The 461373-nt window shown below is 59.7% G+C and carries 423 protein-coding genes, 2 tRNA genes and 12 pseudogenes (2 of these 437 only partly in view); 180 read left to right on the top strand and 257 right to left on the bottom strand.

The window, feature by feature from the left end:
* The 3 genes in view from gnd to QU606_RS21070 are tightly spaced (each overlapping or abutting the next) and all read left to right on the top strand, a layout consistent with a single transcriptional unit that may run on beyond the window.
* Positions 1-865, top strand: the 3' portion of a protein-coding gene (gnd, locus tag QU606_RS21080) for a phosphogluconate dehydrogenase (NAD(+)-dependent, decarboxylating) (RefSeq protein WP_024075836.1). Its footprint begins 119 nt before the window's first position; 865 of the gene's 984 nt are visible here — the last part of the coding sequence; its start codon lies beyond the left edge, outside the window; it ends in the stop codon at positions 863-865.
* Complete coding sequence (zwf, locus tag QU606_RS21075; protein ID WP_024075835.1) at positions 862-2385, top strand: glucose-6-phosphate dehydrogenase; 1524 nt, start codon at positions 862-864, stop codon at positions 2383-2385. Before gnd ends, zwf begins: the two co-directional genes overlap by 4 nt.
* A complete protein-coding gene (locus QU606_RS21070; protein ID WP_024075834.1) occupies positions 2382-3236 on the top strand; it encodes a Cof-type HAD-IIB family hydrolase in 855 nt (284 codons plus the stop codon). Before zwf ends, QU606_RS21070 begins: the two co-directional genes overlap by 4 nt.
* Positions 3237-3295: 59 nt before the next feature.
* Here the strand turns inward: QU606_RS21070 and QU606_RS21065 are convergent, their stop codons facing one another.
* Positions 3296-3556 carry a hypothetical protein gene (locus tag QU606_RS21065; RefSeq protein ID WP_024075833.1) on the bottom strand — a complete coding sequence of 87 codons (261 nt, stop codon included), beginning with the start codon at positions 3554-3556 and terminating at the stop codon, positions 3296-3298.
* A gap of 343 nt (positions 3557-3899) precedes the next feature.
* On the opposite strand from QU606_RS21065, the gene QU606_RS21060 reads away from it, so the two are divergent.
* Entirely contained in the window at positions 3900-5225 is a 1326-nt protein-coding gene (locus QU606_RS21060) for a sigma-54 dependent transcriptional regulator (protein WP_069075827.1), read from the top strand.
* A gap of 117 nt (positions 5226-5342) precedes the next feature.
* On the opposite strand, the gene QU606_RS21055 is transcribed toward QU606_RS21060, so the two are convergent.
* The 7 genes from QU606_RS21055 to QU606_RS21025 form a co-directional block, all read right to left on the bottom strand.
* Positions 5343-6644: a hypothetical protein gene (locus QU606_RS21055; RefSeq protein ID WP_304997472.1), complete on the bottom strand. Its 1302-nt coding sequence runs from the start codon at positions 6642-6644 to the stop codon at positions 5343-5345.
* A 50-nt stretch (positions 6645-6694) separates the two neighbouring features.
* Entirely contained in the window at positions 6695-7441 is a 747-nt protein-coding gene (locus QU606_RS21050; protein ID WP_069075829.1) for a hypothetical protein, read from the bottom strand.
* A 38-nt stretch (positions 7442-7479) separates the two neighbouring features.
* Entirely contained in the window at positions 7480-8160 is a 681-nt protein-coding gene (locus QU606_RS21045) for a C39 family peptidase (protein WP_069075830.1), read from the bottom strand.
* A gap of 60 nt (positions 8161-8220) precedes the next feature.
* Positions 8221-8970, bottom strand: a complete 750-nt coding sequence (locus QU606_RS21040; protein ID WP_069075831.1) for a hypothetical protein — start codon at positions 8968-8970, stop codon at positions 8221-8223.
* A 66-nt stretch (positions 8971-9036) separates the two neighbouring features.
* The gene (locus QU606_RS21035) at positions 9037-9588 is read right to left on the bottom strand and encodes an adhesin (RefSeq protein ID WP_069075832.1); all 552 of its coding nucleotides are present in this window, start codon (positions 9586-9588) and stop codon (positions 9037-9039) included.
* A complete protein-coding gene (locus QU606_RS21030) occupies positions 9588-10040 on the bottom strand; it encodes a hypothetical protein (protein ID WP_069075833.1) in 453 nt (150 codons plus the stop codon). Before QU606_RS21030 ends, QU606_RS21035 begins: the two co-directional genes overlap by 1 nt.
* 331 nt (positions 10041-10371) lie before the next feature.
* On the bottom strand, positions 10372-11367 hold the full coding sequence (locus QU606_RS21025; RefSeq protein ID WP_102625361.1) for a FecR family protein: 996 nt from the start codon (positions 11365-11367) through the stop codon (positions 10372-10374).
* A 331-nt stretch (positions 11368-11698) separates the two neighbouring features.
* Here QU606_RS21025 and QU606_RS21020 point away from each other — a divergent pair, with 331 nt between their 5' ends.
* Positions 11699-12736: an IS110 family transposase gene (locus QU606_RS21020; protein WP_168233670.1), complete on the top strand. Its 1038-nt coding sequence runs from the start codon at positions 11699-11701 to the stop codon at positions 12734-12736.
* A 588-nt stretch (positions 12737-13324) separates the two neighbouring features.
* Positions 13325-14362 (top strand): Ldh family oxidoreductase, encoded by a 1038-nt coding sequence (locus QU606_RS21015; RefSeq protein ID WP_304997471.1) that lies wholly within the window; start codon positions 13325-13327, stop codon positions 14360-14362.
* A 34-nt stretch (positions 14363-14396) separates the two neighbouring features.
* On the opposite strand, the gene QU606_RS21010 is transcribed toward QU606_RS21015, so the two are convergent.
* Positions 14397-14717 (bottom strand): YqjD family protein, encoded by a 321-nt coding sequence (locus QU606_RS21010; RefSeq protein ID WP_016979401.1) that lies wholly within the window; start codon positions 14715-14717, stop codon positions 14397-14399.
* A gap of 163 nt (positions 14718-14880) precedes the next feature.
* Between QU606_RS21010 and QU606_RS21005 the strand changes: the two genes are divergently transcribed.
* Positions 14881-15132, top strand: a complete 252-nt coding sequence (locus tag QU606_RS21005; RefSeq protein ID WP_024075823.1) for a hypothetical protein — start codon at positions 14881-14883, stop codon at positions 15130-15132.
* On the opposite strand, the gene QU606_RS21000 is transcribed toward QU606_RS21005, so the two are convergent.
* Positions 15107-16024 (bottom strand): LysR family transcriptional regulator, encoded by a 918-nt coding sequence (locus QU606_RS21000; protein WP_304997470.1) that lies wholly within the window; start codon positions 16022-16024, stop codon positions 15107-15109. The genes QU606_RS21005 and QU606_RS21000 overlap by 26 nt on opposite strands.
* Before the next feature lie 92 nt (positions 16025-16116).
* Between QU606_RS21000 and QU606_RS20995 the strand changes: the two genes are divergently transcribed.
* Entirely contained in the window at positions 16117-17043 is a 927-nt protein-coding gene (locus QU606_RS20995; RefSeq protein ID WP_024075821.1) for a carbon-nitrogen hydrolase family protein, read from the top strand.
* A 187-nt stretch (positions 17044-17230) separates the two neighbouring features.
* Here QU606_RS20995 and QU606_RS20990 read toward each other — a convergent pair whose 3' ends face one another.
* From QU606_RS20990 to QU606_RS20980, 3 genes and pseudogenes are all read right to left on the bottom strand, one after another.
* Entirely contained in the window at positions 17231-17782 is a 552-nt protein-coding gene (locus tag QU606_RS20990; protein WP_193689417.1) for a GNAT family N-acetyltransferase, read from the bottom strand.
* 7 nt (positions 17783-17789) lie between these two features.
* Positions 17790-18251, bottom strand: coding sequence for an LEA type 2 family protein (locus QU606_RS20985; RefSeq protein WP_304997469.1), 462 nt, complete (start codon positions 18249-18251; stop codon positions 17790-17792).
* A gap of 12 nt (positions 18252-18263) precedes the next feature.
* A pseudogene (locus QU606_RS20980) lies at positions 18264-19692 on the bottom strand (nucleobase:cation symporter-2 family protein).
* 232 nt (positions 19693-19924) lie between these two features.
* Between QU606_RS20980 and QU606_RS20975 the strand changes: the two are divergent.
* Positions 19925-21550, top strand: a complete 1626-nt coding sequence (locus QU606_RS20975; protein WP_304997468.1) for a methyl-accepting chemotaxis protein — start codon at positions 19925-19927, stop codon at positions 21548-21550.
* Positions 21551-21920: 370 nt separating this feature from the next.
* Here the strand turns inward: QU606_RS20975 and QU606_RS20970 are convergent, their stop codons facing one another.
* The 5 genes from QU606_RS20970 to QU606_RS20950 all read right to left on the bottom strand — a co-directional run bounded on the left by QU606_RS20970 (position 21921) and on the right by QU606_RS20950 (position 27078).
* Positions 21921-22901: a D-glycerate dehydrogenase gene (locus tag QU606_RS20970; protein WP_150294983.1), complete on the bottom strand. Its 981-nt coding sequence runs from the start codon at positions 22899-22901 to the stop codon at positions 21921-21923.
* Complete coding sequence (locus QU606_RS20965) at positions 22901-24196, bottom strand: MFS transporter (RefSeq protein WP_069075849.1); 1296 nt, start codon at positions 24194-24196, stop codon at positions 22901-22903. The genes QU606_RS20970 and QU606_RS20965 overlap by 1 nt, the downstream gene beginning before the upstream one ends.
* A gap of 45 nt (positions 24197-24241) precedes the next feature.
* Positions 24242-25183 carry a sugar kinase gene (locus tag QU606_RS20960; RefSeq protein WP_304997467.1) on the bottom strand — a complete coding sequence of 314 codons (942 nt, stop codon included), beginning with the start codon at positions 25181-25183 and terminating at the stop codon, positions 24242-24244.
* Complete coding sequence (locus QU606_RS20955; protein ID WP_069075848.1) at positions 25176-25958, bottom strand: sugar phosphate isomerase/epimerase; 783 nt, start codon at positions 25956-25958, stop codon at positions 25176-25178. Before QU606_RS20955 ends, QU606_RS20960 begins: the two co-directional genes overlap by 8 nt.
* Positions 25959-26070: 112 nt before the next feature.
* Positions 26071-27078: a LacI family DNA-binding transcriptional regulator gene (locus QU606_RS20950; RefSeq protein WP_201770119.1), complete on the bottom strand. Its 1008-nt coding sequence runs from the start codon at positions 27076-27078 to the stop codon at positions 26071-26073.
* A 305-nt stretch (positions 27079-27383) separates the two neighbouring features.
* Here QU606_RS20950 and QU606_RS20945 point away from each other — a divergent pair, with 305 nt between their 5' ends.
* From QU606_RS20945 to QU606_RS20935, 3 genes are all read left to right on the top strand, one after another.
* Positions 27384-29357, top strand: coding sequence for a hypothetical protein (locus QU606_RS20945; RefSeq protein ID WP_304997466.1), 1974 nt, complete (start codon positions 27384-27386; stop codon positions 29355-29357).
* 154 nt (positions 29358-29511) lie between these two features.
* A complete protein-coding gene (locus QU606_RS20940) occupies positions 29512-31491 on the top strand; it encodes a hypothetical protein (protein WP_069075846.1) in 1980 nt (659 codons plus the stop codon).
* 208 nt (positions 31492-31699) lie between these two features.
* Positions 31700-33967, top strand: coding sequence for an autotransporter outer membrane beta-barrel domain-containing protein (locus QU606_RS20935; RefSeq protein ID WP_069075845.1), 2268 nt, complete (start codon positions 31700-31702; stop codon positions 33965-33967).
* 72 nt (positions 33968-34039) lie between these two features.
* Here QU606_RS20935 and QU606_RS20930 read toward each other — a convergent pair whose 3' ends face one another.
* From QU606_RS20930 to QU606_RS20910, 5 genes are all read right to left on the bottom strand, one after another.
* The gene (locus QU606_RS20930; RefSeq protein WP_024075808.1) at positions 34040-34459 is read right to left on the bottom strand and encodes a hypothetical protein; all 420 of its coding nucleotides are present in this window, start codon (positions 34457-34459) and stop codon (positions 34040-34042) included.
* Between the two features lie 134 nt (positions 34460-34593).
* The gene (locus tag QU606_RS20925) at positions 34594-35442 is read right to left on the bottom strand and encodes a hypothetical protein (protein ID WP_168232922.1); all 849 of its coding nucleotides are present in this window, start codon (positions 35440-35442) and stop codon (positions 34594-34596) included.
* 128 nt (positions 35443-35570) lie between these two features.
* Positions 35571-36212 (bottom strand): DUF1345 domain-containing protein, encoded by a 642-nt coding sequence (locus QU606_RS20920; RefSeq protein ID WP_304997465.1) that lies wholly within the window; start codon positions 36210-36212, stop codon positions 35571-35573.
* A 200-nt stretch (positions 36213-36412) separates the two neighbouring features.
* Positions 36413-39502, bottom strand: coding sequence for an efflux RND transporter permease subunit (locus QU606_RS20915; RefSeq protein WP_304997464.1), 3090 nt, complete (start codon positions 39500-39502; stop codon positions 36413-36415).
* 6 nt (positions 39503-39508) lie between these two features.
* The gene (locus QU606_RS20910) at positions 39509-41044 is read right to left on the bottom strand and encodes an efflux RND transporter periplasmic adaptor subunit (protein ID WP_342307777.1); all 1536 of its coding nucleotides are present in this window, start codon (positions 41042-41044) and stop codon (positions 39509-39511) included.
* Between QU606_RS20910 and QU606_RS20905 the strand changes: the two genes are divergently transcribed.
* From QU606_RS20905 to QU606_RS20890, 4 genes are all read left to right on the top strand, one after another.
* Complete coding sequence (locus tag QU606_RS20905; RefSeq protein ID WP_024075804.1) at positions 40937-41638, top strand: response regulator transcription factor; 702 nt, start codon at positions 40937-40939, stop codon at positions 41636-41638. The genes QU606_RS20910 and QU606_RS20905 overlap by 108 nt on opposite strands.
* Positions 41639-41641: 3 nt before the next feature.
* Positions 41642-42946 (top strand): ATP-binding protein, encoded by a 1305-nt coding sequence (locus QU606_RS20900; protein ID WP_024075803.1) that lies wholly within the window; start codon positions 41642-41644, stop codon positions 42944-42946.
* A 58-nt stretch (positions 42947-43004) separates the two neighbouring features.
* On the top strand, positions 43005-43784 hold the full coding sequence (locus QU606_RS20895; protein WP_024075802.1) for a class I SAM-dependent methyltransferase: 780 nt from the start codon (positions 43005-43007) through the stop codon (positions 43782-43784).
* A gap of 82 nt (positions 43785-43866) precedes the next feature.
* Positions 43867-44652: a sulfite exporter TauE/SafE family protein gene (locus tag QU606_RS20890; protein ID WP_024075801.1), complete on the top strand. Its 786-nt coding sequence runs from the start codon at positions 43867-43869 to the stop codon at positions 44650-44652.
* 91 nt (positions 44653-44743) lie between these two features.
* On the opposite strand, the gene QU606_RS20885 is transcribed toward QU606_RS20890, so the two are convergent.
* Positions 44744-45982 (bottom strand): acyl-CoA dehydrogenase family protein, encoded by a 1239-nt coding sequence (locus tag QU606_RS20885; protein ID WP_024075800.1) that lies wholly within the window; start codon positions 45980-45982, stop codon positions 44744-44746.
* 267 nt (positions 45983-46249) lie between these two features.
* On the opposite strand from QU606_RS20885, the gene sfnG reads away from it, so the two are divergent.
* Entirely contained in the window at positions 46250-47335 is a 1086-nt protein-coding gene (sfnG, locus tag QU606_RS20880; protein ID WP_024075799.1) for a dimethylsulfone monooxygenase SfnG, read from the top strand.
* 4 nt (positions 47336-47339) lie between these two features.
* Here sfnG and QU606_RS20875 read toward each other — a convergent pair whose 3' ends face one another.
* Positions 47340-48434, bottom strand: a complete 1095-nt coding sequence (locus QU606_RS20875) for a peptidase C39 family protein (RefSeq protein ID WP_102625449.1) — start codon at positions 48432-48434, stop codon at positions 47340-47342.
* A 94-nt stretch (positions 48435-48528) separates the two neighbouring features.
* Between QU606_RS20875 and QU606_RS20870 the strand changes: the two genes are divergently transcribed.
* Together QU606_RS20870 and QU606_RS20865 are read left to right on the top strand one after the other, a co-directional pair.
* Complete coding sequence (locus QU606_RS20870) at positions 48529-50115, top strand: RimK family protein (protein WP_024075797.1); 1587 nt, start codon at positions 48529-48531, stop codon at positions 50113-50115.
* Between the two features lie 6 nt (positions 50116-50121).
* Positions 50122-51054: a magnesium transporter CorA family protein gene (locus QU606_RS20865; protein ID WP_069075852.1), complete on the top strand. Its 933-nt coding sequence runs from the start codon at positions 50122-50124 to the stop codon at positions 51052-51054.
* A 154-nt stretch (positions 51055-51208) separates the two neighbouring features.
* Here the strand turns inward: QU606_RS20865 and QU606_RS20860 are convergent, their stop codons facing one another.
* Positions 51209-52501 (bottom strand): sorbosone dehydrogenase family protein, encoded by a 1293-nt coding sequence (locus tag QU606_RS20860; protein WP_024075795.1) that lies wholly within the window; start codon positions 52499-52501, stop codon positions 51209-51211.
* Entirely contained in the window at positions 52498-52920 is a 423-nt protein-coding gene (locus QU606_RS20855) for a DUF2231 domain-containing protein (RefSeq protein WP_024075794.1), read from the bottom strand. Before QU606_RS20855 ends, QU606_RS20860 begins: the two co-directional genes overlap by 4 nt.
* Positions 52921-53077: 157 nt before the next feature.
* Here QU606_RS20855 and QU606_RS20850 point away from each other — a divergent pair, with 157 nt between their 5' ends.
* Positions 53078-53557 (top strand): ATP-binding protein, encoded by a 480-nt coding sequence (locus QU606_RS20850; RefSeq protein WP_024075793.1) that lies wholly within the window; start codon positions 53078-53080, stop codon positions 53555-53557.
* A gap of 405 nt (positions 53558-53962) precedes the next feature.
* Here QU606_RS20850 and QU606_RS33080 read toward each other — a convergent pair whose 3' ends face one another.
* The 3 genes and pseudogenes from QU606_RS33080 to QU606_RS20840 all read right to left on the bottom strand — a co-directional run bounded on the left by QU606_RS33080 (position 53963) and on the right by QU606_RS20840 (position 56970).
* Positions 53963-54730: a methyl-accepting chemotaxis protein gene (locus tag QU606_RS33080; RefSeq protein WP_370531127.1), complete on the bottom strand. Its 768-nt coding sequence runs from the start codon at positions 54728-54730 to the stop codon at positions 53963-53965.
* A gap of 87 nt (positions 54731-54817) precedes the next feature.
* Positions 54818-55822: pseudogene (locus QU606_RS33075) on the bottom strand (cache domain-containing protein); the annotation flags it as partial.
* Between the two features lie 281 nt (positions 55823-56103).
* A complete protein-coding gene (locus QU606_RS20840; protein WP_304997462.1) occupies positions 56104-56970 on the bottom strand; it encodes an aldo/keto reductase family oxidoreductase in 867 nt (288 codons plus the stop codon).
* Positions 56971-57042: 72 nt separating this feature from the next.
* Between QU606_RS20840 and QU606_RS20835 the strand changes: the two genes are divergently transcribed.
* Positions 57043-57687, top strand: a complete 645-nt coding sequence (locus QU606_RS20835; RefSeq protein ID WP_304997461.1) for a TetR/AcrR family transcriptional regulator — start codon at positions 57043-57045, stop codon at positions 57685-57687.
* Positions 57688-57714: 27 nt separating this feature from the next.
* On the opposite strand, the gene QU606_RS20830 is transcribed toward QU606_RS20835, so the two are convergent.
* A complete protein-coding gene (locus QU606_RS20830) occupies positions 57715-58293 on the bottom strand; it encodes a cysteine hydrolase family protein (RefSeq protein ID WP_102623464.1) in 579 nt (192 codons plus the stop codon).
* 127 nt (positions 58294-58420) lie between these two features.
* Here QU606_RS20830 and QU606_RS20825 point away from each other — a divergent pair, with 127 nt between their 5' ends.
* Both QU606_RS20825 and QU606_RS20820 read left to right on the top strand, forming a co-directional pair.
* Positions 58421-59824, top strand: coding sequence for a hypothetical protein (locus QU606_RS20825; protein ID WP_304997460.1), 1404 nt, complete (start codon positions 58421-58423; stop codon positions 59822-59824).
* Between the two features lie 39 nt (positions 59825-59863).
* On the top strand, positions 59864-60388 hold the full coding sequence (locus QU606_RS20820; RefSeq protein ID WP_024075787.1) for a GNAT family N-acetyltransferase: 525 nt from the start codon (positions 59864-59866) through the stop codon (positions 60386-60388).
* Between the two features lie 57 nt (positions 60389-60445).
* On the opposite strand, the gene QU606_RS20815 is transcribed toward QU606_RS20820, so the two are convergent.
* Positions 60446-61927, bottom strand: coding sequence for a PAS domain-containing methyl-accepting chemotaxis protein (locus QU606_RS20815; RefSeq protein ID WP_370531126.1), 1482 nt, complete (start codon positions 61925-61927; stop codon positions 60446-60448).
* A gap of 297 nt (positions 61928-62224) precedes the next feature.
* On the opposite strand from QU606_RS20815, the gene QU606_RS20810 reads away from it, so the two are divergent.
* Positions 62225-64423: an OsmC domain/YcaO domain-containing protein gene (locus QU606_RS20810; protein WP_069076254.1), complete on the top strand. Its 2199-nt coding sequence runs from the start codon at positions 62225-62227 to the stop codon at positions 64421-64423.
* Positions 64424-64681: 258 nt separating this feature from the next.
* Here the strand turns inward: QU606_RS20810 and QU606_RS20805 are convergent, their stop codons facing one another.
* Both QU606_RS20805 and QU606_RS20800 read right to left on the bottom strand, forming a co-directional pair.
* Positions 64682-65848, bottom strand: a complete 1167-nt coding sequence (locus tag QU606_RS20805) for a cystathionine gamma-synthase (RefSeq protein ID WP_304997459.1) — start codon at positions 65846-65848, stop codon at positions 64682-64684.
* Complete coding sequence (locus QU606_RS20800) at positions 65845-67221, bottom strand: cystathionine beta-synthase (protein ID WP_024075783.1); 1377 nt, start codon at positions 67219-67221, stop codon at positions 65845-65847. The genes QU606_RS20805 and QU606_RS20800 overlap by 4 nt, the downstream gene beginning before the upstream one ends.
* A 266-nt stretch (positions 67222-67487) precedes the next feature.
* On the opposite strand from QU606_RS20800, the gene atzF reads away from it, so the two are divergent.
* Positions 67488-69284 (top strand): allophanate hydrolase, encoded by a 1797-nt coding sequence (atzF, locus tag QU606_RS20795; protein WP_304997458.1) that lies wholly within the window; start codon positions 67488-67490, stop codon positions 69282-69284.
* A gap of 2 nt (positions 69285-69286) precedes the next feature.
* Positions 69287-69988, top strand: coding sequence for a GntR family transcriptional regulator (locus QU606_RS20790; RefSeq protein WP_304997457.1), 702 nt, complete (start codon positions 69287-69289; stop codon positions 69986-69988).
* A 41-nt stretch (positions 69989-70029) separates the two neighbouring features.
* Here the strand turns inward: QU606_RS20790 and dapA are convergent, their stop codons facing one another.
* From dapA to QU606_RS20760, 6 genes are all read right to left on the bottom strand, one after another.
* Complete coding sequence (gene dapA, locus QU606_RS20785) at positions 70030-70893, bottom strand: 4-hydroxy-tetrahydrodipicolinate synthase (RefSeq protein ID WP_024075780.1); 864 nt, start codon at positions 70891-70893, stop codon at positions 70030-70032.
* 320 nt (positions 70894-71213) lie between these two features.
* Positions 71214-72602 carry a hypothetical protein gene (locus QU606_RS20780; RefSeq protein WP_024075779.1) on the bottom strand — a complete coding sequence of 463 codons (1389 nt, stop codon included), beginning with the start codon at positions 72600-72602 and terminating at the stop codon, positions 71214-71216.
* A gap of 170 nt (positions 72603-72772) precedes the next feature.
* Entirely contained in the window at positions 72773-73255 is a 483-nt protein-coding gene (locus tag QU606_RS20775) for a VOC family protein (RefSeq protein ID WP_024075778.1), read from the bottom strand.
* A gap of 85 nt (positions 73256-73340) precedes the next feature.
* Complete coding sequence (locus QU606_RS20770) at positions 73341-73727, bottom strand: ester cyclase (RefSeq protein ID WP_093235662.1); 387 nt, start codon at positions 73725-73727, stop codon at positions 73341-73343.
* Positions 73728-73749: 22 nt separating this feature from the next.
* A complete protein-coding gene (locus QU606_RS20765) occupies positions 73750-74370 on the bottom strand; it encodes a LysE family translocator (protein WP_304997456.1) in 621 nt (206 codons plus the stop codon).
* Positions 74371-74868: 498 nt separating this feature from the next.
* Positions 74869-76524: a methyl-accepting chemotaxis protein gene (locus QU606_RS20760; RefSeq protein ID WP_304997455.1), complete on the bottom strand. Its 1656-nt coding sequence runs from the start codon at positions 76522-76524 to the stop codon at positions 74869-74871.
* A gap of 886 nt (positions 76525-77410) precedes the next feature.
* Here QU606_RS20760 and QU606_RS20755 point away from each other — a divergent pair.
* The 3 genes from QU606_RS20755 (at position 77411) to QU606_RS20745 (ending at position 79597) form a co-directional block, all read left to right on the top strand.
* Positions 77411-78628, top strand: a complete 1218-nt coding sequence (locus tag QU606_RS20755; RefSeq protein WP_069076260.1) for a DUF1444 family protein — start codon at positions 77411-77413, stop codon at positions 78626-78628.
* Between the two features lie 39 nt (positions 78629-78667).
* Positions 78668-79030 carry a hypothetical protein gene (locus QU606_RS20750; protein ID WP_155766407.1) on the top strand — a complete coding sequence of 121 codons (363 nt, stop codon included), beginning with the start codon at positions 78668-78670 and terminating at the stop codon, positions 79028-79030.
* A gap of 153 nt (positions 79031-79183) precedes the next feature.
* Positions 79184-79597, top strand: a complete 414-nt coding sequence (locus QU606_RS20745; RefSeq protein ID WP_277379606.1) for a hypothetical protein — start codon at positions 79184-79186, stop codon at positions 79595-79597.
* A gap of 151 nt (positions 79598-79748) precedes the next feature.
* Here the strand turns inward: QU606_RS20745 and QU606_RS20740 are convergent, their stop codons facing one another.
* Positions 79749-80009 (bottom strand): DUF3630 family protein, encoded by a 261-nt coding sequence (locus tag QU606_RS20740; protein WP_102623480.1) that lies wholly within the window; start codon positions 80007-80009, stop codon positions 79749-79751.
* A gap of 158 nt (positions 80010-80167) precedes the next feature.
* Between QU606_RS20740 and QU606_RS20735 the strand changes: the two genes are divergently transcribed.
* Positions 80168-80944, top strand: coding sequence for a nucleotidyltransferase domain-containing protein (locus QU606_RS20735; protein ID WP_304997453.1), 777 nt, complete (start codon positions 80168-80170; stop codon positions 80942-80944).
* A 12-nt stretch (positions 80945-80956) separates the two neighbouring features.
* Here QU606_RS20735 and QU606_RS20730 read toward each other — a convergent pair whose 3' ends face one another.
* From QU606_RS20730 to QU606_RS20690, 10 genes and pseudogenes are all read right to left on the bottom strand, one after another.
* Entirely contained in the window at positions 80957-81325 is a 369-nt protein-coding gene (locus QU606_RS20730; RefSeq protein ID WP_024075768.1) for a hypothetical protein, read from the bottom strand.
* A 1063-nt stretch (positions 81326-82388) separates the two neighbouring features.
* Positions 82389-84026, bottom strand: a complete 1638-nt coding sequence (locus QU606_RS20725; protein WP_304997451.1) for an AMP-binding protein — start codon at positions 84024-84026, stop codon at positions 82389-82391.
* 136 nt (positions 84027-84162) lie between these two features.
* Positions 84163-84402 (bottom strand): annotated as a pseudogene (locus tag QU606_RS33070) (methyl-accepting chemotaxis protein); the annotation flags it as partial.
* A 30-nt stretch (positions 84403-84432) separates the two neighbouring features.
* Positions 84433-85095: pseudogene (locus QU606_RS33065) on the bottom strand (PAS domain-containing protein); the annotation flags it as partial.
* Positions 85096-85448: 353 nt separating this feature from the next.
* The gene (locus tag QU606_RS20715; RefSeq protein WP_304997450.1) at positions 85449-86708 is read right to left on the bottom strand and encodes a GTP-binding protein; all 1260 of its coding nucleotides are present in this window, start codon (positions 86706-86708) and stop codon (positions 85449-85451) included.
* Positions 86705-87367, bottom strand: a complete 663-nt coding sequence (gene nthB / locus QU606_RS20710; RefSeq protein WP_304997449.1) for a nitrile hydratase subunit beta — start codon at positions 87365-87367, stop codon at positions 86705-86707. Before nthB ends, QU606_RS20715 begins: the two co-directional genes overlap by 4 nt.
* Before the next feature lie 42 nt (positions 87368-87409).
* Positions 87410-88012 (bottom strand): nitrile hydratase subunit alpha, encoded by a 603-nt coding sequence (nthA, locus tag QU606_RS20705; protein ID WP_304997448.1) that lies wholly within the window; start codon positions 88010-88012, stop codon positions 87410-87412.
* A 95-nt stretch (positions 88013-88107) separates the two neighbouring features.
* Complete coding sequence (locus QU606_RS20700; RefSeq protein WP_069076269.1) at positions 88108-89622, bottom strand: amidase; 1515 nt, start codon at positions 89620-89622, stop codon at positions 88108-88110.
* 436 nt (positions 89623-90058) lie between these two features.
* The gene (locus QU606_RS20695) at positions 90059-91117 is read right to left on the bottom strand and encodes a phenylacetaldoxime dehydratase family protein (RefSeq protein WP_024075760.1); all 1059 of its coding nucleotides are present in this window, start codon (positions 91115-91117) and stop codon (positions 90059-90061) included.
* A gap of 19 nt (positions 91118-91136) precedes the next feature.
* The gene (locus QU606_RS20690) at positions 91137-91316 is read right to left on the bottom strand and encodes a hypothetical protein (RefSeq protein WP_081329218.1); all 180 of its coding nucleotides are present in this window, start codon (positions 91314-91316) and stop codon (positions 91137-91139) included.
* 348 nt (positions 91317-91664) lie between these two features.
* Between QU606_RS20690 and QU606_RS20685 the strand changes: the two genes are divergently transcribed.
* Positions 91665-92600: a helix-turn-helix domain-containing protein gene (locus QU606_RS20685; protein ID WP_150055454.1), complete on the top strand. Its 936-nt coding sequence runs from the start codon at positions 91665-91667 to the stop codon at positions 92598-92600.
* Positions 92601-92699: 99 nt separating this feature from the next.
* Here QU606_RS20685 and QU606_RS20680 read toward each other — a convergent pair whose 3' ends face one another.
* On the bottom strand, positions 92700-93299 hold the full coding sequence (locus QU606_RS20680; protein WP_277379613.1) for an NADPH-dependent F420 reductase: 600 nt from the start codon (positions 93297-93299) through the stop codon (positions 92700-92702).
* A 73-nt stretch (positions 93300-93372) separates the two neighbouring features.
* The gene (locus tag QU606_RS20675; RefSeq protein ID WP_304997447.1) at positions 93373-94107 is read right to left on the bottom strand and encodes an SDR family NAD(P)-dependent oxidoreductase; all 735 of its coding nucleotides are present in this window, start codon (positions 94105-94107) and stop codon (positions 93373-93375) included.
* Positions 94108-94219: 112 nt separating this feature from the next.
* Here QU606_RS20675 and QU606_RS20670 point away from each other — a divergent pair, with 112 nt between their 5' ends.
* Positions 94220-94594, top strand: a complete 375-nt coding sequence (locus QU606_RS20670) for a helix-turn-helix domain-containing protein (RefSeq protein ID WP_024075756.1) — start codon at positions 94220-94222, stop codon at positions 94592-94594.
* A gap of 17 nt (positions 94595-94611) precedes the next feature.
* On the opposite strand, the gene QU606_RS20665 is transcribed toward QU606_RS20670, so the two are convergent.
* The 19 genes and pseudogenes from QU606_RS20665 to QU606_RS20575 form a co-directional block, all read right to left on the bottom strand.
* On the bottom strand, positions 94612-95160 hold the full coding sequence (locus tag QU606_RS20665) for an AAA family ATPase (protein WP_304997446.1): 549 nt from the start codon (positions 95158-95160) through the stop codon (positions 94612-94614).
* Positions 95161-95247: 87 nt separating this feature from the next.
* The gene (locus QU606_RS20660; RefSeq protein WP_024075754.1) at positions 95248-95712 is read right to left on the bottom strand and encodes a hypothetical protein; all 465 of its coding nucleotides are present in this window, start codon (positions 95710-95712) and stop codon (positions 95248-95250) included.
* A gap of 99 nt (positions 95713-95811) precedes the next feature.
* Entirely contained in the window at positions 95812-96168 is a 357-nt protein-coding gene (locus tag QU606_RS20655; protein ID WP_024075753.1) for a VOC family protein, read from the bottom strand.
* A gap of 124 nt (positions 96169-96292) precedes the next feature.
* Entirely contained in the window at positions 96293-98446 is a 2154-nt protein-coding gene (locus tag QU606_RS20650) for a TonB-dependent siderophore receptor (RefSeq protein WP_069076275.1), read from the bottom strand.
* A gap of 246 nt (positions 98447-98692) precedes the next feature.
* A complete protein-coding gene (locus QU606_RS20645) occupies positions 98693-99421 on the bottom strand; it encodes a CPBP family intramembrane glutamic endopeptidase (RefSeq protein ID WP_069076276.1) in 729 nt (242 codons plus the stop codon).
* Between the two features lie 405 nt (positions 99422-99826).
* Positions 99827-102400: an autotransporter outer membrane beta-barrel domain-containing protein gene (locus tag QU606_RS20640; RefSeq protein ID WP_102623491.1), complete on the bottom strand. Its 2574-nt coding sequence runs from the start codon at positions 102398-102400 to the stop codon at positions 99827-99829.
* Between the two features lie 248 nt (positions 102401-102648).
* Entirely contained in the window at positions 102649-103410 is a 762-nt protein-coding gene (locus QU606_RS20635) for a PIG-L deacetylase family protein (protein ID WP_024075749.1), read from the bottom strand.
* Positions 103411-103583: 173 nt separating this feature from the next.
* Positions 103584-104183 (bottom strand): SAM-dependent methyltransferase, encoded by a 600-nt coding sequence (locus QU606_RS20630; protein WP_069076278.1) that lies wholly within the window; start codon positions 104181-104183, stop codon positions 103584-103586.
* Positions 104180-104938, bottom strand: coding sequence for a PIG-L deacetylase family protein (locus tag QU606_RS20625; RefSeq protein ID WP_024075747.1), 759 nt, complete (start codon positions 104936-104938; stop codon positions 104180-104182). Before QU606_RS20625 ends, QU606_RS20630 begins: the two co-directional genes overlap by 4 nt.
* On the bottom strand, positions 104935-105933 hold the full coding sequence (locus tag QU606_RS20620) for an acyl-CoA dehydrogenase family protein (RefSeq protein WP_024075746.1): 999 nt from the start codon (positions 105931-105933) through the stop codon (positions 104935-104937). The genes QU606_RS20625 and QU606_RS20620 overlap by 4 nt, the downstream gene beginning before the upstream one ends.
* Before the next feature lies 1 nt (position 105934).
* Positions 105935-108094, bottom strand: a complete 2160-nt coding sequence (gene glgX / locus QU606_RS20615; RefSeq protein WP_024075745.1) for a glycogen debranching protein GlgX — start codon at positions 108092-108094, stop codon at positions 105935-105937.
* 129 nt (positions 108095-108223) lie between these two features.
* Positions 108224-108493 (bottom strand): DUF2934 domain-containing protein, encoded by a 270-nt coding sequence (locus QU606_RS20610; RefSeq protein ID WP_024075744.1) that lies wholly within the window; start codon positions 108491-108493, stop codon positions 108224-108226.
* 24 nt (positions 108494-108517) lie between these two features.
* Positions 108518-111286 carry a malto-oligosyltrehalose synthase gene (locus QU606_RS20605; RefSeq protein WP_304997445.1) on the bottom strand — a complete coding sequence of 923 codons (2769 nt, stop codon included), beginning with the start codon at positions 111284-111286 and terminating at the stop codon, positions 108518-108520.
* Entirely contained in the window at positions 111283-113367 is a 2085-nt protein-coding gene (gene malQ, locus QU606_RS20600) for a 4-alpha-glucanotransferase (protein WP_069076281.1), read from the bottom strand. Before malQ ends, QU606_RS20605 begins: the two co-directional genes overlap by 4 nt.
* Complete coding sequence (gene treZ / locus QU606_RS20595) at positions 113364-115109, bottom strand: malto-oligosyltrehalose trehalohydrolase (protein ID WP_024075741.1); 1746 nt, start codon at positions 115107-115109, stop codon at positions 113364-113366. The genes malQ and treZ overlap by 4 nt, the downstream gene beginning before the upstream one ends.
* Before the next feature lie 19 nt (positions 115110-115128).
* Entirely contained in the window at positions 115129-116685 is a 1557-nt protein-coding gene (glgA, locus tag QU606_RS20590) for a glycogen synthase GlgA (RefSeq protein ID WP_304997444.1), read from the bottom strand.
* Positions 116686-117187: 502 nt separating this feature from the next.
* Positions 117188-118141: a D-2-hydroxyacid dehydrogenase family protein gene (locus QU606_RS20585; RefSeq protein WP_069076282.1), complete on the bottom strand. Its 954-nt coding sequence runs from the start codon at positions 118139-118141 to the stop codon at positions 117188-117190.
* A 26-nt stretch (positions 118142-118167) separates the two neighbouring features.
* Positions 118168-118448 (bottom strand): annotated as a pseudogene (locus tag QU606_RS20580) (alpha/beta hydrolase); the annotation flags it as partial.
* A gap of 32 nt (positions 118449-118480) precedes the next feature.
* Positions 118481-121555 (bottom strand): hypothetical protein, encoded by a 3075-nt coding sequence (locus QU606_RS20575; protein WP_304997443.1) that lies wholly within the window; start codon positions 121553-121555, stop codon positions 118481-118483.
* Positions 121556-121783: 228 nt separating this feature from the next.
* On the opposite strand from QU606_RS20575, the gene QU606_RS20570 reads away from it, so the two are divergent.
* Positions 121784-123250, top strand: coding sequence for a hypothetical protein (locus QU606_RS20570; RefSeq protein WP_102623498.1), 1467 nt, complete (start codon positions 121784-121786; stop codon positions 123248-123250).
* Here QU606_RS20570 and QU606_RS20565 read toward each other — a convergent pair whose 3' ends face one another.
* The 6 genes from QU606_RS20565 to QU606_RS20545 form a co-directional block, all read right to left on the bottom strand.
* Positions 123251-123682, bottom strand: a complete 432-nt coding sequence (locus QU606_RS20565; RefSeq protein WP_024075735.1) for a YqaA family protein — start codon at positions 123680-123682, stop codon at positions 123251-123253.
* Positions 123683-123685: 3 nt separating this feature from the next.
* A complete protein-coding gene (locus QU606_RS20560; RefSeq protein ID WP_024075734.1) occupies positions 123686-124132 on the bottom strand; it encodes a DUF411 domain-containing protein in 447 nt (148 codons plus the stop codon).
* Between the two features lie 111 nt (positions 124133-124243).
* Positions 124244-124699 (bottom strand): SRPBCC family protein, encoded by a 456-nt coding sequence (locus QU606_RS20555; protein WP_024075733.1) that lies wholly within the window; start codon positions 124697-124699, stop codon positions 124244-124246.
* Between the two features lie 90 nt (positions 124700-124789).
* Positions 124790-126490, bottom strand: a complete 1701-nt coding sequence (locus QU606_RS20550; protein ID WP_370531075.1) for a methyl-accepting chemotaxis protein — start codon at positions 126488-126490, stop codon at positions 124790-124792.
* Positions 126491-126505: 15 nt separating this feature from the next.
* Positions 126506-126784, bottom strand: coding sequence for a hypothetical protein (locus QU606_RS33060; protein WP_370531074.1), 279 nt, complete (start codon positions 126782-126784; stop codon positions 126506-126508).
* A gap of 144 nt (positions 126785-126928) precedes the next feature.
* A complete protein-coding gene (locus tag QU606_RS20545) occupies positions 126929-127924 on the bottom strand; it encodes an aldo/keto reductase (RefSeq protein WP_102623500.1) in 996 nt (331 codons plus the stop codon).
* A gap of 120 nt (positions 127925-128044) precedes the next feature.
* On the opposite strand from QU606_RS20545, the gene QU606_RS20540 reads away from it, so the two are divergent.
* Positions 128045-128956 carry a LysR family transcriptional regulator gene (locus tag QU606_RS20540; RefSeq protein ID WP_168232950.1) on the top strand — a complete coding sequence of 304 codons (912 nt, stop codon included), beginning with the start codon at positions 128045-128047 and terminating at the stop codon, positions 128954-128956.
* Positions 128957-129001: 45 nt separating this feature from the next.
* Here the strand turns inward: QU606_RS20540 and QU606_RS20535 are convergent, their stop codons facing one another.
* Positions 129002-129922, bottom strand: a complete 921-nt coding sequence (locus tag QU606_RS20535) for an AraC family transcriptional regulator (protein WP_024075729.1) — start codon at positions 129920-129922, stop codon at positions 129002-129004.
* A gap of 102 nt (positions 129923-130024) precedes the next feature.
* Here QU606_RS20535 and QU606_RS20530 point away from each other — a divergent pair, with 102 nt between their 5' ends.
* From QU606_RS20530 to QU606_RS20510, 5 genes are read left to right on the top strand one after another with little or no spacing between them, the layout of a single operon-like run.
* Positions 130025-130585 (top strand): carboxymuconolactone decarboxylase family protein, encoded by a 561-nt coding sequence (locus tag QU606_RS20530; protein ID WP_024075728.1) that lies wholly within the window; start codon positions 130025-130027, stop codon positions 130583-130585.
* A gap of 51 nt (positions 130586-130636) precedes the next feature.
* Positions 130637-131698 carry an acyl-CoA dehydrogenase family protein gene (locus QU606_RS20525; protein WP_024075727.1) on the top strand — a complete coding sequence of 354 codons (1062 nt, stop codon included), beginning with the start codon at positions 130637-130639 and terminating at the stop codon, positions 131696-131698.
* Positions 131695-132498, top strand: a complete 804-nt coding sequence (locus QU606_RS20520) for an ABC transporter ATP-binding protein (protein WP_150054380.1) — start codon at positions 131695-131697, stop codon at positions 132496-132498. Before QU606_RS20525 ends, QU606_RS20520 begins: the two co-directional genes overlap by 4 nt.
* On the top strand, positions 132485-133684 hold the full coding sequence (locus tag QU606_RS20515; RefSeq protein WP_024075725.1) for an ABC transporter substrate-binding protein: 1200 nt from the start codon (positions 132485-132487) through the stop codon (positions 133682-133684). Before QU606_RS20520 ends, QU606_RS20515 begins: the two co-directional genes overlap by 14 nt.
* A 14-nt stretch (positions 133685-133698) precedes the next feature.
* Positions 133699-134451 (top strand): ABC transporter permease, encoded by a 753-nt coding sequence (locus tag QU606_RS20510; RefSeq protein ID WP_168232971.1) that lies wholly within the window; start codon positions 133699-133701, stop codon positions 134449-134451.
* 84 nt (positions 134452-134535) lie between these two features.
* On the opposite strand, the gene QU606_RS20505 is transcribed toward QU606_RS20510, so the two are convergent.
* Together QU606_RS20505 and QU606_RS20500 are read right to left on the bottom strand one after the other, a co-directional pair.
* The gene (locus QU606_RS20505) at positions 134536-138141 is read right to left on the bottom strand and encodes a membrane-targeted effector domain-containing toxin (protein WP_304997442.1); all 3606 of its coding nucleotides are present in this window, start codon (positions 138139-138141) and stop codon (positions 134536-134538) included.
* Positions 138142-138586: 445 nt separating this feature from the next.
* Positions 138587-138721, bottom strand: a complete 135-nt coding sequence (locus QU606_RS20500; RefSeq protein WP_024075722.1) for a hypothetical protein — start codon at positions 138719-138721, stop codon at positions 138587-138589.
* A gap of 188 nt (positions 138722-138909) precedes the next feature.
* Here QU606_RS20500 and QU606_RS20495 point away from each other — a divergent pair, with 188 nt between their 5' ends.
* Positions 138910-139104, top strand: coding sequence for a hypothetical protein (locus QU606_RS20495; RefSeq protein WP_017846379.1), 195 nt, complete (start codon positions 138910-138912; stop codon positions 139102-139104).
* Between the two features lie 14 nt (positions 139105-139118).
* On the opposite strand, the gene QU606_RS20490 is transcribed toward QU606_RS20495, so the two are convergent.
* A complete protein-coding gene (locus QU606_RS20490; RefSeq protein ID WP_024075720.1) occupies positions 139119-139499 on the bottom strand; it encodes a fe2+ zn2+ uptake regulation protein in 381 nt (126 codons plus the stop codon).
* 238 nt (positions 139500-139737) lie between these two features.
* On the opposite strand from QU606_RS20490, the gene QU606_RS20485 reads away from it, so the two are divergent.
* The 3 genes from QU606_RS20485 (at position 139738) to QU606_RS20475 (ending at position 143428) form a co-directional block, all read left to right on the top strand.
* Positions 139738-142026 (top strand): acylase, encoded by a 2289-nt coding sequence (locus QU606_RS20485; protein ID WP_304997441.1) that lies wholly within the window; start codon positions 139738-139740, stop codon positions 142024-142026.
* A 213-nt stretch (positions 142027-142239) separates the two neighbouring features.
* Positions 142240-142313: transfer RNA gene (locus tag QU606_RS20480), tRNA-Cys, on the top strand.
* Between the two features lie 137 nt (positions 142314-142450).
* Positions 142451-143428 carry a site-specific integrase gene (locus tag QU606_RS20475; RefSeq protein ID WP_304997440.1) on the top strand — a complete coding sequence of 326 codons (978 nt, stop codon included), beginning with the start codon at positions 142451-142453 and terminating at the stop codon, positions 143426-143428.
* Here the strand turns inward: QU606_RS20475 and QU606_RS20470 are convergent.
* The 9 genes from QU606_RS20470 to QU606_RS20430 form a co-directional block, all read right to left on the bottom strand.
* The gene (locus QU606_RS20470) at positions 143425-143670 is read right to left on the bottom strand and encodes a hypothetical protein (protein WP_370531125.1); all 246 of its coding nucleotides are present in this window, start codon (positions 143668-143670) and stop codon (positions 143425-143427) included. The two genes, QU606_RS20475 and QU606_RS20470, sit on opposite strands and share 4 nt — an antisense overlap.
* A 2-nt stretch (positions 143671-143672) precedes the next feature.
* Positions 143673-143948 carry a hypothetical protein gene (locus QU606_RS20465; protein WP_304997438.1) on the bottom strand — a complete coding sequence of 92 codons (276 nt, stop codon included), beginning with the start codon at positions 143946-143948 and terminating at the stop codon, positions 143673-143675.
* Positions 143948-144151 (bottom strand): hypothetical protein, encoded by a 204-nt coding sequence (locus QU606_RS20460; RefSeq protein ID WP_304997437.1) that lies wholly within the window; start codon positions 144149-144151, stop codon positions 143948-143950. Before QU606_RS20460 ends, QU606_RS20465 begins: the two co-directional genes overlap by 1 nt.
* A 145-nt stretch (positions 144152-144296) precedes the next feature.
* Positions 144297-144500, bottom strand: a complete 204-nt coding sequence (locus tag QU606_RS20455) for a hypothetical protein (protein WP_304997436.1) — start codon at positions 144498-144500, stop codon at positions 144297-144299.
* A gap of 162 nt (positions 144501-144662) precedes the next feature.
* On the bottom strand, positions 144663-144869 hold the full coding sequence (locus tag QU606_RS20450; protein ID WP_304997435.1) for a hypothetical protein: 207 nt from the start codon (positions 144867-144869) through the stop codon (positions 144663-144665).
* Positions 144870-144916: 47 nt separating this feature from the next.
* On the bottom strand, positions 144917-145375 hold the full coding sequence (locus QU606_RS20445) for a hypothetical protein (RefSeq protein ID WP_304997434.1): 459 nt from the start codon (positions 145373-145375) through the stop codon (positions 144917-144919).
* Positions 145376-145424: 49 nt separating this feature from the next.
* Positions 145425-145919 carry a hypothetical protein gene (locus tag QU606_RS20440; RefSeq protein WP_304997433.1) on the bottom strand — a complete coding sequence of 165 codons (495 nt, stop codon included), beginning with the start codon at positions 145917-145919 and terminating at the stop codon, positions 145425-145427.
* Positions 145920-145987: 68 nt separating this feature from the next.
* Complete coding sequence (locus QU606_RS20435) at positions 145988-146407, bottom strand: hypothetical protein (protein ID WP_304997432.1); 420 nt, start codon at positions 146405-146407, stop codon at positions 145988-145990.
* Positions 146404-146658 carry a DUF3850 domain-containing protein gene (locus QU606_RS20430; RefSeq protein WP_304997431.1) on the bottom strand — a complete coding sequence of 85 codons (255 nt, stop codon included), beginning with the start codon at positions 146656-146658 and terminating at the stop codon, positions 146404-146406. Before QU606_RS20430 ends, QU606_RS20435 begins: the two co-directional genes overlap by 4 nt.
* A 183-nt stretch (positions 146659-146841) precedes the next feature.
* On the opposite strand from QU606_RS20430, the gene QU606_RS20425 reads away from it, so the two are divergent.
* From QU606_RS20425 to QU606_RS20360, 14 genes are all read left to right on the top strand, one after another.
* Positions 146842-147600, top strand: coding sequence for a DUF6651 domain-containing protein (locus QU606_RS20425; RefSeq protein ID WP_304997430.1), 759 nt, complete (start codon positions 146842-146844; stop codon positions 147598-147600).
* 15 nt (positions 147601-147615) lie between these two features.
* Positions 147616-148770 carry a P22 coat - protein 5 family protein gene (locus QU606_RS20420; RefSeq protein WP_304997429.1) on the top strand — a complete coding sequence of 385 codons (1155 nt, stop codon included), beginning with the start codon at positions 147616-147618 and terminating at the stop codon, positions 148768-148770.
* 51 nt (positions 148771-148821) lie between these two features.
* Positions 148822-149067 (top strand): hypothetical protein, encoded by a 246-nt coding sequence (locus QU606_RS20415; protein ID WP_304997428.1) that lies wholly within the window; start codon positions 148822-148824, stop codon positions 149065-149067.
* A 37-nt stretch (positions 149068-149104) separates the two neighbouring features.
* Positions 149105-150736 carry a GDSL-type esterase/lipase family protein gene (locus QU606_RS20410; RefSeq protein WP_304997427.1) on the top strand — a complete coding sequence of 544 codons (1632 nt, stop codon included), beginning with the start codon at positions 149105-149107 and terminating at the stop codon, positions 150734-150736.
* 40 nt (positions 150737-150776) lie between these two features.
* Complete coding sequence (locus QU606_RS20405; RefSeq protein WP_304997426.1) at positions 150777-151169, top strand: hypothetical protein; 393 nt, start codon at positions 150777-150779, stop codon at positions 151167-151169.
* Position 151170: 1 nt separating this feature from the next.
* The gene (locus QU606_RS20400; protein ID WP_277379684.1) at positions 151171-151809 is read left to right on the top strand and encodes a hypothetical protein; all 639 of its coding nucleotides are present in this window, start codon (positions 151171-151173) and stop codon (positions 151807-151809) included.
* A gap of 1 nt (position 151810) precedes the next feature.
* A complete protein-coding gene (locus QU606_RS20395; RefSeq protein ID WP_304997425.1) occupies positions 151811-152632 on the top strand; it encodes a hypothetical protein in 822 nt (273 codons plus the stop codon).
* Between the two features lie 8 nt (positions 152633-152640).
* On the top strand, positions 152641-152835 hold the full coding sequence (locus QU606_RS20390) for a hypothetical protein (protein WP_304997424.1): 195 nt from the start codon (positions 152641-152643) through the stop codon (positions 152833-152835).
* Between the two features lie 61 nt (positions 152836-152896).
* A complete protein-coding gene (locus QU606_RS20385; protein ID WP_304997423.1) occupies positions 152897-154453 on the top strand; it encodes a phage tail protein in 1557 nt (518 codons plus the stop codon).
* Entirely contained in the window at positions 154453-154932 is a 480-nt protein-coding gene (locus QU606_RS20380; RefSeq protein WP_126589694.1) for an HNH endonuclease, read from the top strand. The genes QU606_RS20385 and QU606_RS20380 overlap by 1 nt, the downstream gene beginning before the upstream one ends.
* Before the next feature lie 27 nt (positions 154933-154959).
* Positions 154960-155388 (top strand): hypothetical protein, encoded by a 429-nt coding sequence (locus tag QU606_RS20375; RefSeq protein WP_304997422.1) that lies wholly within the window; start codon positions 154960-154962, stop codon positions 155386-155388.
* Between the two features lie 89 nt (positions 155389-155477).
* Positions 155478-155885, top strand: a complete 408-nt coding sequence (locus tag QU606_RS20370) for a hypothetical protein (RefSeq protein ID WP_304997421.1) — start codon at positions 155478-155480, stop codon at positions 155883-155885.
* Positions 155886-155920: 35 nt separating this feature from the next.
* The gene (locus tag QU606_RS20365; RefSeq protein WP_158276044.1) at positions 155921-156067 is read left to right on the top strand and encodes a hypothetical protein; all 147 of its coding nucleotides are present in this window, start codon (positions 155921-155923) and stop codon (positions 156065-156067) included.
* A gap of 3 nt (positions 156068-156070) precedes the next feature.
* Entirely contained in the window at positions 156071-156556 is a 486-nt protein-coding gene (locus tag QU606_RS20360; RefSeq protein WP_304997420.1) for a hypothetical protein, read from the top strand.
* Here the strand turns inward: QU606_RS20360 and QU606_RS20355 are convergent.
* Both QU606_RS20355 and QU606_RS20350 read right to left on the bottom strand, forming a co-directional pair.
* Positions 156546-157013, bottom strand: coding sequence for a hypothetical protein (locus tag QU606_RS20355; protein ID WP_304997419.1), 468 nt, complete (start codon positions 157011-157013; stop codon positions 156546-156548). The genes QU606_RS20360 and QU606_RS20355 overlap by 11 nt on opposite strands.
* 3 nt (positions 157014-157016) lie before the next feature.
* Positions 157017-157250, bottom strand: coding sequence for a hypothetical protein (locus QU606_RS20350; protein ID WP_304997418.1), 234 nt, complete (start codon positions 157248-157250; stop codon positions 157017-157019).
* 1 nt (position 157251) lies between these two features.
* Here QU606_RS20350 and QU606_RS20345 point away from each other — a divergent pair, with 1 nt between their 5' ends.
* Genes QU606_RS20345 through QU606_RS20285 form a run of 13 tightly spaced genes read left to right on the top strand, consistent with a single transcriptional unit; the run spans position 157252 to position 169217 of the window.
* Entirely contained in the window at positions 157252-159345 is a 2094-nt protein-coding gene (locus QU606_RS20345; protein ID WP_304997417.1) for a hypothetical protein, read from the top strand.
* Positions 159346-159348: 3 nt separating this feature from the next.
* Positions 159349-160332: a hypothetical protein gene (locus tag QU606_RS20340; protein WP_304997416.1), complete on the top strand. Its 984-nt coding sequence runs from the start codon at positions 159349-159351 to the stop codon at positions 160330-160332.
* Positions 160333-161439, top strand: a complete 1107-nt coding sequence (locus QU606_RS20335; RefSeq protein WP_304997415.1) for a rhs element Vgr protein — start codon at positions 160333-160335, stop codon at positions 161437-161439. It begins immediately after the preceding gene.
* Positions 161436-162014 carry a phage baseplate assembly protein V gene (locus QU606_RS20330; protein WP_304997414.1) on the top strand — a complete coding sequence of 193 codons (579 nt, stop codon included), beginning with the start codon at positions 161436-161438 and terminating at the stop codon, positions 162012-162014. The genes QU606_RS20335 and QU606_RS20330 overlap by 4 nt, the downstream gene beginning before the upstream one ends.
* On the top strand, positions 162011-162376 hold the full coding sequence (locus tag QU606_RS20325; protein ID WP_304997413.1) for a phage tail protein: 366 nt from the start codon (positions 162011-162013) through the stop codon (positions 162374-162376). Before QU606_RS20330 ends, QU606_RS20325 begins: the two co-directional genes overlap by 4 nt.
* Before the next feature lies 1 nt (position 162377).
* Positions 162378-163505, top strand: coding sequence for a baseplate J/gp47 family protein (locus QU606_RS20320; protein ID WP_304997412.1), 1128 nt, complete (start codon positions 162378-162380; stop codon positions 163503-163505).
* Positions 163506-164162: a hypothetical protein gene (locus QU606_RS20315; protein WP_141123301.1), complete on the top strand. Its 657-nt coding sequence runs from the start codon at positions 163506-163508 to the stop codon at positions 164160-164162. It abuts the gene before it with no gap.
* Between the two features lie 55 nt (positions 164163-164217).
* Positions 164218-166644: a hypothetical protein gene (locus QU606_RS20310; protein WP_304997411.1), complete on the top strand. Its 2427-nt coding sequence runs from the start codon at positions 164218-164220 to the stop codon at positions 166642-166644.
* A complete protein-coding gene (locus QU606_RS20305; protein ID WP_304997410.1) occupies positions 166641-167018 on the top strand; it encodes a tail fiber assembly protein in 378 nt (125 codons plus the stop codon). Before QU606_RS20310 ends, QU606_RS20305 begins: the two co-directional genes overlap by 4 nt.
* 41 nt (positions 167019-167059) lie before the next feature.
* A complete protein-coding gene (locus QU606_RS20300) occupies positions 167060-167380 on the top strand; it encodes a hypothetical protein (protein WP_304997409.1) in 321 nt (106 codons plus the stop codon).
* Between the two features lie 51 nt (positions 167381-167431).
* Positions 167432-167911 (top strand): lysozyme, encoded by a 480-nt coding sequence (locus QU606_RS20295; RefSeq protein WP_304997408.1) that lies wholly within the window; start codon positions 167432-167434, stop codon positions 167909-167911.
* Positions 167908-168411 (top strand): lysis system i-spanin subunit Rz, encoded by a 504-nt coding sequence (locus QU606_RS20290; protein WP_304997407.1) that lies wholly within the window; start codon positions 167908-167910, stop codon positions 168409-168411. The genes QU606_RS20295 and QU606_RS20290 overlap by 4 nt, the downstream gene beginning before the upstream one ends.
* Before the next feature lie 35 nt (positions 168412-168446).
* Positions 168447-169217 (top strand): hypothetical protein, encoded by a 771-nt coding sequence (locus tag QU606_RS20285; protein WP_304997406.1) that lies wholly within the window; start codon positions 168447-168449, stop codon positions 169215-169217.
* 420 nt (positions 169218-169637) lie between these two features.
* Here QU606_RS20285 and QU606_RS20280 read toward each other — a convergent pair whose 3' ends face one another.
* Entirely contained in the window at positions 169638-169838 is a 201-nt protein-coding gene (locus QU606_RS20280) for a hypothetical protein (RefSeq protein WP_150053969.1), read from the bottom strand.
* Between the two features lie 708 nt (positions 169839-170546).
* Between QU606_RS20280 and QU606_RS20275 the strand changes: the two genes are divergently transcribed.
* Complete coding sequence (locus tag QU606_RS20275) at positions 170547-171179, top strand: hypothetical protein (RefSeq protein ID WP_304997405.1); 633 nt, start codon at positions 170547-170549, stop codon at positions 171177-171179.
* A 47-nt stretch (positions 171180-171226) separates the two neighbouring features.
* Here QU606_RS20275 and QU606_RS20270 read toward each other — a convergent pair whose 3' ends face one another.
* A complete protein-coding gene (locus QU606_RS20270; RefSeq protein ID WP_304997404.1) occupies positions 171227-171478 on the bottom strand; it encodes a hypothetical protein in 252 nt (83 codons plus the stop codon).
* A 212-nt stretch (positions 171479-171690) separates the two neighbouring features.
* Here QU606_RS20270 and QU606_RS20265 point away from each other — a divergent pair, with 212 nt between their 5' ends.
* The 3 genes from QU606_RS20265 to QU606_RS20255 all read left to right on the top strand — a co-directional run bounded on the left by QU606_RS20265 (position 171691) and on the right by QU606_RS20255 (position 174085).
* Positions 171691-171840, top strand: coding sequence for a hypothetical protein (locus tag QU606_RS20265; RefSeq protein WP_173906425.1), 150 nt, complete (start codon positions 171691-171693; stop codon positions 171838-171840).
* A gap of 262 nt (positions 171841-172102) precedes the next feature.
* Positions 172103-172711 carry a LysE family translocator gene (locus QU606_RS20260; RefSeq protein ID WP_304997403.1) on the top strand — a complete coding sequence of 203 codons (609 nt, stop codon included), beginning with the start codon at positions 172103-172105 and terminating at the stop codon, positions 172709-172711.
* A gap of 390 nt (positions 172712-173101) precedes the next feature.
* Positions 173102-174085, top strand: a complete 984-nt coding sequence (locus QU606_RS20255) for a GlxA family transcriptional regulator (RefSeq protein ID WP_024075707.1) — start codon at positions 173102-173104, stop codon at positions 174083-174085.
* Positions 174086-174153: 68 nt separating this feature from the next.
* On the opposite strand, the gene QU606_RS20250 is transcribed toward QU606_RS20255, so the two are convergent.
* The 5 genes from QU606_RS20250 to QU606_RS20230 are packed head-to-tail and all read right to left on the bottom strand — an operon-like array spanning position 174154 to position 180593.
* Positions 174154-175404: an FAD-binding oxidoreductase gene (locus QU606_RS20250; RefSeq protein WP_304997402.1), complete on the bottom strand. Its 1251-nt coding sequence runs from the start codon at positions 175402-175404 to the stop codon at positions 174154-174156.
* Between the two features lie 3 nt (positions 175405-175407).
* Positions 175408-176979, bottom strand: coding sequence for an aldehyde dehydrogenase (NADP(+)) (locus QU606_RS20245; protein WP_304997401.1), 1572 nt, complete (start codon positions 176977-176979; stop codon positions 175408-175410).
* A 59-nt stretch (positions 176980-177038) separates the two neighbouring features.
* Positions 177039-177986: a dihydrodipicolinate synthase family protein gene (locus tag QU606_RS20240; protein ID WP_024075704.1), complete on the bottom strand. Its 948-nt coding sequence runs from the start codon at positions 177984-177986 to the stop codon at positions 177039-177041.
* A 42-nt stretch (positions 177987-178028) separates the two neighbouring features.
* Positions 178029-178955, bottom strand: a complete 927-nt coding sequence (locus tag QU606_RS20235) for a 4-hydroxyproline epimerase (protein ID WP_024075703.1) — start codon at positions 178953-178955, stop codon at positions 178029-178031.
* 12 nt (positions 178956-178967) lie between these two features.
* Entirely contained in the window at positions 178968-180593 is a 1626-nt protein-coding gene (locus tag QU606_RS20230) for an APC family permease (RefSeq protein WP_069076055.1), read from the bottom strand.
* 187 nt (positions 180594-180780) lie between these two features.
* Here QU606_RS20230 and QU606_RS20225 point away from each other — a divergent pair, with 187 nt between their 5' ends.
* The 3 genes from QU606_RS20225 to ppsA all read left to right on the top strand — a co-directional run bounded on the left by QU606_RS20225 (position 180781) and on the right by ppsA (position 186412).
* Positions 180781-181548, top strand: a complete 768-nt coding sequence (locus QU606_RS20225; protein WP_069076054.1) for an AraC family transcriptional regulator — start codon at positions 180781-180783, stop codon at positions 181546-181548.
* An 85-nt stretch (positions 181549-181633) separates the two neighbouring features.
* The gene (gene treS, locus QU606_RS20220) at positions 181634-183700 is read left to right on the top strand and encodes a maltose alpha-D-glucosyltransferase (RefSeq protein WP_024075700.1); all 2067 of its coding nucleotides are present in this window, start codon (positions 181634-181636) and stop codon (positions 183698-183700) included.
* A 267-nt stretch (positions 183701-183967) separates the two neighbouring features.
* Positions 183968-186412 carry a phosphoenolpyruvate synthase gene (gene ppsA, locus QU606_RS20215; RefSeq protein WP_304997400.1) on the top strand — a complete coding sequence of 815 codons (2445 nt, stop codon included), beginning with the start codon at positions 183968-183970 and terminating at the stop codon, positions 186410-186412.
* A gap of 76 nt (positions 186413-186488) precedes the next feature.
* Here ppsA and QU606_RS20210 read toward each other — a convergent pair whose 3' ends face one another.
* Together QU606_RS20210 and QU606_RS20205 are read right to left on the bottom strand one after the other, a co-directional pair.
* Complete coding sequence (locus QU606_RS20210; RefSeq protein WP_024075698.1) at positions 186489-187061, bottom strand: phosphoribosyltransferase family protein; 573 nt, start codon at positions 187059-187061, stop codon at positions 186489-186491.
* A 35-nt stretch (positions 187062-187096) separates the two neighbouring features.
* The gene (locus tag QU606_RS20205; RefSeq protein ID WP_024075697.1) at positions 187097-187744 is read right to left on the bottom strand and encodes a BON domain-containing protein; all 648 of its coding nucleotides are present in this window, start codon (positions 187742-187744) and stop codon (positions 187097-187099) included.
* A gap of 570 nt (positions 187745-188314) precedes the next feature.
* On the opposite strand from QU606_RS20205, the gene QU606_RS20200 reads away from it, so the two are divergent.
* On the top strand, positions 188315-190597 hold the full coding sequence (locus QU606_RS20200) for a heavy metal translocating P-type ATPase (protein ID WP_304998639.1): 2283 nt from the start codon (positions 188315-188317) through the stop codon (positions 190595-190597).
* A 227-nt stretch (positions 190598-190824) separates the two neighbouring features.
* Here QU606_RS20200 and QU606_RS20190 read toward each other — a convergent pair whose 3' ends face one another.
* From QU606_RS20190 to QU606_RS20180, 3 genes are all read right to left on the bottom strand, one after another.
* A complete protein-coding gene (locus QU606_RS20190) occupies positions 190825-190977 on the bottom strand; it encodes a hypothetical protein (protein WP_304998659.1) in 153 nt (50 codons plus the stop codon).
* Between the two features lie 277 nt (positions 190978-191254).
* Positions 191255-191860 carry a cysteine hydrolase family protein gene (locus QU606_RS20185; protein WP_024075693.1) on the bottom strand — a complete coding sequence of 202 codons (606 nt, stop codon included), beginning with the start codon at positions 191858-191860 and terminating at the stop codon, positions 191255-191257.
* A 589-nt stretch (positions 191861-192449) separates the two neighbouring features.
* Positions 192450-193916 (bottom strand): efflux transporter outer membrane subunit, encoded by a 1467-nt coding sequence (locus QU606_RS20180; RefSeq protein ID WP_024075692.1) that lies wholly within the window; start codon positions 193914-193916, stop codon positions 192450-192452.
* An 87-nt stretch (positions 193917-194003) separates the two neighbouring features.
* Here QU606_RS20180 and QU606_RS20175 point away from each other — a divergent pair, with 87 nt between their 5' ends.
* From QU606_RS20175 to QU606_RS20165, 3 genes are all read left to right on the top strand, one after another.
* Entirely contained in the window at positions 194004-194624 is a 621-nt protein-coding gene (locus QU606_RS20175) for a TetR/AcrR family transcriptional regulator (protein ID WP_193689365.1), read from the top strand.
* Positions 194625-194798: 174 nt separating this feature from the next.
* A complete protein-coding gene (locus QU606_RS20170) occupies positions 194799-195920 on the top strand; it encodes an efflux RND transporter periplasmic adaptor subunit (RefSeq protein WP_024075690.1) in 1122 nt (373 codons plus the stop codon).
* Positions 195917-199003, top strand: coding sequence for an efflux RND transporter permease subunit (locus QU606_RS20165; RefSeq protein ID WP_304997399.1), 3087 nt, complete (start codon positions 195917-195919; stop codon positions 199001-199003). Before QU606_RS20170 ends, QU606_RS20165 begins: the two co-directional genes overlap by 4 nt.
* Positions 199004-199351: 348 nt before the next feature.
* Here the strand turns inward: QU606_RS20165 and QU606_RS20160 are convergent, their stop codons facing one another.
* The 5 genes from QU606_RS20160 to QU606_RS20140 all read right to left on the bottom strand — a co-directional run bounded on the left by QU606_RS20160 (position 199352) and on the right by QU606_RS20140 (position 203650).
* Positions 199352-199840, bottom strand: coding sequence for a PaaI family thioesterase (locus QU606_RS20160; RefSeq protein ID WP_024075688.1), 489 nt, complete (start codon positions 199838-199840; stop codon positions 199352-199354).
* A 79-nt stretch (positions 199841-199919) separates the two neighbouring features.
* The gene (locus QU606_RS20155) at positions 199920-201485 is read right to left on the bottom strand and encodes a DHA2 family efflux MFS transporter permease subunit (protein WP_150294722.1); all 1566 of its coding nucleotides are present in this window, start codon (positions 201483-201485) and stop codon (positions 199920-199922) included.
* The gene (locus QU606_RS20150; RefSeq protein ID WP_024075686.1) at positions 201482-202591 is read right to left on the bottom strand and encodes an HlyD family secretion protein; all 1110 of its coding nucleotides are present in this window, start codon (positions 202589-202591) and stop codon (positions 201482-201484) included. Before QU606_RS20150 ends, QU606_RS20155 begins: the two co-directional genes overlap by 4 nt.
* A 22-nt stretch (positions 202592-202613) precedes the next feature.
* The gene (locus tag QU606_RS20145) at positions 202614-203135 is read right to left on the bottom strand and encodes a helix-turn-helix domain-containing protein (protein ID WP_024075685.1); all 522 of its coding nucleotides are present in this window, start codon (positions 203133-203135) and stop codon (positions 202614-202616) included.
* A gap of 428 nt (positions 203136-203563) precedes the next feature.
* Positions 203564-203650 (bottom strand) — tRNA-Leu (locus QU606_RS20140).
* 224 nt (positions 203651-203874) lie between these two features.
* Between QU606_RS20140 and QU606_RS20135 the strand changes: the two genes are divergently transcribed.
* Positions 203875-204351 (top strand): hypothetical protein, encoded by a 477-nt coding sequence (locus tag QU606_RS20135; RefSeq protein ID WP_069076046.1) that lies wholly within the window; start codon positions 203875-203877, stop codon positions 204349-204351.
* A gap of 48 nt (positions 204352-204399) precedes the next feature.
* On the opposite strand, the gene deoC is transcribed toward QU606_RS20135, so the two are convergent.
* Positions 204400-205080: a deoxyribose-phosphate aldolase gene (gene deoC / locus QU606_RS20130; RefSeq protein WP_024075684.1), complete on the bottom strand. Its 681-nt coding sequence runs from the start codon at positions 205078-205080 to the stop codon at positions 204400-204402.
* Positions 205081-205222: 142 nt separating this feature from the next.
* Between deoC and deoR the strand changes: the two genes are divergently transcribed.
* From deoR to QU606_RS20080, 10 genes are all read left to right on the top strand, one after another.
* Entirely contained in the window at positions 205223-205981 is a 759-nt protein-coding gene (gene deoR / locus QU606_RS20125; RefSeq protein ID WP_041160948.1) for a DNA-binding transcriptional repressor DeoR, read from the top strand.
* A gap of 154 nt (positions 205982-206135) precedes the next feature.
* Positions 206136-207110, top strand: a complete 975-nt coding sequence (locus QU606_RS20120; RefSeq protein WP_024075682.1) for a substrate-binding domain-containing protein — start codon at positions 206136-206138, stop codon at positions 207108-207110.
* Positions 207111-207152: 42 nt separating this feature from the next.
* A complete protein-coding gene (locus QU606_RS20115) occupies positions 207153-208169 on the top strand; it encodes a galactitol-1-phosphate 5-dehydrogenase (protein ID WP_223817805.1) in 1017 nt (338 codons plus the stop codon).
* Between the two features lie 99 nt (positions 208170-208268).
* Positions 208269-209789, top strand: a complete 1521-nt coding sequence (locus tag QU606_RS20110; RefSeq protein ID WP_024075680.1) for a ribulokinase — start codon at positions 208269-208271, stop codon at positions 209787-209789.
* Positions 209786-210772 carry a sugar-binding transcriptional regulator gene (locus QU606_RS20105; protein WP_304997398.1) on the top strand — a complete coding sequence of 329 codons (987 nt, stop codon included), beginning with the start codon at positions 209786-209788 and terminating at the stop codon, positions 210770-210772. Before QU606_RS20110 ends, QU606_RS20105 begins: the two co-directional genes overlap by 4 nt.
* Complete coding sequence (locus QU606_RS20100; protein WP_102624644.1) at positions 210765-212252, top strand: sugar ABC transporter ATP-binding protein; 1488 nt, start codon at positions 210765-210767, stop codon at positions 212250-212252. The genes QU606_RS20105 and QU606_RS20100 overlap by 8 nt, the downstream gene beginning before the upstream one ends.
* A gap of 20 nt (positions 212253-212272) precedes the next feature.
* The gene (locus QU606_RS20095; protein WP_304997397.1) at positions 212273-213301 is read left to right on the top strand and encodes an ABC transporter permease; all 1029 of its coding nucleotides are present in this window, start codon (positions 212273-212275) and stop codon (positions 213299-213301) included.
* 11 nt (positions 213302-213312) lie between these two features.
* Positions 213313-213987 (top strand): HAD-IA family hydrolase, encoded by a 675-nt coding sequence (locus QU606_RS20090; RefSeq protein ID WP_024075676.1) that lies wholly within the window; start codon positions 213313-213315, stop codon positions 213985-213987.
* Between the two features lie 93 nt (positions 213988-214080).
* Positions 214081-214272, top strand: a complete 192-nt coding sequence (locus QU606_RS20085; protein WP_041160947.1) for a hypothetical protein — start codon at positions 214081-214083, stop codon at positions 214270-214272.
* A 291-nt stretch (positions 214273-214563) separates the two neighbouring features.
* Positions 214564-215022, top strand: coding sequence for a GFA family protein (locus tag QU606_RS20080; protein WP_102624642.1), 459 nt, complete (start codon positions 214564-214566; stop codon positions 215020-215022).
* A 2-nt stretch (positions 215023-215024) separates the two neighbouring features.
* Here QU606_RS20080 and QU606_RS20075 read toward each other — a convergent pair whose 3' ends face one another.
* From QU606_RS20075 to QU606_RS20025, 11 genes are all read right to left on the bottom strand, one after another.
* On the bottom strand, positions 215025-215552 hold the full coding sequence (locus QU606_RS20075; protein ID WP_069076045.1) for a DinB family protein: 528 nt from the start codon (positions 215550-215552) through the stop codon (positions 215025-215027).
* Between the two features lie 105 nt (positions 215553-215657).
* On the bottom strand, positions 215658-216479 hold the full coding sequence (locus tag QU606_RS20070) for a hypothetical protein (RefSeq protein WP_304997396.1): 822 nt from the start codon (positions 216477-216479) through the stop codon (positions 215658-215660).
* Positions 216480-216497: 18 nt separating this feature from the next.
* Complete coding sequence (locus tag QU606_RS20065) at positions 216498-216845, bottom strand: DUF2493 domain-containing protein (protein ID WP_102624640.1); 348 nt, start codon at positions 216843-216845, stop codon at positions 216498-216500.
* A gap of 77 nt (positions 216846-216922) precedes the next feature.
* Complete coding sequence (gene mgtA, locus QU606_RS20060) at positions 216923-219637, bottom strand: magnesium-translocating P-type ATPase (RefSeq protein ID WP_069076043.1); 2715 nt, start codon at positions 219635-219637, stop codon at positions 216923-216925.
* Positions 219638-219872: 235 nt separating this feature from the next.
* Positions 219873-220166, bottom strand: coding sequence for a hypothetical protein (locus QU606_RS20055; protein ID WP_102642566.1), 294 nt, complete (start codon positions 220164-220166; stop codon positions 219873-219875).
* Between the two features lie 318 nt (positions 220167-220484).
* A complete protein-coding gene (locus tag QU606_RS20050) occupies positions 220485-221096 on the bottom strand; it encodes a LysE family transporter (RefSeq protein WP_024075668.1) in 612 nt (203 codons plus the stop codon).
* A gap of 75 nt (positions 221097-221171) precedes the next feature.
* Positions 221172-221963 carry an AraC family transcriptional regulator gene (locus tag QU606_RS20045; protein ID WP_304997395.1) on the bottom strand — a complete coding sequence of 264 codons (792 nt, stop codon included), beginning with the start codon at positions 221961-221963 and terminating at the stop codon, positions 221172-221174.
* A 50-nt stretch (positions 221964-222013) separates the two neighbouring features.
* Positions 222014-222700, bottom strand: a complete 687-nt coding sequence (gene arsH, locus QU606_RS20040) for an arsenical resistance protein ArsH (protein WP_304997394.1) — start codon at positions 222698-222700, stop codon at positions 222014-222016.
* 12 nt (positions 222701-222712) lie between these two features.
* Positions 222713-223183: an arsenate reductase ArsC gene (locus QU606_RS20035; RefSeq protein ID WP_024075665.1), complete on the bottom strand. Its 471-nt coding sequence runs from the start codon at positions 223181-223183 to the stop codon at positions 222713-222715.
* A gap of 12 nt (positions 223184-223195) precedes the next feature.
* A complete protein-coding gene (locus QU606_RS20030) occupies positions 223196-224479 on the bottom strand; it encodes an arsenic transporter (protein ID WP_024075664.1) in 1284 nt (427 codons plus the stop codon).
* Between the two features lie 19 nt (positions 224480-224498).
* The gene (locus tag QU606_RS20025; protein ID WP_024075663.1) at positions 224499-224855 is read right to left on the bottom strand and encodes a metalloregulator ArsR/SmtB family transcription factor; all 357 of its coding nucleotides are present in this window, start codon (positions 224853-224855) and stop codon (positions 224499-224501) included.
* 174 nt (positions 224856-225029) lie between these two features.
* Between QU606_RS20025 and QU606_RS20020 the strand changes: the two genes are divergently transcribed.
* The 4 genes from QU606_RS20020 to QU606_RS20005 all read left to right on the top strand — a co-directional run bounded on the left by QU606_RS20020 (position 225030) and on the right by QU606_RS20005 (position 228850).
* Entirely contained in the window at positions 225030-225245 is a 216-nt protein-coding gene (locus tag QU606_RS20020) for a hypothetical protein (RefSeq protein ID WP_024075662.1), read from the top strand.
* 145 nt (positions 225246-225390) lie between these two features.
* Entirely contained in the window at positions 225391-227742 is a 2352-nt protein-coding gene (locus QU606_RS20015; RefSeq protein ID WP_304997393.1) for a dermonecrotic toxin domain-containing protein, read from the top strand.
* Between the two features lie 104 nt (positions 227743-227846).
* Entirely contained in the window at positions 227847-228542 is a 696-nt protein-coding gene (locus tag QU606_RS20010) for an AzlC family ABC transporter permease (protein WP_024075660.1), read from the top strand.
* Positions 228539-228850, top strand: coding sequence for an AzlD domain-containing protein (locus tag QU606_RS20005; protein WP_024075659.1), 312 nt, complete (start codon positions 228539-228541; stop codon positions 228848-228850). The genes QU606_RS20010 and QU606_RS20005 overlap by 4 nt, the downstream gene beginning before the upstream one ends.
* Before the next feature lie 176 nt (positions 228851-229026).
* On the opposite strand, the gene QU606_RS20000 is transcribed toward QU606_RS20005, so the two are convergent.
* Positions 229027-229266 (bottom strand): hypothetical protein, encoded by a 240-nt coding sequence (locus QU606_RS20000; protein ID WP_024075658.1) that lies wholly within the window; start codon positions 229264-229266, stop codon positions 229027-229029.
* Between the two features lie 109 nt (positions 229267-229375).
* Between QU606_RS20000 and QU606_RS19995 the strand changes: the two genes are divergently transcribed.
* The gene (locus tag QU606_RS19995) at positions 229376-229729 is read left to right on the top strand and encodes a hypothetical protein (RefSeq protein ID WP_024075657.1); all 354 of its coding nucleotides are present in this window, start codon (positions 229376-229378) and stop codon (positions 229727-229729) included.
* A gap of 154 nt (positions 229730-229883) precedes the next feature.
* On the opposite strand, the gene QU606_RS19990 is transcribed toward QU606_RS19995, so the two are convergent.
* From QU606_RS19990 to QU606_RS19940, 11 genes are all read right to left on the bottom strand, one after another.
* Positions 229884-230588, bottom strand: a complete 705-nt coding sequence (locus QU606_RS19990; protein ID WP_024075656.1) for a YoaK family protein — start codon at positions 230586-230588, stop codon at positions 229884-229886.
* Between the two features lie 69 nt (positions 230589-230657).
* Positions 230658-232280, bottom strand: coding sequence for an ABC-F family ATP-binding cassette domain-containing protein (locus tag QU606_RS19985; RefSeq protein WP_304997392.1), 1623 nt, complete (start codon positions 232278-232280; stop codon positions 230658-230660).
* 123 nt (positions 232281-232403) lie between these two features.
* Entirely contained in the window at positions 232404-233453 is a 1050-nt protein-coding gene (locus QU606_RS19980; protein WP_024075654.1) for a DNA topoisomerase IB, read from the bottom strand.
* 79 nt (positions 233454-233532) lie between these two features.
* A complete protein-coding gene (gene modC / locus QU606_RS19975) occupies positions 233533-234618 on the bottom strand; it encodes a molybdenum ABC transporter ATP-binding protein (RefSeq protein WP_024075653.1) in 1086 nt (361 codons plus the stop codon).
* On the bottom strand, positions 234618-235298 hold the full coding sequence (gene modB / locus QU606_RS19970) for a molybdate ABC transporter permease subunit (RefSeq protein ID WP_304997391.1): 681 nt from the start codon (positions 235296-235298) through the stop codon (positions 234618-234620). Before modB ends, modC begins: the two co-directional genes overlap by 1 nt.
* Positions 235299-236018 (bottom strand): molybdate ABC transporter substrate-binding protein, encoded by a 720-nt coding sequence (modA, locus tag QU606_RS19965; protein ID WP_370531124.1) that lies wholly within the window; start codon positions 236016-236018, stop codon positions 235299-235301.
* A 166-nt stretch (positions 236019-236184) separates the two neighbouring features.
* Positions 236185-237243: a nitronate monooxygenase family protein gene (locus tag QU606_RS19960; protein ID WP_304997390.1), complete on the bottom strand. Its 1059-nt coding sequence runs from the start codon at positions 237241-237243 to the stop codon at positions 236185-236187.
* Between the two features lie 201 nt (positions 237244-237444).
* Positions 237445-238497 carry a bifunctional DNA-binding transcriptional regulator/O6-methylguanine-DNA methyltransferase Ada gene (gene ada, locus QU606_RS19955; RefSeq protein ID WP_150294677.1) on the bottom strand — a complete coding sequence of 351 codons (1053 nt, stop codon included), beginning with the start codon at positions 238495-238497 and terminating at the stop codon, positions 237445-237447.
* 75 nt (positions 238498-238572) lie between these two features.
* Positions 238573-239238 carry a DNA oxidative demethylase AlkB gene (gene alkB, locus QU606_RS19950; RefSeq protein ID WP_069076037.1) on the bottom strand — a complete coding sequence of 222 codons (666 nt, stop codon included), beginning with the start codon at positions 239236-239238 and terminating at the stop codon, positions 238573-238575.
* Between the two features lie 4 nt (positions 239239-239242).
* Positions 239243-239407, bottom strand: coding sequence for a hypothetical protein (locus QU606_RS19945; RefSeq protein ID WP_168232635.1), 165 nt, complete (start codon positions 239405-239407; stop codon positions 239243-239245).
* A 26-nt stretch (positions 239408-239433) separates the two neighbouring features.
* Positions 239434-239736 (bottom strand): DUF1883 domain-containing protein, encoded by a 303-nt coding sequence (locus QU606_RS19940; RefSeq protein WP_024075646.1) that lies wholly within the window; start codon positions 239734-239736, stop codon positions 239434-239436.
* 212 nt (positions 239737-239948) lie between these two features.
* Between QU606_RS19940 and QU606_RS19935 the strand changes: the two genes are divergently transcribed.
* The 3 genes and pseudogenes from QU606_RS19935 (at position 239949) to QU606_RS19930 (ending at position 240834) form a co-directional block, all read left to right on the top strand.
* Entirely contained in the window at positions 239949-240299 is a 351-nt protein-coding gene (locus tag QU606_RS19935) for a hypothetical protein (protein WP_024075645.1), read from the top strand.
* 121 nt (positions 240300-240420) lie between these two features.
* Positions 240421-240526, top strand: a pseudogene (locus QU606_RS33055) (cytochrome C); the annotation flags it as partial.
* Between the two features lie 77 nt (positions 240527-240603).
* Positions 240604-240834, top strand: a complete 231-nt coding sequence (locus QU606_RS19930; protein WP_069076036.1) for a hypothetical protein — start codon at positions 240604-240606, stop codon at positions 240832-240834.
* Between the two features lie 11 nt (positions 240835-240845).
* Here QU606_RS19930 and QU606_RS19925 read toward each other — a convergent pair whose 3' ends face one another.
* A complete protein-coding gene (locus QU606_RS19925; RefSeq protein WP_024075349.1) occupies positions 240846-241127 on the bottom strand; it encodes a hypothetical protein in 282 nt (93 codons plus the stop codon).
* Positions 241128-241270: 143 nt separating this feature from the next.
* Entirely contained in the window at positions 241271-241456 is a 186-nt protein-coding gene (locus QU606_RS19920; RefSeq protein ID WP_016969599.1) for a hypothetical protein, read from the bottom strand.
* A 309-nt stretch (positions 241457-241765) separates the two neighbouring features.
* Here QU606_RS19920 and galU point away from each other — a divergent pair, with 309 nt between their 5' ends.
* Positions 241766-242605, top strand: coding sequence for a UTP--glucose-1-phosphate uridylyltransferase GalU (gene galU / locus QU606_RS19915; RefSeq protein ID WP_003212579.1), 840 nt, complete (start codon positions 241766-241768; stop codon positions 242603-242605).
* 118 nt (positions 242606-242723) lie between these two features.
* Entirely contained in the window at positions 242724-244082 is a 1359-nt protein-coding gene (gorA, locus tag QU606_RS19910; RefSeq protein ID WP_304997389.1) for a glutathione-disulfide reductase, read from the top strand.
* On the opposite strand, the gene QU606_RS19905 is transcribed toward gorA, so the two are convergent.
* On the bottom strand, positions 244083-245090 hold the full coding sequence (locus QU606_RS19905) for a DNA-binding protein (protein ID WP_069076034.1): 1008 nt from the start codon (positions 245088-245090) through the stop codon (positions 244083-244085).
* 170 nt (positions 245091-245260) lie between these two features.
* On the opposite strand from QU606_RS19905, the gene QU606_RS19900 reads away from it, so the two are divergent.
* The 3 genes from QU606_RS19900 to ahpF all read left to right on the top strand — a co-directional run bounded on the left by QU606_RS19900 (position 245261) and on the right by ahpF (position 248582).
* On the top strand, positions 245261-246193 hold the full coding sequence (locus QU606_RS19900) for a site-specific integrase (protein WP_304997388.1): 933 nt from the start codon (positions 245261-245263) through the stop codon (positions 246191-246193).
* Positions 246194-246326: 133 nt separating this feature from the next.
* Positions 246327-246890, top strand: coding sequence for an alkyl hydroperoxide reductase subunit C (gene ahpC / locus QU606_RS19895; protein ID WP_003173835.1), 564 nt, complete (start codon positions 246327-246329; stop codon positions 246888-246890).
* A gap of 126 nt (positions 246891-247016) precedes the next feature.
* Positions 247017-248582 carry an alkyl hydroperoxide reductase subunit F gene (gene ahpF, locus QU606_RS19890; protein ID WP_069076033.1) on the top strand — a complete coding sequence of 522 codons (1566 nt, stop codon included), beginning with the start codon at positions 247017-247019 and terminating at the stop codon, positions 248580-248582.
* Positions 248583-248633: 51 nt separating this feature from the next.
* Here the strand turns inward: ahpF and gloA are convergent, their stop codons facing one another.
* The gene (gloA, locus tag QU606_RS19885) at positions 248634-249155 is read right to left on the bottom strand and encodes a lactoylglutathione lyase (protein WP_024075354.1); all 522 of its coding nucleotides are present in this window, start codon (positions 249153-249155) and stop codon (positions 248634-248636) included.
* A 199-nt stretch (positions 249156-249354) separates the two neighbouring features.
* Between gloA and QU606_RS19880 the strand changes: the two genes are divergently transcribed.
* A complete protein-coding gene (locus QU606_RS19880; protein WP_069076032.1) occupies positions 249355-249891 on the top strand; it encodes a DUF4946 domain-containing protein in 537 nt (178 codons plus the stop codon).
* A gap of 109 nt (positions 249892-250000) precedes the next feature.
* On the opposite strand, the gene QU606_RS19875 is transcribed toward QU606_RS19880, so the two are convergent.
* The 3 genes from QU606_RS19875 to QU606_RS19865 form a co-directional block, all read right to left on the bottom strand.
* A complete protein-coding gene (locus tag QU606_RS19875) occupies positions 250001-250366 on the bottom strand; it encodes a histone-like nucleoid-structuring protein, MvaT/MvaU family (RefSeq protein ID WP_024075356.1) in 366 nt (121 codons plus the stop codon).
* Between the two features lie 198 nt (positions 250367-250564).
* Entirely contained in the window at positions 250565-252106 is a 1542-nt protein-coding gene (locus tag QU606_RS19870) for an EAL domain-containing protein (RefSeq protein ID WP_277377951.1), read from the bottom strand.
* A gap of 47 nt (positions 252107-252153) precedes the next feature.
* Entirely contained in the window at positions 252154-253065 is a 912-nt protein-coding gene (locus tag QU606_RS19865; protein ID WP_024075358.1) for a LysR family transcriptional regulator, read from the bottom strand.
* Between the two features lie 77 nt (positions 253066-253142).
* Here QU606_RS19865 and QU606_RS19860 point away from each other — a divergent pair, with 77 nt between their 5' ends.
* Both QU606_RS19860 and hppD read left to right on the top strand, forming a co-directional pair.
* On the top strand, positions 253143-254066 hold the full coding sequence (locus tag QU606_RS19860; RefSeq protein ID WP_277377952.1) for a DMT family transporter: 924 nt from the start codon (positions 253143-253145) through the stop codon (positions 254064-254066).
* Positions 254067-254311: 245 nt separating this feature from the next.
* Positions 254312-255388 (top strand): 4-hydroxyphenylpyruvate dioxygenase, encoded by a 1077-nt coding sequence (hppD, locus tag QU606_RS19855; protein WP_024075360.1) that lies wholly within the window; start codon positions 254312-254314, stop codon positions 255386-255388.
* Positions 255389-255443: 55 nt separating this feature from the next.
* On the opposite strand, the gene rarD is transcribed toward hppD, so the two are convergent.
* Positions 255444-256325 carry an EamA family transporter RarD gene (gene rarD / locus QU606_RS19850; protein ID WP_102623395.1) on the bottom strand — a complete coding sequence of 294 codons (882 nt, stop codon included), beginning with the start codon at positions 256323-256325 and terminating at the stop codon, positions 255444-255446.
* A gap of 134 nt (positions 256326-256459) precedes the next feature.
* On the opposite strand from rarD, the gene QU606_RS19845 reads away from it, so the two are divergent.
* Entirely contained in the window at positions 256460-256936 is a 477-nt protein-coding gene (locus QU606_RS19845; RefSeq protein ID WP_024075362.1) for an Lrp/AsnC family transcriptional regulator, read from the top strand.
* A 34-nt stretch (positions 256937-256970) separates the two neighbouring features.
* On the opposite strand, the gene QU606_RS19840 is transcribed toward QU606_RS19845, so the two are convergent.
* Together QU606_RS19840 and QU606_RS19835 are read right to left on the bottom strand one after the other, a co-directional pair.
* Positions 256971-257981 (bottom strand): aldo/keto reductase, encoded by a 1011-nt coding sequence (locus QU606_RS19840; RefSeq protein ID WP_024075363.1) that lies wholly within the window; start codon positions 257979-257981, stop codon positions 256971-256973.
* Positions 257982-258062: 81 nt separating this feature from the next.
* Positions 258063-258965 carry a LysR family transcriptional regulator gene (locus QU606_RS19835; protein ID WP_024075364.1) on the bottom strand — a complete coding sequence of 301 codons (903 nt, stop codon included), beginning with the start codon at positions 258963-258965 and terminating at the stop codon, positions 258063-258065.
* A gap of 101 nt (positions 258966-259066) precedes the next feature.
* Here QU606_RS19835 and QU606_RS19830 point away from each other — a divergent pair, with 101 nt between their 5' ends.
* Positions 259067-259771 carry an SDR family oxidoreductase gene (locus tag QU606_RS19830; RefSeq protein ID WP_069076028.1) on the top strand — a complete coding sequence of 235 codons (705 nt, stop codon included), beginning with the start codon at positions 259067-259069 and terminating at the stop codon, positions 259769-259771.
* A 157-nt stretch (positions 259772-259928) separates the two neighbouring features.
* Here QU606_RS19830 and QU606_RS19825 read toward each other — a convergent pair whose 3' ends face one another.
* A complete protein-coding gene (locus QU606_RS19825; RefSeq protein ID WP_024075366.1) occupies positions 259929-261239 on the bottom strand; it encodes an MFS transporter in 1311 nt (436 codons plus the stop codon).
* 173 nt (positions 261240-261412) lie between these two features.
* Here QU606_RS19825 and QU606_RS19820 point away from each other — a divergent pair, with 173 nt between their 5' ends.
* The 3 genes from QU606_RS19820 (at position 261413) to QU606_RS19810 (ending at position 264318) form a co-directional block, all read left to right on the top strand.
* Entirely contained in the window at positions 261413-262519 is a 1107-nt protein-coding gene (locus QU606_RS19820; RefSeq protein WP_024075367.1) for a sugar diacid recognition domain-containing protein, read from the top strand.
* Between the two features lie 91 nt (positions 262520-262610).
* Positions 262611-263756, top strand: coding sequence for a glycerate kinase (locus QU606_RS19815; protein WP_304997386.1), 1146 nt, complete (start codon positions 262611-262613; stop codon positions 263754-263756).
* Between the two features lie 49 nt (positions 263757-263805).
* Positions 263806-264318 (top strand): GNAT family N-acetyltransferase, encoded by a 513-nt coding sequence (locus QU606_RS19810; RefSeq protein WP_069076027.1) that lies wholly within the window; start codon positions 263806-263808, stop codon positions 264316-264318.
* Here the strand turns inward: QU606_RS19810 and QU606_RS19805 are convergent.
* The 3 genes from QU606_RS19805 to ccoN all read right to left on the bottom strand — a co-directional run bounded on the left by QU606_RS19805 (position 264315) and on the right by ccoN (position 266736).
* Positions 264315-265007: an aspartate/glutamate racemase family protein gene (locus QU606_RS19805; protein WP_069076026.1), complete on the bottom strand. Its 693-nt coding sequence runs from the start codon at positions 265005-265007 to the stop codon at positions 264315-264317. The genes QU606_RS19810 and QU606_RS19805 overlap by 4 nt on opposite strands.
* Positions 265008-265097: 90 nt before the next feature.
* Positions 265098-265307 carry a hypothetical protein gene (locus QU606_RS19800; protein ID WP_024075371.1) on the bottom strand — a complete coding sequence of 70 codons (210 nt, stop codon included), beginning with the start codon at positions 265305-265307 and terminating at the stop codon, positions 265098-265100.
* A 1-nt stretch (position 265308) separates the two neighbouring features.
* A complete protein-coding gene (gene ccoN, locus QU606_RS19795; protein WP_193689353.1) occupies positions 265309-266736 on the bottom strand; it encodes a cytochrome-c oxidase, cbb3-type subunit I in 1428 nt (475 codons plus the stop codon).
* 237 nt (positions 266737-266973) lie between these two features.
* Here ccoN and QU606_RS19790 point away from each other — a divergent pair, with 237 nt between their 5' ends.
* The 4 genes from QU606_RS19790 (at position 266974) to QU606_RS19775 (ending at position 270421) form a co-directional block, all read left to right on the top strand.
* Positions 266974-268638 (top strand): nitrite/sulfite reductase, encoded by a 1665-nt coding sequence (locus QU606_RS19790; protein ID WP_150055673.1) that lies wholly within the window; start codon positions 266974-266976, stop codon positions 268636-268638.
* The gene (locus QU606_RS19785) at positions 268635-269099 is read left to right on the top strand and encodes a DUF934 domain-containing protein (protein WP_102623389.1); all 465 of its coding nucleotides are present in this window, start codon (positions 268635-268637) and stop codon (positions 269097-269099) included. The genes QU606_RS19790 and QU606_RS19785 overlap by 4 nt, the downstream gene beginning before the upstream one ends.
* A gap of 83 nt (positions 269100-269182) precedes the next feature.
* A complete protein-coding gene (locus QU606_RS19780) occupies positions 269183-269677 on the top strand; it encodes a hypothetical protein (RefSeq protein WP_024075375.1) in 495 nt (164 codons plus the stop codon).
* A 72-nt stretch (positions 269678-269749) separates the two neighbouring features.
* Entirely contained in the window at positions 269750-270421 is a 672-nt protein-coding gene (locus tag QU606_RS19775; RefSeq protein ID WP_304997385.1) for a DUF3313 domain-containing protein, read from the top strand.
* 12 nt (positions 270422-270433) lie between these two features.
* On the opposite strand, the gene QU606_RS19770 is transcribed toward QU606_RS19775, so the two are convergent.
* Together QU606_RS19770 and QU606_RS19765 are read right to left on the bottom strand one after the other, a co-directional pair.
* Complete coding sequence (locus QU606_RS19770) at positions 270434-271834, bottom strand: DUF1254 domain-containing protein (protein ID WP_024075377.1); 1401 nt, start codon at positions 271832-271834, stop codon at positions 270434-270436.
* A gap of 229 nt (positions 271835-272063) precedes the next feature.
* Positions 272064-272429, bottom strand: coding sequence for a response regulator (locus tag QU606_RS19765; RefSeq protein WP_024075378.1), 366 nt, complete (start codon positions 272427-272429; stop codon positions 272064-272066).
* 297 nt (positions 272430-272726) lie between these two features.
* Here QU606_RS19765 and QU606_RS19760 point away from each other — a divergent pair, with 297 nt between their 5' ends.
* The 5 genes from QU606_RS19760 (at position 272727) to QU606_RS19740 (ending at position 279294) form a co-directional block, all read left to right on the top strand.
* A complete protein-coding gene (locus tag QU606_RS19760) occupies positions 272727-276224 on the top strand; it encodes a response regulator (RefSeq protein ID WP_024075379.1) in 3498 nt (1165 codons plus the stop codon).
* Positions 276225-277055: a protein-glutamate O-methyltransferase CheR gene (locus tag QU606_RS19755; protein ID WP_024075380.1), complete on the top strand. Its 831-nt coding sequence runs from the start codon at positions 276225-276227 to the stop codon at positions 277053-277055.
* Entirely contained in the window at positions 277052-277651 is a 600-nt protein-coding gene (locus tag QU606_RS19750) for a chemotaxis protein CheB (RefSeq protein WP_024075381.1), read from the top strand. The genes QU606_RS19755 and QU606_RS19750 overlap by 4 nt, the downstream gene beginning before the upstream one ends.
* The gene (locus QU606_RS19745; protein WP_024075382.1) at positions 277645-278838 is read left to right on the top strand and encodes a hybrid sensor histidine kinase/response regulator; all 1194 of its coding nucleotides are present in this window, start codon (positions 277645-277647) and stop codon (positions 278836-278838) included. Before QU606_RS19750 ends, QU606_RS19745 begins: the two co-directional genes overlap by 7 nt.
* 78 nt (positions 278839-278916) lie before the next feature.
* Complete coding sequence (locus QU606_RS19740) at positions 278917-279294, top strand: response regulator (RefSeq protein ID WP_003217591.1); 378 nt, start codon at positions 278917-278919, stop codon at positions 279292-279294.
* 89 nt (positions 279295-279383) lie between these two features.
* Here QU606_RS19740 and QU606_RS19735 read toward each other — a convergent pair whose 3' ends face one another.
* The 4 genes from QU606_RS19735 to QU606_RS19720 all read right to left on the bottom strand — a co-directional run bounded on the left by QU606_RS19735 (position 279384) and on the right by QU606_RS19720 (position 284718).
* The gene (locus QU606_RS19735) at positions 279384-281054 is read right to left on the bottom strand and encodes an ATP-binding protein (protein ID WP_024075383.1); all 1671 of its coding nucleotides are present in this window, start codon (positions 281052-281054) and stop codon (positions 279384-279386) included.
* On the bottom strand, positions 281054-282553 hold the full coding sequence (locus tag QU606_RS19730; RefSeq protein ID WP_304997384.1) for an ATPase domain-containing protein: 1500 nt from the start codon (positions 282551-282553) through the stop codon (positions 281054-281056). Before QU606_RS19730 ends, QU606_RS19735 begins: the two co-directional genes overlap by 1 nt.
* A gap of 136 nt (positions 282554-282689) precedes the next feature.
* On the bottom strand, positions 282690-283748 hold the full coding sequence (locus tag QU606_RS19725; RefSeq protein ID WP_024075385.1) for a tetratricopeptide repeat protein: 1059 nt from the start codon (positions 283746-283748) through the stop codon (positions 282690-282692).
* A 76-nt stretch (positions 283749-283824) separates the two neighbouring features.
* On the bottom strand, positions 283825-284718 hold the full coding sequence (locus QU606_RS19720; protein ID WP_024075386.1) for a bestrophin family protein: 894 nt from the start codon (positions 284716-284718) through the stop codon (positions 283825-283827).
* Positions 284719-284948: 230 nt separating this feature from the next.
* Between QU606_RS19720 and QU606_RS19715 the strand changes: the two genes are divergently transcribed.
* The 5 genes from QU606_RS19715 to QU606_RS19695 are packed head-to-tail and all read left to right on the top strand — an operon-like array spanning position 284949 to position 290510.
* A complete protein-coding gene (locus tag QU606_RS19715; protein ID WP_168232648.1) occupies positions 284949-286598 on the top strand; it encodes an AMP-binding protein in 1650 nt (549 codons plus the stop codon).
* A gap of 22 nt (positions 286599-286620) precedes the next feature.
* A complete protein-coding gene (locus QU606_RS19710; protein WP_304997383.1) occupies positions 286621-287388 on the top strand; it encodes an SDR family NAD(P)-dependent oxidoreductase in 768 nt (255 codons plus the stop codon).
* Positions 287389-287400: 12 nt separating this feature from the next.
* Positions 287401-288585 (top strand): acetyl-CoA C-acyltransferase, encoded by a 1185-nt coding sequence (locus QU606_RS19705; protein WP_168232649.1) that lies wholly within the window; start codon positions 287401-287403, stop codon positions 288583-288585.
* Positions 288586-288597: 12 nt separating this feature from the next.
* Positions 288598-289725: an acyl-CoA dehydrogenase gene (locus tag QU606_RS19700; protein ID WP_168232650.1), complete on the top strand. Its 1128-nt coding sequence runs from the start codon at positions 288598-288600 to the stop codon at positions 289723-289725.
* Between the two features lie 11 nt (positions 289726-289736).
* Positions 289737-290510: an enoyl-CoA hydratase gene (locus QU606_RS19695; RefSeq protein WP_069076019.1), complete on the top strand. Its 774-nt coding sequence runs from the start codon at positions 289737-289739 to the stop codon at positions 290508-290510.
* Positions 290511-290798: 288 nt separating this feature from the next.
* Here QU606_RS19695 and QU606_RS19690 read toward each other — a convergent pair whose 3' ends face one another.
* The 16 genes from QU606_RS19690 to arnC form a co-directional block, all read right to left on the bottom strand.
* Positions 290799-291950 carry an acyl-CoA dehydrogenase family protein gene (locus QU606_RS19690; RefSeq protein WP_024075393.1) on the bottom strand — a complete coding sequence of 384 codons (1152 nt, stop codon included), beginning with the start codon at positions 291948-291950 and terminating at the stop codon, positions 290799-290801.
* A 3-nt stretch (positions 291951-291953) separates the two neighbouring features.
* Complete coding sequence (locus tag QU606_RS19685; RefSeq protein WP_024075394.1) at positions 291954-293057, bottom strand: enoyl-CoA hydratase/isomerase family protein; 1104 nt, start codon at positions 293055-293057, stop codon at positions 291954-291956.
* A 134-nt stretch (positions 293058-293191) separates the two neighbouring features.
* On the bottom strand, positions 293192-294037 hold the full coding sequence (locus QU606_RS19680; RefSeq protein WP_024075395.1) for an alpha/beta hydrolase: 846 nt from the start codon (positions 294035-294037) through the stop codon (positions 293192-293194).
* Entirely contained in the window at positions 294034-294435 is a 402-nt protein-coding gene (locus QU606_RS19675; protein WP_024075396.1) for a RidA family protein, read from the bottom strand. The genes QU606_RS19680 and QU606_RS19675 overlap by 4 nt, the downstream gene beginning before the upstream one ends.
* A 2-nt stretch (positions 294436-294437) precedes the next feature.
* Positions 294438-295655 carry a cytochrome P450 gene (locus tag QU606_RS19670; RefSeq protein ID WP_168232651.1) on the bottom strand — a complete coding sequence of 406 codons (1218 nt, stop codon included), beginning with the start codon at positions 295653-295655 and terminating at the stop codon, positions 294438-294440.
* Between the two features lie 2 nt (positions 295656-295657).
* Positions 295658-297259, bottom strand: coding sequence for an acyl-CoA dehydrogenase family protein (locus QU606_RS19665; protein ID WP_304997382.1), 1602 nt, complete (start codon positions 297257-297259; stop codon positions 295658-295660).
* Between the two features lie 263 nt (positions 297260-297522).
* Positions 297523-298233, bottom strand: a complete 711-nt coding sequence (locus tag QU606_RS19660; protein ID WP_024075399.1) for an HPP family protein — start codon at positions 298231-298233, stop codon at positions 297523-297525.
* Positions 298234-298398: 165 nt separating this feature from the next.
* Positions 298399-298650 carry a type VI secretion system contractile sheath small subunit gene (locus QU606_RS19655; RefSeq protein ID WP_370531073.1) on the bottom strand — a complete coding sequence of 84 codons (252 nt, stop codon included), beginning with the start codon at positions 298648-298650 and terminating at the stop codon, positions 298399-298401.
* A gap of 213 nt (positions 298651-298863) precedes the next feature.
* Positions 298864-300486 (bottom strand): glycosyltransferase family 39 protein, encoded by a 1623-nt coding sequence (locus QU606_RS19650; protein ID WP_024075401.1) that lies wholly within the window; start codon positions 300484-300486, stop codon positions 298864-298866.
* Positions 300487-300489: 3 nt separating this feature from the next.
* Positions 300490-301869: a UDP-glucose/GDP-mannose dehydrogenase family protein gene (locus QU606_RS19645; protein ID WP_024075402.1), complete on the bottom strand. Its 1380-nt coding sequence runs from the start codon at positions 301867-301869 to the stop codon at positions 300490-300492.
* Positions 301866-302267 carry a 4-amino-4-deoxy-L-arabinose-phosphoundecaprenol flippase subunit ArnF gene (gene arnF, locus QU606_RS19640; protein WP_024075403.1) on the bottom strand — a complete coding sequence of 134 codons (402 nt, stop codon included), beginning with the start codon at positions 302265-302267 and terminating at the stop codon, positions 301866-301868. The genes QU606_RS19645 and arnF overlap by 4 nt, the downstream gene beginning before the upstream one ends.
* Entirely contained in the window at positions 302264-302611 is a 348-nt protein-coding gene (arnE, locus tag QU606_RS19635; protein ID WP_024075404.1) for a 4-amino-4-deoxy-L-arabinose-phosphoundecaprenol flippase subunit ArnE, read from the bottom strand. Before arnE ends, arnF begins: the two co-directional genes overlap by 4 nt.
* Positions 302608-304263, bottom strand: coding sequence for a lipid IV(A) 4-amino-4-deoxy-L-arabinosyltransferase (gene arnT / locus QU606_RS19630; protein ID WP_024075405.1), 1656 nt, complete (start codon positions 304261-304263; stop codon positions 302608-302610). The genes arnE and arnT overlap by 4 nt, the downstream gene beginning before the upstream one ends.
* A complete protein-coding gene (gene arnD / locus QU606_RS19625; protein ID WP_304997381.1) occupies positions 304260-305144 on the bottom strand; it encodes a 4-deoxy-4-formamido-L-arabinose-phosphoundecaprenol deformylase in 885 nt (294 codons plus the stop codon). The genes arnT and arnD overlap by 4 nt, the downstream gene beginning before the upstream one ends.
* Positions 305144-307135 (bottom strand): bifunctional UDP-4-amino-4-deoxy-L-arabinose formyltransferase/UDP-glucuronic acid oxidase ArnA, encoded by a 1992-nt coding sequence (arnA, locus tag QU606_RS19620; RefSeq protein WP_024075407.1) that lies wholly within the window; start codon positions 307133-307135, stop codon positions 305144-305146. The genes arnD and arnA overlap by 1 nt, the downstream gene beginning before the upstream one ends.
* Complete coding sequence (arnC, locus tag QU606_RS19615) at positions 307132-308169, bottom strand: undecaprenyl-phosphate 4-deoxy-4-formamido-L-arabinose transferase (protein ID WP_024075408.1); 1038 nt, start codon at positions 308167-308169, stop codon at positions 307132-307134. Before arnC ends, arnA begins: the two co-directional genes overlap by 4 nt.
* Before the next feature lie 493 nt (positions 308170-308662).
* On the opposite strand from arnC, the gene QU606_RS19610 reads away from it, so the two are divergent.
* Together QU606_RS19610 and xerC are read left to right on the top strand one after the other, a co-directional pair.
* Entirely contained in the window at positions 308663-309481 is an 819-nt protein-coding gene (locus QU606_RS19610) for a M949_RS01915 family surface polysaccharide biosynthesis protein (RefSeq protein WP_024075409.1), read from the top strand.
* A 107-nt stretch (positions 309482-309588) separates the two neighbouring features.
* Positions 309589-310503 (top strand): tyrosine recombinase XerC, encoded by a 915-nt coding sequence (gene xerC / locus QU606_RS19605; protein WP_024075410.1) that lies wholly within the window; start codon positions 309589-309591, stop codon positions 310501-310503.
* A gap of 65 nt (positions 310504-310568) precedes the next feature.
* Here the strand turns inward: xerC and QU606_RS19600 are convergent, their stop codons facing one another.
* On the bottom strand, positions 310569-311426 hold the full coding sequence (locus QU606_RS19600) for an SDR family oxidoreductase (protein WP_193689346.1): 858 nt from the start codon (positions 311424-311426) through the stop codon (positions 310569-310571).
* Positions 311427-311519: 93 nt separating this feature from the next.
* Positions 311520-312731, bottom strand: a complete 1212-nt coding sequence (locus QU606_RS19595) for a multidrug effflux MFS transporter (RefSeq protein ID WP_304997380.1) — start codon at positions 312729-312731, stop codon at positions 311520-311522.
* A gap of 185 nt (positions 312732-312916) precedes the next feature.
* Here QU606_RS19595 and QU606_RS33050 point away from each other — a divergent pair.
* Positions 312917-313687: pseudogene (locus tag QU606_RS33050) on the top strand (MCP four helix bundle domain-containing protein); the annotation flags it as partial.
* Complete coding sequence (locus tag QU606_RS33045) at positions 313682-314545, top strand: methyl-accepting chemotaxis protein (protein WP_370531123.1); 864 nt, start codon at positions 313682-313684, stop codon at positions 314543-314545. The pseudogene QU606_RS33050 and the gene QU606_RS33045, both read left to right, overlap by 6 nt.
* 64 nt (positions 314546-314609) lie before the next feature.
* On the opposite strand, the gene QU606_RS19585 is transcribed toward QU606_RS33045, so the two are convergent.
* Positions 314610-314978, bottom strand: coding sequence for a helix-turn-helix domain-containing protein (locus QU606_RS19585; protein ID WP_024075414.1), 369 nt, complete (start codon positions 314976-314978; stop codon positions 314610-314612).
* Positions 314979-315077: 99 nt separating this feature from the next.
* On the opposite strand from QU606_RS19585, the gene QU606_RS19580 reads away from it, so the two are divergent.
* Positions 315078-315827, top strand: coding sequence for an SDR family NAD(P)-dependent oxidoreductase (locus QU606_RS19580; RefSeq protein WP_069077397.1), 750 nt, complete (start codon positions 315078-315080; stop codon positions 315825-315827).
* A 578-nt stretch (positions 315828-316405) separates the two neighbouring features.
* Positions 316406-318040, top strand: coding sequence for a hypothetical protein (locus QU606_RS19575; RefSeq protein ID WP_304997379.1), 1635 nt, complete (start codon positions 316406-316408; stop codon positions 318038-318040).
* Positions 318041-319033: 993 nt separating this feature from the next.
* Here QU606_RS19575 and QU606_RS19570 read toward each other — a convergent pair.
* The 4 genes from QU606_RS19570 to QU606_RS19555 form a co-directional block, all read right to left on the bottom strand.
* On the bottom strand, positions 319034-319240 hold the full coding sequence (locus QU606_RS19570; protein WP_304997378.1) for a hypothetical protein: 207 nt from the start codon (positions 319238-319240) through the stop codon (positions 319034-319036).
* Between the two features lie 572 nt (positions 319241-319812).
* Positions 319813-320655: a hypothetical protein gene (locus QU606_RS19565; protein ID WP_304997377.1), complete on the bottom strand. Its 843-nt coding sequence runs from the start codon at positions 320653-320655 to the stop codon at positions 319813-319815.
* Positions 320656-320830: 175 nt separating this feature from the next.
* On the bottom strand, positions 320831-321862 hold the full coding sequence (locus tag QU606_RS19560; protein WP_256200701.1) for a M48 family metallopeptidase: 1032 nt from the start codon (positions 321860-321862) through the stop codon (positions 320831-320833).
* A 128-nt stretch (positions 321863-321990) separates the two neighbouring features.
* Positions 321991-323148: a hypothetical protein gene (locus QU606_RS19555; RefSeq protein WP_304997376.1), complete on the bottom strand. Its 1158-nt coding sequence runs from the start codon at positions 323146-323148 to the stop codon at positions 321991-321993.
* A 249-nt stretch (positions 323149-323397) separates the two neighbouring features.
* Here QU606_RS19555 and QU606_RS19550 point away from each other — a divergent pair, with 249 nt between their 5' ends.
* Positions 323398-324996, top strand: a complete 1599-nt coding sequence (locus QU606_RS19550) for an LA2681 family HEPN domain-containing protein (protein ID WP_304997375.1) — start codon at positions 323398-323400, stop codon at positions 324994-324996.
* 107 nt (positions 324997-325103) lie between these two features.
* On the opposite strand, the gene QU606_RS19545 is transcribed toward QU606_RS19550, so the two are convergent.
* Positions 325104-325925, bottom strand: coding sequence for an NADPH-dependent oxidoreductase (locus QU606_RS19545; RefSeq protein WP_038450130.1), 822 nt, complete (start codon positions 325923-325925; stop codon positions 325104-325106).
* Positions 325926-326063: 138 nt separating this feature from the next.
* Here QU606_RS19545 and QU606_RS19540 point away from each other — a divergent pair, with 138 nt between their 5' ends.
* Positions 326064-326378 (top strand): hypothetical protein, encoded by a 315-nt coding sequence (locus QU606_RS19540; protein ID WP_038450129.1) that lies wholly within the window; start codon positions 326064-326066, stop codon positions 326376-326378.
* 461 nt (positions 326379-326839) lie between these two features.
* Here the strand turns inward: QU606_RS19540 and QU606_RS19535 are convergent, their stop codons facing one another.
* Positions 326840-327958 carry a hypothetical protein gene (locus QU606_RS19535; RefSeq protein ID WP_304997374.1) on the bottom strand — a complete coding sequence of 373 codons (1119 nt, stop codon included), beginning with the start codon at positions 327956-327958 and terminating at the stop codon, positions 326840-326842.
* Positions 327959-327967: 9 nt separating this feature from the next.
* Here QU606_RS19535 and QU606_RS19530 point away from each other — a divergent pair, with 9 nt between their 5' ends.
* On the top strand, positions 327968-328195 hold the full coding sequence (locus QU606_RS19530) for a hypothetical protein (protein WP_304997373.1): 228 nt from the start codon (positions 327968-327970) through the stop codon (positions 328193-328195).
* Positions 328196-328533: 338 nt separating this feature from the next.
* On the opposite strand, the gene QU606_RS19525 is transcribed toward QU606_RS19530, so the two are convergent.
* From QU606_RS19525 to QU606_RS19490, 9 genes and pseudogenes are all read right to left on the bottom strand, one after another.
* Complete coding sequence (locus tag QU606_RS19525; protein ID WP_304997372.1) at positions 328534-330351, bottom strand: hypothetical protein; 1818 nt, start codon at positions 330349-330351, stop codon at positions 328534-328536.
* Positions 330351-330782 (bottom strand): ABC-three component system middle component 2, encoded by a 432-nt coding sequence (locus tag QU606_RS19520; RefSeq protein ID WP_178098667.1) that lies wholly within the window; start codon positions 330780-330782, stop codon positions 330351-330353. The genes QU606_RS19525 and QU606_RS19520 overlap by 1 nt, the downstream gene beginning before the upstream one ends.
* 3 nt (positions 330783-330785) lie before the next feature.
* Positions 330786-331856, bottom strand: a complete 1071-nt coding sequence (locus tag QU606_RS19515) for an ABC-three component system protein (RefSeq protein ID WP_038450123.1) — start codon at positions 331854-331856, stop codon at positions 330786-330788.
* 52 nt (positions 331857-331908) lie between these two features.
* Complete coding sequence (locus tag QU606_RS19510) at positions 331909-332190, bottom strand: hypothetical protein (RefSeq protein WP_038450121.1); 282 nt, start codon at positions 332188-332190, stop codon at positions 331909-331911.
* A 375-nt stretch (positions 332191-332565) separates the two neighbouring features.
* Positions 332566-332993 (bottom strand): annotated as a pseudogene (locus QU606_RS19505) (MFS transporter); the annotation flags it as partial.
* Between the two features lie 75 nt (positions 332994-333068).
* Positions 333069-333143, bottom strand: a pseudogene (locus tag QU606_RS33040) (ATP-binding protein); the annotation flags it as partial.
* A gap of 74 nt (positions 333144-333217) precedes the next feature.
* A complete protein-coding gene (locus QU606_RS19500; protein WP_304997371.1) occupies positions 333218-334033 on the bottom strand; it encodes a Shedu immune nuclease family protein in 816 nt (271 codons plus the stop codon).
* A gap of 744 nt (positions 334034-334777) precedes the next feature.
* Complete coding sequence (locus QU606_RS19495) at positions 334778-336529, bottom strand: UvrD-helicase domain-containing protein (protein WP_304998637.1); 1752 nt, start codon at positions 336527-336529, stop codon at positions 334778-334780.
* A gap of 44 nt (positions 336530-336573) precedes the next feature.
* Positions 336574-338478: an ATP-dependent endonuclease gene (locus QU606_RS19490; protein WP_304997370.1), complete on the bottom strand. Its 1905-nt coding sequence runs from the start codon at positions 338476-338478 to the stop codon at positions 336574-336576.
* A gap of 325 nt (positions 338479-338803) precedes the next feature.
* Here QU606_RS19490 and QU606_RS19485 point away from each other — a divergent pair, with 325 nt between their 5' ends.
* The 4 genes from QU606_RS19485 to QU606_RS19470 are packed head-to-tail and all read left to right on the top strand — an operon-like array spanning position 338804 to position 340812.
* Positions 338804-339301, top strand: a complete 498-nt coding sequence (locus QU606_RS19485; RefSeq protein ID WP_304997369.1) for a toll/interleukin-1 receptor domain-containing protein — start codon at positions 338804-338806, stop codon at positions 339299-339301.
* A 29-nt stretch (positions 339302-339330) separates the two neighbouring features.
* A complete protein-coding gene (locus tag QU606_RS19480; protein WP_304997368.1) occupies positions 339331-339465 on the top strand; it encodes a hypothetical protein in 135 nt (44 codons plus the stop codon).
* 12 nt (positions 339466-339477) lie between these two features.
* Positions 339478-339921, top strand: a complete 444-nt coding sequence (locus QU606_RS19475; RefSeq protein ID WP_304997367.1) for a TIR domain-containing protein — start codon at positions 339478-339480, stop codon at positions 339919-339921.
* A gap of 51 nt (positions 339922-339972) precedes the next feature.
* Positions 339973-340812 carry a hypothetical protein gene (locus QU606_RS19470; RefSeq protein WP_304997366.1) on the top strand — a complete coding sequence of 280 codons (840 nt, stop codon included), beginning with the start codon at positions 339973-339975 and terminating at the stop codon, positions 340810-340812.
* A gap of 394 nt (positions 340813-341206) precedes the next feature.
* On the opposite strand, the gene QU606_RS19465 is transcribed toward QU606_RS19470, so the two are convergent.
* Positions 341207-342244 (bottom strand): DNA-binding protein, encoded by a 1038-nt coding sequence (locus QU606_RS19465; RefSeq protein ID WP_304997365.1) that lies wholly within the window; start codon positions 342242-342244, stop codon positions 341207-341209.
* Between the two features lie 178 nt (positions 342245-342422).
* Between QU606_RS19465 and QU606_RS19460 the strand changes: the two genes are divergently transcribed.
* Both QU606_RS19460 and QU606_RS19455 read left to right on the top strand, forming a co-directional pair.
* The gene (locus tag QU606_RS19460; protein WP_304997364.1) at positions 342423-343373 is read left to right on the top strand and encodes a site-specific integrase; all 951 of its coding nucleotides are present in this window, start codon (positions 342423-342425) and stop codon (positions 343371-343373) included.
* A 34-nt stretch (positions 343374-343407) separates the two neighbouring features.
* Positions 343408-343735 (top strand): annotated as a pseudogene (locus tag QU606_RS19455) (LLM class flavin-dependent oxidoreductase); the annotation flags it as partial.
* A 161-nt stretch (positions 343736-343896) separates the two neighbouring features.
* On the opposite strand, the gene QU606_RS19450 reads toward QU606_RS19455, so the two are convergent.
* The 3 genes and pseudogenes from QU606_RS19450 to QU606_RS19440 all read right to left on the bottom strand — a co-directional run.
* On the bottom strand, positions 343897-344514 hold the full coding sequence (locus QU606_RS19450) for a toll/interleukin-1 receptor domain-containing protein (protein WP_145015884.1): 618 nt from the start codon (positions 344512-344514) through the stop codon (positions 343897-343899).
* A 50-nt stretch (positions 344515-344564) separates the two neighbouring features.
* Positions 344565-345446, bottom strand: coding sequence for a toll/interleukin-1 receptor domain-containing protein (locus QU606_RS19445; RefSeq protein WP_145015882.1), 882 nt, complete (start codon positions 345444-345446; stop codon positions 344565-344567).
* 247 nt (positions 345447-345693) lie between these two features.
* Positions 345694-346193 (bottom strand): annotated as a pseudogene (locus QU606_RS19440) (acetolactate synthase large subunit); the annotation flags it as partial.
* Between the two features lie 217 nt (positions 346194-346410).
* Here QU606_RS19440 and QU606_RS19435 point away from each other — a divergent pair.
* The 3 genes and pseudogenes from QU606_RS19435 to QU606_RS19425 all read left to right on the top strand — a co-directional run bounded on the left by QU606_RS19435 (position 346411) and on the right by QU606_RS19425 (position 348909).
* Complete coding sequence (locus QU606_RS19435; protein WP_304997363.1) at positions 346411-348165, top strand: hypothetical protein; 1755 nt, start codon at positions 346411-346413, stop codon at positions 348163-348165.
* Positions 348166-348187: 22 nt separating this feature from the next.
* The gene (locus tag QU606_RS19430; protein ID WP_304997362.1) at positions 348188-348475 is read left to right on the top strand and encodes a LysR family transcriptional regulator; all 288 of its coding nucleotides are present in this window, start codon (positions 348188-348190) and stop codon (positions 348473-348475) included.
* A gap of 76 nt (positions 348476-348551) precedes the next feature.
* A pseudogene (locus tag QU606_RS19425) lies at positions 348552-348909 on the top strand (histone-like nucleoid-structuring protein, MvaT/MvaU family).
* 487 nt (positions 348910-349396) lie between these two features.
* On the opposite strand, the gene QU606_RS19420 reads toward QU606_RS19425, so the two are convergent.
* The 11 genes from QU606_RS19420 to QU606_RS19370 form a co-directional block, all read right to left on the bottom strand.
* Positions 349397-352228, bottom strand: coding sequence for a DEAD/DEAH box helicase (locus QU606_RS19420; protein ID WP_256676671.1), 2832 nt, complete (start codon positions 352226-352228; stop codon positions 349397-349399).
* 93 nt (positions 352229-352321) lie between these two features.
* On the bottom strand, positions 352322-354562 hold the full coding sequence (locus QU606_RS19415; protein WP_304997361.1) for a hypothetical protein: 2241 nt from the start codon (positions 354560-354562) through the stop codon (positions 352322-352324).
* 125 nt (positions 354563-354687) lie between these two features.
* Positions 354688-355545, bottom strand: coding sequence for a hypothetical protein (locus QU606_RS19410; RefSeq protein ID WP_304997360.1), 858 nt, complete (start codon positions 355543-355545; stop codon positions 354688-354690).
* A 137-nt stretch (positions 355546-355682) separates the two neighbouring features.
* Positions 355683-356249 (bottom strand): hypothetical protein, encoded by a 567-nt coding sequence (locus tag QU606_RS19405; protein ID WP_186604889.1) that lies wholly within the window; start codon positions 356247-356249, stop codon positions 355683-355685.
* A gap of 2 nt (positions 356250-356251) precedes the next feature.
* Entirely contained in the window at positions 356252-357394 is a 1143-nt protein-coding gene (locus QU606_RS19400) for a toll/interleukin-1 receptor domain-containing protein (RefSeq protein ID WP_145015873.1), read from the bottom strand.
* Positions 357395-357475: 81 nt separating this feature from the next.
* Entirely contained in the window at positions 357476-359092 is a 1617-nt protein-coding gene (locus tag QU606_RS19395; protein WP_304997359.1) for a CBASS cGAMP-activated phospholipase, read from the bottom strand.
* A 63-nt stretch (positions 359093-359155) separates the two neighbouring features.
* Positions 359156-359755, bottom strand: a complete 600-nt coding sequence (locus QU606_RS19390) for a TIR domain-containing protein (RefSeq protein ID WP_304997358.1) — start codon at positions 359753-359755, stop codon at positions 359156-359158.
* Positions 359756-360017: 262 nt separating this feature from the next.
* On the bottom strand, positions 360018-360185 hold the full coding sequence (locus QU606_RS19385) for an antitoxin Xre/MbcA/ParS toxin-binding domain-containing protein (RefSeq protein WP_256676691.1): 168 nt from the start codon (positions 360183-360185) through the stop codon (positions 360018-360020).
* A 236-nt stretch (positions 360186-360421) separates the two neighbouring features.
* Positions 360422-360919, bottom strand: a complete 498-nt coding sequence (locus QU606_RS19380) for a hypothetical protein (RefSeq protein WP_304997357.1) — start codon at positions 360917-360919, stop codon at positions 360422-360424.
* Between the two features lie 191 nt (positions 360920-361110).
* Positions 361111-361317 (bottom strand): hypothetical protein, encoded by a 207-nt coding sequence (locus QU606_RS19375; RefSeq protein WP_306108833.1) that lies wholly within the window; start codon positions 361315-361317, stop codon positions 361111-361113.
* A 102-nt stretch (positions 361318-361419) separates the two neighbouring features.
* A complete protein-coding gene (locus tag QU606_RS19370) occupies positions 361420-362151 on the bottom strand; it encodes a metallophosphoesterase (protein WP_145015861.1) in 732 nt (243 codons plus the stop codon).
* Between the two features lie 223 nt (positions 362152-362374).
* Between QU606_RS19370 and QU606_RS19365 the strand changes: the two genes are divergently transcribed.
* Positions 362375-362830, top strand: coding sequence for a helix-turn-helix domain-containing protein (locus QU606_RS19365; RefSeq protein ID WP_145015859.1), 456 nt, complete (start codon positions 362375-362377; stop codon positions 362828-362830).
* A gap of 881 nt (positions 362831-363711) precedes the next feature.
* On the opposite strand, the gene QU606_RS19360 is transcribed toward QU606_RS19365, so the two are convergent.
* From QU606_RS19360 to QU606_RS19320, 9 genes are all read right to left on the bottom strand, one after another.
* Positions 363712-364347, bottom strand: a complete 636-nt coding sequence (locus QU606_RS19360) for a hypothetical protein (RefSeq protein WP_304997356.1) — start codon at positions 364345-364347, stop codon at positions 363712-363714.
* Positions 364348-364724: 377 nt separating this feature from the next.
* Complete coding sequence (locus QU606_RS19355) at positions 364725-365396, bottom strand: hypothetical protein (protein WP_304997355.1); 672 nt, start codon at positions 365394-365396, stop codon at positions 364725-364727.
* Complete coding sequence (locus tag QU606_RS19350; RefSeq protein WP_304997354.1) at positions 365393-366280, bottom strand: TniB family NTP-binding protein; 888 nt, start codon at positions 366278-366280, stop codon at positions 365393-365395. Before QU606_RS19350 ends, QU606_RS19355 begins: the two co-directional genes overlap by 4 nt.
* A gap of 3 nt (positions 366281-366283) precedes the next feature.
* Positions 366284-368155 (bottom strand): transposase family protein, encoded by a 1872-nt coding sequence (locus QU606_RS19345; RefSeq protein WP_304997353.1) that lies wholly within the window; start codon positions 368153-368155, stop codon positions 366284-366286.
* 663 nt (positions 368156-368818) lie between these two features.
* A complete protein-coding gene (locus QU606_RS19340) occupies positions 368819-370228 on the bottom strand; it encodes an aldehyde dehydrogenase family protein (protein WP_304997352.1) in 1410 nt (469 codons plus the stop codon).
* A gap of 248 nt (positions 370229-370476) precedes the next feature.
* Positions 370477-371253 carry an alpha/beta fold hydrolase gene (locus tag QU606_RS19335; protein WP_024075434.1) on the bottom strand — a complete coding sequence of 259 codons (777 nt, stop codon included), beginning with the start codon at positions 371251-371253 and terminating at the stop codon, positions 370477-370479.
* 24 nt (positions 371254-371277) lie between these two features.
* Positions 371278-371787: a cytochrome P460 family protein gene (locus QU606_RS19330; protein ID WP_024075435.1), complete on the bottom strand. Its 510-nt coding sequence runs from the start codon at positions 371785-371787 to the stop codon at positions 371278-371280.
* 24 nt (positions 371788-371811) lie between these two features.
* A complete protein-coding gene (locus tag QU606_RS19325) occupies positions 371812-372885 on the bottom strand; it encodes an alpha/beta fold hydrolase (RefSeq protein WP_304997351.1) in 1074 nt (357 codons plus the stop codon).
* Between the two features lie 63 nt (positions 372886-372948).
* Positions 372949-374316 (bottom strand): epoxide hydrolase family protein, encoded by a 1368-nt coding sequence (locus tag QU606_RS19320; RefSeq protein ID WP_102623367.1) that lies wholly within the window; start codon positions 374314-374316, stop codon positions 372949-372951.
* A gap of 627 nt (positions 374317-374943) precedes the next feature.
* Here QU606_RS19320 and QU606_RS19315 point away from each other — a divergent pair.
* Entirely contained in the window at positions 374944-375132 is a 189-nt protein-coding gene (locus QU606_RS19315; RefSeq protein ID WP_024075438.1) for a ribbon-helix-helix domain-containing protein, read from the top strand.
* Between the two features lie 21 nt (positions 375133-375153).
* Here the strand turns inward: QU606_RS19315 and QU606_RS19310 are convergent, their stop codons facing one another.
* Positions 375154-376815, bottom strand: coding sequence for a SulP family inorganic anion transporter (locus QU606_RS19310; RefSeq protein WP_304997350.1), 1662 nt, complete (start codon positions 376813-376815; stop codon positions 375154-375156).
* 176 nt (positions 376816-376991) lie between these two features.
* On the opposite strand from QU606_RS19310, the gene QU606_RS19305 reads away from it, so the two are divergent.
* Complete coding sequence (locus QU606_RS19305) at positions 376992-377222, top strand: hypothetical protein (protein WP_041160937.1); 231 nt, start codon at positions 376992-376994, stop codon at positions 377220-377222.
* Between the two features lie 139 nt (positions 377223-377361).
* On the opposite strand, the gene valS is transcribed toward QU606_RS19305, so the two are convergent.
* The 6 genes from valS to QU606_RS19275 form a co-directional block, all read right to left on the bottom strand.
* Complete coding sequence (gene valS, locus QU606_RS19300; protein ID WP_304997349.1) at positions 377362-379929, bottom strand: valine--tRNA ligase; 2568 nt, start codon at positions 379927-379929, stop codon at positions 377362-377364.
* Positions 379930-380050: 121 nt separating this feature from the next.
* A complete protein-coding gene (nfsA, locus tag QU606_RS19295) occupies positions 380051-380872 on the bottom strand; it encodes an oxygen-insensitive NADPH nitroreductase (RefSeq protein ID WP_304997348.1) in 822 nt (273 codons plus the stop codon).
* 130 nt (positions 380873-381002) lie between these two features.
* A complete protein-coding gene (locus QU606_RS19290) occupies positions 381003-381851 on the bottom strand; it encodes an alpha/beta fold hydrolase (protein ID WP_069075961.1) in 849 nt (282 codons plus the stop codon).
* Between the two features lie 12 nt (positions 381852-381863).
* Positions 381864-383156 (bottom strand): FAD-binding oxidoreductase, encoded by a 1293-nt coding sequence (locus QU606_RS19285; RefSeq protein ID WP_304997347.1) that lies wholly within the window; start codon positions 383154-383156, stop codon positions 381864-381866.
* Positions 383157-383213: 57 nt separating this feature from the next.
* Positions 383214-383636: a RidA family protein gene (locus QU606_RS19280; RefSeq protein WP_024075444.1), complete on the bottom strand. Its 423-nt coding sequence runs from the start codon at positions 383634-383636 to the stop codon at positions 383214-383216.
* A 35-nt stretch (positions 383637-383671) separates the two neighbouring features.
* Entirely contained in the window at positions 383672-384811 is a 1140-nt protein-coding gene (locus QU606_RS19275) for a tyramine oxidase subunit B (protein ID WP_024075445.1), read from the bottom strand.
* A gap of 186 nt (positions 384812-384997) precedes the next feature.
* Between QU606_RS19275 and QU606_RS19270 the strand changes: the two genes are divergently transcribed.
* The 5 genes from QU606_RS19270 (at position 384998) to QU606_RS19245 (ending at position 389336) form a co-directional block, all read left to right on the top strand.
* A complete protein-coding gene (locus QU606_RS19270) occupies positions 384998-385825 on the top strand; it encodes an AraC family transcriptional regulator (protein ID WP_024075446.1) in 828 nt (275 codons plus the stop codon).
* Positions 385826-385971: 146 nt separating this feature from the next.
* The gene (locus QU606_RS19265; protein WP_024075447.1) at positions 385972-386718 is read left to right on the top strand and encodes a response regulator; all 747 of its coding nucleotides are present in this window, start codon (positions 385972-385974) and stop codon (positions 386716-386718) included.
* A complete protein-coding gene (locus QU606_RS19260) occupies positions 386715-387791 on the top strand; it encodes an ATP-binding protein (RefSeq protein WP_304997346.1) in 1077 nt (358 codons plus the stop codon). Before QU606_RS19265 ends, QU606_RS19260 begins: the two co-directional genes overlap by 4 nt.
* 253 nt (positions 387792-388044) lie before the next feature.
* A complete protein-coding gene (locus tag QU606_RS19250) occupies positions 388045-388443 on the top strand; it encodes a hypothetical protein (protein WP_304997344.1) in 399 nt (132 codons plus the stop codon).
* Positions 388416-389336 carry an ABC transporter six-transmembrane domain-containing protein gene (locus tag QU606_RS19245; protein ID WP_024075451.1) on the top strand — a complete coding sequence of 307 codons (921 nt, stop codon included), beginning with the start codon at positions 388416-388418 and terminating at the stop codon, positions 389334-389336. The genes QU606_RS19250 and QU606_RS19245 overlap by 28 nt, the downstream gene beginning before the upstream one ends.
* Positions 389337-389348: 12 nt before the next feature.
* Here QU606_RS19245 and QU606_RS19240 read toward each other — a convergent pair whose 3' ends face one another.
* The 9 genes from QU606_RS19240 to QU606_RS19200 all read right to left on the bottom strand — a co-directional run bounded on the left by QU606_RS19240 (position 389349) and on the right by QU606_RS19200 (position 398809).
* Positions 389349-390290, bottom strand: coding sequence for a helix-turn-helix domain-containing protein (locus tag QU606_RS19240; RefSeq protein WP_304997343.1), 942 nt, complete (start codon positions 390288-390290; stop codon positions 389349-389351).
* A gap of 77 nt (positions 390291-390367) precedes the next feature.
* Positions 390368-391147: a 2-keto-4-pentenoate hydratase gene (locus QU606_RS19235; protein WP_304997342.1), complete on the bottom strand. Its 780-nt coding sequence runs from the start codon at positions 391145-391147 to the stop codon at positions 390368-390370.
* Positions 391144-392751 (bottom strand): bifunctional 3-(3-hydroxy-phenyl)propionate/3-hydroxycinnamic acid hydroxylase, encoded by a 1608-nt coding sequence (locus QU606_RS19230; RefSeq protein WP_024075454.1) that lies wholly within the window; start codon positions 392749-392751, stop codon positions 391144-391146. Before QU606_RS19230 ends, QU606_RS19235 begins: the two co-directional genes overlap by 4 nt.
* Before the next feature lie 61 nt (positions 392752-392812).
* Positions 392813-393415, bottom strand: a complete 603-nt coding sequence (locus tag QU606_RS19225) for an amino acid synthesis family protein (protein WP_024075455.1) — start codon at positions 393413-393415, stop codon at positions 392813-392815.
* Positions 393415-393879, bottom strand: a complete 465-nt coding sequence (locus QU606_RS19220; protein WP_304997341.1) for a VOC family protein — start codon at positions 393877-393879, stop codon at positions 393415-393417. The genes QU606_RS19225 and QU606_RS19220 overlap by 1 nt, the downstream gene beginning before the upstream one ends.
* Before the next feature lie 11 nt (positions 393880-393890).
* Positions 393891-394931, bottom strand: a complete 1041-nt coding sequence (locus QU606_RS19215; RefSeq protein ID WP_041160939.1) for a YCF48-related protein — start codon at positions 394929-394931, stop codon at positions 393891-393893.
* Between the two features lie 12 nt (positions 394932-394943).
* Entirely contained in the window at positions 394944-395738 is a 795-nt protein-coding gene (locus QU606_RS19210) for an SDR family NAD(P)-dependent oxidoreductase (protein WP_024075458.1), read from the bottom strand.
* Between the two features lie 27 nt (positions 395739-395765).
* On the bottom strand, positions 395766-397256 hold the full coding sequence (locus tag QU606_RS19205) for an aldehyde dehydrogenase family protein (protein WP_024075459.1): 1491 nt from the start codon (positions 397254-397256) through the stop codon (positions 395766-395768).
* 11 nt (positions 397257-397267) lie between these two features.
* Positions 397268-398809, bottom strand: coding sequence for an acetolactate synthase large subunit (locus tag QU606_RS19200; protein WP_024075460.1), 1542 nt, complete (start codon positions 398807-398809; stop codon positions 397268-397270).
* Positions 398810-399057: 248 nt separating this feature from the next.
* Between QU606_RS19200 and QU606_RS19195 the strand changes: the two genes are divergently transcribed.
* Positions 399058-399816: an IclR family transcriptional regulator gene (locus QU606_RS19195; RefSeq protein ID WP_024075461.1), complete on the top strand. Its 759-nt coding sequence runs from the start codon at positions 399058-399060 to the stop codon at positions 399814-399816.
* A 10-nt stretch (positions 399817-399826) separates the two neighbouring features.
* Here QU606_RS19195 and QU606_RS19190 read toward each other — a convergent pair whose 3' ends face one another.
* From QU606_RS19190 to QU606_RS19180, 3 genes are all read right to left on the bottom strand, one after another.
* Complete coding sequence (locus QU606_RS19190) at positions 399827-401152, bottom strand: hypothetical protein (protein ID WP_172831350.1); 1326 nt, start codon at positions 401150-401152, stop codon at positions 399827-399829.
* A 3-nt stretch (positions 401153-401155) separates the two neighbouring features.
* Entirely contained in the window at positions 401156-402586 is a 1431-nt protein-coding gene (locus QU606_RS19185; RefSeq protein WP_304997340.1) for an aldehyde dehydrogenase family protein, read from the bottom strand.
* 78 nt (positions 402587-402664) lie between these two features.
* A complete protein-coding gene (locus QU606_RS19180; protein ID WP_102623359.1) occupies positions 402665-404113 on the bottom strand; it encodes an APC family permease in 1449 nt (482 codons plus the stop codon).
* Between the two features lie 343 nt (positions 404114-404456).
* Here QU606_RS19180 and QU606_RS19175 point away from each other — a divergent pair, with 343 nt between their 5' ends.
* Together QU606_RS19175 and QU606_RS19170 are read left to right on the top strand one after the other, a co-directional pair.
* Positions 404457-406508 (top strand): methyl-accepting chemotaxis protein, encoded by a 2052-nt coding sequence (locus QU606_RS19175; protein WP_304997339.1) that lies wholly within the window; start codon positions 404457-404459, stop codon positions 406506-406508.
* Positions 406509-406572: 64 nt separating this feature from the next.
* Positions 406573-408066, top strand: a complete 1494-nt coding sequence (locus QU606_RS19170) for an MFS transporter (RefSeq protein ID WP_304997338.1) — start codon at positions 406573-406575, stop codon at positions 408064-408066.
* On the opposite strand, the gene QU606_RS19165 is transcribed toward QU606_RS19170, so the two are convergent.
* Together QU606_RS19165 and QU606_RS19160 are read right to left on the bottom strand one after the other, a co-directional pair.
* A complete protein-coding gene (locus QU606_RS19165; RefSeq protein ID WP_024075467.1) occupies positions 408063-409511 on the bottom strand; it encodes an APC family permease in 1449 nt (482 codons plus the stop codon). The two genes, QU606_RS19170 and QU606_RS19165, sit on opposite strands and share 4 nt — an antisense overlap.
* Before the next feature lie 222 nt (positions 409512-409733).
* On the bottom strand, positions 409734-410708 hold the full coding sequence (locus QU606_RS19160) for a helix-turn-helix domain-containing protein (RefSeq protein ID WP_024075468.1): 975 nt from the start codon (positions 410706-410708) through the stop codon (positions 409734-409736).
* 192 nt (positions 410709-410900) lie between these two features.
* On the opposite strand from QU606_RS19160, the gene QU606_RS19155 reads away from it, so the two are divergent.
* The 3 genes from QU606_RS19155 (at position 410901) to QU606_RS19145 (ending at position 414405) form a co-directional block, all read left to right on the top strand.
* The gene (locus QU606_RS19155; RefSeq protein ID WP_069076116.1) at positions 410901-412277 is read left to right on the top strand and encodes an aspartate aminotransferase family protein; all 1377 of its coding nucleotides are present in this window, start codon (positions 410901-410903) and stop codon (positions 412275-412277) included.
* 27 nt (positions 412278-412304) lie between these two features.
* Positions 412305-413759, top strand: a complete 1455-nt coding sequence (locus tag QU606_RS19150) for an aldehyde dehydrogenase (RefSeq protein ID WP_024075470.1) — start codon at positions 412305-412307, stop codon at positions 413757-413759.
* An 82-nt stretch (positions 413760-413841) separates the two neighbouring features.
* Entirely contained in the window at positions 413842-414405 is a 564-nt protein-coding gene (locus QU606_RS19145) for a cytochrome b (RefSeq protein WP_024075471.1), read from the top strand.
* A gap of 65 nt (positions 414406-414470) precedes the next feature.
* Here the strand turns inward: QU606_RS19145 and QU606_RS19140 are convergent, their stop codons facing one another.
* Entirely contained in the window at positions 414471-415808 is a 1338-nt protein-coding gene (locus QU606_RS19140) for a hypothetical protein (protein ID WP_069076114.1), read from the bottom strand.
* Positions 415809-416045: 237 nt separating this feature from the next.
* Here QU606_RS19140 and QU606_RS19135 point away from each other — a divergent pair, with 237 nt between their 5' ends.
* From QU606_RS19135 to QU606_RS19080, 12 genes are all read left to right on the top strand, one after another.
* Entirely contained in the window at positions 416046-416438 is a 393-nt protein-coding gene (locus QU606_RS19135; protein WP_069076113.1) for a DUF6152 family protein, read from the top strand.
* A gap of 64 nt (positions 416439-416502) precedes the next feature.
* Positions 416503-417285, top strand: coding sequence for a hypothetical protein (locus QU606_RS19130; protein ID WP_304997337.1), 783 nt, complete (start codon positions 416503-416505; stop codon positions 417283-417285).
* A gap of 35 nt (positions 417286-417320) precedes the next feature.
* Entirely contained in the window at positions 417321-418811 is a 1491-nt protein-coding gene (locus QU606_RS19125) for an alpha/beta hydrolase domain-containing protein (protein WP_081329199.1), read from the top strand.
* Positions 418812-418832: 21 nt separating this feature from the next.
* Complete coding sequence (locus tag QU606_RS19120) at positions 418833-419324, top strand: DUF6644 family protein (RefSeq protein WP_069076111.1); 492 nt, start codon at positions 418833-418835, stop codon at positions 419322-419324.
* 32 nt (positions 419325-419356) lie between these two features.
* Complete coding sequence (locus QU606_RS19115; RefSeq protein WP_069076110.1) at positions 419357-419845, top strand: DUF6644 family protein; 489 nt, start codon at positions 419357-419359, stop codon at positions 419843-419845.
* The gene (locus QU606_RS19110) at positions 419845-420549 is read left to right on the top strand and encodes a hypothetical protein (RefSeq protein WP_102623355.1); all 705 of its coding nucleotides are present in this window, start codon (positions 419845-419847) and stop codon (positions 420547-420549) included. Before QU606_RS19115 ends, QU606_RS19110 begins: the two co-directional genes overlap by 1 nt.
* Positions 420546-421478, top strand: a complete 933-nt coding sequence (locus tag QU606_RS19105; protein WP_069076108.1) for a metal ABC transporter solute-binding protein, Zn/Mn family — start codon at positions 420546-420548, stop codon at positions 421476-421478. The genes QU606_RS19110 and QU606_RS19105 overlap by 4 nt, the downstream gene beginning before the upstream one ends.
* Positions 421479-421501: 23 nt before the next feature.
* Positions 421502-422182 carry a metal ABC transporter ATP-binding protein gene (locus QU606_RS19100; RefSeq protein WP_227496802.1) on the top strand — a complete coding sequence of 227 codons (681 nt, stop codon included), beginning with the start codon at positions 421502-421504 and terminating at the stop codon, positions 422180-422182.
* A complete protein-coding gene (locus QU606_RS19095; RefSeq protein WP_069076106.1) occupies positions 422179-423084 on the top strand; it encodes a metal ABC transporter permease in 906 nt (301 codons plus the stop codon). The genes QU606_RS19100 and QU606_RS19095 overlap by 4 nt, the downstream gene beginning before the upstream one ends.
* The gene (locus QU606_RS19090) at positions 423081-424076 is read left to right on the top strand and encodes a metal ABC transporter substrate-binding protein (protein ID WP_227496801.1); all 996 of its coding nucleotides are present in this window, start codon (positions 423081-423083) and stop codon (positions 424074-424076) included. The genes QU606_RS19095 and QU606_RS19090 overlap by 4 nt, the downstream gene beginning before the upstream one ends.
* 29 nt (positions 424077-424105) lie before the next feature.
* Positions 424106-424429, top strand: coding sequence for a hypothetical protein (locus QU606_RS19085; protein WP_069076105.1), 324 nt, complete (start codon positions 424106-424108; stop codon positions 424427-424429).
* Between the two features lie 8 nt (positions 424430-424437).
* Positions 424438-425262 (top strand): DUF4198 domain-containing protein, encoded by an 825-nt coding sequence (locus QU606_RS19080; protein WP_069077404.1) that lies wholly within the window; start codon positions 424438-424440, stop codon positions 425260-425262.
* A gap of 112 nt (positions 425263-425374) precedes the next feature.
* Here QU606_RS19080 and flgG read toward each other — a convergent pair whose 3' ends face one another.
* From flgG to QU606_RS19065, 3 genes are all read right to left on the bottom strand, one after another.
* Positions 425375-426160, bottom strand: a complete 786-nt coding sequence (gene flgG / locus QU606_RS19075; protein WP_304997336.1) for a flagellar basal-body rod protein FlgG — start codon at positions 426158-426160, stop codon at positions 425375-425377.
* A gap of 80 nt (positions 426161-426240) precedes the next feature.
* Positions 426241-427557, bottom strand: a complete 1317-nt coding sequence (flgE, locus tag QU606_RS19070) for a flagellar hook protein FlgE (RefSeq protein WP_102623353.1) — start codon at positions 427555-427557, stop codon at positions 426241-426243.
* Between the two features lie 177 nt (positions 427558-427734).
* On the bottom strand, positions 427735-428361 hold the full coding sequence (locus QU606_RS19065) for a dTMP kinase (RefSeq protein WP_024075477.1): 627 nt from the start codon (positions 428359-428361) through the stop codon (positions 427735-427737).
* A gap of 297 nt (positions 428362-428658) precedes the next feature.
* Here QU606_RS19065 and QU606_RS19060 point away from each other — a divergent pair, with 297 nt between their 5' ends.
* The 6 genes from QU606_RS19060 to QU606_RS19035 all read left to right on the top strand — a co-directional run bounded on the left by QU606_RS19060 (position 428659) and on the right by QU606_RS19035 (position 435415).
* Positions 428659-429510: a sugar phosphate isomerase/epimerase gene (locus QU606_RS19060; RefSeq protein WP_150054528.1), complete on the top strand. Its 852-nt coding sequence runs from the start codon at positions 428659-428661 to the stop codon at positions 429508-429510.
* 13 nt (positions 429511-429523) lie between these two features.
* A complete protein-coding gene (locus QU606_RS19055; RefSeq protein ID WP_102623351.1) occupies positions 429524-430576 on the top strand; it encodes an isopenicillin N synthase family oxygenase in 1053 nt (350 codons plus the stop codon).
* Between the two features lie 77 nt (positions 430577-430653).
* Positions 430654-431457: an ABC transporter substrate-binding protein gene (locus QU606_RS19050; RefSeq protein ID WP_102623401.1), complete on the top strand. Its 804-nt coding sequence runs from the start codon at positions 430654-430656 to the stop codon at positions 431455-431457.
* Positions 431458-431572: 115 nt separating this feature from the next.
* Positions 431573-433081: an amino acid ABC transporter permease/ATP-binding protein gene (locus tag QU606_RS19045; RefSeq protein ID WP_304997335.1), complete on the top strand. Its 1509-nt coding sequence runs from the start codon at positions 431573-431575 to the stop codon at positions 433079-433081.
* Positions 433082-433305: 224 nt separating this feature from the next.
* Positions 433306-434796 carry an arginine-ornithine antiporter gene (arcD, locus tag QU606_RS19040; RefSeq protein WP_168232674.1) on the top strand — a complete coding sequence of 497 codons (1491 nt, stop codon included), beginning with the start codon at positions 433306-433308 and terminating at the stop codon, positions 434794-434796.
* Positions 434797-434872: 76 nt separating this feature from the next.
* Positions 434873-435415, top strand: coding sequence for an Hsp20/alpha crystallin family protein (locus QU606_RS19035; RefSeq protein WP_024075483.1), 543 nt, complete (start codon positions 434873-434875; stop codon positions 435413-435415).
* Between the two features lie 87 nt (positions 435416-435502).
* Here QU606_RS19035 and QU606_RS19030 read toward each other — a convergent pair whose 3' ends face one another.
* The 7 genes from QU606_RS19030 to QU606_RS19000 all read right to left on the bottom strand — a co-directional run bounded on the left by QU606_RS19030 (position 435503) and on the right by QU606_RS19000 (position 442660).
* Positions 435503-436684: an ABC transporter permease gene (locus QU606_RS19030; RefSeq protein WP_227496800.1), complete on the bottom strand. Its 1182-nt coding sequence runs from the start codon at positions 436682-436684 to the stop codon at positions 435503-435505.
* The gene (locus tag QU606_RS19025; RefSeq protein ID WP_193689326.1) at positions 436642-438129 is read right to left on the bottom strand and encodes an efflux transporter outer membrane subunit; all 1488 of its coding nucleotides are present in this window, start codon (positions 438127-438129) and stop codon (positions 436642-436644) included. The genes QU606_RS19030 and QU606_RS19025 overlap by 43 nt, the downstream gene beginning before the upstream one ends.
* Positions 438129-439016 carry an efflux RND transporter periplasmic adaptor subunit gene (locus QU606_RS19020; protein WP_024075486.1) on the bottom strand — a complete coding sequence of 296 codons (888 nt, stop codon included), beginning with the start codon at positions 439014-439016 and terminating at the stop codon, positions 438129-438131. Before QU606_RS19020 ends, QU606_RS19025 begins: the two co-directional genes overlap by 1 nt.
* On the bottom strand, positions 439013-439732 hold the full coding sequence (locus tag QU606_RS19015; RefSeq protein ID WP_024075487.1) for an ABC transporter ATP-binding protein: 720 nt from the start codon (positions 439730-439732) through the stop codon (positions 439013-439015). The genes QU606_RS19020 and QU606_RS19015 overlap by 4 nt, the downstream gene beginning before the upstream one ends.
* 115 nt (positions 439733-439847) lie before the next feature.
* Positions 439848-440102: an Lpp/OprI family alanine-zipper lipoprotein gene (locus tag QU606_RS19010; protein WP_024075488.1), complete on the bottom strand. Its 255-nt coding sequence runs from the start codon at positions 440100-440102 to the stop codon at positions 439848-439850.
* Between the two features lie 102 nt (positions 440103-440204).
* Positions 440205-442025: a DNA polymerase/3'-5' exonuclease PolX gene (polX, locus tag QU606_RS19005; protein ID WP_024075489.1), complete on the bottom strand. Its 1821-nt coding sequence runs from the start codon at positions 442023-442025 to the stop codon at positions 440205-440207.
* Positions 442022-442660, bottom strand: a complete 639-nt coding sequence (locus tag QU606_RS19000; RefSeq protein ID WP_069076097.1) for a c-type cytochrome — start codon at positions 442658-442660, stop codon at positions 442022-442024. Before QU606_RS19000 ends, polX begins: the two co-directional genes overlap by 4 nt.
* A gap of 141 nt (positions 442661-442801) precedes the next feature.
* Between QU606_RS19000 and QU606_RS18995 the strand changes: the two genes are divergently transcribed.
* Complete coding sequence (locus tag QU606_RS18995) at positions 442802-444169, top strand: erythromycin esterase family protein (RefSeq protein ID WP_304997334.1); 1368 nt, start codon at positions 442802-442804, stop codon at positions 444167-444169.
* A gap of 17 nt (positions 444170-444186) precedes the next feature.
* Here QU606_RS18995 and QU606_RS18990 read toward each other — a convergent pair whose 3' ends face one another.
* The 5 genes from QU606_RS18990 to groL all read right to left on the bottom strand — a co-directional run bounded on the left by QU606_RS18990 (position 444187) and on the right by groL (position 448951).
* Positions 444187-444894, bottom strand: coding sequence for a phosphoribosyltransferase (locus QU606_RS18990; RefSeq protein ID WP_024075492.1), 708 nt, complete (start codon positions 444892-444894; stop codon positions 444187-444189).
* Between the two features lie 57 nt (positions 444895-444951).
* On the bottom strand, positions 444952-445836 hold the full coding sequence (locus tag QU606_RS18985) for a universal stress protein (protein ID WP_069076095.1): 885 nt from the start codon (positions 445834-445836) through the stop codon (positions 444952-444954).
* Positions 445837-445950: 114 nt separating this feature from the next.
* Entirely contained in the window at positions 445951-446490 is a 540-nt protein-coding gene (locus QU606_RS18980) for a Spy/CpxP family protein refolding chaperone (protein WP_306661580.1), read from the bottom strand.
* Positions 446491-446681: 191 nt separating this feature from the next.
* Positions 446682-447239, bottom strand: coding sequence for a nitroreductase (locus QU606_RS18975; RefSeq protein ID WP_069076093.1), 558 nt, complete (start codon positions 447237-447239; stop codon positions 446682-446684).
* 92 nt (positions 447240-447331) lie between these two features.
* Complete coding sequence (gene groL, locus QU606_RS18970) at positions 447332-448951, bottom strand: chaperonin GroEL (protein WP_304997333.1); 1620 nt, start codon at positions 448949-448951, stop codon at positions 447332-447334.
* Between the two features lie 223 nt (positions 448952-449174).
* On the opposite strand from groL, the gene QU606_RS18965 reads away from it, so the two are divergent.
* Positions 449175-449672: a BCAM0308 family protein gene (locus QU606_RS18965; protein ID WP_193690704.1), complete on the top strand. Its 498-nt coding sequence runs from the start codon at positions 449175-449177 to the stop codon at positions 449670-449672.
* 11 nt (positions 449673-449683) lie between these two features.
* Here QU606_RS18965 and mgtA (QU606_RS18960) read toward each other — a convergent pair whose 3' ends face one another.
* Entirely contained in the window at positions 449684-453271 is a 3588-nt protein-coding gene (mgtA, locus tag QU606_RS18960; protein ID WP_304997332.1) for a magnesium-translocating P-type ATPase, read from the bottom strand.
* Between the two features lie 232 nt (positions 453272-453503).
* Between mgtA (QU606_RS18960) and QU606_RS18955 the strand changes: the two genes are divergently transcribed.
* The gene (locus tag QU606_RS18955) at positions 453504-454073 is read left to right on the top strand and encodes a GNAT family N-acetyltransferase (protein ID WP_102623343.1); all 570 of its coding nucleotides are present in this window, start codon (positions 453504-453506) and stop codon (positions 454071-454073) included.
* Here the strand turns inward: QU606_RS18955 and QU606_RS18950 are convergent.
* The 7 genes from QU606_RS18950 to QU606_RS18920 all read right to left on the bottom strand — a co-directional run.
* Positions 454051-455781, bottom strand: coding sequence for an HAD-IIB family hydrolase (locus tag QU606_RS18950; protein ID WP_304997331.1), 1731 nt, complete (start codon positions 455779-455781; stop codon positions 454051-454053). The two genes, QU606_RS18955 and QU606_RS18950, sit on opposite strands and share 23 nt — an antisense overlap.
* Positions 455782-455857: 76 nt before the next feature.
* Positions 455858-456556, bottom strand: a complete 699-nt coding sequence (locus QU606_RS18945; protein ID WP_304997330.1) for a dienelactone hydrolase family protein — start codon at positions 456554-456556, stop codon at positions 455858-455860.
* Between the two features lie 180 nt (positions 456557-456736).
* Complete coding sequence (locus QU606_RS18940) at positions 456737-457843, bottom strand: NAD(P)H-hydrate epimerase (protein WP_102623341.1); 1107 nt, start codon at positions 457841-457843, stop codon at positions 456737-456739.
* A gap of 14 nt (positions 457844-457857) precedes the next feature.
* Complete coding sequence (gene adhP, locus QU606_RS18935) at positions 457858-458892, bottom strand: alcohol dehydrogenase AdhP (protein ID WP_069076088.1); 1035 nt, start codon at positions 458890-458892, stop codon at positions 457858-457860.
* A gap of 64 nt (positions 458893-458956) precedes the next feature.
* Complete coding sequence (locus QU606_RS18930; protein ID WP_168232683.1) at positions 458957-460393, bottom strand: NAD(P)(+) transhydrogenase (Re/Si-specific) subunit beta; 1437 nt, start codon at positions 460391-460393, stop codon at positions 458957-458959.
* Positions 460394-460402: 9 nt separating this feature from the next.
* On the bottom strand, positions 460403-460744 hold the full coding sequence (locus QU606_RS18925; RefSeq protein ID WP_024075505.1) for an NAD(P) transhydrogenase subunit alpha: 342 nt from the start codon (positions 460742-460744) through the stop codon (positions 460403-460405).
* Positions 460741-461373 carry the 3' portion of an NAD(P) transhydrogenase subunit alpha gene (locus QU606_RS18920; RefSeq protein ID WP_024075506.1) on the bottom strand. Its footprint extends 504 nt past the window's final position, so only the last 633 of its 1137 coding nucleotides appear in the window; its start codon lies off the right edge, out of view — the gene reads right to left on this strand; its stop codon occupies positions 460741-460743. The genes QU606_RS18925 and QU606_RS18920 overlap by 4 nt, the downstream gene beginning before the upstream one ends.

The following is a 461373-nucleotide window of genomic DNA, read 5'->3' as shown; positions in this document are numbered from 1 at the left end:
CGAGGAGGGCGCCACCGGCGTCGCCGACTTGAAAGCCCTGGTTGCCGGGCTGCAAAAGCCTCGCGCCGTTTGGGTCATGTTGCCGGCAGGCGACCCCACTGAAAACACCATCAATGAGTTGAGCGAACTGCTGGAAGACGGTGATGTGATCATCGACGGCGGCAACACCAACTATAAGGACGATGTTCGTCGCGCCAAGACGTTGTCGGAAAAAGGCCTGCACTATGTCGACGTCGGCACGTCCGGCGGCGTCTGGGGGCTGGAGCGCGGTTACTGCATGATGATCGGTGGCGACACCGAGACCGTGCAGCGACTCGACCCGATCTTCGCCAGCCTGGCGCCGGGCCTGGGCAATATCCCGCGCACCAAGGACCGCTCCGCTGCCGCTGACCCCCGCGCCGAGCATGGCTATATCCATGCGGGCCCTGCGGGTTCCGGGCACTTCGTCAAGATGATCCACAACGGCATCGAGTACGGGATGATGCAGGCGTTTGCCGAAGGGTTTGACATTCTCAAGACCAAGAACTCGGAAAACCTGCCGCAAGACCAGCGCTTTGACCTGAACGTTGCCGATATCGCCGAAGTCTGGCGCCGTGGCAGCGTGGTGTCGTCCTGGTTGCTGGACCTGACCGCCGATGCCCTGGCCACCGACCCGAAACTCGACGGCTACTCCGGCTCCGTTGCCGACAGTGGCGAAGGCCGCTGGACCATCGAGGCCGCCATGGAGCAAGCCGTGCCGGTGCCGGTGCTGTCCACGTCGCTGTTCGCGCGTTTCCGTTCCCGCCAGCAGAGCACCTACGGTGACAAGATGCTGTCTGCCATGCGCTTCGGCTTTGGTGGTCATGTGGAGACTTCCAAAAAATGACCGCCAACGGCAAAAAAACCAAGGCCGAACCCGCTCCTCCCACCACCCTGTTTCTGTTTGGCGCCCACGGCGACCTGGTCAAGCGCCTGCTCATGCCGGCGCTGTACAACCTCAGCCGTGACGGCCTGCTGGGCGATGGCCTGCGCATTGTCGGCGTTGATCACAACGCCATCAGCGATGCCGACTTCGCCAAGAAACTCGAGGACTTCATTCGCACCGAAGCTGCCGGGAAGGTCAGGGGTAACGCCGACAATGCCCTGGACCCAAAACTGTGGGCGCAGCTGGCCAAGGGCATCAGCTACGTCGAGGGCGACTTCCTCGACGACAGCACCTACGCCGACATCGGCAAGAAGATCGCCGACAGTGGCACCGGCAACGCGGTGTTCTACCTGGCCACCGCGCCGCGCTTCTTCAGTGAAGTGGTGCAGCGCCTGGGCAGTGCCGGCTTGTTGACGGAAACCGATGACAGCTTCCGCCGCGTGGTGATCGAAAAGCCCTTTGGCTCCGACCTGGCCACTGCCGAAGCGCTGAATGCCAGCCTGCTCAAAGTGATGAGCGAGAAGCAGATCTATCGCATCGACCATTACCTGGGCAAGGAGACGGTGCAGAACATCTTGATCAGTCGTTTCTCCAACGTGCTGTTCGAAGCGTTCTGGAACAACCATTACATCGACCACGTGCAGATCACCGCGGCGGAAACGGTGGGCGTGGAAACCCGGGGTAATTTCTTCGAAAAAACCGGCACCTTGCGCGATATGGTGCCCAACCATCTGTTCCAGTTGCTGGCGATGGTGGCCATGGAGCCACCGGCGGCGTTTGGCGCCGATGCAGTACGGGGCGAGAAGGCCAAGGTGATCGGGGCTGTACGCCCCTGGTCCCTGGAAGATGCGCGGGCCAATTCGGTGCGCGGGCAATACACCGCCGGTGAGATCGGTGGCAAGGCGCTGCCCGGCTACCGCGAGGAAGCCAACGTGGCGCCCGACAGCAGCACCGAGACGTTTGTCGCCCTCAAGGTGATGATCGACAACTGGCGTTGGGTCGGCGTGCCGTTCTACCTGCGTACCGGCAAGCGCATGAGCATTCGCGACACCGAGATCGTGATCTGCTTCAAGCCGGCGCCGTATGCACAGTTTCGCGATACCGAGGTCGATGAGCTCAAGCCCACCTACCTGAAGATCCAGATCCAGCCCAATGAAGGCATGTGGTTCGACCTGCTGGCTAAAAGGCCCGGGCCGACATTGGACATGGCCAATATCGAGTTGGGTTTTGCCTACGAGGACTTCTTCGAGATGCAACCGTCGACCGGTTACGAAACCTTGATCTACGACTGCATGACCGGAGACCAGACCTTGTTCCAGCGCGCCGACAACATCGAAAACGGCTGGCGTGCGGTGCAGCCGTTTCTCGATGCGTGGAAAGAGGACGACGGGATCCAGGCCTACAAGGCCGGTGAAGATGGTCCGGCGGCGGCCGATGCGTTGCTGGCCCGCGATGGCCGTGCCTGGCATTCGCTCGGATGAGTGACGCAGCGATCCATCCCGTCCGGTTTGTATTGAGTGATATGGACGGCACCTTGCTGCGTCCTGATCACACCCCGACCCAGCGCACCCTCGACACGGTGCGTGCCTTGCGCGCTGCCGGGGTACTGTTCAGCCTGGCCAGCGGACGCCCGCCCAAGGCGATGTTGCAGATGATCGAAGCGTTCGGCATCGACGTGCCCGTGGCCGGCTTCAATGGCGGCACGTTGGTCAACCCTGATGGCACTGTGCTGGTGGCGCATTATTTACCCGCGGAGGCGGCGCTGGTGACGTTGGCGCTGTTTTCCGGGGTGCCGGACGTGGAAGTCTGGGTGTTTGCCGACGGTGAATGGCTGCGGCGCGATCCGTCCGGCCCCATGGTAGCGGTGGAAGCTGCTGGTTTGGGGTATGGGCCGCGAGTGGTCGAGAGTTTTGAGCCGTACCTGGATCGGGTCGACAAGATCGTCGCCGCCAGCCGCAACGCGCCATTGCTGGTGGAACTTGAAGCGCAATTGCAGCCCAAGGTGCAGGGGCTGGCCCAGGTATCGCGTTCGCAACCGATCTACCTGGATGTGACGGCGATGAAGGCCAACAAGGGTGAAGCCTTGAAGACCCTGGCGGCGCACCTCGGGGTGCCGCTGGAGCAGACGGCGGTCATCGGCGACGGCGGCAACGACCCGGCGATGTTTCAGGTGGCGGGGTTGTCGATTGCCATGGGGCAGGCTGAAGAAAGCGTCAAGCGCCAGGCCAATGTTGTCACCGGCAGTAATCTCGAAGACGGTGCAGCCGAAGCGATCGAACGGTTTATTCTTGCGGCGCAGTCAGGGCGAAAAGTTAAACCGGCTGTACTCTAACAGCGAACTTCCGATCATTGTTTTGCAATGGGGCAATGATCGGAAGTTGCCGCGCCGATTTACTTGGGCATTGCCCAGGACTGCAACTGGTAGCCATCTTTGTCGAGTTCGGCGCGGGCTTGCAACAACAAGTCTTCCAGTTGTGCCGGGTCGGTGTAGGCACTCGACGACAGCTGTTTGCGGCCGATACGTTTGTTGGTGCGGTCGACGACGCTCAGGCTGAGGGCGCCATTGCCATCGTGCCAGGCCACACACTGAAAGGGCTGGAAAGCACGGTCTGCGATCAAAAGAGCTTCGTTGATGCGGAGCGGGGCGTTCATGTGGGTCTTCTCTCTCATTGCCCATTCAATTAAGTGCCGGCGGTTGGGCAGTCCGTGCGGCGGTTACTTGTACTGATGCACGATGATGGGGTACGGGTCACATGTTAGAGCAACAATTTTCAACTTTCCCTGATTGAAGTCATGTAAGCGGCTGTTTTGAAAGCGCAATGTAAGTCTCCAGGCGAAGCAACTTTTTACCCGGAATCGCAGGCAGATGGCTTTTTGCCCGCACTTATAGCGAAATGGTACAAGCGCCGCGTCAATACCTTGCTAGTGTTATCGCCAGGCGTCACAAACTGTTGTTTCTAAATAACTTTACTATTTTTGGCGCCAAGGAATAGTCATGGTTGTTACACCTGTCCAGCGCCGTTTGCTTGTGGTCGATCCCTGCGATGACTGCCATGCGCTATTGCCTGGCCTGCGCTCTGCCGGGTGGGAGGTGGACAGCTGTACCCTGGAAGCGGTGGGAGACCGGTCCTGCGATGTGGGCTTGCTGCGTTTGCAGCCTTATCACCTGGAGCGTCCCGAGGCCGTCAAGGAGCTGATCAGCCGCAGTGGTACCGAGTGGATCGCCGTGCTCAACCAGGAAGTGTTGCGCCTGCAGAACGTCGGTGATTTTGTCTGCGAGTGGTTCTTCGACTTCCACACCCTGCCATTCGATGTCTCTCGGGTGCAGGTCACCCTGGGCCGCGCCTTTGGCATGGCGCGCCTGCGAGGCAAGGGCCATGCCCCGGTCAACGAGCCCGAACATGAATTGCTTGGCGACAGCCGGCCGATCCGCGAGTTGCGCAAACTATTGTCGAAGCTGGCGCCCACGGAGTCGCCGGTACTGATTCGCGGCGACAGCGGTACGGGTAAAGAACTGGTCGCCAAGACCCTGCATCGGCAATCCCAGCGCCATGCCAAGCCGTTTGTAGCGATCAACTGCGGGGCGATCCCCGAACACCTGATTCAGTCTGAGCTGTTCGGCCATGAAAAAGGCGCGTTTACCGGCGCCCATCAGCGTAAGGTCGGGCGGATCGAGGCGGCGAACGGCGGCACGCTGTTCCTCGATGAAATCGGCGATTTGCCGATGGAACTGCAAGCCAACCTGCTGCGCTTTCTCCAGGAAAAACAGATTGAACGGGTCGGCGGCAGCCAGCCCATCCCCGTGGATGTGCGTGTGCTGGCGGCGACCCACGTTGACTTGGAAGCGGCGGTGGCCAAGGGCACGTTTCGCGAAGACCTGTATTACCGCCTGAATGTGCTGCAAGTGGTCACCGCGCCCCTGCGCGAACGCCACGGTGATGTGGCGATGTTGGCCAATCACTTTTCACGCTTCTACAGCCAGGAAACCGGCCGGCGCCCGCGCAGTTTCAGCGAGGGCGCCCTGGTCGCCATGGGGCAACACCCGTGGCCGGGCAATGTACGTGAACTGGCCAACCGCGTACGGCGTGGCCTGGTGCTGGCTGAAGGGCGGCAGATCGAAGCCGTTGATCTGGGCCTGGAAGGCGAACAGGCAATTTCTTCGCCGATGGCTACACTGGAAGATTACAAGCACCGCGCCGAACGCCAGGCGCTGTGCGATGTGCTCAACCGGCACAGTGACAACCTGAGCGTCGCGGCCCGTGTGCTCGGCGTTTCCCGGCCGACGTTCTACCGGTTGCTGCACAAACACCAGATCCGCTAGGGCGGGTAAACCGAAAAGCCCCGCAACGACCCTTATCGTTGCGGGGCTTTTCCTTTGTCATAGGTTCCCTTACGCAGCCAAGGAACACCGGCTGGGACGCTCCGTGTCCCGATGCCGCTAGAAGTAATACGGGAATTTCAAGCTGAAGGTGAAGTCCGGCGCATCATCCGTCATGCCGATCGCCAGGTTCGGCACGATCGTCAGGTTATCCGATGCCGCAATGGTCATGCCCACGTTGAAGTAGCCCGCATTGGCGTCGCTGGAGACCACCGATTGCCAGTCGCCGCCGTTAGGCTTGAGCTTGCTTTTGCGTTGTACCAGGTCGGAGACCGAGAACGACATACTCATCTTCTCGTTCAGCGCGAAGGCAACGCCGACGCCGAGCTGGAAGCTGTCGCCCAGGCTGACTTTGCCGCCGACTTTCTGGTTGACGTCACTGCTGATGTCGTCAAACGAATCTTCGAAGTTGTGGGTGTACGAGAACGAGCCAAACAGCACCGCCGGGTCGAAGGTCTTGACCAGCGAGATGCCCGGTGTAATCGACCAGACGCCGTTACCGGTAGGCAGGCTTTCCGGCACATAGAGGTTGTCGTTGGTGGTTTGCCTGACCAGCTTGATGCCAAACGGCTCTTTACCGGTAGGCGCCTTGACGCGCAACGAAACCACCGCGTCCGGCAAAGTAGGGGTTTCGTCGAGGAATTTGTACGCCACGCCGAAGTTTACGTCGCCGATGGTTGGATCGCGGGTTACGTCTGCTTCAGAGGTGGCAGTGGCATCGTTGCCGGCGCCGCTCGACTGGTAGGTCGATTCGCGGTACACCACCGGCACGTTGACGTCGAACTGCCAGCGGTTGTCGACGTTGTAGCGCCCGGTCAAATCCAGGGTCCAGTTATCAGCCTTGATGCGGTCCAGGTTGATGTTGCCCAGAAAGATCGAGTCCAAGGCCAGGAACCCGTTGAGGGTCAACTGCCGGGCATCGTAATGCGCGTAAGTGATGCCGGTTTCAAAGCTGAACTTGCCATTCCCGAAGAAGCCGCTGGCTTCGTTGTAGAGGTTGCTCACGCTTTGCGCAGGGGCCGAATCGTCCTTGAGCGACTGGCCATAAGAACTGCCGCCACCGCCCGCGCCGCCGGATGCCGCAGCGGCGCCCGTTCCCGCGACGGTCTTGCCGCCTTTCTGGAAGTCTGCCGGAGACTTGGCCAGGCGCCTGGGCGCCGGCGTGGCCGGTTGATCTTCGACCTGGCGCACCCGTTGTTCCAACACTGCCAGGGCTTTTTGCTGCACCTCGTACCGCTGCTTGAGTTCCAGAAGCTCTTGTTTGAGTGTCTCAATATCTGCGTCTGGCGCGGCATACAAGATGGATGCGGGCAAGAGCGTACTTAAACAGACCACTGCACGTAGCGATAATGATCGATGCATGAAATAAGCCGTCCTTTTCTAATGCAAAAAGTGTCGAGGGTCAGCGTAGTTCAATAACCGAGAGTGCGCAGGCCTTTGAGTTGATCCAGATTGCAGTTCAACGCCGGGTTGTTCAGTCCGTTATTGCCCATTACCACGTTGAGTTGGGTCATGTTGTTGACGAAGTTGGTATTGCCGGTCAACACCGTGCCTTGCAGCACTTGGCCGCCGCCGATCTGCTGGAGGCTATTGCCTTGGTTATGGTTGGCCAGAATCGCCATCTGCAAGCCGCCGTTGTTGGCCGAGACACTCACACGGCCTGCCGCGCTGTCGCCGGTCACAGTGCCGCCGGCTACCAGCACTTGCCCGGACTGGACGATGTTGGACGGTGCAAAGCCGTTTTCAGTGACGTTGATACCGACATTGTTGTAAGCGGTGTTGCCGTCGCCGGCGGTGCGTACGCTTTGGGTCACGCCCGTGCCTGTGCCCAGGCCCGCGCCGCCGACGACATTACCGGTGCCGGTGTTCTGGTTGGTGCCGGTACCGGTGGAGCCGGTGGTCTGCACGTAGAATTGTGGGGTAATGGTCGCTGAGTCGATCTGCATGCTGGCCTTGCCGGTGATGGTGTCGCCCACGGCGTTGGTCCAGGTACTGCTCATGACAATACCGAAGCTGATGATTCGCCCCGGCATCACATAGCGGCCGCGCAGTTCGGCCATTTCCGAATCCTTGAGTTCGATGGGTTGGAACCCCGATGAAGCATAAGCTGGTATTGAGGCTGTCAGACACAGGACCGTCAGCCAACGGGAAGTGTTCATCTTCAGCTCCTGGAGCGTCCTGCCCCTTATGCGCTTCTTCAGAAGAAGTCGCTCTGGATGAAACCGAAATCCATCAGCTCGGCATCGCCTACCGGCCTGAACTCATTCAACTTGTTCTTGGCGGTCAGCGGCGTGGGCGGGTCGAGCAAGGCGTTGGCCTTGTCATAACCTTCACCCAGCACGGCGAAGACGATGCCATTCCAACCCTTGAGGAAGTCGTCACGCGAATAGCGCTTGTGGCCCAGTACCGGGTCGCCGATATAGACCCAGTCCTTGTCCGCGCGCTGCATCACCACGAAGTGCTTGTAGCCACGAATCTCCAGCAGCACCACTACGGGGATCTTCACGGTCACCAGGGTTTCTGGTCCGATCTTGTAGCCCCGGGCACGCATGCCGATGCTTTCGAGGTAGCGCTTCATGTCCAGCATGGAAAAGCCCTGGGTACGTACCAGGTCCTGGTCTGCATTGACCAGCATGCCTTTGATGACGTGGTCTTCGTCGACGTCCAGCCAGTAACCCTGGCGCAGAATGGTGGCGAGTGCCGCAGCACCGCAGCTGAAATCGGTTTTCTGTTCCACCAGGTTGGCGAACCGGCGCTCACGGATACTCTCGACCTTCTTGTAGATGACTGCACCGCCGGGCATGGCGGAGATTGCCATGGTGCCCGCCCAGGTTGGGCCGGTGAGCAACATCAAGAGGCTAAGGGTCGCGAGGCGCATGATCGTATGACCTGTCGGACACTGGAATAAAAAGGGCCTTGTTGCCAAGGCCCCGTTGGATCAGAAGCGCACGCCGCTGGCGCAGACGGTGCAACCTTGACCGATCGACAGGCTGTTGCTGCCTTGGTTGCCGGCGCCGGATTGCAGGTTCACACCTACGTTGCCGGAGTTGCGGTTAACCGAGTTGTCGAGGCTGGAGTTGTTCGACACGTACTGAGGTTTGCTGCCATAGCCATACCCGTGGCTGGTAGCGGCGGCGTTGAGGTAGTTGTTGGCGAGCGAGTTTTGCTCGGTGTTGGCGGCCGCTGCGATGTTTTTGCCATCTGCAGTGGTGATTGCCAGGTTGTTTTTACCTTGGTTACCTTGGCCGGCCTGGCCGTTGTAGCCCAGGTTGCCGGAGTTGCCGTTAACCGAGTTGTCCAGGGAGGCGTTGTTCTGGGTGCCTTTGTTGACGAAGTTGTTCAGCCCGCTGTTTTGATTGACATCGACGACAGCGAATACTGTTGCAAAGTCACCTTTGGCGCTGGAGATGGCGCCAGAGTTGTCGGCTTGGTTGCCACTGCCTGCTTGAACGTTAACCCCGGTGTTACCGCTGTTGCCATTAACCGAGTTATCGGCAGAGGCATTGTTTTCGGTTTTGGTGTCATCGAACTTGTTGCCTGCGCTGTTTTGTACATCCGTGACAACAGAGGCAACAACCCCGGTTGGTTGAGGCGCAGGGTGCCAGCCACCACCATTTGCTTGAGCAGCAGCAGCCATGAGTGCAGCCAGAGCGAAAACCAGAGGTTTCAGAGCCATTTGAGGTTTCATGGTGTTTCTCCTTGCTTCTATTAGTTGGTTAAGTGTTGGTACGGTCTAACGTGTGCTACCAAGCGTTTACTTGATAGTGATGCCCAGGGTGTTAGCCACTCGGTTCCCCACCCCAGCACTCTGGTTCACCTGAATCACTCCTCGGCTGCCGGTGAAGGCCTGGTCGCTTGTCACGACCTGGCGGCTGCCAGTGGTGGGGGTGAGCCCTGAGTCGGTTGCCAGCGTCGTCGTGTTCTGTTGCAACAGGACGCTGTCGTCGATGCTTTGCGGGCCAGGGTTGACGCTGATCCGCACGGCATTGATTAATTGGTTATTGGCCCCGGCTGACTGGTTGATGCCCAACATGCCGTTGCCATTGGTAAAAGAGGTGCCCTCGATTGCCGCCTTGGCATTCAGGGAGGGGTCGACCTTGCCGTTCAGGTTCTGGAGATTGCGGGTGGTGGCCTGGCCACCGAGTGCGACGGCGCGGTTGTTGGCGGTTTGCTGTTGGTCGCCGGCGGCCTGGTTGATCATCAGGTTGCCGTTATAGGCCTGGCCGCTATTGGTGATTACCGCCGTGTTGTCGGCCAGGGCCGAGGCGCTGCCCAGCAGGGCCAGAATCAGCAGGGAACGATTCATTATTTGCCCCCCATCATGCTGCCGATGTTGTTCAGCGGCGCCATGCCACGCTGGATCGAGTCACTGATCTGACCGCCTATGGCGGCGCCGGCACCGTGGCTGACCGCTGTCCCGGAGCCGAGTGTCGATACACTGCCTTGGGTGTTGTTGAGGCCAGGGATATTGCCGCCAGGCAGGACCACGCGGGTAATGCTCGAGCCGCTGCTGATACTGCCGATGTCCATGTCGCTGAGTTCGCCTGTGGCGCTGATGATCTCGCGGCTTGGATTGGCGTTGGCAGTGGTGGGGTAGGGGTCTTTACCGAATGAAGGTCGACCGTACATGTGGCCTTGTACGTCGCGGCCCGTCACGATCACACCGTCACCTGCAGCGAGCACTGGAGCGCTCACGCTGGCACCGAGTACGCAGCTGATCAGCAGAAGGCTCAATGAGCCCGAAGTGTGAGTGACCACGGCAGCATTCCTTTTTTCTGCGCGCTGACCCTAAACAGCGCTGTGAGGAATAGAGCAGAACGCGTGCCGCTTTTTAATATTTTTTATTATTCAATAGCTTATGAATGTTGGCGGGCAAAGTAGTGGCTGCGTTGTTTCATGGTTGAAACACCATGGCCCAGGTGCACGCTGACCCGAACCCAGCAAAAACGCTTCACCTGGTTGTATCAGTGCTGTAACACCGCACATGACAAAACGATGAAATGGCTCAGCACGGGCGGTCCAGGGACGGGAGGTGTTTCAAAAATGGACACCGCAGGCCCAAGCGAGCCTGCCTGTGCAAACGCAGGGTTCAGCCTTTGGGGGCTTTACGCGGGATGGCGTTGAGGACGGGATTGCCGTCCTGGTTCTGGGTCAGGTAGACCGGCAGTACCTTGGGCAGGGAAGGGATGAGGCTATTGACTTCACTGGTGTTGTAGATGCCACCGATGCGGATTGCCCCGGTGTTGGCATCCGCCAGCATGACCGGCTTGTTGAGGTAGCGATTGATCAGGGGCAGGGCATCGGCCAGGGCCAGGTTGTCGAGCACCAGCTTGCCCTGGCGCCAGGCCAGGGCGGAGTCGTTGGGGTTCATCGAACTGATTCGAGGGGTGGCATCGCCCTGCTGGTAGCTGGCCTGCATGCCTGGCGTCAGTGGCACGCTGCCATGCGCCTTGTCGCTGGAAATCTGCACCGAGCCTTCGAGCAGCATCACCCGTACCTGGTCGTCATATTTCCAGACATTGAACTGCGTGCCGGTGACTCGCACCTGGCCTTCGCCGGCCCGCACGATAAAAGGATGGGCGCGGTCATGGCTGACCTTGAAAAACGCCTCGCCTTTTTTCAGCGTGACCTGGCGCTGGTCCTTGTAGTGGCTGTAGACCAGTTCGGTGCCGAGGTTGAGTTCCACCTGGCTGCCATCGCCCAATGTGACCTGGCGTAAGCCGTTGGTGGCCTCGAAGCGCTCATAGGAGCTGGGCAGCCAACCCGCTTCCCAGCCGGTAAAGGCTACCAGGGGCAGGGCTGCGAGGCTGATCGCTGCGGCAACGGCATAGGTGCGCAGCCGGCTGCGTGGTTTGAGCGGCATCCCCGCCGAGGCCGCCTCATTGCGTGGCAAATGATCGGCCACGTCCCAGATTTCCAGCATCGCTGCGTATTCGAACGCATGCAGCGGATGAGCGTCGTGCCACTGCTGAAAGGCCTGCCGTTCGCCCGACGTGCAATCACTCGCATGCATACGCATGCACCAATGCGCGGCGGCGTCGGTGATGGCGTCATATTCGGCTTCTGAAAGGGACTTTTCGCTCATTAACTCATCCTGATTTCCCGCATTCTAACCTCCACAGCCGGATAGCGAGAACAGCCATGATGGCAATTGCACTTCAATTGGAATTTATTCTCGTTTGAAAGCCGAGAAAACTGGGGGTATGAGTCCGTCACTCCTACCATCCCTGTGTTGCGAGGCACCGGAACGGCCATGGCTGATCAACCTTAACGCCCGGCAGATGGGGCTGTTGTGGCGAGCAGGCTTGTTGTGGTGATCGAGCTTGTTGTGGTAATGGGATGGACGCCCCCTTCCTAACGGCATCTATGTGCCAAAGTTAAAGTGTTACCCACACTTAACGGAAGGGAGCGTCCTCATGAAGCTTACGACTGTTTCGGTTGACTTGGCAAAAGCCCTGTTTCAACTTCACGCGATCGACGAACAAGGAAAAACGGCGCTAAGGAAGCAGCTTAAACGTGAACAAGTTGTACCGTTTTTTGCCACGTTAGAGCCGTGCCTGGTGGGCATGGAGGCATGTGGCGGAGCCCACTACTGGGCAAGAAAACTGCAGGCACTTGGTCATACGGTCAAGTTAATGGCACCGAAATTTGTGAAGCCCTATGTGAAGTCGAACAAAAGCGATGTAGCTGACGCAGAAGCAATCTGTGAAGCCGTTACTCGGCCCAACATGCGCTTTGTGCCGATCAAGACGGTAGAGCAACAAGCTATTCTGGCCGTGCATCGCGCACGGCAGGGATTCGTAAAGGCCAGAACGGCACAAGCTAATTCGATTCGTGGACTTCTTGGAGAGTTTGGCGTGGTCTTGCCGCAGGGCATTCGGCATATTACCGAGCGTTTGCCGGGCATTTTGGAAGATCGTGACAACGCTCTTCCTCGATCTTTGCGCCAACTGATGCAGCGTTTGAGTGAGCATTTCAAAGAGCTGGATCGACAGGTCGTCGAGTTGGAACGGGAGATTCAACAATGGCATCGCAGCAATGAAGACAGTTGCCGCCTGGCAGAAATACCAGGAGTCGGCCCGCTCACTGCAACCGCGCTAGTGGCGTCAGTGGGTGATGCGAAGAATTTCACTAATGGTCGGCAAATGGCAGCATGGCTGGGGTTGGTGCCACGACAACATTCCAGCGGAGGAAAGCCCACGTTGTTGGGGATCAGTAAACGGGGCGATGGTTATTTACGCACTTTGCTGGTTCACGGCGCTCGGTCGGTGGTTCGAGTGGTGGAGAGTAAAACAGATCCTTCGGCGGATTGGCTGAAGGGGTTATTGGCTCGTCGGCACACCAACGTTGCAGTTGTTGCTCAGGCTAATAAAACTGTCCGGATAGCCTGGGCACTATTGGCCCATGGCAGCAAGTTCCGAGCCGACTACACCCCTGATGTAACAGGGGCGTAGCCGGCTCGGTGGAATCAAAAAGTGGTGCGTTAGAGGGAGTATTTCCAAGGTTGCTCAGGCGATCATGACGTGATGGCAAGACAGGTAGGACCGGGATCGGGTAACTCTGCTCCGCTCACAGCGCTTCGAGCGCGTTGTGGTGATAAGAGCCCGATCAGCGAATTCCATCAGGGACAGAGGCATAGCCTCACTTAAAGTCCGGATGTATGGCTGCAACCTTATCCCGTCTGTGTTTTCACGAATTGAGCGCTTGGCATACTGGGGGCGTCCATGTATGAGCGGGCTTGTTGTGGCGAGCGGGCTTGCCCCGCGCTGGGCTGCGCAGCAGCCCCAAAACCAGGCTCCGCAGTGTGTCAGTTAAAAACACATCGCCTGTAATGGGGCCGCTTCGCGCCCCAACGCGGGGCAAGCCCGCTCGCCACAACAAGCCCGCTCGCCACAACGAGCTCGCTCACAGTAAGTCCGCTCGCCACAGGGCATATGGCGATAGATAACTGAAGCGCCCGTTGACAGCAGCCACAGGGGGCGTTGTTTAATCAACGGTCTGGATTCTTGTTGTCTCTTCCAATTACAAAATCGGAGCTACAGATGTCTGCCCAGTCCCCGATAGTTGACAGTCCTTCAGTGTTCATTGGTTTCAATGACCTGGTGGGGTTGCTGCATGCCATCTTCGTGAAACACGGCACCTCGCCTGAGGTTGCCTCGATCCTGGCGCGCAATTGCGCCAGCGCCGAGCGCGACGGCGCGCACAGTCACGGCATCTTCCGCATTCCCGGCTACCTGAGCACGCTGGCCAGCGGTTGGGTCGATGGCAAAGCCACGCCCGTGGTCACGGATGTCGCCTCCGGCTTCGTGCGGGTGGACGCCTGCAACGGCTTCGCCCAGCCGGCCCTTGAAGCGGCCCGTGCACTGCTGGTGGACAAGGCCAGCAGTGCCGGCATTGCGCTGCTGGCCATCCATAACTCCCATCACTTCGCGGCACTGTGGCCGGACGTCGAGCCCTTTGCCGAGGAAGGGTTGGTGGCATTGAGCGTGGTCAACAGCATGACCTGCGTGGTGCCCCATGGCGCCGATCGGCCACTGTTCGGCACCAATCCCATCGCCTTTGCCGCCCCCCGTGCCGACGGCTTGCCCATCGTGTTCGACCTAGCCACCAGCGCTATCGCCCATGGCGACGTACAGATTGCCGCGCGCAAGGGCGAGCGATTGCCGCCGGGCATGGGCGTCGATAGCCTCGGTCAGCCGACCCAGGACCCCAAGGCCGTATTGGAAGGCGGCGCGCTGTTGCCCTTCGGCGGGCACAAGGGCTCGGCGTTGTCGATGATGGTCGAATTGCTGGCCGCCGCCCTGACCGGGGGCAACTTCTCCTTCGAGTTCAACTGGGCCGATCACCCAGGCGCGCGTACCCCCTGGACCGGGCAATTGCTGATTGTCATCGACCCGAGCAAAACAGCTGGGCAAAGCTTTGCCGAGCGCAGCCAGGAACTGGTGCGGCAGATGCATGCGGTGGGGTTGCGGCGTTTACCGGGGGATCGACGTCATCGCACGCGGGCGAAGTCGCAACAGCAGGGGATTGAACTGCAAGCGCAGGACCTGGCGCAGTTGCAGGCGCTGCTCGAAGACTGAAAGGGGCCGCGCCATGGGCGCAGCCCCTGGCGCATCAGTTACGGCGGCCGAGCAACAGGCCGACGACCAGGCCGAAGCCCGCCGAGATAGCCACGGTCTGCCATGGGTGGCCACCGATGTAGGTCTCGGTGGCATCGACCACCGGCTTACTGCGCTCGCGCACGTTGGACACCGAGTCCAGCGCTTGCTTGAGTTTGATGGCGACCTGCTCGCGCAGGGTTTCACCTTCTTCGCCCACCAGCGAGGCGCTGCTCTTGAGCAGTTTGTCCGATTCTTCGATCAGCGCCGTGAGTTCGCTGAAGGCTTGATCCTTGATTTGATCTTCAACAGCTTGGGCAGCGGTTTTGCGGGCCATTGTGTGACTCCTTGCAGGTAAATGTGACAGTGAACAATGGAGTGCCGGGCGATGGCAAAAGTTGCAGTTTTTTTGCCAGGCACGGGTTCTGGGCAAAATCTGAATCAGGAAATTTCGACCTACAGTGTAAGATGTCACCTATTTGTGCAGCAGGTAATTCAACATGAGCTTCAATCTCGCCAACAAGACCCTCGCCGAACGCGCCGAGCTGGAAGATGAAAAGTCCCGTCTCTACGACCTGTGGCAAAGTAACCTGGGCAAGGCCAAGGGCGAAGCCGCCCGGTTGTTCGGCGAACGTGCCAAGCGCAAGGGCAAGTGGGCTGAATGGGTACGCGCGGAACTTGACGGCATGTCGCCGCCGGAGTTCTCGAACATGGTGCGCAGTGAAGTCAACAAGCTGATGGCGGCCAAGTAAAACTGGCGCTGATCGCTTCGCGCACCTTGAGCAGCAGCGGGTCTAACTGGGCCTGTGTACGCCAGCCCAGTTCCACCGGGTAGCGGGGCAGCGCCAGCGGGCAGGGCAGTACGCAAAGCCCGGTGAGGCCGGCGATGGCCTCGGCCGCATGCCCGGGAATGGTTGCCACTGCCTGGCTGCCCTTGAGCAGGAATGGCAGTGCGGCAAAATGGCTGGTCGAGGCGCACACCTGGCGGCTCAACCCCTGTGCCGCCAGCCCCTCATCGGTGATCCCGATATACCCGCCCGACGACACCAAGATGTGCTCACGCGCCACGAACTCCGCCAGGCTGATGCCGTGCTGGCCCGGCGCCAGGCTGTGGGCGTCCACCAGGCAGCGATAATCACCTTCCCCCAGTACTAGCCGGCTCAGCCTGCGTTCGGCAAACCCGCCGGCGGTGATCGCCAGGTCCAGGGTGCGATCGAGCAGGGCGCCGGCGACGATCTGGCTGTGGGTCTGACGGAAGATCACCCTGAGTTTCGGCAGACGCTGTGCGATGACGTCCATCAGCCGACGGCCATAGGCGATCTCGAAGTCGTCGGACAGTCCCACCACGATCGATCGCCCTTGATAGTTCGGGTTATCCGGATGGGTCATCGCCAGGCTTTGTCGGCAACGGTCCAGTGCCTCACTGATCACCGGCTTGAGTTGATTGGCGCGCAAGGTCGGCGCCAGGCCCCGGCCGGTACGCACGAACAACTGATCACCATACAGTTCGCGCAAGCGGCGCAACCCCGCGCTGATGGCCGATTGCGTCACACCCAGGCGCAACGCCGCGCGGCTGGCGCTGGACTCATCGTGCAGGGCTTCGAAGGTTTTCAGCAGGTTCAGGTCGACCTGGGCGATATTCATTTGGCTCATATCATTTAGCACTGAAGTGGGCTTTATTCATGATCGAGCCTGGCCCGAGAATGGGCAACCCCCCACTACTTGGAATGATCGTGATGCCTGTTTCTATTGTGGCTGCATTGCAAATCGGTGCGTTGCCGGGCGGCAAGGCCGAGACCCTCGCGCAAATCCTGGCTTATGAAGACGAAATCCTGCGCAGCGGCGCGCAACTGGTGGTGATGCCGGAGGCGCTCCTGGGTGGTTACCCCAAAGGTGAAGGTTTCGGCACGCAACTGGGTTATCGCCTGCCCGAGGGGCGCGAAGCCTTTGCGCGTTATTTCGCCAATGCCATCGATGTGCCGGGCACCGAGACCGAGGCGCTGGCGGGGTTGTCGGCCCGTACCGGCGCGAGCCTGGTCCTGGGTGTGATCGAGCGCAGTGGCAGCACCCTGTATTGCACCGTGCTGTATTTCGAACCGTCTGGCGGTCTGGTGGCCAAGCACCGCAAGCTGATGCCCACTGGCACCGAACGTTTGATCTGGGGCAAGGGCGATGGCTCCACCTTGCCGGTGATCGACACGGCGGTAGGGCGGGTCGGCGGCGCGGTGTGCTGGGAAAACATGATGCCGCTGCTGCGTACGGCGATGTACGCCAAGGGCGTGCAAGTGTGGTGCGCGCCGACGGTGGACGAGCGTGAGATGTGGCAGGTGAGCATGCGTCATGTGGCGCACGAAGGGCGTTGCTTTGTGGTCAGTGCGTGCCAGGTGCAGGCTTCGCCTCAGGCGCTGGGCATCGAGGTTGCCAACTGGCCTTCAGAGCGCCCGTTGATCGCAGGTGGCAGCGTGATTATCGGCCCCATGGGCGACATCCTGGCTGGGCCGTTGCTGGGGGAGGCGGGGCTGCTGACCGCGCAGATCGACACTGACGATTTGGTGCGCGCGCGGTATGACTACGACGTGGTAGGGCATTACGCCCGGCCGGATGTTTTCGAGCTGGTGGTGGATGAGCGCGCCAAGCCAGGCGTGCGCTTTATCACCGACTGAAGCCTGATGCCCGTCAGCTAAGGCTTTTTTGTAGGAGCGAGGGGGACGCCTGGTTCTTGCTCGCGAAAAACTCACAGGCGCCGCGTTCATTCAGGAAGCACGCGTTATCGTTGACGTTTTTCGCGAGCAAGAACTAGGCGTCCCCCTCGCTCCTACAGAAGGGCGAGCCCCGTCCCACCTTTGGCCCTCAGCGTTTGGGCGATTGGGTTTTCAGCCATTCCTCGCGGGTCATTTCCCAGATATGCCGTGGGAAAGTACCTTCCACAAACTCAGCTTCATCCGTACGGATCAAACGCATGCCCGTACGCTCGGAAATACGCCGCGAGCCCAGGTTGGGTGCCGCCTTGGGCACCCGCAGCAGCGGGCGCTTGAGCACGCCGAACCAATAGTCGGTCACCGCCGCGCTGGCCTCGGACATCAGTCCTTGCCCTTGCCATTGCGGCCCTAGCCAGAACCCCCGGTTGTTATCCTGCTCGTCCATCAAGCTGATGTTGCCGATCAATTGTTCAGGCGCGCTTTTCAGGCGTAGCGACCAGTGCCATTCCTCGCCACGGGCCATGGCGGGGAGGGCGTTCTGTTCCAGATAGGTGCGCGCGCCGTCGGCCGGGTAGGGCCAGGGCACCAGGGCGTTGAGGTAACGCACGACCTCCCAATGCGGGAATTGCTGCTGGATCCCTTCGGCATCGTCCAGGGTCAGTGGGCACAGGATCAGGCGTTCGGTGAAGAGTGTCGGTTGCATGGTGTCATTACCAGGTCGCGGTATTCGGCAGGTCCAGGGTGCCACGGTCCACAAAACGCATGGTGCCGAACAGCCCGCCCGCTAACTTGCCGCGCAGTACATAGGGCAGGTTGTTCAAGCTCTGGGTCTGGCTCAGGCCCAGGGTCTGGCGCAATACGGAAAACGCCGAAACGCTGACCGGCACCATCAGCACCCTCTCGGAAAAACGTGGGATGGATCCGCGCTGATCACTCACCCCCGACGCCAGCGGCCGGCCATTGACCTCCAGGTCCAAGGCCACGCCGTTGTAGTCGATCGGAGTTTCATTGGGGTTCTGTACCCGCAGTTTCACGGCGAAGCGTACTTCCAGGTCCTGGCTTTGCAGGGGTTCGATGCCCACCACATTGATCGTCACCGGGTCGCGGTTGGGGAACAGGGCGCAGGCGCTCAGGGTGAGCAGCAGTAGCGATAGAACCATGAGCTTGCGCATACAAAGGTGCTCCTAGTGCGTGACGTCCGGGTCCTGCATTACTTTGAGGGTTGAGGACTCCGGATCAAATTCATCTTCTTCCAGCTCTATGAACGCTTCGGGCAGGAAAATGTTCAGCAGGATTGCACAGAACGCGCCCACGGTGATCGGCGATTCAAAGATGTTGTGCAGTGCCTTGGGCAGGTCACGCAACACTTCCGGGACCGCCGCGACGCCCAGGCCCATGCCCAGCGAGATCGCCACGATCAACACATTGCGCCGGTGCAGCCCGGCTTCGGCGAGGATCTTGATGCCGGCCACCGCGACGGTGCCGAACATGATCAGCGTCGCGCCACCGAGAACGGGTTTAGGCATCAGTTGCAGCACCGCGCCGATCATCGGGAACAGCCCCAGCAGCACCAGCAGGCCGGCGATGAAGTACGCCACATAACGGCTGGCCACGCCGGTGAGCTGGATCACGCCGTTGTTCTGGGCGAAGGTCACCATCGGCAGGCTGTTGAAAGTGGCCGCCATCGCCGAGTTGAGGCCGTCGGCCAACAGACCGGACTTGATACGCTTGATGTACAGCGGGCCCTTGACCGGCTGCTGGGAGATCATCGAGTTGGCTGTCAGGTCGCCGGCGGCTTCCAGGGGCGAAATCAGGAAGATCACCGCCACCGGGATAAACGCCACCCAGTCGAATGAGAAACCGTACTTGAACGGCACCGGTACGCTGATCAGCGGCACCTGGGGCAGGGCTGCCAAGTCGACGCGGCCCAGCCACCAGGCCACCACGAAGCCCAGGGTCAGGCCGATCACGATCGAGCCCAGGCGCAGGAACGGATTATTGAAGCGGTTGAGTACCACGATGGTCAGCAGCACCAGCGCCGCCAAGCCCATGTTGCTTGCCGCGCCCAGGTCGCTGGCGCCAAAACCACCCGCCATGTCGGTGACTGCCACCTTGATCAGTGACAGGCCCATCAAGGTAATGATGGTGCCGGTCACCACCGGGGTGATCAGCTTGCGCAGCTTGCCGATGAACTGGCTGAGCACCACTTCAATAAATGCTGCGAAAAAACAGATGCCAAAGATCGTCGAGAGGATCTCGTCGGTGCCGCCGCCCCGCGCCTTGACCATGAACCCTGCACTGAGGATCACGCTGATAAAGGAAAAGCTGGTGCCCTGCAGGCACAGCAGCCCTGAACCGATCGGGCCAAACTTGCGCGCCTGGACGAAGGTGCCGAGCCCCGACACAAACAGCGCCATGCTCACCAGGTAGGGCACTTCGCTTTCCAGGCCGAGCACGCCACCGACGATCAGGGTGGGGGTGATAATGCCGACAAAACTGGCCAACACATGCTGCAACGCGGCAAACATCGCTGCGGTGAAGTGCGGGCGGTCTTCCAGGCCGTAGATCAGGTCGGATTTATAGCGCGGGCGGGGGGGCTTGAGCGTCAGACAAAATACAGGCTCGGGTCGAAAAGGGAGGCGCAGGATGCCAGAAACAGCCGGTTGTCAGAAGTGTGAAAAAATATTTCGGATTTTTTCAATTAATTTCTCAACCCTGCCGATAGCCTGGATAGGCCCACACTCCAATTAGAACGGTGGCGCCAAAGGTCCAGGCTGCGCGTTGACGCCCACGGATCGTGTCGCGGCAAGGATGCTCGCCCACACTACTTCTCGAGAGTACCCCTATGTCCCTTCGTAATTTGAATATTGCCCCCCGTGCTTTTCTCGGTTTTGCGTTCATTGCGCTACTTGTCATTATTCTCGGGGTGTTCGCGGTCAACCGCATGACGACCATCCGCCAGGCATCGTTGGACATGTCGGCCAACCAACTGCCCAGTGTGAAGTACCTTGGCAATCTGACCGAAAACGTGTTGCGCCTGCGCATCTTGTCCTTCCGGATCCTGATCAACCGCGAACCCGCCGCCCTGGAAGAGGCCAAGACACGTGTGGGCGTGCTGGTGGACAAGGTCAAGGTGGCTCAGAAGGCTTACGCGTTAACGCCCGCCGGTCCGGAGGAGGCGGCCCTGTATAAAACCTTCGCCACGACCCTCGACAACTACCTTACTGCCCAGGCCGAGATGTTGTCGTTGTCCCAGCAGAACAAAGTCGAGGAAATGCGCACGCTCATCAACACCCGCATCAAGGACGGCACGGACCAGATGGGTGAGCAGTTGAACAAGCTGATCGCAATCAATAGCGCCGGCGCCGACCAGGCCGCCCGTAACGCCGAAGGTAGCTATCAGCAAGCCGTCAGCGGGATCGTGATCGTGTCGGTGGTGGCTGCGTTGATGACGGTGCTGCTGGCCTGGTTGCTGACTCGCAGCATTGTTACGCCGCTGCGCAAGGCCGTGGAAGTGGCCGAGACCATCGCCGGTGGCAACCTGACCAAAGTCATTGAAGACGCTGGCAAGGACGAGCCGGCACGCCTGATCACTGCCCTGTCGCGCATGCAAGCCAACCTGCGCCAGACCATCCAGCATATTGCCGGCTCGGCCACACAGTTGGCGTCCGCCGCCGAAGAACTGAGCGCCGTGACCGAGGAAGCCTCCAAAGGCTTGCAACAGCAGAACAACGAAATCGACCAGGCGGCCACGGCGGTCAACGAAATGACCGCTGCGGTCGAGGAAGTGGCGCGCAATGCGGTGTCCACCTCCGAGGCTTCCAACCAGTCCAACCAGGCCGCACGCGAAGGCCGCGACCGGGTGGTGGAAACCGTCGGCGCGATCCAGACCATGACCCAGGACGTACAAAACACCGCAGCGATGATCGAAGGCCTGGCGACCCAGGGCCGTGACATCGGCAAGGTACTGGATGTGATCCGCGCCATTGCCGAGCAGACCAACCTGCTGGCGCTCAACGCGGCGATCGAGGCCGCCCGTGCCGGTGAAGCCGGGCGTGGTTTCGCGGTGGTGGCCGACGAGGTGCGGGCCCTGGCCCATCGCACCGCGCAGTCGACCCAGGAGATTGAGAAAATGGTCGCCGGCATCCAGAACGGCACCGGCGAAGCCGTGCAATCCATGCAGCAAAGCAACCAGCGCACCCAGGACACCTTGGAAATGGCCCGGGCTGCCGGTGTGGCGCTGGAGCAGATCACCCAATCCATCAGCCTGATCAACGAACGCAACCTGGTGATCGCCAGCGCCTCGGAAGAACAGGCCCAGGTGTCTCGCGAAGTGGACCGCAACCTGGTGAACATCCGCGACCTGGCGACTCAGTCGGCGGCGGGGGCCAACCAGACCAGCGCGGCCAGCCATGAGCTGTCGCGCCTGGCGGTGGATTTGAATGGGATGGTGGCCAGGTTCGTTATCTGACCCACTTTGCAATGCCATCCAAATGTGGGAGGGAGCCTGCTCCCGATGGCGGCGGGGCAGTCAACTCATCTACTGACTGATCCGCCACCATTCATGCCAGTCAGTTAAGGCGAAACACTTTAACTGTGGCGAGCGGGCTTGCTTGTGGCGAGCGGGCTTGCCCTAATGCCGTTCAGTTAAGGCTTTTTTGTAGGAGCGAGCTTGCTCGCGAAGAACTCACAGGCGCCGCGTTCACTCAGGAAACACGCGTTATCGTTGACGTTTTTCGCGAGCAAGAACTAGGCGTCCCCCTCGCTCCTACAGAAGGCGATGTACGCTTAACTGAACGGCATTAGGGCAAGCCCGCTCGCCACAGGGGCGGCGCTGCCTCCTACGATTGCTTCCAGGCCCCTGGGTTCACCAGGTTTTTCGGCTTCTGGCCCGCCAGCGCCGCCAACAGATTATCCACCGCACACTGGGCCATCGCTTCGCGCGTCTCATGGGTCGCAGAGCCGATATGCGGCGTTGCCACTACGTTGTTCAAGCGCAGCAACGGCGAATCGTGAGGCAGCGGTTCGCGCTCGAACACATCCAGCCCCGCCGCGCGAATCGTGCGCTGCTGCAAGGCCTCGACCAGCGCGGCTTCATCCACCACCTTGCCGCGGGAGATATTGATAAAGATCGTCTCCGGGCCCATCAGTGCGAATTCCTGGGCGCCGATCAACTGCTCCGTTTCAGCGGTCAACGGCAGTGTCAGGCAGACGAAGTCCGCTTGTCGCAGCAAGTCGTCCAGGCTGCGGTACTGCGCGCCGAACCGTTCTTCCACCAAGGGCTTGGGCGAGTGGCTGTGGTAGATCACCGGCATGCCAAAGCCGAAATGCCCGCGCTGGGCCAGGGCTTCGCCAATGCGGCCCATACCGATGATGCCCAGGGTCTTGCCATGCACATCGCTGCCGAAGTGCGCCGGGCCGATGTTTTTGTTCCATTGGCCGGCACGCACCATGTCGGCCAACTCGACCACGCGCCGGGCGGTCGCCAGGATCAGCGCGAACCCAGTGTCGGCGGTGGTTTCGGTGAGCACGTCGGGCGTGTTGCTGAGCAGGACGCCGCGCTGGGTCAGGTAATCGATATCGTAGTTGTCGACCCCCACTGAGACACTGGCCACCGCCTCCAGGTTGGGTGCCAGGTCCAGCAGCTTGGCATCCAGGCGCAGGCTCGCACCGAGCAAACCGTGGGCGCCGGGGAGGGCATCGCGCAGTTTGGCCAGGCCGCTGTCATCCAGCGCCTCGATCAAGGTGACCTCGGCCTGCTCATGCAGGCGGGCCATCAGCGGGGCAGAGAGTTTCTTGTACAGCACGATGGATTTTTTCATCAGGTCTTGGCCTTCAATTCGAGGGTATGCAAAGGCGCGCGCACGCGGTCGCTGGCGCCAGGCTTGAGGAAAATCGTCAGCACCACCGAGAGCATCAACGCGCCGCTCATCAGCAGGTATGACGCGCCGGGCGAGCCGGTGCTGCTATTGAGGTAACCCACCAGGTACGAACCGCCGAACGAACCGAGCGCGCCCATGCTGTTGATCAGGGCCATGGCGCCACCGGCGACGTTGGCGGGCAGGATTTCCGGGACGATGGCGAAGAACGGGCCATAGGGCGCATACATGCACGCACCGGCGATGACCAGCAGGGTATAGGACCACCAGAAGTGTTCGGCACCCAGCACGTAGGACGCGTAGAAGGCGATCGAGGCGATCAGCAACGGTGGCCACACAAAGCGTTTACGTTTTTGCAGTTTGTCCGAGCCCCAGGACACCGCCAGCATGCCGATCACCGCCGCCAGGTAAGGCAGGGCTGACAGCCAGCCGGCCTCGACCATGTCCATTTTCAAGCCCGCCTTGAGGATCGACGGCAGCCACAGCACAAAGCCATACACGCCGATGCTCCAGCAGAAGAACTGCAGCGCGAGGATGATCACCTTGGGTGAGCGGAACGCCTCGGCGTAATTCTTCACGGCCTTGATGCCCACCTGTTCGGCGGCCAACGCAATTTCCAGGTCTTTTTTATGCTGTTCGCTCAGCCACTGGGCGTCCGCAGGCCTTTCATCCGCCAGTTTCCACCAGATAAACGCCCACAGCACCGCCGGCAAGCCTTCGATGATGAACATCCAGCGCCAGCTGAAATGCTGCACCAGGTAACCCGACACCACCGACATCCACAGCATGGTCACCGGGTTGCCGAGGATCAGGAAGGTGTTGGCCCGCGAACGTTCGGCACGGGTGAACCAGTGGCACAGGTACACCAGCATGGCGGGCATCACCGCCGCTTCGACCACGCCGAGCATGAAGCGGATCGCGATCAGCATATAGGCGTTGGACACCACGCCGGTCAGGGTGGCCAGGCCGCCCCAGAGGATCAGGCTGACAAAGATCAGTTTCTTGACGCTGCGCTTCTGCGCATAGATCGCCCCCGGCACCTGGAAGAAAAAGTAACCGAGGAAAAACAGTGCCCCCAGCAACGACGACATGCCGGGGGTGATCATCAGGTCCTCGGCCATCCCGGAGGCGGCGGCGAAACCGTAGTTGGCGCGGTCCAGGTACGCCAGGCTGTAGGTGATAAAGACGATGGGCATGATGTACCACCAACGGCGGGTGGCGAGTTTCACGGTTTCCATGGGGTTGCTCCTGAGCTTGTTGTAGTTGTGGCAACAGGTAGTCGGTCAAGCGACGGATCGGGTGGGTAACGCTTCGCGCCTGGGCAGGCCTTCCATGTCGCCGCGACTTTGTACTGCGCGGCTGCCGATCCAATTGCCGCGCTGCACGGCCTCGGGGAAGCTGAGGTTTTCCAGCAGGGCACTGATCATGCCGACGGCAAAACCATCACCGGCCCCTACGGTGTCGACCACCTTGTCGACGCTGACGGCGGCGACAAAACCCTGGTCCATCTGGGTGCGGTAGTAGGCGCCGTCCGGGCCGAGCTTGATGGCCACGGCTTCGGCACCCTGGTCCAGGTAGAACGCGGCGATATCGGCCGGGTCCTCGAAACCGGTGAGCAGGCGACCTTCGCTCAAGCCCGGCAGGACCCAGTCCGCCAACCCGGCGAGGGCGTTGATTTCGCGGATCATCTGCGCCTGGCTGGCCCACAGCGAAGGGCGCAGGTTGGGGTCGAACGACACGCTGCGGCCGGCGGTGCGCATCTGTGTCATCAGTTCGAAGGACAGCTCGCGGGTGGCGTCGGACAAGGCCGGCGGAATACCGGTGGCATGCAGGTGCCGTGCTTGCAGCAGTACGGGGTTGATGGCGGCGATCGACAAATGGCTGGCCGCCGAGCCCTTGCGGAAGTATTCGACTTGAGGGTCGGCGCCAGCCTCTTCACGGGACTTGAGTTGAAAACCGGTGGGGTGCAGCGGGTCGACCGCCACATGGCAGCAATCCAACCCCTCCTGTTTCAACGTGTCGACCACAAAACGCCCGAGGGAGTCATTGCCCACCCGGCTCAGCCAGGCAACGTTGAACCCCAGGCGCGACAGGCCGATGGCGACATTGCTGTCGGCGCCAGCAATGCGTTTGTGAAAGTGGCCGACCTCGGCCAGCTCGCCGGTCTGTTCGGCGACAAACATCGCCATGGTTTCACCAAACGACAGGATATCGATCTCAGACATGGGCGTTCTCCGCGTGGGGTTGGCCAAGCAGGGCGAGGGTGGCGACCTGCCGGGCGGTGACGTCGAGCAGGTCTTCGCCTTGCAGCGGGAATTCCACGGCACGGGTAATACCTTGAGTCATATGCTTGAGCAGTTGTTCCCACAGATGCAGGTCGGTGGCGCCGGGCGGCAGGGCGACCAACTTGCCGTCCGGGCGACGGGCCACGGCCTTGCAGTGCAGGTAATCCACATGCCGGCCCAGCAGGCGCGCGGCGGTGAGGGCGGATTGGTCCTGCCAGTGCCAGTTGCCGATATCGAAGGTCATCTTGATCGGCAGGCCCAGGCGCTCCACTTCAGTGAAGAAGCGCTGCATCGGCTCGATGCGCCCGCCGTGCAGGGTCTGGTCGTTTTCCACCAGCAGGTGGACCGGATGGCGGTTGAGCAGGGCGTGCAGGCTTTCCAGGTCGTTGGTGTCGGTGAAATAACCCAGGGAGACTTTGAGCCAGCGCGCGCCAAAGGCCTGGGCACGGTCCAGGGTGGCGCTCAGCTCGGCATTCGGTTGGGCGCGGCCGGCGACCCACAGCTCAAGGGGCGATGAGAACACCGATTCGAGGCCCTGCTCGGCGGCGGCCCGGGCCAGTTCGACGGGTTGCTCGCGGGTCAGCAGCTCCTCACGCCACTCGATACGCTGGGCGCCGGCAGCCGCCAACAGTTCGACAAAACTCAGTTGGCCCTGCTGGCGTACGAGGTCGGCGCCGTAGCTGGAAAGGCTGATGGAAACGGGGTATTTATGCATTGTTGTGTCCCTCTGAAACCGGTTTCATTTTTTCTGAAAAAAACACTTTCCTGTCGGAGCGAACTTGCTCGCGAAAAACCTGAGCGCGCCGCGTTAAACCAGGATCGCTGCGTTATCGTTGGCGTTTTTCGCGAGCAAGCTCGCTCCTACAAGGGGTTGTGGAGCCTCGGAGAATCAGTTGGGGCAGGAAGTCCAGGGTGCGTGTCGGCTCGGTATCGCCGCGCAAGCGCTTGAGCAAGCAGTCGAACGCACTGGCGCCAATTGCCTGGGTCGGCTGGGCGAGGGCCGTGATGCCATTGCCCACCAATGGGTACCAGTCCAGGTCATCCAGGGCGATCAGGCCGACGTCTTCAAACAGGTGGCAACCCAATGCCTTGAGCGCTTGGGTGCAAGCGAGCGCGGCGATGCCGTTGGCGCAGAACAACGCCTTGGGGCCGGCCTTGGCTAGAAAGGTGTGCAAGTGGTTTTGCAGCGCGCCATCCAGCTCCAATACCGCGCCGGTCAACGCCGGGCGCCGGGCAATCTCGGCCTTGAAACTCTCCAGGCGTTCCAACCGCGAACTGGTGCCGTCTGTGGCTTCGCTCACCAGCAACACATCGCGATAGCCCTGCTGTTCGAGGTGTTCCACCGCCATGCGTACCGCCGCCGGGTTGTCCAGGCCCACCAGGTCGCTGTGCAGCGGTTCGACCTTGCGGTCCACCAGCACCAGGGGCATTTCCCGTTGCAGTTCCAGCAGTTGGTCAAGGTGATGGCCAAGGGTGTTCACGATCAGCCCTTCGATGTTGTACGAACGCAGCGCCGCCAGGTGCTGGCGCTCCTGCTCGTCATCACGGTCGGTATTGCACACCACCAGGCTGTAGCCATGCTGGCGGCACGCAGTTTCGACGCCGTGCATCACGGCAATGGAATAAGGGTTGCGGATATCGGCCACCAGCATGCCGATCAGGCGCGTGCGGCCGCGCTTCAAGCCACGGGCCATCTGGTTGGGGCGGTAGCCGAGTTCATTGATGGCGTGCTCGATGCGCAGGGCAATGGCATCGGAGAGCAGGGCGCGGTCGTCGCCGATGAAGCGTGACACGCTGGCCTTTGAGACCCCTGCGTGCAGGGCGACGTCGAGCATGGTCACGCGGCTGCGTTGAGCGGCGGAAAAAGAGGTCACGGTCGCGGGCCTTTCTTATTGGGGGTGGGTCATGGTTGATATGAAACCGGTTTCAGGAAACACCAGATTCGGGTGAATGGTCAAGCGTCAACTACAGGGATGGGACCGGTCTGGCCGACAAACGGTAGGGGGACCTGTGAGTTCTGACAGTATTCAGGGCTTGTGAAGTGGCGCTTAATTTGAGCGTGCAAGAGGTAGTGATACCGCCATAACACGTGTTTTTTCTAAACGATGCATCGGTTCGCTGGCTGAATAAGGAGAGTCGCATGACGCTTTCATCCAACCGTTTCCCCCCCTCCAGCCGCAGCGCAACGGCGCAAGTTTCAGAGCTAAAAAAGGCTGTTGTGGTCAAGGCCTTTGAAGATGACCCTGACGGGCTGATTCCCACTAAATATCTTTATGACCCCATTGAAGTCCAATTGACCCAGATCTGGGCCTTTCCCGCTGATACCGGGGAAGTCGACTACGTTCATTTCTCGATCAAGCCTCATACACCCGAGTCTCCGTATCCGCTTCCTCCGATTCCTCTGCCGGGCCCATTGACTCAGGAAAAAGACTTCCCCGTATCGCTGTTTATTAAGGGCAATTGGTTGAATATCAGTGGGTCTTACGACATTAGTTATTACATTGATGGGCCCGGCGGGATAGAACACAGCCCTTACACCACGACATTCACCATTGATCGGATAGCGCCAGGGGGTAACCAACCCCTGGGGCCTGGTGAGTTTGTTGATCCGGACGTCCGCACCTATGGAATTACCGAAGAGTATTTGAGCGATCCAGATCACCTGACGGTGGATTTTAAAATTCCTTCATATCTGGATCGAAAAGCCTTCGATGACGTTCTGATTTTTTTATTGAACGATGAATCGGCCAATCCTTATGAGGCGGCTTATGAGCACACGTTCCCTTCTGCGGTATCCGATTTGGTTGTACCTATTCCGGGGGATAAATTCCGTACGTTGTTGAACGGTCCCCGGATCGTACGGTATACCCTACGGGACCGAGCAGGTAACCAACGCGTCGATGCCTCCGGGCCCACCCCTGTTTATATCAACCTCAAACCATCGCCCAGTGGCCTGAAGCCGCCGCGGGTGCTTGCCTTTGATTTCGACGGTTTGATTGATCGCAAGGATGCGCGGGCAGGCGTAACGATGCGATTCGAGGCGTATTTTGATTGGGATCCTACTGATGAGGTTGTGACTCTTTGGAATGGTATCCCTCTGTCAAGAGAACCGGTTGAGGGATTTCCGAAAATCGTCTCAATCAGTTGGCCGGTATTGATCCAGAAAGGCTACGTGCAGACCAGAATGCCAGTGCAGTATGAGATTTACCGTGCTGGCAAGCCCGATGGAGTTCTATCGCCAATACAACATGTGGATTGCGACTTTCGCGTGGCCGGGCAAGATCATGACCAGGCACCCGCTGAATATAACCGACACCTTGAACGAGTCGAGATCCGCGGGCAGGGGAGCAATACGCCGAATCACTTGGATATCCGGGATGCCGATCAACCTGTCACGGCTTCGGTTCTTCTATTTGATGATCCGCATGCAGGCGAGCAAATGTTCCTTTACTGGGGGGATAGAGAGGACCCCGTTGCTTCTTATACGGTACAGCCCACGGATTTCGCTGGCAGGCGGGTGACTTTTTCGCCTATCGCCTGGTCGGTGGTTGAGCAGACGCCAAACAATCCGGCGTTCCCTGTGCGTTATCGCACCAGCAATGGTGTGAATGAACAACTGGCCCCTGATCAGGCAGTAAATATCAATGTGACAGCACCGGTAAACTTTCCTCAAGCTGAGTTTGTTCACGTTAACTCATTTGGTTGGCTCAACTGTCAGACCGTCCCGCCGCTCTGGGACGGTGTGCATGTTCGTGTTTTTAAACATGCGGCCATTGAGATCAATGATGAAATACGCATGCATTGGCAGGGTACGTCGGGTTTTGCAGGCAGCGGTCCTATTAAAGAAACCGAAGGATTGTTCTCACAGTCGTGGAATGGGGATGATGAGCGCCTCGGTTACCACGACTTTGTAGTGGATTACCGTCCTTACGTTGAGCCGATCAAGAACCCCACGGGAGAGGGGGCGGGCGCTTACGCCGAGTTCACGGTATGGCGCCTTGGTATGCGTGTGGGGACTTCACGCATTCGTTACGTGAAGATCGACCGATTGTTTGCCCATACACCACCGATTTATTGTGGGCCGAATGGTAATGGTCCGGAATCTGATCGTTGATAGTAAGTGGTCAGTTATAAAGTTGCATAAAAGTTAATTAATCATCTTCCGCTGTGCTTGATCGGAGAGGGACTCTGTGCGGCCTGCTGTTTAATAAAAAGTTGTCAGCAGTCCATTCACCGCAAGCTATTAACATAGGCAAGGAGAGACTGAAATGACCGTTAAAAGTGTTAAGCAAGTGATAGTAAGTGGTTGGGAGAATCCTAATCTGGAAGCACCGAATTTTCCCCAGGCGCTAGAGGATGGTAAAGGTTTGGTCTGGCGTCCTTTTCTGGATCGTGATGGCGGCCTTGTTCTGGAATGCCCCATTTGGCGGTTTCCCGACGATGGGGATGAAATGCAAGTTGAATTCAGCCCTGCCGGGGTTTCATCCTGGACACCATTGGACCCGATTTTTTTTCCAACCGAGCCTTCTGGTCCGCATGTTGAGGTCACGGTTTCAGTCAATCTATTAGGCCATGGTGAGTTTGATCTCAGGTTCAAGGTAAAACCTGGATCAGGTGGGGATTATTCAGACTTTTCCAAAGCTCAACGAGTGAAGATCGATCTGTATGGTCCCTATAAGTCCCCAGGTAAAAGTGAGGCGCCTGCTAGGGGCGTTTATCCTGCCTCATTGCCTCAAGGCGCAGATATCACCCAAGAAACATTGGACTTGAATCCCAGTGGATTCGAGTTAGGGATTCCTTCCTATGGGGATTGGGACGTAGGGGATATGGTGTCGGACGTCTGGTTCACATCGGAATTGCCTCCGGATGACTCGCCCTCGCTGGGCAGTTTTCCAATGCCTTCGGGGGGAGCGGATTTCAATTTGCCCATTACGTTCTTCGACACTGCTGTAGATGGGATTTTCTTCTGGTTTTATCGACTGCGAGATGCGGCCGGCAATTACAGTGAAATCTCGAAAGTTCCCACTGGGCGTCGTTTGAGACGCAGTGCGAATCTGGTACTGGCACCTCTGAAGGTGGTCAGTCCTGCGGGTAGCACGCTGATCGATATCGACGCTTGGACGGCGGGGGTCCAGTTGGCGATTCCCCTTTATGCATGGGATCCTGGCGACCAATACATTCTGAAATGGGGAAGCCAGGAAACCACGCCCGCGCCGTTGAACGGTGTTTTCGATTTTGTATTCACCGCGCCTCCTCAACTGATCATTGATGAGTATGGCTCGCAGGAAGGTCCTATAGAGACAGCTCTGAGCTACATCATTCTGAGGACGGGTTCAAAAAACCGTCCGGATGATGAAACATTGGTGGATGTCGACCTGAGCAAAGCGGGTCCAGTGACTCCCCTGCCGGGTGATCCGAGTCCTGACCTGGATCAGGTCACCATACAGGGGCCTGCATCTTTCCCTCCTAGAGAGAACTATCTGAATTCCGCTGACATCGATCACGTAGATGACATTCTGGCGGTCTTCGATCTTTGGAGCGTTACTCCAGCACCGGCCGAAGGTGATGTCATTACGTTGTATTGGGGAAGCCGGCTGAACATAGCAGGTACTCATACTATTGCTTTTGGCGAGGGCGCAGGTGCTCCAATCACTATCGTGGTCGACAAGGCAGCGATTGCCGCAGCGGGTAATGGTCCAGCGATCGATGTTTTTTATGGGGTGCGCAATCCCGCATCGACGAACAGCAATTTCTCAGAAAGTACGCCCGTTGAAGTCGACGATGCGATCACTCACACACTGGATGCGGCTGAGTTCCTCAATACCCTGCCTTGGACCGGCGACCCACGGGGAAGGATTAGCTGTGCATCTCTGCGACCAACAAGCGACCCGGAATACCTTGAAGTGAAAATTCCTCCAAACGCTGAATTTTTTGCGGATCAAGTAGTGGTAACGATCGAGTATGTGGCCTCAACGGGGCTTGCGGGTGACCAACCTATCGAGCCAACACGGGGTACTAGCTCGGTGACGCTGGATCCAACCACCGCAGCCAACGGCTTCATCTTCCACCTGCAACCCTTCGACCCTCACCTTAAAGTAGCCGGCGCGAAGCCGCCCTATAACTCGCTCTGGTTGCAATATTCTCTGGACGTGAGCGGAACGCCTGCTAGGTCAGTACCAGCAGTCATTCCTGCGAGGATGGTGACCGCCAACAACTACTGCGACGGTAGTAGTGACTCTGCTCCATAGCGCTGTACGCAAGGCATCGAGGGATAACCTTCTTCGGTGCCTTTTCTAATAAGTCGGCTGAATGGCGTCCTCTTGTTATCTTCAGATTTATCCTACTTACCGTTACGCCCTCCAACTATAACCTCGCGGCCTCTACAGGTCTGGCTCCACTCCATCGGAACGAGCCATGCCATTTGGTCAGGCATATTGTCAGAGCGAGTGTTACAGCATGTTCATCAAACATATTTTCAAACTTTCACCTTTAAGTGCGGCAGTCAAAGTGTCGTCGTTCGGATTACTTCTGGGTGTTGCGGCGCAGGCTCATTCCGAACAGGGAGTGGTAGCGCCTGGTGAGTCGAAGGTCATTGAATCCGGTGAAACCGTAAAAAACTGGGCGCTGCAGAATGGCTCCAGCCTGACCGTCAATGGGGCAACCACAGCGGCTATTCGGAGCCTGGGTGCGCAGCTCACTGTGAACAGTGGGAGTACTATCGAGCGTATCGTTGCTCAGGAAGGTTCCACGGTTGCTATCCAGAATTCCACGGTCATGTCCACGGCGCCAGGCGCCTCGGCAATGGAACTTACCAATGGTACTGCAACCATTTCCGGCAGCCATTTGGAGAGCGCCCAATCCGTTGGTTTAGTGCTGAACCGGTACAGTTCTACACCTGGCGGTTCTACCGCCCATGTTAGTAACAGCACAATAAAGGGCGCTCAGGCGGGTGCCTCAGCCACTCAATTGAGCGAACTGCATTTTTTTGACTCGCTGGTACAAGGGACGGCTGTCGGCAGTACCGGTGTCCTGTTGATCGGCGGTTCGGCCTCTGCTCAGAACAGCATGCTAGTGGGTGAGCGCAATGGTGTACGTTTCACCCGTGCGGCAGGTATTACCGATGACGGCACATTGGTACTCGATCAGTCGACCGTTGAGGGCAAGACGGGGGCGGCCATTTTGGTCGCCGGCCAGACCGGGCGCATTCCTACAGCCACCATCGAAGTGAGTAACGGCTCGCAGTTGATCGGCGGCAACGGTAACCTGCTGGAAGTGACCGGTGGCGCAACTGCCAACATGAATGTCAACAACAGCCATTTGAACGGCAATGTGTTCGTCGAGGCCGGTAGCAGTGCCAATCTGAGCTTGCAAAACCACTCATCGTTGACCGGCAGCTTGTTGAATGTCGATAGCCTTGCCATAGGTGATGGTTCGTTCTGGAACCTGACGGGTAACAGCCTGGTGGGTGCGCTTGATCTCGCGGGCGGTACGGTGAAGTTTGGCGAAACGGATGCGTTTTATCAGTTGGACCTGGAGACACTGAGTGGTAACGGTACATTCGTCATGGGCGCTGATTTTGCCCAGGGCCTGAATGATTTTCTGAATATATCTGGCGATGCAACCGGTCAGCACAGTTTGTTGGTGGCGAGCAGCGGCCTGGAGCCTGTGTCGCCCGGTGACGTACATATCGTGCACACCGGCGGCGGCGATGCCGAGTTTTCGCTGGTGGGCGGCGCGGTGGATGTCGGTGCATGGTCCTATGGGCTGAAGCAGGATGGTAACGATTGGTTCCTCGACCCCAGCGCACGGACTATCAGCCCCGGTACTCGCTCGGTGCTGGCGTTGTTTAACACCGCGCCGACCGTATGGTATGGCGAGATGACTTCGTTGCGCAGCCGCATGGGCGAGTTACGCCACCATGACGCTGAAGGTGGTGGCTGGATTCGTAGCTACGGCAACAAGTACTCGGTGTCGGGCGCTAATGGCGTGGGTTATAAGCAGAGCCAACGCGGTTTCTCTCTCGGCGCCGATGCACCCCTGAGTGAAGACAGCCAATGGCTGGTTGGGGTCATGGCAGGGCATAGCAACTCCGATCTGGACCTGAGCCGTGGTACTTCCGGCACGGTGAAAAGCTACTACGTGGGCGGCTATGCCACTTGGATGGATGCAGACAGCGGCTACTACTTCGACGGTGTTATCAAAGCCAACCGCTTTGAGAATGAGTCCAAGGTCGGCCTCAGCGATGGTGCCAAGGCTAAGGGTAAATACGGCACCAACGGCATTGGTGCTTCGGTAGAAGTGGGTCGCAACATCAAGCTGGAGAATGATTTCTTTGTCGAACCGTTTGCTCAGGCATCCACTATTGTGGTCAAGGGCAAGAACTATGGGTTGGACAATGGCCTGCAAGCCAAAGGCCAGAACACCCATTCGGCACTCGGTAAGCTGGGGGTAACGGTAGGTCGCGATTTTATAATGGATGACGGCAGCATCGTTCAGCCTTACCTGCGTACAGCGGTAGCGCATGAGTTTGCGAAAGACAATAAAGCATCGGTCAACGGCCATGTGTTCAACAATGACGTCTCAGGTTCTCGTGCTGAGTTCGGTGCTGGTGTAGCGGTCTCACTGTCGAAAAACCTGCAGCTGCATGCTGACTTCGAGCACAGCAAAGGTAAACATGTCGATCAACCATGGGGTGCTAACGTGGGTGTGCGTTATAGCTGGTAACTCATACGTATGTATCCAAAAAGGAAGCTTCGGCTTCCTTTTTGGTATGTGCAGTTTAACGACCTTCGGGCGTCAGCCCAGGCTGAACAGCGCAGAGATGGTAGAGACTGGGTTGCCGTCGTCACGGGTTTGGATATCGCTGAGTCCACCCGTGGCGTGGGTATTTGAAGGGTCAATGGCCCTGAATTCGACCAATCCGGAGAAACCGTATCGCAGTACAGGCTCTAAAAGGTCATCAGTGCTATAGGTAAACCGAATGTCCGGATGGTCCTCCAGTCGATAGATGCCTATGCCATAAGTTGAAGGTAGCGACAACTGCAACTTGTGGGTCACGCCGTTGCTATCGACTCTACTGCCGGTGATCGTCCATTTTCCTGCCGTGCAGGTGATTGAAAATATATTGGCGGTGAAATCTTCGCCGTCGATAATGCCTTTAAAATACTGGGCGGCCAGATGCAGTTTTGGTGGACGGTGACGGTGGATGGCGGTCATGAGCGTTTCTCCTTGGGGGCTGGGAGCGTGTCGAGTGCCTGGCGATTACGTCTCCACCTGGACTGCCACATCAACGCGCAACGTGTTGGGTTATCGACTTCACACAAATACTTTCAATCAAGTCGGCAGTGCCTTCAGGCGAGCTTGAAGGACACGCTGTCTAGTCTCAAAAAGGTAATTCCCACCATCAGTACACGCAGTTGGTGCGTACCGGCTGGAACTTGGAAGTTACGTTGATAGGGCTGGAACGTTTCCGGCCCTCTTAATTCAATATCCAGCAAGATAACGCCGGTATTGGCCACGTCGTACAACCGGGCCGCACCGTCCCCGCTTGTGGGGTTCGCGGCCATCAGGTTAAAACTGTAGGTTTTGCCAGGCTCTACCGCTATGTCCTGATAGATCAAGCCCCCCAGGTTCGCACTGCAGACACCGGCGGTGAAGTTGACGCTTGACGCTGGCCCAGGCCTTTCTACGGTCCAATCAGCGTTATTTTGGATGAAATCGCCATTTCTGATCAGCTCCGGTCGAACTGGAGTGGTGGTGTCCACGAGCAGTTCAATCTCGTCGACACAAACCTCGCCTGTCGTGCCCGTGACGGTGACGGTAGCGGAGGTTGTACCGGCGGGAGGGGAATAGTTGAACTCTCGTTTGGTCCACAGATGAAAAGCATCGAGCTCAATACGATCGGCTGTACCCGAGGGCTCAGAGGTGATCACCACCGCGCCAGCACCCTTGAAGATCACTTGACTCCACATGCGCAGTAAGTAACTGGCACCAGGGTTGATATTGACCTGCTGGGAGGCCTGACCGGTAAGTGCTCTACAGTATTGTCGGGAGTAATCGACAGAGCCTGTTGTATTCCAGTGCATTGCGTATTGACTGAAATTACCGTTGAGGAGGAGGTTGCTGGTTGAGGCCGTTCGCCTTGGCATTATTTTTTCTCCCGCCGGAAAGTGGTTGCAGCCGGTGATTTTCAGTTGCACATCAGCGCTTCTACGGCACGTAGTGCGGCTGCATACGTGAGGCTATTCGGCGCCATATTGACGTTGCACACAACTGTCAGAACTAACAGGTCAGGGAGCCACTCGTCGGATAGAAGAGCGATTGAGCCTCAACCAAACAGGCCCGCAGCGATATTGATCGAGAAGCCCAGGATCGCCGTGTTGAACAGAAACCCGATCAACGATTGCCCCAGCACCACTTTGCGCATGGCGCGGGTCGCCACCCCCACGTCCGCCGTTTGCACGGCCACGCCGATGGTGAAGGAGAAATACAGGAAGTCCCAGTAATTGGGGGTGCGCAGGTCTTCGGCAAAGCGCAGTGCAGGCTCCGGGCCTTCCCAGGTGTAATACAGGCGTGCGTAATGCACGCTGAAAATCACCCCGATCAGCAGCCATGAACCGATCACGGTCAGCCCGGTAAAGCCGTAGTGCAGCAGGCGCGCGGTGGTCGGCAGGTCTTTGCTGCCCACCAGTTCGAAGGTGATGGTCGCCAAACTCGCAATGGCGGCGATGCACACGATGAACAGCACCAGGCCGGCGTTTTCGTCTTCGATCTCGGCGATGCGTTTGACGTCCGGGGCCTTGGCGCGGATGGTCAGCCACAGCATCAGTACCAGGTAAGTCCAGACCCCGGTGTTCCAGCCGATGAGGATCTTGCTGACGACGCTGTCGGCCGGCACCAGGATGCCAGCGGCAAGGCCCAGGGCGGCGGCAGCGGAGAGGCGAGGGTGGGTGCGGGCGAGGAAGGGCATGGGGGCTCACAAATGGCTATTTGTGAGCACCTTAGCGCATTTTTTGTGGCGAGCGGGCTTGTCCCGCGTTGGGCTGCGCAGCAGCCCCAAAACATAACCCCGGACCTGCCTGGCACACTGCAGCGCTCTTATTGGGGCTGCTGCGCAGCCCAACGCGGGACAAGCCCGCTCGCCACAGTTACCGTGTCCCCCAAAAAGCCTTAGCTCTTTTTGCGCACCAGCTTCATGACCACCACAAAGAACACCGGCACAAACACCACCGCCAGTGTCGCCGTGATCATCCCGCCAATCACCCCCGTACCAATCGCCTGCTGGCTGGCGGAACTGGCGCCGGTGGCAATCGCCAATGGCACCACGCCGAGGATGAACGCCAGCGACGTCATGATGATCGGGCGCAGGCGCAAGCGCGCGGCCTTCAGGGTGGCGCTCATCAGGTCTTCGCCCTGGTCGTACAGGTCCTTGGCGAACTCGATGATCAGGATCGCGTTTTTCGCCGACAGGCCGATGATGGTGATCAAGCCGACCTTGAAGAACACATCGTTGGGCATGCCGCGCAAGGAAACGGCCACGACCGCGCCGAGTACGCCGAGCGGCACCACCAGCAATACCGACGTGGGGATCGACCAGCTTTCATACAGCGCTGCCAGGCACAGGAACACGATCAGCAGTGACAGACCCAATAGCAACGGCGCCTGGGAGCCGGACAAGCGTTCCTGCAGTGACAAACCGGTCCACTCCTGGCCCAGCCCCGCCGGCAACTGGCTGACCAGGCGCTGGATTTCTTCCATCGCCTCGCCGGTGCTGTGCCCCGGTGCCGCTTCGCCGCTGATGGCGATGGCCGGGTAGCCGTTGTAGCGCGTCAACTGCGCCGGGCCCTGGGTCCATTTGGCTTCGACAAAAGCCGACAGCGGCACCATCTTGCCGGTTTTGTTGCGCACATTGATCTTCATCAAATCCGCCACTTGGCTGCGCTGGTCGCCTTCGGCCTGCACCACCACGCGTTGCATGCGGCCCTGGTTGGGGAAGTCGTTGACGTAGGCCGAGCCGATGGCCGACGACAACACGCTGCCCACATCGGCAAAGGCCACGCCCAATGCGTTGGCCTGCTTGCGGTCCACCTCCAGCTGTACCTGCGGGGCTTCGGCCAGGGCGGTTTCGCGCACGTTGGCCAGGATCGGGCTTTTGCCGGCGGCGTTGAGCAACTCGGTACGTGCCGCCATCAACGCCGCATGGCCAACACCGCCGCGGTCCTGCAAGCGGAACTCGAAACCGCTGGAGGTGCCCAGGCCGTCCACGGGGGGCGGCAGGATCGCATAGGCAATCGCGTCCTTGAGCTCGCTGAAGGCCATGTTGGCGCGGTCGGCAATCGACGCGGCAGAATCGTCGCTGCTGCGTTGCGACCAATCCTTGAGCGTCGTAAACGCCAGCGCCGCGTTCTGCCCCGAGCCGGAGAAACTGAAACCCATGATCATGGTGGTATCACCCACGCCGGGTTCCCCGGCGTTGTGCGCTTCGATCTGCTCGGCCACCTGCACCGTGCGGTTCTTGCTCGCACCAGGCGGCAACTGGATATCGGTGATGGTGTAGCCCTGGTCTTCCACGGGCAGGAACGAGGAGGGCAGGCGGCTGAACATCCACCCCAGGCCCACCAGCAGCACCAGGTAAATCAACAGGTAACGGCCGCTGCGCTTGAGGGCATAGGCCACCCAGCCTTCGTAGCGATTGGTGAGGCTTTCAAAACGCTGGTTGAACCAGCCGAAGAAGCCGCCCTTGGCGTGGTGATCACCCTTGGCGATCGGCTTGAGCAGCGTCGCGCACAAGGCTGGGGTCAAGGTCAGGGCGAGGAACGCCGAGAACAGGATCGAGGTGGCCATCGACAGCGAGAACTGCTGGTAAATCACCCCCACCGACCCCGGCATGAATGCCATCGGCAGGAATACCGCGACCAGCACCAGGGTGATGCCGATGATGGCGCCGGTGATCTGGCCCATGGCTTTCTTGGTCGCGTCCTTGGGCGACAGGCCCTCGGTGGCCATGATCCGCTCGACGTTCTCCACCACGACGATCGCATCGTCCACCAGGATGCCGATGGCCAGCACCATGCCGAACATGGTCAACACGTTGATCGAGAAGCCCAGCAACAGCATGGTGGCGAAGGTGCCCATCAGCGCGATCGGCACCACCAGCGTCGGGATCAGCGTGTAGCGCACGTTCTGCAGGAACAGGAACATCACCGCGAATACCAGCGCCATGGCTTCGAGCAGGGTGTAGACCACCTTGGTGATCGAGACCTTGACGAACGGCGAGGTGTCGTACGGAATCTTGTATTCCACATTGGCCGGGAAGTAACGCGACAACTCGTCCATCTTCGCCCGCACCAGGGTCGCGGTACTCAGGGCGTTGGCGCCTGGCGACAGTTGCACGCTGACGGCGGTCGAGGGCTTGCCGTTCAGGCGTGTGGAGAACTGGTATTCCTGGCTGCCCACTTCCACACGCGCCACATCGCCGATGCGCACGGTGGACCCGTCCGGGTTGGCCTTGAGCACAATGTCGGCGAACTCCGCCGGCGTAGACAGCTGGCCCTTGACCAGGATCGCCGCCGTGATCTCCTGGGTATTGGTGCCCGGCAAATCACCGATGCTGCCGGCGGAAACCTGTGCGTTCTGTGCGCTGATCGCGGCATTCACGTCGGCCGGCGTGAGGTTGAAGCCGATCAGCTTCTGCGGGTCGATCCAGATGCGCATGGCGCGTTCGGCACCATACAACTGGGCCTTGCCCACCCCGTCCAGGCGCTTGAGCTCGTTCATCACGTTGCGCGCCAGGTAATCGCTGAGCGCCACGTCGTCGAGCTTGCCGTCGTTGGAGGTGAGCGTGACCAGCAGCAGGAAGCCGGCAGACACTTTCTCCACCCGCAAACCTTGCTGGGTCACGGCTTGGGGCAGGCGCGGCTCCACCGCCTTGAGGCGGTTCTGCACATCGACCTGGGCCATTTCCGGGTTGGTGCCCGGCTGGAAGGTCGCGGTAATGGTTGCCGAACCCAGGCTGCTCTGGGATTCGAAATACAGCAGGTGATCGGCACCGTTGAGCTCCTGCTCGATCAGGCTGACCACACTTTCATCCAGGGTCTGGGCCGAAGCGCCCGGGTACACCGCGTAGATTTCCACTTTCGGTGGTGCGACGTCGGGGTACTGGGCCACCGGCAACTGCGGGATGGCCAGCGCACCGGCCAGCAGGATGAACATGGCCACCACCCAGGCGAACACCGGGCGGTCAATAAAAAACTGCGGCATGGCGGGTTATTCCTTTACGAGCGGGCTGTCGTCCACTTCAACTTTTTCACCGGGCCGCGCGTGTTGCAGGCCCTCGACGACGATACGATCGCCGGCCTTGAGGCCGCTGCTGACGATCCAGCGGTCTTCGATGACCGCGCCCAGTTCCACCGGTTGCAGGCTCACGGTTTGTTCGGCGTCCAGCAACAGCACCATGGGGATACCGGCGCTATCACGGGTGATGGCGCGTTGCGGCACGCTGATGCCCTGTTTGTCGACGGCCTGTTCCAGGCGCACGCGCACGAAGCTGCCGGGCAACAGGTCGAGGTCGGGGTTGGGGAACTCGCTGCGCAGGATGATTTGACCGGTGCCCGGGTCGACGCTGATTTCGGCGAACAGCAACTTGCCTGGCAGCGGATACAGGCTGCCGTCGTCCTGGATCAACGTGGCCTTGGCCTGGTCCTGGCCGACTTGCTTCAAGCTGCCCGCGCGGAAGGCGCGGCGCAGGTCGTTCAGCTCGCGGGTGGACTGGGTCAGGTCGGCGTGAATCGGGTCCAGTTGCTGGATAAGCGCCAGTGGCGTGGCCTCGTTCTGGCCGACCAGCGCCCCCTCGGTTACCAGTGCGCGGCCGATGCGCCCGGAAATCGGCGCGGTCACGGTGGCATAGCCCAGGTTCAGCCTGGCGCGCTCGACGGCGGCCTTGTTGGCGGCGACTTCGGCGTTGGTCTGGCGCACGGCGGCGCGGGCGTTGTCGTAGTCCTGGCCGCTGATGGCATTGCCTTCCACCAACTGGCTGTAGCGCTGCTCCTGTAGGCGCGCCTGGAACGCATTGGCCTCGGCTTTGCTCAGGTTGGCCTGGGCACTGTCCAGGTCGGCCTTGAACGGTGCTGGGTCGATGCGAAACAGCACGTCGCCCTGTTTGACGTCATGGCCTTCCTTGAACACCTGTTGCATCACCACCCCGGCGACCCGCGCACGCACTTCGGCAATGCGCGGCGCGGCGATACGCCCGCTCAATTCGCTGGTGATGGACAGGGGCTTGGCTGCAAGGGTTTCGATCCTCACTTTGACCGGGGGCGTTGCCGGTGCCTCACCGGCCGACTTGTCACAGGCGCTGAGTGCCAGCGTCAGGGCCAACAGGCAAAACGGCGCAAACAGATTCTTCGACATGCTCTTATCCCAATATTGACTGGCACATCCTAAGGTCACCTGCGCCGTGGTGCTGTGAAGCTGTGTAGGTCGTCTGTGAAGAAATGTAAGGTGCAGCCCGCAGGGCACCGGGGGCGTATATCCTTGCACAACCTTGCTTACAATGAGGATCAAATGTGGGAGGGGGCTTGCCCCCGATCGCGGTGAATCAGTCAACGACTCTGTATCTGAAGCACCGCCATAGCAGGCAAGCCTGCTCCCACATGGGATTTGTGAACGACACATCACTGTATTTCTGGAAACATCATGCCCAACATCCTCCTGGTCGAAGACGACGCCGCTCTCTCCGAGCTGATTGCCAGCTACCTGGAACGCAACGGTTACCACGTCAGTGTGCTCAGCCGGGGCGATCATGTGCGCGAACGCGCGCGCCTCAACCCGCCCGACCTGGTGATCCTCGACCTGATGCTGCCCGGTCTCGACGGCTTGCAAGTGTGCCGCTTACTGCGCGCCGACTCGGCGGGCCTGCCGATCCTGATGCTGACCGCCCGTGATGACAGCCATGACCAGGTGCTGGGCCTGGAAATGGGCGCCGATGACTATGTGACCAAACCCTGCGAACCGCGCGTGTTGCTAGCCCGTGTCCGCACATTGCTGCGCCGCAGCAGTCTGTCGGAGCCCCAGGTGGCCAACGACCAGATCGTCATGGGCAACCTATGCATCGACCTGTCGGAACGCACCGTGAGTTGGCGTGAGCAGGCGGTGGAGTTGTCCAGCGGTGAATACAACCTGTTGGTGGTGCTGGCACGGCATGCCGGCGAGGTGCTCAGCCGCGACCAGATCCTGCAACGCCTGCGCGGCATCGAGTTCAATGGCACCGACCGCTCGGTGGACGTGGCGATTTCCAAGCTGCGCCGCAAATTCGACGACCACGCTGGCGAGGCGCGCAAGATCAAGACCGTGTGGGGCAAGGGCTACTTGTTCAGTCGTTCCGAGTGGGAATGCTGATCCATGTTTCGTGTGCTGCTACGCCTCTACCTGATCACCATCGTCACCTTCAGCGCGGCGATCTACCTGATTCCCAAGCTGGTGGTCCAGGTCTTCGAACACCGTTACCTGGCCTACAACGTCGAGCAGTCCCGGGGCATGCAAACCCTGATCGTCAAACAGTACCAGCGGGCGCCAGTGGAGCGCTGGTCCCAGGTCACCGAGCAACTGGGCCGCGATTTCGCACCGCTGAAAGTCGAACTGCTGCTGCGCCAGGACGCGCGCTACACCCCTGAAGAAGAGGCGCTGCTGGCACAAGGCAAACCGGTGATTCACCTGGGCGAGTGGGGCTGGATGGAGGAAATCAGTTCGCCGATCAATGCGCAGTTCGCGGTCAAGCTGACCGTGCCGCCGGACCCGCTGGACATGAACCTGCTGTACTGGTCGATGAACGTGCTGATCGGCGCCGCGTTACTGGCCTGCCTGTTGGTGTGGCTGCGCCCCCATTGGCGCGACCTGGAGCGCCTCAAAAGCACCGCAGCGCAATTGGGCAAGGGCAACCTGGGTGCACGCACGCATATCCCACCCAGCTCCAATATCGGCAGCCTGGCGGCGGTGTTCGACACCATGGCCGACGATATCGAGCACCTGCTGAACCAGCAGCGAGACTTGCTCAACGCCGTGTCCCACGAGCTGCGCACGCCGTTGACGCGCCTGGACTTCGGCCTGGCCCTGGCGCTGTCCGAAGACTTGCCGCAGGCCAGCCGTGAGCGCCTGCAAAGCCTGGTGGCCCATATTCGTGAGCTGGATGAGCTGGTGTTGGAATTGCTTTCCTACAGTCGCCTGCAAAACCCCGCGCAACTGCCGGAGCGGGTCGACGTGGTGCTCGACGAGTTTATCGACAGCGTATTGGGCAGCGTCGATGACGAACTGGAAAACCCCGAGATTGTCATCGACGTAGTCCTCGACTGCAGCGTCGAGCGCTTCAGTCTTGACCCGCGCTTGACCGCGCGGGCCCTGCAAAACCTGTTGCGCAACGCGACGCGCTACTGTGACAAGCGCATCCAGTTAGGCGTCAAGGTCTGCCCCAAGGGCTGTGAAATCTGGGTCGATGACGACGGTATCGGCATCCCGCTGGATCAGCGCGAACGCATCTTCGAACCGTTCTATCGCCTTGACCGCAGCCGCGACCGCGCCACCGGTGGCTTCGGCCTGGGCCTGGCGATCAGCCGGCGCGCCCTCGAAGCCCAGGGCGGCACCTTGACCGCCCAGGCCTCGCCGCTGGGCGGCGCCCGGTTTCGTGTGTGGTTGCCCAGTCAGGCCGATTAGAAAGTTGGCCGGGAAGGGCGCACACTGTGCCCCCGTTTTACCCGAGGAGAGATTGGCAATGACTGGTGTCCACACGTCTGCTCAGCAGGGTTTCTCGTCCCAGGCCGTCACTTATGCCCAGGGCCGCCCGAATTATCCCCGGCAACTCACCGGTTGGCTCAGCGACACGCTGCAGATCAATGCGCACTCTACGGTGATCGACCTGGGGGCGGGCACTGGCAAATTCACGCGCTTGCTCAACACCCTGGCACCGACGCTGATCGCCGTCGAGCCGGTGGACGCCATGGCCGCGCAGTTGCATAAACTGCTGCCCGACGTACGCCTGGTCAACGGCACAGCTGAATCCATCCCCCTGCCAAGCGCGACGGCCGATGCGGTGGTGTGTGCCCAGGCTTTCCATTGGTTTTCCACCGAGGCCGCGCTGGCGGAAATCCACCGTGTGCTTAAACCCGACGGGCGCCTGGGGTTGGTGTGGAATGTGCGCGATGAATCGGTGGATTGGGTGGCCGCCATCACCGCGATCATCACGCCATACGAGGGCGACACCCCGCGTTTTCACACCGGGCGTTGGCGCGAAGCGTTCACCGGCGAGTACTTTTCCGATCCTCAGGTGACGTGTTTCCCCTACAACCATGTCGGCAGCCCGCAGGAAGTGATCATGGATCGCTTCCTCTCCGTGAGCTTTATCGCTGCCTTGCCCGCTGCTGAAAAAGCCCTGGTGACCGAACAATTGCGCACCCTGATCGCGACCCACCCCGCGCTGAAAGGCCGCGACACCGTGGCATTCCCCTATCAGACCCAAGCCTACGTCAGCCACAAACTGACCAAAAAGGCATAAAGTCAGATCACATTGATATAAGTCGTTATAAGAAAAATCGCTATCCTGCGGCCAGAAATTTATAAGGCCGCAGGTAGCAGTGATGGAAGTGGGTAATTTTGGTTTTGTGATTGCTGGCCTGATCGTTGGTTTTATCGTTGGCATGACCGGTGTCGGCGGGGGCTCCTTGATGACCCCGATCCTGTTGTGGTTCGGTATCAACCCGGCCACCGCCGTGGGCACCGACCTGCTGTACGCCGCCATCACCAAGTCCGGTGGGGTGCTGGTGCACAGCAAGAACAAGAACATCGACTGGTCCATCACCGGGTGGCTGACCCTGGGCAGCGTGCCCGCCGTGTTGCTGACCCTGTGGTTCCTCGCCAGCCTGCACACCGACCCCAGCGCCATGAACGCTGTGATCAAGCAGGCTCTCGGCGTGGTGCTGCTGCTGACGGCCCTGGCGATCCTGTTCAAGCAACGGCTGTTGGCCTTCGCCCAACGCCATGCCGGCGACGATTACCATATGCACCCGCGTAACCTGAACACGCTGACGGTGGTGACGGGGGCCGTGCTGGGCACCATGGTCGCCCTGACCTCCATCGGCGCTGGCGCCCTCGGTACGGTGGCGCTGTTTATCCTGTACCCGTTCCTCGCCACGCGGCGCCTGGTGGGGACCGAAATCGCCCACGCCGTGCCCCTGACCCTGGTGGCGGGCCTGGGCCACGCCGGCATGGGCAATATGGACTGGCACCTGTTGGGTTTCTTGCTGATGGGGTCGCTGCCGGGGATCTACCTCGGCAGCCACATGACCGGCAAAGTGCCGGACGCGGTATTGCGCCCGTGCCTGGCGATCATGTTGATGAGCATTGGCTACAAACTGGCCTTTTGAGGTGTACGCCGTTGTGGCAAGTCCGCTCGCCACAGTCGCCCGCCCGCCATGAAAAGTGGTGAAGCCCCATGGTTGATAAGAGGGGGCAGTTTCAAACTTTCGCCGGGCCATTGCCGATTTGCCACACAAACGGCGGCTCGGTGCCATTGATCACCCAATCCCCGACAATTCGCGCCTTGTAGATCACCGGGTTGTGTGACGACACGGTCCGCGCATTGCGCCAATGCCGGTCGAGGGCTTTGCCCTGGCGCACATCCGAGGCCCCCAGCGCGTTGAACAACTCACTGGTGGCACGCTGGATCAACTCCGACACCACCACCTGCGCGGTGGCCGACTCGATTTCGGCGGCCACATTGGCCTCGCGCTCGGCAACATCATCCCCGGCGAACCGTGCCAGGTACGCCCGTTGCGCCGGCACTGCGGCTTTCAACGCAGTGGCTTGAGCGGCATATACCAGCGCCGCGACTTCGCCCACCACTTGCTGAATCTGCGCATCCTGGCTGACATGGGGGGCATTGCCATGGCTGTAGATGCGCTTGCGGTTGCGCACCTGCTGCGCCACATCGTTAAGCGCCGCGCGGCCGATCCCGGCCAGGCTGGCCAGCAGCACGAGCTGGTAAAACGCGGTCTGGTATTTGAAGCGGGTAGCAAAATCGATCACGTTTTCCGCTTCGACCACCGCGTCAGTAAAGCGCGAGGTGCCGCTGCCGGTGGTGCGTTGGCCGAAGCCGTCCCAGTCATCGCTGTGGGCCACGCCAGGCTGGCGCGCGCGGGTGGCGGCGATCACATCGCCACCGGTGTCACTGCGCTGGGCATAGACATCGATCCAGTCGGCGAAAATGCTGCCAGTGCTGTAGAACTTCTCGCCGTTGAGCTTCCACTGGTCGCCATCCGGGGTGACCTGGGTGACCACATCACCGATGGCCACGTTGCCGATTTCGGTCCAGGCGCAGCCAACGATATCGCCGTCGACAAAGCGCTTGAACCACAGGTCGCGACCGGCACTGGGCGGCGCATTCAAGCGGTCTTCGGCAAAGGCGAAGTGCCCGCGCAGGGCCTGGGGCACATTGGAGTCGGCGGCGGCCAGCTCGATCAGCAGTTCAAACAATTGCGGCAGGGACGCGCCACCGCCACCGTATTCCACGGGCACTCGCACTGCGCCAAAGCCGGCGTCCTTCAGCCACTGGATTGGCTCATAGGGCAGGGCGCGGGTTTGCTCGCGCTGCACCGCGCCTTCGGCGATGCGCTGGAAGATCGGCCGGAAGCGTGCGGCCAGGGTGGGGTAGTCGACGCCAATGGACAGCGGGTTGATGACGTGTTGTTCGGTCATGGGAAAGGCTCCGGGGCAGTGATCGATGCCAGGAGTGATTGCACACTCCGTGCCGGGTGCCGGAGCCCCTGTTTACGGGGGATTTGCCGCGTTCGCTGTTGCTCCAGCAACAGCAAACCGACAAATCGTCGCAAACCCTGACATCCGCATTCACCGCCGCTGGGTGCCGCAGGTTTGCCGCAGCACCCATGGCATGGGCGTTTGCCGCTGGCTGGCACGCTTGCTGCTCAAGCCCTGGGTACATCCCTGTGTGCGAGGTATCGTCAGATGAGTCAACAAGCCGTGAAATTTGCCTATTGGGTGCCCAACGTCAGTGGTGGGCTGGTGGTCAGCAAAATCGAGCAACGCACCCATTGGGGCATCGACTACAACCGCAAACTGGCGCAATTGGCCGAAGAGGCCGGCTTCGAATATGGCCTGACGCAGATTCGCTTTACCGCCGGCTACGGCGCGGAGAACCAGCATGAATCCGTGGCGTTCAGCCATGCCCTGCTGGCAGCGACCACCAAGCTCAAGGTGATTGCGGCGATTTTGCCCGGCCCCTGGCAACCGGCGCTGGCGGCCAAGCAATTGGCGACCATCGATCAACTGACCAATGGCCGTATCGCGGTGAACATCGTCAGTGGCTGGTTCAAGGGCGAGTTCCAGGCCATCGGCGAACATTGGTTGGAACACGACGAGCGCTACCGCCGCTCCGAAGAATTCATCCGTGCCTTGAAAGGCATCTGGAGCCAGGACGACTTCACCTTCAAGGGCGACTTCTATCGCTTCAACAACTACACCCTCAAGCCCAAGCCCCTGGGCCAACCGGAAGTGTTCCAGGGCGGCAGCTCGCGGGCGGCGCGGGATATGGCGGCGCGGGTGTCCGACTGGTACTTCACCAACGGCAACACCCCGGAAGGCATCAAGGCCCAGGTCGACGATATCCGCGCCAAGGCCGCCGCCAACAACCATTCGGTGAAAGTCGGCGTCAACGCCTTCGTGATCGCCCGTGATACCGAGGAAGAAGCCCGCGCCGTGCTCGCGGAAATCATCGACAAGGCCGACCCCGAGGCGGTCAACGCCTTTGGTGATGCGGCCAAACAAGCGGGCAAGGCTTCGCCGGAAGGCGAGGGCAACTGGGCCAAGTCCAGCTTCGAAGACCTGGTGCAATACAACGACGGCTTCAAGACCAACCTGATCGGCACCCCGCAGCAGATTGCCGAGCGCATCGTCGCGCTCAAGGCGGTGGGCGTCGACCTGGTGCTGGCCGGCTTCCTGCACTTCCAGGAAGAAGTGGAGTACTTCGGCAAGCGCGTATTGCCGCTGGTGCGCGAGCTGGAAGCCAAGGCTGGGATCAAGCAGGTGGCCTGAGCGTTTACCGCGTAAACACGAGCACCGCCGCGCGCAATTTGTTGTTGCCGAAGCGGCACATGCGTTCGAACTCGCCATGGCTGACCGGCAAATGCTGGCAGTCCAGGGGCTGGCGGTGCTGGCTGTGGTCCACATCCGGGTCGTGCAGGTAGACGAAGTCATCGTCGCAGTCGGTGACCATCACCCAGTGGGGCGACTTGGAGCGCGTGAGGCGGTAGCTGCTGATCAACACCAGCGGCTGCCCGCCCTCGCGTAATACCCGAGGCAAGTCCAGCGTGCCGCCGAGTACCTGCTCGACGTCGCTGCTGGCCAATTCTTCCTCGAAGGCTTCGTGCACCACGCGCATCACGTCCTTTTTATGTTGATCGCGCACGCCATCGAGAAACAGCGGCCCGCTGACATTCACCTGCATGCGCACCCGAAAACCGCGACGCCAGGCGGCCAGCGCCAGGCCCTGGGGGCTGCAGCCGCCATGGCCGGCGGTCATGAACACGGTGGTCGCTTCCCGCCAGATTTGCAGCTCTTCGCGGCGCAACGCCACGCGCGCAGGCACCAGCGCGCCCATGGCCATCAACAGGCACGCGGCGCCACAGGTGAAATCGGTGGTTTGCGGGTAATACGGCACGCTCTGCGGACGCGCGTCGTGGTGCTGGACGATGCGCTTCTCCAGGCGCAAGGCGGGGGCATGGTCTTCGTAGTAATCGTTGATCAGGGCAAAGCGTCGGTAGCCCGTGCGTTCATACAGGGCGAGGGCGCCGGGGTTGTCGGTGCGCACTTCCAGGCGCAGGTAGGCGCAGTCGTGCTCTACGGCACAGGCCTCGGCGCGGGCCAGCAGTTGTTTGCCCAGGCCCAGGCCGCGTGCGTGCGCGGCGATGGCGATGGAGTACAAACGTGCCAGCGAGGTGCCGCGATGGAACAGCAGCAGCGCATAGCCCAGTAATTGCCCGTCCTGTTCGGCCACCAGCAGTTGGCCGTGGGCGCGGCTGATCATCCACTGGAAACTGCGCGGTGACAGCCGATCGGTGGTGAAACAATGCTGTTCCAGTACGACTAATGCCGGCACATCGCCGGGGGTTGCAACGCGAAAGAAAAGAGCCATATGACCGCCGTAAAAGTTGCGTAACGAAACGGGACTTCTCTAAAAGATCGTGCTTAATAGAAAAGGTCGAGTTCTCTAAAGCGGATCAAATATTATGTCAGCGGTACAAGGTCATTGGCGTGAAGTATCCGAGCAAACTGTCGCGGCGACAATAACTTCCAAAGGTTATTTTTCTGTTTTGCCCAGAGGCGCAAGTCAAGTCGTGATCATTGTCGAGCGCAAGGAAGATTGGGCCTCTTATTTCCCCAGCGAAGACATCGTCACCGCCCAGGAATACCTGGAACACACCCGGGAAAACGAGACGGGCAAGCGCGTGCAGGTAATCAACCTGTGCCGCAGCTACAAGTACCTGGGCCACGGCTACTACTGCTCGCTGCTGGCCGAGGCGCGCGGTCACAAGGTAATTCCGTCGGTGCGTACCATCAGTGAACTGACCCGAAAGTCATTGTATGGCCTGGCGTTGGATGACTTGGATAAAACCCTCGATAAAGCCTTGAGTCATCATCTCTACAGTAATACCGAAGGCTTTACCCTGACCCTTTACTTTGGTCGAACCAATATAGAACCGTTGCAGGAATTGGCCCGTCAATTGTTTGAGGCCTTTCCGTGCCCGATCCTCTTAGTTGAATTCAGAAAGAATAACGGCTGGCACATAGAGGGGGTCAAGTCCGGTGTATTGCACAAGTTGCGCGATGACCAGGAAGATCAATTCGCCCACGCCCTCGACAACTTCAGTCGCAAGATCTGGCGCCAGCCACGCTCACGACGCATGGCCCGCTATGACCTGGCGATTCTTCACGATCCCCAGGAGCAATTGCCGCCGTCCAACGCCCGCGCCCTGGACAATTTCGTGCGGGTCGGCAAGGGGCTGGGTATCGATGTGGAGCTGATCGAGCGCAAAGACTACGCGCGCCTGGCCGAATACGACGCTTTGCTGATCCGTGAGACCACCAGTGTCGACAACCATACCTACCGCTTTGCTAAGAAAGCCGAAAGCGAAGGGTTGGTGGTGATGGATGACCCAGCGTCGATCCTGCGCTGTACGAACAAGGTCTACCTCACCGATTTGCTCAATAGCCATCAACTGGGCATGCCGGCCACCGAAATTCTGTACAAGGAGCGACCGGAGGACTTCGAACGGGTGGGCGAGCGCCTCGGCTTCCCCCTGGTGTTGAAAATCCCCGATGGGTGTTTCTCCCGAGGCGTGATCAAGGTGGAAAGCCAGGAAGCCTTGCTCAAGGCCACCGCCGAACTGTTCGAACATTCGGTCCTGCTGCTGGCCCAGGAGTTTTTCTATACCGAGTACGACTGGCGTATTGGCGTGCTCAACCGCAAGCCGATTTTTGCCTGCCAGTACTTTATGTCCAAGGGCCATTGGCAGATCTACAACCACAAGGCCATCGGTCAGGACATCAACGGCGAATGCCGTACCCTGGCGGTCCATGAGGCGCCCAAGGCGGTGGTGGAACTGGCGGTGAAGACCGCCAACCTGATCGGCGACGGCCTCTACGGCGTAGACCTCAAGCAGTCCGGCGACAAGGTGGTGGTGATCGAGGTCAACGACAACCCCAACTTGGACGCGGGTATCGAAGATGCCTACTTGCAGGACGACCTGTACAGCCTGGTGCTGGAAGAGTTTGTGCGGCGCCTGGAGTTGAAGCGTCAGGGCCAGGCCTGGTGAGTCGGGATGATCCAGCGCTTTGAACTGACCGATGGAAAACTGCGCCGCGGGGACAATGACGATGCCCCGATCCTGCTGTTCAACAACCCTGACCTGGTCGAGCGTGAGTGGCTGCGCGACCACCACAAGCTGGATGAACATGCCCTGGCCTCGGCGCTCGATCCCGACGAAGTGTCACGTATCGAATTCCACCCCGACAACCTGTTCCTGATCTGGAAGCGCCCGGAAAACTACTCCGGTGGCGGCAACCTGGTGTTCGAAGTGTCATCCTGCGGCTTGTTGTTTTCGCCTGGCCGCCTGCTGGTGATCGCCCCCGACGAAACCCCGCTGACCGGCCTGGGCAAGCGCCGGCCGCTGCATACGCCGCTCGACGTGTTGCTTGACCTGCTGCTGAACAACATCCACCACTACCTCGGCCACCTCAAGGTGATCAAGCTGGTCGCGCGGGAGTTGCAGCAACAGTTCAACGCGTCCATGAGCAACCATCACCTGATGCAGATGTTCAACCTCAGTGAAAGCCTGATCTATTACATCAACGCGCTGCACAGCAACGGCGCGGTGCTCTCGCGCCTGCGCAACCATGCCGGGAAGGAACAGTTCAGCAGCGAGATTCTGGGTCTGATCGACGACCTGATCATCGAGAACCACCAATGCTACAAACAGGCCGAGATCTATTCCAACGTGTTTTCCGGGTTGATCGACGCGCGCGGCAACCTGATGAACAACAGCATGAACAACCTACTGCGCAAGCTGACCCTGATCAACGTGGTGTTCCTGCCGCTTAACCTGATCGCCAGCATTGGCGGCATGTCGGAGTTCAGCATGATGACGGCGGGGACGCCGTGGTGGGTGTCATACCCATTGTTTTTGGCAGCGATGGGGTTGGGGGCCGGGTTGATGGTGATGGGGTTGAAGCGCATAGCGGGTGCGGCGATGTGAAGGGGGACGCTGATTCGATGGGCTTATCCGTGGTTGCGCCCTTACGGTGGACACGAGCCGGAGGCGGGCTTGAATCCGTGGGCCACGGATTCAAGCCGTCTCCGGCCAGCGCGGTTTAACGGGGGCCGAAGCAGAGCAACTGCCGTTCACGCTGTTACTGATTGCGCGTCACCCGCCAGATGGTATTGGCCAAGTCGTCCGCAATGATCAGGGCGCCTTTCGGGTCGACCGTGACGCCTACCGGGCGTCCACGGGTCTTGCCGTCGTCGCCGCGGAAGCCGGTGGCGAAGTCGATGGGCTGGCCGGCTGGCTTGCCATGGCTGAACGGCACGAAGATGACTTTGTAGCCCACCGGGTTGTCGCGGTTCCAACTGCCGTGTTCGCCCACAAATACACCCTCGGCGAATTGTTCACCCATGGCTGGGATGGAAAAGTCGACGCCCAGTGCCGCTACGTGGGAGCCGAGGCTGTAATCGGGCTTGATCGCGGCGGCCACCTTGGCCGGGTTTTGCGGTTGTGCACGCGGGTCGACGTTTTGCCCCCAGTAGCTGTAGGGCCAGCCGTAGAAGGCACCTTCGCGCACCGAGGTCAGGTAGTCGGGCACCAGGTCGGGGCCGAGTTCATCGCGTTCGTTGACCACTGTCCACAGTTGCCCGGAGTCGGGTTGGATCGTCAGGGCCGTCGGGTTGCGCAAGCCGGTGGCGTAGGGTCTGTGCGCGCCGGTGGTGGCATCGACCTGCCAGACCATTGCGCGGTCGATCTCCACTTCCATGCCGCGTTCAGTGATGTTGCTGTTGGAGCCGATGCCCACATACAGGTGGCGCCCATCGTCACTCACGGCCAGGGATTTGGTCCAGTGGTGGTTGATCTGCGCCGGCAGGTCGGTGACTTTGACCGGGGCGCCGCTGGCTTTGGTCTGGCCGTCGGTGTAGTCGAAGCGCACCAGCGCGTCCTGGTTGGCGACGTAGAGTTTACCGTCGGCAAAGGCCAGGCCGTAGGGGGCGTTGAGGTTGTCGGCGAACACGGTTTTCAGTTCATAGGTGCCGTCGCCGTCCGCATCGCGCAGCAGGGTAATGCGGTTGCCGCTCTTGACCTTGGTATTGCCCTGGGCCTTGATCACGCTGGCGATCACATCCTTGGGCTTGAGCTTGGCCGCGCTGCCGCCACGACCTTCGGCAACGAGGATGTCGCCATTGGGCAATACCAGGGTCTGGCGCGGGATGGCCAGGTCGGTGGCGATGGCGGTGACGCTGTAGCCGTCGGGCACCTTGGGCTTCTCGTTGCCCCAGGGCGTGGGTTCGGCAATCTTCATGCTGGGCAGCAGGCTGCTTTGCTGCTCCGGCAGTTTTGGGTCGGGGCCACGGGCCTGGGTGTTGTCGCCTTCGCCGCCGCAGGCACTGAGCAGCAGCGCGGCGCTTAACAGGGTGAGTGTATTGGACGCTTTCATTGGGCAGCTCCCGAGCGCAGGTTAGTCAGGCCGACCCAGGTCGCAACCACGCTCAGTACTGTCACGACCACCGACAGCACCAGGCCGGTCGGCATCATGGCGTAGGCGTCCTTGGCATGCTGGAAAGCGTTGACCAGCCCGAGTACCCAGGTCGCCAACAGCAACAGGCAATACACGGCGGGTCGGCCGACCTTGTGTTCGGCGCGCAGCAGGTTGACCAAGGCGAACAACAGGGCGAATCCACAGAACACCAACGCGCCGGCAATCAGCCAGGAGGCGAAATTGGCCCATTGAATCTGGTAGGTCTGGCCGTAGGCAATGTCACTGATCAGGGCACCGAGAAACAGCGGCACGGTACCCGCCAGCAAGGTGGCATGCAGCGGTCCGGGTGTGTGGCGATAGGCGGGGAGGGTAGTCATGTGGGAACGGCTCCTTGTAAACCAACGCCCCTGGGCGGGGCAGCGCATAGGAAATGAACGCGGTGCCTGTCAGAAAGTTCAGGGTAATTCGTGTCTAAATATGATGATTCAGCCGGAAAGCTGGCATGCTTCATGGCCTCACAAAAGGAGCCGTGCCATGCCCACCCTGCATCTGCTGTGCGGCAAGATTGCCGCCGGCAAATCTACCCTCGCCAAAGAACTGGTCGCCGAACACGCAGCGATCCTGCTCAGTGAAGACACTTGGCTGGCGCAGCTCTACCCTGGGGAGGTTCTCTCGGTGGCCGATTACCTGCGCTGTGCCCAACGCATTCGTGGCGTATTGACGCCGCTGGTGGTTGACCTGTTGAAGTCAGGGCTCAATGTCGTGCTGGATTTTCCGGCCAACACCCTCGCCAATCGAGAGTGGCTGCGTGGCCTGGCGCAGGTGGCACAGGTGCCGCATTGCCTGCATTACCTTGAGTTGGACGACGACACCTGCCGCGCTCGTCTGCACGCACGCAACGCGCGAGGCGAACATGATTTTGCGGCGACCGATGCCGAGTTTGACCTGATCACGCGGCACTTCAGCGTGCCGCGGGTGGAGGAGGGGTTGGTGATCGAGGTGCATCGCCCTTGAGTTCAGGTCTCTTGTGGCGAGCGGGCTTGCCCCGCGTTGGGCTGCGTAGCAGCCCCAAAACCAGCCTCTACAGAGTGTGTCTGATACACCGCGTTCTTCTTGACTGGGGCTGCTGCGCAGCCCAACGCGGGGCAAGCCCTAATGCCGTTCAGTTAAGGTTTTTTTGTAGGAGCGAGGGGGACGCCTAGTTCTTGCTCGCGAAGAACTCACAGACGCCGCGTTCATTCAGGAAACACGCGTTATCGTTGACGTTTTTCGCGAGCAAGAACTAGGCGTCCCCCTCGCTCCTACAGAAGGCGATGTCCGCTTAACTGAACGGCATTAGGGCAAGCCCGCTCGCCACAGGGAGATTGGTCGGGGGATGAGCACATCAAGGCGTCGTCCCCACCCAACGTCCGCGGCGCCCTAGGACTTGAACCGGCCCACCAGCCCATTCAACTCTGCCGACAAGCCGGCCAACCGCCCCGAGTCATCCTGCGCAGAATTGGCCAGGCTCTCCACCAGCCGTGCCTCGTCGTAGATCTGCTGGATATGCCGGTTGATCTCTTCGGCCACGCTGTGCTGTTCCTCGGCGGCGGCCGATATCTGCAGGTTCTGGTCGCGAATCTCGTTGACCGACAACTGGATGCCTTCAAAACTGTCCCGCGCGCTTTCGATGGACGACACACTGGCGCGGGACAGGTCCAGGCAACTGCTCATCTTCTGCGTCACTTCCTCGGTCTTGCTGCCGAGGGTACCGAGCAGTTGTTCGATCTCGCCGGTGGAGTCGGAAGTGCGCTTGGCCAGCGCCCGCACTTCGTCCGCCACCACCGCAAAGCCGCGGCCTTGATCACCCGCCCGGGCGGCTTCAATGGCCGCGTTGAGCGCCAGCAGGTTGGTCTGTTCGGCAATCGCACGGATAGTGCCAATGATCTGGTTGATGCTGCGGCTGCCGGCCTCCAGCTCGACCATGGCTTCGGACGACTCGGTCAAGCGGCGGCCGAGCCGGTTGACGTTGTCCGTGGTCATTTCGATCTGCTGCTTGCCCTCGGCCACGCGGCGATGGCCGTTCTCGGCGGACTCCGCTGCGCCGCTGCACGACCGCGCCACTTCATTGGCGGTGGCCACCATTTCATTGAATGCCGTGGACACCAGTTCGACCGCTTCCCGCTGGCGCCCGGCGGCTTCGTTCATGTTGTGCGCCACTTCGCTGTTGACCCGTGAAGCGTCCTGCAAGTTGGTCGACGCCGCGCCAATATGCTGGATCAGCTGGCGGATCGCAGCGAGGAACTTGTTGAACCAACCGGCCAGTTCAGCGGTTTCATCCTTGCCCTGCACCCGCAGTTCGTGGCGCAGGTCTCCTTCGCCCTGGGCGATGGATTGCAAGCCGGTGCTGACCTGACCGATCGGCTTGACGATCACCTTGGAGAACGCCGCGGCGATCAGGCCAAAGATCAGGACCAGCACCGCCACGATGATTGTGGTCAGGTAGGTCATGCGCGTGGCGGCGGCCATCACTTCGTTGTATTCGATCAACCCCACATAACGCCAGCCCAGGCCGGGGGAGGTCCAGATATTGGCCATGTAGCGCACGCCATCGATCACCACTTCGGTCGATCCCTGGGCGGTCTCGGCCAAATGTGCGTACGGCGCGCCAAGGTCCTTGAGCGGCTTGAAACTGTGCTTGGCATCGCGTGGGTCAACCAGGACCACGCCGTCTTCGATCAGCATCACATAGCCGCTTTCGCCCAGCTTGATACTCTTGACCAGCTCGGTGAGGTTCTTCAGCGACACACTCACCACGAATACGCCCTTGGCCTTGCCGGCGTTATCCAGTAGCGCCCGCGCGGTGCCGACCAGCGCGACGTCATCCTTGTCGTAATAGTAAGCCGGGGTGCGCACGGTCTTGCCGGGGCTGGCCATCGCCGCCTTGTACCAGGGTCGCGTGCGCGGGTCGTACTTGGCCAGTTGCGGGTCGTCGGGCCATTTGACGTAAGTGCCGTCTTCCAGGCCGATGGACAGGATCGCCGCAGAAGGATGGGTCGCGCCAAAACGCGCGAACCGTTCGATCACCTGCTGGGCCTGCGCCGGCAGGGGCTGGCTGGCGGCGTTGTCGGGTCGATAATCCTTGAGGGTGTTCACGGACGTGTATACAGGATCTGCCGCCATTTGATCGACGTTCTGCAGCGTACCCTCGAAGAATTGCCGGATATTGCCATCGATCTGGCGTATCTCACGGGTACTGCCATCGATGAACTGATCGACTGCCTGGGTTCGCGTATTCATCACGGAGATCACCGCGACCAGGCTAACCGGGATAAACGCGACAGATACAAACGCAAGGACCAGCTTATTCTTTATTTTCATCGAGACGACCATCAGCGGAGAGGGCGGCCAAATCGCCGAGACACTGCGATTTGCTTTCACCGATGTTTCGGCTCGCTTGGGTTAAAGCTTTAGGGTTTTTTGTACACAATACAATTCGAGATTGTTCTGTATCCAATTGGCAGGCGATGCGCCGAACAACGCTGCGCATCACCTGGGATATCGACGCACAAGGGACCGCTTCAGTCCGCGATGGCGTTCAACGCAGCCAGCGCCTCGTCCGGCACAGCCCATTCGCCCACCGCAAGGTTTTCATGCAAATGGGCCACCGAGGAGGTGCCCGGAATCAACAGGATATTGGGCGAGCGCCGCAACAACCACGCCAGCGCCAATTGCTTCGGTGTTACGCCCAGCCCATGCGCAACGCTGGATAAGGTCGAAGACTGAACCGGAGTAAATCCACCCAGCGGGAAGAACGGCACATAGGCAATGCCTTCCTCAGCCAGGGTGTCGATCAAGGCGTTGTCGTGTTGATGGGCGATGTTGTACAGGTTCTGCACGCAAACGAACTTGACGATGCGGCGTGCCTCGGCCACTTGGGTCGGCGTGACATTGCTGATGCCAATATGGCGTATCAACCCCTGGTGTTGCAGTTCAGCGAGGGTGTCCAACGCGGCGGCGTTCGAGCCTTCGCACGGGCCCATTGTGGAATGCATCGAACGGAAGTTGACCACGTCCAGCACCTCCAGCCCCAGGTTGCGCAAGTTGTCATGCACCGCCTGCGTCAGTTCTTCCGGGGTGGACGCCGCCAGCCATCCACCTTCAGCGTCACGACGGGCGCCGATCTTGGTGACTATCGTGAGGTCGTCCCGATAGGGATGCAGGGCCTCGTGAATCAGTTGGTTGGTGATATGCGGCCCATAAAAATCGCTGGTATCGATATGGTTGACGCCGCAGGCGACCGCCTCACGCAGCACGGCCAACGCGGCGTCGCGGTCCTTGGGAGGGCCAAATACGCCAGGGCCTGCCAATTGCATCGCGCCGTAACCCATGCGGTTGACCTCGCGGTCGCCCAGTATGAATGTCTTGCTGTTTTTCAAACCTGTCATCGGGGTCGCCCTTGCTTCAGCGGAGTAAGGCTCTAATATGAAGGATCCTTCAGATATTGGAATTCGCATTCCGTGAGCACCCTCAAAGCGTCCTTGAAGCCAAGAAAAACAGCGGTTCAGGCGCGCTCAGCCGCGACTGTCGAGGCCTTGCACACGGCAACCCTTCAGGTTTTGACCCAGCAGGGCCTGATCCGCTGCACAACCACCCGAGTGGCCGAGCGTGCCGGCATGTCGGTGGGCAGCCTCTACCAGTACTACCCGAATCGCGACGCGCTGCTCGCCGCCGTGCTGGCAAAACACCTGGAGTGGGTGGCCGAGGCGGTGGAGCAGGCATGCGCTCGCCATCGGCAGGTGCCGGTGGCTGAGATGGCCGCCGGCCTGGTCACGGCATTGGTGGCCGCCAAGTTACGCGACCAGGGCGCGTCCAAGGCCTTGTATGCCATCGCGGGCGAGCGGGGTGGTGCGGAGCTGGTTTCCCGCATCAATACGCGCATGGTGGCGGCCATCGCCGCGATGCTGGAGACCGCCCCCGACGCGCATTTCGAAGCCCCGATCCTGACCGCCGGGATTTCGCTCAGCGCGATCGTCGGCCCGGTCAGGACCTTGCTCGAAGGCAATGCCTCGCCTACGTTCGAAGCCGGTCTTGAACAGCAGACCACGCTGCTGTTGCGGGCTTATCTGCAAGCCCATGGGCGGCCCGCTGCACTTAAGGCGTAGGGCAAGTGTGAACGTGATTACGCACGGTCAGTCCGTTTGCAACGGGGCGGCCGCGGCCAGGATTTCAGCTGTCTCGATCACCCTGGCGTAGTCCATCGCCAGATTGCTCAGCGACAATGCGTGCACGTCCTCCGCCGGCCACAGGCGCCCGGCCAAGTCGGTTTGATCGAACGTGTAGCAGGCGTCCGCCGCCACGATTACCTCGAAGCCGAGGTTGCCGCCGGATCGCGCGGTGGCTTCAACCGAGTTGTTGGTGATCACCCCAACGATCACCAACTGCTTGATCGAGCGCACATGCAGCCAACGCTCCAGGCCCGTGGCGGTGAACGCATCCGGGACGTTCTTTTCCAGTACCTGTTCATGCGCCAACGGGCACAAGGCCGGCTGGAATTCACAGCCAGGCTGACCCGGCCAAAAGACCGAGTCGGGAGAGCGAGACATATGTCGGACATGGACAATGGGCCGCTGGGATCGCCGCCACGCGTTGAGCAGGTGCTGCATCTGCAACTCGGCGTGCGGGTTGTTGCGTCGCCCAAGCCTGGGATGGTTCATGCCCTGCTGCATGTCGATGATCAACAAGGCGGCGTTTGTCGCTAACGGTTCCATGGCAGCTCCTTTGACTGGCGAGAAGCGCAACATATCAGTCGATACATGGGCCATGGCAGGGATTTATTCGAAGCCCGCAGCATTTCCCATTACACTGCGGCGCAAAATTTCAGCAAGGATGCTTTGGATGCGTGTGTTATTGAGCGGTGCGTTCCTTTCCATGACCCTCTCGGCTCCCGTGATGGCCGAGCCGCGCTCATTCTCGGTCAATGACCCCAGCGGTCAATACCTGGTGGAGGTGCTGTTTCCAGAGGTGCCGCAAGACCTCCGCCAGCCGGCCCGTGCCCTGGTTACCGTGCGTGACCGGGCCACCCTCCAAACCCTGCAACAGCTGCAAACCCCTGCCGCCAATGTGCCGCTGGATCGCAATGGCAAGACAGACAGCGACCATCTGGTGGGGGCGTATGGCGTGTTGTATTTCGCCGATATCAACGCCGACGGCCGCCAGGACCTGGCTATCCGCAATGGCGAGGACGCCGAGGAGAGCCTGCAGTACCACTACGATGTGTACCTGCAAGACCCGCACAAGCCCCAATGGGTGCTGAACCGGCCATTGACGGAGCTGGCGAACGAAACCTTCGGCGGCATGTTTTCGGTGGACAAGGACGGCATCATCCATTCGCAAACCGACCGTGGCTGCTGCTGGACGCGCTCCAGCCGCCTGCAAATGCGCGAGGGTGAGTTGGTGCGACTGGATGCCTATACCCAGGAACAAGTGCCGCCCACCGAATACGGTGAAAACTCCAGCATGCCCAGCGGCTACATGCTGCGCACCACCGGTGTATTGAAGGACGGCAAGTGGCAGGAAACACCGCGCCTGGAAGGTCCCGTCAACGAAGATCCGCAGTATCTGGCCGGCACCCTCGACGGCAAGATCCCGGTGGCGCTCTGGTATCAGCAACAGGGCGCCGTGTTGATCGGTGAGCTGCGCTACACCAAGAGTGGCAGCGGCAAGCCGATCAAGTTGGTTGGCGACCAAAGCGACTATGACGACAAGCCTTTCGTCTACCTGCACGAATATACCGATGATGGTCATCAGACCGGCATTTGGCGGATCACCCGGGAAACCGTCGAGCCTTATCACTACAGCGGCACCTGGGTCAGTTCCGCCAAGGGGCAGCCGCGTGAACTGGCCATCCAGTTGCGCCCGGAAGACCGTGAACCCGAGTACGAAAAACTCAGTGACGTCGCCCGTGACCAGCGCAGCGGCCACTACCAGATGCGCGATGACTTCCTGGGCCGCGACGGTGATCTGGACCTGGAGATCCTGCCCGAGCGTGATGCCCAGGGCCGGGAGCTTGCACGATTGACCCTGACACTCAACGCCGCTGGAACCTCAAAAACCATCGCCAGCGCGCATCACACGGTTGCGATGGAAACCGAAAACCTGATTATCGTGCCGGAACCCCTGGCGTCTCGGCGCGTTGGCCCGTACCACATCCAACTGGTGAAAAACTTCGCGGTGATCGAACACAACTCGGCGCCGGACAGCCAGGATTACTTCACCGGGATGTACCGCAAGCAGCCTTGACCCGCGCGTCTTCCACCTTCTGAGGCTCAGTGACACCCAATGCCACTACCCATTCGCCTGGCGCGACTGGATGACGCGCCGTTATTGCCCGCCATCGAGCATTCTGCCGCCCAAGCCTTTCAACTGATCGATGGCTTGGGCTGGCTGGCCAGCGCAGGCACCTTGACCGTCGAGCGTCATCGGCAGTGGATCGCGCTGTCGACCTGTTGGGTGGCGGTCGATGCCAACGATCAACCTCAAGGATTTCTGTGCGCAGAACGCCAGGGCGACGACCTGCATATCCATGAGGTGTCGGTCGCTCGGTCGCTGCACGGCCAGGGCTGGGGGCGCAAGCTGGTTGAGGCGGCGATGGACGCTGCGCGCTCACAGGCACTGCGCGCAGTGACCCTGACGACGTTCAGGCAGGTGCCGTGGAATGCACCGTTCTATCGCCGCCTGGGGTTTGAGCTGCAAGCCGAGGCGTCATTGGATCAGCGCTTGGCCGGGATGTTGGCAGACGAGTACGCACACGGCTTTGAGCCCGGCAGCCGCTGCGCCATGGTGTGGCGGGTGGCCAGAGCTTGACCACCCGACGACCTTTCAGCCCGGCCCCCGACTTTGCTGGATGCGGTGGGTCACCTGTCAGCGATTGAAACGTTCAACCAGTGCATATTGGGTGGACGCGGTGCGGGTCAGCTCCTTGCTCAGGTCGGTGGATTGATGCGCCTGGACCGAGGTCTGGTCGGCCAGTGTGGCAATGGTTGTGATGTTGCGGCTGATCTCCTCGGCCACGGCGCTCTGTTCCTCGGTGGCGGCGGCGATCTGGGTGGTCATGTCGGTGATGTGGGACACCGCTTCGCTGATGCCCACCAATGCCTGGTCGGCCTCAAGCACCCAAGCCACGCCTTCCTGGGCCTGGCGATGACCGTTCTCCATGCTTTGCACGGCATTGTTGGACGACGCCTGGAGCTTGGTGATCAGCCCGTGGATCTGGGTGGTGGATTGCGAGGTGCGTTGTGCCAGCTGTCGGACTTCGTCGGCGACCACGGCAAATCCGCGCCCCATCTCGCCGGCACGGGCCGCTTCGATGGCCGCGTTGAGGGCCAGCAGGTTGGTCTGGTCGGCGATGCCTTTGATCACATCGACGACGGTGCCGATTTCATCGCTGTCCCTGGCCAGCTGCGCCACGGTGACACCCGTTTCACCGACCACCGCGGAAAGCCGCTCGATGGCTTCGCGGGTATCCCGCGCCACCTCACGGCCGCGCCCGGTCAGCAAGTTGGCTTGCTGGGTGGCATCGGCGGTGCGCTGCACATGGCTGGCGACTTCCTGGGTGGTCGCGGCCATCTGGTTGACGGCGGCCGAGACCTGCTCGGTTTCGACGCGCTGGCGGTCCAGGCCGGTGGAGCTGGCCGTGGCCAGTCGGTCGGATTGCCCGGCCAGCGCACTGAGTTGCTCGGCGCTGTCCTGCAAACGGGTCAGGCAAGTCTTCAGGCGCGCGTTCTGGCTGAGGAACGCGGTTTCCAGGCGTGCCTGGGGACCGGCTTCATCGCTGTACATCTGTGCGATCAAGGCATCGGAGGTGGATGGCTCGACGCCGACCAGCAAGCGCAGGGTCGCGCGCTGGCGCCACTGTGAGCAGAGCAGCGCCACCGGAACCGCGACGCCCACCGCCACGGCAATGGCCAGCGGCGCGCTGAGGAACAGCCCACCCACCGCGCCGGCAAGGCCGGTGGCGATATACGGCACGCAGCTCATCAAGGCCGGCGCCCAGGTGTCCAGGGCGGCCACGGCGGCTTTACCCTGGCTCAGACGCCGATACAGCGCCTGGGCACGCCGGATCTCATCGGCGGTCGGCTTGACCCTGACCGACTCGAAACCCACCACGCGGTTGCCCTCGAAAATCGGCGTGACATAGGCGTTGACCCAATAATGATCGCCGTTTTTCGAGCGATTCTTGACGATGCCCATCCACGGCAGCCCCTGCTTGAGCGCACGCCACATATGGGCAAACACGGCGGGAGGCACGTCGGGATGGCGCACGATATTCTGCGGCGCCCCGATCAGGTCGGCGCGTTCAAAACCGCTGATATCGACAAAAGCATCGTTGCAGTAAGTGATCATCCCATCCACATCGGTGGCGGAAATGAGCTTCTGCGAAGGCGCGAGGGAAATCTCGCGTTGTGTCACTGGCTGGTTATTGCGCATTCGACTACTCCCTGAATTGCTAGCAGGTCATCGGCAACCGTACAGATAAGTTGATGGTATTTCGTCTGACAAGTGCTCTGGCGTGGCTTTATACCGGTGTCGATAGCGCATCAGCCTTGCCTGTCGGCGGCCGAATGGCGAAAGCACAAGACTTAAAACGCAAATCCCGGATAATGGCGGCCAATTTGAAGTTCGCTATTTTGGTAATCCCGCATGGAAATTAAGGTCAACTTTCTCGACAACCTTCGACTTGAAGCCAAGTTCGATGACTTCACGGTGATCGCCGATCAACCGATTCGCTATAAAGGCGACGGGTCGGCGCCGGGGCCATTCGATTACTTCCTGGCCTCGTCAGCGTTGTGTGCGGCGTATTTTGTGAAGCTGTACTGCCAGACGCGCAATATCCCCACGGAAAATATCCGCCTGTCGCAGAACAACATCGTTGATCCGGAAAACCGCTACAACCAGATTTTCAAGATCCAGGTCGAGCTGCCTGCGGACATTTCCGAGAAGGACCGCCAGGGTATCCTGCGTTCCATCGACCGTTGCACCGTGAAGAAAGTGGTGCAGGCCGGGCCGGAATTCGTCATCGAAGAAGTGGACAACCTCGACGCCGATGCCCAGGCCTTGTTGATGCCCGGCAGCCCATCCGACGCGGGCACTTATATCGCGGGCAAGGACCTGCCGCTGGAGCAGACGATCGCCAATATGTCCGGGATCCTGGCCGGCCTGGGCATGAAGATCGAGATCGCCTCGTGGCGCAATATCGTGCCCAACGTCTGGTCCCTGCATATCCGTGATGCGCACTCGCCGATGTGCTTTACCAACGGCAAAGGCGCGACCAAGGAAGGCGCCCTGGCGTCGGCGTTGGGCGAGTTTATCGAGCGGCTCAACTGCAACTTCTTCTACAACGATCAGTTCTGGGGCGAGGAATTGGCCAACGCGCCGTTCGTGCATTACCCCGATGAGCGTTGGTTCCAGCCGGGGCGCAAGGATGAACTGCCGCCGGAAATCCTCGACGCCTACTGCCTGAAAATCTACAACCGCGACGGTGAGCTGCGCGGTTCCCACCTGTTCGACACCAACTCCGGCAACGAAGAACGTGGCATTGTCTCGCTGCCGTTTGTGCGCCAGTCCGATGGCGAGGTGGTGTATTTCCCGTCCAACCTGATCGAAAACCTCTACCTGAGCAATGGCATGAGTGCCGGCAATACCTTGGCCGAAGCCCAGGTGCAGTGCCTGTCGGAAATCTTCGAGCGCGCGGTCAAGCGTGAAATCATCGAAGGCGAGTTCGCGCTGCCGGACGTGCCGGCCGAGGTGCTGGCGAAGTACCCCGGTATCCTGGCCGGTATCGAAGGCCTGGAAGCCCAGGGCTTCCCGGTGCTGGTCAAGGATGCGTCGCTGGGCGGTGAATTCCCGGTGATGTGCGTGACCTTGATGAACCCGCGTACCGGAGGCGTATTCGCCTCATTCGGCGCGCACCCGAGTATGGAAGTGGCCCTGGAGCGCAGCCTCACCGAACTGCTGCAAGGCCGCAGCTTCGAAGGCTTGAACGATTTGCCGCAGCCAACCTTTGAAGGCCATGCAGTCACTGAGCCGAACAACTTTGTCGAACACTTCATTGACTCCAGCGGTGTGGTGTCGTGGCGCTTCTTCAGTGCCCAGTCGGATTACGAATTCGTCGAGTGGGACTTCTCGGGCCAGGGTGAAAACTCCAACGCCGAAGAGGCCGCGACCCTGTTCGGCATCCTCGACAATATGGGCAAGGAGTCGTACATGGCGGTGTACGAGCACCTTGGCGCCACGGCCTGCCGCATCCTGGTGCCGGACTACTCGGAAATCTACCCGGTGGACGACCTGATCTGGGACAACACCAACAAGGCCCTGTTTTTCCGCGCCGACATCCTCAACCTGCACAGCCTCAGCGATGCCGAGCTCAAGGCCCTGGCCGAGCGCCTGGTGGAGAGCGAGCTGGACGACTACACCGATATCACCACCTTGATCGGCATCGAGTTCGACGACAACACCGCTTGGGGCCAGTTGACCATCCTGGAATTGAAGCTGCTGATCTACCTCGCGTTGCAGCAGTACGAAGACGCCAAGGAACTGGTGGAAATGTTCCTGCAGTACAACGACAACACCGTCGAGCGCGGCCTGTTCTACCAGGCGGTGAACGCGGTGCTGGAGATGGAACTGGACGAAGACCTGGAACTGGCGGACTACGAGGCCAACTTCCGACGGATGTTCGGTAACGAGCGGATGGACGCCGTGATCGGCTCGGTGAATGGCAGCGTGCGTTTCTATGGCTTGACGCCGACCAGCACCAAGCTGGAAGGGCTGGACCGGCATCTACGCTTGATCGAGAGCTACAAGAAACTGCACGGCGCGCGGGCCAATATCACCTCGGCCTGACGCACTGACCTGTGTGGGAGGCGCCGCTACCTCTTCGAGATAGTGTTGTCGCGCATGCCTATGCCGTTCAGTTAAGTGCACATCGCCTTCTGTAGGAGCGAGCTTGCTCGCGAAAAACGTCAACGATAACGCGTGTTTCCTGAATCAACGCGGCGTCTGTGAGTTCTTCGCGAGCAAGCTCGCTCCTACAAAAAAAGCCTTAACTGAACGGCATTGGGGCTTGCCCCTCCCACCTGGGATTCATGGGGTCTGGAGGATTTATATCCGGGCCAAGGCTTGCGCCAGGTCCGCCCGCAGATCCTCGACATCCTCAACCCCCACCGACAACCGCACCAACCCATCGCCAATACCCAATTGCGCGCGCGTGGCGGCGGGGATGCTTGCGTGGGTCATGATTGCCGGGTGTTCGATCAGGCTTTCCACGCCCCCCAGGCTTTCGGCCAAAGCGAAGATTCTGACGTTTTCCAGGAAGCGCCGGGCGCCGGCCAGGTCGCTGTTCAAATCCAGCGAAATCATCCCGCCAAACCCGCGCATCTGTCGACGCGCCAGTGCATGCTGGGGATGGGACGTCAGGCCGGGATAGTGAACCCGCGACACTTGCGGTTGTTGTTCCAGCCAGGTCGCCAATTCCAGTGCATTGCTGCAATGGCGCTCCATGCGTAGGGCCAGGGTTTTCACGCCGCGCAGGGTCAGGAAGGCATCGAAGGGCCCGGCAATCGCGCCGACCGAGTTTTGCAGGAAGCCCAGGCGTTCGGCCAGTTCCGGGTTGTCGCCAACGATGGCGATGCCGCCGATCACGTCGGAGTGGCCATTGAGGTACTTGGTGGTGGAGTGCACCACGATGTCGAAACCCAGCTCCAGCGGGCGCTGGATCCACGGGCTGGCGAATGTGTTGTCGGCCACGCAGAGGATGCCGCGGTCACGGCAGATGCGCGCGATGGCGCTGAGGTCGGTCAGGCGCAGCAACGGGTTGCTCGGGGTTTCAACCCAGACCATGCGCGTGTCGTCTTGCAACGACGCTTCAAACGCCGCGCCATCGCTCAGGTCGACAAAGCTGAAACGGTGCCCCGCGCTGCGCTGGCGCACCTTGTCGAACAGGCGAAATGTGCCGCCGTACAGGTCGTTGCCGGAGACGATATGGGCGCCTGCATCGAGTAATTCCAATACGGTGGAAATCGCCGCCAGCCCCGAGGCGAAGGCAAACGCCTGGCTGCCGCCTTCCAGGTCGGCCACGCAGCGTTCCAGGGCAAAGCGCGTGGGGTTATGGGAGCGGCCGTAGTCGAACCCCTTGTGTACGCCGGGGCTGTCTTGCAGGTAGGTGGAGTTGGCGTAGATCGGCGGCATCAGCGCGCCCGTGGTCGGGTCGGGTGATTGCCCGGCGTGGATCACACGGGTGGCAAACGCGCTTCTATCGGGCTGACTCATGCAAGGGACCTCCGTAGGTGATTGAGCAGGTCGACGCGGGTGATCAGGCCGTGGAAGCCCGAGGCGTCGGCGATGATGGCGACCAGGCCGCGATCCAGTTCCGCCTGCAATTCGGCGAGGCTGGCGCTGGGGGCCAGGGTTTGCACTTTATCGGTCATGGCGCTGGCGACGATCATCGAGAAATCCGCGGCGTCATGGTGCAGGCCCAGCAGGATGTCGGATTCGTCGATCACCCCCACCAGTGTCTGGCCGTCCACCAGCACCGGCAGTTGCGAGACATCGGCCAGGCGCATGCGCTGGAAGGCGGTGAGCAGGGTGTCGTCGGGGCTCACGCTGATCACGCGGCCATCTTCGAAGCGGCGGGCGATCAGGTCGCGCAGGTCGCCGTAGTGCTTGTATTGCAGCAGGCCCGCATCCTTCATCCATTGGTCGTTGTAGACCTTTGACAGGTATCGCGTGCCGGTGTCGCAGACGAACGTGACCACGCGCTTGGGCTCGGTCTGCGCGCGGCAATAGCGCAGCGCGGCGGCGAACAGGGTACCGGTGGAGGAACCGCCGAGAATGCCCTCGGCCTTGAGCAGTTGGCGGGCGTGGTCGAAGCTTTCTTCATCGCTGATGGAATAGGCTTGGCGCACGCTGGAGAGGTCGGCGATCGACGGAATGAAATCCTCGCCAATGCCTTCCACCGCCCACGAGCCTGGCGTTTCCAGGCGGCCACTGCGGCTGTATTCCGCCATTACCGAGCCCACCGGGTCGGCCAGCACCATGGCCAGGTCGGGTTGTACGCGCTTGAAAAAGCGGGTCAGGCCGGTGAGGGTGCCCGCTGAGCCGACCCCCACCACAATCGCGTCCACGTCGTGCTGGGTTTGCGCCCAGATTTCCGGGGCAGTGCTGGTTTCATGAGCCAGGGGGTTGGCCGGGTTGTTGAACTGGTCGGCGAAGAACGCGTCGGGAATGCCCTTGGCCAGGCGCGCGGCCACGTCCTGGTAATACTCGGGGTGGCCCTTGCCCACATCGGAGCGGGTGATATGCACTTCGGCGCCCATGGCCTTGAGGTGCAGCACTTTTTCCGTGGACATCTTGTCGGGCACTACCAGCACGACCCGGTAGCCCTTGGCCCGGCCTACCAGCGCCAGGCCCAGACCGGTGTTGCCGGCGGTGGCTTCGATAATGGTGCCGCCAGGGCGCAGGCGGCCGTCGCGTTCGGCGGCGTCGATCATGGCCAGGCCGATGCGGTCCTTGATGGAACCACCGGGGTTTTGCGATTCGAGCTTGAGAAACAGGGTGCAGGGGCCGGTATCGAAACGGCTGACGCGTACCAACGGCGTGTTGCCGATCAGTTCGAGGACGGCGGGGCGGGAAGGCGTAGGCATGTCGTCACCTGGTTACGGGATGGGCGTAGGGTGGGGGACAGCAAAAGGCAAAGCATGGCTTGGAACATAGGCCGGTATCGGGCGGCTCGCAACCGAGCGGTCGGCTGGGTGTCTTTTTTTGGCGCATGGGCGACGCTCGGGTGCGCCATCAACGAGCAGGCCCGAGCACCTGGATGGGCACGCGAGCCCGCTCATCACAGCGTTTCGGCCTTTGGCCTGGGGTTTGCTTTAAGACAGGTCAACTTGGATACAAGATGGGAATCCCTATGCAGAGCGTTATCGGCTGGACCCTTGGCGAATGGCACGCGGCCTATCGCAGCGGGGCGATGACCCCCGACCGGTTGTTGAGCCTGGCGGCGCAATACAGCGCGGATGACAGCGCCTGGATTGCCCGCGCACAACCTGAGCAATTGGCCATGCAACTGGCGCAATTGAACGACAGGCTGGACGCGGTGGGCGGCGATATCGACAAGTTGCCGCTGTACGGCGTGCCATTCGCCATCAAGGACAACATTGACGCGGCGGGCTGGGACACCACGGCAGCCTGCCCGGAATTCGCCTACAGCCCAACGTCGGACGCGACCGTAGTCGCCAAACTGCGAGCGGCAGGTGCGATTCTGATGGGCAAGACCAACCTGGATCAATTCGCCACTGGCCTGGTGGGCACGCGCTCGCCGTATGGTGCGGTGGGTAACAGTTTCAATGCCGATTACGTCAGCGGCGGTTCCAGCTCCGGCTCGGCGTCGGTGGTTGCCCGCGGGCTGGTGGCGTTTGCGCTGGGCACCGACACCGCAGGCTCGGGCCGAGTACCGGCAGGGTTCAACAATATCGTCGGGTTGAAACCGACCAAGGGCCGGTTTTCGAATACCGGCCTGGTGTCGGCCTGTCGCACGTTGGATTGCATCTCGGTGTTCGCCCTGACCGTGGAGGATGCCGCCGCGGTGGCGCAGGTCGCACAGGGCTATGACGCCAGCGACGCATACTCGCGTAGCAACCCCAACACGGCGCCGGTGAGCGTGGGTGCCTCGATCAAGCTGGCAATACCGGCGAGCCTGGAGTTCTTCGGCGATACGCAGAACCAGGCGGTGTTCGAGCAGGCGGTCGAGCACTTCAAGGCGTTGGGCGCGGTGATCAGCGAGGTGGATTTCAGTGCGTTCAAGGCCCTGGCCGACCAGTTGTATTCGGGGCCCTGGGTCGCAGAGCGCACGGTGGCCCTGGAGGGCATGCTCGAACACCAGCCGCAGGCCATCAACCCGGTGGTGCGCGGCATTGTCGAAAATGGCCTCCAGTACAGCGCCTGTGATGCCTACAAGGCCGAATACCTGCGGGCCGAACTCAGTCGCCGCATCAACGACACCTTGGCGGGGTTCGACGCCTTGCTGGTGCCGACCTCGCCGACGATTCGCACCCGCGCCGACATGGTGCTGGAGCCGGTGCGCTACAACGCGCAATTCGGCTACTACACCAACTTCACCAACCTGGCGGACCTGTCGGCGCTGGCGCTGCCGGCGGGCCTGCGAGCGGACGGTCTACCGTGCGGCATTACCCTGCTCGCACCGGCCTGGCATGACAGCGCCCTGGCGCACCTGGGCCAGCGCTGGCAGGCCAGCCTTGAGTTGCCGCTCGGCGCAACCGAACGCCAACTGCCGGCACCCGCTGCTGCCCAACAGGCACCCGGTACCGTGCGCGTGGCGGTGGTGGGCGCCCACCTGAGCGGCATGCCGTTGAACTTCCAACTGACCACACGCAACGCCGTGCTGGTGGAGCAGACCCTCACGGCCAGCACTTATCGTTTGTATGCGCTGCCCGGCACCGTGCCGCCCAAGCCGGGGCTGGCCAGGGCGGAAGGTGGCCGATCGATCATCGTCGAGCTGTGGGACATGCCTATCGCCCGTTTTGGCGAGTTCGTCGCTGAAATTCCCGCACCGCTGGGGATCGGCACCCTGATGCTGGCGGATGGACGCAGTGTCAAAGGCTTTATCTGCGAACCCTGGGCCCTGGCGGATGCGCTGGATGTCACTGAGTTTGGCGGCTGGCGCGCCTATGTCACCAGCAAGGGGTAAGCATGCCGCTTTCAACGCTGAAAAAACCGCGCGAGCGCCCGGACAGCCTGGCCGAGCAGATCTATGCGCAACTCAAGGCGGATATCTTCGACTTTCGCCTGTTGCCTGGCGACCGTTTCAGCGAGGGCGAAGTGGCCGAGCGCATGAGTGTCAGCCGTACACCCGTGCGTCAGGCGCTGTACCGCCTGGAACGGGAAGGCTACCTGGCGGTGTACTTCCGCAGCGGCTGGCAGGTGAAGCCGTTCGACTTCACCTATTTCGAAGAGCTGTATGACGTGCGGATCGTGCTGGAACTGGCCGCTGTCAGCCGTTTATGCGCGATGGAGCAACCGAACCCGATCTTGCAAGGGCTGCAGGCGACCTGGCTGGTGGAGGAACGTGAGCGCCTGCAGGACAGCCAGGCGGTGTCGGCGCTGGATGAACACTTTCACTGCGCCCTGGTGCAAGCCACCGGCAACCGTGAGATGGCACACATGCACTACGCCCTTACGGAAAAGATCCGCATCATCCGGCGCCTCGACTTTACCCAGGCTTCACGCATTGCGGCGACGTACGAGGAGCATGGGCAAATACTCACTGCGATCCTGCAACGGCGCGGCGATCAGGCGCAGCACTTGCTCAAGCGGCATATCGAACTGAGCAAGCAGGCAGTGCGCGAGATCACCTTGCATCGGTTGCAGATGGCCAAGCCGCGCACGCCTTGAGCAAGCCCGTAGGCGCGAGCTTGCTCGCTCCTACACAGGCATCATTGTGCCAGGGCGGAGAGCGGCTGCACCCGTGCAATCAGCGCCGCGCTGGCTCGCTGCATCGGTGCGCGCAATTCGCTGCCGATCAAGCCCTGCAATGCCAACGCCGCTTTCACCGGTGCCGGGTTGGGCTCCATGAACAACGTCTGGATCAGCGGCAGCAGCTGGAAAAACGTCTGCCGCGCTTCGGCCAACTGGTTATCCCGCACCTGCTGCCACAGCGCCACAAACTGTTCGGTATGCACGTGGGCCGACGCCGCGATGGCACCGCTGGCACCCAGGCACAGCGCGTTGAAGAGCTGGATATCCTCGCCACACAGCACATCCACTTCGCCACTGGCCAGCAGTGCCAGGGTATTGCCGAGGTTGCCGCCACAGTCCTTGACCGCCTTGATGCGCTCATGGGCGACGATGTTCAGCAGGGTGGCCTGCTCGAAGGTCACGCCGGTGCGATAGGGGATGTCATAGAGAATGATCGGCACACTGGACGCATCGGCCACCGTACGAAAAAACGCTTCGAGGCCGGCCTGGGAAGGGCGGATATAGCTGGGCGCCGGCACCAGTAAACCGGCCACGGGGCGCTTGAGGACTTGGTCCTGGAACTGCAGCAATTCAATCTGGTTATTGCCCGCCAGGCCCATCACCACACGGTGCGCCGGCACCCACTGCAACACGGCATCGAGCACGGCCAGTTGTTCCTGGCGGCTCAGCGACGCGGCTTCACCGGTGGTGGTGCAGACCATGATCCCGGCCACGTGCTTTTCCAGCAAATGCTCAACCAAACGGCGCAGGCCGATAAAGTCGAGGGCGCCGTCGTGAAACGGCGTGACCACGGGAACCCAGATACCTTGAAACGCTGACATGCTCTTTCTCCTGATGGTTGACCGATTAAGTCACCGTCAGAAGGGCAGAGGGAATTGTGCAAGGGGAGGGTGTCCGTCGCGCTCAATGTCCTGTCAGCTCATCTGACGGGACAGCGCGCCCCGGTCACATGAGCGACTGTTTCTTCGATTTGAGGGCGTGTGCAGCGCAACCTTGCGCCTTGGCGATCAAGCCAATGACGGAAAAGTTAACCAGCAACGTTGCGCACATGAGCGGACACACCCTGAAGAAGGCCTCCATCTTCAGGGTGTGTGAGCAAATGTGTCAACCTGATTGAAGGTGTTTTTCACCTTGTGGACGGTTACTCGAATTTATCGATGCGTGTATCGGAGTAGAAAAACTCATTCTTGTCCGTGCTCGACTCCAGGAAGTACGCATAGTCCGTCAGGTAGAACAGGTGGTTAACCCGGTTGTATTTGTCGTTGTCGTTGCGGCACGACAGGGCCTTGGCGCTGCCCAGCAGGTTGGGGTTGAGTTCACTGGCCGGCAATTGGCGCTCGACCACGCAGCGCGTGATGGTCTGTTTGTCGTAGTTGCCAATCACACTGTTGAGGGTCGAACGGGTGCTTTGGTAGACCAAGGTGTCGCCCACCGGCAGGGCTTTCCAGTTACCGGTGAAACTCAGCTGAGTCGTCGTCGTGCTTTCGGCCATGCTGCCGCCGAAGGTGCTCTTGGACACCAGGTCGATCAGGTTTCGCCAGCTTACCGATTGGGATTCGTAGCCTTCGCCACGCAGGGCGATCGACAGCTGGCCGCTGGCGGCGTCGCGGCTGATGAACTGCTCACTGGTCGAGTTGCTGGTCTTGCCTTTCATGGTCGAGGTGCCCGTGAAGTGCACGTACTTCAGGCTGCGGGTCGGTTTGTCCTGGTCAAATTGCGCCAGTGCCGCCAGCACCGGTGGCTGTACCGAGCCCAAGGCGATGGTCGCCGGGGCCTTCAGGCGCGGCTTGAACAGTGGCAGCGCGGCGATCTTCTCGGGGGTGGCGCAGACGCTGTTGAACAGCAATTCATAGTCGGTATCGCTGCCGACAATGTTGCGTGGCGTCGGGAAGCTGTCGACCCGGCCGTCACTGACCCGATTGCGTGCATCCAGGTCATAGCCGGCCAGCTCCTTGTAGGTGCCGTTAGCGCAGGACACGGCAAAGTGCTCGCGCTTTTGCGCGTAAGGCGCGTCGTAGGGCAGGTCGTTGAGCACCGTTGGGTTATCGAACGCCGCCCAGAAGCGGACTTCGCCCTCCACGGTCTTGATGCTCGCGGCGTCAATCAGTACCCAATTGCCACGCTCATCCGTCTTGACCAGGCGCCAGTCTGGCTTGGGGGTTTGGGCGCACGCGCGCACGAAGGTCGGGTTGGCGGCCAGCTTCGCGTGCAGGTCGGCTGACAATTTGCGGGCCTCGGTGTAGCGCCCGGCCTTGAGTGGGTAGACCCGCTGCGAACCGTCGAGGTACAGCAAGGACAGTTGCGGCGAAGAACACGCGGCCTCGAACTGCATGGTGCGGCGTGCACCCGGCGTCGACAGCGGCATCAGCAGCTCGAAACTGAGCAGATCGCCTTCGCGCACGATGCTGTTTTCCACCAGCGGCTGGGCGAGGGTGTCGGCGAGCATCTGGTCGACTTTGCTGGCCTGGGTGGCGCAGCCGGACAGGGTGGCAAGGCCGCCCACTAACAAAAGGGTAGAGAAAAAGCGCACAGGAGCCTCTTTGAGTCCATTCAGGGATGTAAGGATGACGGCAAGTGGCGCCGAATCTTTAGCGTGCAGGGTGTGGCGGGGGCAAAGTCTAGTCAGCGTGGCGCGCTCTGTACAACGCCTGTGCAGCGGCCTTTGGGCCGTAGAGTGCCCCAAGGCGCTGCCGGGTGTGTTCAGCGATTGGCGATTGCGGCCTCAATCGTGGCGATGTCGATCTTGGTCATGCTCATCATCGCCTCGAAGGCGCGCTTGGCCGTTGCCGGGTCCGAATGGGTCACGGCGGCCGACAGCACGCGCGGGGTGATCTGCCACGACAACCCCCACTTGTCCTTGCACCACCCGCAGGCACTCGGCTGGCCGCCGTTGTCGATAATGGCCTGCCACAGGCGATCGGTTTCGGCCTGGTCATCGGTGGCCACCTGAAACGAAAATGCCTCGGTGTGCGGGAACGCCGGGCCGCCGTTCAGGCCGATACACGGGATGCCCATGACAGTGAAATCGACGGTCAGGACGTCGCCCTGTTTACCCGCAGGGTAATCGCCAGGCGCGCGGTGGATGGCATTGACCCGGCTGTCCGGGAAGGTCTTGGCATAGAAATTCGCAGCCTCCTCGGCGGTGCCGTTGTACCAGAGGCAGAGGGTGTTTTTATGCGTCATCTCAGGGCTCCACGGTGGATGGGTGTGTGGAGTCTAGACAATGGGCTGAGGCGCGGCAGTCGCGCTTGTCGGCCCAGGACAGCCCTTACAGCTGGCGTTCGATCGCGGCCTTATCAATCACCGACCAGACGTGGGCGATCTTGCCGTCGACGTATTCATAAAAGACATTTTCGGAGAACGCGACCTTCCGACCGTTGATCGGCAAGCCGAAGAACTCACCCTTGGGCGTGACGTTGAAATTCAACCGGCTGGCGAGGGTGGGCGGGTCGGCGACCAGCAGCTGGATGTGGAAGACCAGGTCGGGAATTTCGCGAAAGTCCCGTTCGAGCATGGCGCGGTAACCGGCGACGCCCACGAGGCGGCCATTGTAGGTCACGTCCTGGTGCAGCAGATTGGGCAAGCGTTCCCAGTCCTGCTGGTTGAGGCAGTGGATGTATTCGCGGTAAAGACTGGCCAGCGCATTTCTGTCCATCTCATTCATTTCGAACCCTCCGTCAAGCCCGTCGCGCCATCAACAACACCGTTGCCGCTGCCGACAACAACCCCGCACAGCAGCGATTGAAGACACGCTTGCCCCGCGGCTCGGCAAACCAGCGGCGCATATGCAGGCCCATATAGGCATAGACGCTGATCGCGATCCATTCCAGCGCCAGGAACAGCACGCCCAGTACAGCGAACTGCGGCGTGATCGGCTGGCCCGGTACCACGAACTGGGGGAGGAAGGCGGTGAAGATCAGGATGGCTTTGGGGTTGCCTGCCGCCACCAGGAATTCCTGACGCGCCAGTGCCCACAGGCTGACCTTGGCGGTTGCTGACTCCGCGTGCGCCTGTGGATTCGCACCCCACAGTTGAAACGCCAGATAAAACAGATACGCCGCGCCCAGAATCTTGATCCCGTAGAACAACAACTCAGAGGTTTGCAACACTACCGCGAGGCCGGCTGAGGCAAGAGCGATCATACCGGCGAAGGCGAGCAAGCGGCCAATGCCTGCCAGGCAGGATGTGCGGTAGCCGTAGCGCGTGGAGTTGCTTACGGACAACAGGTTATTCGGGCCAGGCGCCATGTTCAGGGCGAAGCAGGCGGGGAGGAAGAGGGCGAGGGTGGCGAGGTCCATGGCGGCTCCGGGTTTGAGCGGACGGGGAGGGGCGAGGATAAGGGGATTGGGGGCGGTTGGACAATGTGTGTACGGCCAACACGCCTGGCTTTTTTGCGGGATGGATCATCGGTCAGCCCCCCTTCAAACTCTGTAAAAAGCTTGGGCAATACTGGGGGGGAAGGCTTCAACAACATTTGACGTTAGCAAACACCTCGAGAAGAAAGCATGTTTGGAACGGAGCGGCCGGCTTTTCTTCAAGTCGTCTTGAATCCCGTCCGAGAGCATCGCGCCCTTTTTGAAGCATTGTCTGATGCCCAGGTAGAACAAAGTACGCTATCGGTCTGCGGTGAATGGTTCGACGCAGCAGCCATCTGATCAGCTCGCACTGCGCTGATACGCAACTGTGGATGGGAAGACCGGTTCGCTTGGTCGTTGGCACGACGATACCTGTGTCCTGCGACTAACCAGGGGCCATTTCTCGCAGCAACGCGGCTCGCGATGAAATGGCAACAGACCCTAGAGCTGAAAGCGCGAGATGTTCTCTCGCAATGTCACGCTGGTGCGTGCCAATCCTTCGCTTTCCTGCTGAGCGCTGCGGAAGGCGGCAGCGGATTGCTCGGCGCTTTCGCTGACGGTCACGATGCCCCGGCTGATCTGCTCGGCAACGGTACTCTGCTGCTCGGCGGCCGCGGCGATTTGGTGGTTCATGCCGTTGATCCGCTCGATCATGGTTACGATCGTGCTTACCGCGTCACCGGCCTCGGAAACGCCGGACACCGACTGCGCACTGGAGCGTTTGCAGCGTTGCATATGCTGCGAGGTCTCGTCGGCAATTTTCTGCAGACTGGCGATCAGCCCCTCAATCTCTGAGGTGGCCTTCTGGGTACGCTGTGCCAGGCTGCGGACCTCGTCGGCTACCACTGCGAAGCCGCGTCCAGCCTCGCCAGCACGTGCAGCTTCGATGGCTGCGTTGAGGGCCAGCAGGTTGGTCTGGTCGGCCACCGACTTGATCACCTCAAGCACGCCGCCGATATTGCCGGTTTCATTCTTCAGCCGGCTCATGGCCATGTTGGACTGTTCGATTGTCTCGGCCAGCTCGCCGATCATGTTGACGGCATCTTTGGCCTTCTGCTGGCTGTACAGGGCCGCGCTATCGGCATCGCTGGCGGCACTGGCGGCGGATTCGGCATTGCGCGCGACATCCTGCACGGTGGCGGCCATTTGGTGAACGGCGGTGACGATCTGCTCGACCTCGCACTGTGCCATGGCCACGCTTTCGGCGTTTCTCAGGCTCGATTGGCTAAGTTCCTGGCTGGATTCGGCCACGGTCTGTGAGGACAGGTTTATGCCCTTGGTCATGTCCCGCAGGTTCTCCTGCATGCTCAGCAGGGCGGCCATGATGCTGGCTTGTGGTGGCTCAATCGTGCGCTCGCTAGCGCGCAAATCGCCCTGGGCAACTCGTTGGGCGAGCTGGTTGAGTTCACTCGGTTCGGCACCCAGCGCGCGCAGCAGGTTGCGGCTGATGACGTAGCCCAGTACCGCTGCTAGTAAGACGGCCAGCGCAGTAATGGCGAGCAGCAGGTTGCGTTGTGACAGATAGTTTGCGTCATTTTCGCTGACCTGCAGGTCTGCCTTCTGGTTGGTGTAGCGCAGGAATTCGCCAATTGCCTGGGTCAGCTCGGCCAGTAAGGGTGTGCACTGCTCGCTGACCATGCGCAGGGCCTCGTCGTTTTCACCCTTGAACAGGTGTTCGGCAATGGTGTGTGCTACCGGTTTGTAGCGGCTCTCGACCTGCTCGATGGTTGAGAACAGTTCACGTGCCTTGGGCGACACATCATCATGGCTATCAATTGCCTGGCGTAGCGCGGCGAGGCTGCCGGCCACCATTTGTTCGTTGATGGCAATTGCGCCTCGCTGCTGTCCTCTCGCGGTGACATTGCTGTTCAAGGCGATGTTACGCAGGGCAATCGCGCGCTGGGCGGCGGCGTCGTTCAGTGTGTTGGCGAGGCGGGCGCGCGCATCAATGCCATTAACGTAGAGAAAAAAGTCCTTATTGCTGTTAGCCAGGGCGTACAGCGAGATAGCGGCGATCAGCAGCATAAACGCGAGCAGGCTGGCATAGCCGGCATAGAGACTGGTCCGTGTAGAGAGCCGGGGAGTGTGCGATGGCATGATGTACCTGCGTAATGGGAGGAGCGGTTTAGGGACACCTGCAAGCGTATGTATTCGCCCTTGGTCCGCATCCTGCGCAGGTATTCTTTTGTCCGACGGCAACCAGTCGCGGTGTTATTTCCTGGCTAGTCGAAACTTGTACAGATTTTAGTATTTGTACAAGTCTTGTACAACTATATTGGTGTGATGTCGTCATGGCATCACTCAATCCCGATGAACGGTCGGTAACCTCCGATTTCTGGCAGGCGCGGGAAATAGAGGCCTGGCTATCGGGCTGATGACTGTTTGGCGGCGATACAGCCCAAGGCCATCTTTGGGCCGATAGAATCCTGCGAGCGCTGTAAAAATGCGTGGCGTAATTTCTGTACAGGTATTTTGTATGGGGATGAGCTAGGGCGCTCTAATTGTGAGCATGCGCTGCCCTAGGGGCTGTTGCCGTTTCATCGCGAGCCGCGTTGCTGTGAGAAATGGCTCCCGGTTATGGGGGACGAGTTCATTCTCGGATCTCCATGCGAGATGGCGGGGGAGGTTTGCCCAACGTGCGGCGAGGAGGTTATGCAAATGGCGAGCGATGGCGTTGACTGCCCCACTTGCGGGATATCCATGCCGGCTGGCTGAGCATGAGAGGGGCTGGCGGATTCATCGACATGAACGTCTGATTGGTCGATTTTGCCAGCGGGGTTTGAGCAGCGCCACAGCCGGCCATTTACAACAAAATAACGCCCGTCCGGGGTTGTAGGGTTCATGAGCCTAGCTCCAGGTGTGCGACCCTATTTTTCATCTTATACCTGTCGATATAGAGAGCAGCCGTTCAAGCTGTGGACACGTTTAGCCGCGTCCAACCCACCCTGTTTACAAATACCTGCTGACACGAAGGATCCTGTGCATGCTCCAATCCCTGCTCGACAAAATCTTCAGTCGTCCTCTGACTCAGGAAGGATTTGCCAAAAAATTTATCGAGTCAGCCCGCAAGGCTGGCTACAGCGAGGCCATGGACTTTCAGGCTAGCGAGTTTCGCATCCGTCATAACAATGGCTCGTACTTCAATCTTCATAACGCCTTTCGCGACTATCAAAATGGAGACAAGACCCAGAAGGCCGCAATTCTGAATGGGTACGTATCGACTCTGTTGGAGTCTGGCCAGAGAACCGGGACGGTCTTTGAAAACGTGAAAGCACAATTACGTCCGGTGATTCGAAATCTTGCCATGCTTGAGGAAGTTCGACTGGAGCACGCCAGAAATGGTGGCGACAAGCCGCACGATGTCGTTTATCAGTCCTTGGGCCGCGACTGTGTGATTATGCTTGCCGTCGACTCTCCCGAGTCCACCGCCACCCTTACGAGAGGCCCTGAAGCGCAGTGGGGTGTCACAATGGATGAGGCAGTGGCGATCTCCATTGAGAACTTGCGCGATGCTACGCACGAGGCCTTCGGTGAGATCATCCCTGGGCTCTACGCCGCGCAGTGGGCGGACGGATACGACAGCAGCAGAGTCTTGTTGCCAGATGTTCTACAGCGCGCACCCGTTAAAGGTCGACCGGTGTTCATGATCCCCAGCCGTGACGTCTTGATGGTCACGGGCGACAAGGACGAGCAAGGCATCCGTCAGATGGTCGAGCTTAGCTTCAAAGCGCTTGAGAGGGGCAGGGCAGTCTCCACCGACATTTATACCTATGACGGGCGCGATATCGTCCCATTTCACCCTGATGATGAAGGGGTCAATAACCGTCTGGCCACGCTGGAACATTTGCTGCTCCAGGGTAGCTACAGTAATCAGAAAGAGTTGCTCGATAAGGTCAATCTGGAAACGAGCGTCGATGTGTTTGTTGCCTCGTACCTTCTCTACGAGCTGTCTGACCAGAACGGCAAAACCGTATCGATGAGCGCTTGGACAAAAGGTGTGCCGACCCTATTGCCCAAGAGTGATCGCATCGTGTTGGTTGAACCCGTTGAGGGTGGGGAACCTACAGTCAAAACCGTTCTATGGAGCGAGTTTGAATCCGAGCTTGGCGATCTGCTGACTACAGAAGCTGGCTATCCACCTCGCTATCGGACACTAGGATTTCCTTCGGCAGAGCAGCTGAATCGCCTGACTGCCTTGTGATCGCGGCTCAACTAATCTGGCGCTGCGATGGAGGTATGAATGCCCGACACTTACAGCACGCATGATCATGCGAACCGCAATCAGACAGAAATCCTCGCCAGCAACCATTGCGCTTGCTTTGGTTGCTATGCGGTATTTCCTGCTTCTGATGTGACACGGTTTACTGAGACCACGGCATGGTGTCCAAAATGCGAGGCTTTCAGTACGGTCGTTGGCGATGCCTCCGAGCTGCCTTTGGATCGAGAGTTTCTGGAGGTAGTTCACGATCACTGGATCGGGCCTCAAGATTGGTTGGATGAGATAGCGGCGCAGACTCATGCGATCGCAACTGCTGTTTACAGGCAGACAAGCACAACGATGGATGAGGAACGAGTTCGTCCTTGGTGGAAGTTTTGGCGATGACACTCCCAATTATCCAGCGATTGCATGTGATCAGTAGGAGTGACCGCTTTTGGCCGATTTTTGCCTATGTCTAAGGGCAGCGGTCGGCCAGAAGCGGCCATTGCGACCATGCAGTACGATGCACTCCTACCGTTAGATCATTAGGGCTAATCCATGCAATTCCATGGTTTCGTGTTTGGGCATATCGAGGTCGAGATTCACGACCGTGCATACGATCTGCATAACTTCTATCAAGCCGGCGCCATCATTTACGAGATCGTGGATCGGTCGATTGTACTTAGCTTCACTCGACGGAGTGACTCATGGGTGCCGACTGAAGAAGCACGCAAGATTACTATCAGCTTCCATGAGGTTGACTACTTTTCAGCGAGTGGGCGGGATGAAAACCTGGCTGACAGTGACGGTAATGTTCTTCATTCGATTGGAGTGGTGGAGTCCGGTGCGGAGACACAAACCTTTTACCTCACAGATAACATCCAACCAGATCATCACCTTGTAATACGCTTCGAGTCTGGCCTGACATTACGAGTACAGGCCGCTAAAGCGCGGTGCGAAATCGTTTTCTGAGCGGCACATAACTATGGCCCTCGACGTCTGCTATGGGTCGAGCGGAGCCTGCTTGTCGATATCTGGTGCGAGGAAATGGGCAGGGCTTGATAAGCCCGCTATCGACCCACAGCTGCCGTCTAGATCAGTTGTGATCTTTGTTGGAGCGGGCTTACCCGCAAGGAGGCTGCTTGAGCAACGCACATACTCTTTGAGCGATGTCATCTGCGCCATCGGGAATGACCACTGAAATGCCTAAATAGTGTTCAAGGTGCAGGGTAAGCGTGTGTTCATCCACTAACAGATCCCAGTAGCGCTGGTCCGAGCCATCGAGCCTCTCTTTCCAGCAACCGCCCAGCCCTTGCTCAAGAACCCGGGCCACATACTCGAAAAGTTTCCAGTCAGCTTCTTCTGATACTTCAATTCTCACCATGCGTCACCTCACGACCAGCAGTCCCTCGATTCTGGTGGCTCCTGCGAATGGCCGCAATGGGTCGTTTTCTGCCTGTTGCGACCGACTCAAAACGGCCAGAAGCAGTCACTATTGGCCCTGTTAAAGTACCTCTCTGAACACAACTCACGGACGGCTTCATGGAACGACTCCATCCTCGTGGCATCGATGCAGACGGTTATATCCTCACCGTGCCCAACGTCGAGATACAGCCACAGTTTCAAGATTTACTGGTGGACGTTTGCATGACGCTCACTCGCTCGGAACCTCTGCTGGACGGGATTTATATTTATGGCAGCGTCGCTAGAGGCGACGCCGTGCTGGGGGTTTCTGACCTTGACCTAACCCTTGTTCTGCAGAGCACTCCCACGTCGCAGGATCTCGAAATGTTCGAGTCGAAAAGGCGCACGCTGGAAAATCGGCATACCGAAGTCATCAAGATCGATTTCGACATCGGTAGTCGTTCTGAAGTATTGGCGGCAGGCAACCGATTGAGCTGGGGGTATTGGCTCAAGCATCACTGCCGTTGCTTATGGGGGAATGATCTGAGCAAGCGCTTCGACCGGCTCAAGCCGTCGCGTGATATCGCCATTGCCGTGAATGGTGACTTTGAATCCGAATTGACCCGGTATGCCGATCTTATCGATCAGGCGACCACACCGACGCAATCGCTACGCTTGCAACGGGAAGCCTCGCGCAAACTCATCCGGTCAACTCAAGTACTTCGCTCTGAAAAGGACCTGATGTGGCCGCAAACACTCGAAGAACATGTCGAGCTGTTTGTTCAGCATTACCCGTGTATGAGCATGCAGATCTCTTTTTTCTTGTCCCAGGCAAGGAGCCCGTATGCTAAGCTAAAGGAGTTTACGGCTCAGCTCCATTTTTTTTTGACCTGGATGGCTACAGAAACCGGTTAGGTCCATTTTTACCTACAAAAAATCAGCAATTACAAGTGGTTTCTCTGTGGCAAATATTGACTCGTAAATTGCTTCGTAGGGTGCCTCACGAGCCAACCAAGCGCCGGCGCTGTAGGCTCGAGCCTTACAGAAAAACGATAGGTGCCTCTCATCTCCGCGCTCGAAAAGTCTGAAATACTGCACCTCCATTTCAGAACAAAGGTTGTCGAAAAGCACTGGATCTAGCTTTGACAGCGTGACCATAATTTCGGCTGGATCTAGCCCGGCGTCACTCGCCGCCCATAGGACAATACGAGTAGCCACGTCCAATTTTTTGCTTGGAATGATCGCGTCCAATGCATGTTGAATATTTGGGTAGCTGGATGCCAAACGTGAAGGCATGTCTTTTTCCTGACCCGCTTTAGAGGGAATGTGAAAGACCTGAGGTTGTTTGTCTAATGCTCTTTAGATTCATCGGCACTGTTCACACAACCTGGACCCCATAGCTGCCGGTGACAGCCGCCAGAAAACGGTCAGAGGAAGTGGCCGATAGATGCCACGAACCTTCTAGCCTGTGTCCTCGCAGGAGTGTGAGCTTGCCTTCGTCCATAAGTATGTCAGTAGTTTGGTACAGTCACCATGCATCATATAATCGGCTTATATGCATCGAAAAAAACAGAGCATTTGGGTCCGCTAGACCCAGAAGACCGAATTACTTTCAGGTCTGACTGCTTTCATACGTTTGGATATTTTTCCCTTATAGCACCTGCTTTTGAACGATATGCACAAAGAGATGCAGGGATAGGCATTGAATCAATGAATGTAACGTTCCGCTTGAGAAATGACGATCTAGCTGACGTACTGGCAATTTTGAACGATCTCGAAACACAGCTCTGTCAGCAACCAAAGAGTTGGCAGGAGTATCTCGGTGAAATCCAACATCCAGGGCAAGAAAAGCGGCCAATCAAACCGCTGTTATTCAGACGTCGAGCCGTTCGGATTGTCGAAAGATTGCGAGCGTTAATGCTTAAAGCCCAAGCCCACGATAAATGCTTGGTATATGGAAATGGTATTTTCTACCGAACACTGTGCGGTATAAAAATGCCACCCGGTACCGTGTACTCCTAGAGCCGAGCCTACGGTTCAAGCGTTCTCTTCACTTGTCGAGGACGGGATAAACCCTATCCGTTAATCAAACGAAAGGGTCCAGCCAAGTGGCAACCGCTGGCCGGTTTTCGACCGTACGAAAGCCTGAAAACAGCCAGGAGCAACCGTCTAGGATATTTCATATAGCCCACCACCAGGCTTGCCTGTCACCACCAGAAAGTCCTGACGCGCCAGTGCCCATAACCCCACAGGGCGAAGCCGGCGGGGAGGAGGGCGACGGTGGCGAGGTCCATGGCGGCTCCGGGGCGGGGTGTCGATCATGCAAGGACGCGGCGCTGAGCTTGACCGATCAGGGGGCTTAACCAAGCGCCTGTTGCTTGGCAATCTCTTGGTTGCGCAGAATGAACCGTTGCAACTTGCCACTTGGGGTCTTGGGCAGATGGTCGACAAACTCCATTTCCCGCGGATAAGCATGTGCGGCTAGACGCTGGCGTACATGCAGGCGCAGCTCCTCCGCCAACTCAGGGCTTGGCAGGTAGGGTGTGTTCAGCACGACAAACGCCTTTATCAACTCGGTGCGTTGCGGATCGGGTTTGCCGATCACGGCCGCCTCGACCACCGCTGGGTGTTCGATCAGCGCGCTTTCCACATCGAACGGTCCGACGCGGTAGCCGGACGTGGTAATCAGGTCATCATTGCGGCCGACGAAGCTGATACTGCCGTCGTCATTGAGCTCCACAATATCGCCGCTCAGGTAATAGCGCCCTGCAAAGGCCTGGGTGGGCATGCCGAGGTAGCCGTCGAACCAGCACAACGGCGAGCGCTCGCGATCAACGGCCAGTACGCCCGGCTGGCCGGCTGGCAATTCCCGGTGTGCCTTATCCAACACGACGATGCGGTATCCGGGCACCGCATAACCCGCTGAGCCTTCGCGGACCGGGTGACGCAAACCGTGGTGATTGCACAGCACCATGCCGATTTCCGTTTGCCCATAGTGGTCGTGAATCACCACGCCAAGCTGTTCGGCAAACCACCGCACGACTTGCGGGTTGAGCGGTTCTCCGGCGCTGCTGACGGCCCGCAGGCGCCCACGAACGGCGTCGGCGAACTCGGCCCCCGCGGCGATCAGGAAGCGGTAGGCGGTGGGCGAACCGGCCAGGTTGTTGATTGCGTACTTGGCAATGATGTGACGGGTACTTTCCACCGTGAAGGGGCCGTCGTAGAACAGCGTTGCATACCCACAAGCCAGCGGGCCGGTCACCGCGTAATACAAACCATAGGCCCAACCTGGGTCAGCCAGGTTCCAGAAGCGGTCGTCCGCACGCAAGTCAATCGCATCACGCATATAGCCCTTGAAGGCCAGAATCGCGCTTAACGGCACCTCCAGCGGTTTGGCCGGCCCCGTGGTGCCAGAGGTACACATCAACAGGAACGGCGCACTGGCGTCCAGCCGCACCGGCGCGCAATCGTCAGCCTGGCGGTTCAGTGCGCTCCAGAAGTGGTGATCAGCAGGGTTCTGTGGGGCGCCACCGGTCACAACGATGCAGGGGCAGTCAGTCACGTCGTCCAGCTTCGGACGGTTGTGCGGGTCGGTCACGATCCAGCGGGCGTTCGAGCAGTTCAAGCGTTGTTCGATGGCCTTGGGGCCGAAGGCCGTAAACAGCGGTTGGTAGACCGCGCCGATGCGCCAGGTGCCCAAAATGGCAATCAACAATTCAACCGTGCGTGGCATCAGGCCGGCGACGCGATCGCCCGGCTTGACGCCTTGTTCACGCAAGAAATTGCCGAAGCGCGCCGCCTGGCGTTGCAGGTCGCGAAACCTGTAGCGCTCGGCATGGCCATCCTGCGCTTCGCAATACAACGCCACGGCCTCGCCGTGGGCATGCCGGTCGCAGCATTCGACGCAGGCGTTCAAAGCAGTAAGTTCGCCATGCAAATCCTGGGTGGCGCTCTGCAGATAATCGAAGGATTCAACAACGTGTTCATAATCGCGCATATCGACACCTGATTATTATTGTGGGGATCGGTCTTGCGAAAACCCCAGCAGCCTCTACATGCAGGCATGGCAACGGCTGGCTGTCGCCACCGGCTGGGGTGTGTTCATGGGGCTAGCCGTCCATCATGTCGGCTGCTTGCTGGGTGGCCTGGCTGGTTCGCGTGGCCAACTTGCGGACTTCATCGGCGACCACTGCGAAGCCGCGTCCGGCTTCGCCTGCGCGCGCCGCCTCAATGGCTGCGTTCAGCGCCAGGAGGTTGGTCTGGCTGGCGATGCCCTGGATGGTGGCAACAATCTGCGTCAGCTTGCTCAAGGTTTCCTGCATCATGCGGTGTTGCTGTTCCTGAGCCTCGCGTAGCGCACGCTCTTCATGGCTGGCATGGATATCCGTAATGGCGCCCACGACTCTTTGCGGGGAGCCATCGTCCGCGCGCCGGGTTTGGCCGCGGCCGCGAAACCAGCGGTAAGTGCCGTTGTTGTGCTTGAGTCGATAATCCACGTCAAACGGTGTTTTGCCGCTGCGGTCGTCGACATGGGCGACGAACGCAGCGATAGCCCGTTCGCTGTCGTCGGGGTGCAGGCGCGAGGTCCAGCTTTCCAATGTATTGGGAAACTCCTCGACCGTGGTGTACCCCAGCAGTCGACGCATTTGCGATGACCACCAGATGGTATTTTTCGGGTTCGCCGGGTCGCCGGCCACGACCTCGATATCCCAGAGCCCGTCATGCAGCATTTCCCGGGAGATGTCGAAGCGTGTCGCCGCCAGTTCCAGCACCTCGTCTTGCAGGTGTTGTTGGTGAATGTCCCGCAGGCTGCCACCCATCGCCACAGGCAGGCCTTGCGCATCGCGGCGTGAATCACCGCTGATCCTGCACCAGCGATAGTCGTCGCCCGATGGGGGCTGTATCCGCACGTCCAACACAAACGGCGTACGCCCGCTGCGATCGGCCAGGTGCCTGGCGAGGGTATCCAAATGGCGTTGACGGTCGGCCGGATGGAGCTGTTCGTTCCAATGGCCAAGCTGATCAATGCCCGGAGCCAGGATCGACGCAGACCCCGTCCACCTCATTGCGCATGCCAGTGACGGTGCAGCGGTTCCATTCACCTCCAGTTCCCAGAACAGTTCACCTGCGCCGTGGCTGACCAGGGCCCAGCGAGCCTCCCATTGCCGCAAAAGCGCGTCACGGCAGGCCACGCGCTCGTCCAGTTGGGTGACTTCCTGTGTCAGCGCGCGTGCCTGTTCTTTCAGGGCGCTGCGCTCTTGCAGCAATTGCTCGACGCCGGTCAGGATGCGTCGCAACAAAGGGTTGTTCGACGACAACGGCGTGCATGCCTGGTCAGGCTGGTCCAGTCTGTCGGCAAGCGGCGCCAAGACCCAGCGGGTGGTACGGCTAAAAAAGAGCATGGTGTACCTCTACCGGGTCAAGTCGGTTGAACCGCCATGGGGGGCGTGGGGCGTGCCGATAAGGCCTCGGTGTCAAAGGCCGTCGCCGCCGGCAGGGCCTGCCAGGCCAGTGGGCCGGCGGCTATTTCCTGGGCACTCAGCAAACAATGGTCGAGTTCGCGCTGCAAGACGCGGGTGTCGAGGCCCTGGCCGATGAAGACCAGCTCCTGTCGGCAGTCGCCGACAACGCTGTCCCACTTGGCCATGATGCCCTGCAACCGATATTCGTCCCGCGGCCATTGCGATGGCTCGATGAAGTTCCACCAGCGCCCGACATAATCCCACTGGAACTGCTTGCCGCTTTGCGCCAGCAGGCCGACTTCCAGGTGGCGGCTGGCAAGCCAGAAGTAACCTTTGCTGCGCAACAAGCGACCGTTGCGCCAGGGCTTCTGTAGAAACTCGAGCAAGCGCTGGGGGTGAAAAGGCGCACGCTCCCGGTAGACCCAGGATGTCACGCCATAGGTATCCGACTCCGAGGCCGGCGTATCGGTAACCTCCATTTTACGCATCCAGCCCGGCGAGGCTGCGAGGCTGGGTAAATCAAACAGATGGGTGTCGAGGAGGCTGGACAGCGCGACGTTCCCGTGAGCCATCGGCATGATCCGCGCGCTCGGGTTGAGGCCAGCGAGGATCGCGTGCACTGCCTGGTAGCCGGGCTCGTCGATCAGGTCCCGCTTGTTGACCAGAATGACGTTGGCGTACTCCACCTGTTCGATCAGAAGATCCGCCAGGTGACGCGTGGACGTGTGCGCCTCGGTGTCGGCGCGGGCAACGGTATCCGTCGATTCCAGCAGCGCCTGAAATTGGCTGCCATCGACCACCGTCACCAGTGTATCAAGGCGTGCCAGCTCGCTGAGGCTGAAGCCTTCGGTGTCGAGGAAGGCGAAGGTCTCCGCGACCGGCATCGGTTCGGAGATCCCCGTGGATTCGATAAGCAGGTAATCGAAGCGCTGCTGACGTGCCAGGTCACTGATCTGTTCCAGCAGGTCGGCGCGCAGGGTGCAGCAAATGCAGCCATTGCTCATCTCGATCAACTCATCGCGGCCACGGTGCAGCGAGACGTCGCGCTGCACCGATTCGGCATCGAGGTTGACTTCGCTCATGTCGTTGACGATGACCGCGACCCGCAGTCCTTGGCGATTGCGCAGGATAGCGTTGAGCAGGGTGGTTTTGCCGGCGCCGAGGAAGCCGGAAAGGACCGTCACCGGCAGTCGGCCCGCCTGGGCGCCTTCAATCATGCGTTCACCGCTTGGGCACCGGGGACCTTATCCAAGTAGCTTTCGAAAAGATCGACCACGACGTAACCGTCATCTGCCGCGTCACCCCATAGATCTTTCACGCGAAACTCGACGTGGTAGGTAGGCTGATGGGCTGCGCTCAAGTCGCCGTGGCCAATGGCGTCGGGGAAGGGCCACTGCTCTGAGGTGCGGTGCAGGACCACGCCTTCCTTACCGCGCACGTAGGCCGGCATGCGGATATGCCCCGCCACATATTCGTCTCGAACCACAACCCGATCGCCCACTTCGAAGGGCGGCCTGCCGGTGATCGCCGGGCGACCTGTCGCATGGGCGGGGTTCGCCAGCTTGAAGTGGGAACCCAATGCCTGATCGAGCTCCGCCTGGGTGATAACGCCCGTTTCCACCAGCAGCGTGGCGGTCGCGATGATGTAGCGTTCGTAGTACTGGGTGCCGACATGCTGGCGAACGTCCAGGCGTTCGACGGCATGACGCACTTCGTCCACGCTGAACTTTTTCAATTGGTCAACGCCGACAAACATCAAGCTATAGGCCAGGTGTTCCCAGTCCTGCTTGAAAACCTGTTTGTAGCTGAGGCTGTTGATGGTGTGCGGCACTTTGCCAAAGCCTTGGAAACCGCCGAGATCGTGAAAGCCATCCATAATGAAAACTCCGCAAGTTGAACGATGATGAGTTGTTTTTTCTCAGCCAACGCGTGGCAGGGCGACGCCAATCAGCACGTCTTTGGTCACCAGCTGTTGAAGCTGTTCTTCACTCATGTGCTCGGAGCCTTCAGGCCTTTGCGGCAACACCAGGTAACGGCTTTCGGCGCTGGTATCCCAGACTTTGATGACCGTGTCGCTCGGCAACTCCGTCCCCAGCTCGTGCAGTACGGTGCGCCCCTCCCGGACCAGGCGCGCACGAAACTCAAAGCCCTTGTACCACTCGGGCGGCAGGCCGAGGACCGGCCAGTTGGTGCAGGAGCACAGGCTGCAGACAATGACGTTCTTCACCCCCGGTGTATCTTCCAGGGCGACGATGTATTCGCCTTGTGGGCCGGTGTAGCCGAACTGCGCGCAAGCGGCTGTTCCGTCCTTGAGCAGCAGCGCCCGGAACTGCGGATCGACCCATGCCTTGGCGACCACGCGAGCGCCGTTCTCCGGGCTCCAGTCGTGGGCCATCAATTGAGTGAGCTGCTCGACATAGCCCTCTGGGATGAGTTCCTTGCTCTTGAGCACTTGAAACAAGGCCCATGCTCTCTCACCGGGTGTCGAAGGTGTCGCGGTCGTGGAAATCGATGTACTCATGGGGTAACTCCTATCAGTCAACGCGGTTGAAAAGTCATTGCAACTTGCCGGTCTTTCTTATCGTTCTTCAGGGGGTGGCAGCGCCTGTAAAAGGCTCAGAGCGTGCGCCAGTCCACCGAGGCTTCAAACGCCGCCGCCGCTTGGTAAATCGTGCCCTCGGCGTAGTGTTTTGCGACCAGCATCAGCCCAACGGGCAGGCCGTCCAGCAGGCCACACGGAATCGACATGGCCGGATGCCCGGTGATGTCCTGTGGCGCGGTATTGCCGATCATTTCCAACGCGCGAGCCACGTACTCCGTGATCGAGCAGTTCGCTGGCGGGTGGGGTTGGGCCGTGATGGGCGTGGTCGGCATCACCAGCAGGTCATAGGTTTGCAGCGCTTTGTCGTATCCCTGCCGGGCAAAGCGTGCAAGGTTCTGGGCCTTGGCGTAGTAGCGTCCGTTGTAGCGCGACAGGCCGTATTGGCCGACGAACATGCAGAGCTTGAGCGACGCGGATAATTGGTCTGCGTGCTCGCGCCAGCTGGCTTGTTTGTCCAGCAGGCCGACATCGTAAAGTCCTTTCCAGTTAAAGCCTGCGCCGTTGCCATGCATCATCTGCATGGTCAAGCCTTCGCAACCGATGGGGTGCCACAACAACCCTGCCAGGTTGTGCTCGGGAATGGAGACCGGCTCGACATGAGCGCCCAACGCCTCGAGTCGGGCGATGGCGTCGCGCACTTTGTCCGCCACGCGAGGGTCCTGGTTGGCAAGCGCGAATCCCTCTTGCAACACCCCGATTCTGAGTCCGCTCACGCCTTTTTCCAGGTAACTGCAATAGTCATCGACCTGAGGCGCCGCCTGGCGCGGGTCGAGTCCGTCTGCACCGGCCATTGCCTGCAGCATCAGCGCGTTGTCGCGCACGTTACCGGTGATGGGGCCGACATGATCGATCGTGGCTTCAATCGCCATGACGCCGGTGTAGGGCACCAGGCCGTGGGTGGGCTTCATGCCGTAGGTACCGCAGAAGGCCGACGGGATCCGAATGGAGCCGCCTTGATCGCCGCCCACGGCGATGTCCACCTCACCGGCCGCAACCAATGCCGCGCTGCCTGATGAGGAACCGCCAGAGGCATAACCGTGGCGATGTGGGTTGTGCACCGGGGCTGGATCGGAGGTGTGGCTGCCTCCTGAAAGGCAGTAGTGCTCGCAGGTGGCTTTGCCGAGAATGGTCGCCCCCGCATCGAGCAAGCGGGTGACCACCGTGGCATCGAACCCCGGGACGAAGCCTTCCAACGGCGCTGCGCCGTTCATCATGGGGACGCCTGCCAGGGAGATATTATCTTTGAGCGCGACGGTTTTGCCCGCCAGCAGGCCTTCGCGGGCACCATTCACTTCTGTTCGGTAGTACCAGGCGTTCAGAGGGTTTTCCTTGGCCGATGGGCGATAGCCTGAACTGCGGTCGTAGCGTATTGGCGGAACGAAATCAGCCAGTTCGTCGACCAGGTCGTAAGCGTCGAAACTCGGTTGCATCAGTTCCAGGTAGGACGCTGCCTGTTCGTGCGTCAGTTGCATGTGCAACTGGGTCGCGATGTCTAAAACCTGGTCGAGGGTAGGGCGAGTAATGGCCATGATTTTCCTGTCTTTTGATCGATGATCGACACACCGGCTCGGGATTGTTCGACAACCGTTTCGAGCCCGTGGGACCCACTGAGTCCGGGTCGCAATGGAGATAAAATTAGGCCGCTATGGCCGTATTTGCATGGTTGAGCAGGACACTCATTTGGTTGAAAAAGACATCTGCACTCAGAAGATAAAGATCAGATCGCTGCGCGTGCCGATAATAAAAAAAGCGAGGCATTGGCCCCTGCGCGCAACGGTTCGAAACCTCCCGGCAACATTCCCAGCACCAGCACACTTCGATTCGGTTTCATGATCAAATCCCTGCCAAAAAGTGGCCCCCACCCCATGCGCTAGAGATGAGGGACCAAAAAATAATGGGGTGAACCCGGCGTCAGGCTGGAGGGAGGAGCGACGCCCTCCAGGACAGATGGGTCAGCGTTGAGTGTCAGGTGGGCGCGACAACGGCATCCCGCAACATGCCGGTGTGCGGATGACAGTTGATGTACTCGAATACCTGGCTTTTGGCGTCCGAGACCGATACCTCGTGGTACAGCCGCAACTTTTTCAACCCCGCGGCCACCCGAAAGAACGTCACGAAAATACGCAGGTGGGTAGGGTGCGATTCCGCCCAGCGTTCGAGTTTCTCGAGCGAACGCCAGTGACCGATGTTGTAGCTCACGTCGAGGAAGTTGCCGTCCAGGTCGATATTGCGCACGAACCGGTTGCTGTAGCAGCCCAGGGGCTGGCCGTTGTCGCGCAGGAAGTCCATGCCGTCCTGCAAGGTCGGCAGGATCTCGTCGAGGTACAGGGAGCGCTCCTCAGCTTCGGCATCCGCCCAGTCCTGGCCTGAACGAATCAAGGCGATGTTGTCATGCCCCATGATCACCACCCGACCACCTTTGGCAGGGTCACCGGCGACCACTTGCAGCTCGTTCGTGGGCTTCATCCAGTCTGTCTGGGATATCGGGAAACGGTCGCGCATCGATCCCCAGTAACCGTGCTCCTCGATTTCGCCACTGGTGCTGTCCATGACTGCGCCGACACCGGGCAGGTTGTCCTGGAAGGCGTAGAGGGTCTCAAACTGCTCGGCCCGCGGCGCGCTGATCTCACGAAAATAACCAAGGCCTTCACCGAGGCGGTCCTGCGAGGTCCACCAATCGTTGACCTCGGCCGAACGCAACCAGCGGCAGTGGGCGGCCGGGTCTTTCCAGTAACCCACGACCATCAAATTATCGAAGCCGCTGCTGTCGGTGTGGTGGGTCAGGTCGTGGGTCTGCGGGCCATCCGGCAGGCTGAAGCTGCTCACAATATGCCGCATGGCCTGCAGCGCGGCCTCGCGTTGTGCCTCGCCGCGATACTGCACGCCGAGATAACCCATCACCACTTGCTGCAGTTGTTCGTCAGCGCGTGCGACCCACATTGGGAAGGGTGGCTGATACTCTTCGGGCACGCGACGAGACAGGGTGCGTGGGCATTTGAGATGCGTGTCGATCGCAGATTCCATCTTGGGCTCCTCGTTATTTTCATTCAGGCATGCGGGTAGGATTCAACGCCCCGGTGGCAGGGTGGGTCTCCCGCTGTCGGTGCAGCAGCTTCATGGCCCCCCATTCGATCAACCAGTACACCGACTCTTCAGGCACGAGGTCGCGCGTGTGCAAAGGCCAGGAAGCGTCCGGCAAGGGGTGTGAACGTTGTCGATGCATGGGGTGCCTCATCAGTGCGGGGATGAGCTGCTGTGAGGTGAAAACTAGGCGGAACGGCGATGGGTCGCTTTGTTCGTCAGGACAACCGTTTGGTTGGAAAAGACAACGCTGGCACTGCCGGGCCATGATCGGGGTTGGTGCACCCGGGCCGAAAATGTGAGGCCCTGTGCCTCTGAATGGGGATGGCGGGCGCTTCAATCTCCACCCCGGGCTGGCGCCACCTCGATGCAAACCTCGTCGTAAAGCCCTTGGGATGTCCCTGCGTGTGCTTGGCCTGTTAATTGCTAACGGTGACAAACAGTTACACATCATCGAGCTCTTTTGCATTGCCGTACCGAGGTCAGTGCCATGAACCCAAGCACTCAGTATTCGACCCTTGCCGTTGCCGCACCCCGTCGCTTTGAATATTGGAAGGAAGTGGTTTGCCGCCATTGTCTGACGGCCGATAGCAAACCCTTGTCCCAGAGCAGTTTCGATGGTGCGCTCGCCGTCAATACCTTAGGCGATCTGGACATCTGTTCATTGTCATCGCCCCTGCATTATTGGGAGCGTTCCGAGCGCCACCTGCGCAGCGGTCCGGCCGAAGAACTGTGGTTGGGTTTCTCTCGAAATGGCCATGGTCAAATTGAACAGGGCGGCCGGAAAGCCAATCTGGCGTCGGGCAATTTGTTTCTTTATGACGCAACTCAGGCGTTTCGATTCAGCTTCGGTGGTACCGAAAACCACCTGGTCCGTATTCCTCGGAACTTGCTCGTCGAACGTCTGCCGCGCATCGCGGACTACACCGCAATGGTCCTCGACGATCGGCGCCCTGGCGTAATCCCATTGCGGGAAATGTTACGTCAGGCCGCAAGTACGCCGGCATCGTTGCAGGACGAGGCCATCTCGAACCGTTATTCCAGTGCTTTGCTCGACCTTCTCGTCATCAGCCTGGAAGTGCAGGACTTGAAGACCACCCATGAAGAACTGGATCTCTACGGTCGCATCATGAAGTACATTCAACGGCACCTGACCGAGCCGGACCTGTCGATTGAAGTCATCGCGCAGGCCCACAACGTGTCCACCAGAACCGTTACACGCGCCTTCGCACGCTATCAGAAGACTCCCGTGGCCGAGATTTGGAAGGAGCGCCTCAACGCCAGCCGCGAAGCGATTGAACGCGGCCAGGTGCGCAGTGTTTCCCAGGCGGCACTGGATTTCGGGTTTTCTGATTTTTCCCATTTCAGCCATGCGTTCCGCAAGGCATTCGGCGTTGCGCCCAATACGCTGCTGCATCGAAATTGAGAGGGGGCGAGCGATCGAGCCAGGACCGCGCTTCAATCAGTCAGAGGCTGGCCTTTATCCGCGAGGCCGGCTCGTACCGACATGTGCGCGCGCAATACGTCAGTCGAACTTGACCAGGTCCTTGAAGATCAGCGGCCCCCAGCTGTTTCCGCGCGCCTGGACCAGCAGGCCACCTTCCGAAAGCCCGCCCAGTCGCAGCGGCGAGAAACCGAGATTGTTCGCAAGCGCAGCAACCTCTTCCGCGGCGCTGTCATCGTCGCTCGCCAGGAACACGACTCGCCTGCCGCCCTGGACCGCTGGATCCTGGTCAAGGACGGCAGCGACCAGATGGTTGAAACCCTTAACCAGTCTGGCCCCCGTGAAGGCCTGCGCGATGAGCTCGGAAGAGGGCTGTCCTCCCAGTGTTTCTGGGGGCACGCCGTAAGCATTGGTCACGTCGATGATGATCTTTCCCGTCCAGGTCGGCAGCGCCTGTGCAACATCCCCGTGCGACTCGTACCGGACCGCCAAAAAGAGGATGTCCGCCTTGACGGCCTCCGCCAGCGTTGTGGCCGTGATCTGGGGGCCGATCGCGGCAGCCAGGGATGCAAAGCTTTCCGGAGCGCGAGTGGTCGCAACGGATACGTCGATGCCGCTTCGGGCAAAGGCCTTGGCAAGCGCTTGGCCGAGCTTGCCGAAGCCGATAATTGCGTAGCTCATAGCGTTTCTCCTCAGGTTTACCACGCCCAGCCGCTGCGAATATCGAATCGAGTGAGCGGCCGGGCGTAGCGAGTCAGATTTGGGCCAGGCCGCCGTCGACGGCGACCTCGCTGGCGGTCATGAAGCTGCTGTCGTGCGATGCGAGAAAGGCAGCCACCGCGCCGATCTCCACTGGATCGGCCATGCGCTGGAGCGGATTCATCGAGGCGAAGACCTTCATGCCTTCCTCACCTAGCGCTGCCTTCGCGAGTTCGGTGGCCGTTGGCCCAGGCGACAGCACGTTGACTCGGATGCCGGTGTCCTTCAGGTCTTGCGCCCAGCTGCGCGCGAGGTTGCGTACGGCCGCCTTGCTCGCGCTGTAGGCGCTGAATGCCGGGGCGCCGGTGGTGCCGGCGCTCGATCCGGTGAGGATGATCGAACCGCCCTGGCCCATCAGCGGCAGCGCCTTCTGCACCGTGAAGATCAAGCCCTTCACGTTGGTGTCGAAGACTTCGTCAATGTGCTCGGCGGTGATTGTACCGAGCGCAAGCGGGCTTCCCGCCCCGGCATTGGCGAAGACGATGTCGAGGGTTCCACGCTCGGCCTTCACCGCTGCGTAGAGCCGGTCGAGGTCGGCCTGATCAGAGACCGAGCCTTTCACCGCACGGGCGTTGGGGCCTAGCTCGGCCACGGCGGCGTCGAGCGCTTGTTGCCGGCGGCCGAAGATGAAGACGAACGCGCCTTCCTCGATGAAGCGTTTTGCCGCGGCGAGGCCGATGCCGGTAGCGCCGCCGTTGATCACGGCGGTCTTTCCATTCAATCTGGTCATGACGTGCATCCTTCGTTGGAGTTGTACCCAAGCAGGAAATCGCTTGCTTGAGACGAGGATGCGGTGCTAATAACCTAAGGACAAGTATGCACCTTTTGGTAAGTATCAAAAAATGACTAGAAACTCTGAAATCTGCGGTACCGGTTGCGGGCTCAACGCCACGCTGCGCATCATCTCGGGCAAGTGGAAACCGCTGGTCTTGTTTTTCCTACGCGACGGCCCGAAGCGCTACGGCGAGCTCAAGCGTTTGATCCCAGGCGTCAGCGACAAGGTGCTGATCCAGCAATTGAAGGATCTGGAAGCCGACCACGTGCTGGCGCGGACCGATTACAAAGAAGTGCCGCCGCGCGTGGACTACACGCTGACGCCGCTGGGTCGCAGCCTGGCTGAGGCGATCGTGCCGCTGTGTACCTGGGGCACTGAGAACGCGGCGGAAATGGCAGGCATCTTCGCCAAGCGCGACGCTTTGCCCGAGGTTAAAGACTGAGCGCCTATCACGCCCTTTCACGTGACTGACGGCGGGCGCTTCAGTCCGTCGAGCGTGCTCAATACCCGCCGGACTCGATCTGCCACAGACATATCCCCCTCCAGCATCAATACCGTACAGGGCAGGGCAGACAGCCACTGCTGATGCCTGGCCAAGCTACGTCCAGGGGCGTCTCCCTCGTCATACTGAGCCGCCCACGCCAGAAACTCGGGCCTTGCTTGCCCAAAACGTTTGGCTTCTCGATGTTCCAGCCGCGCCAACCTGAGTTCGGCAGGAAGATAAAGAAACACCACAAGGTCAAACTCACTTTCAAGCGGCTGGCCCCAGCCCATGATGGATCCGGCCACCACGGTGCGGCCATGCGCGTGCATTGCTTGTCGCAAGCGCGCGCCTCGCTGCGTTTTGTCTGCCAGGTGCAGATAGGGCGGGTCACTGGGTAGCCACAAATAGTCATCGGCTTCCAGGTGCGTTGCGCTCAACGCCTTGCCTAACGCATCGGCTAAGGTCGTGGTGCCGGTACCTGCCGCGCCGGTGACCAAGATGTGACGTGCTGTCTCTTTTGTCATTTCGCGTTCCGCCACCCGAGGACGAGTTTGCTCGCTGCGATAAGTGAACCGTGCGCCTCTGATGAGCGGGAGGCGTCGAGGGCGGCTTTAATATCTCGCCCGCTGGCTGACCACCTCACCGGTCGCGGCATCTTCCAACCAGACTTTGATTCGATTCAGCCCAATGTACTCCGAGCGGGCGATGATCTTCTGGCCGGGTTTACCCTCAAAATCCAGTTCTGCAAACATGAAGTACCGAGGCAAGCGGTATTCCAGCTGGATCTTGTATTTGCCGGGTATAAGGATGGCGCGCTGGGGCGAGTCGTTCCTGTAGTAGTACGTGGAGAAGGGGATGTTCCCGACCTTTTTATCGTTGACCCTGATGATGTTCAGGTCGGCTTGGTCATCCAGCAGGTGCCGTTGAGGCCGCCCCGCATAAGTGTCGGTTTCGACGACGGTATAGCGCGACTCATCGCTCGCGTCGCTGGCGGTGACATTCGAGTAGGCGGGCATTTCGGCACAGCCGTGCAGGCACAGCAACAGCATCAAAAACGGGAGGGCAATCTTGCGCATTTACACAGCCTGCATTTATCTGATGGAGAAAAGTCGGTGTTCAACGGATGACGACGCGACTCCCTTGTACGGGAATGTGGCGCGCATCCAAGCGGGGATTTATGGCTGAGCGGTCCAGACGGCCAGTTCATAGCCGTCGAGATCCGTGAAGTGGAACCTGCTGCCGCCTGGGAACGAGAAGGTCGCACGGGTGATGACGGCGCCCACGGCTTCAAGCCGTCGCTGGGTGTCATCGAGGTCATCGGCGTACAAAATGATCAAGGGGCCGCCCGGGCGAACGGGCTCGCCGGTGGTGAAACCGCCCGTCAAGCGGCCATCGCTGAATTCGGTGTACGTCGGGCCGTAGTCGACGAAGGTCCAGCCGAACGCTTCGCCGTAGAACGCTTTGCTGCGGGCAATGTTGGCCACATTGAATTCGATATTGTCGATCTGTCGATCGTGACCGCGAACGCTCATGGTTGCCTCCCTGGCGGATGTTTAAGGCGGCGAGTGTAACGTATCTGATACCGAGGTAAATATTCCTGCAGCTTGATCTGTTCGCCGATTTCAACTTCGTGGTCGAAACCGGCGCCCAGTGCATTTAGAACGTGTACTTGGCTGTCAGGCCGAAGCTGCGGGGGTTACCGTAGGTGTCGGTGGAACCCCAGATAGGGCTGGTGCCGATGGCGGAGTAGTAGGTGCGGTCAAAGAGGTTGTTGACGTTCACTTGCAGGTCCAGGTGCCGGGTCACCTGGTAGCCAGCCATGACGTCTGCAACGGCATAGCTGCCTTGTTCCAGGCGGTAGCGACTGCTGTCAGCGAGGACGACGTCGTTGTACATGCGACTCTGCCAGTAGACGTTGCCGCCGATGCGCAGTTTTTCCAGTGGGCCCTGGAAGCGGTACGACGTCGTGAGCTTGAACATCCGTTCTGGGGTGTCCGTGTCGAAGCGCTGGTTTTTGTTGGCGGCGTTGGTGTCCTTGATGTAATGCACGCGGGTGTAGGTGAAACCGCCGCCGACCTGCCAGTTCTCGGTGAGTGCGCCTTGCAGTTCCAGGTCGATACCCTGGCTGCGCACCAGCCCGGAGGCGTCGTAGCAGGTGAGCTGAGGGCAACCGAGCTGGGTCGCGGCTTGGGTGGCGCGGTTCTTCTGGTCGATCTGGAACACCGCCACGCTGGCGTTGAGGGCGCCGTTGAAGTACTCGCCTTTGAGGCCCACCTCGTAGTTCTCGCCAACAATCGGCTCCAGCACTTTGCCCGAGAGGTCCTTGCTGCTTTGCGGGGTGAAGATATCGGTGTAGCTGGCGTAGACCGAGTGATGCTCGTCCAGGTCATAGATCACACCGGCGTAACGCGTCAGGTTGCGGGTGACTTTGTAGTCGCCGTTACCCTGGCGATCGTCGTAGTCATACCAGTCCAGGCGCCCGCCGAGAATCACTTTGAGCGGGTCGGCCAGGTTCAGGCGGGTGGTCAGGTAGACGCCGTCCTGGCTGGTGATGGCATGGCCTTTGCCATTGCGCACGAAGTCCGGTTTTGCACCATTGAGGGGATAGTTGGTGTCATAGGGGCTGTATTCCTTGGAGGTGGCGTCGAGGATGCGCTTGCTGGTCCCGACCACTACTTCGTGGGTGCGACCGAAGGCTTCGACCGGGCCGCTGGCGAAGGTGTCGAAGGCGTACTGTTTGTCGTCCTGATGCGACTGGTAGGCGGTTCTCGCCAGTGTGGTCCGGTAGCGCGACTGGTAGGTGCCGGTGAACACGCCGTCCAGTTGCGAGGCGGAGCCGGCGAGGTTGAGTTTCCAGCCATTGTCGAAGCGATGCTGCACGTCGCCGAACACCGTATTGATCGTCAGTTTCTTGTTTTCCCAGTCGCTGCCGGGGTTGGTGGAGCGGGGCAGGTTCAGGTGATGGCCGTCGGCGCCCAGCGGCAGGCCGCCCCAGAAGTAGTTGGTCTGGTCTTCCTGTTGCGAGAACCCCAGGGTGGCGGTGGTGTTTTCGCTGAGGTCGGCCTCACCAATGGCGTAGAACAGGCCGTGGTCGCTGGTTTCCTTGTCGCGGAAACTATTGGCATCGCGGTATGAGCCAACCACCCGGCCGCGCAGGGTGCCGCTGTCGTTCAAGGCGCTGGAAGCATCGAGTTCCCCGCGGTAGTCATCCCAACTGCCGGCTGCGCCGGTAATCGACACCTGAGGGGTAAGGGTTGGGCGCTTGCGCACGAAGTTGATTGCCGCCGAGGGGTTGCCGGCACCGGTAACCAGGCCAGTGGCGCCGCGGATCACCTCCACGCGGTCGAACATCGCCAGGTTAGGTTGCACACTGTTGGCGTAGCCGGAATAGGCGCTGGGCAGGCCGTCGAACATCATGTTGTCGATGTCGAAACCGCGCGATTTGTAGGTTTGCCGGCCCGGCCCGCTGGCTTGGCTGAGGAACAGCCCCGGCGTGTTCTTGACCACGTCGTTGACGCTGGTCATGGCCTGGTCGTCCATGCGCTGACGGGTGATGACCGTCACGGCTTGGGGCGTTTCGCGCATGCTCAGGGGCAGTTTGGTGGCGGTGGCCATCTCACCGGTGGTGTAGGACTGCGTGCCTTCGGTGGTGTCGCCAAGCTGTTGGCCGGAGATTTCGGTAGCCCCCAGTTCCAGCGGTGCTGGTTTTTCAGTGTCGGCTGCGAAGGTCGCCTGGGACGTTGCCAGGCACATCGCCATCGCCATAAAACTGGGTGAAAAAACCTTGCCGCCTGGGTGTTGAACAGACATGAACCTGACTCTCCCTGAATACCATTCCTGGCAAATAGTAAAGCTGTTGATAATTGTTCTCATCAGCTTGACAGATCAAGGCGGCCAAAAAAAGCCTTGGGGCAGAGAGGGTTAACAAGTTTTTCACATGGCAGGGGCGCGGCTTTTGCCCATGAGCCCGTCGCAGGCCGCCTATCCGGGCGGTCTGACGGCGCGCTCAACTGGATTTACGAGCGGGGTATCACCCAGGCATCAGGCCTGTTCTGATCAGCCGTAGAGCCCTGCTGATGCCCAGGTCCAATCCAGGCTGCAGGCGATCACTTCGGCGAACATATGCAGCAGGATCGGTACCCGCAGGCCACCGCTGGCGATGCGTGCAAGGGCAAGGATGCACCCAACGGCGAATATCAGCGCCAGGGTTGGCCAGTTGCCGTATTGAGTATGCAGGCTGGTGAACAGGGCGGAGGTGGCAAGAACCGAAACCCATTTCCACAGGTGGCTGCGTTCATAGGGAAACAGACGCAGTGCGTAGTGGCGCATCATCAGTTCTTCGGTGATAGGCGCCAGGATCATCAACGAAGCCAGCTTGATCAGCGTTTGCCAGGTGGTCAGGCCGGCAAACAGCTCAGCCATGAACGCTTCCCGTGGCAGCCCCAGCACCGCAACCAACAGGCCACAAAGCATATAGACGGCGAAAACGCTGATGGCGCCGACACGCAGCGGTCTGCGCAAGTCGTTGCCGCGAAACGTAGCGCCCAGATCGGCCCGATGTTGCCAGGCGAACAATGCACATAGCAGCAGCGCGACAGGACCGAGGGTGGTGATGAATGCCCCGTAAGCCTGGGTGGCGGGGGGCGCCAGCAACAATCCGGGAATCGTGCCGAAGATGAAAATGAATGCCGCCAGCACGAACATCCCGAGGCGCTTGAAGAACGGAAAATTCGCGGGGACGCCAGCGGCGAGGTGGGTGTCGGAAGGGGTGAAAACGTGGGTCACGGTCGCTCCATGCGTACGATAAAGAGTGAGGCATAATGCCATCATTCGACTGTAGGAGCATACAAAGTCGAAATGGCAGTGATCAAAACGGCGCAGATGATCCTGGGGGCGATGGGGGCCGGACAGTGTTCGGCCCCCATCGCCAGGGCACCGGCCGCGTGAAGGCGGTGTCGCAGTCTTCGCGCTCACGTCACAGATGGTCTGCATCCACCACCGCCTGGGCAAACGCCTCGGGTGCTTGCAGCGACGAGTCTGCGGCGTGTGCATGGTGAGCCTCCTACGGCTTGGTGTGCGTATGGCTCACAGTTGATCGTGCTGCTGTATCCGGACTGTTTCAGCACCGACGCCGGGTTAAACCCTATGTATCGCAGTGGCTGCCGTACACACTGCGATACACAGGCGAGGTCAGAATTTCATTCTCATGCCGGCGGCGCCTTGGCGACCGTCAAAGGCGTTGCTGTCCAGGTTGCTGTTGTAGCCCAATTCGCCGTACACGCTGAAGTCCTTGGTCACTTGTAGCGTGGCGCCGACACTGAGGCCCAGGGTGGTGGACTTCTGCTCGGTGTCGATATCGGTCACCCCGTTGAAGGTGACGGTGTTCTGCCCGGCGGAGGTATGCCAGATATTGGCCCGTGCATAGGGCAGCAAGGGCATTCCACGGACCTGGTAGTCGCCGCGCAGGCGTACACCCAGGCGCGTGGTGAGGCTGGTGTCGGCGTTGTAGGACACGTCGGAAATTCCGTCATTCTGGCTGTCCAGGTGGGTTGTGCCGACGATCGCTTGGGCCTGGGGTTCCAACACCCAGTTGCGCGTCAACGGGAACGGCCAGCCCACTTCGGCCGAGGCCGTGACGTTGTGGCCGCGGGTCTTCATCTTCACGCCACGGTCCGACTCGTTGTTGCCGTCGAAACGGGTGCCCATCAGGACCAGGTCGAGGTAGGCCTGGTTGGCGCCGATCAACGTCCAGTAAACCCCCAGGCTGTCCCCGCGCAAGGTGGTGTTGCCAGCGTCCTTGTCCTGCCAGCCGAGGTTGAAGCCCTTGATATCGCCTTTGAGCCTGCTGTGGCCGACGAAGAACCCGGCGTGCTGCACCTGGCCGTTGTCATGGGTGTGGGTATACACATCGCTGCCCACCTGGAAGCCCGTCACCGAGCTGTTCAGCGTCGGGCTCACGGCACCGGCGAAACTCTGGCGGCCGCTGTTGCCATAGACCCGGCCCCAACCGGCCGTCGACGCATCGACCTGCTGCGGGCGCTGGTCGCCCATGCGTTCGTGGAAGGTCGACAGCATGGCCTGGACGACTTGCTGCGTAGCGGGGAAGAGTGCTGCATAAATCGGCACTTCCGGGCGGTAGATCGGGATGGGGGTGATACCTGGGTTGGTCGGCAGGTCCGGGGTGTCTTCCACCGGATTAGGCAAAGGCGTCACCGGGCCTTCGGGCTGCGGTAGCGGGGTCACCGGTATCGTGGAGCGCAGGTAATAGTTTTCCGCCGTGCCCGCCGTGACGCCGCCCTTGAACAGGAAGTATTCATAGGCTCCCGCCGATACCGGGGCGGCCAGGGAGAAACTGCTGGTGGTACCGGTTGCACCGTTGAGCGCCTGAACCACCTGGATACCGTCCTGCAAGGTCTCGGCGCCGGCTCCGCCGAGGTTGCTGACGCTGATGGCGGTGGAGCCCAGGATCGCTCCCTGGCTGATCACCAGCTTGTCAGCGGCCGAGCCATCACTGCCCAACTGACTTTGCAGCGCAAGCCGGCCGCCGGTGCTGTTGTAGTTGCCGTGGACTGTCAGGGTGTCGGTGGCACTGGTGCTGCCGGTGGTCATGTCGATCAGGCCGCTGTTGTTCAGGTTCACCAGTTGGCCGGCGGCGGAAGGCGATATGGCCCCAGCGGTGGCTGACAGCGTGCTGGTAGGATCGATATTCAGGGTCCCGGTCAGGGTCAGCAGGTCACCGAGCACCAGTTCGCCAGCACCCAGGTTCAACTGCGAGGCGTTGGTGAGATTAACGTTCTCCCATTGGACGTAACGCGACGGAGTGGCTGATTGCGTTGCAACGAAATTGAGTGTGTCGTTACCTGGCCCACCGTCGATCTGCGGGGTAGGGGACAGCGTTGTTTCCGTAAGGGCCGTCAGTACCACTTTGTCGTCACCGGCGGACATCCGTATTGGACTGTGGATGATTCCGGCGCGGGTCCAGAGCAGGGTGTCATCGCCGTTACCCATGCGAATCTCCGAACCGGCATTTGCACCCACCTCGCCACCTGAAACCTCGATCAAATCATCGCCGTCGCCCAGGCTGATCGTGCCACCGATGGAACCGCCACGGACGTAAATGCGGTCCAGGCCAAAGCCCGTCGTCAGGTTGTTGACGATCCTGCCGCCGTGCATATCAAACACGTTATTGTCCAGCCGCATGTTGACCGACCCGATCAGCCCGTCGGTCATCAGCGCGTCGTCGCCGTCATCGAAGATCCCGATAATGGTGCCGCCACTCATGGTAAACCGGTCATGACCGTCACCCTGGGACACGGAATCAACGGTCCCACCGCTTTGGGCGTAGCTGTCGATCCCGCCCCCCTGGCTGATCGCACCGGCCTTGCCACCGCTGATCTGTATGACATCCGTGCCTGAGCCCTGGGTTACGGAACCGACAGTTCCCAGGTTAAGCCGAAAGATATTGCTCCCGTCGCCCTGATTCAGTGCGCCGTCGATTCCTGCCGTCGCCCCATTCACATCCACGAGATCGTTACCCGCACCGAAGGTGACGTTGCCGGTGATCCTTCCGCTGTCACGGATGTCGAGGGTGTTGTTGCCCGCGTTGTCGGTGAAGCCCGGCGCGGTGCCGCTGTCGCAGGTGGAGGTGTCGTCGCCGGAGGTGATGTTGATCGTACACGCCGCCTGGGAGAGAAGCGGCCAGGTCGTCAGAACCATCAATGACAGGATGCCCGCGTACAGCCAAGCAGGAGTGGGTGTGCGCATGATTCGTCCTCGCAGCAGAGGCATGTTGTTCACGCACCTGGTATCCAGGTGCGGTCCGAACCATGGCAACAACGAACGCGATACGGATCAGGGACTGCGGCTTACCTGCATCTGAAAACACCGGCCAATGCAAAGGGTTGGCATGGCTTTCTCGACTGCACCTCAACCAGTGCAGGGCTTTTTGCACCTTAGACGCACATTGCGTAGGCCGCTACTGTCAGAAATAACAGGTATGGACGAGTGGAAGGCTAGATCAACACGATCTCATAAGGATCGCGTATACGCTCCAGCAGCACCTGGGCCAGGATTGGCGCCAGGCCAATGGCCGGGTCACCGACCAACTGGCTGGCGAAGGCATGGACGGCGTGCAATTTACGCGCGACGCTCCAGGTGTCGAGGCGCACCTTGCGTGCGCGCTGCCAGGGGATCATCGCGCTTTCCCGCGCCGGCCAGTGCCACGCCCAGATCGGCAGCTCATACAGGCACGCGCCGACCAGGCTGCACGCCTTGGCGCTGGCGCGGCCGACGGCATCGTGGTCGTCATTGCCATCGTTGCGCCAGGTGGTAAACAGCACATCACCGGGTTGCAGGTAGCGCGCAATAAATTGGCTCATCGCTTGTTCGTGAGCGGCCAGGCCAGTGTCGCGGAACCCGCCCCGAATCCACTTCAGGCTGTGCAGCGGCATGCCCAGGCGTCGTAACGCTTCGACGCTTTCCTGGGGCCGCACCACGCTCAAGCGGCTGGCGGGCCACACATGGGAACCCGGATGGCTGGCGCTGCCGTCGGTGATGGAGATCAATTGCAGGGGGTGTCCGAGGGTGCTCAGGCGTTGCAGCAAACCGCCGCAGCCCAGCACTTCATCGCCAGGGTGGGGCGCGACAATCACCACGCGCGCGCCGGCCGGCACCAATGAGTTGAGTTGAATCGCGGGGATCTGCGCCAGCTGGGGCGCGCTGTTCCAGATTTGCGCGGGACCGCGACGGATTTCGCTCAGGGAAGCGGGCTTCATGGGTGTCACATCCTTGTCGGTTGGTGCGGGTCGTGCCCGTTGTCGGTACGACTCTCGTTATTCGCCGCAGGCTCCGCCGCGACGATTGCTCGGCACTCCAACCCTGGAGTGCCGGCAAGGCTTCCTCAGCATAGTCAAGGATCGAAGGTTTTCACATCGAGTCACCCCGTTTTTTAACGCAGCCCCTCCAGGGTCGCCACCGAATGGCCTTCACGGCTCCACAGGTCGAGCAGGAAATCCTCTTCGTGGTGTTGAACCACAGAGCGCATCGCCAGGCGTTCATGGAGCAGGGCATGTACCTGTTCGGCGGTCTGCGGGCAACCCTCGATTCGCGGGCGCCAGTGGCAGGCGAGCAACTGGCCGTCGTCGGTAAGGCTGGCGAGGGCGCGCTCGATCAGGCGGCCCAGGTCGTCGGCATCGAGGTAATAGCACAGTTCGCTCAGCACAATCAGCTCGAAGCGGCCGCCGGGCCATTGCTCCGGCAGGCGGCTTTGCTCGACGTGGGCGTGGGCAAAGCCCATCAGGCGGGTCTTGGCCAGTGCCACGGCGGCGCTGGCGGTATCGCAGCACACCAGGCGATCGCAACGCGGCGCCAGTTCGGCACTCAATTCGCCATTGGCGCAGCCGGGTTCAAAGATCGAGGCGTAACGTGGGCGGGTCAACACGGCCAGGGTCAGCGCGCGTTTGCGCCGTTCATACCAGCGCTGTCGGAAGGCCCATGGGTCATCGTTGTCGGCAAATAACTGATCGAAATACGGCGTAGCCACGCTCATACAAACACCACTTCAAAGGGTTGCAGCAAACGTTCCACCACATAGGGCGCCAACACCGGTGGCAGGCCGATATGTGGGTCGCCCTCCAGTTGGCTGGCAAACGCATGGATAGCATGGCGCTTGCGCGCCACCACCTCGGGCGCCAGGGGCAGTTTGCGCGCACGGTGCCAGGGCACCTGGCTGTCTTCGGGGGTTGCCCAGTGCCAGGTCCACACGGGCAGTTCGAACAGGCTCGCCCCCACGGCCAAGGCGGCCTTGGCGCTGGCGCGGCCGACCGCTTCATGGTCGCAATGGCCGTCCTCGCGCCAGGTGGTGAACACCACATCGTTGGGCTTGAGATAGCGCTGGATGAACGCGGCGAGCGCGGCTTCCTGTGCGGCGACCCGGCTGTCGTCAAAGCCCGCGCGCAGCCATTTCAAGCGGTGCAGCGGCACGCCAAGGCGGTGCAGGGCCTGGGCCGATTCCTGCGGGCGCACCACGCTCAGCCGTTCCGCCGGCCAGCGTCGCGAGCCAGGGTGACTGGCACGGCCATCGGTGACTGAGATCAGTTGGATCGGCCGGCCCAGCGCGGCCAGGCCCTGCAGCAGGCCACCGCAGCCGAGCACCTCATCGTCCGGGTGCGGCGCAATGATCACGGCGCGATGGCCCTCGGGCACCAGTTGCTCAACGCTGATCAGGGGCAACTGCGCCATATGGGGCGAGGCCTGCCACTGATGCAGCGGGGTGCCTTGGCCCACAATGGGATTGGGTTTCATAACTGCCACCTCCCTGGGGCGCCGCCCGCCACCTGCTCGCCGAGGGCGGCCAGGTCGCGTTCGGCATGACTTTGACGCACAAACACCGGTAAGTCCGCCATCAGCTGGGCGAAGTGCGGGTCCTTGCAATAGGGCCCGGCACCGGTCGCGCGACCGACGTGGCGCATCACCTGCTCAACCGTATCCTCGAGGGCGGCGCGCACTTGCTGGGCCAGTTGTCGGGCGTCGGCCTGCGGTTGCCGGTCGATCTGTGCGGCGCTGGCCCGCAGTACGCAGGCTGCGCTGTTCAACGCGCTGTCGACCGCACCCAGGTGGGCCAGGGCATGGGGCTCTGGGCGTTTGCTGCACTGCGCGCGCAGCACTTCGGCCAGGCGCTGTGCGGCGCCATACCAGCACGCGGCAATACCGATGCCACCGTGCCAAAAACCCGGGCGCGCCAGGTAGTCGCCCGGTGCGCCGACGGCGATGCCCAGGGCATTGTCGAAAAGGATCTCGACACTGCCCGTGGCCGCCATCCCCACGGCGTTCCAGCCCTCATCGGTCACGGTGATGCCTGGCTGATGCATCTGCACCGCGACCAACTGCTGGCGATCCTGTTCGTCCCAAGCGGTGAGCAGCCCATGGCTGACCACCGCCGCGCCGGAGCACCAGGCTTTACGCCCCTCAAGGATCAAGCGCGAGCCATCGCGGCGCACGCGGACCTTGGCCGTCGGCGGTTCGGCTGCCCACATGCCCCATGTACTGCCCAAGGGCGGCAAGGGGCTGCGCAGTTCGGCGATAATCGCCAGGGCATCGGTATGGCCTTCGAACAACTTGCACAGGCGCAAGTCATGCCCGGCTACCTGCGCCAGGCCGCTGAGGCGCTCCAGGGTCTGGCCGCTGCCGGGCAACGGCAACTGATCCAGGCCTTCTGCCTGAAGCGCCTTCAGGGCGGCGCCGAGGGCCTGCGTGTCCGCATAGCCTGGGTAGCCTTGAAGGAATCCATGCAAGGCCATGTCACACCTCGTCGTCACGCTGCAATTCAAACAGCAACAGCGAACGGCCGGTGACCGCGTATTCATGTTCGAACTCAAAGCGCTCCTGGCCGCGTACCGCTGGCTGGTTGGTATCCAGCATGCAGGTCCAGAACTCACCTTGCGGCACCGGCGGCAGGCGGAAATTGACCATGTCGTGATGGGCATTGACCACCAGCAACAAGGTGGCATCGGCGCCCGCGCGGCGAATCCCGGTTTCCTGGGCGCGACCATCCATCAACATGCCCAGGCAGCGACCATGGCTGTCTTCCCATTGCTCGGTCGTCATCTCGTTGCCATCCGGTGACAGCCAGGTGACGTCCTTCACGCCGATATCTTCGTTGTAGTCGCCCACCAGGAAGCGACCCCGACGCAGGATCGGATAAGCCATTCGCAGCTTGATCAGGCGTTTGACGAACTTGAGCAGCGCCTTGCCGTCGTCGTCCAGGTCCCAGTTGACCCAGCCGATTTCGCTGTCCTGGCAATAGGCGTTGTTATTGCCGTGCTGGGTGCGGGCGAACTCGTCCCCGGCCACCAGCATCGGCGTGCCTTGGGCCAGCAGCAGCGTGGCGAAGAAGTTGCGCATCTGGCGCAGGCGCAGTGCGTTGATTTCAGGGTCGTCGGTGGGGCCTTCGACGCCGTGGTTCCAAGACAGGTTGTTGCTGGTGCCGTCCTGGTTGTTTTCGTCGTTGTCTTCGTTGTGCTTGTCGTTGTAGGAGACCAGGTCGTGCAAGGTGAAACCGTCATGGGCGGTGATGAAGTTCACCGAGCTGTACGGGCGACGGCCGCGATGGTTGAACATCTCGCCGGAGGCGGTCATGCGCCCGGCAAAATCTGCAAGCTGGCCGTCGTCACCTTTCCAGAAGGCACGCACGGTGTCGCGGAAACGGTCGTTCCATTCCACCCAGCCTGGCGGGAAGTTACCCACCTGGTAGCCGCCGGGGCCGCAGTCCCAGGGTTCGGCGATAAGTTTCAACTGGCGCAGGACCGGGTCCTGGCGACAGGCGACGAGGAAACTGTGGCGCTCGTCGAAGCCGTCACGGTAGCGGCCGAGGATGGTCGCCAGGTCGAAGCGGAAACCGTCGACGTGCATTTCGTTGGCCCAATAACGCAGCGAGTCGGTCACCATCTGCAGGACGCACGGGTGGCTCAGGTCGAGGGTGTTGCCCGTGCCGGAGTCGTTGATATAGAAGCGCTTGTCGTCGGGCATCAGGCGATAGTAAGAGGCGTTGTCGATGCCGCGCATGGACAGGGTCGGGCCGCGCTCATTGCCTTCGGCGGTGTGGTTGTAGACCACGTCGAGGATCACTTCCAGCTTGGCTTCGTGCAGGTGCGCGACCATCTCCTTGAACTCGGCGATCTTGCCGCTGGCCAAGTAGCGTGGGTCGGGGGCGAAGAACGCGATGCTGTTGTAGCCCCAGTAGTTGGTCATGCCTTTTTCCAGCAAGTGCTGGTCGTTGACAAAGGCGTGCACGGGCAGCAGCTCGACCGAGGAAATGCCCAACTGACGGATATGCTTGAGCACGTCATCTTCCATCAGGCCGGCGCAGGTACCGCGCACCGACTCGCCCACCGATGGGTGGCGCATGCTGATGCCACGCAGGTGGGTTTCATAAATGATCGTACGGTCCCAGGGCACACGCACAGGCTGGTCGTTGCCCCAGGTGTGCGCCGGGTCGATGACTTTGCATTTGGGCACGAAGGGGGCGCTGTCGCGTTCGTCGAAACTGAGGTCGTCGTCCGGGTGGCCGATGGTGTAGCCGAACAGCGCCTCGGACCATTTGAGTTCGCCCACCAGCTGTTTGGCATAGGGGTCGATCAGCAATTTGTGGTGGTTGAAACGATGGCCGTTGGCCGGGTCATACGCACCGTACACGCGGTAGCCGTAAATCAGCCCGGGGTGGGCGTCGGGCAGATAGCCGTGGAAGATTTCGTCGGTGTATTCAGGCAGTTCGATGCGTTCGATTTCGACTTCGCCGGTATCGTCGAACAGGCACAGCTCGACTTTGGTGGCGTTGGCCGAGAACAGGGCAAAGTTGACACCCAGGCCGTCCCAGGTCGCGCCCAGGGGGAAGGGCAAACCTTCGCGGATCCGCGATGGCTCGTGGGCCGGGGCCGCTTGGTGGTTATCGGCTTTGCTCATTGTGTTGCTCCTGCAAGGGTCTTTTTTCGGGCCAAACGCGGCCGTGCTGACATGGTTCAGCTGACAATCGGGAAAGTGAAATGACCACCTGCCGACCGTATCGGCAGGTGGCTCATGAGGTCACGAGGCTTAAGGCTTGGGCTTTTTTGGCGCCGCCGGCTTTTTTGCCGCTGGGGGTGCCGGTTTGCTTGGGGCCGCTGCCGCAGGCTTGGCTTTCGCCGCTGGCTTGGGCGCGGTCTTGGGCTTGGCGGCCGGCTTGGGTTTGCTCGGCGTCAGCGCTTCGGCCTCTGCCAGCTTGCGCGCCATCTCCCAGTGGCGTGCATCTTGACCGTGGGGCTTGCCCTCGGACTCCCAGATTTGATGCGCCAATTCGCGAATGCGTTTGTCTTCAGTACTCATCACAATGCTCCTCACAGAAAATTTTCAGCTTTCTTGATCATCAGGATTGATAAAGACATTGACCGGGAAATCCCCCAGCGCAGTGCTGATCAACAGCTCCTTGTCTGGTGTGACTGCGACTGTATGAAAAAGTCCCTTCCAGTTTTCGGTTGGCGCGGCGAACGGTAATTTCACCCGTGTATCGCCCCAAACCCGCGCATTGATCTGGGGGTGCACACCCTTTTCAAGCAGGCGATGGGGCCAGCGTGGCACCACCACCAGCACGCGTTTGCCCTGGTGCTCGCGGCAAAATGCAACCACGTGTTCGGCGTGTTGGCCCACCACATCCAGGGGCGTGTAGCGGCCCTGTTGAAACACCTCGGGGTGGGCCTTGCGCAAGGCCAGCGCCTGGGCGATCACCGCCTGTTTGACCCGCCCGTCACGCCAGTTGAACAGCAACTCGCCGAGGTCGAGTGGTGCATTCAGCGCACGTTGCCGCGCGTTGAAATCCACCGGGCGACGGTTGTCCGGGTCCACCAGGCTGAAGTCCCAGAACTCATCACCCTGGTAAAGGTCCGGTACCCCAGGCACGGTAAGGCGAAGCAAGGATTGCGCCAGCCCATTGACCGCGCCGGCAGGTGCGATGGCCTGGGCGGCACTGGCGATGGCGGTGCGCAGGGGCAGGCCGTCGTCGCTGAGCAGCAGGCGCGAAAGGAACGCTTCTACCCCTTGTTCGTAGGTGTCGTTGGGGGCGCTCCAACTGCTTTGCAGCTTGGCTTCGCGCAAGGCTTTCTGTTGCCACTGCCACAGGCGCTGTTGATAGGCCTGGAGCGCTTCACGGTCGTCCAGATGCAGGTCCAAAGGCCAACTGCCGAGCAACACTTGATAGAGGATCAGCTCATCACCGGCCGACGGGCTACTGGTGTCATTGCGCAACGGCGTCGCGAGGGTGCGCCAGTGCTCCACCTGTCCGGCATACCACGGTGCGCATTCGCTCAGTACCGCGAGGCGTGCGCGGCTGTCTTCACCGCGCTTGTGGTCGTGGGTGGCAGTGGCCAGCAGGTTGTCGGGGAACGTCTGCAGGCGCTGTTGGTTGACGCGGTGGAAGTCTGTCACGGGGGCGCTGAACTGCTCGGTACTGAAGCCCACATCGTTGCGCGACAACAATACCGCCGAGCGATAGAACGCGGTGTCTTCCACGGCCTTGGCGGCCGCCGGCGAGGTCAGTTGCTGGAAGCGCACGCAGGCGTGCTTGAGTATCTTGCGCTCGCGACCGACGGGGCGGTCGCGCCAGGGTTGCCCGCCCAGCCATTTTTCCAGGTGATCGAGCACCGGCCAGTCGCCCTCGCTCAAGGTGCTGCGCGCACCGGCCAGGGCCTGCTGGAAAAAGACGTCGTCGCGCTCGCTGCGGCCTCGGGCGCTGATATAGGTGCGGTACACCGGGAAGTGCACGATCAGCTCCTGCAAGGCGCGGCGAATGGCGCCCAGGGTCAGGTCGCGGGTCATCACATCGTCACGGGCCACTTGCAACAGGGCCTGGGCCACGCTTTCAAAGTCGCCGCCCAGGGAGCCATTGAGAATCTGCTGACGCGCCAGCCGAGCCTCTTCGATAAAGGCTGAGGGCCGTTCGCTGTGTCGGGTCCACAGCTCGGCCAGCGGTTCGAAGCCCTGCGGGTCGTGTTGCAGCAGCGACAGTTGGTTCATGAATTCGTAGCCGGTGGTGCCGTCCACCTGCCAGTCTTCGCGCAGGGTTTCGCCTTCGCCGAGGATTTTTTCCACGAAGATCGGCAGATGGCGCTGTGGCGACAGTGAGTCGACACGCCGGCGCAATTTGCGGCAATACCCGCGCGGATCGGCCAGGCCGTCGATATGGTCGATGCGCAGGCCGTCCACCAGGCCCTCGCTGATCAGCTCGAAGATCTTGCCGTGGGTGGCTTCGAACACCGCGCTGCGTTCCACGCGCAGGCCGCCCAGTTCGTTGACGTCGAAGAAACGCCGCCAGTTGATATCGTCGGCCGCGGTGCGCCAGCTGGCCAGGCGGTAGGCTTGTTGTTCGAGCAGGTGATGCAGGCGCTGGAAACCGTCGGGTTGGCGCCCATCGAATTCGCCCAGGCGGTGTTCGATGGCCTCGCGTACGGCGCCGTGGGTAGCACGCTCGACCAGTGCCTGCTTGAGCCAGGCGGCTTCGGCGTAGGCGTCGTCCTGATAGGCGAGGGCGCTGAAGCGGTCGGCGAGGGGTTTGAGCAGTTCATCAGCGCCGAGGATCGCCGCGTAATCCCGTGGGCAGACCGGAAAGCGATGCTCGTAGTGTTCGACGTAGAACGTGCCATGGGCGGCGTCAAAATGCAGGGTCAGGGTGCCGGTTTGCAGGGCTTCGCCGTAGTCGCTGCCCAGAAACGGCATGAGCAATTGGCCCTTGAGCAGCGGGTCGGGGGAGTGCCACTGGATGTCGAAGAACTCGCTGTAGGGGCTCAGGCGGCCCCATTCCAGCAGGTCGAGCCACCACGGGTTGTCGGCGCCACCGACGGCCATGTGGTTGGAGACGATGTCGAGGATCAGCCCCATCTTATGTTCACGCAGTGCGGCGACCAGCCGGCGCAATGCCGCTTCGCCACCCAGTTCTGGGTTGACGCGGGTGGGGTCGACCACGTCATAGCCATGCATCGAGCCGGCGCGGGCGGCGAGCAGCGGCGAGGCGTACAGGTGGCTGATACCCAATTGGGCAAAATACGGCACCAGTGGCACCGCGTCGTCCAGGGTGAAACCTTTATGGAATTGCAGGCGCTGGGTTGCGCGCAGGGGCAGTGCGTTCATCGGTCACGCTCATAGGCTTGGTTGCGCGCGACGGCCAGCAGTTCGAGGCGGCGGGCGGCGCCGGCATTGTCGAGCAGGCTGGAGGCTTCGCCGGGCAAGCGACGGCGCCAATTCGGGTGGGTATCGGTGGTGCCGGGCAGGTTGGCTTGTTCTTCAAGGCCCAGCGCATCTTCCAGCGGCAGCAACACCAGCGGCGCGCGGGTATGCCCCAGGTAGCGCACACTGGCGTCGATCATGTGGTCGGTCTCATTGCGGATTTCATCGATGAAATTCTGCGGGTCCTGGCTCAGGGCCTGGCGCAACGCCTGGCGCTCACGCAGGCGGTGCTCGCGCCATTGCTCCACAGTGGGGGCGTCGATCAGGCCCAGTTGGACGTTCCAGTCGATATCGCGGCTGTGCCACCAGCCATTGAGGGTCGGCAAGTCGTGGGTGCTGGTGGTGGCCAGCGCGTTGTCCGGCCAGTCGAGGATCGGCTTGAACTGGCCATCGTGGCCTTGTTCGAACAACAGCACGCGCATGCCCAGGATCGAACGGCCAATGAGTTTTTCACGCAGGCCGTCGGGCACGGTGCCGAGGTCCTCACCGAGCACGATGGCCTGGTGGCGGTGGGATTCCAGGGCGAGCAAGCGCAGCAGGTCGTCCACCGGGTAATACAGGTAGGCGCCTTCGCGAGGCGAGGCGTCCATGGGAATCACCCACAGGCGTTGCAGGCCCATCACATGGTCGATGCGCAAGCCGCCGGCATGCGCAAAGTTGGCCCGCAGCATTTCGATAAAGGCCCGGAAGCCGTTGCGCTTGAGGCCTTCGGGGGAAAATGCGGAAATCCCCCAGCCTTGCCCGGCGCGGTTGAGAATGTCGGGCGGCGCACCCACGGTAAGGTCGGCGAGCAACTCATCCTGGCGACTCCAGGCCTGGCTGCCACCGCCGTCGGCGCCTACGGCCAGGTCGGCGATCAACCCGACACCCATGCCGCTGCCACGTGCCGCCTGTTGCGCGCGCTCCAGGCAACGGGCGATCAGCCATTGGCTGAACGCATAAAAGCCGATATCGGCCGCGTGCTCTTCAGCGAAATGCACCAGTGCCGGGCTCTGTGGCGAACGCCATTCCTGCGGCCAGTGGCGCCAGTCGAGTGATTCGCCCGCGGCCGCGCGTACGGCCTGCACCGCTTCGAAGCGGCAATGGTTTTCCAGGGCTTCACCGCCAGCCTGGCGGAAGCTCAGGAAGTCGGCGTGTTGCGGGTGGTGGCCGTGGCGGAAGTCTTCATACAAGGCACGCAACAGGCGCTGCTTGGCCTTGGCGGCGGCCGGCCAATCGATCAGGGTGTGTTGTTCCAGGGCGTGCAGTTCCTCCGCCAGGCCGCAGGCCTCAATGGCGTTACGGACTTCACGTTCGCCGAGGACGCAGCCAGGCGAAGCATACAGGCTGTTGAGAAATAACCGGCTCGAGGGCGAGTACGGGCTATAGCGCTCGGGGTCGGCACTGAACATCGCATGCATCGGGCTGATGGCCAAGGCATCGGCGCCGCGTTCGGCGGCCGAACGGGCCAGGTGTTCCAGGGCCAGGGTGTCGCCAAAGCCACCGTCGCCGAGGCGGCGCAAAGAATACAATTGGGCACTCAGGCCCCAGGCGCGGGCGGTGGCGGTGTCGACTGCTTCGGCGACGCTGTAGCAGTGAGTGGGGGCCACCGCGAGGGTGAAGGTCTGGTCGTCGATATGCACCTGGTGATAGCCGAGGGCGATCACTCCGGGCAACACGGCGTGGCTGTCCAGGCGCAGTTGCAGGGTTTCGCCGTCTTCCAGGTGGACGCGGCAGGGGGTGTCGGGCGCAAAGAAATGCCCGAGGTCCAAGCCATCGCCGCTGTCGACGGTCATCAGGGGTGGCAAGTGTTTGTCTTGTTGCACCTGCTCCAATTCAAGCAGGCTGGCATCGACCTGGGCATCGTTGTCGGCCGGGTGACCCAGGCCTTTTAATACCGCGCGCAAGGCGTCGGCTGTCACGCGTTGCGGGCGGCCGTTGGCGTCGATCCAATCGACGGCCAACCCCGCTCGGCTGGCGAGTATTTCCAGGTTCGCTTCACTCAAAGGTGCTCTCCAACAGGGGATAAGGTGACGCGCGCGCTGAAGGGCGCCAGGTGCGGGCCTTCATGGGCGGGCGTTTGGAACAGAAGCTGCGGCGGCGCGGGGCAATCGAGGGGCGCACGGCTCAGGTTCAGATCGATCTGTAACAGGCTGCCATTGCCCAGGCGCCAGCGCGCGCTGACGGCGCCGTCTGCCAGCACGTGCGCGCCCAAGGCCACGCTGCCCGGCAGGTGCGGCACGATATGCCGGTGGCGCAGGCTCAGCAGCTGGCGGTAGAAGTGGGCGTGTTCGTTTTCCACCAGGTTCGGCGCCGATTGCACAAAGGTGGGCAGCGCGTTGGGATCTGGGATGTGTTCGCGCCGTTCGGGGTCCTTGAACGCGGCGAAATCGGCGAATTCATTGCGCCGGCCCTCACGCACCGCTTCGGCCAGTTCGCCATGGTGGTCGGTGAAAAACAGGAACGGCTCGCTCGCGTTGACTTCATCGCCCATGAACATCAGCGGGATCATCGGTGACATCAGCAACAAGGTCGTGGCGGCCTGCAACGCCTGCGGCGAGCACAGTTGATGCAGGCGTTCGCCCAAGGCGCGATTGCCGATCTGGTCATGGTTCTGCAAGAACGCCACGAAGGCCGTGGGTGGCAAGTCGCCACTGGGTTCGCCGCGCTCATGGCCGTGGCGGGTGGTGTGGCCTTGGTAGATAAAGCCTTCGCTCAGACAACGCGCCAGTTTGGCAGTGGGCTCCTGGGCAAAGTCGCTGTAATAGGCGTCGGTTTCGCCGGTCAGCAACACATGCAACACATTATGAAAGTCATCATTCCATTGCGCGTCGAAATCGTGCTTCAACAGGTGGGCCTGGTTGAGCTCGTTTTCCAGCACCAGCCACACATGCCGGCCGGTGTCCACCTGTTGGCGCACGCGGTGGGCCAGCTCCTGCAGGAAACCGGGGTTGTCGATGGCGTGTACCGCGTCCAGGCGCAGGCCGTCGAAGCGGTATTCGAGCAGCCACATCAGCGCGTTATCGAGGAAAAAATCCCGCACTTCGCGGCGATTGAAATCGATACCCGCGCCCCAAGGTGTGTGCACATCCTGCTGGAAGAAGCCCTTGGCGTACTGGCCCAGGTAATTGCCGTCAGGGCCGAAGTGGTTGTAAACCACGTCGAGGATCACCGCCAGGCCATGTTCATGGGCGCTGTCGATCAGGTGCTTGAGCTGTTCGGGGGAGCCGTAGGCGGCGTGCGGTGCATACGGCAGCACCCCGTCATAGCCCCAATTGCGCTCGCCGGGAAATTGCGCCAGAGGCATCAATTCGATTGCGGTGACGCCCAGCTCGGCCAGGCGTGGCAGGTGTTTCTCGACACCGGCGTACCCACCCATCGCGCCGACGTGCAGTTCGTAGATCACCGCTTCATGCCAGGGGCGGCCTTGCCACTGGCTGTGTCGCCATGGGTAGGCGAGCGGGTCGACCACCAGGCTCCAACCGTGCACGTCCGAGGCTTGCGCCCTGGACGCAGGGTCGGGAACATCCATTTCGCCATCGATGTTGTAGCGGTAGCGCGTGCCCGCCGGGCACTGGATCTCTATCTCGAACCAGCCCTCTGCCTGAGGCAACATGGCGAGGGACCGGCCGTCTTCCAATTCAACGCTGACATAAAACGCGTCTGGCGCCCACAAGGCAAAACGCGTGTGTTGCGCGTCCAACATGATTGCGCCGTGGGGCCAGGTTTCCAAAGTCCGTAACGGCATCTATGAAGACCTCCCTTGATTATTTAGTGGTTTTCCCCAGAGCCTTGGCCACCAGTTGTTCGTAGAGTTCGGCGTAGGGTTCTACCGCCTGGCACCAGTTGAAGGGTTGGGTCATGGCGCGGCTGCGCATGGCATTGAGCAGGCCTTTGTTGGCGAACACCCTGAACGCACGGCTCAGCGCTTCCTCATAGCTTTGCACCGTGGACTCATTGAACAGGAACCCGGTGACGCCATTCTCGATGGTGTCCGCCAGGCCGCCGGTATTGCGTGCCACCGGCAGCGAGCCGAAGCGTTGGGCGTACATCTGGCTGAGGCCGCAAGGCTCATAGCGTGAAGGCATCAGCAGGAAATCGCTGCCGGCGAACATGCGGCGCGCATCGGTCTCGTTGAAGCCAATACGCACACCGACTTGGCCAGGGAAGCGCAGCGCCAGCTCACGCATGGCTTGTTCTTCCTCCGGCTCCCCGCGCCCGATAATCGCGATCTGGCCGCCGTGCTCGACGATAAAGCTGGCCACTGCTTCGGTGAGGTCCAGACCTTTCTGGTAGACCAGGCGCGAGACCACGGCAAAGAGCGGGCCGGTGGAGTCATGCAGGCCGAACAGCTCACGCACGTGGGCAGCGTTGATTGCCTTGCCTTCCCAGTCACCGATATTGAAGTTGTGGGTCAGGTGCGTGTCGGTGGAGGTTTCCCAGCTTTCATCGATGCCGTTGGGAATACCACTGAGCAAGCCTTGCTGGGTCTTGGCGGCGAGGAAGCCGTCGAGGCCGCAGCCAAATTCCGGGGTGGTGATTTCCTGGGCGTAGGTGGCGCTCACCGTGGTGATATGGCTGGAGTACGCCATGCCGGCCTTGAGGAACGACATCTTGCCGTAGAACTCCATGCCTTCCTGTTGCAGGGCATGGGGGGGAATGCCCAGTTCCGGGGTCGAGGCCAGGCTGACCACGCCTTGATAGGCCAGGTTATGAATGGTGAACAGCGTTGGCGTGCGTGACCCACGCCAGTGCATATAGGCCGGGGCCAGGCCAGCTGGCCAGTCGTGGGCGTGCACCAGGTCCGGGCACCAGTGGATCTGGGCGAGGTTGGCGGCCATGTCGGCGGCGGCCAGGCCCAGGCGGGCAAAGCGGATATGGTTGTCGGGCCAGTCACGGCCGTTGTTGGCGCCGTAGGGCGTGCCTTCGCGCTCGTAGAGCTCGGGGCAGATCAGCACGTAGATGACGAGGCCATCCTTGAGGTCCATGCGCCCGATCTTGCACGGCGGCAACGCGGCGTGGCCGACGAGTTCGCCGATGATATGGATCGGGTTGTCGCTTTCCATCACCTGCGGGTAGCCCGGGATCAGCACCCGTACATCGTGCAGGTGCGCCATGGCGCGGGGCAGGGCGGCGGAAACGTCGCCCAGGCCTCCGGTTTTGACTAGGTCGGCGAATTCAGAGGTGACGAACAAGACTTTCTTTCGGTTCGGGTTCTGACTCACGATCGGCCGCACAGTGTTGGGCAGGTCGGCCAACGAGGTGGGCCCCCCTGCCGGCTTACTAAAACGCTCTCCCTGAGTCTCTACAGCGGCACTGATCATAATTCTCTCCCACGTGTTGGTCGGCTAATGGCCCGCTGCCACTAGCTCCGAAGACCGCATCCTGCGGCCAGGCGCACAAGCGTTATACAAACTGGCAAGGCTTATGCCAGATGCACGGTCAGCTGAAATAGATTGGATGGACGGGCATCGGCTGTGAACTGCGTGCGCTCGCGCCACCTTAAAACTGGACCTACGGCAGAGTTGTAAAGTTTCGATTTTTTGCGGGGTTTTTGTTTTGGAACGGACCCATCAGTCATGAGTCTAGGACAGATCCCAGAGCCTGTAGGGTTTATGTGGGAATTTTGTAGGACAAAAACTTGTAACGAGGGTTGTGGCGAGCAGGCTTGCCCTGCGCTGGCGTGCGAAGCGCTCCCAAACGGTTTTGGCGGCTTGCACCCCGTTGCCAGTTTTCAGGGCCGTTTCGCGCCCCACCGCGGGGCAAGCCTGCTCTTCACAGAGAGGGTATTCCCATCATGAGTGCAGGCCGCCCCTTATTGGTGCGTCAGCCGAGTAGACGAATGGGCGCTCCATCAGCCCAAGCCTGGATGCTTTCGATCATCTGCTGATAAAACTGCCGGTAGTTCTGCTCACTCACATACCCCACGTGGGGCGTGGCCAGTACGTTGGGCAAGTGGCGGAACGGGTGATCGACCGGCAACGGCTCTTCGGCATACACATCCAGAGCAGCGCCTGCCAGGCGACCAGCGGTCAAGGCCTGCACCAGCGCCTGCTCATCCACGATAGGCCCGCGCGCGGTGTTCACCAGCCGTGCGCTTGGTTTCATCCAGCCCAGCGCCTGCGCATCCACCAACCCGCGGCTGCGTTCGCTGAGCACCAGGTGAATGGTCAGGATGTCGGCCTGTTCGAACAGTTCGCGCTTGCTGACCCAGGTCACCCCGGCTTCGGCGGCGCGCTGCGGCGTAAGGTTTTCACTCCAGGCGATCACCCGCATGCCGAACACCTGGGCGAACTGTGCGACTTTCTGGCCGATGCTGCCCAGGCCGAGGATACCCAGGGTCTTGCCGTACAGGTCGCCGCCCAGGCCCACTTGCCAGTGGCCGGCGCGCAGGGCATTGGCTTCGGCGAGCAGGTTGCGGGTGGAGGCCATGATCAGCGCCCAGGTGAGTTCCGGCGCGGCGTGCTTGTAACTGTCGGTGCCACATACCTGGATGCCCAGGGCCTTCGCGGCAGCAATGTCGATGGCGGCATTGCGCATGCCGCCGGTCACCAGCAGCTTGAGGTTCGGCAGGCCTTGCAGCAGGGGTTGATCGAAGGTCGAGCGTTCGCGCATTACGCAAATCACCTCGAAGCCTTTCAGGCGCTCGATCATCGTGGTGGTTTGCGCCGGATAATCGTGCAGGAAGTGCACCTGGCCGACGGTGTCCAGGACCGACCAGTCCACCACGCCTTGGGCCACATTCTGCCAATCATCAATGACTGCAATCTGTACCGACATTCACGAGTGCCTCGAAAAAGGTTGGATTAAAGGGCGCTCAGGCCCTGCAACAGTGCGGTGTGAAACTGGGCCGGTTCTTGCGTTTTCGGTGCATGGCCTAACCCCGGGAATTCCACCAGGGTTGCATGGGGAATACCGGCGGCCCGAGGTCTTTGCCGATGGCGGTGGTGGCGGACGTGCCGATCAGCACCAGGGTTGCCATCCGCAGGTTCTTGAACGCGTAATACACTGGCCGGGTGAGGATCATGTCGCAAATCGACGCCGAGTTCCATGCCACCAGCATATGGCAGGGGCGGTCGCTCAGGCCGGTATATCACGCTCGTCCCGTTTGGCCGCACGTCATGGCTGCAGACACCAGGCCCATGTGGATGTCCTTCTGTCGATACACCGCACGATATCCGGCCTCATGGAGTCCCAAAACACGCCCGTGAGGAAGTCGCAGCCCTCTTCAACCCCCAGCCAGTAATATGAGTCATACGGAACGGGTAATGGCGAACCGTATACGGTCCGCATAAACGATATGCCATCGGCATAATAGATACCTACAGCGCCAGGTAGTGATTTGCGCCAGGCGACGGCCTGGCTCCAATTCATTCCTGCACGATTTTCACGCAGTTGCCATACGTTGCTGACCTCTACACGGTATGACGCGGTATTGCCTGCCCTGTCTTCTACATCAATATAGGTGCTTCCGTTAGCCATGCCCCTGACCTTGCCGTCGTTTAAGTTGACCGTCGCGATACCTGGGTTTCTTGAACGGTATGAGTAAGGAGGCGAGCCCCCTTCTGCCTCGCGTATCTGGGCATTGCCCGGGTATTCCTGGCCGTTTCGTGGCCAACCGGGAGCGACGATGGCTCGCCCGTTCAAAATCATGGTCGAGTTGCCAATAGTCAACGGCGGCGCTTTTAAAACGGAGTAGATCACCTGTGGAAACACGATCGCATCCGCCCGTTCTGGGCTGGTGCTGAACGCGGCCGAGAACTCCATCGTCAGCGTCGAAGCGTGGTCCAATTCATTGAGGTAAGTGGCCAGGATCGGATGTTCGTAGCGACCCTGGTTTATCCAGTCGCCATTGACGCGATCACCCCCGCTGCCGTTTAGGAGGGTGATCGGGTAGTTCACGCCGTTCTTTTTGCCTGTCAACGTCAGCCAAACCGGCCAGAACTCGGTAATAAAGTGCCAGGTGCCAATATGGGCGGTCGCCCCGTCAATCACTTTTGCCAGGTCGAGTATTTGGGTTTGTTGATCTGCTTCGTTGATACGGATGATGGTTTTCTGCAATTCATCCAACGGAATAGGCAGCACCCTCACGGTCAATATCTCAGAGTCCGGCGACGGTTCACCCCTGCGGGTGACCACGTACTTGAACGTCATGAACTGATCGCTATTGCCTATGTTGGCCGCAATGGCCTGCCGGGGGATGTCGAACACGACCTCTCCCGCTAATTCGTTGCCGAATTTGGCCGGGATGTCCGGCGAGCCTTGCCCTTGCCTACCGAGCATGGACACTTTGATGGAGTCGGTGTCGAGCATCCCCACGTAGCGCACCACCAGGTCGCTGCCATTCAGCGCATCCAGCGGCGCCAGCGTGGCCCTGCCTGGCCCGGTGATCGTGGCTCGGACCAAGTCCGGTGGTGGCAGGTCCATCAGGCCTCGGGCAATCAGCACGGACGTGATTTCGGAGTAACGCGTCGGTTCCAGCCCACGCTTGAGGGTGTAGGAAACAATTACGTCCTGATCAAGGTTGCGTTCGACAAAGACGTACGGCACCACGAACTCAGCGAGTTCGCCATCCCGGTGGACATCGTAGTCGACTTGGGTGCTGGCCAGCGGGCCTGTCCACCACAAGATCATCTGGTCGCCTGCGCGCGTGCTGGCGAAGGGGGCAATGACTTTGGCGCCATTCTTTACATCGTCCGGGTCCAGTTGAGCGCCCGATGCCTTTTCGATCTTGGGTGGGGGCATATCGCGTTTGGGCTCGCCCACTTGATAGGTTTCGCTCAGTGAGTCCTGCCCGGTGCGCAGAAGGGTGTAGAACACCTGCACGCGCAACCCGTCAAACCGCTTGATATCTTCACCCGGTACGGTGAACGAGAGCACGCCCTTGTCATTCGGGATGCTGTCAAACCGTTTGCTCTGCTTGTACTCAGTCGTGATGTTGGGGTTGCTGACCAACAGCGTGATCTGGATGAGGTCGTCGGGTCGCCAGGTGTCCTGTTCACGAAAGCTGACGGTGGCGTTGGCAGGGCCTGGGGGGATAATGTCGCCTACCGCCTCTACCACCCAGGGGGCGGGCCATTTCAGCGCTTCACCGATAACCGACAGGAACAGATTGTGCGAGCGCTTGGTCGGCTGCCCGTTACCCTCCAGCAAGTAGTGAACGGTTGCGCTGCCACTGGCAATGGCCTTGACCAAGGCATTCGGTACGTCGAAATAGTAAGTCCTGCCCCCAGGTAACACCTGATCGTCAATATGGGGTACAGAGCCATTTTCATTGGTCCCGGCCCAAATCAGAAAGACGCGCTCGTAGATCCGGGCATTGGCGGCTGAGACATAGAGCCCGATTCTTACGTGTTGATTGCCCAACTGAGCCAAGTCGATGGTGGGGGCCGTATCGGGAAAATCCAACCAGGGAGGGTCCAAACGATCATTGCGCAGGTACACCGATATCCAGGTTATGACCGACCACAGAGCCCTTGGGTCGGGACCATTGCCGGTGGGGCCTATCACTTGGAAAGCGACTGGCAATTGCTCGCTGTCGCCGACATCGATAATCGTGGCGTACTCCACGGTGAGCTTGATGTCAGACCCGACGTCAGCGGGTTGCACTCGGTACTCTATGATCACGTTGCCCCAGGCCAGCCGAAGTAGATCATAGGGCGCCATATTCTCCCAGTGTCGGAACGTTATCTGAACACCGAGCTTGGCACGGTCATCATTGATACCGTCAATTTCTACATCGGGCGGCAGCACCAGGACCAGTTTTCGATTGCCGGGCTGGGTGGGTTCCGGCGCGATGCCTCCTGGACGACGCAGATTGACGCGCAACCGCAACGGCATGGTTTCCGAAGGGTTCCCACTGAGACGGATGACCCTGACCTGTACCGGGTCGGCCCACGACTCGCGAATGAAATTTTGGGAGATCGTAAAGGGGATACGGGTCAGGTTTTCGTCGCCGTCGCGAATCTGGTTGAACGCCACCGCGACGCCTGCCCAGTAAAACTCAAAGCTGGTGCCTTTGGGCGTTGAAGGCGGACGGGCAATATGCACCACCAGGGGAATTTCGGTATGCCGAATGCCGATGCCACCATCGGCCCGCTCGTGGTCGCCTACGATAGGGGGTTGCAAGAGCCCAATCTCGACCGGTGGCAGATCGGGTACAAACGGATTGACCGGTGCAGGGTGCTTGATCATGAGGATTTCCTCGCAGGCGTATGGCGAAATTGAACCTCTGCGCGAGGACCGCTGACTACTGTCAACTCTGACAGGTGGCGACGAATGGAACGAGAAGCGGCCGGTGTTGAGACCACTGGTCGCTACCTGTCAACTCTGACAGTAGCCATGCCCCGCCCATCATTGTTGATAACACCAACCGCTCAATAGCGTCGCTTGAGTGTTCGCTTGATCAGTCGGAGAGAATCCATGGACATTGCCCTGGCCCCCCAATCACCCCGCCAACCCAGGCAACTCGATCGCCTCAATATTCCGGGTATGAAGCAAAACGTCATTGGCTATGACGGGGGCGTTGGCCTCTGGTTGCTGACGTATGGCTTGACGGTGGTGGTGGACAGGAACTGGCTGGCAAGCCCGGGCGATGTGATCAATATCGTGCGCATGCCCGATATGCTGCAATTGGCAACCCTGATGCTCAAGGAGGGCGATGAGGCGGCCAACCATTATTTCTTCAGCATTGAACACAAGAACCTTCCTGATGGTGAGGTGCGGCTGGGGTACGTGGTGCATTTCAAAGAGGGAGGCGAGGCCGCTTCCTACACCTTGAGCGTGTTGGTGAAGACTGACCTGCCGGGTGGAAGAAACAATAATCCACCGTTCCCTGGCGTAGGGCATTCAGAGCTCAAGTTCACCCTGTCGACCACGATTGTTGACCCTCCGGATGCCATACGCGGGGTAACGGTGACAGTTGCCCCCTATCCGAACATGCATGCCCGGGACATGATCCATTTCTCTTGGGCAAGCGTCCTTATCATCCAACAAGTGGCGGGGGTTGGCCGCGAAACCGTGTTCAACATCAGTCGTGACCAACTGATGGAAGGGGGCGACGGCACCGACCTGTTGGTAGGGTTTTTACTGGTGGACCAGGTAGGCAACACGTCGACGGACAGGTCCGCAGATACCAAGGTGCAGGTGAACCTGGATAGTACGCGGCTAGAGGGCCCGGCCATTATCACCGATGGCCCCGTTGACACTATCGATATAGAGCGACTCAATGGCGAGGACCTGCTCATCGAGATGCACAACTCTGCAGCCATCGCCCCGGCGGGAAGTCTGTACGACATAGACTTCCGGTCCTACCCGCCCAACGGGGGTGTGATTGTGCATCGTGATTTTGAACGGGTCATCACGGCTGGCAGGACGGTCACGCACAATGTCCCATATGGTGTGGTGCGTGCCGCTGCAGGCGGCCGGGTGGAAATCAAGTATGTGCTGAGGAAGCAGAATCCTGCCGTCGATCTGTATTCGAGAATCACCGTTGCGAAGGTATTCGGCTCGATTGTCAGGCTTGAGGCGCCTTATTTTGCCGAATACCCCGGCCATACGGTGCATCCTATTCCCAACTCCGCGCTGGTGAGTATTCCCTATTACCCATGGCGTCAAGCGCAGGATAAATTGACCCTGATCATGCGCTATGTCCGTGGATTGAATGATGTGGTGGTGTTCAGCGAGTCGAAGCTGGTCGGCGACTCGTGGCCAGAAGGCGCCCCCGTGCAGCGTTTGATCTACCGCCAGGACCTTGAACGATTCGACGGGTACAAACCGTACCTCTATTACGTCGTGGAGCCGCGGATTGTTGAGGGTTCTACGCCGGAGTTGAATGAATCGTTGCGCCAGTTGGTACAGATTGGCCTGCCGGTCAGCGCCGACAGATGATTATGTCCAAGGCCCCGTCAGATAGGCTACGAGGCCATAGCGCGCTGTTTTGGCGATAGAGACCATAAGCAAGAAGCGCCACAGGGGTTCGCGCATCACCCCGGCCACCAATGTCAGGGGGTCGCCTATGATCGGCACCCAACTGAGCAACAACGTCCAGTGCCCCCAACGCGCGTAATGGCCGCGCGCCTTGTCCAGTTGCCGGGCACTCACCGGGAACCAGCGTCGCGCCTTGAAGTGATCCACCCAGCGGCCCAACAGCCAATTGACCAGCGACCCCAGCACGTTGCCCAAGGTGGCGATGCCCAGCAACCACCACAAGCTGTACTGGCCGCTGAGCAGCAAGCCCACCAGTACGGCTTCCGATTGCAGCGGCAGCAGGGTCGCGGCACCAAAGGCCGCGACGAACAGCCCGAGGTAACCGACCAACACCGATCAGTGCGCCGGATACTCGGCGACCACAACATCCTGGCCGTCACGCGTCAGGCCAATGACCTGATAGGCCTCGGCTTGACCGTCCACTTCCATCCCCGGCGACCCCATGGGCATGCCCGGTGCGGCGATGCCCAGCAGGTCGTCGCGCTTGCGCAACGCCAACACCTGTTCGGCGGGGACATGACCCTCGACGAATTTGCCGTCGATGACCGCGGTATGGCAGGAACCCAGGCGCGGGGCGACGCCCAGGCGTTGCTTGACCGCGCTCATGTTGGTTTCGACGTGGTCATTGACCTTGAAACCGTTATTTTCCAGGTGGCTGATCCATTTTTTGCAGCAGCCGCAATTAGCGTCGCGGTGTACGTCGATGGGTATCAAGTCGGCGGCTTGGGCCAGGGCGGTGGTGAACAGGGCTGACAGCAGGGCCAGGCGCAAAGGGGTTTTCATGGAAGGTCTCGTCAGCAGGAGGTGGCCATTGGGATGGTGGCGATCATGACCACGTCATCGCGGGCAAGCCAGCGCCCGCCGGTGCGCGACGCCAGTGGTAATGTTTCAAAATTATACGAAGTCGGGATTTTCCAGCCGGTGCTTGAGCTGGTCCAGCGCGATCGTGGACAGCTCGATCATGCGTTCATGCAAGCTCGCCAGTTGCAACTCCGTCTCATAGGTCAAGACGCGCTTGAACAGCGTGCCGCCGTTATAGGGTTGCAAGACGTAGTGTAGGGAGCCGTCGACAGCCAGGGAGGTGAACACGGTCTTGAACTCCCCAGGCTTGTGCGCGATCTGCACGCGATAACTCATGGGAACCCGTACACCCAGCAGGTCGATGACCTCGGTGAAACGCGCGCCGGCGGGGAGTGAGCCGCTGGTGCCGGTCTCGGCACCAAGGGAGGTGGGGTGCCATTCGTGCCATCGATCCGGTTGGGTCACATAGTCATAGACGGCGTCGATAGGGGCCTGGATAAAACGTTCCTGACTGATCCGCTCCAGGCGAATCGACTGCTCAGCGCGCATGGCACACCTCCTGTGTGGCGAAACTATGCACCGTGAGCTGTCAGAATAGTCCCACTCCCGCGTATTGCACGGGAGTGTTTCATCCATTTATCAGCGCACCTTGAATCGGCTCATCAACGCAATCACCCGACCGTTCGCATCCAGCAGGCTTTGTGTATTGGTTTCAGTGGCATGGCCGCTTTGTACCAGCTCTTCGACCATATGTCGGATCTGCACCATGCTGCGGTTGATCTCTTCGGTCACTGCGCTCTGTTGCTCGGCGGCCGTGGCGATCTGGGTACTGAGGTTGTTGATATGGCTGACCGAGCCAGCCATCTCATCCAGGCCGCTGTTCACCCGTGCGGTAGCGTCCGCCGCCGACTGGCAGCTGGCCTGGGTGTTTTCCATGGCCGCCACGGACGAACTCACGCCCGTGGTCAGGCGCGCGAGCATCTCATTGATCTGCGAGGTGCTGGCCTGGGTCCGCGCCGCCAGCGCACGCACTTCGTCCGCCACCACCGCAAACCCACGGCCTTGCTCGCCGGCACGCGCGGCTTCGATCGCCGCGTTGAGTGCCAGCAGGTTGGTCTGGCCGGCAATCGCGCCAATGACCCCGAGGGTTTCAGTGATGCGCGCGGCGTCCTGGCGCATGTTTTCCACGGTGTGGGTGGCACTGGCGACTTCACCGATCAACGCACTGACGCTGGTAGAGGCTTCACCCACGACCACACGGGAGCGGTCGGCGTGCTCATTGGCGCGCTGGGTGAATGCAGCGGTTTCGGCGGCGTTGTGCGCCACCGTGTCGGCGGTGGAGCTCATTTCGGTGATCGCGGTGACGGTCTGGTCGGTCTCCGAGGCATGCCGCACCAGGATACTGTTGGTCTGCGCCGAGGTTTGCTGCAATTGCGCCAGGCCAGACGACATGGCCCCGGTGGCCAGGGTCACTTCGCCGATCATGTTTTGCAGGTAGACGATAAAGCGGTTGACCGAGTGGCCGATGGCGCCGAGTTCGTCTTCGGCGCGGATGGTGATGCGTCGCGTGAGGTCGGCGTCGCCGGCGGAGAGTGCGTCGATGTTGGTTTTCAGCGTTTTCATGCGCTGGACCAACTGGCGAATCGCATAGGCCGCCAGCAGCACCAGCAGCAGTACCATGGGAATTTGCAGCAGCGCCAGGGTGCCGAGCACATCATCGCGCTGGGCGGTGATCAGCGAGGTGGGCAGGGCGGTCGCGAGGAACCATGGCGTGCCTTCGATCGGGCGCATGTAGAAGGTGCTGGCCACGCCCTGGTTGTCGAACTCGCTGCGTTGCAACTTCTGGTCACGCTGGCCAAGGGCTTTGCTGATCATGGCGGCGAACGCCGAAGTGCCGCTCAGTTCGCTGATGTTCTTCAGCACCACCGGGCTGTTGATACGTGTGCTGTTGCTGATGATCTTGCCGTCGCCTTCGACGATCAGCATTTGCCCGCCGATGTCTTTTTCCTTGCTCGCCACCAGGTCGTTGAAGAAACCCAGGGTCACGTCGATAGTGGCAACGCCATACGCCGCGCCATCACGCTGGATGGCCATGGCGCAGTTGGTGCGCGGCTCCTGGCTGGCGTCGTCCTTGTAGGCCGCGGCCCAGGCACATTGCCCGCGTGGCGCGGCGAGGCCGCCCTTGTACCAGCTCTGGTCGTAGTAGTTGGGCGCCGGGTCGCTGTTCCAGAAGGTGTTCACGGCCAGCTTGCCCGACGCATCACGGTGCCAGAAGGTGCTGTGCTTGTTGCGCCCGGGCGTGCGCTGGTTGGGCAGCGGCCAGATACCACCGCCGAACACTTTCAGCTCGCCATACTAGTCCACCAGACCTGGCAGGACCTTGTCGATGGCATCGCTGTCGAGCAGGGGGATGGTTTGGGTGATGGTGCGTTGCTGGGCCTGGACTTTGTTCAACTCGCCCTGGATCTGTACCGCAACCTCGGCGATGCGATTGAGTACGACCTGCTCTTCAGTCTGGCGCAGGGTGGGCGCGACCAATTGGCCGATGCCCACGACGGTCAACACTAATAGCATCAGGACGAACAGCACCAGGAACACGGTGTAGCGAGCTTGGATGGAGCGCAGTGGGGGCATGGGGGTCGTCCTTACGAAGCGTTTATTGTCGACGCGGCTTTGTTAGAGCTTCGTAGGGCTATCGGCTTGGCGCGCAATAGCTTTAGGTACGAGGGTGCAAGGAAGTGGGAGCCCCTTGATAAAGGGGCTCCCTGGCAGGGCTCGTCAGATATCCAGCATTGCCATGACTTCCTTGGGGTAGCGCAGGCCAGCTGTGGCGTCGGCAGGGAAGATGGCGTCCAACGCCGCCAGTTCGGCCGGGGTGAGGGTGATCGATACAGCCGCTACGTTCTGTTCCAGGTACCTGCGCTGCTTGGTCCCGGGGATTGGGATGATGAAGTCACCTTGCGCGAGCACCCAGGCCAAAGCCAATTGCCCGGCGGTGACGCCTTTGTCAGCCGCCAGGCGTTGTACCTGTTTCACCAATTGCAGGTTTTTCGCAAAGTTATCGCCCTGGAAACGTGGGCTGAGACGGCGATAGTCATCGGCGCCGAAATCGTCCGGGCTTTGCAGGGCGCCGGTGAGAAAGCCCCGGCCCAACGGACTGTAGGGCACGAAGGCAATGCCCAGGCGTTGGCAGGCGGCCAGGCAGCCGTTGTCTTCCTGGTCGCGGCTCCACAAGGAATATTCGCTTTGCAGCGCGCTGATCGGGTGCACCTTGTGGGCGCGTTCCAAGGTGGCGGCGGACGCTTCGCTCAGGCCCAGGTAACGCACCTTGCCTTGCTTGACCAGCTCGGCCATGGCGCCGACGGTTTCTTCGATGGCGACCTCAGGGTCAATGCGGTGCTGGTAATACAGGTCCAGTGTTTCTATGCCCAGCCGCCGCAACGTGCCGTCGATGGCCTCGCGGATGTACTCGGGACGCCCATTGACGCCGCGCCGCGCCGGGTTCGCCGGGTCGCGCACGATGCCGAATTTGCTCGCCAGGAACACTTGATCGCGTTTGCCGGCGATGGCCTGGCCGATCAGTTGTTCATTGGTGTGCGGGCCGTACATGTCGGCGGTGTCGAGGAAGTTGACCCCCAGTTCCAGCGCGCGATGCAGGGTGGCCGTGGCCTCGGTGGTATCGGTGTCGGGGGTGTAGAAGTCGGTCATGCCCATGCAGCCGAGGCCGATGGCGGAAACACGTGGGCCGTTTTTACCGAGTTGACGAGTGTGCATGGGTGCAGCTCCTGTTGAGGTAGGCGCCTATTGTTACCCTCGACAAAACCGGGATAAACCGGCTAAAAGCACTATCACTATTCGTAAAATCTAAATAATCCATAATAGAGGTGGCGAGATTTGGACCGTTTCAACGCAATGCGCGTGTTTACCCGGATTGTCGAGTTGGGCGGGTTCGCCAAGGCGGCCGACAGCCTGCAACTGCCACGCGCGTCGGTGACGATCCTGATCAAGCAACTGGAAGCACACCTGGGCGTGCAGTTGTTGCAGCGCACGACGCGTCAGGTCAGTCCGACCCTGGATGGCACGGCGTATTACCAGCGTTGCGTGCAATTGCTGACAGACCTGGAGGAAACCGAAGCGGTGTTTTCTACCCGCAGCCAGAACCCGCGCGGCACCCTGAGCATTGATATGCCGTCGGGTATCGGGCGCCTTATCGTGATCCCCGCGTTGCCGACGTTCACCTCGCGTTACCCGCAGATTGAACTGGAGATCAGCCTTAATGACCGCCCGGTGGACCTGATCCGTGAAGGTGTGGATTGCGTGCTGCGCGGTGGCCCGGCCCTGGACGAATCACTGGTGGCCAGGCCGCTGGCAATGATGGACCAACTGACCTTGGCCAGCCCCGGGTACCTGGAGCGTATGGGGGTGCCCCAAACCCTGGACGACCTGGCCCGGCATCAGATGGTTGAGTATGTGTCCAGCGCCAGCGGCAAACGCTTCGGGCTGGAATTCGCATTAGCGAACGAGTTGCGGAGCGTCAACCTGGCCAAGACTGTCGCGGTGAACAGTTCAGACGGCTATTTCTCTGCTTGCGAAGCCGGATACGGGTTGATCCAGGCCCCCCATTATCATGCGATGCAGCAACTGGCCCGGGGGACGCTGGTGGAAGTGCTGCCACACTTGCCAGTCCCGACAATGGCCCTGACGGCGCTGTACCCGCCGCACCGCCAGTTATCACGGCGGGTGCGGGTGTTTGTCGATTGGCTGGTGGAACTGTGCGCGCGGCCCGGCAGTGGGTTACAGCGTTAGGGGCGGGCGCCTGCAAAACCGTCCCATTTATTACGATGCGTGGGCTTAGCGCTTCACGCCTGGCGCCTGGCCCTTGCGATAGGCCCCCGGCTGCTGGCCAATGACCTTGTGGAACGCCCGCGTAAACGCGGCCACCGACTGATACCCCACCTCCAGCGCAACATCGGCCACGGTCTGGTCGTTTTTGAACAGCTGGCAGGCATGGCGCATGCGCATCATCAGTAGCACTTGCCCTGGCGATTGCCCGCACAGCTCATTGAAGCGCTTGAAAAACGCCGAGCGCGACAGGCCGGTGCAGGCGGCCATGCTTTCCAGGGTCCAGGGCTCCGCCGGCCGGGCGATCAATTGTTCCAGCAGGTGCGCAAATGCCGGCTGCCGGCCCAGCGCGGCGAGGCCGCCCAAGTCGGTGTTGCCGATCACTTGTTGGCGCAGTACATACAGGAACAGCAGGTGGCACAGACGTTCGAGCAGGGTGGACGAGGGCGCCGGAGTGCGTTCGCACTCTTGCAGGATCAGTTCGAACAGGTTGCGCGCGGCGGTCAATGACGGGTCGCCGGCACGCAGGATGATCCACGCGGGCAGGCTGTCGACAATCATTGCGGACAAGCCGGATTGGAAGTGAAAGAACCCGCAGACCAGCCCCACGCCGTCGGTGGCCGCGCTGTCCAGTGGCACCATCGGACGACGTGGGCATTCCTGCGCACCCGCCGCCGTGGCTTCGCCGGACAGTCGGTACTCAAGGTCACGCAACAGAAACACCGCGTCGCCATTGTTCAGGTGCTGGGGGCTGGGCTCGCCGTCGATATGCAGCCAGCATTGGCCCTGCACGAGCAGGTGGAAACTGGCCCGTGCCAGGCCGTGGGTGCTGGCGTGCCAGTCACCGCAGTAACGCCCGACATGAAACAAGCTGGTCTCGAGTTCAAGGCTGTCTAATAACCAATCGACAAGTGCACCGGACGAATTCATCTAATGGAAAGACTCAAGAGCAAGTAATCGCTACTTTAGCCTATTGAGGCGTTTTTTTATAACCAACAGACTTGGTACACGAACCAATAAGGAGACCGCACCATGTCCCGCGTACCGCTGCTCACCCTCGAAACCGCTCCGCCAGCGGCCAAACCCTTCCTGGAAAATGCGCTGAAAGGCTCGGGTTTCATCCCCAACCTGCTGGCCGTGCTGGCCAATGCGCCGGCCGCGTTGGAGACCTACATCACCGTTTCCGGCCTGAACGCCAAGGCCGAGCTGAGCCTGGCCGATCGCGAAGTGGTGCAACTGATTGCCGCGACCACCCACGGTTGCGATTTCTGCGTGGCCGGCCACACCGCCGTGGCGCGCAACAAAGCCAAGCTGCCCGAAACCGTGATCGAAGCCCTGCGCCAGCGTGGCGAACTGCCTGATGCTCGTTATGAGACGCTCGCCGCGTTCACCCGCGAAGTGATCGCTACCCGAGGCGATGTGAGCGATGCCGGCTACGAGGCGTTCCGGGCCGCCGGCTACTCCGAAGGCCAGGCGCTGGAGGTTATATTGGGGGTCAGCCTGGCCACTCTGTGCAACTTCGCTAATGTGTTTGCCCGTACCCCGCTGAACCCGGAGCTGGCGCAGTACCGTTGGGAACAACCGGCCAGTTGAAGGCGCGCACGCGTCGGTGATGGTCATCTGCTTTAACAAGGAGAAACATGAATGCTTGACCCAATCTTGAGCCGTTGGCTCGATGTTCAAGCGCAGGCCCTGGATGTGGGCAGTTGCGACCCACAGGAAGTGCTGCCGCGGTTGGCAGACGCCAACGTGTTGCGAATCGGCGTACCCAAGCACCTCGGTGGCCTCGGCGGCGATGTGGGCGGGGCGGTGGACGCCATCGCGAATGTTGCCAGCCATTCCCTGGCGGCAGCCTTTGTGTGCTGGGGGCAGCGTTCGTTTATCGAGTATCTGTTGCACAGCCCCAACGAGCGGCTGCGTGAGCAGTTGTTGCCGGACCTGCTCAGCGGCAAGCTGGCCGGGGCAACGGGGCTGTCGAATGCAATGAAGTTCCTCTCGGGTATCGAGACCTTGCAGATCAGCGGCGAGCCGAGCGACGACGGTTGGACCCTGAACGGTCGCCTGCACTGGGTGACCAACTTGCGCAAGAACGGCTTCGTCGCCGCCGCCGCGATTGAACATGCCGACGGTGGTGCGCCGTTTATCCTGGCGATCCCGGACTCAGTGGCGGGCTTGCAGCGCTCACACGACCTTGATTTGCTCGGCTTGCAATCCAGCAACACGGCCGCCCTGGGGCTGGAAGGTGTGGAACTGAGTCGCGACTGGTTGCTGCATGAGGATGCACGCCAGTTCCTGCCGGCGGTGCGCCCGGCGTTTCTTGGCCTGCAATGCGGCATGTCGATTGGCCTGGCGCGTCGCTCGTTGGCGGAAGTGGCCTATCATCTGGGCGCGTCCCGCACCGTGTTGCGTGAAGAGTTGGAGGCGTTGCGCGTGACCCTCGATCACCTGGTCACCGAACTCAAGAAAGGGTTGCTGGCCGGACGTTTTGCCGCCGAACCGGTGCCATTGTTCAAGCTGCGCATCGCCCTCGCGGAAACCGCTGCGAGCGCAGTGCAACTTGAGCTGCAGGCCAGTGGCGGCAAGGCCTACCTCACCGCGCACGGCAGTGGTTTTGCCCGGCGCTGGCGTGAGTCGGCCTTTGTGCCGATTGTGACGCCCAGCCTGGTGCAACTGCGCACCGAACTGCAACGCCAGGCCGCGCTATGAGCCAGGCGGTTCTGACGGCCCGGGGCATTGCCCTGGGGTACGCCAGCGGCCCGGTGCTGCAAGGCTTCGACCTGCAGTTGCAGCCCGGCGAAGTGGTATCGATCCTTGGCCCCAGCGGTGTGGGCAAATCCAGCCTGTTGCGGGTGCTCGCCGGCTTGCAGGCGCCGCAGGGCGGCGGCGTACAGGTACTGGGCGAGCCATTGAGCGGCCCGCACCCGCGTGTGGCGGTGGCGTTCCAGGACCCAAGCCTGTTGCCGTGGCTGAGCCTGGAAAAGAATGTGGCGTTTGGCCTGGACTTCGCCCGTCAGCCGCACCTGAGCCCCGAGGAGCGGCGCCAGCGCGTTGACCATGCCATCGCGGCCGTGGGCCTGGAGCATGCGCGCCAGCAGTTCCCGGCGCAGTTGTCCGGTGGCATGGCCCAGCGCACGGCGTTGGCCCGCTGCCTGGCGCGCCAGCCGCAAGTACTGCTGCTCGATGAACCCTTTGGTGCCTTGGACGAAGTGACCCGTGCCGACATGCAGCACCTGTTGCTCAAGGTCAATCGCGAACAGGGTTCGGCGGCGGTGTTGATCACCCACGACATCGACGAAGCCTTGCTGCTGTCCGACCGCATCCTGCTACTGGGTAACCGCCCGGCGCGCACGCTGGGCGAATGGCGGATCGACCTGCCGCAACCCCGCGAGGAACAGGTAGAAGCGATTGGCGCGCTGCGCATCGAGATTCTTAAAACCCTACGGCAGGCGAGCCGCCCTCAACCCAACCCCCTTGACCTGCTGGAGCCTAGCCATGTGTCTGGATGACCTGACCCACTCGCGCCGTGATTTTCTCAAACTCTCTGCGGTGCTCAGCGCCGCCGGTGCCTTGCCGCTGTTGAGCAGCCTGCAGGCACGCGCGGCCAATGAACCGGATGCACCGGTACGCATCGGTTATTTGCCGATCACCGACGCCACGCCATTGCTGGTGGCGCATAACAATGGCCTGTTCGAGGCCGAGGGCATCAAGGCCGAGCGCCCGGTGCTGCTACGCAGTTGGGCCCAGGTGATCGAGGCGTTTATCTCGGGCCAGGTCAACGTGATTCACCTGCTGTCGCCAATGACCGTGTGGGCACGCTATGGCAGCCAGGTCCCGGCCAAGGTCGTGGCGTGGAACCACGTCGGCGGTTCCGGGCTGACCGTGGCGCCGGGCATCACTGACGTGAAGCAACTGGGCGGTAAGTCGGTGGCGATTCCGTTCTGGTATTCGATCCATAACGTGGTGGTGCAGCAACTGTTCCGCGATAACGGCCTCACCCCCGTTGCCCGTGCGGCTGGTGGCGCGATTGCCGCCAATGAGGTGAACCTGATCGTGCTGCCGCCCTCGGACATGCCGCCGGCATTGGCCAGCAAACGCATCGACGGCTACATCGTCGCCGAGCCGTTCAATGCCCTCGCGGAAAACCTCAAGGTCGGTCGCGTGCAGCGTTTTACCGGCGATGTGTGGCGCAACCATGCGTGCTGCGTGGTGTTCATGCATGAGCATGACCTGGTCAACCGCCCGGAGTGGTCGCAGAAGGTGGTGAATGCCATCGTCAAGGCCCAGGTCTGGACCCGCGACCACCGCGAAGAAGCGGTGAAGCTGTTGTCCAAGGATGGCCCGAACCGCTACACGCCGCATGCCGAACCGGTCTTGAGCAAGGTCCTGGCACCGGCGGCCAGCGACCGCGCTGCGTACCTGGCGGAGGGTGCGATCCAGCATGCCAACTGGGACGAACATCGCATCGACTTCCAGCCCTATCCCTTCCCCAGCTACACCGAGGAACTGGTACGGCGCCTGAAAGACACCTTGATCGAAGGCGACAAGAAGTTCCTCGCCGATCTCGACCCGGCCTTCGTCGCCAAGGACCTCGTGGATGACCGCTTTGTGCGCAACGCCATCGAGGCCGTGGGTGGCATGAAGACCTTTGGCTTGCCGGAGGGCTTTGAGCGGCACGAGGAGATCGGCGCTTGAACCGAGGTAAAACCGTGGCGTGGCCGGGCTGGTTGCTCGGGTTGGGAGGCTTGGCCGGGTTGCTGTTGCTCTGGTGGCTGGGTGTGAAGGTGTTTGGCGCTGCCGACGGCTTGTCAGCGCGTTTTTCACTGGCGGCCACGTTCGGCAGCCTGTGGGAGTTGTTGGGGCGCGGCGAGCTGTACCTGCACATTGCGGTGAGCCTCAAGCGCATTGTGGTCGGGCTGTTTCTTGCCTTGCTGGTGGGCGTACCGCTGGGGTTGCTGGTGGGCAGTTCGCGCAACCTGGAGGCTGCGACCACGCCGGCCTTTCAGTTCCTGCGGATGATCTCGCCCCTGTCGTGGATGCCGATCGTGGTGATGCTGATGGGCGTCGGGGACCAGCCGATCTACTTCCTGCTGGCGTTTGCCGCGGTGTGGCCGATCATGCTCAACACCGCTGCCGGGGTACGCCAGCTGGACCCGCGCTGGTTGCAGTTGAGCCAGAGCCTGAGTGCCACGCGCTGGGAGACGCTGCGTCGGGTGATCATTCCTGGCGTGGTCGGGCATGTGTTGACCGGAGTGCGCCTGGCCATCGGCATTTTGTGGATCGTGCTGGTGCCGTGCGAGATGCTTGGGGTCAGTGCCGGGCTGGGGTATTACATCCTCGACACGCGGGACCGCCTGGCTTATTCGGAACTGATGGCGATGGTGCTGCTGATCGGGCTGCTGGGCTTTGCGCTGGATGCGTTCGCGCGATGGTTGCATCAGCGATGGGTGCATGGCGGGTGACAGGCCCTGAACAAAAGCCCGGCCTCCGGCCGGGCTTTTTGTCATCGCGTATGAGCAGGCTGGGTTCAGGGGGTAGGTTGGACCTCAGACCTCGTGGAAAATGTGCAGGTCACCCGGTACGTCGTGAGGATCTAAGGCCTTTGCCGGATCCGGGAGGTTTTTGGTCTTCCTCATTCCGACGCTTACTCCCGGGTCTGTCCTTGTGAAAACGCCCACCCCAATGCCGCCTGTCAGCTCCGCCACTCCCGGGACTCCTTGGGATGTCTTCATATGGGCATTGCCCATCAACGCAATCCACTTTTCGCCCGGAGGGTTCTGGCGAATGGTCTGTGCGGCGTAGTAATTGAATTCCCTGAGCCTTGGCTCATTTTGCTGCGCCTGATTGATTGCTTGGAACTGCTCGGGCTCATCTTTGTGCCGGGTGAGATAAGGATGGTCGAGGGGCACGATCTCTATCCCTTCATCATTGAATTTTTTGACCAACTCATCGAATGAGGGCGATAGCCGTGGTGTCTTGCCGTTGCCGAGAAAACCGATGCCGTCGTCAATGACTTTCATCTGTGCGTCATAGAACGTGGCTTCGATATACAGTTTCTTGACCCCTTTTTGCTTGAAGGTGTCTACGTTATCGAACAGCGTCTGGAAACTGGCCATTTCTTTATGGATGTCACCAAAGACCACGCCATCGGATGCATCCAGGGCCTTTTCGATCAGCGTTTTGGGTGTGACTTGACCAGGGATCACGGGGAGGGTGGGGCGAGCCGGAAGGCCGCCGTTTGCCATCCGCCGATAAAAGTCATTCATTTCTTGCCCGAACTTTTGCCGGGTTGCCGCCTTCCTGCTCGGGGTGAAGTGTGCATCGCTTATCGCGCCTTTGATGCTGGTGACATACTCCCCCTGAGGTAAGTGGTCGGTCTTTTGGATGCCGTTCGGGACCGCTTGTACCGGGCCATTCGCCGGTGGCTGCGGACGGGCCGGGCGGTTGCTCGAGCTAAGCGGGTTATGCCGGTTATTGTGTGCGGATGCGGGGAGATTGCGGGATGCGTTTATATTGGGGGCGGGCGGCATCATCCCGTCCAGCGGGTTGAATGCCTCGATCGGCGCTCCGTAAGGTTTGCCCTTGTCGGGATCATAGGCATACCGTTGGCCATCAAACAGGATGGTGCTTCCCTCGACGGTCTGGTCGGCAGCCTTGAAGGTGCCTTGGGTAATAGGTCCATATTCGGCACTGGCGACATTCAACACGTTGTGATGACGACCTATGCGCTTGACCTGTTCAATCCCGTTGCCGATCAGCCTTGCACCGCCTTGAACCAGATCGCCTATACCACTGAAGGGGTTGAGCTCACCGATGACGGTGGTCCCGAGTATTTTGGCCACCCGCAGGGCCTTGGTTGCGGCGCTGACGGCCGAGGTTCCGGCTTTTGTCACTTTCGCTGCCGCCCCTGCGCCGGCAGTGACGAAACCAAAGATATCCATGCCCAGGTCTGTCGCGCCATCCAGGTAGTCACCGTTTTGAAAGTTGACAATGGCCGACCTGAGTGGAATCAGGTCCAGTAAAAAGCTGACCAGTTTCCACTCCGTGTCCATCTGCTGATCGTAGCTGGTAGCCCCCTTGGCCTGCCGGACCACGTCTTTGCCGGCAATGTCCAGGTGTTCGACAAAGGCATCGGCAATGGACTGTGTTCGGGCACTTGTGTAGCTCGAAGGCGTGGGCGGAGGAGAACTGACGGTCTTGTCCTGGGCGAAGTCGGCCTCAGGCGAGGTGGTTGGTGTGAACCGCTCAATCGGGTAGACCAGGCTGGCGTTACGTTCGTGCTGATCGGTCAAAACGGTGGTGGGAACCTGGGTCACGCGCCCTTGTTTCAGGTCGATCTTATACACCGTTTCGCCGCTTGGCCCTGTGGCTTTAACCAGCAAATTGTCGTTTTTGCTGTGAAGGGTTCTTCCGGTAAATCCTAGCCCCAGCTTGTAGGTATTGTGCTGGTAGAACTCAAGTTCCCCATGCTCCAGGTTTTGCCTGTCGGCCAGGGGCAATTGGGCAATCATGTGTTTGACCGCCTTAGCAATGCCCTTTTTTCTTGAATCGATGGCTTGGGTGAACTGATCGTTGAAGGTGCTGTTCACGTCGAATTGGAGGGACTCGCCTTGCGTGGCGCGGAGGATGCGTGGGTCTGTGCTTTCCCATTCGTACTGGTGCAAGCCACTCATGGCGATATCCAGCAACGAGTGCAAGCCTGCCGGGGCACGATTGGGGTCGTAGAGCGGCTGTATGTGGGGTTGCTTGGTGTTCTTGACGCTCAGCAGTTTTTCTTCAAAGGGCACATCCGAGCCGAACCGTTGTTTAAGTGCGGCCAGGGCAATGTCTTTGCGGCTGGGCATTTCAGTCTGAATCTGGCTGGACGCCTCCAATCGTTCATTCGCCTGTTGATTGAACGCGCTGCGGACCTTCTCGACGTCGTCGGGGCTGTAGCGATCAGCTTCTTGCTGGGAGAGTGCGCCACTCACCACGCCCCACACCCGCAGGGCGGCGCGTTGTGCCTGTTGGGTCATGGCTGGGTCTTGCAGGCTGGCGTCTTCGGCGGCATTCATGACCTGGGCAAAGCCCATGTTGGGCACTTTGCCCGGTGTCTGGGCTTCTATTGTTGCCGCGGCGATCGACAGGTTGACCCAGGCAGGGCTGCCATAGGTTACGTTGCTGGGGATGTCCTTGATCAGCAACTCGGGCGCCTTGCGGGCCAGCATCAGGTAAGCGCCTACGTTGGCCATTTCGGCCGTGGCGTGGCCTTGCGCGCTCAAGTGCTTGCTCAGGGCCGGGAATATGGCTGATGCGGGTTTGCCCCAATGCTCCGACTGTGCCAGATCAAACCCGGCGACGGTGTTTCGATGGGGCGTGCTGATGGACTGTGGGTCCAGCATCAGATTGAGCGCAGCCAGTGTGTAGTCATTGACGCTGGTGTCAGTCGCAATGCCGTTCAATTGAGTCTGCATGGCTTGCCCCAGCGCTTGTGCACGGGGGGTACTGAGTAGGGTTTCCAGCACCTTCGCTGGATCACGTGCGGCTTCGCCGCTGAGTGGCTGATTGCTGTTGAGATAATCCAGCGGGCCCAGGCTTGCCCCCATCGACGGTGGGTTGGGGTGGAGCGTGACATATTGCGTGGCGGCACTGAGCAACGTGTGTTGCTCCGCGATACTCAGCGGAAGCGGCCAGGACAGGGCACCGCCCAGATTGCCCAGGGGGTGTTCAATGGCCCTGCTGAGCACGGCGTCTGCCAATGCGGTCAAGGCGAAATGGCTGTTCGGTACAGCCACGCCTATGGAGGTGATGAAGGCCTCGATCGTCGTGGCATGGCCGGGGGCGACGGGATAGGACGAGGCGGTTTGCACATCCATGGGGGTCGACTTCAGCGCGGCCAGGATCTCCTGCGGCGTGGCGTTTACACCCAGGCGCTGGGCCATGTCGTTGAGTTTTTGCCCCAGGCTGCGCAGGTTCTGCTTGTCTGCCAGGGTTTGCGCCAAGCTGCCACTGGCGGTATCGGTGGTTGAGGGGTTTGTTTGGGTTGAGTCGGACTGTTCGGTGTCGGTGGTGGGGTTCTGGTTGCCCGGGAGGGCGGGCGTGGGTGTATCGATCAGGAGGGGAGGCTGTTGGGGCAGAAGGTGCGGTAAGGGCGTGGAGGAAAGACTTGTCATCGGAGGGTACCTTTTCAGACGTGCCGAGAATAAGCGCCTGCCAGTAGGAGGATCCCTGTTCCCCAGACGCCCCTTTTGGGTGCAAAAAACACCTGCGGGGGTTCCCTCTGGAGATACCGTGTTGTGTAAGGCTTAGTGTTGGTTAACTTTTGAAAAAGTCCTTGCGGGTGTGTGTCAGTTGATGCGTCTGTGGCTGACCCACTGCTATCGGGGGCAAGCCCCCTCCCACATTTGGAGCTGCATACATCAGGTCGACCTGAGTCTGCCTTTGCTCTGGCTTTGGCTGCCCTGGCGCCGACCGGAGTTATGCCTGGTGTACTCGGTTGAAAATGTGGGAGGGGCGGTGCGACGATTCGACTTGCCCCCGATGAGGGAGTGTCAGTTGATGCATCCATGGCTGACCAGCCGCCGTTACCGCAGAAACGGATAGGCGGGAACCTGCCCCTCAGCGATGGTAGTAACCCGGCCCGCCACCTTCATAGCGGTGGTCATGCCAGCCGCCGCCGTGGGGGAATATGATGCAGCCGCTCATGCTCAGCATGATCAGCAGGGGAATCAGCCAGGTGATTCGACGGAACATTTCAAAATCCTCCAGGGTTCTCACGGGGTGACATCAGGCCGGCTCAATAAAAGCATCGAACAAGCCAAAGCTTTTCATCGCCTGTAACATGAGACCCTGCCGACCCCATTCCATCCCCGTCATCGGGTATGTGCCTGGCATGTTCGGCGATACAAAGTGGATACATTCTCAAGGTTCAGGAACCCGTCATGACCCAAAAGCAACGCTTGAAATATTCAATCCTGATCTCCCTGGTGGTACTGGGGACGATGTTTGGCCTGTCCTACCTGCAGAACACTGGGGTTATCAGCGAAAAAACGTTCCAGTACATCGCCATTGCGGTGGCGGTCACCGTGGTGGTGATCAATGGCGTGATGCGTCGTAAGGTCAAGCCTAACTTCTGATTGACGTCGTCGAGTCAGGCGCGGCCTTCGAGCACTTTGGCAGCCTCTTCATGGAGGCTGTAGCTTTTATCGGCATTGAGGGTGATCACGCCCTCGCTGCACAGGCGCTTGAGTACCTCACGCACGCTGAGGAACGACAAAGGGATGCCCAGTTCCAGCAAGTGGCTGTGCACGCCGCGTACCCCGAGGGTGCGCTGGTGGGCGGCGGCCGTGAGCAGGGCGTCGATGACCTTCAGCCGGATCAGGCTGGTGCGCAAGCCGAAACACTTGAGTAAATGCCGAATTCGTTGGTTGCCTTGCTGCTCTGGCGCTTTGCCGAAGGCTTGTACGCCGCTGCCAAACGTGGCATCGGCGGTCGTTGAGTGTCCGTCCGTGGGCAGTTGCGAGTTGTACATGCAAAAAACTCCTTATCAGAGCCTGATCAGGAAAATGATGGCGCTCTTATTCAATAAGACGAACGAGTGAGCGAAATCATGAAGTGCCGCATGTAGAAAATTTGTCGGTATCGGTTTTGTCACAACGCAGTCGCGTTCAATGAACGGACTTCGTCGCTAAATTATTCACGGTCTGTTGCGTCCTTACGGTGGGGGAATGACCCCAGGCAAGGGTGTTCAATTTGACTGTGGAGTCTGTGTGATTATTTCCAACCGGTTGTCCAGGATGTGCGTGGCGGGACTGATGCTGGGCTTGAGCCTGGCTGCATCGGCGCGCGAGCAGGTGGCGCAGGCGTCCGCCGATATCCGGCGCACCAGCTTCGGCGTGCCGCACATCCGCGCCAGCGATGAGCGCGGCCTGGGGTTTGGCATCGGTTACGCCTACGCCCAGGACAACCTGTGCCTGCTGGCCAATGAAGTGGTCACCGTCAATGGCCAGCGCGCGCGGTTCTTCGGCCCGGAACAGGCGACCCTGGAGGAGCGCAACAACCTCGCCAGCGATGTGTTCTTCACCTGGCTGAATACCCCCGAGGCCGTAGCCGCCTTCTGGAACGCACAGAGCCCGGCGATCCGCCAACGCATCGAAGGTTATGTGGCCGGCTACAACCGCTATCTCAAAGAGCAGGGCGCCCCGGCGCCATGCCAGGCCGGGTGGGTGCGGCCGCTGGTGGTGGAAGATCTGGTGAAGCTGACCCGCAGGCTGCTGGTTGAAGGCGGCGTTGGCCAATTCGCCGAAGCCCTGGTTGGTGCGGCACCACCCCAGGCCACCGCCAGCGTGCAGCGTCGCGCAAAGGCGTTTGAACTGGCGGCGGCCCAGCAGCAGCGCTTCAGTCTCGATCGCGGCAGCAACGCCGTCGCGGTGGGCCGTGATCGTTCATTCAATGGTCGTGGCATGCTGCTGGCCAACCCGCATTTCCCCTGGGTGGGCGGCATGCGTTTTTACCAGATGCACCTGACCATCCCCGGCCAACTGGATGTGATGGGCGCGGCGCTGCCGGGTCTGCCGGTGATCAATATCGGTTTCAACCGGCATGTGGCCTGGACCCATACGGTCGACACGTCCAAACACTTCACCCTGTACCGACTGACCCTCGACCCCAAGGATTCCACGCGCTACCTGCTGGACGGTCAATCCATACCTATGGCGAAAACCCCGGTGACGGTGCAAGTCAAACAGGCCGACGGCAGCCTCAAGGCCGTGTCCCGTACGGTCTACAGTTCGAGCTTCGGCCCCGTGGTGCAATGGCCCGGCAAGCTGGATTGGGACAGCCAGCACGCCTTCAGCCTGCGCGACGCCAACCTGGGCAATGACCGCGTGCTGCAACAGTGGTACGCGATGAACCGCGCCCCCAGCCTCAAGGCACTGCAAACCTCGGTGCACACCCTGCAAGGTATCCCGTGGGTCAACACCGTGGCCGCCGATGATCAGGGCCAGAGCCTGTACATGAACTTGTCGGTGGTGCCCAACGTCAGCGCCGCCAAACTCGCCCAATGCAGCGACCCGCGGGCCGGCCTGCAATTTATCATCCTCGACGGCGCCCGCAGCGCCTGCGCCTGGGACATCGACCCGCATGCCGCGCAACCGGGCATCTTCGCCGCCGCCCAACTGCCGCAACTGGAGCGCACCGACTACGTGCAACACGCCAACGACTCGGCCTGGATGGCCAACCCCAAGGCGCCCTTGACCGGCTTCTCTCCAGTGATCAGCCAGGACCACATCGGCCTTGGCCCGCGCGCGCGCTTCGCCGTGCAGCGCCTGCAATCCCTGGAGCAACGGCCGATCACGGTTGCGGACCTGCACAATATGGTCATGGACAACGAAGTGTATGTGGCGGGCCAAATCATGCCCGACCTGCTGGAATACTGCGCCACGCGACTGGGCAGCGATGCTGTCGCGTTGCAACCGCTGTGTACCAGTCTCAAACACTGGGACCGGCACGCCAACCTCGACAGCGGCCTGGGCCTGGTGCACTTCATCAACCTGGCGGAGCACCTGCAACAAACCCCCGATGCCTGGCGTGTGGCCTTCGACCCGGCCGAACCATTGACCACCCCCCGAGGCCTCGCCATCGACCGCCCCGACGTTGCCAAGGCCTTGCGCGAAGCCATGCTGGCCTCTGCAACTGAAGTCGCCAAGCTCGGTCTCAGCGCCAACAGCCGCTGGGGCGATATCCAAGTCTCCGGGCAAACCCCCATCCACGGCGGCCCGCAAGCGCTCGGCATCTATAACGCCATGCAAACCGTGCCAAGGGCCGATGGCAAACGCGAAGTGGTCAGCGGCAGCAGTTACCTGCAAATCGTCAGCTTCGACGACCAGGGGCCGAACGCATTGGGCGTGCTCGCGTTCTCCCAGTCCAGCAACCCCGCGTCCAACTATGCCAAGGACCAGACCCAAGCATTCTCCGAGAAAAAACTCCGCCCGCTGCCATTCACCGAAGCGCAAATAAAGGCCGACCCGCAGTACCGGGAACAGGTCATCAAGGAGTAGGGCGCACACGCAACCCCTTGATGACTGGGCAGAATATTTTTTGAAATCAAGGGGTTGCAGGCATAACCAAATGAGTACATAATGGCGCCCATCGAACGCAATGAAGCGTTAAAAACTTCAATGTATTCAATGAGTTAGAGTAGAGGCAGGGTTTTATAGCCCACTCATGTTTTTATACGGTGAATGTCAGCAACAACGGCATTGATCGTTTGAGGCCGAGTAGCAAAATGGTTATGCAGCGGATTGCAAATCCGCCTACGCCGGTTCGATTCCGACCTCGGCCTCCACTCTTAAAAGCCCCGCAGCCATTGAGCTTGCGGGGCTTTTTTTATGCCTGCGGATTTTGTTCGGCGCGGCTATTGGGACAATCCTGGGACAGCGACACTGTTTGCATGTCCCAGGGCTGATCGGCAAAATCCGCTGCATGGCGACTATCGAACAGCGTCCCAATGGGACATGGCGGACCAAGATCCGCAAAAAAGGATACCCGGCTCTTTCGGCTTCGTTCGACACGAAGGCGGAGGCGCAACGGTGGGCTTCTGAAATCGAGGGGGATATGTCGCGCAAGCGCTTCGTCGATACCCGCGAGGCCGAAGCCACCACGGTTGCGAAGGCCTTTGAGCGCTATGCGCGGGAAGTATCTGCGCAGAAGAAGGGGGCTCGCCAGGAGCTGACCCGGATAAAGACGTGGTCCGAGGGGAAGTATGGCGGCAAGTCGCTGGCAGAACTGCGGTCGTCTGACCTGGCCGAGTACCGCGATGCGCGCCTAGCTGCCGGTGCATCGACCAACACCATTCGGTTATCGCTGGCGCTGATCAGCCACTTGTACACCGTGGCAATCAAGGACTGGGGGATTGAGGGGCTGAGCAATCCGGTAGCAAAGCTTCGGATGCCCAAGGGTAGCCGCGAGCGTGACCGCCGGCCGACTGCTGCTGAATTGAAGGCGGTGATCAAGGCAGCTGGCGAGATCCATGCCGAGATGCCGGTGATCATTGAGATTGCCGTAGAGACCGCAATGCGCCGCAGCGAACTGTTGACACTCCGGCGCGTAGACATCAGGGGTAAGCATGCATTGCTGGAGGACACCAAGAACGGCAGCCGCCGACTGGTGCCGCTGTCAATCCGGGCCCGCGCGCTGCTTGAGTCGTTGCCTGCGCGCATTGATGGCCAGGTGTTTTCCCTGGCCCCGCACTCCGTGAGCCAGTATTTCTTGCGCGCCTGCCGGGCGGCTGGAGTAAAGAATCTCCACTTCCACGACATGCGGCATGAAGGCACCTCGCGCTTCTTTGAAAGGGGATTGGCGCTCATGGAAGTGGCCTCCATCACTGGCCACCGCACCCTCAGTGTTTTGCGCAGGTACACACACCTTTGCCCTGACGCCCTGGCCGATAAGCTCGGCTAACCAACACGGGCAAGCGTCGGAGGCGTCTGGCGCTTCCGCCCTGGCCGCTTCGGCGTATGCAGGCCTTCCTCGCACTCCTTCAGGAAGCGCAGGACCGTGCTGACTCTCCAGCAAATCCGGCTGCCCTGCTTGAAGAACGGCGGCAGCCAGTATGCCCCCACCTGATGCGCGCTGCGAATCGACGACTCCGACCGGCCCAGCAGCTTTGCCAGTTCCGGGATGTGGATGATTTCCTGTTCAATGCTCATGGCTTCACCTTCAGGCCCAGTGATTTTTCTCGCTCAAGCTGCCACGATTCTCTGATGTGAGCATCTCCAGGGTATTCAGCATTCCAGCCCTCGCCGGATGCATCCCATCCTTTTTGGTAGGCTTCACGCAGCTCCACCTCAATGTCTGTGCGGGAGGCTTGCCAGGATTCAAAGCATTTGTCACGGATGTTCACCGTTGAGAACGGCGCGGCTTTCTTACGCTCGTTGTCGTACCAGTGGTTGAACTCTTCCAGAATTTTCTCAGTGCTCATCACTCATCCTCCCCAGCTTTGGCGCTGGACTTGAACTCGACCGCATTCGTTAGCGTGCGTGCGTAGTCGAGCAGCGGAGCCGACCAATCACGGCCCACGCCATCGTCAAACCCAAACAGCATGCCGCCCAGTGCTAATTCAAGCTCGGCCACGCGATTTTTAAGCTCTGAGTTTTCTTCGATCAGATCGGCAATCATGCTCACTTCGCCACCTCCACAGCCTTGAATTGCCCCGGCCGCCAAAGCCTGCTTGGCTCGCCACGGAAGAAGCTGACGTAGCTCCCTCGGGTTGATGTCGACTTGCTGACACGGTGCCAGCGGCCTGTGTTGTCTTGGATTCGGTGGGTGGTCATGGCTTATCGCTCCACGGCAGAAAAGCAGCCATAACCAGCATTTTCATTTCTGAAAAGCCTTCTCGGTTTTCCCAAAGGATTGCGCCGGCATAGAGAATTGGCGCTATAGGAAGCATGATTACGCAGAAGAAACGAGCAGCAATCCGATGCCTGATCATCCATGGATGAATACCTTGTTGGTCGAATTTTGGAATTTTCATGCCTTCCTCCCAGCTTCACGCTGTGCTTTGTTCCAGCCGGCTGCCCAGCGATGGTTAGAGACGGGTGACTTATCCCCGTCGAATGGGTTCTCTTTGGGGCCTACACCTTTGATGAAGGCCAGGAAGCCCTGCTCAAATGGTGTAATGCTCCGGCCGTGCAGCTCAACAGAGGCCATGGCGGACTACCTCGATCACCTGCAGCAGGCCTTTGGCGTAATCAGCCGGGCGATTCAGCGCAGTTTCCTCAAGGTTGCAAGCGACGGTCTCAACCGGCCCGCGCTCGTCGAACATGCAGCGGGGCAGGTGCGAGGCAGACTCAAGCATGTGCGCCGCGAGTGCCTGGGCTTCACGCAATTCAATGTGAGACATGACGAAGCTCCTTGCCGGGGTACGGCAGGCATGTAGGGGGATTGGGGTTAGGGCTTTTTTGCTGCTTTCCGCTTTCGGGCCGCGATGACCAAGGCTTTCGATGTGCTGGCCACTCCACCGACTACGTCTTCGGGGAGAATCGCGGTCGTGCAATGAGGGCACAGCGGCGCCATCTTCGTGCTGCGCCAGGCTTCGTCCATAACCTTTGCGGCGCGGCTGCGTATCTGGAAGCTCTCGGCCTCGGACAGTTCACGCTGGCGGCGCTTCAGCGAACTCATGCCGCCGCTGAACACCTCGACGATGCCCATGAACGCGTCGAATGGCTCGACCTCGGCTTCGCAATCGCTGCACCAGACACGGCGCTCCTTTTCGTCGTACACCAGCTTCTTGTGTCGGCAGGTGCTCGCCGGGCGCCGGGTCATGCCACGCGCAACTCGGAGATCTTCAATCTGCACAACCTTCACGCCGTACAGATAGTCCTGCGGCTCAATAGGTACGTCGCTCATGGCCTCGGCCCCTTGTAGATGAAGACGTAGGCGAACCCGAGGGTGGCGATCATGGTGTCACCACGGGAGCTTCCGGAATCTCCTCGAACTTGTAGGTCTTTATGACGCGCTCTTCGACGCCGGAGACCTTGATGAATTTTGCCTCTTCGACCCAGGGGTAGGCGTTTGGCTCACCATGTTTCCCGCCTCCGCTCATTTCACAAAAAGCGAGAGCACGGCCATCGGGCAGGATGAAGGCCTTAACATCGACCTCGTAATTGCGCCCCCAACTGTAGTGGCTCCATTCTGCAATTCCACCGACATCCACCGCCCCGTAACGCACCTCGTTGATAGCGTCATCGTGGTCGTTTTCGTCAAACAGAGTGTCGAGCAGATCGCCGGTCGCGGAGGTCAGAAACGCATTGTCAATATTGACGCCCTGACCATCATCGTCGGTGAATTTGTAGGCGTAACCGAACTGAAGCCCTTTGCGCATGACAAGAAGCTTGGCTAACTGGCTTGCGGTGAGTGTGCTCAGTGAGTCGTGGATGTTTGCGTCGAGCATGGGGGTTCCTTGCCGCTATAGCGGCTGACTTTGAAGGGGGAGGGGTTGCAGAGAGGGGTTTAGGTGTTTCAGCTCGTAGGCTTGCACTTGCCGTTGCAAGGCAAGCGGCCTTGGTTGCAATCGCAAATCTGTACAGCTACCGGCGTGGGCTGCTCGGCGTAGAGCCTGTGAGAACCCTCCTTGAGCCCGCCAGGGTTGTCCCACTTGGCTATGTGCATGCCGCCATAGGTCTTGTTCTCCACCAGCTCCATGAGAACAACGGGCACGCCCTGGTGCTGGTCGGAAGGCTTGACCGGGTGGACTGGGCACGGCCAGTGAGGGTTGCCCTTTCCATAGCGCTTGCACCTGCATTCTGAAGGCTCATCCAGCAGGGCGCGCACCTCATCCAGCCCTTCAAACCCATAGTTATGGGCCTCTACATCGGAAACGAAGCGCTCCAGCAGCTCACGCGACACCAGCACGCCGTCAATCGTTTGTTTGGTGGTCATGGCTTGGCTCCGTACAGTTCGAACGCGAAGACCACGTAGTCCTCTTTCTGTTCGTAGTTTAGAACGTAGGTGATGCGCCCCTTCGCCTGGCGACCGGTAGTCACGTTGTGGCTGATTTCACTGACTTCGTGAAACAGAACCTCGTCACCAGCCTGGAAGCCGCGATCATTGTTCCGGCGAATCTCAAACGTCTTGATTCTCTCCAGAACCGGATCGAAAAAGCATTTACGGATCTTGAGTTCATGCAGCATACGCATTCATCCTCAGCAAGCGTTACGACGACGCCATCGCCGGTACCGCTGCCTGAGTGCAGCAAAAACGATTCATACAAGCCTCGTCCATGACGGGGCTTTTTATTGGGCGCGATTCCGGATGGATAGCGCCGCAGCGGGCCGGATGGCTCAACAAATGGGCGGATGCCCGGAGAAGCATCAATGAAGCTGAAATTGGATGACCAAGGCCACGCAGTTCTGCAAGACGGCAAGCCTGTGTACGTGCACGACGATGGCAAAGAGGTCGCATTTGATGCGGTCAGCACCGTCGCCACGATTACCCGGCTGAACACCGAAGCCAAGACCCACCGCGAAGGCAAAGAAGCGGCTGAAAAGGCCCTGAAAGCGTTCGATGGGATTGAGGACGGCGCTGCCGCCAAGAAAGCCCTGGAAATCGTTGCCAACCTCGATTCCAAAAAGCTGGTGGATGCCGGTGAGATCGAGAAGGTGAAGGGTGAAATCAGCAAAGCCTATCAGGCCCAGCTTGATGATCTCGGCACAAAAGCATCGACGTTCGAAAAGCAGCTCTACGAAGAAAAGATCGGCGGTGCATTCAGCCGTTCCAAGTACATCGGCGAGAAGCTGGCAATCCCCGCAGACCTGGTCCAGTCCCGTTTCGGCTCCGCCTTCAAGATCGAAGACGGCAAAACTGTCGCCTACGACAACCACGGCAACAAGATATTCAGCCGCGCGCGTCCAGGTGAAATCGCTGACTTCGATGAAGCAATCGAAACCCTTGTTGAGCAATACCCGCACCGCGATCACATCTTGAAGGGCTCCGGGGCTTCTGGCTCCGGCGCTTCTAACAACGGTGGGAATGGCGGCAACGGCAAAAAATCCCTCTCTCGCTCTCAGTTCGACGCACTTGACCCAGTGGGCAAGCATGCGCACGTGTCTGCGGGCGGTGATGTTACCGACTGATCCCAGGAGTAATCCATGAGCAACACTCTCACCGGCCTGACAACCACCATCTACAACGCGCTGGACGTCGTCTCGCGCGAACTGGTGGGCTTCATCCCCGCCGTATCGTCCGACATGACCTATGACCGCGCAGCCGTGGGTCAAACCGTCACCTCGCCAGTGGCGCCGGCCGCAACCGCGACCGACATCACCCCGGCCGTGACCCCGCCAAACGACGGCGACCAGACCATCGGCTCTGTGTCGATGACCATTACCAAGGCTCGCCGTGTACCGGTGCGTTGGAACGGTGAAGAGAAACGCGGCCTGGACAACAACGGCGCCTCGTACAACGTGATCCTGCGCGACCAGCTCGCCCAGGGCATGCGTGCTCTGGTCAACGAAGTCGAGTCCGACATCGCCAACCTGTGCCTGAAGTCGTCCCGTGCCTACGGCACTCCGGGTACCGTCCCGTTCGCCACCAACCTGGCAGAAGCGGCGCAGATGCGCAAAATCCTGTCGGACAACGGTGCTCCGATGAGCGACCTGCAGATGGTGCTGGACACCACCGCCGGCGCCAGCATGCGTACCCTGGGTCAACTGACCAAGGCGAACGAGGCCGCTGACACCTCCATGCTGCGTCGTGGCGTGCTGCTCGACGTGCATGGCTTCGCTATTCGCGAATCCGCGCAGGTCAAGACCGTGATTGCTGGTACTGGCGCTTCTGCCACTACCAACACCGCTGGCTATGCCGTCGGCGCTACCACCATCACCCTGGCCTCGGCCGGTACGGGCACCGTTCTGGCTGGTGACGTGATCACCTTCGCCGGCGACACCAACAAGTACGTCGTACTGACTGGCGATACTGACGTCTCGAACGGTGGCACCATCGTTCTGGCTGCTCCAGGCCTGCGCAAGGCAATCGCTGCCTCCGCAACCGCGATCACCGTGATTGCCGCGACCACCCGCAACATGGCGTTTGCCCGCTCGGCCCTGGCTGTTGCCACCCGCGCCCCGGCACTCCCAGAAGGCGGCGACAGCGCCTCCGACCGCATGATCATCACCGACCCAGTGAGCGGCCTGTCGTTCGAGATCTCGCTGTACAAGCAATATCGTCAGATCCAGTACGAAATTGCACTGGCCTGGGGTGTTGCGATGGTCAAGCCTGAACACACCGCGCTGCTGTTGGCGTAATGACTGCGCCCGGGGCTTCGGCCTCGGGCTCACACCTTCCCGGAGAAGAGCATGAGCGACAACACCATTCAAGTTAAGCCGTGGGGCGAAGGTCAGGGCGACTTTGTGCTGATCAATGAGTCAGATTTCGACGAAAACGTTCACGAGCTGTACGGTAGTAAGAAGCCGTCGGCCAAGGAAGTAAAGGCGGCCAAGCTGCTTGCCGATACCAAGGCCGCCCTGACCGAGAAAGGCATTGCCTTCGAAGACGACGCTGACCAAGCCGCTCTCCAGGCCCTGCTCGATGCGGCCGTGTAAGCGTTAAATCGAAAGCCAACATGTGAAGGAACAAGCGATGAAGACCATTTCGGCCGGCGACAAAGCGGTAGTAACGCTAGATGAGGGCTACACCCTAAGTGCACAGGGGGTGGCAGGCACCGTCGGCGTCATTTATCGCCTTGACCAGGCGCTGGGTGGTAATAACGCAATCAAGTCTTGGCCTGTAGACGCAAACGGGCTTTCCTCTGTCGGCCCGTTTGTTGGGCAGCAGCGCTTTCTGGTCACGTGCTCTACCGGCAGCATCACAGTCAGCACTGACAACAACAAGGTTCTGGCCGTCGATAGCTCGCTGAACAAGCTTTTAGCTACCAGCTCGGCAGTATCAATAACCCCAGACCAGATTCCAGGCCTGAAGATGTGGCTCGACGCATCTCAGCCCATGTACACCGCCAGCTATGCCGCAAAGGTCGCCAACAGTGGCGATCAGATCGGGATATGGCCTGATCGGAGCGGCAACAGCAACTCAGGCACGGCGAGCGGAACCTTTCCGACTTATAGCCCTGCCGGCATGAATGGCCGACCAACGATAAACTTCAACGGCAATAGCAAGTTTGTCACCCCGTCGTTTCTGGATAGCACGTACGACACCGGGATGACGATTTTCATCGTGAGCGCAGCGAGTGGTGGCGCGGCCAACAAGGTCGTCCTTGGCTCTGCCTCGAACCGCCTGTACTTGCAGCGCAATGATTCAGCCAAAAGCAGCAGCTTTTCGCTTGCTGGTGTTTCCCCGGCGCCGTCGATCACCCCCTACGTCAATACGAGCGGGATCGACGCCCTGGTCTATCGCGCAACATCGTTCACCTACGAATATGACCGGTATTTCAACTCGGTCAGTGCTGCGCCAGGCGGCGCTTCTGCCAATAACAACGTCATCACCGCGACTGGCACGCTTGGCTTGACCGGCGTTTTGACCATTGGCGACATCGCAGCCGGCGGTTTTGCATGGCCAGGCAGCATCAGTGAAATTCTGATCTGGAATACCGCGCTCACCAACGAGCAATACCGGATGGTTTATGACTATCTGGCGGCAAAGTGGGGTTTCCACTCCAAGAAGTTCCTGCTGTGTGCTGGCAACAGCCTGACATCCGGTACGAACAGCACCGGCGGCCCGACCCAGACAACGTCTGTGACCGGAACCAACTACCCAAGTGTGCTGTGGAGCCTGTTGGGTGCCAATAACTACGACGTCCGCACGGATGCATTCCCTGGGCGAACCACCGACCAGATGCTTTCCGGGACGCCAGCCTTTGGCGACCTGTTTTGGCTCCCGGCGGCCCAGCCAAAGAATATCTGCGTGGCGTGGGAAGTCACCAACACGCTTGCGACAAGCGCCAGCAGCGCAGCGGCCTATGACAAGATCGTCGCCTACTGCAAGGCGCGACAGGCGCGTGGCTACAAGGTGGTGGTTGCTACTTGCTTGCCTCGCCTTGGCAGCTACGCCGGGTTTGGAGTCGACTATTTGGCTGTCAACGGCCTGATCCGCGACAACTACGCGAGCTTTGCCGATGGGATCGCAGACGTAGCTTCTGACAGCCGCTTGAAAGACCCAACAAACCTGACGTATTTCGCTGCCGATCAAATCCATTTGACCGATGCCGGGTATGCAATCGTCGCGGGCATCATCGCCCCAGTTGTGGCTAGCCTGTAATTAGGCAGTCACAGCGCTAACACTGAATACGGAGCCGCGCATGCTTACCGATCAGCAAAAGTCGGACGCCCGCCGCTATGCCGGCTACCCGATGCAGGGTGACGTGACGCTCGACGATAGGCGCGATACCGCATGGGGCTGGGTGGCGCCGATGATTTGGCAGACGCTGAACCACCGGCTCGACAGCCTGCGCCCGGAAGAGATCGTCACGATGACGGCCTTCCTGACCAAAATTGCAGGTCTTGAGACTGACGTGCTGTCGTCTACCGAGAACCTGGACACCGACCAGGCCGCCGTCTGGGTGCACAACAAGAACGAGGTGTCGGATCGGATGAGCCTTTACCGGATCTGGCGCCGCGAGTTGTGCGGCTTCCTCGGCGTTCCGCCAGGCCCGTCGCTGGGCAATGGCGGGATCAGTATGGCCAGGGGGTGACATGGACGGCACGAAGCTCCAGGCCAAGATTTACATCGGTTATGGCAAGGCAGCCAAGCGTATCGGTTTCGACTACCAGCAATTTCGCGCTACTAGCGCCAGTAACCCGCTGTCGTCAACCGCTTTGCAGACGCTGCCCGCGTCGTTTACCACGAATTTCAGCTACTCCGCGCCGAACAAGTACGGCCAGGCTACCTGGCTTGGCCTGTTCGACGCTCGACCGTTTGAGGTTGGCGACTTCCTCGTCGGCCGACAGGGAACATTCTTCATCGCCGCCATGCAGGACACGCTTCCGATCTACTGCGTGCAGACTAATCGCGTTGTCAGCGTATTGCGCGATCATCAGGACCAAAGCATTGGCCTTGGTGCCTACTCGGGCGGTACACGGGCGACTGAGGTGTCGCTCATGCAGGGCTGGCCCGCCAGCATCTTGCAGGGCACGAAGGGCGAGACGAACGACGCAAAGCTGCCACTGGACGTGAAAACCCCGTGGTGGCTGATCCTTATGCCGGCCTATCCGGGCATCATCCTGCGCACCAGCGATGTGATCCGATGCGAATTGGGCCGCAAGTACGTGATTTCGAGCGCTGAACTGACCGATATGGGCTGGCGCATTACCGCAATGCAGGCGCAGGTGTGATATGGCGAGTCTGACCGACGTACTCAAGCAGGTCGCCGCCCAGGTCGCCGCTTTGGTTTACCCGAACGGCACCGGGCAGCCAAGCGTTGCAGGTGTCCCGCTGCGGGTTTACCCAGGATGGCCTGTGCCGAACCAGTTGGAGACGGATCTCGCCAATGGCTTGGCGCACATCAGCATCTACCCGCACGGCAAGGACCGCAAAACCACCCGATACTTGGGGCGGACGTGGATTCCACTGACGGCGCCGGTGCACACGCTGGTAATGACGGTTGTCGGTGGGGTTGTGACGCTTTCGGGCACGATCTCGCCCCAGAATATCCTGATCAATCGGGATGGCTTCAGCTATGTGTACGCCGTACAGCAGTCAGACACGCTCACGACTGCTGCCACGGCACTGGCGTCGATGATTCCTGGCGCTTCCAGCATTGGCCCGGTCATCACGCTCACGGGCGCACATGGCGTCTTTGCCAGGGTCGGAGGCTTCGGTACTGCCTACAAGGAGACGAAGCGGCAGGAACAGCCGGTGCAGATCACCGTGTGGGCAAACAGCCCGCAGGCGCGTGACGCAGTGGCAAGCCCGCTCGACTCTGCGCTGTCCGACAGCAACAACATCTCGTTCATTGACGGCTCGTTCGGTGTGATCACCGGCAACGGCCAACTGATGACCGACCAGCTACAAAAGGCCGACCTCTACCGAGTCGACCTGTTCTACATGATCGATTACGCCACAACTCAAGTGCTGAATGCGGCCGAAGTGATCGCGCCAGTGCTGAACATCGTTAACGCCCAGTCTGGGCAAACCATTAAAACGCTCAACCCTTGAGGCCCGCCATGGACTCCGATACTCCAGATACCCCAGTCGCTGCGCCGGCCACAAAGGCTAAAGCTGCGTCCTCACCGTACAAGCTGGTAGTGAAGTTCGCCTTCGCTGACTATCAGGTTGGTCAAGAAATCTCCGATGCCGCTGAAGTTGCCGCCGTCCTGGCCGGTGACTGTGATGGCAAGGTTCTGAAAGTCGCCGCCTAACAAGCGAAACCCACACACAAGAAGCCGCCCACTGAGGCGGCTTTTTCATTAGGAGGACGCCATGCCCATTTACCCGGCAGGCAGCTTGAACACGGCGGCACTTCAGGCGCCCGATTTGTATATCCAGATCCAGCCACCAAAAACCCGCTACATCAACGGTGTGGCCACTGACATTCTGGGCATCGTTGGCATTGCTGACTGGGGCCCGGTGAACAGTGCCACCTTGATTGGCTCGCCAGGTGATGCATCTCAGAAGTTCGGCACCCAGACCGTGCGCAAGTACGACCTGTGCACTGCTATCGCTGTATCGATCCAAGTCGGCGCCGCAAACATCCGCGCCGTGCGCGTGACCGATGGCACCGACACCGCGGCTACTAGCACGCTCAAGGACACTGCCGCCGCGACCGGCGCAACCCTGACCGCTTTCTACACCGGCACTCTGGGCAACTCGCTCAGCGCGACCTTGGCCACCGGTTCGGCCGCATCGAGCTGGAAGCTGACCATTTCGCTGCCAGGCGTGTCGCCTGAAGTGTTCGACAACATCACCGGTTCCGGCCTGGCGTTGTGGCAGAACATCGTCAGCGCAGTGAACAACGGCCAATCCGGCGTTCGCGGTCCTTCGCAGCTCGTCGTAGCTACCGTCGGCGCTACTACGCTGGCTCCGGTCGCACTGACCCAGACCGTTGCGTTCACTTCGGGCACTTCCGGCAACACTACGCTGACCGATGCTGTCTTGATCGGCGTTGACGGCGTGATCGGCTCGGCTCGCAAGGGCATGTACTCCCTGCGCGGCACCGGTGCACAGGTTGCTAACCTGGTCGACGTTACCGACAGCACCCAGTGGCCAACCATGCTGACCTACGGCCTGTCCGAAGGCTGCTACATGGTAACTCAGGGCGTTGCCGGTGCTTCCTACACCACCGTCGCTACCGCGCTGACGACCGCCGGCTGTGACAGCTACGCGCTGAAGGTTATGTGTGGCGACTGGGTCTACTGGCAGGACCAGGTGAACGGTCAACAGCGCATGATCGCGCCGGCCACGTTCGCCGCCGCCAAGATCGCCGCCCTGTCGCCTCACCAGAATGCCCTGAACAAGCCGATCACCAACGCGGTATCGACTCAGCGCAACCTGGCCCAGCAGCCGTACAGCATTGCTGAAATCGGCGCGATCAATACCGCGCGCCTGGACGTCATCACCAATCCATGCCCGGGCGGCAGCTACTTCGGCCACCGGTCCGGCCTGAACTGCTCCAGCAACTCGGCGGTAAACGGTGACAACTACACCCGGATGACCAACTTCATCTCGCTGACCATTGCCGCCTCGTTCGGCGGCGTGATCGGCCAGCTGCAGACCCCGGATGTGCGCCGCACCACCAAGTCGACCATGGAAAGCTTCCTCCAGACGCTGGCGCAGCAGGGGATGATCGGTGACGTCAACGGCGGCCCGGCCTTCTCGGTGCAGATCGACGCCGCAAACAACCCAGACTCGCGCGTTGCCCTGGGCTACATGCAGGCCGACGTGCAGGTCAAGTACCTGTCCGTGATCCGCTACTTCCTCGTGAATTTAGAGGCAGGGCAAAGCGTTTCCATCGTTGCTTCCGCTACGCCGAGGCAGTAATGAAAGCGCTGATTCTGCCGTGCGGGCAGACGGCGCTAGTTGATGACGAAGACTTTGAACGCGTGTCGACTGAGAAGTGGCACGTCAACCACGGCTATGTGGTTCGGCGTGTCAGGCACTCGGACGGGACAAAAACTGCGCTTTACATGCACCGTGAGGTGATGGGCGAGTTCGAGGGGTTCGATATTGACCACGCCGACGGCAACAAGCTCAACAACACCCGGGCGAATCTTCGTCTAGCCACGAGAACCGACAATAACGCGAACAGCAAGCCGAGAACTGGTTGCAGCTCCGTTTATAAGGGGGTTGCTTGGCTGAAAGGATGTAAGCGCTGGATGGCGTATATCCGAAAGTCTGGGAAGCGAACTTACCTTGGGTATTTCACGGACGAGATTGAGGCCGCAAAAGCTTACAACCGCGCCGCAATAGAGATGTTCGGCGAGTTCGCAAGACCAAATCACATTCCCAGCCCGGCCTAGCGCCGGGTTTTTCGTTTGGAGAGCGCCATGCAAGGTGGATACAACACGGGGAAAGACGTCGCGATCGACATCAACACCCCCAACGGCCCGATCAGGCTGAGCAAGATCATGTCCTTCGATTCGAAACCGAAGGTCACCAACCAGGAAATTACGCCGCTCAACGGCCAAACCGATGAGCTGATGATCCCTAAAGGCTGGACCGGCACGTTCGAAGCTGAGCGCGTCGATTCCACCCTCGATGACTGGTGGGCGCAGTTTGAAAGCGACTACTACGCAGGGGTCAACCAGGGCGCTGCCACGATCACTGAGACCATTCAGGAGGTCGGCGGCGGCCAAACTACCTGGCGCTATATCCACGTGATCCTGAAACTTGAGGATGCCGGCAAGAAGGAAGGCGACAAGACGATCCGCCAGTCGATGTCCTTCACCGCCCGCCGTCGTCAAAAAGTTTCCTAACCCTGTTTGCATGGCAGCCCGGCAGGGCGCGGGATTCGTCACCCCGCACGCCATGCTCCTTGACGACTCACTGACCAGAGGTTTTACCCATGGCTACCGTAAAAGTTACCGAATCCGCTGCACCGGTCCACGTTGACCAGAAACCCAAGTTCACCACGATCCACGACAGCCTGGGCCGAACCATTCAGCTCCGCAAGCTGGGCCCGCTGGAACAGGGTCGGATCGTGATGGCCGTCGGCGGTGAAATCGCCGGCAACCAGACCTACATGTCGGGCTTCGCACTGCCGGCCGCCATGGTCGTCTATATCGACGACGCCATGTTCGGCCTGCCGCAGACCAACAAGCAGATCGAAGCCGTGCTGCAGGAGCTGGGCGAAGAGGGCATGCACGCCATCAACGAGCACTTCGAAGAGAAGTACAAGGCTGCCAAGGCTGAAGCGGATGCCAAAGCACTGCAGGAAGGGCTTAACGCCGAGCAGGCCGCAGCAAAAAACTAGCAACGAACCCCGAGTTTCGCCGGGATTGCTGGCTGGTGAAAAACGGGGTTCCGTTCGGTAGTTTGTTTGATTGTGGGCCGCTGGAAGACTACGAGCGCTTTGCCTTCTCCATCATGTTCTCGGAATTCGAGGGCTCGGGCGTCTGGAACTGGCACAGCATGCAGTTCGACAAGAAGGATTAAGCCATGGAGTTCAAAGACCTGGGCAGCCTAGCGCTGCATATGGCGGGGCAAGAGGTTGCATTGCTTGCCAGCCTGCACGCCGGGCTTGAGAAGTGCGCCGTGCGCGTTGAGCAGACCGCAAAATCAGAGATCGGCCACTACCAGGCAGGTATTGGTCCTTTCCCCGCCTGGGCTGAGCTGGCCGAGTCTACCGAAGAGCACAAGGCGAAGATGGGCTACCCGGCCGATTCGCCGCTCCTGGCCAGCGGCGCCATGCAGGCCAGCATTACGCACACCACTGGCATATTGGAGGCTGTGATCGGCTCAACCGACCCGAAGATGGTCTACCACGAATTCGGGACGCCAAAAATGCCGGCTCGCCCAGTGATGGGGCCGGCACTGCTGACAAACAAAGAGTTCATCCGGCGCACGCTGGGCGCCGCGACGGTAGCAGGGCTGATCGGCGGCCAGGCTATCCACGCATCGCTTGGGTACGACTCTAGCGTTTGAACAGGTGACCTCGCGGAAGCCAGAAGGCGTTCTGTTTCTGGTCGGCGACCCACACAGATAGGCCGCTTTCAGGTGAGTTCATTACGATTACCTGCATCTTGTTCTTGCCTTCACTGCACTTAGCTGTTGCTTCATCAAACGATGAAACCTTCGCCGCCGATCGCCATTTGTCGATCATATCCTTTGTTTGTCCGGTGTACTCGGGCTCGCCGGTCTTCGGAGATACGTTTGGCAGCTTGCCGGTCATGTCGTAAGTCATGGAAACAAAGCCCATGACGCCGTTCACGTAGTCGGATAGCTCAAATGTTGGGCATGCGTAATAGGAGTCGTCCTTTTGCGCATAGGTGACGGCTTTGGTGCCGGCCGAACAATCGACGGCAGTGCATGACTTGCTCATATCTACGGCATTGGCCGCAGGCGCTATCGCAATGACAAAAATAAAAATCCACTTATTCATAGTTCACCCGAAAAGGACTGAGTAGAGGATGACCGCAACTACTGCCAGCGCGCCGCCGGCAAAGATCATCACCAAGCTGCTGAGCGTGAATACGAGTAGGCCGGTCTGGATCCCCATGCGTTGATTTCTTGGCCTTTCTGCCTTCATTACGCCGACCTCATGCACTCGGCCATTCACCCATTCATACGTGCGCTGATTATTTGCCATGTGATCCAACACCACAAAAGGAAAGCTCATTATGGCATTTGAGGCGTATTCCGTCGCTGTCAAGCTGTCGCTGATCAACCACGTCAGCGCAGGTATGGCGCTAATCAGCAAGAGTCTTGCCAGGTCCGGCCAAGACGTTGACGCCCTGAATGCAAAGCTCGCCTCTATCGGAAAACAGGGGGCAATCGGCGCAGCTATGTTTGCCGGAGGCATGGGGTTGGCCTCGATGTTCAAGGCCCCCCTGGAAGAGGCAAGGCTATTTCAGAACGAGACTGAGCGATTTCGCTCTCTTGGGCTCGGCGACAAAGTAACCACTGATGCCGTTCAGTTTGCAAAAGGCATGAACACCTACGGTACAAGCATTCGGGAAAACCTTAGCCTTCTGCGTGATGCCCAAACTGTGTTCGGGGACTTCCATGAAGCGAAGATGGTTGCGCCACTGCTGGCAAAGATGAAGTTTGCCAATGCTGCTCTTTATGGCGATGAAGGTGGCGGCATGAAGGATAAAGCCTTCATGGATATGCTGAAGGTCATCGAGCTGCGAGGCGGCCTGGCCAGCGAGCAAGCATTCTACAAGCAAGCAAACATGGTTCAGCAAGTTCAGACGGCGACCGGCGGCCGAGTCGGCGCTAACGAATTCCTGAACTTCATCAAGACTGGTGGCGTGGCAGCCAAGGGCATCAAGGATGAAAACTTTTACTATGGGATGGAGCCGCTGATCCAAGAGATGGGCGGCCAGCGCGTCGGCACCGGCCTGATGTCCGCCTATCAGAACTTGGTACAAGGCCGCACCACCCAGCGCGCAGCCAACGAGCTGATGCGTATCGGCATGCTTGATCCGAAAATGGTCGATTACGACAAAATCGGAAACATCAAGCAGGTTAAGCCTGGGGCCGTTAAGGGCGGTGATCTGATGATCGCCGACCCTATGAAGTGGATGCAGACAGTAATGCTGCCCGCATTTGCGAGCAAAGGCATTACAGGGCGCCAAGACGTGCTTAACGAGATAGGCGCGATTTTTACCAACAGGACTGCCTCTCAGCTCTATTCAACGATGTACACGCAACAAATCGCAATGGCAAAGAACTATAAGCTGAACAGCGGCGCCGCCGGCATCGATGAGCTCGAGAAGAACGCCAAGAACACCCTGACGGGTAAAGAAATCGAGCTGGGTAAGAAGTGGCTCGATCTGCAGCTCAAGCTCGGCGACGTGATCCTCCCGCTGGCTATTAGGGCCGTGGACGGTCTCAATAACGCCATCAAGAACCTGACCGTCTGGATCGACGCCAACCCCGGCAAGGTCAAGGCACTGACATACGCCTTCATGGGGCTGTCGGCATTCCTGATCACCGGCGGCCTGATCAACATGATCATCGCCGCCGGGCGCGGGTTTGTGCTGCTCGGACAGGCACTGTTCTTCCTTGCCGGGCCGCTGGTTCCGCTGATTGCAAGATTCGGCACCTACCTCGTAATTTTCGTCGTGGATGCCTTCAAGGCGGTCGCCATGTTCCTGACGTCAGGCTTCCTGCGCGGGATAGTCATGGCGTTTCTGTCGCCACTGAAACTGCTCGGACAGGGCCTGCTGTTCCTGGGGCGCGCTCTGCTCATGACGCCAATCGGACTGGTCGTCACTGCAATCGCCGCCGCCGCCTTCCTGCTCTGGAACAACTGGTCGGAGATCAGCGGCGCGCTGAAGCTGATGTGGAGCGACATGAAGACCGGCTTCGTCAAGCTGTTCAATGGCGACATCGGTGGGGCTTTCAAGTCCTTCGCGCTGGTGTTCCTGACCGGCTGGCAGACGATCTTCAACACGCTGATCGCGGGGGCCAACGCCATCCTGCCGGCGTCAATGCAGATATCGAAGACCACCTTCGCCGACGACTATCGCAACAGCGGCAAGCCGAAAGAGCCATGGTCGCCGATGGTTGCACCGGTTCCCGGCAAGCAGTCCGGCGGCGGCGAGCAAAACATCAACCTGTACTTGGACGGAAAGAAGCTGACCGATGTCGTCATTCAGCGGGCAGCCAAGGAGGCCATGCGCCCGCGCACCGGCACCCAGGGCTTCGACCCGACTCGCAGCATGTTGATGCCTGGAACCCCAAGCACAGCACTACCAAGGGGATAACCGATGAGCTTCACTTCCTTCCTGGACAACTTCGCCCCAGGCGGGGACCCGTTCGCCACGCGCCTGATTGTTGGCGACGTGGAGTTCACCGGGCTCGAGGTTCCAGAGTCGGTCACGATTGGCGCCAAGCAGCAGATGGTTGTTCACAAGCTGGTGGGCGGTAAGCGAATCGTCGACGTGCTGGGTGTCGACTACGACAACCTGTCGTGGTCGGGCTGGATGACCGGCGCGACGGCGGGGGAGCGAGTGACCGCACTTGAAACCCTGCGCGACGTCGGAGCCCCGCTGGCCTTCAGCATCGACGGCTACTACTTCAGCGTGCTGATCCAGTCGTTCAATCAGCGGTTTGAGCACGTCTACCGCCGCTACTACAGCATCGACTTGCTCATTGTTGGGAGCCTTGACACGCCAGTCACCGAAAACGCTTTGTCCGGCACACTCGACTCGCTGATCAACAGCGATGTTGGAGAATCGCTCGGCCTGGCCAGCATCATCAACTCCAGCGCCGTTACGACTGCTATCGACACCGTGAAAAGCGCTGTTTCGCAGGTCCAGGGCTTTGCCAATGCGACTATCGACACCGTGCAAACGGTGATCAGGCCGCTGGTGGCCGCACAGGCAGTTGTCCAGTCCGTGATTGCACAGGTAGGGGCGTCGGTAAACGACATCACAACCCTCGGCGGCCTGGTGCCCGGCAACCCGGTAGCGCGCGCCGCCAACAACGTCCTGCGCCAGAGCGCCGCGCTGACCCAGCTCGCGCCGCTGTATCAGATGCAAAGCGTGCTGGACCGGATGCAGAAGAACGTCCTGTCCGGGCCGCTGGCCAACGGCACGTCAAGCGTCACTACCAGCAACAGCAGCTTGCAGAAAGTCGCGGCCGACGCCTACGGCGACCAGTCCCGCTGGACCGAGATCGCCGCGGCAAACAGCATCACCGACCCGCGCCTCGACGGCATCCAGACCATCAAAATCCCAGTAGGTGAATAAGTGGACCTGAATACCAAGGAGACGGAGCAACTCGTCCGGCAGGTGGTCGGCCGCCTGCTCCTGAACGGTGTCCATGTGCCGTTCTACTCGTTCGACGTCGACAGCAACGCCTTCTACTCAGCCGATACTTTCTCGGCCGTGCTGGTGATGAGTGATTTGCCAGCACCCTACAACACCATGAGTTGGTGGGGCTCGCAGACCTCGATTGACATCTCGATCTGGGCCGGCCTGATCAATCAGGGGACGCAGGACTGGAAGGAGCTAATCGTCGGCGCCGTGGATCACCTGTCCATCCATCCGGCGAAGTTTGAGGTATCGATCAGCGGCCGGGACTACACCAGTCGCTTCATCGATCACAAGACCAACGAAAAATTCGCCAACATGACCACCAGCCAGGTGGCCACGTTGCTGGCCACCCGGCGCGGCCTCACGCCGGTAGTCACAGCAACCAAAACACAGGTCGGCGGTATCACCAAATGGGACCACGCGCACGTAACTGATGAGCGCACCGAGTGGGATGCGCTGGCCTACTTCGCCGGGCTGGACGGGTTCCAAGTCTACGTTCGCGGCAATGAGCTGCACTACGAGCCTGCGCTCGACCCGCAGACCACTGATCAGTACGCGATCCGCTGGGTCGCACCGAACGCCTATCACTACCCGCAGTCGAACACGGCCGACGACATCACCTTCGAGCGCGACCTGACGCTAGCCCTGGGCGTGACAGTTCAGGTCATCTCCTACAAGGACGGGAAGACGGTCGCCGCGACGTACCCGAACAACTCAGCCAAGGGTATTTCCCCCGGTCAATCCACGTCGAAGCGCCAGGTCTACGAGATAAAGCGCAATGGTCTGGACAAGGCTCAGGCGATTCTGCTGGCCCAGAAGATCCACAAGCAGATCACCGACCATGAGATGCGAATGTCCTGCTCGATGCCGGGCGACAACTTGCTGATGCCGAACACCATCGTGCGCCAGGAAGGCACAAGTTCAGGGTTCGACCAGCTGTATTACGTCGACGCCGTGCGCCGATCGATGAGCTTCGAGTCGGGCTACACGATGAGCCTGACCGCCAAGAACCATAATCCCAACTCACTGGTGCAGCCATGATCGACAGCCTCATGAATGCGGCCAGGCAGCGTCTTGGTGACGATGGCACCGGGCCGCGGACGGGAACGATCACCGGGTACGACCCAGTCAACGGCGTGGTGAAGGTTGCGATCCAGCCGGAAGGGCGGGAAACAAACTGGGTCAAGCTTGATTGCCCTGGCGTCGGTAACGGCTGGGGCGTGGCTGTTGGTCCGCAGATCGGCGACGAGGTAACCGTTTCGTTTGATTCTGGCGACCCAAACCTGGGCAAGGTCACGGCCAGGCACACCAACTCCGTGAATCTGCCTATGCCGGTGCCGTCCGGGGAAATCTGGATGGTTCACCAGTCCGGCTCCCTGCTCAAGTTCAACGCCGACGGCACTGTCACGCTGCATTCCGCCGTATCCATCAGCTATGACGCGCCGGCCCACCACTTCACGGGCGGCCCGGTCACGATGGACCATACCCTTACCGTGACCGACTCGACAGGTGTTGTTGTCTCTGGCGGCGACGTCAAGGCCGACACGATCAGCCTGAAAGCCCACATCCACACAGGCGGCACCATCAGCGGCAAAACAGGGGCGCCTACACCATGAAAGACCTGAATCACTACGTTGGGGATGACTTATCGTTGTCGCCCACGGGCAGCCTTTCGATTGCAGAGGGCATCGAGCGTGGAAAGCAGCGCATTCTGCGGCGGCTGATCACCAACCCAGGCGATTACCTGTGCCATATGGAATATGGCGCCGGCCTTGGCCGTTACGTGGGCGCGCTCACCAACATACCCGAGATCATCGCTCTGATTCGCGGCCAAATCCTGCTTGAGGGTTGCGTTGCCAAAAAGCCAGCCCCCGTTATCTCGGTCTCGACTGACAACCAGACCCTTTCCGTGACTATCAGCTACACCGATGCGCCGCTTGGCGAGCCGGTGACGCTCTCGTTTGAGGTAAATCGCTGATATGGCATCGCTCAATATCAAGGATTTCACCACGCTGGTACGGGACCAGGTGACAGCGATCCAGGGCCGCGCCGCCGGGCTTGTTGACTTCACCATTGGCTCCCTGCTTCGCGCCATCGCCGAAAGTAACGCCAGCGTCTTGCAGTGGCTACAGCAGTTGATCGTCACGCTGCTGGCCACCACTCGAGCATCCACGTCTTCAGACGCAGACCTCGACAGCTGGATGGCTGACTTCGGCTTCTTCCGCCTGTCTGCGAGCTTCGCTACTGGCAGCGTCACCTATTCTAGGTTCACGCCTACCGTCTCTGCGTTGATCCCGGTGGGTGCAATCGTAGGATCAACTGACGGGTCGCAGCAGTACACTGTCACGATTGACACGACCAACACGATGTACAGCGCCGATCTTGGTGGATACCTGATCCCGGCCGGCACAGCGTCTGCAACTGTTCCGGTGGTGGCGAGCACTGCAGGTGCTGCCGGTAACGCCCTGATCGGCACGGTTACGGTTATCGTTGGCAGCATCAGCGGAATTGATACCGTGACCAACCTCGCCGTGTTCGCTGGCGGCGTCGACCAAGAAGAGGACTCTCCGTTCCGCGCGCGCTTTGTGCTGTGGGTGCAGTCGCTATCGAAGGGCACCAAGGCGGCAATCGAGTACGCTCTGTCGTCCATGCAGCAGGGCGTCAGCTACACGCTGACCGAGAACCAGGACTACAGCGGGAACGTTCTGTATGGGTACTTCTACGCGGTAGTTGACGATGGAAGCGGAGCGCCCCCTGGATCTTTCCTGGTCACCGCCGGAGCCGCTATTGAGTCCGCTCGGGCATTCACCACGCGCTACGGGGTTTTCCCTCCGGCGCTGGTGACAGCAAACGTCGGCATGACAATCACCACCGACTCAACGGTCACTCATAGCGTTGTCGTTGCCCAGGTGGTCGCCGCAATTCAGTCCTACATATCCAGCCTGGCGCTCGGCCAGATCCTCCCCTATACGCAGCTCGCCGCAATTGCATATGGCGTCACCCCGGCTATCACCAACGTTTCAGCGGTGCTTTTGAACGGCGGCACGGCTGACCTGGCAGCAACCAATAAGCAGGTCATCCGACCGGGCACAGTGACGGTGGCTTAAATGAGCGTTGGCGACCAAGGTGACATGTTCGAACGGCTGAAAAGCCTGCTCCCTCTCGGGTGGTTCACCGACAACAACCCGGTGCGCGATGCTCTGCTGTGGGGCTACGCGCAGGCGCTGTCATGGGGATTCACCCTCTATCTATATGCGAAGGCGCAGACCCGCATCAAGACGGCCACGGATGGCTGGCTCGACATCATCGGGCTCGACTTCTTTGGCAGCGGCCTTATCCGGTATGCAGGCCAGCTTGACGCGAGTTACCGCAACCGAATCCTGATCAACATCTTTCGTGAGCGAGCAACGCAACACGGCATGGATCAAGTGCTGTTCGATCTTACCGGCCGCCGGCCACTGATCATTGAGCCTGCAAAGCCGGATGACTGTGGGTGTCTTGGGTTTACGCTCGGTCTTGGTGTTGCTGGCCCTCTTGGCTCGACCAGTTGCCCCTATCAGGCGTTTGTGACTGCGTATCGGCCAGCCGGGAACGGTGCCGCGAACTGGCCTGGCATTGCGACCAACTACTTCGGCCTGTCGATGACAAGCGGCCTACTGCCAGCCACCCAGCTTTTCCCGGAAGTCTCTGATGCCGACATCGTCGCCGCAATAGAGGCGACCAAGCCATACGGCACCACGGTCTGGTATCGCATTACCAACTGAAACCATTCATTCGAATCCAGGCCCGCCATGTGCGGGCCTTTTTTATGGGGCACCCATGGACAGACAGATCGTATATCCAGGCCAGATCCTGCCTGAAACCACACTGCTGCAGATGGCAAAAGATGCCATGAGTGGGAATTCAAAGCTTGCTGCCGCAATGCTCGGCACCAGCACGATTGCCAACGGCTTCGCGGTCACTCCAACCGGGCCCGCTTCGCTGCAGGTGGTGGTAGCACCTGGCGAAATCTACGCCATGGCCAACATCGACTCACTGGCATTCTCCACACTTCCCGCGGACACCACCCACTCGATCCTGAAACAGGGGATCTTGCTGGATGGCGTTACGCTGAGCTGCCCTGCGCCAACCACTACAGGCCAGTCGATAAACTACCTGGTCCAGGCCACGTATCAAGACCAAGACTCGACGCCTGTCCTGCTTCCGTATTACAACAGCGCCAACCCGGCACTTCCATTCAGCGGCATGGGTAACAACGGCCTGACTCAAAACACCGCCCGTAAAGGCGTGGCTATTGTTCAAGTCAAAGCCGGTGCGTCGGCTGCCAGTGGCAGTCAAGTCACTCCCGCTCCAGACAGCGGTTATGTTGGCTTGTATGTGGTGACCGTGGCTTTCGGCCAGACCGTCATCAACTCCGGCAATATTTCCCAGTACGCTGGCGCGCCATTGCTGCCATCCGGCATTATCCAGTCGATCCAGAGCGGCAACACCACGTTTGCGCTGGACGTTGGCACCGTAAACGCATGCGCCGCCACCTTCTCGCCGGCCGTGACGGTTTCCGACTCCCTGGTTTTGCGCTTCAAAGCGGCCAATACAAATACCGGGGCGACCACATTCAGCCCTAATGGCATCACCGCAGCTCCTATAGTCGGTGGTAACCACGCAGCGCTCCAGGGTGGCGAGATCATCGCGAATGGCGATGTCTGGGTTCAGTGGAATAGCTCCATTGGGGGCGGCTCGTGGGTTCTGGTGGAAAGCAGCGGTGGTGGCTTTCAGGTTGCTCCAGCCACAAAAACATTGCACGCCGTCAGTGCCGGCCAGATTCAGGGTCAGGGCCTGGTTGCGTTTACCGCTGCAGGCACATCTCCAGCATTCACACTTGCTCCAGTTCCCGCACTGTCCGGCTACGCGGCAAATCAGCGTTTCCAAGTAACATTCAACGCTGCTGGTGGTGCAACTCCAACGATTAACGTGTCCGGCCTGGGCGCAAAGAACATCAAGCAATACAACTCCACCGGCGGGAAGATCGCTGCCGCCATCTCGGCGGGTCAGACCTCGGATATCTTTTATGACGGCACAGACTTTGTACTTCTTGACCAGTTGCCAAACTCCACTGGCGTAACCGCGGCACAGTTCGACAACTCTCTTAACCTTGCAACTACAGCTTTCGTTCAGGGTGTGGGGCTTCAATTTAGCGGTATTACTGGGATATCTGCCAATACCACTTTTACCGCAGCGATTGCTGGTGGGCTGGTGTACTCAACAAACGCAACCCCGTTAAATGCAACACTCCCGCTAGCTTCGGCGGTTCCAGCAAAAACAACGATTACCTTTTGGAATTTTGGCGCAGGCTCTCTTAATTTAATTTGTAGCGGTTCTGATGGGATGTACACAAATCAGATCGTAACAACTTATCAACTGGTAATGGGTACTTCCGTAACCCTGGTATCAAATGGTAATTCTGCTTGGCTTGTAATTGGGCTTCAAAATGCAACCGGGGTAACGGGTGGATTTAAGAATCTTGCCGGATCGGCTACCGGCCTAAGCGCTGTAGTCACTTACACCGCTGATGAATTGATGGTTTCAAATCCAGCGGGTTTCTATCAGACATTGAAGGCCGTTAGCGTTACGCCATCATTTACTATTTCTGGTGCTGGAGGATTAGATGTAGGCGCGGCAAACAGCCAAACAGCCTCTACATGGTACAGCGTATGGGTCATTTGGAATGGAGGAACTCCATCAGGACTCCTATCCCTAAGTGCTACTGCGCCAACGATGCCTTCAGGCTATACGCACAAAGCACGTGTTGGCTGGGTTAGAACTGATGGTACCGCAAGCAAAAACCCTCTTCGCTTTTTCCAAGTGGGTCGTACTGTTCAGTATTCAGTGGCTACTAGCGGAAATACGCTCAACGCGCCTGTTATGGTTTCTGGGGCTTCTGGAAACGTAACTACTCCGCTATACACAGCCGTTCCTGTTGCGGCCTTTGTGCCTCCAACAGCTGTAAAGATTAAATTTTCAATTCGAGGCACAGAAAATGGTATGGTTTTTCTATGCGCTCCAAATGGAAACTACGGAACAAATCAGGTAGAAACATCACCACCAGCTTTTATGGGGCTTCCAGCTGGCCAGGGTGGAGTAATTGTTTATCCCTTTGAATTTGTTCTTGAAGAATCTAACATCTATTATGCTTCAAATGCGGCTAACTCTAGACTCCGCTGCATGGGCTGGGAGGATAACTTTTGAAACTATTAATAAGTAATAACGGTTTTTATAGCACTAATTGCGACGAAAATTATGTTCCTAACAATGATGAGGCTGTATTTGAGTCATGGCCTTCTGATGACGAAATGTTATTGGCCTTTCCAAATCGCAATGAGTATATAGCTCAAATGAAAAAAGAAGAGCTTTCCTTGGCTGCTACGGCTGAAAGCGATCGTCGCCTAGGCGTTGCTGCTATTAGAATTGCACCGCTACAAGATGCTGTTGATTTAAAAAAACCGGATGCCAATATAGCTCTTTTAGCAAAATGGAAGCAGTACAGAATTGATGTAGGTGCTATATCCGAGCAGAAAGGATTCCCTACTGAAATTGTGTGGCCAGTAGAGCCGAATAGTTAGCTATATACTCTTAGTTTTATTGTATTAATGAGGTATAGAATATGCTTTGGTACGGTTTAATAGATTCAGCAGAACATTTTCCAATGCCAGAAGATCAGCCTTGGACACCAACTGTAGGTTGGATGCTAATGCTGTTTGACTGGCCAACTAACCGACCTGACCGTTTCGGTGATTGGTTCGCCCGCTCAACCGGCGAGTGGGAGTGGGTGAAATACCCTGATCCGCCGTTCCCCGTTGTGTTCCACGAAAATAAGCTGAAAAACTCGGACACAATGGTAGAGATCACTCAAGAAACGCTGCCGGGCGATATCGCAGCCAGATTGTCCGCACTTGAAGCCTTGGTTCTTCCTCCATCCCCTTAATCCAGATGGTCACAGCCGCCTTGGTGCGGTTTTTTGTGCCCGGAGAAAACCATGCGCACATCACAGAACGGCATCGCCGTGCTGAAGTATTTCGAGAACTGCTCGCTTAGCGCGTATCCAGACCCAGCCACTGGTGGGGCGCCGTGGACGATCGGCTGGGGGCATACGGGGCCTGAAGTCGCTAAGGGGCTGGTGTGGACCCAGGCGAAGGCTGATGCACAGTTGCTGACCGACCTTGCTGAACGCGAGATGGCTGTTTCGTGCGCGGTTACCACCGGGTTGTCACAGGGCCAGTTCGACGCTCTGGTTGACTTCGTCTACAACCTGGGCGCCGGCAACTTTGAGGGCTCGACACTGCTGAAGCTGATCAATGCGAGCGACATGGCCGGCGCTGCGGGTCAGTTCGCCCGCTGGAATAAAGCGGCAGGCAAGCCCATGCGCGGGCTTACGCGCCGTCGAGCGGCAGAGGCTGCTTTGTTCGCCGGCAAGACCGGTACCCAGGCCGTAGCCATAGGAGTGGCATCAGCATGAACGCGCTTCTGCTGAAAGCCCTTCCTTATATGGTCACGCTGCTGATCGGCGCCACCGGTGCCTGGATGTGGCAGGCCAACAGCTATGGAAAGATCATTTCCGACAACAAAGCCAGCTATCAGGCCGATCTAACCAACATCGCCAACGCTGGTGCAGCCCAAGCGCGCCAGGCACTTGTAAAGCAGCAGCAAGCCGAGCAGGCACTCGCCGATCTCGACCAGAAAGCCCAGAAGGAGAAGACCGATGGCCTCGCTGAAAATGAAAAGTTGCGCCGCGCTGCTGCTGACTCTGCTCGCCGGCTGCGCATCGCGGGAAGTTGTCGTGCCAGTAGCGGCGACGTGCCCGGTACCGCCAGCGCCTCCGGCCTGGGCGATGCAGGCTCCGTCGAACTCTCTGCAGCTTCTGGATCAACTGTTTTCGATATCCGCGCCGGGATTATCGCCGATCAAGCAGCCCTGAAAGCGCTCCAGGACTACGTCGTAAATGTGTGCCGTCGATAAAAGTCACATGGCCTTAGCCTCAACGGGTAGTTAGAATGAAAATCTTTACTCATGGATTGATTTCAGTGATCAAGTATTCTGGCGCTCTATTCAAGGCGGTTTTCTCTCTTTCGTTTGTTGCTGCAATCTTCTGCGCTTCCGGGTGCGCGCCAAAAAAAGAGTTCAAAGCGGTGCCGCCTCCAAGCGAGCCAGCTAACCCCGAGATGGTATTTATCGGGAACAGCCTGACATTCCACCCGGCCAGTGCTGAGCTCGGCTGGTATGGCGCTCATGGGATGGCCGCCAAGTACGAGTCAACCGATTATGTGCATGTAACCCTGAGAGAACTTGGCATTAGCGCCGATGGTGCATACGCTAGGAACTTCTATCCATTTGAATCTGATGACGGTGTCACTAAAAGCCATATCGATTCCCTGGCCTCCATTCTTTCAAAGAGCCCGAAAATTGTCGTTCTTCAACTTGGCGACAATGTCGAGCTGAATAAGAAGCAGAAGATCCAGTCGGTCATCAACCTTTACAACTTCTGGTCTGCCTACGGCGACTTGCTGGATGCGGTAAAGAAGACCCCAGCGCAGATCTACTGCGTGTCGACGTGGTGGCAGTCTGACTGGAAGGACCGGGCGATCAAGCAGCGCTGCGAGGCCGCTGGTGGCACCTACGTGTACATCGGCGACATCTACACCGACCCGGGCAACACGGACCGCGCCATGGTTGACTACCCGTCGGCCGGCGTCGACTCCCATCCGAAGGATTACGGGATGAAGGCGATTTCTGATCGCCTGGTAGCGGCCATCAAGGCGAAATAGGGCGCCGGGGGATGTGGGACAATCCTGGGACACTGAATGTCCCATATACCGCTGTATGAATAAACAGCATGATGTACAAAATACTAATGAATACAGATACTTGATCGTAGAGGCCCAATGAAATAGGGGGCCGCTAACGGATTGCAAATCCGCCTACGCCGGTTCGATTCCGACCTCGGCCTCCACTCTTGAAAACCCCGTAGATTAACGTCTACGGGGTTTTTTATTGGCCGCGATTTGGCAATCGCGTCCGCAATTTTTTGGATCGCTTCGGCGGCCACACTTTTTTGTCGGCAAAAACGATACGCCATATGGGCGGATTCTCTTCGATTGGACGTGAGATTGTGCTCAAGGCTGAGGAGCGTAGGCGTCCGCCAACGGTCGATTCTGTTGAAAACCTCGGCGGCAGTTCTTGAGGCATCAAAGCATGCATCGAAGATTGAAATCTTGAATATTGGCAGCGCCTTTAGGCTGAGATTTCACGTGGAAACGTACGGAAGAGGCGCTTTGATCGCCCCATTCCACCGTGTTCTGAAAAACCGACTGTTTCAACAGATTCGGCCAAGCGCGATCCGTGGACACCATGATGGCGAAATAGTAGCCTATGTCGCTGGTGAGCAAGAGAAAATCATCAGCCGATCACTTGGGATGATGTCGAGAGATGGGACCGAACACTGAAGACCTGATCTTCATTCTTGGGTCACCACGCTGCGGTTCGATCGGCGTCATCTGGCGTTCACTTATCTGCACCTCGAACTGTTCGTCCGTTAAAAATTCGCAACCAACGAAAAACTAAATCGCCAAGGAAGTCACATGCCAGTCACATGCCCAAGTTGTGGTTCTGATAAAACACAGAAAAGAAATATCGGGACGAAAGTCGCAGGAGGCGTTGGAGCCGTAGCCGGTGGGATAGGAGCAGTAGCAGGCGGGGGTGAAGGCGCCGCTGCTGGTGCTGCGATAGGCAGCGCCCTGTTTCCTGGGGTTGGGACGCTCGTTGGCGGTGTGATCGGTTTTTTAGGTGGCTTGGCAGTCGGTGCTACGGCGGGAGCAGTGGCAGGGAAAGCCGTAGATGAATACATCTTGGACAATTACAAATGCAACGCATGCGAACATACATTCAGTAGTTGATTGCAGCTCGACGGCAAAGCGGTCGACCACGGCTCTAACGTGGCAAAAAAAGGTACCACCTGTTCACGTTTAAGCTGCTTCTTTAGCGCCGTTTTGCCTTGTTCGTCGATCGGGCGACGTTTTCACTGACGATTTCGTGGCGCCGCCCTTTTCAAGGGTCAGCAGTGATAACGTCTGTGCTGCATTCCTGGAGCCTGCTGGATGAATCGTCAAAGCCCGCCTCACCTCGTCGCAACGCCTTTAGCCGCACCAGGCACTAAAACCCCCGCCGCCCATCCACCTATCTGGCATTACGGCCCGAATATACCGGTCGTTGGCAGCACTGGTCTGGGCCTTTTTGGTTTCTTCGTGGGGTTGCTTTTGCTGTTGCCGGGCTACGGGCTGGTGATGTTGGTTATTCTCGGCCTCGAAGCCATGCAAGGTGTGCCGCCCAGCCATGGGACGAGCTTTACAGAGTCGTGGCTTATCCTGCCCCTGCTTGGCACAGCGGTGCTCATGGGGGTGATGCTTGCCTGGGCTTCCTCCGCGCCTCGAGTGCAGGCCTTTACGTTCGACGAAAACCAGCAGCTCCTTACACTCACTGTCACCCATCGCGTCCGTAAACCCATCGAAGTGCGCGTGCCATTCAGCGACATCATTTATATCTGCCCTTACGTGGTCGCCATGTTTGATCGCCATGGCCATTTCAGCGTCGTATGCCATGGACCGAAGGGCAATGTGTCCGAATATCGATTGGCTGAAGGTAGTTCTCTGGAAGAAATGGAGTTTCATGCAGCCTGGTTGCGGGGGATGATAGGGGAGCGGATGCACGAACTATTGAATCTGGACAAGTGAAGGGTGCATGCCCCTCCTGGCACTGCCCAGTTGCACTCGCATCCCAGTCAGGCGTCGGGCCTGACGATACATTGGTCTTTTACTTCATCCGCGTACACACTGAGCTTTTCCTGCTGAGCCGCCAGCAGCGCGCATATTCTCATCAGCGCTTGCGTCTCAGCCGGGGTTTTGCCGCTTGCGGCTATCGCTGTCAGTTCAACCACTGACCATCCAATCACCGCTGCCGCATCTTCCAGGTCGTAAAACAGTTCTTGCTGAGCAGTCCTGGGCCCGTTGAGCCCCTGTATGAGTTCTTCCATTTAATTCTCCGGTCGGTGCCGTTCAAGTTCCTCGAATTCCAGGCATGTTCTTACCCGGTGACGCATACAGCGACACTCAAGCTGTGGGTGGGCAGTGTGTACCGCCCACCTTACAAACCCTACCATCAGGTTACACGATAGTCGTGACGCACTTTGTTTTGCGCTGTCATACCGTGCGAGAAGTTAATCTCGTCAAGTAAGAGAGTGTGGTCATGAAGTTAAGTTATCTAACCAAGGCAGTTGTGGTTATCGCGCTGCTGTCGACCTTGTCCGGTTGCTGGATGTTCATGCCTCCGGGCGGTGGCGGCGGTCATGGCGGTGGCCATGGTCCTGGCGGGCCTGGTGGTCCTGGCTTGCGTTGATAGCAGGCAATGGAGGCAGGCCAATGGCTTGCCTCTTTTTTTTGCATCGGCCAAATCCAAGGCAAAGAAAAGCCCGCGATGGGGAGAGCGGGCTAAAGGGGATGTTCACTAGGAGCTGGGTTCAACTTAGGCGCTTGCCTGTGAAAGGTTTGTGAAAGCGCTGCCATCAAATTGTACGCCTCGATCTACCCCTGGCTGTACGGGGCAACGGGCCCCATAACCCATTATCGTCGCAGGCATACCGCCCGTTTGGATGCCCATCATGTTTATGTCGACCAGCCTGTTATCGGCCTTTGTGCTGTTTGCCTTCGTTTCTTCGATCACGCCCGGTCCGAATAACACCATGCTACTCGCCTCGGGCGTCAACTTCGGCTTTCGTCGCTCGATGCCCCATGCGCTGGGGATCAGTATCGGCTTCATGCTGCTGGTGATTTCGGTCGGCCTGGGCCTGGGCGAGGTGTTCAAGCTATTCCCTTGGGCCTACACGCTGTTGCGCTATGTGGGCGCGGCGTACCTGCTGTACCTGGCGTGGAAGATCGCGACCGCGGGCGGCATGTCCGAAAGCAGTGATGAGCACAGCACGCCCATGACCTTCCTGGGGGCGGCGGCGTTCCAGTGGGTCAATCCCAAGGCGTGGATCATGGCGCTGGGAGCCATCACCACCTACACGCCGGTCGAGGGCTATGTCACCAACGTGCTGGTGATTGCGCTGGTCTTTGCCGTGGTCAACCTGCCCAGTGTGTGCGTGTGGGTGGGCTGCGGCACGGGCCTGCGCAATGTGTTGCGCGAGCCACGCTGGTTGCGGTTGTTCAACCTGTCGATGGCGGGCTTGTTGGTGCTATCGCTGTATCCGATGCTGTTTGCCAGTTGATCAGACCGGCGAAATGGTCGCCAACAGGCCGATGCCGATGGTCAGTACCAAAAAGCCGAACAGGAAAAGTGCCATCTTGGTCATAAGGCCTCCGAAGGGAAGGGGAGCGACAGAAGTGTCGGGATGTGTGCCATTGTCCGCCCCGGGCGGTTTTCGATACAGACCCAGATGACGACGAAAAAACCGTATCAGATGCGTTTGTGAGGCTGTGCCACGGGCTTTCCAAGGGCCCGGTTTTAACAAGATCAGAGACCCAGCGCACCTTGGTACAGCGCCGGCCGTAGCGTACCGACTGAGACAGCCGCCGCATTTGCCCCTAAGATGGCGCCCACGGCATCAACAATAACAGTGGGCCAACCCTCGATGGAAAGACGTCAATTCAGCGGCGGCATGAAAGGCAAGAACTTGCGCTACCTCGATGATCCCTCCCAGCAGCCGGCGTCGGTCACCCGCGTCGGCTTCTTGCTGCTGGAACACTTCTCTTTGCCGGCATTTACCCAGACCCTCGACACCTTCGTCACCGCCAACCTGTTGCGCCCTGAACTGTTTGCCTCGCGCACTTTTGGCTGCGACGAGGGCGAAGTCATCAGTGACCTGGGTCTGGTGATCCGCCCCGACGCGTGCCTTGATATCGCGGCGCTGCAGGCGCTGGAGCTGTTGGTGATCTGCGGTGGCTTGCGCACCGAACTCAAGGCCAACGACGATTTCATCCACCTGCTGCGCACCGCCGCCGAGCAGGGTGTCAGCCTCGCCGGGTTGTGGAACGGCGCCTGGTTCCTCGGCCGCGCCGGCCTGTTGCAGGGCTATCGTTGCGCGACCCACCCCGAACATCGCCCGGCACTTGCGGAAGTGTCCAAGGCCACCCATGTCACCAGCGAACCCTACGTCATCGACCGCGACCGCCTCACCGCTTCCAGCCCCTCCGGTGCCTTCCATATGGCCCTCGACTGGATCAAGGGCCTGCACGGCAAAGCCCTGGTCGAAGGTATCGAAGACATCCTCGCGTTTGAAGAATCGCGCTACCGGCGCATCAAACCGACGGAAAACGTCTGCGTCAGCGCGCCGCTACGCGAAGTGGTCAAGCTGATGGACGCCAACCTTGAAGAGCCCCTTGAGCTCGACCAACTCGCTGTCTATGTCGGCCGCTCCCGTCGCCAGCTCGAACGGCTGTTCAAGGAGCAACTGGGCACCACGCCGCAGCGCTATTACATGGAACTGCGCGTGACCGAGGCACGGCGTTTGTTGCAGCACACCGAGCTGTCCCAGGTGGATGTGCTGGTGGCATGCGGGTTTGTGTCGCCGAGTCATTTCAGCAAGTGTTATAGCGCGTATTTTGGATACCGCCCCTCCAAGGAAAAACGCTTGGTCAAATAGCCTGACGCAGGCGATGTGCTGTCGGGCGGCGACGTCAACCGGGAAGAAGTCTGCCCCGGCGAGTGTTCTCAAAAGCGATCCAGTCGATAGGCGTCCATGCCCGAGAGTGTCGCCGGCGCTGAAGCCAGTCGCACCACCCACTCCGCCGTTACCGCGGCCTGCGTCAACCCCAAATGCTGATGCCCAAACGCCAACAACACCTTGCCATCGAACACCCGGTCAATCACGGGCAGCGAATCCGGCAACGATGGCCTGAACCCCATCCAGGGCGTGGCGTCCTGCGCGTTCAACGCCTGGCGAAACAAGCCTTCGCTCAGCCGTTGCAATTGCCAGGCGCGCTGCATGTTGGCCGGGCGCTCGAGGCCGGCGAATTCGACGGTGCCGGCCAGGCGCAAGCCGCCAGCCATGGGGGTCATGATGAACTTGCGCTCCAGGGAGGTGACGGCGAATGGCAGTCGCCCGTGTTCCTGGGGCAGCATCAGGTGATAGCCACGCTCGGTGTCCAGCGGGACTTTTTTACCGGTCAGCGCGGCGGTGAGTTTTGCCGAGTGGGCACCGCAGGCGATCAAGACCTGGCGCGCGGCCAACGGGCCTTGGTCGGTGCTCAGCGACACGCCCTGGGCGTCAACCCGTCCATCCAGCACCCGCCGCTTGAGGAACTGCACGCCGCTGGCCTGGGCGGCGCTGACTAATGCGCAGACCACCTGGTAAGGGTCGAGAAAGTGCCCTGTCGCCGGAAAAAACAACCCGCCCAGGAGCTGCTCGCTCAGCTGTGGCGCGGCGCGGCGTATATCGGCGCTTGACCACACATCCACGGGCACGCCTTGTTGTTGCATGCGCTGGCGCAGCGCCTCGAGCGTCGCGCGCGAAGCGGCCTGTTCGAACACCAGCAACGAGCCGTCCTGGCGCAGTAACTGAGGCTGCGCGATGCTGTCGAGCAGGCGCTGCCAGGCGCCGAGGCTGCTTTCATTGAGCGCACGAATACCGGCCACGGTGCGATGGTAGCTGGCCGGGCGCAGGTTCAACAGCAGGCGTGCGAACCAGGGCAGGGCGCGGGGCAGGTATTTCCAGTCCAGGCGCAGTGGGCCCATGGGGTCCAGCAGCATGGCGGGCAGGCGCTTGAGGATCGACATGTCGGCAATGGGGAACACTTGTTCGGTGGCCAGGTGGCCGGCATTGCCATAGGAGGCCCCCATGCCGGGGTCCTGTGGGTCGATCACCACCACCTGGCGGCCCTGGCGCGCCAACTGCAAGGCACAGGCGACGCCAATGATGCCGGCGCCGACGATGGCGATATCCGTTGGGTTGGAATCGGCCATGGTCTACGCCTCTCTCTGGCCGTCGAGCAGGCGCCGCAACAGCAGCGGGTTGCTGTGCTGGAGTGCGGTCGGCAGCAAGCTGTCCGGGAAATCCTGGTAGCACACCGGGCGCAGGAATCGCAGGATTGCCGCCGTGCCCACCGAGGTGCTGCGCGAGTCCGAGGTGGCGGGGAAGGGGCCGCCATGGACCATGGCGTCGCACACTTCGACCCCCGTCGGCCAGCCGTTGACCAGCAGGCGACCGGCCTTGCGCTCCAATACCGGCAGCAGCGTGCGTGCAGGCACCAGGTCGTCTTCATCCAGGTGCAGGGTCGCGGTGAGTTGGCCTTCGAGGTGTTCGGATACCCGGCGTACTTGCTCCTCATCGGCGCACGCCACCACCAGCGAAGTGGCACCGAAGACTTCGGCCTGCAAATGGGCGTTGCCCAGGAACGCGTCGGCCGAGGCCAGGAACAGATGGGCCTGGCCTTGATTCGGACCTTGCGCCGCCTGGCCCTGCGCGACGAGCCGGGCGTGACGGGTCAATGCCTCGACGCCCTCTGCATAGGCACTGAAAATCCCCGCAGTGAGCATGGTCTGGGCCGGGCTGCGCGGCAGTAGCTCGCTGACCCGGTTGACGAAGCGGTCCAGGGCGGCACCTTGAACCGCAATCACCAGGCCGGGGTTGGTACAAAACTGGCCCGCCCCCTGGGTCAGCGACGCAACAAACCCCTGTGCCAAGGCTTCGCCCCGGGCTTGCAGCGCGGCAGGAAACAGGTACACCGGGTTGATCGAACTCATTTCCGCATACACCGGAATCGGTTCCGGCCGTGCCTGCGCTGCCTGGGTCAGCGCGATCCCGCCATTGCGCGAACCGGTAAAGCCTACGGCCTTGATGCGCGGGTCGCTCACCAGCGTGATCCCGACCTCGTGACCGGAGCCGTACAGCAACGAAAACACGCCCTCGGGCAGGCCGCAGTCGTTAACGGCCTGGGCAACTGCGCGGCCGACCAGCTCACTGGTGCCGGGGTGGGCGCCATGGGCCTTGACGATCACCGGGCAACCGGCGGCCAGTGCCGACGCGGTGTCGCCGCCCGCGACAGAGAAGGCCAGGGGGAAATTGCTCGCGCCAAACACCGCGACCGGCCCCAGTGGGATGTGGCGCTGACGCAGGTCGGGGCGGGCCATTGGCTGGCGCTCCGGCTGTGCCGTGTCTACGCGTACGTCCAGCCATTCCCCGGCACGGACGCAGCGCGCAAACGTGCGCAGCTGCCCGCAGGTGCGCGCGCGTTCGCCCTGGATGCGCGGGCGCGGCAGGCCGGTTTCGGCGCTCGCGCGTTCGATCAATTCATCCCCCAGGGCCTCGATGTGCTCGGCGATGGTGTCGAGAAATGTGGCGCGATCGGCCAGGGTGGTTTCGCGGTAGCTGTCGAACGCGGTCCAGGCGAGGGCGCAGGCTTGCTCAACCTGTTGGCGTTCACCGCCGGCGTAGGCCGGCTCCATTGGCGTGTGGGTCGCGGGGTTGATGGCCCGGACCGCCTCGCGCGTGCCGCAGAGGGGTTGCCGGCCTATCAGCATCTTGCCCGTCAGAGTCATGGGATCATCCTGGAAAACAGAGGGTTGGCCGCTGCAGGAACCGCAGCGGCGCACGGGGGTTATGCGAGGTTCTGTTCAGCCGACCAGTTGGCGTACCACTGGCGGAACAGCGCGTACTGGTTCTCGGCATAGTGCCGCTGGGCATCGCTGAGTGCATCGGTTTCGTTGAAGTGCAAGGCGTAGCCCTGGTCGCCGTTGAGCACCATCAGGTGCTTGTAGTACAGCACCAGGTCGCAGCCTTCGTCGAACGACGACAGCACCGCCAGCGCGCTCTCCAGCTCACGGGCCAGGCGACGGGCCTTGGCATCGCCCTTGGCGGCCTGCTTGCTCAGGGCCACCAGTTGCAGCACTTCCCGTGGCAGGGCGTTGCCGATACCGGTGATGGCGCCGGTGGCGTTGCAGTTGACGAAGCCGTGCACCACCTGGGTGTCGACACCGACCATCAGGGTCACGTTGTCGTCCTGGGAGGTGATGTTTTCGGCCGCGTAGCGCAGGTCGGCGCCACCGCCGAATTCCTTGAAGCCGATCAGGTTCGGGTGTTGGCGGCGCAGCTCGAAGAACAAGTCGGCACGGGTGGCGAAGCCGTAGTACGGGCTGTTGTAGATCACCGCCGGCAGGGTGGGCGCGGCGTTGAGGATCGCGGCGAAGTGGGCTTTTTGCGCGGTAGCCGAGGCGCCGCGGGACAGCACGCGGGGAATCACCATCAAGCCATGGGCACCGACCTTGGCCGCATGCGCCGCGTGGGATACCGCTTCACGGCTGTTGACCGCGCCGGTACCGACGATCGTCGGCACGCCCGCAGCCACCAGGCGCGCCACGCCTTCCTGGCGCTGGGCTTCAGAGAGCAGCGGCCAGTCACCCATGGAGCCGCAGTACACCACTGCGCTCATGCCGATATCGATCAGTTCACGCCCCTTGGCCACCAGGGCGTCGAAGTCCGGCTGGCGCGCGGCGGTGCACGGGGTCATCAGGGCGGGAATGCAGCCGGTGAAGATGTTGTCGCTCATGGTTCTAGCTCCTTGCAGCGTTCAGTAAAAAGGGGCCCAGGCTCAGATGCCCCAGGCGAAAGGGTCCTGTTCGTCGATCAGCAGGGTGCTGTCGGCGGTCATGTAGGCGCGGCCGGTGATGAACGGGCGCACGCGCTCGCCGTCCCATTCGAAGTGGCCTTCGAATTGGCTGCCGGTAATGCTGGCTTGTACCCAGGGTTCGCCGGGGCGCAGCTTGCCGTCGGCGGCCAGGCACGCGAGTTTGGCGCTGGTGCCGGTGCCGCAAGGGGAGCGGTCGTAGGCTTTGCCGGGGCACATCACGAAGTTGCGGCTGTCGGCGTGGGCGTCGTCGGCGAACAGTTCGACATGGTCGATCAGCGCGCCGTGTTCACCGTGGATGCCTTGGGCTTCGAGGGCCTTGAGCATCGTCCAGGTGTAGTCAGTGAGCGCTTCCACGTGGGCCATCTCCAGCGACTGGCCATGGTCCGACACCAGGAAGAACCAGTTGCCGCCCCAGGCAATATCGCCATACACCACCCCATGCCCGGGGACCTCCACCGGCACCTGCTGGCGATAGCGGTAGGCGGGCACGTTGCGCAGGGTCACGGCGCCGTCTTCATGCAGGGTGGCCGCTACCGGGCCGACGGGGGTGTCAATGGTGTGGACACCCGGTGCGATGCGCCCCAGGTGATGAAGCGAGGCGACCAGGCCGATGGTGCCGTGGCCGCACATGCCCAGGTAGCCGGCGTTGTTGAAGAAGATCACCCCGCAGGTGGCGCCCGGCGTGACGGGCTCGCAGTACAGCGCGCCAACCAGTACGTCGTTGCCACGCGGTTCCAGCAGGCAGGCGCGGCGCCATTGATCATGCTCGGTGCGCAGGTGCTTGAGTTGCTCGGCGATGGTGGCGCCAGCCAGTGCCGGGAAACCGCTCATCACCAGGCGCGTGGGTTCACCGCCGGTGTGGGAGTCGATGACATGCAGTCGTTTCATAACGCGCTCCATTCAGGGATAAGCCGGGGACGGCGTGGCGCTGCCGTGGGGATCGTCGACGGTTTCGCTCTCATCGGCGTCGTGCTCCAGGCGCACCAGGTGGGCTGGCACGCCGGTGGCTGCCCCCCAGTAATAGATGCCCAGGGCGCTGACGGCGACGACGACGGTGTCGAACGGGTGGCTGATTACGCCCAGGCCGCCAAAGCTGCCGAGTTTGGACAGCAGGATCGTCACTGCGTAAAAGCCGATCAGCCAGGCTGACGAGCGCACCTGTTGCTTGAGGCTCACATGCGCGGTCGGCACCCAGCGGGCGCACAGCAGGTACACCGCAAACATCAGGATTTGCAGGCCGAGCAGCCACGACACGGTGCTCCAGCCCGACCAGTACACGATCAGCGCGGCGATGATAAAAGACAGCGGACCGAGCACCGCCATGCCCTTGACCCGGAATGGACGCGCCATGCCCGGCGCATTGCGGCGCAGCGCGGCGACGGTCACGGGTGCCACGGCGTAGCTGAGGATCAGCGCGGCGGACACCACATTGATCAGCGCTTCCCAGGACGGAAACGGCAGGGTCCAGAACACCGACAAGCCAAAGGTCAGCCACAGCGCCGGGCGGGGGATGCCGGACTTCTCATCGATCCGCGTGAAGATCTTGAAAAAGGTGCCGGTCTGCGCCCAGCCGTACACCACCCGCGGCGTGGCGTTCATGTAGATGTTGCCGCAGCCGCTGGGGGAGATCACCGCGTCGGCCACCACCAGGTAGGCCAGCCATCCCACGCCCAGCGCCAGGGCGATATCGCGATACGGCAGCGCCAGTTCCTTGCTGATGCCGGCCCAGCCATCGGCGAGCATGTGTGTGGGCACGCCGCCGAGGAACGCGGTTTGCAGCAGCACATAGATGGCGGTCGACAGCAGCACCGAAAGGATCAACGCGATTGGAATCGTGCGTTGCGGGTTCTTCACTTCGCTGGCCACCGAGATGATGGGGGTCAGCCCCAGGTACGCAAAGATCACCCCACCGGCCGACACCGCCATCTCGATGCCCGACAGGCCGAACGGCGCAAACCCGTGCATCTGGAAGTTCGCTGGCTTGAAGAAGGTGAACAGTACGCCGATCACCAGCAGTGGCACGATGAACTTGAACACGCTCACCAGGTTATTGGCGATGGCGAAGGTCTTTACGCTGCGGTAGTTGAGGATGAAGAACAGGCACAGCAGGGCAAATTGCACCAGCCAGCCGAGGGGCGTCGGGTCGCTGGAACCGACCTTGGTCAACTCGGGAAACCAGGCTGCCGCGTATTGGCGCGAGGCAACCACTTCAATCGCCACCAGGCTGGAAAACGCGATCAGCGTAATAAAGCCCATCAGGTAGCCCAGCAGCGGGCCGTGGGAGTACACCGGGTAACGCACCACCCCGCCTGCACGGGGCAGGGCCGCGCCGAGTTCGCAGTACACGATGCCCAGCAGCAGAACGGCGAAGCCGCCGATCAACCAGGAAATAATCCCGGCAGGCCCTGCAATCGCGGAGACATGACTGGCTGCAAACAACCAGCCCGAACCGAAGATGGCGCCCAACCCGATAAAGGTCAGGTCCATCAGTGAAAGTTGTTTCTTGAACTTGCCTTGAGCAGACATGGCGGCGCCTTCTTGTGAGTTATTGGATAGGCATGCAGTGGCGCTATCCTGAACCCATCAACCGCGCGACGATTGATGTTTTGCGCACCGAGGAATGACGAATTCGGCACAATTTCCCACGCTCGACAGCGCGCCGGACATGGGGCAATCTGCTCGGTCTCAGGCTCACGAATGGGGTGCGGAAGTCATGTTGCAGCGCGCGTTTTCGACCCTGTGCCAAGGCAGCGAGGCGAGCCGTCCGCACAGCATCGAGCAGGTGTTGGCCGGTGTGGCGCAGCTATTGCCGATGCTCGATGTGATCCCCAATGCCGCGATCTTCATCAAGGATATCGACGCCCGTTACGTGCTTGCCAACCGCACCCTGGTGCAGCGCTGCGGCCTCAAGCAGTTGCAACCGCTGCTGGGCAAGACCAGCGCCGAAGTGTTCCCAGAGCAATTGGGGCCGGGCTACACCGAACAGGATCGACGCGTGCTCGAGCAGGGGGTTGTGCTGGAGGACCAGCTTGAACTGCATCTCTACGGCACTCGCGAACCGGGCTGGTGCCTGACCCACAAATGGCCGTTGTACAACCATGAAGGCCAGATCATTGGCCTCGCCGGCATCTCGGTCGACCTGCAATCCGCCAGCGAAACCCACCCGGCGTACCAACGCCTGGCCGCCGTGGACGAGCACATTCGCGCGCACTTCAACCGTCGTGTCACCTTGGGTGAATTGACCCGTATCGCCGGCATTTCCGTGGCGCAGTTGGAGCGCTACTGCAAGCGCGTGTTCCACCTGACGCCGCGCCAGATGATCCAGAAAGTGCGCCTGGACCATGCCCATCGGTTGTTGCACACCGATATGCCGATCACCGAGGTGGCCCTGCACTGCGGCTACACCGACCACAGTGCGTTCACCCGCCAGTTCAAGGCGTCGACCGGGTTTACGCCCAGGCAGTATCGCCAATTGCAGTAGTTGCGGGTCTGCAATGCAACGAATAGCCCCCGTCGTGGCTCCTATGCTTACGAGTAACTTTTTCACGACTACAGGTATTGGGCTTATGACGGCGGCTGACGACACTCATGTGCACTGGCTGGTGCAGCAATCCATGCTCCACGCGGCGCGCCAGCGGGCCAAGCTCTATTCGGGGCAGGGCCGCTTGTGGCAACAGCCGTATGCACAGACCCGCCCGCGTGACGCGTGCGCCTTGTCGTCGGTGTGGTTCACCGCCTATCCGGCGTCGATTGTCACCCGCGAAGACGGCACGGTGCTGGAGGCGCTAGGCGATGAGACGTTGTGGCATGCATTGTCGAAAATCGGCATCCAGGGCATTCACAACGGCCCGTTGAAAAAGTCCGGCGGCTTGTCCGGGACCACGCACACGCCGACCATCGACGGCAATTTCGACCGCATCAGTTTCGACATCGACCCGCAACTGGGCACCGAGGCGCAGTTGCAGGCGTTGACGCGCATGGCGGCGGCGCACAATGCGGTGATCATCGACGATGTGATCCCCTCGCACACCGGCAAGGGCGCAGATTTTCGTCTGGCCGAGATGGCCTACGAGGATTACCCAGGGCTCTACCACATGGTCGAAATCCGCGAGGAAGACTGGCCATTGCTGCCCGACGTCGCCGCGGGGCGTGATGCGCAGAACCTCAGCCCACTCCAGGTGGACGCCCTGCGTGACAAGCACTACATCGTCGGCCAGTTGCAGCGGGTGATCTTCTTTGAGCCCGGCGTGAAGGAAACCGACTGGAGCACCACGCCGGTGGTCATCGGGGTGGACGGCAAGCCGCGCCGCTGGGTGTACCTGCATTACTTCAAGGAAGGCCAGCCCTCGCTGAACTGGCTCGACCCTACGTTTGCGGCGCAGCAGATGATCATTGGCGACGCGTTGCATTCCATCGATGTGATGGGCGCAAAAATCCTGCGCCTGGATGCCAACGGCTTTCTCGGTGTGGAGCGCAAGCTCGATGGCACCGCCTGGTCGGAGAGCCATCCGCTGTCGATCACCGGCAACCAGTTGCTGGGTGGCGCGATCCGCAAGGCCGGCGGGTTCAGTTTCCAGGAGTTGAACCTCACCGTTGACGATATCGCCTCCATGTCCCACGGCGGTGCTGACCTGTCCTACGACTTCATCACCCGGCCGGCCTACCAGCATGCCTTGCTGATGGGGGACACCGAGTTTTTGCGCCTGATGCTGCGCCAGATGCACAACCTTGGCATCGACCCCGGCTCGCTGATCCACGCCTTGCAAAACCATGATGAACTGACCCTGGAGCTGGTGCACTTCTGGACCCTGCACGCCCATGACAGCTTTCTCTACCAGGGCCAGACCTTTCCCGGCAATATCCTGCGCGAGCATATCCGCGAACAGATGTATGAACGCCTGGCGGGTGAGCATGCGCCGTATAACCTCAAGTTCGTTACCAACGGCGTGTCCTGCACCACCGCCAGTATCATCACGGCGGCGCTGGGTATCCGCGATCTTGACGCGATCACGTCGGCCGATATCGCGCAGATTCGCCAGATCCACCTGCTGCTGGTGATGTACAACGCCATGCAGCCGGGGGTGTTTGCCCTGTCAGGCTGGGACCTGGTGGGGGCCTTGCCACTCGCCGCCGATGAGGTCGCGCACCTGATGCAGGATGGCGACACCCGCTGGATTCACCGAGGTGCCTATGACCTGGTGGACCTCAACCCGGAGGCCGAGCTTTCGGCGGGGCAGATGCCCCGCTCGAAAACCTTGTATGGCAGCCTCAACAGCCAGTTGCAGGACCCCGACTCGTTCGCCTCCCAACTGCAAAAAATCCTCGCCGTGCGCCGCGCCTACGACATCGCCGCCAGCCGTCAGATCCTGGTACCGGATGTCGAGCACCCTGGCTTGCTGATCATGGTCCACGAACTGCCGGCCGGCAAAGGTATACAAATCACCGCGCTGAACTTCGGCGATACGCCGATCACAGAAACCCTGCACCTGCCCAACATTGCACCGGGGCCGGTGGTGGACATCATCAATGAGCGGGTGGAGGGCGACCTGACCGCTGAGGGTGAATTCACTATTACGCTGGATGCGTACGAAGGATTGGCGCTGCGGGTGGTCAGTAGCTCGCCGATGTTTTAGTGGGAACGCCGGGAGGCGTGGGCCTGTTTCAGGATCCAGTCGGTGGCCCACGACTGCCTGGCGCGCGCTATTGAAGTGGCCGTGCGCATTTGTTGATAAAGATCAGAGGCTACACGTCGCAACTCCAGATACTCACTCAATCGCCTCATCCCTGTTGGCTGGCCTGGTGAAAACCGGGCGCTTGGGCGATATATCGGCGGCATTGCCATGGGCCCTGCGGTCCCAAATGCCGCCGCGGGTCACCTCACTCAATGGAGGAGAGGCGTCGTGACGCACTCACAGCCATATATTCGTTGGTTCAAGGAGTTGGGCCTCGACGATGTCGCGCAGGTCGGCGGCAAGAACGCCTCGCTGGGCGAGATGTACCAGCAGCTGACCGGTGAGGGCGTACGGGTACCCAATGGGTTCGCCATTACCTCACAAGCGTATCGGTATGTCCTTGAGCACAATAAGACCTGGGCGCGGCTGCACGAGGCACTTGACGGTCTCGATGCCAATGACATCAAGGATTTACAAGCCCGTGGGCAGAAGGCAAGGGCGATCGTATATGACTGTACGCTGCCGGAAGACCTGCAGGCGGCAATACGGCAAAGCTACGCACAACTCAAACACGAATACGGTGACAGCATTTCACTGGCCGTGCGCTCCTCGGCGACCGCCGAAGACTCTCCACTGGCCTCGTTCGCCGGGCAGAACGACACCTATCTGAACATCGCCAGTGAAGAGGCGCTGCTTGATGCCTACAAGCGTTGCCTGGCGTCGAACTTTACCGATCGGTCTATCCATTACAAATATGACCACGGCTTTGATTGCTTCAAGGTCTGTCTCGCCGTTGTCGTCATGAAAATGGTGCGCAGCGATCTCGGTGCCAGCGGGGTAATGTTTTCCCTGGATACGGAAACGGGTTTCAAGGATGTCGTGTTCATCAACGCTGCCTGGGGGCTTGGGGAGAATGTCGTACAGGGCACGGTCGCGCCCGACAGTTTCTACGTGCACAAACCCAGCTTCATCGCCGGCTACCGCGCCGTGCTCAAGCGCAGTCTGGGTAGCAAAGAAAAGAAGATGGTGTTTGCCGAGACCCTCAATACCGGAAATATTGCGCTGGAATACACCGTGAATACCGATACATCCACCGAACAACAAGCCCGTTTCTGCCTCTCTGACGAGGACGTCATGCAGTTGGCCGACTATGCCATCAAGGTTGAAAACCACTACTCGAGCAAAGCCGGTTTTTACAGACCCATGGATATGGAGTGGGCGAAGGATGGCGTCGACGGCCAGTTATATTTGGTACAGGCACGTCCTGAAACGGTGGCCTCCCAAGAAAACAGCAACGTGCTTCGCATTTATCAGCTCAAGCAACGATCGACAGTGCTGCTGAAGGGCAAGGCGGTCGGCACCAAAATTGGCGCGGGAAAGGCCCGCGTGATCAACGATGTCAAACAGCTCAGCGAGTTCAAGCCTGGCGAAGTGCTGGTTTCGGATAACACCACGCCGGATTGGGAGCCCGTCATCAAGACCGCTGCGGCGGTTGTGACAAGCGGGGGCGGACGTACCTGTCATGCCGCCATCGTATCGCGTGAGTTGGGTATTCCTGCGATCGTGGGGGCAGTGAACGCGGCAGAGGTCATCCACACCGGAGCGTCGCTGACTATCAGTTGCGCTGAAGGCGAAAGCGGGATTGTGTATGACGGTGAACTGGATTTCGATGTCCAGGAGACGGACCTCAGCCAATTGGGACGCCCCGCGACCAAGATCATGATGAACCTGGCTAACCCCGACCAGGCCTTCAGCCTCGCCTCCCTGCCGGTAGATGGCATCGGCCTGGCGCGTATGGAATTCATCATCAATGAATACATCAAGGTCCATCCAATGGCCCTTGCTCACCCGGAAAAGCTGGATGACGCCACCCGTGAAACAATCGCGGTGCTGAGTAGGGCCTATCAAGACCCGACGGATTTTTTTATCAAGACCTTGGCAGAAGGCGTCGCCACGATTGCCGCGGCGGTGTATCCAAAGCCTTGCGTCGTACGCATGAGCGACTTCAAAAGCAATGAATATGCAACCCTGCTGGGCGGGCAGTATTTTGAGCCGGAAGAACATAATCCAATGCTCGGATTTCGGGGGGCGTCCCGATACAGCCATCCTGCCTATGCCGAAGGGTTTGCGCTGGAGTGCGCGGCCATGAAATGGGCGCGTGAACACATAGGCCTCACCAACATCAAGTTGATGATCCCTTTTTGTCGCACCGTGAAGGAGGGTGAAAAGGTATTGGCGGCAATGGCCAGCCATGGTCTGCAGCGCGGAGAAAACGGGCTGGAGATCTACATCATGTGCGAAATACCCAACAACGTGATCCAGATCGATGCATTCGCCCAGTTGTTCGACGGCTTCTCCATCGGCTCTAACGACCTGACTCAATTGGTACTCGGCGTGGACCGTGATTCGGAAGTCGTCGCTTTCGATTTCGATGAGCGCGACCCAGGGGTAAAACAGATGATTCGCCTGGCGGTAGAAGGCGCCAGGCGTAACACTCGACACTCGGGAATCTGTGGACAGGCTCCGTCGGATTATCCCGAGATGGCCGAATATCTAGTGGAGATTGGCATCAACTCGATGAGCCTCAGTCCAGACGCCGTGCTCGCCACGATTCGGCACGTCCTGGCTGCGGAAAAACGCTTGCAAATCAGTCGGGCGATTCCCGACGGTTGAAGAGGGCGGCTTTCGCACCATCGGCAATAGCGCTGTAATCGCGGTTTCGACCCTGCGTAGATAACACCCCCATCAGCTAGCGCCGATGGGCAGCGCCATGCCGAACCACCTCGATGCAAAACGCCTGTTCGAAAGGCGGCACGTTGCACTCGACGACGTCATCGGCGGCGACTTGCAGGTGCACGCCGACAATGTCGGCCCGGATCGGCTGCTGACAGACATGTCGGTCGACCAGCACCGCCGTGTAGACCCGACAAGCACCCAGTTGTGCCAGATAGGCGCAAGTACGCAGCAGCGAATGACCTTCAAACAGCACGTCATCGACAACCAGGAACGTCGTGTTGGCAACGTCCAGGTTGCCCAGGCCTGGGTTCTCGATCAATTGCGTGTAGGTATGCAGCACTTGCAGGTCATCGGTGTAACGCTTGACCTGAAGGGGGAAAAGAGGGAGTTCCGGTTGACCGGTCTGACGCGCAATGCACTGGCGCAACCGTTGAGCCAAAGGCTCGCCCCGGCGTTGGAGGCCAATCAGTGCCGTGTGCGAGGCTGGCAGCAAGTGGGTGGCCTTACGCGCCATCGCCTGCAACACATTATCAAGCTCATTGCTGTCATACAGGCGTAACCGCTGGGTTGCCAGTAGGATCGTCATTGCCTTCTCCTTTCCCTAACCCTTGGGGCATTGATTCAGGCGATCAGCAAATAATCCTCCACCTTACTGACACCTGGCACCGACCAGGCGGCCCGTTCCGCAATCTGACGCTCGCGCCAGAAATGCACCTTGCCTTCGAGCTTGACCACACCGCCTACGACCTTGATTTGTATGCCCTTGGCATCGACTTCTGCATTGCGTTTGAGTGCCTCTTCGATGCTCTGCTGAATATCCGTGACCTTGACTCTCGTGCGCAGGGTGAGGCGATTGTCTATGCCCACCACACCGGACAGTTTGCGCACGGCACTCTCGGCGGTTTCCTTCTGATACTGCCAATCCACCTGGCCTTCAAGGATCACCCATCCTTTTTGCACGATCACCTTGATGTCGCCTTCGGGTGTATCGGATCGCCACGAGATGATGTTCAAGGCGCGTTTTGCGATGGCGTCATCTTCTGTGCCGGCGTCTTTGTTCAGCCGGACCTGGAGTTCTTCAGCCACTGCGCGTACGCCTTTGACAGTTTTGACCGCACGCTCGGCACTGATCTTCTGGGCGTAGCTTTTCACGTAGCCTGAGAGTGTGACGACACCGTTGTCCACGCTTACGCCAATGTGGGCAGCGTCGATATCGGGCTGAAAATCCAGCTCATCCAAAATGGTATTTCGCAAACTTAAGTCATTCATGATGGTGTCCTTTTCTCAATTAAAAAAACACGGGGCACAACAACCTGATGCCGGTCAGTCGATGACGAACACTGTAACTGTGGCTAGCCCTGATGCCGTTCAGTTAAGGCTTTTTTGTAGGAGCGAGCTTGCTCGCGAAGAACTCACAGGCGCCGCGTTCACTCAGGAAACACGCGTTATCGTTGACGTTTTTCGCGAGCAAGAACTAGGCGTCCCCCTCGCTCCTACAGAAGGCGATGTACGCTTAACTGAACGGCATTATGGCTAGCCCGCTCGCCACAATTGACTCTTTGCTCGTTCTATCCGTTGTTGTTTTTACGCCTGAGCGATCGACAGATATTGAGCTAAATCAAAAAGGGTCCAGGGGGCGCACGCCGTTAATCGCCCGCTGTTTATGTGATAAATGTCAGCGCAAATACTGGATAAACCCAGCTATTTTATTCGAACGGCTGCGCTTTGCAGGCGAGGACCGACAGCGGGAACGTCATGACCAGGTGCTTGCTCGTGGCCTGGCTCGGCCTTGTTGTGACGGCAGAGGTGGTCAAATCGCTTTTTGAGGAACTCACTTCCATGCTCGCTAAGTGGCTGGATCCCCTCCTATTGCTGCTCACGGCACTGACGCTGGCGGCCGGGGGCATTGCGCATGTCGCGCAGCAGCCTGATTGGGCATCTATGTGTTGGGCCGCAGGCAGCCTGGTGATGGTTGCGGTGCTGCTCATCGAGATTGTGGGGCGCCTTGCCCGGCGCGAGGCCGGTGTGGACCTGATTGCGTTGCTGTCCATCACCTCGGCGCTGTTTTTCGGGCAGGCACTGGTGTCCGCGGTGATCGCCTTGATGCTGGCGACCGGACGAGCCCTGGAGTACTTCACCAAGCAACGCGCTGACCGTGAGTTGCGTGCGCTCATCGACCGCGCGCCACACTTTGCCTGGTTGCAGGAGGGGGGCAGCCTGCGCAAGATCCCCATCGAGCAGGTCACGCTGAATCAGACATTGCTGGTGCGGTTGGGGGAGGTGATACCGGTCGATGGTCGCTTGCTGAGTTCGGCGGCCGTTCTGGACGAATCGGCGCTCAGTGGTGAGTCGTTGCCCGTCACCCGTCGAGAGGGTGAGCTGCTGCACAGCGGTGTTTCCAACGTCGGCGCGCCGATCTTGCTGATTTCCACGCGAACAGCTGCGCAGAGCACCTATGCCGGCATCGTGCGGATGGCCGAGGCAGCGCGCCGTTCACGCGCTCCTTTCGTGCGCATGGCTGACCGTTATGCAGTGTTCTTTATCCCGCTGACATTGTTGATTGCCGGGTTGGCCTGGCAACTGAGCGGCGATCCTTTGCGAGCGTTGGCTGTTCTGGTGGTGGCGACACCTTGCCCTTTGATTCTGGCGGTACCGATTGCGTTTATCTCGGGTATTTCAAGGGCAGCGCAACGCGGGATCCTGATCAAGGATGGCGCGACCTTGGAAGCACTGGCCACGGTCAAGCAGGTTTTTCTCGACAAGACCGGTACTCTGACCAGCGGCCATGCTCGTCTGCAGTCGATAGAGGTCAACGGACTGCACGATCCGCAACGCTTGCTTGGCCTGGCCGCGTCTCTGGCGCAGGCCTCGACACATCCTATCTGCCAGGCAATTGTTGAAGCAGCCCATCAGGGGCAGTTGTCGCTCAGCGTCCCGCAGGGCGTGGAAGAAAGCCCGGGCGCGGGGCTTTGTGGGTGCGTCGATGGCATGCAGGTGCGCTTTGGTACTTTGTCTTTTGCGCACAAAGACGCCGAGGCAACCGGCTGGGTCGTAGCCATGCTGCGCCGCATGGACCACCTGGCGTGCAGCGGAAGCTTCATCGACGTGGACGGGAAACTCGCGGGCCTGTTTGTTTTCTCGGACAACATTCGGCGCGAAACGCCACAGACGCTGCGTCGACTGCGCAACAGAGGCATCGAAAAGATCGTCATGCTCACCGGGGATCGCCTGGAAACTGCCGAGATGATTGCGCTGTCTGCCGGGATTGACGAGTTGCGTGCCGGGTTGACCCCTGAAGATAAAGTGCGGGCGCTACAGCAGGGTGGCCAGCACGCCAGCACGCTGATGGTCGGCGATGGCATCAATGACGCACCGGCGCTGGCGGCGGCTGATGTCGGTGTGGCAATCGGAGCCAGCGGCGCCACCGCTTCTGCACAAGCCGCTGGTGTTGTGCTGCTGGTGGATCGACTGGATCGTCTGGTCGAGGCACTGGACATCGCCCGGCGCACCCGTTACATCGCGCGCCAGGGAGTGCTGGTCGGCATGGGGTTGTCATTGCTGGCCATGGCCGTGGCAGCCTCGGGTTACCTGCAGCCGCTGATCGGCGCCATGGTGCAGGAGGGCATAGACGTGGTGATCATCCTCAATGCCCTGCGGGCACTGGGGCCGTGGTGGGGAAGGAGGAAACAAACGCTCACCGCTGAGCATATCGATCGCCTGCATGATGAGCATCAACAACTCACTGCCGTATTGAATGATCTGCACCAAATGGCCAATGACTTTGCCCAGCGTCCAGTTGCGCAAGCACGGAGCGACCTGGTGGCACTGGTCGACAAGCTGCAAACAGTACTGGCGCAGCACGAACACAACGACGAAGACACACTCTACCCGCTGCTGACGCTGAGCATGCCGGGCGAGGACCCCATGTCAGCGATGAGCCATGCTCACCGAGAGATCTTTCGCCTTATCCATTTACTCGCGCGCATGAGCAGCGACTTCAGTTCCGACCCCGCGACGGCACCTGCTGACGAGATTCAGCATCAGCTGATTCGCCTGGACACCCTCGTGCGCCTGCACTTTGATCAGGAGGACGAACTGTTTCACAATCTGGATTGGCGCTAGACGTGAGTAAATCGCGCAAGGCTCTCGACTCTGGCGGATACCCTGTCGCTGATCTTTTTGGTTTAAATTCTATATAAAACAATAGGTTATATTTCTATGTCATGCTGACAGTTGTATACCCAACTGATCTCGTGCATCCCGACTGCTGCCTGTCGATTCCTTCTTGTCTGTTGCAGCTTTTGCGCGCGTGTCGCGCATCTGAAAGGCAGATTTTTCCATGCAGGCCTTCATCCTTGCCGCGTCAAATCTCCCTCGCATGCGCAGCGGGGCAACTCAGGGTGCCAGACGTGGAGGCGCTGGCCGCCTTCCAGCTGAACCTGCACAAAGTCCAGGCCGTGCAGGGTGATCTTGTCGGTCATTACGTCGTCGATGATGCTCACGGCAACACTCGTCCTTGCCGCTATAGCGGCTGACTTTGAAGGGGGAGGGGGAGGGGTGGAACGAAAGAGTGAGGCGCTAATTCCAGCGAACGTCGAGTTCTGAAATTTGTTGCTGCAGCTGCTCTATGATTTCAAACCAAGAATCGAAACTGGCCAGCGCCTCTGCACTCGGAACCGGCAACGGCGTCGTTCGATGCGGGCCTGCCAATGATTGCCAAGCTCGCCGGATTACCCGCCGCATCACGACGGGCAACCCTTAGCGCTGGGCATTTTTGGGTTATTTGGCGTTCAACGCGGCCAGGAACTGTGTGTGCTTCAGCGTTTGCGAAAACATCGGCAAGGTAAATTGCTCGGCGGCGTGTTGTTGTTCATCGGTGAAGGTCGCTGTGCAATCGGTCAGTGTCACCACCTCATAGCCCTTTTCATAGCCGGTCCGGACGGTGCCTTCAACGCAACAGTTGGTGAGAAAACCCGCCACCACCAGATGCTGGATGCCATTGTTGCGCAGCACCAGGTCCAGGCCCGTGGTGGCGAAACCATCCAGCCCACGCTTGCCCTCGACCACGATGTCGCTTGATTCATGGGTCAGTGCATCGGTGATTTCGGCGCCCCAGCTGCCGGCGCGGAAGGCGCTGCCATCTGCCACGCCTTTGAGAATCCCGTAGGAGCGCAGGGTCAGCTCTGGATAACCGTCGGCAAACTGGATGGGCAGGTGGATGATCTTCACGCCGAGTTTGCGCGCTTGTTGCACCGTGGTGGCGGTGTTGGCAAGCATGTCGGTGGCATGCATGACGTCTTTGACGGCGTCGTGGAAGACCCCACCCGGGGTGGTGAAGTCATTCTGGAATTCAATCAACACAAGGGCGGTTGTACTCGGGTTCATGGTGATGCTCCGATCAGTAGGATTTACCACGTCGGACGGCACAAAGCGCCGCCGATCAACCAGGGGGCATAGGGAATGGCGTCATGGCTTTACGCTTGGGTTCCGGCTACACACGATGAGTGTACAACGTCGGTTAATGCATTTTGTCTTCAGGACCGCGTGTATCGCACGGCCTCGATGTTCCGATTCCCAGGGTTATGCAGGTTCACGCCCTGGGCAGTGGGAGATAGGGTTGGGTCTGAACCCCTGGAGGTAACTTCATCAGCGACTACTGCAAATCCACGGTCCGCTTCCCCTGCGTACTCAGCGGCTAATCCGAAATTATTGATAATGATTGTCAGTCGGGAGTATCTTTGCCGCGCTCACCCAGAAGGGAACGCTCTTTACCGGTCTATGGATGGCGAGGCTGATTCTTCTGGGTGAGCACCTGGCTTCCCGTCCACCAGCAGACATGCTGGGGAATGAGCATCTTCCCACTGCGTCAGTACCTCAGGAACATCTGCATTTGACCCCGAGTTCATTTCTCCAGAAAAAAACGGCCAGTTAAGGCCGTAAAGTGGGATGAACCGTTTCGTGAGGTATTCGACTGTTATTGGGCACTCGAGAGAAATCGCGGGTCTTGTGACTCGTGTTGCCAACCGCCACCCAATGCTTTGAATGTGGCCACCGCAGCTCGAGCCGATTCCGTTTGGGCTTGTGCTCTGCCATCAGATGCGGCTAACAAGTTCTCATCGGCACCCAGTACTTCGATCAGGCTCACCACGCCTTTTTCGTAGGCGGTGAATGATCTGTCTCGGGCTTTTGTAAAAGCAATTTCACCCTGCGCAAGCTGTTTAAGCTGCTGCTCGCGGTTGATCAGCGCGGAAAAAGCGGTTTCGACATCCTCGGAGGCCCGTAGCACTGACTGGCGATAGGCGGCTAACGCTTCAGCTTCTTGCCCCTTGGCCAAGTCAATCTGAGCGTTAATACGGCCAAAGTCGAACAGCCTCCAGCGTAGTCCCAATACCGCCGATGCCTGACTGGCATCGTTGGAGAAAAGATTTCCGCTGGAGACCGACGTCGCGCTGCCTATCAGCGCGCCTACGGAAAACTTGGGGTAGTACTCGGAAATGGCTTCGCCGATGCGAGCGTTTGATGCCGCCAGCCGGCGCTCTGCGACGATCAAATCTGGACGTCGGCGCAGGAGGTCCGCTGGAGAGCCCAGGCTGGCGAATTGTGGTACATCCGGGATGTGTGTCGATTGAGCCAACTGCGCAGTATAAGTGCCCGGTGGCTTACCCAAGATGACATCCATAGCGTTCATTGCCGAATCAAGGCCAGCCTGCAGTACTGGCACCGTTGCTTGCGCTTGGTTCAACGATCCTTGAGTCTGATTCAGCTGCAGTTCAGCAGCCAGTCCTTTGGCGTAGAGATGTTCGATGGTGGCGAGCAGGTGTTGTCGCGTCTCTACTTGCTTTCGGGCAATTTCCAGGCGTGCTTGCAGGCCGCGGATGCTGATGTAAAGGTCAGCAGTCTGCGCTACCACTGCTAGCCGTGTGGCAACTGCTGCTGCTTGGGACGCCTGGTAGTCGGCCACGGCTGCTTCTTTGCCTCGACGTAATCCTCCAAACACATCAAGTTCCCAGCCAGCATTGAGATTCGCCTCATAAGCACTACCGTAGCGGTTATAGGATGGATCTGAATTCAGCACTTGGCCCAACGGTGTTTCCAAGGATTGTCGCGCTCTAGCCGCTTGGCCACTGACGGTGGCCGACGGCAAAAGAGCGGCATTAGCTGCTCCCAAGCCCGCGTGAGCCTGTTCGATCCTGGCGGTTGCCTGAGCTAAATCGAGGTTCTGCTCAAGGGCTCGATTGATTAACTGGCTGAGAACGGGGTCATTGAAAGCCTTCCACCAGACGGTAAGATCGCTGGAGGTTGAGTCAACTGTTCGTGTTGTAGGTGGATGCGCTGAAAAATGCGCGGGCAGTTCTACTTTGGGCTCCGAATAGTCAGGGCCCACCGAGCAGCCTGTGACCATACCGAAACTTAGCAAAACGGCAAAACGGAAAGGGTGCATGTGACACCTTTGAAATGATCGATTTGTGACCATATTACGATTTGGTCATAAGTTGTCAACAGCCCTGCGGGTGCGTAAGCTAATCGCATGAACCCATTATCCGTTTCCTCGTCCAGCACTCGCGGTCCTGCCGAACACGAAATCCGAGACCAGATAGTCGCGGCGGCCAACGAACATTTCAGTCAATACGGTTACAGCAAGACAACAGTCTCCGACCTCGCGAAAGCGATCGGTTTTTCCAAGGCGTATATCTACAAGTTCTTCGACTCCAAGCAGGCGATTGGTGAAGCCATTTGCAGCAATTGCCTGTCGCAAATCATTGCGGCCGTGGAGGACGCTATCAATGCCGTGGGTATCTCACCCACGGAGCGATTTCGACGATTGGTCAAAAGCCTTATAACCAAAGGGGTTGACCTGTTTTTTAATGATCGGAAACTGTATGACATCGCGGCGTTCTCTGCGTCGGAGCGCTGGCCCAGCTCGCAGGTCTATGACATGCGAATCAAACACTTCGTACTGCAAATTGTACGAGAGGGGCGTGAACTCGGAGAGTTTGAGCGCAAGACGCCTTTGGATGAGACAGTGGAGTCGATTCACCTCGCACTACGCCCCTACATCAACCCTTTGCTGTTGCAGCACAACCTTGACGTCGTTGAAGAGGCCCCTGGGCTCATTTCCAGCCTTATTCTGCGCAGCCTGATGCCTTAAAAAGCGCTGGCTGGCAGATCTGTACACCTCCGCACTTCCCTTGTATCCGTAACTTAAGGCCGACTCTGCTGATCTCACCTTGATCAGCAGACGGCTTTCATTTGTTCGTTTCGTGACCGTTGACTTATTTGGTCACTTGGATGAGCATGGCGCATCCGCTTCCAAGAGGTCTCTATGATCCAGCGCCGTTCCACTTCATTTATGTTCATCGGTCTATTGCCGTTTGCCTTGGCTGCATGCAGCGAGGCACAGCCTCCTGATCCTCGTCTCCAGGCTCCTTTGGTTCGCGTCAGCCTGGTTCAGCCTTCTGTACCTGAAGCTCGCCTATACACCGGCGTCGTAGCGGCTCGGGTTCAGAGTGACCTTGGTTTTCGAGTGCCCGGAAAGGTGACGGAACGCCTCGTGGACACCGGCCAGAGCGTCAAGCGTGGACAGCCGCTTATGCGCATTGATGCGAACGATCTGACGCTGACAGCGCGGGCGCAGCAAGAAGCGGTGCTCGCAGCAATGGCTCGATCCCGACAGGCCTCTGATGACGAGTTGCGCTACCGTGATCTGGTGTCTGTCGGTGCTGTATCTGCTTCGGCCTACGCAGGAATCAAAGCAGCCGCCGACTCGGCCAAGGCTCAACTGAATGCCGCCAAAGCCCAGGCTGATGTGGCGAAAAACTCCACCGGTTATTCAACCTTGCTGGCCGACTCCGACGGGGTTGTTGTAGACACCTTAGCGGAGCCGGGGCAGGTAGTAGTTGCAGGCCAGGTGGTAGTGCGTGTTGCCCATTCCGGACAACGTGAGGCCGTTATTCAATTACCTGAAACGCTACGTCCTGCTCTGGGCTCTTCGGCGACGGCGCAGCTTTATGGATTGGACCAGCATGAAGGGAAGGCGCATCTGCGCCAACTGTCCGATTCGGCTGACAGGTTGACCCGCACATTTGAGGCGCGTTACGTGCTGGAGGGCGCACTTGCCAATGCCACACTGGGGGCGACCATTTCGGTTGCCATCGGCGGCACGCCAACAGCCATCAATAGTGAAGTCCAGGTGCCAGTCGCCTCTCTCTATGACGCGGGTAAAGGTCCGGGTGTATGGGTGGTGAGTCGGGAGCCTGAGCAGGTGACCTGGCGCCCTGTAACGTTTCTCGGTTTGAGTGATGCTGAAACTGCACGTGTGACAGGTCATCTCAATGTCAATGATCGTATTGTCGCGTTGGGCGTTCACCTTTTAAGCGAGGGCGAGCAGGTCAGGGCTCAGGTGGCAGGCAACGCTCAGGCAGCGGTGGCTGAGGTGCGCCGATGAGCGGGTTCAACCTGTCCGCATTGGCCGTGCGTGAGCGTTCGATCACGCTGTTCTTGATCCTGCTGATATCCATAGGAGGGCTGTATGCATTCTTCAAGCTAGGGCGCGCGGAAGATCCTGCCTTCACCATCAAACAGATGACGGTGGTAACGGTATGGCCTGGTGCGACGGCTCAGGAGATGCAGGATCAGGTGATTGAAAAGCTGGAAAAACGCATGCAGGAATTGCGTTGGTATGACCGGACCGAGACCTTCACACGTCCGGGAGTGGCTCTCACTACCGTCTATTTGCTCGATAGCACGCCACCTTCCGCTGTTCCCGAGGAGTTTTACCAAGCTCGCAAGAAGCTCCGTGATGAAGAGGCGGGTTTGCCGCCTGGAGTCATCGGCCCGATCGTCAACGACGAATATGCCGATGTCACCTTTGCCCTTTATGCGCTCAAGGCGAAGGGCGAGCCACAACGACTGCTGGTTCGCGAGGCCGAGTCCTTGCGTCAGCGCCTGCTGCACGTGGCGGGTGTGAAAAAGGTCAATATCATTGGTGAGCAGTCCGAGCGCATTTATGTCGAGCTGTCATACGAGCGTCTGGCGACATTGGGCATTTCCGCCCGAGACATATTTAGCGCGTTGAACGCGCAAAACATGATGACGTCGGCCGGTTCAGTCGAGGCCAAGGGACCACAGGTGTTCATCCGGCTCGATGGTGCGTTTGATGACCTCCAGAAGATTCGCGACACGCCGCTGGCCGTGCAGGGTAGAACCCTCAAATTGTCCGATGTGGCCGAGGTCAAGCGCGGTTACGAGGAGCCCTCCACGTTCATGGTGCGCAACAATGGTGAGCCCGCTTTGCTGCTCGGTATTGTGATGCGCGACGGCTGGAACGGTCTCGATTTGGGTAAGGCGCTTGAAGCCGAGACAACGTCGATCAACGAGCAACTGCCGCTAGGTATGACATTGAGCAAGGTCACCGATCAGGCGGTGAACATAGATGCATCGGTCACCGAATTCATGATCAAGTTTTTCGCGGCGCTGGGTGTGGTTCTGCTGGTATGTTTTCTCAGCATGGGTTGGCGTGTCGGCATCGTCGTCGCTGCGGCGGTGCCGTTGACCCTGGCGGCAGTTTTCATTGTCATGGCCGCAACAGGTAAGGACTTTGACCGCATAACGCTAGGGTCGCTGATTCTGGCACTGGGGCTACTGGTGGACGATGCGATCATTGCCATTGAAATGATGGTGGTGAAGATGGAGGAGGGGTATGACCGCATCAAAGCCTCCGCCTATGCTTGGAGCCACACCGCCGCCCCTATGTTGTCAGGCACGTTGGTCACTGCAATCGGCTTTATGCCTAACGGTTTCGCCAAATCAACCGCAGGTGAGTACACCGCCAACATGTTTTGGATTGTCGGCATTGCGCTGATCACATCCTGGGTGGTGGCAGTGGTGTTCACACCTTACCTGGGGGTGAAACTGCTACCGCAGATCAAGGTGCCTGAAGGCGGCCATGCCGCGATTTACGGGACGCCCAATTACTTGCGTTTCAGGCGCGTACTGGGTGTGGTGATTCGCCGTAAAGGGCTCGTAGCGATCTCAGTGGTTGGTTTGTTCATTGTCGCTATTCTCGGCATGAGCGTGGTGAAGAAGCAATTTTTCCCAACATCAGACCGCCCCGAGGTACTCGTTGAGGTGCAGATGCCTTATGGCACATCCATCGAGCAAACTGATGCAGCGGCATCCGAAGTCGAGGCGTGGGTTGCGAAACAGCCTGAAGCACGGATAGTCACCGCCTACATTGGGCAGGGCGCCCCACGGTTCTATTTGGCGATGGCGCCAGAGTTGCCCGATCCTTCCTTTGCCAAAATTGTCGTGCTAACGGCAAATCAGGAAGAGCGTGAGGCGCTCAAGATCCGGCTGAGGCAAGCCGTTGCTGATGGCCTGGCTCCTCAAGCACGCGTACGTGTGACCCAGTTGGTGTTTGGTCCTTATTCGCCTTATCCGGTAGCCTTCCGCGTCATGGGGTCGGACCTGAAAGTGCTACGCGATATCGCCGGCCAAGTGCGCGAGGTGATGAAAGCCAGCCCCATGATGAGAACCGTTAATACGGACATGGGCGAGCGTGCCCCGGCACTTCACCTGGCACTGAATCAGGATCGTCTGCAGGCATTTGGTTTGACCTCCGCAGATGTTGCTCAGCAGCTTCAGTTTCTGCTGACCGGAGCACCAGTGACCCAGGTGCGCGAGGACATTCGCTCGGTCCAGGTGATTGCACGCTCAGCGGGTGACACGCGTTTGGACCCCTCGAAAATCGACGCCTTCACCTTGACCGGAGCGCAGGGCCAAAGGGTGTCGTTGTCTCAAGTCGGGACAGTGGAGATCCGAATGGAAGAGCCCATCCTGCGGCGTCGTGATCGAACCCCAACCATCACTGTACGTGGCGATGTGGCTGAAGGTCTTCAGCCTCCAGATGTTTCCAGCGCCGTGATGAAGCAACTGCAACCGCTTATTGAACAGTTGCCTAAGGGTTATCGCATTGAGTTGGCAGGGGCGATCGAGGAGTCGGGGAAGGCTAACAGGGCGTTGCTGCCGTTGTTCCCCATCATGATCGCACTGACGTTGCTCACCATCATTCTTCAGGTGCGTTCGATGTCGGCAATGATGATGGTGTTCGCTACCGCACCTCTGGGACTGATTGGCGTGGTACCCATTCTGTTGCTGTTCCAGCAACCGTTCGGGATCAACGCGTTGGTAGGGCTGATTGCCCTGTCTGGAATTCTCATGCGCAACACTTTGATCCTCATTGGTCAGATTCACTCCAATAAGCAGGCCGGTCTGGCCCCCTATGACGCCGTGGTAGAAGCCACTGTGCAGCGTGCACGGCCGGTGATTCTCACCGCACTGGCAGCCATGCTGGCGTTCATTCCGCTGACCCATTCGGTGTTCTGGGGAACGCTTGCCTACACCCTGATTGGCGGTACGTTCGCCGGGACTGTACTGACCCTGGTGTTCCTGCCAGCGATGTATGCCCTTTGGTTCAAGATCAAGCCAGACACTTCAGGGGAACCCTCGATACCCGCACATCCTGCCTGAATGAGGGGGACATGAATTCGCCAGGGTGAGCGTGCCCTTCTCTCAAGTCTGGCGAAGACAACAGGCAATCATGGCCCCGATTAACGGGGCCATGACGAAGATCGCATAAGGTGAGTCAATGTCATTGGAAAGCAAACGTATCGTAGTCACTGGCATGGGAGTTGTTTCTCCCTTGGGTTGTGGTGTTGCTCGGTATCCAGTTCCACTTCGCAGCCATGGCGAATGCCGGGCCAGTGGAACCTGTCCTGGTTCAATCGGCGCGGCGCCAGCCATATCCCGAAGCCGTCATGCGAAATTTAGGGCAGCACTACGGCCCGGGGGGATTTCACCCCCGATTTCCCGATTAGATTAATTGCGCCGTGATGATGGTGTACGTTCTGTACTTTGTGGGCGTTCCATCACTAACAACGTGGAGGTCGCGCTTGCGTAGATGCGCTCGTCGGCACCTTTTAATGTCGCCTCGGCAAACGCTGCGCGCCGACCCACCGAGATGACACGACCCTCGGCCCGGAGCGGGCCTGTTTCAGTGGTAATGGGGCGCAAATATGAAACTTTCAGTTCAAGGGTTGTGTAGGCCTGGGTTGCTGAAAGCTTGGAGTGAACGGCGCACCCACATGCGGAGTCGAGTAGCGTTGCAGCATACCCTCCGTGGATCGTGCCGATCGGGTTGTAGGCATGCAGGCCGGGCGTGCCTGTGAAGACCGCCCAGCCGTCACCGGCTTCGACAAAAGTGAAGTCCAGAGATTCGCCAATCGGTGGCCGTCCCCCGGCAGAAATCAGCGCCTGCAGGGTCTCAAGTCCGGATAGGCCGGGTGCAACTTCATCGACTAGATTCATTGATATTTCTCCATTTATGCCGGAACGCTATCGCTGGTCGGCTAGGGTAAAAATGGGGGGCGGCTGTTGTGGGTAAAATTCAATGGGCATCCGCGGATGGCTGTTTCGGCGGTTGTACCTTGCGCATCAACGGCACCAGTAACACGGCGACGACGAAGCACGCCATGATCATCAGGAACGAATCGGCATAGGTCAGCGTCTGCGCCTCACGCCACGTCAGCGCCCATAGCTGACGCAGTGCAAACTGGTTGGCATCCAGGCTGTTTTGCCCGAGCAGTTGGGCATTGCCTGAAAGCTGGTCAAGCCAGACATTCATGGATTCGTTCTGGATATTCAGGTGCTCGGCCAGGCGCAGGAAGTGCAGGTTGGTGCGGTCGTTGAGCACCGTGGCGCAGGCGGCGATGCCGATGGCGCCGCCGAGGTTGCGCATCAGGTTGAACAGGCCGGAGGCGAGTTTCAGCCGGTCGGGGGCCAGTGCGCCGAGGGTCAGGGTTACCACCGGTGGCACTGCCATTTGTTGGGCAAACCCGCGTATGGCCTGGGGCAGCAGCAATTCCTTGGCACCCCAGTCGTGGGTGATGGGGGAGAAGTCCCACATCGACAGGGCGAACAGCGACAAGCCAAACATCAAGATCCAGCGCAGGTCGAAGCGGTTGGCCAGCAGCGCGTACACCGGGATCGCCAGCAACTGGAACACCCCCGTGGAAAAAACCGCCAGGCCGATATCCAGCGAGCCATACCCGCGCACCCGGCCGAGGAACAGCGGCGTGAGGTAGATGGTGGCGAAAATGCCGATGCCGGTGATAAATGAAAACAGGCAGCCCAGGGCGAAGTTCCGGTCCTGCAGGGCGCGCAGGTCGACAATCGGTTCCTTGATTTCCAGGCAGCGCCAGATAAACAGTCCGCCACTGATAGCGGCGATCCAGGCGGTGGTGGAGATGGTGCTGTCACTGAACCAGTTCCAGCGCGGGCCTTCTTCGAGGGTGTATTCCAGGCAGCCGAGAAACACCGCCATCAGGCCCATGCCGATGTAGTCGGCGCCCTTGAGCAACGATGGGTTGGGGCGGTCGACTTTCACCAGCATCGGCACCGCTAATGTCACGAACAGGCCAGGCACCAGGTTGATGTAGAACAGCCAGTGCCACGAAGAAATATCAGTGATCCAGCCGCCCACGGCGGGGCCCAGGGTGGGCGCAAGGGACGCGATGGCGCCGATGGTGGACGCGGCGATCACCCGCTGTTTGCCGTTGAAGTACATGAACGCGGTGGTGAACACCAACGGGATCATCGAGCCTCCCAGGAACCCCTGCAAGGCACGAAACGCGATCATGCTCTGGATGTTCCAGGCCATGGCACACAACAGGCTGGTCAAGGTAAACCCGGCCGCCGACGCCGCGAACAGCCAGCGCGTGCTCATTACCCGCGAGAGCCATCCCGACATGGGGATCACGATGATCTCCGCGATCAGATAAGCGGTCTGCACCCACGCCGTATCGTCCGCGCCGGCAGACAGCCCGCCGCCGATGTCCTTGAGGGAAGCGGACACGATCTGGATATCGATCAAGGCGATGAACATGCCCACGCACATGGTGGCGAAGGCTGCGACCTTTTGCGCAGTGCTGAGGGCGGGCAGCGGGTTGTTCATAGCTGGGCCTTGAGGGCGCTGGCCTGGTCTTCGAACGCCTCACGGGTGTTGACCTTTGCCATCACCGACAGGCCTGGGCGCAGGGCGCCAAAGTCGGCGTCATTGCTGTCGAGCCGCACGCGCACCGGCACGCGCTGCACGATCTTGGTGAAGTTGCCGGTGGCGTTTTCCGGCGGCAGCACACTGAATTGTGCGCCGGTGGCGGGGGCGAGGCTCTCGATGTGCCCGTGGAATTCGCGGCCGGGGAGGATATCGGCGCGGATGCTCACGCTTTGCCCAATCTGCAGGCGGCCCAGTTGGTCTTCCTTGAAATTGGCGTCCACCCACAGCCCTTTTGCCGGCACCACCGAGATCAACTGGCTGCCGGCCGCGGCGTAGGCACCGACCCGGGCGCGGCGATTGCCCACGTAGCCGTCCACCGGGGCCCGCAGTTCGGTGTAGCTGATGTTCAGTTGTGCCTGGTCGCGTTCGGCTTGGGCCTGCTGCAGTGCGGCGCGGGCCTGACCGCGTTGGGTTTCGATCACGTCGATCTGCCGGCGTGCCGCCATCAGCCCGGCTTGCGCCCGGGAGTGATCGGCGCGGGCGGTCTTCCACACGGCGTTGACCCGTTGCGCACTTTCCACCGACACGGCCTGGCTGCGTACCAGGTGCTGGTAGCGCGTCTGATCGTCGCCGGCCCGTTGGGCTTCGGCGTCGGTAGCGTCGATCTGCGCCCTGGCCTGGTTGATCACTGCCAGTTGCAATTGTTCGGTGGCGTCGAGGTTGGCGAGCGCGGCCTGTTGCGCTGCCACGGCGCCATCGGCCTTGGCCAGGGCGGTGCGGTAGTCGCGTACATCAATGCGGGCCAGTACGTCGCCGGCGTGCACGAACTGGTTGTCCTGCACGGCCACTTCGCTGATATAGCCCGGCACTTTGGCGCTGATCACCGTTACGTCCGCACCCACGTAGGCATCGTCGGTGTCCTCGATAAATCGGCTGACCAGCCACCAGTGGCTGGCGTACCAGACGCCGCCCACCACGGCCAGGGTCAGCAGCCCCACGCGCAGTACGTGTTTGCGCCGGGAAGTTTTCGTGGGTTCGGGCAAAGCGCTGACTTGAGCGTCCATGACGAAATGACCTCATTGCGTATTAGTGGGGGAAGGGGCTGACCAGTTGATCTTTTGCGGTGTAGGCCCTACCGGTTCGCGCGCGCCACAGGCTCAATGGTTCGGCGTCGGCGGCGACATGCACGCGGTGGTCTTCGCGGGTGATGGGCTTGCCGGTGTTGGCATCCATCAACGCGAGTTTCACGGGGCGCCCGGTGTCCTCATCGGCGAGAAACACCTTGGATGACCCCTCGGCATGCCGCGCGCCCCAGGCCATCAGCGTGAGAATCACCTGGCGCAAGTCCCGGCCGGCTTCGGTGAGGTGGTATTCGTGGCGCGGCGGGTTGTCCTGGTAGGGGCGCCGCTCCAGCAAACCGTTGGCCACCAGCGTGTTCAGGCGGCGGGTCAGCGTGTTAGAGGCGATCCCCAGGCTCGTGAGAAATTCGTCGAAACGACGCAACCCATAGAACGCATCGCGCAAGATCAAAAGGCTCCAGCCATCGCCGATGTGCTCCAGGGCACGGGCGACCGGGCAGGGCATGGACTGGAAGCTGGCTTTCTTCATGACGATCTCCGGGATTTGTTGCTAAGTATTACGATAATAATATTGCACAGTGAATTTCATAATGAAAGTGACTCGCGCGAATTTATTATTGTGTTCGGCGTGCGCCCCCTCGTGCACCCGCTCGCTTCGCTCGATACGGATGGTGCGTTGGCCTCGAATGGCTCACTGGTTGTTTCTACGCGGATGCAGCCTTGATGAGATGGGGAAAAACGGGGAGGGGAAGATCAATCCATGAGACAGAGGGGTATTCGACCGCTCCAGGAACGCCTTGCCTGCAGCGATTCCGTTAGCGTACGGGTGAAGAACAGAAACTGTTGATTTGAGTCGGCAGAACGCCAGGGAAGGGAATTGCGGAGCAGATTCTGAAATTGAGGAATACAAAAGATAAGGGCCTGCATGAAGTTCATCATGCAAGCCCTTGATATCTATGGTGCCCGAACCCGGAATCGAACCGGGACGCCCTTACGAGCGGGGGATTTTAAGTCCCATGCGTCTACCAGTTTCGCCATTCGGGCGGTAGCGCGGTGCAACAGGGTTGGGAATATATAGATCCAGGCGCCTGGGCGCAAGGTGGCCGGGCACCTTTCTTGTGCAAAGGGCTGGATGAAAAAGCTTGATAGATCAGTGATCTACATAGGCTTCACGAACAACGCAAAAGGCGTGCGAGACCCGGGAACAAGGCTCATAAATGACAGTCATAGCGATATGCCATCCCGGCAGTTCGGAAAGGAATCAATTGATGCTCCGTGTTCGTAAGCGTTCTTGGATGATGACAATAGGCGCCGTGGCGGTATTGGCGGGTGGTGTGGTCGGCCCGGTGCAGGCGGGGAGTGCGGTGAAGTGGGGGGATTTCAGTGCGTCGGCCGGTGACCGGTTGACGGCGACTTCGATGGAGGCGGGTAACCAATATGTGTTGAAGTCGTCGAGCCTTTCGGTGGGCGATATCGAAGCGTTGCAAGCGGAGCAGAAGCGTAGCACCAGCGCACTGCAAAGCCTGACCAGCAAAGTCGAGGGCCAGGGCCGCGAGCTCGACGAGCTCAAGCGTAAGGGCGGTTCCGCCGCCAGCGCCGGTGATAGCCAACTGTCGAGCCTCAAGAGCACGATCCAGGATCAGAAAAGCACGATTGACCGGCAGAAAAGTGACATCGACGCCTTGAAGCGTAGCCTGGACGATTTGAAACGCAGCGTTGAAAGCCTGAGCAGCAAAGTGAAGTAACCGACGCGTTACCGCAGGCGCGAGAATGTTCGCGCTTGCGGGTCTTGCTTAATAGGCGTCGGCCACTGCACTGGCGCCATTGACAATCGCTATCCCGGAGCTGCTGCCCAGGCGCGTAGCGCCCGCCTCGATCATTGCCTGGGCCGTTGCCAGGTCGCGTACGCCCCCTGAGGCTTTCACCCCGATCGCCGCGCCGACCACTTTGCGCATCAAGCGCACATCCTCCAAGGTGGCGCCCCCGTGGCCGAAGCCGGTGGAGGTCTTGACGAAGCCAACATTGAGTTCACGGCACACTTCGCATGCCTTGATCTTCTGTTCGTCATTGAGCAAACCGGTTTCCAGGATCACTTTCAATGGCACCTCTCCACAGGCCTCGAGCACCTGGGCAATATCGTCACGCACCTGGTCGAGCAAGCCATCTTTCAACCAGCCGATGTTCAGCACCATGTCGATTTCCCGCGCACCCGCCTGGATCGCCAGTTGTGCCTCGCAGGCCTTGGCCGCACTCAGCCCGGCGCCCAGTGGAAAGCCGACCACCGCGCACACCAGGGCAGCTGACCCGCGCAGGCATTCGGCCGCCAGCGGTACGTTGGCGCTGTTGACGCATACCGACTTGAAGCCGTACAGGCGAGCTTCGTCGCACAATTGGCGCAGGCTGGTCTGGGAAGCGTCTGCGGTCAGCAAGGTATGGTCGATGTAGGCAGCGAGGGACAGGGGGGCTTGGGGCATGGTCGGAGTCCTGTGGGGGAGGGTGCTGAGAAAAGCCTGTTTGTGTTAAGTTGGATGCATTAAATGTTAAATAAATAACATTGTAAATGGGATTTGTGAGCCTTGTTATCTATCGGCCACGTTCAAACCGAGTGAAAACGCAGTGGATTCAAAGAAAAGCGAACGATTCAAAGCCATGCACAGGGCCTTGCAAGGCGAGGCCGCCGTGCATTTACGCGAGATGGCGGCATTGCTCGGCGTGTCGGAAATGACGGTGCGCCGCGACCTGGTGGACAGCCCCCAGGGCCTGCGCCTGCTGGGCGGGCATGTCACCCGCAGCGGTGCGCCGGAGCCGGATTACCAGGTGGCCGAACAAGACCAGCGCAACCTCGTCGAGAAGCGTCGCATCGGCAGCGTGGCCGCCAGCCTGGTGCGCCCGGGCGATACCGTTTTCATCGATTGCGGCACCACCACGCCGTTTATCATCGACGCGTTGCCCGATGACCTGGAGTTCACCGCCCTGTGCAACTCCCTTAATGTCCTGCTCAAACTCCAGCAAAAGCCCCACTGCACGGTGATCCTGTGCGGAGGCATGCTGGACCGGCGCAACCTGGTCTTCGAGAGTCGCGCCGAGCTGGGCATCCTTGAGGGGATCCGCGTGGCCTGGGCATTTATCTCCGCCGCCGGGGTGAGCGCCGTGCATGGCGTGACCTGTTACAACCTCAATGAAGTGGAGGTCAAGCGCCGGGTCATGGCACGGGCGCAGCGTTGTGTGCTGGTGGCCGACCACACCAAGTTCGAGCAGGTACGTGCGGCGCATTTTGCTGAACTGGCCGACTTCCAGCGGGTGATCAGTGACGTTGGCCTGCCAGTGGCGCAGCGGCAGCTCATCGAGGAGGCCGGGGCGATTCTGATGCTGTGATTTATTTATCGTATGTTTGGATTCTAACAAAATTGCCTTGACACCCTGGCGGGCAAGGCATAGTTTTTCAAATGTGATCGCTGTTCACATTTGTGAGCACTGCCTCGCTGAAGGCAGTGCCCGAATCCAGACAACAATAAAAATAGGAATCACCATGCTACAGATCGCCCGTAAACCTGTTCAGGTGCTGTCCCTTGCACTGGCTGTCGCGGCCTCGGTACTGGCGTTGAATGCCCAGGCCAAGGATCTGAAGATCGGTTTCAGCCAGGTCACCCTCCAATCGCCTTTCTATGTGCAACTGCGTGACGGTGCCAAGGCGGCCGCCGCGAAAGATGGCGACGAGTTGATCTTCCTCGACGCCAATGGCGACATCAGCAAGCAAAACAACGATATCCAGGACCTGCTGACCCGCAAGATCGACGTCCTGATCATCAATGCAGTCAACCCCGACGCCGTCGGCGCCTCGCTAGATGCCGCCAAGCGCGCCAAGGTCCCGGTGATCGCCGTGGACCGCGCGATCAACGCGCCTGTCGCCGCCACCATCGGTCGCAACAATGCCGAGATGGGCGAGCTGTCCGGCAAAGCCCTGGTGGCCGCGCTGAAACAAAAAGGCGTGGTCAGCGGCAAGGTCATCGAGATCCAGGGCGATGCCGGCGGTACCGTGATGCAAGAGCGGCGCAAGGGCTTTCATACCGCGCTGGCCGGCACCGACTTCAAGATTATCGAAGGCCCCTACAGCGAATACATGCGCGCCAATGCGGTGACGGCGATGCAGGATCTGTTGCAGGCCCACCCTGACCTCAAGGCCGTGATCGCGCACAACGACGATATGGCCATGGGCGCCCTGCAAGTGCTCAATGAAAGCGGCAAGAAAAACGTACTGGTCGCGGGCGTCGATGGCCTGTCGGAAGCGATCAATGCCATTCAGAACGGTGACCAATACGTCGCCACCGCCCTCAACGATCCGCGTTACCTAGGCGAAGTCGCGATTGAAGCGGCGCGTGGCCTGGTCACCGGCAAGACCATCCCGGCCTTCGTCGACGCCGGCACCAAAGTCGTGACCCAGGCCGATGCGGCCCAGATCAAGCACGACGCTACCTTCGGCGAATACCGTCCCGGCGCACTCTGAAGCGCTCACCGCTGCATTGCCTATCCAACAGGGGATTTCACTGTGAAAGCTGCCGTCATGTACAAACCGGGTGATATCCGGGTCGAAGATGTTCCAAAACCTGCCGTCAAGGCCGGCCACGCCTTGGTTCGAGTAGCGGCCTGTGGGGTCTGCGGCTCGGATATCCCGCGGATGCTGAGCAAGGGCGCCCATGTGATGCCGCTGATCTGCGGCCATGAGTTTGCTGGTTTCATCGAAGAAATCGGCAGTGGCGTCGAAGGCTACGCCATTGGCGAATTGGTCACTGTGCCGCCGATGATCCCGGACGTGACCAGCGACCAGTATGCCCGTGGCTTTCCGTCGCGCTCCGAACAGTACGACTACTTTGGCAGCCGCCGCGACGGCGCTTATGCCGAGTACGTCAATGTGCCGCTGAGCAACCTGATCAAAGTGCCCAAGGGCATGGACCCGATTGCCGCGTCCCTGGTCGACCCGGCGGCGATTGCGCTGCACGCCATCTGGAAAGCCGATTTCAAGGCCGGGCAGAGTGGCGCGGTGGTGGGGTGCGGGCCGATCGGGCTGTTTGTGATCCAGTGGCTGCGCATCATGGGCGCCAAGGACATCGTCGCCATCGATATCGCCGAAGAGAAACTCGCCATGGCCCGCCAGGCCGGTGCGACCCACACCTTGCTCAGCGGTGCCTCGGATGTCGAGTTGCCGCGCTGCCAACTGGTCGTTGAAGCCGCGGGTCATCCGAGCTCGATCAACCAGGCGGTACAACTGACCAAGGCCGGCGGGCACGTGGTATTTATCGGCATTCCAACGGGCGAAGTGCCGATCAGCACCGCGACTTTTTCGCACTTCCTGCGCCAGGAAATTTCCTTGCATGGCGCGTGGAACTCCTTCTCGGCGCCGTTCCCCGGTGACGAGTGGACCGCGTCGATCGACAAGCTGGCGTCGGGTGAATTGCAGTGGCAATTCATGATCACCCACGACTTGCCGTTGGAAGAGTTGCCCGCCATGTTCAAGCGTTACGCCGACCGCAGCGAAGTGGCCGCCAAGGTGATTTTCCGCCCCTGATCCAAGGCTTAGGCTGTGATTCGCCCAGCCCTGCAATGCAGGTGGTTGCAGGGCTCAAAACAAAAAGCGTCGGCGGCACAAGACGCAGGAGGACTACCGATGACGTTGTTGTTGGGACTGGATTTCGGAACAGGTGGGGTGCGTGCCGGGCTATATGACTTGCACAGCCACAAACTGATACAGGTGGCCGAGGCCGCCTACGCCACGCAGTACCCGCAATTGGGTTGGGCTGAACAAGCGCCGGCTGACTGGTGGACCGCGCTGGGCAAAGCCTGTCGGCAATTGATGGCCCAGGCCGGGCATCTACCGGTGGCCGCGGTGTGTGTCGCGACCACTGCGTCCACGGTGGTGGCCGCCCAGGCGGACGGCGAACCGTTGGCCCCGGCCTTGTTATGGATGGATTGCCGCGCGGCCGTTGAGTCGGCGCGCAGCGCCCGGATCAGCCACCCGATGATGAACCAAGGGGGGGACGCCGTGGAGTGGCTGGTGCCCAAGGCCATGTGGCTGGCTGAGCACGAGCCCGAGGTGTACCGCCGCGCGGCGCGAATCTGCGAAGCGGTGGACTGGATCAATTACCAACTGACCGGGCGCTGGGTTGCCTCTCAACTCAACGCCAGTTGTAAGTGGAACTACGACACGTTGCAGCAGCGTTTCCCCGTGGAACTGTACGCCGACCTGGGCATTCCCGAACTCGCACAGAAGCTGCCGCCGGAAGTGATCAAGGTCGGTGGGCGAATCGGTCCGTTGACCGCAGAGGCCGCCAATCACCTGGGCCTGAGCCGCGACACCCTGGTGGCCCAGGGCGGTATCGATGCGCACATGGCCATGCTCAGCGCCGGTACCACGGGCGCGGGTGAAGTGCTGTTTATCGGCGGCACCTCCGTGGTGCAACTGATGCATACCCCCAAGCGTATCGACGTGCCGGGTATCTGGGGGCCTTACCCCGGCGCCTTGCTCGACGGCCAATGGCTGATGGAAGGCGGGCAAGTCTCGGCTGGCTCGATTCTCAACTGGCTCGCGCAAAAAATGTTCGGCCTGGACGATGCCGGCCACCAGCAATTGATCCGCCAGGCCGCTGCCCTGCAACCGGGCTCCACCGGCCTGCTGGTGCTCGATTACTGGATGGGCAACCGCACGCCGTATCGCTCGCCGGACATGCGCGGGGCGATCATGGGCCTGTCGCTCAATCACGACCGCCACGACCTCTATCGCGCCTCGGTGGAAGCCATTGCCCTGGGCTCGGCGAACATCTTCCACACCTGGCGCAGTGAAGGCATTGAGATCACCCGCGTGGTCGCTGCCGGCGGTTTCCAGAAAAACCCGCTGTGGTTGCAAGCCACTGTCGATGCCACCGGCGTACCGTTCGAGATGGTCCCCCATGACAACCTGACGTTGATCGGGACTGCGGCGGCGGCGGCCTGCGCCCTCGGTGAATTCAGTGACTTGCAGCAAGCCGCCACGGCCTTCACCACCGTCGGCCGCCTGATCGAACCCGACCCTTACGCCCATGAGCAGTACATCGAATTGCTTGGCCGTTACCGCGCCGCCACGGACAGCGTGGCGCCCATCAGTTGCAAACCGCCGGCGAACCGCACGCTCGGCGTAAGGCCGGCCGCATGAGCACCCAAACCTGCGCCGATTCATTGCCGCCCAAGCTCACCGCGGACTCCCAACGTGATGACCTGATGGTGCAAGTCGCCAAGCTGTACTACGACCTGGAAAAGACCCAGAGCGACATCTCCCGTGAAACCGGCCTGACCCGCTGGCAAGTCAGCCGCCTGCTGCGCGAGGCCCGCGACTGCGGCGTCGTACGCATTGACATTGTGGCCCGCTCGGCCCGCGTGCCGGCGCTGGAAGTGGCGTTGCAAAAGCGTTTTGGCCTGCGCGAGGCGCTGGTGTTGGAGGTCGACGATGACGATGCACTCAATGTCGTGACCCAGGCTGCTGCGCGCTACCTGTGCAACCTGCAACCGATGCCTGCCCTGATCGGCGTGTCGTGGGGCCGCACCCTGACCAAGATGGCCCAATGGTTGGTGCCGCGCTGGAACGAAGGGGTCAATGTGGTGCTGCTCAATGGCGCGATCAACACGCGCTCGGTCGGCGAACCCAGCCATAACGTGGCCGAACGCTTCGCCCAGGCGGCGCGTGGCCAGGCCACCTTGCTGCCCGTGCCGGCCATCCTGGGGCACGCCCATACCCGGGAAGCGCTGGAACAAGACCCGGTGATCGCCCAGGTCATGCACTTGGGCGAGCAGGCGCCAGTTGCCTGCTTCAGCCTGGGCGAGTTGTCCGACCATTCGGTGCTGATGGAGTCGGGCTACATCGACCGTCCCTTGCTCCAGGAACTTGAGCGCCTCGGTGCGGTGGGCGACATCATGGGCCGGTTTATCGGCATGGACGGCGAACCGGTCATGCCCGAACTGGATGCCCGTACCCTTGGCCTGCGCCTGTCGGCGCTGCGCGACAAAGCCTGGTCGATAGCCGTGTGCGTGGGGGGCCACAAACATCGCATCGTGCATGCCAGCGTCAAGGCCGGTTACGTCAATGTGCTGGCGACCGACGCTGGCACCGCGCGCTATTTGCTGGAGCAGGATCATGAATGATTTGGCGCTGGAGATTCAGCATGTCAGCAAGCGCTTTCCACCCAATGTCATCGCGTTGACCGACGCGTCCCTCGATGTGCGCCCCGGTGAAGTGCATTGCCTGCTGGGCGCCAACGGCGCGGGCAAGAGCACCCTGCTGAAGATCGTCGCCGGCGCCCATCGGCCGGACGCTGGCGAGATGTTCATCGGCGGCCGGCGCGTCGAGTTGAAAAACCCGCAGCAGGCGCGCCAGGCCGGGATCGCCATGATCTACCAGGAACTGGACCTGATCGCGCAGATGACCGTGGAAGAAAACCTGATGCTCGGCTACGCGCCACGGCGCTTCGGCATGATCGACCGTGGCAAGCGCAGTGCCTTGGCCAAGGCTGCGCTGGTGCGGGTCGGCGCCACGTTCTCCAGCACCGACTGCGTGGGCAGCTTGTCGATTGCCAACCAGCAACTGGCGGCCATTGCCCGGGCGCTGACCTGTGAGGCCAAGGTCGTGGTGATGGATGAGCCGTCCGCCGCGCTGAACGAAACCGAACTCAAGCAGGTATTCCGGGTGATCCGCGAGATCACTGCCGCCGGGGTCGCGGTGTTGTACGTGAGCCATCGCTTGAATGAGATTCGCGAGATCGGCGACCGGGTCACCGTGCTACGTGCCGGGCGCACGTTGCGCACCTATGAATTGGCGCAGATCGATGACCAGGCGCTGGTGGCCGCGGTGGTCGGCGAACATCGCGACCTGCTGGAGCGCAGCCCGCGCCAGCCGCCGCGCGAGGCGCTGGCCCTGGATATTCGTCGCTTGCAGGGTGCCCAGGGCTTGGATGTGCGTGGATTGCAGGTGCGCCAAGGTGAAATTGTCGGCCTGGCGGGGCTCAACGGCGCAGGGCGCAGCACCTTGCTCAAGGCGTTGTTCGGTGTGGGCCGTACCGACAGCGATGTCGAACTGTTCGGTGAGCCCTACCGCCCGTTGACCTCACGCCAGGCTATTCGCCAGGGCGTCGGCCTGGTCCCGGAAAACCGCAAGACCGAAGGCCTGCTGCTGGACGCGCCGATCTACCGCAACGCCTGCCTGGTGCATGCGCGGCATCTGGGCTGGTTCTCCCATCGCCAGGCCAAGGACCGTGCGGGCCCGGTGCTGCAACGCCTGCAAACCAAGCTCGACAACCTGGAGCAACCGGTACGCCAGTTGTCCGGCGGCAACCAGCAAAAAGTGGTCATGGCCAAGTGGGTGATCGACGGTGCGCGGTTGTTGCTGCTCGACGAGCCCAGCCGTGGCCTGGATGTCGGCGCCAAGGCCGATCTCTACGCCCTGGCCCGCAGCCTCGCGCAGGAGGGGGCGGCCGTGTTGGTCGCCAGCAGTGAGCTGGATGAGTTGTACGTCAATTGTGACCGGATCTGGGTCATGCACGAAGGGCGTAACGCGGTGTGTTTCGACCCGTTGAGCGCCAGCCGTGACCAGATCGACCAGGCCATCCTTATTGGTCGACATCCTTGAACGGTAAAGAGTGCAGAACCATGACTATTGCCAGCAACCCGACACCCGTTTTCGACAAGCCCATGGCCCTGACGCCCAGCCGACGCAGTGCGGTGCTGGAATGGGTGATGCGCTACAACTTCGTGTTCATTTTCCTGTTCGCCGTGACAGTGGCGACGTTTTTGTCCGATGACTTCCTGACCTTCGGCAATATCGCCAACCTGTTCCAGCAAGGGGCGATCGTGGGGATCGTGGCCATCGGAATGACCTTCGTCATCCTGACCGCGAACATCGATTTGTCCGTCGGCAGCTTGTGCGCCTTTGGCGGCATCCTGGTGGCGGTGCTGTTGCAGCAACAGTTCAGCGGTTGGCTGGCAGTGCCGGCGACGTTGCTGGTGGGCCTGGCGATAGGCACCTTGATGGGCAGCCTGACGGTATTTGGCAAGGTGCCGAGTTTTATCATCACCCTGGCCGGCCTGGTGTCGTTGCGCGGTGCGACCTTCCTGGCCTCCGATGGCGCACCGATTGGCGGGCTGCCGGCAAGCTTCACCGGGTTTGGTTCATCGATGATCGACATCCTGCCGAGTGCCGGCATCGCGTTTCCGGTGCTGGGCCTGATCTTCATCCTGATCACGCTCATCGCCTGGCTGGTGCTGCGCTACACGGTGTTTGGCGAGTATGTGCTTGCCACGGGCGGTAACCTGGAAGCGGCGCGCTTGTCCGGTGTCCCGGTGCGGGCGGTGACCATTGCGGTGTTCGCCATTTGCGGGGGGCTGGCTGCGTTCGCCGGGCTGTTGATGACCTCGCGCCTGCATGTCGGCCAACCCACGGCGGCCCAGGGCCTGGAATTGGACGCCATCGCTGCCGTGGTGCTGGGCGGCACCAGTCTGTTCGGAGGGCGCGGTAGCGTGGTCGGCACGGCGGTGGCGGTGATGCTGCTGCAAGTGCTGCGCAATATCTTCAATTTGCTCGGGCTGGGTTCGTTCTATCAGATGGCGATCACCGGGGTGATCATTGTGCTGGCGATTCTGCTCAACCGCCTGATCGACCACTACGCTGGCCGAACGTGAGGAAAGCCCTGATGACTGCACCACAGATCAAGGCGGTGATTTTCGATATGGACGGCTTGCTGCTCGATACCGAAGGCATCTACACCGAAGTCACCCAATTGATTGCCGACCGCTTCGGTGGCCGGCGGTTTGACTGGAGTATCAAGCAGCACACCATCGGTCTGGGCGCATACGCGCTGGCGAGCTATATCGTGCAGGCGCTGGAACTGCCGATCAGCGCGCAAGCGTTCCTGGAACTGCGCACGCCCCTGATGAATGAGCGTTTCCCCCAGGCTGCGGCCATGGCCGGCGCTGAAGCCTTGGTGCGTCACCTGTCGGCCAAGGGCATTCCGATTGCGGTGGGGACCAGTTCGTCGCGGCATTATTTCGACCTGAAAATTGCCCGGCATCGTGAGTGGTTCGAGTTGTTCGATGCGGTCGTCACGGCGGATGACCCGCAGGTCGGCGCTGCCAAGCCGGCACCGGATATCTTCCTGGTCGCCGCCCAACGCCTGGGGGTTGCGCCGGCCGATTGCCTGGTATTCGAGGACTCACCGTTTGGTATCAGCGCGGCGAAAGCGGCGGGCATGTACGCGGTGGCCATCCCGGACCCGGCGATGGCCGACGACAAGTTCCTCCACGCCGACCGGCGCCTGCACAGCCTGGAGGCCGTCGACTTGAAGGCATGGGGTTTGCCCACGGACTAGCCGGGCGCTGCGACATGCGGTCGGCCACGCTCGCGGATGTGGGTGTAAGGTAGGGCGCGTACTGCGTGGAAATCTCAGGAAAGCGAGGTGACTATGAGCGCTCCAATGCTGAATAAGCTGCATCTGAATGGCTACGATATCGTGCAGGTGAACTTCGGGCCGTGGCGGGTCTGTACCCATAAGGACCGGTTGGCGTCCTTCAATTCCCGCGAACAGGCACTGGCGTATGCGGCCGCGCTGCCGGTGTACAAGGCACGCACCAGGCGGGTGTCCAACGATCATTGAGGGCAGGCTTGTTGTGGCGAGCGGGCTTGCCCCGCGTTGGGCTGCGCAGCGGCCCCAATAAGGCCACCGCGTTTATCCAGGCATATTAAATCGCCAGGTTTTGGGGCTGCTACGCAGCCCAACGCGGGGCAAGCCCGCTCGCCACAACAGCCCGATCGGCCGGGCGTTCAGCGTTGAGCCATGAGGGACACGCGAGCACGCGCAACAGCGTTCGTTTTACGCCGCGCACCTGTTCAACCCTATGGTGGGACGCTACCCTGGCGCGGTCCCAATCATAAAAAGGAATGAGTGATGAGCATCAACAACCTGCCCCAGGAAGGCAGTTGCCGGTGTAACCAGGTGCGCTTCAGCGTGAGCCAGCCACCGGTGATCACCATGGCGTGCCATTGCACCGGGTGCCAGAAAATGACCGCCAGCGCGTTCTCCCTCAGTGCATTGATTCCCGCCAGCGCATTCACCGTGACCCAGGGTTGCCCGGTGATCGGCGGCTTGCATGGCGTGGACCGCCATTACTTTTGCCCCCATTGCATGAGCTGGTTGTTTACCCGGCCCCACGGCATCGATGAGTTCGTCAATGTGCGCGCCAGCTTGCTGGATAACGCCCGGGAATACGTACCCTTCATGGAGACCTGGACCAGCGAAAAGCTGCCGTGGGCGTCTACCCCGGCGCGTGAGAGTTTCGCGCAACTGCCGGCCCCGCAAGACTTCCCCCGACTGTTGCAAGCCTATGCCGAGTTCAGCGCCCGCTGAGTTCAGTCGATCAGCGCCAGCAGGTCCGTATCGCCCACATCGTGCCCCGCCTGGGTCAGCAGTGTCGTCACCTGGCCCCGGTGATGGGTCTGGTGATTGAAAAAGTGCACCAGCAGGCCAAAAAACGGCTTGTCGGCGGCGGTGCCACGCATGTTGTGGTAGCGCAGGCGCTGGTCAAGCTCGCTTTCTTTCAGGGTGCCGGCCCAATCGATGATCAGTTGATCCAGCCAGGCGCGGTGCGTCCAGAGTTCACCCAGGTTGGCGAAGGCCAGTTGCTTGAGGTCGGTGGGGGTGGCGATGGCGGTTAACGGTGCCAGCGCCCCATAGCCTGCCGGGTGCTGGGCGAAGCGCTTGAGCCACACGGTGTCGCCCAACATCAGGTGGTTCAGCGTGCCCAGGATCGAACCAAAAAATGCCCGACGATCTTCCATCAACGCGGCATGGCTGAGCTGGTGGGCGGTGTCATACACCTTGCGGTTCATCCACTGGTTGTAGGTCGCCATCAGGGCAATCTGTTCGATACGGTCCACGGGGTGATTCCTCCTCGGCGCGGTGGCGCCATCATAAGGCGTGCCCGCCCGACGGTCATGGTGTTCCGGCAGGCGGGTGGACAACAACAACGCCGTTGCCAGTGCCTAGAAGCGCACTGTGGCGCCAGTGGTCAGCCATTGGTCACGCTCACCGATCAGGCTGCGCCCGAGCACCAGGTCGACATCGACCCACGGCCCGACATGCAACCGCGGCCCTGCCTGCCAGGCTTGGTCACCGCCTGCCTGGCCGTAGCGTTCGGCGATCAGCGTCAGGGACTGCGCCAGCGGGTATTCGAAGCCTGCGCCCCAGGTCAGGCGGTGGGTTTGATCGCCGTCGTTGTAGGCATGGCTCCAGCCAGCATTCAGGTTCAGGCGCAGGGGTAGCGAAGATTGCCAGGTCAGCGGCACGTTGAAGTCCGCGCCGTCAAACCCGTGTCGCCGATCCAGGGCAAAGTGCGCCCCGGCGGCAATCGCCATTTCCAGGCCCAACGCTTCGCTCGACAACAGCTGCGCCTTGAGTTGCGGGTTGACCTGGGTTTCACCCGGGCCACCAGTGGTGGCCCGGGACAGTGCCGCGCCCCATTGCACCGAAGGCAGTGCGCTGAACGTGCAGGCGGGTGACAGGGTCGCGTTGTGGGGGCCGCCATCGTGGCGGTTGGCGGTGTACCAGGCGTCGACGTTGCATTCGCCCGGTGCATTGATCGCGCCATCGTCGACCGTATAAGACCCGCCTGCCGCCTGGGCTTTGGAGAGCACGGCGATGAGCAACAGGATCGCCAGGGTTATGCCGATAAAGATCAGGTTGCGTTGCAACGCGCGGCGTTTTGCCGGGGGCAGCAGCAACAGCGTGGCCCGAGGGCCGCGATGGTTACGCGCGCGGTATTTGGCAAACCCGTCCGGGCGCCGAGGGGTGTGTTTTTTGTGCATGAGGCACCTCGCTTGAATTCAGCTTTCTACGGTCAGCACCGAAATGCCGCTGGCTTTGGCCTGGCAGACCAGCTCCGAGGTGTCATCACCACCCGGCAGGGCGATGACCACGTCGGGGCGGCTGTCGGTGAGCATGAAATGGTTGCGCTGGCGTTCCGCCTGTTTGCCGTGGTGTTGCCAGTTGGGCGGGTAGCGCACCACGTCGATGCCGAGTTCCCGCGCCCATTCCTCGATATCGCTGCCCAGGAACTGGTTGCCGCCGTGGATCAACACATGCACCGGGCGCAGGCGGTGGTAGGCATCCAGTACTTGGCGGGACAGCTTGGTGTCGGCGTAATGACGACCTGCACAGATCAAGACGCGCATAGGCCCTTTTTCCTTGTAGTAGCGCTTGTATTGCACGGTAGCGGTCGGGCGACCGCCACCGGTTAAACGGCGGGGGATCAGTACCACTGCTTGAAGCGGCGGATGTAGATCGTCTTCATCAGTTGAGCCACGCAGCAGTAGGCGAACAGGGTGCCCACCAGCCAGGGGAAGTACGCCAGCGGCAGCGGTTGCAGGCCCACCAGTGTGCCCAGCGGCGAGAACGGCACGTAGATGCCCAGGGCGATGACCACGCCTGTCATCAGCAGTACCGGCCAGGCGGCGGTGCTCTGGAAGAACGGGATCTTGCGGGTGCGCAACATATGCACCACCAGGGTTTGTGAGAGCAGGCCCTCGATAAACCAGCCGGACTGGAACAAGGTCTGCATTTCCACACTGTTGGCGGCGAACACGTACCACATCAGCGCGAAGGTGGTGATGTCGAAGATCGACGAGGTCGGTCCGATCCAGATCATGAAGCGGCCAATGTTCTTCGCGTCCCACTTGCGGGGCTTGGCCAGGTATTCCTTGTCCATCTTGTCCCACGGCAGGGCCAACTGGGAGATGTCGTACATCAGGTTTTGCAGCAGCAGGTGGATCGACAGCATCGGCAGGAACGGGATGAACGCACTGGCCACCAGCACCGAGAACACGTTGCCGAAGTTGGAACTGGCGGTCATGTTCAGGTACTTCATGATATTGCCGAAGGTTTCGCGGCCCTTGAGCACGCCTTCTTCCAGCACCATCAGGCTTTTTTCCAGGAGGATGATGTCGGCCGATTCCTTGGCAATGTCCGTGCCGCTGTCCACCGAGATGCCCACGTCAGCATCGCGCAGGGCCGGCGCATCATTGATGCCGTCCCCCAGGAAACCCACGGTGTGGCCGTTGGCTTGCAGCGCCTTGAGCACCCGTGATTTCTGCAGCGGTGTCAGCTTGGCGAACACCGTGCGTTCTTCCACGCGGCGTTGCAGGGTGGCGTCGTCCATCGCTTCGATGTCCATGCCCAGCAGCGGCTCGCCAGGCTCGAGGCCGACCTGGCGGCAGATCTTGCTGGTGACCACCGCGTTGTCGCCGGTCAGCACTTTCACCGCCACGCCAATTTGTTGCAGTGCCGCGATCGCCGGGCCTGCGGTTTCCTTGGGTGGATCGAGGAAGGTCAGGAACCCCTGGATCACCAGGTTGCGCTCATCGGCCGTGGTGTACTGCTGGCGGGCCAAGGCCTTGGGAATATTACGTGTCGCCACCACCAGGACGCGGAAACCGTCCTCGTTATAGTCGTTGGCAAGCGCCAGCAGTTCAGTACGGCGACGCTCATCCAATGGCACGGCGGCCCCGCCTTCCATCACATGGGTGGAAATGCCGAGCATTTCTTCCACGGCACCTTTGCACACCAGCAAGTGGTCGGCGGCGGTGTCCTTGACCACGATCGACAGGCGACGGCGGACAAAATCGAACGGTAATTCATCGACCTTGCTGTAGGCAAAGGGCTGCTGGAACTTCGGGTTCTGTTCCGAGAACTGCACCACGGCCTGGTCCATCAGGTTCTTCATGCCGCTCTGGTGATGGCTGTTGAGCCAGGCCAGGGACAACACCGCGTCATCCCGCTGGCCGAAAGCGTTGACGTGGTGCTCGAGGATGATCTTGTCCTGGGTCAGGGTGCCGGTCTTGTCGGTGCACAGCACATCCATCGAGCCGAAGTTCTGGATTGCGTTGAGGCGCTTGACCACCACTTTGCGCTTGGCCATCGCCGTGGCGCCCTTGGCCAGGTTGGCGCTGACGATCATCGGCAGCATTTCGGGGGTGAGGCCCACCGCGACCGCCAGGGCAAACAGGAAGGCATCGCCCCAGTCACCCTTGGAGAAACCGTTGAGGAAGAACACGATCGGCACCATCACCAACATAAAGCGAATCAGCAGCCAGCTGACGCTGTTCACCCCGCGATCAAAGGCGGTTTGCACCCGCGAGCCGACGATGGCCTTGGCCAGGGAGCCAAAGTAGGTGCGCGCGCCGGTGGCCACGACGACGGCTTTGGCCCGGCCGCTGACCACGTTGGTGCCCATGAAGCAGATGTTCGGCAGGTCGAGCAAATTGCCCTGGTCAGCGGCCGGGGAGTGGGCGGACTTTTGCGTCACATCCCCCAGCGTGTCGTACTTCTCCACCGGCAAGGCTTCACCGGTCAGCACGGCCTGGCTGATAAACAGGTCGCGGGATTCGATCAGGCGGATGTCGGCCGGAATCATGTCGCCCGCCGACAGTTGCACAATGTCGCCGGCCACCAGGTCGCGCATCGGCACTTCGCGCAGGGTTGGCTGGCTGCCCACTTGTTCGCGGCGCAGCACCGTCGCGGTGGTGCGCACCATGGCTTTGAGGGCCTCGGCGGATTTGGCCGACCGGTGTTCCTGCCAGAAACGCAGCAAGCTGCTGAGCAGGACCATGGTCATGATAATGATGACTTTGGTCGGGTCGACCTCTTCTCCTGCCTGCATCGGCAACCAGCAGTCGGTGAAGAAGCTGATGGCGCCCAAGGTCAGCAGTACGTAGATAAACGGGTTGTTCAATGCCTGCAGGAACTGGACGATGGCGTGAGGCGGCTTGTCGTGGGCGACTTCGTTATAGCCTTCGCGTTGCAGACGCGCGGCGGCGTCGAGTTCGGTCAGGCCATCCTGGGTGGCGCGTACGTTGGCCAGGGTGGCCGACAGGCCGTTGTGGGCTTCGCGGGCGGCACGCATCGACAGTTTGGTGTCGGCGTCGCTGCGCGCTTTTTGCTTCAATGGGGCGTTTTTTACGGCGCTCATGGTGTGTGCTCCTGTCGCCAATTCTCGACAAAACATACCCGTTACTGGCCTGATGACAGGCGAGCGAAAGCATGCCGAGTCGCTAACTTCGCGATCGGTTTAAATAAGGTCTCGATATAACTTTTACTGCGCCCGCCAATAGCGCGTTAGTTAACTAACGCGCAGCGGGTTACGACTGGGCTTGTTCATAAAGAACACCAGGTTATTAATCAGGAAGTTGCTGTTTCCAAACGGTTCAGGCAGCGCGAGTGCTCAGGTAAAGATCGAGCATCAGGCTGGCTTGAGCCAGGCTGGAAACGAGAGGTCTCTGAGGGTCCAGCGGGTCGGCGTGATCCCAGTGCAGCACGCGTTGGCCGCTGGCTGGGCAGATACGCCAGCGCGCCAGCGGGTGAGCCGGGCGCACCGGGGGGGAGGCGGTGGTACAGGCAGGGCGGGCAGGGCAAACGCCCGCGGGCCCACGGCATAGCTTGGCGCGCAAGGCCGCGGCCAGCATGCGTGCATCGGGTAGAGCAATGAGTTGGAAGGTCATAACACACCTCGGGACCGGACGGGCGACCGGTGAGGCAGTTACGGTGGAGCATCAAGCTCTAGCGCAGCTTACCGGACCGGGGAGGCGAGTCCTGTCATATTCTGGGTTGGGCGCCCGATGCCCGCGTTCGCGGTGCTCGGACAGCGACTAGATACTGTGTCCATTGGCTTCTTTTGTGAGGTTTAAAAAAGGCCCCAGTTGCGGGCAGGGGCAATCTACTTAGGCAGTTACAAAATGTCAACGCATAATTAATTAAAGTATCCGGCGTTCAGAGTTCATTCAGGCAAGCCGCGCTCGGAAGTTGCTGGATATATAACTTCATATACCGCGTGCGGCCAAAGCCGCCAGGTAGATCAATACCAAACCGCAGGCGCCGTAACTGATACGTTGCCAGGTCGGTGAGGCGTTCTGGCGCAACAGATTCACCAGCGCCGCAATCAGAAAACACGACAGCACCGAAGCCAGCATGAACCCTGCAAAAAACATCAGCGTTTGCCCATGGCTGGGCGTGGCCCCGACGATGCCCGACAAGGCGCTGCCCAGCGCCCCCCAGTAAACAATGTTCTTCGGGTTGGCCAGGGAAATCGCCGCGCCCACGGCCAACGCATTGGGCCCGGAGCGGGCTGGTGCGCTGTCTGCTTCGGGCAGGTGCCAGGCATCGATCAGGCTGCGTATGCCGAGCCAGGCCAGGTACAGCGCGCAGATAATCGTCAGCGGTACGCGCACCGCATCATGCTGGATCAACAGGGCAATACCCGTCAGGCCGATCACCGCCCACACGGCATCGCCCACCAGTGAACCTATCTGTACCAGCAGCGCCGGCATGAAGCCGTGGAGCAACCCGCGGCGCAAGGTCTCTGCCAATACCGCGCCGGGAGAAAGGCAAAACACAAAACCGAATACCAGTGCGTAGAAAAAGATCGTCAGCATGCCCGCGTTCCTTCAAATGTGGGTGGGCAGTGTGAGGGGGTGTGCGGGGGGCCGTCTTGAACCAGATTGCGCTGTTCAGCGATTCAGGAGGCGTTGGTAGTGCCCCGGCGTCATGCCGTAGGCCGCGCGGAAATGCCGGTTGAGGTGGCTTTGGTCGGCGAACCCCACGTGATGGGCGACCTCGCAGGCCGCCACGCCGTTGCGCAATAGACCTTTGGCCCGCCGAGTGCGCAGTTGCATGGCCCATTGCCGGGGGCTGAGCCCGGTTTCTTTCTGGAAGGCGCGCAGCAGGTGGAATTTGGACAGGCCCAGCTCATCCCCGAGGAGGTCCAGGGACACTGAGCGATGCAGTTGTGCGGCGAGCACTTCCTGGGCGCGACCGATCAGGTTGTGGCCGAGTGTCGTGCTGCCGGGCAGGCGCACGCCACTGGCGTTGACCACTTCCCCCAGCATCAGCACCAGCGCTTCTTCTTGCAGTTCACGGACCAGGGTGTCATCGCTTAAAGCCGCTTTCACCGCGCCGGCCAATCGTTGCGCAAGGTCGGGCTGAAAGCACAGCGAACGATCGAACTCCACGTGCGCCAACCCCAGGTCAGCCGCCAGTTGATCGGCCGTGGCGTACAGGCTGACGAACTGCCAGGGCGCCCCGTCTGCCGCACCGCCGCCTTGAATCTGCCCTGGGTTGTACAAGGTAATGCTGCCCGGGCCGGCCTCGAACTCACGGCGGTCCAGCCAGACTTTTTCTTCGCCCACCAGGTTCACGCCGATCACGCATTCATCATGGCTGTGGCGGGCAAACGTCAGGCCGGTGCAGGACGTGGAACTGACTTCGTAGTTGCCCAACCAGGCGTGTTGCATGACGCTCATCGACTCGACTCGGTAAGAGATTGGGCACGAGCATACGCTGGCACAGGGGCTCAGATCGACCGTTGATTGACACGTTGTGACAGCTCATCGGCGCTTTCCTTGCGCTCCGAGTAACGGTCCACGAGGTCCGGGCGTTCACGCAGCAGTACGGTGAACTTGACCAGTTCTTCCATCACATCCACGACGCGGTCATAGAGGGCCGACGGCTTCATGCGGTCGTGCTCATCGAACTCCATGAACGCCTTGGGCACCGAGGATTGGTTGGGGATAGTGAACATGCGCATCCAACGGCCCAGCACGCGAAGCTGGTTCACCGTGTTAAAGGATTGAGAGCCCCCGGAGACTTGCATCACCGCCAGCGTCTTGCCCTGGGTCGGGCGAACGGCACCGAGGGCCAGCGGCACCCAGTCGATCTGCGCCTTGAACACTGCCGACATCGAACCGTGGCGTTCGGGAGAGCACCAGACCTGGCCTTCCGACCACTGCATCAGCGCCAACAGCTCTTGAACCTTGGGGTGGTCGTTGGGTACATCGTCAGGCAATGGCAAACCGCTGGGGTTGAAGATTTGCGTGTCGGCGCCGAAGTGGCGCAGCAAGCGCGCGCACTCCTCAACCAGCAACCGGCTGAACGAGCGGGGTCGGTTGGAGCCATAGAGCAGCAGGATACGCGGAGGGTGAGCCAGCCCGGTCTGCCGGGGCGGTGCGAGGCGGGTGTCCAGGTTGGGCAGGGTGGTCATGACGCTCTCCGGTTATAACAGCGCAATGCGCTCGAGTTCAGCCTTCAGCTCAGCGGCGCTGAGGCGGTCGAACGGCAGGGCGAAAAAGGCACGACAGCGGGTCTCGATGGTCTCCAGCGTGGCCTTGAATGCTGCATCGACAAGTGCCTCGTCACCTTGCACATCCGAGGGGTCTTCCAGCCCCCAGTGCGCCTTCAGCGCAGGCCCGAAATACACCGGGCAGGCTTCGCCGGCGGCCTTGTCGCAGACCGTGATCACCACGTCTGGCGGGCTGCCTTCAAAGGCGTCATTGCCCTTGCTGTACAAGCCCTCGGTGCTGATGCCCGCCGCCTGCAACGTGCTCAGGCTACGGGGCAGGACCTGGCCCTTGGGGAAGCTGCCGGAGCTGATCGCCACGAAACCGGGCGGCGCAAGGTGGTTGAACATGGCTTCTGACAGGATGCTGCGGCAGCTATTGGCGGTACACATGAACAGGACTTTCATCACAGAGTTCCTTCAGAACGTGAGGCGCAAGGCGAGGGCGGCGAGGGTGATCAGCAGCACCGGCAAGGTCAGTACGATGCCGACCTTGAAGTAGTAGCCCCAGGTAATGTTGATGCCCTTGCGCGCCAGGATATGCAGCCACAGCAACGTGGCCAGGCTGCCGATAGGGGTGATTTTCGGGCCCAGGTCGCTGCCGATGACGTTGGCGTAGATCATCGCGTCCTTGACCACGCCCACGGCATGGCTGGACTCGATGGACAGCGCACCGATCAATACGGTCGGCAGGTTGTTCATCGCAGACGACAGCAGCGCGGTGAGCACCCCGGTGCCCATCGCCGCGCCCCATACGCCATAGGTGGCGAAGCTGTCGAGCCAGGTCGCCAGGTAGGTGGTCAAGCCGGCGTTACGCAGGCCATAGACCACCAGGTACATGCCCAGGGAGAAGACCACGATCTGCCAGGGGGCTTCCTTGAGTACTTTGCGTGTGGAGATCTTGTGGCCTTTGGCTGCGATCACCAACAGCAGCACGGCGCACACCGCGGAAATCGCGCTGATGGGAATGCCCAGCGGCTCCAGGGCAAAACAGCCCACCAGCAGGATGCCCAGCACCCACCAACCGGCGCGAAAGGTGGCGCGGTCATGGATCGCACTGGCGGGGTCTGCCAGGTCGGCCGGGTCGTAGGTACCGGGAATATCGCGGCGGAAAAACCACAGCAGCACCGCGAGGGTCGCGGCGACGCTGACCAGGTTCACCGGCACCATGACTGCCGCGTATTCGTTGAAGCCGATCTTGAAATAGTCTGCCGAAACAATGTTCACCAGGTTGGAGACCACCAGCGGCAGGCTGGCGGTGTCGGCGATAAACCCAGCGCCCATGACAAATGCCAGGGTCGCGGCAGGGGAAAAACGCAGGGCCAGCAGCATCGACATCACGATAGGGGTGAGGATCAATGCGGCGCCGTCATTGGCAAACAGCGCCGAGACCAGCGCCCCCAGCAGCACCATATAGGCGAACAACCGACGGCCCCGGCCGCGTCCCCAACGCGCCACGTGCAGGGCGGCCCAGGCAAAGAAGCCGGCTTCGTCCAGCAACAGGCTGATGATGATCAAGGCGACAAAGGTGCCGGTGGCATTCCAGATGATGTGCCACACCACCGGGATGTCCGTCAGGCTGATAACGCCACACGCCAGGGCCAGGATCGCGCCCAGGCTGGCGCTCCAGCCGACGCCCAGGCCCTTGGGCTGCCAGATGACCAGAATGATGGTGAACAGGAAAATCGCACTAGCGACAAGCATGAATAAAAGCTCCGATGGCTCAGCAGCAGGTGCCGGCCCGTTGTGGTCTGTCGCCCATTGCATCAAGACGCAGCGCGTCGTTTTGCAACCATGGCTGATTGGCTTGCAAGGTGGTGTCCAGCACGTGACGCACCCAGTCGGGCAGTGCCGGATTGATGCGGTAATAAATCCATTGCCCTTGGCGACGATCCAGCAGCAGCCCGCCACTGCGCAGTTGTGCCAGGTGGCGGGAGATCTTTGGCTGGCTGTCGTCCAAGGCATGGATCAATTCGCACACACAAAGTTCGCCTTCGCGCAGGATCAACAGCGTCAAGCGCACCCGGGTTGGGTCGGCGAGGCATTTGAACAGGGCTGGAGGGGAGAAAAGATCCGACATGACTGATGCACATATATATGGATATACGAATATACGTATTTCCATATGTTTCAGTCAAATCCTGTTTCGATTGATATGGATCAAGTCAGCGCAAATGCGCCACAAGTGTTTGAAATTAAAATGAAACATGAATGTCCTAAAGTGCCTGCTATTGCCGATGAAGGAATACCTCGCGTGACCCGTGCCACTCGCAACCTGCGCAAGACCCTGGATTCCGTCGCGGAAAATAACGAAACCGCGGCATTCGACCTGATGCGCGCGGTCGAAAAACTCAGCGATGAAGTGCTGCGCCAGCGCCTGCTCAATACGATCCATCGGCTCAACCAGGACGCCCACGAACTGCGTGAAGCGCGGGATTCGGTGGAGCAGGTATCGGTCAGACTGGCTTGAGCCTACGATCACATGAGGAAAACAACTCAAAGGAACGCCTGAAGGGGGAATCTCTACTCAGGGTCAGGAAGCAATCATAGACCTGACAACCTGAGGCCCTAATATGATACCGCCGAGAGTCATAGGCTCGTATTTTGACGCAACGGTGCGTCGCAACGAAGTCAACAGCCCTGCGCAACAACCGCCAGGGCCTGCATCAGGTTCGATACCCCGTACTGAAGGTGTTAAAAAAACCGTCCGCTTGCAATCTCCCCTTGTTACGCCTGAACTCAGGGATTATGTGAAGGCGATAACGTCGAGTTTTCTTACCCCCGCACAAAACACTTCGGCTCTTATCGCGGCCGCACTCAAGAGTCAGTGGAAAATAGAGATAGACCCCGATGTCGCGCGTATCGCAACGTTCAATTATCACCTCGGTCAGCCCAAGCCGGCGGGGGGTAAGTTACTGAACAGCATCACGCTGACAGAGGCTGCCCTTACAAACATGCGCGACAAAAATCCGGACGATGAAACGGCCAAGGTGCAAAAGCCATGGTGGCGTAAAGTTATCGACCTGGTAGAAGAGAATTCGCCGTTGGCGATGGCCATCCAGCAGCGCCAGCATGTTGCGGATTACGCGGGCGCTCACGAATATATTATTCCGCTGTTCGATCCCAACGCTCAGCACACTTATCATGCGAATGAAACGCTGCACCATACGCCGCAGGCATTCCGGGACTTGTTGCGGCAGACCGAACTCAGTGAGCCCTACAAGGCCCACCTGGATAAGTTCTGGCCTGCCCATGAAGATAAATATACGCAATGCAGCAAGTTTGCTTTTGCCGCGGCGGCACAGATCCAGCATAAAGAAGGCAGCCTCAGTAACTATGAAGCAAGCCTCGCCATGCGCGCCGCAGGGTTTGGTGTCGGCAGCCGTCTGAGCGATATGACGGCGGCTGACCTGAAGGCGCCGTTTCGCCAGGACGCCACGCTTGAAACCGGCCTGTTGTCCATCGACGGCAGTCCTTCCACCGATCTCGTCTACGTCACTGACAAGCGCCCGCGCATGAATGGCAAAGGCCAGAAAATCAATCACACGCTGCTGTATATCCCCGGAAACTCCTCACCGATTCATCGATTTGACAGCGTTGCGCAGATGAAAGGCTGGTTGGCGGATCAGGCGGCCGATCCGAACAAACGAGCGCAGTTGAGTACGCATTTCAAAGAAAACGATCAAGACGACAAGGTGTTTTCGGACGGTGTCAAACAAGCGCTTAAGGGGCTGGGCGGCTGGTCCGAGGCAAAAACGCCCAATAAGTGGGGGTTTGAAGCACCCAATGGATGGGACCCGCAGGCCTATATCACCACAGAACCTGTGAGCGATGATCCGTTCCGCGCCATGACGCTGCGACAAAAGGCACGCTCCTATGCAGACGCCGACCATGAGATTGTCACCAACGCCGATGTGCTCAAGCGCCGCCTGACCACGCTTGCCGAGGCCGCGACCACGGCCGCGCTCATGCTGACGCCACTGGCAATGGTCGTTCCAGAAGTAGCGATTGCCGCTGAGGCCGTTTACGTCGCCGCTGGAGCCACTGAAATCGGCGTAGGTATTGATGATGCGGTGCATGGCAAATCAACGGCCACGGATCGCACAGTGTTCGGTCTGCTCAATGCCGTGCCGAGCGTTTTTCATGCTTCTGTGCGCTTGCCTGGCCTTTCCGTCAGCGGCCTTGGAAAGTTACCGGATGCGATTGAAAAAGCGGCTGGCGAGAACAAGAAACTCTTGGCGTTCGAGGCGGTATTTGACAGCGATGAAGTCGCGCAGACCACCGATGTTGTCGAGTTGTCCGGGGATGCGCCATCCACCAGCGATAATAAACGGGTACGCCTTGATGAATCGCACCCTTCGGAGGACGCCAAACGTATCAAGCTGAATGAGCAGCCCAGGGACCTGAATAAATTAAACGACCTGATTTTTACCTTTGTGGACACTTATAATGGAGCGGAGCGACTGAATATCGTGGCCCATGGCATGCTCGCAAACGACGGCGCAGAGCCGGTGGCGAATATGGTGCTCAATGAGGTGAGTTATGACGCCGACGAGTTGACGGAGATGCTGTGGGATAACAACGTGCCCACCGATAAATACGCAAATATACGTTTGTTGATGTGCCATTCGGGGGCCGGCGGAGAGCGTTCTTTTGCTGCGCAGTTTCAGGCGAACGTCGGGGTTCCGGTTAAGGCTTATGCAAACAGAGTCAATGCTGAGTTCACGCTGGACGATATCGAGGCTGTTTTTGCATCGTCGGATCGAAGCAAAAAATTAGTGCAGTTCGATGATGTACTGCCTGCCGAGCGCCGGCATCGAGTGATCAAAAAAAATCCCTATGCTTCCGACGTTGACAGTAAGGATTACGAAAAATACAAAAATTTCAGTTATGAACCTGTGCATTTTCCTCCACGGTCGGAAAACCCTAAACAGGCTGTGGCCGCAGCGTCGATGCCGGCACTCTAGCGCCGCCGTAGAGGCAAGGACGGCGGGGCCCGTGCAATATCGTTCAAGACAACCTGATTAGTACGCTGGCATGCTTGTCGACTGTCTGTCGATGAGCTGCCTTCATGCCTACTGCCTTGCCTCATTACGCGTTCGCCCGTGGCGCGATCGCCGTCATTCCGTTATCCCTGGCCTGTGCGCCGTGGGGACTGCTCGCCGGTTCCATGGCCATTGATGCGCAATTTACGCCGCTGCAAGCCCAGGGTTTATCCGCCATTGTCTTTGCGGGGGCCGCGCAGTTGGTGGCCATCGGCATGGTCAAGAGCGGCGCCAGCCTGGTGTCGATCGTGCTGACGACGCTGTTGCTGACCTCCCAGCATTTGCTCTACGGCATGCACATGCGCCCGACGTTATCCGCGCTGAACACGCGCTGGCGCATGAGCCTGGGTTTTTTGCTGACCGATGAGTTCTTCGCGCTGGTCAACCACTATGACCGTGAGACGTTCAACCGCTGGTACGCCCTGGGGGTGGGCCTGACGTTCTATATCGTCTGGAACCTGTTCACCCTGGTCGGCATCGTGCTCGGCAAGAGCATTCCCGGGCTTGATCAGCTCGGGCTCGAATTTTCTATCGCCGCCACCTTCATCGCCTTGATTACACCGGTGGTTCGTGACGTGCCGACGGTGGTGTGTGTCGCGGTTGCGCTGCTGTGCTCGGTGTGGCTGAGTTACTTGCACTGGGAGTCGGCGGTGGTGGTTTCCGGTGTGTTGGGTATGAGTGCAGGGTTTGCCTGCAAGCGATTGGGGGTAGGGCAGCGATGATCTACCTCATGATTGTGGCGATGGGGCTGGTGGTGTTTCTCAACCGCTACCTGTTTCTCGAGCCGCGGCTGCCAGTACGGCTCAACCGTGGCGCACGGGAGTTTCTCGGTTTTGCCGTGCCGGGCATGCTCACGGCGATCTGCGGGCCGATTATTTTCCTCGCCGACCACCAACTCAACCTGAGCCCGGCCAATCCTTACCTGTTGGCCGGAGTCTGCGCGGTCGCACTGATGTTCTGGACGCGTAACGTGCTGCTCACGGTGCTGCTGAGCATGGCGTTGTTCTATCTGTTTCGCTGGTGGCTCTGATACGCAGGCAAAAAAAAGCCCGCGGGAGGGCGGGCAGAAGGGAGACTTCTAAAAATGAGCTTGGCCAGTATGGGTGGCACGGTCTTCCTTCACAGTGAAACTAAATTCATATGGCTGACAGCAAAGCAGCCCTGGGCGGGGCTGCGACGGCGCTTGAGGCTAAAGCCGGCGCCTGGTCATTTCTTCCTGGACTGCGCCTCGGCAGCCAGGCACTCCAGGGCGAATTGCTCGGTGTAAGTCATCTGGATTGGCGTGCTTTCGCCTTTGACCGTGCGCTCGCCATCGAGAATGTAGCGAATGCGCTTGTCGGTGACACCAATGCGCTTGGCGATCCAGGTGGGTGTCTGGCCGATGCGGCTGATCAGCTTGTCGGCATAATCGGTGGACGGGTTGTAGTGTTCGGCGTTGGGTGTCATCGGTTTTCCAGGTAGAAGCGAACTCGCAAGTAGGCGACAGGGTGACGTAATAATCCTTGGGTGTCGCCTGCTAATGGTAGAGTCGCGTTTTTTTCAAGGAGGCAATGGCATGCGGAAGGTAGTAGTGGGCGCATTGGTGCTGGCGATGCTCGGCGGTTGCGCAGGTTCGAAGATGAACACGGCGCGCGCCGGTACACCCTACAAGACCCTGGCTTCGGACAAGGCCGCGCTGGTGGTTGCTCAATGCATCCAGTTCGGCTGGCAGGACGAGAGCGTGTTCGGCGTCGATGCCGGCGGGTTCAAGGAGCCGACCGAGGCCGGAGGTTTCACGGTCTACACCACCGGCGGCGATTACTTTGTGGATGTGCGCACTGCCGGTGCCGGCTCCACCATCAATTACTTCGCCGCCCAGGACGATATGCCAGCCAAGCGCCGGTTGGCCGCTCTCGCGACCTGTCTGTAATCCGTTGCCTTAGCCGTTTTCGGAAATGCCCGGCGGGACAGCCACTGGGCATTGCCTTATGATTCACTCGCTCGCTCGACGTGATGGCTCTTTACCAGTACACGGATGTCGAGGCCCAACGTCGGGCGGGCACCCTTTGCATCGGCGCGTGCCTTCAACGGGGCATATAGCCCAGGTGCCAGCGGCGGGGGATCTTCAACGTCACCACCCCCAGGAATGCCGCCAGGGCACCGCTGATCAACAGCGCACGCAGGCCCAGCTGGTGCTCCAGCAGCGCCCCGAGCACCGCGCCGACAAACATCCCCGTCCACGGGATCAATTGCACACGCCAGCCACTGCGCCGTTCTCCCATCATCCAGCGGCCCAGCCCGCGCCCGAAGCGTGAAAGCGCCCCGGTGACATAGGTGAGACCCACCGGCAAGCCGTTGACCTCCTCGACCGCCGCATTGAGCATGCCCATGGCCACGATCGCCGCCAGCAACGCCGGCAACATCTCCGCAAACGGCCATAGCGCACCGCCGCAGAGCAGGGCCGCGATGCACAACAGCAAAGGCAGGGCATGGCGTTGACTGACGCGACTGACGACCACCCCCAACGCGTTGCCAGCGATAAAGGTAGCAACCAGCAACAGCAGGCGCCCGGTCAGGCCGAGGTCACCCTCGCTGATCGCTACCGCCAGGCGCGTGGTGTTACCGCTCATGAACGAAACAAAGTCGCCGCTGGCCATGAAGCCAATGGCGTCCGTCATACCCGCCAGCACCGAAAGGCTGGCGACCAGCATCAAGCCGACTCGGCCGCGCCATCGCTCTCGGTGAGCGAGTGCGGCGTTGGTGTAAGGCTTGCGGGATGAAGGCAGCATGGGGCCGGGTTCCTCGGTGAGATTATCCGGCCACTACCGTAGGACGCTTTGTGCGTCCGCGCAATGATCTCAGACACCCTCCAGTCGCCAACCCTCGTTTCGCCAGGTCAAGTAGTGGGTGGGCTCGATGGCCTGCAGAAAGGCTGCGTCGTGTGACACCGCGACGATCGCCCCATTAAAACCTTTCAACGCCTGTTCGAAGGCGAGCACCGACTCCAGGTCCAGGTGATTGGTCGGCTCGTCCAATAACAGCAGTTGCGCCGGGACTTGCCGCCACAGGGCGACCGCCATCGCGGCCTTCAAGCGTTCGCCGCCGCTGAGGTGCCCCGTCGGTCGTGTCACCCGCACCGCATCCAGTTGCAGCAGGGCCAGTCGGGTGCGCACGTCGGCTTCCGCCAGCGGTGTGTCGAGCAGGTTGAGTTGCTCGATGATGGAGCGCTGGTCGTCCAGCAATGCCAGGTGCTGATCGATGTAGGCACACGGGACCGGCACTGAGCATTCGCCACTGACCGGCTGCCATTGGGCCGCCAGCAGCTTGAGCAAGGTGGATTTACCGCAACCGTTCGGCCCACGCACGGCGACGCGCACGGGGCCCGCCAGGCTGAACGTGATCGCCGGCTGATCCACCCACGGCAGGCGGGCCTCGACCAGGGCCACGACTTGCCGGCCATTGGGGACTGCCGAATCCGGCAAGGCCAGCAACGTTGGTGTCTGTTGCGCCACCCGTTCGTAGGCGTGGCGCACCTGCGCATCCAGCTCGTTCTTGCAGGCCTGATGGGCACTGCGCAGCGTGCTGACGATTTGCGTCGCCGCGCCTTTCCAGCGGGCCTTGGTGAAGCGGTCGACGTTGGCGGTCTCGGCATGCTTGCGTGAACGGGCGGCGCTGCGCTGCAGGCTGTCATGGTCATTTTGCAGGCGCCGACGCTCGCGACTGCGTTCCAGGCGGGCGTGTTCCCAGGCCGAGACGGCGGCGTGTTGCTCGGTGTCGCGCTGTTTACGATAGGCCTGGTAATTGCCGCCATACACACGAGCGCCGAGGGGCGACAGTTCGATGATGCGGCCCAGGCTGTGGAGCAGTTGCCGATCATGGCTGACCACCACCAGGCCGCCGCGCCAGTCGTGCAGCGCTTGCAGCAGCCACTCGCGACCGGCGCTGTCGAGGTGGTTGGTCGGTTCGTCCAGTACCAGCAACTGCGGCGCCGCCAGGAGGGCGCCGATCACCGCGACTCTGGCCAACTGGCCACCGCTGAGTCGATCGGCTGCGGCGTTGAAGTCGAGGCCGTGCAGTCCGGCTGCATCCAGGGCTGTACGCAGGCGTTCGGCAAGGCCCCAGCGCTCGTCAATCAGTTCCAGGTCATCGCTTTGCCCCTGGCCTTGGGTCATGCGTGCAAGCGCGGCCAATACTGGAGCGGTGCCCGTGACATCGGCCACAGTTGTTCCGGCCCGGATGGCCAGGGCCTGCGGGACGTAGGCCACGCTGGCGTATGCCTTGAGTGTCCCGGAGGAGGGGCCCAGAACCCCGGCGATCAATTGCGCCAGGATGCTTTTGCCGCAGCCATTTCGGCCAACTATCCCGGTGGGGGTGTGATCGATGGACAGGTTCAGGTCTTCCAGCAAGGTTTCGCCATGGGCGAACTGGAAGGACAGGTGTTGCAGGGATACAAGCACGGGCAGCCGGTTGACGTCAGTCATCAGCACCTCCAAAAAAATGTCGACAGGCCAACAAGCGCGCCAGGCGGCTCGTTGCAGATACATTTTGGAAGGCTTAGTGATTCACGTCGGCGGTCGTCCCATGAGTTGGAAGGGAGGCAGAGGCTAGCCTACCTTGGCCTTGTCCGGCAAGTCGGCAGCCAGTTGTTCCAGGAACATCGCCAGCGCGACTTCCTCGGCTTTCAGGCCCTTGCGTACCCGCGGCCTGGGCAGTTTCGATAGCTGGCCGAGGCTGAAATGCTCAAGCACCGCCGGGTGGATATAACACTTGCGGCATACCGCCGGCGTGTTGCCCAGTTGCTTGGCGACGTCCTTGACCATCGCCACCACATGGCGTTTGGCGTCGGACTCCGGTTGCCACTCCAGTTCGCGCAGGACCGCCAGCGCCATGGCGGTGCCGGCCCAGGTGCGGTAGTCCTTGGCGGTGAAGTCGGCGCCGGTGAGGCTGTGCAGGTAAGCGTTGACGTCATGGGAGCTGACCGTGCGGCGTTCACCGTCTTCGTCCAGGTACTGGAACAGGTTCTGCCCCGGCAACTCCAGGCAGCGCTTGACCACGCTGGCCAGGCGTCGGTCCTTGACGCTGACTTGATGCTCGACACCACTCTTGCCGCGAAACTGGAACTGGATCTCGCTGCCCTTGATGTCCACATGCCGGTTGCGCAGGGTGGTCAGCCCGTAGGATTTGTTGGCACGGGCGTATTGGGTGTTGCCGACCCGAATCAATGTGGCATCCAGCAGCATGACCACGGTGGCCAGCACCTTTTCCCGAGTGAACCCCGGTTCGGCGAGTTGCGCTTGCAGCTGCTTGCGCAGTTTGGGCAGGGCTTCGCCGAACGCTTGCAGGCGTGCGTATTTGTCAGTGTCGCGTACTTCACGCCAGCGTGCGTGGTAGCGGTACTGCTTGCGTCCGCGCGCGTCACGGCCGGTGGCTTGCAGATGGCCGCGCGGGTCGGCGCAGATCCATACATCGGTATAGGCGGGCGGTACGGCCAGGGCGTTCAGGCGCTTGATGTCTTCGGGATCGGTGATGCGCTTGCCCTGGGGATCAAAGTACTGGAATTTGCCACGCAGCTTTTTACGGCGAATGCCTGGCTGCGTGTCATCAACATAATGCAGGTCGTGGGGCAGGTCGGCGGGCAACGCAGAATCGGGCATGGCGCAGGGTCCTTGGCAATCAGTCAGGCCGGTATGTCTGATTGACCGCAGGGTTTTGCGGTCGTGCCAAAAAGGTTTGTCATGCCAATACGGCAACCGCCTTGATCTGCGCCCATAGCATCTGCCCAGGGTGCAGTTGCAATTGGTCGCGGGAGAAACGGGTGATCCGCGCCAGTAACGGCGTGCCGCCAGCATCCAGGCGCACCAACACGTGGGCGCTGTTATCCGCTGAAATTTCCTGGGTAACCGTCACCGGCAGGCGGTTGAGGATGCTGCTGGGTTCTTCGCCTTGCAGGCTGAGGCTGACATCCCGCGCCTGCACCTTGATCCGCAGGGCCTTGCCCAGTGCGAGCGGCGCATGGGCCACACGCATGCGCAAGGCGCTGCCGGGCAATTGCAGGGTGAGCAATTGGTAATGCTCATCGTAGGCGCTGACGGTGCCGCTGATCACCACGCCGGCGTCGTCGCCCAACGCCAGGGGCAAGTCCAGGCGAGCCAGGGTTTCACCGATGGGGCCACTGGCCAAGGCTTTGCCTTCGCTGAGTAATACGATGTGATCGGCCAGGCGTGCCACCTCGTCCTGGGCGTGGCTGACATAGAGCACCGGGATATCCAGTTCGTCATGCAGGCGCTCCAGGTACGGCAGGATCTCGCCCTTGCGTTTGCTGTCGAGCGCCGCGAGCGGTTCATCCATCAGCAGTAACTTGGGGCTGGTCAGTAATGCCCGGGCGATGCCAATGCGCTGGCGTTCCCCCCCGGACAGGTGCTGGGGATGACGTTCGAGCAAATGCCCGATCCCCAATAAGTCCGTGGCCTGGGCCATGTCAACGCGCCGCGCCTGGCGAGGGATGCGCTTGAGGCCGAACTCCAGGTTGGCCCGCACGGACAAATGCGCAAACAGGCTCGCCTCCTGGAACACATAACCCAGCGCGCGCTTATGCGGCGGCACGAACAGCCCGCTGCGGCTGTCCTGCCAGATTTCATCGTTGACCTGGACAAACCCGTCCTTGGCGCGCTCCAGCCCGGCGATGCAACGCAGGCAGGTGGTCTTGCCGGAACCCGAATGCCCGTACAGGGCTGTCACGCCGCGACCGGGCAAATGCAGGTCCACCTCCAGCGCAAACGCGGCGTACTTGAGATGCAGGCGCACATTAATCATCGACATCAACTCCAGCCCATCTTGGTTTTACGGCTGGAGTAGAGCGCCAGCAATACAAGGAACGCGAAGATCACCATGGAACCGGCCAGCCAATGGGCCTGGACATACTCCATCGCTTCGACATGGTCGTAGATCTGCACTGAGACCACCCGGGTCTTGTCCGGGATATTGCCGCCGATCATCAGCACCACGCCGAACTCACCGACGGTATGGGCAAAACCGAGAATCGACGCGGTGATGAATCCTGGGCGTGCCAGGGGCAGGATCACCGTGAAAAACGTGTCCCAGGGATTGGCGCGCAAGGTCGCAGCCACTTCCAGCGGGCGTGTGCCGATGGCGGAGAAGGCGTTTTGCAACGGCTGCACCACAAACGGCATGGAATAGATCACTGAACCGATCACCAACCCGGCGAAACTGAAGGTCAGGGTGCCCAGGCCCAGCCATTGGGTGAACTGGCCGAAATAGCCATTGGGCCCCATGGTTAACAGCAGGTAGAAGCCAATGACCGTGGGCGGCAGCACCAGCGGCAGGGCGACGATCGCACCAATGGGGCCGCGCCACCAGGAGCGGGTGCGCGACAGCCACAGGGCAATCGGAGTGCCGATGACCAGCAGGATCACAGTGGTCAGTGAGGCCAGCTTGACGGTCAACCAGATAGCGGAAAAATCGGCACTCGAAAGTGGCATTTAGAGCTCATAACCGTAGGATTTGATAACGGCAGCGGCTTTTGGCCCTTTCAGGTACTCCACCAGTGCCTTGGCTGCGACGCTGTCTTTGCCTTTGTTGAGGATCACCGCATCCTGCTTGATTGGGTCGTGCAGCGACGCGGGGACAATCCACGCCGACCCGCTGGTGACTTTGCCGTCTTTATAGATCTGCGACAAGGCGACGAATCCCAGCTCGGCGTTGCCGGTGGAGACAAACTGGTAGGCCTGGGTGATGTTTTGGCCTTCAACGATCTTGTCCTTGACCTTCTCGGTCAAGCCTTCTTTGGCCAGCACCTGGGTGGCAGCGAGGCCGTACGGCGCGGCTTTCGGGTTGGCAATGGAGAGGTGCTTGAAGTCGTTCTTGTTCAGGACCTCGCCCTTGGCGTCCACATAGCCTGCTTTGGCCGACCACAGCGCCAGGGTGCCCACCGCGTAGGTGAAACGCGAGCCCTTAACGGTGGCGCCTTCGTCTTCGAGTTTTTTCGGGGTGGTGTCGTCGGCGCTCAGGAACACCTCGAACGGCGCGCCGTTCTTGATCTGGGTGTAGAACTGCCCGGTGGCGCCATAGGCCGCGACCAGTTTATGGCCGGTGTCTTTTTCGAAGTCAGCGGCAATTGCCTGGATCGGTGCGGTGAAGTTGGCGGCCACGGCCACCTGCACTTCATCGGCATGGGCCGAACCCACGGCGAAGGCAGCCATCAGGGTGGCCAGGGCGGTTGGGGCCAGGCGTGCGGCGCGAATCATCATGAAGCAGCTCCTTGGGACGTGTACGGCTTGTTATAGGTTGAAGGCTTAACCGCTATGTATGGGAATATATAGCGGTTGGCCATTGCCGGTACAGTGCAAAGTTGCCACAGGCCTGCTTCTACTTGAGCTTCGCCAGGGTTTGCCTGGCCAGTTCGCGGGTCAGCTCAAAGGTTCCGATATCCTTGCCCAGCCGCAGCGCTTGGCCTGACCACAGGTTGCTGAAGCCCGCTTCGTCCTTGGCCTTGAGTGGCATCAAGGCCCCACCAGCCCGCGGAAACGCCGGAGCCAGCGGGTTGATCGCCCCCAGTTCACGCATGACGCGGTTGACAATGCCACGCGCCGGCCGGCCGGTGAACAAGTTGGTCAGTGCAGTTTCGCTGGCCTGGGCATGACGTAACGCATAATGGTGGGACGCACTGACGTTCGCTTCGGGCGTGAACAGGTAGGCGGTACCCATTTGCACGGCAGAAGCACCCAGGGCGAACGCCGCCACAATGCCACGCGCGTCACCAATACCCCCGGCCGCAATCACCGGCACGCTGACCGCGTCGACAATCTGCGGCACCAGTGCCATCAAGCCAATCTGGGTGTTGAGGTCGTCGCTCAGGAAAATCCCACGGTGCCCGCCCGCTTCAAGGCCCATGGCAATGATTGCATCGCAGCCCTGCTGTTCCAGCCACACGGCTTCTTCGACGGTGGTGGCCGAGGAAAGCACCTTGGCCCCCGTGGCTTTTACCCGGTCAAGCAACGCTTTTTCCGGCAGGCCGAAGTGAAAACTCACCACCTCGGGGCAAAATGCTTCTACGACCTGGCACGCCGCGTCGTCGAACGGCGCACGGTTGGACACGGGAGTCGGCGCATCGAAGTCGGCGCCCAGTTCGCGGTAGTAGGGTTCCAGCAGATGCTTCCATTGACGGTCACGCTCGTCGTCGACCAATGGCGGCTGATGGCAGAAAAAGTTCACGTTGATCGGCCGCGTGCTGCCCTGGCGGATAGTGGCCAAGGCTTCGCGCAGTTGCTCGGTGCTCAGCGCCGCGGCAGGCATCGAGCCCAGCGCGCCGGCTTGGTTGGCGGCGATGACCATGGCCGGGGTGGTGGCACCGGCCATGGGTGCCTGGATGATGGGCACGTCAATGCCCAACAGGTCGAGAATACGGGTGTCTGGCCAGGTGCTCATAGGATGCGTCTCCAGCGTTAGTAAGACTGTGCGCTGTTTTAGCAGGGCCCTTGGCACCCGGCCAGTCTGTTTTATTCACTGGACGAAGCGGGTATTTCGTGCACGGTCATCAGTCGATGGCGTAGATCTGCGGGGCGAAGTGGCCGGCAAGGTCGAGGCTTGCCTGGCGCAGGACCTGGCGTTGACCTACATCGGCATCCGTCAGGCTTTTGTCGGGCTTTCCCGTTCCAGCAGTTGCCGCTTGCGCTCCACGCCCCAGCGGTAGCCCGACAGTTCGCCATCACTGCGCACCACGCGGTGGCAGGGAATGGCCACCGCGAGGCTGTTGGCCCCACAGGCCTGGGCCACCGCCCGAAACGACTGGGGCGCGCCAATCCGCTGGGCGATCTGCGCGTAGCTGGCGGTACTGCCCGGCGGAATGTCGCGCAAGGCCCGCCATACCCGTTCCTGGAACGCCGTGCCGCGCAGGTCCAATGGCAGGTCGAGGCCCAGGGCCGGCGCTTCGATAAAACCCACTACTTGCGCGATCAATTGTTCGAAATCGCGATCGGCGCCGATGATGTCGGCTTTAGGAAATTGATCCTGCAGGTCGCGTACCAGCTTGTCTGGGTCGTCGCCCAGCAGGATCGCGCAGACGCCGCGATGACTCTGCGCAACCAGAATCGCGCCCAGCGAACATTGGCCAACGGCAAAACGAATCGTGTTGTTGGTGCCGCCGCCCTTGTAGTCGCTTGGCGTCATGCCGAGTAACTGATTGGCCGATTCATAGAAGCGGCTGTTGGAGTTGAAGCCGGCGTCATACAGGGCGTCGGTGACCGAACGCTGATCCTTGAGCCCATCGCGGATTTTGCGCGAGCGATGGGCACTGGCGTAGCCCTTCGGGGTCAGGCCGGTGACGGACTTGAATACCCGGTGGAAGTGAAAGGGGCTCAACCCGGCGTGCTGGGCCAGTTGCTGCAGGCCTGGCGCGGTGTCGGCCTGCTCGATCTGCCGGCAGGCGTCGGCCACCAGGCGGGCGTGATGCGCGGCCCGTTGCGTCTGATCGCCGGCGGCACGCTTGCTGGGCCGGTAGCCTGCCGCTTCGGCCTGTTGCGCGGTGTCAAAGAATTCGACGTTTTCCGGGCGCGGCAAACGCGAAGCGCTGCTGGGGCGGCAATACACGCCGGTGGTCTTCACGCCGTAGACAAACAGCGCGTCGGCCTCGGGGTCACGGGCCAGGATGGCTGCCCAGCGGGGGTCTTGTGGATTGATCATTGCCTGCACTCCTGACGGGTCACCGCCAGATTAGTCGGGACGCCTCGGCCTGGCACTCTGAAGCTTGCGGTCAAATCAGCCGGCGGTGCGAAAGGTCAGGTTGATACGTTGCGGGCCCATGATGGGATGCACGCCATCCTTGATCGGCATCACCCCATGGAAACGCAAGCGATCGACACCGCCCCACACCACCACATCGCCGTGGAACAACGAGACTTTTTGCGCCTTGTCGCTGCGTTCATGGCCACCAAACAGGAAGATCGCCGGTAGCCCCAGGGACACACTCACGACGGGCGCCGAGTAGCGGCGCTCGTTTTTGTCCTGATGCAATGACATCTTTGCCCCTGGCACGTAACGGTTGATCAGGCAGGCGTCGGGCACAAAGTCGTTGAACCCGGCTTGCGCGGCCGCCTGCACCGCCAGTTGGCGCATCGCGTCGGGCAGTGCCGGCCAAGGCTGCTGGTTGCGCGGGTCCAGCGCGCTGTAGCGGTAGCCGTTGGCATCCGTGTTCCAGCCCAATTCGCCGCAGCTGCTCAAGGCCGCCGACATGGTAAATCCGCCTGGGGTGACCATCTTGCGAAATGGCGATTGCGCCAGTACACGGCGCAATTCGGGTAGGAGGCGCTCAATCCAGGGCAGGGCATAACCTCTGAGGACGTAGGACTGTTCGCCAATCTGCTCGCGCTTCTGCGGTTGTTGCAGCGCATCATCGGCAAACAGGTCAGCGGTAGGGCCGGTCATGTCCTTACAGCGCCTTGCTCACATTGATGTCGGTGATTTCGTCGTTGGCATCGTGAATTTTTGCCAGGGCTTGCTTGGCTTCTTCAACGCTGTTGGTGTGCAACTGGGCAAATTCAAAACGACGCTCGCCGTTGAGCTTGTACTTGATGACGTATTTGGTGGTGGTCACAGCTTTTTTCCTGTCGAGAGTCCGGATCAGCTCAGTTTGGAGCTGGTGCGACGAACGATGCGGATCTTGTGGGACAAGGTGGGTTTACGGGTGACGCTGATGGCGCGGCGGGTCACGACGTCCAGGGTGATGTTCCAGAACCCGGTGCTCGGCGCGGTGATTTTTGCCGGGAATTTGTCGAAAGCGCCGCCGTGGTAGGTGTGGCGCCCGCCATTTTTGAAGCTGCGAAAGTTGGCGTCGCTCATCAGGCGAATGTTGCACGTTTGCGAGCATTCGATAACAACGATGTCTCCTTCGTTGAGGTGCTCGCGCTGGTGGATGAATTTCATGGGGGTGTCTCCAGAAGGGCTTTTTCTGAAAAATCAGAACGATACGTAGGTTAAGATGGAGTTTATCAGCCCCAGCGCGTTTATTATCGGGCCGTCGTCGACGACTTTGACAATTTAAAACAGTTATCTACCGAGTTATCAGGGATAAATCCTACTTTGGCGGGAGAAAATTACCATCCCCGCTGTCGTAGGGTCTTTATCGGAGGTTTTTTATGAAGTGGAGTGTGTTGGTTCTGGCCCTGGCGCTAGGTGGGTGTGCTTCGGTTGCAGACATCAAGCAGACCCCGCCGACGTTGGCGGTTATATCCGGGAAAAAACCACAGGAATATGCTGCCTGTGTGGTGCGTAAACTGTCCACGACGCGCCGGCCGCCGCAGATCGAACCTCATAAGGAGGGGGTACAAGTCATCGTGCCACAGAAGTTCTCCGCCGACCCTTCTGCGATTTTCGAGATCGAAGAGCGTTCCAGTGGCAGCAGCATCAAGCTCTACGAGAGCATGTCCAACGTGCCTATCCGTCCGGGTGACGTTAAGAAGGCCGGTGAAGAGTGCATTTCCGGCTAAGTCGCGTGAACCCGCCGCCCCTTGAATCCGATAAAAGAAGCCTGGCCCTGTCGTAACAGCGCCAGGCTTTTTTATGAGTTGTCGCCACCCGCCAAGCGTTACAACCGGAGCCTGGGTGCCTGCCTGGGACGGAGCAGCCTACGTCAACAGCCACGAGCGGCCACGCGGGGGTCAATCTTTACGCTCAAACCGCAGAGGGCGTGCTGATCGGGCAGGGCGTCCGTTAAACTGTCGGTCATTCAATGCAAAAATGCCGCTCAAGCCTTGGGTTTGCGCGGCATTTGTCTTTATGTGGAAACCTGTCATGAAACGCGAACACGTCAGAGCCCAACATGCCGAGGGTCAGATTTCGGCCACCCATGTCATCCAGAACCCCGCCGATCCAGGCGAGTGGATCGTATTCTTCAAGAAAAGCGGTGGGCGCAGTTTTTTCCTGGTGGATGATCAGGATGAGGTGGAGTCGTTCCAGCGCCTGGACGACCTGATCGAGACCATTCGCGGCCTCGGCATCAAGTTTGCGGAAATTCACATGTAGGGCACTTGCGCCTACTTGCAGACCACTACCACGCTGCGGCTTTTGAAGTTGCCGACATCCTTGCCCAGGGTCTTGTCATCTTCACTCAACGCCGGCGTACCCTCGGTACCGACGATGCGATAACCGGTGCCCGCGCAGGAGGCGTCAGCCTTTTCGTAGCAACTGGCCCAGGAGTTGGCTTCGCCCGAGCAATCGATGGTCAGCCCCTGTTCGCCGTTTTTCAGATAGACGTCAGAGGTGGTGGTGCAACCGGTAAGCGCCAGTACCGCAGTCAGGGCCAGAATCTTGTTCATGTGTGTTCGTCGTCAAAGGTGTTGGAAGGAGCGCGGACACTGTCGTGGGGCGTTTGCGGAAGATTATAGCGAACTGCCATGTAGGTACAGACAAACACAAAAAAGCCCCATTGAACGGGGCTTTATGCGCTGGGCGGCGAGGTTTACTTGCCCTTCGGGCGCTTGCTCGACGCGTGGCCTGCTTCATCCACGAACACTTCGGCAACCGCAATCGCTTCACGTTCGGTCGCGAATGTGCCGGCGACGCTGTCTCCGTGGAAGTTGATCAGGTGCCAGCCGTCCGCACGCTGGGTGATCAGGTAGCCATTTACGCCTTTGGGTTCTGACATCTATTAACAATCTCGTGGTCGGATTCAAAGGCGTAATGATAGCGCCAAATGTCGCAGGCTCGCCGAAGTTATTCCATGTCAATGTCTGGCGCCGAAAAGCGTGCTAAAAAGGTTGGGTCCCTTTTAAATCGGAGGAAAAATCTGATTTGGAGGTGTCGTTAGTGAAGCGCTTCGTAGGATTAGCGGAACTTACGACGACATTTTTTCTCTATGTTGACATCGCAACGCCAGCAGGACCCATTGTAAGGTGACTGCGGCCTGATTAGACTGCGCCGAATTCCGTACGCACAGCCCTTTGTAAGGACTCATATGATCAAGAAATGCTTGTTCCCAGCAGCCGGTTACGGCACTCGCTTCTTGCCAGCGACCAAGGCCATGCCCAAAGAGATGCTGCCGGTGGTGAACAAGCCACTGATTCAGTACGGCGTCGAAGAGGCACTGGATGCCGGCTTGAACGAAATCTCTATCGTTACTGGCCGCGGTAAGCGCGCGCTGGAAGACCACTTCGACATCAGCTACGAGCTGGAAAACCAGATCAAGGGCACCGACAAGGAAAAATACCTGGTCGGCATCCGTAAACTGCTCGACGAGTGCTCGTTCTCGTACACCCGCCAGACCCAGATGAAAGGCCTCGGCCACGCCATCCTCACCGGCCGCCCACTGATCGGTGACGAACCGTTCGCCGTGGTCCTCGCGGATGACCTGTGTGTAAACCTGGAAGGCGACGGCGTCCTGACCCAAATGGTCAAGCTGTACCAGAAATACCGTTGCACCATCGTCGCGGTTCAAGAGGTTGACCCTCAGGAAACCAACAAGTACGGCGTGATCGCTGGCGACGACATTGGCGACGGCCTGATCCGCGTACGCGACATGGTCGAGAAGCCAGCACCGGAAGATGCGCCGTCGAACCTGGCGATCATCGGTCGTTACATCCTGACCCCGGACATCTTCAAGCTGATCGAAGAAACCGAGCCAGGCAAGGGTGGCGAAATCCAGATCACCGACGCCCTGTTGAAGCAGGCCAAAGACGGTTGCGTGATTGCCTACAAGTTCAAAGGTCGCCGCTTTGACTGCGGTGGTGCCGAAGGCTACATCGAAGCGACCAACTTCTGCTACGAGCACTTCTACAAGACTGGCAAGGCTTACTGATTCACGGTTGCCCGCCTGATTTAAAGTACGAACGCTAGAGAAAGCCACCTTCGGGTGGCTTTTTCGTTTTTCAGCCCCATGTAAGTCGGTATGCTGATGGCCTGCCGAGGAGAGTGAAATGGCCTACGATTTTGACCTGTATGTAATTGGCGCCGGTTCCGGTGGCGTTCGTGCGGCGCGCTTTGCCGCCGGTTTTGGTGCCAAGGTGGCTGTCGCAGAAAGCCGCTACCTGGGAGGTACCTGCGTGAACGTCGGCTGCGTGCCGAAGAAGCTGTTGGTGTACGGCGCGCATTTTGCCGAAGATTTCCAGCAATCCAGTGGCTTTGGCTGGTCCCTGGGGGAGGCGAACTTTGATTGGGCGACCCTGATCGCCAACAAGGATCGCGAGATCAACCGTCTCAATGGCATCTATCGCAACCTGCTGGTCAATAGCGGCGTCACCCTGCATGAGGGGCACGCACGGCTGGTCGACCCGCATCAGGTGGAGATCAATGGTGAGCGCTTCACCGCCAAGCATATCCTGATCGCCACGGGCGGCTGGCCGCAGATCCCTGAGATTCCGGGGCGCGAGCATGCGATCGGTTCGAATGAGGCGTTTTTCCTGAAAGAGCTGCCCAAGCGTGTGCTGGTGGTGGGGGGCGGTTATATCGCCGTCGAGTTCGCCGGGATATTCCATGGCTTGGGGGCCCACACTTCCTTGTTGTATCGCGGCGACCTGTTCCTGCGTGGTTTCGACGGTTCGGTGCGTACGCATTTGAAGGAAGAGCTGACCAAGCGCGGCCTCGACCTGCAGTTCAACGCCGATATCGAGCGCATCGACAAGCAGGCCGATGGCAGCCTCAAGGCAACGCTGAAAGATGGTCGAGTGCTGGAAGCCGATTGTGTGTTCTACGCCACCGGCCGTCGTCCGATGCTGGATAACCTGGGGTTGGAAAACACTGGCGTCAAACTCGACAAGCGCGGCTTTGTCGAAGTGGATGACCTATACCAGACCGCCGAATCGTCGATCCTGGCCATTGGCGATGTGATAGGGCGCGTGCAATTGACCCCGGTCGCCCTGGCCGAGGGCATGGCTGTGGCGCGTCGCTTGTTCAAACCTGAGCAATATCGTCCGGTGGACTACGCGATGATCCCGACGGCGGTGTTCAGCTTGCCGAATATCGGCACCGTCGGCCTGACGGAAGAAGAAGCGAACGAAAAGGGCTATGCGGTGCAGGTCTTTGAAAGCCGGTTCCGGCCGATGAAGCTGACGCTGACAGACTGTCAGGAGAAAACCTTGATGAAGCTGGTGGTCGATGCCGACACCGACAAAGTGCTGGGTTGCCATATGGTTGGCCCAGACGCCGGCGAAATCGTGCAGGGCCTGGCGATCGCGCTCAAGGCGGGCGCGACCAAGCAGCATTTCGATGAAACCATCGGCGTGCACCCCACGGCGGCGGAAGAGTTCGTCACCATGCGCACGCCCGTGGCTGGCTGATCAGGCTTTAGGCGTGGCCTCTGGCGCCGTTGCAATGACGGCCGCCAGGCGCAACGCGTCGATGGTGGCCTGGGCCTTGATCAGGTCCAGTTCCAGCGCCTTGTTCGTCTGCTGGTGGGCGATCAGCGCTTCCTGGCGTGATTGACTGTCCAGTACTGCGACGCGCAGGCGCTCCTGAAGCACGGTGCGTTCGTTGTCGATCTGATTGACCTGCTCGCTCAGCTTGAGCTGGTGAGCCTGATCCTTGCGGATTTGCTCCTGCAATGCACTGAGTTCCTTCGTTGTTACCCGTTGCTCGATCAGCAACCGCTCGTTGTCGCGGTGCAGTTGAGTGATCTCGTCCTGGCGCACCATGGCGCTTTGCTGGGCCTGGCGCAGTTCCGCCTGGACCTGCTGCAGCTGGCCTTCATGGCGACGCTGTTCCTGCTCGCGCTGCTCCTTGATTGCAGTGCGGTAATGCTCCAGCGCATCCCTGGCATGCAGGTGCTTTTCTTCCAGGGAGCGAATCTGTTCGTCCTTGTCACTGATCCGCAGCTCGTAGTCACTGCACGCCTGGCTGAGGCCGGCGTTGCGGGTTTGCTCGGTCTGCAGGCTGGTGCTGGCGGTTTGCAGGGCGGCACTTTCTTCGGCGAGGGCCGCGGCCTGGATATCGAATTGCTGCTGCAGCTGGCTGTGGGCCTCTTCCAGCGCTTTGATCTGGGCGAGCAGGGCGGTCTTCTGCTGTTCAAACTGCGCCAAGGCCAGGTCAATCGGCTCCTGGGCTTTCTCTTTCAAGCGCTGGGCCAAGCGCGCCACCAGTTCGCCAAGCTCCTCGTCGATGGGGGCTTCGGTAATGGTCAGGCGGGTTTCACTCTCATCCAATTCTTTCAAATAACGATGAATCGTGGTTTTCGAGCCGGTATTGCCCATTTCGATGCGCACGGCATCGATGCTGGGGTTCTCGCCGCGGGCAAGGATCGCCAGGCGTGCCGTTTGAACTACTGCTTTGTTTATGCCGCCGCGAGCCATGGGGTCTCCGTCGATTTAGTACTGTGGTACGTATTATGTAGATACATACTATATCACGAATAAAATAGGGTTCAAATTCATGATTTAACAGATGGGATATTGGCGTATTATCCCGTGTCAAACAGGTTTCAGCCGCCGATACCCCCGATAGCAGTACGAATAGGCCTTTCATGAGCGATCTGGATCGTTACCTCAACGCCGCCACCCGCGATAACACGCGCCGCAGCTATCGCGCGGCCACCGAGCACTTCGAAGTGAGCTGGGGCGGATTCCTGCCGGCGACGAGCGACAGCGTGGCGCGTTATCTGGTGGCGCACGCTGGGGTATTGGCGGTCAACACCTTGAAACTGCGGCTCTCGGCGCTGGCGCAATGGCACACCAGCCAGGGGTTCCCCGACCCGACCAAGGCGCCGGTCGTGCGCAAGGTGCTCAAGGGCATTCGCGCCGTGCACCCTGCGCAGGAAAAACAGGCCGAGCCGTTGCAGCTCAAGCATCTGGAGCAAGTGGTGGCGTCCCTTGAGGTTGAGGCGATCGAGGCGGGCAAGGCTCAGGATCAAGCTCGATGGTTGCGCGCCAAGCGCGACACTGCACTGATCCTGCTGGGCTTCTGGCGGGGGTTTCGCAGCGATGAGTTATGTCGGCTGAGCATCGAGCATGTCCAGGCCGTGCCCGGAGCCGGCATCAGCCTGTATCTGCCACGCAGCAAAAGCGATCGCGACAACCTCGGCAAGACCTACCAAACCCCCGCTTTACTAAGGTTGTGCCCGGTGCAGGCCTACAGCGAGTGGCTCAGCGCGTCGGCCCTGGTGCGCGGTCCGGTATTTCGCGGTATCGACCGCTGGGGCAACGTGGGCGAGCAGGGGTTGCACCCCAACAGTGTGATTCCGCTGCTGCGCCAGGCCCTTGAGCGTGCGGGCATTGCTGCCGAGCACTACACCAGTCACTCCCTGCGCCGCGGCTTTGCGACCTGGGCCCATCGCAGCGGCTGGGATTTGAAGTCGCTGATGAGTTACGTCGGCTGGAGCGACATGAAATCGGCCATGCGCTATGTTGAAGCAACACCCTTTCTCGGCATGACCTTGGCCACTCCCGCGCTGATTTGATGTTTCTTCTATTAATACGGTTGCCTGATAGAGAAAGCCAATCGTCAGCATCAGGTTTGCCAATGAGCCATCGTCCAGAAGAGTGGGTAGGATTCACTTCATCAACTTCTTAACCCCTGACGGAGAGTCAACGATGCCTATCATCAACAGCCAAGTAAAACCGTTCAAAGCTACCGCATACAAAAACGGCAACTTCGTAGACGTGACCGACGCTGACCTGAAAGGCAAATGGTCTGTAGTGTTCTTCTACCCAGCCGACTTCACCTTCGTTTGCCCTACCGAGCTGGAAGACCTGGCTGACAACTACGCCGAGTTCCAGAAACTGGGCGTGGAAATCTACAGTGTTTCCACCGACACCCACTTCGCTCACGCTGCCTGGCACAACACTTCGCCAGCCATCGGCAAGATCCAGTACACCATGATCGGCGACCCGACCCTGACCATCTCCCGCAACTTCGACGTACTGATCGAAGAAGCTGGCCTGGCAGACCGCGGCACCTTCGTCATCAACCCTGAAGGTCAGATCAAGATCGTTGAGCTGAACGACGGTGGTGTTGGCCGTGACGCTTCCGAGCTGCTGCGCAAAATCAAGGCAGCCCAGTACGTCGCTGCCCACCCAGGTGAAGTGTGCCCAGCCAAGTGGAAAGAAGGCGAGGCCACCCTGGCGCCGTCCCTGGACCTGGTCGGCAAGATCTAAGTCTGTGAAGTATCAAGGGCGGATTACCGCACCTAAGTAAGCAACACCGCCCTCGAAACGCCCGGGCGAGATACGCTCGGGCGTTTTTTTGTCTGCAATAAACCGAATGAACAGGAAATCGCCCGTATGTTGGACGCCAATCTTAAAGCTCAGTTGAAGTCATACCTGGAACGGGTCACCCAGCCGATCGAGATCGTCGCCTCCCTCGACGACGGCGCGAAATCCCAGGAAATGCTTGCCCTTTTGCAGGACGTAACCAGCCTCACCACGCTGATTACCCTGAAAACCGATGGCGATGATGCGCGCAAGCCGTCGTTCTCCATCAACCGCCCGGGTGCCGATATCAGCCTGCGTTTCGCCGGTATCCCCATGGGCCATGAATTCACTTCGTTGGTGTTGGCCCTGCTGCAAGTCGGTGGCCACCCGTCGAAGGCCAGTGTCGAAGTGATTGAACAGATTCGCGCCCTTAAAGGCGAGTTCAGCTTCGAGACGTACTTCTCGCTGTCCTGCCAGAACTGCCCGGACGTGGTCCAGGCGCTGAACCTGATGGCTGTGCTGAACCCGAACATACGCCACGTCGCCATCGACGGCGCGCTGTTCCAGGCGGAAGTCGATGAGCGCCAGATCATGGCGGTGCCCAGTGTCTACCTCAACGGGGTGAACTTCGGCCAAGGCCGCATGGGCCTGGAAGAAATCCTCGCCAAGCTCGACACCAGCGGCATCGAAAAAGCCGCTGAGAAAATCAGCGCCAAGGACGCCTTTGATGTACTCGTCGTCGGTGGTGGCCCGGCCGGTTCGGCAGCCGCCATCTACGCAGCGCGCAAAGGCATCCGTACCGGCGTGGCAGCCGAACGTTTCGGCGGTCAGGTGCTGGACACCATGTCCATCGAGAACTTTATTTCGGTACAGGAAACCGAAGGGCCGAAACTGGCCAGCGCGCTCGAAGCCCATGTGCGCCAGTACGACGTCGACATCATGAACCTGCAGCGCGCCAGCAGCCTGATCCCGGCGAAAAATGCCGGTGAGCTGCACGAAATTCGCTTTGAAAGCGGTGCGACGCTCAAGTCCAAGACAGTGATCCTGGCCACTGGCGCCCGCTGGCGCGAAATGGGTGTGCCGGGGGAGCAGGAATACAAGGCCAAGGGCGTGTGTTTCTGCCCGCACTGCGATGGCCCGCTGTTCAAAGGCAAGCGCGTGGCCGTGATTGGCGGCGGTAACTCCGGCGTCGAAGCCGCCATTGACCTGGCAGGTATCGTCAGCCACGTCACGCTGCTCGAGTTTGACAGCAAGCTGCGCGCCGATGCGGTGCTGCAACGCAAGTTGTACAGCCTGCCCAACGTTGACGTGATCACCAGCGCGTTGACCAGTGAAGTCAAGGGGGATGGCCAGAAAGTCACCGGCCTGGCATACAAGGATCGCGACAGCGGCGAGTTCAAGACCCTCGAGTTGGAAGGCATCTTTGTGCAGATCGGCTTGCTGCCCAACACCGACTGGCTCAAAGGCACCGTGGAGCTGACGCCCCGTGGCGAGATCATTGTCGACGCCCGTGGCGAAACCTCATTGCCCGGTGTATTCGCTGCCGGTGACGTGACCACGGTGCCGTACAAGCAGATTGTGATCGCGGTTGGAGAGGGCGCCAAGGCTTCCCTGAGTGCGTTCGATCACCTGATTCGGACGTCCGCTCCGGCGTAAATCCGGGCCCGGAAATGAAAAACCCCATGAGCGATCATGGGGTTTTTTCGTTTACAGCGGCGCTGGCTGAATGATCTCAACCCAGTACGCATCCGGGTCCTTGATGAACGCCAGGCTTTTCATGCGACCATCGGTCAGGCGCTTCTGGAAATCGCAACCCAAGGCTTCGAAACGTTCGCATGCCGCCACGATATCCGGCACCGAAATGCAGATATGGCCAAAGCCGCGCGGATCGGTGTTGCCGTTGTGGTAGGCAAAGTCGGCATCGTTTTCGGTGCCATGGTTGTGGGTCAGTTCCAGGATGCCTGGGATCGACTTCATCCACTGGGTGCGCTCGGCAGCGTCGGCCGGGATCTGGGCCTTATCCACCAACGCCAGGAAGTACAGGCTGAATTCGGCTTCCGGGAAGTCGCGTTTTTCAACCAGGGAGAAACCCAGTACGCGGGTGTAGAAATCCAGCGATTTGGTAATGTCCTTGACCCGCAGCATGGTGTGGTTGAACACGAAGTTCGCGGTGGCGGTGTCAGGTTGGGCGGTGACGCCCGGGAAAGTGTTCAGATCGTGCAGGCTCATGGGCCCTCCAGGAAAAAATCGGGCAAATGCGGCTCGATGTGAGATGAGCGGTCCCTTGGCTTGCGGCTGGCATCCGTGCAGCCGAACCATGATACGCAAGGCCTGCGCGCAGCGCCAAATGAAAAAGCCCACACGGACCTTGCGGCCCGTGGGTGCCGAGGCTCAAACTTTGTCGCTTGAACCTTGGGCGTTTTTTGCAATGATCGAATTTCGTAGACCGCTGTTGAGTTCCTTGTGTTTGCTGATGGGCAGCCCCTTTGTGCTGGCGGCCGACCCGGAAATTCATTGGCCCAGTGGCTGGCAGGTGGAGGAGGTGGTGCCCGACGACCAGGCACCCGCCAACCCTGCCGCCGTGTCGCGCCAACGGGCCATCAAGAACGATGAAAACGGCAGCACCCTGATGGTCATGGAGTTGACTGGCACGCCGATCGAGGCCGGGCATAAAGTTAATCTTCAGGGGGTATTGCTGGAAATGCGTAAATCCATCCAGAAGGATTTTGCCCAAGGCGGTTATCAAAGCGTTTGCACCAAGATGCACCCCACGACGTTGAGTCGCCTCGATGCGCTCGAAACTACTTGCGTGATTACCGAAAACGGGCGGCATGTGCTGTCGCAAACATTGGTGGGCGCTGTTGATGTCGATAAAGCCTATGTATTTTCATACGCGGGCCAAGCGCAAGCTTACGAAGCGAGCAAGGATGAAGTCAGTTCGGTGCGTGACAGCTTGAAACTTTGATGGCGTTACATCAATCGTTTTTGAACCGAATGAAATGTTATTTAAGTTCGTTTTCGAACTCGAAAATAAAAAGCCTCGCTTATGCGAGGCTTTTTGTTAGTGCGGTGGATCAGCCGCGAAGCCAGGAGTCTACAGTGGCGGCGCCATACTGTTCTTTCCAGGCTTTCAGGCCGCGGTGATTGCCGCCCTTGGTTTCGATCAGTTCGCCGGTGTGCGGGTTTTGGTAAACCTTGACCACGCGTGCGCGGCGCTGTTTTGGTGCGGCGACAACCGACGCACCGGCCTTGCCCAGGTTGGGATCGAGGATCGAGATGATATCGCGCAGCCCTTTGCCATAGCTCTTCATGAGCGCTTGAAGCTTTTCTTCGAATTCGATTTCTTTCTTCAGGCCGGCATCGTTCTTCAAGGACTCCAGCTGGGCAAGCTGTTCTTGAAGGGCTTTTTCTGCTGCGCGAAATTCGGCGAGTCTGGACAAAATCTGTACTCCAATAGTGTATTTGACTGATATCAACTGCAGACAAAGCTACAAGCCAAGCGCGTTAAGGCGACTCGAGGAAAAAGCCGTCCTGCGGACTTCTGCACAGGCAAGAAAAATTGTAGTAGTTAATCCGTCATGAGTAAATCATGTCTTTTGTCTGAACAACATTATTTCATCGTATTAGTCGCTGGCTATTCAATGGCGGGCCAGGGATTTAATGAATTCATCACAAGGTAAAGGACGACCAAACAGATAACCCTGTAGGAAGTGCACACCGTGTGCGGCAAGGTATTCACATTGCTCTGCTGTTTCCACGCCTTCGGCAACGATGCCCAGGTCGAGCTTGACGGACAGTTCTATGATGCTGTCCAGGATGTGCCGCGAGAGCGCGTCCACACCGATCATGGCGACAAAACTTTGATCGATCTTCAAGTAGTCCACATTGAAGTTACGCAAGTAACCCAGGCTGGAATGACCCGTGCCGAAGTCGTCGATGGCGATCATGACGCCCAGCGCATGCAAGGCGTCGAACAGGCGGCGGGTGATGTCCGTGGGCTCGATCAACTCACGTTCGGTCAGCTCCAGTACCAGTGTGACCTGGCCAGGCGTGAAGGCCGCCAGAAACTCCCGGCAGTCTTCCACGAGCGCCAGGTCCTCGCAGTGGCGGGCGGTAATATTCACGCCGATATGAAAGCCTGGGCTGAAGCGCGCGGCATGGGGCGCCAGTTGCGCGGCTGTTTGGCGTAGCAGCGCGCGGGTCATCGGTACGATCAGGCCGCAATCCTCGGCCAGCGGAATGAACAGGTCGGGGCGCACCAGGCCTTCCTTGGGGTGTTTCCAGCGCATCAGCACTTCACAGCCCGCCCACTGGCGGGTATCGCCGCGGACCACGGGTTGAAAATAAGGCATGAACTCGTTGGCCCCCAACGCGCGCTGTAACTCATGGGAGGGGGCCGACACGCGTTTTTGCAGCCAGTGCGCAAGCAGGCCCGCCAGGATGCCGAAGAACACGACCAGGCTGAACATCGCCGGGTAGCGCGCTTGCATATAACGCCAGGTTTCGCCCGCCGGCATACCGGCTTCGACACTGTAGTGATAGCGCGGCGAGACCAGGTGGTGATGGGCCACCGCGAACTGCGGCACGGCCGTGTCATGCACGTTGCCCTCAGCGTCCAGCCAATGGGGGCCCACTTGCAGGACCAATTGCGCATAGCGGCTGATCAGGCGCAGGGCGTTGGTCAGGTGGTAGCCATCGATCGAGGCAAAGGCACCTTGGTCGCCTTCGACCAGGCGATAGACCAGCAGCGCGGTATCCGGTGTGACCGGGTTGCCATTCATCAACCACAGGCGACCGTCCACATAATCATCCGGATTGACCTGCGATGCGTAGTGGCTGCCGAACAATGAGCTGCAATAGATGTTTTCCTGCCAGGACAAGGTGGTGGCGCGTACGAACGGTCGGCGCGTGACCTGTTCGCGCAAGGCCAATTGCGTAGCGGCGTCGCAGGGTTGGCCGGCCAGCGGGAGCAAGGCTTGGGCCGCCAGTGCGGTGTTGTCGAGCATCAGGTCGAACTGGCGCACGGCCTCCTGGGCCGTCTGGGCCGTGCTCTGTTCAAGCGTGCGTTCGGCTTGCCAGTACAGGATGACGACACCCATCAGGATCGGCAGCAGCCCGGACAATGCACTGATCGAGTAGCGTGTGAAGGGCTTTCGAGGACCTTGGACGGTGAGCGGCATGAGTTCTACGGCCTGTTACACAGTGGGGGAATGTACCGGTAGGCCGGTCAGGGATGCGTCGATGATAGATGGCCGGCTGGAAATATGCTCGCCATTCCCGGGGCCTGTGCCATCGCGATAAAGGCCAGCGTGGCAGGAGACGACTGACGCCGGTCCAGCACGGCCAGGCCGATCTGGCGCGGCACGCGGGGTGACAACGCGCGTTTGACATAACGCGGGTCGCTTGCCTGCGGTAACGAGGCTTCTGCCACGATGCTCAGGCCATCGCCACGACTGACCGCTTCCAGGGTGCTGAGCAGTTGGGCGCAGCGATAGCGTACCTTCGGCTGCAACCGGGCCGCGCTGAACAGGCGAGTGACCAACTCCGAGGAGCCGGCCTCGGTGAGAATGAACGGATCGTCACACAGGTCTCGCAGGGTCAAGGCCTCTCGTGCGGCCAGGGGATGATCGGCGGGCAACAGCGCCACCAACTGGTCTTCGAACACCGCAAAGGTGTCGAGGCGCTCTTGTTCCAGTACCACGAAACCGACGTCGATACGCCGCTCATCCAGCCACTGGAGTACTTGCCGATCAGGCCCCTCGTCCACGTGCACTTCGATGCCGGGATGCGCTGCGCGAAACCGCCTGAGAATGCTCGGCAGCAAGCGATTCGACGCAGTGGGCCCAAACGAACCGATGCGCAAGGTGCCGCGCTTCATGCCTCGAGCATCGGCGGCCTCCTGTTGCAGGGTGTTGGCCAGGCCCAGCATGGCACGGGCGCGCCCGAGTAATTGCTGGCCAATATCGCTCGGCTCCACCAGGGTCTGGTGACGTCGAAACAGTTCCACGCCCAACTCCTGCTCCAGCGCCTTGATGGCGTGGGATACCGCAGATTGGCTGATGCCCAGCCGGTGGGCCGCACTGGTAAAGCCTTGCAGCTCGGCAACCAGGGCAAAAATTTCCAATTGAGTCAGTGTCATGAGCAAACACTCATTTTACGATGAGGAAGTATTAGCAAAAGAATAACTGCATTCTTTCGTCCCTCGAGCAACTTTCTATGAGCCCCACCCCGGATCGCCTGACTTACTGCAAACTCGCCGCCGTCACCATGGTCTGGGGCGGCACCTTCGTCGCCGGGCGTTACCTGGCCGATCAGATCAATCCATTGCTGGCCGCCAGCCTGCGTTTTCTCCTGGCGAGCCTGGCGCTGCTGCTGTACCTGGCTTGCGCGCGCATTGCGCTGGTACGCCCAAGCCCCCGCCAACTGGCACGGTTGGCGGTATTGGGGTTTTTTGGGATCTTTTTCTACAACCTGTGCTTCTTCTATGGGCTGCAGTACATCAATGCTTCGCGGGCATCACTGATCGTCGCGCTGAACCCGGCGGTGATCGGCCTGGCGTCCTGGCTGTGGTTCAAGGAGCGCCTGGGTCGCGCCCAGTGGCTGGGCATCGTGTTGTGCCTGGTTGGCGCGGCGGCGGTGATCGTCAGCCGCAACCCGCACGTGTTGCAGGGGGCCAGCCACGCCTGGATCGGCGACCTGCTCATTCTCGGCTGCGTGGCGGGGTGGGGCGTCTACTCGCTGCTGTCTCGTGGACTCAACCAAAGCCTGGGCCCCTTGCAGACGGTGACCTGGTCGATATTGCTGGGGACGTCGATGCTGGGCACTGCCACGTTGGCCACGGGAAGCTTCACCACCGCAGCACTCGGCAACGTTCATCTGCCACAACTCTTGAGCTTACTGTACCTGGGTGTGCTGGGCTCGGCCCTGGCGTATATCGGCTACTACGAGGGTATCCGGCGCATTGGCGCGACACGTTCCGGGGTATTTATCGCGCTCAATCCGCTGACGGCCGTGATCTGTGGCGCGTTGCTGCTGGGAGAGCCTCTGACTGCGCCGATGCTGATGGGGGGCGCGGTCATCCTGCTGGGGATCTACCTGTGCAACAAACCCCTTGCGCGGGTCAGGGCAATGGGGATTTGATAAGAGTACGGACAAACTCGGTTACGCTGTGTAGAATCGATTTACGCATACAAGAATATGGACTTGCGCTCACGCAAGCCTCGGCCGTCAGAGACTGATGTAACCATGAAGCTACTCGGCTCCCCCCTCATCTTTGGTGATTTCCTCGCCCGCAGCGTGCGGGGCCTCTCGTGTGCACCGCCCTCGCGCTTCATCCTTGCTGGCAATTGATATCCGTTAATCATAAGCATGATGAGGCGCCGAACATGGCAGACCAATACGAAAACCCGATGGGCCTGATGGGCTTTGAATTTATTGAATTCGCATCGCCCACCCCCGGCACCCTGGAACCGATCTTCGAGATCATGGGCTTCACCAAGGTCGCGACCCACCGTTCCAAGAACGTGGAGCTGTATCGCCAGGGCGAGATCAACCTGATCCTCAACAACGAGCCCCACAGCATCGCCTCGTATTTCGCCGCCGAACACGGCCCGTCGGTGTGTGGCATGGCGTTTCGCGTCAAGGATTCACAAAAAGCCTACAACCGTGCCCTGGAGTTGGGCGCGCAACCGATCCATATCGAAACCGGGCCGATGGAACTGAACCTGCCGGCCATCAAGGGGATTGGCGGAGCACCGCTGTACCTGATCGACCGGTTCGGTGAGGGCAGCTCGATCTATGACATCGATTTCGTGTACCTCGAAGGCGTGGAGCGCAACCCGGTAGGCGCCGGCCTCAAGGTCATCGATCACTTGACCCACAACGTGTACCGCGGGCGCATGGCTTACTGGGCCAACTTCTACGAGAAGCTGTTCAATTTCCGTGAAGCCCGCTACTTCGACATCAAGGGTGAATACACCGGCCTGACTTCCAAGGCCATGAGCGCCCCGGATGGCATGATCCGCATCCCGTTGAACGAAGAGTCGTCCAAGGGCGCAGGGCAGATCGAAGAGTTCCTGATGCAGTTCAACGGCGAGGGCATCCAGCACGTGGCGTTCCTCACCGACGACCTGGTCAAGACCTGGGACGCGTTGAAGCGCATGGGCATGCGCTTCATGACGGCACCGCCGGATACCTACTACGAAATGCTCGAAGGCCGCCTGCCGAACCACGGCGAACCCGTGGACCAACTGCAAGCGCGTGGCATTCTGTTGGACGGCTCGTCCATTGAAGGTGACAAGCGCCTGTTGCTGCAGATTTTCTCGGAAACCCTGATGGGCCCGGTGTTCTTCGAATTCATCCAGCGTAAGGGCGACGATGGGTTCGGGGAGGGCAACTTCAAGGCGTTGTTCGAGTCGATCGAGCGTGACCAGGTACGTCGCGGTGTATTGACCGCCGACTGAACAAAAAACCGCCCGGTCGAGGTCTGCCTCGGCCGGGCGATTTTTTTGCCTGGCGTCAGGCTTTTCGCTGGCGCACCAGGTGCTTGAAGCCTTCATATACCAGCACCATCACCGCCAGCCAGATCGGAATGTACGTCAGCCATTGCCCGGCCTTGATCCCTTCACCCAGCAGTAACGCCACGCCGAGCAGCAACACCGGCTCCACATAGCTGAGCAGGCCGAACAGGCTGAACGCCAGCAAGCGGCTGGCAATGATATAGCTCACCAGCGCCGAAGCGCTGATCAAGCCCAGCATCGGGATCAGTGCGTACAGCTTCGGATAGGCATCCAGCACCGCGAAGCCTTGTTCGCCGCTTTGCACGAACCACCAGGCCACCGGCAGCATCAACGCCATGTCCAGCCACAACCCGCCCAAGTGGTCGGTTGCCAGGTATTTGCGCACCACGAAATACACCGGGTAGCCGATGATCACCACCAGCGTGGCCCAGGAAAAACCGCCCGCCTGATACAACTCGTTCAGCACCCCCAGGGCGGCGAAGACCACGGCAATCTGTTGCAGGCGCGAAAGGCGTTCGCCATACACCAGGCGCCCGGTCAGCACCATGGTCAGCGGCAGCAGGAAGTACCCCACCGACACATCCAGGCTGCGCCCGTTGAGCGGCGCCCACATAAACAGCCACAGTTGCACCCCGAGCAAAGCCGAGGACACCACCACCCCGGCAATCAGCCGTGGCTGGGCCGCCAACCTGCGCAACAGTTCCCACACCCGTCGCCATTCGCCAGTGACCAGCATGAACACCGTCATGCACGGCACGGTCAGCAACATGCGCCAGCCAAAAATCTCCAGGCCGCTCAATGGCGTGAGCAATGACGTGAAGTAATACATCACGGCAAATAACACCGACGCCGATACCGATAACACAACACCTTTAGACACGCTGTCCTCGCGAAAACCGATAGCTAAAAAAGAGGGGGGATTTCAGGCTGGGAATATATTGCTTTTGAGCTGAGACGTTTGCTCTGTTTTGGGGCATCTTATGGGAAATTTTCTCACGCCCAGGATTCGTACGGATGTCCATCCCCCCGCAGCCACCCCTCGACGCATTCGATGTGGCGATTCTCAAGCACCTGCAACATGACAACACCACCGCCCTGCGGGTGATTGGCGAGCAGGTCAACTTGTCGACGGCTGCCGTGCAGCGGCGAATCAAACGCATGCAGCAGAGCGGGGTGATCACGGCTAATACGGCGGTGGTCAACCAGGAGGCGCTGGGCAAGCCGATCACGATCCTGGTGGAGGTGCACGCCGAACGCACGCACATCGAAGACCTTGATGTACTCAAGGCGCAGATGTCGATTCCCCAGGTGCAGCAGTGCTATTACGTCACTGGCGATGCGGATTTCATGCTGGTGATCGTGGTGGAGACCATGAAGGCATACGAGACCCTGGCCCGGCAGTTGTTCTACGAGAACCGCAATATCAAGTGGTTCCGCAGCATCGTGGTGATGGACCGGGTCAAGGTCAGCCTGGATGTGCCGCTGGACTGAGCCAGCGGCGCACATCCAACCGATGGCCGCCGGCTCAAGGTCGCGCGATTCGCCCGGAGACGAAGTGGCCCACGTCATTGAACCCCGGCGTCGACGAATGCCCCGGTGTCACCAGTGAGTCAATGAACGCTTCATCCTCAGCGCTGATGTGCACATCCAGCGCTCCGGTGTAGGCGTCCCACTGGGCTTCGGTACGAGGCCCGACGATCGCCGAACTCACTGCCGAGTTGTTCAGCACCCAGGCAATCGCAAATTCGACCATCCCCACACCGCGCCCTTGGGTGTAGTGCTGGATCTGCTGGGCAATTCGCAGTGACTCTACGCGCCATTCGGTTTCCAGGATGCGTTTGTCCTGGCGCGCGGCGCGGCTGCCCGGTTCAGGGGTGACGTCGGGCGCATACTTGCCGCTGAGCACGCCCCGGGCCAATGGGCTGTAAGGCACCACGCCCAGGCCGTACGCGGCGGCGGCGGTGAGCTGTTCGACCTCGGCCTGGCGATTGACGATGTTGTACAGCGGTTGGCTGATGATCGGCTTGTCGACACCCAGGCGCTCGGCCACGCGGATCACCTCGGCAATGCGCCAGCCCCGGTAGTTGGACAGGCCCCAATAGCGGATCTTGCCTTGGCGAATCAGGTCGCCGATCGCCGACACGGTCACCTCCAGCGGCGTGCCGTGGTCTTCGCGGTGCAGGTAGTAGATGTCCAGGTAATCCGTGTCCAGGCGCCTCAGGCTGGCTTCCAGCGCGTTGAAAATCCGCTTGCGGTTCAAACCGCTGCGGTTGGGCACGCCGTCGACGGGGCCGATGCCGACTTTCGAGGCCACCACCCAGTCCTCGCGATGACGCACGATGGCCTCACCGACGATTTCTTCGGAGCGCCCGCCGGTGTAGACGTCGGCCGTGTCGATAAAGTTGATGCCCTGGTCCCAGGCCTTGTCGATGATGCGCAGCGAGTCCTCGGTGCTGGTCTGTTCGCCAAACATCATAGTGCCCAGGGTCAGCGCGCTGACCTTCAAGCCGGACTGGCCCAGTGTGCGGTAAATCATGGAAAGCTCCTCGAAACGCGCAAATGTACGTTATGCAATACCAGACTCGCAGGCTCTGGAACAAGCCCTGCGCGCGTTTCTTCATTCGTTCAGCAAGGCCTGGCAGCGCACCTGTAAAAAACGGTGCAACACCTTCACCCGCTCCGACACTTGCAGGCGGTGGGGGCACATCAGGTTGAACGGCGTCGGTTCGCCCTGCCAGTCCGGCAGCAGTTGCACCAGGCGTCCGGCCTTGAGGTCGCGGGCGATATCCAGGTTGGCCTTATAGGCGATGCCATGGCCGGCCAATGCCCAGCGCCGCACGATTTCACCGTCATCGCTCAGGTAATCGCCCGTCACCTCGACTTCCTGGAGCACGGCGCCTTGGCGAAAGTACCAGGTGTTGTTGGCGCGCCCCTGGCGCATGTAGCGCAGCGTGTTGTGTTGCGCCAGCTCCGTCGGGGTGCGCGGCGTGCCATGGCGCGCCAGGTAGTCGGGGCTGGCGCAGGGGATGCGTCGATGATCGGGCACCACCGGCAGCGCCACCAGGCTGGAGTCCCGGGGGACACCGAAACGCAGGGCGATGTCGACGGTTTCGCGGAACAGGTCGGCATTGCTGTCGTTGAGCATCAATTGCAAACGGATGTTGGGGTGCTCGAGCTTGAACGCATCCAGCCAGCCCAGCACCACGTTGCGCCCGAAATCCGACGGCGCCGCCAACTGCAACAACCCGGTCAAGCCATGGCTTTGCTGCCTGAGCGCTTGCTCACCCTCGGCCAGCGTCGCCAGCGCCTCGCGCACGCTGTCGAGGTAACGCCGACCCTCTTCGGTCAGGCGCATGCTGCGTGTGGAGCGGGCCAGCAGGCGACTGCCCAGGCGGGTTTCCAGGCGCTTGAGGGCGATGCTGGCGGCGGCCGGGCTCAGCCCCAGGCTGCGTGCGGCGGCAGACAGGCTGCCGGTGTCGGCGGTGCGAACAAAGACTTCCAGGTCGAGAATCGAGCTCATTTATAAAAATCCTTTAAAGATCCTGTCGTTTTACCGGGATTTTTCGTCGATTGCCAAGCTGGGAAGATGAACGCTCACTTTCTAACCCAGGACATTTCCCCATGACATCCTCCCTCAGCGGTCAAACCGTGATCGTGATCGGCGGCAGCAGCGGTATCGGTGCCGCCGTGGCCAAGGCGGCGACCGCACGTGGTGCGCAGGTGGTGTTGGCTGGCCGACGCCTGTCCTCCGGCGTCGATAACGGCGTGCGCAGCGAACCGGTGGACGTGACCGACGCCAACTCCCTCCAGCAACTGTTCGAACGCGTGGGGCGCTTTGACCACCTGGTCTATACCTCGGGCCCTTCGGTACGGGCCAAACCCCTGGTCGAAACGGACCTGGACGAAGCCCAGGACAATTTCAACGTGAAGCTCTGGGGTTCACTGCGCGCCATCCAGTTGGCCCTGCCTTTTATGCATGAGCGCGGCAGCATCAGCCTGACCTCTGGCCAGTTGGGGAGAAAATTGGCACCGGGGCAGTTCATCAAGACCGGCATCAACGCCGCCACTGAAGCATTGGGCAAGCAACTGGCCAAGGAGCTGGCACCGCGTCGGGTCAATGTGATCAGCCCAGGCGTGATCGACACACCGGCATATGCCGGGCTGGCTGAAGAACAACGGCTGGCGATGTTTGCCAAGGCGGGCGGCGCGTTGCCGGTAGGGCGCGTGGGGCAAGCGGAGGAGGTGGCGGCCGGGTATGTGCTGGCCATGGAGAATGGCTTTATGACCGGTGCCGTGATCGATATCGACGGCGGCGGTCTGCTGTAGCGCTATCGCCCGGCAAACGGGTCTCCCAGTTAAGCGTACCTCGCCTTCTGTAGGAGCGAGCTTGCTCGCGAAAAACTCACTGGCACCGCGTTGATTCAGGAAACACGCGTTATCGTTGACGTTTTTCGCGAGCAAGCTTGCTCCTACATAAACGGCGTCAGGCCTTCAAGGTCCGCGTCATGCGTAACGCCAACACACTGCCCGCGACAATCACCGCCGCCAGCAAGTACAGCGCCATATCCGTCGACCCGGTGGCATCCTTCACAAAGCCGACGATATACGGGCTGAGGAAGCCGGCCATCTGGCCCATGGAGTTGATCAGCGCCAAGCCACCGGCTGCTGCGCCTGCGCTGAGCATGGCGGTCGGTACCGGCCAGAACATCGGCAGGCCGGTGAGGGCGCCCATGGTCGCGATGGTCAGGCCAAGAATCGCAATGGCCGGCGTGGTGGCGAAATTCACCGCGATGACCAGGCCGATTGCGCCCATCAGCATCGGCACCACCAAGTGCCAGCGCCGTTCCTTGCGCAGGTCGGCGGAGCGGCCCACCAGCAACATGAATACCGCGGCCAGCAGATAGGGAATCGCGCTGAGCCAGCCAATCACCAGGTTATCGCTGAACCCCAGGTTCTTGATGATCGACGGCAGCCAGAAGTTGATCGCGTACACGCCGCTCTGGATGCAGAAGTAGATCAGACCGAAAGCCCAGATCGCCGGATTCTTGAACACTTCTCCCAGGGAGTCCGTGGTGGTTTTCGGCTTGTTCGCCAAGTCCGTCGCTTGGTCGGCCTCCAGCACCGCGCGCTCATGGGGTTTGAGCCACTTGGCGTTGGCGAAGCTGTCACTGAGCAGGAAGTAGGCGAGGGCGCCGAGGATCACGGTCGGGATGCCTTGCAGCAGGAACATCCACTGCCAGCCCGCGAGGCCGCCTTGGCCGGCAGCGAAGTGGTTGAGAATCCAGCCGGAGAACGGGCTGCCGAGCAAGCCGGAGACCGGGATCGCCGACATGAACAAGGCCATGATGCGACCACGGCGGAACGTCGGGAACCACTGCGAGAGGTACAACACCACGCCGGGAAAGAAGCCCGCTTCTGCGGCACCGGTAAACAGGCGCAAGGTATAGAAGTGCGTCGGCGTGGTGACAAACAACAGGCAGGTCGACAGCGTGCCCCAGACGATCATCATCAATGCAATCCAGCGTCGTGGGCCGAACCTGGTCAACGCCAGGTTGCTCGGCACGCCGCACAGCACGTAGCCGATAAAGAAAATCCCGGCGCCAAGGCCGTAGACGGTTTCGCTGAACTTCAAGGCATCGAGCATCTGCAACTTGGCAAAGCCAACGTTTACCCGGTCGAGGTAGTTGAACAGATAGCAGATGAAGATGAAGGGAATCAGGCGCAGGGTGATGCGCTTGTAGATGGCGTTTTTATCGTCATCGGTGGCCAGTGTGGCAGCGGCGCTCTGTGACATGGGGATCTCTCTTTATTATGATTTTTCGCGATGCGCAGGTAACGTTGATCGCCCAACGAGTCTCGGCCACCTGGCGGGGTGCTGTCTTTGTGCTCGCGCACAGTGAAGCATCGTTTGCGCTGTGCCGATGAACAACCCTCCCTTTCAACGACTTCTTTCCAGGAGATGGCCCCATGTTCGAGCTGGATCATGACTTGGCGCAGGATATCGTCGACCGCACCATGGCGATCCTGCCCCACAACGTCAACGTCATGGACAGCCAGGGCCTGATCCTCGGCAGCGGTGAGCCCGAACGCATCAACACCCGCCACGAAGGGGCGCAACTGGTATTGGCCAATGGCCGCGTGGTCGAAATCGATGGGCAGACTGCCAAGCACCTCAAAGGCGTACAGCCCGGTATCAACCTGCCGTTGATGCATGACCAACGTCTGATCGGCGTGCTGGGCATCACCGGCGAGCCGGAAGGGCTGCGCACCTATGCCGAGCTGGTGCGCATGACCGCCGAAATGTTGGTCAGCCAACGTCACCAGCAGGTTGAACAACAATGGCGGCGCCAGCGCTGCGACGATCTGCTCGCCTTGTTGCTGGCTGACAGCGGCGACTCTCCCCGCCTGGTGGACGAAGCCCAACAACTGGGGCTCAAACCGCAGATGGCACGCACGCCTTACCTGTTCGAATTGGGGGTGGGGCAATCGGCGGAGGCCTTGAGTGCCTGGCTGACATCGCGCTACCCGGACAGCTGGTGTGTGAGCTCGGCGCAGTTTTCCCTGCTGTGGTGCCGACCGGCAGCCGTGCCGGTGGACAACCTCCGCCTGCTGGAGAAGCTTCAGGGCCTGGGCTGGAACATCCTGCGCGTCGCCGTTGGCGGGCAGGCCGATGGGCTGGCGGGATTGCGTCGATGCTACCGCAGGGTCGGCGATTTGTTGGCCTATGGGCGCGATATCTTGCCCCAGTCGCGCCTGTTGACCCTCAACCGTTACCGTCTGCCGGTGATGCTGTGGCGCCATCGCAACGACGATGCGCTGGACGAACTGCTCAACCCCTTGCGCAAAGTGCTGGCCAAAGACAGCAACGGCCAACTCCTGGCCACGTTGCGCAGCTGGTGCGATCACGATGGGCAAAGCCAGGCTTGCGCCGATGCCTTGGGTATCCACCGTAACAGCCTGCGCTACCGCATGGAACGCATCGCCGAGCTGAGCGGCGTCGACCCGCTGACCCTCGATGGCATGCTCGCGCTGTACCTTGGCGTGCAGCTATTGCCCCAGCCTTTGTCCGAATGAACAACAAACCCCACCCGCACTTGTGCATCGGACCGGCGTTATTCCCGGAGCCAACTGGCAGCATGGGCGTCATAAAAACCGGAGAAAGCCCATGAAAATCATCATCGCCCCCGACTCGTTCAAGGACAGCCTGAGTGCCGACGGCGTCGCCCAGGCCATTGCCGAAGGCTTGGCCCAGGTCTGGCCGGATGCACAGTTGATCCAGTGCCCGATGGCGGATGGCGGTGAAGGTACGGTGGATTCGGTGCTTGCGGCGTGCAATGGCGAGCTGCGTCACCAGCGCGTACGCGGCCCGCTCGGCGCGACGGTTGACGCGCGTTGGGGCTGGTTGGCCGACAGCCACACCGCCATCATCGAAATGGCCGAGGCCAGTGGCCTGCAACGGGTGCCGCCAGGCCAGCGCGATGCATGCCGGACCACCACCTATGGCACCGGCGAACTGATCCGCGCGGCCCTGGATGCTGGCGCCCAACGCATCATCCTGGCGATTGGTGGCAGCGCGACCAACGACGGCGGCGCGGGGGCCATGCAGGCCCTTGGTGTGCAACTGTTCGACGCCGAAGATCAGGCCCTGGCACCGGGTGGCCTGGCGTTGGGCCAACTGGCACGTATCAGCCTCGAGCAACTGGACCCGCGCCTGGCCCAAGTGCGTTTCGACATCGCCGCCGACGTGAACAATCCGTTATGCGGTCCCCACGGCGCCTCGGCGATTTTCGGCCCGCAGAAAGGTGCCAACCCCGAGCACGTCCAACAGCTGGACGCCGCCCTTGGCCACTTTGCCGACCATTGCGCCCAGGTCCTGCCCAGGGACGTGCGCGACGAGCCCGGCAGCGGTGCCGCCGGTGGCCTGGGCTTCGCCGCCAAGGCCTTTCTGGGCGCACAGTTCCGCGCCGGTGTGGAGGTGGTGGCCGAACTGGTGGGCCTCGACGAAGCCGTACGCGGCGCCGACCTGGTGATCACCGGCGAAGGCCGCTTCGACGCCCAGACCCTGCGGGGCAAAACCCCGTTTGGTGTGGCGCGTATCGCTCGCCGGCACAACGTCCCCGTCATCGTGATCGCCGGCACCCTGGGCGAGGGCTACGAGCAGATGTACGCCCATGGGGTGGCGGCTGCTTTTGCTTTGCCCTCCGGGCCGATGAGCCTGGAGCAGGCGTGCAGTGAGACACTGCGCTTGTTGCGGGAGAGGTCGGCGGATATTGCGCGGGTGTGGCGGTTGGCGGCGTTGCACCGCCGATAGAGCCACCCCTACACTGGGCGGCCACTTGTTTTTCAAAGGATGAAACACAATGCACCCGCCTGAACCCCATATCGTGATCCAGCGCTTTACCGAAGCTCACCTTGAAGGCGTCGCCGCGCTCTACAACGAGCCGGCCGTATGCCGTCAGGTGCTGCAAATGCCTTTTCAGTCCGCTGAAACCTGGCGCAAACGCCTGGTGATGGACAACGAGCGGCGGCTCCAACTGGTGGCGCTGCATGGGGGGGAAGTGATTGGCCAGCTTGGCCTGGAACAGTACCTGCGCGTACGCCAGGCCCATGTGGGATCGTTCGGCATGGGCGTGGCCACGGCTTGGCAAGGCAAGGGGGTGGGCTCGCGGTTGTTGGCCGCTGCGCTGGACGTGGCCGACAACTGGATGAACTTGCACCGTGTCGAACTCACGGTGTATGCCGACAACGAAGCCGCGCATAACCTGTATCGCAAGTTCGGCTTCGAAGTCGAAGGGCGGCTGCGCGATTACGCCCTGCGTGATGGTGTGTTCGTCGACACCCTGAGCATGGCGCGCCTGCGTCGGTCGGCTTAATCCTGCAAGGCAAACGCCACCGCAGCCTGCGCATGCAGCTCGGTGGTGTCCAGCAGCGGCAGGTCGCTGTGTTCCGGCTTGATCAGCAGGCTGATTTCCGTACACCCGAGGATGATGGCCTGGGCGCCGCGCGCGCCCAGGGACTCGATCACCCGCTGGTATACCTGGCGGGACGCCTCGCTGATCACCCCCACACACAACTCCTCATAGATGATCCGGTGTACCGCCTGGCGTTCATGCGCCTCGGGCACCAGCACGGTCAAGCCCTGGGCGGCCAGGCGTGATTTGAGAAAGTCCTGCTCCATGGTGAACGCCGTGCCGAGCAAGCCGACCGTCAAGGTGCCCGCTTCGACGGCCGCCGCACTGGCGGCATCGGCGATATGCAGGAATGGGATCGACACCGCCGCCTCAATACGCGGCGCCACCAGGTGCATGGTATTGGTACACAGCACTACGCACTCGGCTCCCCCGGCCTGCAAGCGGCGCGCGGCATCTTCCAGGATCAGCGCGGCGTCGTCCCAACGCCCGGCATGCTGGGCCTGTTCCACCGGGCCGAAGTCCACGCTGTACATCAACAATTGCGCCGAGCGCAGCGGGCCGAGCTGGTCGCGCACGTGCTGGTTGATGATGCGGTAGTACTCGGCGCTGGACTCCCAGCTCATGCCGCCGATAAGGCCGATGGTGCGCATGCGATGCTCCTGACAAGGAATGTCGCCCCACCTTACTCATCGGTCGCCGAATAGTCATACGCAGTTGCCGAGCAAATGACCGGAGCAGTTTCACATGTCCAGGTTGATCCAGCCCGGCCGGGCGGTTTCCGGTGCCACCGCGTGGACCGGCTTTCCAGTGGCCAGCTCCACCCGCCGTGCCACTTCCGGGTCGTCGGCAAAGGGAATCAGACTGGCCTCATCCAGGCTCTCGTTGGTCTGCCCGCGCAGGCAGTACTCCACCGCGCCATACAGGCATATCAGTATGAGGAAACTCCACATATCAAGCGATCCGCGCATCGAGCTGGGCCACATGCAAGTCGGCGACCCGCACCGTGCGCCAGGTGTTGTAGGCCATCAGCAGCATGCCGCTGAGAAAGAACAGGCCGCCGGCAAAACGCACCACAAAGCCGGGGTGGCTGGCCTGCAAGGCTTCGACAAACGAGTAGGTGAGCGTGCCGTCATCGTTCACCGCCCGCCACATCAAGCCCTGGGTGATGCCGTTGACCCACATCGAGGCGATGTACAACACCGTGCCGATGGTCGCCAACCAGAAGTGCAGGTTGATCAGGGGCACGCTGTGCATTTGTTCACGCCCGAATACCTTGGGGATCATGTGGTAGAGCGCGCCAAAGGTAATCATCGCCACCCAGCCCAAGGCTCCGGCGTGGACGTGGCCGATGGTCCAGTCGGTGTAGTGGGAGAGCGCGTTGACCGTCTTGATCGCCATCATCGGGCCCTCGAAGGTCGACATGCCGTAGAACGCAAGCGACAACACCAAAAAGCGCAGGATCGGGTCGGTGCGTAACTTATGCCAGGCGCCGGACAAGGTCATCATGCCGTTGATCATGCCACCCCAGCTTGGCGCCAGCAGGATCAATGACATCGCCATGCCCAGCGACTGTGCCCAGTCCGGCAGTGCGGTGTAGTGCAGGTGGTGTGGGCCGGCCCAGATATACAGGGTGATCAGCGCCCAGAAGTGCACGATGGACAGGCGATAGGAATACACCGGACGCCCGACTTGTTTGGGCACGAAGTAGTACATCATCCCGAGAAAACCGGTAGTGAGGAAAAAGCCTACGGCGTTATGTCCGTACCACCATTGCACCATCGCGTCGGTGGCCCCGGCGTAGACCGGATAGGACTTGAACCAGTCCACCGGGATCGCCAGGTGATTGACCACGTGCAGCATCGCGATCACTAGGATAAACGCGCCGAAGAACCAGTTGCCCACGTAGATATGCGCGGTCTTGCGCCGCACTACGGTGGTGAAAAACACAATGGCATAGGCCACCCACACCACGGTCATCCACACCGCGCCGGAGAACTCGATCTCGGCGTATTCCTTGGTGGTGGTGTAGCCCAGTGGCAGGCTGACCAGCATGATCACGATCACTGACTGCCAGCCCCAGAAGGTGAATGCGGCCAGCGTGTCGGAAAACAGCCGAACCTGGCAGGTGCGTTGTACCGCGTAGTAACTGGCGGCAAATTGCGCACTGCCGGCAAAACCGAAGATCACCAGGCTGGTGTGCAGCGGTCGCAGGCGACCAAAGGTGGTCCAGGGCAGGTCAAGGTTCATCTCGGGCCAGACCAGTTGCGAGGCGATCCAGACGCCCATGGCCATGCCCACCACGCCCCACACGAGGGTGGCGATCACGAATTGGCGGACGACTTTATAGTTATAGGCCTGTCCGGTTGCTGCTGTAGTCATGCTCAGTCCTCCCACGGTTCCAAGTGGCGGCACTGTAGGAAGCGTGGGCAAAACAAAACAGACTCAGAAAAACCTCATTACTGCGGATCAGTTTATCCAGCCTGAAAACGCTGCTCTAAGGCCATCTGATCCGCTTTTTATCGCTGGATGTGAATCTATAACGCGCTGCGCCGCAGGTGCATAGTCGTGCCATAGAAGCCGCACCGTGGATGCGGCCCACCCTGATGAGGCAGTGATATGTACCAATACGACGCATACGACCGGGCGTTGGTGTTCGAGCGCGTGGCGCAATTTCGTGACCAGGTGGAACGCTTTATCGCCGGCGACCTGAGCGAGGAGGAGTTCCTGCCTCTGCGCCTGCAAAACGGCCTGTACCTGCAAAAGCATGCCTACATGCTGCGTGTGGCAATCCCCTACGGCACCTTGAGTGCCGGGCAATTGCGCACGCTGGCTGGCATTGCACGGGATTACGACCGTGGCTACGGCCATTTCACTACGCGGCAGAACCTGCAATTCAACTGGATCGAACTGCACCAGGTGCCCGACATCCTCGAACGCCTGGCCCAGGTCGACATGCATGCGATCCAGACCTCCGGTAACTGCGTGCGCAATATCACCACGGAAGCCTTTGCCGGGGTCGCCGCCGATGAGATTCTGGACCCGCGCCCGCTGGCGGAGATCCTGCGGCAGTGGTCGACCATCAACCCGGAGTTCCTGTTCCTGCCCCGCAAGTTCAAGATCGCCATCTGCTCGGCCGACGAAGACCGCGCCGCGATCATGATGCATGACATCGGCCTGTACCTTTACCGTGACCGCCAGGGCGACATGCTGTTGCGCGTGATGGTGGGCGGTGGGCTGGGGCGCACGCCAATCCTGGGGCTGATGATTCGCGAGGGGTTGCCGTGGCAGCACCTGTTGTCCTATGTCGAGGCGATATTGCGCGTGTACAACCGCCACGGTCGGCGGGATAACAAATACAAGGCGCGCATCAAGATCCTGGTCAAGGCCCTGGGGATCGAAGCGTTTTCCCGCGAGGTGGAAGAAGAGTGGCAGTACTTGCGTGACGGCCCGGCGCAGTTGACCGACGCCGAATATACCCGTGTGGCGTCGGCCTTCGTCCCACCGGCCTATGCGCACCTGGCCGACACCAGCCTGGCTTATGGCACCGCCCTGGCGGACAACCCGCACTTTGCACGCTGGGTCAGCCGTAATGTGATGCCACATAAAGTACCGGGCTACACCAGCGTGGTGCTTTCCACCAAGCCGGGAATCAGCGCGCCGCCGGGCGATGTGACCGCCCGGCAAATGGATGCCGTGGCGCAGTGGTCAGAGCGTTTCGGCTTTGGGGAAATACGCATCGCCCATGAGCAGAACATCGTGCTGCCGGACGTGCCCAAGGAACAGCTGCATGCCCTGTGGACACTGGCCTGCGAACACGACCTGGGTGCGGCCAATATCGGCTTGTTGACCGATATCATTGCCTGCCCGGGCGGCGATTTCTGCGCCTTGGCCAACGCCAAGTCGATCCCCATCGCCCAGGCGATCCAGCAGCGTTTCGATAACCTGGACTACCTGCATGACCTGGGTGATATCAGCTTGAATATTTCCGGCTGCATCAATGCCTGCGGCCATCACCACATCGGCAATATCGGCATTCTTGGCGTCGACAAGAATGGCAGCGAGTGGTACCAGATCACCCTCGGTGGCGCCCAGGGCAAGCACAGCGCCTTGGGCAAAGTGATCGGGCCATCGTTCAGCGCCGCCGAAATTCCCGATGTGATCGAGCGAGTCATCAGCACCTTCGTGCGCTACCGCGAAAGCGAGGAGCGTTTTGTCGACACGCTGCAGCGCATTGGCCTGGAGCCGTTCAAGGAACGGGTCTACGCGGGGCAGCCGGCATGATCAACCTATTGAGGCTGGAACAGGGTGTGGCGCGGATCGTCGAGGATGACCCCTGGGTATTGGTGCGCGACGAGGTGCGAGCGCCTGGCCCGTTGATCCTGCCGCTGGCAGCCTATGAGGCGGGGCAGGGCGTGTGGTTGGGGCCGGATGATGAGGTCGAGCACCTGCAACCCTGGCTCGCCACCTTGCCGCTGATCGCCCTGGACTTCCCCAGCTTTCGCGATGGACGTGCCTACAGCCAAGCCTATCTGTTGCGCACGCGACTGGGCTGGCGAGGTGAGTTGCGCGCAATTGGCGATGTATTGCGCGACCAACTCAGCCATATGCGTCAATGCGGGTTCGATGCGTTTGCGCTGCGCGCCGACAAGTCCGCCGAGGATGCCCTCAAGGGCCTGGCGGGGATGAGCGTGCTGTATGGCCGCAGCGCCATCGAGCCACGGCCGTTGTTTCGCAGGCGATAGGCTGACGGGCGTTAATCGTACGGCCAGGCGCCGCATCTGCCATGATCGGGTTTCGCAAATGGGCTCACCCAAGGAAGTCCGCAATGGACGATGTACAGCAACTGGGCGAGATGCTTCGTCATTACGCCGATAGCGAAGCGCATAAAAAACAGCAGTTCGATGTGCAATCAGCCCGCTGGGCGCAAAAGCTCGGCGAGTTGTTCCAGCAGATCGAGCAGTGGCTGGAACCGGTCAAGACCCATGGCTTGCTGGAGGTTCATCGCGAAGCCTACGTGGCCAGCGGCCCGAGCATGCCGGTGGAGACATCGCCTTTCAACACGGAAAAACTCACGGTGCAGATCACCGGCAAAAACGTCGAGTTCGTGCCTGAGGTCATGGGCGCCGGCGGGTTGATCTGCGTGTCGGTCATGGGCCTTACCGCCGCGCGGCATGGCAGTGTCTCGCTGGTATTGCCCGCGGATAAGAACGACTGGCTCTGGAAGAAGACCAACGGCCTGAAAGACCCGGACACCTTCGGCTTCGACGCCAACTTCCTCGCGGCGCAGTTACAGAGCCTGATTCCCCGCGAACGCGGCTAAGCGCGCGATTTTTCCGTGATTGGCTATACCTACAGCTCAACGTTCTGATGATGGTTGCCAAGGAGTTCAAGCATGAAGCTAAGGCGAATGATCAGCACGCTCTGCATCGCTTCGATCGGGATGGTGGGCTGTGCCAGCAAAGTTACACAACCGGATGAATATTCGGGGTTCCTTTCCGACTACAGTCGCCTTAAGGAGGCCAAGTCGCCCTCGGGGGCCGAAGTGATGCGCTGGGTCGACCCCAAGCTGGATGTGAGTCGCTACAACGCGGTGTATATCGAACCCACCCAGTTCTACCCCAAGCCCCACGCCACGACGAAAATCCCCGAAAGCACTTTGCGCGGCATCAACGACTACTTCAACCAGGCGCTCAAGCGCGAGCTCGGCAAGTCATTGCCCCTGGCGCAAGGGCCAGGCAACGGGGTATTGGTGGTGCGGGCAGCGATCACGGCGGTCAGCACCAAGACCCAGGGGCTCAAGCCCTATGAGTATGTGCCTGTCGCGTTAGTCGCGGCGGCGGTCAGCGCTGGCAGCGGCATTCGCGACCAGGACACGATCCTGGGTACCGAGGCACAGTTTCTCGATGGGGCCAACGGCAACGTCGTCGCCCAGGTCGTGCGCAAAGGCACCGGCAACCCCCTGGAAAACGACGCACAAACGATGACGCCCAATGATGTAAAAGGCGTCATCGATGGCTGGGCGTCGGACCTGCATCAGTCCTCCCTGAAGTTCAGAAAGCCCTAGGCCCGCCAGCGTCTACTTGAGAGGGGTCAGCGGTGGCAGTTTCCATTCACCGTTGCCCACCTCAGGTTTGGGCAGGTAAATCCGCAGTACCGCGTAGAACGGACCAGGAGGGGCAGGTAGCCAATTGCTTTGTTCCTCTTTCGGCGGTTCGTGGTGCTGCAGCGCCAGGGTCAAGCCGCCGTCGGCGTCCAGCTTGAGGTTGGGCAGCATCCGCGAGTTGATCTGGTAACGCTTCTTGTGGTTGGGCACCAGCAGCTTGGTCTTGGCGTCGTACATGGTCAGCGACCAGAATGCATCGGCCGGCGGCAGCTGGCCCTTGGCAAAGTGGACGGTGTAGCTGTGACGAGCGCCGTTGGCGGGTTTACCCTCGCTGTCGATGAGGTAGCTCAGGGATGCCGCCTCATCGGCCGAGTTGCGGAAAATCCCGATGTTGGCGCCAGCGTAGCGGTACAGGTAGTTGTTCTTCAGGCGGTCACGGCTGCCGAACAGGTCGGCGCTGGCGACCTGATGGGTGTCGAGCTTGTCCTTTTTAAAGGCTGCGAATTCCGCCCTGGCGTCGCTAATGCCGTCTTCCAGGGCCTTGCGCTGTTCAGCCGTCAACTGGTTGACCTTGAACGGCGCGCCAGGGGCAATGCCGATCTTGGCAAAGCGCGCCAGCAGGTCTTTTTCGCTGTCCTGGGGCGCGGCGAAGGCCAGCATGAAGTTCAGGTAGCGAAACAACTGCGGTCCTTCGGTCATGGTCGCCAATGGCTTGGGCCATTGGATCTTGGCTGCCTTGGCCGGGGCGGCTTGCTTCACGTAATTGCTCAGCGACTGCACTTTGTAGCCGTTCTGAATCTGCTTGACCTTGTTCAGGTCCTTTTCATCAAACAACTGAGTGCGGTAGAGGGCGTAGGCAATATTGCTCTCGCTGTACACCACACGGTCCACGTTGACTGGCTGCTGACCTTTCCAGTCCGGGCCGGCGACCATGTAGTGGCCGCCATTGTTGCCGGTGCTGCGGGTGCCCAGGTAAGCGAAATTCTGCGTATAGAGGTCGATCAGTTGCACCGAGTAGTAACGGTCGTCTTCGATCTTGGGCAGGGTGAGCACCAGCGGCTCGCTGCGCAGATCCATCCACACGAATGAATAGGGTGTGTCGATGTTCGGGGTCGCGAATGCGGTGTCCTTTGGCGTGAGCGCCTGGGCGGTATTGCCGATATGGTTGAACGGTGCCTTGAAGTTGGCCCCGCCTTTATCAACGGCCTGGGTGTAGAGCGTCTTGTACATCTCAACGACTGGATAGCCATACAAGTAGGCTTCCTTGGCAATGGCCCGCGCTTCGCTCGGCGTCGCCGTGAAATCGGCCCAGGCACCGGTACTCATGAGTATCGAGAGGCTCGCCAACAGCAGGCGCGTCGGTTTTCCAATCATGTTGTTGCGTCCTTCCAGGGGGGCTTGGTGGGGAGAGTTATGGTACATGGCGCGGATGCGCCATGAGTTTCCATTTTTATTGGCCGAACGTCACGTTAAAAGCACGAAATCAGGCGTGCAGCCGCCGTTGCCTTGGCCGATCGAATCAATAACTGAGAAATTCAACGTCAGAAGCTGCGCAGGCGCTGACAGCCGTGCAGGGTGGGCAGCATGCGCTGACAGTGGGCGGTCATGCGGCAGGCGGCAACATCGCTTTGACCTTGTCGCGCAACTGATCGATCGAGAACGGCTTGGCGATCACCTGCATACCGGTAGACACATCGATATTTTCGGCATAGCCGCTGGCGAACAATATCGGCAAGGTCGGACGCAACTCACGGACCTTGGCCGCCAGTTGCTTGCCGTCCATACCCGGCAGGCCCATGTCGGTCATCATCAGATCAATCGTCTGGTGGATGTCTTCAACCACTTCGAGCGCCTTTTCGGCATCAGCGGCCTCCAGCACTGCGAACTCCAACTCTTCGAGTACATCGACGATCAGCATGCGCACGATGGCGTCATCTTCGACTACAAGGATGGTGGAGGCGGTGGGCATAGTAGACATTCCTGAAAGGTGAGGGGCTGAGCGTGAAAGGCAAAAAGACAACTTAGTAATGAGTGGAAGCAACGCCAGCAAGTTCCAAAGTAATTGCTGGCATTGTGACGTTCGTGGAGCAGAATGTCCCGTCGGGTTGTTCTGTTCCCCTTGCTTCTTTGGGTGAGGAAGAAAGCGCGAGGAGTTCCGGAGCCAAGCAGCCTGATATTTAAGCAGCCGAATCAATACAGAAAAATAGCGTTCGCGCGCAACTTTGGGGCAAACTCCTCGTTTTTCTGAATTGGCCAAGGCATGCCCATGACTCCCGCGTCGACTGTCGATGAAAAGAGCTTTCGTACACTGCTGGGCCGAAACGTCGCGCTGCCCCTGGGCGTGGGCGTGCTCAGCGCGGTATTTTTCGTCTGCCTGATCACTTATTTGCTGTCGGTAATCCAGTGGGTGGAGCACACCGACCGGGTCATCAACAACCTCAATGAGACGTCAAAGCTGACCGTCGACCTGGAAACCGGCATGCGCGGTTTCCTGATCACCGGTGACGAGCATTTCCTCGATCCGTATGAAGTGGCCAAGCCTCGCATCATTGCCGATTTGCGCAATTTGCAGGACCTGGTGGCGGACAACCCCCAGCAGGTGGACCGCCTCAAGCGCTTGGAAGCCTTGCAGATCGAGTGGAACAAGTACGCCCAATCGATGATTGATATGCAGCGGGAGAGCGGTGATTTCCGTAGCGCTGTGAAGGCCGGCCGCGGCAAGCGCCTGACCGACGAAATTCGCAAGGGATACGACGATGCGGTGGCGATGGAGCAGCAGTTCCGTATCGCCCGCAACGAAGACGTCACCCGTACCACGGTCATCAGCGTCAGCTTGTACCTGGCATTTGTACTCGGGTTGAGTGGCTTTCTGGCCTACATTGGTCGTAAGAATTTACTTTCCTTATCCGATAGTTACAGCGCAAACCTCGCGTCACAACAGAAGATCGCGCAGCGCCTCGAGCGGCAAGCCTGGTTGCGTAATGGCCAGACCGAGTTGGCCGAACAGGTCCTCGGCCAACTGACCTTGAACATGCTGGGCCGCAATATCTTGCAGTTCTTCGCCCAGTACATGGGCTCGGCCGTCGCGGCGCTGTATGTGCGCGAAGAACACGGCGGCCTCAAGCGCGTGGCCACGTACGGCTTCTCCCGCGAGCAGGAGCAGCAGGAACAGTCGATCTACAGTGACGAAGGTATCGTCGGGCAGGCTGCCCAACTGGATCGCCTGATTCGCCTCGACGACGTGCCAGTGGACTACTTCAAGGTCAGCTCCGGCCTGGGCGAAGGCGCCACGCGCAGCGTGATGGTGATGCCGACGAGCGACGATGACCGGGTCAACGGCGTGATCGAACTGGGTTTCCTGCGCCCTCTGGAAGAGCGTGACGTCGATTTGCTGGAGCTGATCGCCGGGAATATCGGCACTTCCATCGAAGCCGCGCGTTATCGCCAGCGCCTGCAGGAAGTGCTGGCCGAGACCCAGCAGCTCAACGAAGAGCTGCAAGTGCAACAGGAAGAGCTCAAGACCGCCAACGAAGAACTCGAAGAGCAGTCGCGCATCCTCAAGGAGTCCCAGGCCCACCTTGAGACCCAACAGGCGGAACTGGAGCAGACCAACGAGCAGTTGGCCGAGCAGACCCAGACCCTGGCGGAGCAGCGCGACGCCATGGACCGCAAGAACGTCGAACTCAACCAGGCCCAGCTCGAACTCGAGGACCGCGCCGAAGAGTTGCAGCGCTCCAGCAAGTACAAGTCCGAGTTCCTCGCCAACATGTCCCACGAGCTGCGTACGCCGTTGAACAGCTCGTTGATTCTGGCCAAGCTTTTGGCCGAGAACCCCCAGGAAAACCTCAGTGCCGAGCAGGTCAAGTTCGCCGAGTCGATCTATTCGGCGGGTAATGACCTGCTCAATCTGATCAACGACATCCTGGATATTTCCAAGGTGGAAGCCGGCAAACTGGAGGTGCGCCCGGAAAACTCCAGTGTGGCGCGCCTGGTCGACGGCCTGCGCGGGATGTTCGAACCGCTCGCCGCCGATCGCAAGCTGGCGTTCCAGGTCGAAGTGCTGGAAGGCTCGCCGACCATGCTGTTCACCGACCGCCAACGCCTGGAGCAGATCCTCAAGAACCTGCTGTCCAACGCCATCAAGTTCACCGAGCAAGGTGAAGTCAGCCTGTCGGTCTCCCGGGCGCCGGGTGAGGGCATTGCCTTTACCGTGCGTGATTCGGGCATCGGTATTGCCCCGGACCAGCAGGAAAGTATCTTCGAAGCCTTCCGCCAGGCCGACGGCACCACCAACCGCCGTTACGGCGGTACGGGCCTGGGGCTGTCGATTTCCCGCGACCTGGCCACCTTGCTCGGCGGCTATATCAGCGTGACCAGCGAGCCGGGCAAGGGCAGCGTATTTACCCTGGTGTTGCCGGAGCAGTACATCGAGCGTGAGGAAGACGCGGCGCCTATCGAGCCGCCACGCCAGGTGGTTGCGGTCCCGGCACCCAAGCCGATCGCGGTATCACCCTTGCCGATCGCGGACGCCAAACAGATCCCACGGTTTGCCGACGATCGCGAGAAAGCCCCGTTTACCACCCGTTGCATCCTGGTGGTGGAAGACGAGCCGAACTTCGCCCGCATTCTGTTCGACCTGGCCCATGAGTTGGGTTACCACTGCCTGGTGGCCCATGGCGCAGACGAAGGCTACAGCCTGGCCGAGGAATACATCCCCGATGCCATCCTGCTCGACATGCGCCTGCCGGATCATTCGGGCCTGACGGTGTTGCAGCGCCTCAAGGAACATGCCAATACCCGGCATATCCCGGTGCATGTGATTTCCGTGGAAGACCGCGTCGAAGCCGCCATGCATATGGGCGCCATCGGCTATGCGGTCAAGCCCACCACCCGCGAAGAGCTCAAGGACGTGTTTGCACGCCTGGAAGCCAAGCTGACCCAGAAGGTCAAGCGCGTGCTGCTGGTGGAGGACGATGACCTGCAACGCGACAGCATTGCCCGCCTGATCGGCGACGATGACATCGAAATCACCGCCGTCGGCTTTGCCCAGGAGGCCCTCGACCTGCTGCGCGCCAACGTCTATGACTGCATGATCATCGACCTCAAGCTGCCCGACATGCTCGGCAACGAGTTGCTCAAGCGCATGGCCACCGAGGATATCTGCTCGTTCCCGCCGGTGATTGTCTACACCGGGCGCAACCTGACCCGCGATGAAGAGACCGAACTGCGCAAGTATTCGCGCTCGATCATCATCAAGGGCGCCCGTTCCCCGGAGCGCCTGCTGGACGAGGTGACACTCTTTCTGCACAAAGTCGAATCCCAGCTGTCCCATGAACGCCAGACGATGCTCAAGACTGCCCGCAGCCGCGACAAGGTGTTCGAAGGCCGCAAGATTCTGTTGGTGGACGACGATGTGCGCAACATTTTCGCCCTGACCAGTGCCTTGGAGCACAAGGGGGCTGTGGTGGTCATCGGGCGTAACGGTCGTGAAGCCATCGATAGACTCAATGAGATCGACGATATCGACCTGGTGCTGATGGATGTGATGATGCCCGAGATGGACGGTTACGAAGCCACCACCTTGATTCGCCAGGACCCGCGCTGGAAAAAACTGCCGATCATTGCCGTCACCGCCAAGGCCATGAAGGACGATCAGGAGCGCTGTCTTGCGGCGGGTTCCAACGATTACCTGGCCAAGCCGATTGACCTGGATCGCCTGTTCTCGCTGATCCGCGTATGGCTACCGAAGATGGAACGCATTTAAGTGGAGCGAAGTTTTTTGGAAAAAAGCAGCGATATTGAGCTGCGCCTGCTGATCGAGGCGATTTACCTCAAGTACAGCTATGACTTTCGCGACTATTCCGGTGCGTCGGTAAAACGCCGCGTGGCTCACGCCCTGCGCCAGTTCGACTGCGCAACCATTTCGGCGTTGCAGGAGCGGGTGCTGCACGACCCGGCGGCGTTCATGCAGTTGCTGCAATTCCTGACGATTCCGGTCAGCGAGATGTTTCGCGACCCGTCGCACTTCCTCGCGATCCGCCAGGAAGTGGTGCCGCTGCTCAAGACCTACCCGTCGATCAAGATCTGGATCGCCGGCTGCAGCACGGGGGAGGAGGTGTACTCCATGGCGATCCTGCTGCGTGAAGAGGGGTTGCTGGAGCGCACCATCATCTACGCCACCGATATCAACCCGGCGTCCCTGGACAAAGCCAAGCAGGGGATCTTTTCTCTGGAGAATGTCCGCGCCTACACTGCCAACTACCAGCAGGCTGGCGGGCAGCGTTCATTTGCCGACTACTACACCGCGGCTTACGATTACGCGATCTTCGACAAGACGCTGCGTGAGAATGTGACCTTCGCTGACCATAGCCTGGCGACCGATAGCGTGTTCTCAGAAACTCAATTAATTTCATGCCGTAATGTTCTGATTTATTTCAATAAAAAGTTGCAAGACAGGGCGTTTGGATTGTTTCATGAGTCGCTGTGCCATCGCGGCTTCCTGGTGCTGGGCAGCAAGGAAACCCTGGAATTTTCCGGCTACAGCAAGCAATTCGAACCCCTGGTCAAGCAGGAACGGATCTACCGAAAATCATGAACGACGCCGCCGCCAACCCGATTCGCGGGATTGAAGCCATCGTCGTCGGCGCTTCCGCTGGCGGGGTCGAGGCGTTGCTGAGTATTTTCAGTGACTTGCCCGACACCTTCGGTCTGCCGATCGTCGCCGTGCTGCACCTGCCGGATGAGCGCCGCAGCCAGTTGGCCGAGGTTTTTTCACGGCGCCTGCGCATCCCGGTACGGGAAGGCCAGGACAAAGAAGCGATCGAGCCGGGCACCTTGTATTTCGCCGGCCCTGGCTATCACTTGTCGGTGGAGCATGATCGCAGCCTGTCCCTGAGCCAGGAAGACCGGGTACATCATTCCCGGCCTGCCATCGACTACCTGTTCGCCTCCGCCGCCGATACCTATGGCAAGGGCCTGCTCGCGATTCTGTTGACCGGCGCCAACCAGGACGGCGCCCATGGCCTGATGCAGGTCAAGCACAGCGGTGGCACCACGGTTGTACAGGACCCCGACGAAGCACGCATTGCGGTGATGCCACGGGCAGCCCTGGCCCTGCACACCCCCGACCATATTCTGACCTTGAGCCGCATTGCCTCCTTGCTGGCTTCCCTGGAATCTTCCCCATGTTAAGTACTGTCCAGGCCAAACTGCTGATCGTCGACGATCTGCCGGAAAACCTGCTGGCCCTCGAGGCGCTGATCAAGCGCGAGGATCGCCAGGTCTTCAAGGCCTTGAGCGCCGACGAGGCCTTGTCGTTGTTGCTGGAGCATGAGTTCGCCATGGCGATCCTCGATGTGCAGATGCCCGGCATGAACGGTTTCGAGCTGGCCGAACTGATGCGCGGTACCGAGAAAACCAAGAACATCCCGATTGTGTTCGTCAGCGCCGCGGGCCGCGAACTGAATTACGCCTTCAAGGGCTACGAAAGTGGCGCCGTGGACTTCCTGCACAAACCCCTGGACATCCATGCGGTGAAGAGCAAAGTCAATGTGTTCGTCGACCTCTACCGCCAGAGCAAGGCGATGAAACTGCAGGTCGAAGCCCTTGAGCGCAGTCGCCGCGAACAGGAACTGCTGTTGACGCGCCTGCAGGCCACCCAGGCTGAACTGGAACAGGCCGTGCGTATGCGCGATGACTTTATGTCGATCGTTGCCCATGAGGTTCGTACACCGCTCAACGGGCTGATCCTCGAAACCCAACTGCGCAAGATGCACCTGGCGCGGGATAACGCCGCCGCGTTTACCCTGGACAAGATGCACGCGATGGTCGACCGCGATGAGCGCCAGATCCAGAGCCTGATCCGCTTGATCGAAGACATGCTCGATGTGTCGCGTATCCGCACCGGCAAGCTGTCGATTCGCCCGGCACGCTTTGACTTGACGCAATTGGTACGCAACCTGCTGGAGAACTTTGCCCCCCAGGTGGCGGCCGCCGAGTCGTCGATGCAACTGGACGCCGAAGGGCCGGTGGAGGGCAACTGGGACGAGTTCCGTATCGAGCAGGTGGTCTCCAACCTGCTGACCAATGCGTTGCGCTACGGGGCCAAGAGCCCGGTGGAGGTGCGCGTCTATGCCGTGCACGGCGAGGCGCGGGTGGAAGTGCGTGATCATGGTATCGGGATCAGCGAAGACAACCAGAAGCGGATTTTCCAGCAGTTCGAGCGCGTATCCGCCAGCCATGTAGCCGCGGGCCTGGGCCTGGGGCTGTTTATTTCCGAGCAGATCGTGGCGGCCCACGGCGGCACCATCGAAGTCGAGAGCCAGATAGGCGAGGGCGCGCTGTTCCGGGTGTGCCTGCCCCTGGATGCGCCGGTGTGAAATCAATCGTCACCTCGACGCAACCTCTGCATGACCCTATGGTCGTATTTGCAGCAAATGACCGAACAAAGGCTTCCCATGAGTGAAGATGCACAAGATGTCGTACTGATCGTCGAAGACGACGAATCCATTATGTTCGTGCTGGGTGAATACCTGGCCGGCCTGGGTTACCGGGTATTGAAGGCCATCGATGGGGAGCAGGCGTTTGAAATCCTCGCAACCAAGCCACACTTGGACCTGATGGTCACAGATTATCGCCTGCCTGGGGGAATCTCCGGGGTGCAGATCGCCGAGCCGGCGATCAAATTGCGGCCGGAGTTGAAAGTCATCTTTATCAGCGGCTACCCGCAGGAAATCCTCGACTGTAATAGCCCGATCACGCGTAATGCGCCGATTTTGGCCAAGCCGTTTGACCTGGATACGCTGCAAGAGCATATCCAGCGACTTTTAGCTTGAAACAGCCCAAGGCGACAGTGTCCGCATGAGGGGACACTGCTTTAAATCGAACCAACGGATTGCCGCCTAGATCGGTCCGTTTACCCGCGTCACGCCTGAATCATCTCCCTGACCTTCGCCGTTAACAGATCAAAGGTGAATGGCTTGGTGATCAACTGCATTCCCGGGTCGAGGAAACCACCGCGCACGGCGGCGTGTTCGGCATAACCGGTGATGAACAGTACTTTGAGATCCGGGCGTATCTGGCGACCGATTTCTGCCAACTGCCGCCCGTTCATACCGGGCAGGCCGACGTCGCTGATCATCAGGTCAATGCGTTGTTCGGACTCGATAATCGGCAGCGCCGCGTCGGCATCTCCCGCTTCGACAAAGCCGTAGCCCAGCTCCTTCAGTACCGCGCAGACCAATACGCGTACGGCCGGGTCGTCCTCAACGATCAATACCGTTTCACCCGCATTGGCAAAGGGCAGCAACGTCGGGTTGTCGGCCTCCAGCGCGGTGAGCTCGCCCACAAAGCGCGGCAGGAACAGGCTGACGGTGGTGCCTTTGCCCACTTCGCTGTGGATCGTCACATGGCCGTGGGACTGACGGGCAAAGCCGTAGATCATCGATAACCCCAGGCCCGTGCCCTGGCCAATGGGCTTGGTGGTGAAGAACGGATCGAAGACTCGGCCCATCAAGTGTTCCGGAATACCGCAGCCGGTATCACTGATGCTGAGTTCTACATAGTCGCCGGGCTTCAAGGTGCCGTAGGCCGCCGTGAAAACGCTGTCCAGATGGCGGTTGGTGGTGTCAACCAGCAGTTTGCCGCCGCCGGGCATGGCATCCCGCGCGTTGATCACCAGGTTGAGCAGGGCACTTTCCAGTTGATTGGGGTCGGCTTCGGCGGTCCATAAGCCATCAGTCAGGTGCATGTCGAGGTCGATGCTTTCGTTGATGCTGCGTTGCAATAACTCTCCCATGGAAGCGACCAGTTGGTTGATATCCACCGGTTTGGAATCCAGCGATTGGCGACGCGAGAACGCCAGCAAACGATGGGTGAGGCCGGCAGCGCGGTTGGCGGACGTCACCCCCAAATCAATCAGGCTATCGAGGTCATCCAGCTTGCCCCGCGATACGCGCCTTCGCAGCAGCTCCAGGCTGCCGATGATCCCCGTCAGCATGTTGTTGAAGTCATGGGCGATACCGCCGGTCAACTGTCCGACCGCTTCCATTTTCTGCGATTGGCGTAATGCCTCTTCGTTGCTGCGCAGTTGGGCCGTGCGTTCCTCGACTTGTTGTTCGAGGGTTTCCAGGGTGCGTTGCAGGCGCAGTTCGCTTTCGCTCAGGTCCACCAGGCGGTCGCGGGCTTCGTATTGCCGGCGTCGACCACGCAGGGCGGCGCTGACCAGGCTGATCAGCGTCACCGGATGGAAAGGCCGCTCCAGGAAGGTCACGTTGCCCAGCAACCCGCTCAGGTGCGAGGAGCCATTCTGTTCGCTGCCGCCGTGGTGGGTCATCAGCACAATCGGCAGGTCTGACCAGGCCGGCTGCTGATGCAGGTGATCCAGCAGCGGTTCGAGGTCGACCCCGCGCAAGGCTTCAGCGGCGATCACCAGCAGGCCGGCACCGTGCTCCAAGGCGTCGCAGAGCATGTTCAGGTTGCTGGCTACCATACCGCTGTAGCCGGCTTCGTTGAGCATCATCAGCGCCAGAGAACCATCGCGCCCTAAGGGTGCGAGGATGATTGCGCGCTCGGAGAGGGGGGAAAAACCGCTCACTATCCCTCTTCCTTGAGCAAGGGTGAGCCGGAGCCCGTGAAGATCGGAATACCGCGCAATACACCCTGGAAGTTGTCGAGGGGCTCGCCCACGGTCATGCCACTGCTGCCGATACGGTATTCGCGGATCGTCGATTCATGGGAGCCGGTACGTTTCTTGATGATCGAGATGGCCCGACGCACTTTGCCCAATGCTTCGAAGTAACGGAGCAGAATGACCGTGTCGGCCAGGTAGGTGATGTCCACGGGGGTTTGCATATCGCCGACCAGCCCGTGTTGAGCGACGGTCATGAACGTGGCGGCGCCCCGGCGGTTGAGGTACAGCAGCAGTTCATGCATATGCAGGATCAGCGCGTTTTCTTCCGGCATGGCAGCCTGATAGCCGTTGATGCTGTCGATGACCACGGTTTTGATACCCCGCTCATCCACGCAGCGGCGCACGCGGTGCGAAAACTCGCCCGGCGACAGCTCCGCAGCGTCGACCTGCTCGATCAGCAGGTTGCCGGTGGCTTGCATCGCGGCGAGGTCGATGCCCATGTTTTTCATGCGCTCGAACAATAGCCCCAGCTCTTCATCGAAGATGAACAGGGCGGCTTTTTCGCCACGTGCGACCGCCGCGGCGGCGAAGATCATCGAGATCAATGACTTGCCGGTCCCCGCAGGGCCGAGGATCAAGCTGCTGGAGCCGGTCTCCACACCGCCGCCCATCAACGCATCCATCTGCGCAATACCGCTGCTCAAGGTCTCGCGGATGTAGCCGCCGCGATGTTCGGCTGCCACCAGGCGGGGGAATACGTGGATGCCATCGCCCATGATGGTGAAATCGTGAAAGCCGCCTCGGTATTTCTGGCCACGGTACTTCACCACGCGTATACGGCGCCGCTCAGCGCCATAGGTGGGCGTCAGCTCTTCCAGGCGAATCACGCCGTGGGCCACGCTGTGTACGGTTTTATCCAGGGATTCGGTGGTCAGGTCATCCAGCAGCAGCACCGTGGCGTCATAGCGTACGAAGTAATGCTTGATCGCCAGGATCTGCCGGCGATAGCGCAGCGAGCTTTGTGCCAGGAGCCGGATCTCCGACAGGCTGTCGATGACTACGCGGGTCGGCTTGACTCGCTCGACCACTTCAAAAATCTGCCGGGTGGCTTCCCCCAGTTCAAGGTCGGAGGAATACAGCAGGCTCTGCTGGTGCTCGGCGTTGAGCAGGCTTTCCGGCGGGGTCAGTTCGAAGATATGGATATGGTCGTCGAGTTCCCACCCATGGGATTTGGCGCCCTGGCGCAACTCGCGCTCGGTCTCTGACAGGGTGATATACAAACACCGCTCGCCGTTGTGTGCCCCCGCTTGCAGGAAGTGCAGCGCCACGGTGGTTTTGCCAGTGCCGGGTTCGCCTTCCAGCAAGAACAGATGGCTGCGTGAGAGTCCCCCGGAAAGAATGTCATCAAGACCTTCGATACCGGTGGCCGCCTTTTCACTGAACAGCTCTTTGGATGTAGACAAGAAGTGCCCTCGGGTCACGTACAAGTAGAAGGGGCGCCGCCTCAGGGCGCGCCATAAACTCTTGACCGTGGTGGCGTGTGGCGGTTCAACCCATTGTATTAGTTTGTCCGTTTCGCAGGTTTATGCAGGCCTGGTATCAAAGACCTTGTTGCAAGGCCGGGTCGTCTGGGTTCTGTTGCTCAAGTTGGGCCAGCAGTACCTGCACATTTTGCAATTGGCCGCTTTCCTTCCAGTAATTGACCAGCAACACCCGCGCCTTGCGGTTGGCAGGGTGGCGCTGGATGATTTCTTCCAACTGGCGCTGGGCGGCCTCGAGTTCCTGCTGGGCATGCAGGGTGGTGGCGAGGTCGTAGCGGTAATCCTGATTGTCCGGTTCCAGCTCCACGGCCTTGGACAGGCCGAGCAGCGCATAAGGGCGCTCGCCGTGGTGCAGCAGCCACATGCCCAGGGCGTGTTGCAGGTAGGCGGACTCAGGGTGCGCCGCCAATTGGCGAGCCAGCAACTGGCGCGATTCGTCGGTCTTGCCTTGTTTGTCCAGCAGCTCAATTTGCGCGACTACGGCCTGCAGGTTGTCCGGCTGCAAGCGCATCGCCTGTTCCAGGGCGTTTTGTGCCTCCGGCAGCAACGCGCTGTGGATGTACAGCCGCGCCAGTTGAATCCAGCTTTCAGCCGTTTCAGGCTGAGCCTTGAGCGTTTTCACGAATTCATCGAGCACTTGCTGCAATGGCCCGAAATACAGGCCCAGGGTGTCCGGCGAGAGCCCCAGCAAGGCGTTGGCGGCGGCAAAGCGCACGCTTTGCTCGGCGTCCTCCAGGAGTGGCCCGAGCAACAGGGTGCGCTGGCCGGTGGGCACCAGGCCGACAATGCTGCGAATCGCCGCCTCACGAACCCGTGGCGATTCATTGGCCAGGTCCTTGTCGGCCAATTTCAAGGCCTGGGGGCTGGGGTAGTTGGGCAACTCGGCATGCAGCGCGGCGCGACGTTCGTCGGACAGGTCTGGCCGGGCCAACTGCTGATACAGCACGCGGGCCGCCCCCGGTTCGCCGTTGTGCGCCTGTTTCAGGGCCTTGGAATAACCGTGGGCGATGGCAGGGGGCACCGCGACCGGGGTGGCGCGTGAGAAATACCAGGTGATCAGCACAATCAACAACAGGGCGCACAGGCCGACGATGGAGTAACGGCGTGATTTTGACATGCAGGCGTCCGAAAGCTTGGGCAGCTATTACAAAGCGCTCAGCTTCGGTCAGACCAGGGCGAGTGTCAAACCGGCATCAGGTCAGCACGTAGTCCACCGGCTCCAGGGCAGGGGGAAGGTCGGTTGCACCGAGGGCGGCGAGGACCTCGCGCTCCAGGGTGCGCACGATGGCGTTGCAGGGCAGGTCGTTCTCGTCGAAGCCGAACGGGTCTTCCAGGTCGTCACCGATTTCATCCAGGCCGAAGAAGGTGTAGCTGACGATGGCGGTGAACACCGGCGTCAGCCAGCCCAGCGGCTCGGCCATGGCGAATGGCAAGAGAATGCAGAACAGGTAAATGGTGCGATGCAGCAGCAGCGTGTAGGGAAAGGGCAGGGGCGTGGCCTTGATCCGCTCGCAGGAAGCCTGTACCTGGCAGAGGCTGACCAGGCGGGTTTCGAGCTGGGTGTAGCGCCATTCACTGATCACGCCGTGTTCGGCCAGCGTGGAAAACCGCGCGCCCAGCTGTTGCAGGACCTGGTCGGGAAGATTGGGATGGGCCGCCGGCACCCCGATCCAGGGCTTGATCGCCTGGGCTTCATCCTCCAGGCGCAGGCGCGCGATCAAACCGTGGGCAAAACCGCACAAGCCGCGCAACAGGCTTGCCCGTTCCAGTGGGTCGCCGAGCACCTGGGTTTCACGTATCAACGAGCGCACATCAATGAGCATCTGCCCCAACTGCTTGCGACCTTCCCACCAGCGGTCGTAGCAGGCGTTGTTGCGAAAGCTCATGAAGATCGACAGCGACAGCCCCAGCAGCGTGAACGGCGTAGCGTTGACCTTGGAGAAATAGGCGGGGTGCAGGGTTTCCACCAGCACGATCACCGAGGCCAGCAATGTCACCAGCAGGCTGCGCAGGGCGATGCGCTTGGCAATCGAGCCCTTGAGGGAAAACAGGATGCCCAGGAGGTTGGGTTTGGGGCGAACGATCATCGCAAGGGGGCTTCTTCGGTGGCGCAGGCCATCAGGTTAGAAGCTGGCGGGCGAACCGTCCAATCGCTTGGGCCGACCGGCTGATCGGTGGGGTCTATGATGAGAAGGCATTGGCCAAACCAGTCAGCCAGGTTGATGGCTTTGACCATTGCTGCTGCAACGCTCTAGAGCGACTATTTCACGGGTTCCGTTTACGTCCTGAAAATAAAAATACAGAAGGATTTAAAGCGATGCGTGAGTATTTGGCTGCCACCACCGAGTTTGATTACCAGCACACCGTAGATGCCGCCTTGGCTGGCAACCTGCAGGGCCTGAATGCCTGTGTTGAATGCTGCGACCGCCATGCCTTGCCTGGGCGTATCGCGTTGTTCTGGGAGGGCAAGGACGGGCGCAGCGCCACGTCCACCTTCAGCGAGTTGCAGGACCAGGCGGCACGCTTCGCCAACTTCCTGCTGGCTCAGGGCGTCAAGCGTGGCGACAAGGTCGCCGGCCTGTTGCCACGCACCGCCGAGTTGCTGGTGGTGGTGTTTGCCACCTGGCGTATCGGTGCGGTCTATCAACCACTGTTTACCGCCTTTGGCCCCAAGGCCATTGAACACCGCTTGAACAGTTCCGGCGCAGCCCTGGTGGTCACCGATGCGGTGAATCGGCCCAAGCTCGCGGAGGTTCAGGGCTGCCCGACCATCGTCACGGTCACCGGCGCTAAAGGTGAAGGCCTGGTACGGGGCGATTTCAGCTTCTGGGCCGAGTTGCCCAACTATTCCAAGCTCTGCGAGCCGGTGCTGCTGGACGCCGAAGAGCCGTTCCTGCTGATGTTCACCTCGGGCACCACCGGGCCATCGAAAGCCTTGTCGGTACCGCTCAAGGCCATCGTTGCGTTCCAGAGCTATACCCGTGATGCGGTCGACCTGCGTCCTGAAGACGCGTTCTGGAACGTCGCCGACCCGGGCTGGGCCTACGGCATCTATTTCGGCGTGACCGGGCCGTTGTCCATGGGCCATCCGATCACCTTCTACGACGGCCCGTTCACCCTGGAAAGCACCTGCCGGGTCATCAATAAATACGGGATCACCAACCTCACCGGTTCGCCGACGGCCTATCGCCTGTTGATTGCCGGGGGCGAGCAGTTCGCCCGTTCGATCAAGGGCAAGCTGCGTATTGTCAGCAGCGCCGGCGAGCCGTTGAACCCGGAAGTGATCCGCTGGTTTGCCGACAACCTGGGCGTCACCATCCACGACCACTACGGCCAGACCGAACTGGGCATGGTGCTGTGCAACCATCATGGCCTGGCGCATCCGGTACACATCGGCTCGGCTGGGTTTGCTTCGCCGGGGCATCGCATCGTGGTGCTGGATGACGATTACCAGGAGCTGCCTGCCGGCCAACCGGGCATTCTCGCCATTGATCGCGAGCAATCGCCGATGTGCTGGTTCGCCGGCTACGACGGGGTGAAGACCAAGGCGTTCGTCGGTAAGTACTACCTCAGTGGCGACACGGTCGAATTGAACCCGGACGGCAGCATCAGCTTTGTGGGGCGCAGTGATGATGTGATCACCACCTCCGGCTATCGGGTCGGCCCCTTCGACGTGGAAAGCGCGCTGGTTGAACACCCGGCCGTGGTCGAAGCCGCCGTGGTCGGCAAGCCCGACCCGGAGCGCACCGAGCTGGTGAAAGCCTTTGTGGTGATCAACGAGCAATACCGAGCGACCCCGGAGCTGGCCGAAGAGCTGCGCCTGCATGTGCGCAAGCGCCTGGCCGCGCATGCCTACCCGCGGGAAATCGAATTTGTCAGCGACTTGCCCAAGACTCCGAGCGGCAAGCTGCAACGTTTTATCTTGCGTAACCAGGAAATCGCCAAGGCCCAAGCGGCGTTGGCGTGATCCACCTTTCAAGGAAACAATGATGCAGATTGAAAACAAGGTTTTTCTGGTCAGCGGCGGCGCTTCGGGCCTCGGCGCGGCCACGGCCGAGATGCTGATCGCGGCCGGTGCCAAGGTCATGCTGGTGGACCTGAACGCCGAAGCCGTTGCCACCAAGGCCCGGCAACTGGGTGACAACGCCCGCAGCGCCGTGGCGGATATCAGCCAGGAAGCCGCCGCCGAAGCCGCCGTAAAGGCCGCCGTGGCTGCCTTTGGTGGTCTGCATGGCCTGGTTAACTGCGCCGGCGTGGTGCGTGGCGAGAAAATCCTCGGCAAGAACGGTCCCCACGCGTTGGCCAGCTTCGCTCAGGTGATCAACGTCAACCTGATCGGCAGCTTCAACCTGCTGCGCCTGGCCGCGGCGGCCATCGCCGAAACCGAAGCCAATGCCGAGGGCGAACGCGGGGTGATCATCAACACCGCGTCGGTCGCAGCGTTTGACGGGCAGATCGGCCAGGCGGCGTATGCGGCTTCCAAAGGCGCGATCGCCAGCCTGACCCTGCCGGCGGCACGGGAACTGGCGCGATTCGGCATTCGCGTGATGACCATCGCCCCGGGCATCTTCGAAACGCCAATGATGGCGGGCATGGCCCCGGAAGTCCGCGATTCTCTCGCCGCCGGTGTGCCATTCCCGCCACGCCTGGGCAAACCTGCCGAGTACGCCGCGTTGGTGCGGCACATCATCGAAAACAGCATGCTCAATGGCGAGGTGATCCGTCTCGACGGTGCCTTGCGCATGGCAGCCAAGTGAGGAGGATGCGTCATGAATGATCCCATCGTGATTGTCAGTGCCGCGCGTACGCCCATGGGCGGGTTCCAGGGCGACCTTAAGGGCCTGACCGCGCCGCAACTGGGCGCTGCCGCGATTCGCGCGGTGGTCGAGCGCGCCGGTATCGCCAACGATGCCGTGGATGAGGTGTTGTTCGGCTGTGTACTGCCGGCCGGCCTCGGGCAGGCACCTGCGCGCCAGGCGGCCCTCGGCGCCGGGCTGGACAAGGCCACGCGCTGTACCACCCTCAACAAGATGTGTGGTTCGGGCATGGAAGCGACCATCCTGGCCCATGACTCGCTGTTGGCGGGCAGCGTCGACGTGGTGGTTGCCGGCGGCATGGAAAGCATGTCCAACGCACCGTACCTGCTGGACCGCGCCCGCAGCGGCTACCGTATGGGCCACGGCAAGGTGCTCGACCATATGTTCCTCGACGGCCTGGAAGACGCCTACGACAAGGGCCGCCTGATGGGCACCTTTGCCGAAGATTGCGCCGAGCACAACGGCTTTACCCGTGAAGCCCAGGACGCCTTCGCCATTGCCTCCCTGACCCGTGCGCAGCAGGCCATCACCCAAGGCTGCTTCACCGCCGAGATCGTCCCGGTGCAGGTCACCGTGGGCAAAGAGCAGAAGACCATCCTGCACGACGAGCAACCCCCCAAGGCCAAGCTGGACAAGATCGCCAGCCTGAAGCCGGCCTTCCGCGAAGGCGGCACCGTCACTGCGGCCAACTCCAGTTCGATTTCCGATGGCGCGGCGGCGTTGCTGCTGATGCGTGAGTCCGAGGCGCACAAGCGCGGGCTCACGCCGTTGGCGGTGATCCACGGGCATGCGGCGTTTGCCGACGAGCCGGGCCTGTTCCCGGTGGCGCCAGTGGGGGCGATTCGCAAGCTGATGAGCAAGACCGGCTGGAACCTGGGCGACGTGGACCTGTTTGAAATCAACGAGGCCTTTGCCGTGGTCAGCCTGGTCACCATGAGCAAGCTGGAGATTCCCCACGACAAGGTCAATATCCATGGCGGCGCCTGCGCCCTGGGCCACCCGATTGGTGCCTCCGGCGCGCGGATCCTGGTGACGCTGCTTTCGGCCCTGCGCCAAAAAGGCCTCAAGCGTGGCGTTGCCGCCATTTGCATCGGCGGTGGTGAAGCCACGGCCATGGCCGTCGAATGCTTGTATTAAGGACTCTGTACCATGCTCCCGAATGACGAACAGCTGCAAATCAGTGACGCCGCCCGGCAATTTGCCCAGGAACGCCTGAAACCGTTCGCCGCCGAATGGGACCGCGAGCATCGCTTTCCCAAGGAAGCCATCGGCGAAATGGCCGAATTGGGCTTTTTCGGCATGCTGGTGCCGGAACAATGGGGCGGTTGCGACACCGGCTACCTGGCCTATGCCATGGCCCTGGAAGAAATCGCCGCAGGTGACGGCGCGTGCTCGACCATCATGAGCGTGCACAACTCCGTCGGTTGCGTGCCGATTCTCACGTTCGGCAACGATCAGCAGAAAGAACAATTCCTCAAACCCCTGGCCAGCGGCGCCATGCTCGGCGCCTTTGCACTCACCGAGCCCCAAGCGGGCTCCGATGCCAGCAGCCTGAAAACCCGGGCGCGCCTGGAAGGCGACCATTACGTGTTGAACGGCTGCAAACAGTTCATCACCTCCGGGCAAAACGCCGGGATCGTGATCGTGTTTGCGGTCACCGACCCCGCCGCGGGCAAGCGCGGGATCAGCGCATTCATCGTGCCGACGAATTCACCGGGCTACACCGTGGCGCGGGTTGAAGACAAGTTGGGGCAGCATGCCTCCGACACCTGCCAGATCCTGTTTGAGGATGTGAAGGTGCCGGTGGCGAATCGCCTGGGCGAGGAGGGCGAAGGCTACCGTATCGCCCTGGCCAACCTTGAGGGCGGTCGCGTCGGTATTGCCTCGCAATCGGTGGGCATGGCCCGCGCAGCGTTCGAAGCGGCGCGCGATTACGCCCGTGAACGCGAAAGCTTTGGCAAAGCCTTGATCGACCACCAGGCCGTGGCGTTCCGCCTGGCGGACATGGCCACGCAAATCGCGGTTGCCCGTCAGATGGTGCATTACGCCGCAGCCCTGCGTGACAGCGGCAAACCGGCCTTGGTCGAGGCGTCCATGGCCAAGCTGTTCGCTTCGGAAATGGCCGAGAAAGTCTGTTCGGCCGCCTTGCAAACCTTGGGCGGTTACGGTTACCTGAGCGACTTCCCCCTGGAGCGGATCTACCGCGATGTGCGGGTCTGCCAGATCTACGAAGGCACCAGCGATATCCAGCGCATGGTCATTTCACGCAATCTTTAAGGAGCCGAAACATGAGTTACGAAACCATCCTGCTCGAAGTCCAGGGCCGTGTCGGACTGATCACCCTCAACCGCCCGCAAGCCCTGAACGCGCTGAACGCGCAACTGGTCAGTGAGCTGAACCTGGCGCTCGACAGCCTGGAAGCCAACCCGGAAATCGGCTGCATCGTGCTCACCGGCTCGAAGAAAGCCTTCGCGGCCGGCGCCGACATCAAGGAAATGGCCGAGCTGACTTACCCCCGGATCTACCTCGACGACCTGTTCAGCGACAGCGACCGCGTGGCCAACCGCCGCAAGCCGATCATCGCCGCAGTCAACGGCTTCGCCCTCGGCGGCGGCTGTGAGCTGGCGCTGATGTGCGACTTTATCCTCGCCGGCGACACTGCCAAGTTCGGCCAGCCGGAAATCAACCTTGGCGTCCTGCCGGGCATGGGCGGCACCCAGCGCCTGACCCGCGCGGTGGGCAAGGCCAAGGCCATGGAAATGTGCCTGACCGGGCGCTTCATCGACGCGGTGGAAGCGGAACGCTGCGGGATTGTCGCGCGTATCGTGCCAGCCGATGAACTGCTGGACGAAGCGCTGAAAGTCGCCACCCTGATCGCCAGCAAGTCGGTACCGATCAGCATGATGGTCAAGGAAAGCGTGAACCGCGCGTTTGAAGTCAGCCTGTCGGAAGGCGTGCGCTTTGAGCGTCGGGTGTTCCACGCAGCGTTCGCCACCCAGGATCAGAAAGAAGGGATGGCGGCGTTCGTGGCCAAGCGCGCGCCAGCGTTCAAGGATAAATAACCCGGTATCCGGAACACCGGGGTTCAAATGGATTTGTTGTGACAAGCGGGCCTGTTGTGGCGAGCGGGCTTGCCCCGCGTTGGGCTGCGAAGCAGCCCCAATAAGGCCCCCGCGTTTATCCAGGCCTATTAAATCGTCAGGTTTTGGGGCCGCTTCGCGCCCCAACGCGGGGCAAGCCCGCTCGCCACAACAAGCCTGCTCACCATATCAAGCCGACTTGCCGCATCAAGCCCATTTGCCGCATCAAGTCCACTTGCCACATCAAGCCCCCTCCCACAGCCGTTTCAATCAAAGCTGGTAATTCTTGAGCTCTCGGGCAATCACCATCCGCTGGATCTCGCTGGTGCCTTCGTAAATCTGCGTGATCCGCGCATCCCGGTAGTAACGCTCCACCGGGTAATCCTCCAGGTACCCATACCCTCCATGAATCTGCATGGCCGAGGAGCAGACCTTTTCAGCCATTTCCGAGGCGAACAGCTTGGCCTGGGACGCCTCAGACAAGCAGGGCTTGCCGGCACTGCGCAGGCGCGCGGCGTGCAGGATCAGCAGGCGCGCGGCATTCAGCCGGGTTTGCATATCGGCCAACAGGTTGGCGACGCTCTGGTGCTCGATGATTGCCTTATCGAACTGCACGCGGTCACGGGCATAGGCCAGCGCCGCTTCAAAGGCGGCACGGGCTATGCCCAAGGCCTGGGCGGCGATGCCAATACGGCCACCTTCGAGGTTGGACAGGGCAATTGCCAGGCCTTTGCCGCGCTCACCCAGCAGGTTGGCCTCGGGGACCGTGCATTGGTTGAGGGTGACGGCGCAGGTGTCGGAGGCGCGAATGCCCATCTTGTGTTCGGTACGGTCCACCACGAACCCGGGCGTATCGGTGGGCACCAGGAAGGCGGAGATGCCTTTCTTGCCCAGTTCAGGGTCGGTGACGGCGAACACAATGGCCAGCTTGGCGCGCTTGCCGTTGCTGACAAACTGCTTGGCGCCGTTGATCACCCACTGGCCGTCGCGCAATTCGGCGCGGGTACGCAGGTTATGGGCTTCGGACCCCGCCTGGGGTTCGGTCAGGCAAAAGCAGCCGATGGCCTGGCCGCTGGCGAGGTCCGCCAGCCAGGTTTGTTTCTGTTCGGTGGTGCCGTAGTTGAGGATAGGCCCGCAACCCACTGAATTATGGATACTCATCAGTGCGCCCGTGGCGCCGTCACCGGCGGAAATTTCTTCCACCGCCAAGGCATAGGCCACGTAATCGACGTAGGTGCCGCCCCATTCTTCCGGCACGACCATGCCCAGCAGGCCCAGCTCGCCCATCTTGGCGACCAGGGCATCATCGATCCAGCCGGCTTTTTCCCAGGCCTGGGCGTGTGGGGCGATTTCGCCACGGGCAAAGTCGCGTGCCATGTCACGAATCATGACTTGTTCTTCAGTGTATTCAATATCTTGCATGACTTAGTTCGCAACCTGCTTGAAGGTGTGGAAGAAGCTCTCGACATGGTTGGCATCCAACTCATGGAGCGTCGGCGGATTCCAACGTGGGGTTTTGTCCTTGTCGATAATCAGGGCGCGCACGCCTTCGATCAGGTCGCCACGCTCGAACCATTGGCGGTCCAGGTGCAGCTCCAGGGCAAAGCACTGTTCCAGAGGGAGACGGCGACCGCGCCGCAGCATTTGCAAGGTCACCGCCATGGCCAGCGGCGAGCGGGTTTTCATCAGGTTGGCGGTGGTCATGGCCCATTCATGGCTGTCAGCCACGGTGACTTCCTGCAACTGTTCGACCATGCTCGGTACGTCCGGCAGTGCAAAGAAATGATCGATAGGCGAGCGTAAGGCCGCGAGCGGCGCGTCGGGCAGTTGCTGTACGGCCAGTTTGGCAAGTACGCCTTGCAGGTCCTTGAGTGGGGAGTCCTGCCATGCCAGGCGATCGAGTTTCTGGTCGAGGTCGGCCAGCCTGGTGCTGTCCAGGTACCAATCCGCCAGCCCGCAGTACAGCGCGTCAGCCGCGCGAATCTGCACGCCGGTGACGCCCAGGTAGATACCCAGCTCGCCTGGGATGCGCGGCAGGAAATAACTGCCGCCCACGTCAGGGAAATAACCGATAGCCACTTCCGGCATCGCCAGGCGACTGCGTTCGGTGACGACGCGCAGATCCGCGCCTTGCACCAGGCCCATGCCGCCGCCAAGGACAAACCCGTCCATCAGGGCCAGTACGGGTTTGCGGTAATGGTGGATGGCCAGGTCGAGGGCGTATTCCTCGACGAAAAAATCCTCGTGCAGCGTGTCGCCGTTCTTGAAGCTGTCGTAGAGGGAACGGATATCGCCACCGGCACAGAAGGCTTTTTCGCCGGCACCGCGCAGTACCACGGCGTAGACCTGAGGGTCATCGGCCCAGGCCTGCAGCTGGCGAGACAGGCTGCGGACCATGTCCAGGGTGATGGCGTTTAAGCCGGCAGGGCGATTGAGGGTGAGGTGGCCAATATGGTTACGCACTTGGGCCAGTACTTCGTGCTGCAGATTATCGGTATGGCTTGCTTCGGATGAAACCTGAGCAGTCATCTGTAACTCCCTGCTTTTATTGTTCTTTATCTAGATGTTTGCGGATGAACCATCTCGCGATCCTACCAGTGCAAATTTGCCCAGTACAACCCGGAATCCTGCAGGTCGTTTTTGCATTTATGCAGAAGTGCCGCTCAGGCTGGGGGCGGGTCGAAAAAACCTGCCAGGGCCTCGGCACAGAGCAGCACGGCACGCCGGGCACTGGCCTCAGTGGCAGGATAGTTGATAAAGCCATGAGGCATGCCGGTGTACTCCTTGTGTTGCACCGGCACGCCTGCCCGTTTCAAGCCACGTGCAAAGGCGCGCCCTTCATCGCGCAAGAGGTCGCAGCCGGCGGTAATGATCAGGGCTGCGGGCAACCCTTGCAGCGAGGTATCGCGCGCCGGCGAAAGCCAGGGATGCCCCAGGGGAATACCGGGCGGTACGTACTGGTCGAGGTACCAGTCCATCAGCTCGGCTGTCAGGCCAAACCCGTTGGCAAAGTTCCTGCGGGAGCGGTTGCGCGCCAGGCAGTCGAGCACCGGGTACAGCAACAGTTGGAAACCGATGGGCGGGGCGCCCAGGTCCCTGGCCATTTGGCAGATCACCGCCGCCAACCCACCACCCGATCCGCCCCCGGCGACCGCGATGCGCTGCGGATCCAGCCCAAGGGACGCACCGTTGCGGGCGATCCAGGAAGTGGCGGTATAGCAGCTCTTCACCGCCGCGGGAAAGCGGTGTTCCGGTGGGCGGGGGTAATCCACCGCCACCACGGCGCAACCTGCCCACTCACTCATGACCCGGCAAAAGCTGTCGTGGGTGTCCAGGTCCCCGGTGACCCAACCGCCACCGTGGAAGTACATCAGCACCGGCGCCGGGGCAGGGCGCGCGGGGCGGTACAGGCGCACCCCCACTGGTCGTCCCTCGGTCGCCAAGGTCAGGTCGCTGACGTCCATGACCACGGCATCGCGCACCTCCTTGCGTGCTTGTTCCGGGGTCATGGTGTCGCCGCCTGTGCCTGGGCTTCGATTTCCACCAGATATTCCGGACCGATCAGCGCGCAGACGCCCAGCAACATGGTGGTCGGTTCGCAGCCATCAAAAAACGCTTTATGGGCCTTGGCGATTTCCGGCCACCAATTCACGTTGGTGGTGTACATGCGCGTGGCAATTATTCGGGTACGGTCCGTGCCCAACTGCTGGAGCGCCGCTTCGATGATCTCCAGGCAGCGCCGGGTCTGCAGGTACACGTCGTTTGGGGCGTAGGGGTTGCCGTCTTCGTCAAAGGCCACTGTGCCACTGGTGACAATGATGTTACCGGCCCGCAACGCGCGGCAGTAGCCACCGGCCTTTTCCCATTTCGCCGCTGAGAAGCAGCGCTGGATCGGATCGTTGTTCATGATCAGTGGAGCTCCACATGAATGGTTTTCAGGCCTCGAAACTGCAAGTTGTTGGTGCGCCAAACCGGTGGCTGCCCATCGATCAAGCGCAGGTTGGGGAACCGCATCAGCAGGCTGGTGAACACGATATGGGCCTCCAGCCGAAACAACGCGGTCCCCATGCAGAAGTGTTCGCCGCGCCCAAAGGCCAGGTGGTCGTTCTTTTCGCGTCGGATATCAAAACGGTCCGGGTCCAGGAAGTGCGCGGCGTCGCGGTTGGCGGCGGCGCGGACCAGAAATACCAGCTCGCCCTTGCGCATCATGCGGCCCTTGAGTTCGATGTCCTCCTGCAGCACGCGGTGGCTGAATTGACCCGAGGGGTCGATCCGCAGCATTTCTTCGATGGCGCACGCCATGAGTGAAAGGTCGGCCCGCAGCGCCTGCAACTGATCGGGATTGAGCAGCAAGTGCAGCAGGCCAATACCCAGCATGTCGGCGCTGGTTGTGTTGCCGGCCACCAGCACGAACGCCAGTTGCGCGAGTAAATTGCCCTTGGTGATGGCAGCTGCCTCGCCCGCGGCGATCACACGGCTGACAAGGTCGTCTTCGGGCGCCTGGCGGCGCTGATCGATCAGGTCGCCGAAATACTCATACATTTCTTCCAGCCCTTGCAGGGCTTCGCGGGGGCCATACGCCGGGTCCAGGCTGCCCACCAGAAACACCAGAATGTCATCAGTCCAGCGCCGCAGCCTCAGCGCGTCTTTTTGCGGGATCCCATAGAGTTTGGCCAGGATACGCGCCGGCACCTGGTTGAACAGCTCGGCCATCAGCTCCGGTTCGTCGCTCAATTGCGACAGCAGCTCATCGACAATCGCCTGGATGTCTGCGCGCAATGCGTCGATGGCGCGCGGGGTAAAGGCCCGGCTCAACAATTGGCGACTGGCCTGGTGGGCCTGGCCGTCCTGGGCATACATCCACCGCGAGGCTTTTTCCACAAAAGGCTCGACCATCGCGCGTTTGTCCTCTGGCAATTGGGCATTCACCAATTGGCGTATCCGGTCGGAGGAGTAGCGCCTGGCATCACCCTGCGCGGCGTAGACGTCATCAAAACGGGTCAGCATCCAGGCGTTGAAATGGGGGCACCAGTACACCGGATAATGTTCGCGCAGACAGGCAAACGCCGGATAGGGATCACGAACGGTGTCTGGGTTGGAAAAGTCGGGCGGTGATGGACGGGCCATGTTCATTGCTCCCTGTACAGTGCACGGGTGAATTGATGGATGTAGTCGGCTTTGGCGATCGGTGCATCGACCAACACCGAAGGTGGTTTCAACCAAGCGGCCAATTGGGCGAGGCGTGCCGCGCTGGGCCGCTGTTCCGCGGGGCTGGCGAGCAGGCCCCAGTGGTGCAGGTACGCAACAAATACGTGGGTCAGGTCGTGCAGGATGGGCGGCTGGAGGCGTGCGGATTCGGCGGCCTGGATGATCAGGTCGAGTGCGCGGGCGTACGCCAGCCCGACCGCCTGTCGATGGGAAAAGTCGTTGCCCGGTCGGCACTCCTGGACAATGGTTTGCTCGATCTGCTGGCCAAGGTTGCACGGCGGTACGTGGTCGAAGCGTGGGCGCGCCAGGGCATCCTTGATTACCTGATAGGCCATCACGCTGTTGTCACCGGCGAACGTAATGCTGATTTCTAAGTCCATGCGCAGGGTGACGATCTGGTTGTAGTGATGGAATCCCTGGGAGCCGCAGAGTTCGCGGCACTGGGCGATCACTTCCAGTCCCATCCAGGTACCGACGCATTTGCTCAGGGCCGCGAGGATATGCAGCGCCTTGCGCTGCTCGGTATGCGGCCAGTGTGCTTCGAAGCGGGTGAGGATGGCCTGCTCGAGGTATTTGAGCGCCAGCGCCTTGAGCTGGGCGTTATAGAGGCGCTGCCGGAACAGCGGGTTGCCGAGCAACGGGCCGGCCGCTAACAGCCGGTGGCGGCCAAATCGATACGTCAGGTATGCGCACAGCCCGGCGCCGTGGCGCGAGGCGGCCATCAACAACAGGCGCTCTTGCAGGAACGTTTCCAGTGCATTGATGAAGCGCTCGCCTTTGGGCAAGTCGCTGATGAACTGTCCATTGGCGGTAAACCGTGCGTAGCGCTGCAACAGCGCATCGGTACCCAGTTGCATCTGGCAAAAACGCAAGGCGCCGACTTCATTGGCATGAATACCGCCCTTGGGGTCACAGGCAATGACCTTCAGCCCTGGGCGCAGAGGGCCGTTTTCCTGGTCGCGAATCACCACGCGAAACCAGTGGTGCCCCTGGTCTTGGCTGTCGACCAGCAAGCGCGCGAGCACCATTACCACCTGCGCCGCGTGCAGGCTGTTGCCGATCCAATACTTGCAGGCCTCTGCGCAGGGCGAATCGAGCACCAGGCAGTGCCGTTCAGGATCATAGGTGACGGTGGTCTTGAGGTTACGGACGTCGGTGCCACTGGCGATTTCAGTACAGCCAAACGCATACACCGCACGCATCTGGATGACTTCGTCACGGTAGCGCGCCACCTGCTCGGGGCTGCCCTGGGTCAGCAGGGCGTTGGCGGCGATCATGTGATCCACCAGCGAGGAATACAGGGCGTAGTCGTAGGCGCCGATCAGGCCGATGCGTTCGCACAGGTCTCGAAAATGTGAAGCGTCGGGTTGGCCGAGCCACATGTCGTTGTTGATCAGCCCCGCATCGAAAATCGCATGCATGCGCCTGATCGTCAGGTCCATGTAGGCTCTAAGGGGCAGGTGATAACGCTGTCGGTGGTCGAAAAGCGGCGCGCGCAGCACCTTCTGCAAGTGGTCGTCCACGATGGATCCTCACCAGGTTTGAATGGAGCATTCAAAACACTTGAGCAGGAGGGCCAGCATGTGGAACGACGATGAGAGCGGAACCGGGAAAGCCTTGACCTGTATCACCGCTCTGTGAGCACCCATTGATAGCCAGACGATCCAATGTCTTCGCTACTGGTTTACGGCGATCCAGAATTCAGAGAAAAGCAGACAACAACAAGTGGTTTGTACAACCTTAGCCCATCACACACGGGCGTAAACACCATTCGTCGTGAATGCGCCTACTCCACGCGACTCGCCAACACTTGGCCGATACTTCTGCGCCGCGCATGGCTTTCGGCAGCGTGGATCAGCTGTTCCAGCTCGGAGGGCTCGATGTCGTAGAACTGCTCCATGTCGGCTAACGCCAACTTGAGGTCGGCGGCGGTGATCGATGGGTCTCTTGCTGCCTGAGACTTATTCGTGAAGATACCCGGTACCTCGGTCGCGCCCTTGGGATAGCGCGTGCGTGTGGCGTTGTTGTAGGCCAGCGCGCACATGAGTAAGGCAGCGGCGCCGAGCATGACCGCCGGCAGTTCCTGCCAGCCGAGGGCCGCCGAGCTGGGGTCGGCCAGTACCAGGGTCATCGCCAGGCCGCCCGCCGGCGGGTGCAGGCAGCGCAGCCAGCAGATCAGGATGACGGTCATGCCCGCCGCCAGGCAGGCGCTGCCCAGGGTGCGCCCCAGTACCCGAGCAACCAACAGCGCGACCACTGCGGCACACAGGTAGCTGCCAATGATCGACCACGGCTGCGCCAGCGCACCGGATGAGACGGCGAACAGCAGCACTGCCGAAGCGCCCAGAGGCCCCAGCAAGTGCAGGGCGACTTCCATGCCAAACACTTGGGCGCATACCCAGACACTGAGCAGGGTGCCCAGGGCCATGCCAATCGCGGCACGGCTCCATTCGGCGGGGCGGGTATTGATAGCAGCAGGTAACCAGCGAGCAAGCATTGAGAAAGGGTCCGTCAACAGCAGGCGAAAAAAAAGGCTTGCCTGGTTGCCCGGAAAAGCCCTTTGAACGTTCCAACATTTGGGGGAGGAACCTGCGTAGTGTGCCGGCCCTGATGCAAGGTCGCCAATGCATATTAATGAAGGTTAAGTTCAATAATGATGAACTCAGTTGAGCTGCGGCGAAGGAGTGGGGGCCCGGCAGACCTGGCCGAGGATGCGATTATGCAGTTCATCGCTCAAGAGCCGTTCCTGCAGGTTTTCGCGCACCTTGGGGTCGTTGGACAATGGACCTTTCAGCGCCACCAGGGCGTTACGCAATTCCATGAGGCGTTCCAGCCTGGGGATGGGGATGTAGCCGAGATGGACGTGCTCATGCGTCAACGGAAAAGGAGCATCAAGCAATAAGTCATCGCGCACGGCATCATCCTTTTTAATGAGGTACGCCACTGGGTTGCCTGCGGCTGATAGCGTCCTTGTCGTTATCCATTCGATCAAGGCGTGGCAAATAGTTACCGCCTTTGACGAGCGAGTTTACCGCTGGGCTTCGAGCACGGGGAAGGGGAGCGCCACGCGCCATTACCCATAGTTGTGTAGGAGTTTTCCGGGAAGTGCCGGCCGAAGCCGGCAGCGTCACGGTTGGATGGTTTTGGACAGGTGCAGCAGCACGTAGGGGTTCTTGTCGAACTCGCCGGTGAGCGTTGGCGTGATCGAACGAAAACGCGGGTCTTGCAGCTCTTCAAAGTCAGCTTTGCTCATCACCAGCCATGCTGGCCCCTGGATCGTCGCCAGTTCGGCAGGCAGTTGGGTAAACAGCGGTACCCGGTCGCAATCAAGGTTGACGATCAATTTGATCGCCTTGGCGTCCTTGCCCAGGGCATGCAGCACGACAGGCGCCGGTTGCTGCTTGACCTGCGCCTGAACAGCAAGGCTGAAGGTGCGGGTGTCGTAGAGGCTGCGCTCCAGCGGTTCGACCACCAGAATGTAAGTGCTCCATACCGCCAGCACCGCGGTCAAGGCAGGCGCGAGTGAGCGCAGCCGTGACTTGAATAGCGCCAGCAGCGCCAGTACCTGCAGCACGCCAAGTATGCCGAAGACGCCGCCAAGATGACTCAATTGCTCGGGATAGCGTGGGCGCGCCAGCCACAGGCCGACGATCAGCAGCCCCGGCAGCAGCGTCCACAGCCCCAGCATCAGGCCGCGCAACCAGCCAAACAGGCGGCCCTGCGTCACCTGGAACGGATACGCCGCAATTATTGCCGCCATCGGCAGCATCGGCAGCACATACCGCGCCTTCTTGGCCTGGGGAACCGACAAGCCGAGCATCACCAGCAGGCCCGCCGCCGCGCAATACAGCACCAACTGCAGGGCTGGATCCGGCGCGCGCCGTCCTCCTATCGCCACCGCGAGCAGCACCAGCAAGGCCAACGGGTAGGCCAGCGCGTAATTGCCCATGGAACTGGTGAAGTAATACAGCACACCGCTGGAGCCTTCACTGCCATCCATGCGCCCCATGAACTGCATGCGGATCACGTCTTGCATGAACACTTCGCCGCCACTGAGCTTGGCCAGCAGCAACAGCAGGCCGACACACGCCACCAGCAGGGCCAGGGCCAGGAAGCCAAAGCTGAACAGCTGGCGCCATTGCCGGTTGATCAGGTAGTAGCTGCACAGCACGCCCGTAGGGATCACCAGGCCGATCGGCCCGCGAATCGCAAACCCCACGAGCAAAAGCAGATACAGCCAGTGCAGGCGCTTGCCCGCACCGAAGTGATCATGGGCATAGCCCAGGTAGAAGACTGCCAGGGCGACAGCCGCGAGCATCTGGTCCAAGGAAACGGCGCGGGTTTCGCTGATGAAGGTGCTGCTGAGCAGTAACATCGCTACGCTCAACAGGCCCCAGCGCTGGGAGTACGGCGCCGTCAGGCGGTACACCAGCATGACAATCAGCGCCGAAGCAATGGACGTTGGCAACCAGGCCGTGAAGCTGTTGACCTGGCCCAAGGGCAAGGACAGCAGCCAGGTCATCAGTGTCGAGGTCGCCAGGTAGTCGGCGTAGGGTTGCCCGTAGGTCGTGGGGAAGAAGCTTGGCCCATGGCGCAGCATCTCCTGGGCGAACACTACGAAGCGCGAGTCAAAGCCGATGATCGCCTGGTGCCAGTTGCCGGCAATGAACAACAGCAACGCCAGCAGCCCCAAGCCAAGGGACTGTCGGCGAATCGTTGCAGTGAGCAGGGGCGCTTGAGCTTTGTTCACGTCTCAGGCTTCCACAACCTGCGGTACCCACTGCTGCTGGGGAATCGGCAACTGGCAGGAGTCACCACGGCCCATTGGGAAATACTGGAAGCCTTTGCGTGCCAGGCGCTCGCCGTCGTACAAGTTGCGGCCGTCGAAGATCACTGGGGTTTTCAGGCGCTGGTGGATCAGGTCGAAGTCCGGTGCCTTGAACTGCTGCCATTCGGTGCAGACAATCAGCGCATCGGCGCCACTCAGGGTGGATTCGGGGGTGCCCATCAGCATCAGGCGCGGGTCATCGCCGTAGATGCGTTGGGTTTCCTGCATGGCTTCCGGGTCAAAGGCGCGCACATTGGCGCCGGCGGCCCACAGTGCTTCCATCAGCACGCGGCTTGGGGCGTCACGCATGTCGTCGGTGTTGGGCTTGAAGGCCAGGCCCCACAGCGCGAAGGTCTTGCCACGCAGGTTGCCCTTGAAGAAGGCATTGACGCGCTCGTACAGCTTGCTCTTCTGGCGCTGGTTGATGGCTTCCACGGCTTCCAGCAGGTCGCTGGAGCAGTTGGCCTGCTTGGCGCTGTGGATCAGAGCACGCATGTCCTTGGGGAAGCACGAGCCGCCGTAGCCGCACCCCGGGTAGATGAAGTGGTAGCCAATCCGTGAGTCGGCGCCAATGCCCAGGCGCACGGCTTCGATGTCCGCCCCCAGGTGTTCGGCCAGCTCGGCGATCTGGTTGATAAAGCTGATCTTGGTGGCCAGCATGCAGTTGGCGGCGTACTTGGTCAGTTCGGCGCTGCGCAGGTCCATGAAGATGATGCGGTCGTGGTTGCGGTTGAACGGCGCGTACAGGTCGCGCATGACATCGCGCACTTCTTCGCGCTCGCAGCCGATGATGATCCGGTCCGGGCGGCGGCAGTCGGCAACCGCCGAGCCTTCCTTGAGGAATTCCGGGTTGGAGACGATATCGAACTCCAGGTGCCGGCCAGCCAGGTGCAGGGCTTTCTCGATATGGGCGCGCAAAGTGTCGCCGGTGCCGACGGGAACGGTGGATTTTTCCACCAGGATCACCGGTTCGATGCGATGACGGGCAACTGCGTCGCCCACCGACAGCACGTATTTCAAATCGGCAGAACCGTCTTCATCAGACGGCGTACCCACGGCGATAAACAGCACTTCACCATGTTCGACGGCGAGTTTTTCGTCATAGGTGAAGTTCAGTCGACCGCTTTCCAGGTTCTCCTTGACCATCGCTGCCAACCCTGGCTCGAAAATGCTCACATGGCCCTGCTGCAGCAGCTTGACCTTGTTCTGATCAACGTCCATGCAGATGACATCGTGACCGACTTCGGCTAATACGGTGGCCTGCACCAGACCGACGTAACCACTACCAAATACACTGATTTTCATGGGGCATTCCTGGGGCTTGCAGCGCTAGCACGGCGAGAGTTGATAACCAGTACTCCGAGGATGACCAAGGCCACCCCCAGGGTTTTTGAAAGCGAAAAATGTTCGTTGAACACCGGCAGGCTGGCTGCCAGCAGGTACACCAGCGCGTAGCTGATGCTGAGCAGCGAATAGGCGCGGCCCAGGGGCAGGTGTTTAAGCGCGCCGAGCCAGCAGAGCATCGATAGCGCATAGGCGATGATCGCCAGGATCACTACGCCCAGGGCAGACAGGTCGATGGTGGTGGTGAGCCATTCGTTGGGCAGGGGCAGGCGCGTCATGCTCCAGCGCATGCCCAACTGGGCGGCGCTGACCAGGCCGACACTGCCCAGGGCCAGGGCAAAACCTTGCGCCCGGCTCATACCTGACGCCCCAGCAGCACGACACCGGCAATCACCAATGCCACGCCCAGCCAATGGCGGCTGTCGATGTGCTCTTTGAACACAAAGCGCGCCATCAGTGTGACCAGCACAAAGTTCAGGCTCAGCATCGGGTAAGCCACTCCGACCTCCAGGCGCTGCAGCACCAGCAACCACACCAGCAGGCCGAAGCCCAGGCACAGCAGGGCAGCCCACAGCCAGGGTGAACGCAGTTTCAGCGCCCAGCCGTCGGGCTGGTCGCGCCAGCTTTCCACGGCAAACTTCTGCGAGACCTGGCCCATGCAGGTGAGCAGGCAGGCGCTCAACAACAGCAGCAGGGTGATCATGGCGCAACCTGCGGGAAGATCAGAATCACAAGATTGCCTTGCTCAAAGCGCTGGCCGTCTTCAGGCAGTAACGCAACCTCGGCTATTTCATCCTCGCCTTTAACGCGCATCACCACGCCGACTACGCCTTTTTTACGCGCATCGCTCATCCATTGCTTGACCTGGGTCATGTCGACCTTGTGATGGGTGGCGTCCGGGTAGGCGAGGCCGTATTTCACTTCGCCGACGGTGTTATAGAGGGTGACGTCGGGGCGTTGCAGGCGCCATGCCAGGGCCGATGCCGCTCCCAGGTCATTGCTCAGCAACGCGGCAGACGGTTGAAGGGCCGGCAGGTGATCGATGATGAACTGGTCCGGGGTCTTGTTGTACACCACCGAATGGGGCAGCGCAGCCGGGGCCAACGCCACCAGCAGCCAGCTGCCAAGCACCGGTGCCGCCCACCATTTCAGCGGGCGCGCGGCTTGCAGCAGGTTGACGATGATCCAACCGAACAGGAAAACGAATACCAGCACCAGGCTCAGGGTTTCCTGGCCGTGCTCGTACACCGGTTTTTTCAGTTGAAGCCAGGTCAACGCCAGCAGCGCCACGACCCCGATCACCAGGTTCAGCCAGCCATTGATGCGCAAGGCGCGATCGCGACCCTGAGCCAGTTTATCGGCCAGGGCGTTGCCCATCAGCAAGGCCAGCGGCAGCAGGCACGGCATGATGTAGGACGGCAGCTTGCCCTTGGCCAGGCTGAAGAACGCCAGCGGCATCAGCAACCACAACAACAGGAAGGCGATCCTGGGGGTACGTTTTTCCAGCCAGGCCTGCTTGAGCGTAGCCGGCAGCAATGCCACCCACGGCAACGAGAAGGCTACCAGCAGCGGCAGGTAGTACCAGAATGGCTCGGCGTGCTGGGCGTCCTCACCGGCGAAACGCTGGATATGCTCGTGCCAGAAGAAGAAGTTCCAGTAATCCGGCTCCTGCGAGTGTACGGCCAACGCCCAGGGCAAGCTGACGACGATAGCCACGACCACAGCGACCACGCCGTAGCCGAGCAGCTCGCGAAAGCGTTTTTGCCAGATTGCGTAGGGCAGGGCGATCAGCACGGGCAGCAGCCACGCCAGAAAACCCTTGGTCATAAAACCCATGCCGCAGGCCAGGCCCAGCAATGCCCAGGCGCCCAGGCGACCGTTACGCGTGGTGTTATCGAAGCAGAACCACAGCGCCACGCCTGTCAGGTTGACCCAGAAGGTGAACTGCGGGTCCAGGTTGGCGTAACCGCCCAGGGCGGCGACGCTGACGAAGCTCATGTAGAGCACGGTACTGACCAGGCTCTTGTGCGGGTCATTCCACAGCCGGCGCGACACCAGGTACACCAGCAGGATGCTCAAGCCGGTGCTAAACGCTGAGGCAAAGCGTACGCCGAACAGGTTCTGCCCAAAGATCGCCTGGCCCAGCGCGATCATCCAGTAACCGGCGGCCGGCTTTTCGAAATAGCGAATGCCCATGAAGTGCGGCGAGGCCCACTTGCCGGTCAGCAGCATTTCCTGGCTGATCTGCGCGTAGCGGGTTTCATCCGGAATCCACAGGCCATGGGTGGCCAGCGGCAGCAGATAAAACACACCGAACGCCAACAGTAGCAGGGGCAGCGCCCAACGGCGGATCATGCCTGTTGCACTCCAAGCCAGCCCTCACGCCCACTCAGGGCGCCACGCACCAGGTGTTGCTGGGGCAGGGTGGTCAGGTCCACGGGCAACAAGTCGCCCAGGGGTTTGAAGTCGATGCCGCGCTGCCCTGCCTGGGCCAGCAACTGGCGAAAATCATTGGCCATCAGAATCCCTTCTACTTCTGCGTGGATCGTGTAGACGTTCAGCTTCGACTCGGCAAAGCGGTCGAGGATGAAGCGGTTGAAGTCCTTGGCAGCCACCACCGGCCCGACGACTTCGTCGAAGGTCGGCAGGTCTACCGGAATTTGTGGGGTGCCCGCGCTGCCATCGGCCAATGTCGGTCGAAACAGGCTGGTGCCCCGGCAATCGCTGTTGTAGCGAAAGTTGAAGCCTTGCTTGGCTTGCACCACGCGTTCATCGGCACGCCAACCGGCCGCCGCTGAACAGTCGATGCGTTCACCGAGGATATCGCTGAGGGTGTCGACGCCACGGCGGATCTGCTCCACCAGTTGTGCCTCACTCCAGCGCCCGGTGTTGGCCTGCCAACCGTGGTGATCCCAGGCATGCAGGCCGACTTCGTGCCCGGCGGCCTTGGCCTGGCGCATCAAGTGCCCCAGGTCACGACCGATCGGCTTGCCCGGCCAGGCGGTGCCGGCCAGCAAGATATCCAGGCCATACAGGCCTACGGCATTGGAACGCAGCATCTTCCACAGGAACTGCGGGCGGATGAGGCGCCACAAGTGGCGCCCCATGTTGTCCGGCCCAACACTGAAGAAGAACGTCGCTTTCACCCCGGCTTCATCCAGGGATTCGAGCAACCGCGGCACACCTTCACGGGTGCCACGGTAGGTGTCGACATCAATGCGAAGACCTGCCTGCATTACTTCTTGTCCGCGATTTCGAGCATGGCTTCTTTCAGGAAGAAGTCGAGGGTGTTGCCGATGGTCTCGCTCATCTCAACGGTTGGCTCCCAGTTCAACAGGCGCTTGGCGTTTTCGATGCTTGGCTTGCGGTGCGCCACGTCCTGGTAACCGGTGCCGTAGAACGCCTTGCTCTCTACGTCGCGGAAACCGGCGAACGGAGGGAAGTTGCTGCGCAGCGGGTGAGCTTCGAACTGACGCAGCAGTTCTTCGCCCAGTTGACGGATGCTGGCTTCGTTTTCCGGGTTGCCGATGTTGATGATCTGGCTATCGCAGACACCGTTGTCGTTATCAATGATACGGGCCAGGGCTTCGATACCGTCGGCGATGTCAGTGAAGCAACGTTTTTGCTCGCCACCGTCGAACAGACGGATCGGGGTGCCTTCCACCAGGTTCAGGATCAACTGGGTAATCGCACGGGAGCTGCCGATACGCGCCGAATCCAGGCGGTCCAGGCGTGGCCCCATCCAGTTGAACGGACGGAACAGGGTGAATTTCAGGCCCTTGTCGCCGTAGGCCCAGATGACGCGGTCGAGCAGTTGCTTGGAGACCGAGTAGATCCAGCGTTGCTTGTTGACCGGGCCGACCACCAGGTTGGAGGTGTCTTCGTCGAAGTACTGGTCCTGGCACATGCCATAGACTTCGGAGGTCGATGGGAAGATCACGCGCTTGTTGTACTTGACGCAGTAGCGCACCAGCTTGAGGTTTTCTTCGAAGTCCAGCTCGAACACGCGCAGCGGGTTGCGGGTGTATTCGATCGGAGTGGCGATGGCCACGAGCGGCAGGACGACGTCGCACTTCTTGATGTGGTACTCGATCCACTCGGTGTGGATGCTGATATCGCCTTCCACGTAATGGAAGTTCGGGTGGCTGCGCAGGCGCTCGATGGCGTCGGAGCCGATATCCAGGCCGTAGACCTCGTAACGGTCGTCACGCAGCAGGCGCTCGGACAGGTGGTTACCGATAAAGCCGTTCACGCCCAGGATCAGTACACGGGTACGACGTGGCTTGCGGCCGGATTCGGCGCCGCGCAGGACGGAGCCGTCGACCAGGCCCAATTCGTTGGCCAGGGACGGGCCGGCCAGGTACAGGCCGTTGTCATTGCGCTGGCCGAACTTGACCACCAGGGAGTCTTCGCCGCAGGCGATGCGCAGCGGGTTGACGCTGATCACGCGGCCGGGCGCCAGGCCTTCGTTGCCCTTGACGACTTCGGCTTGCCACACGATCAGCTTGTGCTCGCCCACGGCGCAGAAGGCGCCTGGGTAAGGCTGGGTCACGGCACGCACCAGGTTGAACAGTTCTTCAGCCGGCTTTTTCCACTCCAGCTTGCCATCAGCGGCGGTACGGCGGCCAAAATAGGTAGCCTGGCTTTCGTCCTGGGCGGTTTCAGTCAGCTTGCCCGCGGCCAGTTGTGGCAGGGCATCGCGCAGCAGGTTGGTGGCGGCGTCACGCAGTTTGGCGTGCAGGGTCAGGCCGGTGTCGGTGCGCTCGATCGTGACTTTCTGCTGGGCGAGGATCGCGCCAGCGTCGGCACGCTTGACCATGCGGTGCAGGGTCACGCCGGTTTCGGTTTCGCCCTTGACCAGTACCCAGTTGGCCGGTGCGCGGCCACGGTATTTCGGCAACAGCGAACCGTGCAGGTTGAACGCGCCTTTGCTGGCGGTGGCCAACAGGGCTTCGCTGAGCAGGTTGCGGTAGTAGAACGAGAAGATGAAGTCCGGGTTGAGCTTGGCGATGCGCTCGATCCACAGCGGGTGGTTGGCGTCTTCCGGTGCATGCACCGGGATGCCGTTGCGGGCGCACAGTTGCGCGACGGAACCGTAGAAATTGTTTTCCTTGGGGTCATCGGCATGGGTGAACACGGCAGCAATGTCGTAGCCAGCCGTCAGCAAGGCTTCAATGCCAGCACAGCCAATATCGTGATAAGCGAATACAACGGCTTTTGAATTCATGACGAAACCTGATCGGAAGGAGAAGTAGTGGTGGTATGGGAGGACGCCAGGCCGTCGACGACGACCACGGGTGCCGGTGCTGCCGGTTGGTTGCGCAGCACTTTTTCAATAAAGAACCGAGGGCGGGCGCGCACATCGCTGTACATGCGGCCCAGGTACTCACCCAAGAGGCCCATGCCGATGAACTGGCCGCCGGTGAACACGAAGAGCACCGCAAACAGCACGAAGGTGCCATCGCCGGCCCATTGGGCACCGAAGGCCAGGCGCAGGATGATCAGCGCAAATGCGAACAGCCCGCCCAGGCCCGCCAGGCAGAAGCCGACAATAGACAGCAGGCGCAGCGGGGTGGTGGTCATGCACGTCAGCAGATCGAACATCAGGCTGATCAGGCGCATGGCACTGTATTTGGATTCGCCGTGCTCGCGCTCGGCGTGGTTTACGAGGATTTCCGTGGTGTGGCGGGCAAACCCGTTGGCCAGGATCGGGATAAAGGTGCTGCGCTCGCGGCAGGCAAGCATGGCGTCGACGATGGTGCGGCGGTACGCGCGCAGCATGCAGCCGTAGTCGGTCATGGCCACACCGGTGGAGCGTTGCACGGCCAGGTTGATCAGGCGCGAAGGCCAGCGGCGGAAGGCCGAGTCCTGGCGATTGTTGCGCACGGTGGCGACCACGTCGTAACCCAGGGCGGCTTGTTCCACCAGGCGCGGGATTTCTTCCGGCGGGTTCTGCAGGTCGGCGTCGAGGGTGATCACCACGTCGCCGCGGCACTGCTCGAAACCAGCCATGATCGCCGCATGCTGGCCGTAGTTGCGGTTAAGGATCACCGCCACCACGTTGCTACCGTCTTCTTCGGCGGCGTTTTCCAGCAACTGGGCGGATTTGTCACGGCTACCGTCATCCACCAGGATGATTTCGTATTCGTAGGCCAGTTGCTTGCAGGCTGCGGTGGTGCGACGCAGCAATTCAGGCAGGCTCTCTTGTTCGTTGTAGACCGGAATAACGATCGACACACAATGAATAGGGTAGGGTTTCAAAGATTCATGACCTCGGGGTTAGATCAGCTTGGTGCGTGAAAACAGCAGCAATCAGTGGGCGAAAATGCAGGCAACTGATCAAAAGGCAGTGGGGTGCGTGGTGTTCATTCAACGTCCTGAAGGCTGACCGTGTGTTCTTCCTAAGTGAACTGGAGTAAAGACCATTTCGCGCAAAGGTAAAGGGTAATCAACTAGTTAGTCCGTAAAGCGCGGTTTGCTCTCAAGTCCGTGAACCCAAGATTAAGCGTAAAAATGTTGTACGAATATGAAAGCCTGATGAAAAACTCGTTTATTTGACAGGTAGACAGCTAGGGTTCAGCTAGGTACCTAACGTGTTGAGCCGTGCGGTAAATCCGCGAAATAGACGCGTGTTGGCCGCTGATGGGAGGCTGCAGGCAAACAACGGCTTCGACCGCCGAATTTATTCAACAATCTTCTCTGCATTGCCGCTCAAGTGCCGGTAAAGTAAGCCATCTCTTGCCAGGGTACTCGGATGAATAGCGTGCAGCTTTTGCGTGGCCAGTTGCGGCCCGCGTTGATGGGCTTGTTGATGACGATGGCGTGTATCACGACCGTGCGGGCCGATGAGGGGGTGGCGCTGACCCCGGTCACCCAGGTGCCGGAGGGCGTTGAAGTCCGTGGTAAGCAGGTTGCCGCCTATACATGGGACGACCGTCAGGGCAAGAACCTGCTGGTGCTCGCCGAACAACTCAATGAACGCGAGGACGATGGCACCCAATCGGCATTTGTCTATGCAGCCCAATACCTGATCGATGGCGACCGCCCCAAACGCATGTGGATGCTCTACGACGATGTACAGCATTGTGAGTTCGACGCGGCGTTGCACTTCGACATGGCTGCCACCAAGGTCACCGACCTGGCCGGCGACGGCCTCACCCAGGCTACCGTGGGTTACTCGCGCACCTGCACCAGCGATGTCAGCCCTAACGAATTCAAGCTGATCATGCATGTGGGCAAGTCGCAGAAGTACCGTTTGCGCGGTGTCGACCGCTACGGCGCCAGCTGGTGGGACGAAGAGGCCGGCGCACTGCGCGGCATGCCGTTGCCCAAGGACTGCAGCGTAGCCGGGCAACAGGCGCTGGTCAGCCAGTATAAGGAGCAGGGTACCGAACTGCCGTTGCCGGGTTGCTATACCGACGAGAAGGATTTTGCCAAGGCGCCGGAGAACTACCTGACGTTCATGCGCCAGCACTGGTTTGCGCTGATGCAGAAGCAGGATGCCGAGTGGAGCCAGTCCCAGACCCTACCTCAGCCTCAGGAACCCACCGAGGATGACGAAACGGCCCCGTGATGTGGCAGGCGGGCGGGTCCTGCGTTAGACTCGCCCCTCGCCATTCACTAAATACCTCGATTTAACAATGACTTGATCGAGGTATTTAATCCAAAGGCTGATCTACCTTGACTGAGTCTATCCGCAATCCACTGACCCTCTATCTCACTCGCCTGGCCCCCTCCAGCCAATTGACCATGCGCTATGTGCTGCAAGACGCAGCCGACCGCCTGGGGTACGAGGACATCAACCTCGAAGACATTGACTGGCACCTGCTGCAACCTGAACACGTGATCGCGCTCGTCGCTGCCTTGCGCGAGGACGGCTATGCCCCCAATACCTCATCGTTGTATGTGAACGCGGTGCGCGGGGTGATGAACGAAGCCTGGCGCATCAGCCTGATCAGCCAGGAGCATCTGTTGAAGATGCGTTCGGTCAAGGCGACTCCTGGCAGCCGCCTGGGCCAGGGGCGCAACCTGCGACGCACGCTGATCCGCGAAATGATGGAAGTCTGCGCCGCCGACCCGCGCCCCCAGGGCCTGCGCGATGCCGCTGTGATCGGCATCCTTTACGGTTCAGGTATGCGCAAGTCGGAATCGGTCAACCTCGACCTGGGGCAGATCAATTTCCAGGAACGCAGCTTGCGGGTGATCGGCAAGGGCAACAAGGAGCTGGTCAAGTACGCGCCAGACTGGGCTTTCGCCAAGTTGCAGGCCTGGCTGGCGTTTCGCCGCGAACAGCTCAAGGAAGGTGAACAAGACGATACCTTTCTCTTCAACCGCATCCGTCGTGGCAGCCATATCACACGCGAGCGCATCACCAAGCACGCGATTTACTACATTGCCCGTCAGCGCGGTGAGCAGGTCGGCGTGAAGATCATGCCCCACGATTTCCGCCGCTCGTTTATCACGCGGGTGATCGAAGAGCACGACCTGTCGATCGCACAGAAACTGGCGCACCACACCAATATCCAGACCACCGCCAGTTATGACGTGCGTGACGACAACGAGCGGCGGCGGGCGGTGGACCGGTTTGATTTGTAAACGATCAGCGCACTATTCAACCGTGTGGGAGGGAGCAAGCCTCTCCCACCGGGTAATGTGCAGGATCAGAGGATCGGTTTACCGCCGGTGACGGCGTAACGTGAGCCCGATATGTAGCTGGCTTCGTCCGAGGCCAGCAGCACATAGATCGGCGCCACCTCTACCGGCTGCCCAGGACGGCCCAGCGGTGTTTCGCTGCCAAAACTCTGCACATCTTCATCGGGCATGGTCGCCACGATCAACGGGGTCCAGATTGGGCCCGGTGCGACGCTGTTGACGCGAATACCCTTGCTGCCCAGCAACTGCGCCAGGCCACCGGTGAAGTTGGCTATCGCGCCTTTGGTGGCGGCATAGGCCAGCAACGTCGGCTTGGGCATGTCGGAATTGACTGAACTGGTGTTGATGATCGAACTGCCGGCCTTCATATGGGGCAGGGCAGCCTTGCAGATACGAAACATCGCGGTGATGTTGATATCGAAGGTCTTGACCCATTCTTCATCCTCGATTTCTTCGAGGGTTTCGTGTGTCATCTGGAAGGCAGCATTGTTCACCAGCACATCGATGCGACCGAACTGTTCGACGGTCTTGTCGACCAGCGTCTGGCAGTTGGCCTTTTGCGCGATGTCACCGGGCAACAACAGGCACTGGCGACCGGCTTCCTCGACCCAGCGTGCGGTTTCACGGGCATCTTCATGTTCGTCCAGGTAGGCGATCGCCACATCGGCGCCTTCGCGGGCAAATGCGATGGCCACGGCGCGGCCAATACCGCTATCGGCACCGGTAATCAGGGCGATTTTATTCGCCAGCCGGCCTGAGCCCTTGTAGCTCTGCTCGCCGCAGTCGGGGTACGGGTCCATTTTTTTCTGGGAGCCGGGTACCGATTGGGCTTGAGGGGCGAAAGGCGGGCGAGGGTAGTCGGTCATTTCAAACTCCATAGCTGTTTAAGGGTGCTATGGAATTAGGTGTTTGCCCGCCCGCGATAGTTGTAATGGATGCCTTCCAGGCCCGACGAATGGTTACGGCGAAGGCAGGCCACTGGAGCGCAAGTGTGCCGGCAGACGGCGCAAGGTCCATAAAGTGGTGAGCATTGCGGCCACGGCACACAGCGCGATACCGAGTAGCATGGGGGCCGGAGTGTGGTCTGCAAACAACCCGACCAGGGTCATGGACGCGGCCGCGGTGATCATCTGAATGGCACCGAGCAGGGCTGACGCAGAACCGGCCACCGCGCCATGATCCTCCAGGGACAGCACCCCGGCGGCCGGCAACAGCAAGCCGAGAAAGCCAAAACCGATAAACAGCAGCGTCATCATCAAGGCCAAGTGGCTGCCCCACAGCGTGGTGGTGGCCAACACGAGCATGACCGCCGCTACCGCCACCACCGACCAGCGAATCAACGGCGCCAGGCCAAAGTGTGCGCTCAGGCGTGCGGTGAGTTGGCTCATGGCAAAGAACGAGGCCGCGTTCAGCGCAAAGCACAGGCTGAATTGGGTCGGCGTCAGGCCGAAATACTCGATATATACGAACGGTGCGCTGCCGATAAACACGAAGAACGTCGCCAGGCCAAACCCGCACACCACCGACAACCCGGTGAACACCGGGTCGCGCAGCAGGGCGCCGTAGCTGCCGAACGCGCTGCCCAGGGTCTTGCCCAGCCGGCGTTCGGCGGGGTGGGTTTCGGGCAGTTGCACGATGGTCATCACTAGGCAGAGCAGTGCCACCACGGCAAGTACCACGAATACCTCGCGCCAACTCCAGAGCGAGATGACCAGGCTACCGGCCAGCGGGGCCAGGATCGGCGACACACTCATCACCAGCATCAGCAATGCCATCAGGCGCGCGGCCTCATGGCCGGTGTACAGGTCGCGCACAATCGCCCGGGGAATCACCATTCCGGCACACGCACCAAAGGCCTGAACCGCGCGAAAACCAATCAATACTTCAATGCTCGGCGCCAAGGCACAACCGATACTGCCCACGGCGAAGATCAACAGGCCGGCGTAGATCGGCAGCTTGCGCCCAAATACGTCGCTGATCGGGCCATAGAACAACTGGCACACACCAATGATCATGAAGAACACCGTGAGGCTCATCTGCACTGCCGAAGGCGAAGCGCTCAGGCTGGCACCCAAGGTCGGTAGCGCGGGCAGGTAGATATCGATGGCGAAGGGGCCGACGGCGGTGATCAGGCCCAACAGCACGGCGAGGTGGGCGATACGTTTGGGCATGGCAGTTCCGGGCGAAGCAAAGGCCGATCAGCTTAAAGAACCGCTTGCCTGCAAACAAGCCGCTGCACCGGCTTTGAGGTAAACCGCGCAGTTGCTCGAACTTAGGCTTCAATAACATAGAGCTTCAGCCGATAACGTGTTCAGTGATGTTCAAGCGGTAGGGCTACCAACCGGCGGTCCAGGCTATGGGGAAAACCAGCATGACGATCAAACTACGCTTGATGTTGTTGATTGCGACCGGGTTGATCACCGCCCTGATCATGAGCCTGGCCAGTTATCTGGGGAATAACCAGATGAGCGATGCCGTGCGGGACAGCGAGGTCAGCATGACGGTGCTGCGCAACCATATGGAAGCCGACATGATGCACGACGCCCTGCGCGCCGACGTGTTGTCGGCCATGTTGGTGGGGTTGGGCAAAAGCACCAGCACCAAAGCCGAGGTCACTGCCTCGCTGAACGAGCATGCCGAACACTTCCGGCAGGTATTGGGAGATAACCTCAAGCTGCCGCTGGATGACACGCTCAAGGCCGCCCTGGAAAAAATCAAACCGAGTCTCGACACCTATATCAGCGCCAGCGAGCGTATCGTCGCGCTGGCCTTGGAGAATCCAGAGGCTGCTCGTGCCGATCTGGGCGCGTTCAACAGCATTTTCAGCCAGTTGGAAGAACAGATGGCGACCTTGAGTGGCCTGATCGAAAACAACACCCAACAAACCGGCAGCGAGACGCGCCAGACTATCAGCAATGCCAACTTCACCCTGGGCGCGGTATTGATTGCCAGTCTTTTGCTGCTCCTGGCGCAGGGGCGCTGGGTCACCCTGAGCATTATGGGGCCGTTACAGGCCGCCAGCCGTATTGCCGACAGCATTGCCCATGGCAACTTGAGCGAGCCGATTATCGAGCCCAAACGCAAGGACGAAGCCAGCGCGCTGATCCGCAGCCTCGCCACAATGCAGCGGGATTTGCGCGGCATGATCGAAGTGGTGCGCAGCAATGCCCATGGCGTCAATGGCATGAGCGAGCAACTGAGCCATGGCTGCCATCAGGTGTCAGGCAGTAGCCAACAGCAGAGCGCCGCCGCCAGTACCATGGCCGCAGCGGCGAGTGAAATGACCGCCAGTATTGAGGAAATCACCCGCCATGCCGGACGAGCCCTGACCATGGCCAACCAGGCGCAAGCCTTGGCCACCGATGGTGGGCGGGTGATTCACCAGGTCGTCAGTGACATGGACGGCATTGCCCGTTCAGCGCAGCAGTCGGCCTTGGTGATCCGTACACTGGACAAGGAATCCGAAGCGATCTTCAGCATTATCCAGGTCATCAAGGGGATCGCCGACCAAACCAACCTATTGGCCCTGAACGCCGCGATTGAGGCCGCTCGCGCCGGTGAGCAGGGGCGTGGTTTTGCGGTGGTCGCCGATGAAGTGCGCAGCCTGGCCGGACGCACCAGTGCATCCACCCAGGAAATCGCCAGCATGGTCGGGCGTATCCAGCAAAGCACCCGGGAGGCGGTGACCAGCATGGAGGAGGGCGTCGCCCAAGTCGATAAAGGCATGGCGGTGACCGCTGACGTCGAGCGCGCCATCCGCGAGATTCTGCAGGCCACTCTCAATACCACGGAACTGGTGAACGATATTTCCCGCACCATCAGCGAGCAGAGCCTGGCCAGTAATGAAATTGCCCATCAAGTGGAGATGATCGCGGGCATGTCGGAAAACAATACCCGGGTGATAACACAAACGGCCTCGACGACGGATGAGTTGTCCTTGCTGGCAGGTGAGCTCTCACAGTCAGTCGATCGTTTTCGCCTTTGATGGTTTTTAATTTAACTTATTGATTTAACTCAACTAAATAGTCATTTAGTTGAGTTGGGTAACGTCAGGAAACTGAAGGCTGGGCGAGGGCGGTTGTTCTTCGCTCGCTGATGCGCTCGACCGTTTCCATATGCTCCGTCCCCCAGGCGCACAGCGCGCCCAGCGCAGTGGCCAGGGATTGCCCGAAAGGCGTGAGGGAATACTCGACCTTGGGCGGTATCTCCTGAAAGTCCATACGCGCAATGATTTCGTCACGCTCCAGTTCTTTCAATTGCTGGATCAATACCTTATCGGTCACACCGCCAATGGCGCGTCTCAATTCGCCGTAACGGTGAACATCCTTCGCCAGATGATAAAGAACCAGCGGTTTCCACTTCCCGCCGATGACTGCAAGGGCCGCGTCGAGCCCGCAACTGAAAGCGTTATTGGCCATGCTCGTGCTCACTGATTGGGTACTTACCAAAAGGTGCATACTATTCAAATTAAAAGCGCGGATCTACAGTTGGGCCTCAACTTTTCTTGGGAAACCATCATGAACAGGCTCATCGGAAAAATTGCAGTCATTACCGGCGGGAACAGCGGCATCGGACTGGCCGCTGCCATACGTTTCGCTGATGAAGGTGCACAGGTCGTTGTCGTGGGACGCCGTCAGGCGGAACTGGACAAGGCGTTGCAGCTTATCGGCCATGACGCCGTTGCGATCCAGGGCGACATTTCCAGGCTGGACGACCTTGAGCGTATTTACACGCAAATCAAGGCGGACAAGGGGCGGATCGACATCCTGTTCGCCAATGCAGGGCTTGGGGATTTCCAGCCCATTGGATCGATCACTGAAGAGTCTTTTGACCGCACGTTTGGTATCAACGTCAAAGGCACATTGTTCACCGTGCAAAAGGCCTTGCCGCTGATGAGCGCGGGCGGCTCGGTGATCCTGACCGGCTCGACGACGGCAAGCATGGGGACACCGGCATTCAGCGTGTATAGCGCCACCAAGGCGGCGCTGCGTAATTTCGCCAGGAGCTGGGCGCTGGATTTGAAAGGCACGGGCATACGCATCAACGTGCTTTCGCCAGGACCGATCTCGACACCTGGCCTGGATTCGGCATTAGCCACAACGGGCCAGGCTGATGCGATCGTCGACGGTATGATCACGCAGTTGCCACTGGGCCGCATCGGCAAGCCGGAAGAAGTTGCCGCCGCGGCATTGTTCCTGGCTTCGGAAGAAAGCAGCTTTATGACCGGGAGCGAAATGTTCGTGGATGGCGGTTTCGCTCAGGTTTGAGACGACGCAGGTTTGGCCGATGGCCAAGAGGGGTTTTGCCTGCTGAAATCAGGTGGGCATTGTCCCTCAAGACGTAGCATCGTATTACGCATAATGTATATTATGTTAAATTGCGTGTCATGCCAGGTTACTGGGCAATCTCCCGCCACCCCCAGGCTAATCGGACACGATGCTTTTGGCCTTGTGAGCGTTGAAACAAAAACGGAATTCTGTCGCGTCACCGGAAACAGCCCTTTCCCAATGCCTTGCCCTCGACAGTTCATGCGCAACCTGAGTTACGGCCGACCACTGTCGAATCCAGAACGGAATGGTAAGGGGTTTGGGGTCATTTTTATTGTGTCCAAGCCTGTCGGAACCAAAACGGAAAAATGTTAAGACCTCTGTCTGCGCCGAACCTAACCTTTTGAAATATATGCCTTTCTTTAAAGCGCATTGTTCACTCCAACTAATCGCTGTCAGAGCCAAATCGGATTAAAGATACGCTGCGCAAGGCGTTTGTCTTCAAGGTTTGCCAAGCCTAGATACTCAGCTACATTGGGCTGGTACATGCTCCAATCGGTCTCATCAAGGACGTCATGGTGTTCCCGAGATCAATCCTCACCGACCACGGTGAAACCGCACGCCGTACTGAAGCCGACGTTAACGTCATCGAAGCCGATGGGCGTTTTGTAACCCAGTCGTCTCTGATCTTCGGCTACCTAGCCTCATTCCCGGCAAAGACACACGCAATCGAAACCTACGATTATTTTTGCCGGTACGTCGAAAGCCTTCCTCCCTACATGCGAAGCAAGCCTCGCATCGTGACCTTCCTAGAAAAATTCGTCCTCTGGGCAATTTGCATTGCAAGGAAGCCACTGGCTGAATTCACGGCAGCAGATCTCAGGGTCTTCAGCGCGTTCTCCGCGCGGCCTCCAGAAACTTGGATTGGCGTTCGGGATGCGAGATTCGACATTAATGAAGGCACAGAGCGCCTTAGCGAAGACTGGAAGCCATTCGTCCAACCAATAACAGACCCTGAATCTGGGTACGTGCTAAACCGATTTTTTAAGTTTTTGAGCATGGACTTGGGTGTACAGCCCAAGCTGGCGAGCTGCGATTTGTATAGAGCTCCCCGAATGCCCTTCAGTGAGCAAGACGACTCCCAAGCCCAGGCGTACCTTCAATACCTAGCCAACCTGACGCCGTCCACCAAGGTTTCTGAGCGTAGTTTGTTCGTATGCTCGGTCTGCTATCACCTGTGCCTCAGCTTCAAGGAGTGGCGCTCAGCGCGACTTCACTTTTCGATGTCGTGCTTCTCATCAATAGGCTCGGACGATCCGCGCTTCACTATGCGAGGTCATCTTCGGGACTACAGTATCCCCGTTCCTCAAACCCTTATAGACACGATAGCCAGATACAGGCACGGTCTGGGTATGAGCGCCATTCCATCAGTGGACGAAGTCGATCCAATACTCACGGAGGCGTTGCTCAATAAGTTAATGTGGAGACTCCCCAAAATGCCTGGCTTGGAGTGTTCTCCGAGTGAGTTGCTTGATCGAGCCGTGGGTTTTCGCGTCACTCTGCTCGATCAGCCAGTACCGATTCGCCCGTCACCCAGCGAAACGTCGCGCCAGTACCGGTTGGGATGGACGCGTAAGCAGCTATCGAAAGCACGCGGAGTCATTCATCATCAAGATACTGCGGATCTGGACACGCATTACCACAAACAGAATCGCCCGCCTCCATTATTTGGCATGCACCAGAGAGACGTACTAGTTTTTACGAAGCCACAGGCCCAAGCCTATGTCGAAAGCTGCTTTCCTAAAAAATGCTTCACCGTCGCGATGGACTCGTTTGAGGTAATTCGAGCGTATCGATCGTGCAGTGCGGATCGGCTTAAGCTAGTGGCGCTTGAAAAACTGCTTTTGTGGTCAATCTACGTTAAACAAAAATGCCTTCATTCTTTGAGACCGCTTGATGGTCGGGAGTTTTACGAGTTTTGTCTTTCGCCGCCTGCTAGCTGGACGACTAGGTATGCCCAGGCAAGGCTGCATGTGGAAATTAAGAGCGTGATACCAAATCCTAAGTGGGCTCCATTTGTCCGCATCTCCGGTGGCGATCACGACATGGTTGTGCGAGCAGCTCGAATCATAGACTGGTGCGATAACGTTTGTGATTCATTACTCAAGATCGAATCAATCAAGATAAACATTTTCTCTAATTTGCTGGACTAGGGAGTTAGATGTTTAAAACTACGCAAGTCTACTCAAGCAGCGAAGCAAGACCGCCCTCCTCAGTCCATCTGATTTCATGATCCTTGAGTGCCCAAGAGCCGGTGTCAGCGTTTCGCCACTTCTGGACGAACCCCCCCTAAACCTGGACGCCCCGGCCAACGAAAAATCGAGTGCATGATCGTTACATCCGCCCTCCTCTTCGTTTTTCCCTGCACGAAAATAGCTCCATGGGGTAAGCATCCGAGCCGCTCTGTATCTCCTAGCTCCGGCCAGAAAGCTACCATCAGAATGCAGATGAAGCGGTCGCCTCGGGCGATCGCCAGTAACGAAGCTTTCAAAGAGTCCGTGGGTCTTGCATGGCTCGACTTCATTGCGCCGCCATTCCAGCGAGGAGTCGACGACAACCTGATCGTTTATCACGTAGCAAGCTCGTCGCACATGGAAAGCGCTGTCGAGGTTGTGAGACTTGCGCTCGGCTCACTGTCGCACGACACCTGGTACGCCCGCGTTCATGCTGAAGGGAGCAATGAACGGAACAGGGCTGCGTACGCGGCTATTAGAGCTGCTGCTGAGCACTACAACGAAGCGCCTGTCGCGGACGAAGATTTGCGGCAGTTTGCGCTCCACCTCAAGTTTTTCCCTCATGATCTGGATTCGGATTGTGGCCATGACGTTGGGCGGAGCGTCCATGCAAGCTGGTGAAGCTGAATGCGGAGATCACCTACGCCTTCGTAGTCCCATTCTGGTCAGAAGTAGCTCCGTCCATGTTGACTGCCACCGAGGTAAAGACCGGAAGTGAGGTACCTGCACTTGGTTCGGATGGGCAGCAAACTGAAGGGCGTGGTGCATGATCTGCCCTCGGTGCCCTGGTCGTAGATCTCACTGGTCGCCGATTTTCATCCAGCCAAAGCCGTTCCAGATTGATGTTTCAACCGGGAACGGCTCTCCAGGGTTAGATAAGGTCATATGGTGAGTAACGGGATACTTGAGCAGCTATTTGGGCAGCTGCCCATCCTCATCCGTTTCGCTCAGGTCGTCTGGACTAATAGGCTCCAGGTTATAATTAAGGAGGACGCCAGCTTTGGAGTCTTGATAAGTAACCAGTTTGTATTTCTGCTCTACTGCAGAGGGGGCTTCGTCGGCGAACAGACAATCTATGACCGTGTAGTCCACCTGCACAACTCTGGGGTCATTTTTCATCTGATCTTCTCCCCGCTTTATTGAAGCCATGTAGCAAACCTGCTCATTGGCGTCGTGGGATTGAGAGTAGGACGTCGGCTAAGCTTGTCAAGGTGGTTCTTCATCGTTCGTCAGTGGGTAGTGATCTCAATTAAAAACGCAGCATGGAACTTTTCAAGGCTAAGGCTTAGACAATATATTGTTAATTGCTTCAATGGTATACTAAGTATACTTAATAGATTGCCCTAAATCCTCTTGCGGAATCAATGCATTACTGAGCAGTCGGCAAGCATCACAAGAATTAGTCGACTGATGGAGGCTCGATTTTTTTGCCTGCTTTTGAAACCAGGCTGGAGAACTATGGATTGGGCAAGGCAGGTGCTTTGCTCAGTGGTCTACAAGGAAGGTCAACGTTGTCTGCCAGGCAGATGCGCCCTACTCCAATCTTTCCTTGATAGGGGTACAACAAGAGCCCCTGATGAAATAGGCTAACCCCCGCCGGCTTGCAGCGAGCTGAAACTCTAGGGCTCGGCCGGACGTGGATGCAGTGACCGGCTAGGCTTAAGTCAAAAAAAGTACTCGACTGATGCCATTCATTGAACCCAAACTGATGTCGGGTTTTCGCTTAAGGCCGAATATTCACACGTAACGGTCTTGAAGCCTTCTGGGATAGCCACCGAGCGCAGATAAGACACTTTTCTCCACTCGAACCCTGCAAACTCATCTAGGGTTGGAGCAACAAGAGCCAAGCGTTTATTGGCGTCCAGAAATACCATGGTTGTTGTGGAGCTATCGATATTCGCGCAAGGAGAGTGCGCATTGAAATCTACAGACTGAGCGATCCTGTAGATCATTTGAAGCCTCTGAATATCTTTGTCAATCCTGAAATGCGAAAATAGGGTTATGATTATAAATGCGAGCCCTGTTACAACTTGGCAGAATATAAGCATGAACCCTTTACCATGATGGTGTCCTTGCATCACCGAAAGGGCTGCCAAGACGAAGCACGCTATGCCTGAGGCGACGAAAAATAAAAACAGGAAATTGATCATGTGCAACAGAGTGCTCGCCATCAAGGTCATCGGAAAAGCACTGGCTTCCATGTGGAATATAGTGTTGATATCCACTGATGCCTTTGCCCTGGCGACGTAACCTAGGCATGCAACAAAGAAAGCCCATAACAACAAACTAGACTTCAGATTGATGAGGCGATTCATTAGGGTTACTTCAACCAAGCCCAAAAACACATAAATCGAGCCCAGCACGACGCCGCACATATAAATGGCGAATTTGTCGGGTTCTGGATCAGTACCGTTATTACATGCGATTGCGATGGCAAACATAACGCAGATCACTAGGCTCACACCGAATAAGGCACGGACTGCGGACTCTTTAGCTTTAGTTTCATCTGAAGGGTTGGTGTAGGAAATGCTCAACGCTCTCTAACCTTATTTGACTCGTGAATGATGATGGTAGCGACAGCAGGAGTGACCTCTCCCAGAAGAGACCAAGCCTTACCATCTCAAATTCCGGGATGGAGTGGGATTGATCTGGCCGGTTATATTTTGGATTAACTAAAAACCGTGTTTTACAGGAGTTGGCTCACCCCAGCTACTCAGCCTTGATCCGCTTGGTCACCGATGCCAGCCTGCGCTTAACGCCAATTTTTGGATTCAAAGCCAGCGACTCCTCATAGACTTGGACTGCTTCGGGGTACTGGCCTAGCTGCTCGTGCGCAAGCCCCTGGACTTTGAGCGCTGTGGGCCTCCAGGCAGGGTTTTCATCTGCGCCGAGTGTACGGGCACGGCGTACAGCGGTCAGGACTTCCAGCGTGCGCTCGTCTGTCAGGTCGCCCTCCCCTAAAATCTTTTCTGCGGCGAGGATGATGCGGTCGTAACGGGAGGAATTGAGGTTGGCATCGCCGAGCTGATCAGCATCGATGAATTGGCCGTGAACGTTGTACCGGAAGCTCCCCATGTCCTTGAACAACACCATGAGTTCTCCTGTACTCTCGTCCACTTCGTAGCTATCAGGCCATCCGGCCTTCGGAGTGACGCTGTACATTTCGACCCGATTGACCAGGTCAAACAGGAACACCTTGTTGCCATGATCGGTTGGGCTGTTGGCGGTTGCGCAGAATGCGTATTTCCCGTGCCTGGAAATACCACTGGTGAAAATATTTGCCGTCAGCTCTTTAGCTAAGATCACAGAACCGCTGGGATCGAAAACGCTGAACGTCCCAGACAGGGTGCTACCAAAATGCCAATCTTCCAGGCAAAACACGCCGGTGTCACACACGTGGCCATTGTTTGGCCTAGGCATACTCCCATGACAGGCAACGGTACCGCTGCTCGCATCTGCAAGCACGTAGGCCCCTAAACCGGATTCTCTGTGACCTCCCCGACCCGCTGACGGATCGGAGTCTCTCCAGGCGATCGCCCACTTCTTGGACTTAGACAGTTGATAGACGCCTGAGAAACTGAGCGAATCGACTCTGAGGAAATGCTTGTCACGTTGGATCTGAGGGATAGCTTGGAGATCTGGCTGAGCGACCTGGGATTGAGCCTGAGCGGGCTGGTGCTTTGCTGCGGTATTGGATTTGACGGCCTTGGGCCTGTTGAACAGCCAGCTGAAAATGCCCATCTCCTACTCCTTTGGAAATTTGAGCGTGCTGGGATGCGGACGCACATTCCGAATAGTGTACCCGATGCTCAGCGGCTAGCCACACACGACCACTGCGGGAGCTTAGGGCCTAGAGCCATAAGGCTCGCTCACTCTCCAGACGTCTCACTCAGCGCCTGCTGCAATTGCTCAGCAAGCAGAGGCTGAAAAAGCTCAGACTCCGCTATTTGCCACCAAACGTTTGTACCCTCCTCCTCGGTGACAGCCAGCAGGTCGTGGGCCAGAAAAACCTCAAATCCCGCCCGGGCGACCTTGTTCTCGGCGCTGAGTTTATAAATCCCCGCTTGAGCGAGCAGCTTCTTGACGATTAGGGGCAGCAACCAGGCGGAAAAAATGAGGTGATTATGGCGGGGCCAGATACTCCCTTTTTCACCATTTGCGGGGCCATGAGCTGCGGCGTTACGAGCGGCACAGAAATCGTGAACCCAAGCGTCGACTGGGCGATTGACGTGTTTGTCCCAGTGCTCGCGCCACCGCGATTCGTCTAGGCTCCCTTTATGCCAAATGGGCGGGTTCGGTAGCTCATCGAAGTGTTCGTTAATAGCCCTGCGGAAGGCGGCTTTGTCATGTGGGACGTTGAGTAACGTGTCTATGGCAATCCTCATCAGGATCAGCTCAGATCGCTCATCCATGGATGTGGCATCGGTGTTTGCTCTGAGGAAGGAAACCACCGCCTCGTCGATGCGTTCCTTAAGCTCCCCATTAGGTAGCTTGAGTAATGCTTCGAGCAGTGGCGTGTCGAGCGAGATCTGCGTGCGATTGTCGACGTGGTAAGGCCGAATGAACTTGAGCCCCCCACTCCCCGCCAACATGTTTTGTGTTCCACCGTCACGCCGGCGCGTGGTCATACAGGAATGACCCGGTGAGGCGACATCGAACCGCTGCGCCACGACTTGGAGAGTGTCGGCGTTGTAGTACCCGAACATTGAACATAGCGAGCGGGCTGCCATGGCAGAGAATGCGAGGTAGGAGCTCTCTAGCAATCGCTGTTGGATCTGAGCGTCTGAAACCTCCAGTCCAGGTGTGTCATCATCCCAGATGATGAGTGCCGCCTGATGTATCGGTTGAGAGGGGTGAGATCCGAATCCCCGGTCGCCGTAATTGCCAAGGACACCGTCGAAAGCTATTTGCGGGATGCCCAAGACCTCACCAGGCAAACGGCCCCTTTCGTACGGGATCAGGCGCATATCTGCGATTCGCAGCTCTTCGGCAGCAGCCACCCAGGGTAGAAAGAACACTACTGCCATAGGTGCGCCTCTTAATTTTTCACACGTTGAATGATCTTAGCCCGCCGATCGGTGCTCAACGGGGCTGGTAACTGTGGAAGCACTGAGCGCCTCAGGATCAATGTTGCGGGTCGTCCTGCTCGATGAGCGATGCTCGTGCATGAGCCATCCAATTAATGCTGACATGGCAACCTTTTGACTACGCGGTTGTAGGCGCTGAATGTTTTCAAGGCAGCTAAGATAGTCAGCTTCTCATCGCGGTGATTACCCATGGACGATTTCGCCCGTCGTTTTGCTGAGCAGGGTTATGAACCCCATGCAGACGACCGCTCTCACCTTCTGAAGGCATTGAATGAACAGCTTCGCAACCCAGGCGACTCTCCTCGTCTTCTACGCTTCTATGACTCATTGATCGATGCTGCAGATGACGGCGCCGATGAAGGTATCTTGCGGCGTGCGACGGAGCTAGCGGAATTAGTGGCTTCGCGCATCGAGCCGGAGAACGGATGCCTCGTTTTCTACTCATGTTCCAATGCATGGGCCGCGCTGAGGAAGCTGGAGGTGCAGTCATGGGAGGACGATACCCTTGACCACCCTGCTCTGCTCAAACAGCTTTATTTCTTGCGCGCATCTATACAGCACACAGGTTTTAAAGAGCTGTCACCAATCCTTCGCTCCAGAATCCACTGCAACTTAGGCAATGCGCTCAAGGTGTGTGGACGATGGATCGAGGCGCTTGGGGAATGGCGCAAGGCCTTGGAGGATAATCCGATCCTGGGTATGGCCCTGGGCAACCTTGGCCTTGGCTTGGCTCAATATGGCAAGGCGCTATACGACCCTGGTCATACGTATTGGCTCCTTGTGCATGCACGGCGCAAGCTGGGGTTAGCCATCGCGGGTGGAGTGGGCCGTGATGGCGCTACCTATCCTGAAGCGATAGAGTTTTTCAAATGGCATCACGCCAGGCTAGCCGAATCCGTCGACGACGATGATGATGCAGAGCTGTTAGAGCACAGCCTCGGTTCCTCGAAGGAGGAGCGGCATTACCGGCGATGGTGCCTTGAGGAAGAGTTATTCCTCAATCCCATGAACGACCTGGGAGCGTTTCCCGCCGCCGCTCAAGACGTACTGAGGTTACCCGATCATGACGCCGACGCTGGAATCACGTACCTAGGCTTTTACAACCAGCTGAAGCAGGAGTACGGGTTCGCCCGCCATTGTCTTTACCTAGGAGAACACGCCAAACCCGGTCATGTAGCAGACAGGGGCATGGCACTTTCCTTCAATTGCGACTACGCGCTCTATGGCATGGGTCTGGAGCAGATCAAGACTGCCTATCGCAGCGCCTATTCGTTGCTGGATAAGGTTGCCTACTTTATCAATGCCTATTGGAAGCTGGGCATACCCGAAAAGGCGGTAGGCTTTCGGACTGTATGGTTCAAATCGGACAAAAATGGTCGTCTACTCCAGCCGCGGGTTGTGCGTGATGAATTCATGTTCACCCGGAATCTTCCGCTTCGCGCGCTCTATTGGGTATCCCAAGACATCTACTCCAAGGAGCTGAAGGATGTAGCTCGACCTGATGCTCAGGCGCTTGATGAATTGAGAAACCACCTTGAGCACAAGTACGCCAAAATCGTGGATTCTTGCCATTGGATTGGCGAGTCCTCAGAACTCTGGACTGATCACTTGGCATTTGTGCTCGACAGGGATGACCTCGCCGCGAAGAGCCTGTTGATGCTGAAGCTGTCCAGGGCTGCGCTGATCTATCTGTGCCTGGCAATGCACTTTGAGGAATCGCAGCATAAGCCTGACGGCCCGGTTGGCCATTTACCAGTTGAAGACTACCCGGACGACCTCAAAACCTGAGACCGGCGCCCATATGATGAAGAACCGTCTTGAGCCGCTCGCGGCCACACCAGAAAACCTAGCGAGCGGCACACCAGCTGAAGGGTTCAGCAAGCCTACGATGAGCTTTACCGCAGCCCAAAGCCCATCCGCGCCAGCTCACCCAGAAGCTCCTCACGCCCATGCAGACTCGAAACATTCCGCAGTCTGCTGACCACTTGCTCCGACCAGCCCGAGGCCTTCATGCCTTCACGCTGATAGAACGCACCCAGGCGCGCATCGTATTCCGAGAGGACGCCCTCCTCGCCGGCGATCGTATAGGTTTCATGATGCAGTACGGCTTGCTGCGGCAGCCGCGGCTTTACCTTTGCAGGACGGTCAGGTGATGGATAGCCGACGCACAGGCCGAAGACGGGATAGACCTGTGGCGGCAGCCCCAACTCTTTGGCGACACCTTCGATGTCATTACGGATGCCGCCGATGTATACGCTGCCAAGCCCCAACGACTCCAGAGCAACCACAGCGTTCTGAGCTGCCAAAGCTGCGTCGATCGTGCCGAGCAGCAAGCTTTCCAGGTACGGCAGCGCCTCCAGCTCTACCCCTGCCTGCTCCGCGATGCGCGAGACCCGAGACAGGTCTGCAAGCCATACTAGGAACAGTGGCGCTTGATGGATATAGGCCTGATTGCCGGCCAGGTCTGACAGTCGCTTCTTACGATCGACATCTTGAACGGCGACGACACTCCAGACCTGGAGATTGGAAGATGTCGATGCGGACTGGGCTGCTGCGACCAGTGTCTCGATCGTGCCTTCGGGCAGAGGTTGATCAGTGAATGCCCGGACGCTCCGGTGATCCAGCAGTTGCTCAATGACCTCATTCCATTGCGTTACCGGCGGAATGTCAGGGGCGCCGTACCGGGCGTTGAGCTTGGACTGGGCATTGGCTGTCATGAGTAGGCTCCAAAGGGCCGAAGGCTACCAAATTGATGTCCGCGCAACACGCTCAACACGCAAGGTTTCATTTACCATTCGGTCAGCCCAGGTCGGACACGGATAGACCGACAACACCCAGATACAGGTACCGTTCTTTTGGAAGCAAAACCACTGACAGCCCGCGAGGCTTATCAGATCCTGCGGGACATCGCTCTCGGGGTTCGTAGCATGAGACGACTAGGTCAGCAGTCGTGGGCTGAAATCTACTGCGGTTTGATGACAGTCGAGGCCGATGGCTGGGTGCTCACGTTCTATAACGACTGCGACACGCTTGACTATTGCGACAGCTGTTACAGCCCAGAGGGGCGAGCCTACGTTTTCGACTCGATGCAGTCGTACAGCACTGATCCTGTAGAGCTGCTGAGCACCTGGGAACATGCGCAGCTGGAAAAGCTGTTGGGCGTCGCGTAGTCGGCCATGGGAGACCGGCTGAGGCTGCGCTAGCGGGTGTTGTAGCAGCGCCGACCTGAGTTTGAACATCGGTGTTTACCATTCGCCGGCACGAGCCGTGCAAGATCGCTTCTTTCTGGCTGTATCTCAGCTCGTGGCATGAGGTTGTGCCTAGCATTGATTGTCGTCGACTGCTTTGCGACCAGATGCTGCGGATTGCAATGAGTCGGTACTGGAGCTCTTTCGCAGATAGGCGATGCTAGCCGGCCAGCCAAGCCACCCGTGAACCGAAGCCAATCGTAGACCTGTAAACCTGCTTTCTATACTGTTAACCAGCTTGGTTTACAGTGTGAAAAAGTGGTTTACAGTCAATCTGACTTGCCATTCCGACAATCATCCTAACCAGGCGCGGAGCAAGCTCGGCCGCCTGAGGGCGCCACCTATGAGCGCTCTTTCAAAAGAGCAGCGGCCCTCTGGGTTGCTCAGTCAAGCGAGGTGGTGGCGTCTTTGCCCAGAGGGTCGAGTACATCGACGTGCTCCCTCGCCCACTCCACCCACGCCTTCACATGAAGCCCCTCCTCCTCGCTGACCTCGCCAATGCCAGCTGCTACGGCATCAATGAACCTTCTCAGGCGTACCGCTTGCTCCCACTTCTCCATGTTCTCCACTAAACGCAGCGGCAGCGCTCGCTGGTGCTCTGCTTTCATGATGGCTTGGCGTCGAATGGCTTCTTCACTCTCACGCTGACGGCGCCACTCCTCCATGCTCGCCCGATACGCCCTCATCCGCTCTATTACTTTGGCGAGACCTGTGCAGAACTGATGAGGTTTGTCTTCCAGGTGGCCCGTCTTACTGTCTGTCCAGCTCCTCTGCGACCCTACGTCTGGCTTTTCTTGAGCAATCAGCGTCAATTCTCCAGTCGAGCTATAGACGTAGATTTCCCGTCGCCCCAACCACATCACCGGCTCACGCATCCGGCGCCGCTTGGGCTGGGGCTCTGGGGGTGGCGGAGGTTTCACTGCTTTTGCAATACGCTCTCGCAGGGTCACGTAAACCATCTCCCCGTCGAACGTTACCGTGGTTCGGTTGTGATCATCCACCGCCCAAATGCATCCGCGTTTTGAGCTGTCTTTTATCAAGGCGTCCAGAAGCAATGCAGCGCGATCGACCATGTCACGCGAAATACGGGTATACAACACCCGCTCGCGCCGTAGCTCCACCCGTCCTTCAACATCCTTCGCAGCCCTGACCGCCTGGAGCCATTTACGCACCAGCGGGTGGGGGTCTATTAACTTGTCCGGCACACTGAGTTTCTCTAGCTTGGGAGTGCTGGGCGGTTTGGGCGGCGCTGGAGGTAGCATCGTCCTGTCCAATACGCGAAACGTAATCAGCTCGGTAGAGTTCGGCGGAGCGGGCTTGCTGGGGCGGTTCTCGGCGGGCTTGGCCCAATGTCCACGAGCCGGCAGTGAAATGCCAGCCTTCCTGCATGCCTTGCTCAGCGCGACATCTGAAACACCAATCTCCCGCGCCAGCCTCAGAACCGGTGTAGACCAGGCTCGATCGAATAGCTCGCGAGCCGTAAAACTCACGTTCTTATACATGCGGTCTCCTTGAGCGACCTGACGAGAAGGAGAATTTCTGAGCTGGACTCGAACCAAGGTACATTGGTACCTGGCTCCTATATCGGCTATCGGATCGGTGTTCACCAAGCTCATCACCAGGAGCTGGTGTACTACTTCACGCCCTACTCCGAAACCTTCAGTAAATTGCGCTCTCACGGCTACCACACGCGCTATGACGTCACTTGGCCGCAGTTCAAGGATTCGCGGCAGCAGTAGGTTGAGGGAGTGATGATCCAGGAAGGAAGTTTGCGAACAAGGGTCAGCGGGCACTGCAAGCTGGGTACTGACTCAAGAATACAGTGGGACGGTATTCTGCGGCTTCCCTCCCCGCTTCAAACGTCACGGCTGATCGCTAAGGATCACCCTGTGGCTGAAAAGCGAAGGAAAGGACGCTGTTTAATGGGGAATCCAGGTATTCCCCCTACATGAAGACACCACCCTGTGCTTATTTCGCGAAGACGGCAGAGGTGGCGCCGCTTGACGTCTGCCTGCTCGGCCCCTGGATCAACCACCACGTCGCATCGTGGTGATCAATCACTACGGGAGCAAGGTGCTTAGTCCCTCAATGTGAAGAAACCATATCGACCGTTGTTCCGATTTTTCGTGAAATGCTGGTAATTGAGCATCGGGATCACAGACGGATCCGGCTCTTTGTTCTCGAAGATGATGATCTGCGAGTCCCTAAAGCTATCTGCAATGTCTCGATAGAATCCATAAATCAGGTCGCCGGTGATGGCATCGGCCTCATCTTCAGGCTGGTCATCCCCTTCCTTGTAGGTAGTCAGCGGCGAGTCCAACACGACGAAACCAGGATGGCGTCCTGAAAGCTTTAGCAGGTTCATCAAGCCCAGCACGAATGCAGAGAAGGCGACGGCGCGATAGCCCTTCCCGAAATTACCACGGGCGCTGCCACCGATAGTGATGTCTCTTGCCTTGAAATCGAAGTCGACTGGGAGGTAGCCAGGGAAACCCCAGCGCTCCAAGATAGACTGAATTTCCGCCACCAAAGGTGTCACAGCCTCTTCAAAGCTCTCTGCTGTGTAGCCTGCTTGCTCTTCGAGCAGTAAAGCCCCTAGCCGTTTCAGTTCGTCGCTGAGCTTGGCTTTATCAGCGACTCGTTGATCGATGGTGGATAGGTCGAATCTGATACTCGATGAGAGCTCTTTAAGGTCGCTGACTGCCTGCACCGACTCTTCAAGCTCTGCGGCGATCTGCTTCTCCAACACTGCAATGGCTGCCTTGATCGCCAGCGCACTGGAAGTATTTTTCTCTATGGCGGCTGATAAGGCGCCTTGGGCTTCCCCAAGCTCCTGGATGTTCTGGGAAATACGGTTCAGCTCAAAGGTAACGCCCTTCTTGATGTCTTCAACATTGGCCGTGCAAGACTCAGAGTCGAAGTGATTGCCACAGGTTGGGCAAAGCATTGAGTCGGATGCATCCAGAAGAACCGCTGCCTGTTCGATCCCGAGAAGGCGTTGGCGGTCAGATTCATACTTTTTGCCAAGCATGTCGAATCGACCAAGAAGGGCTTTGTCTTCAGCTATCTTAACGTCGACGAGCTCCAGTTCTGAGGTATGGAGGGCCTTTTGTTGGAACAGGCCTTTACTTGACTGGAACGCGCTTTTCAGGTCTGCCTCTGCCTGCTCCAATCGGCCGGCGACCTGATGGTTAAACGAATTCAACTTCTGGAGCTGAAGAAGTTGGGAGGCATCCTCGCCTGGGTAAAACTTGCTGATGATTTCTTCGACAGCCGTGACCTTGTGCTTCAGGGCCCCTTTTGACTCCAAGTCTTTTTTGGCTGACTTAACTGCTGAATCATCCCGACCTGTTAGCAGCAGCTTCAAAATCGAATTTTCTTTGGTCTTTTCCATGACCTGGCCAGTACCCAGTGGAGAGTATTCGGCGACAATCCTCGACTCATCGATCAGGAAAACTTTCTCAAGGTCACGAAGAGAGAAAGCGCCGCTTCTCAGCGATTCAGAGCCCAGAAGCAACAGCTTCCCATCCAGTCCTAGCTTGTCCAGGAAATGGCTAGAGAGCGTCGATTTGTTATTGGCACTGTGCTTGGTGCCCAGGACTGAAACCCTGCCCTGTTCGTCAATCAGTGTTGCCTTAGAGTTTTCTGCAAGCGGTCTTTCGATGGTGAACGTGGTTGCGTCGTCGTTCTCGAATTTCACCCTAACGGTGGTGTAGCCTTTTGAGACCTCTATCGGTTTTGGGGGCTTCGACGACCCGAGCGCAAACTTAATACATTGTACGATGTAGGACTTTCCGGTGTCAGAACCGCCCTGTACAACGTTGGCGCCCTTGGTAAAGTAAACTGCAGCGTCTGGAAGATCAGGGCCGCTAACGACAACACTCTCAATAAACATTAGATTGCCCTGTCAACTTTGTAGATGGTGCGGCGTTGGGTGGTGAGATAGTCGATGTTGTTACTTACCCATGACACACGCCGCCGAAAATCTGTATGGTAATCAGTAGATAGCATTTCGGCGAAATCGCGTCCCGCTGGTGTAATACGATAGCGAACCCCCTGCTCATTCACATTGGAGGTGATCATCCCTTTCGACGTGAAAAGCTTCATAGCGCCGGGAAACACCTCTCGCCTGCGGACAAGCTCGGCAAGACGATTCATGAGCATTGGGTGCAAGCTTGGGCCGCCCTGGAAGTCATCGCTATAAATCGCCGCGTAATCCAGAAATATAAGTTCGTCTAAATCGATCTCACGATTAAGTCCAGCAAGCAGGATAACGATCCTTGCACCATTTTCTACGGGACTATTAAACAAATCCTTTGAATTCATAATCTATCTCTTGATCCACTTAAACTTCTGATCATTCACTAGCTGGTGACACAGGCCTTTTCGGTCGGAAGCCTGAATGTAGTGGAACAAAGGATGAGCGCTGTAGGGAAGGCTGGCGGCCTGTGAACTCACAGCGAGGAACCTATCATAACCGTGATCGTGCTTTTGACGGATAACACTGTGAATGCCTTCGTAGCATTCATCTTTGAGATCTTCATAGCACCCGGTAGGAAATGCGTCGCGCGAGAATATTTCCAGAGACTCAGCGCTGAAAAAGTTTATTCTTGCTCGATCTAGGTCTTCTTTGTATTCAACCCCCTTAATGTTTGCTAGTGTGTATTTGGTGCCCGTCACATCAGAAAATGCGTGTAAAAGAGCTTCAATGTAGACTCTTTCATTGTCGCCGACCGCTTCCGGGGCGGACTTTTTAACCAGAGGGCGCTTTAAATGGTAAGTACCAAAGCGCATCGAGTGATAAGGTGTTTTGGAGTGCCTCTCCACGAGGTCAAGCGAGGACATTTCATCGACAAACGAGAAGTCAATTCCGTTGATGTAATCCAGCAGCTCCCCCTCTAGAGGGATTGACTGAGTCTTGGTAATTTTGTCTCGGCAAGCTTTATCCCATCGACTGATGAGCTCTATTTTGATGCGAGATTTGTTGGCAAACATGTCAATGCAGTCAGAGCTGCACCCCTTCGGCGTTACGAAGCGATACTCACGTGGAAGCATGTAATCGCCTTTCCAGCTGTAGTATACCAACTTGCCAAGTTCAGCCACAACATCGGCGACGTTTAGTTTGTCGCCATAATGCTTGCACTGGTAGTTATCCCAGCCAGTCGAAAATCGACCGATGATGTCACGGCCTTTGTCCCCCGCGCCAGCGCAGCGTGTAACAACCTCATAGTCTTTACCTAGGTGATAGACCAGCTCTAAGGTAAAAACCTCCCACTCGTCTGCTGACATAATCAGTAGACGATCTAAGGGTTGAATTGGTTCTCCCTTCTGAGCGTCGAGAGCTGTTAGCATGAACTCCGGTTCCGGTGGAAGCTCGATGGAGTTTTCACCTATAGACATTGGCTACATTCCTCCGCAAATAATCTAGAACCCACGAAATAGGTAAGGAAATTCATAATCCGAGTTCGCGCTCAAATTGAACACCCTTTATACGATTCGACATACCGCTGACAACCTTTTTTGGGTTATTCCTTAAGGCGTCAGAAAGTTGCTTCAGGAGGCGCTGATTAAACTCCATATTGTCTGAGAGTTCACCGATTATAACGTCTGGATAAACATCGGTTTCCTCCAGCACCATGGTCAATGCAGCGCGTGCTGCACCGATAGGCTTATCCTTCACATATTCGACTAAATCAGCGGGGTGAAAGGCGTATTCCTGTTGACGCTCACTCATGCGATGTTCCTAAGAGGTTCAGAAGAAATTTTTCTCATAAAATTTCAGGCGCAACGAAGCCACCCCTAGCATCTCACTCAGGATGAACCCATTGGTTAGCTGTATCGAAAATTGGTGGTTCCGCTGATCCATGCTGAGGCTCCAGTCGTGCCTTGCTTTCGAGAGGATAAATCCTCGTCGCGTCCTTGTTTGATGGCGTAATAATATCGCCTTCCTCGGATTTGGGGAACCTGGATCATTATCAGCTAGTGCTGGCGATGGGGTATATAAGTACTCCTAACCAGTTCAGTCTATTCCTTCATCGAACCATCCCAGGGGGCTAGGTAGTCATAAGTTGAATTGGAAGGACTGGTACGCCCCGACCATGGAAACGGTCTAGCTCAAATCAGTTGAAGTGGCCGGCAACTTCCGGAGCTTCATGGCCACAAGCATGGCGAGCAATAGGACCCCCCCTATGTACAGGACTACCCCATTCCATCCACCCGCGTGGTAAGCAAAACCGCCCAGGGTGCCGACTACGCTGGATCCGGCGTAGTAAGAGAAGAAGTAGAGGGATGAGGCCTGACCATTCGCGCGTACCGTCCGACGTCCAATCCAACTGCTCACAACCGAGTGGGAGCCGAAGAATCCAAACGTGACAGCACCATTCCAGGCAGAATGATCGCGACTGGCGGCGCCATGGTCAGCAATAGCCCTTCTGCCATGACGAGAATCGAGACGACGAAAGTGGGGCGGCGGCCGTATTTGTCAGCGAGAGCACCAACCTGGGGGGAGCTGTAGATACCTGCCAGATAAACTGCGGATTCCACGTCATCCGGACACTCGTTCCACGCTCATTCGGACAGGCAGTCGGAGCGCAGCGACGCAGGTTTGCATTGTTAGTCTGAAGTCCCTTCCGCCGTCAATTTCGTCACACGCCTGCGCATCGATTCGCCCTTCAGTTCGATCCTATATGGATGAGTTCGTACAAAGGACTGCGTCGCGTTGAGCCCCCGGGCCGGGCGTTAGCACTCAGCCCTGCTCCCGTTCAAAAAACATCTGGGACTGGTTTGGGCCCCGCAGGTACAAGGTGCTCAGCGAGCAGTTGCAGCTTGCCCAGCAGCTCATCGAATGTCACCACTTCCACATCCTTACAAGCATTGCGGAACAGCTCAAAGCTGTGACGGCGACTTTCCTCAGTGGGTTTGGTGCCAGCAATCACGACGCACCTGGCGGTGTCTGGATGCAGATCGCGCATGGCCCTATCTTGAAGGTGTGAGAGCCAATTCGAGCGCATGAGGCCCTGTTGGTGCAGCACTTGGGTGATGGCGCCGCTGAGCTGCAGATGCGGCCCGTAAACGTCCTGGTTGCGGTATGGCCTGCTTTGCATGAGCGGCGTTGACGGCTTTTTGATTTCCACAATCGCCAGTTCACGGCCTTGCGCTAATAGCAGGTCACCAATGTGAGCGCCAGCACCGTGAATCATGGATCCGCGGGCATGAAATTGCGTGTGCAAAAGCGAAACAGGGCGTGCGAACACCATGCTCAGGATGAACATGTTGTCTTCGAAGAAACGCTGCCAGTGGCTCTCGGGCAATTCTTGCCCAAGCATTTGCTGATACCGCTCGATCATCTTGGCCAGGGTTACCCGCTCAATCTCGGCATGCAGCTCATACAGCTCCCGAGGCGCCTCTTGCGCCAGCAATCCTACGCTGTTCTTGACCTGGTTGAGCTGGCTACGACGCTCCTGCCTTGCAGCGTACGTCACAGCGCTTTTAACCGCCCCGGCTCCTTTGCTCGGTGATTCGATACGCTGGCCGGTGAAGATCAGATTAGGGATGAGGCCAGGGAAGACCTCCTGCATGACCCAGTGCAGCTGAGCCGAGGTTTCACTCCTGCGCTTGGCCCTGGAGATCCTCATGCACGCCCTTCGGCACTGATCGACCTCGGCCTCCCGCACAAATACGGTACCTCCTTCCTCGGATGTGTCCCCATCACTGCTAATAACGAGGGTGTGAGCCCGAGGAATCAACCTCAAGCCCCGCCACAATGGAGCTAGTTGCTTCACTAGCCCTAAGCCTTCATCACATGAGTTGAACAGCTTGCCAGGGAGGTTGAGATCGATATGAAGCAGGGCATCATCAGTATTGTCTGGGACATCACGGACATGACTGGTCTCATAGATGATGCATGGTACGTTGCCGTGCCTGGGGCTTCGGTAGCGCTGAGTATGCGGATTCGTATAAATCGGGTACATGGTGATCCAGCCAGGATCGATTGAGGCCAACAGATGCCATTGCTCTTCCGGCAGGGATCGCCATGACCCTATTTCAACCTGCTCGAAGATTTGGAGATAGAGGTTGGCCGAGAAACCATTCTCGTTGGGGCGGCGGGAGAGTTAGAAGGACGGAGTCAGGACATCATCAGTCCAACGGGTGTGGTGCTGCTGCTCACCGTCCGCCATTGTTATCTCCTCATGTTAGTGTCTGGAAGGATCGCCCCCTCTGGGGTGATCCCTTGCTTCGAGACGCTGGAGCATATTTGTACTCCATCTGTTATCTGGTCTAAGCTTGCGAACCCATTCCTTCCTGAGCGGCAGTCGCTCCGGCTACGGGAGCTCAAACCCCATTTGTGTCAGCGCTTCCCGTTCCTTGGGTTTTAGTTTTTTCACAGCCCAGAATAATCTGTGTTGTGGCCGCGAACTGGCAACGTAGGCGAACCGCGCGGCCTCCGTACTGCGATCGCGTAACCAGTCACGCCAATGCGAGAGATGAACACCTGGCTGCTGTGATGAAACGAGCACCGTGACATCGTGAGTTTCGCCTTTCACCTGGTGGATGGTCTCGTAACGTAGGCTGTCCGGGTGGTACTCCTGGCGTTCGTGACTCATAAGGCGAACTGAGACCTGGTTTTGCCCCTCTCCGGCCCGGGCACTTATATTCAGCTCACGTAGGCCTTCCAGATCCTCGCGAATCTCTGCGGGCACGAATGCCTGATCAGGTAACTGGCGCAGCGCAAGCTTGGCATTCCGTGCCCAGGCAGACCATGTCATTGCCGGATCGGCTGCTCCATTGGCAGCCATGAACTTGAGGCTTTCGTAGATGAACTGCCGCCACGCCAGCTTGGACTCCATTGCGACGGGGCAATAAGGCCCTGCCCGGCTTACCTGCATCTCCAGTTTTCCGGTCAGCCATTTGGCGAACGTCCGAAGGCTCTCCTTAATGTCCTTGAGTGATCCGGTGCTGGCGCTAATGAACGAGACTGCAAGTACCTCGATACCTTCGAAGGCATCGCCACTGCGTAAACGCTGGAGGGTGGTATGCCCGCGGGCAACCAGCACGACTCTCTGGTACTGCCGGGTCAGGTCGCGAATGGTGGGCAGCAGCTCCGACGGACATTGCTGGTATTCGAGAATTTGCGGGGGTATTGAGGCTATCTTAGGGTTGCCTTTGATTCGGCCGATCCCAAGTAGGTTGCTGCATAAGTCAACGATCGCCTGCCCGCTTCGCCAATTCGCTGTAAGTTCGTACGGCTTAAAGTCGAGCCTGGCCATCAGCTTCTCGACCCTTTCCGGGTTTGATCTCCGAAAGCCATAAATCGACTGATTAAGATCCCCGACAAAATGAAATTTCACCCCTCGATCGTGGAGCTTTTCGACGATCCTGAGCTGCTCCTCTGAGAGATCCTGGCATTCATCCACTATCACCAACGGGAACCTGCGGGCTACCCGGGTGAAATAGGCGTCGTACTTGCCCTCCCTCAGCGCCATCAGGGCGAGCATGTCGATATCACCGTAGGTTGCGAAGCCTGCCTCCCATAGCCTTCTCTTGGTAGCTATGAGGTCTTTACGGGTAGGTTCGTCGATGTTGACGCCATTGAGCTGCTGATCCAGCGCTCGCTCCCCGGTTGAGAAAACAAACCGAGCTGAATCCAGGTCATAGTTGTACCGGCACGCAGGGATTCGTCGACCGCAAATAGGGTTGCGCGTAGGGATAATCTTCGCTGACTTTTCAAGAATACGGATCCGGTAATCCCCCTCCTTCCCTTTGTAGCCAGTGAGGTCGCGTGCGATCTTCCCTACGAGCCGGGTGAAGACGAAGCTATCGAAGGTGGAAATGATATGTGGGTAGCCAATGGGCTCGCGTAGATGCTTGTATACCCTAGCTTTGAGCTCGTCCGTTGCACTGTTCGAAAAGATCAGCACCGCGATACCCGAGGGGAAGTGAGACCATTCGCTCACGACCTTGGACACCATGGCAGCAACCACCTCGGTCTTACCGCTTCCGGGACACGCCTTCAGGTACGCGTGTCGATCTAGAGGGGCATCAAGGTAATCCAGTTGCTCGCGCGTAAAATTCAACTCATCAGCAACCGCGGACTGTCCCCCGTCATCGATCACAGTCATTACTCCACCCTTTCCTGCAGGCCGCAAACCCAGAGAACAGCCTGGCGAATGTAATCCGGTACTACGAACTCGCCTTCGAGGGTTTCAAGCTTGTCGGCAAAGGCTTGCGCGTAGACACCCTTGCCGACTTCATCTGTGTCAATGCGCTCCAGTAGGGCATGCGCGTATGGCGCTTTCGCTTCTGGTTTCATCGATTCGAAATCAAGCTCGGCGTCACTGTTCAGCTTCCTGACCACAGGGCCGTCCGGTACCGGCCACAGGTTGGCTGCAACTGGCATCATCGATTGGAGGTTGTTGCCCTCCAGGGCAATGTCGTACTCAAACGTTTTGTATTTGCCAGCAAACAGACGAGCGAATTTGGACTGGTTGATGACGGCTTGAAGCCCCAGCGCAGGATTCTCGCCGAGCTGGTAATCGTCGGCATGAGGCTGGTAGGGCACATCCCTTTTCCCACCTTTGCCATCATCAATGGACACAATCGATTTGGACGGATCATTGTCTGTTAACCCGGCGCACCTGATAGGCACGTTTTCGCCAGGCTGCTCACCTGTGACGTCACAGAAGAGCTGCATGAAATGCTTAAAATAGATGCCGCCGAGGTTAATTACTGAGACACCGTAATCGTCCAGCGAGTCCTTGCCGTTGCCGTACTGACGCAGAACGAAGCGTGCGAGCTCTGGCACAACAATCGCCTCGGCAATGCCCTCAACCAGAATCGCGCCCTTGGAGAACAGAAGATTCGACTTGGTTGCATCCAGCCACCGATCGACAAAACGCCGGCTGGGATCGGGCAGTCCACAGCCCAGCAGCGACACTGCCAGAGGTCTACCCTCGTTGGAAATGTGGAGTATGTGATTGATGGAGACGGCAGCCGAAATCACAGTCGAATGCGTGGTGATGATGACCTGGATGCCGCGTCCCTCCGCGACGGTTTTGAGATGTCGAAGCAGACGCAGTTGGAGCTGCGGATGCAAGTGCGCCTCTGGCTCCTCGATCAGTAGCAGCCGCAGGTAGGTCTTTTCGCCCTGCCCCTCGTCTTCTTCTAGGATCAGCTCTGCCAGAATCGACGCGATGTACAGGAGGTTATTGTAACCGAGGCTATTTTCCTCAAGCGAGCGGAACTGCGCAGGATCCACCTGAGTGAGATCCGGGAAATAGAGCAGCCGCAATCCTTCCACGATCCGCGAGAAGCTCACCTCCGAGAACTGTATTACCGTACCCTGGGATAGGTGCAGGCCGAGGGCAGCCTTCAGGCTTTCTCCGATGCGCTGGTTGGCAAGCTTAATGGTAAATTCGTCGCTGCCAGCAAGCTCACGGTTGAACTCCCCTACTCGCTTTTCCAAGGGGTGAAGTTCTTGCGATTTGCGCGCAGCGTCCAGATCCTTGCGACAAAGGGCTTTGAGAAGCCGGGCCAATCTGGACTGTCTGCCCTCTCTCAGCTTGGTTTCTGCGTCACGCAGCGGCGGTAGGTAGATACAGTGTATGAGATCGAGGGTCTCGGTTTGTAATGGGTTGGTGTATTCATGACCACCATACGAGTGATGCTTGAAACGCCCCCTGGATTCCTGGTTACGTGCTTCGAACGTCAGCTTTGCTTCGTCATGGTGTCCACACCAATCCTCGAACGCCACCGCATCAATCGCGTCCAGATCGCTAAAGGTGGCCTGGATGTGGATCTGCTCAGATGCAACCGTACCGGCCTCAAAACCGCGATGGAAGTCACGCTCACTGATCATCCGCTTGCCAGACTCAGAGTCGTTGAACAGCTGCCTTACGGCGCTGATAACGCCTGTCTTCCCTGCGCCGTTTTCGCCAACTAGGACGTTTAACCCGTCGTTGAATTCGATGGTGAAGGGCTCACCGAAACACTTAAAACCGCTGACATCTAGCCTACGCAGGTACATGTGAGTCCTTTCAGAATGGGTGGTCGTAGGGCGGTAGATTGTTGAAATGACAAAGATATACGGTAGGCAATGTAGCCTACGTTCATCAGTTCGGGGAATGCATTCGTGCCCCCACCAGGCTAGCGGATAATGGGGTTCTAATACTTTGGTCGCAGGGCGATTATCACCGCAACTGGTGGTCTGGCCGCCAACCCGCGAAGCACATGGCTTTCCTCTGTGCTTAGTTGCATGTTTCAGCCTACTCAAGTGCTGACCCAGCCACTACGCATGCTTGAGGCAACTTCAGAAAGATGGCATTTTGATGGCCGATTGCAAGGGAAGCCTTATGCCGATTCGCCAGTCAGATTTGCGCAATACAAGTTTTAGTCGCTCTGCCCAAGCCTACTCCAGTCGGCGTCCTGGGCAACCTACTGCATTCCTGAGCCACAGCCATCAGGACGCACAGCTTGCCTTGGGACTACAGGAAATGCTCAAGAAAGCGGGATGGGACGTTTACATCGATTGGCAGGACAACACGATGCCTGCGATCCCGGACGGTGAAACCGCGTTTAACATCAAGGTCGCAATCGTTCGAGCTGACTGGTTTCTCTTCCTGGCGACCCAGAACTCCATGGCGTCGAGATGGTGCCCTTGGGAAATCGGTTTCGCTGACGGGAAAAAGGCCCATGACCGCATCGCCATCATTCCTACCTCGGACAATCAGGGCCACTTTCATGGCAACGAGTACCTGAGCCTTTACAACAAAATTGATTTCGACAAACACGGCTATGGCCTTGCGCTCTTTGATACCAGAGGCAATGGCACGTGGGTACGGAACCTCTAGCTCAATGTCCGGTAGCGCAAGAGGAAAAGGTGATAGCAGTCGATAAAGAGACGAGGTATGAACACGGCAAGAAATTCACCCCACTGCTGCAGGAACTGGGCGCGGCAGGTACCAACCTGACGCAGGCGCACGTCGTCATCTCAAACCTGCTGCCACTCATCTAAAGGAAGATCGTCATGGCAAGAAAGGTATTTTTCAGCTTTCAGTACGAGGACGTGCATCGCGCGATGAACGTGCGTAACAGCAACGTCATCGCCTCGGATCAAAAGGTGGGTTTCATCGACAAGGCTGACTTTGAGGAGGTCGAACGTAAGGGTGAGGCCGCTATCAAGAAATGGATTGATGATCAGCTTCACGGCACGAGCGTTACTGTTGTTCTCGTCGGGGCAACCACGAACGAGAGCAAGTATGTGAAGTACGAGATCGATCAGAGCATCGCGCGTGGCAATGGCATCCTGACCATCGACATCAGCCAAATTTCCGATCTCAACGCGAAGACGACGACGTGCTGCAGCCTGCGTGTTCCTGGTAAAACTCATTACCTTTGGTACAAAGATAACGGGCGTGAAAATCTAGGCACGTGGGTCGAAACTGCTGCGAAGGCGGCAGGCAAGGCGTAACACCGGCGAGGCGCCGAATGGCGCCTCTGTTTTCAGAATAGGGATTCTCTGATGTACCTAGGTTTCGAAGTCGAACAGTACCAGCCGGTCAGCTATTTCCTTGATTTCTATGCGCACTTGTATCTTCGCGACGCTGAGAAGCGGATCGATGATCTCGCAGGTTTCATCGTGGGAACCTACAATCGCTCTAGCATTCTGGACGCTGAGGCGCTGGCTTCTACCATCTTCCCTGAAGCGCACTACGACGTTTTTCTCTCCCACTCGCACGCCGATCAGCGTAACGCTGTCGATCTAGCGCTGGCGCTTGAAAAGCACGGGCTGAAAGTCTTCGTAGACTCGACTGTCTGGGGCTTCTACGGTCAATTGGTGCGAAAAATCATCTCCCAGACACGTCCGTTGGATGAAGAAACAACGGAAGAACACGTCAGTCGCGTCCATGCGGATGTTCATATGATGCTGGCGGGAGCCCTTCACCGCACCATTGCACAAGCCGAAATGTTCGTGTTCGTCCGATCGGAAAAATCTGTTCCCTTGAGTTTCGGTGACAAGGCCAGAACCTTGTCTCCTTGGTTGTTCTCGGAGCTGCAATTCAGCTTCCAGGTTCAGCATGCCACTCCGAAACGAATTCGAGATAGGCTACAGGGCGCTACGTTGGACAACGTCAAAGGGTTCAACAACATGAGCCTTGAGAGCATGCAGCACCTTATGGCCTTCAGGGCGTTTAACGAGCACTTGCCTCCCGTTGCGGGCGATCGTCTGCACGGTTGGATCACTAGCCTGCCTACGAAAGTACAAGGTGAAGCTGCACTGGACTTGCTCTATAGCCAGTTCAACTTAGCGAGTGAATACCGGCGGCGACGTGAGTCTCTAGGTATTTTCGCTTCCTCATGAACAGCCCCGTATGGATGGCTCATAGTGATCCATTGCCGGATAATCGACCCCAGGCATAATCAGCACCGCCACCATGGTGCTGACCTCGCCGTTGGGGAGGTGAGCCGGGTGCTGCGCGGATCCGCAGCTCCGCTTGCAAGCGAGGTTGCTCAGCGCACACTTGATTACCTCTTCGAAACAGTTTGTGACCCACCTCAGATGGCCAGGATGTAATTAGCTGTTTATTAATCCCTGTGAGCGCGAGAGCTATGAAATCCTTTCTCGATCGAAATCCAAAAGAAAAGGCCGTAGAGGAGTCATTTGCAGCCCTGGCGCGCAATAGCTATGAGAGCGAGCGTCCGGATCCAGCAGACAACGTCTTCTCGGTCGCCGAGCGATTAAGGCGCCAGCAGAATCAAACCGAATCATCACCCTCTCTGCCCGACTCACCTTGAGGTCGCTCGGGACGTGTGGCCACGTTAGCCTGCTGACTGCGATAAGTCTCCAGTGCCTTATTAGCCTCAGACAATTCCTCGCCAAGTACCACAGCATTGGCTCGAAGCTCGGTGACCTCGGTTGACAGCATTTCGTTGCTACGTCTCACGGCCGTGAACTGCTCCTGGAGCATTTCCTTCGCACCCTCAGCCCTGGCTGTAGCCATATTCGCCAGCCCCAGATCCCCTTCCAGCTGCTTGATCGCATCTTGGCTTTGCAGCGCCAGCTTGCTTTGCTGACGCGCCTCGCCAAGAAGACGCTCATTGTCACGATTGAGACGAGTGAGCTCGTCTTGGCGAACCATCAGGGTCTGCTGGAGTTGCAGGGTCTCATGCTGCAATTGCTGTAGCTGGGTTTCATGACGGCGCTGATCCTGTTCGCGCTGCTCCTTGATCGCAGAGCGGTAATGCTCCATCGCATCACGGGCATGTGCGTGCTTTTCCTCCAGTGACCGTATCTGCTCATCCTTCTCTTGTATCCGCAGCTCCAGATCGGCGCAGCTTTGACTGATACGAGCGTTTCGTGTGATTTCCGCTTGGAGTGAAGACTGGGACGTTTTTAATTCTTCAGCCTGGGCCGCCAATGCCACGTCTCGGCTAGCTACGACCTGCCTGGTTTTCTTGAGCTCAGCTTCCAACTCGCTAACACGCTGATCTCTGGCTGCGATGCTCTGCTCATGAATCTGCCTCTCCTGCGCCAGGGCCACATTGCCCTCCTCCAGCACGCGTTTTAGGAGCTGGCTGACCATTGCAGATAGCTCGTCACTCAGACGGTCTGGATGAGACTGGGGGCGCACATCTGTGGACTCCAGCTCCTGCATATACCGCGAAATAGTGGTTTTCGACCCTGTATTGCCAAGTTCGACGCGCACTGCGTCGATGCTCGGATTTACCCCGCGGGCAAGCAGCGCAGCGCGCGCCTTCTGCACTAGAGCCTTGTTAATGCCGCCGCGGGCCATGGTCTCTCCTACGATTTCGTAATGTGTTACATAACACGTTTATACATGACATCGTAGCTCATTTTATGATCAACACCAACCTAAAATCCAAGAGTAAATAATGGAGAGTTATGTGTTCTTATGGGATGAAATAGCTCAGAATCGTGCCTAGGCGGGGTGCGAATGGCAGGTATGACAGATGGACAAGGCTCAGCGGTACCTGACGGCGTGTACGCGGGATAACACCCGCAAAAGCTATAGAGCAGCAGTAGAACACTATGAATCAACGTGGGGCGGCTTTCTGCCGGCAACATCCGAGGGGATCGTTCGTTATCTGGCGGAGTATGCAGAGACGCTCGCGCTCAGCACGTTGAGGCAGCGACTTGCCGCCCTGGCTCAATGGCACATCACACAAGGCTTCCCCGACCCGACCAAGTCGCCTCAGGTTCGGCAGATGCTCAAAGGTATTCGCGTCGTTCATCCTGCGCAGCAGAAGCAGGCCGCTCCCCTGCAACTGCGCCATCTGCAGAAAGCGGTTAACTGGCTGGATAAGCAAGCCGGCCTGGCAGTTGAGGCAGGTGATTACCGCAGCCTGATGCGGCACCGTCGCGATACCGCATTACTGCTTATTGGCTTTTGGCGGGGCTTTCGTAGCGATGAGCTGGCAAGGCTGCGAGTCGAGACGACCCAGGCAGAAGCCGGCGTGGGGATCACGTTCTACTTGCCATATTCCAAGACCGATCGCGCACATCATGGCAGCACCTTCCATACGCCGGCGCTGAACCAGCTCTGCCCAGTTGAGGCTTATATCAACTGGATCACCGTTGCAGGCATTGCGGATGGGCCTGTGTTCCGCAAGCTTGATCGCTGGGGAAACCTTTCTGATACAGGCTTCAGGGCCAGTAGCATGATTCCTCTGCTGCGACGAATTCTGGAAGCTGCGGGCATCCCTGCCTCGACCTACAGCAGCCACTCGATGCGCAGGGGTTTTGCAACCTGGGCATCCGCGAACGGCTGGGACATCAAAGGCCTGATGAGCTATGTAGGATGGCGGGATATGAAATCTGCGTTGAGGTATGTGGACGCCAGTAACTCGTTCGGCAGCTTGGCAGCACAACCCCAAACGATCGATACCCTTGAAAAAACGTAAGCGGTTGCGCTGAACACATTCAAGAGGTAAGCCCATGCTCGACTATACAAATTTCGCGGCTACGCCGGCAGCTAGCGTATTCGACAAGGTATTCAAGCCAGGTGAGCTGACCTTTGGCTTGCTTACCCCCCCCCTTGAAGGCTATCCACGCAGCGACACCCCGACGATGCGAAACCTCACTGCGCTGGCCACACTGGCTGATGAGCTCGGTTTGCGGCGCTTTGGCTCAGAGATGTACCCTTCCGGGATCCTGCGTTCGGCGATGTGGGCCAGATCTATGATCCTGTGTCTGTGCCGGCTGGCTTGCCGCGGCGATGCGATACATTGCGATCAGTACCGCAGGTATCGTGCTCCCTCTGCGCGATGGCTTTTCGCATGTCGCCTTAAACATGCGGGTGTCGAGCCGGCCTGTGAAAGAAACCATGGAGGAGCTCGGCGAGTTTGTGCTTCCGCTGTTTACCTGGTTGCCAGCTAGAGGCTGCTGATTGCAGCCTCTAGCGAGTTCGACTGCCCACCAGCTCCCTCAGAAAATCTTGGGCCCTCCAAAGGGAAAGTTAGGCAAGTCTGGCAATTCAGGTGAAAACGGAAATCCAACGTCTAAAGGTGAGCCGTAAGGACGGCGAATTCCGCGACCTAAGGCAGGCCTCGTGTTGCTCTGTATGACCATCTCTTTTGTGACAACTGGATAAAGTCCCAGGTACTCCTGGCCTTCAAAGGGGGAGTCCGATTCGTCAATTACTGGTAGAACAGATACACTGCCATTCTTGTAACCATCGAAGTATCCGAGTTCCCATGGCATCCACTTGGATTTAGGAGCGTTCTCAGTGGCGAGGTAGAGAAGGCTTTCACACTGCCGCATGCGGTGGCGCAGGACTTCGGCGGTGTCGGCCGTAACGCGATTGCGATCCAGAGCCTGGTCATCAATCCAGTCAACATAGACCTTCTTGCCTTCCTCCTCCAGCAGAATTTTGATCCCAAGGACAAGCTCCGCATCCACCATAGCGTGGGAGAGGAAGATGTCGAATCGTTCCGTTACCTTGTAGTTCTTCTGGGCATTCTTAATTGCATCAATGGCACTACGGCCGCCACGTAGAGCCTGCTGTCCGACCTTCCGTGCTTCTGCTTGTGTGAAATACGACATTTCGATCTCCGTAGTGACTCGAGCGGCGTTCACCCAGCCTATGGCAAGATTTACTGTTCACGGCTAGCTTGCTCTTCCTCTTTCATCCTGTATTTTAAGTCATTAAACCTCTCTTCCAAGGCTAACGTATCGTACAGGGCATTCAGTGTCGTCTCGGCACGTGTCAATTCTTCAACTTGGACGTCACGCTGATCATACCAATTTTGGAGTTCAGCTCCTGTGACTTTAGGTAGATGGCGATTGAACGCTTTATATGCGAGCAGAACATCCTTTTTTGCCGACGCGCTTGATTTTATGAGATGCTCAAGGCCGTTTACTGACTCAGCTGAAAGAGTGAAGCGTCGCTCTGGCGTGGTATATCTCACGCGGGAGCTAAATTCCAGTTCAGAGTAAATCCACGGAGAAAACGTTCTATCATAGCTCTCATAGTCCTCAAGGGGGATTGACTGTTCGGTGTCCAAAAAAATAAAGAGCTCAGATCGAGCGATCATTTTATGAAGAGCACCGTTCAGCATCATATGCACCCCCGCCGCCATGTCTGTTGCCTTACGATAACTATAAACCGTTCGCTTTCCATCAACCACAGGTTCGGCATAGTGTTGATTGAGGTCATCAAGTAGTTCGTGAAAATGCCTCCAGACGCAAGAGTCAACAAATACCTTTAAACCCTTGTTTTGCAGTGACACTGCCAACTCTATCGCCTTATCCTCATCACCATGAGAATGAGACAAGAATACATCAGCATCCTGATCAGGAAAAATGTGCTCAGCTATTGCCTGAGCATCAATGACGTCCTTATTTTTAAATACACCAATCAGGTATTCGGATAGTCCATCGTAACGCCCCTTCGCTTGCCGGCGAAAATTCTCAATTTCAAATTGATACGGCTCGGTCAGACGTTCATAACTATTTAACTCAAAACCTACGTACATCGAATCATCCTTAATCGAATTTCATAGCGCCAAGCGGCGGCGCTGCATCACGGAGGGCTACCGCTATGCGTCTGGGTCAGTGGCAGTTGGACGAGCCAGCGATAGAGGTGGGGATTATACTCAAATTCAACCAAGAAGTAGCACTTGGCCAGCCTCCGAATCGATCGAAGAGCAGAGCTTGTGATCTCAACGCAAAAAAGGAAGCAACCCCGAGGCCGCTTCCTTTTTTGATCAAGCGGGGTTACTGGCCTAGCGAGATGACTACCTTTCGGATGTGGGCTACCAGCCGCTGTGGGTAGACAGGGTAGCAATCATCGTCCGCACCTTCGACAATCTGGGCTTCGTTGGCCTCACGAATGGTCATCAAGCGGGTGAAGTCCCAATGGGATGTATCGTCCAGCGCTTCGCTGATTTGCCATACCGCGTTGGCGATGTCGCCCACCACCTCAATCTGGGGAAAGTACACGGCATCGACTTCGGCAGAGCGAAAGCTGACATGAACGACCTCAGTACCGCCGCGCATCATGGAGAACGGTGGCTTCTCGATCACGTCGTGGCCGATGTTGACGATTAAATCCCCGGCCTCCACCGCGCGGTGAACGAAGTCGCCTGCAGACAGTGCGGCATTACCCAAGAAGCGAGTGTGAAGCTCGTCCACTACGACTTACCCATCTGAGTGGTCACGCACGGGATGTCAGTCTTGTCGATCAGTTGCCTCAATACCTTGGCAGTCATCTTGCGGTTGCTCTGGAAGTCCTGTCCGCCCGCTCGCCCGCGTTAATACGTAGGAGGCCAGAGGTACGGATGCATGTATTGCATTCTTCCAAAGCGCACCGCTCGAATAAATGCGCGTAACCGGACAGGACTGGTATTCAGATCGAAACAAAGCCCAACACGCGAGGCCAGGGTATGATCAGCGTGAGCCGGGGCTGACTGCCCCTCATAGGATTGCTAGGAGCTTTCGATGCTGCAGATCAACACCGGTAAGCTGTTTTCGATGGGCATTGGAAGAACCAACCAGCTACGCGGTGTGCTCTACACAAATTTGAAGCTTCCTTGGCGTGACGACATCGTCACTAAAGCTGGGACGCTGCGCAGCACCGACGGTAGGAAGGGAAGCCAAGCCTTGGTGTATGAGCTGCTGGAGAATATGGAGCAGGCCGGTGAAGCTTCGGGAATACTGGTTTCCCACAACGTCCAGCCCTACATACAAGACTTTTCAGCCGTGGCCTCGTTCGCGCTCAATGCGATCGTCACGCCCGATCCAGAGCTCACTGCTCAACTGACTAATGGAGAGCCTGGGCTTAGCTCATATCATCCACCTTCACAGTTCATTCGACGCTGCTTTGACCCTGAGCTCTATATCACGGACTTAGACGCGCAGGAGCTGGTCGACTTTTGTGAACAGCTGGTGGGCGTTGAACGCCGGGTCTACCTAGGCGCGATGAGAGCAATCAAGACCTATGTGGCCGGCATCCATCGGATCCGAGACGATCTAGGCCTTGCTTACACCTTGATGGTCTCAGCCATAGAATCCCTCGCACAGGATTTTGATGGCTACAGCTCGACATGGGAGGACGTGGACGTGCGCAAACGCGTCCCCATTGACGAAGCGCTTGAATGCGTTGAATCGGAGGTGGGACTGGAGGTCAGGGCTGCAATATTGACGACGGAACATCTTGCTCTCGGCCGCCGGTATCGAGAGTTCGTCTTGAACCATGTTGACGAAAGCTATTACAGAACGGGTGACGCATTGGTAGGTTATGCTATTGCTCAATGCGACCTTGTGGAGGCTTTGCGGCAGGCTTACTTTTTGCGATCAAAGTACGTCCACCAGGTGCTTGAACTGCCCGACGAACTCACACTCCCTCATGGCCATGCAGAGGTCAGTTATGTTGACCGGCAGCCCACTCTGACCTTCCAAGGTCTAGCCCGTCTGACCCGCCATGTCATCAGATCCTTCATTAATCAAAGCACCAAGCTTGATCGGGAAATCTATGACTACCGCCTGGAGCGAGCTGGTGTAGTTGTGATGCCGCTGGCACCAGAGTACTGGGTTGCAAATCCTTTAGGATCTGCCAGTGAGTCGCGTAAACGCCTTGAGGGATTCATTGTGCAGTTAGCCGCCATCGAAACACGTAGTGAAGGAGCCCAGCTTACCGACCTACGTCCAGTGCTGCTGGAGATCGAACGCCTCATACCGCAAGCCTCGAAGAACGATCTCCCAGCGATGGCAGCCCTGCATATTCTATTCAACATTAACGTTCCCGAAGAATGCCGCACTCCCAACTACGAGGCGGTACACCAGACGATGCAGAAGTACTTGGAAACGCCGTCAGGTGAGGCGCTTGTGCTGCTCTCTTACGCTATCGACCCTGCCGAACATTGGGATCTTCAGGTTCACCACCAAGCCCACGACGACTTCTTCAAAAAAAGATCGAAGCCAAGTGGTCTGCGAGTGCCAAGACTTTTCGAGGCAGCCATCAGTCTCACTCTCGCCGAGCGCTATCGAAAATTGGCTAACGTCGAGCAAAGCCGCGCACTACTTAGCTCTGCAGTCAGCAACTTTCCTGGTCATGCAGGCCTGCTTACCATCGAGAAGTTATTCACGGGTGACGAAACATTGGATTGGCGAAAAATCTTAAGGCCTCAATCTGTCGATGCTCCACCTAGCGGTGACCAAGCGAGCTCGCCAGATACAGAAACTGCTCAAGGTTAGGAAAATAGATCGTCTAACCAGCATGCTGACGTTCGTTAAAACGGTCGAACTCGAATCCTTCATTGCCGCAGCCGCGCCGCTCGGCTGTACCCCTCAGGCGGTAGCTAAGCTCGTGCGCGAGCTTGAGGCGCATCTGGGCAATTGTCTGCTGGAGCGTACCACCCGCAGTCAAAGGCTAACGCCTGCCGGCCGTGCCTTCCTACCTCATGCGAAATCAATTCTTGAGCAGGTTCAACTGGCTGAGGCACTGGTCGATAAGTACCGACAAGAGTCGATTGGTGATGAGATTAGCTGTCAGTGTAAGCGCTGAGCCCCCCTGTTCTTCAGAGTCGAAGGAAATCTAGGTCATCCTTATGTACACTGCTTTTTTCTTGTTGAGGTGAAACATGTCCCCTCTCGCAGAATTTAGAAACCTCGAACAACAATTGGCCCAGCAGCTCGCCGAGCTGGAAAGCATTAAGAATGACGACGGCCTCAAAAGAGATTGAGTTTGAGACCAAACTCCGCAATTTGCTCGGCGAGTACGGCTACGGCCTGCGCAATGTGATTGACCTGCTGGATCCGCCTGCTTCACGCCGCTCTGCCCCAGTTGTGGAGAAAGCTACACGTAAGCCTCGCCAGCTCAAAGTCTGCAAAAAAAACCACACCGGCGAGCGGGTAGAAACCAAGGGCGGGAACCACAAGACACTGAAGGAATGGAAATCGGATTACGGCGCAGAGACCGTTGAGTCCTGGGTGTCCTGATTTCTATCACTGCGAGCTTCTCTGGCTGCAGCTCGGAGGGCAGCATGGTCTGCTCCCCTTCAAACTGATGCTACGCCCAGCGTCAACCTCTGCCCTCAGCGCCCTGCTTGGCTCTATCCAAAATCTGCTTTCTTAACAGACCTGCTGCCTTGCTCTGCAAGGCCACCCATTTCACCTGCACGAATGGTTCAGTAACGAACCGCCTTAGCGATGCGACCATCACATTCCAGGGACTTCTCTTCCACTTAATTTTCACGGTGCGCGAGTGAACCTAAAGTCATCCCTACGTGTGATAGACCTTGCCCGCCTAGCAGCGGGCTTTCTTTTGCCCTCAAACTCTTGCTGGCCAAGGTGTTAACAGACTGCACTTCCCAGGTCAATCGGCCGAGGTTTCATGTGAGCGAGTAGCGACTGGAATTGGCGTGCCGGCACCTTGAAACCGCCGGCACCCAGTTCGTAGGATTGCGCGGGACATGGGCTCCTGCATTCAGCGGGGAAACGTCCAGGCCGCTCCTGCCCAATCGAGGTTTTCAGGTATCAGGAACTGATTGCTTAGCTCGGCCAGCCGTTTGTTGGCCACCTCATCGGCTGCATTAAAAAGAGCTTTCGATAAGGGTGCTGATGTCGTTTGTGCACTGAAACGCGCGGGCGTCATCAGCCAATTACTGGCCTCTGGAGAGTTGACCTTGATTTCCCCCTGCCCGGCCAAAATAGTTACAAACTCCTGGCGCACACGATTTCCCTGCGGGCCTTGCCAGCGAAGCATCGCTCCTAGCAATGCGCCATCTTCCCTCCCTAGGCTTGGTGAGCAAACAGATCCTGCCAGGCCGTCAAAGTCATACAAACATGCTTTGGCAAGCAGGTACTGCATCAATTGCGAGGTCAAATCCAACATCTGGATCTCTGGGCGACGAGCAGCGAGCTCCCTGTCAACGGTGACATCCATACGCGACGAAGTTTTTCTGCTGCGTCCCAGCTCTTGCATGACCAGGTCAGGCAAGCGAATTCGCAAGAGCCGCGGCTCGTTGCTAGGAACAGAAATTTCAACACCGAGCTGGCCGAACATGCCTGTGACGAAGCTTTGGAGATGATCGATGGTAATTGCCACTTGATCCCCCAATTCGTTGATGTCATTTGTCGCGGCGTGGGCGAAGATTTCCCTCTGCTTCTCAGCAGCCCGCTTGGCCTCCTCCAGGGCAGCGTCAATGCGTTCGCTGGTACGCTCGATACCTAGCTTCGTTGCTTGCTGAAGGATGTCATCCACATCGATTAGATCCACCAATTCGCCGAGTATTTCGTCCTTCAGACCTTCGTTGAATTCATGATGCTGAACCTCGGCCAAGTCATCAACAACGCTATCGATCCGCTGGTACATCAGGTCAACGATCTCCTGATCAAGGCTATCGGACTGCTGGATGTTGAACACAACGACCTTCATCTTCTGCCCGTAGCGATACAACCTACCAATCCGCTGGACAAGGCGCATGGGGTTCCAGGGCAGGTCATAGTTCACCATCATGTGGCACTGTCTCTGTAGGTTGATACCCTCACCACCCGCCTCGGTGGAAATAAGGAACCGACCCTGCGTCTCAAATTGAGCGATCGCTTCTCGACGCTCCACGTGCTGCATGGAGCCATTGATGAGCGCGACTTTGTCCCCACCAAACCGGGCCGCCAGTGCATCCCTGAGATAGCGCTGTGTGGTTCGATACTCGGTGAAGATCAACACCTTCTCTTCAAGGTTCTTCGCATTGATTGCCCCGATGACCTTGTCGAGAAACTCCGTGAGTTTCAAATCATTCGCCATGAGCAGCGCAGCGTCATCGATGAGCTGCTTGAGGAGCTGAATCTCCCCTGCGAAGAACTCTTCTGCCTCACCACTGACCTGCTCTTCCCACTCACCTATATAGCGCTGATCAGCCGGTGCACTGGATATTCTGTCTTCACCAAAGTTGTCCAGCAATCGCTGAAGTCGATTCCGAAGAGCCTGGTGGATCGCAGCTGCACTAGACACGGCGAGTTTGCGGTACACCGTCATCACAAAGCCAATAGCGTTCCCCGTCTGACCTAAAGCCTCGCCTGCGGCATACCCTTTGCGCAGGTAGTGCTGCAGGGTATGGTCGAAGTCAATCGATTCCTGGCTGCTGGATACCTGCAGCGCAGAGGTAATTTTTCCTTCAAAAATGAAGCGCCCCTCAGCATCGGTAACGTCTGCCTTGTGATTGCGGTAAACCATGTCACGCAGAATTTCGGGCTTGAGTCTGAGCATTTGAAGCTCTTCTCGCCGTTCCGGACGCAGCAACTCAAGCAACGCTACGAACTTGTCCTGCATACCCTGGTGAGGAGTCGCACTGAGAAGCAGCATGTGCTCTGTGCGACTCCGAAGCGCTTTGGCGAGATCGTAGCGCTCAGAACTTTCGTACTTCAGGCCGTACTGGCGACGACTGAGACGGTGACCTTCATCGAAGATGACCAAATCCCAAGGCTCTGCTTGGAGCAGACTTTCGAGGTGATCAGGCTGCTTGAGGCGATCCAACGACCCAATTACGCAGTCGTGCATCTTCCACTGGCGCGGCTCGTTGACGAAGAAATCCTCATGATAGATTTCAAAGTCTTCGAGCTTGAATTTGTAGTACAGCTCATCTTGCCATTGTTTGGTTAACCCCGCGGGCGTGATCAGGAGAATGCGCTTCACACGCTTTCGCTGGATCAGCGCGTGGAGCAACATGCCCGTTTCAATCGTTTTGCCCAGACCAACATCATCGGCGATCAACCAACTCAGATTGTTCGACGCGAGGATGTGATGCACCAAGTTGATTTGATGCGGCAGCGGGTCAATTTCCAGGTGAGACAGGGATCCCGTATTCTCATTCCATACTTTGATGGCGTGAGCGAGCAACCGCAGTCGCACACGCTCAGCGTCAGGCTCGCCCCCCATCTGAGCGGTCACAAACCGATGCCTGACGCCCTTAACCTGACGTAGGTATTGGTACGGCAACCAGTGTCGCTCTCCCTTTTCAGGGAAATCCACGAGCGCCTGCTCGCTCCCAGCTAAGTCTCTGAGCTGCATGATCGCGCCTAGGCCTAGCGAGCGAACACCTGTCCCGGGCATCGCGTCCAGAACGTCTTGGCCATTCACAAATCCCGATTTCAGGGCATCAGAATCAACGATGCTCGCACTACCCGCTCGAATCCAGTGAACTTGAGTCTTTCCAGTCTCAGGGATTGCCATCTTGACGACACCAATCTCCTCTTGGCCACCGGGGCTTAAGCGCTTAACCCAACAACCCTGTACGTGAGTAAGTTTAAGCGGCTTCATGCGGTACTCCCTGTGAGTCCAATTTACGAGTGGTCGGGCAGGACAAGCCTGTATCGTCTGTTTGCGTAGCGCAGCTGACCATTGCTGTCTTGGTCATCCGCGATTGTCTTCCCCGGCCAGCTCCGAGGTAGGAGTGTCTACCTGGGCATCGGAGCGAACCTCGCCGCCATTCAGTTCAGCTGGCTGATCGTTTTGCTGTTTAGTCGACGCGACGTCTTCACCTTCTTCCGTACCACCGGGGAGATCGCTGAAATAGCAGCTCGGTTCTTGCGGGTCTTTGATCTGCGGTACGCCATATGCCTGAAGTTCCCGAAGACTTGCTGTCTCAAGATCATTCGGAATACCAAGGTCGCTGTACTCTTCTCCAGGGCGCTGATAGGGCGAGTCAAAATCGCCCATCTGACGTGCGGGAAGGGCACCGTCGATATCACCAAACCGGTACCACAGGTACCTCGCGAAGGCTTTGAATACACGCCTCAGCGTGGCGTTTTCGTACCAATACTCAAAAAGCTGCTCCAAGAGCACATCGATCTCCTCCACCTGCGGTATCGACTCAAATGAACGGACAATCATCAGCGCCGTGCGCCAAGACAACGCATGGTAGGACAGGCGGGTGCTGCCAGTACTGTCGAATGCGATCCAATACAAATCATTGTCAGCCCAGATGACCTTGATGTGCGCAGCGAGCACGAGCTCCTCAGGAGTCAGCCCTTCATCGATCGCTCGTTCCAATGCCACCCGGGTCGCGCCCCATCCGCTCATGATGTAAATCTGTTGAATCAGGGGAAGCGTTCCATGCGGCCAATCGTACCTGTACACAAGTTCTACGGCCTTTTGCTTCGCACGCTCCTCACGCGTTATCCGATTCTCTGAATTGCCCCCAACGGGCTCGACCTGATACTTGTCATTGTCGAATACAGTGTCTGGATCGAATGCATAGAAAGCGAACTCGTCATCAGCGTCCTTCAGGTACTCACTGTCCCTTTGGGATTTGTCTTCACGCGCTCTCGTGGTGCCGTACAGTTCTAGCTCAGCCAATTCCGCTGCGAGGTTTGGGTCGAAGTCGGCATCCTCCGAGTACGGTATGTCCCCCATACCTATAGAGCCATCATCTTCAATCTGGTCGAGGTAGAACGCATCAACGTCGCGGGAATCAGACAACGCACCAGGCACCGGTTCGTCGGCCAGGAAACGGCTCAATATCTTTGCGGAGACGTCTACCTCGACCTCCGGGGCTGGCTCCGCAGAGAGATCTATATGTGCTTTTTGGGTGCTGTCGACTGATGAAGTCGACCACGGGGAAGGATCCGGCGTGCCGAGAGTGTGAGCTTGTTTACTGCCATCCACCCGGATGCCCGCGTTGTGGGTTTGTGTACTGGCATCGCTTTTAGGCGAGTTAACCCGCGCTGGATTTAAGCTGAGCCGTCGCTTGGGCTCCTTCGTGCCAGTTGCTCGATGCAGCTGTTGTGCGTTGTCGGCACCATCTACTTCACGGCCATTTGGTCGAATGGCCGAGTCCACCCGGACGCTCGCGCTGTGGGTCTGTGTACTAGCATCGCGATTAAGCGAGTTAACCCCCGCTGGGTTTAAGCTAAGCCGGCGTTTGGGCTCCTTCGTGCAATTCGCTCGATGCGGCTGTTCCCCGCTGCCGGCGCCATCCGCATCACGATCATTCGGTCTAGCGGTCGGCTCCACCCGGACACTAGCGCTGTCAGTCTGAAAATGCCGAAACTCAAAGGTCTCGTCTTCCAGAGGAGCGAATTGGCGCGCATTCTCTTGGATGAAATCCAAATCGGCTGCGCTTGGGTTGTGATGGTCTAGGCTCATAGTGCGATCAAGGACGAACGCACCTTGTTGACGCCGAATTGCATCAGCTGATTGTATGGCCCTAGCCCCTTCTACGGGACGATGCTGGAGTGTGTAGACCCGCCCCAACAGGGTCAAATAATCCGGGTCTTGCCCCTCTTCCAGCGCAGTCAGAAGCAAGCGCTCCGCAGCTTGCAGGTCAGCAGCGGCGACAAGAGTGGTGAGCTCTCTCAAAAGCGAGCCCTTGTTCTTGCCTGGTCGCATTGGTACCGCCTGGCTAACCTGCCGCTCGTTGCGCAGCTTCCGGAGGCGCTCCTGAAGCCGATTGATTACGCCTTGTCGCCCAGAGATTTCCCTGATCACTGACTTTAAGGCCGTATCGTCAGACAATTGAAGATGTGCGGCGAGCCCTACTAGCTCACTGTCTCTAACGAACCCTTCGAATAGCGACTGGATTGCAGCTTCGCGAGAACCTTGCTCAGAAGCCATGTAGTCCCGGAGGTCGTTTACCAGTTGATCGCAATCCATTGCTCAATTCCCACTCTATCGCAGCAGAAAACTGGGATGCACGGCTCACTTTAGCCGATCTTAGCAGATCAGTTTAAGCGAATAATACCATAAGGATCCAGCTACCCCTCACGCTCGCCTCAAGGCTAATCTATTAATGCAGAGTCAACTGCCCTTTCGGAAAACGCTTCCTCAAGCTCGTATTGGTAATAGAGTGAGTCAAGATAAAAACTTCCTCGATAACGCGTATGCCGGAAGTGCGTCCTTAACTCTTCACCTGTGATCGTGGGAAGATGATCGGAGTCTGCGTCGAATCCAAAGACAGCGGATCTCGCAAGATGAAATACACTCTGCATGCAATCTTCAGCAACACGAAACTTACTGGGCTTCGGCAACCGTTTTCTAGAGGGCTTTCTACTACGCACCCGCGCACTGAAAGACAGTTCCGAATAGATCCAAGGAGACAGTGTTAGCATCCTGCCATTCTCCTGCCCTTGCTGCCTTATCGGAACAGATTGCTTCGTATTAAAAAACACGAAGCACTCGGTATCATCGATCATTCTATTAAGCTCAGTCGTCAGCAGCATATGCACAGCTGCTGACGCCAAATCACACTTTCTGTGCGAGAAATATTTCTGATCGCCAACGACTTCGGAGTCAGAGTATTTCTCATTCACAACGTCTAAAACAGCGTCCACAGATCCCCACACGCATGAGTCAATGAAGACCTTGACGTCTCGCCTTTCCATCGCGATAGCGAACTTTATCGCGTTGTCTTCATCCCTATGGGAATGAGAGAGAAAAATGTGAGCCTGCTTCGCTGGAAATAGTATGTCCGCGAGTCCCTTGGCATCGAGAACATCATGGCCTTGTAGTCGAGTCACTACGAATTCTGCCAGATCCTGGATATTGAGGTTGCGTGCGCGCGCTTTGTATTCATCTACCTCCTTCTGCGACACGTACTCCAGTGGCTTGTAGTCTTCAAGTTCAAATCCGAGGTACATGATATTCCTTGACCAATTTTAGCTATTCCAGATGACAAATGGGCGTAGATACCGGCCACTGCCATTTTCCATAGGCATATCGATTACACGCCTTGAGCCAGTCGCAATTTTCGTAGGTCAACTCTCCCCCGTTTCGATTAAACTGGCAAATAACGATTGAAGAGTGTGGCAAAATCTATGTCATCTAGCTCCGGCCCATCAAAGTAACCTTTGTCGCGAGCAAGATTGAGCGCTGCACCGCCTGGAGCAGCAACTGGGAGAACGAAAGCCTCAGGATTGAACCGCTTAAAGATCTCGTATTCGACCTCAACACCATCCATACCACCAATGAATACAGCACCAATCAAATCCTCACGAGAGAGCATTTCCTCCCGCATCAATTGCAAGCTAGCTTGAATATCGCCGGGGACAGGATCGGTATAAACGACGTTATCAAACCGCTGGTTCTCTTCCGGATAGCGGCCTTCGAAAAAGCGGCTTTGATACAAAACAACAGACTCTGTGTATTCAACCCCTAAGTCTTCGCAGATACTCCAAATCATCGGGGTAATGGCAGGATGGCCACCCCAGACAATCTTGTGCTTGCGAACGGTAGCAATGGCCATCTCACGAACGGCGCACTGGATCAGGAATGGATCAGCGGTCTCGTAATACTGCCCCCTTCCGACTACAGGGATACTGGCTGAAAGGAAAATCGCACCCATTTCTATGCACTCCAGTCTGCAAATTGCCAGGCCGCTTCAGTGGCCTTAACCCAGCGTGTCGCTCGGATGTGCTGCCCGAGCCAATCCAGGTGAGTCATCCACTGGGGATGCAACCCTACATGGTCATAGAGTATGGCCACGGATTCGTCAGGTGAGTTCATTGAAGCTTCGTGCATAGTCGTCGAAGTCGGCACTCCGACTGTTGGATAAACCACAACCATTCGGTCATCAGGCAGACGTACCCGGATCCCGCGGCCGGTGCCCATGCCAATCACCTCGCCCCCAATGAGCTCGATGCCGTTCCGCAGATTGCTCACGAGGTTAACGGTTCGCACCGCATGACTTTTGCTGCGTACCTCTTCGAGCTGAAGACAGATACGGTCAATGGCCTGATCACTAATCCGCCCAGAAGCGGCATCCAACTCACTCGCATCAAGCTCAGCCAAGCTTGCGGTGCCAAGACGTGTAGAGCGCTGGGCTTCAGGCCACCCTACACGAAGAACGCTAATACCCTTGGCAAGCGCCCTTCCGAATTCGGCAGCCGTCCATCGACTGTTGAAGTAATCCGGCGTGTCGAGCATTAAGAGCACGTCAGAGTCGCAAAGCCGATGCCATAGCATGGTCTGGAAATCTTCAGCCGGCGCGATGCTATGGGTATCGAGGAAAACATCGAAATGCCTGGCAGACAATGCGTCGAACATCTGCAGGGCAGCCTGCCGAGCCTCGTCGCGCCGATAGCTGACAAAGACTCGACGTTGCTTCGGAAGCAGACCTGCGCACTCCAAAAGCGCGGCAGCTACCCGCTTCGCCCCACCATTGCGGTACGCTAAGCAATTCAATGGCCGTAGGATTTCCGGGATTTCCGTCGCGACTCGACCAAGATCGGACACGACGGGGACAACAGGCACGCCGCCACGCAGTAGGCTTGGCAGGCTGGGATGATCAGCGCCCACACCACCGAAAAATACGACTGCGGCCGATCGTTGCTGATGAGGAATGAAAGCAGCAGGAGCTACTTCCCAGCCAACTTCATGGCCCAACCCCAAGCCAAACATTGAAACCGCATCGGCTACGGCGGCTTCAAGCTCAGAGAGTTGCTCGGCCGATGGCGCTCCCAAAACAGCAAGCTGATAGATGAATGACATGACCGCCTCGCAATCAGGGTCGATTAAACGTCAGTAACCAAACGGGCGTCGGGAGACTATCTCCCAAGCGCCCATGCCGTTTTAAAACAGCTCCCACGGATCAACATGCTGGCCGTCAAAGAATCTGGAGCGCACCTCTGCAAAATGATCTTTACCAGCCTCATTGCCGCGTCGCGCCATCTCCTGGATAGCCTCGGCGTCATCCATCTTGATTTCGTCAGGCGTCTGTTGGTTAACGCGCACGTGACGTGTTGGGCCCAGGAAGCTCTCCGCAAGTACCAGAGCACCATGCTCCTGGGCGGCGAAAAAGAGATCAACGCTGTGAGGTGCCCAACCTGCCATGCCCTTTCCGAGTTGCTCGGTAAAATCGCTTTCACTGCTGAGTGTGCCAATGCTAAGCACATCGATCCTGTCCAGAGGGATCTTCAGGTAACGAACTGCTTCTGCCAGCGCCGGGAGGATGGGGTTATTTGCCCATACGCCACCATCGAGGAACGTCTCCAACGCGACAGGCCCATTGAAGGTAACTTCGTCAAAATAGGTAGGGGCAGCGGAGGACGCCAGTGCAGCGTCAACGGCTGAGATATCTCGGTAAGCGGTGCGATCTGGGCTATGCGGGGTGACGATCGCCTCTGCCTGACCTTGCTTGGCCCTGACAGTCGGAATCACTAAACGGCAGCGGGAATCTGCAGCCAGCGTTTTGTCCCCGTACACCTCCGTCAGCAGACTGCGTAGGGTGGCCGAGTCATGCTTGGACTTGAGCCAGTGCCGAAGCTTCCGATCCTTCGGAAAAATCTGAGGGCCCTTTTTTTCATAAAACTCTAGTATTTGACGTGGCTTCAAACCCATGGCGAGCCCTATTGCCAAGATCGCGCCCGTGGATGTGCCAGCCACCAGATCGAAGTGCGAGATCAGATCGTTCCCGCCACCTGCCTTCAGCATGTCGTCCCACTTGGCCAAGACTGCCGCTGTGAAGGTACCTCTGAGCCCTCCTCCGTCCAGGGCCAAGATACGGAAGTTGCGACCCCGCGAAATATTTCGCCGGTTCAGTGGCAGGTTTTTCAGCTGTTCGACAATCAGATCCACGACCTGGTCTTCGGACGTGCTTTCGGCAATGACCTTATTGGCATCCTCAGACAAGCCGTTGCGCAGGCGAGATAACAACGAAGGGTCTTCTTTGAGGTAGCCTGCGATTGCCCCGCCGAAGCCAGCCACAACAAAGCCAGGCTTACCGAGCTCAAGCATTGCATCAAGCTCATTGGGAACGCCCGCTTTTGCTTTGTTGACGTCCCACCAAGCGCCCCCCACGCAGACAACGACGTCAGAACGATCCGCCATCCAATCACGCATCGGGGTCAGACCGTCTGCTGCGATGCCATTGCTATTATCTGCTGGTACGATTTCAACAGAAGCAAATGCTCTCTGCGCTTCAATTTCAGCGGTGTACTGGTCGGTCGAGAAGCTTTTCGCTCGAACAAGCGTGAGCGCACCTTTGCTACCGCCTGCCTCGATGAAGTCTTCTGCTGCCTTCTGCAGGGGCGCAGTGAATGAGGGATGACTTCCATGGACAATGGAGCCTCCTTCGCTGAAGACCTTTGCTGCGAGCTTCTGTACGAAAGCAGCGATCTCTGGTTTCGATTCTTTATTTGATCCGGACAGGTGGATCCTGACGCCGGCCAGGCGCTGTGTAACTGCCATGTGCAATACCTGAGTGATCTGAAATGTCGATTGCTGTAAGCCACCGCGCCAAGAACTATATTTCTAACGACCAGCCAGCCCAGCCGCCGTTTCGATCCAGGCAGCGATGTTGTCCCTGCCATTCTGAGCGGCGAAGTCGTATCGCATGCAGTGCTTGGAAAGGGGGACTACCGCGTTGCTGGTAGGAGCATCGAACCAGAGATCAGCGGCCGGAATGGCATGGGTGTAATCCTCATACCTCACCCACTTTCCGCCCTTGACCTCCGCGAAGAGAATTTTACCGTTGGCGAGATACAGCCCCACCTGATCCAGAGGGTTTGTGCCTTTCACCCCGAGCTGCTTGTCGTTGTTTCTCACGCCATGGATATCAACGATGAGCAGCCCGTTGCCCTTCAGGACACTGCGCACGATCTCGTACCGCACCCACCGCCTGCCGGCGGTGTACTGGCCAGCGAGTACACACGTTACAGAAGTGTTGTTGAGACCGTTGCGAAGGAAGGTCTTCAGCGCTTCATCGCCTTCCCTCTTGGAGGCCTCGAATACACTGCCATCAAAGAAGCCCTGGGCTTCTTGATCCTTGCTGACCACCAGGCAATTCCTGACATTCCAGCATCGCCACACGTCTTCCTGATAATGGAAGGAAAAAAACGTTCTCCGTGCCATCCCTTGCTCCCGTTCGTTAGCACCCCCTGCCCCGGCATCCCAGCCTCAGCGAAGGGCTGCATACGGGGCTGCTGTGGCCATCAAAAGCGAGGCCGTCCAGCAGCGGAGGCTTTGAAATGCAGGGAGACTACCACCAAGCGCTGGAGTTGACATCACTATGATGGCAGCAGGCATGCAAGCGGCTGTAGTGCGGCTGCGGCGGAGGATGGCTATGATCCATCTCTTGAGGTTAGGCAGACCAGGTGCCGATCAGAGCTAACGCTCAGGTGAAGATGCCATGGTCAAGACGCATGAGTAGGTCATAAATCTCGTCATACCCTGAAAGCGTGCACAGCAGGCTGCAGGGGGCTCGACAGCCTAGCCCACGCACAGGCCTCTCCAGCCAGTCTTGCGCGATCTTCGAATTTCCGAATACCTGCAGCGCAATCATCGCGATCTGGTTGTATCGGTTCCTAAAGCAGCGATGCTGACCACTCCATCCAGAAAATGACCAATGAGCGCAGGGCGCGATGATTTTCAGCTCTCTCATCCGCCATCCTCGATAGACCTTTGATCATCCCCGATTGAGGTTTTACGATACCGCTCAGGTAGCGCTGATCCCGATGGCTGTGGCCATAAGCCTGAACCTGGCGACCTGCGCCAGGCCAGCCAGGTAGCCGCCGATGGCTAACGAACGACAACGCCGTGAGTGGCCAGGTCGTCTACCAGCGTCTTACGACGAAGCATTTTGGGGATTTTGAACAGGCTTCTATAGCTGTAGAAAAAGCAGACAGGGATGAACAAGAGCCCGACTCCGTACGTGGCGGTCGCGATGATCAGACCCGCGGGGATCGCCGCAAGCCCAAACACAACACCCTTCAGAACGCTTGATCTAGCGACCAGCCGCATATGATCTAGGTCATACTCGACCTTTCCGTTACCCTTTTCAAAAGCCACGAGAACAATTGATTTTTTATTCAAATGTTTGTAATACCAAGTTCTCGGGCTGTCAGTCACAATGGCGCCATGACGTTTTAAGTAGTCCAACATCGCCACTTCTTTAAAGTGGAACGTCTTGCCCTCACTATCTTCGCAACGTACATTGTCGTAGATTGAGTCGATATCACCGCTCGCCTTGACGTTGTAGTTCTTGACCGTGAGGGTCATCTTTTTTAGGTCGGACATACCTTTCCTTGAGTAGTGGATGCGAAGGAGCATGGTGAGTAGGGCTGTGCTCACCGATCGGGAATAACTAGTTCAACCGTTGTATACCACCGGTCTTGGCAGGCTTACTCAGTTAACAAAGCCACAGGTTTTCGAGGTAAAAGCTCAGCCGAGCTTTGATAAAACCCAGCGGATAATCAGGCGATGACAATTCACGCACCAATTTGAGAACGTTCCGATAGCTCAGATACAATCACGTAATGATCGAGGCCAGTCATGCTTTGCACTAAGGTGTAACCACCCTCCTGCTTCACCATGCGTAGTTTCGGGGTCACAACGGTCATGCCATCGCTACCGACGCCCGACAGATCGCAATAGACCATTGCCGTGATGCGATCACCCACGCGGGCCGCGTTCATGAGGTACGCGTCAACCGTGACTCCCCAATCGATGCCGGCTGCCTGGACAACTAGCGGTGGAAGTCCGACCAATTCACAAGCACTCACGCTACTCACCATCCCTCAATTGATTTCGATTAATTTGAACGGATCAAATCCGCAGTCCTCACCTGGATAACCACGCTGGTTTGACAGCAGACGGCATCCACCCAAGACAGTGTCGACGGATAAGTGGGTATGGCCGAACGCCCAATAGTCGGCCCGCTCCACCAAGGAGTGCCACCTGTTGTAGTACGCAGCGCTGACATGCCCATCCTGCTCATCGCCCGCTACCTCAGCCATTGGGGCATGGTGAGTGACGACAAATGTTTTCCCCGTGAATGGCCGGCTCAGCTCCTGGCTAAGAAACTCCCGCGTGGCGTGGTTCTTGGCTACGAGGTCGGCCGGCCGCAAGCGCCGATAATTCGAGTCGGCCCTAATCATTTTGAAGTCGTTCATCACCCGGCCGCAGGTCACGGATGCGGCGACCGTATCCCCCGTGGCCGAAAAATCCGTCCATGCAGTACCCACCAAGAATCTGACATTCCCGAAGACCCACGACTCGTTTTCAAGCACGTGAACGTGAGGGGCCGCTGCTGCTCGCATCTTCTCGATTGTTCGATCGATATGCCCTTTGTAGCACTCATGATTCCCAGCGCAGTACACGACTGGAGCTTTGAAGGTCTCATTTGCCCACAAAACCCCACGACTTTGGAGGCTGATATCACCAGCCAACACCACGAGGTCAGCCACCATCTCTGGTGGATGAAAAGGTGTGAACTCGACATGGAGGTCAGAGTAGAGAAGTATCTGCATGATGTTGATGCTCAGGGCCTTGCTGCCCGGCCACGGCTTGCCAGGTCAAAATCTGGCTTGCTTTGCTTCAGGGCTGGATTTCGATTTGGACGTAAATTGAGGAAACGACTGGCTGGGCCGAACGCTGGGGCTGGGCTCGCCGAGTGTAGAGCGTGGATGACTATAGGCATTTGTTTTATACAAAGCAAATGCCGCATATCGTTCCGTTTACACAGGAACGCTTATGTCACTGCGCACATCTTTCGCTGCTGCTCTGCAATTCCTTCGGATGCGCCAAGCTTCGTTGCAGCAGGAACTGGGCCAGGCTGCCGATCAATCATACGTCAGCCGGCTCGAATCCGGCGCCCGATCGGTCACGCTTGAAGTGAGCGATGATCTTGCGAAAGCCCTTGGAGTAGACCCGCTTACGCTCCTCTTGCTGACCTACGCTTCAGAACGAGGCGAAACTCCCCAACAGATTCTGGAACACCTCAGAGAAGACCTAACCGTTTCGGGCTTGTTGACCAGCGAGATCCCTTTACAAGCTTCCAAAGCGCCTCATCCTATGGTTGCTGCGTCAGAAGAGCTGCGACCACAAATCAAAGCGCTCGCAGACCAAGGGCTGGGGCAGACGGAGATTGCCAAGCGACTGGGAATATCCAGGCATACGGTAATCAACCATCTGAAGAAGATGGGTTGATCGCTGAGAAACCCGTAGCGCGAATCACCCGAGCGGACACGTGAAGGTCGCCAGGTCAGCAGCTCCTTGAACCCATCTTAGGGTTGCTGAAATAGCTCTACGTCCGCTGGGTCGTGATGTGGGGTGACCGAGCATGAGAATTGAAGAAACCGAGACGCAGGGCCGCGTCGAACAATGTGATCGCGTTACCTATACGCTTAGATATCTGTGCGAACAGCATCAACCACATTTGGAAGATTGAATGGAGGGTCAGGTATGCAGGGAAACCGGAGTTTCTCGCTGACGCGGGCCTTAAGCAGCGCCGCGTTTTGGCGCCTACTGCATCCTGAGACTCAGTGGATATCATCTAGGGCTATTCGACGACTTACTATTGGACAGCAGCGATGGACACAAGATGATCCCTTGCATAGATGCGATAGTTGTTTCAGCTTGCTCAACGATTAAAGTTAAAGAACTCTTGAAAACATCAGAACGGTTGCTACAGATCTCTGCAGACCACTGAAAGAATCTGGATAAAAATAGATCACAAAAATCACGGGCATTATTTAGTTCCTTCCCCACTGGCCATGGTGAGTATAATGTTGTACAGGAAAAATTGATTCGACGATTTTTTACGCTTAGCGAGTGCCCTCCCCCCAGGCCTGTGCAAAGAGCTGATGTAGGAGCCCCCCGTTCTGTGCTCTGACGTATCGAGTATTGGAGAACGCGTACGCGTGGCATGGCTACCAGGAAATCAACCCATATCCAGGCATCGCCATGTAAGCAGTCTAGGCAGATAGGGCCCAAAGGTAGTGAGATTTCGGTTAGCAAGAAAAACTTAGTATCCATGCGACCTGTCCTCGCCCCATATATCGATTCGCAGACAGCAGGTCATCCGCACTTCACTTTCCAGTGGAGGCAGTGAATCCCTCGATGAATTGTTGAGCCCTGCAGGAGGCTATTAATGGATGCCATTGCACAAGTCGGCGTGCAATGACTGCAGCATGTTCTGGCGAGAAACCATTGCACGATGAGCCCAAACCATTGGCATCAGCAAATCCAATCGCGCGGCCTATTGCGTCCAACAGAGCCTCAATCACGTTCGACTCATCCGCTGGTAAGACCTCGTAAAGCCAGCCGAGTATAAGTAGCGCGACCCTTCGGTGAGCGATACTGGCTATCAAAGGGCCGAGAGTGAACGTCTGTTGAAACATCGGAAGTTGAAGATAAGCAGCGTCGTTACGCATGTAACGATTGATGAGGCCAAACCTTGGATAGAGCATCAAGCAGATCAGGAATTTCGAGAAATCCCATTCCCAGGACTCGTGAGCGTTGTTGCCCAGCTCGCCCTGAATAGCCTTCATCTCAAAGTTTTTGAGCATGTCCTGTACCGACTGCAAGGACTTGATAGAGCGCACTCCATCTTGAAACCGGGACGCTGAAAGATACCTTTCTTTATGTACAACCTGCATCTGGAAAAATCTCATGGCCATGCTCAGCTTAGGCCCGAACACCTCTGCAGCATCGATCAAAGGCATATTATGACGTGCGCAAATCACTGTACCCACGGCGCACCAATAGTTTAGCGAAGTAGGAAGTTCGCACACACGAACTTGTTCAGTCAAACACTGATAGCAAAACGTGCGCCTGTAAAAGCGCGGTATTAGCCAATTGCTAGGTGGTTGAATAAGATTTGCCCTGAGTTCAGGACTCATGTGTACGGCCTCACACGCCGCATTCGCGAATCTGGAGTTCAGCGAGAAGTCCGGATCGAAATCAGCAGCCGGGGCCGAGGCCAACCACATTTGGCTGAGTTCCTCACGCCCAAGCGGCGTGTATCTAGAAACCCTGCTCTGCCTGTAAAGCCAGCACGATAGAAGTTCTCCCTCGATCGGTAAGCAATCGATGCAGACCGTCATCTACTTTTACCTTTATACAGGTACACGGGGTGGAACAGTCGCAGAATTGTATCGCCGAGATTTCCTTTGGTTTGGTGGTAAAGGACTTCCAGGGATACGTTTGCAAACTCCGTAAGTGGGTATCCAGCAAGGATCGATTCAAAAAAAATTTGGTATTCATTAAAATCTCGAAAGCCCTTCAAGCTGAAAGTCTGAGCGAAGTGTAGTGAGCAGCCCTGGAGATCAAGCATCGCCGACATGTCTGAATGCAGACCAGAAACTACTATGTTGACTAATGGGAGCGCAATCAGTATGGACTTTATCTGTTGGATAGTACGACGCCTCGCGCTTTCATTGCCGAGAAATATGTCAATGTGATCGATAAATATCGTCGAAACCTCTCTCAAGGTAACAATCTCGACCACAAATTTAGGTATTGCATTTTTCCCTTGAAACTCCACATCAATATGTAGCTGATGATAGAGCTGACCAAGAAGATCTAGCCCGGAAAGTTCAGGGTGATCTGCTATGGTAAATATGGGCTTAGCCAGGCGCGATCTGACATATGCCATGCAGGTCGGTAAGCCGAAGCCTGGCTCGGATGAGACAAGGCAAAATGAACCCTCACGCGTCAACGCAGCCAAGACATCGTTGGCGGTGGCATACTGTGAGGGCGAGAGTATGATCATTTCTGTTTAGGCTTTCCGGGATTGTGGATTTTGAAGCCGTACTTTGCCGCGAGGGAATTGATGTTGCTAAATTGATCTTGGTAAATGCGCTCAGCTCCCTGTTCGATAGCATCCATCGCGGTACACTTGAGGATCTTCACGATGTTATCCAGAATACCATGTGAATTTGAGTAAATAAGCGACCTCAGCTTAGGAGATGCGACATTAGATGCAAGCTTAAGCGGGAGATGCGTTTCATAAGTGGCAATGAAGTTTACAAAGTCTTGATCTTTTTTCCACTTTTGGAGTTCCCATTGCACAAACCGCCGATCCAGAACTCGATCAAGCGCGATCGCTTCGAGAGCTACTGAGTTACCGAAAGCAATAACGCACAACTTGAGCTTTCCTTCCGCAAGGCTGCGCAGTAGCGATAAAATCACTTTCTTGTTGATATTCCCCTCAAGCATCGCATCTGACAGCTCGTCTATAACGATCGCTCCAATTTCCCCCGCTTCGATTTTCTTAAGTATGATATCGATTCTGTTTGCAGCGGTTGTTCTCTTGCCGATGTGCACATGAAACTGCTCGCAAATCGCATCGTGCAATTTGTACCTGTTAATATTTTCAGTCAGGGTGATGAATACCATTTTTTTCCCTGACAGGTGACCCAGATCCTGAAGACGGTGAAACAAGGCCGACTTCCCATCGCCACCTTCGCCATAGATGAATATGCTTGACGCCTGTATCTGGTTTTCCGTATAGATCATGTGATTCAAGCAATTCATCAAAGGCTTCAGACGAGGAGTATCGATCCAAATATCATGGCGGCAAATCTTGATCCGTTGTTCTGCCGGCAACTCGATTAGGTGCCTTAAGTCGGCTTTCACATGACTGAGGTCGCTCATAACTCAAGTCTCCTTAGAATCGATGATCAGCACTGGTACCAGCAAGTCTATCTCTTCGGGGTCTAAGATTATCTGTGGTTGGAAAATATCTTCTTCCTCCCAAGCACCTTCGTCGGTTTGAACATAGACTTTACTTTCTTCAATAGGGTATTCCTCGACGTCCTCTAGGTCATCCCCCTCGACGGAATGAGGGGCTGGAAGTGGTGGCGGTAGAGCTAACTGCTTCGGCGCACTCATGAAAGCCGTTTTCAGCGCCTCAGCTTCTTGAAGAATTTCTTCCTGCCGATCCATCGCAGCGAGTGCGAAATCATCATCGATAGTCCCGTCTGCCTTGTTAATCAAAGCTGGCATACGCTTTGATAGTTGTTTGTGATTCGAGTAGGATTCCCAATGTGTAGACAGCCCGTCACGAGTGTAAGAACAAGGAATTTTTAGGAATGCATGAGGAGTCTTCACCCAAATATAGTTAAGGTCGTGCTGCAAGTACTTCACATCCAGCTTTTGGCCAACATAGTCTTCCAAAGTATCACTTGCATACCTGCGGCCGGCGAAATTAATGCCATACGGGTGCACCTTATGGGAGAACGAGGTTGGGCAAAAATCGATGAGAAACCTCTGCGCATCCTCCGTGGAAATAATTCTGGATGAGTCATACTTTCCTTGAGCTTTGTAGTGAGCGAAAGCTTGCCTCGGAGTACAACCAAGTGCGGCTTGTTTTTTTCCATGGTAAACTGTAACTTCCTTCATCATCCACTCCGCACATTGCTTGAAGTCCATTTTGGCGTTTAACTCGCTTTCAAAACTTTGTCGCTCCATCACGTTGCTCCCGGTCGAACCGGGAAGAAAATGCACTCCAGTGGTCATGAACGAGCCAATTACACGCTCTATTATCCCGCCGTACCATTTTTTGCCGATGGGGCGATGATCCCACTCCATCCCCCATTCTTTGCACTGCTGAATGAAGGCATCGCTCGTAAACTCTGCAGCATTGTCGGTGAAAACTACAAACGGGATGCCATGAAACGGATACTCATCAGGATGAGTCAAAAAACTAAATAAACTGCCTTGCTTATTCATAACCGCAAACGCCAATGCGGCAGCAACTGTACTTATACTCGGAGCTTCCATACTTAGATAAAACCCTAGGATTACCCTTGACCTGTCACAAACGATCATGGTTATCCAGGGTCGCCCGATGATGACATCCCTGTTATACTCATCGACGAGCAATATATCCACTCGAGTATGATCCATTGACACACGACGCAACAAACCATCGATAATAAATTTTTTGGGCTTAAAGCCATACTTTTGATCAAATTGCTCCGCAGTGAGCACCTTCCGGTCACGGTCTTTTTCCGGTATGTTAAGAAGAAATTTTCTTGCCGTATGACGGCTTACCGGTTTTTCACCAGTAGCTTCACAATAATGGCGGGCCCACTTTAGCAACTCACTGATGGACGCCTTTGGGCCTTTATAGTGAGCTTCGTAAGCTTTGCTGAGCGCTGCCACCTGTCCTGACGTTGCTCTACTGCCTCCTATAGGTGTCCCCCTGTGTTTTCGAACGATATTTTTTCCGTTGCGATAATCCTCCAGCAACTTATAGAAATGTGATCTTTTTAACCCAGTGAGTTCCATGCCCCTCTTGGCAGGCAGCCCTTGATCAATCTCCTCGAATACAGATATACGCTCACTTGCGAGTTGCTCCTCTCGGTGATCAATCGTTCTGATCTGATACGGAATGGCTTCAGTACTGGGTGGAACTCCAGACTCCTTCCAATCTCTGGGGATTCCATCGTGGGCATTTTTTACTGGAGCCAACTGAGCATTTAGTTCAATTCCCTGGTTATCTCTCTCCAGATCATCGTCATCCATATCCAACCCCAACGGCTCTGTTGAACAACTGAATCACATGACACTTGAGTGATCATAGCCGCCCAATTAAGACATGCAACCCCTGGACAAAAGACCGAAGGGAACGCGACCCAAAGGCAAAGACCGATTTAATTTAATATTGAACTTTAAAAGCAGGGGGATAAGTACACTTAGTTGACAATTAAAAGTGTGCAAATTTCAATAAGTTAACCCTCCCACGCCCAGGCATCGAGATTTTAAATTCACAATATTCATATAAATCGAAATAGCTTCTTTATAACCGAAAGTCAATTACCGCAAAAAATATTGTTATAAAAATATTCGGGCTTAATCACGGGAATGGTCGTCCGCTGTCAGCCGGCATCACAAAGATACGCGGTTGTGAGAATGCTATATGAGCGTCAGCGATGCAGCCTTCACCGCTTGTGGGGGTGGTACTTCACCAATCAACGTGGACATATCGGGCGACCGAGGACAGTAGAAGGAGAAAGGTTAGCCATCCAGCCGTACCGAAAACTGCCTGGATGGCCTGTACATTTCATTGCCGGAAAAAAGATAATGTTCTTTTCATTGCCGGAAAAAAGATTTCTGTTTTCCGGTAATAGAGCGACATTCTCGCTAACTACCTGTAATCTCTAAATATTCTTATTGTCCGCTTACATTTCAACGTTCACAGGCCTCAAGAAATGCTTCCAGCCCAAAGACTCCAAACTCCCGACCGACACCGGACTGCTTTACCCCGCCGAACGGCGCCAGCAGCTCTGGCGAAATTCTGTTGATCAACACCGAGCCGGCCTGCAGTTGGGTTGCCAGGCGTTGGGCACGTTCCAGTTGCCGGGAAAACACATAAGCTTGCAAACCGTAGATACTGGCATTGGCAATAGCGATCGCTTGTTCTTGCGAGTCATACGCAATGATCGATAGCACCGGGCCGAAAATCTCCTCTTGCGCGATGTCCATGTCACTGCTGACCTCGGCAAAGACCGTAGGCCTGACGAAATAGCCCTTATCCAAGCCGGTTGGTCTGCCCTCCCCGCCGATAATCAACGTCGCGCCTTGCGCCTGCCCGCGGCGGATGAAAGCTTGTACGCGGTCGAATTGGGCGCGATTGACCAGCGGCCCGAGCGCAGTGGCCGGATCCTGCGGATTGCCGACGACCATCGCTCCAACCAGGCTTTTGACGCGGTTGATAATGTCCTCGGCGTGCGTGCGTGGCACCAGCAGACGTGTGCCGGCGACACATGCCTGACCGTTGTTCATGAACGCAGCATTCAGAGCCAGGGGAATGGCGATGTCGAGATCGGCGTCATCCAGGATGATAGAGGCCGACTTCCCCGTGAGCGACAGACTCACTCGCTTCATGGTCTCGATTCCGGCGCGTGCAATGAGCTTTCCGGTGGCGGTGGACCCGGTGAATGAAACTTTCGCGATGAGTGGGCTGGCGCTGATTTCGTCACCCACATCACTGCCGCGTCCCAACAGAATGTTGAAAACCCCTTTGGGCAACTCTGCGCGATGCAACGCTTGGGCGAGCACGGTGGTCTGCAAGGGGCTCAACTCGCTCGGTTTGATGACCGAGGCACAGCCAGCCGCAATGGCCGATGCCAGTTTGCTGCATATCGTCCCGGCGGTGCTGTTCCAGGGGGCAAACAGCGCCGCGACTCCGACCGGCTCCATCACCACGGTAGCGTCACCGACCGAACGACTCAGGTCGAAGTGTTTCAACACCAGCGCCGCATTGGTAAATGACTGCGAGGCGTAGCGACTGACCCATTGCGCACGGGCAAACGGCGCACCGTACTCTTCGATGGCGGTATCGCGAATTTCATTCGTGCTCGCCAGCACGGCAGCCTGCAACTGCTCGAGCATGTCGATACGCTCGGCCTTGGAGGTGCGGCCCATCGCGACTTGAGCACGCGAAGCCGCCGCGATAGCGTGCTTGGCATCTTCACGATCAGCCAGGGTGAGCGTACCGATGACCTCCTCGGTAGCCGGATTGATGCATTGCACCGTTTCATTGCCCTGAACGGGAACGAATGCTCCATCAATGTAACTGTGATTGATCTTCCACATCGTGGCGTACCTGATTGATTGCGGTTGCCCGCGATAAGCACAACGCCCGGTATGCTCAGGCGTTGGCCTCGTCGTCGCCCCACCCTCTCCCGCTTTTCAGCCGGGCATCGGCTCACGTGCGCCCCTCCGGATGACGGGCGCGGAAATCTGCTGCCTCCCGAATGGGCCCTCTTTGGAAAGGTTACTTACGAAACACGGAGGGTGATGATCAGAGCGATGTCTCCCACTGCCGCTTCGCCCTTGGCGTGTTACTTCGCCGTGGCGGCTTTTTCGATTAGGCGGGCAACCGGTTCCGGGTTCGATACCATCACGACATGTGAAGCGCCCTTGACCACTTCCACGGCTTTGGCAGCGGCGCGCTTGGCCATGAACGCCATGGCTTGTGGTGGAATGTTCTTGTCCTTGTCGCCGTAGATGTACCAGGACGGAATATGCTTCCAGGCAGGGCTGCCGGACGCTTCGTTGAGCGCCGCTTCCGTTACCGGACGTTGGGTGGCGGCCATCAATGCCGCCTCTTTCGCGGGGACGTCCGCGGCGAACTGGTTGTGAAATTTGTCCTGCTGGATGTACAAGTCCTTGCCCCCATCGGCCAGTGGTACAGGCGCAGCCAGCGTTGGGCCCAGCGTGCTGCCTGGGAATTTGCCGGCCAGCCCGGCGACGGTTTCCCCGGCCTCAGGTGCAAACGCACTGACGTAAACCAGGGCTTTGACGTTGACATGATCGTTGGCCGCATCACTGATAACGTTGCCGCCATAGGAGTGGCCGACCAACACCACCGGCGAATGAATGCTCGTCAGCAATGCCGAGATTGCCGAACCATCGCTCTTTACACCGCGCAATGGGTTGGCAGCGGCAACCACCGGGTAACCGTCCTTCTCGAGAATCTTCACGACGCCATTCCAACTCGACGCATCGGCAAAGGCGCCATGTACGAGCACAATCGTGGGTTTTTCAGTTTGCGACCAGGCGTGTGTCGCCATGCTCAGGCTGACGGCGACGGCCAGTGCGGTTAATACTTTTTTCATTGCTAACTCCGGGGTTGACGGGAATCAGGGGGCGAAGCGAGTGAAGACAAAGTCGTGATTCCGCACTCGCGCCTGGTGACAGGCGAAGCAGGTTTCGTGTTGGGCTTCATCGGCCGGTTTACCGTTGATAAACCGCCCGAATCCCCAACCACCGGTTGCTGCATATTTTTTCGAGTCCTTGACCATCACCTGCACGGTCGTGGCCGGCCCCGGGATGGACGCCGGCTCGAATTCCGGGGACTGCACATGTTTCCAGGCCAGCTTTACCAGCACCGTGCCATCGGGGAATGGCAGCGTTGAGTCCTGATAAGCCTTGATGGCCGAGTCATTGCCCAGCACGGCTCGCAGTTCATTCAGGGGGGCTGCTTCCTGCGCCGGCGCAATCAGCGGCCATAGGCGGTAGTTTTCAGGCAATTTCACGCCATAGATCGGTGAGGCGTCGCCAGTACTGGCGTCGCCCGAGGCAACACCGGTAGCGGTCAACGCTGCGATTGCAATGGCAGCCGACATCGCGGCAAGAAATTTCAGCTTCATCATCGCCATCCTCTCAGCCGGTGTTCAAAGATGATCGGCATCGATCACCGCCTGGGCGAAGGCTTTCGGCGCTTCCTGCGGCAAGTTGTGACCAACACCGCCGGTGAGCAATCGGTACTCATACTTGCCAGTGAAGCGCTTGGCGTACGCTTCGGCAGGTGGGTGCGGTGCGCCGTTCGCATCACCTTCCAGGGTGATGGTGGGCACGCTGATGGATGGAAATACCGCGAGTTTCTTCTCCAGCGCGTCGTATCTGGCCTCGCCCTTGACCAACCCCAGGCGCCAGCGATAGTTGAAAATCGACACGGCCACGTGATCAGGGTTTTGCAAGGACGCCGCGCTGCGCTCATAAGTGGCGTCGTCGAAATTCCACTGTGGCGACGCCAGCTTCCAGATGAGCTTGGCGAAGTCATGGGTGTTTTTCTCGTAGCCCAGGCGCCCGCGCTCGGTCGCAAAGTAGAACTGGTACCACCACTGCAGTTCGGCGGCTGGCGGCAATGGCGCCTTGCCCGCCTCTTGGCTGCCTATCAGGTAACCGCTCACAGCGACCAGGGCTTTCACTCTTTCCGGCCACAGTGCGGCAACGATATCTGCAGTGCGGGCGCCCCAGTCAAACCCACCCAGCACCGCCGTCTTGATCTTCAGCGCGTCCATGAAGTCGATCAGGTCAGTCGCCAGCGCAGCAGGTTGACCATTGCGAACTGTCTTGGCCGAGAGAAAATGCGTATCGCCATAACCCCGCGCAGAAGGGATCAACACTCGATATCCCTTGTCCGCCAAAGCAGGAGCGACATCAGCGTATGCGTTGATATCGTAGGGCCAGCCGTGCAACAAAATGACCACAGGGCCATCGGCTGGGCCGAGTTCCGCGTAAGAAATGTCCAGCAGCCCCGCTTTCACATGCTTAAGAGCACCGAGAGAGGTGTGGGCTCCCGGCGTGATAGCCCCAATGGTGGACGCGGGTACATCAGCCGCGCTGGCTTGGGAAAAACCGACAGCCACCGCTGCGAATTGCAGCGCCGCTGCTGCCAACAGCGATGGGGCAAGACCCCGCAGGCGGCTGGATTTATTTTGGTTGTTCAGCAAGGTCATCTCCATGGTGCTTCTCCGTAGCGAGCCGCCGAATAGCGGCCCGGTTGTGTTGACTGGATTGCGTGTGAGCTACTGGGCTGTCTTCGTTGCGCTCAGCTTGGCGCGCAGCGGCCGGAAGGCCTCCCGCAACTCTTCGCTGAACAATTGAGGTTGCTCCCAGGAAGCGAAGTGGCCGCCCTTGTTAACCTGGCTGTAGTAGGAAAGTGATGGGTAAGCGCGTTGCGCCCAGCTTTTTGGCGCCTGATAGATCTCGTGCGGGAAGACCGTGATCGCCACCGGCACCTTGATGCTTGCGGTGTTCTGCGCGGCAGCGCTGAAATTGTTGTTGTTATTTTCCCAGTAGAAACGCGATGACGATGCGCCTGCGTTCGTCAGCCAGTACAGGCTGATATCGTCCAGCATCTCGTCACGGGTCAATACCCGTTCAGGCTGACCATCACTGTCCGTCCACGCGGCGATTTTTTCGTACATCCACGCCGCAGTACCGGTAGGCGAATCGGCCAGCAGGTAACCGATAGTCTGCGGGCGCGTAACCATCATCGCGCCGTATGCTGCATTGCGGCCGAAGAAGGTGCTCAAGGAATCAAACGCCTTGCGTTCAGGCTCAGTGAGCCCGACAGGGGCCGGGTCACCACTATTGATCGGCTTGACCAATTCGGGCGGGATGGTGGCCGGCATGTTCAAGTGAATGCCCAACAGACCCGGCGGATTCAGGCGGCCTAATGCATCCGATATCACCGAACCGTGATCTCCGCCCTGGGAAACATAGTGGGTATAACCCAGACGCTTGATGAGCACATCCCAAGCCTTCGCGACTCGATCCGGCCCCCAGCCCAATTCAGTTGGCTTACCGGAAAAACCGTGTCCCGGAATCGATGGAATGATCACGTCGAACGAATCTTCAACCTTACCGCCGTAAGCAACGGGATCCGTCAGCGGGCCGATAGTCTTCAGGAACTCAAACTGTGAGCCTGGCCATCCGTGTGTCAGAAGCAGCGGCATCGCGTTGGGGTTTCGCGAGCGAACATGGATGAATTGAATATCGACGCCGTCGATAGTCGTGATGAATTCAGGCAGTGCATTGAGCTTTGCTTCGGCCTTGCGCCAGTCATAGCCGCTGCCCCAATACTTCACCAGCGCCTGGACCTGGGCCAACTGCACGCCTTGGGAAACGTCATTGACGGTCTCTTTGTCCGGCCAGCGGGTCGCCGCAATGCGCTTTTTCAGATCGGTCAATTGAGCTTCATCGACGTGAATTCGATAAGGTCGAATTGATTCGGGATTGGTCGAGGCCGAGTTGGCAACTGACGCATCGGCGGCCGGGCCAGCAGCCCAGGCACCACCGCTGCCGGCTATCAGGGCCAACCCCAAAACGCCCATTCTCACGGAAGAAGCCAGACAATGGCGCCAGGTGAAACCGAACGTAGCTGCAGGCATTTTGAATTTCCTATAAGTCATTGGTCGACAACGTCGCGAAACGCGCAGAGATAGCCGCGAGTTAAATGAGTCATCCATTGGAGAAGGTTTGCGCCTTCTCGATGGGTTCATTTAAAGCCCCGCAGGTATCCCGTATGTGTCATCAACCGACTTAAAAGAATCGCTGTGTATCTATCCAAAGCGCAGATACAAAACAATACAAACCGACCACTCGCTCATCAGAAAACATAAGGGCTTTTCAGCCCATCAAGCCCGGCAAAGGGCATCGAGACCGCGTCGATTGCCAGGCGGCATAACTACCCAAGGAACGGGCAGATACCCCGCTCAACATTCGTAAAGCGCTAAGAGTCACTAAACGTTAGCCGAAGAAAATCCAGTGCGCGCGGTCGATGAACTCGACCTGGGCGTACTGGGTTTTGAGGGTATCGATCCTGCCACAACCGATCGTCCGGTCTACAACCGATCCGCTGCGCCAGGCGCTCGACAGAGATAGCTCTGGAGTCTTTCCGGTGGCACATGACCGATCACAATCGACCTGCCGAACGCCCCTCAGTCGTAACAGTGACAGCACCGGACAAGGCAATTACAATTTGATTAACATCCAGCGATTGAGTGATTGAATACCCCATGGAAAGCAAGACTGCGCGCCTCACTGTGCTCATCGATCCCATCAAGAAAAAGGCGTTCGAGGAACTCTGTGCAGCACAGGATTTGACGCCTTCGCAGGTGGTCCGTCAGTTGGTTCGTGACTACCTGGACACCCACGGTGCCAGCTATTCGACCAAAAGCAAGTACGCCACCAGCAACAAGTCATAAACGAACACGGGCAGTTAGCCTCTAGAGGGTCGATGTGTCCTCCACGAGACTGACAGCTTTCGCCAGCGCGGTGTTGAAGTCGGTGTGGTAATGCTCCGCGCCGATTTCTTGCAAGATGCCCACCCTATTGAGCTTGTTGAGTACCTTCGTATTCGCCTCGCAGAGTTTCACCACGATATGCCGCTTGTGCAGTTGCTGGATGACTTCTTCCAACACCTGTAAGCCCGTGATATCCATAAACGGTACGCGCTTCAAACGGATAATCAGCAGGCGCGGGTCGGTATGAGTCTGTGCAAGGACACGCTCGAACGTCTCGGCCGCCCCAAAGAACAGCGGCCCCTCAATCGTATAGATCAATACCCCCGGCGGCAGTTGAGCATGGCCATTAGCTTTCAGCTCTTCTTCAAGCTCGTACTCGACGACCTGTTGCACCTCCACGGATGAGGCCATGCGGCGTATGAAGTGCAGCATCGCCAGGATGACGCCGATATTCACGGCGATCACCAAATCACTGAACACGGTGAGGCCGAAGGTGATGAGCAGGATCGATACGTCCGCGCGCGGGGCTCGCTGGACCATGCGCTTGAAATGCTTTAGCTCGCTCATGTTGTACGCGACCACAAAAAGTATCGCGGCCAGTGCGCACAGCGGGATGTTTGAGGCCAGAGGGGCCAGAAACAGAATAATCAGCACCAAGGTGACTGCGTGCGTAATGCCGGCCAGCGGGCTTGTGCCGCCGTTACGGATATTGGTGGCCGTGCGGGCAATGGCCCCGGTAGCGGCGAAGCCGCCGAACAAAGGCGTGACCAGATTGGCCACCCCCTGACCGATCAGCTCCTGATTGGAGTCGTGCTTGGTACCTGCCATGCCATCGGCCACCGTCGCGGACAACAGTGATTCGATTGCCCCAAGCATGGCGATAGTGAACGCCGGACCAATCAGATCGATGACCCGCGACAGCGTGATTTCAGGCAGGCTCAACGCTGGCAAACCTTGAGGTATGCCACCAAATGCACTGCCAATCGTGGCGACCCCGTCGAAGTGAAAGGTGGACTGGATCGCTGTCGCGACCGCCATGGCGATCAGTGGGCCAGGCACTTGTTTGAGACCGGGAATTCTGGGCGCAGTGATGACCAGTAAAAGGCTGAGTACCGCCAGCAGGGTCGTGGCCATATGAAGATTCGGCAGGGCCTGGAGCAGATGCCAGAGCTTTTCATGGAAGTGCTCTCCTCCGACCTTCGGTAATCCGAAAAAGTCTCTCCACTGCCCGACCCAGATGATCACGCCGATGCCCGCAGTGAATCCGACGATCACCGGGTCGGGGATAAACTTGATGATTGCACCGAGCCGGGCCATCCCCAGCAGTAACAACATGCCCCCCGCCATCATCGTGGCGATCTGCAGGCCGTCAACACCATGCTCGGCCGTGACGCCCGCAAGAATCACGATGAACGCACCTGTCGGCCCGGCAATCTGCAAGCGGCTTCCGCCAAAGAGCGAAACCAGCAGGCCACCGATGATGGCGGTGTAGATGCCTTGCTCAGGTTTGACGCCAGATGCAATGGCAAACGCCATGGCCAGCGGGAGTGCCACGATCCCGACGATCACGCCAGACATCACATTGCGAAGCCAGTGTCCTCGTCTCAACAACCCCGCCTTCCATGCCTCACCTATCGCAATCATGGCTAGCTCCTCAGTGGATGCATGTGCATAATATTAACATCCAGTGATAATTGAAATCCCCTGGCGCCACTGCTTCGTGCGGCTGGAGATGTCTAGGGTGGAAGCTCAGAGGGAGCTGAGCGAGCATGCACTGCCAATAGAGAATTTTTGAAAACGCGCGTAGCGTGGTGACAGACATGAATCGTCAAGCTGTGAAAACCAAACATGCCGAAGGCGTGACCTTCGACACGCATGTGATCGCAAACCCAACCAACCCCAAGGAGTGGATTGTGTTCTTCAAGAAGGACGCCGGGAGAAGTTATTTTTTGGTTGATGACAACGAGGAGGTCGAGTCTTTCGGGCATCTGGATGACTTGGTCGCAGAACTTCGCGACTTGGGCCTCAAGGCGGCTGAAATCCACTTTTAACCCAGGGTACTTCATGCAGCCAACACGCCGTCCCTGTTCCAAGCCCTTCAAAGCCCAAGTGTTTGCTGGACGACTATAGACGTGCTCGCGAAGCGATCTCCTTGATCGCTCCGCGAATTGACTTGCCCTCAGGTCTACGTCACTTCAGCCATACATCGACCCGCTGCTCAGTTCCCTCTATAAACACCAAAGCCTCAACCTGACCTGCTTCGATCAAGTCCTGGCGAACGCCTTTTATCCTTTCAAGCTGCGCAGCCCCGCCAACCAGTTCAACACGTGCTACCGAAGCCTTCATGGATTGGCGGGCGTCAGATTTTGCTTTGCGAATCGCAGATAGCACGGCACTGACACTCATCAATAAGCTTTCAATAGACGCGTCAGGACAAGCATCCCCTTGCGGCCAAGGCGCATTGTGCACTGAGCCGCAATTCCAGGATTGCCAGACTTCCTCACATACAAATGGCAGAAATGGCGCAAACAGTCGCTGCTGCACGCTCAGTGCATGTGCAAAAGCATTACGGGCCGAATGGCCTTCTGGTCGATAGGCGCGACGCTTGACCAATTCGACGTAGTCATCGCAAAACCACCAGAAGAACCCTTCGATACGTGACAACGCCACGCTATAGTCGTACGCCTCCAACGCACACGTAGCATCATGGACTACGCCGCCCAGGCGTTTGAGCATGGCCTGATCCAGCGGCTGGTCGATATCCCCGTTGTCATCCTTGGCAAAGCCTTGAACCAACCTCGATAGATTGAACAGCTTGACGGCCAAACGGCGGCCGATCTTCATCTGCTGTTCTTCAAAGGCTGTATCACTGCCGAGCCGCGCTGAGGCTGCCCAGTAGCGCACACCGTCACTTCCATACTGGTCGAGCAAGGCTTGTGGGGTTACCACGTTACCCTTGGATTTAGACATTTTCTTACGGTCGGGATCAAGGATCCACCCAGAGAGCGCGACATTACGCCATGGCACGCAACCGTGTTCAAAATGGCTGCGTACCAGTGTCGAAAATAGCCAGGTGCGGATGATGTCGTGACCTTGAGGCCTGAGATCCATGGGGTATATTTTGGCGAACAACGCGTCGTCCTCTCCCCAGCCTCCGGCGATCTGAGGCGTCAGCGAACTGGTGGCCCAAGTATCCATGATGTCCTGTTCGCCGACAAAACCATTCGGTTGACCACGTTGCTCGGGGCGATACCCTGGCGGAGTATCCAGGCTCGGATCAACGGGCAGGCTTTCCTCACAGGCAATAATCGGCGCGCTGTAGTCTGCTTCGCCTTGTGCATCCAGCCTATACCAGAACGGAATTGGTACGCCGAACGTACGCTGGCGACTGATGAGCCAATCTCCGTTCAAACCGCCTACCCAATGCTCGTAACGCCTGAGCATGTGCGGCGGATGCCAGTCCAGCGTCTGGCCTGAGGCACGCAACAAGTCCCGCAGGCTTGCGTCGCGTCCGCCATTACGCAAGTACCATTGCCGAGTGGCAAGAATTTCCAAAGGCCGGTCGCCTTTCTCGAAAAACTTTACCGCGTGTTGAATCGGTCGGGGTTCATCCTGCATGGCGCCGCAGTCGCGCAACATCGACACGAGCTGTGTGCGAACCTGGGACAAATTACGGCCAGCCAGGCCTGCATAGGCCTGTTGGCTGCGGGGTGTCGTCAACCAGGGGGGCGTCTCAAGCAACAGGCGCCCATCTTTTCCCAGTATTGACCGCGTTGGCAACTGCAACTCCCGCCACCAGATCACATCGGTAAGATCGCCAAAGGTGCAGACCATCACCAAGCCGGTGCCCTTGTCAGGATCGCCCAAAGGGTGTGCCAGCAGCGGTACGTCCACGTCAAAAATCGGCGAGCGCACGGATTGTCCGAACCGCGCCTTATAACGAACGTCGTCCGGGTGAGCCACCAGCGCCACGCATGCCATCAGTAGCTCAGGCCGAGTGGTAGCCACCCTCAATGGGGCGCCATCAGCCGTCTCGAAACGGAGTTCGTGATACGCACCCGCGACCTCACGCTCTTCAAGCTCTGCTTGAGCCACGGCTGTCTGGAACGTTACGTCCCACAGGCACGGGGCTTCCTGGCTATAAAGTTCGCCACGCTGATAGTTACGAAGCAAAGCGCGCTGACTCGCTCGTTGGGAGCGCTCATCAATGGTGGCATATGAAAGGCTCCAATCAACGGACAAGCCCAGTTGCACGAAGAGTGCACGGAACGCTTGCTCATCAATGGCCGTCAGTTCGTGGCACAACTCGATGAAGTTGCGCCTGCTGATGACAGTAAAGTCACCTCGCTTTAATGGAATGGGCTCAGGTGGCCTGAAACCAGGCTGATAAGCTGCCAGCGAGTCGCAACGTACGCCATAGAAATTCTCGACCCTGCGTTCGGTCGGCAAGCCGTTGTCGTCCCACCCCATGGGGTAGAACACAGCCTTACCTCGCATGCGCTGGTATCGAGCGATGATATCTGTATGGGTATAGCTGAAGACATGACCGACATGCAGCGAGCCTGAGGCCGTCGGCGGGGGTGTATCGATGGAGAACACAGCGTCGCGTTGGGCTGTGTGGTCAAAGGCATACGTGCCTTCGAGCTGCCAACGTTGAGACCAGCGTGTTTCAAGGTTTTCGAGCGAGGGGGTGACAGTTTGATCGTTTAGAACTTCATCACGTTTAACGGTGACATAGCATCCTCCTGTTAATATCAAAGGGCACGACAGTGAGTCGTGCGCCGGGCTGAATTTTATATTGAATCGCCTTTGAAAAGTAAACCCCCTAATCCAGTGAGATCAGTCTGAACAAGGACATCCCTGGTTTTGTTTTAATGGCTCAGCGAAGCCCAAATCCCATTCGTTTCAGCTCTTCCACCAGCTCTTCTCGCCCATGGAGGTTTGCGACACTGCGAAGCCTATTGACCACCTGCTCCGACCACCCGGAAGCCTTCATGCCCTCACGTTGGTAGAAGGCGCCCAAGCGCTCATCGTATTGAGCGACCGCAGCCACATCTGTCGCTGCCGAATAGGTCTCATGGTGCAGCACGGCGCGTTGCGGGAGCCTTGGCTTCACTTGCGCTGGCCGTTCGGTAGAGGGGTGGCCGACACAAAGGCCGAAAACGGGATAGACCTGCGCAGGGAGACCAAGCTCCTTGGCCACGCCTTCAATGTCGTTTCGGATGGCGCCAATGTACACACTGCCCAGCCCCAGCGATTCCAGGGCAACCACGGCGTTCTGAGCCGCCAAGGCGGCGTCGATCGTGCCGAGCAACAGGCTCTCGAGGTAAGGGACGGCTTCCAGCTCCACCTCTTGCTGCTCAGCCACTCGAGCGATCCGGGAAAGGTCAGCAAGCCAGACCATAAACAGAGGCGCCTGGCGGATATAGGCCTGGTTTCCCGCCAGGGACGAGAGACGCGCCTTGCGGTCGCTGTCCTGAACAGCGACGACGCTCCAGACCTGCAGGTTTGACGAGGTTGAGGCTGATTGCGCCGCGGCGACCAGGGTCTCGAGGGTGCCGTCAGGCAGTGGCTGATCAGTAAAGGCACGAACGCTGCGATGGTCGAGCAGCAGGTCGATCGTCTCGTTCCAGGGCTTGAGGGGCGAGATGTCCGCCGCGCCATAGCGGGCAGCCAGTTTCGATTGGGCGTTGGCTGTCATTCGATATCTCCAAATAGAAATCGAGGCTACCAAATCCCCGGCAGCGCAGCACGCCTCCCGGGGGAAGTTTCATCTACCACGCAAACCAAACCGATCCACACAGGTACGTTCAGTGTGTCAGTAAAACCGCTCACTGACCTGCATGCACCAGGCCGCTCAAAAAGCCGGCGACCAAACGATTGAACACTTCGCCTTGATCATCATGAACATAGTGACTGGCATCCGCCACTTCCACGGCTTGGACGTGCGGGTTGCTGGCGCACATGGCCTGCAGCATCACAGGGGGTAGAAAGTCCGAGCGGCCACCGCGAATGAACAGGCTTGGGCAATCCAATGAGCGCACCGCCGGCCACAAATCAGTGGGTTCGATACTCAGTCGTGCCTCGGCAATCCCTTGCTGATCATGGCGCCAGCCAATCACTCCGTCGCGCTCCTGCATCGAATGCGCCAGCCTTGATTCCACGCCCTCCTCCGACAAACCTGGACGTGAGGCCTTCCAGAATGCACGGGCCGCGTCCCAGCTTTCGAACTGCAATGGCGTCTGGGCCATCTCGCGACGAATACGCGCAGCGCCATCGCCTTGGGTTGAAGATCCGGGGCCGATATCCTCGATCAGCAAGCCCATCAAGCGTCCCGGGTGTTGCCGCGCATACTCGAGGGCGTTGGCGCCGCCCAATGAGTGGCCCAGCAATACAAAACGCTGTAGGCCAACATGCTCGATCAAATCCTCCAGATCCTCGACATACGATTGGGTGTGGTAACTGGCGGGTTCGGCCCAGTCGCTCAGCCCCCGGCCGCGCTGGTCCAGGGCATAGACGCAGTAGCCCTCCCCCAGGGCCTGTACCAGCGACTCCCAGGTCTGTGCATAGGCTCGCAAGCCGTGCAATAGCACCAGGGGCACGCCTGTCGAGGCGCCCCAGCGCAAATAATGCAGGCGCAAGCCCGAACGATTGGTGAAGAAACAGCTCTCAGCAGGCATGGCCTTGCTCCTTTAGAAACGGTCGAAGCGATAAGGGCTCGGGTCAATGATCGGCGTATGCCCACTGACCAGGTCCGCCGCGAGATGGCCCGCCGCAGGCGACGTACCGAACCCGTGCCCTGAGAAGCCGGTGGCCACGGTCAAGCCTGGGATCTGCGCTACCGGTCCGATCACCGGGTTGGAATCGGGTGTCACGTCGATAGTGCCCGCCCAGGCATGCGCGATCCTTGCCTGTTCGAACACCGGCCAGGCGGCAATCAGATTGTTCAGCGCGTCGTTGTTGAGCTGCGGATTGGCGGCTGGATCCTGCACCCTGATGTGCTCGAACGGGCTGACACTGTCGGCGTGCCAACGACGTGCCAGCATCAGGTCGTTAATAAACGGCTTGCCCAACGACACATTCAGCACGCTGCGTTGCGCACGAAACTGCGGCATATATTGTTTGGCAAGCAACAGGTGATCGAGGGTCAGGAAAGCATCCAACTTACCGCGCTGGGTAATGATGAAACCGCCGTCCTTGTGCTTGCGAAACGAAAAATCCGGGGCGCCGACGGCAATCTGCGTCGGCCCTTCCATCGGTTGGGTACGCAGCACAGAGCAGGTCAAGGGCAAGGTCGGCAACGACACCCCCAGATTGCCCAGAAAGCGACGGGACCACATACCGCCTGCGAGCAATACGTGATCACAGCGAATTTCACCTTTTTCCGTGACCACGCCACTGACCGCACCTGCGGACATCTGCAGCGTACGCACCGCGCACTGCTCGATGATCACTACGCCCATGGCCATGGCGGCGTTGGCGATGGCGCTGCTGGCCAGCGTCGGTTCCGCACGTGCATCGGAGGGTGTAAAAATACCGCCGGCCCAGTCACCCACGCCGCCCGGCACCAGCGCATCAATCTCACGCTTGCTGAGCAACCGCGAATCCAGCGACAAATGCTCTACCGACTTGAGCCAGCCCTCATGCATTGCCATTTGCGCCGGGGTACGGCCTAAAAACATGATGCCTTCCTGGCGATACCCCACATCCGCCCCTACCCGCTCAGGCATCTGCGCCCACAAGCGGTCAGCGGCCAGGGCCAGCGGTATGTCGGCCGCGTGACGGCTGGTTTTGCGCACCCATCCCAAGTTACGAGATGACTGCTCGGCGGCGATCCGGCCTTTTTCCAGGACCACCACCGCGATATTGCGCTCAGCCAAGGCGAGCGCAGCCGTCAGGCCGATGATCCCGCCGCCAATGATGACGACGGACGTCGCGCTGGGAAACACGGTGGAGGTTGTGACGGGCGCTATTATCGGTGCCATGGTCAAGACTCGGTTAGCGAATTAGGGAAGCCACGCATGCACATCGCCACGTGACGATTATTGCGACAGGCGAATGACGTCGACCTGCGCCTTCGAGGCGTTGCGATACGCAGTCACTTCCAGCTCAACCTTGTAGACCGTCGAGCCCAGTGGCGGGCAGGTAACGGTGCTGGCCGGATCGACACCGCGAAACTTTTCGCCGATCAACCCCATCACGGCCGGCACGTCCTTGGGGTCCTGGATAAACACCCGCGAACACACCACATCGGCCAGGCTCGCATCGACTGCCTTCAGGGCTGACTCAATGTTGGCAAACACCTGGAGAGTCTGCTCCAGGACATCCTCGGGAATCAGCTTGGTCTGCGGGTTACGGCCCGCGGTGTTGGAAACGTAGATCCAGTTGTCCACGGCGACCAGGCGCGAATAGCTGGCCTGGTCTTCGAATGGGGAACCGGTCTTGAGCTTGGTGATTTTTGTCATGTCGGATATCTCGTCAAATGGGATGAAGATGAGGCTTAGCGCAGTACCGGGGTTTCCCACAGGTTCAACGTCACGCCGATGCCTTTTTCGATGGCGTTGCGATACACGACCGTGCCCCAGGCCACGTCTTCGACGGGCATGCCGCCCACCGACATGATGATGATTTCTTCATCGTTTTTGCGGCCTGGTGCGGCCCCGGCGATGATCTTGCCGATGTCCTCGACTTCATCGAGTTGCATCTTGCCCTCGGCAATCATGTCCATGAAGCGCACGCCAATCACCGGCACGTTGTGATGCGCAGGCTTGGGTAACTCTTCGAACCAGGCCTGGTACAGACCGGTGTTGTCCAGCACCTTGCGCACGTCGGGTTCTTCCATTCCTGCGTCCAGCGAGCAGGCCGCCGGCATCGCGAGGAACGCACCTGGCTTGACCCATTCGCGCCGCACAATTGGGTAGGTCGACGGGTCACCCGTTTCCCCGGAGCTACAATAAGTAACAAGGTCCGAGTCGCGGACCACCGCTTCAAGGGTATCGACCACGGTAATCGTGGTGATCTGCGGATAAGTTTCTTTGACCCACGCGATAAAGTTGTCGAGGCTCTTCTGGCCACGCCCCTTGATCTTCAGGGTGTCGATATGCGGGCATACTGCGATGAATGCCGCCAGCGTGGTCTTGCCCATGACTCCCGGGCCAAGCAGCCCGACGACTTTCGAGTCCTTGCGTGCCAGGTGGCGTGCGCCCACGCCAGGAATCGCACCGGTGCGGTATGCGGACAACAGGTTGGCCGACATGTGCGCCAACGGCGCGCCAGTGTCGGGATCATTGAGCGTGAACATCAGGATGGAACGCGGCAGGCCTTTTTCGCGGTTGGCGATATTGGAGCCGTACCATTTCACGCCGGCAGTGCAGAAGCTGCCGCCCAGGTAGGCCGGCATCGCCATCATGCGCCGGTCAGCCGTGGGCTTGGGCATGTTCGGGAACGGCGAATCCTGCGGGAAAATCACCATCGCACCATGGGAATCATTGTTCGGGCCGGCCATGCGGTAGTCACCGGCATACAGCAAGCCGAACATCTCCTCCATGGTATTCACGCAGGCCAGCATGTCGGTCACTCCCGCGCGGATCATGTCCTGCTCGGAGAGGTAGATAAAGTCGATTTTTGTAGTTGTAGACATAGTTATTCTCGGACTGAAGGTGATATCACTGCGGTAGGCGCAGCTCCACGCTGTCGAGATCGAGTATCAGGCGGGAGATGTTGGCGGTATTGTAAATTTCGGACATGCCGCTCAGTCTGGTAGGACGATAGTTGGCGCGATAAATGCGTTAAACTTCCCGTAGCGCTGCCTTCCCAAGGTGCAACCATGATCAAACAGAACGTGCCGACTCCCCGGCACCACACCGCGAACGAACAGCCTTGGTTCGTGCTCAACTCTTCACGCTATTCGGTGATGCCTTGCGCACATCCGGCGATTTCGCACTTCTATGCCTTCGATGTGGCGCAATCGGCCAACCTGCTGGCCGTCCCGGACGGCTGCGTAGATATCTTGTTCGACTGTGATGCGACGCGCCCTACCGCGCGGATCTGTGGCACGCCGTTGGTTGCCCAGGCGGTCGAGTTGCACCAGCACCACCATTACTTCGGCGTACGCTTCTCACCGGGCGTTATTCCGGGCTTCGTCAATGTGCTCGCAGAAGAGTTGACCGAACGCGAACTGGACCTGCTGGAGGTCTCCGAGTTCGCCCAACGCATCTTCGAAAGCATCGTCCAGACACCGCTGCTGGGCGATCAGATGCGACTGTTCAACGACTACCTGACCCCACGCCTGATGGGCAAGACCTCGAAACTCACCGCCATGATCATCCAGCAGGCGATGCGCCATCGCGGCGATATTCGCGTCCAGCAACTCGAAGACCTCAGCGGCTACACCAGCCGCACCTTGCACCGCCAGTTCAACCAGGACACCGGTATGTCACCCAAGACGTTTTGCCGGATCATCCGCTGCCAGGCGGCCCTGGACACCCTCAATACCCAGCACGATGTGTCGTTTTCGCAGTTGGCCCTCGACCTGGGCTTTTCCGATCAATCTCACTTCCTGCGCGACTTCAAGAAACTGGTCAGCACCACCCCCTGCGACTACCAGCGCAAGATGACGCAAAACGCCTACAGCGACAGGATCAGCTACGCCTGATCAGGCTGTTGGCAAATAAACCCGCGTCTCCATCGTTTCTCCATAAAACCTCCCATGAAAGCGCATGCTCGTGGTGCACAGTAGCCTTCGTCGTTACAGGGTAATTCGCCATACTGTAATGACCGAACAGCACGACCGAGCCAACCATGACTGAATCGCACCTTGAATCGACGCCAACGGACTTCGCGGATAAACGCCAGGCGTTGATATTGATCGCTGAAGACGAGCCCGAAATCGCCGACATCCTGACGGCCTATCTCAAGCGCAGTGGCTTCCAGATCGCCCATGCCCTGGATGGGCGCCGTGCCCTTGAACTGCATCAATCGCTCAAGCCCGACCTGGTGTTGCTGGACGTGCTGATGCCGAAACTGGACGGTTGGATGGTACTGGCCGAGATCCGCCACCGGGGTACCACGCCGGTGATCATGCTGACCGCCCAGGACCAGGACGTGGACAAGTTGATGGGGCTGCGTATCGGTGCCGACGACTACATTGTCAAGCCGTTCAACCCCGCCGAAGTCGTCGCCAGGACCCAGGCGGTGCTGCGTCGTTCGCTCGATCACGGCTACGGTGCGCGCCAGAGTGTGCTGCGGGTAAATGCCTTTGAAATCGATATCGACAGCCATGAAGTCAATGTGCAGATCGGGGCACATAAGCATTCGCTCAACCTGACCGTGACGGAGTTCAGGCTATTGGCACAGCTGGCCAAGGCGCCCAAGCGCGTCTTCAGTCGCGCTGAATTGCTGGCCCTGTGTTCGCCCGAGAGTGACAGCCTGGAGCGTACGGTGGACAGCCATATCAGCAAGTTGCGGCGCAAAATCGAAGACCTGGGTCTACAGGGCGTACCGACCAGTATCCGTGGGGTCGGCTACCGGTTCGGGAACAACCCATGAATATCGCCAACAGCTTGAGCCGACAGATCATCTTGTCGATGTCTACCGTGGTGCTCTGCGTGATCGCACTGTCGGTGGTCGGTTCCTACGTGTTTTACGCGCTGCTCTGGATGTTCTGGCCGCCGTCGGATCTGGACATGGACGAATGGCTGCCCTCCGGGATGGAGTGGGCATGGATGGCACTGATCACCTGCATCAGCCTGGCGGTGGGGGCCGTGGTGGCGATCAAACTGTCCCGACGCATTCTGATGCCCTTGAACTCGGTCGCGGCCAGCCTGCGCCGCCTTGCCGACGGTGACCTCGATGCCCGGGCGACGGCCTCCGACCGCTCATTGGCTGAGGCCTCCCTGTTAGTGGATGACTTCAACAGTATGGCTAAACGCTTGAAACGCATGGCTGAAGAACAATCTTTCTGGAACGCCGCGATTGCGCATGAACTGCGCACCCCGCTGACCATCCTGCGTGGCCGCTTGCAAGGGTTGGCAGAAGGCGTGTTCACGCCGGACCAGGCGCAGTTCTACAGCCTGCTGAACCAGGTGGAAGGCCTGACGCGCCTGATCGAAGACCTGCGGGTCGTGGGCCTGGCGGACAACGGCTACCTCGAAATCCAGATCCAAAGTGCCAACCTGGCCCAGGAAATCGAGGCAGACGCCCGCCTGTTTGAACCAGGCCTTCTTGCCGCCGGGTTCGTGCTGCATCTGGACCTGCTCGAACGGCCCATCCAGTGTGATCCGGCCAGGATCCGCCAAGCGTTGCTGGCCATGCTGGACAACCTGAAACGGCATGCAACCCCAGGCAATGTCACGGTGCGCCTGAGCAGCCAGGATGGCCTGAATGCCCTGAGTGTCGAGGACGAAGGCCCAGGGATTGAAGAAGCGTTTGCAGCGCACATCTTTGAGCCGTTCCAGCGCGGGGAAAGCTCGCGATCCCGCGCCCAGGGTGGCAGCGGCCTGGGGCTCGCCGTCGTGCGCGCAATTGCCCTGTCCCATGGGGGCAGCGTGACCTGCCGGAACCTGGACAACGGCGGCACCTTATTCGAACTGAGCTGGCCCGACCAACTGGTCGCCATCTAAACCCAACCGTCCCGGGTGACGACATGCGCTTGTCTATTTTTAGAGTCAATAGCGTTCAGCAGTACCGCCACTTTGCCTTACTCGACACACAGGGACGTTGTATCGCTTTCAAGAGCTGCGAAGGGACTCCACAGAACGGCGAATGGGTGCAAGTCAACGAAGTCAACCTGGCCTGGCTGTACAAGACGCTGCCTGCGCGCGCGTTGATCAGGTCAAACACCCGCCCCTTGTAGTTCAGCCTGGGATTGCATGTATGTCTACTAACTATCGCGATCGAAACTTGATTGACGTGACCCTGCTTGAAGACTCCGTACGGCTCTATAGCGCGAAGCTCAGGAGGCTGCAACGTTTCTGGATTCCCCTGCAGAAACAGGCGCCCCGGCTGGTGTTGTCACTGTGGGTCCTCGGTGTTATCGCCTCGCTGGTCAGCCAGTCCTATTACCACTGGCTGTTTACCGCGCCTGCCATTTGCCTGCTGATCATCCTGGAAATCGTTATCGAAGAAGTGCAGATCGACTTGTTACTGATGACCGAGGAGACGCGTTATCTGCTCGACGTCACCCACGGTCTGTATGCCGGAACCCTGAGTTCCCACCCCCGTACTTTGCACAAACCAGGTGGCCCATGCCCTCCGTCACACCTCCACTACTGATTGAGCACAGCCGCAAGCTCGGTCAACAGTCCGCCAGCCAGACGCTCAAGGCGATCGCCAAGGCCTATCCCGGCAAGTTGTTTTGTACCCTGTCGCTGGTGGCGTTGGAAAACGCGCTGCTGCTGGCCTACCCGTTGTTTGCTGGGTTTGCCGTAGACGCCATGCTCCGTGGCGACGCCGGCAACGCCTTGTTCTATGCCGCCGTGGTGTTGGGCTTCTGGGTAGTGGGCGCGGCCCGACGCGCCCTCGACACCCGCACCTTTACGCGTATCTACGCTGACCTTGCGGTACCGGTGATTCTTAACCAGCGCCTGCAACGTCATAGCACCTCGAAGGCCGCCGCACGGGTGGTATTGGCACGGGAATTCGTCGATTTTTTCGAAAAACACGTGCCCACGATTGCCACGGCGCTGGTCTCGATCATCGGCGCGGCCGCGATGTTGCTGGTGATTGAGCCTTGGGTCGGCCTGGCGTGCCTGGTGGCGCTGGGGCTGTGTCTCGCGGTGGTGCCAGGCTTTGCGCGGCGCAACCAGCGCTTACATGAGCGCTTGAACAACCGCCTGGAAAAGGAAATCAGCCTGGTGGAAAAGGTCGGTGCCCACACCTTGCGCCGTCACTATCAGGTGCTGTCACGGCTGCGTATCTGGCTGTCGGACCGCGAGGCCATCGCCTTCCTCACCATCGGTATCCTCGCGGCCTTGCTGTTTGTGGTCGCCATCAGCCAACTGGCACTGGCGCCTGCGGTGAAGGCCGGGCATATCTATTCGGTGATGACTTACCTGTGGACGTTCGTCAGTTGCCTGGATGAAGCCCCCAGCGTGGTCGACCAATTGGCTCGGCTCAAGGACATCGGCAAACGCGTGGATCCGGGGTTGGATGAGGCGTCTACCTGATCCTTCGTCTGTTCAGACGATCGCCCGCTGGGTTTCCGACGGTGACTGGCCAAACAGTGCGCGGTAATGCGCGGCAAAGTGGCTCAGGTGGAAAAAGCCCATCGTCACCGCTACGTCGCCGACGTTTTGGCTGCAGGCCGGCGTAGCGATCAGGCGTCGACGCACCGCATTCAGGCGCAGGTTTCGCAGGTACTCAACCGGGCGCATGCCGGTCACCGCCTGGAAACTGTTCTGCAGGGTCCGCCGGCTCACCCGCAGCTGTTCGCACAGGTCGAGAATGCTCAATGGCGTGTCGCCGCTGGCATCGATCAACTCCTGGCTACGCTTGACCAGGTAGGCACTCACGGCGAAATTGCCGCGCCGGCAACGCACCTCATCGGTGGCGTTGCTGAACAGGTCCAGGAAGGCGCCAAGCAGTTCGTCTTCGAGCATCTTTTCGGCGCTCGTGCTGATAGCCTCCGTCTGTTGCAATAGGTGACGAAACAGTGGGTAGATACGCCGCCGTATCCGCAGCAGTAACGCATCGTCCACGCAAATCTGGGAGCGGGTGGTTATGCGTTTGAGCTGGTCATTGGACAACTCGAAGGCCGCCAGTTTGGCAAAGCGTACGGTGTCGACGTTAAGCGCGAAGAAATCTGTGCCTTCGGGCGCATGCAACACAAACTCCTCGCCGTCGCGCAACAGCACCACGTTGTGCGCCCCCACCTGCTGCCCCTGTACGACCGGCGCACTGCCCAACGACATGGCCACGCACAGTCGCCCTGTGGGGGCAAAGCCGCGCTGCACCACGCGTTTGTCCAGCACTTCCTGGAAGATCTGAAAGCGCTCGGCAGACAACTGGCGCAGCCCGCTCGTCAGGCAACCACGCCCCAGTTGGTCATACACTTGCCGCCAGCCCTGAATGGAGCCGGCATGCAGTTGAGGGTCATTGAAGGTTCGAACTTCAGCAAGCATGGTCGTCGTTCCTCGGGGGCCCCGTTGTCGTCATTGGCCTGAAGGGGACTGAAGTCATCCTTGACGGCATCGATGGTTCACACCGCGGTTTTGTCCGTGGTGAAAAGCAAAGCCAGTTCCGTGCCAAACATATGCAGGCGGTACGTGGCAGGCTGGATATCCATCGGCGCCAGCAACGCACCGGACAGCACCACCTGCCCGGCCTCCACCGGCTGAAGGTCGGCCAGCAGGCGGCGAATCAGCCAGCAAAGGTTGGTCAGCGGCGGGTCCTCGCGGCCCTCGGTATCGCCTTCGCCACAGAGCGCGCCGGTACATTCGAGGCGGTACGCCACATTGGCGTGCTTGACAGGGTCGAACGCGATTCTGGGGCCCAGGCAATAAAGGCCCGCCGCCGCGTTATCGGCGAGAAAGGCCCCCACCCCGAACGTCCAACCCTGCCAACGGCAGTCGGCAATCTCGAACGCCGGTGCCACCTCGGCAATCGCGTCCAGGATCTCCTCATCGCTGTACTCGCCCGGCGCCAGGCTGCGCCCCAACACAATCGCCACCTCGATCTCCAGCTTGGGCTGGATCAACCGCGACAGCGTCACCGCTGTGTTCGGCTGTACGCACATCTGGTCGGTCAGGCCGCCATACACCGGTTCGTCAATGCCGAAGCGCCGTTGCGCGGCGCTGCCGGCGAAGGCGATCTTCCAACCGCTCAGTTGTTCGCCCAAGGCCTGGCGCAAAGCCAGCCCCTGGCGTTGCAGCGCGTACCCGGCGTTCAGGTCCAGCGCCTCCGGGGGGAGCGGCGCAATGGCTTGCACCCTGCGCATGGCCTGGTCCAACTGGCTCAATACGCGATGATCGGCAGTCATGACAGCTGCTCCGCTAACTTGCGCAACACCGATTCAAGCCGCTCAGGCGTGGTAATGGCGGCGACAAACCGATCCGGACGCACCACAACGACGCAATCGCGCACCCTCGAGAACCATTCGCCGAGGCGGTTATCCACGTCCTCCACGCTGATGGCATCCGTGGCCGTCAATGGCTGGTTGCGCCCCATACCACTGCGCGAACGGTTGACCTGGATAAAGCGCGTGTCCCAGCGTGCCCAGAACGTGGCCATTTCTTCGCTCAGTTGCGCGCGCGGATTGACCCGATAACCCAGCACCGCATAGGAATTGCCAAGCACATCATCAAGACGCCGACGCTGCCCCTGGGCATCTTCGATATACGGCTGCACAAACAGCTGGCCGACCAGGTCGTCTTCGCGCAGTTCGGCACGCTCGTGATAGACCAACCCTTTGGTGATGGTGGCCTTGGGTTTGAACTTGAACTCCAACAGGTGCGAGCGCAGGTTATCTACGCTGTTCACCGCCTGGAACAACCAGTCACGCACGCCGGCCATCAACGGGTTGGTCAGCCCCAGTACCGTGCCCATATTGTCGGCCAGGGCGACCAGTTCGGTGGCGTGCCCACGACGTTCCTGGTCATAGGTGGCGAGGATCCCATGGGCAGCGCGCCCGTGGATGATCGCCGCCAGTTTCCAGGCCACGTTGGCCACGTCACGCAGCCCGGAATTGAGGCCCTGCCCGGCCCACGGTGGCGAAATATGTGCGGCATCGCCCACCAGCGCCACGCGCCCTTGGACGAACCGCGCCGCCACGCGGGAATGGTGGGTGTAGGCGCGGATACGGATGATGTTCAACGTGTCCACCGCGTCGCCGATATGCCCACGAATCAGGTCGCGGATGGTGCTCTCTTCGCACATCTTCGCCTCGTCTTCGCCCTCCATCAGCATGAACTCCCAGCGCCGCTGCTGGTACGGCAGATAGATGCATACGAATGGCCGCTGCGGGTCAGCGTGCAGCGCGGTATAAGGCGCATCCAAGGTGTCATTGGCGGTGTCGACCACTACCCATTTTCGCGCATGGGTCAGACCGATCAGTTCAACACCGAGCTTTTTGCGTACGGTGGAGCGCCCGCCATCGGCGCCGATCACGTAATCGGCGCGCAGTTGGTAGACCTCGCCCTGGGCATCGCGCACCTGCAAGGTCACGCCCTCCCCATCCTGCTCCAGCTCGAGCATTTCATGGCCTTGGCGCAACACCACACTGCTGCGCTGCCCGAGCGTTTCGCGCAGCGTGCCTTCGAGCAACTGCTGCATGAAGATGTTGCGCATCGGCCAGCCGTAATGGGCGGTACTCGGCTTGACCTCGGCAAAACACACGCCGCGTGCGTTGTAATAGCGCAGCGGCACATCGCAGATCATGTCGCGCACCGCCAGTTCAGCGATGCCGATTGCCTGGAGAACGCGCAGCGCTTCATCATCCATGCCCACCGCGCGGGGGTAAGGCAATATGCAGTCGGCAAGCTCAAGGACGACGCAGTCGACACCGTACATTCCCATATAGTGCGCGGCCGTAATGCCGTTGGGGCCACCGCCCACGATGACAACTTGGGTCTTCTCCTGCTTCATCGCTATTCACCGCTTTTTTTGTTGTGGTTTGAGTCCAGCACCGCTTGATCCTGCGCGCTTATCAGTGCAGACCGTCAAGGCCTTTTACGTCTTCGGCTTTCAGCCCGCCCAAGCGTGCATGCAGGCGTCCGCGCGTGGCGAAGGCCCAGATCACGACGATCTCATCCGGCGAAGGACCGTCGCCGAAGGTCAGCGAGAAACTGTCGTAGTGCGAGCGCACGTACAACGCGTCCTTGTGCGCCAACGGCACGTCGATGGTCGAACCTGGGCCACCACGCTTGCCGGTGGACGGCACCCACGATTTGCCGCCGCCCAGCGCGACGCGAATCGGATCGGCGGCCGGGTTGGTCAGGAACGCATTACCGTGCTCGTACTCGCCTGCGCTGCCCACCAGGATAGCCTTGCCATAGCTTTGAATCTGGCGCGAACCGGCCAGTGCCTGGATGCGCCGGCCAAACTCTTGACCCAACAGCGGCGACGGCTCGATCAATTGCGACAGGTCTTCACTGTAGCGGCCGGCATATGGGTTGGCGATCACAGCAGCGACGGCGTATTTGAACACCGGCTCGCCATCGGCCAACTGCCCGGTTTCATTGGCCAGGGTCTCTTCAACGAAGCTGTACCATTTGCGGATGTGATAGCTGGCGAAATTTGCGGTTTTCATCAGTGTGCCTCTGGTTCGAGTGGATCAAGCGTGATGTTGCGACTCGGCGCACCGGCGGCCTTGAAGCGGGCCTTGCCACACGCATCGTCATGCTCGGTTTCAAGAAAGAATTCCATGCGATTGCAATCGGGGTCGTTGAAATACAGGCCGTTGCCGATTTCGTGATCGGTGATCTTCACCACCTCGACGCCCTTGCTCAGCAACATCCCGTACAGCTGACGCAAGGTTGTCATGTCCCCGGCGATTTCCAGGCCATAGTGTTGCAACCCGAGCCCACCTTGATGGGCACCCGGTTCGGCACGAATCAAGGCGATATCGTGGTGCTTGCCCCCAAATGCCATCATGACCCAGCTCTCGCCTCGGGCACTTTCGTGCATGCCCAGGATGTCGGCGTACCAGCGTGCCGATACGTCAGGGTCACTGACCCAGAGCGATAAGTGAGTACGCAGGATCTCGACCTTCATGGCGGTATTCCTCAGTGTTTTTTGACGATGGATTGGTGCCCGGACTTGATCTGCGCAACCGCAGGCGTCCAGAGCACATCAGCGATCTCGCTGAATTCCCGCCAATGCTTCTGCCAGCCGTCACCGCCGTTGTCGGAGGTGAACAAATGCCCGTACTTGGTGCCCGCCACGATCTGGCGCGGGTTGGCCGGGTTGAAGGCAATCGCCCAGACGCAGGAGTTGGGCTGCTGGGGCAGCGGCAGCACGGTCCAACTGAGCGCGGCATCACGGGAGACCAGAATCTTGCTGGTGGTGCCCGGCGTACCGTCGGAAATACTCAGGTACAGCTCGTTCTGTGTGCCCAACGGCGCGTTCATGGCGCGTATGTAGTACAGGCCGAAGGCTTCCCGGCCGATAATGCCGGTCCAGGTCAGTCCTTCATCCAGGCTGCGATAAACCGCATTGACACAGACCACCACGATGACTTTCTCGCCGTGGTTGGGCAGTACCAGGATGTTGTGGATGTCCGAGTTGTAGTCCCACAGCAGCCGGTCATCGATGCGTGCCCAACTGTCACCGCCGTCGCGGGAATGAAACAACCCGCCCTCCTCCAGGCCGAACCACACCTGGTTGCGGTCGGTGGGGTCATAGGCGAAGGCCAGCAGGCGTGGACGGCTGACGCCGTCGCAGAACTCGGGAATCTCCACCGGGGCGCGATCCCAGCTGGTGCCGCCGTCGAGGGTGCGCCAGAGCACAGCGCGCGAAGGTGCACCCGTGCCGACGAAAATCCGCTGTGCATCCTGGGGATCCACCGCCACCTTCCAGACGGTCTCGCCGTTGAACGGTGAGTCGACCTGCTGCCAGTGCCCGCCGGTGTCATGGCTGACGCACAAACCGATATCGGTGCCGGCATAGATCACTTCCGGCGCGTCGGGGTGCATGCTCAACGAACGGGTGATCGCGTCGAACTCCAGGTCCTGCCCCAGGCCCAGGCGATGCCAGCTCTTGCCGTCGTCGGCACTGCGGATCACCGCTTGGCCGACGGTGGCGACTAAAAGGGTTCCGTTACTCATCACAGATGCTCCTCAGATATAGATGCCACGGGTCAAACCACCGTCGATACCGATGGACTCGCCCGTCACAGCGGCGGCCTTGGGCGACGCGAGGAAACCAATCAACCAGCCCATTTCAATCGGTGCCAGGGTGCGGCGAATCGGCGTTGCGTCGATGTAGGCCTGTTCGACCTGCTCCGCAGTCTTGCCTTGCTTGACCGCTTCGCGCTCGTACAGCTCTTGGATATGCGGGGTGTCCACCACGCCAGGGTGAATCAGATTGACCGTGATGCCCGAAGGGCCGAGCTGGTCGGACAAGGTTTTAGTCATATGGGCGATCGCCAGGTTGCGCATGCCCGACAACACCTTGCTGCTGCGCCCGGTGAGCCCGCCGATGTTGATGATGCGACCGAAGCCGCCCGCCTTCATGTGTGGGGTCACGGCCTTGGCGCAACGGAAGTAACCGATCACCTTGGTGTTGAGATCCGACAGCAGCTCATCGTCGCCGGCATGCTCGATGTCATTGCGCACGACACCGGACGGCGCCGCGGCACCGTTGACCAGGATGTCGATACGGCCGAAATGCGCGTACGCCGCCTCGACCATCTCCGACACAGCCTTCATGTCATTGGTGTCGCAGAACAGCGGCAGTACTTCATTGCCGGTCTGTGCGCTGATTTCTTCGGCCGCCAGTTGCAGGAACGCCATGCGCCGCGCGCAGATCACCACCTTGCAGCCTTCCTCGGAGAGAAAACGTGCGACTTCCTTGCCGATGCCCATACCACCACCGGTGACAATGGCCACGCGGCCTTTCAATTCCAGATCCATAGCAATTACCTCTTGTGATTATTCAGTTCAGGCCAGATCGACAAACACACTCTTGGTCTCGGTGTAGGCATCGATCACGTTTTTACCCATCTCCCGGCCCCAGCCGGATTGCTTGTAGCCGCCGAACGGCGATGCCGCGTCGACCACGTTCCAGCAGTTGATCCACACTGAGCCAGCCTTGAGCTGCGCCGCCACGCGGTGTGCCGAGCGCAGGTCGCGGGTCCACAGGCCGGCCGCCAGGCCATATGGCGAATCATTGGCGCGCAGCACCAGGTCGTCGATTTCGGTCCAGCTCATGACGGTCAGCACCGGCCCGAAGATCTCTTCGCGGGCGACACAGGCACGCTCGGCGCGGTCAAGAAAAACGCTGGGCGCAATGAAGTGGCCGCGCTCCAGGTGGGCTGGGCGATCGCCACCGCAGATCAGTTCGGCGCCCTCCTCCTGGCCGCGTTGCAGGTAGCCCTTGACCGTGCTGAGTTGGCGCCCCGACACCAGCGGCCCCATGCTGCTGGCCGGGTCCAGGCCGTTGCCGAGCACATGGGCGGCGGCATGCCGCTCAAGCTCTTCCAACACCTGGTCGAGCACGCTGGCGTGCACGTACAACCGCGAGGCCGCGGTGCAGACCTGGCCCTGGTTGTAGAAAATCCCATCGGCGGCACCTTTGGCGGCGCGCACGATATCGGCATCCGGCAAGATGATGTTCGGCGACTTGCCGCCCAGTTCCAGCGAGACTTTTTTCATGTTGCTGGTGGCCGCTTGCGCGATCAGCCGGCCGACCTGGGTCGAGCCGGTAAAGGCAATCTTGTCGATGTCGGGATGCTGGGCCAGCGGCGCGCCTGTTTCGGCGCCAAGGCCGGTGATCAGGTTGACCACCCCGGCCGGGAACCCGGCGGTCTCGATCAACTGCACCAAGCGAATCGCCACCAGCGGAGTCTGTTCGGCAGGCTTGAGCACCGCCACGCAACCGGTCGCCAACGCTGGGCCGAGCTTCCATACACACATGTTCAGCGGGAAGTTCCACGGCACGATCAGCGCACAGACCCCTACCGGCTCACGCAAGGTGTAGTTGAGCATCGGCGCGCCGCTGGCCGGCGATACCGGCAGCGTGCTGCCTTCGATCTTGGTCGGCCAACCGGCGAAGTAACGCAGGATGGTTGCCGCACTGGCGGCTTCACCGCGAGCGGCAGCGATAGGCTTGCCGTTCTCCAGGGTGATCAACTGCGCCAGCTCCTCGCGGTGCTGGTCCAGCAGGTCCGCCAGGCGGAACAGCAACAGGCCGCGCTGGGCGGGAGACTGCAGCGCCCAGGCACCGGTGAATGCGGCGCGAGCCGCGGCGACCGCTGCATCCACGTCACGCGCATCGCCTTGGGCGACTTCGGTCAGGGTTTCTTCAGTCGCCGGGTTTTCCACGGCAAACCGTCGGCCAGCAGCCGCGTCCTGCCAACTGCCGCCGATAAACAAGCGGCCCGGTTGGGACAGAAAGGCCTGGACAGCGGGTAGCACTTCGAACTGTTTCATCATCGACTCCTTCACAGCGCCATTTCGATCAGGCAAGGACCACCGTCGGCCTTGGCATTGGCCAGTGCCCGTTGCAGTTCGGCATTGGTTTGCACCGTGCAGGCCGGTACGCCGTAGCCTTTTGCCAGGGCTTTCCAGTCAATGCGCGGGCTGTCGAGCACGGTCAGGCGCAGGGCTTGCGGGTCCATTTCGGTCATGCCGAAACGACGCAACTCGTTCTGCAAAATCGCGTAGCGATGGTTAGCGGCAATCAGGATCACCACCGGCAACTGCTCGCGGGCGATGCTCCACAGGGTTTGGATGGTGTACTGCGCACTGCCGTCCGATTGCAGGCAGAACACGCTATTGCCGCGTTCCGCCAAGGCGGCGCCGAACCCCACCGGAATACCCTGGCCAATCGCGCCACCGGTATTGGTCAATACCCGATGCCGCGCGGCACGGGCGGAGGCGGTGAAGAAGGGATAACCGCAGGTGCCGCCTTCAACCGAGACAATGCTGTCGTGGGGCAGTGACGCGGCCAGCACTTGGCCGATGGACTGCGGCGTCAACTCGGCGTGGCCGGGCGGCAGTTCGATACCCTCCGGGGTCGGTACGTAGGCGGGTGCATCGAGGGCATCGGCCAACGCCGTCAGCGCGCCGGCGACATCGTCACCGACTTCGGCCAACGTCAGCAGGCGCTCACGTTCGGCGAGGCGCGACGGGATGCCTTCGTAGCCAAAGTAACTGATGGGCTCGGGCACGCCAGCACACACGACCAGGTCGTACTGCTCAAGAATTTCAATCGCCACTTCCGGGAAATACGGCAGGCGATCCAGATCCGGCAAACCACCGCCGCGGTAGCTCAGGCGCGGAAAGGTCTCGGCAAACAGGCGTACACCCGGCAGTTGCGCCAGGCGGCCCGCCGCTTCCAGGCCCGCAACCGACAAACCCTCATCGCCGACGATAAACACCAGCCGCTTGCCGTCACGCAATGCCTGCGCCACGGACTCGACCCGGTCACCGGCAAATCGGCGAACCGGCGCGCGCAACGGTGCGAACACACCGTTGTGCGTCACCGCGTGAGCTTGCAGGTCCATGGGCAAAATCAAACTGGCGATCTGACCTTTGGCCTGCCACGCCGCGCGTACCGCTTCCTGCAAATCCTCACCGATACCTGCCGCCGTGCGCGAGGTGCGCACCCAGCCCGAGACAGTGCCGGCCAAGGCCTGGATGTCACTCGCCAACGGTGGGTCGTAGTTCACATGCCATGAGGCGTGATCGCCGATGACGTTAACGATGGGCGTATTGGCCCGACGCGCGTTGTGCAGGTTGGCGATGCCGTTGGCAAAGCCGGGGCCCAAGTGCGTCAGGGTCATCGCCGGCTTGCCGGCGATACGGCCATAGCCGTCCGCGGCGCCCGTGCAGACCCCTTCGAAAAGCGACAGCACCGGCTTGAGAGCAGGTGCGCTGGCCATGGCGGCCACCAGGGGAATCTCGGTGGTCCCGGGGTTGGCGAAGCAGTACTCGATACCGCTTGCCGCTGCCGCATTCACTATCAGTTGCGCACCATTCATTTTCAGCCCTCTTGCTTGAGCATTTGCAGTGATGAGATTTATCACACAAAAGACTACGAGCAACAAGCATTTTATTAGTGTATTTCTCAATAAATGAGATAAATGCAATTTTAATCAGGGAAAACACCTGCCCAAGATTGCGTTTTTCTCTCACTGAGGTAGTGTTGCTCCAGCGCTTGGGGCTCGCGTGGGTGGCCGGATCCCTGCCGGTACGCAACAACCGCCCTTCCCTTTCTTTTAGGAACACAATGAGCAGCCTGAGCAAATTGCTGAGTATCCTGGACCTGTTTGGTCCACAGACGCTGAAGATCGAACCCGACACCATCGCCGAGCGCATGGGCCTGTCACGAGCAACCGTGTACCGCTACGTCAAGGACTTATGTGACGCCGGTATGCTCACCCGCGTGGACGCCGGCAGCTACGGCCTGGGGCCGCGTGTGATTGAGCTGGATTGGATGATGCGTCAGTACGACCCGATCCTTATCGCCGGACGCGAGTTGATGCACGAGCTGTCCGCACAAACGGGCCTGGCGGTGTTTGCCAGCGTGTTTTACGACGGGCGCATCATCAACACCTATATCGCCGAACCCACCGACACCTATCACTTTGCGTTCGGGCGCGGGCAACCGTTGCCGTTTTTCCGCGGGGCGCAATCGAAGGTTCTGATCGCCTTCCAGAAAGGTCGCCGCCTGCAACGCTTGTTCGACGAGCACATGGCCAACGACCCGGACAGCCCGTATGACTGGGCAAGCTTCTCCAAGGCCGCGAAAAAAATCCGCAAAGACGGTTACTGTCTGACCCATGACGAACTCAACCTGGGCCTGACCGGTATCGCCGCGCCGATCATCCAGGCGGACCTGGACGAGGTGGTCGGCAGCCTGTCCGCCGTCGGCAGCAGCCAGAGCTTCAAGCTGCTGCGCCAGGAAACCGTGATCGAAATGGTCATGGATACCACCCGGCGCATTGCCGAAAACATGCGCAACCCGCCGAGCAGCACCACGGCCTAGCCCGTCACGCTCAGAACGGTACGGCCACCGACAACTGGCTATACAGGTTGGTGCCATTGCCGCCGACTTGATTGCCACCGGTGGTCGAGTCCTGGTTGGGTTTGTAGAGCCCCACCAGCGGGGTGATGATCAAGTGCGGGTTGACGGCCCACTCGGCATACACGTCCAACTCGCGGCCATCCAGGTTCAGCGCATTGCTTTTACGCACGGTGGCGTAATCGAAATACAGTGCGCCCAGGCTCAGGTTTTCCAGTGGGGTTGCCTTCAACCCGACATGGTGGATGCGCGTATTGGTGTTGAACGGCCCGGCGTAATTGCCGGCCACTTCGCCCTGGAACCAGGTGCCGTAGCCCGTGCTCAAACCGGTGAACAGCGCGTCCCAGTTCTGCGAATAGCGGGTGTAGCGATAAGTCACCTTGGGGGCCCAGGCGGTATCCGCGAAGGTGTAGCCGGCTTCGCCGTACCAGGCCTTCTCAGGCCCCGTATCCTTGTCCTGCCAGGCGTACTCGAACGCCAGGCTGACGTTCTTGATACCCGCATCGCCTTCACCGCGCACGCTGTAGATGTTCATGCCCTTGCGCTGGCGCTGAAAGTCGCTGGCCCATTGATCGTTCACGTCGAGGCCATGCACCCAGGTCAAGCCGAGCGTCCCCGGTTGGGCGGTGTAATCCAGGGTGCCGGCGGCCAATTCGGTCTCGGCCTGGATGCGGTTGTCCGACTTGAGCCACAACACGCTGCCATGCAGGCCATCCTGGCCACCCAGGCGCAACACGGCGGTCTGATCGAACGAGTGCCGGGCCGCCAGGTAGTAAGCGCCACCACGGTTCAAGCTACCATCGGCCGGGCCCTTGCCCGGATTCAGGCCGTCATCGTTGATCAGGAACCCTCGACCGACCTTGACCACTTGGCGTCCGCCGGAAATATCCACGCCGTCTTTGCCCAACAGCGGAAACAGATCACCGGAGCGCCAGCCCAGGTAGGCGTCTTCAACCGTCGTCTTACGCTCGGTGCCCAGGCTGTTGCCGCCTGGATCCCCATCGCCCCACGTGGCGGAGCTGACCAGGGCGAAAGCCCCGTACGCGGTGCCATTCCCGCCCAAGGCCTGGTCAGCGCTCAAGCCGTACTTGATAAAGCCCTCGCGCCAACTGGAACCGCCCGGCGCGCCATCGTAGTTGTAGCGGCTGTTGAACTGACCGTACACCGCCGTCATGTTGGCGTTGAGATGACGACTGTCATCGCTGTACAGCTCATAAGCGTGCACTTGATTGATGGCGCCAAGCGTCAACAAGCACACCAGTGTGCGACCGAATAGGGGGCGACGTGCTGGATCGTACATGGTTCAAACGCCTTGTTCGTCAGCGCGCTTGCGCACAAACAACAGTTGCTGGCCGGTGAACTCCAGCAGCCCCTCAAGGCCGAACTCGACGCCAAACCCCGACATCTTGCTGCCGCCAAACGGCGTGTTCGGCTGGATCTGTGCGTGGCAATTGACCCACGCAACCCCGCTTTCCAGGCGACTGGCCAAGGCCTGGGCCTGCTCGGTATCCGGTCCCCAGACCGATCCGCCGAGCCCCATGTCACCGGCATTGGCGCGGCGCAGCACATCCCCCACGTCCCGGTAAGCAATCAAGGGCAGCACGGGGCCAAACTGCTCCTCGTCCACCAGGCGATGCCCGTCGGTAACGTCCGCAACCAGCGTGGGCGGATAGAAAAACCCAGGCTTATCCAGGCGCGCACCGCCGCACAACACCCGTGCACCGTTTGCCCGCGCGTCGGCGACCAATGCCTCCACCAGTTCCAGTTGCTCAAGGTTCTGCACCGGCCCGAAGGTCACACCGGCCTCCAGACCATCCCCCACCACCTGGCGCGCGGCAATGTGCGTCAGCGCATCGGCAAAGGCCTGGTACTGCGACTCGTGGATATACAGGCGCTTGAGGGCCGCGCAGGTCTGGCCCATGTTGAGAAAGGCCGCCTGGAAGATTTCCTCGGCCACCGCCTCCACCGACGTTCCTGGCAATACGATTGCCGCATCGTTCCCGCCCAGCTCCAGGGTCAGGCGCTTGAGGTTGCTGGCGGCGCCACGCATCACGCTCTGCCCGGTAGCGGTAGAACCGGTAAAGACAATCTTCTGGATACCGGGGTGCGAGGTGATCGCGCTGCCGAAGCCCTGCTCACCGGTCACGCAGTTGATCACGCCCTGAGGCACGTGACGGGCAATGATTTGCGCCAGACGCAAGGTGCTCAGCGGCGTCAGGCTCGACGGTTTGCTGATCACGCAGTTACCGGCACGCAGCGCCGGCATGATGTGCCAGACGGCGATCATGAACGGCCAGTTCCAGGGTGTGATCGACGCCACGACACCCAAGGGTTTACGGTGCAGTTCGACGCGTTGCGTGGGGGTTTCCTCCACCAGTTCCACCGCGATCTCCTGAGCGGCCGCGTAGCGGGTCCAGGCGGCGGCCCCCATGACCTCGGAAAACGCCAGCTCCAGCGGTTTGCCTTGCTCCAGCACAATCAGCCGGGCCAGTGAATCGGCCTCCTGCTCGATATCCGCCGCAATCGCCAACAAACGCTCACAGCGGTCAGGGTGGCTGCTGTGGCGCCAGCTTTTGAAGGCCTGCTGCGCGGCGTCGACTGCCTGGTCGAGTTGCCCCAGGGATCCTGCCGGGCATTGGGCAAATGCGACACCCGTGGCCGGGTTGATCACGTCAAACTGACCTTGTTCGCCGGCCACTTGAGCGCCATCGATGAGCATCTTGTAGTTGTGCATTTGAAACCTTCCTTTCACGTGCAGACCCACCCTGTCGAGCAACGACAGGCGGTAATTGTCTGATTAACTGGAGCGTTCTTAGAGCTTGTGGCTGCCCAAGGCGAGAAACCGTTGCGGGGAGATCCTTCGCAGCCGCGCGGCGAGCACGATGCCGATGATCAGGGCTGCGGGAATAATCGCGCAGAGGCTGTATGACAGCAGTTGGCTGGCACCGGTCAGTACGTCGAAATGCACCACCGCCAGCACCAGCACCAGGAACAACGCCAGGCAGGAGAAACCGGGCAGGATACGTCCGCGCAAGAGCCCGACGTTAAGCTCGGGATGGCGATGGAAGTAGACGCACACCGCCACAGAGGTCAGTGCCATCAGCAAAATCACGCACAGCGTGGCCAGGTTGGACAGCCAGGCAAACAGTTGCAGGATCGGATCGGCATCCATCGCGGCGAAAATCATTACCACCACCGCTGCGATCAGGCTCTGCAACGCCGAGCCCATATGCGGGCTCTGGTGCACGCGGTGGGTCGTGCCCAGCAGGCTGTGCAACAAGCCATCACGGCCGATGGCATAGAAGTAACGCGCGGCGGCGTTGTGAAAGGCCAACAGGCCGGCATAGATACTGACCATGAACAGCACGCGAATGATCTGGGTCAGTTGCGGCCCGACAAAGTGGTCGGACATGCCGTAGATAAACGTGGTCGGGTCCTGCAAGGATTGCAGCAGCGGCACGATCTTGTCTGAACCCACGCCCACCACCATCGACCACACCGACAACGCGTAGAAACCACCGATCAGCAACACCGAACAGTAGGTGGCAATCGGAATACTGCGCTTGGGGTCCTTGGCCTCTTCGCCGTAGATGGTCGTGGCCTCGAAGCCGATAAAGGCAGCGAAACAGAACAACAGGCCGATTGACGGCGTGCCACTGAACACATGGCTGCTGCTGAACGAATCAAGGTTGATGCCGTTGTCGCCGCCAGACTTGAGAATGGCGAAGTCCAGGACCAGGATCGCCAGGTACTCGGCGATCACCACCACCGACAGCACCCGCGCTGACAGGTCAATCTTGCGATAGCCCAGGATCGCGATGCTCGCCATCGCCATCAGCGAGTAAGCCCACCAGGGCAACACCAGGCCAAAGGCGGCTTCCATGGTGCCGCTGACCACCCCGCCGAACATCCCGTACAACCCGACCTGCAGGATGTTGTAGGCAAACATCGCCAGCACCCCGGCGGCACCGCCCGCCAGGCCACCCAGGCCTCGGGACGTGAACGCGTAAAAACCACCGGCATTGGTCACGTGGCGCGACATGGTGGTGTAGCCCACCGAGAACGCCAGCAGCACCAGCAAGGCGAGGATCAGCAAGGCCGGGGTACCGGCACCGTTGCCCAGCATGATGCCGATGGGGAAACCGCCGGCGATCACACTCAGCGGGCTCGCCGCCGAAATCACGAAAAAGATAATGAAGCCCACACCCAGGGCACCACGCTTGAGCTCCGTGGAGCTGTTGACCGGGATAGATACACTCATGTTGTTGACCTTATTCTATGAGGCAGTCGCTTTAGGGTTGGCCCGACCACACCGCATCGGCACCGGTTAGCGTTTTGTTTTAGTTGCGCGCTGAATTTGATCCTATGCCCGCCCTTGAGCCGCTCGCTATCCCAAATCGGTAGCATCCGAAGCTCCGCCCCAAAACAGGTCGAGGCGGCACGCTCAATCCCGGCGCAGTTGCCGATTTGGGATAGCCGCCTGGCCTGTCATGCCTGCAACCTAGCCTCAGCCGTGCTATGCCCGGATGCCGGCAACCAGAATAAGAATGAGGGCTCGCCCCCCAGCCCATCATCGCGAAGCCCACTTGTAGGACGCCCCGACCATGCATCTAGCTCACCTCACCATTCAATGGCGTATCACCCTGCTCAGCGGGCTCTGCCTGCTGACAGTAGTGGCGGCCCTGATTGGCGCCAGCGCGTATCAGAATCAAGCCAGTGCAAAGCTGCTTAAAGAGCAGAGCAGCGAGTTGCTCGCCCACGCTGCGCTGGAGCGCTTGCAGGCCCAGGCCATGGCGCATGGCCAACAGGTGGAGCGTTTTTTCAGTGAAACCGCGCTATATGGCGAAGGGTTTGCGCAACAGGTTCTGCAACTGCGCGAGCAAACGCTCAACGGTCGCCTGACGGTCGCGCAATTGCGCGAAGCCCTGATCAGCAGCGCCCGCGAAGCCCTGAAACAGCGCGAAAAAGTGCTCGGCCTGTACGTCATCATGCTGCCGGATGCGTTGGCCGGCACTGACGCCGCCTGGCGCGACCAACGCGCCATGGCAGGCAATGAAACCGGGCGCTTCGCGCTGTATTGGTCACAGAGTCAGCCGGGGCAACTGGTGCAAGAGGTACTGAGGGAGGCACAAATCGCCGCGAACACCGCGCCCCCCGGCAGCGAACCGGGAAACGCCTGGTACGCTTGCCCTCAAGCACAAAGACGGGTGTGTGTGGTCGAGCCGTACACCATCGAAGTGGAAGGCCAGAAATCCCTGATGAGCAGCATTTCCATCCCCTTGATCGTCAACGGCAAAGTGCTCGGCGTGGTGGGCATGGATATTAGCCTCGACACCCTACAGAAGCTGGCCGCCGACCTCGGTCAGGACCTGTACCAGGGCAACAACCAAGTCACCATTATGTCGGCCTCGGGCCAAGTGGCAGGACGCAGCGGCAACGTCTCGGGGGACACGCTCGATATACGCCAGCCCCTTCAGCCCGTGGCGGGCAACCCGGCCTGGCAACTGGAGATCAAGGTTGCGCAAGCACGGGTGCAGGCGTCTGCCCGACTGATGCAAAGCGAACTGGACGCTAAAAGCCGCGAGGCCAACTGGCTCAACCTGGGCTTGGGCATTTTTGCCAGCATCCTGGGTATGCTGCTGATCTGGCTCGCCGCTTACGGCGTGACACGTCCATTGATCAAAATGGCCGAGCTGCTCGATGCCATTGTCGAAGGTGACGGCGACCTCACCCAGCGCCTGCCCGCCGGCAGGCGCGACGAGTTGGGGCATTTGGCCACTGGGGTCAATCGCTTCCTGGACACGTTGCAGCCCATTATTCGCGATATCCAGACCGCGTCGATGGATACCCGAAACAGCGCCGATACATCGTCAGGCATTGCCCGCGAAGTCAGTGTTGGCATGCAGCGTCAGTACCGCGAAGTCGAGCTGGCGGCGACCGCTTTGCACGAAATGAGCGCCAGCGCCCAGGAAGTGGCACGTCACTCCCACAGCGCCGCCAACGCAGCTACCACCGCAGAAAGCGCGAGCCGATCAGGCCAGGCGGTGTTCTCAACCGCCGAGCGCGGCATTGAGGCCCTTGATCAGCGCCTGGAAACCACCCTCCAACAAGTCAACGCGCTGGCCCATAGCAGCGCCCAGATCGGCCAGGTACTGGACGTCATCAGCGCCATCGCGCAGCAGACCAATCTGCTGGCGTTGAATGCAGCCATCGAAGCGGCCAGGGCCGGCGAACAGGGCCGTGGTTTCGCGGTGGTGGCCGACGAAGTCAGGCACCTGGCGAGTAACACCCAGAGCTCGGTCGAACAGGTACGCACGGTGATCGAAACCTTGCAACAGCTGAGCCAGGCTGTGGTGCACAGCACCCAACTAAGCCGCGAACAAGCCGGCGGCAGCGTGATCCAGGTACAACAAACCCGGGTGGCGCTGGAGAGCATTTCGAAGGCCGTGGATGTGATCGAACAGATGAATCAGCAGATCGCCAGCGCGGCACTGGAGCAAAGCGGCGTTATAGACGATATCAGCCATCGGGTCAGTGACATTCGTGGCATCAGCGAAACACTCGCCGGCCGGATGAACGAGGCGTCGAAGGCCAGTGATTTACTGCATCAAATGGCCAATCACCAGCAGCAACTGGTCAGGCACTTCCGCGTGTAAAGGGTATGCCGCCTGACTGAGCTACAGTGGCCGCCCTCCCATTCGCCTTCAATGAGCACCACCCATGACTTTTTCACGCCGCTGGCTGATCCTCGCGATTATTTCCAGCGCATTGCTGCTTATCGTCATCGACATGACGGTGCTCTACACCGCCCTGCCCACGCTGACCCGAGAGCTGAATGCTTCAGCCTCGGAAAAGCTCTGGATCGTCAACATCTATGCGCTGATCGCCGCTGGCCTGCTGCTGGGCATGGGGACACTCGGTGACCGTCTCGGGCACAAACGCCTGTTCATCGGCGGGCTCGGTGTGTTCGGCCTGTTCTCGCTGATGGCGGCGTTTTCAACCTCCGCCGCTGTATTGATCGGTGCACGTGGTTTCCTCGCAGTCGGCGCGTCGATGATGATGCCCGCCACGCTGGCGATCGTGCGGGTGACGTTCACCGACCCGCGTGAACAGGCCATGGCGTTCGGCATCTGGGCCTCGGTGGCGTCAGGCGGCGCGGCGTTCGGCCCGGTGATCGGCGGTTTGCTGCTGGAGCACTTCTGGTGGGGCTCGGTGTTCCTGATCAACGTGCCGATTGTGCTGGTCGCGTTGGTCGTCGGCGCGCTATTGATCCCGAATAACCCCGGGGATGCGAGCAAACGCTGGGACTGGCTGGGATCGCTGCAGGTGATGATCGGCTTGATCAGCGTGGCGTATGCGGTGAAGGAACTCGGCAAGCGCACGCCCTCTTTCGAAGGCATGCTGATTGCACTGGTGCTGGGCGCGCTGTTCCTGACGCTATTCATTCGGCGCCAGCGCCGCGCGACCCAACCGATGCTCGACCTGGCGCTGTTCAGTTCCGCCGGTTTCAGGAACGCGGTGATTGCGGCGGTCGTGTCGGCTGCTGCGTTGATCGGCATGGAGCTGGTGTTCAGCCAACGCCTGCAACTGGTGCTGGGCCTGTCGCCACTGGAAGCTGCATTGTTCATCCTCCCGCTACCGCTGGGCTCGTTTATTTCCGGGCCGCTTGCCGGTTACTACCTGCCTCGCCTGGGGAACCAGCGGATGCTGTTCTGGACGCTGCTGCTATCCGCTGCGTCGATGCTGGCTTACCTGCTGTTGTATGAGGCGGCGGTGTACCTGCAACTGATCGTTCTTGGGCTGCTGGGGCTTACCATTGGCGCAGCACTGACGGCGTCGTCCAGCACCATCATGCTCAGCGTACCGGCCGATCAGGCCGGCATGGCCGCCTCCGTCGAGGAGGTGTCGTTTGAATTGGGCGGTGCCGTCGGTGTGACGCTGTCGGGCAGCCTGTTGTCGGCGATTTATGCGTACTCGGCGGGCCTGGCGATTCCAGCGTGGCTGAGCCGCAATCCCGCGACATTCGACAGTCTGGACGATGCGCTGGTGGTCGCCGAAACCTTGTCGCCCGAAGGCGCCGCGATGCTGCGCGCATTCGCCCGCTCGGCCTTCGATGCGGGCTTTGTTGCGGTGCTGGTGGCGTCGGCAGCGCTGCTTTTGATCGCAGCGCTGCTGGTCAAGCTGGGCCATCAACCACCGCGGGCCGCGCCTTAGAGCTTGTGGCTGCCCAAGGCCAGGAACCGCTCTGGCGATGCCTTGCGCAGCCGCGCCGCGAGGAATACGCCGCCCAGCAAGGCCAATGGAATAATCGCGCAGAGACTGTAGGACAGCAATCGGCTGGCGCCGGTGAGCACGTCGAAATGCACCACGGCAAGGATCAGCACTGCCAACAGGGCCAGGCAAGAGAAACCGGGGAAAATCTGCCCACGCCAAACCCCGACCTTGAGCTGCGGTTGACCTCGGAAGTACATCAGCACCGCTGCCGAAGTGAGCGCCATCAGCAAAATCACGCAGAGCGTGGCCAGGTTGGACAGCCAGGCAAACAGTTGCAGGATCGGATCGGCATCCAGCGCAGCGAAAATCAGCACCACCACGGCCGAGATCAGGCTCTGCAACGCCGAGCCCATATGCGGGCTCTGGTGCACGCGGTGGGTCGTGCCTAACTGGCTGTGCAGCAAACCGTCACGGCCGATCGCATAGAAGTAGCGCGCGGCGGCGTTATGAAAGGCCAACAGCCCGGCGTAGATACTGACCATGAACAGGACGCGGATAATCTTTGTCAGGTGCGGGCCGACAAAGTGGTCGGACATGCCATAGATAAAGGTGGTCGGGTCCTGCAAGGCCTGCAGCATCGGCACGATTTTATCCGCGCCCACGCCCACCACCATCGACCACACCGACAATGCGTAGAACGCCCCAATCAGCAACACCGAGCAGTAAGTCGCAATCGGAATGGTGCGCTTGGGGTCCTTGGCCTCTTCGCCGTAGATGGTCGTGGCCTCGAAGCCGATAAAGGCGGCGAAACAGAACAGCAGGCCGATTGACGGCGTGCCACTGAACACATGGCTGCTGCTGAACGAGTCAAGGTTGATGCCGCTGTCGCCGCCGGACTTGAGGATGGCGAAGTCCAGGACCAGGATCGCCAGGTATTCGGCGATCACCATCACCGACAGCACCCGCGCTGACAGGTCAATCTTGCGATAGCCCAGGATCGCGATGCTCGCCATCGCCATCAGCGAGTAAGCCCACCAGGGCAACGCCAGGCCGAAGGCAGCCTCCATGGTGCCGCTGACCACCCCGCCGAACATCCCGTACAACCCGACCTGCAGGATGTTGTAGGCAAACATCGCCAGCACCCCGGCGGCACCGCCCGCCAGGCCACCCAGGCCTCGGGACGTGAACGCGTAAAAACCACCGGCATTGGTCACGTGGCGCGACATGGTGGTGTAACCCACCGAGAACGCCAGCAGCACCAGCAAGGCGAGGATCAGCAAGGCCGGGGTACCGGCGCCATTGCCCAGCATGATGCCAATGGGGAAGCCGCCGGCGATCACGCTCAGCGGGCTTGCCGCCGACACCACGAAGAAGATAATGAAGCCCACACCCAGGGCACCACGCTTGAGCTCCGTGGAGCTGTTGACCGGGTTAAATACACTCATGTTGTTGACCTTATTGTATGAGGCAGTCGCTTTAGGATCGGTGCAGCCGGCTACGCAGCGTCACCAAACAGCTTGTCGTTCTTATTGCACGCTGGCACTGATCCTATGCCTGCGCTGCAACGCCCCGATATCCCAAATCGGTAACTCAAGCACCCACAGCGAAGCTCCTGCGCATTCAGAGCTGATGACGCAGGCTATTTCAGGTCTTTCTAGCGTTGTTTGTCAGGCCCGCACACAACTCGTGATGGCGGCTCGGGCAGTCTGGGATGGCAATTCCGCGAACAGCTCTTGGTATTCCGCGGCAAAATGGCTCAGGTGATAAAAGCCCCACTGGGCCGCGGCATCGCCAATCGACAGCTCGCAGGCGCGGGTAGACATCAAGGCTCGACGGACACCGTTAAGCCTCACGGAGCGCAAGTAATTCAGTGGAGTGGTCTCGGCGACCGAGCGGAAGCTGTTCTGCACCGTGCGTCGGCTCACCTGAAGGCGTTGGCATAAATCGATCACGCTGGGCACGTTGATCATTTCGCCGGTCGCCAGGCGGTGGCATTTCTCTACGATAAAACTGCGCGTGGAGCTGGGACTGCGCTGTTGCTTGTCGCAGGCTGGGTCGATCATCAGTTGCAACAACTCGCTGAGCATCGCCTGCTCCAACGCCGCCTCGCGCTCTTGATCCAGCGTGCTATCGAGATCTTCGTACACCAGTGCCTGGGAGAAAAGCGCCAGCAATCGGCGCCGGGCCTGTGCAAATCGCTGGGGGGAAACCCTGATCACCGGCTGGCGCAGCAACCGGTTGAGTTCCTTGGCCGAAGCGGTCTGCTCCAACGCCTCATCGAATAATTCACGCTCGAAGGTGATGGAAAGCAGCTCCATGCCCATCGGCATATGGAACATGAATTCCTCGCCGCCATGGAGAAAGAACAGGCTGCTGTCATCTACCTCGCGCCCCTGCATGCGAATCGATCCTGGGACGTTGATCGGCACGGCAAAGCACATCTTGCCTTTAGGCGCCACGCCGTTCTGTACCACGCGCTGGTTGATCTGTTCGAGAAACAGGTGGCAACCCGAGGTTGTCAGTTGCATGAGCGTGCTCTCGGCGCAGCCCGAGGTTAACTGGCTGTAGTCCTGGTTCCACTGCTGGATGGTGGCTGCATGGACATGGATATCGCGAAAATGGCTGATCGTTTGGTTTTTCATTGGGGCATGCCTCTACCAATATTTTTGTTTTTTTTAGATCGGCGATCCAATTGATAGTCGCACATCGCAAAAGTCCTGCAAATTGTTTATGTGCTGGAATGCAAGCAAACCATGTGCCGATTCGGGATACCGGCCTGGAACGCGCGCCGGAGATGATCGGCACACTTAAATAGACATTCCAGAGAGACCGTCATGAGTGAAGCCAAATTTCAATCCCTGCACTTTGCAGATGCCCCGCAGATTATTTCCGGCGAACTGCCCGGCCCCAAGACCCGCGAAGCCCTGGCGCTGTCGGCGCGCACCGAGTCGATGGCGCGCGGCGGCGGACGTATGCCGGTGGCCATGGACCGTGCCTTCGGTGCGACCTTCAAAGACCCCGACGGCAACACCTACATCGACCTGTCCGCAGGCGTCGGTGTCAGCAGCGTGGGCCGCTGCCACCCCAAAGTGGTGCAAGCGATTCGCGAACAGTCCGAAGTGCTGATGCATGCCCTGGAAATCAACAGCACCCGGCGTACCGAGTTGGCTGCCAAGCTTTCCGAAATCGCGCCCGAGGGTTTGCGTGGCGACTGCGTTACCTTCTTCACGCAAAGCGGCAGTGATGCGTTGGAGGCGGCGATTAAGTTCGCCAAGCGCGTCACCGGGCGGCACCAGATCATCGCCTTCCACGGCGGCTACCACGGCGTGTGGCACGCTTCCGGTTCGCTGACCACCGGCACGGCCTACCGCAAGGGCTTTGGTGCCCAGATGGGTGGCGTGATTCACGCGCCCTACCCTTACGCCTACCGCTTCCCTTTCGACACCACCCACAAGAGCGCCGAGCAGATCGCTGGCGAGTACATCGACTATCTGTTGAACACCCCATACACCGCGGCCGATGACGTGGCTGCCGTGATCGTGGAGCCGGTACAGGGCGAAGGCGGCTACGTGCCACCCTCTCCGGAGTTCCTGCAACTGCTGCGCAAGGCCTGCGACCGCAGCGGCACATTACTGATTGTCGATGAAGTGCAATCGGGTGCCGGTCGCACCGGCAAGATGTGGGCGGTCGAACATTCCGGCGTGAAGCCCGACATGCTCACCTTCGGCAAAGGCATCGGCAGCGACCTGCCCATGGCCGGCCTGATCATGCGCTCGGACCTGGCGGCGCAGATTCCCGACGGTTCCATGCCCAACACGTTCGCCGCCAACTCGTTGTCGGCCGCGGTGGCACTGACCAACATCAGCATCCTCCAGGACCCGGACCTTGACCTCCTCAACCGCGCCCACACCCTGGGCCTGGAGGCACAGGCGCATATTCGCGCCTTCAACAGCCCGTTGGTCGGCGAAGTGCGCGGGCGCGGCCTGATGATCGGTATCGAACTGATCGAAGACCCACTCACCAAGGCGCCCCTGGCGGGCGAGAAGATCGGCCAACTGATGGGCTACCTGCTCAACCACGGTGTGCTGATGATTCCGTGTGGCCGCTACAGCAACGTCATGCGCGTCATGCCTTCGCTGACCATATCTCGCGAGCTGTTCTTCAAGGCCCTGGATATCTTCGGCGACGCCCTGGCTTCTCTCAAAGCATGACCTTGCCCATTACTCGAGGACCGCAATATGACTGAGCACTTGAATCATTTCATCGAAGGTGTGTCCTGCGAAGCCTTCGACCGTCGTCGTATCAACCTGGTCAACCCCGTGAATGAACAGGTGTACGGCAGCTCCGCGCGAGGCACCCGCGAGGATGTCGACCGTGCGGTGGCCGCTGCACGCCAGCAACTGGAACGCGGCGAGTGGAGCCAACTCGACGGCGCCGCGCGTGGCCGACTGTTGTCGAAACTGGCCGACCTGGTTGAGCGCGACACTGAACTGCTGGCCGATCTGGACGCCAACGCTATCGGCCGCTCCCCCATCGAGCCGCGCCGGATGGACCTGCCCAACGCGATCGCCAACCTGCGCGCCGCCGCGGGCTGGGCCAACCAGCTTGAAGGTCGCACCATTCCCACCGGGGGTTACTTCGGCACCAAAACCCTGTCTTACACGGTGCGCGAGCCGGTCGGCGTGGTGGGTGCCATCGTGCCCTGGAACTCGCCGTTGATGATCACGGTGTGGAAGCTCGCTGCGTTGCTGGCGGCGGGCTGTACCGTCGTGGTCAAGCCATCGGAAGAAACCCCGCAGTCGGCTCTGCACCTGGCGCTGCTGGCGCAGGAAGCGGGCTTCCCGGACGGCGTGATCAACGTGGTCACCGGCTACGGCAATGAAGTGGGGCGCGCCCTGTGCGAACACCCGGATATTGCCAAGATCAGCTTCACCGGCAGCCCCGAGGCTGGGCGTGAAATCCAGCGCACCGCCGGTGTGTTGTTCAAGCGCGTGGCCTTGGAATTGGGCGGCAAGAGCCCGCAGATTGTGTTCGATGATGCGTCCTTCGACGACGCCCTGCGCGGCTGTACCCTCGGCCTGTTCGCCAACCAGGGCCAGGTGTGTGCGGCCGGTTCGCGGATCCTGGTGCAACGCAGCCTCGCCGACCGTTTTGGTGCAGCGCTGGCCGAAGCCGCACAGGCAGTGAGCGTGGGCGACCCTCGCGAGCCCGGCGTACAGATGGGGCCGGTGGCCAAGAAGGCTCAATTCGATCGCGTCAACCGCTACATCCAACTGGGCATCGACCAAGGCGCCACGCTGCTGGCCGGCGGCGTCTCGGCACCCAAGCAGGGCTGGTTCGTACGTCCGACGATCTTCGCCAACGCCCGCAACGACATGGAAATCGCCCGGGATGAGATCTTCGGCCCCGTCGGCACGCTGATTACGTTCGACAGCGAAGACGAAGCGGTCGCCCTGGCCAACGACAGCAGCTACGGCCTGGCGGCCACGGTCTGGACCAGCGACCTGGTACGAGCGCACCGCGTTGCTGCGGCGGTGAAAGCTGGCGCCGTGGGCATCAACTGCTGGAGCCCATTGGACGCCAACCTGCCTTGGGGCGGCGTCAAGACCAGCGGTATCGGACGTGAAGGTGGGTTCAGCGGCGCGCTGGCCTACACCGAGGAGAAAGTCATCACCGTCCTCCTGCCCGCCTGAGCCTATTCGTTGTCCTGACCGAGCCACCCTCCAACGTTGAGGGTGGCCATTCAACCGTGCATCGATCCGTGGAGAACCTGACATGAACCCAATAGATCAACCGACAATCGATCGGTACCCGACCTCCCTGCGCGTGTTGCACTGGGTGCGTGCCGTGCTCGTGCTGGGCCTGCTCTGGGCCGGCTGGCATATGACTGGAATGAATGATGAGGTGGCGAGCAAATTCGAGCTGTATTACCCCTGGCACAAGTCCTTCGGGGTGTTGACGTTCCTGGTGGTCCTGACTCAGCTCGCCGTGCGCTTTCGCACCCCCAATTTGCCGCAGCCGCTGGAAACCCTGGCGGGCTATGAAAGGTTCCTGTCACGCCTGATTCAGCGAGCCATGTATGTGCTGTTGGTGATCGTGCCGTTGATGGGGTACTCCATGTCGAGCACGTTCACCATGAGCGACGGCGTGTTCTTTTTTGGGGTTAACCTGCCCGAGCTGTTGCCAAAGAATGACGATTGGTTCGTCGTGTTCCAATGGCTGCACAAAGTCCTCGCCTATAGCTTGCTTGTCCTGATCGTGCTGCATGTGGCGGGCGCCCTCAAGCATCGCTTCTACGACCGCGACCCGCGCAACGATGTGCTGCGCCGCATGCTCTGAATGGATGAGGCGTTGACGCAAAACGTCAACGCCTGCCTGGCCCCGCAACAGCCCTCAATGACAACTCAGAACGTCGCCCACACAATGAACTGCATGTACGTGTTGGTCGACGCGCTGCCGCTCTGCCCGCCCCCGTTGCCTAACCACTTCTCAGGCTTATAGAGGCCGATCAACGGCGAAAGCGTGATGTTATCCGTGACCATCCAATCCAGAAACAGGTCGACCTCCCGCGCCGCGAAGTCCCGTTCATTGCGACGGGACAGTTGGTGGTAGTCGAAGGCCATCGCGTTCAGGGTCAATTTCTCGGTGGGCCGGACAGAGAGCAGCACGTCGTTGATCTGCATATTCGACGTCACTGAACCGGCGTAGTTGGACGCGACTTCACCCTGGTAGCGTTTGCGAAAGCCGCCCTGGAACAGGAAGTCCCATCCTTCGGAATAGCGCGAATAGCGATAACTGACCGTCGGCTGCCATCGCACATCGGTGAAGGTGTAGCCCGCGTCGAAGAACATCGCCCGCTGTGAACCGGAACGTTTTTCCTGGCGAGCCACCTCGAATGCGAAGTCGGCATTCTCAATCCCGGCGTTGCCCTGCCCGCGAATGCTGTAGACATTCATGCCCTTGCGTTCAAGCCGATCTGCGAAGGCATACTTCTCATCCACATCCAGGCCGTGTATGTAGGTCGAACCGATCGAACCGATGGCCGTGGTGTAGTCGATAGTGCCCACTGCCAGTTCGGTCTTGGACTGCCCGGGGTTATCGGATTTCAACCATATCAAGCTGCCGTGCAGCCCTTCCTTGCCGCCCAGCTTCAGCACCGCCGTGTTGCCAAACGCCAGGCGTTGGCCAAGGTAAAAGGCGCCCCCCCTGTCGAACCGGCCATCGCGCACGCCCTCGATGGGGTTGAACGCCTTGCCTGGGTTGTAGCCATCATCGGTGATCAGGAAACCGTCCACCGTCACCAACTGGCGACCGAAAGAGAAATCCACACCGTCCTTGCCCAGGGCGGGCAGCAGGTCGCCTGATCTCCAGCCGAGGAAAGCATCTTCCACGTCAGTACGGCGCTCATTGCCCGCGGTGATCGCCCCTGCGTCCCCGTCGCCCCAGGTGCCGCTGCTGAGCAGGCTGAAACCGCCATAGACGGAGCCCGCGATGATCTTGTCGGTCGTGCCGTTGAGGCCATATTTGGCGTAGCCCTCCTGCCAGCGCATGCTGCCGGGCTCTTTCTCCGGGTCACCGATGTAGTTACGAGTGCTGCCAAACCAACCAAATGCGGCACCCAGGTCGGCGTTCAAGACGGTTGCACCATCATCTTCGGTGTAGAGCGTGTAGGCATGTGCCTGCACGCCGACCGCACAGAGTGCAACCATCGACAATAAGGGTGCGTAGGGGGGAATGCGCATCGGGTCTCTCCTGTTTTTATAGTTCTGAGGTGAAGCACAAGTGTTCCGGCCTGGGCCGCCTACGCGATAACCCAAATCAGCAACTGCATGGGCCTGCGCGCCAATCCGTCGTTATGCGATACCTCATCCGCGCCAAGCGCCTGAAAGCCTTCAACGGTTGCCGTTTTGGGATACGCCTCTGAACGCGAGCTCCCTATGCTCGGTTCATAAGAACCATAAAAAACGAGGCCCCCCGCCATGTCCCCTTTGTCACGCTTCCCGTTGCTCCGTCAGGGGCTTTGTCTTCTAACCCTGATCGGCTGCAGTGCCTTACCGCCTGTTGCCAGTGCCCACCATTCATTTGCGCTGTTCGACCAGACCCAGACGATCACGATCAAGGGTGTCGTCGAGCGCTTCGCCTGGACCAACCCCCACATCACGATTTACCTCGACGTTCCCGGCCCGCCGGCACAGCGCTACAAGATCGAGACGGGCAGCGTCAACGCGCTGCAACGCACGGGCTGGACGTCCAGCTCGGTCAAGGCTGGCGAAAGCGCCGAGGTGTCGTTCAAACCGTTGAAAAGCGGCGAGCCGGGCGGGTTGCTGGTGGAGATCAAGATGGGTGACGTGGTGCTCTCGGGCGGCGGCTGAACGCAGCCCTTTGCGAATGCGGCAACACCAGAACTGGGCAAACCAGCAACGCGGAGACATTTCAATGAAACGAGCACGTTCTTCCAACACAGCCATGATCTTTCTGGGGGTGGTCCTCATGACGCTCTCCGGGATGAGCAGCGCCGCGACAGCCTCGAAAACCCAAGCCGACAAGCACAGCTCGGCCGCCCGGCCTGACATCAGCGGTACTTGGGAAAGAACCCCGGACGACTGGTTCGGCGAAAACCCGGACGATCCGGTACACCCCGGCGGTCCGATGGACCTCAAGGCACCCTATGACGCCGAGTACGTCGAGCTCAAGAAGAAACAAGCCGTGGCCAACGCAGCCGGGAAGCCGATCGCCACCACCAGTTCAAGGTGCCTGCCCGAGGGTATGCCGACCATGATGGCGGCGCTCTTCCCGATCCAGATCATTCGCGATGACAAGCAAGTGATCATCCTCGGCGAGTACCTCCAGCAAGTGCGACGGATTCTCTTGAACCAGGCCATGCCGCCAACAGACAAGCTCGACCCCCTGTACCAAGGCCATTCGCGCGGCCACTGGGAGGGCGACACGCTGGTGGTCGAGACACAAAGCGTACGCACCGACGTGCGCTTCTATGACGTGCCCCACGGGCCGGCCATGAAGATCACCGAACGCATCCGGCTGCGCGGGCCGGATCGCTTGGAAAACCAGGTCCTGATCGAAGACCCGCAAGTACTCAACACCCCGTATCGCTTTACGTTTGAGTACAAGCGCTCCAACTACGCCATTCAAGAGTACGTGTGCGAGAACAACCAGATCGTGATCGACAGCGAGGGCAAAGCATCTCTGAGCCTTGAGTGATGACGCCTATCCAACCCCCTGCTGGAGCTTTACGAATGGAACGCCTGACCCCTATCAGCATCAGCGTCGTGCTATGGCTGTGCATCGCGGCGAACACGTTCGCCGAGGTGCCCCGCATGCCCACGGCGATCGCGGTGCCGCCTTCCGACAAGGCGCCGCTGTCGTCGGCGACGCGCCCTGGCACCGAATACAGCGACCTCAACCACTACGGCTACATCGAGCAAGAGTACTACCTGCAAGGCGTCGCCCCGGCCATCACCGCCGCTGGCAAAACCCTGTTGGAAGCGCCTTACACCACGCGCATTCTGGTGCGCAAACCGGCGGACCCGGCACGTTTCAATGGCACGGTAGTGATCGAACCATTCAGTTGGTTCGGCGAACGTGCCGCCGGTTGGATCCTGACCCGCGACTATCTGCTGCGACGCGGCTACGCGTACGTCGGGTACACGCTGAATGTGAACAAGCCGGCGGTGGACCCCAAGTTCATCTCCGACACCCCAGAGGCCGAAGCCGAACAGATCGCCCAGTACGGACCGATCGTGAACTTCGAGTTCATGCGCCGCTTCGACTTTGCCCGCTACGCGCCGCTGGGCACCTATTACGACCCGGCACACTTCACGCGGGGCGCCGCGCCCGATCCGTTTGCGCCCCAGTCCCAGGGCATCGGCGCGCAACTGGCGCTGCTGCTTAAAACCAAAGGGGCACAGAGCCCTTTGGCGGGCCTGGATGTGCAGCGCGTCTATGTGAATAGCTGGGCCGTCACCGCGCAAGTCTGGATGGACTATCTCGACCAGGGCCGTCACCAGCAATGGCGCATGCCCGACGAAACACCGCTGATCGACGCCTACATGACCGGCCGCATGGCCTACGGGGAAGTGGGCGGCGACGTGATCCGCGTGCCCCGGCAGATGCCCGAAGGCGTGCCGTTCGTCACCGTCTACAGCCAGTCCGAATTGATGCATGACGTGATCGAAGGCATCCCCCTGCCCCCGGACACCGACTCCCCGCAGGTGCGCTACTACGAAGTCACCGGCATGCCCCACCTGCGTCTGGCCGACCTCGGCACGGAGCACACCGAGAAGCTCGCGGCCGATGTCGGCAAGGGCGACGACCCGCGCTGCCAGACGCTGTATGACGAACCGGTGGAACTGGTGGTCTCGGCGTTGCTGGATGGCATGGACCAGTGGGTACGCGACGGCAAGCCGATGCCCAACGCCCCGCGGGTGATACGCGACGGCAAGGCCGCTGCCCGTGCGCCCGCCACCGGCAACCTGCAAGGCGGCGTGCGCCCGCCGTGGATCCAAGTGCCAAGCGCCACCTACCTCACCGACCAAGAGACCGGCTGCGGGCTGATCTACGACACCAAGGTGCCTTACTCGAAGGAAGTGCTCGGCCGGCGTTATGGAAACTTCAGCCGCTATGCACAGAAGTTCGAAGACGCCAAAGCCGTTTCGATCCAGCAAGGGTACTTGCTACCGGAGGATGCGGCGGGTCTGCATCCGATCGCAAACCCTCAAGACTTCTAACCCATTGCAGGAGAAAAGCCGATGTCCTCTTCACTCATCATTGCCTGGATCTACGGGTCTCCCTTAAGCACCGCCATCCGCGACATCCTGTGGGTCATCCCCACGGTGCAGAGCATTCATATCATCGCCATCACCGTGCTCTTCGGCTCGGCGCTGATTTCCGATCTGCGCCTGGCGGGCGTGTTCGCCAGCGATGAGCCCTTGCGCGGCATCGTCCGCCGTTACTACCCCTGGATGCGCAATGCACTGATCGTCCTGTTGTGCACCGGGCTGGTGATGATCATCGCCGAGCCTGATCGGGTGCTCGTCAACTCGACGTTCTGGCTGAAGATGGTCCTCGTGGTGGCCGCGTTCAGCTTGACCTGGCTGCTTCGTCGCCCGCTGCTGCGGCGCCCCGCCGGCAACGTAGACAGTGACGACGCGCCGGGTTCCGTCAAGGCCTGTGCGTGGCTGTCGATCGGTTTGTGGTGCGTCGTGATCATCTGCGGCCGCTGGATCGCCTACACGATCTAAGCGTTTTCAACCAAAGTTCTCAGGTATTCTCCATGGATATTCAACCTCTGCTGCAAGCCGTCCAGGACACTCAGCTCGCGACGTTCATTCGCGAGTCAGGCTCGGTGTTCCCGATGCTGGAATCGGTGCATGTGATCGGCATCGCCATCGTCTACGGCACCATCGCTGTCGTGGACTTACGCCTGCTTGGCGTGACCGCCCACCGGCGCGGCGCGCTGAAACTGATCCAGGATCTGCTGCCGTACACCTGGGTCGCGTTCATGACCTGTGTGATCACTGGCCTGCTGATGTTCTGCGCCAATGGCACGACCTATGTGCAGAACACCGCGTTCCTTTTCAAAATGGGCCTGTTGATACTGGCGGGGATCAACATGGCAGTCTTCCATCTCGGGGCCTTTCGCCGAATTGCCGAATGGGACACGACACTGCCGCCTCCCCGCCAGGCGCGCGTGGCCGGCTTCAGCTCGTTGCTGTTGTGGGCGGGCGTGGTCTTCCTGGGCCGCTGGATCGCGTTCCTCTGATGGCGCGCCGCGACGCTGCAATCACGCAGGTGCGCCCACGCTCCAGCGGATGGGAGTCGCTGGCGTTGGTGCTGGCAACCCTGGCCGTCATCGCTGGCGTGGCAGGCTATGTGCTGCTGCGCCCCGAAAGAGTTGGCCCGCCCACCCCGTTGAGCTGGCAGGTGCGCTCCTTCGATGGCTTGGGCGCGGTCGATCAGGCCATACACAGCGCGTTGTTACCGGCCGGTGAAGAAATCATCTGGAACAACAACGATACCGGCGGCTGGGTCACCCTGGAGCAGGCGCAGACGCTGTTGCTGCCGCCCTTCTACCGGGATGCCTTCTGGAAAACCAATGGCGAGGTGCACTGGCAATTGATCCTGCCTGGCTCCCACCTGGCCCATACAGGTGGCCATGACGATGATGCCGCTGAGGCGAACCCGCCCGTCAACGCTGTGTCCCAGGCCACCCTGGGGCAAGGTGCAACGGTGTACTACGGCTCTGGCGGCCATGCACCGGGCCAGAGCGCCTACCTGCTGGTCATCGGTCACGCCCATGCGGGGGTGATGTGGGCCAACCAAGCGACGATCTGGGTCCACCGTGACCCGAACGCGCCCTACCCCGCCATCGTCAAGCCCGAATCCCTGGTCGGCGAGGGTTGGCGCCAAGTCATCCCGTACGACGGTGCCAGTGAAATCGAACGCGTAAAAGGAACCCAGCCATGACTGTTTCTACGAAACACCGCGCCTTGTGGCGCCGTTGTATCGCGCTGCTGGTGTTGATACCCGCCATCGCGCTTGCCGGCCCTGCCTTCGCCTCGGCAAAGAAGCTCAAGATCGGCATCACCCTGCATCCCTACTACAGCTTCGTGAGCAATATCGTCGGTGATCGGGCCGAGGTCGTTGCGCTGATCCCCGCAGAGGCTAACCCGCACAACTACCAGCCGCAGCCCGACGACATTACCCGCGCGATGAATATCGATGTGCTGGTGGTCAACGGCATCGGTCACGATGAATGGGCCTTCCAGATCATCAAGGCTGCCGGCCGCACGCAAACGCTGCCGATTATCCAGGCGAATGCCACGGTGGCGCTGATTCCCATCGGTGGCGACCAGGAAGGGGTCAAGGTGGTCAACCCGCACACCTTCGTGTCCACCACGGCAGCGATACAGCAGGTGTTCGAGATCGCTCGCCGGCTGGGAGAGCTGGACCCGGACAACGCTGCGGTGTATCGAAAAAATGCCCTGGCGTATGCGGGCCGTATCCGCGAGCTACGCGCAGGCTTCATGACGCGCTTCGCCGCGCTGGACCTGTCTTCGTTCCGCTGTGCGACGACCCATGCGGGCTACGACTACATGATGCAGGAGTTCGGCCTGTTCGTAAGCGCCGTGATCGAGCCGCGCCACGGCGTCGCGCCGACGGCACGCCAGTTGGCCAACACCATCGAGGCGATCAAGAAGGCCAACGTCAAAGTGCTGTTCGCCGAGAAAAACTTCTCCCTCGACTTGGCCAAACCCATCGAAGCCGCCACCGGCGTGAAGGTGTTCGCCCTGTCCCACATCACCGGCGATACCTACAGCGCGGACGAGTTTGAGGTGGCGATGCGCGAAAACCTCGAAACCCTGGCGCAAGCCGTCGAGTTTACGAAGCAATGAATGCGCTAAAGGAGGAATACGCGATGCGCGGCCCCGCCATTGTGTTCGACAACGTCTCCCTGCAACTGGGAGGTACACAGGTGCTCGATCAGGTGAGCTTGCGCATAGAAGCCGGCGCCTTGCATTGCCTGGTAGGCCCCAACGGCGGAGGCAAGACCTCACTGGTGCGTGCGCTGCTGGGCCAGATGCCGCATTCGGGGACGATCCGCTTCGAGGGTGAATGCGTCACGCCCCTGGGGTATGTCCCGCAACTGCCGGACTTCGACCGCAACGTGCCGATGACGGTCAACGATCTCATGGCCCTGTTGGGCCAACGTCGGCCCGCCTTCTTCGGCGCAAGCCGCGCCGCCAAGGCGGCCCATGTCGAGGCCCTGGCGCGTACCGGTATGGCGGGGATGGGGAAAAAGCCGTTTGGCAGCCTGTCCGGCGGCCAGCGTCAGCGCGTGCTGCTGGCCCAGGCCATAAGCCCGCTGCCCTGGCTGTTGATCCTCGATGAACCCACCGCCGGGATCGACGAGGCCGGCGTGCGCCTGGTGGAGACACTGGTAGCGGAGCTGAACAGCCGTGGGGTGACCATCCTGTGGATCAACCACGACCTCGAACAGGTCAAGCGTATCGCGCAGTCCGTCACCCTTATCAACCAGCGGGTGCTGTTTCACGGCCCCGCCGATCAGATCGACAGCCGACTGGAGGCCATTCGATGAATGCCTTTTACGATTTCATTCGCGACCATCTCCAGGCGCTCGCCGCGACTCACGTGTTGCCGCAGCCGTTCGAATACGAGTTCGTGATCAATGCGTTGATGTGCTCAGTGCTGATCGGACCGTTGCTGGGTGTGCTGGGCTCGATGGTGATGATCAAGCGGATGGCGTTCTTCAGTCAGTCCGTGGGCAATGCGGCGATGACCGGCGTGGCCATTGGCGTGCTGATCGGTGAGTCCTATACCTCGCCCTACTTCTCGATGTTCGGCTTCTGCCTGCTGTTCGCGCTGACCCTCAAGTACACCCAACACCGCACCACCCTGGCGAATGACACGCTGATCGGTGTGTTCCTCTCCATCTCCCTGGCGGTCGGCGCTTCATTGCTGCTGTTCGTGTCGGCAAAAATCAACACACACGTCATGGAAGGTGTGCTGTTCGGCTCGATCCTGGCCGTCGACCACACCGACATGAACGTACTGCTGGGCGTGACAGTGATTTGCACGCTGATCGGCCTGCCGCTGTACAACGGCATGTTGCTCTCCAGCCTGAATCCGAGCCTGGCCCACGCACGCGGCGTAAAGGTGCGCAGCGTCGAATACCTGTTCGTGGTGCTGGTCACCCTGGTAACGGTCGCCTGCTTGAAGATCATCGGCGCCGTACTGGTAGAGGCCTTGCTGCTGATACCGGCAGCAGCGGCCCGCAACATCAGCCACTCACTGCCAGGCCTGGTCAGCTGGACCGTGGTCATTGCGACCTTTTCCTGTGTGGTCGGCATTCTGGCACCGATGCAGTTCCATATCCCCGTACCCACGGGCGGCGCCATTGTGATCGTCGCGGCCTTGGTGTTTGCGTTCACCACCCTCATCCGAGGCACCGCGCCGCAGTTCAAAGGGGCCAGCGTATGACACGGTTCAACTCATCCATGCGCCGTGGGCTGGCGCTGCTGGCATTGCTGTTGGGCGGCGCGCCGTCGGCGTTTGCGCAGGTCGGCCAGCAACAAGTGCTGGTCGCCCTGCCGGCGGTGTATGCGCTCACCGCTGCACTCGGTGAAGGCACACACATCGAGGTCGTGCGTGTGCCGATGGACGCCGCCGTGCCCATGGAAAGCCAGGCCAACGCGCTGTCACGCCTGGAGCCGGCCGTCTTCGAGAAGGCCGTCGCCGTGGTCACCCTGAGCAGCCTGTGGCGCGCTGATCCGCTGTATGCGACGGCCCGGCGCCACAACCTGCGCATCGTCGAGATCGATGCATCGCACTCATGGGACAGCTTCAAGCCCGGCGTGGCCGTGACCCGCGTGCCTTCGAACGATGTGCCCTGGGCGGGTGCCCGCGATGGCGACGGCGGCCCGTCACCCTACGCCTGGCTGGGCCCGGTCAATGCCATGCGCATGTCGGCGTTGATTGCGGCCGACCTGGCGCGCCTTTCCCCCCCTGATGCGCCGCAGATCGAGCGCAACCTCGCCGCACTCGACGACCGCTTGCGCCAGCTGAAGGCCGACTACGGTGACCGCCTGTTGAAGGTGCCGGACCTGCGCGTGCTGTCGCTGGCCAGCGAGCCGGTCTACCTGTTCGGCGAGTTTGGCGTGTATGTGGACGGTTGGTTCGTGCGCCAGGACATCGACTGGACCGACGCCGACCTTGCGGCCCTGACCCGCTACCTGCGCGAGCGGGATATCCACGTGGTGGTCCATAAGTGGGCGCCTGACGCCAGGATTGCCCAGGCCATCAAGGACGGCGGCGCACGCCTGCTGATCCTGGATATCGGCAACCCGGGCATGCTTGCCAACGCAGCCAACGGCTACGAAGCGCTGCTGAGTTCCAACCTGGATGCCTTGCTGGCGGGCTTCGCGCCGGCCGGCGCTCCCGCGGCCGGCGTTCAAGCCGCGACGCCGCAGTGATCAACGTCGACCCTGGAGACTCAAGCCTGATGAAAACCCGAGATCTGGCCCACCCGCTACTGCTGGCAGGTGCCCTGCTGTTCTGCCAGGCCGCCTTGGCCCACGGCCCCGTTTTCGACTGCTATATCGAGCACGACGACTGGGTGAAGTGTGAAGCCGGCTACACCGACGGCAGTTCCGCCGTGGGCCGCAAAATCCATGTCCAGGACACCAGCAACAAGGTGTTGATAGAAGGCACTGTCGGTAACGACAACAGCTTTACGTTCCAGGCCCCCACCGGCGTCTACTCCGTGGAGTTTCTCGGGGGGGAGAACCATGGCGCCACGATCCAATCCTCTGACATAACCAAGTGAAAACCACCATGCCCATCAAACGACTCCTGCTTCACACCCTCGCCGCCGCGACCCTCGGTTGCATGGCCGGTGCCGCACAAGCCCATTTCCAGATGCTGTACGTGGACGAAACGGCGCTGCCGCGCGCGGACAACCTGGAATTCGCCATCGTATTCACCCACCCGTTCTCTGCCGGACCGACGATGAACATGGGGCAGCCCCTCGTCTTCAGCCAGGTCAGCGCTCACGGCGGGGAGAAAATCGACCTGCGTAAATACCTGCGACCCGTGCAGTGGCAGAGCCGCGATAATCAGGCGAACGCCTATCGTGCATCGATTCCACGGGAATTGGTGCGCTCCCTGGGGGACCATGTCTTTGTTCTTGAACCCGAGCCCTACCTGGAAACCGCCGAAGACGTGTATATCCAGCAGTTCACCAAGCTGATCGTGAACGTCGGTGGCGTACCCGGCAACTGGTCGGAACCGCAAGGCCTGCCGGTTGAAATCCAACCCTTGAACAAGCCCTATGCCAACTGGACCGGCGGCGTGTTCCGCGCCTTGGTGCTGGCCGACGGCGAGCCCGTGCCGTTCGCCGAGATCGAAATCGAATACCTCAACCATGCGGTCGATATCAAAGGCAACGCCTTCGGCCAGCAGGACTATGTCACGGCCCCCCAAGCCTCGTTCAAATCCCTGAGTACCTATTCGGATGCCCAGGGCGTCGTCACCATCGGCCTTCCCCGTGCCGGCTGGTGGGGAATTGCAGCGCTGAACATTGGTAAGACTAAAACCTATAAAGGCAAGCACCTCTCCCAGGACGCGGTGCTGTGGGTGCAGGCCAAGGATATGAAATAACCTGCTCCAGGGCAGGGCTCCTTGACGGCGCCCTGTCCTGCCTGCCACCCATGATGCACCTCCAGCATCGCCCCTCGTATTGCGCTGCAACCGTGCTCAAATCCAACGACCATCAGAGCTTCTGGGTAAGGTTGCTCAGCATCCCGTCAGCCGCCTTGATCACCTTGGCGTTCATTTCGTATGCACGCTGCGTCGTGATCATGTTGACCATTTCTTCAACCGTGCTGACGTTGGACGTTTCCAGGCTGTTTTGCAAAAGGGTGCCCAACCCCGCCAGGCCAGGCGTACCGACCTGCGGGGCCGAGCTGGCCGCTGTTTCGAGAAACAGATTGCCGCCGATCGCCTGCAGCCCCGCCGGATTGATGAAGTCAGCCGTTTGAATATTGCCGATGACCTGGGTCGCCGGGTTCCCGGCCACACTGATGGAGACCGTGCCATCGCGGCCAACCGTGAAGGTCTGGGCGTTGGCTGGAACCACAATGGCAGGCTCAAGCGCAAAGCCGTTCGCATTCACGATGCGGCCATTGCCGTCCAGGTGAAACGTGCCGTCGCGCGTATAGGAAGTCGTGCCATCCGGTTGCTGGATCTGGAAAAAACCGCGACCGTTGATCGCCATATCCAAGGGTTGCCCGGTGGCCTGCAGACCGCCCGCCGAGAAGTTTTTCTGCGTGCCCACAATGCGTACGCCGGTGCCCGTTTGCAGGCCGGAGGGCAACTCGCTGTTTTGTGTGGACGCTGCACCGGGCTGTCGATGAGTCTGGTACAGCAGGTCCTGAAACTCAGCGCGGTCACGCTTGAAACCGGTTGTCGAGACATTCGCAAGGTTATTGGAAATTGTAGTGAGGTTGGTGTCTTGGGCGGACAGACCCGTCTTGGCTACGTAAAGGGCTGGAAGCATGTTGACTCCTGAGCGCGCGACTCAGCGCACACTACCTGGCTGATTGATGGGGATTGAGAACGGCACGACGGGTGAGCGAGTTACTTCATCTGGATAACGGTCTGGAGCAATTTGTTCTGGGTCGTCAGGGTCTTTGCATTCGCCTGATAATTGCGTTGCGCTTGGATCAGGTTGACCAACTCATTGGTCAAATCGACGTTGGACGCCTCCAGCGAGTTGGACACGATTACCCCCGCAGAGCCCGCCCCAGGCGCGTCGATTCCGGGAAGGCCCGAAGCGAATGTCTCCTTCCATCGCGTTCCACCCGCAGGTTGCAAGCCCTGCTCATTGGTGAAACTGGCCAGTGCCACTTGGCCAATCGCCTTGGTTTGCCCGTTGCTGAAATTCGCATTCATGATGCCGGTGGCGTCGATCGTCAGGCCGCTGATCTGCCCGCTGGGATAACCGTCCTGCGCCGGCGCCGTATGAGTAGACGCGGCCGCGAACGAAGTGGTCTTGCCAAAATCGAGCGCTATGCCCGGCACGGCCCCGCGAGCGCCGTTAAGACTCCAGCTCGGTGGATGACCGCTGGCGTTGTTCATCACGCCGGGTCGCCACCCCGTCAACGTCAGCGTGTTTCCGGTTTTGCTCCAGCCTGTTCCCGCCGTCAGCGAGCCGAGGGTGCCGTTGGCGTTGAACGTGAGGTCGGCTTTGAGGCCCACGGGGGGTTGCTGAACAGGATCTGCCGGGCTGCGCCCGTCGATGAAGGTGTGTACCGTCCATGAGTTGGCGAGCGGAAGTTTGACGTAATACTGTTCCATGGCGTGCCTGTTGCCTTGTGAGTCATAGACAGGCGTGGCGACCATGTGGTTGTAACTGTTGGGATCTGCGGGATTAAATGTCGCCACGCTGGGGAGGCGTTGCGCTGAGTTCAGATTCACGGTCTGTTCGACACGCGTGGTGGCGTGAGGTGCAAGGTGGGACTTGTCGATCTTCAGATCAGCCAGCGCACCCTTGGCGATATTGCCGTTGAGATCCGCGCCATAGCCTTGAAGACGGTGGCCGGTGTTGTCGACCACAACGTTCTCGGCATTGACCTTGAACGCACCCGCCCGTGAGTAACTCAGTGATCCATTGTCGCCCAGCACAAAAAAACCGCTCCCTCGAATGCTGAGATCAAGGGCGTTACCGGTATTTTTGAGGTCACCTTGGTTAAACTGCTGGGAGACATTCGCCAGGCGCACGCCCCGGCCTATCGCACTGCTGACCGTCCCCAGCAGTGTTGTTGAATAGACATCGGCGAATTCAGCACGGGACGATTTGAACCCCGTGGTTGCCACGTTCGCGATGTTGTTGCCAGCCACGTCCAGTTGCTTATTGGCTGCGTTAATACCGCTAAGACCGTTAGTGAAAGACATGAGCCACTCCTCTGTGTAAGGAGCGATTGTACGGACGGGGTGTGGAGACTCAGCTGAGTGCGTGTGGAGGAACGGTGGAGATCACCGACCCAGACGCCGAGCCAGATCATTCAGAAGCCAGCGACCGGCTTTGCCCAAGGCACGATGTGCAGGTGTGCGGTGTAGGTCTGCACGCCGTTATCCACCTGGCCCCAGCCCTATCAAAGGGTAAATCCTGGAAATCACCCGCCTCGTGGCCTCTTCGATCGTTCCTTCATTGCGGCATAAAACCCAGTCGTTGTCGGCCATCGCGCGTTCAAACGCCTGGGTACAGGCACTATGTTCTTCCAGTGTCTGGGTCACTGTACTGCCCAGCCCACGCCGTCGCGCGGCTGCCCTGCCCCATGAAATCTCGGGGGCGGTGACAACGCCGACATGCAGGTCTGGCACTCGCACGTTTCGATCGATGTTCAATTGCAGGATATGTGCAAACGGGATTATCCGGCGAAACGCGGCATCGGAGGGGTACCAGCGGTCTATCAAAATGATGCTGCCAGGCGGCTGTTTATCCAGCACGTGCCGGGAGATCCAGGCACGGCTATCAGCAAAGCGCTCACACACCTCCCACTCCAGATCCCGGTTGGGATCCCTGACGAGTTGGTTGACGAGGGCCATTGTTTCACCCCTGGAGGGATCGCTTTTTTTCTCGCACAGGCGGATGACCTTTTGGTTGTCTGCCCTCAGTACTTTCGTCACGGCCTCCAGCAACGTGGTTTTGCCGGCGCCCTTGGGGCCATCGAGAGAAACAAACAACGGACGATTCATTCTTCACATATCGATAGCGGCATGGATGACCACTCTAACCTTGTTTCCGGCGAAGGGGTCTCAAATCAGGCTGGGGCTGCGCGCAATAGTTTAGAAATCTCTGAACTATCTTTTTGCGCTGCCCTATTCTTTTCGCTCCTCGCCCTTCCCTATCATCGACGCCAATAAAGGAGCCCTCCCCTAGAGATGCGGCCCGAAGTTTGCCTTTTCTGATAGTCACTGCCGTTTGTCGTGCGTTTCGGTTTGCGCCGCAACGCCGCTGTGTCAATCACACGAAGGATTCTTTGGGGCACATCGATGAAACTGGAAATATTCCGCACGCTGTGGGGCTACACCGCAAGCAAGGCGCAAGCGCTCGAGGAGTTGCTTGAGGCCGGTTTCGATGGCATGGAAGCTCGCCTGCCCATGACCGCCAGCGAGCGTGCCGAGTTCGCAGCCTTTCTACGCGCTAACCATGTCAGCTATATCAGCACCGTCTTCAGCGCCTACGACGTCCTGCCGGAACAATCGGCGAGTGTCGACGAACACCTGCTGGACCTGGATAAGAAGCTCAGTTGGGCCGCCGAGTTGTCGCCGCGCTTCGTCAACCTCCTGGCGGGCAACGACCGCTGGCCACTGGCACAGCAAGTCGACTTCTTTGGCCGCGCCATGGACCTCGCGCGCAAGCACGACCAGGTGTGTGCTTTTGAAACCCATCGCGCTCGCTCGTTGTTCAACCCGTGGGTCACCCTCGAGCTGATTCGTCAACTGCCGGACCTGCGCTTCACCAGTGACATCAGTCATTGGGTGGTCACCTGCGAGCGCCTGCTCAATGATCCGTTCGACGACCTCAGCGCCTTCGTCGAACGCGTTCACCACATTCAGGCCCGGGTCGGTTATGACCAAGGGCCGCAAGTGCCCCACCCCGCCGCCCCCGAGTACGGCCCAGCGCTGGCCTTCCATCAGCAACATTGGGAGGCCGTCTGGCGCTCCCAGGAACTCCGCGGCTATCAAATCAGCACGCTGACACCCGAGTTCGGTGCCGACGGCTATCTGCATCATCTGCCCTTCACCAATGTACCGGTAGCCGATCTGTGGTCGCTGAACGTGTGGATGGCAAACACCGAGCGCGAGCATTTCCGGCGTTTCACCTGCGCCTCAACCCGATAAGGAGCGTTCCCTCATGCCTGACAAAACGCCCAAGAGCGCCAACTTCAGCCGCATTCCGGTGGTGGACATCGCCGGGCTTTACAGCGACGACATCACACAACGCCAGGCGGTCGCCGAAGAACTCGGTAACGCCGCCCGCGCGGTGGGTTTTCTGTACATCAAGAACCACGGCATCGCGTCGTCACTGATCGACGGCTTGCGCCACGCGGCGAAGGCGCTGTTTGCGCAATCGCTTGAGTACAAGATGCAGCATTACATCGGCACTTCCCGCAGCCACAAGGGGTTTGTGCCTGAAGGTGAAGAGGTCTATGCCAAAGGCAAACCGGATCACAAGGAGGCCTTCGATATCGGTTTTGAAGTGGGCGAAGACGATCCGCTGGTCATTGCCGGAACGCCGTTGATCGGCGCCAATGAATGGCCCGACCTGCCGGGTTTCCGCCCCGCGGTCGAAGCGTATTACGCAGCGGTGTTCGCATTAGGTCGTCGCCTGTTCAAGGGCTTTGCACTCGCATTGGGCCTGGAAGAAGACTATTTCGACGCGTTGGTCACGCGCCCACCGTCGAAGCTGCGGCTGATTCATTACCCATTTGATACGGCGGCACAAGACGCGCCAGGCATTGGTGCGCATACCGACTATGAGTGTTTCACCATTTTGCTCGCCGACAAGCCAGGCCTCGAAGTGATGAACGATCAGGGGCAATGGATTGATGCGCCGCCCGTAGACGGTGCGTTTGTGGTCAATATCGGCGACATGCTGGAGGTCATGACCGCGGGGACGTTCGTCGCCACGGCTCACCGAGTGCGCAGCGTCAGCGAGGAGCGCTACTCCTTTCCACTGTTCTACGCGTGCGACTTCCACACCCAGATCAAGCCGCTGCCGCAATTTCTGGCGGGGGGTGAGGATTACGAGGAAATCACCATCGGCGAACACATGTTCGGCCAAGCGTTGCAGACCTATCAGTACCTGCGCCGCAAAGTCGAACGCGGCGAACTCAAGCTGTATGAGAAGGCACGCAAGCCCTCCAGCTTCGGCCACCTGAAGAACCAGGCGCAGAACGCGTCCTGATGCAACCCTCGACCGGTTCCAACAACCCTGTTTTAAAACCCGCCCAGTCCTACTTTACCGACGTGGAGTCATCGATGATGCGCAATCCAATGAATAATGTTGTTCGCTTGACCCTGCTTGCCGTCGCAATCCTGGGTTCGACTGGCGCCCATGCGGCGACCACGGTGACGCCCGGCGTACTCAAGGTCGGCATGGAGATCACCTATCCGCCCTTCGAGTCCTACGACGAACATAAAAACGTCGTCGGCTCCGACCCCGAACTTGCGCACTTGCTCGCCAAGCACCTGGACCTCAAGGCTGACTTCGTTGACACCAAGTTTTCCAACCTGATCCTCAGCCTGAACGCCGGTCACTACGATGCGATCATCTCCGGCATGTACATCACTCCCCAGCGGCAGACTCAAGCGCAAACCATCGCATACGCCAAGACCGGTGCCGCAATCATGGTGCTGAAGGACAGCCCACTGAAACCGAAAGTACCGGAAGACCTTTGTGGCCTGAAAGTCGGCCTGGAAAAAGGCACCACGTGGGTGGCGCAGTTCAACACACTCTCGACTGACTACTGCACCCCGAATAACAAGGGCGCGATTATGGTCAGCGAATTTCCGTCCGCCCCTGAAGTGACCCAAGCGCTGCTCTCCGGCAATGTGCAGGCTCAGGTAGAGATCGACGGCGCCGCCGGCATGATCGCAGAACGTACCAAGGGCCGCGTGGTCGTCAGCACCGAGCACTCGATCTACCAACAGACGCTGGGTATCTACGTCAAGAAAGGCAACGACGCGCTCTATCAGGCACTGCTCAAGGCCTTCGATGCGACGAAAGCGTCGGGGGAATACGCCGCCCTGTTGAAGAAATACAACCTGGAAGCACCGACTAACTGACTCAGTACAGCCATGGCCTTCTGTAGGAGCGAGGGGGACGCCTAGTTCCTACAAAAAGCCTTACCTGACTGGCATTGGGGTAAAGCCCCGTCGGCGCGAGCAGTTGGAGATACACATGCAATTTGAATGGCCCTACTTTTTTTCTCTGTTTTCAGTCTCCGACTTCTGGAGCGCCTGCGTTACCGTGGTGCAGCTCAGCACGCTGGCCTGGTTCATCGGCATGCTATTGGGGTTCCTGCTGGCCTCGGCCAAACTCTCGGCCACGCGTTGGGTCAGCGTGCCGGCGTCGATTTATATCTGGTTCTTTCGCAGCGTGCCGCTGCTTGTCCTGGTGGTGTTCGTCTATAACCTGCCGCAGATGTTCCCGGTCACCCGTGAAGTACTCTCCAACCCCTTCTATTCCGGCCTGTTGGCCCTGGTGGTCACCGAAGCGGCATACATGGCGGAAATTCACCGTGGCGGCTTGATATCCGTTGCCAAAGGCCAGAAAGAAGCCGGCCGCGCGCTGGGCATCGGCCTGCTCGGGCTACAGCGCCTGATCGTGATCCCGCAGGCGTTTCGCATTTCCCTGCCGACGCTGATCAACGAATACATCACCGTGGTGAAACTGACCTCGCTGGTCTCGGTGATTTCCTTGACCGAACTACTGACCGTAGGCCAGCGCCTGTACGCACAAAACTTCCTGGTCATGGAAACCCTGTCGGCGGTGGCGGTGTATTACGTGCTGATCGTGACCGTGCTCGGCTGGCTGTTTCATTGGCTGGAGCAACACCTGGAACTCAACAACCGCAAACCACACACCCTGGATGACATCAGCGTGCAGCGCCTGCGTGCGTCACAGGTGGCACCGGCTTCCACGGGCGCTCGTACCGCGTTGGGAGCCGGCTCGGCGCCCGCCCTGCAACTGGTCGATATTCACAAGCGCTACGGCCAGCACGCGGTGCTCAAGGGCATCAACCTGAGCATTGATGTGGGTCAGGTGATTTCCATCATCGGCCCGTCGGGATCGGGAAAAACCTCGCTGATTCGAACGATCAACGCCCTGGAGAGCATCGACCAAGGCGAGATCATTCTGTTCGGCGAAAGTTATATCCACGCCGGTGACAACCCCCATGCGCAACAAGTACGCCGTGGGGTGAAGCGCATCGGTATGGTGTTCCAGAGCTTCAACCTGTTTCCACATCGCACCATTCTCGACAACGTCACGCTTGCACCGCGCTATCACGGCGTCGACACGTTCGTCAGTGAGCAGCGTGCCTACGCCCTGCTGGACAAGGTCGGGCTGCTGGCGCACGCGCAAAAATACCCGCACCAATTGTCTGGAGGCCAGCAACAACGAGTGGCAATTGCCCGCGCATTGGCCATGGATCCCCACATCATGCTGTTTGACGAGCCAACGTCAGCCCTCGACCCGGAACTGGTGGGCGATGTGCTCAAGGTGATCGGCGACTTGGCCAAAGACGGCATGACCCTGTTGATAGTGACCCATGAGATGGACTTCGCCCTGTCAATTTCCGACCGGGTGATTTTCATGGAAAACGGTTTGGTTGCGCTGGATGCGGCGCCTGAGCGCATTCGTGCCGATCAGTGCGGGGACAGAATCAGGCAATTCATGCAGGTTTGAACGCGAGACGGTGTGTGGCTTGCACCCTGCGCAAGCCATCGGGCCCCGGATCAACGCGATTTTTTTTATAAAGCCATTCAATCAGTTAGGTATTCCCACTGACCCGACGACACCTACATCTGATTTAAATCAACCAGGCCCTGGCCCTTCACGCAGAAATTAAGCGCAGCAGTCGCACCTTCGTACTCGATGGTGCAGAAACGCTAGTTTCCTGGAGGTTCGTCATGGCTACGCATCTACAAGGCTCCCAACCGATCGCCCCGCCGTCTGCCCAACCCGTTGCGAGCAGTCTGCACAAGGTTGAACCCAAGCGCCTGTCGTTGAGTCTGTTGATCGCCCTGGTGGTCGGCTCGATGATCGGCAGCGGCATTTTCAGCCTGCCACAAAACATGGCGGCCGGTGCGGGCGCTGGCGCGATCCTGATTGGGTGGTTGATCACCGGCGTCGGCATGCTGTCGCTGGCCTTGGTCTATCAGACCCTGTCCAACCGTCAACCGGCGCTGGACAACGGCGTATTTGCCTATGCCCGTGCGCTGGGCGGTGAATACCTGAGTTTCAATTCCGCCTGGGGTTACTGGATCAGTGCCTGGATCGGTAACGTCAGTTACCTGGTGATCCTGTTCGCGGCCCTGAGCTACTTCTTCCCGCTGTTCGGCGATGGCAATAACAAAGCCGCGATCGCCGGTGCATCCGTGGTGCTGTGGGCGTTGCACTGGATGATCCTGCGGGGGGTGCGCACCGCTGCCCGCGCCAACGCGTTGACGACCCTCGCCAAGATCGTGCCGTTGCTGCTGTTCATCGGCCTGGTGATCGCGGCGTTCCAGCGTGAGACCTTCAGCGTCGACTTCTGGGGCGCGCCCGCCTTGGGCAGTACGTTGGATCAAGTCAAAAGCACCATGCTGGTGACTGTCTGGGTGTTTATCGGGATCGAAGGCGCCAACGTGTTTTCTGCCCGGGCTGCGGAGCGCGCGAATGTCGGGCGCGCCACGGTGATCGGTTTTGTTATCACGCTGTTGCTGCTGATCGCGGTGTCGTTGCTGTCGCTGGGCGTTCTCAAACAACCGGAACTCGCTGCCCTCAAGAACCCATCGATGGCGGGTGTACTGCAGGTAGCGGCCGGGCCATGGGGGGCGGTGCTGATCAGTATCGGCTTGATCATTTCGGTGGGCGGCGCCCTGCTCGCCTGGACGCTGCTGGCCGCCGAGTCGGTATTTACGCCGGCCAAGGAAAAGGTCATGCCGGGCGCGCTGGCCACGGAAAATACCCAGGGCGTGCCCGCCAATGCGCTGTGGCTGACCAACGGCTGCATCCAGGTATTCCTGCTGTTGACCCTGTATTCGAGCGCCAGTTATCTCGCGCTGATCTCCCTGGCCACGTCGATGATCCTGGTGCCCTACCTGTTCAGCGGCCTCTATGCATTGAAACTGACCTGGCAGGGCACCACCTACGCCGGCCACCGCGCCCTGCAACTGCGCGACATGGCCATCGCGGCGGTCGCCACGCTGTATTGCGTATGGCTGCTCTACGCCGCCGGGCCTAAATACCTGCTGCTCAGCGCCCTCCTCTACGCCCCTGGCTCGTTGATCTATCTGGGCAGCATGAAAGCCCGTCAGGGGCAACCGCTCAGCGGCCCTGAAACCGGGCTGTTGATCATCATCTGGGCGGCCGCTGCCTACGCCGGCTGGATGCTGTGGTCGGGGACACTGACCTTGTAAGAGACCCCGTGTTCTGTCCTGGCAGGCCACGCCATGGATCTGCGTTGCCTGCCTTCTATCTGAGAGGAGTATCAAGATGAGCAATTCCGCAAAAAAAATGCCGGTCACGACCGAACATAAATCCGACCGGCTCCCCATGACGACAGACCTGTGGCGGCCACTGGAAAAACTGCGGCAACAGGTCGACCATCTGTTTGAGGACTTTAATCTCGGTACCAGCCTGTCGCCCTTCAGCCGGGGCCTGTTCGACGTTGAACCGTTCTGGCGTCGCGAACTGATAGGCCATGGCATGCCCGCCGTGGACATCACCGAGAAAGACAAAAGCTACGAAATTACCGCCGAAGTGCCCGGTATGGACCAGAAAGACATTGAGGTCAAACTGTCCAATGGCAGCCTGATCATCAAAGGTGAGAAGCAGGAGGACAAGGAAGAAAAACGCAAAGGCTACCACCTTAGCGAGCGTCACTACGGTTCCTTCGAACGGGTGTTCAACCTGCCTAAGGGAATTGACGCCGATAAGATCGACGCGAGTTTCAGCAAGGGTGTGCTGAGCATCTCGTTGCCGAAAAAGCCTGAAGCCATGAAAGCGGATAAGGTCGTGCCGATCAAGGGCGAGTGAATCCCAGGCCACCTTGCCCCTTGCCGGGAGACCGGCCAGGGGCTTTTTTTGTGTACGCTCCGGCCCGGCCACCGCGCTGCATGCGCCTCAGCCGCGAAAGATATCGTACGGCTCAATCCTCAGGACCTTGCGGATCCCCAGGTAACTGGAAAATCCCGCGATCAACAACACCATGCCAAACGCCAACCCGAGGTTCCAGAAGGTGATGATCGCCGCGTAGTTAGGCAAGTAAGTCCGCGTGACGCTGATCAGCAGGGTCACCAGGGCGATGCCCAGGCCGTAACCGGTCATGGCGGTAAACAGTGCCATGAACAGGATCATGTACACCAACTCCCGGCTCTTGGCACCAATGGCTTTGAGGGCGGCGAACTTGTCCAGGTTCTCCAGGATGAAGGTGTAGAACGTCTGGCCGGAAATCGAGAGGCCGACCAGAAAGCTGATGACAGTCATCAGCAGGATGTTGGTACCCACCCCGGTCTGGTAGATGTAGAAATCGGCAATGCGCTGGTTGAATGCCTCCTTGGTCAAGGCGACATAACCCAGGCGGGCCACTTGCTGCTCGATCGCGGCTTCAGCCGCACGGCTCCTGGGCTTGAGCAAAATGTAGGAGACCGTAAAACGGGTGGTCGGAATGTACTCGATGGCTCGCCGGTAGGTGGTGTACAGCGTCGGTACGCCAGTCAACCCGCCGACCAGGACTTTAGCGATGCCCACGATAGTGCCGCGGTGATCGTTGAGTTCGAACGAGGTGCCGATACGGGGGTTGCCCAGCTTCGAAAACTCGGCATCGTGGACCATGATGAAGGCATTCTCGGCGTAGATGTCCTCGATGGCCCCCTGCTCCAACGCCGGGCGGCCAAACAGGCTCGTATCATCCAGGCCGATCACGCTGACGCCCTGGTAAGTCCCGTCGGCCAGCCGCACCTGTGCACTGCCAATGAAAATCGGCACGGCATATTCAACCTCGTCCATGCTGCGCACCGCATCCAGCAAATAGTCCGGCAGAGGAATGACGATGGTGGGCGTGTTGACCGACGGATCGATGATCCACATGGGCGCCCCGATGTTGGTGACCGTCGAATACGCCCGATTCAGAATGCCGGCGAACATCGCGGTCATTTGCATCATCAGGAACACCGAAAAGGTGATCCCGACCAGCAGCGCAGAGAACTTGGCGCGATCATTCACCAGCAGCTTGTAGCCGATGCGCAGGATGCCGGCGTACTTCATGGCGCCGGCCTTTGCGCTGCCGCGTCCGGACGGTTCCACCACCCGCCTCCCAGGGCGACGAACAACCCCACCGTGTCCTGGTGACGTTGGGCCAACGCCTGCAAGTAAGCGATGTTCACCTGGTGCAGTTGCACGTCGGCGGCCAACAGCTCCAGGTAGGTCACCAGGCCCGCCCGGTAGTTGGCTTGCAACAAGCGCAATGCCTCCTGCGCCGTGGCTTGTGCCTCGGCTTGTTTTTGCACGGCCTGGGCATCGAACTCCAAGGCCTTGAGGGCATCGGCGACTTGCGCGAAAGACTCCAACACCACCTGCCGATAATTCGCCGCCGCTTGCTGATACGCATCGATGGCGGCCTGGCGTCCGTACCACAGGCGCCCGCCCTGGAACACGGGGATATCCATCGAAGGCCCGACACTCCAGAAGCGTCCGGCGCCGGCGAACAGGGAACCGGCGGAAGCCCCGGCGGTACCGTAGGTACCCGTCAGGCTGAAGCTGGGGAACATCGCCGCCGTCGCCACCCCGATATCGGCGCTGGCCTGGTGCAGCTGCGCTTCCGCGGCGAGGATATCCGGGCGCTGGCGCACCAGCACGGAAGGCAGGCTGACGGGCAGGTCCTTGGGCAGGGAAAGTCCGCTCAGCGGGATGTCGGGAAGGAACAGTTGGCTGGGCATCGCGCCTTCAAGCGTGGCGAGTAGATGCTCGGCCTGACTGACTTTCTGCTTCAACGCCGGCAATGACGCCTCATTGCTGGCGATCAGGCTTTGCACGCTCAAGCTCGAGGAATACGGCGCCGTACCACTGCGTACCTGGGCCTGGGTCGATTGAAGTTGCTGCTTTTGCAGCTCAATCAGTTGCTGCGTGGCTTCGATTTGCGCGGTATAGGCCGCACGCGCGATGGCCGTGTTGACCACATTGGCCGTCAACGTCAGGTAGGCCGCCTGCATCAGCCACTGTTGCTGGTCGACCTGCGCTTGCAGGCCCTCAACGGTGCGCCGCTCACCGCCGAACACATCCAGCGTGTAGCTGATGGTGCCGCTCAAGGTCAGCACATTGAAGACCGAGCCGGGCGTCGACTGGCCTTGCTGAATGGGCGCACTGCGTTCCCGGCCGGCACCGAAGTGGGCATCCAGCTGCGGGTAGAACACCCCATATCCGGCCATCAGCGTGTCCTGGCTTCGGCGCAGACTGGCCTCGGCGCCCTGCAAGGTCATGTTGTGAGCAATCGCCTGGTCCACCAGTGCGTCCAGCGGCGCGGACTGAAACAAACGCCACCAATACGGTGACACCTCACTGCCCGGCAAAAACCGTTGTTCCTGCCCCTGCGCCGCGACCGACCTCGGCAGCGCATCGCGCAGGTAGCCGGATGGCGTGGGAGCCGGCGGGCGTGAAAAGTCCGGGCCAACCGTACAGGCGCTGCCCAGCATCAGCAGGCTCAGGGCGAGCCAACCGGCGCATACGCGGCCAAACCAAGCGAGCCTGTGCATTATTTCTGACCTATGAAGACATCCACCAACTGTCCTGGATACACCCTCGGCAGGTCTTTTTTATCAAACCGGAAAATCACCGCCAGCACCCTCAGGTCGACTTTTTCCTGGCGCTGATTGGACAACTCGATCTTCGGCGATACGTAAGGCTGCAAGCGCACGAACTCCAACGGAACCTTGATATCCGTGCCGTGGATCAGCATCTGCGCACGCATGTGTTCGGGGGCCGGCAGCCGGGCAATCAGGATCTCGTCCACGTAGCAGCGAACGGCCAGATACGCCTGGTCGGCACTCATGACCACCAGCGGGCTGAACCCTTGGGTGTAGGTGTCGTAGGCACCTTGGGACGACACATAACTGCCAACGGTGCTGTTGATCGCCAGGATGACCCCGCTCCTGGGGGCCTTGATCACGTATTGCGCCAACGCCGCGGCGGCCACGTTGAGCGATGCCTGCGCCTGGGCCGCCGTGCCCTTCGCGGTATCGAGGGTGTCCTTGCTGATCGACTTGGGATCCAGCGCATATGAGGCCAGGCGTTTGTTGTACTGATCCCGCGCCGTGCTCATATTGGCTTGCGCCAGTTCGAAATTGGCGCGGGGCAATGCGTCATCGATCATCACCAACGGTGTGCCGCGCGTGACCGTCTGCCCCTCGCGCACCAGCACTTGCGTGACCGGCCCGGCGACCTGCGGATAGATCACGATATTGCTGCCACCGGACTGCTCGCTTTCGATGATGCCGTTGGCATAGATGGCGCTCTCGTAGCTGCTGCTCGCCGGCGCAAAGGCCGGCGGCAGCGTTTGAGGGGTGCGTCCGAACAGGTAGGCGGCGACCAGCCCGGCGAGCACGCCGAGTATCGCCAGCGCAAACAGGATCGGCTTTTTCACAGCGCAGCCCTGGTGGGCTCGGAGATACGGCCGTCTTCCATATAGATGATGCGGTCGGCGTACTCGTTGATCCGCGCATCGTGGGTAACGATCAGGATGCAGCGCTGCTGATTGAGGATTTTTTCCTTGACGAAAGCGATGATCATTTTCCCGGTGTCGCCATCCAGGGACGCCGTGGGCTCATCCAGGATCAATATCTGCGGGGCACCGACAATCGCTCGGGCGATGGCGACACGCTGCTGCTCGCCGCCCGACAGTTTGACCGGCAGGATGTCCCCGCGGTCCTTGAGCCCGACGACCTCCAGGCTTTGCCTGGCCTGCGCAATTGCGTCATTCCAGTCGTGGTGCTGGAGAATCAAGGGAATGGCCACATTTTCAGCGGCGGTCAGCCGCGCGAAGAGATGATAGTCCTGGAACACGAAGCCAATGCTGTTGAGCCGCAACTCGGCCAACTGGTCGGTGCTCAGGCTCCAGATATCCTGCCCATTGATCGTCACTGTGCCGGCGTCGGGGCGCAATATCCCGGAGATCATGCTTAACAGGGTGGTTTTGCCACTGCCGGAAGGCCCGACGATAAAGACCATTTCGCCAAACTGCGCGACCAGCGCCACCTGATCGACCGCCGTCATGCGCGCACTGCCCTCGCCAAACCATTTACTCAGACCGTTCGACGCGATGGCCGGGTGTGCGGCGGCAGTGGTGGGGACGCTACTCATGACTTCTCCTGCCCTGCCCGGCACCGGTCGGAATACCCAACCCTGTGTCGCTGCCGCCCGCGTTGGAGCGGCCTTGCAGCAAGCCCGACGAGGCGTCGGGTGCTGCAACCGTTCACTACTTGCGGCTCGCCTTTTCGAGTACCCGGCTGGCACGCTCATTGGCTTGGTCGGCGGTCTGTTGCGCTTGATTGGCGGCTGCCGCCGCCTGCTCGGCTTTGGAGTAGGCTTCATCGGCCCTGGCTTTCGCCGACAGCGCATTGCTTTGGGCCGACTCCAGGCGCGCATCCAGCTCTTTGGCGGACTTACTACTGCAACCGGCCGACAGCGCCAACAGGATGCTGAGCAACACAACGGGTAAACGCATATTCATGGGAATCTCCTTGAAGGTCATGGCAGGAAAGCACCTGCTGCGGTTCAAGTATCCGGCGCTGTGGTGGTGGCACTCTGATTTTTGTCAACTATCGACCAACAATCAGTCCCTGGCCGCGTCGGCGCGCCCTCCCCGCGCCTTGGCCAATAAAGACTTCAGCGCCCTCAGTGAGCGGGTATTGAGTACGTCATCCTTACCTAGCCAGGCACGCCGGGCTTGAGCGACGCCGTAGCGCAAATACGAAAAATCCGTGGCGCGATGGGCATCCGAATTGATGCTGATAAGCACGCCCTGGTCTTTGGCGTATTGGCATTGCAGATCGAACAGGTCCATGCGTTGGGGTTGCGCGTTGAGCTCCAGGCAGCAGCCGCGTGCGGCGGCGGCCCTGATGATGGCCGACAGGTCCATATTCAACGGCGCGCGTTCATTGATCAGGCGACACAACGGGTGCGCCAGAATCGTGAAATAACGATGATCCATGGCCCTGAGCAGGCGTTGAGTCTGTTGGCGCAGTGTCAGGCCGAAATGGGAGTGGACCGCCCCCACCACAAGATCCAGGCGCCCCAGGATCGTATCCGGTAGATCCAGGCTGCCATCTTCGAGAATCTCGACTTCCACGCCCTTGAGCACGGTGATGCCCTGAAGGCGGGCGTTGAGTGCATCGATCTGGTCGATCTGCTTCAACAACCGCTCGCCAGCCAGACCATGGGCCACTGCGAGTGCGCGGGAATGGTCAGTGATCGCCAGGTATTCCAACCCGGCTTGCTGCGCGGCCAATGCCATCTGTTCCAGGCTATTGCCGCCATCGGAGTCAAGGCTGTGCACGTGCAAATCACCCTTGAGGTCACTCACCTCCACGAGCCTCGGCAAACGCCCGCTGAGTGCCGCCGCCACTTCACCGCGATCTTCACGCAACTCCGGCGTGATCCAGCGCAACCCGAGCGCCTGATAAACAGACACCTCCGTGGCCCCCGCCAGCCGCTCCTGCCCCTTGAACACCCCATATTCATTGAGCTTGAGCCCTAGGTCCCGCGCCTGCTTGCGGATCGCGATGTTATGCGCCTTGCTGCCGGTGAAATACACCAGCGCGGCGCCCAAGTCCGCGGGTTTGACGACCCGCACATCCACTTGCAGACCGGAGTCCAGCACGACGCTGGCCCGTGTACGACCTTTCACCAATACGGTGGAAACCTCCGGGTGCTTGACCAAGTGCGCCGTGACACCCACCGAGGGCGCAGCGGTCACCAGGATGTCGATATCCCCCACGGTGTCGCGCATACGCCGCAGACTGCCAGCCAACTGGGCATCCTCGACCCCAGGCAGTTGGCGCAAGTATTCGATCAACCGCAGCGCCACGGGCTCGACAACCGCCAGCGGCAATCGGCGATCCTTTCCGAGCCCCTTCTGCGCGGCGCTCAATAAGCGCGCCTCCAGCCGTTCGCCAAAACCGGGAACGTGACGGATATGACCCTGCTGGGCGGCCTCGCACAGTTGCTGCGCGGTGGCGATGCCCAGGTCATGGTAAAGGTGCTTGATGCGTTTGGGCCCCAGGCCGGCGATGGACAGCAATTCCACCAGCCCAGGCGGCAATGTCGAACGCAAGCGCTGACGCAGGGCACAATTGCCGGTCGTGGCGATTTCACTGATCTTGCCCGCCAGGTCCACGCCAATCCCCGGCAGTTTTGGCAAGGGTTCGCCACGTGCGATGAGCGGCGCCAGTTCGACCGTCAGCGCCCTCACGGTGCGCGCCGCCACCCGGTAAGCACGGATGCGAAACGGGTTGGCGTCATCGATCTCGAGCAGGTCGGCGATATCGTCAAACACCGCGGCAATCTCATCGTTACTGATCGCCTGCGAGCGTTCGGCCGTGGGGGTCGGCGCGCCGAGCAACGCTTCCCGAGGCGGTACAGCCGTGAGTTTCATGGCCCCAGCCTCGCCATGTAATGCGCGACCGCCTCGGCATCGGCGTCCGACAGCGTATGCGCAATCTGGCTCTCCAGGTCCCCCCGCTCGCGCAGGTCAGCCTGTTGAAACACCTTGATCTGGCTGATCAGGTAGGCGGCGTGCTGGCCGGCCACGCGCGGTGTCCGACCTTGGCCCTGCCCCTCGCTGCCATGGCAGGCGCTGCACTGGGCGATACCGGCTGCCGGCACGCCGTGGCGAAAGATCCATTCGCCCCTGGCATCCGGCGTTTCGCTTTCTGCCTGCATGGGCCGCTGCTTTGAAAAATAGTCCGCCAGGTCAGCGATCTGCGCGTCGGTCAAATGGGTGAAGCCCCACATGTACTGAGTCGCGGCCTTATCCATGCGCACATGGCCTTTGAAATCGGTCAACTGCGCCTTGAGGTAGTCTTTTTGCTGACCGGCCAACTTGGGAAACGACGGCGACACCGACTCCCCCGTCAGCCCGTGGCACAGGGAACACACGTCGTTCACCAAGGCAAGCGCGGGCATGGACGCGGTTTTTTGCGATGCCCGATCACGGGTGCCGGAACAGCCCACAAGCACCACCACGCAGACGGCAAGCGCCAGGTGTGATCGGTTGATAGAGCACCTCATGGCACATGCCTCCATGATCAGCGTCGGTCGTCGGCGCGTAGCGGGTTCAAACACCTTCGCTCAAGGTCGTGCAGGCTTTATTGACAAAACTCAATGATTCGCCTGGGTCAGGGTATAGGAATAGACAAACCCTGGATGAGGATGACGGCCGTGAACACACCCGCCCAACGCCTGCTGGATAAACACTATGGCGCGGCCGACAGGGCGGCCATCGTGCCGGTTCTGCGTCAATTTGCCGAGCCACTGCCGGCACTCGATGCGGTGGCGTTTGGTGAACTGTTCGATCGCTATGGGGAGGCGCGGGTGGTGCTGATTGGCGAGGCCAGCCATGGCACCAGCGATTTCTATCGAACCCGGTCCGCCATCACTCAACGGTTGATCGAGCGGCACGGCTTCACCATCGTCGCCGTGGAGGCCGACTGGCCCGATGCCGGCCATGTCGACCGGTATGTCCGAGGGTTGGCCCCGTCGGCGTGGACCCGCCACATCTTCAGCCGCTTCCCGACCTGGATGTGGCGCAACGCTGAGGTCAAGGCCTTTGCCCATTGGCTGCATCGCTACAATCATCAACGCGCCAGCGAAGATCGCGTCGAATTCCGTGGCCTGGATGTGTACAGCATGCGCAACTCGATTCATGAGGTGCTGCACTATCTGGACAAGGTTGATCCGCCATTGGCCGTGGAAGCACGACGGCGCTATGGCTGCCTGACGCCCTGGCAGGATGATCCCGCGTTGTACGGTCACTTCGTCGAACGCAACGGCCTGATGCCCTGTGAACCTCAGGTGGTCGAACAACTCAACGTGATGCTGGCCAAACAATTGGCCGGGCTTATCCAGGATGACGAAGGGTTTTTCAATGCCGCGCAAAATGCCCGGGTGGTGCGGGCAGCCGAGCAGTATTACCGTGCCGTTTATCGTGGTTCGACCGCTTCCTGGAACCTGCGTGACCGCCACATGTTCGACACCCTTCGCGCCCTGCTTGAGCATCGTGGGCCACACGCCAAAGCCGTGGTCTGGGCGCACAACTCCCACATCGGCAATGCCGCGGCGACGGAAATGGGCTGGAAGGGCCAGTTCAACATCGGCCAGCTCTGCCGCAGCGCCTATGGGCGCAATGCGGTGTTGATCGGCATGAGCACCGACCGTGGCCAAGTGGCGGCGGCCGATGACTGGGACGCCGACATGCTCATCAAGGAGGTGCGGCCCTCTCGTCCCGACAGTTGGGAGCATCAGTTCCTCAAGGCCGGTGTGCCGGCGTCGCTGACCGACTGGCGCGACCCGCAGCGCAGCGAGCTGCGCACCGCGTTGTCCAATACCCTTCTGGAACGTGCCATTGGGGTGATTTACCGCCCCGACACCGAACGTGACAGCCACTACTTCGAAGCGGTACTGGCCGAACAGTTCGACGCCATGATCTGGATCGAGCAAACGCAAGCGGTGAAGGCCCTGGCACTGCCCAAAAGCGAACACCTGGAACCGGAGGACGAAACCTTTCCGTTCGGTGTATAGGGTTCGCTCCTCGCGGTTCAGGTTTCGAGGCGGTTCTCCCCCGAGTGCGCTTCAGTCGATTCGCGTTGCCAGGCCAGCTGCAATAACTTGATGACCTCTTGATCGGTGAGCTGCGGGAAATTCGCGTACCAGTAACCGATGGACATCATCCGCTCAGGCGTCAGCGGGCAGATCACTTCATTGACGATACAGCGCAGGGTCTCCACCGTCTCCAGCGGCGCTACCGGCACCGCCACGACGATACGCGCCGGGTGCTGCAACTGCACCGCCTGGACCGCGGCGAGCATCGAGGCCCCCGTCGCCAGGCCGTCGTCGATCAGGATGACCACCTGATCCTTCAGTTGCAGCGGCGCTCGGGCGCCCCGGTAAACCTGCTCACGGCGCGATAACTCGCGTGTTTCGCGGGCGACTACGGCGTCGTAACGGTCTTGATCAATCGGATGATCGCGCAGCATCTCTTCGTTGCGTATATGGATACCGCCACTGGCAATGGCGCCCATGGCGAATTCCGGATGGGACGGCATGCCGAGCTTGCGTACCACGAGGAGGTCCAGACGCACCTGCAGCGCGGTAGCCACCTCATATGCCACGGGGACTCCGCCACGGGGTAAGGCGAGGATGATGACGTCGGCTCGACCTGCGTATTTGAGCAACGGCTCCACCAGGCCTTGACCGGCCACTGACCGATCGGGCCAGAGGGTTTGCAGTGAAGGGCTATGAATCATGGGGCACCTCATCAGACGCTAGCGCCTGTTGGTTGATTACACCGGGCCTTCGCCGCGCTAGACCGCCAGTACGCTGCAAGGCACTTGGTAGAGGATGTGTTCAGTGGTACTGCCGAGCAGCTTCTCGATGCCGCGGTACTGGACCCGGCCCATCACGATCACATCCACCTGGTGTTCCTTGGCGAATTGACTCAGCACCGCAACCGGGTTGCCCGACACGAAGTGATGACGGTCCGACGGCACGCCATAACGTTTGGCCAGTTCGAGGAATCTTTTTTCCTCGTTGCTCGCCAGCTCCTTGCTGAGGTTGGAAAGCGCCATACCGCCCATGTCGCCCATGTACAGCGCGGACATATCGCAGGCATACAGCATGTGCAGCTCAGCATTGCATTGCAGGGCCAGGTTGATGGCCTGATCAATGATGCGCGCGTTCAGCTCGCTGTTCGCCTGCTGGATATCCGACACGTCAACCGCAGCCACGACAATACGCGGCAAGGCATGGTCCCGGCCGCCGACCAGGTACACAGGAATCGGGCACTCGCGCAGCAACTGCCAGTCCAGCGGGGTGAAAAACGCGCGCCTGAGCGCAGACTCGTGCTGCACCTGTTTGATCAACAGGTCGGGCTGCATCTCGCTGACGTAATCCAGGATGTCTCGCTTGATGTCAGTGGCCCATGCCACCTGCGTGGTCACGTTCAGGCCAAGCGCGTGGAGACTCTTGACCTGGGCTTCCAGCCAGTGGTGGTGATCCTCGAGGTAGCTTTCGCGGGCTCGGTCGCGCACGTCGCCTTCCAGCAACGCCAATATTTCCAGCGGTTTTGCCAACGCGGCAATGTGCAGGCTCGCGCCACTGGCCTTGGCCAGGGCACCGGCATGGGTAATCGCCGAGGCATCCCGCAGGGCGGGGTTGATGATCAGTAACAAGCAGGTGTATTGGCTCATGATCGATCTCCAGACAGGAAGGAAAAACCACCCCGGCGCTTCAACGTATCGGGCCAGGCGGTATCGCGGGAACCCTGCGCAATGTTCATGATGTTCACCCCATGGCGCCGCGCATTACTCTAGGGGCTGGCTTATCTGGCAGGGCATGTCGTTGGTTGTCGGCCATGACATCTGCATGGGCATGTGCATGGGCATCTGCCACGCAGCCTGACCGGCCATTCTGCGGTGCATCACGCGCCAGAACAGGTCGAAAATGGTTTTTTGCTGCGCGTCCAAGGCGTCATAAAAGGTCTGGGTCCGAGCCTGGGCGGCATCCAGGCGCACCAATTGCGCCTGCATCCAGTTGGTTTGCACACGCAGGCGCTCGATGCCGTTTGCCATCCGTTCAGGCGTCGTTTGATTGTTCGAAGCCTGCCTGGCCGGCGCTTGGTCACTGTCGGCGGCCCTGCCCTTGTCGGCTTGCTGATTGGCATCGGTGATGACGCCCGATGCCCAGGTTTCCCACGCGGGCATTTGTTCCGGCTTGAGCATCAGCTTGCCCTTGAGGTCGTCCAGGGTCCGCTGCGTGTGCTTGACCCAATCGAAACCGGCGGCGTGATGAAACATCGGACCAGGACCGGGGCCCGGCATCACCGGGTTGGCGAAGACGCTCATGGACGGTAACAGCAGAATGCTTGCCGTGATCAACAAACACTGGCCAATCAAGCGCGGTCTGTTCATTTCAGTTCATCTCGACGTTATGGGGCATTTCAAGCATAGGAGCCGCCCTGGCAACGGAGCTGATCCACATCAGAAAACCCATAGACAAACCCGACGCAGGATCGACCGTGGCTGCCGCCCTCTGATCAGCCTATCCAGTGAATGGACGGCGCCTTGTGCGCGATAGGCGCGGGCGCAGACTTTGGATGACCGACGATGATTGGGGCCACAGGCGTCCATTCGGCGGGAAGCCCCAATGCGTGCTTACCCTGCGGCGTATTCAGATAGCCCTGGGCGAAACCGATCCAACAGGTTCCAAGCCCCTCGGCATAAGCCGCCAGCATCAGGTTCTCGGCAGCCAGGGCGCAGTTTTCAATACACTGGTTGGGCTCGTTACCGGAGATCAGTATCAATACCGGTGCGTGGTAGAAAAGCTGAAAGTCTTCATCACTGAGCAACGTTTGGAAGTGACTGGAGTGCTCTCCCACCGGAGTCGTGGCAAGCACCCAGGCCTTGGCTTCCTGGGAAATCCGCTCCAGCAGCGCCTGGTCACGGATCACCGTGAACGTCCAGGGTTGTTGGTTCATCGAGCTGGGCGCCTGGACGGCGGCGTCGATCAAACGAAGAATGAGTTTTTCATCGACGGCTTCTGTCGTGTAGTCACGTGTCGAGCGCCGGCCGGCAATGGCTTTGGTCAGGTTCATGTGTGCGGGCCTCCATGAGGGGGGTTCACCACGGTGTCCGCCTGGACGAACGCTCGGGTGACTCGAATAAAAAACCAGGCGCGCCCCGGCGTTCAAGCGTCCGGGAACGACGGTTGGGCTGGCGCTTCTTTTTCTGGGATATCGGTGATGGTGGCCTCGGTCAGCAGCAGGATACTGGCCACTGACACCGCGTTCTCCAAGGCAATACGCACGACTTTGGTCGGGTCGATAATGCCGGCTTCGTACATGTCGACATACGCATTGGCGGAGGCATCAAAACCAATGTTTCCCGGCTCCGCCAGCATGCGCGCAACGACCACGCCGGCGTCTAGCGCCGAGTTTTCCGCAATGCGCCGCGCCGGCGCTTCCAACGCCCGGCGCAGTATCTGCAGGCCGGTGCGCACATCGCCCTCCACCTGGGTTTCATCGGCGGCGATCAGCGGCACGGCCTTGAGCAGCGCGAGGCCGCCGCCGGGGACAATCCCTTCGGTGATGGCTGCGCGGGTCGCCGAAATCGCATCGTCCAGGGCGTCCTTGCGCGCTTTCATTTCAGCCTCGGACGGCGCGCCGACGCGGATCACCGCGACGCCGCCGGATAGCCTGGCCAGCCGCTCCTGCAGCTTTTCACGGTCATATTCGCTGCTGGTCGCCGCCATTTGCCCGCGAATCTGTTGCAGGCGTGCGTCGATGGCTTTGCGGGTACCGGCGCCGCCGATCAGCGCGGTGCTGTCCTTCGAGACCACAATCCGATGCGCGCGGCCCAACTGTTGCAGTTGGACCTGCTCGAGGCTGATCCCCAGTTCGTTGGAGATCACCGTGGCGCCCGTCAATACGGCCATGTCCTGCAGCATGTCCTTGCGTCGATCGCCAAAGCCAGGGGCCTTGATCGCCACGGCTTTAAGCACGCCGCGAATGTGGTTGACGACCAGGGTGGTCAGGGCTTCACCTTCGATGTCATCGGCGATCAATACCAGGGGCTGACCGCTTTTGGCGACCTGTTCCAACAACGGCAGCAAGTCTTTGAGTACGCCGATCTTGTGGTCACAGAGCAGCAGGCAGGCATCTTCGAGTTCGACCTGCATCTTTTCGGTGTCGGTGACGAAATACGGCGAGACATACCCCCGATCAAAGCGCATGCCTTCCATGACCTCGACCACCGTTTCGGTGGTCTTGGACTCTTCGACGCTGACCACGCCCTCGACCCCGACCTTTTCCAGGGCGTCAGCCACCAGTTGCCCGATGACGGGATCGTTATGGGCTGACAGCGTCGCGACCTGGGCCTTCTCCTTGGGCGTACTGACAGGGCGAGACTGCGCGGCAAGTGATTCCACGACCAGCAACAGGCCACGGTCCAGGCCGCGCTTGAGATCGATCGCGCTGGCCCCGGCCACCACGTTGCGGATGCCATCGGCCAGGATGGCATGGGCCAGCACCGTTGACGTGCTGGTCCCGTCGCCGACCGCCTCACCCGTGCGCTCCGCGGCCTGGCGCAGCATCTGCGCGCCGAGGTTCTCCTCGGGGTCTTGCAGGTCAACGCGCTTGGCGATCGTGACCCCATCATTGCAGACCGTCGGGTTTCCCCATTTATTCTGCATCAACACCGACTTGGACTTCGGCCCCAGCGTTACGCGCACCGCGTCCGCCAGTTGGGTGGCACCACTGAGGATTTTTTCGCGAGCAGGCGCGCGAAACACGATTTTACTGTGAGCCATCAGGGGGTCTCCTCTCATGTCGACGGAGCCTGCATGCTTGTCTGAAGCGCCGGCAACCAGGTTGACTTTTATCAACAAAGTCACACGCCTTGCCGACACGGGTCGCGAAGCGCTCACCGAGTTGATAAAAATCAACGCGCTCGATGGCAAACAGCGTCCAAATCAACCCGTGAAATCCACGCGGCCTTCATTACTTTTTCCTCGATGCGCCAGGAGAAACGCCATGGACAAATATCAGCAGAGTCAGAAAAACAAACTGTTCAAAACCCAGGCCCATGATCCCTATTGCCTGCAGCGGATTGAAGGGACGGCTATGTGCCCGCAGTGCGACGCGGTGTATGAAGCCGGTAACTGGCATTGGAACCGAGCTGAAAATACCGGGGTCCACAACGCGCAATCCGTGACCTGCCCTGCCTGCCGCCGCATTGCGGAGAATGCCCCCGCCGGCACTGTGACGCTGTCGGGCAGCTTCTTGCGAAAGCACTATGACGAAATCATCCACCTGATCAAAAACACCGAAAAAATGGAAGCAACGGAGCACGCGCTGGAGCGCATCATCCACCTGACGGATAGTGAGGACGACCTGGTGGTGACCACCACCGGGATTCATCTCGCGAATCGCCTGGGGCATGCGCTGGAGGCCGCGTTCAAAGGCAAGGCCCAATATCGCTACGGCGACACTCAGTACGGCCTGAGTGTTACGTGGACACGCAATGAATAGTCCCGACGCGGTTAACGCAACGCCGTATCGCGAGCGCGACTCAACCGCTGGCGATGGTAAAACAGCCGCTTGACCCACTCAGCCGCGCCCATGTAGACCAGGCTGATTGCCAGCACTGTCAGCAGGATCGGCAGTGGCAAAGGCACCAGCCCGAACCACGGCGCTATCGGGCTGTAGGGCAACCCGACAGCCAGCAGGCCGATGGCCGCGGCGCTGCCCAGCAGCAGGGGCGCCGGGCGGCTTTGGTAGAACGGCCTGTAGGTGCGCACGATGAATATGGTCAGCAGTTGGGTCAGCAGCGACTCCACGAACCAGCCACTGCGAAATATCTCGGGGCCCTTCTGCGCCATCAGGTACAGGGCCACGAAGGTGAGGACATCGAACAGCGAGCTGACCAGCCCGAACACCACCATGAAGCTGCGGATCTCGCTGATGTTCCAGCGGTGCGGGGTGCTTTCCCATTCACGGTCAACGTTGTCGCTGGCGATGCCCATGGACGGAATATCGGACAGGAAGTTGTTGAGCAGTATTTGCTTGGCCAGCATCGGCAGGAACGGCAATACCAGGGATGCCAGGGCCATGCTGATCATGTTGCCGAAGTTGGCGCTGGAGACGATCGAGATGTACTTCAAGGTATTGGCAAAGGTATGCCGGCCCTCCTCGATGCCTTCGCGCAATACGTCGAGGTTGTGCTCCAGCAACACAAAGTCGGCGGCTTGCTTGGCCACGTCGGCGGCGTTGTCCACGGAAATGCCGATGTCGGCCACTTGCAGTGCCGGCGCATCATTGATGCCATCGCCCATATAGCCGACCACATGCCCGGTCTTTTGCAGGGCGCGGATGATGCGTTCCTTCTGGTTGGGGTCGACCTCGGCAAAGAGCATGGTCAGCGGCGCCAGGTGCATCAACGCTTCGTCCTTCATGCTGGACAGTTCGGCGCCGGTGATGATGCGTTCCACCGGCAGGCCCACTGCCGTGGCCACATGCCGGGCGACCAGATGACTGTCGCCGCTGATGATCTTGACCTGCACCCCCAGCCTGTCGAGGCTGGCGAGGGTGTCCTTGACCCCCGGCTCCGGCGGGTCGAAGAACAACAGAAAGCCGCGAAAGGTCATCTCGGTTTCCACCTCCCGGCCATAGTGCGGCTGGTCCGGCACGGCCCGCGTGGCCAGGCCCAGCACCCGGAACCCCTGCTCGCTCCACGCCGCGAAGCGCTGGGCGATCGTCGCCCGTTCGGCCTCGGTCAGCGCCAGGTCCTGCGCGCCGTGACGCACCTGGGTGCAGACTTCGAGCACGTTATCCAGCGCGCCCTTGGTCACCACCAACCGCTCGGCCTCAGGTGCATGGGCGACCACCACGCTCAGGCGCTTGCGCACGAAGTCATACGGCACTTCATCGAGCTTGCTGGCCGCGGGGCACGGCGCCAGGGTTTTACCGGCCAGGGTAATGGCCTCGTCCATCGCGTTGCGCATGCCGGTCTGCAGGCTGGCGTTGAACACCGCCAATTGCAGCACAGGGGTGGCGGGCTGGCCCTCGACATCCATGGCGCCGTCCAGCACCACGACACCGCGGGTCAAGGTGCCGGTCTTGTCGGTACACAGGATGTCCATTGCGCCAAGGTTTTCAATGGCATTGAGGTGACGCACGATCACGCCCTTGGCCGCCATGCGCTGCGCGCCCTTGGCCAGCGTAATGCTCAGGATCGCCGGCAACAGTTCCGGTGACAGGCCGATGGATAACGCAATCGCAAACAACAGGGTGTCGAGGGTCGGACGGTGCAGCAGGATATTGATGCCGAACACCACGATGGTGATCACCAGCATCACCCGCAACAGCAGGCCGCCGAAGCGTCGCAGGCCGCGCTCGAACTCGGTCTCGGGCGGGCGCAGCGCCAGGGTCTTGGCGATACGGCCGATTTCACTCTGCGCGGCATAGCGCGTGACGAGTACCTCGGCGGTACCGCTGCGCACCGAGGTGCCCATGAACACGCAATTGTGGCGCTGCCCCAAGGTGGCATCCGGCGCGCAGTCCCCCGCCAGTTTTTCCACCGGGAAGGTTTCGCCCGTCAGCAGGCTTTCGCCGATAAAACAGTCGAGTGCCTGCAAGATTCGCCCGTCCGCCGCGATCAGGCTGCCCGCGCTGAGCAGCAGAATATCCCCTGGCACCACCTCGCTGGCGGCAACGTCCACGGGTTTGCCCGCGCGCCGCACCGTGGCGCGTAGCGCGATCTTGCTGCGCAGTTGTTCCACCGCGTGGCTGGCGCGGCTTTCATACCAGGCGCTGAGTACCGCGCTGATCAGCACAATGCAGCCAACAATCGCCGCATCCAGCCAGTCCCCCACCACCACGGCCACCAGCGCACCCACCATCAGAATCAACACCAAGGGCGTGCGCATTTGCTCCAGCACCAGCCTGCCCAGGCCTTGCGGGCGGTCCTTGGCCTGGGGCGGGGCCCTGCGCAGGCGGGCGCGGGCCTGGGCATGGCTCAAGCCCTGGGGCGTGCTGCGCAGGCTGCTCAATACCTGGCTGAGCGCTGGGCTCCAGTAATCGGCGTCGACCAAGTGCACGGGTTGCCTGGCGGAGGACTGCCATTCCCGATGGGCCAGCCAGAGGCCCGGCAACATCGGTAACCAGAAGGTCAGGCCCCGGAATAACAAGGTGGCGGACAGCGCCACGGCAACATTCACCCCCACCCAATGCAGCGTCACCACCGCCGCGGCTTCGAACGCGCCAAGACCGCCCGGCACAATGCCGATACTGCGCAGCACACTGGCAAGCATAAATCCGGCAAACAACCCCAACGGCGGTGCGGACACCCCCAGCGCACGCACCAGAACCCACAAGGTGGCGCTGTCCAACAGGATGATTGCCAGCTCCAGCACGGTGATGCGCCACAGCAACCCTCGGCTGCGCACCAACTGGCGGTCGGCGCCCGTGAGCAATGAAACGATCCTGGCAACCATCGCAAAGCGTTGCCCCGGTAAACGCGCCGCCAGGTGAGTACTACCGGCCAGCCTGGGCGTAACGACGGCCAATACCAGGCTGACGGCGACAAACACCAGGCACGTCGTCATCACCGTGGGTGTCGCATGCCCCTGCAAGATCACCACCGGCAACGCCACGCCGACCGACAGCGCATACGCGAGGAAATAGCCGGATAAATCCAGCACCAGGCTGGCCAGCACCACCGGTTTGGCAAACCCCAGGCGCACAAACGACGCCACCACCGCAAAGGCGCCACTGATACCGGAGGACGGCAGGGCTTGATCGACAAACAGCTTCATCAGGCTGAGCCTGCCCGCGTCCCACAGCGACAGCCGGTGTGCCCCGGCCTTGAGCACCAGCCGAAACACCTGCCCCTGCGCCATATACGTCAAGGCTTGCAAAACCAGCGCAGCCAGCAGCCACAACGGTTCGGCCTGGGTCAGTAACTGGGTGAAGGATTCAACGTCGGTGAACTGCAACGCCACGCCGACCACGGTCGCAAACATCGCCGCGCCCAGCAGCCAGGTCAGCCACAGCGCAGAGCGGCTGTAAGGCTGTTTTTCTTCACGCGCAGGGGGATGGGTGACGCCTGGAATGGACGGTTTGACAGACATGCCGTGCCCCGGATCGAACCAGCGGAGTGTCCGATTCTGCCGCGGCGACCAGACGTGCGTTTGATTCAGGTCAAACACCCCGGATTGACCGTGCCGCTATCGGGATGGCCGGGCCCTTTGCGCCGGGCTTTGTGACTTTAATCAATAAGCCCGCGCTGCCGAAGCCGCACTGTGATGCAGGTCGTTCCGCGAGGCCACCGACTTCACTACCTGCCCTGCACTGGAGCCCCCCATGCTGACCAACCCGCACACTGCCGCGCTCATCGCCGAGATGGATCAAGCGTCACCCGAAGAGCACTGGCTGGAGAAACTGCGCGACGGAACGCATGTGCTGATCCGTCCGCTGTCGACCGACGATCACGCACGCCTGCTGCGCTTCTTCCAGCGTTTGTCGCCGCTGTCACTGCGCTTCCGTTTCCTGGGGGCGGTGACCCATGTCGACGAGCGCATCATCGACTCGCTGCTGAGCGTCCCGGGGGATATCAGCCGAGGTTATCTCGCCTTGATCCACCATGACGGCGAATTGCAGGTCATTGGCGTCAGCCGCTACAGGCAAGCCATGGATAGAGACGACTGCTGCGAATGCGCGGTCGCCGTCGCCGACCCCTGGCTACGCAAGGGGCTGGGGCATTTATTGCTGGGGCACCTGATTGATGCGGCCAGGCGTAACGGCTTCAGCGTGATGCGCTCGACGGATTTATCGACCGATTACCCGATTCATGGTTTGTATAAGCAGTCGGGGTTTACCTCGGTGTACCAGGGGCGTGATTTCGATCGCATTATTCATGAGTTGGCGCTGTGACCGGGGCGGCTCCCGGCGCATCAACCTGCTCAAGGTGGTAGCGCGATTGCACGAGGCGGCTGATCTGTTCCAACGCCACCGGGATGGATACCGCGTCGTCGTTTTCAATCAGGCGGGTTTTGTTGGCCAGGACATCGTCGCGAATCACCTCGCGGAACCAGTTGGAAAAATCCCCGGCCCTTCGATGTTCGCCAAACGCCCGAGCGTCCAGCTGCGCTAGCGCGGATAGAAACTCCGTCAGGTTGGACGCGTGCTTGCCCAGCGCGGGAAAGTAAAACGCGCGCCATGCGCCGACATTGCCGGCAGCGTATTTGCCGCTGTGGCGGTGATGCTTTTGATGCGGCTGCAACTGCTCCAGAAGCACAACCGCTTCACCATGATGAAGGTCCCAGAGGCATACCGGTTCAAGCCCCGGTGGGTGTGCCGGGAACGCGGGGCACGTTCGCTGCGTGTGATGGGCGAAGCGTTGGACCAATTCCCTCGCGGTGCTGCCCAGGGTCACCAGCATATCCACCCCTTCGAGCAACGCCGGGCAGACTTGGTCGAAGTCCAGGGCCACGATGATCGCCCCCATATTGGCGAGAAACCCCAAGGGCCACACCGCGCGCTGAGGCAGCATGTAGTGGGCTTCGTCCACTATCAGCCAGTAGGGTCGACCGGATGTGCTCCGTAGACGCTGGATAAACGGCAGCAGTTCGCCAAACAGTTGCACCCGGGCGGGCGGGTCCAGGGCGAGCGTGCTCACTACTACGTTGAGCCTGGCCTGTAACAGAAGGCGCAGTGATTCTTCTGTCGTGGGGGGCGTGGTGAGGCCGCCCACGGTAACCGCGTCCTCCAGGCACAGGTAATCGCCCTCGGGATCGATGATGCAGAAATCCTGGCGCGCCTGGACCATGCGTTCTGTCAGCCAGGTCACGTAGCTCGATTTGCCGGAACCCGAATTACCAATGATCAGCAACACCGAGCCTGGCGGTAGCCAGACCGGACGCTCATCGTCGGTCTGGCCCAACTGCAAGCCGATGCGTTCGATCTTGCCCAGCGCCGCGTCTTGTTGCAGCAGCCTTTCTATCAGCTCGCAGACACCCCGACCATGATCCTGTGTCAGGCAGATATCAGCGCGGGCCTTGATCGATTCAATGGCATTGCTCACCGCCGCCGCACAGCCGCAGAGTGCCAGAAACGCGTGGTCATTTTCAGCATCGCCCACCCCCACCACGTTCAGCTCGCAGATCCCCAGCCTCGACAACGCGGCACTCAGGCCCGAGGCTTTGTTCACACAGGACGGCAAGATCATGATCGCATCCTTGTTGAAACTGATCTGCAGCTCCAGGCCAAGCTCGCGGATGGTACTGATCACCGCCTCTTCGAACGGGTGCCAGGTGGCGACCACGGACCGGCCGACGGACAAGGGCGACACCCCCTTTTCGCGCAGGCGCCCCACCAGTTCGGTCGAGGCGGGATCTGCGATGAGTTCCTCGGTATCGGTAGTGGGGTCATACAAGAGCGCGCCATTTTCCGCGACGACCAGGTCGAACAGCGACAGTTGCGCAAAATGGTGCTTGAGCGCTTGCAACTCGCGGCCGGTAATCAACAGCAGCTTGCGACCGCTGTGTTTCAGGGCGGCGAGCGAGGCACAGACTTCCGGTGGGACGCTGCCGTTTTCGGCAATAGTGCCGTCATAGTCGACCGCCAAGGCTAAGAAGTGCATGGGTGCTCCTTGAGGGGTTGACCTCGACGAAAACCGGCCGATTGGTGGGCCATCGCTCAGGGCGCGAACTTCACGTTCAGGGCCTATGGAGGGGTGGGCAAGGGTCCGGGTGCAGGTACTTTTCAAACCAATTGCCGGTCAACCTCGCCACGTCCGCCAGGGCGCCTGGTTCTTTGAACAGATGGGTGGCCCCTTTCACGACCTCCAGGTGTTGCGTGCAGTGCAACGCCCGGCAGGTCTGTTCATTCACGTGCAGGGTCACCGGGTCCTGCGCGCCGACCACTTGCAAGGTGGGCGCCCTGACCCGGCGCAACACCTGCGCCGCGAGATCGGTGCGCCCTCCTCGGCTGACGACCGCCTGGACCGTGGCCGCACGGGTGGCGGCGACCAAGACGGCGGCCGCGGCCGTACTGGCGCCGAACAACCCCAGGGCGAGCGGGCGTAACTCGGCATCGTGGGCAATCGCCTCGATGACCCTGGTCAGTCGATCGGCGAGCAAGTAAATGTCGAAGCGCAGCACGCCGGTCAGGTTATCCCAGCGTTGCTCGGTCCGCGTCAGCAGGTCGAGCATCAAGGTCCCCATGCCGTGGCGAGCCAGGTACTCCGCAATATAGTGGTTGCGCGGGTTGGAATGGCCCCCGCCGCTCCCATGCACCAGAATGACCAGGCGCTCGGTGCCTGGCGGCAATCGCAAATCACCTGCCAGCTCAAAGCCGGAAAAGTTGAACTTCCTGTATTGGAGCCCAGAGACCGTAACGCCAGCGGGAGAAGCCATTGGTTGAATACCTTCGTATGTAATCTTTTGGGGGGGGCAAGGTACTTCAGACGTGGCTTCATCTTTGTTCTTTCATCAAGTCGATCACCCTGCCGACCTGGAGCCGCTGCGGGCTAACTTGCCTTTTTTTGGCAAGCGCTCCTTGATAAAAATCAAACCCGCGCCGATCGAGGGGTCAAATCAATTGACCAGGCCACGCAACAGCACGGGCAGCACGGCCGGCCAGTCTTGTGCCGAGAACCCCGGACCGAACTCGGCAATGGCCGCGCCGTGCAGCCACATGCCCGCCGCTGCCGCCGACAACGCCGGCATCCCCTGGGCCTGCAGGCCATGAATGATCGAGCGCGATACGACGCTGGCACCCGCCCGGTTCGAGGGTGTATTGCTGTTGATGATGGCTTGGCCATCCGGCGCAGCAATGACCGTGTCACCACCTTCAAGGACCACCACCCTTGAGCAGGACTGGGCAGCGGCTCGAGTGCGGGTCAGCGAGTCGCCTGAAAACGCGAATTTCTGTCGGAATTCGTCCTCGTCGAGGGGCAGCACGCCGGCGCATCGGGGGGCACGATCCTGGGTGGCGATGGGCGGCAAGTCGCTCAGCCACAACCGGGGATGGTTCTCATAGGTCTGGGGGACGAGGGTGTCGAGCACCGTTTCGGGGGTACCGATATCGGCAACGACGACATCGCCACACAGTGCCCGCCCAGGTTGCAACAGATGGCCCGGTTTCTTGCGAAAAAACGTCACGGTCAGCACGGCCGCGACCGCGCCCAGGCTTTCACCGGTATCGCCCATGACCCCGCTGGGTATATCAATCGCGATAATCGGAGCATTGCCACGGCCCGCGGCGGTCAGCGTCTCGAGGACCGGCCCTTGCAGGGCGCGGGCAAGGCCGGCGCCGAACACCGCGTCAACGATCAGTTCGGCCCCCTCGAGCACCGCTGGGCTCAGCGTGTGAACCGCGCCCTGCCAGCGTTGTGCGTGCTGCTTGGCTTCGCCCTTCAGGGCCGATGGATCGCCCCACATGGCCAGCGTCACCGGCCAGCCTGCCTCGGCCAGCCGATGCGCGGTGACAAAGCCATCCCCTCCGTTGTTGCCCGGCCCGCAGAGCACCACCAGCGGCCTGGGCGTCCAGCGGCGCTGGATTTCGCGCGCCACGGCCGCACCGGCATTGCTCATCAACGCGAAAGACGACACGCCAGCGACAACCGAGAGCCGGTCGGCTTCCGCCATCTGACTCACCGTCAGCAACACGCTCTGGCGCCGATCTCTGTCAAACGTATGCATGCTTTTTCACGCTCTCAACGGCCACTGAAATCGATCACCACCCGCGCGGGGACATCGCCATGCTCAAGGCGCTCGAACACCTGGTTGATCGCAGACAACGGCTGCAGTTCAATGTCGGCCTTGACCTTGCCCGCGGCGGCGAACGCCAGCGCCTCCGCCATGTCCTGGCGATTGCCGACGAACGAGCCGCGCACCGTAATGCAGTTGGCGACCACGTCGAACAATGCCATGGGAAACTCGCCAGGGGGCAAGCCGACGAGCACGCAGGTCCCCAGTTTGCGGGTCATCGCGACGCCTTGCTTGAACGCGCCGAGCGAAGGCGCGGTAATGAGCACCCCATGGGCACCGCCCTGGGTGGCGGCAATGACCGCGGCCACCGGGTCCGCGCCTTTGGCGTTCACCACTGCGTCAGCCCCCAGTTGCGTGGCATGGGCCAGCTTGCGCTCGTCGATGTCGACGGCACACACCCGCAGCCCCATGGCCTTGGCGTACTGAACCGCGAGATGGCCCAGGCCGCCCACCCCGGAAATGACGATCCACTGCCCCGGCCGCACATCCGCCTCCTTGATGCCTTTGTAGGTGGTCACCCCGGCGCAAATGATCGGCGCGGCCTCACACGGTGTCAGGCCGGCGGGGATATGCGCCACATACTCAGGGTCTGCCAGTATGTATTCGGCAAAGCCACCGTTGCGCGTGTAGCCGCCAAACTCGGCCTGGGCGCAAACGGTTTCCCAGGCTTGCAGGCAGTATTCGCAATGGCCGCACGCCGAATACAGCCATGGCACCCCCACGCGCTCGCCCTTCTGTACGGCCGTCACGCCTTCGCCCAGCGCCACCACGATGCCGATGCCCTCGTGTCCAGGGGTAAAGGGTAAGGAAGGCTTGAGTGGCCAATCCCCCCGCGCCGCGTGCAGGTCGGTGTGACACACCCCGCAGGCTTCCACTTTAATCAGGATCATCCCCGGCCCCGGTACCGGAATATCCACCTGGCGCATGACCAATGGTTGTCCAAATGACTCGACGACGGCGGCTAACATCTTACTGTTCATCTCGCGACCCTCTTCCAGAGTGGTGTTTGCCGGCCCGGCGAGTGCCCGGCCAGCCCGAAAAGCCTTAACCCAAACCTCTGACTGCCTCGATCATCTTGACCAGGACAGCCTGTGCATCGCCGTACACCATGTTGCAGTTTTCTGCGTAAAACAGCGGGTTCTGAATACCCGCGTAGCCCTTGCCTTCCCCGCGCTTGACCACATACACGTGATGCGCCTTGTCCACGTCCAGGATCGGCATGCCATAGATGGGCGATGCCTTGTCATTGCGTGCCGCGGGGTTGACCACGTCGTTGGCGCCGATGACCAGCACCATATCGGTGTCGGGGAAGTCGGTATTGATGTCTTCGAGTTGGAAAATCAGGTCGTAGGGCACCCCCGCTTCTGCCAGTAACACGTCCATTTGCCCCGGCATGCGCCCCGCCACCGGGTGTACCGCGAAACGCACAAGGACACCGTGGGCCTGCAACAGCTTCACGAACTCATAGAGCTTTTGCTGGCCCTGGGCGACGGCCAAACCATAACCCGGCACGATGATGACTTTAGCGGCGTAGCGCATGGCGACCCCGGCATCACTGGCGGCGGTCGGCTTCAGCTCGCCCGTGATCACCGCGCCTTTGCGAACGGGCTGATCACCAAAACGGGCAAACAACACATGCGCCACCGTGCGATTCATGGCGTTGGCCATCAACAATGTAAGCAACACACCGGCGGCGCCCACCAGCATGCCCGCGATCATCATGGCCGGAACCTGCAACACAAACCCTTCGAGGCCGACCGCCAGGCCGGTAAAGGCATTGTAGATGGAGATCACCACCGGCATGTCGGCACCGCCGATGGGCAACGTCATCAACACGCCAAACAGCAACGCCCCCGCGAAGAACCCGGCGATCAACCAGGGCACATGGCCAGGCACGCCGTCTGCCGCCTGCATGGTGAGCATCAGCCAGGCGCCGGCAGCCAGGGTCAGCAGCATCACCGCCGCGTTGATCAGTTGCAGGCCCTTGAGGCGCAGGGGTTTATCGAGGCGACCATCGAGCTTGGCCCAGGCGATCAACGAACCCGATAGCGAAACCGCGCCGATCAGTGCGCCAAACAATGTGCCGGCCAAGGTGGGCAGGTCGAGCGCCCGCGCGCCGAACAGTTCCATGGCCGCGATGGCGGCGGCGGCGCCACCGCCCATACCGTTGTAGATCGCGACCATCTGCGGCATGGCGGTCATTGCCGCCTTGCGCCCACTCCACCAGGCAGCGCCACCGCCCAGCAACAAGGCCACCAGCGCCAGGCCGATGTTGGTGGGCAGATGCGGTCGTGCCGCCTCGCTCACGGAAAACACATAGAGGAAACTCACGATCACCGCGCCCGCCATGCCCCACCCGGCCACATGGATACCGCCGGGGGCCGTGACAGGCGACGACATGCGCCACAACCCGAAGATCAGTAAAAACGCGGCGAAGAAGTACACCAGCCCTATCAGCCATTGCGACGTCATCATCAACATGATCAAACCTCAGGCTTTCTCAGCCTTGCGGGTGGCGGAGTGATGGGCTTTGCGCCGCTTGGGCTCCGGCGCGCTGGTCTGGAACATGGCGAGCATCCGGCCGGTGACGGCGTACCCGCCCGCTGCATTCCCCGCCCCGAGCAGCACCGCGACGAACCCGGCCACTTGCTCTGGCAGTGTCGCGGCGTCGAGCAAGCCGATCAGGCCACCGATCACCACGATGCCGTGGATAAAGTTCGAGCCCGACATCAACGGTGTATGCAGGATCGCCGGGACCCGGCCAATGATGACCCAGCCGGCAAACGCGGCGAGCATGAAAATATACAGGCCGATAAAACCAACGTTGCTCATGAGGTTTTCTCCTTGGGCGCATCTGTCGGGCTCAGCGGTGGCATGAGTTTGCCGGCGTGGGTGAGCGCCGTTTGCGCCAGTAACGGATCGTCCCAATCAATGTGGATGACGTTGTTTTTCAACATCAGCGCCAAAAGGTTGAACTGGTTTTTCGCATACAGCAGGCTGGCGTCCTGGCTCAAGGACGAAGGCAGGTTCAAGGGCGCCAACAGCGTGACCTGACCGACCTTGACGGTCTGGCCGGGGACGCAGCCCTCGCAGTTGCCCCCGCCTTCGGCGCCCAGGTCGACGATCACGGCGCCAGGCTTCATCCCGGCGAGCTGTGCGGCGCTGATCAGGCGTGGTGAAGGCCGCCCCGGTACGGCCGCCGTGGTAATCACCAGGTCTGCCCGTTGGATATGCTCAGTCAGCACGAGCGCGACCTGGTGTTTTTCCGCGTCACTCAACTCCCGTGCATAACCGCCTTTGCCCCGCGCATCGACCCCCACGTCGACAAAACTGGCGCCCAGGGAGCGCGCCTGCTCGGCGGTTTCCGGGCGCACGTCGTACCCTTCGACCACCGCGCCCAACCGATGCGCGGTGGCGATGGCCTCCAGCCCCGCGACACCCAGGCCCAGCACCAGAACCCG

The sequence above is a fragment of the Pseudomonas sp. OVF7 genome, from assembly GCF_030644265.1.
Lineage (GTDB): Bacteria > Pseudomonadota > Gammaproteobacteria > Pseudomonadales > Pseudomonadaceae > Aquipseudomonas > Aquipseudomonas gorinensis.
Note: the sequence above shows the minus strand (reverse complement) of the source record. Positions and strands in the feature narration are given on the sequence as shown.

Excerpts from the sequence above, each read along its gene's own strand:
- zwf (WP_024075835.1), top strand. The coding sequence starts at position 862 with ATGACCGCCAACGGCAAAAAAACCAAGGCCGAACCCGCTCCTCCCACC.
- QU606_RS21070 (WP_024075834.1), top strand. The coding sequence starts at position 2,382 with ATGAGTGACGCAGCGATCCATCCCGTCCGGTTTGTATTGAGTGATATG.
- QU606_RS21065 (WP_024075833.1), bottom strand. The coding sequence starts at position 3,556 with ATGAACGCCCCGCTCCGCATCAACGAAGCTCTTTTGATCGCAGACCGT.
- QU606_RS21060 (WP_069075827.1), top strand. The coding sequence starts at position 3,900 with ATGGTTGTTACACCTGTCCAGCGCCGTTTGCTTGTGGTCGATCCCTGC.
- QU606_RS21055 (WP_304997472.1), bottom strand. The coding sequence starts at position 6,644 with ATGCATCGATCATTATCGCTACGTGCAGTGGTCTGTTTAAGTACGCTC.
- QU606_RS21050 (WP_069075829.1), bottom strand. The coding sequence starts at position 7,441 with ATGAACACTTCCCGTTGGCTGACGGTCCTGTGTCTGACAGCCTCAATA.
- QU606_RS21045 (WP_069075830.1), bottom strand. The coding sequence starts at position 8,160 with ATGCGCCTCGCGACCCTTAGCCTCTTGATGTTGCTCACCGGCCCAACC.
- QU606_RS21040 (WP_069075831.1), bottom strand. The coding sequence starts at position 8,970 with ATGAAACCTCAAATGGCTCTGAAACCTCTGGTTTTCGCTCTGGCTGCA.
- QU606_RS21035 (WP_069075832.1), bottom strand. The coding sequence starts at position 9,588 with ATGAATCGTTCCCTGCTGATTCTGGCCCTGCTGGGCAGCGCCTCGGCC.
- QU606_RS21025 (WP_102625361.1), bottom strand. The coding sequence starts at position 11,367 with ATGAGCGAAAAGTCCCTTTCAGAAGCCGAATATGACGCCATCACCGAC.
- QU606_RS21020 (WP_168233670.1), top strand. The coding sequence starts at position 11,699 with ATGAAGCTTACGACTGTTTCGGTTGACTTGGCAAAAGCCCTGTTTCAA.
- QU606_RS21015 (WP_304997471.1), top strand. The coding sequence starts at position 13,325 with ATGTCTGCCCAGTCCCCGATAGTTGACAGTCCTTCAGTGTTCATTGGT.
- QU606_RS21010 (WP_016979401.1), bottom strand. The coding sequence starts at position 14,717 with ATGGCCCGCAAAACCGCTGCCCAAGCTGTTGAAGATCAAATCAAGGAT.
- QU606_RS21005 (WP_024075823.1), top strand. The coding sequence starts at position 14,881 with ATGAGCTTCAATCTCGCCAACAAGACCCTCGCCGAACGCGCCGAGCTG.
- QU606_RS21000 (WP_304997470.1), bottom strand. The coding sequence starts at position 16,024 with ATGAATATCGCCCAGGTCGACCTGAACCTGCTGAAAACCTTCGAAGCC.
- QU606_RS20995 (WP_024075821.1), top strand. The coding sequence starts at position 16,117 with ATGCCTGTTTCTATTGTGGCTGCATTGCAAATCGGTGCGTTGCCGGGC.
- QU606_RS20990 (WP_193689417.1), bottom strand. The coding sequence starts at position 17,782 with ATGCAACCGACACTCTTCACCGAACGCCTGATCCTGTGCCCACTGACC.
- QU606_RS20985 (WP_304997469.1), bottom strand. The coding sequence starts at position 18,251 with ATGCGCAAGCTCATGGTTCTATCGCTACTGCTGCTCACCCTGAGCGCC.
- QU606_RS20975 (WP_304997468.1), top strand. The coding sequence starts at position 19,925 with ATGTCCCTTCGTAATTTGAATATTGCCCCCCGTGCTTTTCTCGGTTTT.
- QU606_RS20970 (WP_150294983.1), bottom strand. The coding sequence starts at position 22,901 with ATGAAAAAATCCATCGTGCTGTACAAGAAACTCTCTGCCCCGCTGATG.
- QU606_RS20965 (WP_069075849.1), bottom strand. The coding sequence starts at position 24,196 with ATGGAAACCGTGAAACTCGCCACCCGCCGTTGGTGGTACATCATGCCC.
- QU606_RS20960 (WP_304997467.1), bottom strand. The coding sequence starts at position 25,183 with ATGTCTGAGATCGATATCCTGTCGTTTGGTGAAACCATGGCGATGTTT.
- QU606_RS20955 (WP_069075848.1), bottom strand. The coding sequence starts at position 25,958 with ATGCATAAATACCCCGTTTCCATCAGCCTTTCCAGCTACGGCGCCGAC.
- QU606_RS20950 (WP_201770119.1), bottom strand. The coding sequence starts at position 27,078 with ATGCTCGACGTCGCCCTGCACGCAGGGGTCTCAAAGGCCAGCGTGTCA.
- QU606_RS20945 (WP_304997466.1), top strand. The coding sequence starts at position 27,384 with ATGACGCTTTCATCCAACCGTTTCCCCCCCTCCAGCCGCAGCGCAACG.
- QU606_RS20940 (WP_069075846.1), top strand. The coding sequence starts at position 29,512 with ATGACCGTTAAAAGTGTTAAGCAAGTGATAGTAAGTGGTTGGGAGAAT.
- QU606_RS20935 (WP_069075845.1), top strand. The coding sequence starts at position 31,700 with ATGTTCATCAAACATATTTTCAAACTTTCACCTTTAAGTGCGGCAGTC.
- QU606_RS20930 (WP_024075808.1), bottom strand. The coding sequence starts at position 34,459 with ATGACCGCCATCCACCGTCACCGTCCACCAAAACTGCATCTGGCCGCC.
- QU606_RS20920 (WP_304997465.1), bottom strand. The coding sequence starts at position 36,212 with ATGCCCTTCCTCGCCCGCACCCACCCTCGCCTCTCCGCTGCCGCCGCC.
- QU606_RS20915 (WP_304997464.1), bottom strand. The coding sequence starts at position 39,502 with ATGCCGCAGTTTTTTATTGACCGCCCGGTGTTCGCCTGGGTGGTGGCC.
- QU606_RS20905 (WP_024075804.1), top strand. The coding sequence starts at position 40,937 with ATGCCCAACATCCTCCTGGTCGAAGACGACGCCGCTCTCTCCGAGCTG.
- QU606_RS20910 (WP_342307777.1), bottom strand. The coding sequence starts at position 41,044 with ATGATCGCCCCGGCTGAGCACACTGACGTGGTAACCGTTGCGTTCCAG.
- QU606_RS20900 (WP_024075803.1), top strand. The coding sequence starts at position 41,642 with ATGTTTCGTGTGCTGCTACGCCTCTACCTGATCACCATCGTCACCTTC.
- QU606_RS20895 (WP_024075802.1), top strand. The coding sequence starts at position 43,005 with ATGACTGGTGTCCACACGTCTGCTCAGCAGGGTTTCTCGTCCCAGGCC.
- QU606_RS20890 (WP_024075801.1), top strand. The coding sequence starts at position 43,867 with ATGGAAGTGGGTAATTTTGGTTTTGTGATTGCTGGCCTGATCGTTGGT.
- QU606_RS20885 (WP_024075800.1), bottom strand. The coding sequence starts at position 45,982 with ATGACCGAACAACACGTCATCAACCCGCTGTCCATTGGCGTCGACTAC.
- sfnG (WP_024075799.1), top strand. The coding sequence starts at position 46,250 with ATGAGTCAACAAGCCGTGAAATTTGCCTATTGGGTGCCCAACGTCAGT.
- QU606_RS20875 (WP_102625449.1), bottom strand. The coding sequence starts at position 48,434 with ATGGCTCTTTTCTTTCGCGTTGCAACCCCCGGCGATGTGCCGGCATTA.
- QU606_RS20870 (WP_024075797.1), top strand. The coding sequence starts at position 48,529 with ATGTCAGCGGTACAAGGTCATTGGCGTGAAGTATCCGAGCAAACTGTC.
- QU606_RS20865 (WP_069075852.1), top strand. The coding sequence starts at position 50,122 with ATGATCCAGCGCTTTGAACTGACCGATGGAAAACTGCGCCGCGGGGAC.
- QU606_RS20860 (WP_024075795.1), bottom strand. The coding sequence starts at position 52,501 with ATGAAAGCGTCCAATACACTCACCCTGTTAAGCGCCGCGCTGCTGCTC.
- QU606_RS20855 (WP_024075794.1), bottom strand. The coding sequence starts at position 52,920 with ATGACTACCCTCCCCGCCTATCGCCACACACCCGGACCGCTGCATGCC.
- QU606_RS20850 (WP_024075793.1), top strand. The coding sequence starts at position 53,078 with ATGCCCACCCTGCATCTGCTGTGCGGCAAGATTGCCGCCGGCAAATCT.
- QU606_RS33080 (WP_370531127.1), bottom strand. The coding sequence starts at position 54,730 with ATGAACGAAGCCGCCGGGCGCCAGCGGGAAGCGGTCGAACTGGTGTCC.
- QU606_RS20840 (WP_304997462.1), bottom strand. The coding sequence starts at position 56,970 with ATGACAGGTTTGAAAAACAGCAAGACATTCATACTGGGCGACCGCGAG.
- QU606_RS20830 (WP_102623464.1), bottom strand. The coding sequence starts at position 58,293 with ATGGAACCGTTAGCGACAAACGCCGCCTTGTTGATCATCGACATGCAG.
- QU606_RS20825 (WP_304997460.1), top strand. The coding sequence starts at position 58,421 with ATGCGTGTGTTATTGAGCGGTGCGTTCCTTTCCATGACCCTCTCGGCT.
- QU606_RS20820 (WP_024075787.1), top strand. The coding sequence starts at position 59,864 with ATGCCACTACCCATTCGCCTGGCGCGACTGGATGACGCGCCGTTATTG.
- QU606_RS20815 (WP_370531126.1), bottom strand. The coding sequence starts at position 61,927 with ATGATCACTTACTGCAACGATGCTTTTGTCGATATCAGCGGTTTTGAA.
- QU606_RS20810 (WP_069076254.1), top strand. The coding sequence starts at position 62,225 with ATGGAAATTAAGGTCAACTTTCTCGACAACCTTCGACTTGAAGCCAAG.
- QU606_RS20805 (WP_304997459.1), bottom strand. The coding sequence starts at position 65,848 with ATGAGTCAGCCCGATAGAAGCGCGTTTGCCACCCGTGTGATCCACGCC.
- QU606_RS20800 (WP_024075783.1), bottom strand. The coding sequence starts at position 67,221 with ATGCCTACGCCTTCCCGCCCCGCCGTCCTCGAACTGATCGGCAACACG.
- atzF (WP_304997458.1), top strand. The coding sequence starts at position 67,488 with ATGCAGAGCGTTATCGGCTGGACCCTTGGCGAATGGCACGCGGCCTAT.
- QU606_RS20790 (WP_304997457.1), top strand. The coding sequence starts at position 69,287 with ATGCCGCTTTCAACGCTGAAAAAACCGCGCGAGCGCCCGGACAGCCTG.
- dapA (WP_024075780.1), bottom strand. The coding sequence starts at position 70,893 with ATGTCAGCGTTTCAAGGTATCTGGGTTCCCGTGGTCACGCCGTTTCAC.
- QU606_RS20775 (WP_024075778.1), bottom strand. The coding sequence starts at position 73,255 with ATGACGCATAAAAACACCCTCTGCCTCTGGTACAACGGCACCGCCGAG.
- QU606_RS20770 (WP_093235662.1), bottom strand. The coding sequence starts at position 73,727 with ATGGACAGAAATGCGCTGGCCAGTCTTTACCGCGAATACATCCACTGC.
- QU606_RS20765 (WP_304997456.1), bottom strand. The coding sequence starts at position 74,370 with ATGGACCTCGCCACCCTCGCCCTCTTCCTCCCCGCCTGCTTCGCCCTG.
- QU606_RS20760 (WP_304997455.1), bottom strand. The coding sequence starts at position 76,524 with ATGCCATCGCACACTCCCCGGCTCTCTACACGGACCAGTCTCTATGCC.
- QU606_RS20755 (WP_069076260.1), top strand. The coding sequence starts at position 77,411 with ATGCTCCAATCCCTGCTCGACAAAATCTTCAGTCGTCCTCTGACTCAG.
- QU606_RS20750 (WP_155766407.1), top strand. The coding sequence starts at position 78,668 with ATGCCCGACACTTACAGCACGCATGATCATGCGAACCGCAATCAGACA.
- QU606_RS20745 (WP_277379606.1), top strand. The coding sequence starts at position 79,184 with ATGCAATTCCATGGTTTCGTGTTTGGGCATATCGAGGTCGAGATTCAC.
- QU606_RS20740 (WP_102623480.1), bottom strand. The coding sequence starts at position 80,009 with ATGGTGAGAATTGAAGTATCAGAAGAAGCTGACTGGAAACTTTTCGAG.
- QU606_RS20735 (WP_304997453.1), top strand. The coding sequence starts at position 80,168 with ATGGAACGACTCCATCCTCGTGGCATCGATGCAGACGGTTATATCCTC.
- QU606_RS20730 (WP_024075768.1), bottom strand. The coding sequence starts at position 81,325 with ATGCCTTCACGTTTGGCATCCAGCTACCCAAATATTCAACATGCATTG.
- QU606_RS20725 (WP_304997451.1), bottom strand. The coding sequence starts at position 84,026 with ATGCGCGATTATGAACACGTTGTTGAATCCTTCGATTATCTGCAGAGC.
- QU606_RS20715 (WP_304997450.1), bottom strand. The coding sequence starts at position 86,708 with ATGATTGAAGGCGCCCAGGCGGGCCGACTGCCGGTGACGGTCCTTTCC.
- nthB (WP_304997449.1), bottom strand. The coding sequence starts at position 87,367 with ATGGATGGCTTTCACGATCTCGGCGGTTTCCAAGGCTTTGGCAAAGTG.
- nthA (WP_304997448.1), bottom strand. The coding sequence starts at position 88,012 with ATGAGTACATCGATTTCCACGACCGCGACACCTTCGACACCCGGTGAG.
- QU606_RS20700 (WP_069076269.1), bottom strand. The coding sequence starts at position 89,622 with ATGGCCATTACTCGCCCTACCCTCGACCAGGTTTTAGACATCGCGACC.
- QU606_RS20695 (WP_024075760.1), bottom strand. The coding sequence starts at position 91,117 with ATGGAATCTGCGATCGACACGCATCTCAAATGCCCACGCACCCTGTCT.
- QU606_RS20690 (WP_081329218.1), bottom strand. The coding sequence starts at position 91,316 with ATGCATCGACAACGTTCACACCCCTTGCCGGACGCTTCCTGGCCTTTG.
- QU606_RS20685 (WP_150055454.1), top strand. The coding sequence starts at position 91,665 with ATGAACCCAAGCACTCAGTATTCGACCCTTGCCGTTGCCGCACCCCGT.
- QU606_RS20680 (WP_277379613.1), bottom strand. The coding sequence starts at position 93,299 with ATGAGCTACGCAATTATCGGCTTCGGCAAGCTCGGCCAAGCGCTTGCC.
- QU606_RS20675 (WP_304997447.1), bottom strand. The coding sequence starts at position 94,107 with ATGACCAGATTGAATGGAAAGACCGCCGTGATCAACGGCGGCGCTACC.
- QU606_RS20670 (WP_024075756.1), top strand. The coding sequence starts at position 94,220 with ATGACTAGAAACTCTGAAATCTGCGGTACCGGTTGCGGGCTCAACGCC.
- QU606_RS20665 (WP_304997446.1), bottom strand. The coding sequence starts at position 95,160 with ATGACAAAAGAGACAGCACGTCACATCTTGGTCACCGGCGCGGCAGGT.
- QU606_RS20660 (WP_024075754.1), bottom strand. The coding sequence starts at position 95,712 with ATGCGCAAGATTGCCCTCCCGTTTTTGATGCTGTTGCTGTGCCTGCAC.
- QU606_RS20655 (WP_024075753.1), bottom strand. The coding sequence starts at position 96,168 with ATGAGCGTTCGCGGTCACGATCGACAGATCGACAATATCGAATTCAAT.
- QU606_RS20650 (WP_069076275.1), bottom strand. The coding sequence starts at position 98,446 with ATGTCTGTTCAACACCCAGGCGGCAAGGTTTTTTCACCCAGTTTTATG.
- QU606_RS20640 (WP_102623491.1), bottom strand. The coding sequence starts at position 102,400 with ATGCGCACACCCACTCCTGCTTGGCTGTACGCGGGCATCCTGTCATTG.
- QU606_RS20635 (WP_024075749.1), bottom strand. The coding sequence starts at position 103,410 with ATGAAGCCCGCTTCCCTGAGCGAAATCCGTCGCGGTCCCGCGCAAATC.
- QU606_RS20630 (WP_069076278.1), bottom strand. The coding sequence starts at position 104,183 with ATGAGCGTGGCTACGCCGTATTTCGATCAGTTATTTGCCGACAACGAT.
- QU606_RS20625 (WP_024075747.1), bottom strand. The coding sequence starts at position 104,938 with ATGAAACCCAATCCCATTGTGGGCCAAGGCACCCCGCTGCATCAGTGG.
- QU606_RS20620 (WP_024075746.1), bottom strand. The coding sequence starts at position 105,933 with ATGGCCTTGCATGGATTCCTTCAAGGCTACCCAGGCTATGCGGACACG.
- glgX (WP_024075745.1), bottom strand. The coding sequence starts at position 108,094 with ATGAGCAAAGCCGATAACCACCAAGCGGCCCCGGCCCACGAGCCATCG.
- QU606_RS20610 (WP_024075744.1), bottom strand. The coding sequence starts at position 108,493 with ATGAGTACTGAAGACAAACGCATTCGCGAATTGGCGCATCAAATCTGG.
- QU606_RS20605 (WP_304997445.1), bottom strand. The coding sequence starts at position 111,286 with ATGAACGCACTGCCCCTGCGCGCAACCCAGCGCCTGCAATTCCATAAA.
- treZ (WP_024075741.1), bottom strand. The coding sequence starts at position 115,109 with ATGCCGTTACGGACTTTGGAAACCTGGCCCCACGGCGCAATCATGTTG.
- glgA (WP_304997444.1), bottom strand. The coding sequence starts at position 116,685 with ATGATCAGTGCCGCTGTAGAGACTCAGGGAGAGCGTTTTAGTAAGCCG.
- QU606_RS20585 (WP_069076282.1), bottom strand. The coding sequence starts at position 118,141 with ATGTCGGTACAGATTGCAGTCATTGATGATTGGCAGAATGTGGCCCAA.
- QU606_RS20575 (WP_304997443.1), bottom strand. The coding sequence starts at position 121,555 with ATGATCAAGCACCCTGCACCGGTCAATCCGTTTGTACCCGATCTGCCA.
- QU606_RS20570 (WP_102623498.1), top strand. The coding sequence starts at position 121,784 with ATGGACATTGCCCTGGCCCCCCAATCACCCCGCCAACCCAGGCAACTC.
- QU606_RS20560 (WP_024075734.1), bottom strand. The coding sequence starts at position 124,132 with ATGAAAACCCCTTTGCGCCTGGCCCTGCTGTCAGCCCTGTTCACCACC.
- QU606_RS20555 (WP_024075733.1), bottom strand. The coding sequence starts at position 124,699 with ATGCGCGCTGAGCAGTCGATTCGCCTGGAGCGGATCAGTCAGGAACGT.
- QU606_RS33060 (WP_370531074.1), bottom strand. The coding sequence starts at position 126,784 with ATGCCCCCACTGCGCTCCATCCAAGCTCGCTACACCGTGTTCCTGGTG.
- QU606_RS20545 (WP_102623500.1), bottom strand. The coding sequence starts at position 127,924 with ATGCACACTCGTCAACTCGGTAAAAACGGCCCACGTGTTTCCGCCATC.
- QU606_RS20535 (WP_024075729.1), bottom strand. The coding sequence starts at position 129,922 with ATGAATTCGTCCGGTGCACTTGTCGATTGGTTATTAGACAGCCTTGAA.
- QU606_RS20530 (WP_024075728.1), top strand. The coding sequence starts at position 130,025 with ATGTCCCGCGTACCGCTGCTCACCCTCGAAACCGCTCCGCCAGCGGCC.
- QU606_RS20525 (WP_024075727.1), top strand. The coding sequence starts at position 130,637 with ATGCTTGACCCAATCTTGAGCCGTTGGCTCGATGTTCAAGCGCAGGCC.
- QU606_RS20520 (WP_150054380.1), top strand. The coding sequence starts at position 131,695 with ATGAGCCAGGCGGTTCTGACGGCCCGGGGCATTGCCCTGGGGTACGCC.
- QU606_RS20515 (WP_024075725.1), top strand. The coding sequence starts at position 132,485 with ATGTGTCTGGATGACCTGACCCACTCGCGCCGTGATTTTCTCAAACTC.
- QU606_RS20505 (WP_304997442.1), bottom strand. The coding sequence starts at position 138,141 with ATGACAAGTCTTTCCTCCACGCCCTTACCGCACCTTCTGCCCCAACAG.
- QU606_RS20500 (WP_024075722.1), bottom strand. The coding sequence starts at position 138,721 with ATGTTCCGTCGAATCACCTGGCTGATTCCCCTGCTGATCATGCTGAGC.
- QU606_RS20495 (WP_017846379.1), top strand. The coding sequence starts at position 138,910 with ATGACCCAAAAGCAACGCTTGAAATATTCAATCCTGATCTCCCTGGTG.
- QU606_RS20490 (WP_024075720.1), bottom strand. The coding sequence starts at position 139,499 with ATGTACAACTCGCAACTGCCCACGGACGGACACTCAACGACCGCCGAT.
- QU606_RS20475 (WP_304997440.1), top strand. The coding sequence starts at position 142,451 with ATGGCGACTATCGAACAGCGTCCCAATGGGACATGGCGGACCAAGATC.
- QU606_RS20465 (WP_304997438.1), bottom strand. The coding sequence starts at position 143,948 with ATGAGCACTGAGAAAATTCTGGAAGAGTTCAACCACTGGTACGACAAC.
- QU606_RS20455 (WP_304997436.1), bottom strand. The coding sequence starts at position 144,500 with ATGAAAATTCCAAAATTCGACCAACAAGGTATTCATCCATGGATGATC.
- QU606_RS20450 (WP_304997435.1), bottom strand. The coding sequence starts at position 144,869 with ATGTCTCACATTGAATTGCGTGAAGCCCAGGCACTCGCGGCGCACATG.
- QU606_RS20445 (WP_304997434.1), bottom strand. The coding sequence starts at position 145,375 with ATGAGCGACGTACCTATTGAGCCGCAGGACTATCTGTACGGCGTGAAG.
- QU606_RS20440 (WP_304997433.1), bottom strand. The coding sequence starts at position 145,919 with ATGCTCGACGCAAACATCCACGACTCACTGAGCACACTCACCGCAAGC.
- QU606_RS20435 (WP_304997432.1), bottom strand. The coding sequence starts at position 146,407 with ATGACCACCAAACAAACGATTGACGGCGTGCTGGTGTCGCGTGAGCTG.
- QU606_RS20430 (WP_304997431.1), bottom strand. The coding sequence starts at position 146,658 with ATGCTGCATGAACTCAAGATCCGTAAATGCTTTTTCGATCCGGTTCTG.
- QU606_RS20425 (WP_304997430.1), top strand. The coding sequence starts at position 146,842 with ATGAAGCTGAAATTGGATGACCAAGGCCACGCAGTTCTGCAAGACGGC.
- QU606_RS20420 (WP_304997429.1), top strand. The coding sequence starts at position 147,616 with ATGAGCAACACTCTCACCGGCCTGACAACCACCATCTACAACGCGCTG.
- QU606_RS20415 (WP_304997428.1), top strand. The coding sequence starts at position 148,822 with ATGAGCGACAACACCATTCAAGTTAAGCCGTGGGGCGAAGGTCAGGGC.
- QU606_RS20410 (WP_304997427.1), top strand. The coding sequence starts at position 149,105 with ATGAAGACCATTTCGGCCGGCGACAAAGCGGTAGTAACGCTAGATGAG.
- QU606_RS20405 (WP_304997426.1), top strand. The coding sequence starts at position 150,777 with ATGCTTACCGATCAGCAAAAGTCGGACGCCCGCCGCTATGCCGGCTAC.
- QU606_RS20400 (WP_277379684.1), top strand. The coding sequence starts at position 151,171 with ATGGACGGCACGAAGCTCCAGGCCAAGATTTACATCGGTTATGGCAAG.
- QU606_RS20395 (WP_304997425.1), top strand. The coding sequence starts at position 151,811 with ATGGCGAGTCTGACCGACGTACTCAAGCAGGTCGCCGCCCAGGTCGCC.
- QU606_RS20390 (WP_304997424.1), top strand. The coding sequence starts at position 152,641 with ATGGACTCCGATACTCCAGATACCCCAGTCGCTGCGCCGGCCACAAAG.
- QU606_RS20385 (WP_304997423.1), top strand. The coding sequence starts at position 152,897 with ATGCCCATTTACCCGGCAGGCAGCTTGAACACGGCGGCACTTCAGGCG.
- QU606_RS20380 (WP_126589694.1), top strand. The coding sequence starts at position 154,453 with ATGAAAGCGCTGATTCTGCCGTGCGGGCAGACGGCGCTAGTTGATGAC.
- QU606_RS20375 (WP_304997422.1), top strand. The coding sequence starts at position 154,960 with ATGCAAGGTGGATACAACACGGGGAAAGACGTCGCGATCGACATCAAC.
- QU606_RS20370 (WP_304997421.1), top strand. The coding sequence starts at position 155,478 with ATGGCTACCGTAAAAGTTACCGAATCCGCTGCACCGGTCCACGTTGAC.
- QU606_RS20360 (WP_304997420.1), top strand. The coding sequence starts at position 156,071 with ATGGAGTTCAAAGACCTGGGCAGCCTAGCGCTGCATATGGCGGGGCAA.
- QU606_RS20355 (WP_304997419.1), bottom strand. The coding sequence starts at position 157,013 with ATGAATAAGTGGATTTTTATTTTTGTCATTGCGATAGCGCCTGCGGCC.
- QU606_RS20350 (WP_304997418.1), bottom strand. The coding sequence starts at position 157,250 with ATGAGCTTTCCTTTTGTGGTGTTGGATCACATGGCAAATAATCAGCGC.
- QU606_RS20345 (WP_304997417.1), top strand. The coding sequence starts at position 157,252 with ATGGCATTTGAGGCGTATTCCGTCGCTGTCAAGCTGTCGCTGATCAAC.
- QU606_RS20340 (WP_304997416.1), top strand. The coding sequence starts at position 159,349 with ATGAGCTTCACTTCCTTCCTGGACAACTTCGCCCCAGGCGGGGACCCG.
- QU606_RS20330 (WP_304997414.1), top strand. The coding sequence starts at position 161,436 with ATGATCGACAGCCTCATGAATGCGGCCAGGCAGCGTCTTGGTGACGAT.
- QU606_RS20325 (WP_304997413.1), top strand. The coding sequence starts at position 162,011 with ATGAAAGACCTGAATCACTACGTTGGGGATGACTTATCGTTGTCGCCC.
- QU606_RS20320 (WP_304997412.1), top strand. The coding sequence starts at position 162,378 with ATGGCATCGCTCAATATCAAGGATTTCACCACGCTGGTACGGGACCAG.
- QU606_RS20315 (WP_141123301.1), top strand. The coding sequence starts at position 163,506 with ATGAGCGTTGGCGACCAAGGTGACATGTTCGAACGGCTGAAAAGCCTG.
- QU606_RS20310 (WP_304997411.1), top strand. The coding sequence starts at position 164,218 with ATGGACAGACAGATCGTATATCCAGGCCAGATCCTGCCTGAAACCACA.
- QU606_RS20300 (WP_304997409.1), top strand. The coding sequence starts at position 167,060 with ATGCTTTGGTACGGTTTAATAGATTCAGCAGAACATTTTCCAATGCCA.
- QU606_RS20295 (WP_304997408.1), top strand. The coding sequence starts at position 167,432 with ATGCGCACATCACAGAACGGCATCGCCGTGCTGAAGTATTTCGAGAAC.
- QU606_RS20290 (WP_304997407.1), top strand. The coding sequence starts at position 167,908 with ATGAACGCGCTTCTGCTGAAAGCCCTTCCTTATATGGTCACGCTGCTG.
- QU606_RS20285 (WP_304997406.1), top strand. The coding sequence starts at position 168,447 with ATGAAAATCTTTACTCATGGATTGATTTCAGTGATCAAGTATTCTGGC.
- QU606_RS20275 (WP_304997405.1), top strand. The coding sequence starts at position 170,547 with ATGAATCGTCAAAGCCCGCCTCACCTCGTCGCAACGCCTTTAGCCGCA.
- QU606_RS20270 (WP_304997404.1), bottom strand. The coding sequence starts at position 171,478 with ATGGAAGAACTCATACAGGGGCTCAACGGGCCCAGGACTGCTCAGCAA.
- QU606_RS20265 (WP_173906425.1), top strand. The coding sequence starts at position 171,691 with ATGAAGTTAAGTTATCTAACCAAGGCAGTTGTGGTTATCGCGCTGCTG.
- QU606_RS20260 (WP_304997403.1), top strand. The coding sequence starts at position 172,103 with ATGTTTATGTCGACCAGCCTGTTATCGGCCTTTGTGCTGTTTGCCTTC.
- QU606_RS20255 (WP_024075707.1), top strand. The coding sequence starts at position 173,102 with ATGAAAGGCAAGAACTTGCGCTACCTCGATGATCCCTCCCAGCAGCCG.
- QU606_RS20250 (WP_304997402.1), bottom strand. The coding sequence starts at position 175,404 with ATGGCCGATTCCAACCCAACGGATATCGCCATCGTCGGCGCCGGCATC.
- QU606_RS20245 (WP_304997401.1), bottom strand. The coding sequence starts at position 176,979 with ATGACTCTGACGGGCAAGATGCTGATAGGCCGGCAACCCCTCTGCGGC.
- QU606_RS20240 (WP_024075704.1), bottom strand. The coding sequence starts at position 177,986 with ATGAGCGACAACATCTTCACCGGCTGCATTCCCGCCCTGATGACCCCG.
- QU606_RS20235 (WP_024075703.1), bottom strand. The coding sequence starts at position 178,955 with ATGAAACGACTGCATGTCATCGACTCCCACACCGGCGGTGAACCCACG.
- QU606_RS20230 (WP_069076055.1), bottom strand. The coding sequence starts at position 180,593 with ATGTCTGCTCAAGGCAAGTTCAAGAAACAACTTTCACTGATGGACCTG.
- QU606_RS20225 (WP_069076054.1), top strand. The coding sequence starts at position 180,781 with ATGTTGCAGCGCGCGTTTTCGACCCTGTGCCAAGGCAGCGAGGCGAGC.
- treS (WP_024075700.1), top strand. The coding sequence starts at position 181,634 with ATGACGGCGGCTGACGACACTCATGTGCACTGGCTGGTGCAGCAATCC.
- QU606_RS20210 (WP_024075698.1), bottom strand. The coding sequence starts at position 187,061 with ATGACGATCCTACTGGCAACCCAGCGGTTACGCCTGTATGACAGCAAT.
- QU606_RS20205 (WP_024075697.1), bottom strand. The coding sequence starts at position 187,744 with ATGAATGACTTAAGTTTGCGAAATACCATTTTGGATGAGCTGGATTTT.
- QU606_RS20200 (WP_304998639.1), top strand. The coding sequence starts at position 188,315 with ATGCTCGCTAAGTGGCTGGATCCCCTCCTATTGCTGCTCACGGCACTG.
- QU606_RS20185 (WP_024075693.1), bottom strand. The coding sequence starts at position 191,860 with ATGAACCCGAGTACAACCGCCCTTGTGTTGATTGAATTCCAGAATGAC.
- QU606_RS20180 (WP_024075692.1), bottom strand. The coding sequence starts at position 193,916 with ATGCACCCTTTCCGTTTTGCCGTTTTGCTAAGTTTCGGTATGGTCACA.
- QU606_RS20175 (WP_193689365.1), top strand. The coding sequence starts at position 194,004 with ATGAACCCATTATCCGTTTCCTCGTCCAGCACTCGCGGTCCTGCCGAA.
- QU606_RS20170 (WP_024075690.1), top strand. The coding sequence starts at position 194,799 with ATGATCCAGCGCCGTTCCACTTCATTTATGTTCATCGGTCTATTGCCG.
- QU606_RS20165 (WP_304997399.1), top strand. The coding sequence starts at position 195,917 with ATGAGCGGGTTCAACCTGTCCGCATTGGCCGTGCGTGAGCGTTCGATC.
- QU606_RS20160 (WP_024075688.1), bottom strand. The coding sequence starts at position 199,840 with ATGAATCTAGTCGATGAAGTTGCACCCGGCCTATCCGGACTTGAGACC.
- QU606_RS20155 (WP_150294722.1), bottom strand. The coding sequence starts at position 201,485 with ATGAACAACCCGCTGCCCGCCCTCAGCACTGCGCAAAAGGTCGCAGCC.
- QU606_RS20150 (WP_024075686.1), bottom strand. The coding sequence starts at position 202,591 with ATGGACGCTCAAGTCAGCGCTTTGCCCGAACCCACGAAAACTTCCCGG.
- QU606_RS20145 (WP_024075685.1), bottom strand. The coding sequence starts at position 203,135 with ATGAAGAAAGCCAGCTTCCAGTCCATGCCCTGCCCGGTCGCCCGTGCC.
- QU606_RS20135 (WP_069076046.1), top strand. The coding sequence starts at position 203,875 with ATGCTCCGTGTTCGTAAGCGTTCTTGGATGATGACAATAGGCGCCGTG.
- deoC (WP_024075684.1), bottom strand. The coding sequence starts at position 205,080 with ATGCCCCAAGCCCCCCTGTCCCTCGCTGCCTACATCGACCATACCTTG.
- QU606_RS20120 (WP_024075682.1), top strand. The coding sequence starts at position 206,136 with ATGCTACAGATCGCCCGTAAACCTGTTCAGGTGCTGTCCCTTGCACTG.
- QU606_RS20110 (WP_024075680.1), top strand. The coding sequence starts at position 208,269 with ATGACGTTGTTGTTGGGACTGGATTTCGGAACAGGTGGGGTGCGTGCC.
- QU606_RS20105 (WP_304997398.1), top strand. The coding sequence starts at position 209,786 with ATGAGCACCCAAACCTGCGCCGATTCATTGCCGCCCAAGCTCACCGCG.
- QU606_RS20100 (WP_102624644.1), top strand. The coding sequence starts at position 210,765 with ATGAATGATTTGGCGCTGGAGATTCAGCATGTCAGCAAGCGCTTTCCA.
- QU606_RS20095 (WP_304997397.1), top strand. The coding sequence starts at position 212,273 with ATGACTATTGCCAGCAACCCGACACCCGTTTTCGACAAGCCCATGGCC.
- QU606_RS20090 (WP_024075676.1), top strand. The coding sequence starts at position 213,313 with ATGACTGCACCACAGATCAAGGCGGTGATTTTCGATATGGACGGCTTG.
- QU606_RS20085 (WP_041160947.1), top strand. The coding sequence starts at position 214,081 with ATGAGCGCTCCAATGCTGAATAAGCTGCATCTGAATGGCTACGATATC.
- QU606_RS20080 (WP_102624642.1), top strand. The coding sequence starts at position 214,564 with ATGAGCATCAACAACCTGCCCCAGGAAGGCAGTTGCCGGTGTAACCAG.
- QU606_RS20070 (WP_304997396.1), bottom strand. The coding sequence starts at position 216,479 with ATGCACAAAAAACACACCCCTCGGCGCCCGGACGGGTTTGCCAAATAC.
- QU606_RS20065 (WP_102624640.1), bottom strand. The coding sequence starts at position 216,845 with ATGCGCGTCTTGATCTGTGCAGGTCGTCATTACGCCGACACCAAGCTG.
- mgtA (WP_069076043.1), bottom strand. The coding sequence starts at position 219,637 with ATGAGCGCCGTAAAAAACGCCCCATTGAAGCAAAAAGCGCGCAGCGAC.
- QU606_RS20055 (WP_102642566.1), bottom strand. The coding sequence starts at position 220,166 with ATGACCTTCCAACTCATTGCTCTACCCGATGCACGCATGCTGGCCGCG.
- QU606_RS20050 (WP_024075668.1), bottom strand. The coding sequence starts at position 221,096 with ATGCTGACGATCTTTTTCTACGCACTGGTATTCGGTTTTGTGTTTTGC.
- QU606_RS20045 (WP_304997395.1), bottom strand. The coding sequence starts at position 221,963 with ATGAGCGTCATGCAACACGCCTGGTTGGGCAACTACGAAGTCAGTTCC.
- arsH (WP_304997394.1), bottom strand. The coding sequence starts at position 222,700 with ATGACCACCCTGCCCAACCTGGACACCCGCCTCGCACCGCCCCGGCAG.
- QU606_RS20035 (WP_024075665.1), bottom strand. The coding sequence starts at position 223,183 with ATGAAAGTCCTGTTCATGTGTACCGCCAATAGCTGCCGCAGCATCCTG.
- QU606_RS20030 (WP_024075664.1), bottom strand. The coding sequence starts at position 224,479 with ATGCTTGTCGCTAGTGCGATTTTCCTGTTCACCATCATTCTGGTCATC.
- QU606_RS20025 (WP_024075663.1), bottom strand. The coding sequence starts at position 224,855 with ATGTCGGATCTTTTCTCCCCTCCAGCCCTGTTCAAATGCCTCGCCGAC.
- QU606_RS20010 (WP_024075660.1), top strand. The coding sequence starts at position 227,847 with ATGCCTACTGCCTTGCCTCATTACGCGTTCGCCCGTGGCGCGATCGCC.
- QU606_RS20005 (WP_024075659.1), top strand. The coding sequence starts at position 228,539 with ATGATCTACCTCATGATTGTGGCGATGGGGCTGGTGGTGTTTCTCAAC.
- QU606_RS20000 (WP_024075658.1), bottom strand. The coding sequence starts at position 229,266 with ATGACACCCAACGCCGAACACTACAACCCGTCCACCGATTATGCCGAC.
- QU606_RS19995 (WP_024075657.1), top strand. The coding sequence starts at position 229,376 with ATGCGGAAGGTAGTAGTGGGCGCATTGGTGCTGGCGATGCTCGGCGGT.
- QU606_RS19990 (WP_024075656.1), bottom strand. The coding sequence starts at position 230,588 with ATGCTGCCTTCATCCCGCAAGCCTTACACCAACGCCGCACTCGCTCAC.
- QU606_RS19985 (WP_304997392.1), bottom strand. The coding sequence starts at position 232,280 with ATGACTGACGTCAACCGGCTGCCCGTGCTTGTATCCCTGCAACACCTG.
- QU606_RS19980 (WP_024075654.1), bottom strand. The coding sequence starts at position 233,453 with ATGCCCGATTCTGCGTTGCCCGCCGACCTGCCCCACGACCTGCATTAT.
- modC (WP_024075653.1), bottom strand. The coding sequence starts at position 234,618 with ATGTCGATGATTAATGTGCGCCTGCATCTCAAGTACGCCGCGTTTGCG.
- modB (WP_304997391.1), bottom strand. The coding sequence starts at position 235,298 with ATGCCACTTTCGAGTGCCGATTTTTCCGCTATCTGGTTGACCGTCAAG.
- modA (WP_370531124.1), bottom strand. The coding sequence starts at position 236,018 with ATGGCTGCCTTCGCCGTGGGTTCGGCCCATGCCGATGAAGTGCAGGTG.
- QU606_RS19960 (WP_304997390.1), bottom strand. The coding sequence starts at position 237,243 with ATGAGCACCTGGCCAGACACCCGTATTCTCGACCTGTTGGGCATTGAC.
- ada (WP_150294677.1), bottom strand. The coding sequence starts at position 238,497 with ATGATCAATCCACAAGACCCCCGCTGGGCAGCCATCCTGGCCCGTGAC.
- alkB (WP_069076037.1), bottom strand. The coding sequence starts at position 239,238 with ATGACCGGCCCTACCGCTGACCTGTTTGCCGATGATGCGCTGCAACAA.
- QU606_RS19940 (WP_024075646.1), bottom strand. The coding sequence starts at position 239,736 with ATGAAATTCATCCACCAGCGCGAGCACCTCAACGAAGGAGACATCGTT.
- QU606_RS19935 (WP_024075645.1), top strand. The coding sequence starts at position 239,949 with ATGAAGTGGAGTGTGTTGGTTCTGGCCCTGGCGCTAGGTGGGTGTGCT.
- QU606_RS19930 (WP_069076036.1), top strand. The coding sequence starts at position 240,604 with ATGAAACGCGAACACGTCAGAGCCCAACATGCCGAGGGTCAGATTTCG.
- QU606_RS19925 (WP_024075349.1), bottom strand. The coding sequence starts at position 241,127 with ATGAACAAGATTCTGGCCCTGACTGCGGTACTGGCGCTTACCGGTTGC.
- QU606_RS19920 (WP_016969599.1), bottom strand. The coding sequence starts at position 241,456 with ATGTCAGAACCCAAAGGCGTAAATGGCTACCTGATCACCCAGCGTGCG.
- galU (WP_003212579.1), top strand. The coding sequence starts at position 241,766 with ATGATCAAGAAATGCTTGTTCCCAGCAGCCGGTTACGGCACTCGCTTC.
- gorA (WP_304997389.1), top strand. The coding sequence starts at position 242,724 with ATGGCCTACGATTTTGACCTGTATGTAATTGGCGCCGGTTCCGGTGGC.
- QU606_RS19905 (WP_069076034.1), bottom strand. The coding sequence starts at position 245,090 with ATGGCTCGCGGCGGCATAAACAAAGCAGTAGTTCAAACGGCACGCCTG.
- QU606_RS19900 (WP_304997388.1), top strand. The coding sequence starts at position 245,261 with ATGAGCGATCTGGATCGTTACCTCAACGCCGCCACCCGCGATAACACG.
- ahpC (WP_003173835.1), top strand. The coding sequence starts at position 246,327 with ATGCCTATCATCAACAGCCAAGTAAAACCGTTCAAAGCTACCGCATAC.
- ahpF (WP_069076033.1), top strand. The coding sequence starts at position 247,017 with ATGTTGGACGCCAATCTTAAAGCTCAGTTGAAGTCATACCTGGAACGG.
- gloA (WP_024075354.1), bottom strand. The coding sequence starts at position 249,155 with ATGAGCCTGCACGATCTGAACACTTTCCCGGGCGTCACCGCCCAACCT.
- QU606_RS19880 (WP_069076032.1), top strand. The coding sequence starts at position 249,355 with ATGATCGAATTTCGTAGACCGCTGTTGAGTTCCTTGTGTTTGCTGATG.
- QU606_RS19870 (WP_277377951.1), bottom strand. The coding sequence starts at position 252,106 with ATGCCGCTCACCGTCCAAGGTCCTCGAAAGCCCTTCACACGCTACTCG.
- QU606_RS19865 (WP_024075358.1), bottom strand. The coding sequence starts at position 253,065 with ATGACACTGACTCAATTGGAAATTTTTGCCCTGGTTGCCGAGCTGCAA.
- QU606_RS19860 (WP_277377952.1), top strand. The coding sequence starts at position 253,143 with ATGAGCCCCACCCCGGATCGCCTGACTTACTGCAAACTCGCCGCCGTC.
- hppD (WP_024075360.1), top strand. The coding sequence starts at position 254,312 with ATGGCAGACCAATACGAAAACCCGATGGGCCTGATGGGCTTTGAATTT.
- QU606_RS19845 (WP_024075362.1), top strand. The coding sequence starts at position 256,460 with ATGTCCATCCCCCCGCAGCCACCCCTCGACGCATTCGATGTGGCGATT.
- QU606_RS19840 (WP_024075363.1), bottom strand. The coding sequence starts at position 257,981 with ATGATTTACCGCACACTGGGCCAGTCCGGCTTGAAGGTCAGCGCGCTG.
- QU606_RS19835 (WP_024075364.1), bottom strand. The coding sequence starts at position 258,965 with ATGAGCTCGATTCTCGACCTGGAAGTCTTTGTTCGCACCGCCGACACC.
- QU606_RS19830 (WP_069076028.1), top strand. The coding sequence starts at position 259,067 with ATGACATCCTCCCTCAGCGGTCAAACCGTGATCGTGATCGGCGGCAGC.
- QU606_RS19825 (WP_024075366.1), bottom strand. The coding sequence starts at position 261,239 with ATGTCACAGAGCGCCGCTGCCACACTGGCCACCGATGACGATAAAAAC.
- QU606_RS19820 (WP_024075367.1), top strand. The coding sequence starts at position 261,413 with ATGTTCGAGCTGGATCATGACTTGGCGCAGGATATCGTCGACCGCACC.
- QU606_RS19815 (WP_304997386.1), top strand. The coding sequence starts at position 262,611 with ATGAAAATCATCATCGCCCCCGACTCGTTCAAGGACAGCCTGAGTGCC.
- QU606_RS19810 (WP_069076027.1), top strand. The coding sequence starts at position 263,806 with ATGCACCCGCCTGAACCCCATATCGTGATCCAGCGCTTTACCGAAGCT.
- QU606_RS19805 (WP_069076026.1), bottom strand. The coding sequence starts at position 265,007 with ATGCGCACCATCGGCCTTATCGGCGGCATGAGCTGGGAGTCCAGCGCC.
- QU606_RS19800 (WP_024075371.1), bottom strand. The coding sequence starts at position 265,307 with ATGTGGAGTTTCCTCATACTGATATGCCTGTATGGCGCGGTGGAGTAC.
- ccoN (WP_193689353.1), bottom strand. The coding sequence starts at position 266,736 with ATGACTACAGCAGCAACCGGACAGGCCTATAACTATAAAGTCGTCCGC.
- QU606_RS19790 (WP_150055673.1), top strand. The coding sequence starts at position 266,974 with ATGTACCAATACGACGCATACGACCGGGCGTTGGTGTTCGAGCGCGTG.
- QU606_RS19785 (WP_102623389.1), top strand. The coding sequence starts at position 268,635 with ATGATCAACCTATTGAGGCTGGAACAGGGTGTGGCGCGGATCGTCGAG.
- QU606_RS19780 (WP_024075375.1), top strand. The coding sequence starts at position 269,183 with ATGGACGATGTACAGCAACTGGGCGAGATGCTTCGTCATTACGCCGAT.
- QU606_RS19775 (WP_304997385.1), top strand. The coding sequence starts at position 269,750 with ATGAAGCTAAGGCGAATGATCAGCACGCTCTGCATCGCTTCGATCGGG.
- QU606_RS19770 (WP_024075377.1), bottom strand. The coding sequence starts at position 271,834 with ATGATTGGAAAACCGACGCGCCTGCTGTTGGCGAGCCTCTCGATACTC.
- QU606_RS19765 (WP_024075378.1), bottom strand. The coding sequence starts at position 272,429 with ATGCCCACCGCCTCCACCATCCTTGTAGTCGAAGATGACGCCATCGTG.
- QU606_RS19760 (WP_024075379.1), top strand. The coding sequence starts at position 272,727 with ATGACTCCCGCGTCGACTGTCGATGAAAAGAGCTTTCGTACACTGCTG.
- QU606_RS19750 (WP_024075381.1), top strand. The coding sequence starts at position 277,052 with ATGAACGACGCCGCCGCCAACCCGATTCGCGGGATTGAAGCCATCGTC.
- QU606_RS19745 (WP_024075382.1), top strand. The coding sequence starts at position 277,645 with ATGTTAAGTACTGTCCAGGCCAAACTGCTGATCGTCGACGATCTGCCG.
- QU606_RS19740 (WP_003217591.1), top strand. The coding sequence starts at position 278,917 with ATGAGTGAAGATGCACAAGATGTCGTACTGATCGTCGAAGACGACGAA.
- QU606_RS19725 (WP_024075385.1), bottom strand. The coding sequence starts at position 283,748 with ATGTCAAAATCACGCCGTTACTCCATCGTCGGCCTGTGCGCCCTGTTG.
- QU606_RS19720 (WP_024075386.1), bottom strand. The coding sequence starts at position 284,718 with ATGATCGTTCGCCCCAAACCCAACCTCCTGGGCATCCTGTTTTCCCTC.
- QU606_RS19715 (WP_168232648.1), top strand. The coding sequence starts at position 284,949 with ATGCGTGAGTATTTGGCTGCCACCACCGAGTTTGATTACCAGCACACC.
- QU606_RS19710 (WP_304997383.1), top strand. The coding sequence starts at position 286,621 with ATGCAGATTGAAAACAAGGTTTTTCTGGTCAGCGGCGGCGCTTCGGGC.
- QU606_RS19705 (WP_168232649.1), top strand. The coding sequence starts at position 287,401 with ATGAATGATCCCATCGTGATTGTCAGTGCCGCGCGTACGCCCATGGGC.
- QU606_RS19700 (WP_168232650.1), top strand. The coding sequence starts at position 288,598 with ATGCTCCCGAATGACGAACAGCTGCAAATCAGTGACGCCGCCCGGCAA.
- QU606_RS19695 (WP_069076019.1), top strand. The coding sequence starts at position 289,737 with ATGAGTTACGAAACCATCCTGCTCGAAGTCCAGGGCCGTGTCGGACTG.
- QU606_RS19690 (WP_024075393.1), bottom strand. The coding sequence starts at position 291,950 with ATGCAAGATATTGAATACACTGAAGAACAAGTCATGATTCGTGACATG.
- QU606_RS19685 (WP_024075394.1), bottom strand. The coding sequence starts at position 293,057 with ATGACTGCTCAGGTTTCATCCGAAGCAAGCCATACCGATAATCTGCAG.
- QU606_RS19680 (WP_024075395.1), bottom strand. The coding sequence starts at position 294,037 with ATGACCCCGGAACAAGCACGCAAGGAGGTGCGCGATGCCGTGGTCATG.
- QU606_RS19675 (WP_024075396.1), bottom strand. The coding sequence starts at position 294,435 with ATGAACAACGATCCGATCCAGCGCTGCTTCTCAGCGGCGAAATGGGAA.
- QU606_RS19670 (WP_168232651.1), bottom strand. The coding sequence starts at position 295,655 with ATGGCCCGTCCATCACCGCCCGACTTTTCCAACCCAGACACCGTTCGT.
- QU606_RS19660 (WP_024075399.1), bottom strand. The coding sequence starts at position 298,233 with ATGCTTGCTCGCTGGTTACCTGCTGCTATCAATACCCGCCCCGCCGAA.
- QU606_RS19645 (WP_024075402.1), bottom strand. The coding sequence starts at position 301,869 with ATGAAAATCAGTGTATTTGGTAGTGGTTACGTCGGTCTGGTGCAGGCC.
- arnF (WP_024075403.1), bottom strand. The coding sequence starts at position 302,267 with ATGAGCCGGGCGCAAGGTTTTGCCCTGGCCCTGGGCAGTGTCGGCCTG.
- arnE (WP_024075404.1), bottom strand. The coding sequence starts at position 302,611 with ATGATCACCCTGCTGCTGTTGTTGAGCGCCTGCCTGCTCACCTGCATG.
- arnT (WP_024075405.1), bottom strand. The coding sequence starts at position 304,263 with ATGATCCGCCGTTGGGCGCTGCCCCTGCTACTGTTGGCGTTCGGTGTG.
- arnD (WP_304997381.1), bottom strand. The coding sequence starts at position 305,144 with ATGCAGGCAGGTCTTCGCATTGATGTCGACACCTACCGTGGCACCCGT.
- arnA (WP_024075407.1), bottom strand. The coding sequence starts at position 307,135 with ATGAATTCAAAAGCCGTTGTATTCGCTTATCACGATATTGGCTGTGCT.
- QU606_RS19610 (WP_024075409.1), top strand. The coding sequence starts at position 308,663 with ATGAATAGCGTGCAGCTTTTGCGTGGCCAGTTGCGGCCCGCGTTGATG.
- QU606_RS19600 (WP_193689346.1), bottom strand. The coding sequence starts at position 311,426 with ATGACCGACTACCCTCGCCCGCCTTTCGCCCCTCAAGCCCAATCGGTA.
- QU606_RS19595 (WP_304997380.1), bottom strand. The coding sequence starts at position 312,731 with ATGCCCAAACGTATCGCCCACCTCGCCGTGCTGTTGGGCCTGATCACC.
- QU606_RS33045 (WP_370531123.1), top strand. The coding sequence starts at position 313,682 with ATGCAGCGGGATTTGCGCGGCATGATCGAAGTGGTGCGCAGCAATGCC.
- QU606_RS19585 (WP_024075414.1), bottom strand. The coding sequence starts at position 314,978 with ATGGCCAATAACGCTTTCAGTTGCGGGCTCGACGCGGCCCTTGCAGTC.
- QU606_RS19580 (WP_069077397.1), top strand. The coding sequence starts at position 315,078 with ATGAACAGGCTCATCGGAAAAATTGCAGTCATTACCGGCGGGAACAGC.
- QU606_RS19570 (WP_304997378.1), bottom strand. The coding sequence starts at position 319,240 with ATGAAAAATGACCCCAGAGTTGTGCAGGTGGACTACACGGTCATAGAT.
- QU606_RS19560 (WP_256200701.1), bottom strand. The coding sequence starts at position 321,862 with ATGGGCATTTTCAGCTGGCTGTTCAACAGGCCCAAGGCCGTCAAATCC.
- QU606_RS19555 (WP_304997376.1), bottom strand. The coding sequence starts at position 323,148 with ATGGCAGTAGTGTTCTTTCTACCCTGGGTGGCTGCTGCCGAAGAGCTG.
- QU606_RS19550 (WP_304997375.1), top strand. The coding sequence starts at position 323,398 with ATGGACGATTTCGCCCGTCGTTTTGCTGAGCAGGGTTATGAACCCCAT.
- QU606_RS19545 (WP_038450130.1), bottom strand. The coding sequence starts at position 325,925 with ATGACAGCCAATGCCCAGTCCAAGCTCAACGCCCGGTACGGCGCCCCT.
- QU606_RS19535 (WP_304997374.1), bottom strand. The coding sequence starts at position 327,958 with ATGTATAAGAACGTGAGTTTTACGGCTCGCGAGCTATTCGATCGAGCC.
- QU606_RS19525 (WP_304997372.1), bottom strand. The coding sequence starts at position 330,351 with ATGTTTATTGAGAGTGTTGTCGTTAGCGGCCCTGATCTTCCAGACGCT.
- QU606_RS19520 (WP_178098667.1), bottom strand. The coding sequence starts at position 330,782 with ATGAATTCAAAGGATTTGTTTAATAGTCCCGTAGAAAATGGTGCAAGG.
- QU606_RS19515 (WP_038450123.1), bottom strand. The coding sequence starts at position 331,856 with ATGTCTATAGGTGAAAACTCCATCGAGCTTCCACCGGAACCGGAGTTC.
- QU606_RS19510 (WP_038450121.1), bottom strand. The coding sequence starts at position 332,190 with ATGAGTGAGCGTCAACAGGAATACGCCTTTCACCCCGCTGATTTAGTC.
- QU606_RS19500 (WP_304997371.1), bottom strand. The coding sequence starts at position 334,033 with ATGCAGGAGGTCTTCCCTGGCCTCATCCCTAATCTGATCTTCACCGGC.
- QU606_RS19490 (WP_304997370.1), bottom strand. The coding sequence starts at position 338,478 with ATGTACCTGCGTAGGCTAGATGTCAGCGGTTTTAAGTGTTTCGGTGAG.
- QU606_RS19485 (WP_304997369.1), top strand. The coding sequence starts at position 338,804 with ATGCCGATTCGCCAGTCAGATTTGCGCAATACAAGTTTTAGTCGCTCT.
- QU606_RS19475 (WP_304997367.1), top strand. The coding sequence starts at position 339,478 with ATGGCAAGAAAGGTATTTTTCAGCTTTCAGTACGAGGACGTGCATCGC.
- QU606_RS19470 (WP_304997366.1), top strand. The coding sequence starts at position 339,973 with ATGTACCTAGGTTTCGAAGTCGAACAGTACCAGCCGGTCAGCTATTTC.
- QU606_RS19465 (WP_304997365.1), bottom strand. The coding sequence starts at position 342,244 with ATGGCCCGCGGCGGCATTAACAAGGCTCTAGTGCAGAAGGCGCGCGCT.
- QU606_RS19460 (WP_304997364.1), top strand. The coding sequence starts at position 342,423 with ATGGACAAGGCTCAGCGGTACCTGACGGCGTGTACGCGGGATAACACC.
- QU606_RS19450 (WP_145015884.1), bottom strand. The coding sequence starts at position 344,514 with ATGTCGTATTTCACACAAGCAGAAGCACGGAAGGTCGGACAGCAGGCT.
- QU606_RS19445 (WP_145015882.1), bottom strand. The coding sequence starts at position 345,446 with ATGTACGTAGGTTTTGAGTTAAATAGTTATGAACGTCTGACCGAGCCG.
- QU606_RS19435 (WP_304997363.1), top strand. The coding sequence starts at position 346,411 with ATGCTGCAGATCAACACCGGTAAGCTGTTTTCGATGGGCATTGGAAGA.
- QU606_RS19430 (WP_304997362.1), top strand. The coding sequence starts at position 348,188 with ATGCTGACGTTCGTTAAAACGGTCGAACTCGAATCCTTCATTGCCGCA.
- QU606_RS19420 (WP_256676671.1), bottom strand. The coding sequence starts at position 352,228 with ATGAAGCCGCTTAAACTTACTCACGTACAGGGTTGTTGGGTTAAGCGC.
- QU606_RS19415 (WP_304997361.1), bottom strand. The coding sequence starts at position 354,562 with ATGGATTGCGATCAACTGGTAAACGACCTCCGGGACTACATGGCTTCT.
- QU606_RS19410 (WP_304997360.1), bottom strand. The coding sequence starts at position 355,545 with ATGTACCTCGGATTTGAACTTGAAGACTACAAGCCACTGGAGTACGTG.
- QU606_RS19405 (WP_186604889.1), bottom strand. The coding sequence starts at position 356,249 with ATGGGTGCGATTTTCCTTTCAGCCAGTATCCCTGTAGTCGGAAGGGGG.
- QU606_RS19400 (WP_145015873.1), bottom strand. The coding sequence starts at position 357,394 with ATGTCATTCATCTATCAGCTTGCTGTTTTGGGAGCGCCATCGGCCGAG.
- QU606_RS19395 (WP_304997359.1), bottom strand. The coding sequence starts at position 359,092 with ATGGCAGTTACACAGCGCCTGGCCGGCGTCAGGATCCACCTGTCCGGA.
- QU606_RS19390 (WP_304997358.1), bottom strand. The coding sequence starts at position 359,755 with ATGGCACGGAGAACGTTTTTTTCCTTCCATTATCAGGAAGACGTGTGG.
- QU606_RS19385 (WP_256676691.1), bottom strand. The coding sequence starts at position 360,185 with ATGATTGCGCTGCAGGTATTCGGAAATTCGAAGATCGCGCAAGACTGG.
- QU606_RS19380 (WP_304997357.1), bottom strand. The coding sequence starts at position 360,919 with ATGTCCGACCTAAAAAAGATGACCCTCACGGTCAAGAACTACAACGTC.
- QU606_RS19375 (WP_306108833.1), bottom strand. The coding sequence starts at position 361,317 with ATGAACGCGGCCCGCGTGGGTGATCGCATCACGGCAATGGTCTATTGC.
- QU606_RS19370 (WP_145015861.1), bottom strand. The coding sequence starts at position 362,151 with ATGCAGATACTTCTCTACTCTGACCTCCATGTCGAGTTCACACCTTTT.
- QU606_RS19365 (WP_145015859.1), top strand. The coding sequence starts at position 362,375 with ATGTCACTGCGCACATCTTTCGCTGCTGCTCTGCAATTCCTTCGGATG.
- QU606_RS19360 (WP_304997356.1), bottom strand. The coding sequence starts at position 364,347 with ATGCCTTTGATCGATGCTGCAGAGGTGTTCGGGCCTAAGCTGAGCATG.
- QU606_RS19355 (WP_304997355.1), bottom strand. The coding sequence starts at position 365,396 with ATGATCATACTCTCGCCCTCACAGTATGCCACCGCCAACGATGTCTTG.
- QU606_RS19350 (WP_304997354.1), bottom strand. The coding sequence starts at position 366,280 with ATGAGCGACCTCAGTCATGTGAAAGCCGACTTAAGGCACCTAATCGAG.
- QU606_RS19345 (WP_304997353.1), bottom strand. The coding sequence starts at position 368,155 with ATGGATGACGATGATCTGGAGAGAGATAACCAGGGAATTGAACTAAAT.
- QU606_RS19340 (WP_304997352.1), bottom strand. The coding sequence starts at position 370,228 with ATGTGGAAGATCAATCACAGTTACATTGATGGAGCATTCGTTCCCGTT.
- QU606_RS19335 (WP_024075434.1), bottom strand. The coding sequence starts at position 371,253 with ATGAAAAAAGTATTAACCGCACTGGCCGTCGCCGTCAGCCTGAGCATG.
- QU606_RS19330 (WP_024075435.1), bottom strand. The coding sequence starts at position 371,787 with ATGAAGCTGAAATTTCTTGCCGCGATGTCGGCTGCCATTGCAATCGCA.
- QU606_RS19325 (WP_304997351.1), bottom strand. The coding sequence starts at position 372,885 with ATGGAGATGACCTTGCTGAACAACCAAAATAAATCCAGCCGCCTGCGG.
- QU606_RS19320 (WP_102623367.1), bottom strand. The coding sequence starts at position 374,316 with ATGCCTGCAGCTACGTTCGGTTTCACCTGGCGCCATTGTCTGGCTTCT.
- QU606_RS19315 (WP_024075438.1), top strand. The coding sequence starts at position 374,944 with ATGGAAAGCAAGACTGCGCGCCTCACTGTGCTCATCGATCCCATCAAG.
- QU606_RS19310 (WP_304997350.1), bottom strand. The coding sequence starts at position 376,815 with ATGATTGCGATAGGTGAGGCATGGAAGGCGGGGTTGTTGAGACGAGGA.
- QU606_RS19305 (WP_041160937.1), top strand. The coding sequence starts at position 376,992 with ATGAATCGTCAAGCTGTGAAAACCAAACATGCCGAAGGCGTGACCTTC.
- nfsA (WP_304997348.1), bottom strand. The coding sequence starts at position 380,872 with ATGACAGCCAACGCCCAATCGAAACTGGCTGCCCGCTATGGCGCGGCG.
- QU606_RS19290 (WP_069075961.1), bottom strand. The coding sequence starts at position 381,851 with ATGCCTGCTGAGAGCTGTTTCTTCACCAATCGTTCGGGCTTGCGCCTG.
- QU606_RS19285 (WP_304997347.1), bottom strand. The coding sequence starts at position 383,156 with ATGGCACCGATAATAGCGCCCGTCACAACCTCCACCGTGTTTCCCAGC.
- QU606_RS19280 (WP_024075444.1), bottom strand. The coding sequence starts at position 383,636 with ATGACAAAAATCACCAAGCTCAAGACCGGTTCCCCATTCGAAGACCAG.
- QU606_RS19275 (WP_024075445.1), bottom strand. The coding sequence starts at position 384,811 with ATGTCTACAACTACAAAAATCGACTTTATCTACCTCTCCGAGCAGGAC.
- QU606_RS19270 (WP_024075446.1), top strand. The coding sequence starts at position 384,998 with ATGATCAAACAGAACGTGCCGACTCCCCGGCACCACACCGCGAACGAA.
- QU606_RS19265 (WP_024075447.1), top strand. The coding sequence starts at position 385,972 with ATGACTGAATCGCACCTTGAATCGACGCCAACGGACTTCGCGGATAAA.
- QU606_RS19260 (WP_304997346.1), top strand. The coding sequence starts at position 386,715 with ATGAATATCGCCAACAGCTTGAGCCGACAGATCATCTTGTCGATGTCT.
- QU606_RS19250 (WP_304997344.1), top strand. The coding sequence starts at position 388,045 with ATGTCTACTAACTATCGCGATCGAAACTTGATTGACGTGACCCTGCTT.
- QU606_RS19245 (WP_024075451.1), top strand. The coding sequence starts at position 388,416 with ATGCCCTCCGTCACACCTCCACTACTGATTGAGCACAGCCGCAAGCTC.
- QU606_RS19240 (WP_304997343.1), bottom strand. The coding sequence starts at position 390,290 with ATGCTTGCTGAAGTTCGAACCTTCAATGACCCTCAACTGCATGCCGGC.
- QU606_RS19235 (WP_304997342.1), bottom strand. The coding sequence starts at position 391,147 with ATGACTGCCGATCATCGCGTATTGAGCCAGTTGGACCAGGCCATGCGC.
- QU606_RS19230 (WP_024075454.1), bottom strand. The coding sequence starts at position 392,751 with ATGAAGCAGGAGAAGACCCAAGTTGTCATCGTGGGCGGTGGCCCCAAC.
- QU606_RS19225 (WP_024075455.1), bottom strand. The coding sequence starts at position 393,415 with ATGAAAACCGCAAATTTCGCCAGCTATCACATCCGCAAATGGTACAGC.
- QU606_RS19220 (WP_304997341.1), bottom strand. The coding sequence starts at position 393,879 with ATGAAGGTCGAGATCCTGCGTACTCACTTATCGCTCTGGGTCAGTGAC.
- QU606_RS19215 (WP_041160939.1), bottom strand. The coding sequence starts at position 394,931 with ATGAGTAACGGAACCCTTTTAGTCGCCACCGTCGGCCAAGCGGTGATC.
- QU606_RS19210 (WP_024075458.1), bottom strand. The coding sequence starts at position 395,738 with ATGGATCTGGAATTGAAAGGCCGCGTGGCCATTGTCACCGGTGGTGGT.
- QU606_RS19205 (WP_024075459.1), bottom strand. The coding sequence starts at position 397,256 with ATGAAACAGTTCGAAGTGCTACCCGCTGTCCAGGCCTTTCTGTCCCAA.
- QU606_RS19200 (WP_024075460.1), bottom strand. The coding sequence starts at position 398,809 with ATGAATGGTGCGCAACTGATAGTGAATGCGGCAGCGGCAAGCGGTATC.
- QU606_RS19195 (WP_024075461.1), top strand. The coding sequence starts at position 399,058 with ATGAGCAGCCTGAGCAAATTGCTGAGTATCCTGGACCTGTTTGGTCCA.
- QU606_RS19190 (WP_172831350.1), bottom strand. The coding sequence starts at position 401,152 with ATGTACGATCCAGCACGTCGCCCCCTATTCGGTCGCACACTGGTGTGC.
- QU606_RS19185 (WP_304997340.1), bottom strand. The coding sequence starts at position 402,586 with ATGCACAACTACAAGATGCTCATCGATGGCGCTCAAGTGGCCGGCGAA.
- QU606_RS19180 (WP_102623359.1), bottom strand. The coding sequence starts at position 404,113 with ATGAGTGTATCTATCCCGGTCAACAGCTCCACGGAGCTCAAGCGTGGT.
- QU606_RS19175 (WP_304997339.1), top strand. The coding sequence starts at position 404,457 with ATGCATCTAGCTCACCTCACCATTCAATGGCGTATCACCCTGCTCAGC.
- QU606_RS19170 (WP_304997338.1), top strand. The coding sequence starts at position 406,573 with ATGACTTTTTCACGCCGCTGGCTGATCCTCGCGATTATTTCCAGCGCA.
- QU606_RS19165 (WP_024075467.1), bottom strand. The coding sequence starts at position 409,511 with ATGAGTGTATTTAACCCGGTCAACAGCTCCACGGAGCTCAAGCGTGGT.
- QU606_RS19160 (WP_024075468.1), bottom strand. The coding sequence starts at position 410,708 with ATGAAAAACCAAACGATCAGCCATTTTCGCGATATCCATGTCCATGCA.
- QU606_RS19155 (WP_069076116.1), top strand. The coding sequence starts at position 410,901 with ATGAGTGAAGCCAAATTTCAATCCCTGCACTTTGCAGATGCCCCGCAG.
- QU606_RS19150 (WP_024075470.1), top strand. The coding sequence starts at position 412,305 with ATGACTGAGCACTTGAATCATTTCATCGAAGGTGTGTCCTGCGAAGCC.
- QU606_RS19145 (WP_024075471.1), top strand. The coding sequence starts at position 413,842 with ATGAACCCAATAGATCAACCGACAATCGATCGGTACCCGACCTCCCTG.
- QU606_RS19140 (WP_069076114.1), bottom strand. The coding sequence starts at position 415,808 with ATGCGCATTCCCCCCTACGCACCCTTATTGTCGATGGTTGCACTCTGT.
- QU606_RS19135 (WP_069076113.1), top strand. The coding sequence starts at position 416,046 with ATGTCCCCTTTGTCACGCTTCCCGTTGCTCCGTCAGGGGCTTTGTCTT.
- QU606_RS19130 (WP_304997337.1), top strand. The coding sequence starts at position 416,503 with ATGAAACGAGCACGTTCTTCCAACACAGCCATGATCTTTCTGGGGGTG.
- QU606_RS19125 (WP_081329199.1), top strand. The coding sequence starts at position 417,321 with ATGGAACGCCTGACCCCTATCAGCATCAGCGTCGTGCTATGGCTGTGC.
- QU606_RS19120 (WP_069076111.1), top strand. The coding sequence starts at position 418,833 with ATGTCCTCTTCACTCATCATTGCCTGGATCTACGGGTCTCCCTTAAGC.
- QU606_RS19115 (WP_069076110.1), top strand. The coding sequence starts at position 419,357 with ATGGATATTCAACCTCTGCTGCAAGCCGTCCAGGACACTCAGCTCGCG.
- QU606_RS19110 (WP_102623355.1), top strand. The coding sequence starts at position 419,845 with ATGGCGCGCCGCGACGCTGCAATCACGCAGGTGCGCCCACGCTCCAGC.
- QU606_RS19105 (WP_069076108.1), top strand. The coding sequence starts at position 420,546 with ATGACTGTTTCTACGAAACACCGCGCCTTGTGGCGCCGTTGTATCGCG.
- QU606_RS19100 (WP_227496802.1), top strand. The coding sequence starts at position 421,502 with ATGCGCGGCCCCGCCATTGTGTTCGACAACGTCTCCCTGCAACTGGGA.
- QU606_RS19095 (WP_069076106.1), top strand. The coding sequence starts at position 422,179 with ATGAATGCCTTTTACGATTTCATTCGCGACCATCTCCAGGCGCTCGCC.
- QU606_RS19090 (WP_227496801.1), top strand. The coding sequence starts at position 423,081 with ATGACACGGTTCAACTCATCCATGCGCCGTGGGCTGGCGCTGCTGGCA.
- QU606_RS19085 (WP_069076105.1), top strand. The coding sequence starts at position 424,106 with ATGAAAACCCGAGATCTGGCCCACCCGCTACTGCTGGCAGGTGCCCTG.
- QU606_RS19080 (WP_069077404.1), top strand. The coding sequence starts at position 424,438 with ATGCCCATCAAACGACTCCTGCTTCACACCCTCGCCGCCGCGACCCTC.
- flgG (WP_304997336.1), bottom strand. The coding sequence starts at position 426,160 with ATGCTTCCAGCCCTTTACGTAGCCAAGACGGGTCTGTCCGCCCAAGAC.
- flgE (WP_102623353.1), bottom strand. The coding sequence starts at position 427,557 with ATGTCTTTCACTAACGGTCTTAGCGGTATTAACGCAGCCAATAAGCAA.
- QU606_RS19065 (WP_024075477.1), bottom strand. The coding sequence starts at position 428,361 with ATGAATCGTCCGTTGTTTGTTTCTCTCGATGGCCCCAAGGGCGCCGGC.
- QU606_RS19060 (WP_150054528.1), top strand. The coding sequence starts at position 428,659 with ATGAAACTGGAAATATTCCGCACGCTGTGGGGCTACACCGCAAGCAAG.
- QU606_RS19055 (WP_102623351.1), top strand. The coding sequence starts at position 429,524 with ATGCCTGACAAAACGCCCAAGAGCGCCAACTTCAGCCGCATTCCGGTG.
- QU606_RS19050 (WP_102623401.1), top strand. The coding sequence starts at position 430,654 with ATGCGCAATCCAATGAATAATGTTGTTCGCTTGACCCTGCTTGCCGTC.
- QU606_RS19045 (WP_304997335.1), top strand. The coding sequence starts at position 431,573 with ATGCAATTTGAATGGCCCTACTTTTTTTCTCTGTTTTCAGTCTCCGAC.
- arcD (WP_168232674.1), top strand. The coding sequence starts at position 433,306 with ATGGCTACGCATCTACAAGGCTCCCAACCGATCGCCCCGCCGTCTGCC.
- QU606_RS19035 (WP_024075483.1), top strand. The coding sequence starts at position 434,873 with ATGAGCAATTCCGCAAAAAAAATGCCGGTCACGACCGAACATAAATCC.
- QU606_RS19025 (WP_193689326.1), bottom strand. The coding sequence starts at position 438,129 with ATGCACAGGCTCGCTTGGTTTGGCCGCGTATGCGCCGGTTGGCTCGCC.
- QU606_RS19015 (WP_024075487.1), bottom strand. The coding sequence starts at position 439,732 with ATGAGTAGCGTCCCCACCACTGCCGCCGCACACCCGGCCATCGCGTCG.
- QU606_RS19010 (WP_024075488.1), bottom strand. The coding sequence starts at position 440,102 with ATGAATATGCGTTTACCCGTTGTGTTGCTCAGCATCCTGTTGGCGCTG.
- polX (WP_024075489.1), bottom strand. The coding sequence starts at position 442,025 with ATGAAACTCACGGCTGTACCGCCTCGGGAAGCGTTGCTCGGCGCGCCG.
- QU606_RS19000 (WP_069076097.1), bottom strand. The coding sequence starts at position 442,660 with ATGAGGTGCTCTATCAACCGATCACACCTGGCGCTTGCCGTCTGCGTG.
- QU606_RS18995 (WP_304997334.1), top strand. The coding sequence starts at position 442,802 with ATGACGGCCGTGAACACACCCGCCCAACGCCTGCTGGATAAACACTAT.
- QU606_RS18990 (WP_024075492.1), bottom strand. The coding sequence starts at position 444,894 with ATGATTCATAGCCCTTCACTGCAAACCCTCTGGCCCGATCGGTCAGTG.
- QU606_RS18985 (WP_069076095.1), bottom strand. The coding sequence starts at position 445,836 with ATGAGCCAATACACCTGCTTGTTACTGATCATCAACCCCGCCCTGCGG.
- QU606_RS18980 (WP_306661580.1), bottom strand. The coding sequence starts at position 446,490 with ATGAGCGTCTTCGCCAACCCGGTGATGCCGGGCCCCGGTCCTGGTCCG.
- QU606_RS18975 (WP_069076093.1), bottom strand. The coding sequence starts at position 447,239 with ATGAACCTGACCAAAGCCATTGCCGGCCGGCGCTCGACACGTGACTAC.
- groL (WP_304997333.1), bottom strand. The coding sequence starts at position 448,951 with ATGGCTCACAGTAAAATCGTGTTTCGCGCGCCTGCTCGCGAAAAAATC.
- QU606_RS18965 (WP_193690704.1), top strand. The coding sequence starts at position 449,175 with ATGGACAAATATCAGCAGAGTCAGAAAAACAAACTGTTCAAAACCCAG.
- mgtA (WP_304997332.1), bottom strand. The coding sequence starts at position 453,271 with ATGTCTGTCAAACCGTCCATTCCAGGCGTCACCCATCCCCCTGCGCGT.
- QU606_RS18955 (WP_102623343.1), top strand. The coding sequence starts at position 453,504 with ATGCTGACCAACCCGCACACTGCCGCGCTCATCGCCGAGATGGATCAA.
- QU606_RS18950 (WP_304997331.1), bottom strand. The coding sequence starts at position 455,781 with ATGCACTTCTTAGCCTTGGCGGTCGACTATGACGGCACTATTGCCGAA.
- QU606_RS18945 (WP_304997330.1), bottom strand. The coding sequence starts at position 456,556 with ATGGCTTCTCCCGCTGGCGTTACGGTCTCTGGGCTCCAATACAGGAAG.
- QU606_RS18940 (WP_102623341.1), bottom strand. The coding sequence starts at position 457,843 with ATGCATACGTTTGACAGAGATCGGCGCCAGAGCGTGTTGCTGACGGTG.
- adhP (WP_069076088.1), bottom strand. The coding sequence starts at position 458,892 with ATGAACAGTAAGATGTTAGCCGCCGTCGTCGAGTCATTTGGACAACCA.
- QU606_RS18930 (WP_168232683.1), bottom strand. The coding sequence starts at position 460,393 with ATGTTGATGATGACGTCGCAATGGCTGATAGGGCTGGTGTACTTCTTC.
- QU606_RS18925 (WP_024075505.1), bottom strand. The coding sequence starts at position 460,744 with ATGAGCAACGTTGGTTTTATCGGCCTGTATATTTTCATGCTCGCCGCG.